A 461373-nucleotide genomic window follows, 5' to 3' on the forward strand; every position below is an offset into this window, starting at 1 on the left:
ATTCAGGCCTTTTTTCTATTACAAAAGAAATTATTTTTCTTCGAGGATCAGCTGCACATATCTTTCCAGCCTGGCAACTTCCTTTTCATCCACATATTTGCCAATCTCTCTGCGAAATTGCTCGATATTCTTATATGGACGATATTCTTCAAACTCATGGGCCATCTTGTTTCCAACTCCGGGAATTGCCTTAATCTCAGCCTCAGTAGCTGTATTTAGATCAATTGGGACGAAAACATACTGCTCATAACGCGCTATTTCCTCATCATCTACGTATTTACCCATCTCTCTTCTGAATTGCTCGACCTTTGTGTAAGGACGGTATTCTTCAAACTCATGGGCCATTTTATCACCAACTCCGGGAACCATTTTGAATTCCGCCTCAGTGGCAGTGTTCAGGTTCATAGGAATAAAGAGTTTAGCAGCCAGTTCTTTCAAGGCCTCTTCTCCCATTCCAGCGAGCAAAGTATTCAGATCGCCTTGTGACATGATGGGCCTGGCTTCCATTACCGCGGCTACCATTTCCTCAGTAAGTCCGAGAGCGCCTAAGTCTTCTTCACTTGCCTGATTGGGATTCAAAACGGCAGCGGCTTCCATAGTTTCTTCCGCTTGAGGTGATTCCATTTCCGTTTTCTCAGCTTCTGTTTCTTTAGTAGCAGATTTTTCTCCACAAGCACTAAAGATAAAGGCCAAAGCCAATAAGCTTATAATTGCTATATTTTTAAGCATAAGGTGATGTATATAAATTTGGTTAATTATCTGTTTTAGACACGCGAAGGTATAACAATCCTATCATCCCACTGGCCAACATCGTACCGGGCGCCAGAGCAGGAGTCGCTCCTTTCAGGCTTTCCCAAATAAGCGTTAAGCCTCCCATATTGGGATACATTTCCAGTTCAAATTCAATATTTCCCTTCAAATGAAAGAAAATACCGAGCCCTGCACTGAGCATAGATAATAGCATCAGTCCATAAAAGATTTGCTCCAGTTTTTTGCTTGGGGAGGAATGAAGCCAGATGATAAGGACAGAAGAAAGCAGGATAAGTACCAGAGGTACCCATTGCCAGAAATCTTCCATGTGTTCCAATAGAAATAGTTCGGCACCAGCCCCAAGGCTGCTTACCAGAAATATTGCCAAGATGAATTTGCGCATATGCCAGGCATTTGTACCGGCAAATATATACTTATATATAATGATTCTAAATAAGGAATGAAGAATTTTTCCTCTTTAGTCTCTTTTGCGCTCCTCTTTCAGCAAATGTTCGTCTATTTCATTGATAATATCGGCTATACCGGTATAGGCCATCGGCTTGGGTATAAATACCTCAGCCCCCAACTCAAGTACCTCTTTGTGTAACTCGACATCTTCAATATCTGAAATGATCGCAACCGGAATATGTTCAAAGACCTCATGAGCTTTCAACTCAATCAGGGTTTCTTTGCCATCTTTGCCGGGCATATTCAGGTCCAAAAGTATTAAATGAGGAAGTAGGGAAAAGCTCTGATGCAATTTCTGCATGCTTTCGATAAGGGCATCGCCACTTTTAAAGCACTTTATCTGATATGTAGGTCCGTGTTCACCATTACCCAGTTGAAATAAATGTAGAAAGGCCGCATCATCGTCTGCATAAAAAATTAAGGGTAAATTCGTTTTCATTTATCTATTTAACCATTCGACATCCAAAGTATAGTTTGCCCCTATACTTGACAAGCCAACTGACATGGATGGTCTGTTTATTTCCCTGTTCCGAACTAATTGCCTCCCAATCAGAGCCCAATGCTTTTTAAAAGCTAACTCCCTCATTTTCTGAACGATTGATCAATTTTTGACCTTATTTTTATAATCGTAGCATATAGAAATATGCTATAATCTATAAATCAGGCTTGAACTGCGTTTCGGCTTTGATGGACCCACCGCCTCAGGCCCACACTCCCTTGTTCATACGAACAAAGGAGTGCGCACAGGGCCAGTATAAATAACCGAAGAGGTCCAGCGACTCTACACCACCATCCGTGCGTTGGCCCGGCAGAGCCCATTAGGAGAAGGGGCGGCTTGTGAGGCTGGCTTTGGGCTCTGCGATTTTTGCCCACTTTTTCTAAAAAAGTGGGACATAAACCTAAACTACCCTTCTTCAAAATCTTTCCCTAACAAACTAAAACACATCAATATCAAGTAAGTATGTTGCATACAGGACTTAGTGATCCCAGCGCCTCAGGCCCACACTCCCTTGTTCATACGAACAAAGGAGTGCGCACAGGGCCAGTATAAATAACCGAAGAGGTCCAGCGACTCTACACCACCATCCGTGCGTTGGCCCTGCAGAGCCCATCGGGAGAAGGGGCGGCTTGTGAGGCTGGCTTTGGGCTCTGCGATTTTTGCCCACTTTTTCTAAAAAAGTGGGACATAAACCTAAACTACCCTTCTTCAAAATCTTTCCCTAACAATCTAAAACACATCAATATCAAGTAAGTATGTTGCATACAGGACTTAGTGATCCCAGCGCCTCAGGCCCACACTCCCTTGTTCATACGAACAAAGGAGTGCGCACAGGGCCAGTATAAATAACCGAAGAGGTCCAGCGACTCTACACCACCATCCGTGCGTTGGCCCTGCAGAGCCCATCGGGAGAAGGGGCGGCTTGTGAGGCTGGCTTTGGGCTCTGCGATTTTTGCCCACTTTTTCTAAAAAAGTGGGACATAAACATAAATCACTCTCTTTCAGTATATTCCAGAAAAAAGCCCCAAAAAGCTCAAATATCCATTTACGCAAAACGTAAGACCTTTGAGGGATTCTTCATTGTAAAGGGAACCCAAAATCCTTATATTCGTAAATACATGTAGAAATCTATTTCTATGGCGAATAAACCACAAAGCAAAAAAGCCCTGGATCTAAAATCATTTTCTATTCCCATTATATGGGAAGGCGAGGATGAAGTACCGGAAATGCCCTTTCCCCCTGCAATGGAATTAGCCTTTAGTGCTGCTACCAATGCGATTTTGGGAGGTATGCAGGCGATGATGCAAGAAGGAGTAGAATCCTATTCTGATTATAGTTCCGGTAAAATTGACCAGAATCAATATACCTACAGGGTTTTTGTAAAAGGTACCCAATCAGCCATCAGGAACGGAAGTAAAACCGTTGTTGCTTTGGGTGTTAAAGAAGGGGCCAAAGTGGTTGCAAAAAAAGTGGGGAAAGAAAGTCTCAAACGTTTCGCCAAATCCAATGCCATGACCGCCATTTGTTTTGGGCTCGTAGATCAGGGAACTGATGCCTACAAGTTCAGCCAGGGGCAAATGTCAGGTACAGAATTCAAGATCAGAACCTCAGAAAATATAGGGAGCACTTCAGGAGCCATAGGCGGTGCTGCCATAGGAGCAATGCTAGGTTCTATTGTCCCCGGTTTGGGCACAGGTGCGGGTGCCGCATTGGGATATATGGCCGGAGCACTGGGAGCCTCTGGAGGAGCCAATCTCGGTAAATCCGTAGGAGAATACTTTTTCCTTGAGGATCAATCAGATAAAAAGGAAGATAGCTCCGAAAAATCCTAAAAATTCCTTTGTTAATTCCTGCAATTTATTCTCTTTCTGCTGGCTAATTTCCTAACTTACCCGCTTATACTTTCTTTGTCAGATGAATCCTGGAGAAAGAGGCTGGCTCAGCAGATTTGTATCATTTCAAAAACGAGCTCTAAGGAAAGGCGACGATGCCCTTTGGACTGAACGACTCAAACAATATTCGGGTGTCCAGCAGTATCTCTATGCCCTCCTCCAGCCTACCGGATTCATGTATGGCTATCCTACCGACTTTATCAGCAAATCCCACCGCAGAGCTAAATATTGGTCAGAAAAAGACAAAATCAAGATTCTCTTCGTCGAGGGACTGCTATATGCAGGGCTTTTTTTTCACAAAGATAAATCCGAAAAGATGGCAGATGCCCTGGATGGGATCATCAAAGACATCCGCGATTTTTACCTGGAAAATTATCAGCTCTACTCAGAAAAACCCGTCAATCCTTTTGGACGCAGAAAAAAACCCGTAGATCAAATCGAATACCTCATCGATAAGCGGATCAATATCAAGTACGACTGGCGAAACTTCTGGAACAGCTTTTTCCACAATAGCCTCCTTTTTTTCGACCTCATCTTCTTTGTTCAGTGGTTGGAAAGCCGGGACGATATCCTGAGGCAGACCCTAAAACAAAGACGACTCGATCTCCGACTGGACATCCTCAAAGTTATCGCTGCCGCTGCAAATGCTGATGCCAAAGTAGAGAAAGAAGAACGAGAACTCTTCAACTACTTTCTGCAATCTGCACGTTTGCCTGCACACAAAAAGATTAAAGCCGAAGCCTATCTGAAAAATGGGATCAAAATAGAAGAGCTCAATTTTGAACAGCTGGATGACTGGATACTTAGAAAATATTTTCTGGAACTGGCGATGTTGACAACCTGGGCAAATCGGGACCTCAATCAAATGGAACAGGACTTTCTGCGAAAACTGGGCTTATACCTGGATCTTAGCGAAGAAGAAAGAAATGCCAGCATGAATTCTGTTCAGGATTTTGTTTTGAACTATTGGGAGAAGGTGCACTTTCTACAAATCAAGCAGAACTATCGCATCGTCTCACAACAATTACTGAGACAACTCCGTAGGGTGGTAAAGGATAATCAGCGCCTCTTGGCCAAGGAAGTACAGGGCAGCCGGGAACTGGCCAAACTTCTCGCCAAAAATAGCCGAACAGAACTGTCTAAAAGAGAAAAAGAAAAAATGCGAACCCATCTCCTGGATGCATTGAAAGTAATTCCTGCTTTCGCTTACCTCTTTTTGCCCGGCAGTTTCTTAACTTTGCCCCTCCTCCTGCGGGTGCTTCCGGAATCAGTTTTATATCCGGCAGCAGCAAGGGCAGAGTTGGAGGAAGATTCTGACGAATAATTATGGCCATTCATATACTCAGATTGCATGAGATCAGCTCCGAAAGTCCGGACGCTGCCAGCCTCCACTTTCAGCAGGCAAAAGTTGATCGCATCCATTTTTTACCCGGTCAATTCATCACCCTGAAGGTAGAAATTGAAGGGAAGATTTATTTTCGCTCCTATTCGATAAGCAGTGCCCCTCGACTGGATGATGTCCTGTCTATTACGATCAAAAGAGTAGCAGGAGGCCTGGTTTCCAATTATATCCTTGACCACTTCAAAAGTGGTCAATTGGTAGAATTCCTGGCTCCCAAAGGTCGCTTTATTGTTGAGAATTCGATCAAAAACGAAAGGAGACTCATCCTGATCGGAGGGGGAAGTGGTATTACTCCTCTCATGTCAATCCTTCGTTCCACCCTCTTCAATGAACCCAAAAGCAGGGTAAGCCTCATTTATGCCAGCAGGGATGCAGAACATATTATTTTCAAAGACAAACTGCAGGATCTGAAAGGGAAATTTGGCGAAAGATTGGAAGTCCATCACATCCTGAGTCGGGAAAACAAGGAACTGGCTTTTCCCTATCATAAAGGCCGCTTGAATACTAAGTTACTTGATGAAATACTCGAGGGAATCAATCCTGAACTTGCCCGAGATTATTTTCTTTGCGGCCCTACAGAATTGATGGAGCTGGTTCATACTCATTTATTGGAAAAAGGAATCCCAGAAGAAGACATTAGGCAGGAAAAATTTCTGGCTAGCGAACAGGATATCGAAAGTCAAATTGATTATAGTGCCCCATCTGTAGAAGTCCTAGTCTGGATGGGAGGCACCCAATACAACATCAAGGTACCTCCGGGTTCTACGGTGCTACGGGCAGCTATTGACCTGGATATTGATCTTCCTCACTCCTGCCTAAGAGGAATTTGTGCATCCTGTATGGGAAAATTGGAACAAGGGGAGGTGAATATGCTTAATAATGAAACGCTCCTGGATTTTGAAGTCGAGGCTGGAAAAGTTCTGGTCTGTCAATCCCAACCAAAAAGCGAAGATGTAGTTATAAGAATGGGCGCCGATTCAAGCACAGGTTCTTCCTGATGGAAAAGCTGTAATTTTTAATATTTAAGCGTATTTTTGCCCATCAAATAAATTAAGGCCCGAAAATCACATTATGATACAAACGGATATATGTATAATTGGAGCAGGACCTGTAGGTCTTTTTGCAGTTTTTGAAGCAGGTCTCCTCAACATGCGTTGCCACCTGGTTGACGTATTGCCTCAGACAGGAGGACAACTCTCAGAAATCTACCCCAAGAAACCCATATATGATATTCCCGGCTATCCTTCTATCCTTGCCGGGGAGCTGGTTACAGAATTGGAAAAACAGATTGAACCTTTCAAACCCACCTATACCCTGGGAGAGAAATTGATGAAGATGGATAAGCGAGGGGACCGGGACTTTTTATTGGAAACAGATGAAGGGACTCAAATTGAATGCAAGGTGGTAGTTATTGCAGGAGGATTGGGCAGCTTCGAACCCAGAAAACCTGCTTTGGAAAACCTTGAGAAATTCGAGAAAAGCAAAGGGGTTCATTATATGGTAAAGGATCCTGAGCATTTTCGAGGAAAAAAACTGGTACTTGCCGGAGGAGGCGATTCGGCCCTAGATTGGACGATGTTCCTTGCCGAGATAGCGGAGGAACTCACCCTGGTACACAGAAGGGAAGCTTTTAGAGGAGCTCCTGATTCCGCAGCCAAAGTTCAGGAACTTGCGAAGGAAGGCAAAATCAATCTCGTACTCAATAGCCAGCTAAAATCCTTGCAAGGAGGAGATCAGCTGGAGTCCGTCATAGTCAGCAGCAAAGGCAAAGAAGATGAGGCAATTTCTTGTGATTATTTGATTCCCCTATTTGGCCTGAGCCCCAAATTAGGTCCTATTGCTGATTGGGGATTGAATGTAGACAAAAGGGCGGTAGAGGTGGATACCCGAGACTACTCCACCAATGTGGAAGGAGTATATGCTATCGGTGATATCAATACCTATCCTGGCAAACTGAAATTGATCCTTTGTGGCTTTCATGAAGCAGCTTTGATGGCACATAGCGCCTATGCCTATATGAATCCTGATAAAAAGGCAGCTACCCTTAAATACACTACAGTTAGTGGAATTTCAGGCTTTGAATAAACAAAAATTTACTAAATCAGTATTTAGCATATATTTACCTGCAGACATCTAATTTCTGCATTTTGACTTTAAGGATTATGATAAAAATTCAAGTAGAAGATACAAACGGTGACAAAAGAGAGGTCAGCTTCGAAGCCAATCCATCCAGCAATCTGATGGAGGTTTTGACAGAAGAGAAATTTGATGTTCCTGCAATTTGTGGGGGCATGGCTGGTTGTGGAACTTGTCATATTGCCGTTCTCATAAATGCCGACAAACTTGATACTCCGGATGATGACGAAGAATTTATGCTCGATTCTCTTCCCAACTTTCAGGAAGGAAGTCGTTTGTCTTGTCAGCTTCCTTTAACGGATGCCCTGGACGGAATGGAGATCAAAGTTCTCGGAGACGGTTAGTATCTCAATATACTATCGACAAAGCCTTGCGGATGTAAACATCTGCAAGGCTTTTTTAATAGTTGAAGCTCCCTTAGGTCAAAATTCGCATCAAGCATCCTAATATTAGCCTCAATTATTCCCATTTCTCAAATAAAACATTTCGAGTTCTAGGTCCCTGACTCAAGCGGAAGCCTTTAATTTGTTTCTCTTCATCCCTCAAGAATCGGCATTCACTGAGAAAAGCAGAAGGAGAGTTAAAAATATCTTCTGAATCCAGGCTTAGCTCTATATTTCCAATATTGGGGGCCGAGAGATATAAGATATCTTCCTCTAAAATAAGCTGATAGAGTATCCGTAACTCAGGACTATAATAATAACCGCTGAACTCATCTAATGATATTTTTTCCGGATCAAATACATCAGCTCCTTCTACCGGCTCTATTCTTTCCATTTCCGACAATAGATCTTCTCCTCTGCTTACAATTGCTTTCTGAGCTTTGCCTTCTGCAAATTCAGAAAAGCTGATTCTGACATTTAATGCTTGTAAATGAAATTCATGTTCACTTAAAACCTTGAGGGTATGCGTACCCTGCCCGCTGGGTTCTGCCGTCAGCTTTCCCTCTTCAATCCTGAATACAACTGTTTCTTCCTGATTAAATTGAAAGCTTCCTGTATATCTCTCCAGAATTTCCTGACTCAAAATCAATTCCTCTTCTTCTCTGTCTTCCACTGGGCTTTCCTCTGGAGACTCTTCCTTCTCTATATATTCGTCCAGGAAAATGGGAGGAATGTGGCGCGAAATCACATCTACAGGATTTAAATCTCCCCAGTTTGATAAAACAATAAGGGAGAATTTTTGATCCGGGAATCGAGCAATATTTGTTTGAAAACCCGGATGGGTATAGCCAGAATGCTCAATCATCCGCAAGCCTTTATAGCTTATCAGATTTTGTCCAAAACCATAATTTATCTCTTCTCCATTATTCAACTCTGATTTCCGCTCCATTAATTGAAATACACGACTATTTCCTACTTTCTTCTTTTCGAAATTAAGCACCCATTTCACCAAATCATCTGTCGTACTATAAACGGCGCTGGAACCAATAAGGGCCATACCGTTTTCCTGCCTATAGGCAAGTTTTCCATCTTGAAAATAATAAGCAGTAGCCCGATTTTTAATTATCTCATCCGGATTATCATTCGCAAAACTGAACTCCATTTCTAATGGATCAAAAATATTTAGCTGCATCCAATCGCGATAACTTTCACCCGTAACTCTTTCCACAGCGATAGCCAAAAGGATATAGCCTGTATTCGAATAACTATGCTCCTCACCAACAGGGAAATTTAGTTCTTTTTGGAAATTCAATGCCTCTAATACCAAATCTGCAGTAGCTTGCTCTCCATATCCTTCTCCAGATTTAAATACGCCCATAGAAAATAATCCTCCTACCCCTCTCAAGCCACTTTTATGATGTAAAAGGTCTTCGATCGTTATGACTTGATCAAATATTGGGAGTTCAGGAATATGCTTTCGAATATCATCCTCCAGCTTCAATTTCCCCTCTTCGATCAGCATGGCAATAGCCATACCCGTAAATTGTTTGGCAAGTGAGGCGAGATCAAATACAGATTTTGATGAAAGGGGAATCTGGTATTCCAGATTGGCCAGGCCATAGGCCTTTTGGTAAACACATTTTCCATCCTGTACGATCGCTATGGCTAATCCGGGACTTTCTTCTCCTTTTGTTCCTTCCCAAAAACTGAAGAGCTCCTCTACTTTAGCTACTTTGGATTTGGCAGAGGCTTGAAGCTTTATAACCTCCAGTTCATAATAACCGGACTTTTTTTCTTTGGGGAAAGGAGAAATCAGAATCTTATACTCACCTGATGATTCTGCATGGATCGGAATAAATTCTCCGGCTATTCCATTATCGTCAAAAACATCTACTTCTGTACCTGAAGGGTCCTGAACTGACACAATGATATCAAACTCATAGCTCATGGATGACGCAAAGAAAAACATTCCTTCCTCCAGAGAAATCTTGTACTCATGGGTTTCACCTGGATGCAACTTTTTTTTCTCAATAAATCCCTTTCTAAGGACTTCTTGTCCCCATCCAGCCTTACAGAAAAACAGCAGGCAAAGGATCAGAAGATTTCTTAATTGAAATTTGTGCTTATTCATAGGATAGGATTATGGGTTAAAATTGGTCAATAAGAATCCTGTCACAGAATCCAGAAAAATTGAATCTGAGTATATATCTCCCTCTTCCTCATCTCCAGGAGAAAAGGGATTTTCTACATGCTTTATATGTCGAGTCTATTTCATTCCAGGCGTAATATATGGTCAGAAACATAATCAGCCCCTCCGGTGATAATTTGTCCCTGCGGAAGACTTCGGGCTGTTACATACACATCATAAATATGAGCAGATTTATAGCCGGGCTTCACCCGAATCTTTAAAACTCCATTTATTACTTTTGTCTCAATCAGCTTGATTTTATCTTCAAAAGCTTTCACTATAACGCGATCTTCCTCTCCCACTCCCATTACTACCCGGATTTTACCGTGAACATTTATTTGAGAAAAACCGCTCAAGTTTCGATTTTCTTCTACAATCCTCTTTGTCCTGCCCGAATGTTTGAGTTTACCCTTTGAAATAAGTTCCTGAATATTATGGCCTTTCTTTGTCAGATTTTTGATCTGAGAAATTGGGATGTTCCATTTTTTCAGGCTCAGTAAATCTCCCAGGCTGGGATTGAGGAATCCGGCATTTTCTATTTCTTTAAGGTACCTTTTGCTAATTCCATAATGGTGAGAAAGGATTAGTTCCTGAATCGAATAGTCTTCGAATCCCAGAGATTGAAATAATTTTATATATGAAAGCTGAACCCCATTCAGGTATAACTGGCTGACTTCTCTAAAAGAAAAACTTCCTCTTCTCAATTGACTTATGTTGTTTAAGTAGCTTTGAGATAGGCCATGATCGATGGCGAGCAGAAATTCTTCTTTCTCAAATTCCAGAAATCCCCCTTGCTGAAGTGTCAGCAGAAATTCGTTTGTTATTCCACTATCCAGAATCCTGTGATATGTCTGATCCTCAGGAGAAATCGATCTAAAAGCCTTAAATCGCCTGAGCAAATTCAAATCCAGTTCAGAGTTTACTGAAGATCTGTAATTCCCCTCAGGAATCTGTTTTGATAAAGGTTTAACTCCTGCCATTTCCCGAAGCTGAGGAGATAGAAAGGAAGGATTTTCCAAAGCAATAGCTGAAGGCTTGATTTCAAGTTTATCTTCCCCTAAATAAATCTCCTGAGGATCTATTCCTTCAATTTTTGAATTTTCAGAGCGCATCTCCAAACTCCCTCCTTCTAGCGATTCATCCATCTTCTTTCCATATCCTCTGGCAATTTTTTGAAGAGAGTCATTTGTATCTGAAAACAGTTTCCATCCCTCTTTCTCAGGAGAATTAAAGAGTAGAGAATTGGGAGAATTTTCAAACTGAAATTCCTCCGAGTTTTTAGAGGCATTCAGAAAAAAAATACTGCTAATAAGGGAAAAAAACACCAGAACATATTTCCAGGAAGAACGAACTTTTGATCGGGGCCTATTCATCATAGAAATCCGCTTCTTCAGCATAGAGCTTGAATAATTAGAAACCAATCCCATCTTTTTCTGCGGGAGAGACACACTTAAAAGGCTCAACTGATAGCTCTGTGTTTCCTGCCCCATATCAAGCACGCCCTGGTCTGTTAGGAACTCAAGATTATCTTCCAGAGAATTTCTGAGTAAATAGGCGAAGGGATTGAACCATTGAAATACAATCAATAATTCAGCAAGCATAAGGTCCAGGCTATGCTTTTGTTGTATGTGAATGGATTCATGAGAAAGAATTTGAGCATATGTCTTTTCATCATACAACTTTGGGTTTACAAAAATTATGTTCCAGAATGAGAAAGGAGCCATATCCTTAGGGAGGTAAATGATCTTATTACCTTTAACATGGTTTATTTCGCTCTTTCGAATAGTGAGCATAATTCCATATAGATGAAATAACCATCTCAAGCCGAAACCAATTAGTCCCAAATAATAGACCAGCCAAATAAGGCCTATAAACCCGGGAATCAGGCTTGAATCTTGCCCTCCTCCATCATACTCACTCTTTTGTATTTCTTTTTCTGCCAGGGTGCTTTCATTTAACTCTACTATAGACGCTTCTAGCTGAAAAATGCTCTCCTCTATTGAGGTAGAAAGATTGTGAGCTTCTGGTTCTGAATTCCAAAGCTTGATCTGCCAGTTGGGAGGGATATGAAAGATGGGAAGTAGCAGGCAAAGACAGATACCTATTAAGAGAAGGTAGCGATTCAGCCTAAAAAAGGTGAATTTTTCTAAGAGGAGTTTGAATAAAATGAAACAAACTCCTACTAGCAAAGAGACATGTAAAACATAAGGTATCATGATTCTTTGTTTTTAATCATTCTCAAGATCTCTTCCAGTTCCTCAGGAGAAATTTTTTCTTGCTTTGCGAAGTGTGCAATCATTTTAGGGTAAGAATTATCAAAATAAGTCTCCAGAACATCTCCTACGGCCGTATTCTGATAAGAATCTTTGGAAACAAGCGGGAAATAACGATGCGCCTGTCCAAATGACTCATGGTCTACAAAGCCTTTTTCCTCAAGAATTCGGATGGTTGTTGATACTGTATTGTAGTGAAGCTTGGGTTCTGGCAGGTCTTCTATAATCTCTTTTACGAATGCCTTCCCCATTTTCCACAATACCTGCATCAACTGTAATTCACGTGCCGTTAGCTTTTTCATATATCAGCTTTTCCTTAAACTACACAATAATTATGTTTACAGCAACTATTTTATTAGTTATATAAACTAAATAATTAGTTATAAGCCTTTTTACTTCAAACTTTATTATACATTTTCAGGTTTTAACTCAAATAGCAGGGCCTTTCTATATAGCTTTGGTTTTTATGAACTCTACCCAGAAAAATTCTTTATTTCTCAAGTCAGATAGCAAATCTGATGAACTCTGGCAAAACATGCAGCAGGAATTGGCCAGAGCTGTTCATGATAAAAAGCATCCTTTTCGGCTGGCCGTTTTGGGAAGTCAAAAGCAGGAAGGCATCGGATTGAGATACATAGTACTCAGGGAACTGAGCAAAGCCGGGAGTATGCTGTTTTATACAGACGCACGCAGCCCAAAAGTCGCCGAGCTCCAGCAAAAGCCTGCTTCCAGCTTACTATTTTACCATCCACAGAAAGCTCTGCAAATAAGAGTCACGGGTAAGATGTTGATTCATCAGAAGGATTCTCTCTGTAAAGAACATTGGAAGCGTATCCAGGGCATTGTACGCAGAGCCTATACCCCTCATATCCAACCGGGAACAGTCATAGAAAATCCAGAGGCAGCTCATGTATGGCCAGAAGATATGACAGATGAATATTTTGCTATTCTTGAGTTTATTCCGGATTCTTTTGATCTCCTTCAATTGAATCGACTTGAACACCTCAGGCTTGAGTTTAGGAAAAAGAAAGAGGATTGGGAAGTGAATTGGCTGGCTCCCTGAGTTAGGCAGTTTTAAATGCAAACTTCACCAACTCCCCTAATTCTACATAGTCCAGGGTTTTTTCATCTGTTGCTTCCAGAACAAGTTGTGGGGCACAACCAGCTTCATAAGCTTCTGCCCACCTTGGAGCACACAGGCACCATTTATCGCCTGCTTTCAATCCGGCAAATCGATACTCAGGTCGGGGAGTAGAGAGGTCATTCCCTTTGCTTTTGCTAAATGCCAGAAATTCATCCGTCATAACCGCACAAACGGTATGGACACCACGATCTTCCGGACCTGTCTCACAGCAACCCGTTCTATAAAATCCAGTCATAGGATTTGTACTACATGGGATCAATTCTTCGCCAAATACATTTTTTGCCATTGGAGCTACTTTCTGAGGGGGAAAATATATATGTGAATTAAGAAAAAGAGAGGATAAAGAAATAGGATGGCGAATTGGGAACCAATGCTTTAAGCAGAAGCCGGAGTTTCTGCCTGATCGGCTTTATTTTCCTGTCTTTGTTGATCTCTACGTCGCCATTCTGAGTGCAGGTAAACGCGAATAAAGGCGTCTTCGCCTTTTTTGGTCAGGGAAGCACTTACAATACGATAGATCATTTGGAGATAGTAATCTATCTTCTGATCCTCATCTCCTTTATAATAAATCTCGGCATCCATGATCCAGCTATTCAGGATTACCAGTACACTATGGGCGAGCATATCATAATGCCCTTCCCAGTCCTCTACTTTCAGGTAGCCTTCACGGATCAGGAAATCATAAATCTCTCTACATATCGCCAGACGAACCTGGTATTGCTTGCGGGCATGGCGACGGATGTGCTCTGATTTTCGTGCCAGGAGATTAAGATCAAGAAATACGAATTTGTATTTGTAAAGTACTTCAAGCATTCCCCGCAAACTCCGTATAAAAAAGTCAAAACTGAATATCTCCGCCCGCAATTTGGCGACCTCTGTATCCAGCTCCGTTTGCATACTCGCATAGAGTTGCATAATGATATCATCCTTTTTGGGAAAGTGGTAGCAGAGGTTCCCATAGCTAATGTTCATGGCATCGCTAATATTCCGACTGGATACTGTACTTACACCATCGTTGTTGAACAACTCTCTAGCGGTTTCCAGTATTTTGTCTCGGGTTTTCATACGCTACGCTTTTCACTTTTAACGAATATACAAATATAAAGAAAACCCTCCATAAAGGAGGGCTTACACTACAATCGTACTTACAAACCTAAAGAAGTGTCTTATATATCTTAGTTGGTAACTACAACCAGGTACTTGGAAGTCTTCCAGAATCTCTCAGGATTCGTAATTTCAAGACTTGCAATCTCTTTTCCTTCTTCGTTCAGTACATAAGAGTCAGAAGGATGACTGGTCAATAGTTTCGCTTTTTTCGTATTCAAAGGAATAGTCTGGACTTCTGTGATGTCGATTTTGGTGAAAGCACCATCATCAAAGTTGCTATTCAGTCTCTTGCTATTCATTACCGCTTTGTCTTTCAACTCTTTGCTACTTCCCATTACAAAGAAGGCAGTGTTAAGAGCGCTAGTCTGATCTTCAAGTTGCTCAAGTTGCTCACCGATCTGAGATTCCTGTTCTGCTATTCTGGCAGTCTGCAAATTGGTTTCCTCAGTAAGGGTGCGAGTTACCTGATTCAGGGTGTCAACTTTACCATTAAGGCTTTCTACTGTAAAGCTCATAGTGGCCAGTTCGTCTTTCAAGGTAGATACTTCCGTATCTCTTTCTTCCAATTGCTTCTTCAAACGAGAGATAGAAGCCAGGTATCTGCGGTTGTTACGCTCTGATTTTTCAACTTTAGCAGTCAAATCATCAATCAAAGTACGGTTTCTGTCTAGCAGGTCATTGATCATCTGAATGTCTGATACAATTTGATCTTTAGAAGACTTTCTCAATTCAGGATCTTCTGCACTCATTTCGATCATCTGCTCTTTCTCTTTGATCACTGCAAGGTTCTCTTCAAACTCATTAAAAGTTGAGATGAAATCATTCATCAATGAGTCTTGCATTTGATTTTGATCTGCAAGCTCTTTATTCTCTTTTTCAAGTTGGTCAAGTTTTGCCTGATTACAAGAGAACAATAGAGTCCCCGCTACTAACATTAAAATTACACGCTGTGTGATTTTCATAATTTTCATTTTTAGATAAATTTCTTTGTCTCTTTGTGTTGTTGTACCAATAGTTGGCAAGGGACATACCAGAAAATTAACTAATTGAAAACCAGACTTTTATCATTTTCACCCCCTCCTTATTTTTCTCATTTTGAGAAAGCCATTTTCATATTGAGAAAATGCTGGGACTTTTGAGAATAATATAGTTTCATATCCTGCTTTCTCTCCCTGCAGATAAGGTTCCGCTTTCTTTCTTAGCAGACTTTTTGGATAGCTGGGGTAAAAACTGGGTAAATTTTGCGCAAATGGTCCAAAGAGATAAATAAATAAGAGAAAAAGTAAAAAATTTATTGATAAATTTGAGTCCTCACCAAAGTCTCGTGAAGAATGCCTGCACAGAAGATCGTGCATTCCTTGCCTAAACATGATGGATATTGATACATCGGCGCAATTGACCGATGTCTATCCTGTTCTTTGACATCTGGACTTTTTACACCTCATACATCTCTTACTACCCAGAGTAGCTAAGAATTTTCCACAATACCTGCATACAGCCACAGCGCCTGCACTCGCAACCCAATCCCAAACTCCCCCATGGCAATTCTTCTTCTAACTCATTCCATTACTTAATCGCAGGAAGTATGAAAACATCAAACTTTATAGTCTTAATACTCCTTTTTGCTCTAATTATTCCGGAGTTAAAGGCACAAGTACCTCAAGGAATACCTTTTCAGGCAGTAGCCAGGAACAATCAAAGCCTCCTGAGCAATCAAAGCCTGGATATAAGATTTACAATCCTGGAAGGCGGAAATGACGTCTACCAGGAAACTCATGGAGTCCAAACCAACCAATACGGACTCTTTACTGCTATCGTAGGAAGAGGTCAAAAAATCACCTCTCTCGATTTCGCTGACATTAATTGGGGAAATCAAGCGCATTTTTTAAAAGTTGAAATATTTTTCAATGGTGTCTGGGAAATTATAGGAACCAATCCGCTGGAAAGTGTTCCGTATAGCCTTTTCTCCGGTGAAGCACATACGCTTTCCGGTGGTCTGGATAATATCTCCGATGTTGTTGCACCCGCTCCTTTTGATGGAGATATTTTAAAATGGGACGCAGATCAATCCAAATGGGTCTCCCAAAGTGGCAGTGCCGGTTCTGCAAATGCAGGTAGCGGAATCCGAATCTCAGCGGATACCATCTATAATACCGGTGATACCCTGGCTGATGATGATATTTTAATCGGAAGCCCTGCTCAAGGAGATTTGGATGGTACCTATCCCAATCCGCAGGTTACCGGGCTATGGGGCAGAGATATTTCCTCTGATGCTCCCACTATTGGCTATGTACTCAAGTGGAACGGTAGCGAATGGGATCCGGCACCCGATGATGGAGGAAGTGGAAGCGGGGTGAATATAACCCCTCGATTTAGTGGAGATGGAAGCGTAGGCAGCCCCTTAGAACTGGCAAAACAGGATGCAGCTATAGAACAAGTTCTGAAATGGGACGGCTTTGCATGGAGTCCTGCCAATGATTCCATCAATACCCAACAGTTATCTATTGCTGGAACTATCCTTAGCCTTTCCAATGGAGGGGGTTCGGTCAACTTACCTTTCGTCAGCTATATTCCCGGTGCAGGCATCCGCATTGTAGGTAGTATCATCGAAAACACGGGCGATACCAATCCCAATGATGACATTACTACCCTGGATCAGGCGCAGGGCGATCTCAGTGGCTTTTTCCCCAATCTTACCGTTGTAAGATTGAATGGTGATCCTATTGAACCCACTCGACCCAACAATTTTCAGATTCTAAAATACGATGGAGGGAGATGGAAACCGGCCGAAGATGAAATCAATGATGCGGATGCAGATCCGACCAATGAAATCCAAACCCTTAGCCGCAATGGCAATGACCTCATTCTCTCTAATGGAGGAGGAACCTTAACCTTACAGGGATATTTAGCAGGCCCTGGCATCACCCTGGCAGCGACTGGAAATCCCAATGTAACAAGAATTGTAAATTCGGGAGATGACAATGCCCAGGATGATATTACCAATATCAGTCTGGCTCAGGGAGATATTAGCGGAACCTTTTTCAATACACGCCTGAGCTTTTTGCAGGGGAATATCCTCTCTGCAGATTCACCCAATCCCGGAGATGTCTTGAAATTTACTGCAGGAGGATGGGTACCAGGAACCAATAATGACGCAGATGCCAATCCTTCCAATGAATTGCAGACCCTCAATATTGTCGGAAATCAATTGTTTCTCTCTCAAGGAGGAGGCACAGTTATTTTACCGGATCCTCCAATTTATACCGGTGGGCCGGGCATTAGCATACAAGGAAACATCATCACCAATACGGGAGATAGAAATGAATCAGATGATATAACCATTAATTCCGTTGCGAATGGGGATCTTTCGGGTTTTTATCCGGGACCCGTGGTAGAAAAAATACAGGGATATAAAGTCTCGGATTTACCACCATCCCCTAACCAAATCCTCAAATGGACCGGAAATATTTGGGCGCCTAGCAGCAATTACGATGATGATCCCGGCAATGAATATCAAAGCCTCAGTCTAAGTGGAAATGACCTCAGTATAGGCCCTAGTGGAAATACGGTAAGCCTACCCGAATATACGGCCGGAAATGGGATAGATGTCATCAATAATGTCATCATCAATACCGGAGATAGAAATGAAAACGATGATGTAAAAATAACTTCTTCTGCACAGGGAGATGTTAATGGCACCTTCAATAGCCTTATTGTTACAGGCATTCAAGGTTCACCCGTAACTAATTCGACCCCCAGTTTTGCAGGACAAATCCTGAAATGGGATCAGGCCCAAAGTCAATGGGTACTGGGCTTCGATGAAGGGGAAGTGTACTCCGCAGGTTCAGGCATCAACATTCTCAGTGGAAATATCATAGAAAATGACGGGGATACAAACCCCAATGATGATGTATTGAAATCTGATGTGGCTGGGGGAGACCTTTCTGGAAATTATAATAACCTCACAGTGGTTTCACTTAGAGGTTCTGAAGTTTCCAGCCAACCACCCACGACTCCGGGACAGGTATTGAAGTGGACAGGACTCGCATGGGAAGCCGGTCAGGATCAAGGCACAATCTATACTGCTGGAAATGGAATCAATATTACGGGTGCCAATGTGCTGGTAAATACCGGAGACACCAATCCCAATGATGACCTAAAGAAAACGGATATGGCCGTCGGGGATGTTTCAGGAACCTTCGACAATCTTTCAGTAACACATATACGAGGTTTTGAATTAGCCAATACAGCTCCGCTACCCGGAGAGGTATTGAAATGGAATGGTAGTCTTTGGGAAGCTTCTCCCGATTCTGCTCAGGATGCCGACGGAGATCCTAATAATGAATTGCAAAATCTGAGCATCTCGGGTACGGATCTAAGTTTATCCAATGGAAATACAGTAGCTCTCCCCTATTTCGCTGGGAATGGAATCCAACTTTCCGGTGCACAGATCATCAATACTGGGGACCTCAATCCCAATGATGATGTAAACAATAATGACAATGCAGGAGGAGATGTAAATGGCAATTTCAACAACCTTCAAGTAGTACAAATTCAGGGAAATGCGGTTTCAGCAGCCACTCCTGCACAAGATGGACTCGTATTGAAATGGGATGCAACTAATGCAGAATGGTCTCCGGCTCCGGATGACACCCTGGAACTCATTGCCAGTGCGGGTTTGGCCATTACCAATAATAACATCCGCCTTACCAATACAAGCGTTACTCCGGGTACCTACGGTTCCGCCAGTTCAGTTCCAGGATTGACCGTTGACAATAAAGGAAGAATCACAGGTGTAACAGAGATTCCTATCACGGATGAGAATACGACCTATGCTGCCGGCAATGGCTTGGACCTTTTGGGAAGCACTTTTCAATTGAATAATACAGGAGTAAGTGCAGGCAATTATGGAAGCAGCACCCTCATTCCCAGTTTCACCGTGGATGCACAGGGCAGAATTAGCAATGTAAGTGAAGTCGCTTTCACCGATAATAATACAACCTATACGGCTGGAACCGGATTGGAGCTAAATGGAACTACCTTTGATATGAGCAGTACAGGCGTAAGCGCAGGAAGTTATGGTTCAGCTACGCAAGTACCAATCATCGATGTAGATGCCCAGGGTAGAATCAGTAGTATCTCTACCGTAGCTGTCTCAGGAGGAGGCGGTGGCCCGACCTATACTGCAGGAACAGGCATCAATATCAGTGCGGGAAATGTTATCAGCAATACAGGACTCCTCAACAGCTCTAATGCAGGAGGAGATGTCAGCGGCACCTTCTCTACTTTAAGCGTAGATAAGTTGAAAGGAGTTGATATTTCTACAGATGCACCTATACAAGGGCAGAGTCTGCTTTTTGATGGAACGGAATGGAAGCCCGATACCCTGAGTTCTCTCAATATCAAAGTTGAAAGCGACATTCTCCCAAATACGGATGACACCTATAATCTCGGTAATGCAACTATGCGTTTCAATACCGTCTTTGCCACAGTAGGGACCATCAATACCTCTGACCTTCGAGAAAAGAAAGAGATTGAGGATTTATCCTACGGAATGGAAGAGATTATGCAATTAAGGCCCGTCTCTTTTGAGTGGAAAGATAAGCGCTATGGGGGAAGGAAATTGGGGTTGATTGCCCAGGAGGTGAATAAGGTAATCGATGAAGTCGTTGTTACCCACAAAACTTCCTTTGATCCGGAAACAGGAGAGATGATTCAGGAAGAACTGGATCGCTACGGAGTCTTTTATGCAGATCTACTTCCCGTCCTCATCAAGGGGATGCAGGAACAAGAAGTCAGAATAAAAGATCAGGAGGAATTGATCAGGGATCAGGAAAAGATGATAAAAGAGCAGGGGGATTTATTGGAATCCCTGGCTAAAAGACTGGAACAGCTCGAAAAAGCTGTAAAGAGATAATTTCAAATTACTTCCTGTGTAAAGTTTGAATACAGCCGGATAAAGCCAAAGTGCTTTGGTCCGGCTGTTTATTTTTAGCCTAAAATAGAAAAGCCTTTTCGTGGCGATTTCCGACGTCCAGGCGTTTTTTTAGGGGCTGCCTTTTTTCCTTTACCCGAGCCATAGCAGACATTACAGATCTTACTTTTGCGGCTCATAAAAATTCCGGCACCTTTGCAATTGGAGCAGGTCTTCCCTCCTCTTTTTCCAGAGCCACTACATTTTTTGCAGATCTTGTTTTCGTGATAATGGATTTTCCCTTTACCCGCGCAAGTATGACATTTGCTGCTCATCATTTCTTTTCTTTAGATATTAATAAAAGAGGTCAATCGTGGAGCGCTTCCCATTTTTCAAGGTACGAACCTTCCCGTCCAGAAATTCTATTGCATCATATTCATTGGGCAAAATCTCTTTTCCATTCAAATCAATCAGCCCCATCTTTCCATCAATGATTGTAACTCCTATGCCCGACTCAAATTCAATTGCATCATACTTATTTTCTATAATGACTTTCCCATTGATATCTACCATCCCAATCTTTCCTCTTTTCATGGTCCAGGCCCTTTCTGATTCAAATTCAATGGCTTCGTATTCATTATTCAGTAAAATATTCCCTCTGCCATCTATCATTCCCATTTTACCATTTTTCAGGGTAAAGCCACGTTCTCCGTCAAAACCAATAGATTCATAAACTGTAGGCAAAACTTCCTTCCCTGAGAGATCCACCAGACCGTATTTGCCATTTTCACTAAGCAGATAGAGGCCCTCATTAATTCGTACTTTTTGTGCCAAAAGAGATGGCATCAGGCTCATATTAACCACTATAAGCAGTAAGAGAAAAGCGAGTTTTTTCATTTTTGCATGTTTAGGTTTGTATGAATAGAAGGACTAAGTGCTCCTTTACTTTAAAGGAGACCAACATAAAGAGGCTGAAAATCAGCGAAGGTTGGAATGCGAGGAAATGGATGCAAAAAAATTAACCTCATTTCTTCGGATTTCCCTGACAATGCTTTTTAAGAAAATAATTGGCATTGAAAGCACTGCGCTCAGCGGCAAGTTGAAAATCCTGGCAGGCCTGGTTTACTTTTCCCAGAGCCACCAGACACTCTCCTCTACTTCGATAATAATCCCCCACTCTGTTTTCCCGTTCGATGGCCTTATCAAAATCTTCGATGGCCCAGACATGATCGCCCAAAGCAGCTTTGCTAATCCCTCTATAGTAAAAATACTCTCCTGTATCATCTTTCAAGCGAATGGCATCTGTAAAATCATCTATGGCATCTTCATGAAAATCCATAGAGGCATAACTCTTCCCTCTATTCCAATAATACAAATGATTGCCTGACTCAATCAGGATAGCATAGGAATAGGATTGCACAGACTCTCCATATTCACCCAATTCAAAAAGGCAAATTCCTCGGTAGTAATGAAAGCGCGCATTATTGCGATTGATGCGAATGGCTTTGTCATATTCCTCAACAGCTTCTGCATATTTTCCTTGCGTAGCCAGAGAGAAACCATTGGCCGCATGTTTGCCAGCGGTCTGGGCGCATAGGAAAAAGCCCAGTATCATAAGACTTAAAAAAAGTATGGCTCTATTCATGGGAATATTTTTTTTCATGAATTCTTAGGATTAATTTAAAAAATTACGCTCAAATTTGTGCGTGTGAGAATTAGATGAAACAGGAACTGCTATGAAAAAGCTATATATACTAGGCTTGCTTTGCTTTTTTGCCATGGGCTGCAAAATGGGCGATACCACTCAGGAGGGCACTAGCCAAACAGAAGACAATCAAAGTAAAAAAAGAAAATTCCCTATCGCTCTTGAGCATGGGAAGTTTATGGAAGAAGATGGCAGGAAGCTCTTATATGGAGGAGAAAACCCTGCCTGGCATTTCGATATTACCGGAAGTGAGTTGAAGGATGAGCAATATCATTTTGGAATCGGCAGGGAACGCTTTCATGCCCTCACTGATCCTGTATATTTTTCAGAGGCTGAAGCAGATGTTGTTTATGAAGACAGTGCGCGTTTCCTCTTGTTAAAAATGGGAGAGGAAGTAAAAGCTTATGGCATAGACCTGCTTACGCATCATGAGATAGTCAATGATGTGGTGAATGGGGAGCCCATACTGGCAGCCTACTGTATTTTGGCAGATTTAGGCGCTGTGTATTCGAGGGAATATGGAGATACCAGCCTCACTTTTGCCCTGAGTGGATATACTTATTTTGATCCGGAAGTATGGGAAGGATTGGATGGCTTTGTCTGGTGGGATAGAGAAACAGAAAGTACCTGGTGGCCCTTGATTGGAAAAGGAGTTTCTGGTGATATGCAGAATATGCCCCTGAAGGTTTTGGACGAAAGTATGTGGTCTCAGACTCAGTGGAAAGATATCAAAGGAAAATATGAAAATCTGGAGGTACTGAAACCAGATCAAAGCATGGAGCCCCCCCTTAGTTGGCCAGGATTTTCAAGTAAAAAATTAGCTGAGATAAGAGAAGCAGAAAAAGTGGATGCAAAAAGTCCACCCAGGTGGGGTGAGGTTAAGGAATAGCCAAATGTTCTTCAGGGCAAATGATTCCTTTTCTGCGGATCAGATCATCCATCTCCAGCAATGAGGCCAGGGTGATTTGTGAATAATTTTGGGAAGCATTGCCAAATCGACGGGCCTTGGTTTGCCAGATTTTCTGAATAAGTCCTATCCCTCCTTCTCTGGGCCTGATTTTACGAATAACCCTGCGGACATTTCTATTTCCGGCATGATAAACGTGCATAACCAGTAGACGAAACCAAAGATCAGTTTCTGAATACTCAAGTCCATAGTCTTTGCAGAGTTCTCGGGTTTTGGGAAGACAAACACGGCGAATCAACCTCGCCGCTCCCTGTGCAGATTTGTAGAAGTCTTCTCTTTCGTCTAAACTATCATTGACCACTAAACCCACTTCACGCGCTACTCCTTCCATCAACTGAAAAGCGCCATAGGCTCCATCTGTCGAGAACTGCAAACGATCCGGGCTTTCTATCAGCAAAATACTTTGTGCATACCAGGGATCGGTTTCCTCTTTCATAAAAGCTCCCACTGCTTTATCGATATGCGTCATGAGGGCTTCATATTTGTAGAAGTGGTTTCGACCTGTTGTGAAATATATTTCATCTTTTTTCCGCAGACCATGAACCTTACGGACGGAATCTTCATAGGCTTTTTGTTCCTTCTCACTTCTGCTGCGCCAATCGGAAGTTTTCAAATGAGTGAGTATTTCCCGGCTTTTGGCAATGTTTACAATCAGGGAGTCTGGACCCATTTTCATGGCCTTTCTCCAAAACTGAGGCTGCACCAATGTATCCCATCCCTCGGTATGCAAACTGGTATCACGGATAATCTTCAGGCAAAAATCATCATAGGTTTCCGGCTGAAATACATGATTTCCTGCCTCCTGCTCAAGGTCAGGGGTATTGTATCGGGCTGGCCAAACCAGGAGTAAGGCCAACAATATTCCAACCAGTACGATAAACAATTTGCGCATCTCGTCTTTCCAGCCAATTCCCTGCCAGCTTAGTCCGGGAAATGGGAATCATCAATATTGGGGATAACTTTTAAAGCATTCTTATAATAGATCTTTTTCAAGACTTCATCAGATAATCCCAGTCCATACATTTTCCAGAAAGCATGACGTTTTCTGTAGTAATCGAAGTATTCATCTTCGGTTTCCAATACCCGAAAGTATACATAGTATTCTTTGGGCCTCCAGCTATCTTTGCCGAACATGATGCGATCCTGGTATTTTTCCAAAAAGGCTTTGGCTGCCCGGGGTTGACGACCGAGCTCCGCCAGGACTGCTCCGATTTCTGAATACATATTGGGCATTTCATCCAGCAATTCTCCAAATTTTTTCAGGTCATTTCCATACCAGCCCAGGTGAGCATTGATGAATTTAGTATTGGGATGCTTTTTAAACATGCGATGCTGCTCAGCGATTACTTCTTCCCAGGAAGGATACTGTTGGGGATCTCTGTATCTGCCCGGTCTTTGCTTGAGTTCCAGCCAGCGTTCGTTGTACTTATCTCTGGGTTTCCAAAAAGCTGCAGGCTCTCCGCTATGGATCAAAACCGGAATCCCCAATTCTCCACATTTTGCCCAAACCGGATCAATACGAGGATCATCTACAGCAATGCGATTCCCATTTTTATCCTTGGCAGTAAGGCCCAGGTTTTTGTAGATCTTGAGTCCATTAGCCCCTCTTTTTACATCATTTTCAACTTGCTTGGCGGTCAATTCTCCCCAATTAGGATCATCTATGCCTTCAAAGCGAATATTGGTAAAAACGATAAACCGACCAGGCGCATTTTTATTGGCATTGTCCAGATTTCCTTCCAGGGTTTTAGGATCGCCAAAGCCTCTCCCACTCAGGTTTACCATAACGGCCATATTCAGCGCATCCATTTCAGCTGTCAGATCTGAAAGATCCATTTTAGCCATGCGGAATTGATGATTATGCACATCAATAAATGGGAATTTGGATCTTTGGGTAGGATGCTCTTCCACTACCAGGGTAGAATTGGGAGAATATTCCTCGAAACCCATCAGCGTATCTGCAGGATTGAGTGCCTGGGAGAAAGTGGATAGAAATAAAAGGCTTGTAAATAGAATAGATAGGAAAATAGACTTCATCATCGTTGCTTTTTTGTTGCAACAACGAATATAAGAGGAAAATGCTTGTGGATGTTAGTGGGATAAAATGCAAGGGAAGATTTATTCATCCAGCTCGCAGAATATCGGCCCTAATTAGTTGATGGTATTTTCTGTCACAAAGAATACCCGATCCGCAACAGCTACAGATTCAACCTGATCAAAGGCATAGACAAACAATCTATAAGCTCCCGGTTTTTCAGGTGGAGTAAAGCTGATGCTATTGCCTTCAACTTTTGATATCAGACCTTTCAACGGCTCAGGACGATACTCCATATCGCCTCCGGTAGAGAATTTGTAATCTCCTTCAGGCATGATTTCCCAAACGTATTTGAGCGTATCTCCTTCGTAATCATAGCCGCTAACACTAGCTTCATAGGTAGTTCCTATGTGGAGATAGGTATCATTTCGTTCTCCCAAATCCTGGTCAATCATCATAGAATCGAGTAGAGGCGCTCTGTTTTCTGGCCATTTACCTGTCCATTTATGTTGCATCAGGTCAACCATTGGTGTCTTTTCGCCACTTTCCGTAAACATGCTGAACCAGAAATGAGTTCTCTCCTGTTTGTTTCCCCAATAGAAAACACAGGAGCCCAGACAATATTCTTCATCCATGGCAATGGAAGAGTCATATAGATCGGACATTTTGGCCATCTTCATTTTGCTGTGCATATCGAGGGGGACATTCCACTGAGTATAGCGAACTTCCCACCATCCAAGGGGCCCCCATTCGGAAATGATATAAGGACCATTCCATCCCCACCAGAATTGGCGCATTTTTTCCGGAAAGCCTTTTAATCCTCCAAATACATTGAAAGAAAGGACATCTATCTCTGGCGCCTCTTCAGCAATGGCACGTGTACGTGCAGCATCCGGCATGATCATCGTTGTCGTAGGATGATTGGGATCAACCTCATGGATCATTTTACAGACACTATTTACGGCCCGCCATATATATACATTATCTTCTGTAGCATCCAGCTCCAGTTCATTCCCTACGCCCCACATCAACAAAGCCGGATGATCCTTGTATCTAATTACATCTCTGCGCAACCTCTGTAGCTGAGTCTCAACGATATGCTGATCTTTATAGTCAAAGCCAAATCGGGCAGGAATCATATTGAGTCCTGCGATCACATAGAGTCCATTCTTATGGGCTTCATCCAGAATTGAATCCAGCTTGATCGTTGACCAGGTTCTTATGGTATTTCCTCCACTTCCTGACAGTTTATCCATAAATTGATCGCCTCCCGCACCTTTTACATAAAAAGGCTTTCCTTCTCTAAATAGCTGAAATCCATTTTGGGTTTTCCGTAGCTCCACCGTTTTGGTAAAGGGTGCATTTTCATCTGGCAAGTGATCAAAGTTCTTCCAGGCCCAGGGGCGGAGGTACATAAAAACTGCCAGACAAGCGATAAGAGATGCAAGCATGCCCAGGAAAAGGAAGCGTTTCCAATTCCCCAACAAATATTTTATCAAAAAATTCTGCTTCTGATCAACCATTCTTTTCAAATCAGTTGTTTAATTCCACTCCCTGAGAAGAGGTAACAACATTTCCATCTTCATCACTGATGTATAAGTATACCCGATAATCATAATAGTCATTGGGTATTTGAATTCTTACTTGTTTTCCTCCATCGACTACTGATATATCTCCTGAATCATCCAGGTATTTTTCGCGGAGCAGATACCATTCATATTTGAGGTTCTTATCTGTATGGTTATTCTCCGTAATCGCTTTGAAGGTATATATGCCTCCCCGATACATGCGAGCATCCGGAGGAGCGATATAGGCTTCGTATAAAGGAGCTTTCTCATCTTCTTTCACCCAGGCATTTTTCAAGGCATAATAAGAAGGTTTCAATCGTCCCTTAAAGTCCGTAATCCCAAACCAGGTCGCGGTTCCTTCCATTCTGTCTTACCAGCAGAAAGCAATTCCTCCTACATTATTTCCCCGCTTACTTTCAATATGATTTTTCCAGTTCTGGCTATAAAGTTTGGCCTTTTCATAACTGGAGTTTTCATGTGGAATAGATTGAGGGTCAAAATCCTGATTACTAGGATCCCAGTATTTCTGAGGTCCAAATGCTGATAAGAAATAGGGTCTCTCCGGATCAAATTGCTGGAATACCGAATCCAGTTCTTCTATTCGTTCTCCGTAATAGCTATTCACCCCGATCATATCCAGAGAAGGGGCAAGGGTACGAAAATCCTGCAGCGTACCTGCCAGATTTTTTCCATGCTCCACAGCTGTCATTACAGGGCGATTGGGATCAATCTCATGGATTTTCTTGGCCAAACGCTCAATCATCCGCACATAGGCCCATCTCGTTTTGGTCAGATAAGGCTGTTGGAAGCGAAACTCCTGAGAACTCCAGGTTTCATCTCCAAGTACCCAACCCAGAATAGCCGGAGAATCCTTGTATTTATAAACCAGTTCAAGGGTTTCCTGCTCATATTTTCTAACAGCGGCTGTATCAAAGTAATAATCGATGGCCGGATCAAACCAGGCACCATACAATACCTTCAAGTCCTGCTCTTCAGCCAGTCTGAGGATATTCCAGTCATAAATGCCCGCCGCACCAAATCTCCGGATGGTATTTGCCCCCATTTCCTTTACCCGTGAAAAATCCATTTCTAACTGCCTACGCGTCAAAGGAAGGAAACCATCTCTCCAACCATGAGTAGGATTATATGCAATTCCTTTTATATAAAAAGGCTCTTCATCTACCAACAATTGAAAGTCTGCACCTTCTCTTATCACTTGAATTTTCGTAGGCTCATCTTTTTTCAGGCCTCCATTTCTCACCTTCTGTATCGAAGCTGCCAGGGTGTTTCTGTCCTGACTTGATACATAGGCTTCCTCCCTGATCTCTTGGTTGAGTAAGTAAGGGGGTTTATCGATGAAAGGTTCTGATGAGGTAAGGTGTTTATGAATAACCAGCTTGGTTTTCTCTGTATAATCGAAAGCTGTTTTCTTTTTTCCATCTCTAAAAAAGAGTACAGAACGGATTTCGGGATATTTACTGCCGATACTCAGGAAAGCATCGTTTAGCCAGATTTCCTGTTCGCCGGAATTGGTTTTAGCTTCCAGTCGAGAAATCATAATGGGCTTTTGAGAAAGGCCATATTCGCTTTGAAGTAAACTATGATAATCCTCATAAAGGTCATCAAAACTGTCCCAACTGTCCTTATCCTTTGGATTCCCTTCATTCCTTACACAAATTCCTAACCACTGAACATAGTTATTGCCAGGATAGAAATTGGAGAAGGTTTCAGCAGAACCAGGTTCCCATAACCAAACGACATTGGATGCACCTTTCTCTACAAACCTTTGGACCATGTATTTCCAGGTATCCTTGTATACCTCAGCAGCAGCAGGGTGCTCAGAATACCAGGGATGATCTTCCCGATCCGGCTGACCGGCAAAAGACAAAAATACCGGTTGATTCAACTCTCTAAGCTGGACAGCAAAATCATGGATGTATGCATCGAATTTACCTTCCAGAATATGGGTAAATACCGGATAGATATCTTCCTTGCTATTTTTAATGCCCATTTCTATAGGCTGAAAATTGATCATAGGAAGGTTTCCATTCCTCAATAAACTTTTCAGCTTATCTATTGGCAATTGTTTATTGCCATCCCAGGCAAATGGAAAGTTGACAATATCAAAGCTCACCTGTAGCTCATCCTCCATCCCATGAAGCATATTGAGATCCAGATCAGCTCTTTCATCACTTGCTCCTATTCCACTATAGAACCAACGCACTTGCTCAATCCCCTGTAAGGCACGATTGCGCATGAGTTCGGTTTGTTGCTTTTCATAAAAGGTATAACCCGTTAGTGCACCAATCAAAAGAATGGTAAGAATGAAAGACCCATTTCGGATCAATCTGTAAACAACATAATGTCTCAGGTTCCACCAAAAACTCCGAATCCCTGTGATGAAATCATCCATTCCAATCCAAGAATAGAGTTTAAGCATAGCCTTTTGCTGTGCAATCCAGACTCCCGCACTCAGAATGACTACATTTATCCCGGCAAAAAATGCCATGGCAAAACTGTAAGGATTCCAGTCAATAGATAGTCCATATACGATGGCTACTATGCTGAGCACAATCATCAGGAGGTTGGGAATGGATAATTTCCATGCATTCTGTGGCTCATCATCCTTGGGAGTCGGTATATAAGGTACTTTTATTTTAAAAATGGCATAAATGAAGCCTACCAGATGAATCCACCAGGTCGAGGCCAGCAATATTCCTCCCAGTACATGAAAGCCTCTTTCATGTTCTTCCAACATCCATCTTTGGGCGAATTGTCGGATCAGCATATTGAGTACCAGGAGAGGAATAACGATCTTCCCAAACAAGATCAAATCCATATGCCAGGGCACACGTGCAAAAAAGAGAGAAAAGATAGGAACGAGAATATCAATAAGGCCTATCAATCCATGGAGGAAGAAAAGCGGAATGGTTGCATAATGAAGTCTTTGCGGCCAACTCAGCTTTCTGAATAATTTGGGGTATACCCGGAAGAGGAGTTCAAAGGTTCCTCTGGACCATTTAAGTTGTTGTTTCCAGTAAGCACCAGCGGAAGCCGGTACCAGACCCCGTGTCAATTGCTCGGGCACGTAAATGGATTTCCATCCTTTTGCATGCAGTTGCATAGCGGTGTGCATATCCTCCGATAATCCCGCTGCATGTCCCCCAATGGAATCAAGGGCAGATCTCCGGAAGGTACAATTGGCTCCAATTGCCTGCACGGTCCCATATGAGTTCATAGACATCATCATAGGACCATAAAAATGGTAGGTCTGCTCGGCAGCTCCTTTGGCTACAAAACTCTCATTTTGATTGCCATATGCCTGTACACATTGTACATAGCCTATTTCTTCATCTTCGAAATATGGAATTACCCGATCTAGAAAATCTTCTGTAGGTTCATGGTCAGGGTCCAAAACCACGACAATATCGCCATCACAGTGGTTTCTGAGGCAATAATTCACATTCCCGGCTTTGGCGTGGGTTTTATCTTCTCCTCTATAAGAATGGATAACGCCCAGTTCTTCGCAGACCTGAATCATATATGGATCATTCCCCTCATCGCACAAATAAGTTTTGTGCGGGTATTTCACGGCCTTCATGGCCTTGAGGGTATTGACAATCATGTCATAAGGTTCCCCCGGACAAAAGGTTGTGACCATATCGACGGTCCACTCTTTGTCTGTTTCCGGCATTTCAGGAACACTGATACTGCTGTAGTGATACCACTCATGCAGCATTTTGATCAAACGGAATCCAAGGGCAAATGTGAGAAGTACGTATAGCGGAAAATATCCTATATGGTCAGGATCAATGAACCACACCAGAAAAACCGTCATAGCTATTAGGCCCAGAACGATCATGAACCGTATTCCTAAAAGCTCGAACTCGGTAGGCGCAGTAATTTTCCTTCGCTGCAGGGCATGCTTACGTAGGCGGCCGAAGTTTATCATTGATTAATTAAAACCTGTATTAGATTGTCGCTATTTTGTATCGATTTATACAAATGTTCAAAGAAAAAGTCTTCCAGCCCATCCGTTTGGGATAAACGGTTAGGAAATCTTCGCCAATGGGAAAATAAAGCTGCTATAAAATTTATTGGGCTCTTTAAGTATTAGGAATCCAAATATTTGTAAGTGGATTCATTAGAAAGAACTGAATGGTATGATAAAAGTATTTAGCGTAATCGTAAGTAGCTGTTGATATTTGATCGCTTACTTACAATGGAGAAAAGGGGTAGGAATTTGGAGATAAAAGAAGTTGGACAGCTCTTCCATTTGGACTCAGGAAAAAGACAGGGACAAATTGACTAAAATCGGGTACTTTCTGAAAAATCTAAATATCCGGACCTAAGTATTCCAAAGTCCAAATATTCGATCTCTGAAATCCGCTTCAGACTCAGTATAGCCACTTTAAAAAATTTCGGAAACTAGACTCCTAAAAGTTGGGAGAGTTTTTCGCCTGCTGCAGCGACTGTCTTTTTGGTGTTACCGATAAAAATTTCGTCTTCAAAAATCATAACCGGTCTCTTGAGAAAAGTATACTCCTCCAGGATATATTTTCTATAATCTTCTTCATTCAGCTCCATTTCATGCAATCCCATGCTCCGATATTTCATGGCCCTTCTGCTAAAGAGACTTTCATAGGAGCCCGACATCTTTTTCATTTCATCAATTTGTTCAGCACTGATGGCTTCAGTCTTGATATCCTGCATGATGACCTCCGGTCCGGGTTGGAGTTCTTTGATGATTCTTTGACAGGTCGTACAGTTGGCCAGGTGATAGATTTTTAGCATGCCCAAAAGTACATCTTGTATCCTGATCTCACAATCTTCTTTAGGGGGAATATTTTTCCAAAATTAGGAAGTACTCCTGCCAATTATGTATATTTTGCCTCTTCTAAAGATTCGATTTCTAAATAATGAACAAAGTATCTTTTCTACTGATCACAATTCTTACTTGCACTTTTTTCACTTCCTGCCTCACCATTGAAGAGTCCTATAAATTCAACAAAAATGGATCTGGATGGATGCAGTATAAAATTGAGACAGCTGATCTTGCTGAATTGATGGAGAAATTTGATACAGATGAAGATGCCTCCTCAGGCTTTGATGCTGAAAAATTGTCCATGCGTAATCTTGTTCCAGGACTGGAAAAAATTGAGGGTTTATCGGCAATTGACCTTGTAGATTCTCCGGATGACAATGAATATGGTGTCAGCTTTAAATTCAAAAACCTGGCTGCGCTTAACAAGGCTTTGAATCATATCATGATGGATGAAAACAGTCCTTCTTTCACCTATTTTCGTATGGATGGGAACATTATTACTCGTGAACATAAGATGAGTAAAAACAATGTAGGAGGAGAATTTCTGAACAAAGTGGATGATTCAGAAGCGGCTTCTGCATTCCTTCAGAAAATGGATTATAAAATTCGCTACAGCTTTAAGCAATCTGTAAGAGTTGCCTATAGCATGTCCGAAACTTCTATCATAGGGAAAAAGAGCAAAGATCTTCAGGTCGAGACAGATCTACGGAGTCTCCTGAACGATAAAGATGCCCTCAATACCTCTATCGTATTGAAATAAAAACCCGCATTCCCGGGAATTTATAGCTTCCGGAGGTGTAGCCTCCTTTGTAAATGGCATGAAAGACAAAGCCCTAAGCAAATACCTAAAACCTGAATCAGCCCTGGTTCTGGGTTTGCTATGTCTGGTTGTAGGGATGCCCCTATCAAAATTTCTCTTATCCATAAGTCCAGGAATTATCGGTGCCGCTGCTTTATGGCAGCTCATTCAACAAAAAGGAAAAAACAACCTCAGCGGACAGCCCTACGCCTGGCTTCTGGCTAGTCTGTTTTTCATTCTACTTTTATCAGGCCTTTATACAGAAAACCTGGATGTTTGGATCAAGGACCTAAAAGAAAAGGTCATATTAGGAGGTTTACCCTTAGCCATTGCTATTCTTCCCGCTTTGTCGAGAAAGCAATACTTGCTGGTTTATTATTGCTTTATCCTGGCGGTCAGTCTTACCGCTCTCCTGAGTCTCTATTTCTATATCCTTGATTACGAAACGATCACCCAATCAATCGAGAAAAACAAGACGGTGGACATCGTTGGGAGAATGCACCATTCCTATTTCGGTTTATTGCAAGCCTTTAGCATCATATTGGCCGTAGATTTGGGGAGGAGGAAAGAACAGATTTTCGCTAAGGTAGAAGTAAAGCTGCTATTCCTTTTCGCAGCTATAAATTTCCTCACAATTCATCTTTTTGCCAGTCGTACAGGACTCGCCTGTTTATACGCAGGGACATTCGCCTATCTCATTTTCAAGCTCTTTACCTCTTCCAATAAAAAGCTGGCGGTTTTGATATTGTTGGGGATGCTGACACTACCAGTACTTAGCTACTATACAGTACCCTCTTTCAAAAATCGAGTGGATGTAAGTCGTTGGGATCTTCAGCAATACTTCATTGAAGATCGGGATCTGAGTGAAAAGTCTTTTTCTCAAAGGCTCCTGGTTTGGAAATCAAGCTGGAACATTTTTCAATCTTCCCCTATCATCGGAATTGGGCTTGCGGATGTGGAAGATGAACTTAAAAGGCGAGCTGAGGAGGATCAAAACCGAATAAATCAGGAATTTCTACTGAAATCTCCTCATAATCAGTATTTAGAATACCTCGCAGCATACGGATTGGTTGGATTTTTGCTATTATTGTGTAACTGCATCTTTCCCCTCCTGTATATCAGGCCGGGGATTGCTGTTTTTTATGCATTCATCAGTATGTGGATGACAGCAATGATGTTCGAATCGATACTTGAGCGAGTAGTAGGAATAAGTTTCGTATGTACCTTCCTGATTACTCTTCCATTATTTTATCAGACAAACAAAAGCTAAACTCATTAAGCTCACGACCACAAAATTTGCCTAACCTTTAAGGTTGAAAAATTATGTTACACAAAACGGCAATCCTAATCTTTACTTTTATCCTTGCATGTGCCTATGCACAAACCCCTGAAACCTACACAGTCAAAAGAGGAGACAATCTCTTCCGCATTTCCCAAAAGTATGGAATGAGTGTGGAAGAATTGAAAAGACGTAACAATCTCCGTGGCAGCAATATTGTAGTTGGACAGAAATTGAACGTAAGTTCCACGATCGACAACCCAAGAATCAGTAGCAGAGGACTTGATGCTGGAGAAGATATTTCTGAAGGCCCACGTACGTATTACAGGGTCCGCAGAGGAGATGATATTTATTCCATTGCTTCTGAATTTGGCGTTTTGGTAGATGAAATTCGCGAATGGAACAGCATCTCGCAGGTGAGAACCGGACAAACCATTATCGTTGGCAAAAATGATGTGGCTCGAGTCCCCGCATTTGGTATGGCTCCCAAGGAAGATCGATATGAGGACTCAGATTCCTACCGAAGAAGAGGGCCATCTACTACCTTGGTTAGAAAAAATAGCCAGGACAGAAATGATAGCTACCGTACAAATCGCAATGATAGCTACAGGAGAAGCAATGAGAGCAATAGCAGTAGCAGTCGTAGCAGAATAAGCGATTATCGCGAAAGAGATGCCCGCGAGAATAATAGCCGTCGATCTAGTAGGGATACCTATGAGAAGAACTATGATGATAGAACAAACGACTATCGCAGGTATGATGACAATGATAGGAATTCAAGTAGTCGCCAAAGTTCATCTTCTTATGATGACCGCTACGAGGATGATCGTTATGAAAGCAGCAACGCAAGATTTAGTGAAGACAGAAACAAGAGATATAATGATGAGCGCTATGAGGATGATTATGACAACAGTCGGATGCCACGCGCAGCGGACATCAAATATGGAAGCAGAGTAGCAGCCATTTATGAACCTTATGAAGAGGTATCCAGCGGAAGAAGAGTAGCCAAAGACTTTGAAGAAGAAAAGACATCCTCTTATACTGAATCCTACAATAAAAGAAATCGGAATAAAGGAAGAATCACCGGTGATTTCACTGAACTTAAGTCAAATAAAGCTGGTAGAAACCGCTTTTATGCATTTCATGATTCTTTACCTCTTGGCACGAGAATTAAAATGGAAATCCCTAATAATTCTGGCTTCATCGAAGTAGAAGTGATCGACCGTCTTCCAACTTACGAACGCGTCATGATCGGACTTTCTCCTGCTTGTGTAGCTGTGCTGGAAGGTGCAGGATCAACTTTGGATGAAGTAACGATCATTGCAGAATAAATTATAAACCAGAGAAAATTCAGGAAGCGGGAAATTCGCCTAGCTTCCTGTTTTTTTACCCATTGATCTGCAGATGATTGGAATAGTTTCGCTGAATCTTTAGATTTAAACCTTTGCGAAAACTCTGACTCCTTAAGCGGGACTTCCCTAACAGAAAAAATGGTAGTATTTATAGAAACGGCTACTGGTAAGGCGATTGAAGCTTACAAATCCGCAGTCCGCGGCCGATTCTACCATAATTCCCATTTGGTACTCGTACTCCTTATTTACGAAATCCTTTTCTTTTTCTCTTCCGAAGGCCAGGTGGTCAAATACAATGGGATTGATGCCTGGTTTAAACTGGCTCAAAGTCATTTGCCAGGAGGGACCCTCCTGATTTCTCTGACTCTGATCGGATATTTAGGCTATTATGTATATCACGACTGGTTTGGACTCTGGACAAGCAAGGAGTACAAAAAAGCCCGTGATGATGCCAAGAATAAAAAGAAGAAACTTTCAGAATTCAGGAAAAAGCCCTTAAAGAATGGAATCATCAACTGGTACTATTGGTTTTTCATCATTCTGGAAGGATTTGTATATGGCTCCTTTATTCGGATGCTTCTTCCCTATTTCAACTATGCCCTCGTTTCTGTAGTTGATCCCCAGGTTCTGATTCCTGCTCAACTGGATGCTGTTAGATCTCTTAAATCTTTCCACACCAATGTATTTCAGGACCTTTCTCTGACTTTTGGAGGTGGTTTTTATGATGAATGGATTTTCAGAGGTCTTTTACTGGCCTTCCTCTTCCGGGTATTTAACAAGGAATTGGGTAGCTGGTCAATGGGAGATTTGAAGAAAGCGGAGGTTGGTAAATTCGTTAAAATTCCCAAAGGCAGTATTGGGAAATTCGATAACTATATCATGGATATGCAGGGCTTCAAAAGACGAAAGAAGTCTTTTGCAGAACGTTTCCCCGTCGTTCTTATCGCCGCGATTATCTACTCCTTGTCCCATTTTACTTATTATTATGGGGATGAATTCACCATTTACAATGCATTTTATCGAGTTTTCTTCGCGATAATTATGTATTTTGTATTTGCTAACCGAAGATTACCTGTGGCCGTGTGGACGCATGTTTTCTACAATTTTTGGTACTTCCTCTTCCTCTAGGATTTCCTATATTTGTAGCTGTTTTGTTTAAGGATGTGTATACACATCCCCATTTTGTGTTCGTAATAAAAAACCATTCTATATACGTATGATCTATAACAATATCATCGAAACAATCGGAAATACTCCTCTTGTCAGGCTCAATTCAGTTACAGAAAATATCAAAGCTACAGTTCTGGTAAAGGTGGAATATTTCAATCCCGGTCACAGTATCAAAGACCGGATTGCAATACAGATGATAGAAGATGCCGAAAGAGATGGCAAAATAAAACCCGGAGGAACGATTATCGAAAGTACTTCCGGTAATACCGGAATGGGCCTCGCTCTGGCAGCTATTGTGAAAGGATACAGATGTATTTTCACCATGGCTGATAAACAATCTCAGGAAAAAATCGATATTCTGAGAGCTGTGGGAGCCGAAGTAGTGGTATGCCCTACCAATGTTGAACCAGAAGATCCCAGATCTTATTATTCAGTTGCTGGACGTTTGGACAAAGAGATCCCAAACTCTATTTGGATGAATCAATACGACAATCCAAGCAACAGAAAAGCACATATCCTGAGTACTGGACCCGAGATTTGGGAGCAAACAGAAGGCAAAATCACACATTTTGCTGCGGGAATGGGGACTTGCGGAACGATCAGTGGGATTTCAGAATACCTTAAAGGCAAGAATCCGGATATCAAAACCATTGGCCTGGATACCTATGGTTCTATATTTAAAAAACTGCACGAAACGGGAGAAATAGATCCCAAAGAAATCTATCCCTATTTGACAGAGGGCATAGGAGAAGATATTCTCCCGGAGAACTGCAATATGGAGCTCGTTGATTCGATCATCAAGGTAAGTGATAAAGATGCTGCTCTCATGACACGAAAACTGGCAAAAATGGAAGGCCTATTTGTAGGTTGGTCCTGTGGTTCGGCTGTTTTTGGAGCCCTGGAGTATGCCAAAACGCTCAAAAAAGACGACATGATGGTCATCATCCTACCGGATCATGGAACTCGCTATTTGGGCAAAGTATACAGCGATACCTGGATGTCTACCCATGATTTCATTGATGAAGGAAATATGTTGACAGCTGGGCAAATCCTGCAGGACAAAAGTAATGGACATGGACTTGTTACCTTGGGCTCAGAGAAGACGCTTGCAGATGCCGTAAATATCATGCGTGAGCAAAACATTTCTCAGATTCCGGTGATGAAAGATACCGAGATCATCGGAAGCCTCAACGAGAATCGGGTTTTGAATACCATCCTGGATGATCCCAGTCTCAAAAATGCCCCGGTTACCAAAGCCATGAGTGATCCGCTTCCTTTTGTGCTTTCTTCCACCCGTGTGGATGTAATCTCCAAACTTATCCATAAGGATAATCCTGCAGTGATCGTAAAAAGTCCTGAGGGTGAGCTAGATATACTCACAAAGTTTGACCTGATCAATGTACTTGCAAAATAAACGTATTTGAGTTTTAGTGTGTTGGCGTGTTAGGGTTCAACTTAGATTTGACTCCAACACACCAGCACGCCAATACGTTTTTAAAAAATTCCCAAAAAGAATTTGAAATAAGCTTGGTAAATAGATAATCCTGACCTAATATTGCGGTGGGTAAGGCTGTACGACCAGATCCTTTTGAACTCCGCCAGGGCCGAAAGGCAGCAACGGTAGAAAGTTGATCGGTGCGATATAGTTCTTACCCTTTTTCTTTTTTTAACAGTTGGGTTCAAATCTGAACTCTGAATTGCCCCTCCTTCTTAATTCTCCTTACATTTTTCCAGATATCCATGAAATGCTTCTACTCTACTGAGGTAGCTTTTATGTTGATGGGCTAAAGCCTGATCTATCTCAGTAGACAAATTAGCCATATAAGTAAGCAAAGAAGATTTATCCTGATAGTGTAGCTTATCAAATTCAATGCTTGCTGCTAATGATTCCGCCTGACCGATTCGATGTATATTGGTTTGCAATTCAACATCTCGCGCCTTCATTCGGAGAACCAAATACTCTTTCAAAATTTCCAGAAGCAAGTGCAAGCCAATCAAGTTATCCTTCCGCATAAATTTCTTAACACATTCAAACATCAAGAACCATATGCGATGAATCTCATTAGAGTTTTCTTCAATTGGATGGAAGCCAAAGCTTGTTTTTTCTTTTTTTTTATGGGCTAATTCTTCTCCATACAGAAGCAGGAAGGAATCTAATTCACGAAACTCCCTTTTCATCCAGGAGTCATAGCTCAGGATACTTAGGTCTAGCCGCTCTATACCCTCATCAAGCTGCAAAATCAACCTATAGGTCAGACTTTCATCTGAAATATGTTCCTCTTTAGCCAGAATCTGCCCTAATTGTGGAAGCAGTTGATCCCAGGCTGTTTTCAGCAGAAATTCACCCCTTTCCAAAACAATCACCAGATCTGTATCCGACCAAAAATCCAGGCTCTTCCCATCGACTTTGGAGCCTGTAAGGAAAATAGCCTTAGTCTTAGCTTCTTTATTTTTACTGAGGATGGATATATACGTATCCAGAAGTTGATCCATGGGTAAATACAGTTAGTCCCTTAGGTTTTACCAACAACTCAACCCACATTCTGAACTCTCTTACCAGCGAATCAAGGTAGATCCCCAGGTAAATCCACTCCCAAAGGCTGCCAGACACAGAAGATCTCCTTCTTTCAGCTTGCCTTGTTCCCAGGCTTCGGTCAGCGCAATAGGAATGGAAGCAGCTGTGGTATTGCCATAACGCATGATATTGTTGTAGACCTTTTCTTCGGGTAGTCCAAGGCTTTTTCTTACGGCTTCAGCAATACGCAGGTTGGCCTGGTGTGGAATAAAGAGATCAATATCTTCCAATCCCAGATTTGTAGCATCTAAAGCTTCATTTACTACTTCCGGAAACTTGGTTACTGCCAGTTTAAAGACAAAGCGACCTTCCATAACCGTATAGATATCTCCATTCTCAATCATTTCATTGCTGATGAAAGGAGCTTTTCGAGTAGTAGGTGCCAATACTGCCAATTTCTCAGCATAGGTCCCATCAGCATGTAGCTTAGTGGTCAGGACCCCTTGTCCTTCTTTTTCTGTTGGTTGAATGACGGCAGCACCTGCTCCATCTCCAAAGAGAACTGTAACATGTCTACCTTCATCCGAATAATCAAAGAGAGGAGATTGAATCTCTGATCCTACCAGCAAAATATTTTTATAGGTTCCCGACTTGATGAATTGATCCGCAATAGAAATCCCATAGATAAAACCGGAACATTGATTTCGGATATCAAGGGCAGGGATTTCCAGATGGGAAATTCCCAATTCCCGCTGAAGCAAAACACCACTACCCGGAAAGTAATAATCCGGACTCAAGGTTGCGAAGATGATGAAATCTATATCCTCTGGAGTAATTCCGGCTCTTTCAATAGCCATACGGGCGGCATTTGCTCCCATATTGGCAACCGTATCTTTTCCTTCTGTAAAATACCTCCTCTCAACAATCCCTGAGCGCTCCTGCACCCACTCATCATTGGTATTTACAATTTTGGATAACTCATGATTATCAACAACATTTTCCGGAACATAAAATCCCAGACCGGCTATTTTGGCGTTTGGCATAGTATTGTACTTCTTTTATGATCTTTCAAATGTAAAGGGATGAAAGCTAAATCGGAAATGGATAGCTCAATTAAGAAATGAAAATCTTTGGGGGAAAACCGGCAATTTGTCGTAATTTCCCTTCTACCTAATTCCTATTTATGGAGAAAACTACTACTAGCCTGAAAGAGCCGCAGTTTAGTAAAGACTATCAAAACTACGTTCTCGCCCTACTTACCCTGGTTTATACCTTCAATTTTTTTGACCGACAAATCGTAACCATCCTCCAGGAACCCATCAAAGCGGACCTGGGACTTTTTGACTGGCAATTGGGATTACTTAGCGGACTCTCCTTCGCTTTGTTCTATACTTTTTTAGGAATTCCCATTGCACGCTATGCGGACAAAGCCAATAGAAGAAATATTGTCGCCATTTCCCTTACGCTTTGGAGTGGAATGACCGCACTTACCGGGTACACCCAGAATTTTATCCAGATACTCCTGGCAAGAATGGGTGTAGGGATAGGAGAAGCAGGTGGTAGTCCTCCGGCTCACTCCATGATCTCGGATTACTTCCCTCCCAAAAGAAGAGCTACTGCACTTTCCATCTATTCGATGGGCGTCTATTTTGGATTGATGATCGCCTTTGGTATGGGAGGTTGGTTGGCCAGTACATATGGCTGGAGACAGGCTTTTTTGATCGTAGGTATTCCCGGGATTATTCTGGCCATTCTGATGAGACTTACCGTAAAAGAACCTATCAGAGGATTTTATGATGATGCTGCCAGCAAAAAGGTGGAAACCCCTCCTTTCTTTGAAAGCATCAAATTCCTTTTTAGCAAAAAGACCTTTACTTATTTAGCATTTGCCACTGGACTTCATGCCTTCGTAGGATATGCCAATACTTCATGGATGCCTTCTTTGATGCTCAGAATACATGGAGGTCTGGAATGGATCCCTCCTTTTGCATCTGAAGCTGTCACCATCAACCTTACCGTAGTTGGGCTTATGTTTGCCTTCTCCGTTGGAGTGGGCGGAGGATTGGGAACTTTTCTAGGAGGTTTCCTTTCGGACAGACTTTCTAAAAGAGATAATCGATGGTATTGCTGGATTTCAGCCCTCAGTATCCTGATTTCTATTCCTTTTGGATATGCAGTGATTTTCACAGGAAACATGACCCTTCTGGTTCTCATGTTTTTCATTTCCAATGTATTATTTGGTATGTATCTGGGGCCCTCAATTGCGGTTTCTCATAGCCTGGTCCCCCCTCACTTCCGCGCCATGGCAAGTGCCGTTTTATTTTTCGTCCTGAACCTTATCGGAATCGGCATGGGCCCATTGGTTACAGGTATATTCAGTGATTTACTTGCCCCTACATTTGGAGATGAGTCAGTCCGATATGCCCTGGCAATCTCTGTAGTTGCAGACCTCGCCGCCATGTGGTTATTTTACAAGGCTGCAGGGAACTTAAATACGGACCTTGAAAGTATAGAAAGTCCAACACTAGAAAATAAAATTGATGACATCGGAAATAACTGATGCACTTTTTTTAAATCGTTGTAAAGAACTGGCAGAAATGTCCGACTCCCGGGTTTATCCCAATCCGAGAGTTGGATCTGTCATTGTCCATGAAGGAAAGATCATTGGAGAAGGTTTCCATCGGATGCCCGGAAGCGCTCATGCGGAAGTGGCAGCCGTGGCTTCGGTAAAAGATAAATCTCTGCTTCCATCCTCCACCATCTACGTCAACCTCGAACCCTGCAATCATTTTGGAAAAACCCCTCCCTGTACTCATCTCATTTTAGAACATAAGATACCGGAGGTGGTGATCGGTAGTCTGGATCCAAATCCTCAAGTCGCTGGTTCAGGGGTGCAGAGATTGAAAGAGCATGGACTAAAAGTGAGAGTAGCTGAAGATCCTGGCGAATTTCATGACCTCAATAAAGTCTTCTTCACCAATCAGCTAAAGAAGCGAGCCTTTATCCTACTTAAGTGGGCAGAATCATCTGATAATTTTATTGCGACTTTTAATGAGGAAGGGAAAGCGATTCCCACTCCCATTAGTGGTTCACAAAGTTTGCGCCTAGCACATAAACTCAGGGCCAAACATCATGCGATCATGATCGCCAAAAACACAGCTCTGATCGATAATCCTCGCCTGAATACCCGACTCTATCCCGGAAGAACTCCTATTCGGATCATCCTGGATCGAAACATGGAGCTTCCCAGAAGTCTTGGGATTTTTCAGGATGGATTGGAGACCCTTATTCTGAATGAAAAAGAAAACACCTCCGAAGGGGCCGTACGCTGGATAAAAACCGATAAGCTTGGAGACCTGAATAAACTTTCTGGTGAACTACTGGAAAGATTAGGCATTTGTAGTGTTTTAGTTGAAGGAGGAAGTAATCTTCTCCAGCAATATATCGACCAGGCGGCTTATGATGAGATTTGGCGAGTTGAAGCCGAAAAGACCTTACTGCAAGGCATATCCGGTCCCAAAATACCTGCACAGATAAATTTTGAACAAGGAAGACTTGATCGAAAGGATCAGTTATTCTATTATAGAGCCTATCAGGACATCTTTAGCCCAATAGCTCCAAACACATGAAAAAACTACTGCTATCCCTCAGTCTCTGCTTATTCCTCTTCCCAACACTTCAAGCCCAGGAAAGTGATCCGGCTTTATTGACCCTGGACCGCATTTTCCTTAATGGCGAATTCATCCAAAGCGGTATTGGACAAATCCAATGGTACAAAGGAGGAGAAGCCTACACACAAGTAGTGGCTTCAACCGAAATAAGAGGCGCGCAGGATATCATCAAATACAATACCCAAAGCGGTGATTCAGAAACCTGGATTTCAGCCAAAGACCTCATTCCCTCCGGGAGCGACCGTCCTTTGCAAATAGCCGCATATAAAGGACTGGCCAATGAGTCTCAGGTGATGATCTTCACCAACACCCGTAGAGTATGGCGAACCAATACCCGGGGAGATTACTGGGTATTTAATAGAGAAAGTAAAGAACTCCGGAAGCTGGGAGGAGACTTGCCCGGCTCTTCGCTCATGTTCAGCAAATTTGCCCCGGATGGGAAAAGTGTGGCTTATGTAAGTGGCAATAACCTTTACCTCGAATCCTGGGAAAATAAAGAAGTCCAAGCCCTTACGGAAGATGGTTCGCGTAACATTATCAATGGGACTTTCGATTGGGTATATGAGGAAGAGTTTTTCTGCCAGGATGGATTTAGATGGAGCCCTGATTCGCGTAAAATAGCTTATTGGCAATTGGATGCAGCTGGAACGGGCATTTTCTATATGATCAACAATACCGATTCTGTTTACTCCAGACCGATTCCTATAGAATATCCGAAAGTAGGAGATAAACCCTCTGGAGCACGTATAGGCATTCTGGATGTTCAAACGAAAAAGACACTTTGGCTAAATATACCCGGAGCAGAACGGGACAATTACTTACCCAGGCTTCAATGGATTGGGGATAAAGTTCTGGTTCAACAGCTAAACCGCAAACAAAATCACCTCAAACTATGGATTTGTGATGCCGAAAGTGGGGAGGCGAAACTGGTATATGAAGAAAAGGACAAAGCATGGGTAGATATTTTCCATATGGATGCCAGCAGCCCCAGAGGCATGAGGGATTATCAGGTAGTAGATGAGGGAAAAGCCGTTTTACGGCTTGCAGATAAAGATAGCTGGAGACATCTCTATAAAATAGCTTTAGATGGCTCTGGAGCAAAGGACATGAGCCCTGCCGCTTATGATTTGGCAAGAACCTATGATCTTTCGAGCGATGCATCTGCGATTTACACCATCGCATCTCCTGACAATCCCACCCAAAGGTATTTATACCAACTATCTCTGAAAGGAAAAGCTAAAAGCAAAAGACTGACCCCCGAGGAGTATTCCGGTATTAACCAATATAATATTTCCCCTAATGGAGCATACGCCATCCATACCCACTCCAATGCCAATACTCCCAATAGCTACCGCTTGATCAGCCTTCCTGACCATAAAAGTGTTCGCAGCTTACAGGACAATTCGGCATATAAAGAAAAATTGGCGGGCCTGGATCTTCCGACCTATGAATTCTTTACGGTAGAGACTGAAGATGGAGTGGTCATGGAAGGGAAAATGATGAAACCCAGCGTCTTTAATCCCCAAAAGAAATATCCCGTACTTTTCAATCTGTATGGAGAACCTGCCGGGCAAACGGCAGTGGACAGATGGGATGGCAATCTCTGGCATGCAATGCTGGCTCAACAAGGCTATATCGTCCTGACCCTAGACAATAGAGGCACTCCCAGTCTGAAAGGACGGGAATGGAGAAAAAGTATATACAGAAAGATCGGAATTCTAAATTCACATGATCAGGCAATGGCTGCCAAAAAGATAGCAGAATGGCCCTTCGTCGATAAAGATCGCATGGCCGTATGGGGCTGGAGCGGAGGAGGCACCATGACCCTCAATCTACTTTTTCGTTATCCCGGACTCTTTAGTACCGGCATGTCGGTAGCTCCGGTTGCCAATCAGCTCCTTTATGACAATATCTACCAGGAACGCTATATGGGACTGCCTCAGGAAAACATGGAAGATTTTGTTGAAGGCTCTCCTCTGACATATGCAAAAAATCTTGAAGATAATCTTTTGCTTGTTCATGGAACCGGTGATGACAATGTGCACTACCAGAATAGCGAGGTGCTAATCAATGAATTGATCAAGCACAATAAGCAATTTCAGGTTATGCCTTACCCCAATCGCTCACATGGCATTTACGAGGGCCCAAATACCCGTAGGCATTTATATACCTTATTGACCCAATACCTGCTTAGAAATTGTCCTCCAAATGCAGAAGAGGATCGATAATTTTTATAATAAGAGGCAAGTAAGTGGATAATTCCCTTCATTTGCCCTCCACTACATAAATTTCTACGTTATAGCTTTGAAGCAACATTTTCCCTTGTATCACTCGTTTCCCTAAAAGAAACAGGAAGCACAACAAAAAGAAATGCGCCGAAAACTACTATCAGTACTGCTAGTTATACTACTCAGTCCGCTACTCAGCCTGGCCCAACAATCAGGCTCACAACTACTGGATATGCCTATATCTGCCAGCTTTGCAAACCAAAGCCTGATGGATATTTTCACTGAATTGGAAAAGGAATACGAAGTCCGCTTTTTCTACAAAGAAGAATGGATTCCTCGTCAAGGCATTTCCATGATTATCAATAATCAAAGCCTTCGTCAGGTATTGAGACAATTGCTGGAAGCCAGAGGACTGGCTTTTTCTCAGTATGGAGAAAAAGCAGTGATCATTGGCAGGAGAACTGACCTTCAAATCCTGGAGGAATTTTCCTATGAGCAATACCTGGATGATATCGATGGCAAAAAGAAGAAAGCGATCACTTCTGGTTTTGTGGAAATTCTGGGAGATTCTACCATACGCCCTTTGCCACAAACGGCCAGCATAGAAGGGGTGATATATGATGAGGAAACCGAAACTGTTTTAGCCGGAGCCCAAATTGCTTTTCCCCAATTGGAGATAGGGGCTATTTCTGATGAAAAGGGAGAATTTTCTATGGACATGCCTACCGGTAAATACGTAGCAGAAATTGAGGCTCCTGGTCATGAAAAACTCATTATAGATGTATGGGTGTATTCGGATGGAGAATGGGAAATCCCGCTTTACTATACCGCATACCAATTGACAGAAGTACTCCTTGAAGCAGAATCTGTGGGGCAAAGCAAAGACAGCCCGGAAGCCGGAAAAGTAAATATATCGATCGTAGATATTCGTAAGCGACCCGCTTTATTAGGAGAAGTTGATATAGTAAATACGGTCTTGCTCTTGCCGGGCGTAAGTTCTGTTGGAGAAGCATCTACGGGTTTCAATGTAAGAGGAGGGAATGTAGACCAAAACCTCCTGATGCTTGGAGGAAATCCCATTTTTAACTCCTCTCACTTATTTGGACTCTTCTCTGTCTTCAATCCCGATATCGTACAGAGCGCCACTTTGTATAAGGGCCATATTCCCGCACAATTTGGCGGTCGGATTTCTTCGGTGCTGGATGTAAAGGTGATGGAAGGAAGCTACCGGAAATTGAGAGGTCGGGGAAATGTTGGATTACTTTCCAGTAAACTCATGGTCAATGGCCCGATCAAGAAGGGAGAAAGCTCTTTTGTGCTGGGAGTACGGGGAGCCTATCCGGATTTATTTACGGGATATGTAGAGCAAATTCCGGATGTATTTCAAAGTAGTACTTACTACTGGGATGTTTCGGGCAAGGCTACACAGAAATTCGGAGAAAATGGCAAACTTTCCCTTTTTGCTTATGGAAGTAAAGATGCTTTTTCATTTGCCGAAGGATTTGGATTTAGTTGGGACAATTTTGTATCCAGCCTGACCTGGAACCAGATATATAGTAGCCAGCTATCTTCAGAGGTTTCCGCTAAAACCAGCCACTACCTCAGTCGCTTTAGCAATGAAAATGGAAAAGATGGTTCGATCAATAGTACCGGGATTGACAACCATAGCTTCAAGGCCAATCTCCAATACGTACCCAACTACAGCCACAACTTCAATTTCGGGATGGAAATGAATTTCTATGACATCCTGGATAATAAACAGGAACCTTTAGGGCCAAACTCCATTTTGGAAGCCAATTCTTTCCCCAAAGATCAGGGCCTTGAATTCGCCCTCTATGCAAATGACAATTTTGACCTCAATGACTTTGTTCGTTTTTCCGCGGGTTTAAGATTTAGCCGATATACCGCTTATGGGCCTTATGATGTAAATGTATATGCGGAAGGAAAAGATCGCACCATAGGCAATCGAACCGGGACGATCAGTTATGGCAAGGGAGAAGGCATACGCAGTTTCAATAATCTGGAGCCTCGTATTTCTCTTAGGGTCAGATTTGATGAGACGGCTTCTATTAAAGCCAGCTATAATCGGGTCAATCAGTATTTACACCTGGTTTCCAATACAGCCTCTGCCACACCTATAGATATTTGGCAAACCAGCAATACCCATATACCTGCCCAAAGAGGGGATAATTATTCTCTGGGATTCTTCAAGGATTTCGGGGCAAAGGAGTGGGAAACCTCTCTGGAATTCTTTTATCGTGATATGAGCGGTTTGGTTGTAACCAAGAATTTCGGCCAACTCCTCGGCAATCCCAATATTGAAACAGAAGTACTCAATGCCACCGGCTATGCATACGGAGGAGAATTTAGCATAAATAGAAGTTTCGGAGACCTGGATCTGGAATTTTCCTTCACCTATGCACGTACCCTCAGACGCACCGAAGACAATCCAGAAGGAATCGGAATCAACGATAATACATATTTCCCTGCGGATTTTGATTCACCGATCAATATCAACCTGAATGCAAAGTGGCAACAAAGAAGTACACGTACCTTTGGGCTGAACTTCCTCTTCAGGACCGGACGTCCGGTGAGTGTTCCGGCTGGAGTAATCCCTGTTTTCCCGGGCATATTGCTTCCGGATTTCACAGAAAGAAACAGCTTCCGTATCCCGGATTATCATAGATTGGATCTCTCTTATACCTTTGACGATGGATTGATCAATAAAAGTAAAGTCAAAAGTGATCTGACTTTTTCAGTCTATAATATTTATTCGCGAAGAAATCCCTTCTCTGTTTTTTTCCGAGAGCAAAACAACCGACTCCGAACCTTCACCCTTTCTGTCCTGGGTACCGCGATTCCTTTTGTTAGTTATAATGTGAGATTCTAATTCAGCTTCTGATGCAAAAGATATATTCCACTTTCCTTCTAACTCTCCTCTTTCTGCTGAAAGGGATCTTCCTTTCTGCCCAACTTCCTCAGGCAGAATACATGAAGATTCACTTTGACAAGAGTTTCTATATCGCCGGAGAAGATGTTTGGTTCTCCCTTCATTTTCTTTCGCCCGAAAATCGCAAAAGTGAAGTCGTTTATGCGGAATTGTTCTCTCCGGAAGGTGAGCAATTGATCCGCCATACCCTGAAAGTAGAAAACGAGCAAGTTTCAGGAGACTTCATTTTACCGGCAAATCTGGCAGAAGGATACTATACCATGAGGGCTTATACCCGCTGGAACCTCAACTACGATCCCCCGATCATGTTGGAGGCTCAAATTCCTGTGTACAATGCGGTCAGAGAAATAAGTAGTTTACCGAAACTGGAAGAAGGAAATTATGCCCTGAATAGTTCAGATGAACTGAGCATCAATCTTGAGAAAAATATCTATAAGCCCCGGGAAGAGGTTAAACTGAATATCAGTGGGAAGCATGATAAACTGATTCATGTCTCTGTTTCTGTAACAGATTTGAGTTATGAAGAAGATTTGATCCATGAAGACCTGGCCAGCAACACCTCCGAAGGCAGATTTAAAACAGAGGAGGAAAAGCTGGAAGCAGAGTTCAAATTGAAAAAGGTATTTCGCCTACGCCATCCAGATACGCGAGAGCCGGTCAATTCCAATTTCATCATGGGATTTGTGAAACTCAATCACCAGAAATTGATACGTACGGCCGAAAATGGATATGTAGATTTTCCTCTGGACAATTTTTACGATAGCACGGTTATCCAAATTTTTGATGCCAGCCCCTTTCAGGATACTTATATCCCCTTAATTGAGACGGTAAAGGATTCTTTTGAGCTTCCCCCTCCGAGTCTAAACCAAGATACCCCTCCCTTGACAGAGGCAGTCAAACATTATATCCTCAAATATCAGCATCGCTTCCAGGTGAGTAAGCTCTTTGGCAACATGGATTTGATCCGGGCACGTGCTCAACAAGTGGTCCCCTCTCAATTCAAGCCCACCAATGTTTATCGCACCAATGATTTCATTGATCTTGAGAGTATGTCGGAATTTTTCAAGCAAGCCATTCCGCCCGTCACCTATAAAGCAGGGAAAGTAAAAGGAGACAAAATCATCAAAGCGCGTTTGAAGCTTTATGTTCCTCATAAAGAACCTATCTATAATAAACGGATCATCAAGAAGCCAGCTGTAATGCTGGTAAATGATTATTTCACCTATGATACAGAGGCCATTCTAAATATTCCTCTTAGCAATGTTGAGCAGGTAGAGATATACAATACGGTCGTTGAACTACCTACTCAATTTGGGCCAATTGGAGATTTTGGAGCCATCGCTGTGATTACCCGTGATGGAACTACGCCTCCTGAGATTGCAGAAACCGGCAACAACATCAAGATTTCAGGTTTCTATAGTCCTCGTCAATTAAAGACCATTGATTACGGAAGCATTGATCACAGGCTAAGCAAAATTCCGGATTTCCGACCTCTGATCTATTGGAATCCACAAGTCCCTCTTTCTCCCACTGAAAGCTCCAGCCTGAGTTTTCCTGCCGGAGATCAGCATGGTTCTTATCTGATTCGGGTGAAAGGAATTACCGCAAGTGGGGAGTTTGTGACAAGCGAGTCAGTGTTTAAGATTAGCTACCTTCCTTAGGGAGACAGAAAATTCTTATTGCTGCCCACCCTTGTGGATTTTATCCGTTATAGAGTTAGGGTAAACTAACGCTTACCTGTAAATGAATGAGAAACCCCTGGATTCTGCCTAATGGAAGCTGCTATCACTACCTTTTCCTCTCTTTTTGTCAGTCTATACGCGCTCACATTTTTACCTCTGATGTCAAGGCTGGGAATGAATAGGGTTAAAACGCTGTCCAATAGCGAGTTTGCCAGATATACCTATGTAAAAAATTAGATATTTTCTAATTGGGAGTTTTTTGTATTTTCGCCAATTGGAATTACATCTGGTTATCAAATACCCTATCGAATGCAACGAATACTTCTACTGTTATTCTTTTTTCTTACAGTTCTCTTTGCCACTCCTATTTCGGCCCAAGGTCAGGACGAGGCCTTGCTGAATACCAAGATTACTGCCAGTTTTTCCGGACAAAATTTATTGCAGGTCTTTTATGACCTCGAGCAACGCTATCCGGTTCAATTTTTCTATAAGGAAGAATGGATCCCCAGAACAGGGATAAATTCCAATTTCAGTGCCGAGCCTTTAGGTTCTGTTTTGGCGAAACTTATGGATGAGGCAGGTTTGGAATATGTTCAATTCGGACCCAATGCCCTTATAGTGGGTCGGATGTCTGATATTGCGACGCTTGAGTCCTTCTCTTATGCTGATTATCTCACAGATGTAGATGCTGTAAATAATCAGGAGAAAAGCATCATTAACAAGCTGAGCATAGTTGGAGACTCTACCCTTCGTCCTTTACCTACCAGTGCCAAAATCTCCGGAACTATTTATGATGTAGAGAGTGAAGATGTTCTTCCTGGTGCGCAGATTATTTTTCCGGATTTAAAGAAACAGGCTTTTGCTGATTCTGAAGGAAATTTTGAAATCGATATTCCTACAGGAAAGCATGAAGTAAGTATCGAAGCTCCGGGGCATGAGAAAGTAACCACTTTCCTACAGGCTTATTCGGATGCTGATTGGGACGTTCCCCTTTACTACACAGCTTATCAATTGAATGAAGTATTGCTTCAGGCCGAATCAGCTGGACAAAATAAAACCTCTGCAGAAGCAGGGCGGGTAAATATCTCTATTGTTGATATCAAAAAACGTCCCGCTCTCTTAGGTGAAGTCGACATTGTAAATACCGTACTCCTACTCCCTGGAGTTAGTACCGTAGGTGAGTCAGCCTCCGGTTTCAATGTGCGGGGAGGAAATGTAGACCAAAACCTGATCATGCAGGCGGGCAATATCATTTTCAACTCTTCTCACCTTTTTGGATTCTTCTCGGTATTCAATCCGGATGTAGTACAAAATGTGAGTTTATATAAAGGACATATTCCTGCTCAGTTTGGAGGTCGTGTTTCCTCTGTACTGGATGTAGAAGTAAAAGACGGTAGTTTCCGTACTGTAAAAGGAACAGGAAGTGTTGGCCTTTTCTCGAGTAAATTCTCCCTCAACGGTCCAATAGTAAAAGAACAAAGTTCATTTGTGATCGCCCTTCGTGGTGCATACCCAAATGTTCTTACCGGTTATATAGATAATGTTCCTGAAGTTTCTCAAAGTAGTTCTTACTATGGAGACGCAACCATAAAACTCACCCAGAAATTGGGAGACAATGGTAAAATTGCCCTCTTTGGATATGGGAGTAAAGACTTCTTCCGTTTCTCTGAAGACTTTGGTTTTAGCTGGGAAAATTATGCATCAAGTTTGACCTGGACCCAGATTTACAACAGCCAGCTTTCTTCCAAAATAGAAGCCAAGGCCGGTAGATATTTCAGTAATTTCTTTAATGCCACTGGTGTAGAAGGAACGACCAATGATGCTGGAGTGAATAATTATGGTTTCCGCGCCAATGTTCAGTATGTTCCCAATCGCAAGCACAATTTCAACTTTGGAGTGGAAGGGAACTACTATGACATCCTGGACAATGAAACTCGTCCTTTTGGGGACAATTCAGTAGTTATCCCTCGTACCGCTCCGAAAGACCAGGGACTGGAATTGGGACTTTATGTAAATGACGATTTTGATCTCAACGATTTTATCCGCTTCTCTGCAGGTCTTCGCTTCTCCAGTTTTGCGAATGTAGGGCCTTACGATGTCAGTATCTACGAAGAAAACAGAATCAGAACGGATGATACGCGCATCAATACAATCAGTTATGGCAGTGGAGAGCAAATCGAAACCTTTGCCAACATAGAGCCTCGTATTTCTCTACGAATTCGTTTCGACGAAACCAGCTCCATGAAAGCAAGTTACAACCGCGTAAATCAATATCTCCACCTGATATCCAATACTGCTTCTACCACGCCTATCGATATCTGGCAGGTAAGTAATAATTATTTCCCCGCCCAAAGAGCTGACAACTACTCTCTGGGATTCTTTAAAGATTTCGGAGTAAAGACCTGGAAGACCTCTCTTGAATTCTTCTACAGAGATATGTCAGGCCTGGTAGTAACCAAGGACTTCGCCAGCTTGTTGGGTAATTCTTCTATAGAAACAGAAGTACTCAATGCAGTAGGATATGCTTACGGTAGTGAATTTAGCATAAACAGAAGCTTTGGAAACCTGGACCTGGAACTTTCTTTCACCTATGCAAGAACCTTTAGAAAGGCAGACGGCAATCCTGAAGGGGTAACGGTAAATAATGGAGAGTTCTTCCCCGCTGACTTTGATAGTCCTATCAATATCAATTTCAGTGCAAAGTGGCAGCAGCGTTCTACTCGTACCTTCGGTATCAACTTCCTCTTCAGATCAGGAAGACCCGTAAGTGCACCTGAAGGAGTATTCCCACTCTATCCTTCATTGCTTGTGCCGACTTTCACCGAAAGAAATACCCTGAGAATTCCTGACTATCATCGTCTGGACTTCTCATATACCTTTGATGATGGGCTGGTAAACAAAAGGAAGTTCAAGACAGACCTGACATTCAGTGTTTATAATGCATATGGAAGAAAAAATCCTTTCTCTGTTTTCTTCAGGAGAGAAGGACTTGAGTATCGTGCATTTACACTATCAGTTCTGGGAACCATCCTTCCCTTTGTTAGTTACAATTTCCGATTTTAATCTAAGCGCTTTTTCCTATGAAAAGGATAAGAATAATCGGCAAACTTTTACTGAGTCTCCTATTGGCTTTCCAGCTTTCTTGTGTTTCTCAGTTGGAAAATCCGCTGGAACTCGAGCCACAACTGGTTATCAGTGGACAGTTCAGTAACAGTCCGGGCGCTCGGGTGATTCGCGTACTTTCTGTAGAAGGCCTGGATGGTAAAGGTACCCAGCTTGAAGCCACAGGTTCCATCTATAAAGATGGACAAGTATTTGCCGATTTGGTGGTAAATGCAGAGGGTGATTTAGCACTTCCCACAAATTTTGTCGTGGAAGAAGGCTCAGAATATTTTGCAGAAGTAGTTACCAATGGCAATAATGTATACCGCTCAGCACCTCAGATTGTACAACCTAAATATGAGACCCAAAGTATTTCTTTTGAAGTTGAGGAAGACATTGAAAGTTCTCGCTTTCTGGGCCTCACGGTAAACAGATCTCGCATCGAATTTTTTGCCCATGTAGATCTTCCCGATCCACAAGTAGAGAAAAGATATTACAGATGGGTGGTTGATGAAGCCTGGAATTATATAGAATCTAATCAGGATGATACTTGCTATTTGGCGAATACCATTTTTGATAATACTTCTTCTTTGGTAACCAATGCCAGCGGTCTGCTGCAGACCGGCGAAGCGCGTGTTTCCATTCTGGACAGAAGACTCGATAATACCTTCGCTCACACCCATTTCGTCAATGTTTACCTACATTCCCTCGATGCCCGGACCTTTGAGTTTTATGAGAAGTCAGCACGTCTGACCAGTGGGACAGGTACCATCTATGATGAAGTACCCGGGCCCTTCAGAGGAAATTTGGCAAATGTGGCTGATCCGGAAGAAGTCGTTCTGGGTTGGGTAGAATTTTTTCTGGCAGATACCCTTCGCTATCAATTGCGAAGAGATGGGATAAATAGTACAGTTCCTACACAATGTGATGATATACCTGGAGGTGGGCCTTGTCCCCCTCAGATACCACCACCTGGCGGAGGTCTTCCTCCTCCTTGTCAATGCAATGCATGTGCAGCGGTTTTGGGTCAGGATGCATTAAGTCCTCCTGAATATTGGATAGATTAACTCAGTTTTTAACGCTTTTATAGATGTTCAACTTCCAGTCGATACACAGAGGAATATTTGCAGGCATTTGTGCGTGCCTCCTCATTCTATCTGCCTGTGTCCAGGAGTTGACAAATACCCAGGCTCTACAAGAAACCCTTGTAATAAGTGGACAATTAAGTAATAGCCCCAAATTCAGGGACATCAAAGTTCTCAGGGTAAATAACCGACTGGGTACCGGAGATTCTCTGGATGCAGTTGTGAGTTTGTATAAGGACGGACAATTTCTGACTGATTTAAATAAGGTTGCCCCCGGAACTTATAGACTCCCATTAAATCTTGAGATAGAAGCCGGATTTAGCTATTACACAGAAATCCAACTTGAGGGAAATTTATATCGAAGTCTCGAGCAAAAAGTTACTACTACCGCAGATACAGATAGTATTAGCTTTCGTATCCTGACCGAAGATGAGTATACCCAGGAAAGAGGATTCGCAGAACCTGTTGTCCTGAAGGGCATAGAATTCTCCGCACATCTGGATCTTCCCGAACTTACAGATGGGGAGGTTTTTTATAGATGGGTAGTAAATGAAGTCTATAGCTTTGTAGAATCAAATAAAACAGATACTTGCTACATCCGGGAAGCGATTGAAGAAAATACCTTTAGTCTGGTATCCAATACAGACCCGGACATTAGCTTTGGGAAAGTTAAAGTTCCTATCCATTTACAGGGACTGGACAAATCTTTTGCATACAAGCACTATATCAATGCCTACTTACACAGCATTGACAGGAGCACTTATGAATATTATTCAAAGGTAAAGGACCTGACGAGCATTGATGGAACCATTTATGACCAAATTCCTGGTCCTATCGATGGCAATATCAGGAACCAGGACAATCCAGATCTACATCCTGCGGGTTTTGTGGAGTTTTTTCTGGCCGATACCTTTTACTATGGACTAAACAGATCGAATATACCCTCTAATGTACCTGAACAATGCTGGGATATCCCGGGAGGAGGACCTTGTCCCCCAGACCCCACGGTTCCCTGTAAATGTCTGGCCTGTGAGGCAATATGTGGAGAAGAGGCATTGACTCCCCCGGATTACTGGGTGGATTAAAGAGCACATACCTTGAATAACAATTGATATGAATAGGCTAACTCACATATCAAAGATTTTATTTTCCGCCCTGATCCTGCTTGGATTGGGACTGTTTTCCTGTATAGAAGAATTGGAAAACCAGGTCCCGGTTTCTGGCCAACTGGTGGTTAGTGGTCAGTTTAGCAATAGTGATTCTTTGCGGCAGATAAGCATACAAAGAATAAATAGCATTACAGGTAGTGGGGCAGCCCTTAGCGCAAGTGGTCGTATCTACCGGGACGGAACAGATCCTATCGAATTGGTCGAAGTTGAGACGGGAATATTGCGAGCTCCACAGACCTATGTTTTCGAAGAAGGCAGAGAGTATTTCGTAGAAATTAATTTAGAGAATCAGGTTTATCGGTCCAAAGCTCAGCTTGTCCAACCGCTTCTCCATACAGATTCCATCAGTTTTGAGGTAAGGGAAGAAAGAAATGATGATAGGAGGCCTGGAGAACCCATCCTCTTCCGTAAAATCGAATTTTCGGCTTATGTAGACTTGCCTGATGTAAATGAAAGACAGGCATATTACAGATGGGTAGTTGATGAGGCCTGGTTATTTATTGGTCTGGGAGTTGGCAGTATTTGCTATGTTCAGGAAAATATTGCTAACAATCCGTATCAGGTCATCAGCAATACCGTTCCAGGAGCTAAAGTTGGTTTGGTCGGAGTGCCTGTACTGGACCATGATCTCGATTTTAGTTTTGAACATCAGCATTATATCAATGTTTATTTACATAGTGTAGATGCAGCAACTTTTGATTATTACGAAAAGAATCAACGTCTGATTGGTATAGATGGGACCATCTATGATGAGATACCAGGAGAAATCGAGAGTAATATCCTGAATGTCGACAGACCAGATGAAAAAGTCAGGGGCTGGGTGGAGTTCTTCCTCGCAGATACCTTGAGATTGAAAGTTTTGGGGAGTCAAATTCCTGCCCCGGTACCCCAGCAATGCAATGTACCACCTGGAGCTACGCCTCCAAATCGGTGCTTGAGTTGTCCAGGTACATATGGAATAACTTCAATAGAAAAACCTTTTTATTGGGAAGATTGAATAAGAAAATATGATAGATCGATATATGAACAGAGTTTTACTGATACTGGGAGTATCCCTCTTAGGATTGAGTGCATGTGTAACTCAATTGGATAATCCCCTTGAGCTGCAACCTCAGCTCGTGATCAATGGAGTATTCAACAATAGTGCCGGCCAAAGGCAGGTAAGTGTCCGTCTGGTTGATGACCTGGATGGTAATGGACAGATTCTGGATGCTAGCGGTTCCATTTATAAAGATGGGCAGCTATCTGCAGACCTGATAAACAATCCGAATGGAGAGCTCGAACTTCCAGCAGGATATGTCATTGAAGCAGGGTCCGAATACTACATTGAATTGATTACAAATGGGAACAAAGTCTATCGTTCAATCCCTCAGGTAGTAGCTCCTAAATACGAAACGGAAACTATCAGTTGGGAAGTTGTCGAAGATGTAGACAGACCCTTTTTCAGAGGGGATCCGATTGTTAGATCTACCATCGAATTTTTTGCACATGTCGATTTGCCTGATGCAGATGCAGACAAACGCTATTACAGATGGGTTGTAGATGAAAGTTGGGATTTTCACGAATCCCCCATTTCGGATACCATCTGTTATCTTACCAAATCCGTATCGGATTATAGTGCCTCTCTCCTCACTAATGCCAGCAATTTGCTTCAGGTAGGTCAGGCCAGAAAATCAGTGGCCATACGCGATTTTGATAATTCTTTTGCAGAAACTCATTACTTTAATGTATACCTCCACTCGCTCGATGCCAGAACATATGAATTTTATGCAAAATCTGAGCGTCTGACAAGTGGAACAGGTACCATATATGATGAAGTACCCGGACCATTTAGGGGAAATATCTCCAATGTAGATGATCCGGAAGAAGTTGTACTGGGATGGGTTGAGTTCTTCTTGGCGGATACACTCAGGGCTCGTCTTTCTGGAGACGACTTCAGGGCACAAAACTTCTTTGTATCCACGCAGTGTAACCAAACCGGAGCACCCGGCCCTTGTCCTCCGCAGATTACCCCTCCCGGAGGAGGTCTTCCCCCTCCTTGTCAGTGTCTGGATTGCCAGAATGTATTGGGAGAGGATGCACTCAATCCTCCTTTTTATTGGGAAGATTAACAGTAAGTGATAATTGACTTTGGCTTTTTGCATATGAAAAAATAAGTCTGATGACATCCTTTCGACTACATATCCTCAATTATCTCCTCATGGGCCTTTTATTGGCAGCCTGTGTGGAACCGCTCGAATTCGAGCTAGATTCGGAGGTAGAATATGTTTTGATCGATGGAGTTGTCAGCAATAGTCCAGATGAGCGGACAATCACAGTTTCCAGAGGTAGAGGATTTGACCAAAAGGAATTTCAGCCTATCAATGCGAGGGGGAATATTTATCGAGATGGTCAGTTATGGGATATCCTGGCAGTACAGGGGGTTGGTAAACTCTATGTTCCCTTTACCTTGAAACTGGAGGAAGGCAGAAGCTATGAAATAGAAATAACTACTTCAAATGGAGATGTCTTTCGTTCCCAGCCACAACTCGTACAGCCTAAACGGGAGATGGATTCTCTTTCTTTCGGGGTAGAAAGAAGATTGGCGGGTACAACTTTCAGTGGTTTACCCAGATTTGAGCAGTTTGTCGATGTCTTTGCACATGTAAGAACACCTGGCCCTTCTGAAGATCGTTATTATCGTTGGCAGGTAGATGGTACATTTTCTTTCGTAGAATCTGCCCAGCCACAAAATCCTAACAATATTCCAAGTACCTGCTACCTGAGTCATTTCATCTCGGAAAACCCCACAACTGTCCTGAGTTCTCAGGGCTTGGCAGAAGGGGATATAAAAAAACTTGTCAATAGCCGGATTGCTGACGAAAGTTTCCTGTTCAGGCATGTAGTGAATGTATATATGCATTCTATTGACAAATCTACTTATGAGTACTATGATCGGGCCATCAGGCTTACGCAAAGTGCAGGTACACTTTTCGACGAAGTTCCTGCACCGGTCCAGGGCAATGTCAAGAAGACTGTCGGAGAACCAGAGATTGTGCTGGGACAGATCGACTTTTCCCTGGTAGATACCATGAGGATCAGCTTAAGCAAAGGCATCCTTAAAGTACCGGTCAGTAATGTATGTGATACACCTACCCCCTGCCCTACAAGGCCTCCTGCTCCGGGCGGGGTGATAGATCCTATATATTGTAAATGCTGGGATTGCGATCTCGCTTTACCCAATGCAAGTCTCTTCCCGCCTTTTTTCTGGGATGAGTAAGAAAAAGAAATAAAATCGAATGAATACGAACATCTTAAGGTATTACCTACTAACAATCGTTCTTCTGCTTGGCATTTCACTCCCGGCTCAGAACTACCTGAGTACACCGGAGTACCTCTATGCCCAGTTTGACAAAGAATTCTATGTTGCGGGAGAGGATATGTGGTTCTCAGTATACTTTGCCAATCCCGGTGCCCGTCAGAGCGAGATTGTCTATGCTGAACTTTATTCTCCTGATTCAAAAGAGATTTCCCGCCACATGCTAAAAGTAGAAGGGAATCGTGCCTATGGAGATTTTATTCTTCCGGCAAATGTTAAAACAGGTTATTATACTTTCCGGGCATATACCCGCTGGAACCTAAACTTTAGCCCTCAACAGGTATTTACCAAAGAAATTGCCATCTATAATGCAGAATCCAGTTCTGCCAAGATTGGGGATTTGTCTACACCAGACTACAGTCCGGCAATTTCGGAGAACCTGCGGATAACTTTGGCAAAAAGCAGCGTAAAACCCAGAGAGAAGATCAGCATTAAACTCTCAGCGCTTGCGCAGGGTTCGGGCAATGCCTCTATTTCCATTACCGATCTTCGTTACCTGACTGATGAGAAAAAATCTGCCTTGAAGCAATATCTCGGGGAGATTAATTCCCAAACTGCCCCCGCTCTCAGTAGTGGACAGCAGGTGATAGATCCTGAGAAGTCTCTGGAGAAAACCTTCATGCTGAGGCATCCTGATACAGAGGAATATGTGAATTCCAACTTCGTGATGGGATTTGTGAAGCAGACTCAGCAAAAATTGATTCGGGTTGCGGAAAATGGAATTGTTGATTTTCCCCTGGATGCATTTTATGACTCTACCGTAGTACAGATTTTTGATGCGAATCCCTTCCAGGCCAGTTATATCCCGCTCGTTGCACCGGTAAATAAGGAGCTTGCGATTACTCCTCCTCCTGCCAATAGCAAAACGCCTCCTATGACGGATGCAGTGAAATTCTATGTTCAGGAGTACCAAAAACGCTTTCAAATCGGCAAACTCTTTGGAAATCTGGATCTCATCAGAGCCAAACAAGTTGAACTGGCTGAGCGCCAATTTCGCCCAACTAATACTTATCTGGTAGATGATTTCATCAGCCTTCCCAATATGGAGGAATTTATCAGGCAGGCCGTACCTCCTGTAAATATCAAAGATTTTAAGATCAAGGGGACCAAAGTAAAGAAGCCTGGTTTTAGACTCTATATTCCTCACAAAGAAGTAAACACCAATAATAAGGTAGTTAAAAAGCGTCCTTTATTACTGGTAAATGATTACTTCACCTATGACTCAGATGCAGTCTTAGGTTTGGACTGGGCCAATGTCGAGACCATAGAAGTATTCAATTCTGTTGATAATCTTCCTTTGCAGTTTGGGCCAATTGGTGAATTTGGTGTCATCGCCTTTAACACCCGCGATGGAAAAACCCCGGATAACATCACTGCTACAGGTAATAACCTGATGATCCCCGGATTTTATCGTCCTCGCCTGGTAAACAGCATGGATTATAGCAGTAGAACCTATCTAAATAGTAAGATTCCTGATTTCCGTCCTATGATTTATTGGAATCCTTTGGTATCTCTTGCGGGAGGCACTGAAACGGAATTACAATTCTCAGTAGGTGATCAAACAGGACTATACCTGATTCGGGTAGAAGGTTTTCTCGATAGTGGAGCCTATGTTTCAGGAGAAGCTATTTTGAACATCAGCCTTAACCGTTAAGGAGAGAGATAAAAAAAGCCCCGACTTAGTAAGTCGGGGCTTTTTTTATGCTATTGATTTTCTGACTGTATATTAAATTTTGATCTTGTCCCAAACACTCGTTCCACTCTTCTTTCTTTTGGAACGCTTACGCTTCTTATCCCAACGACGGAACACATCGTCTTTTAAAAGCACATATCTGACAGAAACTCCCGGATTCAGGATCAATCCCTGTCCATAGGTCCATTGAGGTTTGAAATCAGCTGATATATTGAGGCGTAAGCCGGTGAACTCTAATCCCAGTACGCCATCCAGTCCTGCTACTCCACTTCCCTCATTTTGCACCCCCATATGTACGCCTGCTCCTGCATAGACATTCAGCCTGCGGGAAACAATGGGTTTGTGTTGTTTGGCCAGGAGGTGAAAATAAGTGGTCTGTGTTTGAAAATGGTTTTGAAGTATCCCTTCTACAGTTGTTCTTTTCAGGACTCTTTGGTTGATTGACAAACCAAAAGAATTACCGGTTCTTACTCCGAGAGCAGTCATGTAGGTCTGCCCGGAAAGGCTTTCGAGAAACAAGAGGGATACAACGCTAAGAATAATTAAGATACGCATACCCTTTAGACTCAAGAATCGTGCTGAGGTTGCTTTTTTATGAATAGTGTTAAGGTGTTATCGTGTTTTAGTGCGGTAGTTTACCTTGAAATTATTTCAAACTACAACACCTTAACACAATAACACATCTTCCAAACATTTCCTCCACCCTATAGGTTGCTCTTGTATGAAAAACTACCTCATCATTGGAGCCTCTTCTGGTATTGGGAAAGCCCTGGCGGAAACTTTAATTGCGGAGGGCGCTCAGGTCTTTGGGACTTATCATCAAACAAGTCCTGATAATAGCAGGGTTCACTTCATTTCCTTTAATGCACAGGAAGATGAATTGCCATTGGATGAATTGCCGGAGGTGCTGGATGGGATTGCTTATTGTCCCGGAAGTATCAACCTGAGGCCTTTTGCCCGAATAAAAGCAGAAGCATTTGTCTCTGATTACGAATTGCAGGTAGTGGGAGCAATCAAAGTATTGCAGACGGTTCTTCCTCTTCTAAAGAAAAGTGAGCAAGCCTCTGTGCTTCTATTCTCTACTGTAGCAGTACAAAGCGGTTTTCCTTTCCATAGTCAGGTTGCAGCTTCCAAAGGCGCCATAGAGGGTCTTACCCGCTCCCTGGCGGCTGAGTTGGCACCCAAGATACGTGTCAATGCTATAGCCCCTTCTTTAACCAATACCCCCTTAGCTGCCAAACTCCTTTCCTCAGATGAAAAAATCCAGGCCAATGCAGAACGCCATCCCTTGAAGAAGATCGGCGAGGCCCAGGATATTGCTCATATGGGAGCCTTCCTTCTTTCAGACAAATCTTCCTGGGTATCCGGACAGATTCTTTCCGTTGATGGAGGTATGTCAAGCATAAAAAACTAGTATATGGAGTTGAATGAAAGAGATCGAGACAGGATCATAGAAATGGCATGGGAAGATCGAACGCCTTTTGAAGCCATAAAGTTCCAATTTGGGTTGACGGAGAAAGAGGTCATCCGATTGATGCGAAGAGAATTGAAGAGGAGCAGCTTCAATCTTTGGAGAAAGCGAGTTTCACAAGGCATAAGTCAAAAACACCTGAAGAAACGAAATCCGGAAATTGATCGATTTCGCTGTTCCAGACAAAGGAGTATTAGCAGGAATAAGATTTCAAAACGCTAAGATCCGAGCGAAAGCTTTTTAGGATATTTCTGTATTTTGAAAGGAATCCTAAAAGAATCGCACATGAATTTTCGTCTGTCCTTTATCCTTCTCATTGCCTTAAGCATATCTTTCAATTCCTGCCAGGAAGTCAAAGAAGAAAAGAAGCTCAGCCTATGGGAAGTCTATGACCAATACCTTCAACAAGCCAAATACGTAGACCTCACCAACTCCTTTGCTCCAGACATACCCGTTTGGCCAGGTTTTGGGAATGCGGAATTCAAGCCTACAGCAGCAGGAAAGGATATCGAAGGATACGTGAGCAAGGGAGATATCTTCACCTTGGACAAACATGGTTTCATTGCGACCTCCTATGTTCTCCCAACTGATCAATATGGAACCCAGCTAGATCCTCCCGCGCATTGGAATCCCAAAGGAGCTACTATCTCAGACCTCCCCCCGACCTATGCCGTTCGGCCTCTGGTGGTTTTAGATATTCATGAAAAAGTAGCCAACAATCCCGGCTATCATGCGGGAGTAGCTGATATAGAGAGCTGGGAAAAAAAGTATGGGAAAATCCCCGTTGGAAGTGTCGTTATGGTACGCAGTGACTGGTATAAAAAATGGGAGCAGCCCGATCGCTATAATCAAAAGCCCTTTCCCGGAGTAAGCTTAGATGCTTTGAAATTTTTGCATCAGGAACGGAACATCCTTTTCCACGGACACGAAGCCCTGGATACCGATACAACTGCAAATCTGGAAGGAGAATATTGGCTCCTACACAACAATTTTTGCCAGGCAGAAGGGGTACGGGCCCTGGATAAAGTACCCGAATCTGGCGCTTTATTAATTATCGGTTTTGCAAAACCCGAAGGCGGAACGGGAGGTTTTGCCAGGTATATAGCGGTCTGTCCCCCAGATTGGGAGCATGGCAGTTCTGTCCTGGAAGATGTTGGGGCTCCACTTCCGACATATGCAAAAGATTTACAAAGAGATGATCGCGGAGTATTAGTCGAAACTCCCTGATTACTTCAGATTGATTGACTTCTCTTTACTAAACAGAATTTTCCGAAACTCTCCCGGCTTTTTATCATTCAAAAGTCTTAGGTCCCCTCGAGCTTCTATCAGTTCGGAGAAGTTGTCCTCCCTTTTTGCGAATTGCTCTTCATTGCCATAATTCGTGATGAGGATGATGTGGAAAGGGGCATCTTCCGTAGGATCAACTTCCAAAAACTGAAAGGAATGTATGTAGCCTTTCTTAATAGCTGTTTCCCTTAATACTCTCCAATTGTTTTGGTAATAGTATAGTGCCTCAGCTTTATTGTCATTTTGCACCTGTACAAAATCAATACTCGTGATTTTGTCCTGAGCTGAAAGGGGAAATATCCATAGGAAGGAAAGCGAAAGAAGAAATAATAATTTTCTCATGTAAGTGAAGTGTTTAGGTGTTCCCTTATTTTACGTCTTATCTAAAAAAGGCGTTTGGGGAATTTATCGGTTAAATTTTGTGGCTAGCAGATATTTATCTCTCAGTCAGAGATTCAGCCGGGGAAATGATCCTGCATTCGCCCACACACAAAAAAATCAAAACATGAAGACCTATTTACTTAGCTGCCTGCTTATTCTTAGCTATTCTATTTCTCTTGCTCAAATAGTTTCTGAAGAAGAATTTGCGGACGAAGCAGAAAGCATAGAATTTGAATCTGAGCTTGAAGAAAAAAAAAGCAGAGAACAGAAACTCACGAAAAAGCAGGTAAAAAAACTCAAGCTTTACCCCAAGGAAAGTGAACTCAATACCTACACTACAGAAGTGGATGAAATACTGCGAGCCCAGTTTGTTGAACAGTTCAACTTCAGCATTGAGGCAATGTATTTAGGCAACAACCTCTATTACATTCCTTTAATCGTTCTGACTACGAAAAAGAAAGAAAGCATGGAAAGGCTTTATGAGATTCAACTTGAGCTCCATGAATTTCTACGCAAGCATAATCGTAAAGAAACCAGCATCAAGAGCATCGTTTATTATAAAGAGCGTCCTTATGGAATGATGACTTCCAAGACGTCCAAAGACACTTGCTACGTCTATGATTTGGAACCTATGCTCACACATTTAGAAGCTCAATTAGATACCCTCGAGGACGTAGCAATAGGTGAATTCTCATATATTCGAGCACACAAAATCAAAGAAGTTTACTGGCATGCAGCTCCCTATTTATTTAAACACAAAGCCCCTTTCACCCTGGCAATCATCAGTGAAGATGCTGCAGGCAAGACCCATTACAGCCGGATGGACAAAGCCTTCGGTCGATGGAGAATTGACTATTTTGGACCTGCCCCCAAAAGAAATTACGGCTATGATTACATAACTTCCAGAGGTGCCTTAAAACGGCCACAGGCAGGAGTTCCTCTGACCACACAACATTATATTCACACCTATAGAGGCAATTTTATCTTTGCTGATGAGCAGTATTCCAAGCTAAACTTAAGAACCTATTCGGACGTCTTCTACCTGAGAATTAAGTAGGTAAACAATTACGAAAGGAAAGTGTAAATTAGCGGGAACACAGCAATACACAGACGATGAAAAGGCTCATTCTCGCTTTCCTTCTATTTCCCCTTTTTCTTCCCGCTCAAATTGAAGTCAGGATTGATGACTTTTCAGACTCCTATTATGCGATTGTTCGGATCGCGGCGGGTTTTGAAGACGAAATCTTTAAGAAAGCCCAGGTTCATCTAATAGAAACTGAGACGAATAGAGAACTCATCAAAATTGAGGCTGAAGAAGTAGTTCTGAGTCTGGAAGAGTATCCAGGATCAAGGGTAAGCATTCCTTACGCCAAACAATCGATCATTATTTACGAAGATTTCAATTTTGATGGAATAAAAGACCTGGCCCTACAGGATGGGCAGGAATCCTGCTATCATCAAAGTTCTTATGACATCTACCTGAATAAAGGGGATCGACTGCACTATAATGAAAGCCTGACAGAACTTGCCCATTATCATTGTGGGATGTTTCAAGTCGACAGGGAACGTTCCCGCCTGATCACCTATGCAAAAAGCGGATGCTGCTATCATGAAGTATCTGAGTATGTCTGGCTAAACGATCAGGCAGTACTCCGGCAGCAAAGCATAGAAGATGGTACGGCTTATCCTTTAAGCATTGAGAAAGAAAAGACCTGGGTAAATGGTGAGTGGAAAGAGACCACAAGTAGTCGACTCATCAAAGATTCTGAAGAGCTGAGCATCATGTTGAGCTTTAAACTGAAGAAGAATGGAAAGGAAGTGCTTGTCTATAGCTATAATGATGCGATCCTTGCTTATGCATTGGAAAAGCCCAATAAAGAATTGGAATTCAACTTTCCGAATGAAAAAGATAAATGGAACGGAGAAAAACACTTTAGCTTTAGCGACTTCAAAGATGAAGCTTCCCTTAGCTTTTCAAATGCTTCGGCCAAGTACGAAATTTACCATTCAGGGCCCGATAATAAGTTTGAAAAAATAGGGATCAAGGTTTGGGTAAGTGGAAAGGAATACCATTTGGAAGGGGATCCTGCTTCTGCTAAAGGAAGTTTGTTTCAATTGATTGACAAGCGTCAGGACAATGTAAACTACTAGATTTTTATGGCCTATAAACAACTCAAACTCTGGTTTGATGAAGAATTGGCAGCAATGCTCTCGGATAAGATTCTGGAGATTAATCCAGCTTTCAATAAAGCCTCATTCATCCAAAGCATCTCTCAGCATATTCCAGAACTTGAACTTAAAGACCGCATAGAAGTATTCGCAGACGAATTCGAAAGGCAATTGGGCAAAGGCTATGAAGCAAATATCCGACTGCTTATTCAAATTCTGGGTCCGGAGAATGAAAAGGAAGTAGATATGTTCAAGCGCTTCTACTGGATCATGCCCATAGCCAAATATGTGGAGAAATACGGCCTGAATCATTTTGATATTTCCATGCAGGCCATATCTGAAATTACCCGGCGGAATACAGGGGAGTATTGCATCCGGCCTTATCTGGAAAAGTATCCGGCAAAGACCCTGGCCATCATGGAGAAATGGGCAGAAGCAGACAACTTTCATTTGCGAAGACTGGCCAGTGAAGGAGGTAGACCTAAATTGCCCTGGGCATCCAAACTCCAGCAATTTATCGACGATCCAGAACCTCTTTTCCCCATTCTCAATAAACTCAAAGACGATCCTAAAAAATACGTTCAGAAATCCGTAGCCAATTGTCTCAATGATATTCTCAAAGACAATTATAGCCTCGGCAAAGAGCTGATATCAGGATGGATGCCTGCTGAGTCAAAAGAAAGAAAATGGATCATCAAGCATGCGCTCAGGAACCTGAAAAAATCAAAGGATCCCTGGGCATTGGAGGTGTTGACGACTTTGGGGAGCTAACAAATTTTCCTAGCTTTGTGATATCGCCTATTGGAATTTCCAAGCCCTGTTTTATGATCTATCGAACTACTGCCCTACTTAGCTTTCTGCTGATATTCCCCTTATTTCTATTATCGCAAAATCAGACTCTCGATAGTCTGAAAACGGAATTAGCGGCTACCAATTCTCATGAAGAAAAATTGGAACTCTATATCTCTCTGGCCCGAAATTTTGACAAGGTAAAGATTGATTCCTCGGAGAAATACATAGAGCTGGCTGAGGCAGAATTGCAAGAATCTGATCCTGATCGCAAAAGATATGAAACCTATGATGTCCTTTCGCAAGTCAAATATAAACTGACCAAAAATCAGGAAATGCTGGAGGCGGCCCAAAAAGCTCAGCAAATCGCTTATCAAATTGGAGACTCTCTGCTCATCGCTGAGACCTACCGCACCATGGCCCTCAGTATCCCGGCCGTATCTCGTCAGCAAGCCAAAGACTTTATCCTCAAGGCCATTGAGATGATTGAGGATAGTACGGAAGAGCTGAAACGCTTCCATGCGCGGAATTACGAATATTATGCTTACCTGCTACAATACGAAAACCCTCGCCTGGCCCATAGCTATCGCAGCAAAGTTCTGGAACAGGCGATGGAGCTGAATGATAGCAGCCTTATGGCTTCCTGTTATAATGGAATTGCCCTCTACTACAGGAATTTCAAGGTAGATTCTGCCCTTTATTTTTTCAGGCAAGCTGTAAAGATCAATGAAGCCAGAAATCGGCGCGCCGTTCTAGCCGATAATTATGTCAACATAGCCAATTGTTATCAGGTCAAGGATTTCAAAGACTCGGTTATTTATTATTCAGAGAATGCCTTGAAGCTGGGTCGAGAAACCAGTAATATCTCTCCCATCCGCCAAAGCCTTCGCCTCTTTCTTGCACATTATCGTGGGGCTGGGGAGTATGAGAAAGCGTTGGATCATGCGAAAGAAATGCTGGAATTAGATAAAGAACATCCCAGTGGATACCGTTCTATGATTTGGCTGGACTTCGCTTCGATTTATAAGGAAATGGGGAAAACAGATACGGCTATCCTCTATTTGGAACGTGCCCGAGATCAGGGATTAGAAGATAAGTATCCACCTAGTGTTGCGACAGCTTATGCTTATTTGGGCGAAGTGGAAATGGAACTCAATAACCTGGATAATGCCAAGAATTATTTTCAGGAGGCCGATAAGATGTATGCGCGCATGAATATTGAAGCAGCTCGGGTTCGAAGTTTTCAGCGTTTGGGGGAAATTGATTTGAGACAAGGGAACTTCCGTTCGGCAAGGGGCAATTTTGACCAGCTTCTGGAGATATCCCGTAAACTCGATGATATCTCTTCTCAGGCAGTTGCTTATGAGGGTTTGGCAAAATGTGATTCTGCTGCAGGAAATTCAGCTGCGGCTTACCGAAACCTACTTAACTACTCCCAGCTTCAGGATTCTTTTAGCCGAAAAAACTTCAATGAAGAGGTTGCGGAAATGCAGACACGCTTCGAAGCAGAGAAAAGAGAGGCGGAAATTGAGAACCTTGCCCAGGCTAATCAGATCCAAAGCCTGGAACTGGACCAGACGAGCATACAGCGCAACTTTGCCATGCTGCTGGCACTATTTCTGGCTATGATCGCTTTAGGTATTGTATACTTCATGTTCAGGCTGAGGAGCAATAAAATCAAAATAGAAGCTCAGGCGAATGAACTGGAAGTTTTAAATCAGACCAAGGATCGTTTATTTGGAATTATTGCGCATGACCTTCGAGGCCCGGTTAGTGGATTTCAAAGCCTGGGAAAGATTTTCACCTACCATATCAAAAACGACAATACAGATAAATTGCTGGCATTGACCGAGCAACTAGAAAAGCAGGGCATACAGCTTAAAAATCTTTTGGATAATCTATTACAATGGTCCATACAGCAATTGGGTAATTACCGGCCTCAATGGGAGAGGGTTTACCTGAGATCATTGGCTAAGGAAGTAATGGATTCCTATGAAGAGAGTAGTCGGGCAAAAGAAAATGAATTGGAAATTTCAATAGCCGATGACCTGGAAGCCAAAGTAGATAGGAATGGATTAGCTGTCGTGCTCAATAACCTTCTGGGAAATGCCATAAAGTTCACGGAGCAGGGCAAAATCAAAATGAGTGCTGAGAAAAGAGACAAGTATTTGTATTTGGAGGTAAGCGATACGGGAAAAGGAATGAGTCCCGAACAATTGGAAGAGTTTAGACAAAAAGGAAGCCTGAAAAGTGAAAAGGGTACTTCCGGGGAGAAAGGAACCGGTCTCGGCCTCAATCTAATCCATCAGATCATCGAGCAATGGGGAGGAAAGATGCAGATCGAAAGTCAGCTTCAAAAGGGTACTTCCGTAAAGATTGAATTTCCAATCGCCTGATTAGGGAATTTCTATTTTGAGTCTTTCTGAGGTAGCCAATGCCTGGCAGTTGAGGATATAGCCCTCTTCAATATCTTTGTCATCCAGGGCCATACAAGTTTTCATTTCAGCGCTTCCTTCCCGAAGCTTCGCTACACAGCTACCACAAACTCCACTCTCACAGGAATAAGGTACCTCAATTCCATTTTCCTTGAGTCCCTGTAGAATCGTTTGCCCTTTCTTCATTTCGAAATGGAAGGAATTCTTCTGATAACTTAGCTCTATGTTAGCATGGTCTACTGAATCAATTTTTCGGATACCCTCATCCTGATTGGCGGAAAAATGCTCAATATGGATCAAGTCTGCAGGAATGCCCAATTCCATCAGACTTTTTCTCACATCCAGATTCATAGAAGATGGACCACAGATAAAATATTCGGTTTGCTGAGCGATGGGGGGATGATGGTTAATAAAATCTTCTATTTCCCTGGAATTAATTCGTCCCTTTTTCCCCTTCCAACTTTCCCAACTTGACCAGAGACCGGGATTACTGAGGATATGAACGATTTCTAATCTTTGCTTGTATTCCGCTTGCAAACTTTTCAATTCTTCATTGAACAGGATGCTGTCCTGATTTTTATTCCCATAGAATAAATACACCTGACTATAAGGAGAAGCTACAAGTATAGATTTCAGGATCGAAAAAATGGGCGTGATCCCACTTCCGGCAGCGAAAAGATAATAGCTTTTATAGGCTTCAGCAGTTATTTGGGCAAAGAAGCGACCTTTGGGCTTCATAACCTTCAATGTATCTCCCTCCTTAAGCTGATCATTAGCAAAGTTGGAGACCTTTCCCGCTTTCACCCGCTTAATGCTTATTTGCAAGTCTTCTTCCAGGAAGGGGCAACTATTTAGCGAATAGGTCCTGCGATAGGATTCCCCTTCAATCTCAAACTCTATAAGTAGATGCTGACCCGGATGATAGGAGAATTCTTTGATTAAATGCTTTGGAAGGGTAAAGCTTATTCTCACCGCATCCTTAATGGGCTTTTCCAGCTTTGATACCGTGAGTTTATGAAATTGTTCAGACATGCCTGAGGGATTAATTTTGTTCTGTTTTCATCCAGCCTGCTATGATCTGCTGAAAATTTCGGATGGGACTCTCTCCTTGTTTCGCAGATGCAGCTATACTAAAAAGAGGATTAGTCAAAGACTTTTGTTGTTGCTCGCAGGCGAAAATGTCCTCTTCCATGAAATCCCCACTTGCCATAGGATCATTGGGATCCTCGCTCTTATATTTGGTATCAACTCCCATGATCTTTTTCCAGGCTTCACCGCTTTTCATTCCCAGCCTCATGTATTCCCAATCTGTCATGGGCTCAAGTTTGGACCTTAATACCACTTTGGTGAGATCAGGTGCAAGTGGAATAACATGGAAAGTGCTCCAGCTTGACTCTGTTTCCGAAAGGCCCAGACTTGGGAAAAGCCAGGGCACATAGGCACCTATATATTCATCTGTCATTTCAGCGATTCGCTTATAGGGAATCAACTGATCGAGATTGTCCTTATATTTTTTCACCAGAGGTTCCCAAAACATGTAGTGATCATTTACAAAGCCAAATTCGGCTTTGGCATGATCGTACATTTGAAGGGTATTGGAGTGTAAATGTGCGAGGTGGTAGACATCGATGTAGTTTTCGACCACAATTTTCCAATTGGCCTTGATGAGTTTTTCGATTTTCGTATCTGGATACTCTATTAAGCGCATGGGGTCATGCGGTCCCAGATGTTCAGCGATTCCGTCAAAATAATGAATGATAGAGGGCGCATCTGCTTTTGGATGAACCCAAATCATGCCTCTCCAGATATCCACGCTGGCTTTATGAAGACAGATTTTATCGATTTCCAAATCTGGAAATTCCTTTTCTTTTTCCGGTACACTGATCAATTGCCCGCTTAAATCATAAGTCCAGTCATGATAAGGACAAGTCAGGGCTTTTTGCTTTTTACCTACGGCCCTAAGGAGTTGGGTGCCTCGATGCCTGCAAAGGTTATGAAAAGCCCGAATTCTTTGATCTCGCCCTTTGACTAGCAGAATATTTTGAAACCCACACTGTACAGTCAGGTAGTCTCCCGGATCAGAGAGATCTTCCATAAATCCTGCGAATTGCCAGCTATTTCCAAAAATGATCCGCTTTTCCCGGTCCAGCCACTCTTGAGAAGTATAGGCTTCGATAGGTAGAATTGGCATATTTTGATAAGTATTCATTGTATTAAGCTAATGATGGGAAGAAAGGAATTAGAAGCATGTAGACAGCCATCCATACCCAGCTTAACATGATTAGCCAGTACAGAACAGGATGTTCGTTTTTAGAAATAGGCTCCAGGAAATAGGTAATTCCACTAAATAAATCCGGAATTACCCACAGAAGAAAGAGGATGCCCCATACCCAGCTCAGGTTCATCAGAACTGCGATATACAGCAGGATCAATCCTGCAATTGTTCTCCATTTACGTTCTTTCATAAGATTCAAATTCCTTTATGGTACAAAGCTAAAGGGGAAAAAGAAAAGCATTTTTGACATAGATCAAAAAAGTCTCCAAAGCTTCCCAATAGTTTTGGAGCATGAAAAATTTACTGATTATATACCTATTGCTTTTGGGCATGTTGAGTTATGCATGCAGCAAAGCAGTTAATCCATCTCCCAGCCCCGCTCCGGAAGCAGCTGAAGAAATCCACCCCATTGATATAAATCAAAAAGGATTTGAACTCCTCGAAAGTATGCAGGGTCATTGGCAAGGCAAGAACAAAGTCCTGGCCTGGGACTGGGATTGGTTTGCTTTTGATTATCGCCCTATTTCTTCCTCGCATGTATTTGGCATCCACGAAGGAGGATCTATGGGCAATTTGCTGACCTCTTTTTTTGTAAGTGATTATAAAGGCACCCGAACGATTATGGCGAGAAATGGAGGAGTATTGAGTGGAATTTATCGCATCAGCTATTTTGTCTTGGATAGTGTGCGAAATGATCCGGGAGGAGATTATTACAGATTGGTGGATGCGATAGGTGGAGCCAAAGTGATGTATATGGAATTGGAGTTTAGCGGGGATAGTTTGAACTGGAGTGCCTACACCAGTCGATTGGGGGAAAATATGGTCCCAACTCGCCACATGGCCTTTCAGGGAGTTAATACAGATCGAAGCCTCGCCCAAACAGCCGCAGATCAAGTAGGATTTCCAAAAAATGAGCCAGGGCTTGATTTGAGTAATGGCTTCAATATGGACTATTTGTATATAGCTGAAGGTGAGCAAGCGCCATTGTCCGCTTCTTTTCTGGCTCAGGGGAATGAAAATGATGTATTTACTTTGGGGCAGGAATCTGGCGACCCATTTCCTATCACTGATCATCCTCATTTAGCCTTATTGGAAATTGAGTTCGAAAAAAGTAGCCAGATCAACGATGATCGCTTGATGGTTTACTTATCAGAGAAACCTCTTACTGACGAAAATGGATTCATTTCCGCTGAAGCTTTCAACAGCATCCTTCATTTTCCAGAACTGGAGGCTGATGCTGAGCAATTCCAATTCACTTATCTGCATCCGGGTAGCTATTATCTGACAGTCATTGCGGATCACAATGGAGATCAATTGCCTGGCTCGGGAGATATCAGCTCTAAAAGTCAGAAGATAACTGTTCTTCCCGAAGGTGATCATACCCTCAATCTTTCCACCATAAACATCCAGCTCTAAGACATGTATCGAATCATTCTTGTGGTGAGTTTCTTGCTCATCCTGACTGCCTGTTCCCGGGAAGTGATCAATCCGGAAGTTGTGGCCTATGAACCTCAGATTTCCAGGCTCATGAACAATTATTGCATCACTTGCCATGGAGGGAGTGCCCCCAGTGCCGGACTTTTACTCAATGCTTATGAAGGAGTAAAAGAAGCCGGAGAATCAGGGAAACTTTGGGATCGAATCAATGATGCCCAAAATCCCATGCCCCCCAGTGGGCCTTTATCCGAAGACAAACGAACACAAATAAAAAACTGGATCGATGGAGGCTTTAAAAGATAGATTAGCGTTTAAGCCTAATGCGACTTAAAGTCTCTTGAGAGATCCCGAGATAAGATGCGATCTGCCCCAATTTCACCCGTAACTCTATATCGGGGAAGAAAGAAAGGAGCAGATCGTATTTTTCTTTGGCTGAAAGGAATAAATATCCCCTTGACATATAATCGATGAAGGAAAGCTGCTCTTCTGCGATCAGGCGTCCAAATTTTTCCATTTCCGGGAAGTCTCGGAACAAAGCCTGATACCTATGTAAAGTAATCGCATATAAGTGGCAATCTTCAATACACTGAAGGTTCTCAACACTTTTTTCTTCTCTTAGAAAGCTGTACCAGGAAGTACAAAGATAGCCCTCCGCATAAAACCAGTTCGAAACTTCTTTTCCATCTCCGTGATAGAATGCCCTGATTATCCCTTTTTCAATGAAATATAATTTCTGGGCATAGTGTCCTTCCTGGAGAATCAAATGCTCCGATTCATGTTTTTCTTCAACAAAAGCTTTCCTGATAGCAAGTTCAAGTTCTTGCGAAACCGAGATTCTCTGGCTTATATATCTGATCAAACTATCCATTGGGCTTAAGATAAAAGCTTCCCGGCAAAGGATAAAAAGAATTGTCCCCAATCTATCGATTCTTCCGAAAGCCGACAAAATACTTCCTTTCCCTTCTCTTATCCTGCCCATTCCTGACAAAGTACGTTTCCCTGACTTTATTTTAAGCTACTTGACTGCCATTAGCCCCTCATCTATTAGCCTTTTTTCATTCTAAATCTTGACACATGAAAAACGCTTTTTTACACCCAATTTGGGGCTTATTTCTGGTATTCTCATTCCAGGGACTTTCCGCCCAAACTACCTTGACTTCTGCCTCCAATCCGCAAATCGGTCAAAGTTGGGATGCAGTTCTTTCTGATCCTACGGGATTTGATCCTGGGCCGGGAGGAGCAAATCAAAGCTGGAATTTCGCAAACCTGGATACAGCTGAGGCTCCTGCTCTATTTAGCTTTGAAGTTCTGGCACCTACGGGAAATCCGCTGGCTTCCGACTTTCCATCTGCGACGCATATTATCTATTGGGAAATTTTTGGCTTTGAATTGTATCAATACGAATTTGCAGATCAGTCCGAGCGAGTAACTCTGGGCGGAGTTAGCTGGGATCCCTCTGATTCCAGTCTGCTAAACAAAACCCTATATACAGACAATGATGATGCCCTTAAGTATCCTCTGACTTATCAGGACAGCTATACTTTTTCTTCCCGGCAAGAGGTAAGTGGCTTTGGCTTTACCGCTGTGTATGGGATTGAAGGAGAAGTAACGGCAGATGGCTATGGGAGCCTTACTACTCCTGCCGGGACCTTTACGGATGTACTGCGATTTAGAGTACAACGGATTAGAATTGATTCCAGCTTTTTTGTCGGGCAAAAGGATACTGCCGTTCAGTATATCTGGATGCAGGAAGGAAATGCGACGGCATTACTTGTCTATGAAACGACCACCAATGAAGATGAAGAACCCTCCCTCAACTGGACAAGCCCCAATAATGCCAATGGAATCTTTGGTCCCTTAGCCAAAAAGGAAAAAGAAATCAATATTTTTCCAAATCCCGGCAGCTCTAATTTCCAATTGGAGTTGAGTGACTTCTCCCTACATGAAGACATACAAATCGAAGTTCTGGACCTGCAGGGGAAATTGCTTTATGAAAAAGAAATGCGAAATAATGGAAATATAATCCCACTATCTCTTGTGGACTTTAGCCCTGGAATCTACCTGATTAGTTTACGGGATACAGAGGGGAATTGGGCAAGAAAAAAGTTGATAAAAAATTAGGGAAATAATAAGAGTAAAGGATTATAATCATGTTTTTCGCAGGAAGGTCTTAGGGCCTTCCTTTCTTTTTATAGAGTATAAAGGGATTCGGATAAATTCCGAATCCCTCCCACTTCCTTATTGAAGGAATAATCTTTTCACAAATTGATGATCTGCCCCCTGGAGCTTGACGAAATACAATCCTTTCGGATATTTCTCCAAGTCCAGTTTCACACTCATCCTCCTTGCCAGAGATTCATGATGAAGCAGTTGTCCCTGCGCATTAAACACAAATACCTCAAGTTCCTGTTCTCTCATATCTGGCAAAAGTTGAAGTATCGTAATTCCATTCGTCGGATTGGGGAACAATTCAAAGGCATTACTTAGCTCTAAAGGTACTTCCCTCAAAGGGCGTGAGCCTAGGGAGAGATCAAAGAGAATGTGGGTTTTCCTGAAGGGAAAGCTTTGTCCATCTTCATATTCAAGGGCATACAAATTCAATGGCCCTTTTGCAGTCAACCACAAAAGTCTTAAGAAATCTCTGGGGGGATATAAATAATTCCCCTTTAGATCTCCAAACAGGGAAAAGGGAGCCTCATCATCAATGCTTTCAATTTTAAAGCCTTGCCGACTTATTCCCAATTTCACTCGATCTGCTTTTTGACTGGCATTGTATCTGAAATTGATCAAAGCTGTCCCAATCGCCATCAGGTCAATATAGGCAGCATTCGCAATAGGGTCATACTCCGCTATGGGCAAGTTAGACTGAGCATTTATCAGGCTAAAACTTCCTATCTCAGCTTCAGGCGCAGGTACATCCAGAGCTTCTACTTTTAGCTGATGAATTCTCAATTGTTCTGTGCCGGCATTGTTCTTAAAACAGATCTTAATGATCAGGGAATTGCCCTGAAGCTTTTCCACCACTTCTATTTCCCCAAAGTCTTCATCATCCGGCTTATCTCCTGTCAGGGTATGTAAAGCAGAACCCAGATTTTGATAATTTTGAATTAGCCTTTCCTCTCCATCTACCCATAAAATCAGATCGAAAAAATCCGAACTTTCCAAATCACCCAACTCAGATAAAGAAGCACTTAGCTTTACGGAATCATAGCTCGATATATCTATGGGATCAGATTCAAAACAAATGACTGCATCCGTATCCTGCGCCTCCAGAAAACTTTCACCCCCATCTGTCATCGTCATCACATAATCAGAACTTGCTGTTAAGCCCGAAAAATCACCAGTCAAAGACCAGGCTCCACTCGGAATTTGAATCGTGGGGGGTTGTGGACCCATAATTCCCTCTCCGGGAATGTTGAAATTTTCTTCATACAGCACCTGGGCATCAGAAAGCTGGAAAAGGCCCAGCAAAAATAGAAAGCTTAGCAATTGTATTGTGTTTTTGCTCATGGTAAAAAAATTTAAGTATTGCGTTTTAGATGTTAGACCCCAGGATGTCAACTCATATCAACATCAGGCATAAAAAAAACAGGAGCCACTCGTGGTTGGCTCCTGTTAGCGTGTATCAATAGAATAATTCTTAGTTCATCATGTCGCTTCCATTCGTATTGAAGTTGGTATTCTTACGTTTGAAGAGAGAAATATCTGGCTTACCAAAGCGGTAGGAGAAGTTCACTCTTACAACTTGTGGGTTTCTGATTCTCCAACTGTCCTGGATGAAGAATTCAGATTCGGTATAGGTTCCAGTTCTGCGACTTCTGAATATATCTCTTATACTAACGGTCAGACTAGCTTTACGCTTGAAAAGGTCTTTACGTAAAGCAGCATCTACAAACCAGAATTCTTTTCTGAAACCCTGAGCGGTATTACTTACGCCTCTCCACTGAAATCTCCGTCCACCACTACTTGGGATAAAGGCAGCAGGACTCTGGTATTCACCCGTAATTTGCAAGCGAAACTGAGCAGGTAATTTAATCACCAAATTCTCTTTGATAAACCAGGTAAACTGCTCGTTTATCAAACCCTCTTCCACATTACTCGCATCTACCTTTGATTGATATAGGTTGACATTCGAAGTCAATTCTATTTGCGGGCTAAAGGTATTTCGCATGGTGAATTCCGTACCATATGCCTCACTATTATTTGAGTTGGCATAGCTGGTCATGATCACCTCTCTGTCTCCGATGGTTTCCAAAAACTGATAATTGGTGATCAGGTTATTGGCCTGCTTGTAATAAATCGAAAGGAGGAAATCATGTCCTTTCGTGATGATATTTTGATAGGTAAGTTCCAAAGAGTTGGTAAACTCAGGTAACAAATCCGGATTTCCTCTTCTCAGGTTGAGAGAGTCGGAAAAATCTGTAAACGGAAGCAATCTAAAAAAGCTGGGACGGTTGATTCGACGGCTATAAGAAAGCTGGATATTGTCCTGCTTGTTGATCTCTTTGGTCAGGAATAAACTTGGGAAAAAACTGAAAGGGAAATCATTCTCAAAGACATCTCCGGTTTCAGGTAACTCTCCTGTATATTGGCTGCTTTCGGCTCTTAGGCCCAATTGGTAGCTCCATCCGGAAGTAAACTGCTGGCTAAAAGTCGCATAACCCGCATAAACTGCGTCCTGGAACTGATATTCATCTGCAAAGTTTGGCACTCTGAAACGCTCTCCACTATCTCTATCAAACAAATAAGAGGCATTCTCGCTGTCATAATCTCTCAGAGCTGCACGGACCCCTACCTCCATTTTTCCGGTTTTCCCAATAGGTTCCACATAGTCGGTTTGAATGGTAAAGAATCTTGAGCCCCCATCATTTTCCTGCTCTTCTACACTGGTAAATCCAGGGAAAATATTGGTAAAGTCTCCGATTCCTTCTGTGCGCACCTCATTGATATTGATATCTGCCGTCCATTCTCTTCCTTTTTTAGGGAAAAGGTGTTTAAAGAGAACCGATCCTCCCATATTTCTAAACATTCTCTCGGAGGTAGATAGACGTTGGGAAAGTCCACTTCCGACGATTTGATCTCCACTCAAGGTATCATTGGTGATTCCTATTTCATTGAAAGAATCAAAGCTTCCTCTCGTAAATGAACCGGAAAAAGTAAGGGTATTTCGGTTATCCAGGAAAATATCAACTCCTCCTCTGAAACTTGTGAAGGTTCCGGTAAATTCATTTTCAGTGTCCTGAAGTACATTGGTGAGGGGCGCTCCTAATAGATTGAAGCGATCCGTCTCTCCCTCTCCTTTGCTAATTCGTTGGTTGAGGTTGGCACTCAGGAATACATTTAACTTTCCTTCTCTTGCATTGATATTGGCTCCTCCATTGAATCCTCCTCTTGTATCTATACCCGCTCTTAAACTTCCATTGTATCCAATTTTTCTTTCTTTCTTCAGAACTATATTCACGATCCCGGCCTGTCCACCAGATGCATCGTATTTAGCGGAAGGATTGGTAATGACCTCAACAGACTCTATTTCATCAGAAGCAATTTGATCCAGGGTCAAGGTACTGGGTCTTCCATCTACAAAGAGTTGAGGAGCCGCATTTCTCAAGGTTAGGTTGCCATCTATATCTACTGATAGAGAGGGAACATTTCTTAAAGCATCTTCCGCAGTACCTCCAACAGCTACAGAGTTTTGATCTACTTTAAATATCTTTTTATCTAATTCAAGCTTAACCAAAGTAGCTTCACTTTCAATAACTACTTCATCTAATGTAGTGGTTTGGGTTGCCAGCTTGATGTTGCCGAGGTCTTTGTCAAAGTTTCCTCCAGCCATAGCCCCCCATCCACCGGAACCAGGTCTTCCACCCGGTCTTTGTCCGTCTGCTGTAGCTTTTCCCCCACCTTCCGGACGCTTTAATCCGAAATCAACTTTTTGTTCAATGGTTGCATATCCCAGGACACTGATCTTAAGGGTAAATTCACCCATGACCGGCAATTTTGTAAGATCAAAATCACCATTCTCTTTGGTGATTTGTCCTGCTAAAACAGCTTCTGTACGGCTTTTCGTCTTGGGATCAAATTTCATCCCGATCAATTGGACAGACGCATAGCCAATACCTTTGCCTGCATCATCAACTACCTTTCCATAAAGCCTTCCAATATTCATGGCTTCACGGTTCCATCCTCCCTGACCTTGTCTACCACCTTGAGATAATGACAGAGAAAATGTGCTAAAAAGGATAGTTGCAAAAAGTAAATATGATTTTAAATTCATTTCCCAGCTTTCGTTAGATTCTTTACTGAATGTGTGTTTAATTTGTATGTTAGGCTACAAACTGAACCGCTTTATTCCCGAAAGGTTCAGCATTTAGATCAGAATGCCTGCATTTACGGCAAACGATATAAAATCACCGACCAAATTGATTTTGGTTTTTTCCTTTTCCTCTACCTTATCGTAAACTCGAAGTATGTTCAAACATTAATTCTCATGTCAAAACATTTCTTTGTCCTACTATACTTATGCATTTGTCTCATTCCATCCCTAAAAAGTCAGGATGGATCCAGTTTATACAAGACGTATTGTAGCGGATGTCATGGGGCTAATATGGAAGGAGGAATCGCTACCGCTTTGATTAAGGATGATTGGCAGTATGGCAAAAGCAGGAGCTTGATTAGCCGAAACATTAGATTTGGAATTCCGGGTACAGAAATGATCGGCTGGAAGGAATCTTTGGGTAATGCAGCTGTGAGATCTATCGTGGATGTAATCATGCGAGCCCAAAAGACCTCAGCAAATGTGAGCAGAAATTTTCCAAAAAGTCTGCAAACGGAGGATTATGAATTAGCGGTAGAGGTTATCGGTAAAGGCAAGATCGAGACCCCCTGGGGAATCGAATTCATTCATAAAGATCTGGCCCTAATCAGTGAGCAGAAAGGGCAGTTGCGTTGGCTGAGAAAGGGGAAAGTGGATCCGAAACCAATTACAGGCTTGCCTGAAGTGCATATTTTCACCGGAACCCTGGGTGGACTAATGGATATTGCCCTCGATCCTGATTATCATGAGAATGGCTGGGTATACCTGGCTTTTAGTCAAACGGATGGGATAGTTGGAGACAGGACTTCAGCTGCTATGACGAAAATCGTACGGGGAAAAATCAAAGATTATCAATGGACAGAAAACCAGGATCTATTTAGTGCTCCCAAAAGTATTCGCGTAAGGATGGCGACTCGTTGGGGGGGCAGAATGCTCTTTGACAAAGAGGGTTATCTTTACTTTAGCATAGGAGATCTGGATTTTGGAGAAGATTGTCAGGATTTGAGCAGGGCAAATGGAAAGATCTTTCGCATACACCCGGATGGAAGTATACCAGAGGACAATCCCTTTGTAGATACAGAAGGAGCCTTGCCAGGAATTTATGCCCTGGGTAGCAGAAATACGCAGGGTTTGGCCCTACATCCTGAAACAGGTGATATTTGGGCGACAGAGCATGGACCTATGGGGGGAGATGAGTTGAATATCATCCGAAAGGCTGCCAATTATGGATGGCCCATTATCACCTACGGGAAAAATTACGATGGGAATATGGTTTCGAATTTGACGGAAAAAGAAGGCATGGAACAGCCCGTTTTACATTGGACACCTTCTATAGCCGTTTGTCCGATTGATTTTTCTTCGGGGGAATCCTTTCCTAAATGGAAAAATGATCTCTTTGTGGGCGCACTGGCATTCGAAGAAATCAGGAGGCTAAGAATTGTTGAAGGAAAAGTAATTTCCCAGGAAATAATCCTCAAAAACTACGGCAGGATTCGTGGTTTAAAATTTGGAGCCGATGGTGCGCTCTATGCATTGGTTAATAAGCCTGACGCGATTTTACGGATTACTCCCCGGGAATAAATTTTGTTTATTTCTTAATGCTGTATTGCTCCTCATGATTGATGACCACCGCAGCTACGCCTTCATCCCAACCCATTAGCGTAAAAGGGCCTTTAATGAGGGCATACTTTTGAGTCTTGCCTTTTTTCCGAAAGCTGATTATGTGATCATCTCCAGCCCTAAGTTGTCCTGTAAAAGGTTTCAGGTGCAGAATACCATCAGAATTCTTGAAGCTCAACACACGATCAGTCAAAGACCACTTTCCTTTTACCGAAACTTCGTTTGGATTGAGGTCATAGGCCATGGTAAAACTCCCATTCTTGTGCATCTTAAGGATAAAGCCCATAGGCTGTCCGTTTTTTACAGTTTTTCCTTTCCAAACACCAATCAAGGAGGTCTGGGCGGATACACTCAGGCCGATCAGGATGCTGAAGGCAATAGCTAATAGAGATTTCATAATGATGAGGTTAATGGATCGTATTATTTTTGGGGGCTTAAACTTAAAGAATCAGTCTTCCTCCCTTTTCCCTTAGTAAATTAAGTATATCAAAATGTAATCTCATTCATTTTCTTCTTCCGCTCTTTAAGAAGAAATTTCTGGAAATTTATTCCTAAAGAGGTATTAGGAATGGGCTGCCCTGAAATCAGTATTAATTCTCATTGTTACCTTACCTCAAATTGAACAAGAAAGATACAAAGAGGGAATGAAATAAAAGTCTAACAAAAGTAAAAAAAAGGCCGTTTTTGCTCTCCGAGGCAATATTCATTTTTATTGAAAATACATTTAATTTATAAATTTTAAGCACACAAAACCTATTTTGTGTTATTTCAACAATGGAATATTTCAGATATGCGTGCCTGTAAATTTGGCATAAACAGCCTATTTATTCATATTCGGCTTTCGAAATTCAAACATCAATACATTCAACATTATGGATGGCACGCTAGCCGAAATCCGCATATGGGCGGCAAACTTTGCTCCGAGAAACTGGGCCTTTTGCCTAGGTCAAACACTACCCATTACTTCCAATACTGCTCTCTTTTCTCTTTTAGGAAACACCTATGGGGGAGATGCCAGGACTACTTTCGCACTTCCCAATTTAAAAGCCAGAATTCCCATTGGAAACGGAAATAATGGAAATCTTAATCTTCAACTGGGAATGATAGGAGGAAATTCTCAATCCGTTCTCAATATCCTGAATATGCCCAGTCATAATCATGAGGCAGAATCTCACCTAAATATAGGAGGAGGAATAGCATTGATCGTAAATAGTGAGGAAGGTGAAGAAGGGAATCCCAATAACAATTACCTTGCCGGGACAAATGGAAGCGGATATAGTGATGAGCAGGGATCGGGAACCTTAAATGGTTTGCAGAATAATTTGAATGTGGAAGGAACTGTTACAACCGGCTTAACAGGAGGTGGTCAGCCATTTAGCATCATGAATCCTTTTATCACCCTAAATTTCATTATCTGCACAGAAGGTTTATACCCACAAAGAAGCTAATCCATTAAGGGGAGCATTTCGGGTCGAATCGTCGAGCTTACATCCATACAATCAAGAAGTAATTTATGGAGATTAGAAATAATCTTAAGTATCTCATTTTCTCATTTGCTCTTTTATTACCATCGCATTCATCTTTCGCTCAAACCAGTCTTGTGACCGAAAGTTTCGAAACAGAGGGTGATGGGAGCAGGTATGAAGCCAACTATTTTGCAGATTTCTGTGGGAATACGGATTGGTATAGGAGAATGGTTGCTTCAGAATGTACTGCGGGTTCTGAAAATGATTTTATCGCATTTTCAATTACGGGCATAGATGGCAGTTATTTTATGGCAGCAGATGATGCTGAAGAGTCTCCGGAAAATCCCTTGGGAAGTGGAGAAGCCGCTTATGTAACCCTGGCAACCCTGGATGTTTCCAGTTATGATGAAATCACGGTATCAGTAAAAGTTGCAGCCAATACGGTTACAAACTTTGAGAATGATCATGCGATTGAAGATGCATTTCTTGCCCAATATGCATTTGATGGAAATATTGCCACCGGCGCAAACAGCGCCGGTGCTTTGCCTTCTGAAGCTAATTTAAATACGGGTAGTTATACCAATGCTATAGCTTTCTATGCAAGCAGTGCCTCCAGTCTCCTTTCAGAAGATACTGACCTGAATGGGACTCCGGATGGTTCAGATCTGGGAGCAACATTGACTACTTACTCGTCAACCTTCAATACAGGAGGAGCATCGAACTTAAGCGTCCGCTTTGTCATTCGCACCGATCAGGGGGGAGAAGACATAGCATTTGATGATATTGAAGTTATAGGAGATGTAACGCTGCCTGTTGTCCTGGCAGATTTCTCAGCAAAAGCAGAAGCCGATAATATCAGCCTCTCGTGGGAAACCTTCTCGGAAATCAATTCAAAAGGCATGATGCTTGAATCTAGCTTTCAATCCGGCCAATGGGAAGACCTGATATGGATACCTGCTAAAGGAATCAATAATGAGGGGGCTGATTATCAAATTACCCTTGAACGCATGCCTCCAGGTGAATATCAGTTCAGACTTCGAATGGAAGATTGGGACGGTAGCAAAGAATGGAGTTCTACTTTGTCTCTTATTGTTTCGGAAGAAGATAGATGGAAGGTTTACAGCAGCACTGATTTTATTCATATTGATCAGGGAAGCTTTGAAGATTCATTCACCTTCCAGTTATATGACCAGACCGGGAAATTAATCAAGAACCTTAATCTACAAGGAGCAAAAAATGAATTTCCGCGGGATGAAAGCCTCCCTTCAAATCTTTACTATTTCATCATTCGAAATAATAGGGGCAGATATTTTAGCGCAAGAATCTTCATTCCCTAAATGCAGGTATTACAGTATGACAAATTCAAATAATCGACTGCCTATCAGTTTATTCGCAAAAAGCTATCATATTCCATACTTTTCAAAAAAGCCTGCAATTGCATTTGAAAAAAGTCGAGGCTTTTCTACAAAAGGAAAATGTCCGGCTCCCTCGATTTCTATCAATTCCGCATGAGGAATATTCTCCCGATATAACTGCAAACTACTCAAGGGAATAAGGTCCTCTTTTCCGTGCATCAGTAGGGTGGGTGCTTTGATATTTCTCAATGCCTCAGAATAGTCATGTTTCATGCCCATACTCAAGAAGCACGCATTCTGTATCCAACCCCCGATACCTTTCACTTCTCCTGTAGCAGAATTATTTGTTGCCAAATTATAAAAGCGGATAAACTCCTTATTCTGTACTACCAATTCTTCTTCGGACATCTCAAATAACTTGGAGTAATCAAATACCCTTTCCATATAACTTCTGTATTCCTCTACGTATTCCTCAGGCAACTTCTTTTCAACCACCCCATACAGCCCATCTCCATCAGAAGGCATTTTCAGAACTTCCGCAGGAGTAATTAGTACCAAAGCTTCTACCCTCTCCGGAAATTCAAGGGCATACAAACTCGCAATAAAACCTCCAAAGGAATGACCCATGAGGACTATTTTATCCTGCTTAAGGATACGTCTCAGCTGCTCGATATCGGCAATCTGTGCAGGTAAGCCCAGATGTTCATTGAGCGACTTCATGTTTTCGTAAAAATTAGAAGTGGGAAACTTGTCAAACGGTCGGCTAGAATTCCCACATCCTCTTTGGTGGTAATAATAATATCGATACTCCTGCCCCAGGCTATCCAATCCCGCCCAATGTTGGTCATATGGTATCCCTGGGCCACCATGCACAATCAGGACAGGCTTTCCACTTCCCTGAGTAGTATAGTAAAGGGAAATATCATCATTGAGTTGGAAGTAATTTTCTTTGCCCTGATCTGGAGCTTCTTTTAACAAATGAGCATAAGCAGCTTCACTTTTCAAGCTACCGGTCAGGTAAAGGGGGCCGGAGAAAATAGCAGACAAAAAGAAATAGGCTCCTATGGCCAATACCAGAAGTACGGCCCCAATTGTCACATACAGTTTTTTCATTTTATTTAATCAATAGGTAAGTAGATTTCTACTTTTATTTTATTCCGTTTTTGCTCGAGATCGAGTGGATAATAAATCTCGAAGCAATCCCTTTTGGGGTTGTTATAGCCATGTTCATATAGCCAGACAAACATGCTTTGCCAAGCTTTTTCAAATTCATTAAATCCAATTTTAAAGCTTCCGCAAACACATCTTGAGGCTTTGAGCACCTTTATTCCAATTTCTCCATCTGCCTCAATTGCTTCTTCCAAAATAATGGCAACACTTGACCGCAGCCTGGAAAGATCTGTGATATTGGGATCATCATGATAAACAGTTAAAGATCTGTTTTGGGCATCCGTAAACAAGCCTCTGGGATCTGCCCATCTTTTCAATTTATGGAAAGCTTTAGGTGCTTTTCCAAAATCCCCAATATGAGTAACAAAGGCGATGGGTATATCCGGCATTTGCTTGATTTCAACTTCTCCATGCATACTCAGCCATTCTTTATGAGATTCTATGTTACGAATGTAGGTATCAAAAGAAGTTTCTATTTGTCCATTCTTGCTTTTCGTTTTGCCAATCTTGCTAAAGTTCTTGCTTCTTTTTCGGAATTCTGTGGGGCTGAGTCCAAAGTATTTTTTAAAGGCTTTGCTAAAAGTGGCATTATTACTCCATGCAAAATCCAGGGCGATCTCGTATATGCTTTTTTCTTTTTCTTCAATTAGTTTGGCCGCAGATTTTTCAAGTTTTTTCCTACTGATGTATGCATTCAGAGGTTCATTGATTACCGTCGAAAAGATTCTGTGAAAATGAAAGGGAGAATAATTAGCCTCTTTTGCCACCATTTCCAGGCTTAAAGACTTGTCCAGGTTTTCATCGATAAATTGAAGGGCTTTATTTACCCTGGCGATATATTCTTTAGGTGGAGACTTTTCCATAAGGCTCTGAGCATCAATCCTGGCAGCAAAGAATGGACCTTCTATCTATAGGAATTAGATATTAAGGTACAAAATTGCAGCATGATTTTAGCCTCGCTGACTATTTTAATTTCTTCAATATCCGCTTAGCAGAACCTTATCTATTCGCCGGATACTTTCGCCCGAAATCTCCAATAAATAAATCCCTCTTGGAAATTTTTTCAAAGGCTCACAACTAAGAATCAGGGATTGATCCTTTTCATAGCTTCCTGTATAGAGACTCATCAATTCCTTACCATCAAGACTTAGCAATTTGATGGATAAATATCGGGCGTCTGGCAATTGGATTTCTATTTGGGAAAAGGGAGTCAAAGGATTTTCATAGTGTATTTTTTCTCCTGTTTGAGTGGCCAGAGGATCGAGTCCTGCTTCGGCTTCCAATACAGCTTCCACCCCAAAAGCAGAAGTATTGCCATTGGGGTCCGTAGCTGTTGCAGTAAGGATGGGTTCAGCAGCCGTGATTGTTACCGCAAAGGTCTCATTCAATCCATAATTTCCTGCAGCATCCGTAGTGATATTGCTAAAACCCAAAAAGGTCTTTCCTTGTGCAGAGGTAGGACTGCTAAAAAACTCTAATCGATAATTCGTATTAGGAGCGCTGCTAAAGGTCCCGTTTATGGTCGTATTTATTGTCCCGGAAAATCCTGTAATATCAGGAGCCGCCTGATTGTTGTTTCCCCCACTCAATAAGATACCGGGATTGGGATGATCATAAATGCTATTGCCGAGTATGCGATGGTTGAGGGCGGAAGCAGAATTTACATCAATTCCTCTTTGCAGATTGTTGGCAATATAGTTACCCTCACCTGCCACTGTGCCTCCCACCAGACTATTGGTATTATTTAAGCGAATGTATATACCCGTCAGGCTATTGGGTAGATATTGAAGGCCAGAAAAATCTGTCCCGATATAGTTATGCTGAATAAAGGTACTATCATTGCCGTTGGAAAGGATGATCCCATTTTCCTGATTGCCAGAAATAATATTGGCTCCCGCAGCTGTCCCATTGCCTATAAAGGTAAGTCCGCAATTGCTTATCGAAATGCCATTGGTTTGATTTCCAAGAGCAAGGGTCCCACTGATATCCGTACCTATGAAATTGCCATAAATGATGGTAGAATCTGAAAAATTGATATGAATTCCCTGTGTAGCATTGCCGGAAATCACATTTCGGTGAGCGGGAGTGCTTCCGCCAATTTCTGTTCGATGTACACCAACCCCTATCGATATTCCCATTCGATTTGGAATGGCAAGGGTCCCACTTATATCTGTTCCTATGAAATTGCCTAAAATTTGATTTCCAAAAGCCGAGTCTCCAAGAACTGCTCCTGAGAACAAGGTAATGCCTCCATTTCCATTCCCCGAGATCAAATTTCCCTGCCCCGCCAATATGCCTCCGATTTGATTGCTATCTCCTCTTACATACAATCCATTAGAAGTATTCGGGATCGCTGTCGTCCCATTAATATCGGTACCGATATAATTTCCATAAACATGGTTGTGACTGCTTTCATACATCTGAATACCAATTCCATTTCCTGAAATCAAATTCCTATGTGCAGCCGTGTTTCCTCCTATAGTGATCTCCCTACAAGAATTTGCTGAGGTTCCCTGGGCATTTCCTATGGCAATCGTCCCACTTATATCCACGCCTAATTTATTCCCCAATACAAAACTGGAATCAGAATTACTGAAGAAGATTCCTACGCCTCCATTTCCGGCAACCAGATTTCCTTCATTCGCTGCCGTTCCGCCTATATTTACATGACTAGAATTATATATACCGATTCCCATAAAATTGTTGGGCAGTGCTGTGCTTCCAGCTCCATCTACCCCAATATGACAAGCCGTAATGGTCAGCCGGTCTGCAAAAGACTGAATCCCTGCATAAGTCGATCTTGTCACTATGAGTGCATGAATTTTTGAAAAGGCAGCATTGGCATTTAGAAAGAAGCCATTGGTTTGTCCATTAGCATTGATCTCGATCAGGGGAAGGCCCACATAAGCCGGATCAGAACTCCCATCAATAAAAAGCGTGTCCTGAATCGTAGGAAAAGCAGAAAGCAGGTTTATGGTCTTCACGCCTGCTCCAAGAATATTGAACTGGATGGTGTCCCATCCTACAGTAGTATTCGCAAGGCTAATCGCCTCCCTCAGGCTACCGGCTCCAGCATCATTTGAATTAGAGACCGTAAATATTGTCGAATAAGCAGGGGATAGGATAAATAACAGTAGAGCAAAGCAAAAAGTAAACTTTTTACCGTTCATCTCGACGACAGATTAAAGAATGTACCCGATACTCTGGGAGGGATTGTGAGGGTTTGGAAGGAGTTCAAATATACGAAAGACGGAATATAATTCATCCTCGAACTTTCCCTTAATATTTAACCATTTACGAAAAAACTTCCAGCTCATCCCTATAGGATAAGACTGGAAGCTCCGAAAGTACATGATATTCAAAAATTCCAAATCACAATCTCAGACTTGTGATAGCTATATCTTCATTTTAGCTGAAAAGAACGATTGCTGAGATTTGTGAATCGGAACAGAATTAATCTACGTTGTCATGTAAAAACCCATTGTTCTCCCTCATTCTGTACTTGTTCACCTCATCTTCCTCTACACTAATTCTGGACAGTTTTGGGCTGGTAGGAACAGAGTCTGCATCAAAGAGTACCTGTTGCTTACGAACATAAGCGGGTACCTTCTCCAATCCGGAAAGGCTTTCAGGATCGTGGATGTCATAGACTTTAGAGTTGAGCTTTTTGATACGCTCTTCTCTTTCCTTATGATCCAATCTGCGAAGGTGTTCGCGACGGATAGGAGCCTGCTCCATTAGCTGAGGGGCTGCAGCTTGCTCTACGGGCTGTTCTAAAGTTTCTTCCGTGAAATTGCTGCTGGCATTGTCATCATAGCGAGTAGCAATTACGGTTACACGGATTCTCTCACCCATGGACTCATCATATACGATACCGTAGATGATATTAGCTTCATTACCGGCTTCTGCCTGAACGTGCTCTACAATGTCTGTTGTCTCATCCATACGAAGAGAGTCTTCAGAAGCTGTGATATTTACAACAATCCCTCTTGCGCCGTGAACTCCCAAATCATCCAATAATGGAGAATTGATCGCTTCTTCAACGGCCTTCATTGAACGGCCTTCACCCTCAGCTGTTGCGGTTCCCATCAGAGCTTTACCTCCATCACGCATGATGGTGCAAACATCTGCAAAGTCCACATTGATATAGCCTTCGGTGGTGATGATCTCTGCGATACCTTTAGCGGCATTGCACAGGACCTGATCCGCTTCTTCGAAAGCCTTGCGCATAGTCACGCTGGTTCCGAGGATTTTATGGAGATTGTTATTGTCAATTACAATCAGGGTATCTACCTGGCTTTGCAGGTCTTTGATTCCTGCAATTGCCTGCTGGGTACGTCTGGGTCCTTCAAATTTGAAAGGAGTGGTAACGATACCTACAGTCAGTATACCCATTTCTTTTGCCATAGCGGCAATTACCGGAGCAGCACCTGTACCGGTTCCTCCTCCCATACCGGCAGTTACAAAGAGCATCTTTGTACCGTCCATGAGAGAATTACGAACCTCTTCAAGGCTCTCAATGGCTGCTTTTTTACCAACTTCAGGATTGGCTCCTGCGCCAAGTCCTTCTGTCTGATTAGCTCCCAAACGAATCTGAGTGGGAACGTCGCTATTATTCAAGGCCTGAAGATCTGTGTTACAGACCATAAATTCTACGCCTTCTATGCCTTTTTCGTGCATGTTATTTACGGCATTTCCGCCGCCGCCACCTACACCAATAACCTTGATGATGGCATTTTCTTTAGATGGAAATTCAAATTGCATGATACTTTCGCTTATAGGTTGAGATAATTGGTAAAACAGGTGCTATTCTGATCCGGGTTTTACCTCATTCATAATTATGTCTATTCAATAAAATCGCCTGTGTTAGTTAGCGTACTTTCAAACCAGGTTTTCACTTTGTCGATGAAGCTGATGCGGGGACCTGAGGTTCCTGCACCTACTCGCTGGTACTGCATAGCTGATTCCCCTCTTCCACTTGCACGTACGGGAGCAAGCTCCTGTGCTTCCAGTCCCATGATGACCAAACCCGTTCCGGTTGCGTACATAGGGAAATTCACTTCGTCAACCAATCCACTTGCCAAATGCTCTCCGGGAAGTCCGACACGGGTATCGATTCCGGTTACGTATTCTACACACTCCTTCATGTTCTGGAGTTGAGAACCCCCACCAGTTACCACGATACCTGCTACGAGTTTGTCTTCGTATCCAGAGTTTTTAATCTCAGCTACCACAAATTCCATGATCTCTTCCATACGAGACTGTATCACCTGAGCCAGCATGCTCTTGTGAATCTCCTTCGCAGAACGATCTCTTGGTCCGGGGATGCTGATTACTACATCTTCATATACTGCTTCAGCTAAAGCGCTTCCATACTGGATTTTCAGTAATTCGGCATGCTTCTTCATCACTTTACAGCCATGTTTGATGTCATCGGTTACAATGTTTCCTCCGAAAGGAATCACTGCAGTATGGCGAATGATGTTATTTTCAAATACAGCAATGTCAGTAGTTCCTCCTCCGATATCTACCAGGCAAACACCTGCTTCTTTTTCTTCTTCAGTCAAAACAGCTGCACTTGAAGCCAGGGGCTCAAGAATAAGCTCTGCAACTTCCAGTCCTGCACGAACTACACATTTATAAATATTGTTGGCGGCAGTGGTCTGTCCGGTTACGCAATGGAAGTTTCCTTCCAGACGCACCCCTGACATGCCGATCGGATCGATAATGCCACTTTGATTGTCAACCGTGTACTCCTGAGGTAGCACATGAATGATCTCTGTTCCCGGCTGGGTAGCGATCTTGAACATGTCCTCATGGAGGCGATTTACATCTGACTGTGTGATTTCGAAATCGGGGTTATTGAGGGTAATGATGCCTTTGTGCTGCATGCTACGCACATGCTCACCGGCAATTCCCACATGGACCACTTCGATTTTGATTCCGGAATGCTTTTCTGCTTCTTCAATAGCCTCGCGAATAGCCTGTACCGTTTTTTCGATATTGACTACTACTCCACGGCTAACTCCGGCAGAATGAGATTTACCCACTCCGAGGATGTTGATTTTGCCGTATTCGTTGCGTTTCCCAACGATGGCGCAAATCTTTGTAGTCCCGATGTCTAATCCGACTACAATTTTTTCGTTTGCTGAAATTTTCTCTGAAGACATAGCTATTATGTTAATTTTTGAACTGTTTAGACTGAGCGTAAAGTCGGTGTGCGTTGGACTTCGGTGTTGCTGCTAGCCTTCACGTGTCTATTAGTTATTTGGTTTATTTCCTTTTCTTTTTGGCCACTACCTGACCATTTACTTTTACATTTAGTGATTTGTACTTATCCCATCCTACCTTGGGTACTACCTGCTTGTAGAAGACCAGGGCATTGTCAAACTTCTCTGCAATCCTATCCGGAAAGCCAAAATCTATAGTCATATCCCCTACCTGAGGATAAATGATCATTTCTCCACTGGTTTTAATTGCGATCTCTGATACTTGCGCATTCCAGAATTTGTTGTGCTGGATGTACTTCAATACCGGCAATGCATTCTCCAGGGTTTCACATACAAAAGTGTCAGCTACCGTCTCCTCAAAATCTCCTCTGATCAAAGGCACTCTTGCGGAATGCAATCTGGAATCCGGAAACTTATGCCCTTCTTCATCCAGATAGAGGTAATTCCCACTATTGTTGATCAATCTTGCAATCGGTTTCCTCAGAGCAACATCCACATTCAAAACTCCACTATTGCTTTTGTAAACCTCCGCTTCTTTGATTGTCGGATTTGCAATCAATTCCTGCTCCAACTCTCTCAAAGCAATTTCTCCCATTTTCTCTCCCAACAATTCTCTCTCCTGATCGAAAGAGATCAAATCTTTCACCGCATCGGCATCCAGAAAGGAGTTGTTATCCTGATCAACAAATGTTACCTGGATGTCTTGCAGTGGTAAATTCTCCTGATAAGTATTAACCATTGCGAGCAGGGCCATCATCGTAAGAGCAACAAGGGGGTAAAACCAGATACCTCTCATTTTAAAAGGTATATGCTTGCTTGCCTTTTTGGCTCCTTTCTTCTTTGCAGGTTCTGCTTCTACAAAAGGACGATTTTGCCGAGGCGCTTTTTGCTTGTATGTCTTTACCAAGAGGAACATTTTCTTTAAGTGTTTATGTGTTGTGGTGTTAGAGTGTTGTCGTTTCGCTGCTGCTTAGAACTACCGCACTTCAACACTAAAACACATTCATATTTTCTTTATCCTTTCTTTAATTTTCTTCACTTCCTTATCAATATCACCGGCACCTAAACTCATGACAAGCGTAGGGGCCTGAATGCATTGTTCTATTTTATCGGACAGATCTTTGCGAGCAATCATTTCGGCTTTATCAAGACTCATCTTTTCCAAAAGGGCAGATGAGGTGATGCCGGGAATGGCGCTTTCGCGAGCTGGATAAATCTCCATGAGTAAGACCTGATCTGCTTTGGAGAGGGCTGCTGCGAATTCATCCATGAAATCGCGGGTCCTCGTAAACAGATGCGGTTGAAAGATCACCAGCAGTTGTCTGTCCGGAAACAAAGCTCTTCCAGTACTGATTGCAGCCTCCAATTCGGTGGGATGATGCGCATAATCATCGATATAGGTCAGCATCTCTGAGTGATGATGTACCTGAAATCTTCTGTATATGCCGGAGAAAGTTGAGACTGCCTCTCTGAGTTTCTCCACATCCACGCCTAATTCAAGACTCATAGCCATCGCTGCTGTCATATTGAGCACATTGTGCTCACCCGGAAAATGGGTTTTGACATCTTTTAGATCTCCATAAGGAGAAGTAAAGTCGAAACGCATTCCCAATTCCTCTGCTCTTAGATTGGAAGCCTGAAAGTCACCACTGCTTATTCCGTAGCTTTTCACTGCTTTCCCCCAATCAAACTCCCGAATCGAATCATGTACCAGCAATTCCTTTGTCTGATCGGCAAAGGCCCTGAATCCTGCCCGCATATTTTCCACTTCTCCATATATATCCAGATGATCTGCATCCAGAGAAGTGATGATGGCTTTGTCCGGGTGGAGTGTCAAAAAGGAACGATCAAATTCGTCCGCTTCGACTACCATGAGATCTGATGATCCAAATCTGAAATTTCCGTTCAGATTATTGGCGATCCCTCCCAGAAAAGCAGTAGGCTCTTTTCCTGTTTCTAGCAGTAAATGGGTCAACATGGAAGAAGTTGTTGTCTTCCCATGAGTTCCTGCTACTGCCAGACATCTGTAGTCTTCGCTGATCATTCCCAATATCTGCGAACGCTTATAAATGGGAATTCCCTTCTCCTCTGCTGCCTGAAACTCTTCGCTGCTTTTGGCTATGGCAGGGGTATAAACCATCAGGTCTGTATCCTGCACATGAGCTTTGTCCATTACGTAAAAGATCTTCATCCCCTCTTTTTCCAACTCCTCAGTTACCACTGACTTTGTTCTATCATAACCCGAAACACCTACTCCTTTTAAGTGGAAATAGCGTGCGAGGGCGCTCATTCCTATGCCTCCGATTCCCAGAAAGTAGATGTCATTGATATGCTTGTTTGTAAATTTCATCTACGATTTCTGCAGCTGCATTATGTTTCTCCATCGCCTCAATTTTCCCAGTCAGGGTCTTTAGTTTATTTTCATCTCCCAAAATGCTCAAGGCTTCCGGGATCAGTTTTCCTTTAGCTTCCACATCCTTAACCAGTACTGCTGCTTCCTTTTCAGAAAGGGATAAAGCATTTTTGGTTTGGTGATCCTCTGCCACATTGGGAGAGGGTACCAGGATGGCCGGTTTTGATAAAGCAATCAGTTCTGAGATCGTGCTACCTCCTGCTCTACTCACAATCAGATCAGCTGCGGAATAAGCTGCGGCCATATCATTGATAAAAGCCATAAGCTTTACATTGGGATGCTTCTGAACCCTGGCATTTAGGGCTTCGAAATAGCGCTTTCCACACTGCCAGATGATCTGTACATCCGCTTCGATGATCTGCTGCAATCCCCCTTCAAGCGCCTCATTGATCTTCATCGCTCCCAAAGAACCTCCCAAACTCAAGAGAATGGGCTTATTAGGATCCAGATCAAATTTCTTGGCTGCTTCCGCTCTATCAATCAGTTTGAATTCGCGGATTGGATTGCCAGTAACGACGATCTTGCTTTTGTCAAAGTACTTGGCTGCATCTCCATTGCCGAGCAAAATTTTCTCTGCTTTGGGAGCTAGCCATTTGTTTACCAAACCGGGGTATGCATTCTGCTCACAGATAAAGAGCGGTACATTTTTTCCGGCGGCTACTCTTCCCAGAGGACCACTTGCATATCCTCCAACTCCTACAACAGCTTCCGGCTTGAATCTTCTTACAATCTTGCCGGATTGCATAAGGCTGCTGATGAGTTTGATGGGGAATGAAAGATTCCTCCAGATGTTTTTCAGGCTGAGCTGTCTGTGTATTCCGCTGATCCAAACCGTTTCGATCGGATAATTGTACTGCGGAACGACACGAGTTTCCATTCCTCCTTTGGCCCCTACGAACAAGATATCAGCATCAGGATCGCGACGTTTGATTTCGTTTGCGATGGAAACGGCCGGGAAAATATGCCCGCCTGTTCCGCCTCCTGATATGATGATTCTTTTATTCATTAATAATGTGTTCTTGTGTTCTCGTATTCTTTTGTTCTCGATTTAGATTCTGGCGCTCCTGAACACATGAACACCAGAACACTTCTTATTTGTTAGGTAAATCTTAATTGTGTTCTTAATCCTTCTCCTCTTTTCTTTCCTTTATTTTCTATCGCATCCCTGCTTACACTCAGGATGATCCCCAAAGAGATACAGGTGATCAGGATAGAGGTTCCTCCTTTACTTATCAGGGGCAGGGTAAATCCGGTAACGGGTAATATTCCCACGGTTACGCCCATATTTATCATCGCCTGTAAGACCAGTATAAATGCCAGTCCCGAAGCCATTAATGCTCCAAAGGTTCTACTCATAGTTGCAATACTTACACTGCGGAATAATAGGAGCAGATAGAGCAGGACAATAAATATTCCTCCCATAAGTCCGTATTCCTCAATGATAATGGCATAGATATAATCCGCATCTGCTTCAGGCAGATAGTTTCTTTGGGCGCTTTTCCCTACTCCTTTTCCAAGCAATCCACTAGTAGCTATTGCGATGTGGGCCTGTGTAATCTGAACATTAGGGGTATAATCCGAATCTACCATACGCATCACATAATCATCCCAACGAGCTTTCCAGGTGGCAGAACGTTTTGCGGTACTGTTCAAGATTCCTAATCCCATGACACCTACCAAAATCAGCAAACCGATATATTTTACATCTACCCCTGCGATGAACATGACCATTACACTGGCTATAAACATCAACATGGCAGTACTCAAGTCAGATGGCGCAATCAATCCGCAGATGACTGTTACCCAGAATAAGGCAGGTAAAAATCCCTCTGTAAAATCCTTGATTACATCCTGCCTCATGGTCAGAAGTTTAGCCAGGTAAATCATCAAGGTGATTTTGGCCAGATCAGAAGGCTGGAAGGAAGTTCCAAAGATCGAGATCCATCGTGCAGTTTCATTGGTTTCACTTCCCGAGGCTATGGTGTAGATCAGCAAGGGAATGGTAACCAGCAAAAGGCCATTAGATAGTTTTGCAAAGATTCTATAGTTCAAGAGGTGAACAACAAACATGATCAGAAGTCCCGCTCCCAGGAGAAAGGCATGACGTAAAACCATTCCTTCAGTATCTCCACCGTAGATACGGTAAGCCCTCGCGCTTCCCGCACTATATAGTGCAAGAACACTCACCAAAACGATCATGAATACCGTTATCCAGATCATTTTGTCTCCTTTCAGTCTTGTTAAAATCCAACTCATGTCTTTCTTCTGTTAATTTTTTCCTGTTGAATCTTAGTCTTCCTTATTCTTTACTCTTGATAAAACTTCTTCTTTAAACTGCCTGCCCCGATCCTCATAGTTCTTAAAGAGGTCGAAACTGGCACATGCTGGAGAAAGTAGAACCGTATCGCCTTCTTCTGCCATTTCAGCTGCAAGGGCTAGTCCTTCTTTCATGCTCATGGCTTGCTGCAGGGGTTTGTCAAAGTTTTCTTCAAACTTCCTCTTGTCCTCCCCTAATACCACAATGCCTTTCACTTTCTTCTCAACCTCCTCTTTCAAATCACTGTAGTCATTTCCTTTGTCTACTCCTCCTGCCATCCAAATCAAAGGCCTGTCCATAGCTTCCAGCGCAAAAGCAAGCGCGTCTACATTGGTGGCTTTGGAATCATTTATATATCTCACTCCTTCAATCTCGGCTACCCATTCCAATCTGTGTTCGACTGGTTTGAATTCACAAAGCGCATCTTTAATCTTCTCTACTTCCACTCCGAAAGCCTGTACAGCCAGCAAAGCAGCTAAGGCATTGAGTTGATTATGTCGGCCAATCAGCTTGAGGTGGGTAAAGTCCAGAAATTCTGTTCCTCCTAATTGCAAGTGATTATTGGCTACCCATGCTTTAGATCCTTTGAGTTCTTTCAGGCTGAAGGGAAGTCGCTCTGCTTTAGGCTTTGCATCAAACAGCTGCTTGGCAATCTCTGTATCTTCCATCCAGTAGATCAGCTTGTTATTCTCTTCCTGATTCTCTGCGATTCGCATTTTTGCAGCTCCATATTTTTTGAGGCTGTAATTGTAGCGATCGAGATGGTCCGGGGTGATGTTGAGCAAAAGCGCGATTTCCGGCTTAAAGGTCTCGACATCATCCAATTGGAAAGAGCTGATTTCCAGCACATAGGCATCAAAAGATGCTTCTGCCAGCTGCCAGGCAAAACTTTTTCCGATATTTCCTGCCAATCCTACTTTTATACCTGCTGCATTCAAGAGGTGCCAAATGAGGGAAGTTGTGGTAGTTTTTCCATTGCTTCCGGTAATGGCAATCAATCGTGCGTCGGTATGAAGACTGGCAAATTCAATCTCGGAAATGATCCTGCCTCCTTCTCCTCTAATTTCTTGTATGATCCCTGCATGCTCCGGAATACCGGGGCTTTTTACGATCATATCTGCTTCAAAGAACTTTTCTTTTGTATGTTTTCCCTCTTCAAAAGGGATCTCTTTCTCTTCTAATATTTTTTTGAACCTTTCGGCGATATTTCCTGCATCTGATACCCATACCTCATAGCCTTCCTTTTGGGCCAAAATGGCTGCCCCAATTCCGCTTTCTCCAGCTCCCAGTATGGATACTTTCTTACTCATCTATCTCAGTTTCAAAGTTGCGAAGGCTACCAAAACGAGTAGGACTGCTACGATAAGAAAGCGAGCCACAATTTTTGCTTCGTGTAAACCTTTCTTTTCGTAATGGTGGTGAAGTGGAGCCATCAAAAAGACTCTTTTCCCTTCGCCTGTGCGTTTTTTGGTGTATTTAAAGTAGCTAACCTGTATGATGACAGATACTGCTTCAGCAATGAAGATTCCACAAAGAATCGGAATGAGTAATTCCTTTTTCACCATCAGTGCAAGTATTCCCAATGCTCCTCCCAGCGCCAAACTTCCCGTATCTCCCATGAATACCTGTGCCGGATAGGCATTGTACCAGAGGAATCCCAGACATCCACCGATTAGGGCTGTGGAATAAACCAACAGCTCTGCCGAGAGAGGGATATAACTGATATTCAGGTAAGTGGAAAACACAAAGTTTCCAGACACATAGGCAAACAATCCAAGACCTGCTCCTACGATAGCTGTAACACTGGAGGCCAAGCCATCAATTCCATCGGTAAGATTCACCGCATTGGAAACGAAGGTGATGATGAAGATCACTACCAGCAGATAGACCACTCGTCCCAGGATCTTCGGCTCAATGAAGTTCTGAAGTATGGGTACTTTGGAATAATCAAATACAAAGGATTTGAAGAATGGGAAATCTGTGATGTAGATAAAGCTTTCATCCTTAGGGCCGAAAAGCTCACTGGCAACCAGTTTGCGGTTGATGGCCGGGATATCCACTTCAAATTCTGTATTCATCAGGTTTCCTGCCAGGTCGTGAAAATCTCTCATGACCGTATAGGTCCCGATATCAATGTAATTTTCACCATCAGGCGCTTCTTCGTAGGCTACTCCATTTATTTTAACCAGCACATCACCCGGTCTGAATCCTACGTCCGTCAACAGCTTATTCGTTTTGATGACGTTTAGTTGAGTCAGGTTGGCTCTACTCCCCATAAAATCAGGGTGGTTGAGCATAACCAAGCCAACTACAATTCCTAAACCGACTTGTCCGACAATTTTGAATTTACCTTTCAATCCCGCTTTATCCTTCTTGAATACTTTTATGTAGTCGTCTACAAATCCAATGGCACCCATCCAAACTGTGCCCAGGAGAATCAACCATACGTAGCTGTTTTTGATGTCTGCCCACAAAAGGGTAGGAATCACTATGGCTGCTATGATGATAACCCCTCCCATAGTCGGGGTACCTGCTTTCGCCGCATGATCGGGTCCAGTATCCGAATCCCGGACAACTTCTCCGATCAGGTTCTTTCTCAATAAGTCAATGATCTTCTTGCCGATAAGCAAGGATATTATCAATGAAAAAATGATTGATAGTATCGCTCTGAAGGTGATAAATCGAAAAACACCAAAGCCAGGAATATCATAGAGTTCGTTCAGCCAGTCTAGAAAATAGTAAAGCATGTTTCGTTGTACATTTGGTTGATTGATAAATAAGAACGTGCTTCTAATTAAGCTTCCTGCTGTCTGTATTTTGTTGTATATCGCCTAAGCGTCATCATCTTTTGATTATTCGTTCATGGCTTCCATCAACACTTCGCGATCATCGAAAGGATGTCGCACTCCTTTGATTTCCTGATAGGTCTCATGACCTTTTCCGGCAACCAGAACGATGTCTTCGGGCCTTGCCAATTGGCAAGCGAGTCTAATCGCTTCTTTGCGGTTGCTGATTCTCAGTACTTTTCTTTGCAAAGGGAGTGGCACTCCTACATACATATCCTCGATGATTTGATCCGGGTCCTCATTGCGGGGATTATCAGAGGTCAAAATGATCTGCTCCGAATAATCTGTAGCAATTTTGGCCATTTTCGGCCGTTTAGTTTTATCCCGATTTCCCCCGCAGCCTACTACAGTCAGGATTCTGCCTTGCCCTTTATGGATGTCCTTCATTGTCCTCAAGACATTTTCCAGTGCATCCGGGGTATGTGCATAATCCACGATGGCAGTAAGTTTGTTTTGCCTCAACACTTCAAATCTTCCAGCGGCTCCTTCCAGCATACTCATTTCTCTTAGCACTTCCTGTGGTTCAAAACCCAGCTCAACGGCACAGGCATAAACCATCAGAAGATTGTAAGCATTGAAACTTCCCCTCAATCGAAACCAAACTTCAGACCTTCCTATCTGCAGGTTTAATCCTTCCAGTGCGTTTTCCAGAATCCTGGCGTGATAATCAACTGCTCGCTTTAGTGCGAAATACTTCACAACAGCTGATGTATTCTGTACCATGACCTTGCCATTTTTATCATCTGCATTGATGATGGCCACACTTTTTTTTCCCATCGAATCAAAGAGCATTTTCTTGGCCTGGATATAGGCTTTAAAAGTGCTGTGATAATCCAGATGGTCGTGGGTAATATTGGTAAACATTCCCACGCGGAAGGGTATACCTGCTACTCGATCCTGATCAAGTGCATGACTGCTCACTTCCATGAAACAGTACTCACAACCTGCTTCCAGCATCTTTGCGAACAATTGATGCAAAGATTTGGGATCAGGGGTTGTATGGGTAGCATGAACTACTTCGTTTCCGATGCGGTTCTCTATGGTAGAAACAAGTCCGGTCTTTATCCCCAGGCCGGTAAACAACTGGTACAAGAGCGTAACCGAAGTTGATTTTCCGTTGGTACCTGTGATACCAATCAGAGAGAGCTTTTGGGCTGGGTTTCCGAAGAAATTTGCCGATATATAGGCTAAAGCCCGTGAACTTTTTTCTACCTGTACCCAAGTAATCCCCGGTGCAGGATGATCAGGAAGCTGCTCCAGCACTACGGCTGAGGCTCCCTTTGCTATCGCCTTGTCAATGAACGCATGCCCGTCTACTTGTGTGCCTTTAACGGCTATAAACAAGTGGCCCTCTTCTACTTTTCTGGAATCGAAATGAAAATCTCCGATTTCGATTCCCGCGTCTCCCTGTATCTGCTTTACCTGAACATTACTGAGTAAGTCTTGCAGTTTCATATTCAGCTAAGAAACAGGGTTATTCTTGCCTGATCTGTAAACTTGTAACCGGGCAGTAAAGACTGCCTCCGTACACGGCCTATTCCTCTTAGAGTTACTTCAACTCCCATATTTTCGAGGAGGTTGATTGCATCTCTACTAGTCATGCCTTTGAGATCAGGGATTATATTTTCTTCCATCTCAAGCTTTTGGGTACGATATCTTGCGCTATCCACAAATGCCTGGATCCATTCTTCATTTTCTATGTTTTTGACCGGGATTTGAAGACTGGCAAAAACTTCTTTCGCACTATTCGCTTCAATCTTCGGGGCATTGGGGAATGGATTTGAATTTTCCGTATCCAATGGCTCGGCTTCAATCCCATTATCCATCCGATATACTTCCTGTGCAATGCGGCGGAAAATCGGAGCTGCTACACTCGCACCAGAACTGGTACCAGCATCTGGCTCGTCAACCATGATAAAGAGCGTATATCTGGGGTCATTGGCGGGGAAAAATCCACCGAATGAAGCCCTGTATTTTCTGATATATCCGTATTTGCCCGTTTTCTTTGCAGTACCGGTTTTACCCGCCACCTCAAAAGGCATATTTCTAAATTGTCTCTTTGCTGTGCCATCCCGTACTACCAACTTCATCATTTCTCTCACTGCTACTGCTACCTCAGGGCTACACATTTGCTCCGTCACTACCTCAGGTGCATATGCCTGGATCACATTTCCGTTGTCGGAAACTTGCTTGATGATCCATGGACGCATCAGTTTTCCTTTATTAGCTATACCGTTATAGAAAGAAGCCATTTGCATAGCGGTAACTCCAATCGAGTAGCCGTAAGCGAGGTTAGGCAAGGTAAAACTGGTGTAATCTTCATGGCCGGGCTCAATGATCAAGGGATTAGGTTCCCCTTTGATCTGCTGATTAGGCTTTTGGTAGAATCCAAAGTTTTTCAAGTGCTCGTAGAAACGCTCGGGATTCCCTCCGAAGTATTTTTGGACGATCTTAGCGATTCCAATGTTGGAGGATTCTTTGATCACCTCTTCAAGGGTAATGATTCCAAATGCATGACCATTATCCGAAATCTCCTTATCGTCAAGCATCATTTTACCATTGCCGGTATCAACTGAATCACAAACATCGAAGAGTTCGTCCTGCAAGAGAGCCGTTGCAGAGGCAATTTTGAAAGTCGATCCTGGCTCATAGCGTGTTGCAAGGGCCTGGTTATAGGTTTCAGGATAATTGGCAAGCGCCTTTACCTTTCCAGTTTCTACTTCAATTAAAATAGCAGTCCCGGACTGGGCATAATGACGGGTAACGCCGTCTTTCAGTGCTGACTCGACTACATCCTGTAGATCGACGTCCAGAGTTGTGGTAATATCGTAGCCATCATGTGCTCTTATTTCACCAAATTGATCGAGGGGCAAATAAGAATCTCCGACTACTTTTTGAGCAAGGACATAGCCATCGCGTCCACGCAATTCTCTATTAAAAGAATGCTCGATACCGCGAATACCTAAGGTATCATCCGCTAATTGTCCTAATGTAACCCGCGCCATATCATTAAAAGGATAAAAGCGCTCGTTTCGGAATTTTTCAACGACTAAACCTGCTTCCCAGCGTCCCCGGCGAAGGATGGGCCAGTTTTTAACCGTCTGCAATTCCTGAAAATTGATCTTTTTGCGAAGAAGATAGACGTGGCGATCTCCTTCGGCCATAGCAGTGCGTACCTTTTGGTAAACGCGAGTATGAGCCAGCGAATCCTCTTCCAAGTCAAAGAATTGATCCGCCATCAGACTGGATAAATGTTTCAAAGAGTCATCAAAATTGTCCCACTTGGTGGAATCAATAATTGAGGGGTCCAGGGCGATTTTGTAGAAAGGGATGGAGGTTGCCATGATGGTTCCTTTCTCATCCAAAATATTTCCACGATCAGCTACCAGCTTTTTAATAGAAATCTGTCCTTCTTCCAATTCCTTCTCGGACCAATAGGTAGAATTGAACTGCAATCCGACCACGCGCAGAATGATCATCAGTCCCATCAATAGGAAGAGACCGAAGAGCATGTACACTCGTGATAATATGTTGTCGGATACTTTCTTCATGCCAGATATCTTTTTATAGGGTTATGGATATGAATCTTTTTCATATCCAGGTTAAAGCGTAAAGAATGAGAGGGAAAAGCTGTGTCTGTGTCTGTTTCTGTTGATGGTTATTCAGTATTCGATTTGGTCTTGATCAATTTGTACGGGGGCTGTGCCAGTGGCCGTAGCCCTAAAGTGTCTACTGCGGGTTTTAACTCGGAGAACCTGGTCCCGGCACTCAAGGTAGATTTCCGAAGCAAGTATTTGGATTTCAGGTCCTTCACATCTTTCTCCAGCATTTCTATTTCCTTTACTTGCCGTTCTGCGTAATGTGTGTTTCCGATATACAGCATACCAATCAGAGCAAGGAAGATGATGAATCTCAGATAATCATCTACGCGTTTAACCGAAAGGCCTTTTTTGCCTTTGGCAGCCACCCCGTTTATCAGGGGTCCATTCTGCTTTTTTCGGTTTTTACTGATCACTTGCATGATATATTCAGTTCACGTTTTTGTGTTTCTATTTTCTTTCTACTGCCCTCAGCCTCGCACTTCTCGCCCTGTTATTCTCGTCGATCTCTAGCTGCGAAGCCTGAATCGCCTTTCTTGTTATTTTCTTCCAGGGACTCAAATCATTTCCGTAGAAATCTTTTTCCACTTTTCCAGCAAGATTTCCACTCCTGAAAAAATTCTTGACCATCCGGTCTTCCAGGGAGTGATATGCCATGACTACAAATCTTCCTCCGGGCTTCAGGATATTGAGGGAAGCGAGCAAAAGCTTTTCTAAAGCCTCCATTTCCTGATTTACCTCTATTCGAAGGGCTTGGTACACTTGAGCCAGAAATTTTGCCCTTCTTTTGTGAGGAATGGCCGACTGAAGAATATTCTCCAATTGACCCGTAGTCCTGATCTCCTCTGATGCCCTCCGCTCTACGACCAGATGTTGAACCTTTTTTGCATTGGGCAATTCGCCGTATACTTTAAAGATTCTGTAGAGCTCCGACTCCTCATATGTATTCAAAATCTCTGCAGCTGTGATTCCTTCACTTGTATTCATCCTCATATCCAGGGGCGCATCAAAACGATAGCTAAATCCCCGCTCCGCTGTATCAATCTGATGAGAAGAAATCCCCAAATCCGCAATGATTCCATCTACTCCTTTTATTTGCTGCGCTTCAAGCGCAGATTCAATGAACGCAAAGTTGCTCGCCACAAATTCCAACCGCTCGTCTTCCAATAGATTCCGTTTCGCATCAGCATCCTGATCAAAAGCGATCAGCTTGCCTCCTTCCAGCCTTGAGAGAATTTCTCTCGAGTGGCCTCCTCCCCCGTACGTTACATCGACATAAATTCCATTGGGATCAATGGAAAGCAGCTCAATGGTCTCTTTCAGCATGACCGGCACATGATAAGGAGTCATTATTGTCCTCCTTCCCCTGAACCCAGGTCTTTCATGACTTCTTCAGCAAGCATTCCAAAATCGTATCCGGGATCTTCCATCCAGCCTTCAAAGGCGTTTTTGTCCCAGATCTCCACCCGGTCGCTTTGAGCTTCCAAGACCAATGCTTTTCCCAAGCCTGCATGCTCGATCAAAAAACTGGTTAGCAAAACTCTTCCACTTCCATCCAGCTGCACTTCTCTCGCTCCACTAAAGAACATCCGCTGAAAAGCCCTACGCTTGGGGTCATAGCTATTTAAAGCGCGAATCTTGGCAGATTCTTTTTCCCAAACCGCCAAGGGCCATAAAACCAGACACTTGTCCAAGCCGCGGTTAATTACGAAATCATTTTGTTGATCCTCGGGCAATTGCTTACGAAGACCTGAAGGCATCAAGAAGCGGCCTTTAGCGTCCAGTTTACAATGATATTCTCCGATTAATGATTTCATTCGTCAATGTACTTTCGGAATCAACGACATAAAGAAAAGCATTTTTCCCACTTTTTCCCACTTTTATACACATTTTTTACACAATATGTTCCACTTTATGTATTGATGCTAACAATAATGGAAATTATTTTTTATTATCCAACTTAATTAGCACAATACGCCAACATCTTTGGCTATTTAGCAAATATTATTACTAAACAGCTTAGGATATCGGGGCGAAAAGTGGAGAAGAGTGGAGAATCCGAACCTGATTTGGTCCAAATCCGAAGAAGATTTGAAAAAATTGCCCATTTCTATGCACGTTTTTACTCACATGCGGTTTCACAATTACATGATCATTTGATCAATTCCGCATGATTCAGTAGTAAGACAATGTGAAAGGGGAAATTGCATGGAGGACCCTTACGCGCGGCCCCCATTTCCCTTAAAAAGGAAATGAGCGCGCGGGGCCAAATCGAAGATTTACTATAATATACTATTGGAAATAGGACATGCAGGGTCGTTCCTCTCTTAAGGGGAACGGGCTTGTGGCGGAGGGATACAAAAAATACGGCAGCCCTTGCGGACTGCCGTTCCTGATTTCTTGTATGTATGTTTGTTTGCTAGTTCAGGCTGAGCTCCTCAGTCTGAGTAGTTTTGCCAGCATATACACGGAAGGTGTATGTTCCTTTGGCAAAGCCGTCGAAGCGGAAAGTTCTGGAACCGTCTTTGTTCAATTCGATAGTATCATCGAACATAACGCTTCCTCTCTTGTCCTCAACATAAACGTAGATCTCTTTGATCTCCGGATTGTCAATTTGCAAAAGCACTTTTCCACTTCCTTCAAAAGTGGTCAGCTGGGCCGTGAAGTCTTTTTGATCCTTGATACGAAGAATCTCCAACTTCTCTGTCTTTCTCCAGCCTTTACCTGAAAACTCGATGAAGTACTCACCTTCAGGCAAATTTGCAAAGTCGTAAAGTTTGGCGAATTCAAGGGTACTTTTGAATTCCTCTGAATAAAGCTTCTCCTTGTACTTGTCATAGATTCGCAGCCATACGTTTTCCATTTGTTCTCCCTGGAAAAAGATCCTGTAACGATCTCCCTTGACTGCCTGAACCTTGATCATAGGATCAGACTCCGAAATACTCACACGCGTAGTAAAGTCATTTGCTGTTGCGGTAGCCATTTTTACCATAAAAAGTACTACCATTGCATACTTGAAAAATTTCATAACAAATGATTTTTGCTTTATTGTTTAACTCGGGAGTAAAGCAACGTCACATTTATTAATAATGCAAATTATTTATGTATTTTTTATTGATTTAATAATTATTCATTAATTTTTTAACAAATTATTAATATTAGCAATTAATTCTTTAGCAGCTTCTTATATAAGATCTCGCCTTCACTTTCCAATTTCAGGAAATACACTCCCAGACTGAGTTTATCTGTTGCTATTGTGTACTGATAGCTACTTTGTGAATCCGAACTCTCTTCTATTTTCCTAATCAAACGTCCCTGCATATCTAGTAATTCCAAACTAAAAGAAGCATTATTCGGGATTTTCACTTCTATATTTATAAAGTTCCTAATCGGATTGGGATCAGCCTTTAATCCAAAAGATGCATTGATAAAAACAGTACGCACCTCTGAATAACTATAGTTCCCATCCACTTCGATCTCTTTCAATCTATAATAGAGTTTCCCTTCTGGGGGACTTTGATCCGTAAACGAATAGGTCTCATTACTTCCTTTCGCCAATACTCTCCCTACCCTTTCAAACATCTGTCCATCAATGCTCCTTTCTATTTGAAAGAAATCACTGCCTGTTTCTACAGTCGTTTTCCACCTCAGTTCAACTTTCGCATTTCTTTCATAGGCTACAAAGGATTCATATTCTACTGCCAGGGTAGAAGAACTTTGTTCAACATACTGAGACAGCAAATGGATATAAGCAGCCTGATAATAAATTGCCGGTTCCGTGATTTGCCAGGAATCCTGTGGCCAGGACGTATTCCAATCTAAATAAGATTTCTGCGCAGGTTGGTCCTGCGGAGGAGAGAAGTATCCCTGAGAAGGCGCATAACTGGGATTAGGGCCACCGGAAAGATATCCGGGAACAGGTCCCACCGAAGAAGTTTGCGCATTATCATACACGGTTCCATCCCCAAACCAGGCATGGTAGATTTCATTTATTGAATTCTCAGCACCAAAATCTTTCATATTGCTGAGAAAAACCAGATTCATCGGATTTACCCCATGCATAAAATGAATGTATCCAGCAGCTCCATTTTTAAAATCCTCCTTTTGGTCATCATTGGCTGCCAGGTCATAATAAACCATATTATTCATAATCACCCCAGTATGGGATTTGACCTGATTACTTCCCCAGACATAATCCTGATCAGCTAAATAGGCCCGATAAGGGTCAGATCCATTTTGATAAGCCGGCAATAAGCCCGCATTTCCACTACTGGCCGAATTGATGAAGTTATTTTTAATGGCATTGGCGACCGTGGGAGTAGCACTACCATTATTAGCATAATACAAAAGTGCATCCTGGTAAACATTCTCATAGGGATACCAGAAGTTCCATTGCAGGGCATGAATGTCTGCATAATTTGCATCTACAAAGGATTTATATTGAGCTTCTCCAGTTTTAATGAAAAGGTAAACGGCAGTAGCGAATTTTGTTGCATCCTGGTCGTATTCACTGACTTCAGGATTTGCGCTTTGAAAACCGCTATTGTCATAAAAGGAAGCTGCAGGATTATTTTGTATCCAGTTCCAGGCTTTCACAGCTCTTGCCAGGAGGGTATCTCCATAGGTCTGCATGCCTGCATCTGACAAAGAACCAAATATGATAGAAGCTTTGGCGAAATTGCTAGCGAGGGTTAAAGTTGCAGATGCCTGTGCAGGTCCATATCTGCGGAAAGCATTGTCTGAAGTCGGAGGACTGGAAGCGGCAAAATCGGTTACCGAGACTTTCATCAAACCACTTCCATCTGCTTCCTGCATTTTCAATAGCCAATCCAATTCCCATTTGATTTCGTCCAGCAAATCCGGGATGCCATTTCCAGATTCTGGTATATTAAAGTCGTCTGTCCAGATGTCGGGATTCTTTTCATAAGCCGAAAGGAGATTGTGAACTACGGTATGGGTAAAATTCACATACTTATTATAATCTCCTGCATCATACCAGCCTCCACTCAAATCTTTGGAAGTTGATGCCAGGGGATTGCTAACCAGTCGACAATCCAGATCTTGTTCTGTACCCAAATGACTGGCACCATCTGACCATTTTGCATCGGTATAGGGAGCTTGTTTGGCGAAACCACTTCTTTGGTAGAAGAAAGTTCGTACGGCTTGTTTTAGAACTTCTGTATAGACATCCTCTCCTATTTTAAAGGGAAAGGAGGCTACATCATTGCCAGGATCATAGATATAATATTCTCCCGGCACATTGAGGGAGCTAAAATCAAACCACCAGGCCTTATCTCCACTTTGATTATGGGTAGCCCCTCCGTTCCAGCTAGTGATGGTCCCTGAAAGAATAAGATTCTGATCCGGATAGGAGCGAACTTCATAGGTATTTCCCGGGCTAAAGGATTCATTGGAATTGAAACCCATTTGTGGATCGCTAATTACAGCGACTTTTTCTGCATCTGGCAGATAGCCGAATTGATCAATATGGATATGAGGGGAAGGAGTAGGAAGTTGAGCGTAAACTGCGATAATCTGGCAACAAAGGAGGAAAGAGAGTAAAGAATGTCGCAAATACATATAGCTTTTCAAAGGTTAATTGAAGCAAATCTTGAGCATAAACTGTTGAATAGGGGTAATCAGGATGTAGCAAATGAGCTTTTGCTATAGAGACTAAACTAAAAAGTTTTCCGGAATGTTGGGATGCTCGTACTAAGGTTTTCAGAATTGGTAAAGGGGGGAGATGTTTTCACGTATTCTGGAGTTCTTGTGTTCTGGTTTAGGGATAACTCTCTAGAACATGAGAACACATGAACACCGGAGCACCTCCTTAGCTCATGACTTGATATGCTACGAAAGCAGCCACATAGGCCATAAGAGTCAAATAGGTCAACATAATAAAGACCCAGAAATTACCTAGCTCCTTTTGGGTGACGGCCAGCGTACTCATGCATTGCATCGCAATGGCGAAGAAGATGATGAGTGAAAGGACTACAGCTGGTGTATATAAGGGTGAGCCATCGGGCTTTTTCTCTGCTCGCATACGATCTATGAGGGCGACTCGACCTTTTTCCTGTGCCTCATCCCCATCCATTGCATCCGGATCATCCTGTTGATAGATGATGCTCATGGTTCCGACAAAAACTTCTCGGGCTGCGAAGGAGGTAATGAGGGATATCCCAATCTTCCAGTCATATCCCAAAGGTTTAATGACGGGTTCCAGGCTTTTGCCCAGAATGGCGGCATAAGAAGCTTCCAGCATTTTGGAACCTTTCTGCATCTCCAATTCCTGAACTTCCGCTTCTGTCAGATCATCTGCACTCAATAATTCTGTGTATTCTTGCTCGACTTCCTGCATCTGATTTCCCGGTCCATAAGCAACCAGAAACCATAACACGATAGAAATACCCAACATGATCTTCCAAACCCCCAGGACAAAGTCCAGAGATTTTTGCCAGACAGTTATCCCAACATTTTTCCAGCGGGGCATACGATATGTAGGCAATTCCATCACGAAGACCCTGTCTGACTTATATTTCAAGGCTTTTTTAAAGGCAAAGGCTATCAATAAAGCTGCGAAAAAGCCTAAAAAGTACAGCGCTGTCATATAAAGTCCCCTTTGGTCAAAGCCCAGAAAGCTTTGAGAGGGAATGAACATGGCAATCAAAAGGGTATATACAGGAATACGAGCAGAACAACTCATCAAAGGAGTTACCATCACCGTGATCAGTCGCTCGGAACGATTGGGGATATTTCGCGTCATCATGATCGAAGGAATGGCACATGCCATGCCTCCCATCAAAGGAATCACTGACTTTCCACTAAATCCGAAAGGCCGCATGATCCTATCCATCAAATAGACCACCCGTGCCATATAGCCGGATTCTTCCATGACCGTGATGAAAAAGAATAGAAAGGCTATTTGAGGAATAAATACAATCACACCCCCAAAACCTGCAATAATTCCATCCGTTATCAAATCCCGGCTCCAATGTTCCGGGAGTATATTTTTAATGAGATCGCTAACGGATTCCGTTAATCCTTCAATCAATCCCATAGGGCCTTCTGCCCAGGAAAAAATTGCTTGAAAGACCAGCATTAAAATGGCTATGAAGATCACATACCCCCATATTTTATGGGCGAGGATCTCATCCAATTTATCACTTAGAGACAGTTCTTCTCGTCCCAGCCTGAACTTACTTTCGGTAAGGAGACCATCAACCTTATCCAGTCTTACCAGTAATTCATTGCTGATCAATCGTCGTGAAGTTTCTGATGAAAGCTTCGCTTCCTTACGGGCCTGCTCAATTACTTCTGTATACTCCTCCCCCAGACTTTCTCCATCCAACAAATTCTGATAGGCCATATAATCAGAATCTGTATTCAGTTTCTCTTTTATCGGCCCCAATAAAGGAAGAAAAGGAGCCGGTATCCGCATAAATGGTCGATCAGAGCCTTTTAATTCAGCTCCCATGGCTTGCTTGAGCTTTTTGAGGCCGGATTTCTTCAAAGCAGAGACTGAGAAGACAGGAATCCCCAACAATTGAGAAAGCTTCTCTTCATTGAGGGAAATCTTCTCTTCCGCCATGCGGTCAGCCATATTCAGAACCAAAATCAGCGGGATTTTCAAATCCATTACCTGACTACAGAGCAATAAGCCCCTGGATAATTGGGTAGCATCTGCAACTACAATTACCTTATCCGGATGGTCAGGATGCTGCGGATTCTTCAATACGCCACAAGTAATGCTTTCATCCTGGGAGGAAGCATAGAGGCTATCTGTTCCCGGCAAGTCCATCAGCCTTAGCTTCTGCTTATTAGCAAGATTGATTTCTGCCAGTTTCCGATCAACTGTTATCCCTGGAAAGTTCCCAACTTTCTGGTTTAATCCACTTAGTACATTAAAGAGGGAAGTTTTGCCGGAATTAGGAGTTCCGACCAGGGCAATAAGGGGGGTATTTTCCTTCACGACAATCGACTCATCCAGACTTCAGAGGCATCTTTTTTACGCAAAAATACTTTTACCTGATTGGCAGTAAAGGCGATAGGATCACGTAAGGGAGATCGGCCAGACAATCGACAGGTAGCTCCTACACTGATGCCCATTTTCAAAAGGGCTAATTCAACTTCCTCGGAGTTTATACGTGAGATTACTCCTTTCTCACCTGGATTTAGAGCTGCCAGGCTAAACTCTTCAAGCGTTTGCTTCATATCTGGAACCTATATTGCACAAATATATGGAATAAGGTGGGCTAAAGATTTAAATATTAGGGAATTACCTAATTTGGTTACCTAATTTTAGGTATGTCCTCGGCCACAATATCCGCGCAATATAAGAATTACTTAGAATGATTCTAAATAAAGAGAAGAATTGCAGAAATAGGCAGATTAGAAAATAAATTCGATCGCATCCAAATCCATTAGGGTCTTGTTTCCAGCCTCTTCATTTTGAAATACAAAGTACAAATCATGAAATCCCTTTATTGATTTAATCTTTCCACTTATCTCCGCCCAATTTGTTCCTCGGATTTGCACAAATCCGATCTCCTCCCCTTCAGGGCTTCCTATCCGCATACTTATTTTTCCTCCCCTTAATCCAAGAGCATAAATTGAAATCTCAGAGATGGAAGTAAGATCGATCTGTTTGAAGGATATCCAGGATCCATTTCTGATCTGCTTTACCCGATCAATATCCCGATTTTCTCCGTCAACCAAAATGCTGACTCCCTTAGCTTCATCAAACTCTTTGGCGGGAATTCGGCTATTTCTCATCAAATAGGTCTTTCTCGTGCTCAAGGGAGAGAATTCTTCCTTCCCTTTATCTGTATAGCTGGCGGAAAGGATGTACATGCCATTTTCCTGGCCCTCACTATGTTTATCAAAATCCAGTCTCCCGGAAGGAGTCAGGGATTGTCGGGAGCGCTCATCCAAAGACAAGATATAGCGAACCATTTCGGAGCAATCTTCCAGGCTATGCTGGGGATGCCCCGCCATGATTTTCTCTCCCCAGTTTCCATTTCCTCCTGCGATTATTTTAGAGGCCAGATAGCCCACCATATCGTATTGTTCCCGGTATCGATCTGCAATGGCAAAATAACTTGGCCCTACCGATTTGGTTTTCAGGGAATGGCAAGTGGCGCAATCACTATTTGCTATCAATTTCTGTCCGGCTAAATGACTCATTGTTCCCCGGTCTAATACCTCCTCCAAAGACATTCGCTCCAGCATTTCGGCATCTTCGAGGTAGAGAAATCTTATATCTGCATCAGCGGGGATTAATTTTCCAGCCGCGGCATCTTCCGGATCTTCGACTTGTATTTGGTAGGGGAAAGAAGTTCCCCTTTGGAAGAAAGTCTTATTTCCTGCAAAAGCAATGTCTAGCTCAGGAGCAGCATTTCCTACTTGTATCCTGATCGGAGCTAATTCGAATGCCCCCAGACTGTCGATCACTTTCGCCTGTACAATGTAAATACCAGGATTCTCAAAGGTATGCTCCACCTTCATCCCCTTGGCATCAGCTTCAGCCTGTTGGGTAAAAAACCACTCAACGCGTATGCTATCATCCTCATCAAAATCATAGGAGGAAGAAGCATCAAAAGAGACGGACAAAGGGGCTGCTCCTGCATAGGTATCAGCCTGAACCAAAGCCACAGGCTTTCTATTTGCACCAGCATATTCCAATTTGATCAGGCGTGCGTCCGGATTGTCGGCAAAGTAGTTTTGGCCATATTCCAGTATATACATGGATCCATCCGACCCAAATTCCATTTCGATGGGCTTGGATAAGGGCATTTCCGTGAGGAATGGTTCAATACGCTTTACATAGCCTTCTTCATCAAAGGTTACTGCTTTTATCCAGCTCCTTGCCCATTCATATATAAACCATTTTCCTTCATAGTATGGGGGAAAAGCATTTGAAGAGTTTGCTGCATACATATCCCGATGATAAATGGGTCCTGCCATAGCACTATTGGACCCTTTGCCTAACATCGGAAACTCTTTGGAAGCCTGTTTGGGATACCAGATATAAGCAGATTGAGCCGGAGGTAAATTCTGAGCTCCTGTATTGTGGGGAGAATTATTGATCGGTTTTGCCGGATCAAAAAGATCTCCTAATTGATCATTGTTAAAGTCCCGATCTGGAAAGGCTTTATTGTCCCCCATGAAATACGGCCAACCAAAGTATCCAGGTTCTCTTGCCTGATTGAATTCGTCATAGCTCTGCGGACCAAATTCTCCATCGAGACCTGCATCAGGTCCTACATCCCCCCAATACACATAGCCGGTTTTATGATCGACTGCTATTCGAAAGGGATTTCTGGCTCCCATCGCATAGATTTCCGGTCTTCCCTTCGAACCATCTTTGGGAAAAAGATTGCCTTCGGGAATGTCATAACTTCCATATCGGTTAGGTTTGATCCGGAGTACTTTTCCTCTGAGGTCATGGGTATTGGCAGAAGATTTTTGTGCATCAAAAGGGCCTCTTCCGGGCCTTTCATCCAGGGGAGAATAGCCATTTGATTCTTTGGAAGAAGTATTGTCTCCGGTAGAAAGCCAGAGATTACCCTCAGGCCCAAAAGTAACTGAGCCTCCAGAGTGGCAGCAGGTCTCCCTTTGTACCGCTACTTTGAGAATCACTTTCTCTGAAGCCAGGTTCAGGCTATCTCCATTTGGAAAAGTAAACCGAGAGAGATATTGTGCTTTCTCACATTCTTTCCCAGGAGAATAGTAGAGATAGATATAATTATTTCGAGCAAAATCGGGATCTATGGTCAATCCCAATAAGCCATCTTCATAATTTCCGGATGTACAAACGTCAAAGTTGTGAATCAATCGGCTTTCTTCCGTGACAGGATCGTAGAGCTTCATTTTCCCTCTACGTTCGATAAAAAGAATTTTATCATCAGGGAAAACACATAGCTCCATCGGTTCTATCAAATCATCATCCAGGACTTTGCGGGTAAATCGGTTTTCCTGGGGAGCTGCCGGGGATTTTATGGAGGAAAGGGAATAGCTGTTTTTCCCGATGGCAAAACGGATCAGTTCAATCAATTCATCCGTTGAGGAATTTTCTGTTTGGACAATTCTCCCTCCATCGTAGAATACTTTTTCCTTATCGGAAGCAGAGCTGATATCGTTTACTTTAACTGAAGCTTCTGAAGTGAGCTGACTATTTTTAAACTCCTCATACCAGGGCCAGGTTAATCTTTGCTCCAGGCCACTATTGAGCATGACCAAACCACCGCCTGATTGAACATACCTTTCCAGCATACTCAATTCATAAGGGCTCATAGATTTGAAATCTTTTCCTATCAATATCAGGGCACTATAAGACCAGCAATCCTTATCTCTGAGTTTATAAAATTTGCTTTGCGAATGAATTTCCCATGATTGAGCTTTCGCTTGCAAGTCCTTCAATAGCTCAGCGGGATAGGCTTTCGAAAAGTCATCCGCTATAAGCAGGACTTTTTGACTCTCTCGCTGGATGATATCGGAAGAATTGCAGGAAGGGAGAAAAACAAGGGCACAAATGGCCCAAAGGTAGTAGCTTAGGTTTAGATCGACTCTCATGATGCGTAATTCTTGTCCCAATTTAAATGAAAATTTAAAGCTGAACAGGGAAAAAAGAATTCAATTTTCTAAAAAAGGGATAGATCAAGTACGAAAAGCTGAATGAAATCCAAGTAAGAAAATGAAGTTTTGGGCTAAAATGATGATATGGCGTTCTTATTTACTTGACAATTGGTGCAAATTTTCGCACAAATCCAGAACTCATATCCTGCTTTTTCGCCTTCGATCAAATCTATAAGAAGTTAGATTTTTTGCACTTTCCCTATTTGCCGAAATATCAAAATGTTTAATATGCAGAAAAGGACGACAAAGTAGATTCTCCCAAATCTTTGATCTGTTGTCCCCATGAATAAGCTCATGATTCATAATATTAGCACCCAAACGACCTCCTCGCTCTCGACACTAGATTATCACCTGGGCAGTGCAAGCGATATTTATATTGCCATCCATGATCAGGAAGGGAATATGAAAAGAGTACTGCTAGACGATCATCACACCAAAGGAAAACACAGACTAAGTTGGGATCCCCGTACACTGAGAAAGGGACCTTACTTTATACACATCAGAATGCCTAACAGAAGATTAGTTAAAAAGATTGATGTAGCTTAGGCATAAGCTGGACAAAAAAACGAAAGCCCATTTTTTCAAATGGGCTTTTCTATTTTCTATAAATATCTTTTATCTGCTTTCTTTATCGCCAAGCAATCTTTCGAGTTCTTTCTCCAAAGCAGCTCCTCTCAATTTCTTGGCAATGATTTTTCCATTAGGATCAAGGAGAACGGTATAAGGGATGGAATGCACTCCATAGGTTTTGGCTGCGAGACTTCCCCACTGTTTTAGATCACTTACATGCTTCCAGGGAAGTTGATCCTTTTCGATGGCTTGTACCCATCGATCGCGATTTCTGTCAAGACTGACTCCCAGAATTTCAAATCCTTTATCCTTATAGGCCGCATACATGCGTCGCACATTGGGATTTTCTTGTCGACAAGGCCCGCACCAGGAAGCCCAAAAGTCCACCAATAAGTATTTTCCTCTGTAATCTTTCAGGCTTATTGTTTCTCCATCAGGAGAAGGCAGGGGAATATCTGGTGCAGTCACACCGATAAGCCTATGTTTCATACTCGCCAGACTCTTGCTCAGCTGCTGGGCTATTGCGGGATTGTCATTGGGATAGTATTCGAGGTATTCGGCTGTGAATCTGGCAAAGGCATCTTCATCCTTGGATTGAAAGCCAGCTACAAGTCCCAAAAGGGCCGCCTTATGTGCCGAACTAGGTTTAGGAATGCCCGACAACTGTTTTTCAGCATGAGCGATGACATCCGACGTATTGAGCCCTACCTGAGCGACATTACTCGAATAACTTTTGAAAGCATCATGAAATTGAGGAATGCGATTATATGCAGGGTCAGAAAAATCAACGAATTGAAAATATTTTGAGGCAAAGTATTCAGCTTCACTAGTAAAACCTTCTCCACCGGACTGAAAACTCACATAAATCTGGGGGGCAATGACCTTGGCCAGATAAGGATGCGTTTCTTTCAATTCATTCAAAAAACCGATTTTCAGCTGATCGACTTTTTGCATTTTGGCAATGGTGGCTGATTGGTCCCGTTTGGCCCTTTGGTTTACCCTAAACTCTCCAATCAATTTCCCCATTTGGGCTTGCCAGGCTTTCAGTTTCTGATTGGCTTCCTGAAGTTTTACATGTATAGGCGAATTACCTACCATAGCCCGGGAGAAACTTTCGCAGGCTCCCTCCACATAAATCTGGTCTTCAGATCCCAGGATCAGAGGCACGGTATTCTGAGGCTTTCCCAGACCCAGGAAATAAAATCCTAAGGGTATCTGATTGATTTTTATTGAAAACACTTTATCCTCTCCTTGTTGCATGACGGCTATAACCGCTACCTGCCGTAGGGAAACCCCATCCAGGATAAAAAGCCGTAAAGAATCAGCATTACAGGAAGTAAGTTTACCTGTAAGCCATACTTCTTTTTGGGCAAATAATTGATGGGAGGTACATGATAAAGCCAGGACAAGGAGAAATAAGAGGATCTTTTTCATAAGATCGAAATGCGAAATTAATTCATGCGTGGATCTACGGGATAATTGGAGATAATACGATATTTTTCTCCCATTCCCTGCAGGATTTCTCTCCAAAGGTCGGTATAATCTTCCTGAAATACGAAGGAGGAATTTTCCGGGGCAACAATCCAAGACTTCCTTTCCAGTTCTGTTTCCAATTGGCCAGGTCCCCAGCCAGAGTAGCCTACAAAAAAGAGGATATCCTGAGGCTCAGCCTGTCCCATAAGGATCATTTCTTTGAGCTTGGAGAAATCTCCTGCCCAATAGAGATCCTCTGCGATTTGATGACTCCCATCCAATTGTTCCCCAAGTCGGTGAACAAAGTGCAGGGTGCTTCTTTCCACAGGTCCTCCAACAAAGACCGGAGCATTAAATTCTGGTAATCCGTCAACGACCTCATTGATTTTCACTTTCAACTGTCGGTTCATAACGAAACCAAGACTTCCATTCTCATTATGCTCTACGAGGAGAACAACGGAACGTTGAAAGTTTTCATCATGCATGAAAGGCTCAGAGACAAGAAATCTACCGGCGCTGGGTCTATAAGAACTTGTAAGCATATCATATATACATTAAAAATGGCACGGAACCCCAGGAGCATATATGTTTATAAATACGTTGCCACACTGTAATTACGAAAGTGGCTAAAGAAAAGATGCTTTAATATACAGGATGTTTCCAAGGAATTAAAAATAAATGTATAAACGTGGGGAAGGGGTGGGATTTGCGTGTTTGGGTGTTAGGGTTTTAGGGTGTTAGAGGAGAACGTATTGCTATGTTGGTGTATTGGCGATTCTTCGAATTTCACCAATTGGGAAACACCAACACGCCTATACACTAACACACTAACACCCCTTTCTTTATTTGTGGACTACAAATAAAGAAAGGGGACTGATCCAAAGTCCCCTTGATGTGCTGTACACACAAAATCCGCTAATTAATGGAGCTTTCACTCCAGTCTAACGAAGCCATCAAAAGCCGCTCGGGGCTTGTTGATGACTGCGTAAGAATGGTATTGCAAATAGTGTATGAAAAGCAATTAGTTTACACTTTCCAGTTGACCGCTGCCTGTGATGCTGGCGTCAACGGAAGGAGTTCCTTTATAGCGTACATCTCCACTTCCGAGGATGCGTACGCTGAGTTCGTCAATAACGTGGATATCGGCATCACCACTACCTTCGATTCTTACATCGCATACCTCTGAGACAAAGTCAAAAGACTCCATATTTCCGGAACCATCCATATCAATGTTATGGATCTGCGTTTCTCCTGTAAGGAAAACATCCCCAGCACCTTTGATGCGAGTTTCAAATTCAATGGCTTCTGTATCCATGCTGATATCTCCTGATCCATCTACTTCGACATATACTTTCTGGTAATCTCCCAGCATATCAATACTCCCGGATCCTTTCACAAAGAGATCAAGATTACTTCCGGTAAAGCGATCCAGTACATAAATATCACCCGAACCATCAACTTCCAATGAACTTAGATCAGGAAGGGTGATGTCAATGCGAATGGTTTTATAGGAACGAATGCAACGATTGTTTTTAATCTCCAGAAGAGATCCCGTTACCTGGGTTTCAATTTCGTCGATAATGTTTTGCTGTGCAGTAATCTCCATGGCAAAATCCTGGCCCTGGCTGATATACACATCTCCCGGCAAATCCAGAAGAATCTTATCAAATCCTGTTTCTGTGCGTGCTTCAGATACTCTTGTTCCGTCTCCGTTCTCACAAGGCAAAATCCCTTCGGCATCACAAGCCGTCAGAAAAAAGCCTGCCACTAAAGCTAAATAGAGCGTGCGTGTTAGTTGTAAAGTTTTCATTACATATAAAGATTAAAGGGTTTAAAAGTTCACGTCACGAATAGACAGGAGGATTGGCGCGGGGTTGCGCGGGAGGAGGAAAAAAGTGTTCTGGTGTTGGGGAAGAGTGTTAGAGTGTTAGAGTGTTAGAGTGTTAGAGTGTTAGAGTGTTAGAGTGTTAGAGTGTTAGAGTGTTAGAGTGTTGTAGTTTATTATTTCGAGAACACCAGAAGACTTCCATTCTTCATTTCCTCAAAAACGTGTTGGTGTGTTGGGGTTGAAGGTTTTCTTTAATGCAAGAACACTAACACGCTAACACGCTAACACCCAAAAACACCAATAGGTTCTTCCCTCTTCCACTCCCCTCTTATTCCGATTCACTCCCCCTCTTCTCGGGTTCACTCCATCTCTTTTCGCCATGCTGCAATTATCCCCGTATTTGGAGGAAACAAATCGATAATATCATGTCAACAATTCTTTCTTTCTCACAAGCTCTCGTAGACCGTTGTAAAAATGGAGATCGCCGCGCAGAACCTGAATTATATCAGCGCTATGCTCAAGGGATGTACAAAGTTGCTGTACAAATGCTTCGTGACCCTATGGAGGCAGAAGACGTTGTGCAGGTTGCATTTACCAAGGCTTTCAGAAGACTTCACACCTATAAAGGAGATGCAAGTTTTGGTGCCTGGCTTAAAAGGATCGTAGTCAATACGGCTATCAACCACATGAAAAAGAGAAAACTCGAGTATTTCTCTTTGGAAGAGAATCATCACAATCATAGTGAAGATAACCCGACAGACGAAGCGGTTCGTATCGATATGACTCAAATCCAGTGGGCTATCCAACAGCTACCCGTAGGATATCAAAAAGTATTTACTCTTTACCAATTGGAAGGATACGATCATGGCGAGATCAGCAACATCCTCGATATCAGCGAAGCTACTTCCAAGTCTCAATTTTGCAGAGCCAAGAAGAAGCTGAGGGAAATGCTTACAGCATAAGAGGTGTTAGTGTGTTTGAGTATTAGTGTGTTAGTATAATATAATTCCAACTCTCATACCCTAACACCCATAAACCCTAACACACCAAATGTAACCATTTGCAATCACCTGCGAATAAAGGAGTAGACTCGACAAGCAAACTCCTTTATGACAAAAGAGACTTTTATTGCTCAAATAAATCACTATACATCCTCCGGCATTCCCTATCTCTTTTTGATAGATTTTGAGATGGAATCCTTTTTCCTCTGCAAGCTGGATGAATGTGCAAAAAAGGGAGTTTATTTTGAGGTAAAAAGCAAAGACAATCTGGGACAATGGAAGCAAGACCAACATAGCAGGGTTGATATCCTGAAAACCCAAGCAATAAGCCCAGAAAAATACCACAAAGCCTTCCATTATGTGAGAGATAACATCCGTCAGGGTAACTCCTTTCTCACCAATCTAACTTTCCCAACTTCACTTGAGCTGTCGGTAGACTTGCGAGAAACTTTTCTGGCCAGTCAGGCACCGTATAAATTGCTCTTCAAGGACCGATTTGTCCTCTTTTCTCCTGAATGTTTCATCAGGATTAAGCATGGACATATCTATTCCTATCCCATGAAAGGGACCATAGATGCCTCTCTGCCCGATGCAGCAGAATCTATCCTGAATAATGATAAGGAATCCTGGGAGCACAATACCATTGTCGATCTGATTAGAAATGATCTGTCTATGATCTCTTCTCAGGTTAAGGTGCTGCGGTTCCGATATCTTGACTATATCAAAACCAATCAAAAGGATCTTATTCAAGTAAGTTCCGAAATAAGAGGGACCCTGCCTTATATGTGGCAGTCCCGAATTGGAGATATGCTCATGCGCATTCTTCCTGCCGGTTCTATAAGTGGAGCACCCAAGAAGAAAACGCTTGAAATCATCCAATCTGCCGAGCAGGGAAAAAGAGGTTGGTACACTGGGGTCTTTGGCATATTTGACGGAAAGGAACTCGACAGTGCAGTCAACATCCGTTACATTGAGCAAGATGAAAATGGCCTTCAATTTAGAAGTGGAGGAGGAATCACTGCCTACAGTGATGCAGATGCTGAGTATCGTGAACTTTTGGACAAAGTCTATGTACCCGCTATTTGAAAGCATTAAAATAGAAGCAGGCAAAGCTCCCTATTTGAGCTGGCACCAGGAAAGGGTCAATTGCTCCTATCCTCAATTATTTGGAGCACAAAATCCTTTCGAGCTGGAAAAACTGATAAGAATCCCTGCGGCTGTCAAGGAAGGTTTATTTAAGGCCCGTTTTGTCTATGATGAAAAAGAGTATTACTGGGAGTTTCACCCCTATTCCCCTAAAAAAATCCATAGCCTAAAAACAGTAGAAGCCAATACCCTGGAATATTCCCTGAAATACCAGGAAAGAACAGCACTTAAGAACCTTCTCATTGATACAAAAGAAGGAGAAGAAATCATTATTCTAAAGGGAGGATTCGTAACCGACAGCTCTTACAGCAATCTCATTTTTCGTTCGGGGGAAAGCTGGTATACCTCTGATACTCCTCTGCTGGAAGGTACCTGTAGAGCGAGACTATTAGCTGAGAGAAAAATAGAAAGTGTTAGCATTCGAAAAGAAGACCTTGGTCAATTCGAAGCGGCCAAACTCATCAATGCCATGCTGGATATGAGCGAGACAAAAGAAATCGCCCTTTCTTTAATGGCCTAAGGAATATCTATACTCCCCCAGGCATCATCCGAAAGACTTCCCATATAAATTTTATCTCCAAACTGATGCACACTTGTAATAGGTGCGAGGATTCCTTGGGTGTCTTGCAGATTATGAAGGAGGTTAGCTTCCGTATCAAAGGCCATTACCATACTATATCGCTCCACTGCGGGCTGCATAAATTCCGGTAGGCGCCATACTACTTTTCTGAGAAAAGGATTGGGCATGATAGCATCCATTTCAGGTTTGCGCGGATTAGGAAAAGCTACCCAAAAGATATCCTCGCCATTAAAACTCAGATTATCAGGAAAGCCAGGAAGATTGTCAATAAAAACATCATGCTGCCCGGCCTTGGGACCTTTCAACCAATATCTCACGATCTGATAAGCTGCTGTTTCATTTACCAACAAATAAGACTCATCCTTATTCAATGCGATACCATTTGCAAAGTGAAGGCTATCCAGCAATAAAGTGGTTTCTTTGGTCTGGGTATCATAGCTAAATAGTCTTCCCCAGGGACCATGCTCCATCAAATCCTCCCGAAAACCATGCAGCGCAAATTTAGAACTGGCATCTGAGAAATAAATCTTGCCATCAGAGCCTATATCCAAATCATCCACAAGTTCCAGCTTTTCCCCCTTATAGCTATCCGTAAGTACTTCAATTTTTCCATCAGGAGAAATCGAAAGCAATCCCCGCGGAGCATCTGCTACGATAAGATTACCCAGGCTATCAAATTGCATCCCCAGCGGTCTTCCCCCTGTGTTCACAAATTCTTCCACCCGGGACTGATCCGGACTAAAACGAATGATTTTTCCATTGGTCAAACCGGTATAGACATTGCCCAGGCTATCGATGGCCAGATCTTCAGGGCCTTCGCCAAATTCACTTACCACATGTCGATCCATGGCATTGAGCTTATCATTCTTTTGAAAGGGGCCTTCCTCAAGGGAAGGAGCCTCCGGGGGATGCCATACAACCGGGTCTATATCCACCGGCCAAAAGCAGAGGTAAGCAATCAATAAAGCCAATCCAACGAAAAGGGAGCGTAGCAGTAGTTTCATAATCCTTATTTAAAAAGGCAAACTACTCAATCCTCTGCATCCCGCAAAAATTCTTCTATGGGTTTATCCTGAATATATAGTTGTTCAATCACTGCCATGCCTTCTTTGATGCGTACATCCACAAATACCTCCTCTTTCCCCCACTCAGAAAACTTCCGAACAGCCTCTTCAGCTTTGGGAGCCATTTCCTCATTCATATAATACTCATCAAAGGGATAGGAAAATCCCACTTCCTTATCGGTAATGTAGTTTATTTCAACCCGTAGATAGTTCCCATTTTCAGGAGCCCGCGGAAAAATCTCCTGAGGTACAGACAAGCCCGTTGAATCTTTGCCGAGGCTTATAAAAGCAGAGGTTCCGTACTCAAAGACTTCAAGTCCATTTTCATAAGGCAATTGGGGATTCTCATATTGGAGAAATACATAACGCCCTTTAAATGGATTGTAGGGATCTATGGGCCGGGGTTGAAAGCGATGGAGCTCTCCTTCGCTCAGGACTGATTCGTAGCCAGAGATCATTTGCAAGGGAAAGCCTGCATAGAGGATCATGGTCAGAATGAATGCGATATTTCTATACATTGTCTTATGTTTTAGAAGTGTTCTCGTATTCTGGTGTTCATGTGTTCTGGAAAATCAATTCAAACTAGAACACTTGAACACCAGAACCCCTGAACACTTATTTCTTTTTCTTCATCAAATAAATATTCACGCCAAAGAAGGCAGAGCCAATGAGCAGAAAGGCGATACCTTTCACCAGGAAGCTAAAGTCGGGATCGAAAAACCTCATGACAAAGAGGGAGGACATGATAAACATCCCTGCATTGACCAATCCCAATCTTTCTTTAATGATCCCTTCTCTTAAATAATAGGCACCAAAGGCCAGAAGGAATACATTAAAAAGAACCATAAAGATTTTGGGGGGAAGGGTATCCGTACTTCCTAAGAGCAGGTAAGAGATCACCAATACCGGAAAACCCACAATGAAGTAATTCAACCAGTTATTCTTTCTGAGGTGATAAACGAGTAGGCCTCCCATTCCTGCCAGGGCACTCATGAATACACCTATATTCGTCCATGAAGCCCAGGAAGCGTATTTCTTACCTCCCAGTATTTCCGCCCATTCCAGATCAAAATCAATGGATTCAAATGAGAAGAACATGGCCATCACATAAGTCCCGATAATTGCAATAGACTGAAAAGGTCTTTGCCAGGGGTATTCTTCTTTGCCATAGAATTTTCTTCCGATAAGATATAGCAGGCCAAATACCATGGCATAAGCAATGATGCCCCCACTTTCTACCCGCCATTCTGGTACTCGCATTATAGAGAATAAAAGAGAAATCCCAAGTGCCCATCCCAATTGATTGGCACGTATTCTACGATCCGGATGTGAAATATTCATCCAAAGGTGAGGAATTGCAGCTCCCAATAAGAGCCAGTACCTTACAATATGGCTGCTACTTTCCGGTACATGAAAGGTCCAGGAACTGATTCCTGCCAGGAACATCATCGTAACCAAAGTAGAATTTCTCAAATACATAAGTGGGATACTCAATAGCATCCATATCCAGAGAAATTCTTCCATACTGCCGGCTATATTATAGGTTTGGCTGATGAGGGCTATGGAAGAAGCCAGCATCAACATCAAAAAGCCAGAGGTACTTTCTATCCAGGCCACAGAATCCTTCTTCTTGAAATAGGCATAGGCATAAAAGCCCTGGGCGATCAATAAAGGTGCGACACTCAGGAAAGCCCGAAGCCCCCTTCCAAAGTTGTCCCAATTATAGGCGAAAATTGAGATGATCCCTGCTCCGATTAGCAAGGCTCCCAGTATTCCCGTAATAATGAAAATTGGATTGTTTCCCTTTTGCATAGCCAGAGGCTGATAATGTGCCTCCAGCTTTTGGGCCGACTCCTGATTCAGGACTTTTTCATGTAAAAGTCCCGGCAATTCAGCAAGCAGCCATCGTGCATGTTTCGAATTTGACATGGGGATAATATTAAGTCATAAGCCCCCTTAAAAAGAAAGGCCTTTTGGGCAAGTGAACGCAAACACAGCACCCAGGTTTAGGAATTTAAGATAAAAAAAGGACTTTTGAATATGACTATAATCAGTCTTTCATGACCCAGCGGATCAAAACAGGGAGCAAAAACAGATCTGCCAGCATAGCAAATAGGATGGTCAAAGCCGTAAATAATCCCGTACTAAAGGTCCCTCCAAAATCGGAAAAGAGTAAAAGGATGAATCCCCCACAAAGGACAAAAGAGGTCAATAACATAGCTTTCCCCGTACCTTGCAAGGTGTGCATAATGGCCGTTTCCAAATCATGGCCCAAGCTTCTTTCGAGGCGGTAACGAGACAGGAAATGAATGGTGTCATCAACGGCTATTCCGAAGGCAATCACGAAGACAAGAGCCGTGGAAGCTGTTAAGGTAATACCAACTAAGCCCATCAAGCCTCCCGTCAGAATGAGAGGTACAACATTGGGGATCATGCTGATGAAAAGCATCTTCCAGGAACGAAAGAGAAAGCCCATGATAAAGCCAATTGCAATGAAAGCCAGACCTAATCCCCAAAGCAGGCTGGAACGGATATAGTTGAGGTTATGCTCCGTGAGGAAGGCATGTCCGGTTATTTTGTAGGAATAAAGGCTTGTATCTGTTTCTGTAGCAATGAAATCATTCAGTTTTTGATTGAGTTCCTCAAATTTGTAAGTCCCCATATCTGCTGTTCGTGAACTCATCCTCGCAAAGCGACCATCGGGAGTCATCACTTTATTCAATAAAGCCTCGCCTCCATTCAGTTGAGCCATGCTCAGGTATTGGTCGATATCCGATTGCTTGCGAGGAATCCGTCTATATCTATCTCGATTGAAGTGATAGACATAGTTTGCTTCAGAGACTAAGGAAACCGGAGATAGAAAGGGACTAAATTTAGCTTCCTCCTTCAGAAAGTTCTGAATCTTCTCCATTTGCACCAGCACTTCCCGATCACTCACCCGCAGGCTACTATCTTTGACTTCGATACCTAACTCAAACGGACGTAGGCCATAGGCTTTTTCTTCAAAAAATTCCATAGACTTCCGTACCGGATCATTTTTTCCGATATCCTCAATCAAATAGGTATCCAGGGAAATGCGGAATATGAGTAGAATACTAGCAATGATGATAAAGAGGAAGCCACTAAAAACCAGCTTGTCTTTTTCTTTGGTAATGCGGTGAACCCAATTGAAGAACTTAATCCAGACCGGTTGATTTTCCAGAGAGGGTGCTTTAAGAAATTTATCAGCAGGAACGCCCAACATCAAATTGGGGAGAATAACTACTGATACTAAAAAAGTAAAGAGTACTCCCGCAGCAGCATACAAGCCAAATTCACGGATGGGAGGAATTCGAGATACATATAAAGAAGCAAATCCTATCGCCGTAGTAATACTAGTCAATAATATGGAGAGACCGATTTCCTTCAAGGAACTTTTCATCGCTTCCCACTTCCCTTTTCCCAAACGCAATTGAGCCAGGTATTGGGTATTCAGGTGAATAACATCTGACATCCCCACCACAAAAACTATAGGGATCAGAAGGTTATTGATGAGGTTGATCGTTTGTCCGGTCCAACCCATAAAGCCCAAAACCCACAATAGTCCGGTAAGAACGGCCAATTGAGGAATCAGTACCCCTATCCAATTTCTATAGGTCAGAAATAATACACTTACAATCAACAGAAAAGCCAAAGACAAAAACATCAATAATTCTGTCCCGATCTTTTCGACATATTTGGTACGGATAAAAGGAATGCCACTTATGATGTATTCTAGACCAGAAGCATTAAGGGCATCTTCCAGTTGATAACTCAATTCGTCTCTTGCCTCTGAATCAAAGATGGCAGCATCGATGAAATAGTATCCGCAAAGATAGTCCAGGTCGTGGGTGGCAAATATTCCCAGCATACTGGAATCTTTCAGAATTCTTTCCCGGGATTCATCCAGGGATTCCTGGCTATCCCATTCTAACCAGGGCTGCTGACTAAACTGCAAAGCTTTTCTTTCTACAAAAGAAAAGTTAGTTGCTGTAAGCATAGAATCGACCCCGGAATAGGTACCCATTTCCTCAAATAGTGCATGGGCTTTATCTACGAAGGCTTTCTCAAATACATGTCCAGAGGGACTTTTCAAAGAGATATAGACCATGTAATTCTGATCCTCTCCAAATCTTCCCTGATATTGGTTATAAAATATGTATTCCGGATCGTCTTTGGGATAGAAGCTTTCAAAACTAAAGCTGATCTGCAATTTACTCAGTCCCCAGGTCAGGAAGAGAGTGAGGAGTAATATGATCCCAAATATGAGTTTTCTACGCTTTAGTAAAGATTCTATCATGCAGCCAAATTCACGCTATCCTATTTGCCTCGGGCCTTGCCCTTTTCTATCTATATGCTAACTCTTTTGGAGCTTTTTTGGTTTTTTTGAACCGGCTAATTCTTTTTTAAGAAAACGTCCGGTATGGGAATCCGGATGATTGGCAACTTCTTCAGGACTGCCCTCAACCAAAATCATTCCTCCCTTTGCTCCCCCCTCAGGACCCAGATCTATGATATGATCCGCAACTTTTATCACATCCAGGTTATGTTCGATCACTAGTACCGTATTTCCCCTGTCCACCAATTGATTTAATACGATCAACAACATCTCGATATCCTGAAAATGCAAACCGGTAGTCGGTTCATCCAGGATGTAGAAGGTATTTCCTGTATCTTTTCTGGAAAGTTCAGCCGAAATTTTGATCCGTTGAGCCTCCCCTCCGGAGAGAGTGGTCGCAGGTTGTCCCAGCGTAAGGTAGCCCAATCCTACATCTGCCAGGGTTTTCAGTTTACGTTTGATCCTGGGCATGGCATCAAAGAATTCGAGGGCATCAGAGATGCTGAGATTTAGCACATCCGAAATGGACTTCCCTTTAAAACGAACCTCCAGAGTTTCCCGATTGTAACGCCGCCCCTGACATTTAGGACAGGTAACATAGACATCCGGAAGGAAATTCATTTCTATGGTTTGCATACCTCCGCCATGACACTCTTCACATCTACCGCCCTTTACATTGAAGGAAAAGCGGCCAATTTTATAGCCCCTGATCTTTGATTCAGGCAGGTTTGCATAGAGTTCACGGATATAAGTGAATAAACCGGTATAGGTTGCCGGATTAGATCGAGGAGTTCGCCCAATAGCAGATTGATCTATACGTACAATTTTATTTACATAGTCCAGGCCTTCGAAAGACTCATAAGGCATGGGCTTCTTTTTGGAACGATAGAGATATTGACTGATGATAGGAAAGAGCGTCTCATTGATGAGGGTAGATTTTCCTGAACCAGAAACCCCACTTACGCAGATAAACACTCCCAGGGGCAATGTTAAATCTACAGATTTGAGGTTATTTCCTGTAGCTCCTTTGAGGATCAATTGATTGGGCTGTGCCTCTCTTCTTTCTGTAGGCACTTCTATTTCTCGTCTCCCTGCCAGATAATCTGAGGTGGGACAATCGGATTTCAGGATTTGCTCCGGCGTACCCTGTGCTACTATTTCCCCTCCATACAATCCTGCTCCCGGACCAAAGTCTATAATATGATCTGAAGCCAGCATGGTATCTTTATCATGCTCTACTACCAACACCGAATTGCCCAAATCTCTCAATTCGAGCAAAGACTGTATCAATTTTTCATTATCTCTTTGATGCAAACCTATGCTAGGCTCGTCAAGGATGTATAATACATTGACCAATTGAGAACCAATCTGGGTTGCCAGACGAATTCGTTGAGCCTCCCCTCCTGAAAGGGATTTAGCCGGTCTGTCCAGGGCCAGATAATCCAGTCCCACTTGCATCAGGAAGCCAATTCTTTTGCGAAGTTCTTTGATCACTTCCTGACCGATTTGCACCTGTCTTTTACTCAGCCTGTCTTCCAGGCCTTCTATCCATCCTGCGAGGGAACCAATGTCCATGGAGGATAACTCATAGATATTGTGCTCTGCAATCTTGAAATAGAGACTCTCTTTCTTGAGTCGACTTCCACCACAGGTCGAACAGGTAGAAATTTTCATAAACTGTTCGGCCCAGGTCTTTATTTTTTCGGAATTGGAGCTATGGTACTGGTCATGAACAAAGCTTCTGATCCCATCAAATCGGGTTCTGATCTTTTTGGCTGTGGCAGTGATTCTATCTCCTTTCAGGATAAACTCCACAGCTTCTAAAGGAATCTCATTAAAGGGAGTTGCCAATGAGAAGCCGTATGCCTCCGCAATTTTTCTAAGCTGACGGAAAATCCAGATATCCCGGTATTCTCCCAGAGGTTCAACTGCACCTCGATTGATTGACTTGCTGGGATCGGGAACCAATAAGCCATTGTCAACCTCAAATACCTGCCCCAGTCCATTACAGTTTGGGCAAGCTCCATAGGGAGAATTGAAGGAGAAGCTATTCGGAGAGGGAATATCATAACTGATCCCTGATTCGGGATCCATGAGGTTTCGGCTGTACCAATAGGTTTCCTCAGTCTCGGCATGAAGCAGAAGCACGATCCCTTCTCCGGTTTTCATCGCCTGGCGAACACTTTCCCCCAGACGATTACTGTCTTTGCCCACTCGCACCCTATCTACAACCAGCTCTATATCATGGATCTTGTAGCGATCCAACTGCATGCCTTTAACAATCTCCTGCACCTCTCCATCAACCCGAACCTTGCTAAAGCCATTTTTGGCCAGGTTTTGAAAAAGCTCCCGATAATGTCCTTTTCGGGACCGAATCAAGGGTGCCAGGATCAGCATTTTTTCATTTTTGAACTGATTTTCGATTGCATCGATTACCTGCTCATCAGACATCTGCACCATTTTCTTCCCACTCTTATAGGAATAGGCATCTGCTGCTCTGGCAAAGAGCAGGCGAAAAAGGTCATAGATTTCTGTGACCGTACCTACAGTAGAACGGGGGTTTCGGGAGGTAGTCTTTTGTTCGATTGCGATGACCGGACTCAGGCCCTCAACCTTATCTACGTCCGGACTCTTCAGGTTCCCGAGAAATTGACGTGCATAGGCGGAAAAGCTCTCCAGGTATCGCCTTTGTCCTTCAGCATAAAGGGTATCAAAGGCAAGGGAACTTTTACCAGAACCACTCACACCCGTTATAACCACAAGCTTGTTGCGGGGGATGTTCAGGTCAATGTTTTTGAGATTATGCTCTCGGGCTCCGTAAACTTCAATTTGCGGCTCACTCATTCCAGGAAAAGACTTTGCAGGCCCCTCCTATCTGTCGGTTCTCAACTCGTATGCAATTGGGTTGGAAACGATGGGAAATCGAATTTCGTAACTCTCGCCTTCACTCACTGTCAACTGATCAGTCAGCAACCAGGGGTTCATAATTTTCAAATCCCGATAGGTGGAACCGTGTGACTGCGCAAAGGTAGCAAGATCATCTATATTTTCCTTGACCAGAGTAGTACGATATGGGATTGGATGATAATATTCTATGGCATCCAGATCAAAGCCATAACGTTCAGCTCCTTCGAGGACACTTTTGTATCCCAGGATTCTGTAGAGATATGCCCCTGTTTCAGGGTTGAGGTCCATTTGGAAGTAATCACGGGTCCCATTGTTCTTGACTGCGCGTTCAACACCGGTGGGGCCCATATTATATGCTGCTGCTACCAAAGTCCAGTCTTCCAATTGCTTGTAAGCAGACTTTAAGAAGCGAGCGGCTGCGTAGGTTGCTTTATCCGGGTGGAGTCTTTCGTCCACCTGATCCGAAACTTCCAATCCATATTGCTTTGCAGTAGCTGGCATAAACTGCCAGAAACCTTTAGCACCTACCACGGAGGTAGCATTGGAAAGTTTACTTTCGGCTATACTTAAGTAGAAAAAGTCGCTGGGAATTCCTTTGGCTTCCAGGATATCCATAAAGCGATCCTGATAGCGATAAGCCCTCTTCAACAATAGTTTTGTTGCAGCGGGATAATTGAGACTTTTCCGTATTTCTCTGTTGATTTTTTTCTCGATGCGAGGATTCTGGATATCTACAGTTTCTCCTGCAAAATCCAGGCTCAGAGGGGCTCCGTAGTTGAAAGCTGATACCTTGCCGGAAAGCGCTTTTAATTTAGCGTCAGATCTTGGACCGGGGGTTTCTGCCTCCACTTTCCAGACAGGGAATAAAAGGCCCGCTGAAATCAATCCTAACGTAAGGATAATAAGGAGTGTACGTTTCATAGTGTTTGCAAAAAGGTCTGTTTGTTGCTTTCTTTCTGTGTTTGTTAGGTACTTATACGTACCGAAGGCGCAAAAGTGCTACCGTTACCGGTAAATTTCGAGACACTTTCGCCCGATTTCTTTCAAGGCTCCGTTATTTTGGAGGACTTGAACACTTCAAAGGTATAAGGTAAACTTGCTTCTATAGGGTGGGAATAGCTTGAATAGGGTTTTTTCTCGCTTTACTTGTACGAAATCCAGTCTTAAAAGTTGGGTTTGAGTAAGTTATCGGTGTAAAAGTTAGTAAAATGCTCTACTACTTCATCCGCAGAATCTACTACTTTAAACAAATCCATATCTTTTTCAGAAATGTTGTTTTCCTGCTCCAGGAGCACTTTTTTGATCCAGTCAATCAGGCCTCCCCAGAAATCACTTCCTACTAAAACTACGGGGAAACGGTCAATTTTCAGGGTTTGAATGAGGGTAAGTGCTTCAAAAAGCTCATCCAGCGTACCAAATCCTCCGGGCAAGACCACAAAACCCTGTGCGTATTTGACGAACATCACCTTGCGCACAAAGAAATAATTGAAGTCTATGTCTTTATCCTTATCAATCCAGGGATTGGAATGGGTTTCAAAAGGGAGCTCAATATTTAAACCTACAGAAGTTCCTCCTGCTTCGAAAGCTCCTTTATTACCGGCTTCCATGATCCCAGGTCCTCCTCCGGTAATAATTCCAAAACCACTTTGGGTAAGTTTAGCGGCTATTTCTGTCGCCAGTTTGTAATACTTGGTATCAGGTTTTGTTCTGGCAGAACCAAAAATTGATATACAGGGCCCAATCGCGGACATCTTCTCAAATCCTTCCACAAATTCAGACATGATCTTAAAAACGATCCAGGAATCTTTCCCAGGCGCTTTTTTCCATTCTCTTTTATGCTCGGTGAAATAAGAATTGATTCGTTTGTCCATGTGATTGAATGTTTTAGCGGGGCAAAACTATCTAAAATTGCCTAATAAAGAAGGGTTTTTCCTACAAAATTGTTTCAAAGGACCCCTTATTTAGGAAAAGGCACCGATATCTCATTGTGGTCAAAGCATATTTACCCTAACATCAAGCCAAAGAATAAGGGCATAAATGATTCATTTATGCCCTTTTTAAGATCCTTATGCGAAGATTCTTTATTCAGTAATGATGATTTTCTCGAAATGGCTGAAATTCCAACCTTGTACCCTTAATACATACAATCCTCCCGGCAAATCTCCCCTTCCTAATTCCAATTCAAAGGCTTGACCATTCTCCAGAAGTCCTGATCCAACTTTTTGCACCAGCTTTCCGTCAGTACTCAGAAGGTCCACACGAACTTCCTGTTTTTCCTGCACTTCCACCAGCAATTTAGAATTTGCATTTATGGGATTTGGTGCAATGGAAACAAAGTATGCATTACTAAGGTCCACACTTAATTCCAGATTATCAGAATAGCTAAAGCTACCATCATAATCTATTTGTCTAAGGCGGAAGATATAACTTCCACTATTGAGGGCTCCGGTACGGAAGGTATATAGATTTACATTTGTGCTATTTCCGATTCCATCTACAAAGCCAATATTTTCAAAGTCCAGACCATCTTGACTAATCTGTACTTCAAAGCCACGGTTATTGATCTCTTGTGCGGTGGCCCAATTGAGTTCGACGCTTTGGTCGATCTGTTTCCCGTCGAAACTCAGCATTTCTACCGGGAATACTCCCTGACATTCAGGAGAAGTACTTGAAATGACATTTATAGGTTCACTAGAATGCCCACAAGTTGCTCCTGCAGGATCTTCATAAGCGATCATAAGATACTCTCCCTGGTATCCATTGGTCGGATCGAGCGTAGGTGCATAAGTACCATTGGCATCTCCCTGCATCAATACCCCATCTCTGAACCACTCATAATACAACCAGCCAGCGCTTTGGGTAGCAGGATCGGGGTCCAGGACGATTGCCGTAGGGCTTGCATCATCCTGACAGGTAGTCCCATTCACAGCAACTCCTACTTCTTTACCACATAGGCCAAAGAAGATTCCATCAAGTGCCAGGTCATTTCCTTGCGCACCAGGAACCAGGTTTCTCATTACGAGATTGGCAGATGTACTCGTTCCAGACTCCCAGGCTCCAGATATCTGAAACCAGACGGCAGAGTCTGCTTCTGGCATTTTGGGAAGTTCAAAACTTCCATCTGTTGAGAGCACTCCATCGATGTAGTAACCGGATACCGTATCTCCATTGATCCTGAGTTCAAAATCAGGGAGTGTATCGGAACCCGGATAATTGATGGCTTCCTGGGTATAAATGTTTTTTACAAATACTGAAAAGGTATAGGTATTGTTGGGACAGACATCCAGGGTCTGTTCCCAAATAATCCCGCTGAGATCTGTCGTACTACAACTGGTACCGACCGTATCGCAGGGATCGACAATCATGAAATTTCCTGGAGTGTAAGTTCCGCTACTAGCATTTATACGGTCCGTGACCTTCCAAATAGTTTGGAGGTTAAAACCAGGCGCATTATAACAGGTAACCGCAGGATCGTTTATCACTGTACTTGCAATGGTATAATCTCCAAAAGAACAGGTATATCCGCTATTAAAGCTGAAACTGTTTGTAAAGCCGGTATTTCCATCATCAAATTCAGGATTTACAACCATATTGGGTCCAACAGTACCACAGCCTCCCGGAATCGGATCTTGAGCGTATAGATTACAGGTAAAGAAAAACGAGGTAAGTAGGAAAACAAAGGTAGAATTTCTAATCATACTAGGGGAAGTAATTGTGTTTTTCCGAATTTTTAAGAACTCTTATCCAGAAATTGAATAATTATTTACGAGTACCTTTTAACTCGTCAATGTTAGACTCCGACTAAAGTACAAAAAAAAAATCATTTCCCTGAGGCCAATTTTTTACAATTTCCGATTTGTATTTCTATCTGTATGAAAATTTTAATTAATCCGAACAAATAGGCTCAGATTTCGTCCTCTAGGTAGAAACAGATTCTAAACGTAGAAAGCTTAAGGCTGCTTAAAGATTGAGAAATCGAATAATTCTATGCTAATTGGATCTGGCCATCTGAAATGCTTGAGAAACGGAACACCTAATTAAGTACCGTTATATTCCTATGGAAAACAGTAATCTCATCATCCTCATTTTATCTGCCGGAGCTATTATCTATATCCTGTTCAAGGTTGCTCAAAAGGTCTTGAAAGCAATTTTGGTTCTGGCTATTGCAGCCCTTGCTTTTTATTTATGGCAAGGAGGCAGCATCAATGAACTGAAAGGGAAGGGCATGGAGGCCCTGATCGATCAATCTTCAATAAGTAGACTGGAAGAAAATAATTGTGAAGGAGATAATGCGGATAAGACCAAATGCCTCTGCATAGTAGGTCCGATTAAAGAAGACCTCAGTTCACGCTTGAGTATTTCTGATATGGCAAGTATTGACCTGGATAAAGAACTGGTCAAAAAAGAGATTCGAATCAGCCTGAAGAACAAACAAAAAAATATCCGCAAGTGCATCATCAGCAAAAAGGGACCGGAATACTGGGATGGTATAAAAGGTGCCTGGGAAAAATTGAAAGATGTAGTTGAAAAGGAGCCGAGCTAATCTTTAGGCAGTATTCAATTGCCACAAAAAGAAAGACGCAAAACAATCTGTTGATTGTTTTGCGTCTTTCTTTTATGTTTTTGCTTTACTCTTCGGTTCCGGCAGCAGGTTCGGCAGGAGCTTCTGGAAGGCTAGCTGGATCTTGTAGAGGACCTGCATTAGGTACTACAAGCTCATCGATAGCAGTCTCTGTACGGATTGTATCAGGATCAACTTCAGGGCTACCAAAAGTAAGGTTGGCTATGATGGCAACAAGTGCCAATCCGCCAGCGAGATACCAGGTGATCTTTTCGATTACCTCATTACTTCTCCTCGCACCCATAATTTGCTGGGCACCACCCCCGAAAGTTGAAGATAGTCCTCCACCTTTGCTGTTTTGAACAATTACTACCAGCGTAAGGCCGACAGAAATGAGTATGCATAGAAAGCTAAAAAAAGCCATTATTTCTTGTTTATTTCTAAAATTTGAGCGTCAAAATAAGCACTTTTTTCAGGGAATAGCAAACTGAGTTTCTTATATATACGGATTGCCTCCCGGGTATTGTTTTGCTGGAGATGAAGTTTTGCCAAAGTCTCTGATGCAATTTCCTCATCCAGGCTTATACTCATGCTTGCAAAATCCTCTGTTTTCTGATAATTCTTTTCTGGATTGGGCCGCCTGATCTTAGGATTTTTGTTGAGGAAACGTTGAATCAGGTCCCTGGCCTCCGGACTGGAAGTGGCCTCTTCTGTATGCTTGAAATCTTTTCGAAGAATTTCCGTCCGTATCTTTTCAGCTAGCCAGAGATGTTTTTGCGTTTTTTCTTTAATCAAACTATCTAAAAAACCCTGAAAATCAGCTCCCAAATCATTGCCCACAACTGAAAAAGGGATATCCAGACTACTTAGCTGCTCTTCAACAGAAGTATCCACGATGCTAAAGAGCTCGTGCTTTTGGTGAATGGATACGGTTTTTTCCGGACTTTCCTCCATTGTCTCGGTTATTATTTTTTCTCTAATACTCTTCTTGCCCTCCATGAAGGCTTTTAACAATGGGCGATTCGAAGCATGTGCTGAGGCCAGACCAATATTAGCTGTACTAGGCACAGCTTTGGCCTTGAGATACCTTGCCATCGCAAAATAAGGATATTTCCGGATCATTGTATCCAGAAAATCCAATTCTTCGCTATTTAACTCTCGCTCGAAGGATTTGTGATATAATTCCCAAATATTCACGATTCAATGATACAGGGATTTTCGGATATTTTTTCAGGCGGAATGTTGGATTTCTTACAGAGGGGAAAAGGTGTTGGCATGTTAGAGTTTTAGTGTGTTGGTGTTATTATTATCTAGCAAAATGCATACGCTAATACCCCAACTCGTTAACACTCCAACACCTTTCGCTTACCACTTCCCCAAAGACTTGGTAAATATATCCTGCGTAATCTGCTCGAGAATTTCGTTGATTTTTTCTTCTTCTACAGAGGTAAAATCTTCACTGGCATCGAAGTCTACAAATCCACTAAAGGTTTGTTCCCAGCTAGCATTTTCGTCTTTGTTGTTTTTGAAACTGACCCGCACGCTTATGCTGAGCCGGTTTTGTTCAGCCGAAGTGGTTCCTGTAATGGCAATAGGAGCTACATCATAACGAGTAATACTCCCTCCTAGCTCGACATCAGCCGGTGGGTCGGTCAAACTCAATTTACTTTGGCTCAAAAATCTGTCCTGTAGCTGCAAAGTCATCTCGGGAGCGAGATAGGGAACTACGATTGGGGCTTCATTTATAAACTGATCCACATAAAGGGTTTCCAATACGACTCCGGAGGTTCCCCCTATTTTAGGTACACCGGTAGTATTGAAGGAAACTCTACATGCTGCCAGGATCAGGCAGGCAGCAAATAAAACCAAATAGCTTACATTTTTCACAGGTCTATGTTGTAGTTATTGATTTTTCGGTACAAAGTCCTTTCGGAGATGCCCAATTCCTGAGCGGCTTTTTTCCGGTTGTTGTTATGTTTGAGCAAAGCCTTGGTGATCAGGTCTTTTTCGTTTTTCTCCAAAGAAAGCGAAGCTTCTACTAAAAGTGGTGCTTCTTTGGCAATGGGTTGTACCTGGGGTTCTGGTGCCTGAATGATTTCCGTTTCACCATACCGACTCTCATCATAAGCGGGAGTCGAATTGAAACTCATGCCTCCGGAAGGATCGAAATCCCTGCCTTGCTGCATGGCCATAAATAGCATTTTCTTTAAATCAGTTACTTCTTTCCCCAGATCGTGAATCATTTTGAACAAAAGATCACGGTCCTCGGTAGTCACCGACTCTCCCCCATTCGATCCAGGCATGTGAACAATGCTGGGCAGATAAGATTCCTGAATCAATAGATTCTTTTGCAGGACAGTTGCTGCTACCATTTCCCCTTTTACCAGAACCGTCAATTTCTCAACCAGGTTTCGAAGCTCCCGAACATTCCCAGGCCAGCGATATTTATATAGCAGCTCTACAGCTTCCGTTTCGAGTACAATAGGATCTCTTTTATACTTTTCGGCAAACTCAAGGGCAAAATAGTTGAACAAGAGTTCTATATCCTGTCCCCGGTCTCTCAATGCGGGCACAACAATAGATACCGTATTGAGGCGAAAGTAGAGGTCCTCTCTAAATTTCCCCTGGCGGATCATTTCCACCAGATTCTTATTCGTCGCAGCAATCACCCGTACATCAGCTTGACGGACTTTGGAAGATCCCACCCGCAGGTATTCACCATTTTCAAGTAAACGCAAAAGTCTCGCCTGGGTCTTGAGGGGCATTTCTGCAATTTCATCCAAAAAGATGGTTCCGTCTTCTACTTCTTCGAAATACCCTTTGCGGGTATCATAAGCCGAAGTAAAAGCCCCTTTTTCATGTCCAAATAGTTCTGAATCAAGGGTCCCTTCCGGTATAGCACCGGTATTTACTGCCAGAAATCGTTTGTGTTTTCTTTTGCTAAATTGATGGATGATCCGTGAGAACACATCCTTTCCACTCCCATTCTCCCCATAAACGAGTACGGAAACCTCAGTAGGAGCTACTTGCATAGCTACCTCCACAGCCGAATTTATCTCTCGGCTGTTTCCGATGATTCCATATCTCTGTTTTACCTGCTGTATGGTCATTAGATCATTTCACCTTTTAGGGTCGCGCTGCTGGCTTCAGTACAACGTACCTGAACATAATCGCCTGGCTTATGGTCTCCTTTTTTTCCGAAAACCATCATTTTATTCTGGTCATTTCTTCCACACCAATCTTGATCGGAGCGGCGGGAATTCCCTTCAATCAAGACCGTAAAAGTCTTGCCTGCATCTGCCTGATTCAATTCGGCAGAGATTTCATTTTGCAATTTGATGATCTCAGCCAATCTGGACTTTTTTACCGATTCCTCTACATCATCTTCAAATTTCTTGGCTGCAGCTGTACCCGGTCTTTCACTATAGGCAAACATATAAGCATGGGTATAGCGCGAAGCTTTGATGATATCTACTGTCTTTTGGTGATCTTCATCTGTTTCAGTACAAAAACCAGTAATGATATCCGAAGAAATGGCACAGTCGGGAATGATCTCCCGTATGCGTTTCACCTTATCCATATACCAATCATAGGTATAGCCTCTATTCATCATTTCCAGGATACGATCTGATCCTGATTGTACAGGCAAATGGATATAGTTACAGATATTGTCATACTTAGCCATGGTATGCAGGACATCATCTGTAATATCTTTAGGATGGGAAGTAGAAAAACGCACCCGCATATCCGGAGCAAGCTGTGCAGTCATTTCCAGGAGTTGGGCGAAATTGACGGTCTCTACCTCAGTCCCTTTATTTATGGCTTTATTGATCTGAGCTTTCCCCTTCAGGCTGCTGTCGGGAGACCATTTATAGGAATCCACGTTTTGGCCCAAAAGCGTTACCTCTTTGTATCCATTTTCATATAACTCTTTAACTTCTGCTACAATGGATTGAGGATCTCTGCTTCTTTCTCTTCCTCGAGTAAAAGGCACAACACAGAAAGTACACATATTGTCGCAGCCCCGCATAATGGTTACAAAAGCTGAAACCCCATTGGTATTGAGGCGAACGGGAGAAATATTTGCATAAGTCTCTTCCCGGGACAAAAGCACATTGACTGCTTTTTGCCCACTTTCTACCTCTCCTACCAAACGCGGCAAATCTCTATATGCATCAGGTCCCACTACCAGATCCACCAGTTTTTCCTGATCCAGGAGTTTCTCTTTCATTCGCTCCGCCATACATCCCATCACTCCAACCATCAGATGTGGCTTTTCTTCTTTTTTCTTGCGAAAGTTTTTTAGGCGGTTCCAGACCTTAGTCTCTGCATTTTCACGAATACTACAAGTATTGATGAAAACCAGATCTGCATCGTCTACCTCTGTGGTAAAGCCATACTTCATATCGGTCAAGACAGAAGCGATAATCTCGGTATCAGAGAAATTCATCTGACAACCATAGGTTTCTATATATGCCAAGCGTCCGGAAGCCGGATGTATCGCATCACTTTGATAAGCAACTCCCTGCTTGCTCTCGTCTATATCTCGGCTTAAAGCGCCCGGGGCGAAGGTTTTTTGCGTGATTTTATCTCTCATGTTTCTATCGCTACTCTTTCAGCCTGCAAATATACAGAAAAAAAATCCGCATCCTGCCATTTTGTCAGCTAGTCTTAGGAAATTTTTACTGAGATTAAAGAGAAATGATCTCGCATTGTCTAGCCCATTACACTTTCAGCTTCAGATTTGACTTAACTAGCCTTATATACATACACATTTATCGCCCACCTAAATATGAGTAAATCAAAAAAACAAGCATGGTTCAAAGTACTGGATGACAGTGCTGAACTAGCTGAAGGCCGTGTTCGTACCGTAACTGCGCAACATAAAGATCTATGCCTGGTGCATTTTGAAGGTAAATTTTGTGCCATGGATAATAAATGCCCTCATCAGGGCGGGCCTCTGGGAGAAGGAAGCATCGAAAATGGCCTCTTACGCTGTCCCTGGCATGGCTGGGATTATCATCCTTGCACGGGTAAAGCTCCTGGCTATGATGATGGAGTCGAGACCTTTCCTACTGAAATAAGAGAGGGAGCGGTATATGTGCAAATGGAAGTCGAAGAGAAGCATGAAAGCACGATCACAGACCTCATGGCGGAAACCATGACCAATTGGGGAGTGGAAGTTGTATTTGGAATGGTAGGCCATTCAAACCTTGGGCTGGCGGATGCTTTACGGAGACAGGAAGAAAAAGGAAATTTAAGGTATTTTGGTATTCGCCATGAAGGAGCGGCTTCCTTTGCTGCTTCAGCTTATGGAAAGCTTTTGGGAAAACCCGCTGCCTGCTTTAGTATCGCAGGTCCTGGCGCAACCAATCTATACACCGGTCTCTGGGATGCAAAAGTAGACCGGGCACCTCTTTTGGCCCTTACCGGTCAGGTTGCAACTCAGGTGCTGGGAACGGGTAATTTTCAGGAACTGGATTTGGTACAGGCTTTTGATTCGGTCGCAGCCTTCAATCATAGGGTTGATCATGGAAGTAAGCATACAGAACTGATGAGTCTGGCCATTAAACATGCTCTAATCAAAAGGGAGGTTGCTCATCTTACCTTCCCCGATGAAATACAGGAAATGCCTGCTCCTCAAGGGCTCGAAGCTCAGACACCTGAAGGAAGAATGGCCGATTTTCGCATCAGCCCCTCACAAGATAGCCTGGATTCCGCACTGAACATCCTGAAAAATAGTAAAAGACCCTTAATCATTAGCGGGCATGGAGCTCGTTTTGATATGCCCGCCATTATTGAACTGGCAGAAAAACTCAAGTGCCCCGTCGTAACTACCTTCAAAGGCAAAGGGCAAATTTCGGATGCGCATCCGAATGCAGGAGGAGTATTGGGAAGAAGTGGTACGCCTATCGCTTCCTGGTTCATGAATGAATGTGATGCGATTCTGGTCTTTGGGGCTTCATTCTCCAAACATACCGGGATAACTGATAAAAAACCGACTATACAGATTGATTTTGATCCTATGGCCCTGGCAAAGTTCCATAAAGTGGATGTGCCTCTTTGGGGAGAAATTTCGCAGACTGTAGGACTTTTACAAAATAGCCTGAATGATGTTTCTCATACAACTGACCAGGTTCCGGAAATCGCCGGACGCTGGAAAATCTGGAGAGAAGAGAAACAGAGACGAATGAAGGAATACCGTGAACAAGGACTGGGAGCCATTCATGTTTTTGATGCCATGAATCAATATGCCCCGGAAACCGCTGTGATGTGTGTGGATGTAGGAAACAATGCCTATTCTTTTGGAAGATATTATGAAAGCAAGCAAAACAACTTCCTGATGTCCGGTTATCTGGGTTCTATAGGTTTTGCCCTACCTGCTTCTATGGGAGCCTGGGCAGCTGTGGGTGATAAAAGACCCATCATAGCTGTAGCGGGAGATGGAGGACTGGGTCAGTACCTGGCAGACTTTACTACCCTGGTCAAGTATAATATGTCGGTAAAACTCATTGTCATCAACAATTCTGAGCTGGGTAAAATCTCCAAAGAGCAAAGAGCCGGAGACTTTGATGTATGGAAAACAAAACTGACCAATCCGGTATTTGCGGACTATGCAGTTTCTTGTGGAGCCTGGGGAAAAAGAATCAGCAAGCCTGAAGAGATCGGCGAGGCCATGCAGGAATTGTTTGCCCAGGAAGGACCTGGACTTTTGGAAGTTATGTCTGATGTAAGTTTGATCTAGAAGATTGATTTTTGCGTGGGAAATTACTAGGTTGTGGAGTATCTGTCTATACTCCACAAAACCCCTATACAATGAAAACTACGCTTGCTCTAGGCACTATCTTCCTCACACTTTTTTTCCTTTCTGCTAATGCACAGAATCTCGTAGTTAATCCGAGTTTTGAGGAAGTACAGACAAGTAGAGGTGCTGTTTCTTTGATCAATCCCATTTCGGCAGCCAATAACTGGAACTCCCCTAATAAGGGCATCCCAAAAGTATATGCAAGTTCCGCGGAAGGTTATGTACACGATGAATATGGCTCGAGCTGGAACTTTAAGGCAAGAAGTGGAAAGCATGTAGCCGGGATTTTTGTCTATGGTGGAAGCAATATGGACTATTCTACCCAAAGAGGATACATACAGGGCGCCTTATCAAAGCCTCTGGAAGTTGGGAAAAAGTACTATTTTTCTTTTTGGGTTCATTATCACTGTGAAGGCAGTAATAAAATCGGCATAACTTTCCTCCCGGAGAAAACCCAATTGGCCTCTCCCGGTCTGATCCGTATGGAACCTGCGACTTATCAGAAAAAGGTTTCTCCTTACAATCAAACGGAATGGACCGTAGTCCAGGATTCTTTCATCGCCTATAAGGCATTCAACACTTTTATCATTGGCAATTTTTTCCGCAATGACGAAACTGAACTGGAATCCAATAACTATGGACACCATTTCGCCTATATCGATGATGTGAGTGTAGTCGAAGCCCCCAATCAAGATACAGAAGCTCCAGAACTGGATCGCATAGAAATGATGAAATGGGAAATGAATGCCATCCGGGCGAAAAGTACTTCCTTGACCCGCCTGGATACTTCTCCGGAACTAGAAGATCTTTCCTCCCCTCAACTGGATGCTTTTTTCGCCCGAGAAATATTTTTTGACCTGGGTTCATCATTTATTCGCCCAGAAGAAAAAGAATACCTTGGGGTCTTGGTAGAGCAAATGAAAGAAAAGGAGGACTTTGAAGTCATCATCAAAGGCTTTGCCAGCGATGAAGGAACAGATCCTTCCAATTTGACGCTATCTATGGCACGGGCAGAAGCTGTAAAGAAATTTTTCCGCACTCAGGGCATCAATTCTATGCGGCTCTACATTCGGGCCCTTGGAGAAGTAGAGGGGCCGGGAGATGAGGAGCGTGGAAAAGAATTTAACCGCAGGGTCGAATTCGAGATAGTATATAAATAAATCATCTTTGCTTAATATTTTTTCCTGTAATTTGGCTGTTGGAAAGCATCTCTCTTTCTTCTAATGGCTAGATCGACCTATGAAAAAACTATTTATCCTACTAAGTCTCCTATTTCTCGCACAAACAAACAGAGCCCAAGTCAACAGTCTCCAGCTAGACTCTACAGAATTGGACGTTAGCATTTTACTAGACAATCTGGTCGTTCCCTGGGATATGCACTGGGATCCGGGAGGCTGGGTGTGGTTTTCGGAGAGAGAAGGAAAAATCAGCAGATTCCAAATCGAAACAGGTACTCTTCAGATGGTCCATTTCATCGGAGACACCTATCAATCTTCTGACAATTCAGGATTACATGCCCTCGCTTTACATCCTGATTTTCCAGCTGTACCCTATGTATATGCACATTATACCTATTCACGATGGAGGTCTCGATTTGTGCGCTTTACCTTCGATGAAACAAATCTCCTCCTGAAAGAGCCCTATATTATTCTGGATGAATTAGAAGCAAATACTTCCCACAATGGGTCCAGGATTGTTTTCACCCCGGATAAGACAAAACTATACCTCTGCCTGGGAGATGCATTTATGAGTGGTCGGGCATTAGAGCTGGAAGAATATGCGGGTAAAATCCTCAGAATGAATCTGGATGGAAGCGTGCCTGAGGATAATCCTTACCCCAATAGTCTGGTTTGGACTTATGGTCACAGAAATCCGCAAGGACTGGTTCTGGCTCCCAATGGGATTCTCTATAGTTCTGAACATGGTGGAGGGGAAGATGATGAATTAAATATTATAGAGAAGGGAAAAAACTATGGCTGGCCGGAAGTTGCTGGATATTGTCAATGGACAGAGGAAGCTGAGTATTGTGCTGCGAATGAAGTCATTTTGCCCTTAATGACCTGGTCGCCAACTTATGCCGTCTCTGGTATGGAGTATTATGATCATGAAGCAATACCCGAATGGAGAAATTCAATTCTGCAAACTTCCCTGAAAGCCAGTGATGGAAGTCGAATGGGACAAAGATTGCAACAATTGAAACTTAGCCCGGATGGGCGGGAAGTCGTATCAGTTAATGATTATTTTAAGCAAACTTTCGGAAGACTCAGAGATGTAATGGCCTTGCCAGATGGAAGAGTCCTGGTCTTAACTTCTAACAAAGAGCTTAATGGAAATGGGGATGCGGTAGTAAAAGCGGATGATGATAAAATGATTATGCTCCGAAATCCAGATTATCATGGACCGTCAACGCCCGTTCCACAGGCAGAAGAATTGATCCTTTATCCCAATCCCAGCAATTCAGGATTTAGCTTGAAGTTTAAAGAAGGCTTTACGGATATAGAGCTTTATCTCAGAGATTTAAAAGGACGCCTGGTTTGGAGCAAGGCACTTTTCCTAAATGGTAGTCCTGTAGCACCTGTGAATGACAAACTCAGCAGTGGAGTGTATATGCTGGAAGTCATATTTGCTGATGGTAAAAAATTGAGGAAAAAGTTGATCATCAAATAGCAGGGGATCAAGTATCAATTGACTTGATCGCTTTCTATTCTCATCAATTCATTCAGTACCTATCGACTAATTGCATCCCAGACAGGCACTTTTAAAAATCCTGAAAGGGTATTCGCATCTTCTCTGACCTGGAATAGGTTGCCGTGGTCAATGACATTTATTCGGCTTGCATCCTTGAGGATGAGGTTGATCTCATAGCTGTAATAGGAGCTATCAGAACCCGAATTGTATTCTTCAATGAGTTGAAGGGCGTGGATTTCTTCCAATTTTACCAAATGTTTTACTCTGGGTTTTTCAGAATTCCGATCTGTATTTTTCCGGCCTTTGTAAAAATAACCATGAGCCTTATCAAAAATGATGGGTTGGGTACTATTCAGATAAAGAAAGGCTCCTACCCCGGCGAACAATAAGCCCATGAGTCCCAGAAATAAATCCATCCATTCAAAGGGAGTAGTTGAATAAAATTTGTAAAGGCCAAAGCCAATCAATAAGCCTGCACCTACGCAAAAGAAAACCGCCGAGAATAAGATCATTCCGGTAGTTGCCCGAAAGGCCATCCTCAGAGGCCCTTCATCCTTCAATTTATGGGTTTTGAAATTGGACCCGCCCCCTTGCAAAGGCCCCCATTCAGTCTGGCTTGCAATTGAATCATCAAAGATGCTGGCGTCAAACTGGGGCTGCATGGCATTTATGGTTTCGGCCCACTTTTTAAGTTTCTTGAACATAGTTTTGGCGTTTCTACTTTGGGTCAATATTCTCTAGGATCATCTTCAAGGATTGCATAGCTGAAATTGTCTGACCAGCCTGAACTCAAGGGAAGAATTTTGCGCTTTCGTCCCTCCTTTTGCATCCCTACTTTTTCCAACACACGGATAGATTGTTCATTTCCTACAGCTACTCCTGCTTCAATTCGGTGCAAGTTTAATGCCTCAAATCCAAAACTGATAATACCTTTGGCCAATTCTGTTGCATAGCCTTTCCCCCAAAATTCCGGTAATAAGCTATAATGAATCTCTCCCTTTCGATAGCGATTGGGTGCGAGACTCATCCCTGCTTCTCCCATAAATTCCTGGCTATCCGGATGCAAAATACACCAGGAATAGATCCTTCTTTCCGCTTTTTCCTGATCCTCAATAGCAAAACTGATGTGATCCCGGGTTTCTCGAATTTCAGTGGGAATACCCAGGGTATTATAGCGGGCGACTTCGGGCACAGAATGAAGTTTATGAATATTGCTTACGTCTTTCCATTTAAATTCTCGGAGCCATAAGCGTTCGGTTTCCAGGTTGATCTGCTTTGTCATGAATTAGGCTTATTTGTACACTAAAAATAGGAGCTTTCTCCCGCTTTGTAAAATGGATTATTCCTGGGAGCCTTTTAGCAGGGTTTGAGATAGAATCATGCCTGAGTCCGTTTCAATTTTCAATACATACATTCCTGCTGCCAGATCTCCCAGCTTTTCCAAACTAAAAGAACCTTCATATGTAGAAATAGATTGCTGATAAACCAATACGCCTCCACTTGCATAGAGCTTTACTCCCGTTGCCCGATCTGCTCTATTTCCCCACTTGATTTCCAGGCGATGCTGGAAAGGATTGGGCCCAAGCTCTAAAAGTTGCGGGCCTCTGGCTGGCTTTTTTTCTTTATGAGTTATGGCAAGTTGCCAATCTTTCTGTACGGGTGGGAGCAGGATATCCATTTTATTCTGAAAGGGTCGGTCAGTGAAATAGGCCAGTTTTCCATATTGATTCTGTTTTTCCTCCAGGGGAATGAGGCTCTCTCCCTGAGCAAAAGGATTTTCAGGCTCAAAGTAATCCAGACTAATCGCAATGGGCACATCCGCAGGCAAAGAGGGAATGAGTTCATATTTTCGCTCCAGAATGGCAAGAGAATTATCAGCAGAAAGTTTGTGAATACGTCTTAGGGTGCTCAAACCTAAATCTGCCTCTACACTTATTTCCATCCCCATATTTCCTGGTTTTACTAAATGAGGAAAGGATAAAAAGCTTTGTTTCTCTATCATACCTGTCCCTGTAATTCGATTCTGCTCGTTCTCCCCCTCTATGCGAGAGTTTTCTCCCTCCAGATACAGGGTATGGGTATTGAGATTTAGCAGGCCCGATTCCATAAATAAATTCTCTTCCAGTTTCAGATCACTTTCGAGTTTCAGGCTCGTGCCCGCCAAAGCCAATTCGAGTTTGTAGAAAGATGCATCACTATATAAAAATTGATTTTCTTCCTGATCGCCAGAATAAAAACGAAAGGTGGAGGAATCCTGCCTTAAATTTCCTTGATCATTCAGGCTAAGGCCCTCTAAACTCAACAAGAGTTTTTGAGCCGAAACTTCTATTCCCTGAGAGATATAAAGAGGAGGTGCATCCTGGGCCATCATGGAGTGAAAGCCGAGAAAAAATAGTATACAGTTTAAGGATGTACGTATAGCAGAATTCATTTATCCGATTTTTCGTAGTATTAAAATTAGGAGAATCCTCCCCCAAATACTAAGCTGTGTTGGACATTGAGGTATTTTGCCCTCTTTTCAAATTTTGCCTCAAAAAAGCTCTGATTTATTACCAGGGCATATATACATATATAGATTGAATAGACATTTACTTTATCGGACAGTAGCATTTTTCTCCTAACTCACAACACACTGAATAACAAACATATACACTAGCTGATGCAGTAAAAACAAGAAGATTTAAAAATTGAATACAAATTCAATAAAATAACGACTAAGTCGCATTGTAAGAGCAAATTCCTCCTGGCAAGAATTTAGTACGAAAGTTCGGATTATAATACAAAAGGCATGCTATCTTTATAGACCTCAAACGGATGCTATGAAAAAACCTTGTCTCTTTACGTACCATTTGATCGTCTTTTCACTTGCTGCTTTTATCCCTATTGGTGGATTCGCGCAAGGCCTGGGAGTAGGTACTGATGCTCCCACAGAAATGTTGGATGTAAATGGTAAAATAAGAATGCGCGATGGAGCTCAGGCGGGCTATACCTTGCAGGCGGATAGCCTGGGAGTAATGAGATGGGTCCCTCCCTCTTCCTTACACAGAGACCAAATTTTGTGGGTAACAGACTATGGAGTTATTCCCAATGACAATACCCATGATTCTGATAGCATACAGATTGCCCTTAATTACGCTTCGGAAAAAGGGATGAATCTTTATTTTCCTCCCGGCATATATAATCTTGATACGACCCTTAATGTCCCACCTGGTGTCCTATTGATAGGGAGCGGGATAGGCAAAAATCCCCTGATTGCTCCATTCGAAGGTACGGTCCTCCAATACCTGGGAGAAGGTTGGGCAGTAAATTTCAGTGGGCATGCAGCTGGTATGCGGGATCTATCGATCCGGGATGCCTTTGGAAATGGAAGTGGGGGCATCTCTATTACCGCAAGTACAGATTTGGTGGAAAGCCTGACTTTCAATCGAGTGGTTATATATGGTTTTACCTCCGGTACTGGTTTATATTTTTATGCAGAAAATGATAAAGGCATAGCTTATGGCTCCTTCTATGATGTGAGAATCAGGCATTGTCGGATTGGGATTCATATACAAACCCAGGATAGAGGTTTTGTAAACTCTAATTCATTTATGCGGGGAATCATTTCCGGGGGAGGTTATGACAAAGCTATCTTTTTAGAAGGGGGAAATAATAATGAGTTTCTGGGGCAGGTGATTGAACCCTATCAGACCTCCACGGCCCACATATATGTTGCCAAAGGTCAGTTCGTGGCCAGAGGAATCCGGGTAGAAGGAGCCGAACAACCTATTGACAGGCCCTTATTTTATTTTGCTCCAGGCACCCATGAGTCGATTGTTGATGGCACCTTTGCGGGCGGTTTGATCCTGGATAAAGGAGACAATCATCTCGATCTTTCGTCCAGCAATTCTATCAATACCCGTAATCCGGGAACCAATGTCATAAAGAATTCTGCTTTATTGGGGATCCACGGGCAAGAGGTCCCCAATTGGCAGTTTTCTCATAGCAATTTTCGACTGGAGATTCTGGATCCGGCAGTAGTTGATGCGCATCGCGTACTAAAACTTTCTATACCCGCAGGAGAGGTGCTAAGTCTGAGTCCCAAAGACGCCGACGCACCCAGAAGGAAGGTTCTGTCTCGGGAATCATTCGCAAATTTCGGGGCCTATATGAAAACAGATCAGGCGAATCTGGCTTACACCACTTTTTTGGCCAAAAGCGGAGTCATCACCTCTTTGCCTCATCCGGCCCATGATGAATGGCACTTTATTGGATTGAGGGGAGAAAGTCCGGAAAACCATATACGGCCGAAATTCATGTTTGATAATAGAAGCGGCAGCGATACAGCCATTGTTTATCTGACTTGTCCGACTTTTAGTTGGGGCCTCACCTTGCCCGCAGCAGAAGCCGCTCCTTTTCCGGTAACCGGAGGACAGGTATATGGCACACTCAGTACCAGCCTGGCAGAAGTTTATGTGCCAGATAACAATATCCTCGTATTGCCCAAGGAGGCGAATACCTTCATCATCAAAGGAAATAATGGGATCACCCGTATCAATCCAAGTGGAGATGATAAATTCCCCAAAGGCACGGTTATCACCCTACTATTTGAAAATGCCTATATCGGTTTGCCAGTCAATGCCTATCTAAAACTCAAGGCCCCTTTCAGTTCAAAAGAAAGAAGCTCTCTAAGTTTACTTTCTCTCGGTGATGGTACCTGGTGGGAGGTCAATAGAAATCTCTAGTCAAGACAAAAAGACGATAAATTTTTCCCGGTAAGCTATCCAGGAGATTGAAGTAGGTATTTGTATTTGGTTTTTTGTTTTTACAGACATAAAGTACAAACAAAAAAATATATCCAGATGGGTATTTCCCGGATGCACAATCCCCTATTATACCTTTTGCTGTTCTTTTTCGGACTCACTTCCAGCTATGCTCAAGTGACTATTTCGACCGGCCAACCTGGCCTGGGAGATATGGAAGTTTGCGTGGATTCGTCAACTTTCAGCTTCTCTGTTGGACCTTTTGCCGCAAACCTTACAGGGGTAGAAGTACGACTCACTTTTCCTAACGGAATTTATTATGTACAGAACTCACTCAATAATCTTCCGGCAGCATCGGTAAACCTCATCGAAAATTCATATGTCGGGCAGGTCCTTATTCTGGATGGTAGTTCGATCAATAGTGGGGAAAGTTATGAATTTGAAATTCAGCTATTTGCAGGCTGTGATGCCCTCCCTGATTTTCTGAGTGGACAATCTTTCAGCAATACCATAGAGGTATATGAAAATGGGAGCCTTTATGAAAACTTTGGAAGTCCCATATACAATCCTGCCATCGATTATGGACAACTGAGCATGTCCACAGGAGCAACTCCTTCCGGAGTAGCCGGACAGATCGTCACAAGAGAAATCAGCATTTTCAGTACCGGTTCCGGCTGCATCAAATTGCTAAACTGGTATGATGCACATGGAGCAGATATCCGTATAGATAGCGTTTATTTTCAGGGGCAAAAACTCAATACCTGGACAAATGGAGATACGATCTTTTATGATTTTACAGGAATAGATTTCAGCCTAATTGGGGATGGGGATTCGGAATTTTGCAATGCTGATGGAGCTATAGTTCTAACTGAATACATTCAAATATTAGGCTGTACCAATAAGAGTTCAAATGTAAGTGCCGGATGGGGCTGTAATGGCATATTCTGTAGTGATTTTAGTCTGAGTGCAGATGTGGTTGTCAGTAACCTTCAACCTAGCCTGGAATTCGAACCCAGGCCAGATACTTTATCTGGCTGTTTTTACAATCAGCCCAATCGCAAGGAACTGGTGATCCGCAACACAGGAGCAGGTTCGCTCAGCAATCTGGAAGTAGAATTGAAAAAGAACTACTATGCAGGTCAGTTTCCGGAAACTAAATATGATGGTCTGGATAGTTCCTCGGTCGAAATCCGCTTTAATGACGGAAGTTTCCAGCCCATCAGTCCCCGAAATGTGGAGATGAATATCTACGGGAACGCCTGTAGCCTTCCATTGGCCTATCGCTTTTATGTCGATGTAGATTTCCTCTTGCCAGGAGATAGTATTACCCTGGCTTTCGATATGATCAATTGTGTGCCGGATATATGCGGAGAATCGGAGATCAGACAAGGCTCCTGGGGCTATAATGCTCGTTATGATCTGCCTTGTGTTGGAAGCAGTACGGTAATCGCCAATCAAACGGGTGGATTCCCCGGAATTTTACGACACCAGGTCAGTAATTTTGATCCTCCTACCCTGGTAGATGGAAAGGAGGTAAGCTTTACCACCACCATGGAACAATCAGAAATCATCTTTCCGGAGGGAGGAGCATATCTGGTTCGCTATACCCTTCCCAGCTGTGGAGCCAGTTTTTCCGGAAATAGTGCAGATTTTGCCTGGACCAATATCGGCGGAGACCTAAGTTGGCCCCTGGAAAATTTCAGCAGTTCCCCTACACAAGTAGAGGCCAGATTCCAACTGGATAGCATCCCTACAAACTTTTCCATTAATGGCTCTGAGATAAAGCTCGACCTCATGGGAGATTGTAGTTGTCCTTCCACAGACAGCATACAATTCTTACAGAAAGAGATATTCTATTTACCAACGCCTGCTTGTAATCCTCTGGTAGAAATCCCTGTTTTTTGCGATACCATCAGCGTAATTGTTGATCCCTGTATAGTCACTACCTGCAACGGCATGCAAATCCTGGATTTCGATTTCCAACGATCAAATTTCGACCTGCCAGACAGCGATCTAAACAGAATTCCGGATGGTGGGACCGTCCTAAGTCCTGATGTAAGAAGCAATAGAGCGAGACTGGGAGATACCATTCAGGCGCAAATGAAGGGCTTTGTAAATGGCGCCGGAAGCTTTAGCTATGGATATACCGATATGACGGTAGCATTCTCCCAATACCTCACCCCTATATCCGGCACAGTCAGGATGTATGATCAAAGTACTGGCAATACCCTCAGCTGCACCAATGTACTACCAACCCTTGTGGGGGGAACAGATATATATCGGATGGATTATTCTCCTTCTACACTTACTGCAAGCTGTGCTGCCTTCGGAGGATTAAGTCTGGAGACCGGCGACTCTATTAGCCTGGATATAAGTTTTATAGTTTCTTCTACAGATCCTCAGAATATTGAAGTGGGAGCAATCTTTCCGGTAGAAATGTATTTGAGCAATGTTCTCAATCCTACAGATACGGATAAATTTACCTGCCAGGGAACCAAATTTTCGGAATTGATGCAATTGGTGCCGATGGTAGACACCTCATTTGTAACCCAGATTTCTGCCCAATCCTGTCAACAAACCCAGGCAAGAACTTATATCAATATGTTTACCGGGGGAAGTTATACCGATATGTTTCCCTTCGAATATAGGGTATGGTCCTTCCCGGATAGTCTGATCGTTACACCTCCTGCCGATTATAGCTACGTAGGGGCTAATATCCTGCTACGTTTCACTCCATATATACAGGTGATGAATGTAGATCCCATTGATCCTACTGCAAATCCCCTGATCTTTGACCTCAAGGCTTTGGTGGATAATGGAAGTCTGATCTATCCGGATGATGGATATGAGCTTCAATTTTTCACCACCTGGTTGCCCGAATGTGATGCTGTCTCAAATCAGCAAGTAGATGTACCGGTAGAGGGCAGATTTCATTGGGCGAATGGACTCTCTGCCTATGATACGCCCAAAAATTATTTGCCCACGATTCGCCATAATACCCCTGATATCACCCTCAATAACCAAAGTGCGGCTACCCAGGATGGTCTGCGAAGAGAAGTAAGCTGGGATATGCAAGTGAGCAATAATTCTATCAGCTCGAATAGCCCGTATACCTGGATGGCCTTTTATTCGCCTTCTGGGGAAATACAGGTAGTCGAACTGGAGGATACAAATGGAAATCCCGTAACTCAAAACAATGGCATATACGAACTCGGTCTGATCAATACTTCCGCCAGTAAAGCCTATACCATTAATGCGGAGTATGATCTCTGTAGCCTTGATAGCCTGATCGTATATACCGGTTGGGAATGTGCGGGTTATCCGGCAAATCTTGCCACGGCATGTCAGACAGATAGTTTTTACCTGGCCATTGATCCTAAACCAGCAGATGGACAGATCAGTTTAAATACGACCGTTAGTGATACGGTTTCTCTATTTGAGCCCATCACTTACAATCTCGCGATCCTGAGTACCCAGATCGCCAACCTGGATGAATTACTGCTTGAAATTTTTCATGCGAATAGCGGCCTGGATTTTATCACAGGTAGCACAGAGTTGGAATATCCTTTAGGTTCAGGTTTTCGGTCGATTGCTGATCCTGTAGCCATAGCCGGGGGGTATCGATTTACCATGGCAAATTATGATTCCACCCTAGCCGCAGAAGGTCTGGCTGGTTTATCCAGTTCCACAGCCCCTTATCGACAATTCAATATCCGTTTTGATCTGGCACCTAATTGCAATTTCACATCAGGAGATAGCTGGCTGTTGAATTTGCAGGCGGCTTTGCCTTGTGGGGATCCTTTATTGATCCAGCGCATCATGGAACCCATCTACATAGATGGAGGCCTGGCTCCCTATCAGACCAGCCTTTCCAGTCAACTCAATCAGGTGTATTCCTGCGATCTCTATGAAATGAGATTCAGTTTCAGTGCAAATGATACCATAGGTGGAACAGATTCTCTGGAAATCTTTATTCCAGATACTTTAAGTTATGTGCCCGCACTCTTTAGAAATATTCACAATTCTCTTCCAGATAGCCTGCCAAGAATAGAAACAGCTATAGGCGGAAGCTGGTATAAATGGGCCCTTGATTCCACCCTAACGAGCGGAGATTCTCTTGTGTTTTTATTTGGCCTGCAGAAAAGTAGTGTTTCCACTTGCCCTTCAGGTACAGATATTTCTCTGATCCTGAGAAGTAGCTATCAATATCCGGGCAATTGCCAAACAGGTGGAGGGAATTTCAATGGAAGTACAGGTCTGGATAGTGTATCCATTCCTATTTCCAATAGTTTTGTTCCTCAACTTTCTCTGACTTATTCCGGATTGAATCCCAGGAGTGTAAGTCAGGATAGCCAAAGTTGGAGCCTGAACCTGAATCATCAAAGTGGAAACTATCCGATTGCCTATCCCTGGATTCGATTTGTATCGATATCCGGTAATTCACAGGCCATTTCTTTACAGACTACCAGCAATGGAAATCTTTTAAGTTCCCTCAATGGATTCTGGCAGTTAGATAGCCTTCAGGTTGGAGAAAATTTATCCCTTGATTTGAATGCACTCGTTTCTTTCTGTGGACCTGATACCCTTCTATTGTTATATGGTTACAATTGCGATGCCTTTCCCACGGACCCCACTTCCCTCAGTTGCGAACATGACACTTTGCAGTTGATCGTCGATCCCGCTTTCCCTTATATACAATTGGATACCCTGAGTGTATCTGATCCCCTCTGCTTTGGAGCAGACAATGGGGAAGTACAATTAATAGCCAGTGGGGGTCCGACTCCTTATAGTTATTCTTTAAATAACGGAGCCTTTAGTTCACAGCCTGGCTTTGATCAACTGATCGCTGGAAACTATCTCTTCTATGCCAGAGATAGTATAGGTTGTATAGACAGCATCCGTGTAAGTCTGAATCAACCTACTCAGGTTCTTCTTTCTGTAGATAGTTTGAGGGATGTCGATTGCTCCGGAGATTCTACAGGAGAAGCGCATATATCTGCCAGCGGAGGAAATGCTCCCTATCAATTTGCGATAGATGGTGGGGCATATGGAAATACAGGCTCCTTCTTACATTTAAGCGCCGGACTTCATATGCTAAAGGTGAGAGATAATCAGGGCTGTGAAGATTCTACTCAATTTTCCCTCAATGAAAACAATCCCCTCCTTAGCCTCCTGCAAATTGATCAGGAAATTTCCTGTTTTGGAGAAAGTGATGGTGCCCTATCAGTAGCTACAGCCGGAGGAACAGCTCCCTTTATATATAACTGGCAGGGAATCGGAAGTGCGGGAAATAGTATCAGTGGACTTTTGGCAGGAGAATATATTGTGGAAATTCAGGATTCGCTGGGATGTAGCGTAGTTGATAGCATCAGCCTCAATGATGCTCCGGAAATATTTAGCAGCCTCAACCTTGTCCAGGCCCTTAGCTGCCAGGGTGATGCCGATGCAGAAGTGGAAGCTTTGATTAGTGGAGGGGTACCCGGATATCTCTATACCTGGTCTGCCGGAGCTTCCAGCAGCAATATCGCAACTAATGTTCCGGCAGGGATGCTTTACCTAGAAGTCAGTGATAATAATGGTTGTATCAGGGAAGATAGCTTGCTAATCACAGAACCGAGCAGTCTGGCCGTTACAGCCAGTGGACAGGAGGTAAGTTGTTTTGGGCTGAATGATGGACAAGTAAGCGCGCTCGCAAGCGGAGGAACAGCCCCTTATAGTTATGAGTGGAATAAAAATCCGGGGCTGAATACCCCCACACTCCTCAATAGATTGGCGGGGAACTATGAGGTTGAAGTTACAGATGCTAATGGCTGTCAGGATACTGCCACTGTTCAAATCAATCAACCCCAAGCCATACAGGCCCGGATACAAGGCTTCGATGAGACTTGCTCCAATGGCAATGGACTCATATGGGTGGAATTAAGTGGCGGATCAGCTCCCTATACATTCAGCTGGAACAATGATCCCAGTCTAAACACGGATACCTTATATAATCAAGCTGCCGGGAATTTTAGCCTACAAATAGTAGATGGCAGTAACTGCGAAGAGAACCTGAGCTTTACCCTAAACAATCAAGCCTCTCCTCAACTCGAGATAATAAGTTTGACTGAACCTAGCTGTAATGGTGCTTCCAATGGTCAGGCTGAGGTTCGGGTAAATGGGAGTGGGAACTATAGTTTTCTTTGGCAGCATTCGGGAGAAACTACGCCTGCAGTTGGTAATCTAGCTGCGGGGACTTATACAGTCAGCGTGGATGATGGAACTTGTCAGGGAAGTTTGGATGTAGTTGTGAATGAACCAGAGGCCTTGTTTACGCAAATAGATTCTCTGGTCCGTCCGGGCTGTCCGGGAGAAGATGATGGTAGTTTGTTTATCGGGGTAAGTGGAGGAAGCGCACCCTATTTCTACGAATGGGCGATAAATCCGACTTTTACAACTTCTGGACTCACAGGATTAGCTACTGGATTTTATGAGGTATATGTCAGGGATCAGCAGGATTGTCGGGATACGCTCAATGCTTTCCTTCCTGATCCGGTTCCTTTGCAGATGCAGCTGGATATTCAGGCAGTATTGTGTTTTGGGGAAAGCAATGGAGCTGCATATGCTATTGGGAGTGGCGGTACAGCTCCTTATTCCTACAATTGGAGTACGGGAGCGAGTGGAGATAGTCTGAAGGGGCAAACCGCTGGCAGCTATCAATTGGTGATTTCTGATGCGAATGGATGTAGCATAGATTCGAGTTTTATCATCCCGGAAGCTAGTCCATTGACACTGAGTATGACAAAAGAGGACATCGATTGCTATGGAGGGGAAAATGGCAGGGCAAGTGTTGAAGCAAATGGAGGAAACAGCCCTTATCAATATGTATGGTCTCATGAGGAAAATCTAGCGAGCGTACACAATCTTTCAGCGGGGACATATTCTGTCCGGGTGGAAGATTCAAACGGATGCGTAGCAGAAGATTCCATAATTCTCACTGAGGGCGATTCCATTCATGTAGAATTGCTCTCTCAAGTTGCAGCTTCCTGTGGATTGCCCAATGGAAGGGCCAGCGTCCTCGGGCGTGGAGGCAGTGGAACGCTAAGCTATGTTTGGGACAGCGACCCTATTCAGTCAGGACCTACTGCTAATATGCTCTACGGTGCAAGTACGGGACGCACCTATATCGTGGAGGCAATTGATGAGTTGGGCTGTAAAGATTCGCTGGAGGTACGGATCGGGAGTCAGGACCGACCTGAGGCTTATTTCCTAACCATACCAGATCTCAGCCAACCCATTTTCCGTAGCGAAGCACAGATTCAGTTTATCAATCAATCCGAAAACAGCAATGCCTATTTCTGGGACTTTGGAGAAGATGGAGCTTTTTCCAATGAAATACATCCCACCCATATATATACAGAGGCAGGAGAATATGTTGTGAGTCTGATTGCGATGGATGCTGCGACCCAATGTCCGGACACCATGAATATCACAGTCATGGTCATTGAAGACGGTATGATCTTTACGGCTTCCGCCTTTAGTCCCAATGATGATGGTAACAATGATGTCTTTTATGCTTATGGTGAAGGCATCCAGGAATTTGAGATGTTGATCTTTGATCGCTTTGGAAAATTGGTAATTCGACTGGAAAATATCACCGATGGATGGGATGGAAGAGGGCCAGATGGGAGACTAGCTGCTGAAGGTGTTTATACTTTTGCGCTAAAAGCTAAACTAAATGACGGCACCAAGCTCGAGCATGGAGGTAGCATAACACTCTTTAGATAGCCTTTTTGACTATAAATCAGGTAATTACGTAGATTTATTTAAGCGTTTTTAACAATAAGACTTGGGTGGATGAGATATTTTGTTTAATATTATCACAAATAAGTTAAACAAAAGCTTGACATATCGAAAAAGTTTCTTATATTTGTATCAGAACTTTCAGAAAATATAGAAACTTATGAGCCATATTGAGTTCGATACCAAACTAGTTAATATTCACAGCTCGCTGAAACCAGCAGCTTACAATCTCACAAGAGATGTAAATGAAGCCGAAGACCTGATTCAGGAAACCATGGTAAAAGCCATTTCCAATCGGGAGAAATTTCGGGAAGGCACCAACCTGAATGCCTGGATGTACACCATTATGAGGAATACCTTCATCACCAAGTACAACCGGACGGTAAGAAGAAAAACTTTTATAGATACAACAGACAATCTCCATTATATCAACTCTACCAATTATTCTATAGAGAATAAAGGAGAGACTTCGATAAACATGGATCAGATCCTAAGAGCAGTCGAAAGCATCTCTATCGATCTCCGAACTCCTTTCATGATGCATTACAATGGATGGAAGTACTATGAGATTGCTGAGGAACTCAATATTCCTATGGGTACAGTTAAAAACCGTATCCATGTAGCCAGAAAAGAATTGCAGAGAAAACTCTGGCGCCACGATCCGAAGAATAATTAAGGTTTTAGTATAAAATCAGAAGCCCTTTTCAGTTTGACTGAGAAGGGCTATTTTGATTTTAAGAATATTTCCCATAATAAGTATTTAGTCTCTCATTATTTCCCTTCGCTTCGCTTCATATTCTTGTTTATTTATTAAACCTGTATCTAACATCCTTTGAAGTTCTCTTAGCCTTTCCTCCATTGAACGCCCTTGGTTATTAGAACTAGTTACTACATTATTTATCACGATGTTGGGATTCAAATTCGCCCCACCATTGTATTTTGCATTGAATGCTCCATCAGACATAGTAAAGTATGTAATACCTTCTATAAGCGCGACTATGGCTGGTATAAATGTCCAGCAGAATAATAAATATAAAATACCCCATAGGGTTCTTCCTAAATAGAATTTATGGGCTCCAAGCCCACCTAAGAGAATTGCAAGTACTCCAGCAGTAGTTTTGCTTTTCATAATTAAATCGTTTTAGTGGACATGGCTTAGAACTCATATGTCTCCCTACAGTATTATCTTTCTATAATTTACCCTGGATCATTTCTTATTTGAATCAGAGTTACCTAATACTGTATATAAGCAAAGTAGGTTATGCCCACTAAAGTAGCTTATCTTCAAAATTCAGCATCTTTATCTTTTAGATAACCAACAAAGATTCGAATTAATGAGAAGTTGAGGAGTTCTTTTTACTTTAATCTCGTCCGAAAATTTTAAATTAAATTGAAAAGAACCTTGACGGAAAAATTTTAATAATGGTTGCCAGGACAGCCATTTTATATTTATAATTGAGAGGATTATTTGTGTCCTTAGAATGATTGCTTTATCCCAATCGCTAAAGAATCCCTACTTATTTGAACCAATTAAAACCAAACTCGAAATTCAATAGTGCCAAAAATAGTGCGCAATGCTTTTCCTCATTAGCAAAAGATCGTAATCAAAAAGGAGATAAAAGAAAACTGACCCCCGGAGAGGGGGCCAGTTCGGCTATACACACTAACGAAAACTACTACTGTCTTTTTTGATATTCTAATCTAATCTAATCTTTCTGTGTTTGCTTGTCTGCTGTGCTGCTTGTTTGTTTTTGTTGTCTGTGTTTGTTTCGCTGCACACTTAGTATAGCGTAAAACAGGCCCTCAGGTTGTGCTTTCAGGGCCCCTTTTGATTATTCGTGTAGGATTTTTGGATAAGTGTGTAGGGAAAAGGAAAAACGTGTTCTGGGGTTCTCGTGTTCTTGTGTCCTTGCTTAGGATCTCCTGGTAATTACCAGCCAGAATACGAGAACAGCAGAACAGAAGCGCACCTCTTACATCACCTCCCCAAACTGCATTTGGTGCAATTCGAAGTAGGAGCCTTTTTCTTTCATGAGGGAATTGTGGGTGCCGGATTCGATGATGCGGCCTGCGCTGAGGACAATGATCTGATCAGCTTTCTGAATGGTGGAAAGGCGGTGAGCGATGATGATGGAAGTACGACCTGCCATAACGGTGTCTACGGCATGCTGGATGACTTCTTCGGACTCTGTGTCAATATTTGCGGTCGCTTCGTCCATAACAAGGATACGGGGATCGTAGACCATAACGCGAGCAAAGGCAATGAGCTGTCTTTGGCCCAAAGAAAGGGTTGCTCCTCTTTCCTGTACTTCATAGTCATAGCCTCCCGGCAATTGACTGATGAACTCATGAGCCCCTACCCTTTTTGCAGCTTCTATCACGCGCTCCAGAGGTATTTCATCGCTATTGAGGGTAATGTTATGGTAAATGCTGCCAGAGAACAGGAATACATCTTGTAATACAACTCCTGTGAGGCTTCTTAGGTAAGACAGCCGGTATTCCTTGATATCTGTTCCATTGATCTTGATGCTCCCTTTCTGAATCTCATAGAAGCGACTCAGGAGGTTGATGATGGTAGATTTACCGGAACCCGTCGAACCAACAAGTGCGACCTTTTTGCCAGGTTCAACTTCAAAATTAATATCCTGCAATACCCAATCTTCGTCTATATAGGCAAAAGTTACCTCTTCAAACTGAATGCTGATTTCTTTCTCATTACCAGGCAGGCTTTCCAGCTTGCCTTCATCAGGAATAAATTCCCGGGTATCCAGGACTTTGAAGATCCTTTCTCCACTTACCATTCCCAATTGCAGCATATTGAACTGATCTGCCAATTGACGAAGGGGGCGGAAGAACATCTGGGTGTACATGATAAATGCGACCAGTTCCCCAATTCTAACTTCTCCCGCTACCACATTTCCGGCCCCAAACCAAACCAAAACCCCTAAACTCAGGGCAATGACGATTTCCATGACGGGAAAGTAGATGGCATAATAGAGGACAGAATTCACATTGGCTTTACGAAGCTTGGCATTGACGGCTTTGTATTTATCCATTTCCACTCCTTCGCGATTGAAGATGTGGACGATCTGCATACCGGTCAGGTGTTCCTGCAGAAAGGCATTCATATCACTCACTGCCTGCCGGACTCGGGTAAAGGCTCCTTTTACTTTATTTTTAAATACATAAGTAGCAAGGACCATCAGGGGCAAAGTAGTCAGGACTGCCAGGGTCAATTTCCAATTGAGCCAAAGCATAAAGCCAAGAATGGCAATCAATTGCAGGAGTTCACCTAAAATCCTGACCAGACCAGAAGTGAAAACATCATTGAGAACTTCGACATCATTGATGGTTCGGGTTTGAAGCATCCCGATAGGGGTTCTATCGAAATACTTGAGTTGCAGGTGCATGATGTGCTCAAAAACCTGTTTCCGGATATCGCGGATTATGCTCTGTCCCAGCCAATTGGTCAAATAGGTATTGCCATACATAATGATGCCCTGTATGACTAAAAGGCCCAGAATCAGGAGTACGATCATCCGCAATCCTTCTACATCTCTAATGGCGATGTAGACATCCAGAGCCAACTGCACCAATAAGGGTCGCAGAGGCACCAGTAATGCAACCAGAATCGTCAATCCCAGGGCCTGTGCAAATCGCAAGCGATAAGGTTTCACATAACTGAATAGCCTCCGAAGTAATTTGGAGTCATATACCTTGCCGCTGACCTTTGGGTTTGACATATAGATCTTTTAGGTGAATGCCTTGCCTAAGCAAGGGCTTGAAAACAGGGGCGATGCTTTTCGCCCCTGTTTTTTTTACAAATGTATCATCCGATTGCCAGTTGCTCCCATGGCAGCTTCTTTCACAGATTCTGAGAAAGTTGGATGCGGATGAGAGAATATGGCGATATCTTCTGCAGAAGCTCTGTATTCCAGTCCCATGACTCCTTCCATGATCATATCAGCAGCTCTGGGCCCAATGATATGCATACCCAGGAGTTCGTCTGTTTCTTTATGGGACAGGATTTTTACGAAGCCAAATTTTTCGTCCATACTGGCTCTGGCTCTACCCGAAGCTCTAAAGGGGAAGTTTCCTGTTTTGTAGGGAACTCCATCCGCCTTAAGCTCTTCTTCGGTATACCCCACTCCGGCAACTTCCGGCCAGGTATACACCACACCGGGGATTGCGCGATAATTGATATGAGGATGTTGCCCGGAAATAGCTTCTGCGACAAAGACTCCTTCTTCAGAAGCTTTATGAGCGAGCATTGCTCCTCGAACCACATCTCCAATGGCATAGATACCAGCAACCGAAGTTTCCAGCTGATCATTTACCGGAATGCGGCCACGATCTGTTTCGATCCCAATATTTTCCAGTCCGAGATTATCAGTATAAGGACGACGACCCACAGCCATCAGACAGAGATCTCCTTTGAAACTGATTTCCTCACCTGCTTTATTTTCTGCTGTAACCGTGACTTTTCCTCTACTCACTTTTGCCCCCGTCACTTTAGTGCTCAGTTGCAAATCACATCCCAACTCCCGCTTCATGACCTTGGCCAACTCTTTCCCCAAAGCTCCATCCATTCCGGCGATCAATCTATCAGCATATTCCAGAATGGTAATCTTGGTACCCATTCTTCCGAACACAGAAGCCATTTCGACCCCAATAACTCCTCCTCCGATCACAATCATTTCTTTAGGAAGCTTGGTGAGCTCCAAAGCTTCGGTAGAACTGATGATCTTCTTTTTATCGATTTCTATTCCGGGCAAAGAAGCTGGCTTGGAACCTGTTGCAATGATGGTTTTTGAAGTTTTCAAGATTTCTTCTGAACCATCCGCTTTTGCGACTTTGACAGTACTTTTATCTACAAAACTCCCATGTCCTTCATAGACATCAATTTTATTTTTCTTCATGAGGAATGCTACTCCACCGGTAGTTTGCTCCACGACTCCTTGCTTTCTCTTGATCATTTGGGGAAGATCCAGGTCGATCTTACCAACTTTGATCCCATGCTCTGCAAACTGGTGAGTAGCCTGGAAATAGTGCTCCGTAGAATCGAGCAATGCTTTTGAGGGAATACATCCCACATTTAAACAAGTACCACCAAGGGTAGGATATTTCTCAATGATCGCAACTTTCATCCCCAACTGGGCGCAGCGGATAGCCGCTACATAGCCTCCGGGGCCAGAACCGATCACAACGACATCATAGGTCTTTTCTGCCATTTTATCTGATTAGGATTATCTCTTGGAGCAAAGGTATCTTTTCAAAAGAGATTAGGCAAAGGAAATACACTTTTTGTCCTTTCCAGAAAAGAAATGAACCTACCAAATAAAAAGTGAGCCTGCAGAGATCTTCTCTGCAGGCTCGATATTCTATTCTAAAGCAAGACTTAGTTTCCTTCGTTCACCCGTCTTGAGACCTGGTCGAATAAAGAACCTCCATCTCTCAAATCAACATTGGAAGCATCCAGCCTTCCGGTTCTGCGGAGGTCCACCCAACGGTGTCCAGCCTCAGCCCAGAGTGAATACCTTCTTTGGAACAAGATCTCATCGATCAACTCATCCGTAGTTGTTCCACCTGCATAATCACCAATCCCTGCTGCATTGCGAATCACATTAATCGCATTTACAGCTTCTGTAGGATTGTTGGTCATTGCATGAGCTTCTGCATAAATGAGAATCAATTCCTCATTTCTGATGTATTTGATGGGAGCCGTATTACTTTCCCAACGAGCATCCTGGTATTCTCCCGGGATGTTTTGACCATTTGCATCTGTCAAACCTGGGTTAGAAGCAGGATTATTTACACGCTGAGCAAACTTGGCCAAACGAGTATCTCCAGGAATCGCATCTTCTATCAAAGCAGGATGCGCAATCAGGATAGTATTGGTAGCCTGGTCAAATACGTAGAACAAAGGATTGTTCACATCAGGAGCTTCTCCATATACGTGAGCGGGTCCCATATTCAAATCTCCATTGAGGTCAAAGAATGACTCATTCAAAGCATTAAGAGCTGCCTGATAATCGCTGGCATAAAGCGCCGCTCTGGCTGCGATAGCACGATTTACTTTTATCAGATCAGCAGGTGTATTAAAACCGTCATATCCAGCGGTCAAACCGAAAGGCAGGCTAGTACCTGCTCCATTCAAAGCTCCAAAACCTACGTCCAGGAAATCTCTGATTGAAGATAGAGCCTCTCCATAACTCTGGATCGCACCTGGCTTCAAAGGATCTGCAACATCTGTTCTGATACCATTGTTGAATTGCTGAAGCAAGGGATAGAGTAACTGATGTCCTTTTACTGTATTAGCAAATCCTACATAAGCAGAAGCTTCCTGAGCAGTAACTGAACTACTGCCATTAGCTGCTTCAATCAAGACATTGGCTTGCTTAACAGCCAGATAGGGAGTGGTAAATGTTCCGGCAGAAGCAAAGAAATCAGGATAAGTGGCTGTAATACCAATTCCCAACCAGTCAGAAAGAAAGCGTGGGTCAGAACCAAAGTAAGCCCATACTTCACGACCAAAACTTCCGAACATTTGCGTAGCACTTCCATAGTATCCACGATGGCGAGCTTCCAGTCCTGTTACCAGGGTTTGGAGCTCCGCTTTGGAAGCATCATTGGTAACACTCCCCAATGAGGGGTTGTTGGGATCAACTACTTCTTCGATCTCACAAGAGCTGAGTGTCAGCAGCCCAAAGATCATCGCGAGAATAGCGAATTTATATGATAAATTTCTCATTGTAATTTTCTTAAAGATCTAATGGCCTAAAGGTCTGCTTTGATGGTGAAGAACAATCTGCGAGAGCTTGGGTAAGGAGTTACCTCGATATTTCCGGAGATTGGCTGAGTACCAAAGTTGGATACTTCAGGATCATAACTACCATAAGTAGTCCAAAGCAGCATGTTGTTGATAGACAAACCAACTCTCAATCTGTCAAATGCTCCTCCGAAGATGTTGTCAGGCAGGGTATAATAAAGAGCTGCTTCTCTCAATTTCAGGTAAGAAGTCTCTTCAATATAAGCACCGGTATTTCCATTAGCTGCCCAGTCGAGCAGTCTGTCAAGACCATCAAACTGGTCATTACCATCTACATCTGCATTCCAGTTAGGAGTAGTTCCTCCATCATCCCATAGTAGAGCGGAAAGGTTGATCGCCTCTCCTCCTTTTTGCCAGTGAAGCAAGAAAGAGAAGTCAAAGTTTTGGAAGAAATTGATCTCAGTTCCCAAAGTCATATGGAAGTCAGGCTGACGGTCTCCATATACTGTAAAACCTAAAGGATCATCTGTTCCAGAAGGGTTACCTACAATTGTCGTTGGAGAGAATCCAGTTGCGAAAAGATAAGTTCCCAAAGAAGGACCAAATCCACCAATTGTCTGAGGATCAATCGCAAGGCGAGTAATCTCAGATCTGTTTTGCCAGTACTGAATTCTAGAGTAAATATTCAGGTTACGAGAGCGAACAGAAGTTACACCCAAAGCCAATTCAAATCCTTTGTTCTCAAGGTCACCTGCATTGGTTGCAATAGCCAATACACCGGTAGACTCAGGAGGCTGCTGGTCAAGAATCAGGTTTTTTACTTCCTTGTTATAGTAAGTAGCGGTGAAGGTAAGTCTGTTGTTGAACATACCCAGGTCTAATCCGAACTCTAATTCCTGAGCAGTCTCAGGTACCAGATTTGGATCAACACCACGAGTTCCAACCTGACCACCAAGGTTTCCACCAATCAACTGAGGAGACAGAGATTCGAAGGTTACACCAAAGTTTGGCAGACCACCCGTTTCTCCATAAGCAGCTCTCAGTTTGAACTGATTTACACTAGAAGCACTCCAGAAATCAAAATTGTGCAGGTTAGCCGCCAAAGAAGCTTTCGGGAAAGCATAAAATTCTTTCTGATCTGCATTCAAAGTCGACTTATCCAGACGGATACCTACAGATGCAATCAGTTTGTCGTCGAAGTTCAAGTCTTCCTGAGCTACGATACCGAGGTCCGTAACATCCTGATTGGTTTGAGCCTGTACAGACTGTACAGTCGCCCATTGTAGATTGGTCTGTCCACCAGAAAGGCCACGACCACGAGTCAGGAGGAATTCAGATTGTTGATCCAGTCTCACTACCCCAACAGAAGTATTAGAGTTGAGAGAAGAACTGAGGTTGGTATTCAGTACCAGGAAGGCCTGAACATTGGCGTTGAGGTTATCCTGACGTCCCCACATTACATCTCCAGGGTTGGCAGAAGCAATCTGGTGCTGCAGAACTTCCGGGAAATAAACCAGAGAGTTTCCACTTAGGTAGTCAACCCCACCATTTACTTTCAATTTCAGGAAAGTATTGGTATTACTCAGAATGTCTAGATCAATACTTGCAGCTGTAATAAAACGATCAACTGCCTGGTTGTTTACCCCTAAATCACGAATGGCAACAGGGTTGTCATTGAAATATGGGTTGATCGGATAGTTTCCATTTGCGTCTGGAAACAGATTGGCATAGGAAGGAGTATAAGCTAGTGCATACCCCAAACTACCACCGGTATTGTTTTGGTTACCGGTAAATCCCCGATCATTATCCGTCTTATTATAAGAAGTATTCAAAGATACTTTCAAACGGTTAGAAAGGCGATGGTCCACATTTGCGCGAACAGAGTAACGCTCAAATCCGGTGTTTTCAATAATACCGTCTTCAGAACGAAGAGAACCTGAAATTCTAAATTGAGTTTTCTGGGTTCCTCCACTTACACTGATCGTCGTGTTTGACAGTAAGGCGTTTCTTCCATAGAAAAAATCTTCCCAATCAGTATTTCTTCCTTCAGAATCTGCTGCTCTCAGTGCAGCCAGTTCATCTGCATTACCACCCGTAAAGTCAGTGGTACGTTGTTCGTCCCAGATTCCAAATCCCTGGAGATTCTGAGCCTGTGCCATACCAATGTCCTGGCTGAAGTTTACCTGGGTTTTACCTGCCTGTCCTCTTTTGGTTTGGATAATTACAACCCCTGCATTTGCACGAGTTCCATAAATCGCTGCCGCTGAAGGTCCTTTCAGGATTTCAATTTTTTCAATCTCATCCGGGTTGATGTCAGCAATACGGTTGGCGGCATCATCCTGCGTCGCTGCATTCTGACCACCACTTGCACCATTTACCTGAGTACGTCCCGTACGGATTACTGAATTGTCAACATATACCCCGTCAATGATAAACAGCGGTTGAGAAGAACCTGCACCCAGAGTTGAAATACCTCTAAGTTGCATATTCACCCCACCACCAGGAGCTCCACTGTTGGAAGTCATGTGTACACCGGTAACCTTACCGAAAAGGGCATTATCAAGGGTTTGCTGAGAAGTTTTCCCTCTCAATTCTTCTGCCGTAACACTGGAAACAGCATTACCCGAGTTCGACCTCTTTACCCCACCTGCTAGACCGGTAATTACGACCTCATCCAAGCGGGCAATGTCCTCGAGCATTTGAATTTTCAGGTCTGCATTGCTGGCACTTACTTCTACAGATTGAGAAGAATAGCCAATGTAAGAGAAAACAAGTGTTGCAGAACTTCCGGGAAGGGTAATGCTAAAATTACCTTCTCCATCCGTAGTAGTTCCTCTCACTGTTCCTTCCTCCACGATCCTCACCCCAATCAGCGGGGTTCCGTTGTCGTCTGATACATTACCGCTTACTGTAACTTGCGCCATAGCCAACTGGCTGAAGCATAATAGTAAGCAGCTAAACCAGACGTGATAGATTAGCTTGCTCATAGATAGATTATGTTAGTATATAAATAATAACTGTAGCCAAAATGTATATATAGATGTTAGGTGTCTTGAAATAGTTTTAAGGCAGGGACAAACTCTGATTACCCGACAAGGCGGGACAAAAAGGATTACAATAAAGCTGGTTGATTATTTATTGAATGGGGATGTAGATGAGTTATGTCCAGGTTAAAGGTTAATTAGGTTAGTTTTGCCAAAAATATATAGTTCATTTAGATAAACCATAATTTCCTTGAGGCTTTTTAATTGATTAGTCGAAAATTTACATATATAAAATTCCCAATATCTAAGCATAGAAAAGCATCTCGCGTAGAGATTATTATTCTATAAATCTCAAAAATCATATAGTATTATTCCATAAAAATGGCATAATTAGAATATTGTTCCCTCTCTCTGTAAAAAAGCTTTTATTCATTTTTTTGAGTTTAATTTTTTACTTAAACAAAAGAATAATTTTCCTCTTCCAAATATGCTTTTCAGACAGGTGAACTTATACTCAGAACTTTTAGCTCAATAATAATTTCCTCTGCCTTCATCAAGGACAAGAAGAATTTCTGTCTGTTGCTTTAACGCTTGCTCAGGATGATTGGTGGCTTTTGTTCCTGTTTGTTAGGAAATAAATGCTAAAAATTGACAGGAATTTATAGCAGAAATGAAAAATCCCCTACCAGAAGGTAGAGGATTTCCCATAAACTACTATTTTTTTAATCCTTAGGCATCGCTAGTACCTGCACTCAAGGCAAGCTTTAAATTGATATCGTCATAGATGGTTTTGTCTCCGAGGTCTTCAAAGAATTTTCCAGAACCATAACGAATGTCCCACTCTGTTCTGTCAATATTGAAATCAGCTTCAGCATTGAAGCTTCCTCCATTCATAGAAACAGTTGCAGGGAAGGTAATTTCTTTAGAGATCCCTTTGATGGTCAGGTTACCACTGATGTTGTGGGTAGCTCCAGCCTCTCCCTCTAGCGCTGCTACAGAGGTAATTTCAAAAGTAGCCGTAGGATGCTCAGCTACATTAAAGAAATCAGGAGAACTCAAGTGTCCCAATAATTTTGCCTGAGTTTCTGCATCTTCAGCCAGGTCATTGTTGGCGATGGTAGTCATATCGATTGCAAAGTTACCTGCTGTGATATTTCCGCTTTCAACACTAAATACCCCATTAGAGATTTGGATTGTACCATTATGTTGGCCGGTTACTTTTTTTCCGGTCCATGCCAGCGTACTGGCATCTACATCTACCGTAAAATCCTGAGCTGCTGCTGTAGCCTCAGCTTTGGTAGCTTGTTCTCCCGTCGCTACTGTTGCTTCTTTCTTTCCGCCACAAGCTGCAAGGAAAAAGGAAAGGCCCATTACGAGGATGAAAAGATTACTTCTCATGTTTCTTCTTTGTTTTTTGATGTTTTGATTTGAAAAAATTGTTCTTCACAAAAGTCAATGTTTAAACATTGATATAGAGCTTAACGGCTTTCACCGCAAATAGTTTTGCCGCGAAGAAAAAAAAATTTAAAAACTTAACAAAAGAAGAATGCAGTGGGTTATTATATACAGAATTTCATATATAAAATTCTTAGATCGATTTAAGAAGTAATTACTTAAGACAAGTGTCCATAATTAAGCAGAAAGCTAGAAAATACCGCCTATATTGGGTGTAAAGTTAGGTTAAATGAAAACTGGGCGACTTTCACTTGCCAAGAATTTCTAAACTTGCAGAAATAGAATGATTCTAAAAAAGACGAAAGATTATGCCCGCCTTGACATTCGATCCCTATGGGGCTAATTTTGAACGCTTTTGCTTAAAAAATCTAAACTATGACATCAATTTCTTCCATGTTTTCTCTCTCTGTAGGTAGAAAGATGGTAATGGGATTAACCGGACTTTTTCTGGTATCCTTTTTATTCGTTCACCTCAGTGGCAATTTGCTACTGTTCAAATCAGATGGAGGAGTATCTTTCAACGAATACACCCGATTTATGACCACCAATCCGGTTATTCGTGTTATGGAGTGGGTTCTCTTCGCAGGATTCATATTCCACATCATTTACGCAGCCATCCTCACGCGACAAAACCGCAAAGCTCGTCCGGTAGCTTATGCCTATAAGTCCGGTTCAGGGAGCAGTTCCTGGTTTTCTCGCAATATGGGTTTGAGTGGCAGTGTTATCCTTGCTTTCCTCATCATTCACCTGGTCATGTTCTGGGGTAAATACAAATTCGGAGAAGCAACTACCGAAGTTAGCATAGAGGAAGCTTACACTATGGCCTGGAAGGTAAAAGAAGACATCTCCTATGGCGCCAATCAAGCCATGGTTGAATCCGGGACCTATGTGGACCTGGAAGAATACCTTTTATTAAAAGAAGCAGGTCGTGCAGATGAAAAAGTTCAGGGAATTTCTATGACGGAAGTAGTTAAGGCTTCTTTCGGTGAATGGTACATCGTGCTATTTTATGTCCTTTCTATGGTCCTCATAGCCTTTCACCTCAATCACGGTTTCCAGAGTTCTTTCCGTACCCTGGGCCTCATGCACAAAAAGTACACGCCTTTGATCACCAAAGCGGGAACAGCCATTTCTATTGTGCTCCCCTTGATCTTTGCGGCTATGCCCGTTGTGTATTTCCTAAGAACTTTATAAAACACCCTCTAAAACCGTAACATGAATTTAGATTCTAAAGTACCTCAGGGTTCCTCTCTCGCAGACATGTGGGACGAACACAAGTTTAATATCAAACTTGTAAACCCTGCCAACAAGCGTAAATTCAATATCATCGTGGTCGGTACCGGTCTGGCGGGTGCATCAGCTGCTGCTACCCTCGCAGAACTCGGTTACAACGTAACCACTTTCTGTTTTCAGGATAGTCCTCGTCGTGCACACAGTATTGCTGCACAGGGAGGAATCAATGCTGCTAAAAATTACCAAAACGATGGGGATAGTGTATATCGCCTCTTCTATGATACTATCAAAGGAGGAGATTATCGTTCTCGCGAAGAAAATGTATATCGCCTTGCACAGGTCAGTGTAAACATCATTGACCAGGCAGTGGCACAGGGAGTTCCTTTTGCCCGTGAGTACGGCGGCTACCTGGCCAACCGCTCTTTCGGAGGTGCACAGGTTTCCCGTACCTTCTATGCCCGAGGCCAGACAGGACAACAATTGCTATTGGGCGCTTATAGTGCCCTTAGCCGTCAGGTAGGTTTGGGGAAAGTAAATTCCCTGCCCCGTCGTGAAGTTCTGGACGTCGTATTGATTGATGGAGAAGCAAAAGGTGTAGTTTGTAAAAACCTCCTTACCGGGGAACTGGAAAAATATGCAGCAGATGCGGTAGTGATTGCCAGCGGAGGATATGGAAATGTATACTTCCTTTCCACCAATGCTATGAACTCCAATGTTTCTGCAGCCTGGAGAGCGCACAAAAAAGGAGCAGCATTTGCTAACCCTTGCTATGTACAGATCCACCCGACTTGTATTCCGGTACACGGAGATTATCAATCCAAGCTTACCCTGATGAGTGAGTCTTTGAGAAATGACGGTCGTGTCTGGGTACCTCAGCAAACCGGAGATTTCCGTCATCCCAATCAGATTCCGGAAAGCGAAAGAGATTATTACCTCGAGCGCAAATATCCTTCATTCGGTAACCTCGTTCCCCGTGATGTGGCATCCAGAAATGCCAAATACATGATCGACGAAGGAAAAACCGTAAACAAAGACAGTGCTGCTGTTTATCTGGACTTTGCCGACGCCATCAATCGTCTGGGCAAATCTGCGGTTGAATCTCGATATGGAAACCTCTTCGAGATGTACCAAAGGATCACCGATGATAATCCCTATGAACAGCCTATGCGCATCTTCCCTGCGGTTCACTATACCATGGGAGGACTTTGGGTAGATTACAACCTCAGCACCAATGTTCCGGGCTTGTACGCACTGGGAGAAGCCAACTTCTCTGATCATGGAGCCAACCGACTCGGAGCAAGTGCTTTGATGCAAGGACTGGCAGATGGATATTTTGTGATTCCATTTACCATTGGAGACTACCTGGCCAGACAGCCGTTAAATGATCACCCAACTACAGATCATCCAGCCTTTGAGGAGTCAGTAGCTGCGGTTAAAGAAGAAACCAATTTCTACATCAGTAATAAAGGATCTCGTTCGGTAGATTCTTTCCATAGAGAACTCGGAAAAATCATCTGGGAATACTGTGGAATGGCCAGAACCAAAGAAGGACTGGAAAAAGCTAAAGGTTTGGTACAAAACCTTAAGGCTGAATTCTGGCAGGACGTAAACGTGCCGGGCAAGGACAATAACTTCAATCCGGAGCTGCAAAAAGCCTGGAGAGTAGCCGACTTCCTCGAATTGGGAGAGTTGATGATCGACGATGCCTTACAGAGAAAGGAATCTTGTGGGGGGCACTTCCGTGAAGAATACCAGACAGAAGGCGGAGAAGCCTTGCGGGATGACAAAGACTTCGCATTTGTTGGAGCCTGGGAATACAAAGGCAAAAACAAACAATCAGTCATGCATAAAGAAGAACTTGAATTCAAAAATGTAGAACTGAAGACCAGAAGTTACGTCTAAGTCTTTCGATTTAATCCTTTATCAAAATTTAACTCAATCAAGATGAAAATAAATCTCAAAATATGGAGACAAGACGGCCCAAAGGACAGCGGCAAAATGGTCGACTATGCTTTGGACAATGTTTCTCCGGATATGTCTTTCCTCGAAATGCTGGATGTACTCAATGAGCAATTGGTAGGGAAGAATGAAGAGCCGGTAGCTTTCGATCATGATTGTCGCGAAGGAATCTGCGGTTCCTGCGGACTGATGATCAATGGGCAGGCTCATGGTCCTCACAGATTGACGACCACTTGTCAGCTGCATATGAGAAGCTTTAAGGATGGAGATACGATCTTCGTAGAACCCTGGAGGGCTCAGGCTTTCCCCATCATCAAAGACCTCATGGTTGACAGAGATTCTTTTGATGCCATTATCCAATCCGGAGGTTTCATTTCTGTGAATACCGGTAGTGCACCAGATGCCAATGAGATTCCTGTCAGTACAGATGTTTCTGATGAAGCCATGAACGCTGCTGAGTGTATTGGTTGTGGGGCTTGTGTGGCCAGCTGTAAAAATGCTTCAGCCATGCTATTCGTTTCTGCAAAGGTATCTCACATGGGTACGCTGCCCCAGGGACAACCTGAGCGCATGAAGCGTGTTCAGAAAATGGTGCAAACCATGGATGAAGCTGGATTTGGAAACTGTACCAATACCAGTGCCTGTGAGGTAGAATGTCCTAAAGGTATTTCAGTTACCAATATCGCGAAACTCAATGCCGATTATCTCCGTTCTACGGTTGCTTCTGAAGTAGATGCATAAATAGGACACAATATAAAATTGATAAAAGCCAGCTCTTCGGAGTTGGCTTTTTTGTTTTGGGGAAAGAATACTTTGGGTGTCGTGAATTCTTCCTTCTCAACCTACTTCTTTAATGTCTACATCAACCAGATAGCTGCCCCATTTTGCCAGGTCCTCAAATACGGGAACAAGTTCTCTCCCTTTTTCAGTAAGTCGATATTCGACTCTTGGGGGACTTTCCGGATAAGAATGACGGGTTATTAATTCGTCCTTTACCATTTCACTCAGTTGAGAAGACAAAACCTTCCGGGAAACTTGTGGGATTGAATAATCAAGTTGCCCAAATCGCTTCGATGATTTACGTAAGCTCAAAATAATTATGGGTTTCCATTTACCTCCTACTACTGAAAGTGCTGCCGTCAAAGGACAATTATTTATATTCTTAACCTTCATCTTTTTTATATGTTACTACAAGTTAAGCACTTTTAGCCTAGAATTTTAAAACAAAAGTAAGCAAATGTAACCAACAAGAGTTACCTTAGGTAACCAGGCTGCTTTGATCTAAGAGTATGACAAAAATACTCTCTATTCTATTATAAGAGATACCACAAGCCAATCGGCTTGTTTCAGGATTCAGTAAAGAAGATTTTCGTTCAAAATTTAGATAGACATTTAGGACCTATAGCTAGAGGTGAAAAAAATTCATACTTAGCGTCAAAAATATTCATCTATACGATTATGTATTTTCATGTATTCTTTCATGCTTTGAAGGCAGAAGATGAGTGATTCATCAACCTAAAGACAAAACGCAAATCATGAAAGAATCGAATATTATTACCTTCCTATTAGGAGCCTTGGTTCTCCAACTTTTTTCTTGCCAGCCTGAATCATCTTCCGCACTCAAAACAGCCCTTACTTTCTACCTTTCTTTTGATGAGGGAACAACCGCAGATTTTGCACTGGGGGATCCTAATATTTATACCGCAAAAGCTTCCTATGTTGATATGAAGAGAAAGCTGGAGGAAATACAAGTAGGGATGAACAATCCTAATCATGGAATCACTGAAGGCAAGGGTAAATTTGCTAATGCCTTTGAATTTGGAAAGAAAAGAAATGGTCAGGTCCTTTTTTATAAAAGCAAGGACAACATCTCCTACAATCCTCAAAACTGGTTTGGTTCCCTTTCATTTTGGCTAAGTGTTGATCCTTCAACTGATCTTGATGGGTATACAGATCCCATACAAATCACCGATGCAAATTTCAACGATGCTTCAATTTGGGTTGATTTCACGGATGATAATCCTCCACATTTCAGACTGGGGGTAATAGGAGATAAAAGCGCCTGGAGCCTCGATACCCTGAATTCCCCCTTCCAGCTTGAATTTGAAAAGAGAATTCTTACGGTCGAAAAAGCCTCATTTTCCAGAAAAAAGTGGACCCATATTCTTATAACTTATGAGAATCTGGGCACCGCAAATAGCTTGGCCAAGCTGTACCTAAATGGTAAAAGCAAAGGTAGCATAAGTGGAATAGATGATCCTTTTAGTTGGGAATTGGAAGAATCAAATATTTTCCTGGGATTGGGTTTTACAGGTTTGATGGATGAATTGGCCATCTTTAATAAGCCATTGACGGACAGGCAGGCGATGGAACTTTACCAATTAACAGGAGGGATCAAATCAATTCTCTGATGCTTTGATGATCCACAAGATTGTTCCGCTCTTTTTAACAAAACATGAATTTCTGAATAATGCTGCTAATATTGTGTGATTTTGCATTTTACATGGGACCTAAGTCATTAAAATCGAACTCATGCAATACAAAAATATCGTCAGGGAAATATGGAGTAAAGAATCATTCTTGTGCATAGGCCTGGATACAGATATTGATAAAATACCCAAGCATTTATTGCGGTATGAAAATCCAATTCTGGAATTCAACAAACAAATTATTGATGCTACGAAAGACATTTGTATTGCTTTCAAACCTAATCTTGCATTTTATGAAGTCCTGGGAGAAAACTATTGGACTACGATAAAGCAAACAATAGATTACATCCCTGAAAATATCCTGACCATCGCAGATGCCAAAAGAGGAGATATGGGAAATTCTGCGAAAATGTATGCCCGGGCATTTTTTGAAGAATTGGATGTAGATGCTCTTACCTTACAAGCGTATCAAGGCAAAGATGCCTTACAAGCTTTTTTAGATTATCAAGATAAGTGGTCCATCGTGCTGGGATTAACCTCAAATTCAGGTTCTGAAGATTTTCAATTTATTGAACCTGAGTCCAAGCCTTTATACAGAATAGTCATGGAAAAATCCATGGAATGGGGAACAAAGGAAAATCTCATGTTTGTTATAGGGGGAACACATGAAAATGAACTGGGAAAGATTAGAAAATTCTGCCCGGAACATTTCTTTTTGATACCAGGGATAGGTCATCAAGGAGGAAATTTTGATAGGGTTGTAAAAGCTGGATTAAACTCTGATTGCGGTCTGATCATAAGTTCTTCTAGAAAAATAATCTATGCCTCAGACGGAGAAGATTTTGCAGAAAAGGCAAGAGAAGAAGCCTTGAAATTGCAATCAAAAATGAAGTCCGTCCTAAAACAGATCAAAAAGTGAGATCCGCATGGAGTGAATGTGGGAATGTCAGAAAAGGGAAACAAGCATTTTCTTCTATCCAATCTAATCTTCAAAAGTAAATTATTGTTTCAGGACAAATAAAACCTATAAAGAATAGGAAGGATTTAGAAAACACAATACTTTGCACAAATTTTGAAATTGACTCAAGGAGCTACTAACTAAATAAAAACAGGGCATAAATGATAAAGGGACTCACTAACCAAATTGGGAAAACAATTGTATTAATCTTCACGCTTAGCTGCTGCCTTTCCTGTTCCGATCAAGCCAAGAAAACTCAGGCTGAGGATTCTGAATGGTCGTATTTAATCGATGAAAATCTCTCCGAATGGGATACCTATTTAAGCTTCAAACATCAATTGGGCTATGATGGCAGCCCTCCACTTGATGAGTCAGGCAATGAAATAGAACCTATTGGATTAAATAAGCCCAATTATAATGTTTTCACCACTATGTCAGAGAATGACGAACTGATTATTAAAGTTAGTGGGGAATATTATGGTTGTCTTGCCAGTAAAAAAGAATATGAGAATTACCATTTTCAGCTACAGTTTAAATGGGGAGATAAAAAATGGGTCCCAAGACTCGATCGTCTCAAAGATTCTGGCATTTTGTATCATTCAATCGGACCATTTGGAGTAGAGCATTGGCGTTCATGGATGATGTCACAAGAATTTCAAATCATGGAAGCCCATACTGGAGATTTTTGGAGTCAGGCAACTTCAGCAATTGATATTCGGGCGTATGCATCTGAATCTGGTTTAAATCCAATGGCACATGAAAGCCAGGACTATTTGAGTTTTGGAGAAACTGGAGAAGCAGGAAAGTATTGCTTAAGGAGTAATAACTATGAGAAAAAGCCGGATGAATGGAACACCCTGGAATTAATTTGTTTCAATGGACAAAGTTTACACATAGTCAATGGAGAAGTCGTGATGGTCTTGAAAAATTCCAGGTATATAGATGAAAATGGAGAGGTGGTTCCTATGACTAAAGGAAAAATACAATTACAAAGTGAAGCGGCAGAATTATATTTTAAAGGCATCAAAATTAAGCCCCTTGATAAACTCTCAGCCGAACATTTGGCATTTTTTAACTAATACACATCATATTTCAGAAGAAGCTGATCCAATCTTCTTCTTTCTTTCTGACCTAAAGACTAGCCTGTCAGCCAGTCGGTAATTAAAAAAGCGCATGAAATCCAGAACTATTATTGGATTCTTAATTATCATGATGCTTGGCTCATGCGCCCAACATCAATCGAAAACTGAACATCAGAACGAAAAAACGACGAACTCAAAAGCTGACTTCAACAGTGGGCTGAAGATTGAAAACAGGATCAATCGCGGAACAAACTATACGGACCCTCAGGGAATTGATTACAGTATTAGAAATATACCCATTACGATCACTAACGATAGTACCATTCCCATTCATCTTCAAATAGCCTTTTCAACAGAATACAGCTACCCACTTCCTGAAAATAAAGAGCACTTTAAGCTAATTCCATTGCCAAAAGAATGGGCGCTAGATGGATGGGGCGTGACCGAAAGTATGCTTGATGAATTGCCTAAACTCATCGAAAAGCCCTCATTAACTGTAAAGCTTGAAGCTGGAGAAGAACTTCTTTTATCGATTGGATCCCTATACTCCAGACCAACGAAAACAAGTGGCGTCCTTCCGAGAACCCTCTTTGTTCAAAATGATGGGAAGAGTTTCCCTGAGTGTGAAAGCCTCATGCAAGAGGAGCTATCATCAAATCAACAAATACCGATGGGCCTTAAAATTATAATTGGAGAAAGGTGTATGCTTATTCCCTGTGGTTCAATTGCTTACCTTAAAAACTAAATTGTTCAAAGCTAGCCTACGATGGGGAGCAATTCATTCCTGAAGATTTCAGGAAACCTGTATTTTTAGATAAGTCTTTGACAGGGGCTATTTTTCCATTGCTTACAACTTCAAAAACCAACTTTCCCGATCTGAGCCAGTCTTTGAATTGAATATATAGCTTGCACACAAAATATGAAACCGTATATCAAGGCAATTCTCTTCCTACTACTGCTTACACTCCTGGACTTTTTACTGCGACAGGGTTTTGTCTTTCTGATTATCCCCCTCCCTCTCCCGGAAAATCTGTCATCCATTTTAGTATATAGCCTCTTTGCAGTAGCAGCCTGGTTCATCACCCAATGGTTCTGCAAAAGAGATAAAATTGAATTAGGCGATTTGGGGATTTCTTTCGATTCAAAAAATCGATCTGACTTCTATATAGGATTTCTGATAGGTGTAGGGCTATGGGCAATTGTCTCTCTCATTCAGGCATACACCGCAGGTTTTTCATGGGAACTAAGGCCCGAAATAAGCTTATTCAATGTTCTGTATGGCCTTGTCTTCATCTTCATCGCTGATCTGGGGACAGAGCTCTTTACACGAGGCTATCCCTTAACGCGATTTAAGGACAGTTTCGGGGCGATACCTGCTATTATCATCATGACGGTTTTTGTGGGGCTGAAAAGCTATTCCCCAAATATGGAAAGAGAACTCCTCCTTTACGCAATCCTTATCCCGGCTTTGCATACGATCTTCTTTAGCATCATTTATTTCAAAACGAAAAGACTGGGAGCGGCCGTTGGGGTTCATACTGGAGCCAATTTTATTACGATAAGCATATTCGACCTCCGAGTCGAACAGGCAAATCAGGCAATCCCTGCAGGTATTTTCCAAGCTAATACTGAATTGGAAAGTCTTTCACTTGTAGCAATACAATTACCCTGGGTATTCATGGCAGCCTTATTCAGTATAGTTGTATACTTTTGGTGGGCGAAAGAAAAAGTGCCACACAAGCAAGTATAAGTAAAAGGAAAATCACATCTTGTTAGCTACAGAACAACACAACATAAAACATGAAAAAAACAGAATATATCCTCCCTCTTTTTGGCCTGATAATCGTCGTTTTATTAAGCTTGAAAGTAAAAGATATGGGCCTATTTGATTTTATACTAAAGGGCAACAAATCGAGAATGGAAGAAGCACAACAAGAGAAATACGATCGTGCTGAAATCCAGTTGATAGACTTGATTCATTTAGTAGAAAGTGAGAATAAAGAAGTTTTTCCAGAATTGATTGCCTATACGGGCTTGGAAAAAAACAGGCATATGAAAACTCACCTGGATGTATCTTCAGAATCGGAATCCGAATTAAACAATCTGTATTACACTTCCCTGCAAGCCCTTATAGCTGAGTATCGGGAATCAAGGCCTCTTACAGGAGATTTTGATACAGATTTCACTTTCATAATACCGAAGAGTGAAATGATAAAAATTGAGGCGAAGGAAGTTGTACGCGTATATCTAAGCTACTGTACGCCGGAGGAAGAAGAATGCCTGGATAAAGTCAGCTTCTTCGATTTTGTGATGGGCGAAAAGGAGTATTTACTCCTGGATATTGAAGGGGCCGAATTGTATAAAAAGTAAAGAATCCTGGATGTTTATCATTAATCTGACTTACAAAGTCGAGCTTGCTCAAGTTGACGAGCACTTGGAAGCTCATATCGATTACCTGAAGCAGCAATACGCAAATTCAAACTTCATTGCCTCAGGAAGAAAAGTTCCCCGTACGGGAGGCATTATCCTCAGCAAATTGAAGGATAGAGAAGAATTATTGAACATCCTGGAAAAGGATCCATTCAAGGTACATGGCTTAGCGGATTACGAGCTCATTGAATTTGTACCCGGCATGACTACGGAGGAATTCCGGATATTGAGGGAATGAAAGAACATCAAAGCTTCCTTCCCGTATCATTATTCAAAAAAGCACAAAGCATGGAACGTATCATGTACATAGAGTACAAAGAAGATGGATTGGTGGGTGATGCACGGATAGGCCGTGTTAAATTCTCCAGGACTATGAAATCCATCCACTACAAAGGGAAGACCTTCCAAACCCTTTCAGGAAGGGGATTTAAAGCTAATTATTTCGATGTCGAGAGTGGTGAGTATTACTGGATTTCCGGTTGCAGGAAAGATGGTAAAGACAGATTGTATGGAGAACGTCTTCCGATATATATTGATGAGGATGTCCAAAAAGAATATTGGCTAAACATCCGCAAACTTCCTCATCTGCTTGGAAAATTAAGGATACACTAGTTCAGTGAAAAACTAATGCGAATCAGCCAGAAGAAAGGCAAGTGAAATCAAAATAAATCCCTATAAAATTCATGGAATATCCCGGCCTATATCAAGCATTCAGCGAATACATGCGCGTACCGCTTGAAGCTTACCTGGATATAGAAAAAAGATTAATCCGCAAAAGCCTTGATAAAAAGGAATTCTTAATCAGGGAAGGGCAGATCATCCGGTATATGCCTTTTATACATAAAGGCTTAATGGTTAATTATCGTCTGGATGAAGCGGGTGAAAAACATGTCATTCAAATTCGTTGGGCAGGATTGTGGTTGGGAGACTTATACAGCTTTTTTTCAGGCAAAGCCACCAAATTTAATATTCAAACTTTTCAGCCCACCGAATTGCTGATGATCAATCATGAAACCTTTGAATATATCATAAAGGAATACCCCATCTTCGAAAGATATTTTCGCCTCAATTTGCAAAACGCCTATGTGGAAACCCTGGATCAATTGTTCAACCTCCATAGTTTGAGTGCCGAAGAACGCTACCTCGAATTAATTACGAATGTTCCTTCCCTGCTGGATGATATCCCTCATTACTTAATTGCTTCCTACCTGAATATTCAGCCTCAATCCTTAAGTCGAATCCGCAAGAACCTACAAAATTAGGTCCCATTAACATAGGTGAATGGAATGCTTTTCCTGGACCCTTAGCTTAGCATTTGACAAGCAAAATCAGCTTGTCTTAGCTAATGTTTAATACCAGGTTCAAATTTTAACAAATGAAAAGCATTTCAAATTTTAAACTTTCGGCAATACTTATCAGCCTATGTTTGTGGGTTCCAATTTCTTTGCTAGCCCAGACTTTGCCCGAGAATGTTGCCAAGATAGGAGAGAATATCTATAGTTATGGAGGTTATGGAGAGTATTTCTCTATGTTCATTGTCACCTCTGAAGGGGTCATTGCCATTGAATCGGTGGATAGCAAACACGCAAGTGGAATGCTGGAAGCGATAAAGGAAGTAACAGATCAACCCATAAAGTACTTATTACACAGTCACAATCACTGGGACCACGCAAGCGGAGCTCAGGTATTTAAAGATGCAGGAGCCAAAACCCTCGCTCATGTAGAAGCTTATGAATGGATGAAAGCAAATACCGGCAGAGATATGGCTATACCGGATGAGAGTTGGGCAGGAAGCCGAAAAGATATCAGCTTAGGGGATATGACGATAGAGTTACATTACCTGGGAATGAATCATGGATTGGGAATGACCGTCTTCCTTATCCCCGATCAGAAGATCGCCTACATTGCTGATTTAGTCACCCCAAAAAGAGTCTTAATGAGCGTAGTTCCCGACTTCAATATCAGGGAATGGGAAAGATCACTGGCAGAAATTATTGAAATGGACTTTGAAAAGGCCGTATATTCACATAACGAAAGTGAAAATGCCTTGCAAGGAGGAGATAAACAGGATGCAAGAGATAATCTTCAGTTTATCAAAGACATACGTGCAGGCATTTATGCCGAATTTCAAAAAGGGACCTATGCCTACTCTATCCCTTCCATATTGAAATTACCACAGTATAAAGGCTGGGCCATGTATGAGGAGTGGCTATCGATGAATATATGGAGGGTTTTGTTGGATGAATATATGGGCCCATTTCCCTGGCGACCTGATCATGAATACCAGGATGAATAGCGATGAATAGCGATGAATAAAAAAGAAACGAAATAGCAAATATCAGTAGCTCCATATTGGGGCTACTTTTTCCGTATAGAAGCTTCTGTTAATGATTTAAAAGATGCCTATGACTCTTTCTCCACAAGCAGAAAAAATCTTTGCTCAAATCAGTCCAGCAACTACCAAACTCGGAGACCTGCGAAAGATTGCCAAAGAAATCAAAAAGGATCATGACTTGGCCCTGGAGCTATGGTCTAGCGGTCATTTTATGGCGCGTCAATTAGCAATTCTCATTATGGATAAAAAGCTGATTTCACAGGAATTCATTGATGAACTTGACAAAGACTTACAGGCTCATGATTTGAAGGAAAGGAATCAATTGATCGATTGGTTCATGGCAAATCAGTTGGCCAAAGACAAAGGCCTGAAAGCCCTGATGGAAAGCTGGGAGAACAGTCCTTCTGCTATGCAGAGACGAATCTTCTGGTATCACCAGGCAAGGCTGCGGTGGATGGGAAATACCAGCCACACCAATACCGGAGATCTTTTGCGTTCTATCGAGGCAAAGATGCTCAAGGAGCAGGAAGAAGTTCAGTGGGCGATGAATTTCACCGCAGGCTGGATCGGAGTATTTGATGAAGCCAATCGGAAACGCTGTATCGAGATCGGAAAGCAAACAGGGCTTTATAAAGATGAAGTCGTCCCCAAAAACTGTACGCCCAGCTATTTACCCGAATTCATTAGGGTCGAGGCAGGGAAGCGAGATACATAAGACTTATTCTAAAGGGAAAAACAGCCTTTCTGTCAATCTTGGACCTTCCATGAAACATCTATTCACAATACCCAGGCTTCTTGCAATCATTTTAATAAGTATCGGCACCTTCCTATTGTACAGCAATCTCTACATACAAATGAGCTGGCATAAAACTATGGGCATTGTTCAGGAGGTTAAGACAAAAGAAATTAGCTACTAATCAGTTAAGCCAGACCTGGAGAAAACACAGCAAAAGTATCGAACACAATATCCATGAAAAACAAAGCTACCACCCTTTTCCTCCTAATTTGTTCCTTATCAATAATCAAGCTGTCAGCTACTGTCGATTACCTGGTCGTCAATCACCTTACCCAACAATTATACTGGGCTGAAACTGATCATCCGCCCGGATGGATTGCCTGGGAAAATATCGCGAAAAACAAGTATCAAAGCGAAGAAGAGAAATACCTGAATATGGGCTATACCTTCACCCAAAATCCTTTTCTCCTAGAAGAAATCTTCCTTCTTGTATTGATAAGTGCAGTTTTCATAGGGTTTCTGCTTAAAAGGAAAAGGACTTTTAGCTAGAAAATCCATTGAGAAAGGAGGCATTTCCAGATTACATTATGATCTCATAAATAATCGGAAACCTATATGGACGTATTTGTCATCCTTTTCAGCAAGCCTTCTCTTTTTTCTGTCCTGGGATTAACTAGCATAGTTCTGGGAATTCCCTTAGGCATAATGGTATCTCGAAAGGATGGCCCACAGGCTATTGCTGCACTCCTTATTTTTGGATTTGTATTACTCTCAGTAATAGCTTTTGTACTTGATAGGATATTGATCTCATATATCTCTCCTGCAAGCCTTAGTACATACGAATTCCTATTTCTTATCCTTCTTATCTTATTCAAAGCAATTTTAGACAGATACCATTACAAATAGCCTTCTGTCATTACGAGTCCTAATTCAAGACAAAGCAATACCAGGATAGTTCCGGCATTTACCGTATTTTTAGTCCAGCAAAGCAGTCTTTCCCCTTACCCCAACATACCCTATATGAAAACGCTCTGGCTATCCCTACTTTTCCTCCTTCCCTTTCAGGAAGCTTTCCCACAAAACAGATTCATAACAATCGACTCGGTCAAGGTTTGGCTAAATACTCAAGGCCTTGAAAACCGAAAAGCAGGTCAACCCGTCATTGTCTTCGAAAGCGGAAAAGGATCTTCCATGGGTAATTGGGACAGAGTTCTGGAAGGAGCCGTAAAACTTGCCCCTATCCTTACTTACGATAGAGCAGGTGTAGGAGAATCAGAGGCTGTTGAAGCAAAACCAACAATCAAAATGGTTTCAGATAGATTAGTAAAAATTCTGAAGCATTTGGAAATAGAGCCGCCTTATCTATTGGTCGGTCATTCCCTGGGAGGATTATATGTTCGCGGTTTTGCCATCCATCATCCGGAACTTTTAGCGGGCCTAGTTATCATTGATCCTGCTGATTTCACAGAAAATCATATAAACAAGAGAGAATACTATGAAGTGCTTAATTGGGAAGAGGAAAGAGTGGACAGTTTGATCAATAGTTACATTAGCAAACGAAATAACAGAAACCCTGATACTCCACCCGGCATACTGCGAGAAGGGGTGTTTTTGGAAGAAATTCGGGAAAGGGAATTTCAGGAAATTACAGAAAGCCCCCTCCCCAATATTCCGGTACATATCATAACGGGTGGCCGTTTTGATCTGCCTGAGAAATACCGTTCCAAAGTCTTTGATGAAGAGGCCGTCTTCAGAGCCAAAATACAGGCCCGTTGCACCCGATGGATTTCCGTCATCCAATCCGTGGACAAAGGCATGTTCTTCTACAGCGCAGATTCCGGCCATAGCGTACAATGGGAGGATCCCGAACTTGTTATTTCGAGTATAAAATTGGCGATTGAAGATTATTGGAGCATGAAGTCAAAGAAGAAAGATTAAGTCCTACCAAAAAGACTTTATAAACGATTCACATCCTACCTAAGTGCGTTGGGCCCAAAGCCCATCGGGAGTTGGGGTTGTTCTTTGGGAGCCTGAAAGAGGATATACCTAAGTGCGTTGGCCCTGCAGAGCCCATCGGGAGACGGGGCGGCATGTGCGGCTGGCTTTGGGCTCTGCGATTTTTGACTCCATCTTTTTCTAAAAAAGATGGAAACATCCCTCAAAAAACAAACCCAAATACCTTAAAAAAACCCCTCATTTAAGCTCAAAAATTCGTAAATTAATATCACCAAAAACCTTTAGGACTCAGCACAAAAAATGAACACAAAACTCCTCAACAAAGAAGAACTCGCCTGGTCTCCTATAGTAGCCAATAACTCCATGAACCGCGAACGACAAGCGATCGGAATTAACAGCTACGAAAAAGACATTGGCCTAAATCCTCTTGACTTTCTTTTGAAGAATAGCAGCCAGGAGAAGGTTCGCTGGTTGGATTTATGCTGTGGAAAGGGAAATGCTTTGATACAAACGGCTAACATCCTTGAGGAAAAAGGAGGTTCCGATCAGTTCGAACTCAGCGGTATCGACCTGGTCGATTTTTTCTCTGATCCCGCTAATCTAAGGATTGACTTTCAGGTACAAAACCTGGAAAGCTGGATGCCTCAAAAGGAGTATGACTTAATTAGCATCGTTCATGGATTACACTATGTGGGAGATAAAATTTCCTTAGTAGAAAGAGCCATTTCAGCTTTAAGCCCACAAGGCCTGTTTATCGCAAACCTCGACCTGGAAAACATCAAAATCCAAGCTGTCAATCAGCCGAAAAAACTGCTTTCCAGCTTCTTCAAAAAAAATAAACTTGAATACAATGCCCGCAAAAAAATTATCTCTTCCGACAAGAGAAAAATAGATACATCAGGCTTCCACTACCTCGGTGCAGATGACAAAGCCGGCCCTAACTATACCGGCCAGGAAGTTGTAAATTCATATTATGCTCTGAAGTGAGCAGGCCAATTCTTGCAGTAGAAAACTTACTTTCATGCGTATACTTTTACTTATATCAAGTCTTCTCCTGACAACAGGAAGTATATGGATTGTTGCCAAACAAGGAATCAGCCTGAGTTCATTGGGGCCTCTGCTCTTCTTCGGAGGATGCAGCTTAGTATTCATCTTTGAAAAAAGGTGGGATACCTGGATTGAAAAGTTTAAACAGAAAAAAATAGAATCTGCCAACTGCAAAATCCACGAAGAGGGCTTTTACTTTCCCAAAGGATACTACTTCAGGCAGGGGTTTATGAAAAATCAGAATAATCTTCCCTTTCATAAAATCAAAGAAATCAGAATCAATACCTTGCCCATCAGTGCCGTAACACATGAAAAGGAAGTGATTTTTCTACAAGGAATGAAGCGCGAGGAAGTAGAAAAAACGGCCTTTGCCAAACAGCTCAAAATTGTAGAGCCCGTAGATATCTGGTCCCTGATCTGCGATGACTTTTTGGATACAGAACCTGATGAGGAAGAGCGTAAAAAAATCATCTCTCTCCTTGAAGAGCAGGGAATCAGCAAAACAGAACTTGGTCAGATAAGGAAAAGAATAAAATTCAGGATGCTTCTCCGAACCTATTTCTCCTGGGAATGGATATATTATGGTCAATTTGATGTCCTTCATGAACTTTGGCCCATGAATAAGAAAAAATATGCCTGGACCATGGATATAGCTTTAAGAAATGGATAAAACACTTACTCTTGTTTGCTTATTGGCCCTCATGCTAAGTGCTTGCAGCAAAGAAAATAAACTACCCTCCCCCAATATTATTCTCATCATGGCAGATGATCTGGGTTATGGAGATATTCCCTCTTATGGCAATAAGCACATCCAAACACCCAATCTCGATTATCTGGCTTCAGAAGGCGTTCGCTTTACCGATTTTCACTCCAATGGTTCGGTTTGCAGCCCCACCCGCGCGGCTTTGATGACAGGAAAATACCAGCAACGCACGGGAGTCGAAGGAGTGATCACAGCCAAGAGTCATCGAGAAGTAGGCATGAGCCTGGATGAAATCAGCATGGCCGATGAATTCAAAAAGCATGGCTACCAAACTGGTATGTTTGGGAAATGGCATTTGGGCTATGCCCCAGAATACAATCCTGTTTTTCAGGGCTTCAATGAATTTGTAGGCTTTGTCAGCGGCAACGTTGATTTCCAGGCACACATTGACCAGGAGGGATATCTCGATTGGTGGAAAGGGGATAGGATTGCGAATGAAAGCGGATACACAACCGACCTCATCACAGACTATGGAGTGGATTTCATTCAAAACAATAATCCCCAGAAAACGGCTAAGCCATTCTTTCTCTACCTTCCTCATGAAGCCCCCCACTATCCCTATCAAAATCGGAAGAGCAAAGCCTTAAGAGAAGTCGGCACAGCAGCTAGTTTGCCTGTCGATAAAGACAGTATACCGGGGCTTTATAAAGAAATGATAGAGATCATGGATGAAGGCATTGGGCGCATCATTCAAAGCCTCAAAGAGACCGGCCAATATGAAAATACCTTGATCGTTTTTTGCTCAGATAATGGGGCTAGTAGGAATGGGAGCAATGGAGTACTAAGAGGATTTAAAGCGGGTGTTTATGAAGGAGGAAGTCGGGTTCCGGCGATCATAAGCTTTCCCGGAAAAATCCCGAAAGGCTGGCTGAGTGAAGAAGTGGTTCTTAGTATGGATTACTTGCCCACCTTCCTTGATTTTATAGGAAAAGAAGCTTCCGGAGATAAAATAGATGGAATTAGCATCAAAGATCATCTGATGCATAAATCAGCACTTCCTGAAAGAGATCTTTTTTATGCCTTTAAGCATCAAAGCTTTATCAGAAGCGGAAACTATAAATTGATTCGCAAAAAGAATGAAGCGGGAGATATCTATGAACTGTATGATTTAGGCAAAGACCTTCAAGAGAAAAACAATCTGGTAGCAGTTCATCCGGATATAGTAAAAGTTCAGGAGGAAAAGCTGAAAAAATGGGAAGAAGAGGTTCATCATGGTGTCACCCGGATATCCCAATAAAGAACCGTAGATGAGGTAAAAAATTATAGAGAGAGAAGATGAGTAATGAGCAAACGCATTTTGAAGAAATCGTATTAGGTTTTCAGGACGCAGAACTCGGTTCTATGTTCGGCAAAGCTTGCGGAAAACTTCATAAGAAAGCCTTTGTGGCTTTTTTTCAAAATGAGATGGTCTTTAAATTGGGAAGGGAAGAGATCGAGCCCTACTTGCATAAATATGAAGGTTCCCAAAATTGGGATCCTTCCGGCAAAAACAGGCCCATGAAAGATTGGCTTCAGGTCCCTGCCGAATACAATGAGGATTGGCCCAGGCTCGCTCAAAAGGCCAAAGAATATTTAGAACAAATTGTATAAAAGGAAAAGCAACTTACAATCTATCTTCAGCAAAATACATGACTACTCCCGAAGATCAACTCAATCTCCGCGCCCGTCATCCGGACTTTCAGCTTGCCCTGGATGTAAATGAATCAGCCTCCGAAAAAGCCAGAAATCAATACAGCTGTCAGTTGGATGTGCCTTACGGTAAAGAAGCCTTACAAAGCCTCGACATCTTCCCTTCTGCTGTTCCCAATTCTCCTGTCCTGATCTTCATTCATGGAGGCTACTGGAAGGCTTTGGATAAAAGCAGCTATCGCTTCATTGCAGCTCCCTTTGTTGATCAGAATATCACAGTTTGCCTTATCAATTACCGCCTGATTCCTTCGGTAAACATGGAAGCCCTTTTGCAAGATATTAGTAGCTCTCTTGCATGGATTCAGCCTAATATTTCCCGATACAATGGCAATCCTCAAACAATGGTACTTTCAGGACATTCAGCAGGCGGGCATTTGGCTTTGATGGCATACCTGATGAATGAAGCCTTAAGGCCCGCAATAAAAGGTATTTGCAGCCTGAGCGGCATCTTTGATTTAGCCCCCATCAAAAACAGTTACCTGAATGAAGATTTACAGTTAAGCGAGGAAGATGTGGAAGCCTTTAGCGTTGCAAACAAAGACCTCAGTCAATTGAAGTGCCCTAGCCTTTTGAGCGTAGGTTCAGAAGAGACCGCTTTATTCATCGATGAATCCAAAAACTTATATGAACAACATAAATCCAAGGCTCCTATAAGTTATTACGAATATCCCGGTCTCAATCATTACGAGATTGTGCATAAATTAGGGGAAGCTGATAGTCCTTTGGTGCGGTTTTTATTACAACTCATTCCCTGAGGCTGAAATTGACTTATCCAGAGTAACCAGGCTTATTTTATACACTTCATTTGAAATCAACCTATATGCTTTTTAGATTTTTCCTTTGCACCCTTTTGATTGCCTTGTTTTCCTGCTCTGAGACTGAAAAGAAAACTAAGCCTGAAAAGCCAGCTGAAAAAGCAACACTTACCATATCTGATTTAAGTCAGGATAATATCCCCACATCCATCGAACTAAAAGGGAAGTTTCTGGAAGCCAAATCCTGGACGGATAAAAATGGGGAGAACCTGCTTATCGTAACGAGGAAAGGGCCTTTCAAACAAGCCCATAAAGAGGACGAATATTCAGAGGAACTCTATTCCGTAGAGCTCTTTGGCGAGCAATACATAAAAAAGGGAAGCAACTATATCCTCCTTTGGGACATCTATGATTTTGTAAGGGACTGTATGTCGGATATGTGGCTCGGTTTATTGCCCAATTCAACACAGATTACGGATTGGGATGAAGATGGGATAACCGAGACTAGTTTGATCTATAAACTCACTTGCAGAAGTGATGTTTCACCCTCTGATATGAAAATTCTGATTCACGAAAATGAAGTTAAAATGGGCTTGCGGGGATCGATGATCCTGGAAATGGATAAAGCTAAGATGGGTCCGGATTTTGACCCCGATGCTGCAAAGATTGACATGAGTAAACTTCCGGAGATGGAGCAGTATATGAGCCTGATGGGTCGATATAAGAATGAAGATGATTTCAAGGAACAGCCGAAAGTATTTCTCGAAAACGCACGGAAATTATGGATGAAATTTATGGATAAGGATGAATTCCAGCAATTGTAAATGCTTCAGGCTGAATTTATATTTTTATTGCCATGCTAGTTAAGCAAAACATTTTTTGCATTTCTATTTTCTTGTGGGTGTTCTGCCATCCATTTGCATCATCAGCCCAGGAAAACGAGCTGGATTATGCCGCCATAGATGAAAGAATTGACCAGGTCTTAGACAGCACAGGGATTCCCGGCTTTAGCATATCCATCATAAATGCCGGGCAGTCAGACTTTCTCAAAAGCTACGGATACAGAAGCATGGAAAGCAAAGAGGCCGTAGATCAGCAAACCCGTTTTGAGGCAGCTTCCCTGACCAAACCTATTTTGGCCTATTGGGTGCTAAAATTGATGGAGCAGGAGAAAATTGAGCTGGATAAACCTTTGTACCAATACCTCGAGTATGCCGATCTCGCGCATGATAAACGGTACAAACTCATTACGGCTCGCATGGTTTTGAGCCATACAACAGGTCTACCCAATTGGAGAAAGGACAGAAATAGTCCTAAGCTAAAGCTCCGAAGAAAACCCGGGAGCAAATTTGGCTATTCAGGAGAAGGCTTTGTTTACCTACAGAAGGTGGTTGAACATATACTTGAATCAGATTTAAACAGCATCGCCCATGAGTTCATCTTCTCTCCCCTCAACATGGAAAACAGCTCAATGGTTTTCGAGGAAAATGGGAATTATGCGCTTGGGCATAACAAAGCACATACTTCCAGAAAGAAGTCAAAACCCAATAAAGCCAATGCTGCATACAGCTTGCAAAGCACAGCTGAGGATTATGGCAAATTTCTCCAGGAATTGCTCAATCCAGAATTCATCGATAAAGCCCTTGTAGAACAGGCCTTCAGTATTCAAAGCCTGATGAAAAAAGAGGATCCTAGCTTAGGCTGGGGATTGGGTATGGGAATAAACCAGACAGCTGAGGATCAATACATTTGGCATTGGGGTGACAATGGGGTTTTCAAAGCCTTTTTCATCTTTTCCCCCATACAACAAAGAGGCTTTGTATATTTTTCCAATAGCCAGATCGGCCTAAGCATAGTAAAAAGACTAATCAAGTGGGTATTTCTTGACAAATCGATCATGGAGAACTGGCAATATTACTCGCAATTTTAGGCTTAACCTCAAGCGCTTCTAAATCAGCAAAAAAGCTCATGAAATTTACTGTTTCCGTCAACACCCTCTACGAATGCTCCCTGGAAAGAGCTTTCAAAACCCCTATGCTATGCGATGTCTCCAAAGTTCATACTGGATATGGGATCATGCCGAAAGTTACCCATAGTACGGAAGATGAAAATTGGGGAAAAGTGGGACAAAGCAAGAAGGTTCACGTAGCCAAATCTCTCAGCCAAAAAGGAGGATGGGCCTCTAATGATACCGTTCTCGAAAGAGTGGAAAACAAGTATTGGAAGATTCAGGTAGATGAATTCCAATCCTGGATGTTGGGCTTTTATAAATTTGTCGGACTTTGGGAAACGGAAGAATTGGAACCCAATAAAATCGCCATCACCTATACCTATGATTTGTATTCAGAAAGTCCCTTCTTTTATCCTTTCAACTGGATATTTGCCCGGACTTTCTGGAAAACCTATATGAAAAGGGTATTGGAGAATATCAGAGAGATGGCCTATCAGGAAGAGCCCTATTTATATGAGTGAACAATAAATAGCAAAACTAATCAGAATCAAAAGTCATCTAGGCTGCCACTGTCTATCGAATGAAACGCTCTCGAACTGCCACAGTCATGGGTTTTTACTAGTTTATCTTCTCAGCACTTATTCGGTGATTTGTATTCAACTATCCTGAAAATGTATGCATAAGTTGGGCTAAGCTTTTGCATCTTGAAGGTAAATCATAAAAAACAAAGAATACCCTCTTATGAGTTCACAACAAACAGCCCTCGATTCGCCTTTCGGATATCGCTCAAGTGCCAAAGAAGTCGTAGCAGATGTTGATCTGAGTGGAAAAACCGCAGTGGTTACTGGCGGATATTCCGGAATCGGTACAGAAACAGTCCGTGCCCTTGCCGGAGCCGGAGCAAAAGTAATTGTGCCTGCCCGTCGTCCGGAGGTAGCCAAAGAAAATCTGGCAGATATAGAAGGTACTGTCTCAGTCCTGGCTTTGGATTTGGGAAAACCTGATTCTATAGATGCATTTGTTAAGGAGGTCTCAGAGCAAAATGATGAGATTCATCTCCTCATCAACAATGCTGCCATCATGGCCAATCCCTTGACCCGAGATGATAGAGGATATGAAAGTCAGTTTGCTACCAATCATCTGGGCCATTTTCAATTGACTGCAGGTCTTTGGCCCTTATTGGAGAAGGCTGAAAATGCCCGCGTTGTAGCTCTTTCTTCCTCTGCACACAGGATCAATGGTATCGACCTGGATGATCCTAATTTTGACAAAAGAGAGTATGATAAATGGACCGCTTATGGACAGGCAAAGTCTGCAAATGCCCTCTTTGCCCTTAAACTGGACAAACTTGGCGAACCCAAAGGCGTAAGAGCTTTCGCAGTAGATCCTGGCGGCATCAAAACGCCATTGCAAAGACATCTGACCATGGAAGAACAAATTGCGATGGGATGGTATGACAAGGATGGAAATCCTCATGAAATGTTCAAGACCATCGAACAAGGCGCTTCGACCACCGTTTGGGCAGCGACCTCACCCCAGCTAGAAGACAAAGGAGGAGTCTTCTGTGCCAATTGTAATATCTCAGAGCCCTGGAAAGAGGGAGATATGCCCTTTATGGGCGTGCATGCACATGTGCGGGATGAAAAACTGGCCGATGATCTCTGGGCAAAATCTGAAGAATTGATTGGGCGAAAATTCCCGGCTTAGAAAAGGAGAAGAATCAAGTATTTGGATTGAAATATTATCCCGATACTTGATACTCTTTTTGATCAAGCATGAGCTGGTATTATCTTCTTTATATTTCAGAAAGGGAAATCAGATTGAGCTTCAAGGCTTTTACAATCATACCTGCAGTGTTTTTTACGCCCAGAATTTGAAGTAAACTTGATCGATGTCCTTCTACCGTCCTAAGACTGATAAAAAGACTATCAGCTATTTCCTGGCTGCTCTTTCCTTTAATAATCTCTTCCAGAACCTCTCGTTCCCTTCTGGATAATTTGGGAGCTGTCGAAAGACTAGGATCCGGCTTTGAATTTCCTGTCAGATTACTGAGCATAGCCAGACCGACAAGGTCTGAGAAGTAAAAATCTTTCTCTGCAACCTCAAGCAAAGCTTTTTGCAGTTCTTCCCATTTAGCTGATTTCAGCACGTATCCGTTTGCTCCCTGTTTCATCATATGCTGAATCAAAGGTGCATCCTCGTGCATAGTCAGGATCAGGATTTTAATCTCCGGATACAAAGCTTTGACCTTGCCACAGGTCTCCATTCCATCCATTTCTGGCATTTCAAGGTCTAATAAGATCACATCAGCCTCCCCTCCTCTTTCTAATAATTCCAACAACTCCGCCCCATTTGAAGCCTGTAAAACAACCTTCATATCTGTATTGGAACTAATCATCATCTCTATTCCTTGCCGAAATAAAGGATGATCATCAACCAGGCCTATTTTCAAAGATGTTTCCATAATTTATTTCGTAAGCTGAGGGATTCCAATTTTGAAAACCACCCCGCCCTCTTCAGGATGTTGAATTTTCAGAGATCCTTTCAAAAGGGAAAGCCTACTTTCAATATTCTTAATCCCTAATCCAGATTCCTTTGAATTATCCGTAAGCTTCATTCCTACACCATTATCTATATATATCAAGTGCAGGCCTACTTCACTGCTACCTAAGCTAATTTGAATAAGGTCCGCATCTGCATGTTTTAGAGTGTTGGTAATCAATTCCTGCGTAATCCGATATATATGCAAGGCCTGCTCAGGAGGCATTTCTGAAAGATTGCCATAGCCAAATGTTACCTTGTGGCCTGCGTTCTTTCTTACAACATCACAAAGGCCTTCTATTGCCTCGGGCAAACCCAATTGATTCAAAACGGTAGGTACCAAATCCCTAGCGATGATGCCCAGGCTTTTAATCGACTCGCTCAATACTTCATCAGCTTTATCCATCCATTCCGTCTCCTTTTCAGAAGCTTTTTGTTGGGTTTGCTGGATGTACAATCTGGCTGTGGCAAGCATGGAACCTATATCATCATGTAAGTCTCGTCCTATCCGCTCTCTTTCGGCTTCCTGAGCGTCAAGCACGGACTGTAAGAGTTCTTCCTGATATTGACTTCGCTCTTCTTCTATCTTCTTCTGCTGGCTGAGAAGTTTTCTTTGATAGAGGACAACAAAGCCTATGATGGCTACTGCCAGTCCAAACATACCTAGTATGCCTCCAATCAAAAATTGTAGTTCTATTCCTTCACTTTCAGCCATAAACCTATTCCAAATAAAAGGTAATGGATGATATTGATTACAGAATGAAGCATATAAATGATCTCAATAAGTCTATCAGATTTCTCTGCGATCAAGTGGTTCATTCCTAACACAATTATGCTCCCTGAGTAATACAATAAAATACTGCTATTGATCCAAAACTCAGGACTCTTTTCCAGGCTCTTAAGCTTCATTTCATCTAAAATCCGGTAAAAAAAAGCTAAAGAAAAGATCATAAGCAGAACTCCTCCAACTAATAATGCATTTGAATTTACCGTATCAAACTTTTGGAAAAAAAAAGTATTGACAGCGGAAAAAAGTACGTAAGCCCAGATAATAACATCCAGCAATTGTGATTTCCACCAATTTATAAGCCATATTTTATAAATATGCCCCAGGATGATAAACTCCAGGGGCATATAAATATGATATATAAACAGATTGTTTTCTCTATTCAGAAAATACAAGAAAGCAATGAATTGGACGATAAAAGCCAGCCCCATAAGAATAAGGAGTAATCTTCTATCCTTTCCCAGGCCTTTCACAGCATATAATCCGATTCCCAGAGGCACAATAGGAATAAAAGCAGAAATTACAAATAAGGGATGGACAGCTATCATGGCTATTCTTATACTTATTGATTTTCAGTCTAATTACAGAGCGGAGGACAAGGCGTTGCGAATTCGAAATAGAGATTATCAGCTGAATTTAATGCTCTGCTTCGTGATTTCGATTCCTCCTGATTCGAAAAGAAATGTAAAACGGGAGCAAAAGAAGGCAAGCCAAAACTGTCATCATTGTGATTTACTCCCAGATGGAAAATGATATAGTTAAAATTTTCCCCAATAGCTCTCATCTTTTCTATATCTGTGCTGTCGTATTGGTAGAATTTCACCCTTTGTCTTTCAATGGGTTTTAACTGTTTACCCATTTTCGCTGCTCCCTGCTCATTTGGATCCTTAATAGACTCAAACTGATCTACCATAAAACCCGGGTGGAGATACATCCAATTCGTTACAAGTTGAGATTTCAATTCCTCAGATATTTGTCCCTCAATTACAAGCGGAGGATCTTCCTTAAACGGATAGTATCTCTTCTCTTTCCCTTCATTATTGAGAGGTTCAAATGTCAAAACAGGCTCTAAAATGGGTACAAATCGAGAGGTCCCATTTTCTTTGTGCTCCACTGACATATGGATGTGTATAGAAGTTAAGCGATCTTGAATTAGCTCCAACCATTCATCTTTAGAAAGATAAAATTTACTTCGTCTAAGTAGGTACTCCTCTTTATTGGATTCATCGATACTTTCGGTATGGAAACAATCAGGCAATTCAGCGCATTTGCACATCCTCCATGCCTTCGTCCATTTATCGAAAGTTTTCTGATCGATTGTTCGTTTATCGTTTTCTATCATGGCATAATATATTAGGTTATAATATGAGGGTTATCTCTTCTTGGCTTTTGATAAAAGTACTTCTTATCCAATCTGGTTTCCAAAAAGGGCAAACAATGGCAAAATCAATAACCCTCTGACTATCAAATCGTTTAGCCAATTTCCCTTTATAAAACCAGGTGTTTCCACTTATTAAATCAGGTGGTACCCCTTCATCCTATATTTCCCTGCTACCACGCTTACCTAGCGACTCAATAAATCCCAAATTTGAACTATTCGGTAAAGAAAATTAACCGATACAATAAAATAACAAATTATCGGCTTTTTCCAGCCCTGTCAAATCAAGCTATTATAAAAATAACTAGCTCGGATTCTGATAAGGCCAAAAAGCTTACCCTAAATCAGAAAATATGAAAACGACTAAAGCAACAGAAAAAACATTAACTCAATCCAGGTTTTTCCTGGATTGGACAAAGGCTGAACTTGGAACAGGTTATAGACTCTTGGATTATGAGTTTACCTCAAACATGGCCATTACAGAGGAAAGTTTGCAAACAGCAATGGAAGAAAAGTCAAATCCTAAGAGCAATGAATTCGAATTTGAAATTAAGGTTTTTAAGTCTGAGGAAGAGATGATCCAGCAATTAGACCTAGAGGCATCTGCGAAAGCTGCGGCTTGGGGTGCCCAAATGCAGGGAAAGGCTTCCTGGTTCAAAAAGAACAGGTTTTCAAAAACTTCTTTAGTAGTAATGATTAGTGTTAAACAGGTTTTAGGTACGAAAAATCTAGCAATAGACCATTTAAATCTAAAAAAGGAGGCTTTGGAAAAGATGAAGGATAGCTTTGAAAAGTTTTATGAGAAATATGGTAGTCATTTCGTAGGAATGATAGAATATGGAGGAGAACTGAATTTATTTGCAAAGACTGAATTCACAACTGAAAAGTCCCAGCAAGAAGCCTCTGCCAGCATAAAAGCCAGTGCTAAAAAAGTAGAAGGAGAGGGAAAATTCTCTTCGGCTTTTTCAAAGGAATTACAATCCTACGGTTTACATCTTACAGGATATGGGAAAGGAGGCTCGCTGGAAGGAATGAATCCTTCTGCTAGTGCTGATGAATGGAATAAGTGGATGTTCAATACATGGATTAAAACTATTGAAGAAAAACCAGCCATACTTCGATCAGAACTCCGAGAACTAGCAAGTATAGATAATGCACTTGATAATTATAAACAGGAGCTTCGTCGGCCTATTTACCATACAAATTTACTTGTTAATTCGCTTTCTGCATACGAGAAAGTGAATAGAGATCTAATCTACCTAATAGAAGATGGGGAGAAATTTATTCCAGCTCCTTCAGTCCTGGATCAAATCAAGGGGGAACAACAGAAAGCGAAGCTAGCTATAGATGCGCTTAAGGAATATCGAGTATGTGAAACCTCTGCTTTAAATCGGGAAAAGCCTGAAGTGGTTTTGAAAGGACATGCGAAGCCTGAAGAGCTTGAAGACACTTTTAAGAAATTCTACAAAAACGTTAAAAACAATCGCCCCATTCGCGAAAGAGACCCCTTTTATTTACAATCAACCGGAAGAGAGGGTTCCTATTTCTTTGGGGCGCCTGTTGGAAACTTAGGGGGGGATGAAATTATGCTCGCAAATAGCAATCATAAATCGAGTGCCATTGCAATAGAATTTCGTGGGGAAGTAAAGCATGGTGGAAGAGTAAATATCTGTCTCGCTCATCCCATCAAAGGAAAACAGTATCTCACTATAGGCAGTATAGGGAATTGGATAAGAGTAAAGAAGAAAGCAGGCCAAAAAGGTAGTTGGATTATCAGCAAGAAGAATCAGGATGATGAACACATTAGATACGGAGATAGGATAAGAATTGTAAATCCTGAACAACAGAATCTCACCATAAAGCGGGCGAAAGATTGGGGCAAATTTTATTTAACAGCTAAAACACATCAGAACCACTTTATCCTCATCCATAAAATTTAAGATAAGGAAGAGGTTTTTCGATGGAAGTCTCAAACTTATCTGATAATCTATGATTTGCTTCTTGAGTTGATAGCCTCTTTCAGCTATTAGGTTCGACTCATTTCCGAGTCCAGGCCTTTGGTCGTTAAGATCGCATTCTTTTTTTAACCATATAACAAATTGTCATGGAACATGTATTTGGAAACATTAATGCAAATGGGACAGCTGAGTCCAAAAGTTCAACTTTGCTTACAGTAGTTCACGATGATATTGGGGAGTATACCCTTGTATTTCAAGAAGGTATCTTTTCGGATTTGCCGGCATGTGCAGCTAGCCAAAATTACCCCGGATGGCATGATTTTACTTCAAGCGGAGGATATACCCTGGACAATGTAACAATTGTAGCCATTTCTAAAGAGAAGGTAAAATTAAAAACAGGTGCCTCTGATGGAGCTCCTGCTGACAGAAATTTCTCTTTCATCGCCATTGGAAATTAAGCAAGCTCTCTCTTTAGAAATAAAAAGCTTAAGTAGGGAAAAGCAAGATCCCTTTTTTATCGGGGAGATTCGTCTCCCCGATTTCTATTTCCCAACAATTCCTCTAATACGTCCAGTCTCTTTTTCAACAAGTCCTTCCCCAAAGAAACCTCATCCCCAAATTCCAGATAGTTTTCATCATCTATCCGAAAAGGCTTCCATTCCTCTTCATTTTTTTCAAAATCAGCTTTCGCAAAATCCAACCACAATCGAGACATCCTGCCCGAAAGTTCATAATCCCATTTCTCATACATATCAGAATTGGGAACCTGATCCAGTATACCAAAGGCATAAGGAATTTCAACTGCATGAAAGGCACCCAGAAAGGCTTTTTGTCTGGTATTAGGTTCCCGGCTAAAGTAGTATTGATAAACGGGCTGATCAGTCTTTGCTGCGGCTCTGGCCCAACGTCTGATTTGCACCCCAAATACCCAATCGCCCCAATGATCCAGATGAGAGTGAAGGATGTCTGCATCTGTTTTTGCAGGATAGATTTGCGAGAAGTGTTCCCATTGGTCCGGATATCGCTTTTCAATCATTTCTTTATAGGAAGATAGCTTTCGGGGCAAAGTTTTGAGATTCACAAAACCCGACCACTCCCGAGAAGTGAGGCCCAGCAGCAAAGGGACTTGATTATGAGTAGCTGCTTCAAATATCTCTTTTACTGTCATAGGCAAAGCATATCCATCGACAACAAAATCCGATCTAAATACTGTATCCGTGGCAAAGGCAGCTGCCACCAATTCCTCTGCGGAAGTATCTCTAAGTTCCTCCAAATTCTTTGCGCCCATTTCCTTCATAAACTTCTCCCCCATTTCCTCAGCTGGAATTTTAGGATGAACTTTTTCTCGCAAATGCCTTTCCCCATAAAAGCTGGCCCCGCTCTGCCCAATGGCCCGATGAAAAAGGCCTTTCGCCAGAGGACTGGCCATGAGGGTATTTACACTCCAGCTTCCTGCTGATTGTCCAAAAATGCAGACCTGCTCTCTATCGCCTCCAAAGTGATGGATGTTTTCCTGTACCCATTCTAAGGCAGCTATCTGATCGAGCAAGGCATAATTACCGGAAATGCCCTGATCGGATTCTGCACTCAGTTCGGGATGAGCCAGAAAGCCCAATATCCCGACCCGATAATTGATGCTTAGCATCACAACCCCTTCTTTTGCCAGTTGACTTCCATTATAAAAAGGCAAACAAGCCGAACCCCGTTCCAGATTTCCTCCATGTATCCAAAGCATGACCGGAAGCTTGGCAGAAGGGTCCAGAGAAGAAGTCCAGACATTGAGATACAAACAGTCCTCAGATTGTTGTCGAGGGGATATACGGTAGATAGAAGTTTTGGGATATTCTGCCTGTGGGCATACCGGTCCAAAATCCTGGCAAATCTTCGGCTTTGCCCAGGGCAGCAATTTTTGCGGAGGCTTCCAGCGAAGACTACCGATAGGTGGTTTGGCATACGGAATGCCTTTGAAAACGACAAGGTTTTCTTTTCGATATCCAATGATAGGACCTCCTTCCAGCAGTAGGGAAATAGCTTCTTTTTCTTCGCCAGGTAAATTCATGGATAGAAGATAGTTAAGCGAAGGATATCAGGCAAAAGAAGATAATTGGGACTGGAAAAATTCCGGATACGTAATACCTGCTTGCATCACAGTAGAGCTAAGGAATAAGCTTGACTCGGAGTAAGTCTTTTTCATTTTGTTCTAAGCTAATACCCCAATTCCTTAAGAACCTGAAAGACCTCTTTACAAATTATTTCCGCATTCTCTTTTCGGGTAAAAATGCTCACATGATTTCCACTTATTTCAATGCTTTTCCCATGTGTGGAAAGATCTGCATAGTCCTTATGCTTGCCATATAGCTGTATTCTTTCCCTGACTTTAGCATCATAGGCCTTTCTCCATTCAGTATCTGCAGGAACGGCATGAAAAGCTCTGATGGGCAATGAACCAAAGTCTTCAACTTTACCCGAACGCTCCAGGGTGACATAGTAGTATTCGGTTTCCTTCTTGAAAGCTCTGAATGTTTTTCCAGTCTGAAACTGATCCTTGATTCTTTGGTTCATTTCGTCCGGGAGACCTTCACCATAATAGGGCGTAGTAAAAAGTTTATCATAGAGCGAGAAGACACCCAAATCACATAATATAGCTTGAGCTTCTATAGAGGCTAAATATCCTTTGTACTTGAAGGAGCTTTGCTTGGGAGCATTATAACGGACAACATGATCCGGATGGGTAGCATCCAGAAAAAACATAGCTTCGACCTCATCCGGATATAATTCGGTAAATACGCGGATCTGAGGTCCGCCTGTCGAATGTCCCATCATGAGATAAGGCGGAGATTCCCCTGCTTTCTCCAAAAGGCTATGTAAGCGGCGAGCAACCGTTTCAGGATCGCGTGGAGAAATAATTTCATCACTATGATTTATGCCTATTCTGTCATACCGAATAACTCTCAAGCTATCTTTAAGACCTTCGCTTAACCAGTGATAAAACTCAGTCGTTAAGCCTCCTCCGCCTTCAATCACCAAAGTAGGCTTTTCACTTTCCTCTCCCGTACGAAGGATATGTAGTTGATAGCCATCCATATCAATCATTTCTCCCAGTGGTTCAAGGGTATCTGGCATAATCAATCGATAGCCTAAACCTGCTACTATGATCAACAATAAAAAGGAAATCAAGGATACACTCATCCATTTGATGAGTTTTTTCATCCAGCTCAAAACTTTTCTAAAAAAATTCATTCTTCAGTATTTCTAAAAGGGACATCTTAAAGGCTGACATACTCCATCAAGTATCATTTCTTCAGCTTTTATTCTAGGTTTTCATTCAAACATAATTCTCACAGCCTCACGGGCCTATTTATATTGACCAAGGGAGCCAAAATGCCTATACACGACCTATATAAGGACTTGAAGGAAGTTGGAGGACAAAAGGATGCTGTTCGGCATCAAATAAGATGAATTGGTCAATAAGTAAGCGTATAAAAAGCCTCCATACGAATGGGAGTAATAGCAATGAAAAGCTGGGAAAGTCCCATATTTTTTCCCTTAATTTTCTCCCATTTAGTTGGCTAAATTGGGAAATGAAAAATCAGATCCTATTAATCACAGGAATTCTCTGTTGCCTTTTTAGCTGTTCGCCGAAAATCAGCTCCGACATAATAGATCCTTCTGATTCCCTTTCAGAAGCAGAGGTCATCCATGTGTATGAAGTAGAAGAGGATATTCCACAGAATTCCGAGTTTAAAGGAAAGCTAGAAATAGGAGAAATAGGACTGACGAAGAATTGTAACTATGATCTCCTAATTGCAGAGGCCAAAAAGCTTGCAAGAAGGTCGGGTGCCAATCTAGTCAAAATGATAGAGGTGAAATCTCCGGGTCTTGTCAGTACCTGTCCTAGAATAAAAGCAGAATTATACAGAAATGATGAGATCGAAACTTATGGGAGTCTGGAGGGTGATACAGCCTATGCCCTCATTCATTTCTATCGACCCAAAAATTTCTTTGGAAGCGCCATAAAGTTTAAGATTTACAGTAAACAGGGAGAGTTGATCGGAGCTTTGCAAAACAACTCGAAATTCAGTCTTAAAATGATAGATTTTGGAGATCAGATATTTTGGTCTCCCAAAGTTGGTAGAGACTCCCTTCATATAGATATTGAAAAAGGAAAAGAGTATTTCATCAAGTGTAAAATGGCACATACCTTCACAAGCAACTTCAAACAGATGGAACTGATCCGGGCTAAAAAAGGCAAGCAGGAAGTTAATAGCATTAAATCAGAAGCTCAACTCAGGGCTTCATATTAGACTTCCCATTCTTCCATTTACAGATTTTTCAAAAAAATTCTCCTGTCAAAAGAGAAAACCACATCTCATCCCCACTATAGACCAAAGGCCTTTACATATATCTTTTTCAGATAATTCAGGAAAAGATTTTACTACGCAAAAAGACTGCGCACATCAGCCCTAATCTTGTAGGGTAAGGCAAATTCAGGCATAGGAAGTTCCTATATTTTTCTTGGACAAAATTACTTCCCGCCAGAATCTTATTTAAAATAATAGGTACAGGGAGTTCCTATATTTTCCAAAACTTACTCCTCACTTATTTAATTGTAATAAGACATGAAAACACTAAAATTATTCAATGCTGTCATCAACAAAGAATCAAAAGGAGAACTTCATGTTTCCGAAAAGGGATACATCATTGAGCCAGGTGCTTTGTGGGCAAAAAAGAAGATCGCCAGCTTTTACAAAAGAGAAAAACTGGATGGATATGGTTTAAACAAAAGCTTTCATAAATCCTGGAAAAAAATACGGAATAGCAGCAGAAAAGAATTACTCCTCGAGCAAATCGAGCACTATATATCCACCTATGGAAGCGATTTTGAGGATGAAGTCTACATTCCAAGTGAAGTACTCAAGCTTCCAGATGTCAAACTTGTCTTCAAAATTGTCATGGCTTATTCCGAAGAAGAAATGACTGAAAAATGTCTGAACTTATTGCAATCCGGAATAGCCCTGAAAGAGGAAACCATCAATGATGTTTTGTCTATTCTGGAGGACGAGCTTTCCTATACATTTACCGGAGAAGAAAACATCAAAAACAAGGAAGCGGTTGTTAAGATTGCAGATCTGTACGGCATCCTTCCAACAGATACCCTGGAGTTTTTCCGCTACATCATTTACAAAGCTACGGATGATTCTTTGCTCATTAAAAGTGAGGAAGTGATTGAGGCGATCAAGCAATCTCCATTCAACCCAGCCGCTCAGTTCGAGCAGTTTGGTTTGGAGAAATTAGCTCAAATTTTCAATCGCTTTAAGCCCTTGTTTTTGGCCTTTAAACCCAAATGTGCCAGAACCATCAATAGGCTTTCAAAGCTTTCCAAGATTCATCACAAGCCTTTAGTTTCTAATCCTTTAAACCTGGCTACCAGCATTACTTTGACAGAAAAGGATAGACATTGGTTAGATAATGCGCCCCCCTTTGCACTGTTTAGAGCTATATCCGCATGTCATGCCCGGATGCAAGGTCAAGATGCCTTTGCGTATCGGATCAGAAATGGAAAATCTTTTGTAAAGAGGAATAAGACTTCCGGAGTCGTATGGGGAAATTATTTTTTCTTGATGGAGTATTGCAAAAGCAGATTTGACCTACAGGGGAAGAAATACTTTTTGCCCCATGAGGTAGAATTTGCCCTCCCAACTTCAGAGAAAATGTTTGTGGGAAATATTCCTACCGGAAGCAAGTTTTTCGGTAAGTCCCTGGCTGTAGGTATTTATTGGGAAAATAAGTGGGGAGCCCATGATCTGGATTTGTCTGGATTGAATATTGGTGGAAAAGTTGGATGGAATTCCAGCTATCAGCAAGGCAAGGGAAATTTGATGTATTCCGGAGATATGACGGATGCCTCAAATGGGGCAGTTGAGTATTTGTATGCACAATATAGCCTTAGCGAACCGACCCTGGTAAAAAACAATGTTTATTCCGGTGCAGGAAATTGTGAGTATAAGATCATAGTCGGAAAAGGAGATGCTGTGGATTATGATTTCATGATGAATCCGGAAAAACTATTTATGGAAGCCAAGTGTCAATCTGTTCAGAGACAAAGTATTTTGGGATTACTTATACCTGAAAAAGCCAGGCAATGCTTTGTCCTCCTCAACTTCGGAGCAGGTACGAGTAGAGTTTCTGGTAGTTCAGAAATTTCAATAACCGCAACCCAGGCCTTGTACCAACAATGGAGCAATCCATTTACATTTAGAGACATGATCCTGGAATTAGGAGGGGAAATTGTAGGCAAAGTAGAAGAAGCAGACCATAATTTTTCCCTGAACGCTTTGCAAAAGGATAGTTTCATCCGGGCATTTGCCTAATATTCAGGATAAATCACAATGCAGAAAGCCCTATGTTCTATTAGCGCATAGGGCATTTCCTTTACTCAAGCATAAGGGAAATGAGGCTTGAGCCGAGAGGACTCCAAAGCCTTAAAAAAAATGACCTACCCCTGACAGCATATGTCATATCAGCTTCATAGATTTGTATAAATAAAAAATCATGAACCACCTCTCAAGGCTACTATCCATTTTGACCATCTTGAAATCAAAACGGATCATAACAGGTACTGAGCTGGCCAAGAAATTTGAGGTTAGCCTTCGCACCATTTACCGGGACATCAAAAAGCTGGAAGAATCCGGGGTTCCCATTATCACGATTGAAGGTAGGGGCTATTCGATTATGGATGGCTATGTGGTGGCTCCTATTATGTTTGATGAAATGGAAGTAAATGCCTTGATCACGGCAGAGCAACTCATTGCCAAAACCAATGATGATTCCCTCATCAAACATTTTGAACGAACCCTGGAAAAAATAAAATCTGTCTTCAGGAGCACTTTGCAAATGCAGGGAGAGTTTTTAAGTAGTAAAATGCTGGTGCTAAACCACAAGAAAGACCAGGTCAAATCTTCCTCTCTCTCCTATATGCAGATGGCTATAATAAATTTCAGAGTTGTAGATATCGTTTACCAGGCCAAGGAGAAAGAAAAGACCCAAAGAAAAATAGAACCTCTGGCAATTTATAGTTACAATGACAAATGGATTCTGATTGCCTGGTGCCGTTTGCGTATGGATTACCGTGCCTTTAGGCTGGACAGGATCCATCATTTCAAAATCCTTGAAGAGGTCTTTGAAGATCGGAATTTTGAGCTCGGAGATTATTTCATGACTTGCTCAGAAATTAATTTCAACCCCTGACATGATCTGTCATAGGGGGCTTGTATATTTGCTTTATATCCACACATTAATTCTAATTTTTTACTCAACAAATATTCACTTATGACTACACAAGAAGTAGCAAACAAATGGGCAGAATACTGCCGCACAGGACAATGGGACAAAGCCCAGGGAGAACTATATGGACAAAACTGCGTGAGCCTCGAAATGGAAGGCGCAGAAGGATTTCCAGCAAGAGTTGAAGGCATGGAAGCCATCAGCCAGAAAGGACAAGCATGGAATGAAATGATGGAAGAATTCCACGGCATAGAAATCGAAGGTCCTATCGTAGCGGGCGATCATTTCACAGCCACTATGAAAATGGACATCACCCCCAAAGGCCAGGAAAGAAGAGTGGACGAAGAAGTAGCCGTATTTCGAGTAAAAGATGGCAAAATCGTATCCGAACAATTCTTTTATCCCTTAGGCTAATCGATCAAAGCGCAAATGCCGGACGAGTGGCATTTGCGCTTTTTTTATCCCACACAAAACCATTTACTGAAAAAAGGGTACACAACATTGTCTAAACCTGCGATTGCAAATCGACAATGAAGATCTTAAGTAAAGGAAGATATTACGGCAACCAAAATTCTGAGCGCTCCTTCAATGGGGTGCTCTTATCGCATTATACCTATACAGGAGTAAAAACGGATTGGCATTACCATGAAAATCCCTATTTCATGTACGTATTGCAAGGAAATATGAAGGACTGTAACAGAAAGCAGAAAACCCTCTGTCCTTCTGGAAGCCTGATGTACAACAATTGGCAAGAGCCTCACTATGGATCCAAACATTCTGAGCAGGCCAGTGGATTTCATTTGGAATTTGAAACAAGCTGGCTAAGGAAAAACGGTTTTACTGAAAACTTGTTGGAAGGAAGTCAATTAATCGAGCATCCCCGGATTCACGTATTGTTTGTCCGACTCTTTCACGAATTCGCTTTCAAGGACACCTATAATGAAGTTTCGGTTGAGCTATTACTTCTGCAGCTATGTGAGGCCTTGAATTCGGCAAAACAACTGGCTGGGGCGGAAGAGCCTGAATGGATTGCGGGCCTTAAAGAATTGCTCCACTACGACACAAACAAGCTTAGCCTCCAATACCTTTCCGATCAATTGGGCGTACATCCTGTGCACATTTCCAGAGCTGCTCCCAAATATCTTTCGATGAGTGTGGGAGAATATATTCGAAAAGAAAAACTCAAAAAAGCGATTCCCCTCCTCTATAGTCCTTCTTTATCTCTTACTGAAATTGCTTACCAGTCCGGCTTTTCAGACCAAAGCCATTTCAATCGGGTTTTTAAATCCTATTTCGGAATGAATCCGGGAGATTATCGAAAAAAAGGACAGCTGTCTTTCTGCTCCTGAACCCACCGCCTCAGGCCCACACTCCCTTGTTTTCCAAACAAAGGAGTGCGCAGCAGGCTACAGAGAAATAAATCATGCATGCTGGGAGCAGAGTATAAAATGTCCATTGCGGTTACTTTCCTGCTTGAAGGGAAACTGGCAGGCAGCGGACGGGTCTCCATGTTAATCTCATACAATTTTAAGGCTTTCCCACTTCCTATCTTTACTGCTTAACCCTACATAAGCATGTATAAATACCTGATCATTTTCGCATTTCTATCATTTTCCATTCTCCTAAGTTGCGCCCAAACAGAGGCAAACGATTATGAAGGAGAATGGATCGGCCATTTACCGGATAGGAATAGTTTCAATTTTGAAATTCGCCTGGAAAAGCTGGCAGAGAATGAGTACCAGCTCCTCATTTCCAATGATAAGCCTCTCCTGAATAAAAAAGTAAATTCTTCGAGTAAAGATCATCTCCAATTCAATATCGAAGATCAGCTAGACCTTAATTTTTACAAACATGGAAAGACCAGGCAATTGTCTGGCTTTATCAAATCTGGAAGATTTTACTACCATCTGGATTTACAGGAACAAGAACCTCATGTTTATATGGGCAAATGGAATCCATTTATGGTTCATAAAGGCCTTATATCCGATGATGTCATGCTTTATATGGAGTATGACGCAGAGTCGGAACTTGTAGCCTATCCATTTTTTGGAGATCAAAGATTCAGAGGAACCTGGACAAGCGGCTTTAAACAAAAAGGAAATACCCTATACTACCAAGATAGCAATACAGGGTTTAATTTTCGATCAAGGCTTTCAGGGGAAAGCGTAAGCCTGGAAATTTATTTAGTTGATGCCCTGATTACCAAGACCCAGCTTAGGCACGCAAATGATTGGGAATATAAAAGAGATCCAGACCCTGAAGGACAAGGTCCCCAAACACCAGAATCCCTGGAGGATGGCTGGGAGACTGCAAATATTCGGGATTTTGGGTTTAAAGAAGATAAATTGCTTAGGATGATTGATCGGGTAAAGGACAATAGCCTGGTAAATACCCATAGTATCCTTATCGCTAAAGAAGGGAATTTGGTATTTGAAAACTATTTTGAAGGATTCAATGCCCATATTCCTCATGATTTGCGTTCGGCTTCCAAGAGCATTTCCTCAGCTACTATTGGCATCGCTATAGATGAGGAAATCATTAAAGGGGTTGATGAAAAACTATATGATTTCATTCCCCAGAAATACCAATACACCAAAGACAAACAAAAAGCTGAGATTAGCCTCAAGGATTTATTGACGATGAGCTCAGGACTGGATGTAAACAAACAGGCATCTGAAAACTATTATCAGGATCCTCGCAATACGGACAATTGGCTAAAAACAGTACTAGAGGCACCTATGGTTAATGAACCGGGAAGCTATGCCGATTATGGTTCAGCCAATCCCTTTCTACTTGGCGTTTGTCTAAGTGAACGTTTGGATAAACCTGTGGAAGTATATATGCATGAAAAACTCTTTGCACCTCTGGGCATAACCAACTACATAAATCAGTCAGACGAAACAAAAGAGAGGCCTTATTTTGGAGGAGGCATGCTACTTACTCCCAGAGATCTCCTCAAATTCGGACAACTTTTTCTCAATAAAGGGAGCTGGAAAGGAAAGCGGATCATCTCAGAAAGCTGGGTCGAGGAGTCGACTCAAAAACATGTTCGATTGCAGGACTACGAGGATAAAAATGAATACGGATACCAGTGGTGGCACGATAGCTATGAGGTAAATGGACAGAAAATAAATGCCATAGAAGCCAGAGGTGCAGGCGGCCAATTCATCTTTATTCTCCCTCAGTTGGAATCTGTGGTGGTGATTACTTCCGGCAATTTCAGAAATGGAAAAGGGAATCAGGCTCGAACCATTTTAAAAGACTATATTCTTCCAGCAATGGTATTTTAGCCATCTGGAAGCATATAAGATGAAATTCACCTTCGAAGCATTTAAAGTCGAATTTAAGAACTATTGTCTCCGCTACCTCTCTTCTTTGCATGTGGAAAGGGAAGCTATATCTTCTTTTGGAGTATTTACAGACCAGGATATGTCCTCCTTTGTTTTGGCCTACAATACCCAAGAGCATATCAAAAATTTGGTGCCGAAAGATTCTTCTTCTTCAGAAGCAGAGTTGGCAAATTTGACAAATATATGGTGGATACCCGAGTGGAAAGGAAGTGATGAAACATTTGATCCGAAAGAGAGTCAAAGATTTTACCTGAAACTTGAAAAATTGGCAGCACTTCTTCCCTCTCCCCTCTACAAAGAATCTTTGTTCAATATGTATTGCGAAGTTCTGGCAGAGATCAAACATTCCAATTCTCTACCAAAACATTCCTCTAATTTCTTTGTACTGGTTCAGGAAGCGGACAATTTTGGATTACGTGACTCTGATAAATTGAAAAAGATCCTAAATGAGCTAGAATGGCTAGAATATGTGAGATTCAACAAAGTCTTTATGGGCTTAGATTAAATCGATATATTCCATTTTAAGCTCTAGTAGGAAGAAATGCCTAATATCTTTTTCATCACCCTTATCGGCCTTTTTCTATTCTCTGCATTCGGATGTAAAGAAAAGAGCGCGCATAAAACTCCCTGGATAAAATCAGAATTACTGTTCGAGGATAAGGGAATCCATAACTGGCAGGCAAAGTGGATGCTGGATGGAGAAAGGGCGCAAATCCTTCATACAGAAGCAGGCATGGAACTGATTGCGGGTCCTGAGCATGGGAATGATACTTGTCATACTGTTTTATGGACGAAAGAAAGCTTTAGCGGAAATATTAGGATTGAATACGATTATACACGCACCGACACAACTACCCGATGTGTAAACATCCTGTATTTCCATGCAACAGGCTCAGATAATGAAGGATATCCCCAGGATATTTCCTTATGGAATGCAAAACGCAAAGTTCCCCATATGAGGACTTATTTCAATAATATGCATGCCTATCATATCAGTTATGCAGCCTTTTCCGCCAAAGAATATTCCGGTGATAATGATTACATCCGCTTGCGAAGGTATAATCCTCAAATAGGAGGACTAAAAGGGACAGATATAGCCGGAGACAAATTCCGAACAGGCCTATTCAAACCGAATATTTCTTATCACATAAGCTTAAGCAAATATGAGGGTCAGATCGAAATGCATATCCAAAATCTCGAGGACAAATCTGATAATTTGCTTTGTAGCTGGGACGTTTCGGGATTTCCTTTATATGAATCGGGCAGAATAGGATTCCGCCATATGTATACGCGAAAAGCAAGATATAAGAATATTGAAGTATGGCGGCTGAAAGCAAAGCCCTAAAATTAGTCTCAGGGCGTCCATTTAATAAATCTCTTCGTTATCTTAATGATTTGGCTGCAAAGCATAGCCTCACACGCTGGTCAGAAGCTAGCGATAGCATTTGATCGACTGGATGGGCAGCCTTCTCCAGAAAAATACGGAACTATAAACCCTAAAAGATGAAAGGAAAGATTATCCTCCTATTGATTGTAGCCCTGGCTAGCTTTAGCGCTTGCCAACAAACTCAGAAGTCCCAGGAAGCTCCTCAAGCTGCTGCTACAGAAAGTCCAAAAAGTGATAAAGGTATGATCAAAGTTAGCATCCTTTACCCCAATGAAGAAGGCAAAACCTTCGACATGGACTATTATTCCCAAAAACACATGCCTATGGTCGCGGACTTATTGGGAGAATCTCTGAAGAAGCTGAAAATTGATAAAGGAATCGGAGGAAGAACTCCTGATGAACCTATTCCCTATTTTGCGATCGGCTATTTGTATTTCGACAAACTTTCCGAATATCAGGAAGCATTTGGCCCAGTAGCGGGACAAATTACCGGCGACATTCCCAATTATACCAATGTTCAGCCGATAGTACAGATTAGCGAGGTTCTGGAATAAAGAGCGGGCACCTCCCAAAGGATAAATCGTCCGGATAGCCAAGCCTATCTATAAATATTTAAACCATGAGAACACTAAGCACAATCATTGTCCTTTTTCTATGTTTAAATGTCCTAAAGGCCGGAGATCAGTTTATTTCTGGCACCGTAAAAAGTGACCTGGACATAGAACTCTTCCATGTCAATATTCATGTGAAGGGAGCTGAGAAACTCGGAGAAACGGATTGCCAGGGAAAATTCAGAATAAAAGCTGAGCTAGGAGATACCCTGATTTTATCAAAGCCAAATTTCGAATCGAGAAGCTGGATTGTAGATTCCCTCTCAGATAATTCCCTGATTTTAACATTTAACTACCCCCAATTAAGGAAGAAGCTCGAAGGAAATCCGGCTTTCAGCCTCTTATGTCAAGGAAGTAGCAGTGAGCCTTTATACATTATCGATGGTATGACCAAAGACACCCCCTATTACCATGCTATCCGAAATGAGATTATAGAGGAAAATATATCTTCCTTATTCATTCTGAAAGACCCTGAGGTCCTGGATTTATTAGGTCCATGCGCAGCCAGTGGGGTCGTGTGGATAAATACGACTTGTGCATTTCGGACGAAAGAGTAGTTTGCAAGGGAACTCAAATCTCTGAACAAAATGCATCGCTTCCATGCCAAACTGGAAATCATAGTAGGTAACCCTTTCGTCTACCTTCCTCCAGCGATCCTCCAAGTAATATTTGAGGAAGCCCAGAAAGACAAGGGACACATTCCGGTCAGAGGTACCATCAATGCCCTGGCCTATCAACAAACGCTGGTAAAATACAGCGGTGCATGGCGGCTCTACATCAACATGAAAATGCTCAAAGATTCTCCCCGGAGAATAGGAGAAGAGATTTCTGTTGAGATTGAATTTGATCCCAGTGATAGAAGCATACAGCCACATCCAAAATTGATTGAGGCTTTGAATAAAAATGAAGCAGCAAAAGCTGTATTCGATAGCTTATCCCCTTCCCGACAAAAGGAAATCATCCGCTACATTGCCCAGCTAAAATCAGCGGAAAGTGTAGATAGAAATGTAAAGCGAGCCATTAATTTTCTATTGGGGAAAGAAAGATTTGTCGGCAGGGCTAAACCTTGATGTTGATCGGAAATTTCTGCAAATCAAAGAGCATAACTTTATCATAAAAAAAATGCAGGATATCCGAATGGATCGAATCAGGGTCCATCCTCTTTTCCTGCTGGGAAATACTCAAACCATGTCCAGCCCCAGAAAAACTTTCCGCCACAAGCGAGAGGCCCCTACCCTCCTGACTGGAGAAGAAAATCTTCCTTTTTTTGAAATTGCAAATGAAACCGCACAAGAATGGATGGTTGGCTATTTGCAAAAGAAAAGAGAGATGAGAAGAATCAGGTAATTGATGTACTTCAAAGAAAGACAGAATATTTATTGAATGACCAAAAGTAGAAGAAATTAACTCCCCAAATTTTACACTCGTCTTACACTATTTTACACTCAGCATCTCAGGGTTGAGTAGCATAAACTTATATTTGTAGTAAGCAAAATAGATCAACAAAAATGCTTAAGCCTGCATTTGTATACTTCTCTCTACTACTTATTTGCTTAAGCTGCAATAAGCAAAACAAGGGAAACCTGGCTGAAGAATCCCTCACAGACTTCAGGCAGATTGCTGTGGATTCTACTCAGCAATCTGCTGAAGAAGCCTATGTTGATCCCTTTGAAGGTCTGAATATCGATGCCCAACTTATGTTGGTTCTCCGGCATGTCTTTCAGGATAAGCAAGAGAATTTCTGGTTCGTAGGAGATAATGTCTTTTTATACAATAGAGACAGCTTATTCAAGCTCGATGACATTGGGCTATTTGACAAGCTCGCCACCCGAGTGGTAGAAGAGGATCAGGAAGGCAATATCTGGATTGGTAGCTCTGAGGGAGTTTTCAAATTTGATCCCACAACGAGTCCGAATATCGGGCCTGAATCCTTCCATAACTTCTCAGAAGAGGAGGGGATGTTGGGCCATGATGTATGGTGTTTAAAGGCTGACAGCAAAGGAAGGCTCTGGGTAGGAACTATGGAAGGTTTAAGCTATTTCGATGGAAAGAATTTTACGCACTTTCCCCTACCCGAAGCAGAAGTGGATAGCAATAGAGGTATGAGCAGTGCAAATATTGTACATAGCATTACAGAAGATCGCAAAGGCCGGATGTGGTTTGGGACCAATGGAGGTGCTTATGTATATGATGGAAAAGACCTTCTAAATATTTCGGTGAAAGACGGACTTTGCCACAATGCAGTCAATGATATAGAAGAAGATGAAGAAGGTAATATCTGGTTTGCTACCCATTATCAAGGCGTATGTCGTTGGGATGGCAAGACCTTTACTTCAATCACAGATGGATTGGGCCTGGATGAAATAGAATGCTGGTTTCTCTTTAAAGATAATGCCGGCAATATTTGGTTTCCAATAGAACATAAGGGCGTCTATCGTTACGATGGTCAATCTCTTCAAAACTTCCACAAAGCAGAAGGCTTTCCTATGAATGGCGTATTTAGCATGATAGAAGACCAGGAAGGCAATTATTGGCTTTCCGGTTTTGGTGGCCTTTATCGCTATGATGGAACTGCCTTTCTCAACTTCAATAAGAATAGCTCCTGGGATTTTTAGTCTATTTATATGAAAAGCCTTCTAGTATATACAAGCCTCTTATTCCTTTGTTTCCTTGCTTGCAATAAGCAACAACAGAGCAATTTGCCTGAGGACAATGTTGAAAACACCAAAGCGGCACCTATTCCCGCTAAACCAGAAGTGGATAGACTCTTTTTCGTAGAAGGCCAGCTCTGCCAGCATCTTCGCAACATCTTTCAGGATAGCAAAGGCAATCTATGGTTCGGAACCAATGTATATGGCATCATGCGCTATGATGGGGATAGTCTGGTCTATTTTGACAAAGACAATGAGCAGAGCAAAATAGGTCGTATCACGGGAATTGTAGAAGATAACGATGGAAATATTTGGTTTGGAGCCTATGGAGGTTTGCTGAAATATGATGGGAGCAGTTTTCAGAATTTCACAACTAAAAATGGCCTTATCGATCATGAGATCTGGAGTTTGATTCAGGATAGTGAGGGCATATTTTGGATAGGAACAACCGAAGGTATTAGTCGGTTTGATGGTCAAAAATTCACCTCCTTTCCCTTTCCTAAAGCAGAAGTCACCAATCCCGATCCGGTCTATGCTCCCAATCGGATTTCAAGTCTCATGGAGGACAGTCAGGGAAAAATTTGGATAGGAACCGATGGATATGGCATCACCCTATATGATCCTTCTCTCTCCAATGAATCTGATGCTTTTAGCCATATTACCAAAGCAGAAGGCCTCGCAGATAATAACATCAGTGGCTTTCTGGAAGGCAAAAATGGAGACATCTGGATCGGGACCATGTTTGGGGGCCTTAGTCGATTTGATGGAAAAACCTTTAAAAATTTCACCGAAGAAGGAATCATCGAAGGGGTGGAAGTAGGCGGCTTTCATCTGGACAGAAAAGGAAATTTTTGGTTCACAGCCGAGAACAATGGTGTATATCGCTATGATGGAAGCTCATTTAGCAATTTTTACAAAGACGCGAATCTTCCGACAAATGCTATTCTTGCCATTTATGAAGATAAAGAATCTCGCTTTTGGTTTGGAGGCTGGGGAGGGCTTTTTCGTTTTGATGGAGAAAGCTTTCAAGCAGTAAGCAAAGAAGGTCCCTGGGACTGATTCCAAACGCTTTTACTGAACAAAAACATCCTCAATCATTTTTAAGCAGCTCCTATAATGTCAAAGAGTCCGCCTTTGATAGGGGATAATGATTTTTCTTGTGTCTTAACAAGGAGCAGGATTTGCTCATAAACAACAGGAGCAGGCAAATTGCAATTCTTAGCTTCAATGCTAACTTCTCCTCATAAAAAGACACACAATTTTACGTCATAATTTCCATATTCTCATGCCCTTTATTTCAACTTCCATTCCGGATAAACTGGGCGGATTCCGTCCCCTTTTGCTAAGCCTGTTTATCATTTTCCAAACAGCAAATACCTATAGTCAAATCTCTAAATCTGCATACACGATATCCTTTTACTCTCCTTATTTTACACAAGTCGGAACAAAAATAGGAGCCAGTTTTTTCCTGGCTGATGTATCTAAAAAGGGAATAAGCAAAGAAATAAGGATAGGTCCTCAGGTGGGCTTTTTCAGCCAAATAGGGATCAGCCAAAACTATCTACTAAACGCTGAACTAAGTCTCCTGAGAAAGAGAGATTCGAAAAAAAGATTTCAAAGTTTTGGATTGGGCCTTGCTTACCTGGTCTCTTCCAAAGGCCTGGGACCAATAGTCGATCTGGGTTCCGCAGGAGTTTCGTCAGCAAGCAGAGAAACAGATTCCTTTATCACACCTAGTTTGAATTATAGTCTCGGCCTTAGTCCTTCTAAGGGACCCGCTTATCAATTCAGTTTATTTCTTGGCAAAAAATTCTCTTTGCAGGACAAAGGAGAACTCTTCTTCGGTTTTGAAACCGGTATTATTCTCAACAACTAATACAGATGAAAAGAACAGAATTTATTAAAAAAGGACTGGCCATGGGACTGGGTATGCCTTTCCTATCCATGTTTCTGGAATCCTGCTCGCAGGCAGAAAATGAAGCGAGGGAATTAGTACCTCAAATTTCTACAGATTTTACCGGCAAGGTGCTGATTGTAGGAGCAGGAGCCGCAGGAATGAGTGCTGCCTATTTTCTGGAAAGGAACAATATCGAATATGAGGTTCTGGAAGCTTCCTCAACATATGGAGGCAGGGTAAAGAGAGCAGCAGATTTTGCAGATTTCCCCATCGACCTGGGGGCAGAATGGCTGCATGCAGATCCGATTGTATTAGCCGAAATTCTTGATGATTCCTCCATTGACGACAACATAGAACTCATTACCTATAATCCTCAATCTTATTCGGTATGGAATGGTAAAAAGTTGACTCGCCACAATTGGATAAGGAATTTCTACAGTGAGCATAAATTCAAAAGCACTACCTGGTTTGGCTTCTTTGAGAAATACATGATCCCTAAGATCGGAGGTAAGATTCTCTACAATCATGTGGTCGAAGAAATAAACTACCAAAACGAAATGGTCCAGCTCAAAACCGCCAATGGTCAGAGTTTTGAAGCAGATAAAGTACTCATCACGGTTCCGATATCCGTCCTTCAACAAGAGCTAATTGAGTTTAGCCCTGCCTTGCCCTCTCAAAAAGTAGAAGCAATCAATGGAGTTGATATGGGGGAAGGAATTAAAGTCTTCATCGAATTTCAGGAGAAATTTTATCCGGATATAATATTCATGGGGGGCCTCGCGGGAGCCTTAAGTGCATCCGAACTCATCTACTATGATGCTGCTTTTCGAAAGGATGCTGAGAAACACGTATTGGCCCTCTTTACGGTAGGGGAAAAAGCGGCTCCTTATGCCCTACTGGAAAATGATGAAGCTATTATTAATAAAATCCTGGGGGAACTGGATGAGATGTTTGAAGGGAAAGCCAGTGAAACTTATAAAAAACATATTATCCAAAACTGGTCGAAAGAGCCTTACATAAGAGGCTCCTATGCACAGGATTATGAAAACAGGAGCCAAAACATCTCGGATATTCTGGAACCTGTGAATGCGAAAGTCTATTTCGCAGGCGAGGCCATACATGATGACTGGCAATCTACCGTAAATGGAGCTTGTGAATCGGGCTATGAAGTAGTAAAAAATCTATTGGGGCTAAGTGAGTAGGTGAAATTTTTTAGGAAAATTCAGCCTAGCTAAACTTAGGTGAAACTATTTGCTATGCAAATGATACTCAACACAAAACTTGGGAACTGAACTTTCCTGCCCAGGATGCTTTCGAAATATCAGACAGTTCAAGGAAATTGACGCCACCTAAACAGCTTGGCGTCTTTTCTTTTCCAGGATGCTCTAAGCTTCTCTTTTGTATGAAAAAAAGTTTTTGAAGATATTAGCTTAAAATTCGAAGCACCATGAAAATACAATTCACTCTCATCCTCCTTTTTCTTTTAGGTATATCCCTTCAAGCTCAAGAAGACAGCAGCCTTGACATATTGAATCAGGCGGGAATGCCCAATCTTGAGGAAAGCTGGAGCATGGAAGAATACAATCTGGCAGCCCTTATTCTTGTGAATACAGTTAAAGAAGGCAAAATAGAATTACCCCATCACAAGCAGCCTAGCTTCAAACTCCTCGAAAGACTGACCAATACCCAAAATTATTTCCAATACAAGGATACCAGCCTCAACGGAAGATTTAAAACAAATTCCCAATTTCAGCTAAAAATTGGAGAATTGCAGCAACTTTATGTCCAGAAATTCAGGGTAATAAATGGCAAACTGAATTATGGGAAAGAGGGGCTTCTCATCATGAGATCCGCACTTTATATGACCCAGGATCTAAGCGAACTGGGAGAAATATTTCTTAAAAAAAATCCAAATTTATCTGACAGACAAAAGGCAGGACTTGCACGTTACAGGGGTGGAGTCAAAAATATCATGCTGGGATGTTTGATGACCATATTTGATGAATTCGAACTTTATGAAGAAGAGGATATTTGTAGCTTCTCACAAGACTTTCTGGGCTTATATCTATCCCTTGAGAAAAGATTGGAACCCGCAGATAAAGTCGAACTAAGAAAGAGAATATTGGCTTCCAAGGGAAAGGTAAAACTCAATTGCATTAAAGAGTCGCTGGAAAAATTATAAATGAGTGGAAGGCTTCCTAATGCAAACAGAAGGTAATGGTTATGGAAGGGAGACAAGAGTTTGAATTATTGATCCCGAATTATGTGCTGGATGAAATTGTAGCCTACCGGGTTTTCAAGGAAGAAAGCTTTTCATTCAAAGGATCTTCCTCAAAGCCCTTTAAAAGGGTTTATTCCTTCGAACTGCGAGAACTTGAGGGAAAGGTATACGAAATCTATTATCCCCAAAGCCTGCTCAGTGTATCCAAATATTTCCTCGAACTGGAGGAAGAAATCCTCCCTTTGGCACATCCTCAAAATAGCAGCCTGTACCTCTCAATAAATGAAGACGATGAACTGGAGATGCTAAATTTTGAGGCCATAAAGAAGAACCTCTTTCAACTAAAAGAAGCCCTAAAAGAGCAGCTTTCAACTGGTGAACAGGACGAACAAATAGAAGAGCTCTTCGACTACCTTTCTACCAAAGAGAAAGCCGCCAAATACCTCATGGAAGACCTGAGATATTTATTCGACTTTCATGGATTAGCTAAAGAAGATGGGGTTTACCTCGATTTTACAAAGGAAGAAAGCAAACTGGAATCAGTGGCAAAATCCGTTTTTAGCATGATAGGCATAAATCCCCTCCTCTCCAGCATGGACGTCATGAAGTTTGACTACCTGGAAGATGGCAGCTACAAAATCGAGAGTTTGTCTGGCATTGATACCCTCTCAACAGATGAAAGGCATGATTTTGAGAAAATTCAGGAATGCTTCCTGAAAGCTGAATTCGATTTTGATGCCTATCAGGACATTACGCTACATCACAAGCAATACCTCTACGACATAGACAATATCCTTAGTTCCTATTTCTACACATGGAAAACAGATACTCCGGATATGAGAAAGCACAAAGAGATCAGGATAGAGCGACTTGATAATTAAAGATTAGCCTGCTATCCCCCTGATTTTCCCTACCACCTCACTGGGCTTTTCATAGCTCTTTAGTAACTTATCCTGCCTAAAATCTACTAAAATTGCTATGAACAGAAGGAAATTTATCGAGAGAACCGGAATTTTAAGTGCCGCAAGTCTTTTCCCCTTAGCTGCATGTACAGAAAAAGACAATAAGGATATGGACAAACAGGAGATGGATAAACCAAAATACAAATTGGGATACCAGCTTTTTTCCATTCGAGACGAAATGGGAAAAGATCCCATCGCCACCCTAAAGGCCTTAAAAGAACTAGGCTACCAGGATTTTGAACATTACGGCTATGATGAAGAAGCAGGAACTTTCTATGGGTTTAAAGCTGCTGAATTGAAAAAAATGCTGGAGGATATGGAACTAAATATCAGCAGTGGGCATTACGCTTTTTCTCCTTTCCTGGAAAAATCGGACGATGAGCTAAAACGCTATTTGGATGGCTGTATTGAAGGATCCAAAGCATTGGGGGCAGATTATATCACCTGGCCCTGGATGGCTCCCGAACAGCGAAATCTGGAATTCTATAAAATCCTGATTGACAAGCTCAATTTGATGGGAAAACAGATCGCGGAAGCGGGTTTGGGTTTTGCCTACCATAACCACGGCTACGAATTTGAAGATCTGGGAGGAAAAACAGCTTATGATATGATCATGAATGAGACCGATCCGAATGAAGTTAAACTTCAGTTGGATATGTACTGGCTCAAACGATCCTCCAATTTTACTCCCCAACAATTGATTGATAAACAACCCGGTCGCTTTAGCATGTGGCACATCAAAGACATGGATCCGGAAACTGAGGATTATACTGAACTGGGCAATGGATCAATAGACTATCTGACATTTTTGCCTGATCCTAAAAGTTCAGGTCTGGAGTACTACTATATCGAACAAGGAGGAAACTTCACCCACAATTCGATGCAAAGTGCCATCGATAGTGCCAGTTATTTCAAAAAACACCTACAGAAATTTCTCTAATCCGCGAGATACATGGATGGGCAAAACTCCTTTATCACTCTTCATATGGTATGTAGCCTGGATGGCTTTATCGCTAAAGCGGATGGAGATATATCCTGGATGCATCGAACGCATGAATATGATAAAGGAGTAAGCCTGACCGAAGCGGATATAGAAGCCTTTCTCAAGGGAGTTGATTGCTACCTTATGGGTTCAAAAACATATGAACATGCCCTGGAACTAGGATGGCCCTATGGAGAGACCCCAGTTTTCGTTCTGACAAAACGAACACTTCCTTCAACTAAAGAAAGCGTTACTTTTCTTTCTGGTGATCTCAAAGAACTTCTTCAATCAGAGCTCAACTCTTCTTATAAAAATATCTGGATGGTGGGAGGAGCAGAATTGACGAAAGACTTTCTCCAAAAAGGCCTGGCCGATGAAATCGTCATTACGATCATGCCGGTCATTCTGGGTGGGGGCACCCCTTTTTTCGATTTGATTGGAACAGAAATTCAGTTGGAATTGAAGGATCACAAAGCGTATACAGAAGCGATGGTTGAACTAAGGTATCGGATTGTAAAGAACTAATTCCTGCTGATAGCTTTTTGCAAGCTCTCCTACTTCATATCCATTTTCTTCTCCAGACCGGGCAAAGGATAAAGCTCGCTTTCTTCAAATCCGCCAAAAGAAAAGTCTTCAATGCTAAATTGGTGGAAATAGTTTTCCAGATCATCCGCCCTGATCACTCCATCATCAAGCAGAACCGGCATCTTCGTCGCTACTTTAAAACCATCGACTTCCCAGTAATCTAAATAAGCGATTGAACCATATTTATGTCGGGTAAGAGGATTGCCATTATCGCGTAAGGTGTAGATGCAATAATCCAGCAAGTGACTTTCCTGATTGATCCAGAGTATGTATTGATCATACTCTTCACTCGCTTCCTCACTGCCCCAACTCACAAATACCAAATCGTATTTCTGACCTTTGAGTTCTCTCTCCCCATAGTACCGCTTCAATGGAGCATTCCGGAGACGATAAGGCAATTCGATGAAATAATGAAGAACCACGATCCCAAATTCCATCGTCCGTGCCTCCGCTTTAGCTACTTCCCCACTCCCCGCAGGCTTTTCATAATATTGCCATCCTTGTACACCGATCAAATCTCCTTTCTTTTCGCCAGAAAGAAGCTCTGCATTTCCATCGAAAGTGTTGAAGTTGTATCGAAACTGAAATTGGGTATTGGGGTCCGGCCAAAGTTTAGCCATCTTTCCCAGAAAACCCTTCCAATCATCTGTAACCCGGGCCTGATATAGATTCTTTTCTTTTAGAACGTCAAAGCCCTGGGCTTCCAGAACCTGGTCCAGTATCTCATTGGCGATTTGCTCTGATTTTTGCGGATGTAATTCCGTAGGCTGACTAATGTCTGCAATTTTACAGGCATTTAATACTAATAGCGCACTTAGCAGAATCAAGGGATTATTTTTCATCGTTTTTATTTCTTTACAACAAAGCTAAAGAGGATTTAACCCTGAATAGATGAGAGGAAGCGACAGAGAATTGAGAAAAAGCGACAATTATATAGATTTTTGCCAGCCTATAAGTAGCTTCAGATATGAAGCAGAAACTCATTTCAAAATCTCTCTTCAATAGTTGGCTCCAATTTGCTGCCCAGCAGGGCCACGATACCTCATCTATCCTGCAGCATCTGCAAATTCCTGAAACGGAACAGATGATTCCCTTTTCGAAGTTTGCCAATTTTGCACAGTGGCTGATGCAAAAGTCGGGAAACTCTCAAATTGGATATAGCTTAGGCAGACAATCCAGTTTGGCAGCTATGGGCATGGTCGGTCAATTGATTCAATCGAGTCGGAATATTCGGGAGGGACTGGAACATGCCTGTAAATTTTTCAATCTGTTGAGTGAGGTACTAAGTCTGAAACTAGAAGAAGGAGAAAAATATGCTTCCCTGATATTTGAGTTGGATAAAGAATCAGTGCAAGACTTTCCGGAAGTTTGTCAACAACTCTTGCTCACTTCTATGATCTTCAGTTTCAAGGAAGTTTACTTTCTCACTTTACAGAAAGCTTATCCTCAGCAAGTCGATATCACCTTCGCCCCCATCCATCAAAAAGAAATGGAAGCCCTGTTTCAGTGCCAGATTCGGGCAAAGAGTAATCGGAACCTTATGGGATTCGAAAAGGAAGTATTGGACCAGAAGATATTCTTCGCCGATTATGAATTGATGCTTCATCTGGAAAAACTGGCTTGCCACCGCTTGGGAAAGCAGATGGAAAATCAGCAGGAATTCTCCGATAAGATAAAGGCACTGGTATACACTTTATTAGATCCCAGCTTTCCTTCACTGAAAAGCGTTTCTCTCCAATTGGGCATGTCAGAAAGAAACATCCAGAGAAAACTGAAAGAAGAAAACACCTCCTATTCTTCTTTAATCACAGAAATGAAGAAATCTATGGCCACCGCATTTCTGGACAAAAAGCTTAGCATTAAAGAAACCACTTACTTACTAGGATACTCAGAACCCAGCGCTTTTATCCACGCTTTTATTAGCTGGTTTGGTATTTCTCCGAAAAATTACCAAAATCAACAGATTGCATAGATTTGAATACGTGGAATCTGAGCAAGACATTTCCATAGATTTAACACAATGAAAGAAGGACTTATAAAGAATACCTGGGAATTATTCCTGAAAGAAATACAGACCATCCTGAGTCTCCTATATTTATTGATGATCGGGATTGGAATGATTTTCAATTATAAAAAGTACATCAACTTTGGGATCAACATATTTGAATACGCAGACATCTTTCATTTTCTGATAGCACCTTTTCAGGACATACGCATCATTATGGTTTCTGTGATATCTCTCTTGATTCCGTTAAGTGTATATGGTCTCAGGAAAGCATTTTATAGCCAATTTCCAAAGCTCGGAAAAAAACTCAGTCTGGGACTTCGGGATAAAAGCTGGTATCAAAAAGCAAGAATTATCTTTTGGGGTCTCATCATAATATTTTTTATTTCTGAGGCAGCTTTAGGTTATGCAAATTTCATCAAAAACAACCTCGACTTTCAACCCAGTGTCAGTATTACCTATGCAGATAATGAGAAAATTCAGGGACAGCTCCTCGGCAAAACCAAAGAAGTTCTCTTTTTGCATCAAGCGGGAAAAGTAAAGGTAATTATGATTACTGCGGCAGTTAAAGAAATCGAAATTCTTTAGCCGAGAAAAGAGCAAGAATTTTCGAAAAGAAATCCAAGATTCAGGAAATTGAAAGGATTTATAAAATTATCGCTAAGTTGCTGCCCCAAAAATGCCTACAGAATACTAGCACAATTTTGACTAAGCCTCAGTAGGGGCTTTATATTTTAGGATAAAATGATCTTAGAAAGATTGATTGGATAAAAGCCCTAATCTTTTTCTTGAGAGATCGAATTAGCCACAAATTCTTAATATCTTCGGCTCAAATTAAAATTCACTACTAGCATGTATTTCTCACTACTAAGCAAGAATTACCTCAAACTAGCTATACTCTTTACTTTCCTCATCTCCTTTTCCTGTACTGCAGAAAAAGAAGTTGCAAAAACCAACAAAGTTGAAATCCGAAAAACCGGTTTAGAATATGATTTCTATATCAATGACCAACTCTTTCAGATAAAAGGAGCAGGTCTGGATGTCAATAATGGAAAAAACTTCAAAGCCCTTTCTGAAGCAGGTGCAAATACCTTTAGAACCTGGCGAACGGACCATGCTGAAATGGAATTGGACTCCGCCCTTAAATACAATTTCAAGATTGCTATGGGCATTGATATGGGAAAAGAGCTCGAGCATTTCGACTATAATGATACCGAAGCTGTAAAAAAGCAGTTTGAACGCATAAAAGGAGAAATCCAGGAATACAAGGATCATCCGGCTCTCCTGTGTTGGGTGGTAGGAAATGAATTGAATCTCTTGATACAGGAAGATGGTTCTTTAGGGAAAATAAACCCCAAGGCTTATGATGCACTTTCTGATATTGTAGATTATATCCATGAAGTAGATCCAAATCATCCTGTAACCACTACTTTTGCAGCCGGTGCGCATGGCGAGCATGTAAAGGTCATGCTAGAAAGATGTCCACAAATAGATTTCCTTTCTTATCAGGTGTACAACGATCTCATCAACCTGCCTCGTCAGGAAATGGCTAATAATCTGGATATTCCCTACCTGGTGACAGAATTTGGTCCAAAAGGGCATTGGGAAATGCCATCAACAAGTTGGGGGCGTGAAATCGAGGAGAACTCAAGCCAAAAAGCTGAAGGACTGAGAGAGCGGATGCGCATCGGGCTAAGCTCCGATACAACTGGAAGAAATATGGGAGGCTATGCTTTCGTTTGGGGACAAAAGCAGGAAAGAACTCCTACCTGGTACGGGATGTTTAATAAAGATGGTAAAGCCACTGCCGTGGTGGATGAATTGACTTTGTTCTGGTCAGGCGCTTATCCGTCCAACAGAGCCCCTGCAGTTGAGGGAATGAAACTGGATGATAAAGTAAGTACGGATAATATCAGCCTGAAAGCAGGAACTGAGTACCAAAGTGAAGTTATGGCATTTGACCATGAAGAAGATGCCCTAAGCTACAAATGGGTGCTCATGGAAGAAGTAGGTGCAAGGAGCCAGGGAGGAGCCTTTGAGGCCGAACCTGAAGTTCTTGAACTTGACATTATTTCAGAAGAAAACGGAAAAATCACCTTCAAGGCACCTGCGAATAAAGGCGAATATCGAATTTTCTGCTATATCTACGACGATCAGAAAGTTGCTAACGCAAATATTCCTTTTTTGGTAGAGTAAAGCCTATCTGGCCATTCGAAGGAGACTATTTCCCATTCCTCTGTTTTTTTCCTAAGTTGGTTTAAGCAAGATGGAATTTTTCAGGAATATAGTTAAGCACCTTAATAAGCCTTTCCCCGAGCAGAGTAGCAATTTTGGAGAGCCCAAAATTCTGGCTGCCCTCAGCTTATTTGTAGCCTTATTCCTTTTTGTATTCCAGCCTTTTGGTATTTCGACCATAGAATCCAACAAATTCCTCATCTGCCTGGGATTTGGAGCCATGACCTTCCTGGGAAGCAGTCTGTATGAATTTATAGTTGGGAAGGTGCTGAAACTAAAGGGAGAGCTGGAAAAATGGACCCTGGGAAAATGGATGCTCAATAATCTGGGGATCATGCTCGTCATAAGCCTTGCAAACTTCCTTTTTGCCAGACTAGTCTTTTTTGGCTATATCCAGTGGGAGCTGTTTCCGGCCATGATGTACGGCACATTTATGATAGGGATCATCCCGATTTCCGTCCTGGGCGCATTTATCGTATGGCAGCAGGAAAAAAAGTATATAGGGATAGCTGAAAGTATGAATCAACAGCCCCTCTCATCTTCTTCACAGAAAGCTATCAATGAAAAGCATCTTTTCCAGATCCCACTCAGCAATATTCGCTATATACAAGGTTTACAAAACTATGTTAGCCTGGCTTATATAAATGAGGAAGGTCTATTAAAAAAGAAAACAGAACGAGCGACCCTAAAACATATTCTGGATAATCTTTCAGACAGTTCAATCATTCGCTCTCATCGATCTTTTCTGGTCAATAGTTCCTACATCCTTTCTGCTTCCGGCAATGCCCAGGGACTGCTACTTAGCCTTGCTGACTGTGATCGGGAGATTCCTGTTTCTCGGACCTATGTACCTACCTTTAGAGCAGAAATCGTATAAAACAGCTTTGTAATTCGTCCCACTGCCTTGCAAACAGTCACTTTGCCTTGTAATTCGTACCACTTCCCTCTCAGTCGTCACATCTTCCTTGTCCACAGCAGTTTGAGCGCATAGTTTTGTTTTGTCCATCACTCAAACCTTTTATTATGAAGCTCAAAAAAGTTCTAAAATACGTCCTGATCTTCCTTCTCCTGGGTAGCCTGATACTCCTCTATCTCGCACAGCAAAATACAATCAGGATTTATGGGGGGAAAACAGAAATTGTGAATCATAGTGATTTTCAGATAGAGCAGAAATCCTTTTGCATAGAGCATGTAAATCTCCTGGCTGAAGACGGAGAAAGTTTTATCTCCAATCAACGAATATGCATCGATAACGGAAAAATCGTTTCCGTGGATAGCAGTTTCCAGGCTCCTTCAGACTGGCCCACAATAGATGGTTCCGGAAAATACCTCATACCGGGTCTGATTGATTCACATGTGCACCTTTTCAAAAGTCAAAACGACCTTTTACTCTACCTGGCTACAGGAGTTACAGAAATCCGTGAAATGATCGGGGAAGAAGATCATTTGCAATGGCGTGAAGAAATTAAAGCAGGAAGACCCGGACCTGATATGTTCATTGCCTCTCCCCGCCTGGGAAGTTTTGGTTTCATGGAAGGATGGTTTATGAAAGTTAGCCAGGGCTTCAACAATATCAGAGATGCCAAAGAAGCCGAAAGTTATGTCAATAGATACGCCGAACTAGGCTATGATGCAGTGAAGATTTATTGTTATCTCAATGAAGAAGCCTATGAAGCGGTCAATAAGTATGCGGTGGAAAAAGGAATGAAAGTGGTCGGACATATACCCTTTGACCTTGAGCTGGATGCTATATGGAATTCAAATCAAACTGAAATTGCCCATATCGAAGAATTGATGAATGCTTTCCGCAGAGAATATGGACGATTTGAAACGCAGGAGGAGGCAGATGATTTTTTAGCCTATGTAGATCGGCGTAGCAGAGAGATCGCTCCTAATCTCAAAGAAAACAGGATTTCAGTTACGACTACCATTTGGCTTACCCAAAGTTTCGTCAGACAGAAATTTGAATTGGAGAAAGTGCTCAAAGAAGTAGAACTCGCATATGAAAATCCGGGCATCAGTGAGTGGGATGAAAAAATTCCCGGAGGTCTGGGATGGTTGCCTCATATTAACCGCTATAAAATGCCTGAAGGATTAACTGAAGGAGAAAAGGCAGGACAAAAGATTTGGTGGTATACCTATGGATATGCCTGTCAGCTCATCCTGGGAAGTCTGCATGAAGAAGGAGTGAGTATCATAGCCGGAACAGATGCAAACCTTCCTCCTACCGTTCCAGGCTTTTCCCTGCATAACGAACTACAAGCTATGCAAGAAGCAGGAATGTCACAGGCAGAAGTCCTGAGATCAGCTACAGCCATTCCCGCTCAATGGATGGGCAGTAATACGGGAGTCATAGCGGAGGGCTTCAAAGCCAATCTCTTATTATTGGATCAAAATCCGCTGGCTGATATTTCTCATACCCAAAGTATAAACACGGTCATCCTCGATGGACGGATATACCCAAGAGCTCAGTTAGATGAAATACTGAAAGCCGTAAAAGCAGCAACTGATGCAAGCAGGACAGAAGATATAAGTCGATTTTCTTCGGACTAAAAAGTACCTACGGAAAGAAATAGATGCAGGAGAATTAAAGGAAACAGTATTTCCTCTTGCTTCTATTTTTTTCTATTAGAGAAACCTTCAAGTGCGTCAATATTAGGCATTATCCATAATACAACACATTGACTTCCCGATTATTTAGCTGCCTATTATTCTGCATTTCAATTCTTTTTTATCCAGTCAATATATACACAGGTGATGGAAGATTTGGAGGAATAAGCACTCCTTTTAGCCAAACAAAATTGAGCAAAAAAACTGAGCCGCTATCGTATCAGATAGGGAAATGATTTGCCTCCTTCCTATATTGGGAATTGTAAACAATCAGATATGAAATCCAAGTTGCTGCTACTCCACGGTGCATTGGGCAGTTCAAAACAATTTGAGCCACTCAAAATCCAGCTGAAAGACACCTATGAGCTCTATGATTTGAACTTTGAAGGTCATGGGGGAAGAAGCTCAGAAAATGAATTTTCCATCCAGCTTTTTACAGAAAATGTTATATCCTTCCTTTCAGCCAAAACCCTTTCAAAGGTCAATATCTTTGGCTATAGCATGGGAGGCTATGTCGCACTGAATCTGGCTCATCAACGTCCGGAATTAGTCGATAAAATCATCACGCTGGGGACTAAGTTTGACTGGACAGAGGAATCAGCAGCTAAAGAAACGCGCATGTTGAATCCTGAAAAGATCGAAGAAAAAGTGCCAAAATTCGCAGAGATGCTAAAACAACAGCATGCTCCATTGGATTGGAAAGAATTGATGCGAAAAACAGCCCAAATGATGTTGAGCATCGGTGCGGGAGCAAAGCTTCATCCGGAACAACTCAAGCGAATCCAACAAAATGTAATCATCGGCCTGGGCAGTGAAGACAAAATGGTTAGCCAGGAAGAATCGGAAAAAGCTGCCGATTTATTGCCCAATTCGAATTTTGTCAGGCTAGAGGGAATTCCTCATCCGATAGATCGCATAGATCCTTCCATCCTGGCCGCTTATATCCAGCAAGCCTTTAGCCAGTAAAACAAGCTATCAACAGATGCAATCCTCCCAGGCCTTATCTCCTCAGATTGTAGAGCTTTTGCACCTATACGGCACAAAGCGAGAAATGAGTGCGCATGAGATTTTAATTGGGGTTGGGGAAAGTTGCAACAGCATTTATTATGTATTGAAAGGTGGTTTTCTGAGAAAGTTTTACAATGAAACCTCCGATGTACTGCGTAGCATTTCCTTTCATCTAGCGGAACATCGCCCTTTCATGACCCTCAATGAAAGTTATTTTACAGGAACAGCATCTTTATACGAAATCCGGAGTTTTACCAGTTCTGAAGTTCTGGTATTTGAAAGGGAGCTCGTTGAGAAAATGAATAAAGAACATCCTTTTGTCAGGGAGTTTTACGACAAATGGATACTCGGCACCTTGCTCTTCGAAAATGAATTCAAAGCCCGTCTGATCAGCTACAGCAGCCAGGAATTTTATGACTACCTCCTCAAAGAATATCCTGAAATCATAAAACAGGTCCCCGCTAAATACATTGCGGAAATCATGCGCATTTCCCCCGAATGGCTTAGCAAACTTAAACAAAAGCGCTAGCCTCCCTCACTTTCTTGAATTAGTTCAAGGATCATTTTCCAATTCTTCCCTAATATTGAATTGCAACATTCACATGAATCTATGGTTTGAATCTTTAGCTGAATATAGAGATACAAAATCCTAATCTAAGGTGTGTTAGAACTAGAACGACTGTAAATAGATGGACTTAGGTCCTGACCCTTGTTTAGGCATTCCGATTTTGCGCAATTTTTCCAAAAAAATGCAAAAAGCCTTCCCAGACAAACAGAAGAATTATCTAAAAAAAAACTTCTCATGACTACTACCCTCATCAAAAATGGCACTTTCTTCGACGGCAGTGGAGCCAAAGGGAAAAAAGCGGATGTCCTGCTTAAAGACGGAAAAGTGGAAGCGGTTTTTGATACAGCTCCTGAAATAGAAGCTGCTCAAGAAATTGATGCCCACGGTAAATGGGTAACTCCCGGTTTCATCGACATCCATACCCATTATGATGCTGAGATCGAAGTCATGCCGGGTTTGGAAGAATCTCTGAGACATGGAACCACTACCGTAGTTATGGGAAATTGTTCCATTTCGGCAGCTTTGGGGAAAGATGAGGACATCGTGGACCTCTTTTGCCGGGTGGAAAATATGCCCGCCCAGGTCCTGACTGAATGGATCAAGGACCGCATCAGCTGGAAAAATCTGGGCGAATACTATGAGCATTTGGAAACCCTGCCCATGGGACCCAATGTCGCCAGCTTTGTAGGCCATTCAAATATCCGTATTGCAGCCATGGGAGTAGAAAGGAGTTTCAAACAAGCCCATGCTAAGGAAGCCGAAAAAGTGAAGATGGATAATTACCTGCAGGAAGCTATGGAAGCAGGTTATCTGGGTATGTCCATTGACATGCTACCTTTCCATCGTTGGGGAGGCGTATTCACTAAGGAATACAAAGGCACTTCCGTTCCCTCTCAACAGGCCTCGGTCAAAGAATACCGTAGACTCGCCAATATCCTGCGCAGATATAATCGGGTCTTACAGGCAACTCCCAATGCCCTGGATAAAATGTCAGGGGTACACCTATTGGGCATGAGTTCCGGTTTATTCCGAAAACCCCTGAAAACAACCATCGTAGCTGCTATGGATCTAAAGTCCAATGAAAGCATCCATAAACTGGTAACCACCCTTGCCATGATGGGGAAAAGATTCTTTAATGCCGACATGAAATTCCAGGCATTGGCCATGCCTTTCCTCAACTATGGTGAAGGGCCCATCACCCCGCTTTTCGAAGAATTCCCTTCTATGGTAGAAGTCATAGGAGCAACACCCGAAGAAAGAAAAGCAGCCTTCGAAGATCCTGCTTTCAGAAAATGGTTTCGAAAAGACTGGAACCATAAAGCTACTTCCGTTTTTCCCCGCTTATTGAAAGAAATGACCGTAGTCAAAGCTCCGGATAGCAGCCTGATTGGCAAAAGCTTTCAAGAGCTGGCAGATAAACAAGGAGGTGATGCTTTGGATTACTTCATGGACCTCATCATCCAATTCGATACCGATCTAATCTGGAAATGTACGGCTGCCAATCACAGAGATGATGTCCGTGTCAAACTTCTGGCTCACGAAGCCACCATTCCCGGCTTCAATGATTCCGGTGCTCATAATGTCAATATGGCATTCCATGATGGTTCATTACAGGCCTTGCGCCAATCTTTAGAATACCCTGAGATATTCCCGATTGAAAAAGCCATCCATCGACTCACCCAAATGCCCGCAGAATGGCTGGGACTGGATGCCGGTTCATTAGAGATTGGAAAGAGAGCAGATGTATGTGTAATCGACCCTTCAAAACTGAGTAGCGGTCTTACAGAGGAACCCATCGAAGACTATCACTCCAGCCTCAAGGGTTCTTTCCGTTATGTCAAGCGATCAGACGGAGTAGTAAATCATGTATTCGTCAATGGAGAAGAAGTATTCAATGACCAAAACGGCTTTTCTGCAGGAGTAGGAAAACAGAAGTACGGACAATTGCTTAGGAGTATCAATTAAGCCCTCCCCTTGCTCTTTAAGCTAAAGAAGGTGCGTAAGTCCAGAGGCTCGGTCTGCGCGCACTCCTTTGTTTTTCAAAACAAGGGATTTGCCTGAGGGCAAGCTTTATTTCTCTCCTACTGGAATCTCCAAGATATTCTGACTAATATGAGTGTAGGAATATGCTTCTGCTCTTAGCAAGCATCCACTAACGGAGATCCATGCTGAAAAAACTACTACTATTGACCGCTGTCGTCATTCTAATCCTCGTTTTGAGTTTGAATTGGCGAACGGAAAACGTTTCGGGCGAAAGGATAACCGAAGAATTGGAAATCCAGGAACTCTTCGAAACTCGTTGCGGCATTTGCCACAATGGAGCTAGTCCCGAAGCTCCCAGAGTCAGTTCCCTAAAACTCCTCCCGGAAGCCCAAATCCTGGCCGCTCTGAAAACAGGGGTTATGAAGAATCAGGCGGCTATGCTCTCTGATAAGCAACATAAAGAGCTTGCAGCTTATATTTCAGAGGTAGATGCTCATTCAGAATCAAATACAATTGTAAAGGGATTATGCAGCGAGGAAATGGATCTTACTGCCTCTTCTTCCTCTGCTCAAATCAATAATTGGGGGATGGGCCTGGAAAGTCATCGTTATCAGGATGCAGAAAACTTGGCGATCAAGGCATCCAATGTCGCTAAGCTGGAACTGGACTGGGCCTTTGCCTTTCCCAATGCTTCCAGGGCCAGAGTCCAACCAACTATTTCAGGCAATACCCTTTTCACAGCAAGTCAACAAGGAACGATCTATGCACTCAATCGAAAAACGGGATGCATCCAGTGGACTTTTCAGGCGGATGCTGAAGTCCGGAGTGCACTCGTCATTGGCCGAGATTCAATAGGTCAGGCCAATCGTCTGTATTTCGGTGATTTCAATGCCCAGCTATATGCCCTTGATCTCCAAAAGCGAAAACTCCTTTGGAAGAAAAAGGCCGATGATCATCCGGTAGCAACCATCACAGGAAGTTTAAACCTGTATAATGACAAACTTTATGTACCCATTAGTTCAACAGAAGTAGTCAGTGCAGCAATTGAATCCTATGTCTGCTGTAGCTTTAGAGGAGCAGTAGCCTCCTTTGACACTAAAGATGGAAGCCTGCTTTGGAAAACCCAAACCATAGCAGAAAGTCCAAAGGAAGTAGGAAAAACAGCCAAGGGGATAGCCATCATGGCCCCTTCAGGTGCACCGGTTTGGACCAGTGTAACTATAGATACTCAAAGAAACTGTCTCTATGTTGGGACAGGAGAAAATTATACCCGGCCAGCCAGCCAGACAAGTGATGCTATCCTGGCCTTTTCTCTGACAGATGGGGAACTTCTTTGGAGTCAGCAAACCATTTCCAAAGATGCCTGGAATGGAGCCTGTGTTACCCTCGATCGCCGAGCCAATTGTCCGGAAGACAATGGCCCGGATGCTGACTTTGGAGCAACACCTATACTTGTGAAGAGAGAAGCTGGAGATTTGATTTTGGCAGGACAAAAATCCGGATGGGTCTATGCCCTTGATCCCGATAATAAAGGAGCCATTGTTTGGAAACAATTGGTAGGAAGAGGTGGCATGATGGGCGGGATACATTGGGGAATGGCAACGAATGGGGAAGAACTCTATGTACCTATCAATGATGGAGGGGTTTATGGCTTAAACACGGATAAAGAAAAATCTCCCGGTATGCATGCCCTCAATATTGCTGATGGAAAAATCCTTTGGTCTACCCTGGAAGAAGATCGATGTAAAACGACATTGAGAGGATGTGGTCCGGGTATCTCTGCTGCGATTACTCTTACACCCGAAGTCGTATTTGGAGGGGCATTGGATGGAGTATTAAAAGCTTATGCAACTGATAACGGACGAGAACTTTGGAGCTTTGATACGAAGCAGGATTATGAAGCTGTAAATGGAGTAAAAGCCTTTGGAGGAGCCATAGATTCTGATGGACCTGTAATTGTAGAGGACCAGGTATTCATTACTTCCGGCTATGCAAAATTCAGCGAAATAGAAGGCAATGTCTTGCTTTGTTTCTCTCTCAAAGAATAGCTTTCCTTTTAGGCCGAAAAAAACCACATAAAAAATGCCTATTCCTTCTCAACATACGCCCATCAAATGGTACCAGAGGAAAGCCACAAAATGGGGCCTCGGAACGCTGACTCTCATTGCGATCGCTTTCTTTGGGCTGAAGTCTTACCTGAGTTCCCCAACTCAGGCACAAGCGAATATCACAGACTCTCCTAGCAGCATCATCGGCTTCAACCATGTCGGGATTTCGGTCCTTGATCTGGATAAAATGCTCGACTTTTACCAAAGGACCACTTCTTTTGAATTGATAATAAGAGAAACAGTCAAAGAGAATCCAGCGGCTGATAAATTGTTTGGCCAGGAAGGAATAAGCTTTGAACGAGCGGTTCTAAAAGCCCCCAATATGCTACTGGAACTAACTGAATTTGAAAATCAGAGCGATAGCATCATAGAAAATATGCCCCCACAGGGACCGGGCATGACACATACCTGCTATCAATCAGCTATGGCCAGATCGGGTTATGCTCAATTCAAAAAAGGAGGAATAGACATGCTGACAAGAGGAGAAAAAGCTGTCAAACTGGGAAATTATGGCGTAAGTTATGCCTATGGCTATGATCCTGAAGGCAATATGTTGGAGATGGAACAAATGTCAGAAGATATCATTTCGCTCAACATAGACAGTGATTGGGCAGAGGCAAATCCGATCTGGATGACACAGGTGGCTATTCTAAGTCCGGATATCGAAGCTCTCAAAGCTTTTTATCAAACTGTCCTCGAAATCGAACCTGCCAGGGAAGGACTTTTCAAGGATAATCCTGCTTTTGATGAAGTCGCAAACCTCAATGATCTCTCCTTCAAAGCTGCCTGGTTTATGTTGGATGGCAGAGGAAAGAAACTGGAACTGATGGAATATCAGCCTCCAAATGCAACTCCCAAACCTACAGGAAAACGGAGAATTACAGATCTGGGATATAGCTATTCCTATGAGGTATTGGATATAGATAAGGAATACCAGAGATTGCAAGCTGCTGATGTTGAGTTTGTCAGTGAACCGCAGAAATTAGGAAACTTTGTGATGGTCTATGCACATGATTTGGATGGAAATGTCTTTTCGCTCAGGCAAGCCCTGGAAGAAGAGTTTTCCTTGAAAAACTTTTAATCAAACATCTGGCAGTAGAAATGAAAAGTCAAACAAAAACAGCCATTCTTTTGGGCTGGGCCTTTGGAGGCCTGCTTGTGATCATCGGAATTCTGAACATATTTCTCGTTCATCCCGTACCCGGACTCATTTATCTTCTATTATCTATCCTCTTTCTTCCTTCTGCAACTGCCTATCTACAAGACAAATTTTCCTTTACCATGCCTTCGGCGGCTAAAATCATATTGGGCATCCTTATCATGTGGTTTACCCTGGGGGTAAGTGATCTCTTCGAGCTACTTGAAGCAGCTACGCTTAGATAGCTATATCACAACTTTTCAAGGGAAGAATAGTATGATAAATGAACATAACTATATCCACTACTTTTATGAAACCTGCTATTCTTTTTCCTATCCTGATTTCCTTTCTATTGCTCACTTCTTGTGGGAATCAAAAAACCCAGGAAGTAGCTTCAACACCAGACATCCCAGAAAAAGTAGAACTTAGGAATGAAGGGGTATTTATCCATCATCAAATGTTTGGGAAAGGAGATACGACCCTCCTCTTTGTACATGGATGGTGCATAGATCAAACTTATTGGAATCAACAGATCGAGGCCCTAAAAGATCAATATCAAATTCTTGCCATAGATTTAGTTGGATTTGGAAAATCTGGAAAGAATAGAGAAAAATGGTCCATGGAAGCTTATGGAAGAGATATTCGAGCTGCCATAGATCAATTGAAACTAGAAAATGTCATCCTTATCGGGCATTCTATGGGTGGGGACGTTATACTCGAAGCGGCCATAGAGAATGATAAGGTAATAGCCTTAATCGGTATTGATAATTTTAAAGATGTAGGACAGGGATTGGATGAAAAAGCACAGGAAGAGATCGGCAATTTCATGACAATGCTTAAGGGCAATTTCTCTGTTGTTGCTCCTGCCTATGCCGAGCAATTTCTCTTTCACCCAAATATGGATACTACGCTGAGAGAGCAACTGAAATCTGATTTTGCATCCAGTGATTCTGTGAGTGCAATTGGAAGTTTGGAAGCTTTATTTTCCTATGCAGAAAAAGAAGCGAAACAACTGACCCGCCTAAAACAAAAACTTTACCTCATCAATAGCACGGCCATTCCAGCAAATTGGGAAGGCTTGATTAAGAGTGGAGCATCCTATGAGGTTTTTGATATTGATGGGACAGGGCATTATCCCATGCTTGAAAAACCCCAGGTATTCAATAAACTCTTGGAACAAGCCCTGCAGAAAATCTCCACACAGCATTCAGAGGAATAAAATATGTTGAAGATCAGAAGCGCTACCAAAGAAGATGTATCCATCCTCTATGAACTCATCATAGGCATTGCCCGATACCACGATCAGGAATATGCGGTTAAAACCACTGAGGAAGAATTGCGAAAATCCGGCTTTGGCGAATCGCCTCGTTTTGGCGTCCTTATCGCTGACTATAATGGAAAAGCCGCAGGCTACCTTTCCTATACCTGGAGCTACTCGATTTGGAATGCCGGGACCTATATGAATCTGGATGACCTTTTTGTAAAAGCTGAATTCAGAGGAAAAAAAATTGGGGAAGCCTTGATGCAAGAAGCAAAGCTTTTATGCCAAAGCAGAAATACAAAGCTGATCCGCTGGGAAGTACAAAAAGACAATCCGGGAGCCATTAAATTTTACGAACGCCTGGGAGCCAAAATGAAGATTAAAGGGATATTTCGCTGGGAGTTGGAAGAGAAATCCTCATGATAAATATCTAGTAGGTAGATATAGCATAAATAAATCATGAAAAACACACTCATTATTGCTAAGACTAGCTCTTCTAATTTTGCCTGGGGAATCTACGGATTTTGTAAAAAGGTGCTCTGGGAAGACATCAAGTTCTACAATCAAGACGATGTGCATTTGGCCAGTACCTGCCTCAACAGTAAAACCTATTTAAGAGAAGCATTGCCAGAATTAAGGGGAAAGCCGGAAGAGCTTTTATTTGCAAAAGCAGTGGAGCAATTTCTGGCAGACGACAGCTGCCATTATTGGTATTATTATGATCGAGAGGGAAGAGATGCTGAAGACTTTTACGAAGTCCCCTATTGGGGTCCGAAAAATGAAGATGGGATTAAGCCAAGATCCATCGAGACCTGGCATCCTGATGAAAGATTGGGGATAGAGAGCCTTCAGTCAGGGGCTAAAGCATTTTTATCCAAGCATTTAGGGATAGAAAATTGCGAAATCATCGTAGATTATGAATCTGACGAATCTTTTGAAGAAAGCCTTCAGTCTTTTAAAGAATACGCCGAGGTCTTTTGGGGAGAAAAATCTCCGAAGATTGAGTTTAGTGATGATTTAGTCCAACAGCTTTCTCATCTATGGCAACGATCAAAAGACGAAGTATTGCAAAGACTAATGAATGCGAGCAAATAATTTCCCGAAACCATGAAAAAACTATTCTACCTCCTGACTTTCCTACTCTTCAGCTCCGGTCTATTTAGCCAGAACATAGAAGCCTATTATGGAGCTACCTCTAGCATGCTTAACAGTAATATTCGCGAGTCTTCCCATGAATTTGTTGAGTTTAATAGAAGCACAAAGTCCAGCTTTTCTATCGGGATAAGCCAAATAAAAATACCGATAGGGAAAAAGAAATTCTTGTTGAATGCATTCATAAACTACGACGATTATGAAGGAAAGCTCAGCAGCAGCACAGAGTTACCGGGAGTTATTAATTCTACCCAAACCCGGGTCAGGAAACAAAGCCTGAGCCTTGCACTTTACCCCCTAAACCTACATTTTTTTGCAAAAAGGCTATGGATTTCAGTCGGTCCCGAATACGCCAGGCCCATTCAACAATCCCTCAGTGGCTACCATGCCTATGCCTATATTGATGAAGGTTTGATAAAATCAATCAAGGACAATGATCCCGCATATTTAGTCGATGATCGTTTTAGTTTAAACTTCCGAATGGACTTCAAGCTCCTTCAAATGGAAAAGCTTTCCCTCCATTTTATGTCCAATTACAATAAGGGATTAAGCAAAGAGTTTGCAGGATTTGATCACGATCCTTTTGCTGATTTCCTGAGATTAGGATTCGGTTTTGTGCGGAAGATTTAACGGCTAAGCAAACAAAACTGTATCTTGAAATCCTACATGAAGCAGGATCCCATACAAATCAAATTCAAAAACCGTCAAAATCCTCAGGCGGAATTTGACATGATTGATTTAGGGGAAATTTTCTACCGCAAAGACCTGAATCATTCTCCCTTTGATCTTCATCTCGTAAATTTCTACCTGATTGTACTTTTTGAAGAAGGAGAAAGTGGGCACACCATTGACTTTAGCAATTATAATTGTGAAAGGGGAAGCCTTATCACCATTCGAAAAGACCAGATTCACAGGTTCCATAATCATCCCGCAGCCAAAGGAAAATTACTCCTTTTCACCGATGACTTTCTCCTCAGTTATCTGGAGAAACTGGAAGCGCTGAAATCTTTGCAATTATTCAATGAACTCCTGGGGGAACCCAAAATTCAGTTGAATGAGAGTGAATTAAATGAAGTCCAGAACCTCATTCAACGAATAAGTCAGGAGTATTTCAAAACCAATGATGAGTACTCACTCGGAATCATCCGCAGTGAATTACACATCCTCCTGGCCAAACTCTACCGTATCAAATCCCAAAGAAACCAGATCATAGAGAACCGCAAATACCTCGAAGAATTCATCAAATTTCAAAACCTGGTCGAAAAGTACGCAAATCAGCATAGCAAGGTAAAAACCTATGCAGACATGATGAGCGTAAGTTCCAAAACCCTCAATGCATATACCCAGGCGATTGTCCATAAATCAGCCAAGGAATTTATCGATGAGATCTGCACCAAACAGATCAAACGCCTCCTCATCAATACCGAACTTTCCGTAAAGGAAATTGCCTATGCTTCGGGTTTTGAGGAAACCACCAATTTCTATAAATACTTCAAACGCCAGACAAGTTTCACCCCAGAAGGTTTTCGGGAAAGCGCCCGCTAGTTTCCCATTTTTACAGTCATTAGGCTTTTTCTTATATCCATTTACGGGAGAATCATTCCCAGCTTTGCTTCATCATCACAAAGCAAATAAATCAAGATGAAAGCAATAACATTTTTTAGCCTCATTGCCCTCGCGATTGTATCAATCAATTGCAGCGGCAACAAACAATCAATGTCTCAAACTAAGCAAAAAACTCCTATGGAATTGACAAACAAGGAAAAAGCAGTCGTACTTATTGAAAGCCTTCAAACTGGTGCTCAGGAGCCCGCAGGATACATCAATCCGAGCAAGTACATCCAGCATAATCTGGCAGTAGGTGATGGCCTCGCTGGATTTGGTGAAGTAATAAAAAATGCACCTCCAACAGGCTTTAAAGCCAAAGTTATACGTGCATTTGAAGATGGAGATTTCGTTTTCCTACATTCTGAGTACGACTTCTTCGGCCCGAAAGCCGGTTTCGACATCTTTCGATTCGAAGATGGAAAAATTGTTGAGCACTGGGATAATCTCGCAGAAATCACCCCTCCCAACCCTAGCGGAAGAACCCAATTGGACGGAGCTACCGAAATCACAGAGATGGATAAAACGGAAGTAAACAAAAGCATCGTTCAGAATTTTGTCACCGATATCCTCCTAAATGGAGAAGCCGATAAAATGACGGATTATGTGAGTACAGAAACCTATTTGCAACACAATTCAGGAATTGCGGATGGACTCGAAGGATTGGGTGGAGCCCTACAGTACTTTGCAGAAAATGGCCTGCTTTTACAGTATGATAAATTGCACAGAGTTCTGGGCGAAGGGAACTTTGTCCTGACGGTAAGTGAAGGGAAATTTGGGAAAGGAGATCATGTAGCATACTACGATCTCTTCAGATTGGAAGAGGGTAAAATCGTTGAGCACTGGGATATCATTGAAACCATTTTACCAGAAGATCAGTGGAAAAATAGCAATGGGAAATTCTAGTTGACATTGATAGTCATGAGAAAGGACCACTCTATGATGAGTGGTCTTTTTTTTGTGCATTCTCCAACTTTCAACTTCACTTATCACTCCTTTCTAAAAATAAAACACTCACTTAATCTAAATTCCCCATTACAGGGAAAAGCTACATCGATATGAAGGGCATCTTTACAAACGCAAATGAAGGCCGATTGCGAGCCGGATGGAGAATTCTCTTTTTCCTCTTTTTATTCTGGATAGGAGCAGCTACAATTTTCGTAGTTAAACCTCTTTTGGGAGATATTAGCAAAAAGGCTTTTCTCGGGGATTACAGTTTGCTGATAGTAGCGATTCTTGCAATCACTGCTTCCATTGCTGTACCCATAGCAAGAAAATACCTGGACAAAAAATCTTTTGTCTCATTGGGCCTAAAAATAGACGCACATACCTTCAAGGATTTGTTTTTCGGCTTTTTTCTCAGCGCTGCAATGGCTGGCCTGTTTTATCTCCTGGCAATTTCTTTGGGACTGATAGAATATCAGGGAATAAACTTCCAACTTTCATCTTCAGTACAAGGCTTCAATTTTGTAACCTTCATGAAAGTTCTTTCCTGGGGCTCCCTCCTGCTATTACTCCTGGAACATATACTGGTTGGCTATTGGGAAGAACTATTTTTTCGCGGCTACTTACTTCAAAATATGGCTGAGGGCATGGGTTGGATAAAAGCCATTGTTATTTCCTGTCTGATTTATGGTATCGTTCACGCAAGCAATCCAAACGCAAGCTTGATTTCCTCAAGTATCATCGTTCTTTTCGGATTTCTACGCATCTATGGTTACCTCAGCAGTCAAATGCTTTGGCTATCCATAGGCATGCACATAGGCTGGAATTTCTTTCAGGGCCCGATCTTTGGATTTGCTGCCAGCGGGCATCAAAATGCAACTTTGATACAACACAGCTTAGTATCTGAGAAAGCCTGGTTAAGTGGGGGCGAATTTGGGCCAGAAGGAAGCATATTGATCATTCCCATCATACTGCTGGCAATGTATGCGATGAAATTATACACCCGAAAACGTCCGGGAATTCAAATTCGCCCTCAGAACAAAAACATAGAAAACACGCCAGAGATACAACCATTTTCCCGGTAGGATAGTAAGATGAAACTAGACCATTCGCCACTCATCTACTCTCCTTCATAAAATGGACATCTTTGACAGCTTTCTCCAACAATTTCCCAACTACTCCCCCGAGGCATTTGAGGCAGTGAGGCCTTACCTGAAAGTTCGGGACCTGATAGCAGGGGAATATTTCCTTCAGCAAGGAGAGGTTTCCAAACAGATTGCATTTATTGAAGAAGGTTTACTGAGGCTTTACTACCTCAAAGACGGCAAAGAAATCACCCATTGTTTCTGCAAAGAAAAAACACTCTCCACTTCCTATAGTAGCCTTATCACCCAAACAGAAAGCAAAATTTCGATTCAGGCCATCGAAGCCAGCCGATTGATTGTGCTTTCGTATGAAGCTTTGCAGAAATTATATAGAAGCCATTTATTTTGGCAGGAAGTCGGAAGATTAGCGGGCGAAAATGAATACGTGATCAATGAACATCACAAGCATTTTCTCATGGACCTATCTGCAACCGAAAGGTATTTGCAGATCCTCGAAAAAGACAAAGCGCTTCTCCAACGCATTCCTTTACGTTATCTAGCTTCCTATTTACAGATTGCCCCAGAAACCCTGAGCAGGATTCGAAAAAAGATCTCCCGAATTTGACCCAGGTCAATTTTCGAGAAGCTTACAGGCGACAACTTGATCCATCGTTTAATTTTAACCCCTTTAACATGGATACAAAAAGTCTGAAAACTTCCGTTGTAGATAGCTATTCTAAATTGGCTACTCTTAGCCAAAAAACAGCCTTCTCCAAATTATTCGCTTGCTGTGATACAGGCGCAAACCCTAGCTTGATAGGAGAAAAAATTGGCTATTCCTCTGAGGAATTAGAAGCTGTTCCGGAAGGATCAAATTTGGGAGTTGGGTGTGGGAACCCTTCGGCCCTTGCCAAAATTCAAAAAGGAGAAACCGTAATTGACCTGGGATCCGGTGCCGGTTTTGATGCCTTTCTTGTCTCCCCCATCGTAGGAGATAGCGGGAAAGTCATAGGCATTGATCTCTCGGAGGAAATGCTAGAGCTAGCTAGAAAAAACTCCAAACAGGGTCAATTTGCTAATGTAGAGTTTCTGAAAGGAGATATAGAAGCCCTTCCCCTTCAGGAAGAAATCGCCGACCATATCATTTCCAATTGTGTGATCAATCTTTCTATCAACAAAGCGGAGGTTTACAAGGAAGCCTATCGGGTATTAAAAAATGGGGGTAAAATCTCAATCAGTGATATCGTACTGGAAAAAGACTTGCCTGATTTCATCAAAAATTCTCAGGCAGCGCATATTGCCTGTATTGCAGGTGCTGAGAAACTGGAAGATTATTTAGGATATGTGAGAGCAGCTGGATTTCAGGACATCCGGATTGAAGGCAAACAATCCTTTCCATTGGAAGTCATGCTGTTGGATCCACAGCTACAGCAGTTAGCCCGGGAACTCAATTTTGATATGAATAGCCAGGAAGTGAAAGAACTTGCCAGCAGGGTGAGTAGTATTTCCTTAAGTGCGAGAAAGTAGCGGAGATATGAAATGCATTTCCTCATTCAGGGGAAATGCATTTCGGTTTTCCAACTCCTGATTTTTCCCTACCTTATGAGAAAAACTACTACTCTATGGACTTATCTGGAATAAATCTGGCAGAAATTTTAGTCGCTGCCCTTTCTACTTTTGTCGTCGGTTTTCTTTGGTACGGAGATTTCCTGTTTGGGAAAACCTGGAGAGAATTATCAGGAATCAGTGAAGAAAAAGCCCAAAGCGGACACATGCCCCTCATCTTTGGAGGATCTTTCCTCCTAAATCTCATCATAGCTGCAGCTCTATCCATTTTTACAGAAGTTGCTATGATGTTAGGCACTTCAGCGATCTATGCAGGCATCATGGCTTTCCTCCTTTGCTTTGTATTTGTTGCTACCAGTTTCGGAGTCAATTATCTTTTCGCTCAAAAACCTCTGAAGCTATATCTTATCGATGTAGGCTATATGTTTGTAAGCTTTTTTGTAATGGGCCTAATCGTAGGAGCCTGGTATTGATTTTTTAAAGCATAAAAGAATGGAAAGAAGAAAATTCATACAGAAATCAGGACTGGGTTTATTGGGAATAACAGCACTCGGGCTTAATGCTTGTTCTGATCTACTCCCGGAAGCCTCAGCCCTTCAATTAGGTACCGCTCCTCTTCCTGCAGGCATGCCTTTCAAGATCTCCCTGGCTCAATGGTCCCTCAATAATAGTCTGTGGACGGGCAAATTGGACAATCTGGATTTCGCCCAATACACCAAAGAGACCTTCAACATTGAGGCAGTCGAATATGTCAATCAGTTTTTTATAGATAAAGCCAATGACACTGCATATTTATCTCAAATGAATCAACGGGCTGCTGATCATGGAGTCAAAAATCTACTCATCATGATTGATATGGAAGGGAATCTCGCGAGTTTGGATGAGAAGAGCCGATTAGAAGCCATTGACAATCACTACAAATGGATAGACGCAGCTAAATTTCTCAACTGTCATTCTATACGTGTAAATGCAATCGGCAAAGGAGAACGCAATGCAGTTGCTTCGGCTATGGTAGATAGCCTGGGCAAACTCAGTGAATATGGAGCCAAAGAAGAAATCAATGTAGTGGTTGAAAATCATGGCGGTTATTCAAGCGATGCTGCATGGCTGGCAGGGGTTATCCAGCAAGTCAACAATCCCTATTGTGGGACCCTACCTGATTTCGGCAATTTCATGATCAATCTTTTCCCCCGAAAAGAATACGATCCAATAAAAGGCCTGAAAGAACTCATGCCCTATGCAAAAGGAGTCAGCGCAAAATCCCATGACTTCAATGCGGCTGGAGAAAATAGCCATGCCGACTTCCCTGCCATGATTAAGATTCTTCAGGACTTTGATTACAGGGGCTATGTGGGCATCGAATATGAAGGCTACAAACTGAGTGAAGAAGCTGGCATCAAAGCAACAAAAGATCTACTCATTAAATCAGCCATGGCAAGCTAAGTATCTTTAACCCATGAAAACCTATTCCCTATTTATTTGCCTAGCTCTGCTTATGGCATGTAATATGAGCTCTCCTCCTCAATCCTCTTCTTCTGCGGAGGAAGGTCTCTTTCGTCATGAGCAAGATGAACTGATCATACATGCTATTACCCTTATGCCAGAGAATACCCAATTCGCGATGGCATTGATCAAAGCTGGGGAAGTTGAATTTTTGGGAGTTAACAGAATCGATACTAGTAGCTTTTATACTAAGAATTCCTCCAGTGTCTTTGAAATTGGTTCCATCTCTAAAGTATTTACTTCCACCCTGTTGGCAGGCCTCTCTATTGAAGGTAAAATAAAACTGGAAGATAAAGTAGAAACCCAATTACCCTTTTCCTTCAAACAAGGAAGCGAAATCACCTTTGAGCAACTGGCTACTCATACCGCAGGCTTGCCACGCATTCCTCCCAGCCTGGAAACCGTAAGTCTGGATAATCCTTATTTAGGCTTTGATGAAACAAGACTCAAGCGCTACCTCAGTCAGGAGTTATTGCTGGAAAATGAGCCCGGCAAAGTCTGTGAATATTCCAATCTGAGTGCAGCTGTACTCGGCTATAGCCTGGAGAAAGTAAGTGGGAGCAGCTACGAAGAACTGCTTCAGCAGAGAATCTTCACCAAATATGAGATGCCCCATTCTACTACCCTCAGAGAGAATATTAAAGACAGGCTGGTAATAGGGATCAATGACGAGGGCGAAGAAGTTCCCAATTGGGATATGGAAACTTTTATGGGAGCAGGTGGAATTCTTTCTACCGTCGAGGACCTTTCCAAATTCGCCCTGGCTCAATTTGACTCAAGCAATCAGGAACTCAATCTCACTCGACAGGAATTCTTTCCTGTTACAGAAAATTTCTCCATGGGCCTCGGATGGAGCCTTATTAGCGCCGAGTCCGGAGCCATTTGGAATTGGCACAATGGCGGGACCGGAGGATATACCTCTTCCATGATTCTTGAAACAGAATCCCAAAATGGAGTCATTGTCCTTTCCAACATTTCGGCTCTAGGAGAATTGACCAGCGAAGTTTCCGGACTCGCACATGCCTTGATGCTGAGTTTGGAATAGAAAACCCATTCCCCGACAATCATTCTATTTATAATTAGCAAAACCTTTCGCTTCGTATCCGTAAATAGTAGCATCATGCGAAACACAATCATTTTACTCCTCCTCTCTAGCCATCTATTCATTTCTTGCGAAAATTATTTTGAGGATAAATATGTCTCCCAAAAAGAGATCTACGCTTATCTGGAACAAGCGTCCAAAACAAAGCCTTCTCAAAATCATCCTTCTCCCTTTAGAGAAATTGATTTCGATAAAGTAATTGCATATGATTTTGAGGGGAATTATGAGCCTTACCCAGCTGTTTATAATAATAGTAGCCAAAACTTTGTCCCCGTGGTTTTACGGCAAAAGGTACTCACACAAAAGCAGCTCGATCAAATGCTTAATTTCCTGACGAAGCCCGAAACCTATGGCAAAGGTACAGCAGCTTGTTTTGACCCAAGAATGGCCATTGTATTCTTTAAGGGAGACAAAGTTATATGCCAGATAAACATTTGCCTGGATTGCAATTACCTCACTTCTACCATAGAGATTCCGGCAAGCAGTGAAAAGATGATCCAAATTGATGAAGATTTTGAATATCCCGCTAAGGGGTTTAGTACATCTGGTATTGCAAGCATTATTGAGCTGGCAAAGGAATTGAACATGGAATATGCATCCTACTTCAAAGGAGAACCAATAGAATAGATCAACTTAATCCTGAAATAAAGTGTGGAATCAATAGGAGTTGAAGCTCTTACTAAGTAGAGCGCTTCAACTAAAAAACACATCCTTTGATTCCGCATGAAAAGCCTGAGAATATTTGCCTTATCCATTCTATTCTATCCAGACAATGCTTTAGTCCAGCTCATTTACAAAGAGATTGTTCATACCAATGCGAATGTCCGCTTAAAAGAAGGGCCGGGAAGTCTGGATAGAGGGATGGTGGCGATTGAAAAAGGGGCAATTGCATAAAAAAGATTTCAATCTGATTAAGAAATATGAGTTAATCGAAGAAGAATAACCTGCAATATTATCAGAAACAGCATGACTGAATCATCAAGCACAAAAGGAACGAAAAGCTGGTTTTGGCTAGGTCTCCTTAGCTCATGGACTTGCTTTTTACTTTTCTTCACCCAATTTATTGGATTTTTGATTTGGGGAGGAGCCCTATTCGTTTTAATTCATCGAAAATCTTCCCTTAGGTGGAATCTACTTGCCTTTTCCCCCTGGCTCTTGGTCCCCTTATTATCCATGACTTTTGCGACGGCAAACTACTTCCAGGGCGAAGCTTCTCTAAAATATACCGGAATGCCCTCTCAAGAATTTTACAATCTTGATCCTGAATCCAGAAGCTGGAAGCAAACTTCCGGATGTCTGATCATAGGTTATGAATTTTTTACCCATAGTCCCAATAATGTAATGGTCAAGCTATGGACCCACCTATTGGGTCCGCAAAGAGGGATATATCAGGGGATATATCCTGACAAGCGCGAAACAGAGGAATTGCTGGCTACTCAAGCTTCCAGCTTGATCTTTAAGAAAGGAATAAAGGGTTCTACTTTCCAGCTGAATGGAAAAACTTTCCTGATAGAAGAATATCAGTATCACCCACAGGAAGACCTTTCCCTGGATAAGATTGCTCATGTTTTATTTCTGAATAAGGAATTGATCATTTTCAAAGCCCTCGACCAGAAAAGCTTTCCAATTACTTACCTGATAGATTATAAAAGCGGCAAAATATTCGCACGTTATAGAGATGATCCGGCAGGCCCGAATTTTTAGACAGAATTCCTCTCCAAATTTCCAACTCAGTAAGAAGTCAAAGCCTCCTTATCCAAAGATTCATTTATCTTAGCGGGGATGCTTTGCATCCTTATTAGCTTTATTCTTCAAACATAATGAAAAAAGTTTTTCTCGGATTGGCCCTACTTGGAATTCTTGCCGTTGGGTATTTGGTATTGGACAGTTTTCTTTTTGAAGGAGTTCGCCCTCAAGCAATCAATGAGCAGGGATTTCAGGCAAATTATTTTGCGCATGACACACTTTCCAATCAGTTGGCAGTAGTATTAATTGGGGGTGGGCAATGGGGAGATTACTGGGCTTCAGAATTTGCCAAGAAAGGCTATGCAGCTCTTTCTCTTCCTTATACACAGGCAGAAGGATTGCCCGCTCTTCCGGAAAATATCGAACTGGAGTATTTTGAAAAAGCCATAAACTGGCTAAGAGATCAGGAAGCAGTAGATCAAGATAAAATTATCGTCATGGGGGCTTCCAGAAATGCAGAATTAAGTTTGGTATTAGCGAGCACCCTGCCCGAACTCATAGGAGGTGTCATTGCCTTTGCGCCCAGTGCAGTTTCCTGGTCGAATACCGTTTTGCCCTACAATTCTGATGAATTAACAGCCAGTTGGACCTATAAGGGAAAGGCTATTCCCTATATTTCCATGAAAAAACTCAGAGGTGGAGAGTCAGAAAAGCTCAATACCCTGGCTTATTGGTCTGCAGGTCTGGAAGACTCTCTAGCTGTGGCTAAGGCTATCATTCCTATCGAAAAAATCAAGGGTCCAGTGCTCTTATTGTCTGGCAAGGATGATAAAGTCTGGCCCTCCGCCAGCATGGCTGACAGGCTGGAAGAGAGAAGCAAAGCTTACGCATTCACTTATCCTTTCGAAAATATCCAATACGATGATTCAGGTCATTTGATTTCAACTGATCCCAATCAAAAAGAAGGCCCCCGAAAAGGCCAAATGACTATCGAAGGAAAATCCTACAGTTTTGAATTTGGCGGCAGTGCGTCCGGAGATTTTAAAGCAAAACAGGATGCCTATCGGAGGATCATGCAGTATCTTGAGAAACGCTAGCCAGATGTTTCCTTGATTCTTTAAGGCAACTCTCAGGATTGTGAAAAGTCTTTAGCCTAATACATCGAAAACCACATGCAAAAACACACGCTTTCCCTACTCCTTTTTTTGCTTTTCATTTCCTGCAAAGACAACAAACAAGTCATTTCCCTTCAGACGGGCCTACTAATATCTCATGTCAACATTCTGAGCAGCGAAGATGGGAATTATGAAGCCTATGAAGGCTATGTTCTACTGGAGCAGGATAAAATCATGTATGTGGGAAAGGAGAAACCTGAAATTAAGGGTGAGTTTGAAGAACTTGATGGGACAGGCAAATACCTGATTCCCGGCCTGATCGATAGCCATGTGCATGTAACAGAAGTGCAGGGGATGAATTTTGATCAGCAGGCTAAACACACAGCACCGGCAGAGCAATTTAGAAAGCAGGTCCCACGCTCCTATCTGTATCATGGATTCACCAGCCTGATAAATCTGGGTGGGATCAGTGAAGACCAGCTAGAGTTTTTTGCAGCTCAGCCTTTAAGTCCGGAAATATACCATACAGGTAGATCAGGGGTTTCAGTCCCAAATGGTTATCCCATGAATTTCGTCCCGGAACAATTTCGCTTTGAAGCTGCTCCTAACTTTGTTTTTCTGGAAAGTGAGGCCGATAAGATTCCGGAGAAATTCAATCCCGAGGATCATAGCCCCAAAGCAGTTGTCAAACGCATCAAAGAATCAGGCGCTATAGCTGTCAAAACTTATTATGAATCCGGTTTTCGCAATTTGGGAACCTTACCCCTCCCTACAGAGGAAATCATAACTCAACTTCAGCAGGAGGCAGATGCAAATGATTTGGTCCTGAGTGTTCATGGCAATTCCTACGAAGCCCACAAATTTCTCACGGACATAGGCGTGGACATCATCACGCATGGGATGTGGAACTGGGGCGATTATAAAGATGTTCCTTCGGATTCTTTGCCACCGGAAATAAAGGAAGTATTGGACAAACAAATCGAGCAGCAAATTGGATACACGGCTACCTTGACCGTTCTGGAAGGAGAAAAAGTACTGACTGATCCAAACTTCCTGCATAAAGCAGAATTGGCAAAGGTAGTCCCTGCACAAATGATCGATTGGTACAAAAGTGAGGAAGGCCAATGGTTTGGCAAAGACATATTCGGAGATATGCCTCCGGAAATGGTAGACCGCATTTACGGAAATATCCAGGCGCATGCCCTTCTGGTACTTAAATACCTGGCAGAGCATGGAGGCCTGATTTTGTACGGAACTGATACGCCCTCTGCCCCAACCTATGGGAATCCCCCTGGCTTAAACGGATATTGGGAATTGGAACTGATGGCAAAAGCTGGCATGTCCCTGGAACAAATTCTTGCCTCAGCTACCATTCATAATGCAAAGGCCTTTCATCTGGAAAATGAAATTGGTTCCATCGCAAAAGGGAAAAGAGCAAACCTTGTACTCCTCAGTTCCAATCCCCTGGAATCTATCGAAGCCTATGCCGCAATCGATCACATCATTTTGAATGGAGAGCTGATTGAAAGAGAAAGTCTTTCTGCGAAATAAGCCTTATGTAGGTTCAAAATAGCGCTGCCGATTTTTGTTTCAAAAATTGAAAAGACTGAAAATTAGAACTAGCTTAGGATTACATATTTCAGTTAAGGTCTATCCTACATTGTTACACACATACTTCCTTCGAATACTTACTTCACGCATAGGGATTCATGAGCAAGCAATTTTGACGATAGCTTTGCCAACACCGCTTGGCAGTAGATACTAGTTCTATTAGTATACCGCTGAGATTCAGAATTTCAATCTCACAACGAAAAGCTATGAAGTCAATCCTTAAGTTTTCATCCATTTTTTTCCTGGCCCATATGCTACTTTGGTCACCTTTGCAATCTCAGGTCTTATTAGGATCAGCGATCTCAGGAGAAGGCAGCACGGACGCTTCGGGTACAGCAATAGCACTCTCTTCCGATGGCAATATACTGGCAATAGCTTCCGAAAGAGCCCTTTCCGCAGGTTTTACAACGGGACATGTTCGTGTGTTTAGCTTTCAGGACAGTATGTGGATCCAGAAGGGAATGAACATTGACGGCCAGGCCGGAGGGGATAGAGCAGGCAGTTCACTCGATATTTCAGCTGATGGAACAAGAGTAGCCATAGGTTCTAATGGGCATAATGTTAACAGAGGACATGTACGGGTATTCGAATGGCAAGACAGTAGTTGGGTACAGATTGGGCAAGATATTGATGGAGCAAGTGGTGGTTCTCGGGCAGGATCCTCTCTTTCTTTATCATCAGATGGCAATCGTTTGGCAATGGGTGCTCCCTGGAATGATGATGTTGCCTCTAATTCCGGCCAGGTAAGAGTTTTTGACTGGGATGGAACTAATTGGATACAAATAGGGACAGATATTGAAGGCCAGAATGCCGGAGATCAAGCCGGTGCTTCGGTTGTCCTTTCTTCTGATGGTAATCGGCTGGCAATCGGCGCTATAGACAGTGATAGTGCAAATATTCAGGATGTAGGGGAAGTAATAGTTTTTGAGTGGACAGGAACTGATTGGACACAATTGGGTCCTTCCATATACGGGAGAAATGCAAACGACGTATTTGGTTCCTCAATTCGTCTATCTAATAATGGAAATAGATTAGCAGCTAGCGCCAAGCCAACTAGCAGAAGAATCGGTGGATATATCAGAATATTTGAGTGGGATGGGACTAACTGGAACCAAGTGGGGGCTGATATTTTGGCAGAAACAAATGGAGATGGTTTTGGTGAAGCAATTGATTTATCTGAGGATGGAAATCGAATTGCTGGAGGTGCTCCAGAAAATAGTCAGAATATATCAGGTGCCGGGCATGTGCGAATTTTTGACTGGGACGGTGGACAATGGATGCAAGTTGGGGTAGATATAGAAGGCTCCAGTACTCGAGCTGATTTAGGAAGTGCACTGGCTTTTTCAGCAGATGGAAATATATTGGCCGTAGGGGCTCCTTTTCAAAATGGTGCATCCGGAGAGACTCTGGTCTATGAACTTGATTTTACCAGCACTCCCATAGATCCATACATTTCTTCCTTTCATGCTTTTGAAAAGCTATTTCCTAATCCATCCACAGGAATCGTACATCTTCAAATAAATCTAAATACCTCCGCAGAAGTACAATTGAGTCTGTACAATCTATTTGGTCAAGTCATGTATTCAGAAAAGAAACAGGGTTTATACGGAAAGAATCAGCTGGAAATGAATATCAAGAATTTACCTGCAGGGATTTATGAGGTATTTGTGACGGTTAAAAACATCTCCATTAGCCGAAAACTGGAAATAAGAAAGTAAGCTCAGGCAAAAATTTTTCGACGACTGAAGGAATTCCCAGTGAAGAGCGTCTAAGCCTTTACAACAAACAAAATTCCTTTATTCATGAACTATTCGAAAATTATTTTTGCCCTCTTTTTGAGTCTTTCCCTTTTTTTCTATGCATGCGAAGAAGAGAGTCTTTGTCCTGACACGATTTGGTACCAGGATGCGGACGGAGATGGGCTGGGGAATCCGGATCAAAGCCTTAGTGCATGTGAACAGCCCTCAGGCTACGTAAGCAATGCAAATGACACCGATGATTCTGCTTCTAATGGGATTGTCGCTTTAGGCGATGCACTCTCAGATCAGATCGATGCAGGAGATGGAGCGGGTATAGACAATGCCTTTCGCAATAGCGGGATCGTTATTGATGAAGCTGCCAACACCTATTTCGCAGTAAATGGTGTCCATCCCATCAATTCTGGAGATTACTCCTCTTACTATCCCAAATCCATCGTTGAAGCCTCCCTGGATACGGATGAAATTGTCAATGTCTGGTCCTTCGATGCTAACACTTTGGGAAGGCAAGTAGATATGGAAGGTCTGACTTTCGCCGAAAATACAGACTTCCTTTACATTGGAGATGAATACAACTTCATTTACGAATTGGATCTGAGTAGCGGGCAGGTTACACGTGAATGGGACCTTGCAGAAATAGGAATTAGCACAAGTACTGATCGAGGGGTAGAGGCTTTGACCTATCTGGATGGATATTTTTATGCGGGTGTTCAAGCAGACCAAAGTATCTACCAATTGGATTTGCACCTGAGTGCAAACGATCCCAATGATGCCGATTATCAGAAAGTAGAATCCATTTCTTCTTTTTCTGTAGGAGTATCTCCGAGTGGCTTATTCGGAGCTAGCGATGGGAGTATTTACATGATTGCTGTGACAGGAGATCAGGTCATTTACAATTATAGCACTTCTGGCTCTTTAAACTGTACCTACACCCTGGCTTCCAGCCTGAATCTTCAGAGAGCTGATGGAATATATATTGATAGCAATGAAGAATATGCATACATCGCAGATTCACAGGGTATGCTAAACGGGCTTTCATCCGTTTACAAAATCCCCTGGGACTCAGGCGCATGTCAATAACGAAGTTTAAGGCATTAGTATTAGAAAGCTGCTTTAACAAGGAGGCGACACCTGGGTGTCGCCTTTGCTTTATTCACTAGCTATCGAATTATTAGCAAATAAAAAGTTCGCATACTAATTTGCAGAAACACACATAAACTTTTTATTCTTCTTTCCCCATGAAAATACGCTCAGCCAAAGACGTTGAAAAACTGGATGCCCGACTAAAGGAAGAACTCGGCATAGATGTAAGCACCTACCGAAACGAAGAGGCAGTCTCCAATTTCACCGAACTTCTCATTTTCCCTAAATATGTAATCAACTGGACACTCAGACCAGTCCTCATCGCCTTTTTGTTATACATCATTGGCTTTTTCTTTCTGGATTTGGTTCATGTCGAATACCTGTTATATGCTTTGATTGGCCTGGTACTATTCCTGCTTAGCGGCGTCTTTTTCGGCCTGCTTTTTCTGACCTGGCGAATGAAAAAAGACCTTTGGGGCATCATCGAATATTCGCTGGGGATTATGAAAACAGCTGTCAGTGATATCAATCAGGTCAGTAAGCAGATAAAGCCAGAGAACCGTAAAGAAGTTTTGTCTCTGGTATTCAAGGGAGTTATTCATATCGTTACCATTCCCATGCTCAGTAAAGTAATTTCGGATAAAATCCCTCTACTAGGTGGAGTAGTTAATTCTTTTGTTAAAAAAGTTCTCACACTCGTATCCGATAAAATCAAATTCGATGAGGTGCAACTGGAAGAAGAATTGCAAAAGAAAAAGGATGAGCCTGGAGCCTTAAAGGTCTATGCAAATACCCTTTCCTCAGCCAGTACAGGACTTGAAAAAATCTTGAATGTCACTTTTGGGGTAGCACAGTTTCCCATCAAAACTTTCTTTTTCATCTCCGCTACCTTTTTGTTTCTTTTCCTTTACCTGATTAATTAACTTAGGAAAAGGACTCCTACTACATGGAAAAATTCAAGCACCTACACCTTTGGATGATTCTCCCTTTACTTATCATCCAATTAGGTATTTTCAATTACTATTGGCCAGGATTTAGCAGCAAAAGCTGGGAGATACATATTCACTACTGGCTGGTAAGTGCTTGGTACTTATTTCTTATCCTACAAGCACATTTCCTAACAAAAAATAAGCTAAGCAAGCACCGAACATGGGGAATATTCGGCTTTCTGCTCGCGGGCGGAGTGATTTTCTCAGCTATAAGCTTGCTGGATTTTCCACTCAAACTAGCAGCGCAGGCGAATCCTGAAGCTGGAGGACCTCCCGTATTTTTCTATTATGCAACCCTCATAGCTGAATTCTTTTCGATTATTGCCTTTGCCTATGCCATTTCACAAGCCATTATTCACAGAAAAAATCTACAGGAACATGCCTGGTGGCTAATCGCCAGTGTATTTTACATGATGGTTCCGGCTCTGGGAAGGGGAATGATTCTTTTCTGGCGGACGATTTTGAATCCAGAAGATTTTAGTCCCCTCTATGTTTTTACGAGCACAGAACTTATCTATCTGTTTCTATTTCTATTCTTTGCCTATAAGTTCGGTAAACTAAAACACCCGGCAAGCTGGATAGGCTTAGGCCTGATTGCCATCCGCTTCATAAGCAAGCCATTGGCTGCAAATGAATCTGTACAGGATTTTCTTCAAAGCCTTATTAAGTATTAGATTTTCCCCTGTCAGATGAAAGGCCTTCTTTATTCCTTCAAGTTTTTTTCAGCAAACTGTCAGGATTTAGCTTTTCCCGCGTAGTCCTTGTAAATGCTAATAGAAAACTTATGAAACGGATTCCAATTTTTATCCTTCTGCTCAGTTTACTTTCCTCAACTTTCGCCCAGCACCGTTACGAAATTCCGATGGCAGAAAAAGGGGAGTTGAGTATTGACGTTTATGATGCTTCGATTCGCGTGATAGGAGTAGCGGGCAAGAATGCCAGTGTCGAAATCCTTAAGGAAGGAAGCGAAAAGCCTGCAAGCAATAAAGAGATTCCGCATTATGATGTGAAGAAGGAAGGGAATAAGCTACAGATTGTAAAAAAGGAAAGTTACCGAATCAAAAACATCCTGATTCTCGTTAAAATTCCCTGGAATTTCAGCTGTAAATTGGATACCTATTATGGGAAAGATCTGGAAGTCAGTAATATGAAAGCAGATTTACTCGCAGATGCTTATTACGGAAATGTAAGTGTAAAAAATTGCGATGCACGCATAGAAGTGAATAGCTTTGAAGGCCTGCTGAAACTTGATGATTTAAAGGAATCGGTCATCGCACATAATACCGAAGGAGATATACAGGCAAGCTTTCAGCATATCCCCGCTTCCTTCTCCTCCATTTTTTCCAGCAATAAAGGCAATATCAAGATCAAGCTGAATACAAATGAAAAACTCCTTGTAGCCATGGACACCTATTTTGGCAAGATCAATAGCCAATTCAAACTGGGTATTCCAGATGCCAGCGAACTTCCCAATCCCGATAGGAAGAATAAACTCTCCTTTCGCACGATCAATCAGGGATCAAAAGCAAAAGTCCTGACGATCAAAAACTACTTTGGGAATATTGACCTCCTGAAAAACTAAACAGACATGCTGAGCGAACACACCTACAGGATGTTTGTCCGAGAACATAGCGATAGCCTATTCAGGTATGCCTACTTCTTCCTCAAGAATCAAATGGATGCAGAGGATGTCTTGCAGGAGTGCCTACTCAAACTCTGGGACATCAGAAAAACAACTACCCTAAGGGGAAATCCCCGAGCTTTTGTTTTCCGCATGATCAAAAACAAATGCATCGACCGATTGAGAAAAGAAAAACGAAACCCCATCGGTACTGCTGAAGAATTACCAGAAACAGCCAGTGCTGCCCAGGCCTTAAGCACTTTAGAAGTCAAAGAAAGCAAGGGCCAACTCATGCACATCATCCAACAACTCCCGGAATTGCAAAGAGAAATTCTGATTCTGAGAAATATGGAAGGATGTAGCATAGAAGAAATCGCAGAAAGCCTGGATATGAAAATCAATACCGTAGAAGTCTATCTCTCAAGAGCACGAAAAAAAGTAAGAGCTGCCTATACCAAAATTGAAAAGTCATGAAGCATAGCATAGATAATATAAAAGCCCTTTTGGAAAAATATTATGAGGCCAGGACCAGCCTTGAAGAAGAGCAAATACTTTTCGACTACTTTTCTTCTGAAGAAGTTGCTGAAGAACTCCTCCCCTATAAAGAAGAATTTCAGGCATTTTCTCAGGAATACCCAAAATTGAAAGTTCCCGAGAATCTGGTCGAAGATATTATCTCCAACTCCTATCAAAAGAGTTTTCAGGAGAAAGTCAGCTCAAATAAAATTTCTGTAAATCGCTACCTCATGATTGCCGCCTCTGTTTTCCTGATTGCTTGTTCATTTGCAGTAGGATATTATAGTGGGGACAAAAGCACGCTAATTGCAGAAGAGGAAAAGGGAGACATACACAGCCTGAAAGAAGAAATTCGGGACATGAAATCCCTCATGGTTCAAAACTTCCTTGACCAGAAGCAGAACCACCAAAAATTGTATGCCTTGAGCCTTGCCTCTCAATTTGATTCTATAGAGGGCGAAGTGCTGGATCGGGTTCTGACTACACTCAAACATGATGAGAATGTAAATATTCGTCTGGCTGCTGCAGACTTACTTTATCAATTTGCCGCCAATCAGGAAGTTCAACAAGGTTTGGTAGAAGTATTTCCCAATCAGGAATCTCCCCTTGTTGTCCTCGAATTGGTCAGAATCATCAAAAGTCTTCAGCCCGCAACTTCTCAGGCATTACTAGATGAAATCATAAAACAAGAAAGCTTACAGGATTCTCTCAAAGAGCAGATCCTGACTACCTATAAAGCGATTTAACCTAAAGCATTAATTAAAATGAGAACATTCCTATCCAGCCTATTTATAGGCCTGAATCTCCTATGCCTTTCATTCAGTGCTTTTACTCAAAAGCCATTGACAGCTGAAGACCTTTTGCCCTATACCACTCACTTCGACCTCAAGGAAAATCTAAGCCTTGAGGGGGAAGTAGTTGACATCCTGGAAAAAGAAATTCAGGCACACCAATTTGTGGGTTTGGCAGAGCTGCATCGTTCCAAAAATCTAAGCCTGTTTACAGTCGCTTTCCTTAAACTCCTCCATAAACATGAGTTCGATTATTTTGCGATGGAACTGGGCCCCATTTCTGCGCAATTCCTTCAAAAATATGCTGAAAATCCGGATCAGGTAGGCGAGCGAATAAAACAGATCAATCGAAGCTATGGAAGCAAAACCTTTGATATTGCGCCCTTTGTATTTGCCGATAGAAAGGAGGACGCCCTTTTTATGGAAGAAGCCGCTCGATTGGATTTCGAATTCTGGGGCCTAGATCAGGAGTTTTTTGATTCCTTCGAGCTTCATTTGGACTCCATTTATGCCACAGCTGATAAAAAAGGGGGAGAGATCGAAAGCTTATACAAGGAGTGTAAATCGAACATTCGAAAATGGAGGAGAAAAGAATTGTGGAAGGGGAATTTCGCCTACACCTGTAAGCTTCTTGAAGATGAATCTCTCAATGATTTTTTTTCCTCTTTTAAAGGAAACCTCATTGCGGAGCCTCATATAGATGCCGTAAAAAGCAGTCTGAGAATCTATTGTAAAAATGAGCAGGGCAAAGGTAGCAACCAGGAACGAGCCTATTATATGCAATCCAATTTTGAGCAGAGGTATAAGCAAGCACAAAAAGAGAAGGAACAGCCTCGGGTATTTATCAAAATGGGTTCGGTACATTTGAGTAAAGGGACTTCCATTTTTGGGGTAGACGATATGGGAAAGTTTTTGGAAGAAAAGGCAGCTTTAGAAAAGACCGCCTACCTGAATATCAGACACCTCAGGCGATTTCGAAATGGGAAGGATCTCATTGGGAAGAAAGGCTGGGAAGAAGTAGGCCTACTCATGAAACTAGGAAAGAAGGATCGTTGGACCCTGACAGATCTTAGACCGATGAGAAAGGCTTTGCAAAGAGGCGAAATACAAGTGGACAAACATATCAGTTATGAACTGATGAATTTTGATTTTCTCCTCATTCCCCCGAATGACAAAAAATCGAAACCCAATTTTTAACCCAAAATCAGATCTATCCTAATCTCAGCCAGGCTTTTCTCATGCATGAGCAAGGCCTGGCCTTTATAGTTAGTACAGTTTATGGAAATAGGATATAAATTGCTTCTTCCTATAAAAGATAGCTGTAGGAGTTCGGCCTAAAGAACTGCCCGATTTCGACCCACAATTTTTGTCAAGATGAAAAGACTTACCTGCATCATTTCCCTGAACTTTATAATCCTTTCTTCCTGGGCTTGTTCATGTATTGGCATTCATCCAATCAACCTTGCCAGCCTATATGCCGATCAGGTCGTTGTCGCCAAAATCAGTCCCCAAAGACCCTATTCCAATGCCATCGAAGTCAAGATAACACAAGTCCTCAAAGGAACTGCCGAGCTTAAGGGCCAAGCGGTTCTCTTATGGCAAGATTTCTTTGAGTGTTCTTCTCTTCCACGCATAGATAGCAGTCAAGAATTTGTGTTTGCCTTTGATCGAATCGAGGAAGAATATTTAGTAGAATATTGGGCCAATAGCAAGGAATTGCAAACCGTATCGGATTCTAGCAGCTATAAAAATGTCCTGACAAAGCTGAAAGCACATCAACACTTTGGGCTTCCTGGCTGTAGCGTTTCCTATATTAAAATGGAAGCTCAAATGGAAGTTGTACTTGCCCGCAAATACAAGCCGAAAAAAAACAGAATCATCCTTCGTACGAGAAAAAGAAAATTAAGCCGGGAGGATTTCATCCAATACCTCAAAAATTTGGAGAAGATCTAATCTGATGAGAATTCTCATTTTGTCAGCTAATGAAAAGATAGCTGCCGTTAATATTTTGTATATTACACCCGCTATAATAACTTACTAAAAAATGCCCGGGAGACAGAACGAATAATGCCTGAACAGCCTTAGCTGATCGGTTTTTCGAATCTGCGACACTTCCCTAAAAAGTGTCAATCCCCCAAATCACACCTACTATTATGAAAAAACAAGCCATTGTAACTGGAGGAACCAGAGGAATTGGCAAGGAAATTTGCAGGCAACTCCTGGAGAAAAACTACCATGTGCTCTTCATTGGAAGAGATAAACAAGCAGGAGCCGAAATAGAACAAGAGTTCCAACAAGCCTTCCCTGATCTAAATGCAAATTATCTCTATGGCGATCTAGGCAGCATTGCCTCTTGCAAAAAACTGGCCGCCGACCTTCAATCTCAGTTCGAAAAAATTGACCTCCTGATCAACAATGCCGGAATATGGCCTACCCAGCTTAGCACCAATCCTGATGGACTTGAAATAGCCTTTATGGTCAACCATCTTGCCCCACTCATCCTCACAGAAGCTTTGCTTCCCAATATTCAGAAAGCAGAAAACGCTAGAATTGTCAATGTAAATGCCGGCCTCTACCCCAAAGGAAAAGTTTCTGTAGAGGAAACCCCTTATGGCAAGGATTTTCACAAGATCAAGACCTATTGCAATACCAAACTTTGCAACATACTGGCAACCTTGGAGATAGCGGAGAAACTGGAAGGAAGTGGAACCACCATCAATGCTTTGCATCCCGGTGTCATAAAAACAGGACTCGGAGATTTTGGAGGATTTATGGGACTCTTATTGAACTTCGTAAAGCGTTTCTGGAAAAGTCCTTCTCAGGGGGCAGAAGCTCCCGTATGGCTAGCAACAGCAGCGGAAATAAATGGAGTAAATGGAAAATATTATGATGAAAAAAAGCTGGAGGAAATTACCGGCCAGGCGACCGATGCTGAAATAAGAAAAAGTATGTGGAACAAAAGTCTCGAATTGGCAGGAATAGATTGGAAGTAAGGATGGAGCATTATGGAATGGGAAGTGCAAGGGTATTATAAAAACCCGGACGAATTAGCTCCTTCCTGGCATGTGGACTGTTCGTGTGATTTTATTGAGGAAGTGGAAGCATACGGGCAAAAAAATCTTCTGGATGTGGGAGATACTGCTGAGGTAGAAATCTTCTTTGGAAATACCGGGCTGGAATTATTCCGGGGAATTTTCTACATGCCTGAAGCTGGAAAAGGAAAAGTAGCAGAAGAACAATTAAAGTCATTTATCGAAAAGTATGTTGAAGACGAAAAAGGATAGGTATTTTTTCATCCTTCACAGCCTTTTATTACTCCTTGTCTTGCTAGGGTTTGCGCCAAGCTTTTACCTGCGTCCATTGAGCAATCAAGCTGCATTGCCTTTCCATCTCCTGATCCATGGAATCAGCTGTACCAGCTGGTTTATCCTCTGTTTACTCCAGGTATATTTAATTCAAAGCCATCGAACACTATCTCACAAAAAACTTGGAACTTCTGCAAGTATCCTCGCGCCTGCAATCTTCCTTAGTGGTCTTTGGGTGATGTACCATCGGATACAAAATTTTTATGTAAAAAACGGAAATGATCTGTCAGGAAGGCTGGACTATCGCGAATTTGAGAGCATGCTGATCTGGGGAGATATTTTTGTACTTATCTCCTTTCTACTCCTGGTTTATCTGGGATATCGATTTCGGCAAAAGATTCATCATCACAAGCGATATATGCTTTTCGCTTCGATCATGATTGTTCCTCAGGCATTTGTACGGATCGGAAAGCTTCCTTTTTTACAGTTGGGAGATGATCCCGGGGCCAGTGGGAGTATCTATGCAGTCCTGGGTCCGGTTTTGATCTTGCTCTCTTTGATTTTCTATGATAGAAAAACATTGGGGAAAGTGCATCCCGTAACCAAATTGTCCTGGGGCTGGTATATAGGCTTATTAGCAATTGCGACCCTCCTGATGCGAACTGGTTGGGGAGCAGATATACTGGAAGTATTTCAATAAATGATTCCTCTTGATATGAAAGCCTTTCTTTCTCAGATATACAAAGTAGAAGATGACATATTCGAGGCATACATTTCTCACTGGAAAGCTTTCGAATTACCCAAAAAGACCATCATGACTGCTCCGGGAGAGACCGAGCGCTTCATGTATTATGTAAAAGAAGGAATCCAGAAATCCTATTACCTCAGTGGAAATAAACAGCATGTGATCGCTTTCGCCTATGCTCCTTCTTTTAGCGGAATCCCCGAATCTTTCTTTACCCAAACTCCTTCTCGCTATTACCTGGAAACGATCACGGATAGTACATTTCTTCGCATTCCCTATGACAAACATCAGGAACTCATGCAGAAGTACCGCCCCATAGAAACCCTTTTTAGAAAAGCTACAGAAATCTTCCTCACAGGTGTCATCCAACGCCAACATGAACTCATGGCTTTTGACCTCGAAACCCGCTTCAAAACTTTCGTCAAAAGAAGTCCCCATCTGCTCAATATGGTTTCCCAAAAAGACCTTGCCTCCTACCTACGTATGGACGCTACCAATTTCAGCAAATTGATGAACAGCATTCACATTTAATCTTCAGATATCATGAATCAGCTTAAGTGGTTTGACAGGAAATTTAATTTTGAGCATACGCAAAATATCCTTCCTTCGGTCATGGAAAGATTGAGATTGACCCCATTAGGCCTGGCCGCTACCATAGAAAGAGTGCCACAGGAAGTACTGGTTCAAAAAGCGGAAGGCAAATGGTCCATCCTGGAAAACATCGGACACTTGTTGGATTTGGAAAGCATTTGGCAAGGAAGATTGGAAGATATCTTAGCGGGCAAAAAGTACCTGCGTGAAGCAGATCTTTCCAATACCAAAACCCATGAAGCCCAACACAATCTCAAGGATGCTGAGGTACTGTTAGAAGCATTTAGAGAAAGTCGAACAAAGACCGTGATGGAGCTAGAGAAATTGGATGAAACAGATGTTTTCAAATCCGCCCTTCATCCCCGTCTGCAACAGCCCATGCGAACCCAGGATTTATTCCTCTTTGTCGCAGAGCATGATGTTCACCATCTGGCAGAAATCACCTATCTAAAACGGAGCTTGCGTTCCTAAGCCTGTTAACAAATCAAGGCCTGCTTCGTCTTCCGGGAAATAACCTAATTCCACGGATATGCGAAACCTATTATTGCTAACTTTTATTCTCCTCTTCCCTCTATCCATTCATGCCCAAAGCCTCTCTTCTCAGGATAGCATTCAGCTAGTATTTGAGAAAATTTTTGAGAATCTCGAAGCAGATTACCTGTTCAGGAAACAGGTAGATTGGCGAAAATGGAAAACAGATATTTATCCAAAGGCCCTTCAGGCAAACAGTCTTGAGGATGCGCTTAGCTACAGTACGCAATTATTTGACAGCATCGGATGCAATCATTGCATGATATTTTCCAGCAATGGTTTTTTCCAAAGCAGCTTGAATAAAAACTTGCAACAGGAAGATTTTAGCCGAAATTTTCTATTAAAATATGAGAAAGAACCCGGCTTCGAAACAAAGATCATCCAGGATTCCTATGGCTATGTCCTCATCCCGGGTATGCTACTTCTGGATGCGGATAGAGATTCTCTGGATCGGGTCGCCCAACATATGTATAATGAGATTCTAGCATTGAGTGAAGGTAGAGAAATCAAGGGCTGGATCATCGATCTTCGTTTCAACATTGGGGGAAATGTCTATCCCATGCTCGCAGCCCTCTATCACCTCCTGGGGGATGCAGTAGCCTATACGGAACTGGATGAGAACAGTAAATTGATTCAAAAGAATCATTTAGAGGCCGGTGCATTTTATACCGCCGAAAAAGAATTGGTCAAAGTGAATCCTGCCGAGCTCCCGGATCTCAAAACTCCGATTGCAATTATTACAGGTAAACTCACCGGAAGTGCGGGAGAGGATGTCGCCATTGCGTTTAAAGGCAGAGAAAACACCCTTTTTCTAGGCGAAGAAAGCTATGGCTTTTTAACGGGAAATGAGATGGTAGAAATCTCTTATGATGCAAAAATGGCCTTTACCACCTGCTTTATAGCGGATAAATACCATGTGTACAGAGAGACCGTCAAACCAGACAATCTTATCGAAAAAGGAGATAATTTCGATCAACTTGAAGAAGACGCAAATGTGATTCGCGCCCTGCAATATTTTAATTCATGGGAAAAAGACTGATCTTGGGAAAAGCAGCTGTTGGCTGTTTAACGTTCCCGGATCAATGAACATCTTTACTTCTGATAAAGAGAAAAAACTATGGAGGAGGGTATTCCTTGTCCTGGCAGCCATTTATCTCAGCCTGGGATTTGCAGGCAGTCTTGTCAATTGGTTGGAGGACAAAGGTTTGCTGACTACCGGATTCATACTTGCTTTTGGACTGGTCTCTGCTGCAGTTCTTGGAAGTGTTATCAAACGTAAGTTGGGAGGGGTAGAAATCTGGCTCTTATTGGGAATCATAGGTGTCTATACTTTCCTGATCGTTCGTTTGGGAATCAGTCCCATTGAGCGCACGCATTTATTTGAGTACGGATTATTGGCCATACTGATAAAAGAAGCACTGACAGAAAGAAACGTCCAGCTTCCCAATAGTCCCTCTCCCTGGCTGGGAGCCTTTATACTCACCACACTCTTCGGGGCCCTGGATGAAGGAATACAATACTTCTTTCCCGATCGGGTATTTGACCTGAGAGATATCCTCTTCAATACCCTGGCAGCTTTTATGGCCTTAGTCGCACATTTTATCCTACTTTGGGGGAAAGAAAAGTTTTCAGCAAGGAATTCAGCTTAGGGAAATTGGCAAAAATGCAGGGATCATGTATTTTCATTCTTTAGCCCCATAAGTCTCACACAATGAAAAACATCCTCTCGATTCTCCTCCTGTATTTACCCTTTTCCTTATTGGCACAAAATTCTCAAACCCACGGATGGGTCTTTGAGGATAAAAACAGAAATGGAATTCGGGATACAGGTGAGGCAGGTATTGCCGGAGTAAGCATTTCCGACCAGCATAAGGTAGTACAAACAAATGCACAGGGATTTTTTCGCATAGAAAGCAGCCTCGATTTCCCCTACCTCTTTATCAGCATGCCTGAGGGATACAGCGGGAAATTCTATTATCCAAAAGCCTCAGAGCAAAACTTCCCCCTGACAAAAACGGAAAAGCAAGACCATTTTTTCTTTATCCATGCTTCAGACACCCATATAGATTCTGCCAATTTGCCTCGTATGCTCCACTTCCGAAAGATGGCAGAGGAATTGAATCCTGCTTTCATCATAATTACCGGTGATTTGGTTAGGGACGCCTTGCGGGTGGATGAAAAAATAGCCAGCGCCTATTATGAGATGTATGTAGAGGAAATTGAAAAATTTTCCATGCCTGTGTTCAGTGGAGTGGGAAATCATGAAATTTTCGGGATAGAGCGAGACAAATCCCTGGTAAGTCAAAAACATCCTTTATATGGAAAAGGCATGTATCGACATTACCTTGGCCCCAATTACTACTCCTTCAATTATGGTGGGTTGCATTTCATTTCTATAGATGGTGTAGACTACCAGAATCTTTATTATTTCGGAGGTGTAGATTCGGTTCAGCTGGATTGGTTGGAAAATGATTTGAGTTTTGTAGAGGAAAGCAAAGGTGTCATTACTTTCAACCATATTCCTTTTGTCTCTCCGGGATTTTCCTTTCAGAATTTTGATTCCCATCTTTTTTACGGCCCGGTCCTTCTCAAACAGAAGGGGAAACTGGAACACCGGCATATTGTCTACAATTATGAAGAGGTAAAAAAACGAATCGGTGATCGCCCATTTCCCTTTGCATTGTCTGGGCATTATCATGCCGTTCAGGAAGGAAATATTTTCACCTATCCCACAACTTTTGCCCAAACTTCAGCCATTTCCGGGCCAGACAGCTTCCCTTTTCAGGGACATGTGGTTAAGTCAGGCTTTACATTATATGAGGTAAAAGAAGGAAAGATTATCAGGAGCGAATTTATTCCCCTGAATTTGCCCTAGATTATTCAACACAAACAAAAAGAGATGCAATTTGACAAGGACCTCGCTTCCGAACATCGCGAGCTTTTTTTAGCAGCCCGCGAACTTTTACTTTCTTTTGAGGGAGTAGTAGAAACCAAAAAGCCACGCATCACTACCTACTCCAATCAAAAAGGAGGCATTTGCCATATGAGGACCATGTCCTATGGAAAAGATTTCGGATTTCTGAAAGGCGCTCGTATGGAAGATAAGTATGGCAGTCTGACAGGCAAAGGAAAATCCATCCGTGTACTCCCTCAAAAAGGAAGCCTTGAGGAAGAGAAAATTCGATATTATTTGGAGCAGGCTATCAGGATAAACTCTCAGAAAAAGGCCAAATAATCCAAATGGTATTTACTAGAATCTTTTTTGAATCTGGATTTTCTCATTGATTAGATTGCCTATATCATCCTCAATCTGCAGCACATAAACCCCTGGTATAAATGCACTCACATTTAATTGAAATATAGGTGATGTGATTTTCTCTTCCAATAAGATTTTTCCGTCTATCTGATAAAAGCGAAAAGCCTCCAAAGGTCGATTCTCTTTGTGAGAAACAGTAAGTAAACCATTAGCAGGATTGGGATAAACTTCAAGAGGAGAAGCTACTAGCTCCTCAACTCCGACAATCTGTCTGTCTGAGTATTTGGCGATAAAAATGTTTGAATGGTTACTTGCAGAAAGGTTAACGCTTCCAGGAGAAGGATCAAAATCTACTGTATCAGTGATTTCTCCAGTTATATAGACATATCCATTTTGGTCTGCATTAATACCGTAGCCATTATTGTTAGTTTTTCCGGAAAGCTCAAATTCCCACAATAGATTCCCATTTGGATTTCTTTTCTGCACCAGAATGTCCTGGTGATAAATAAATGGATAGGTAGAATCCGGGGATATCTTGTAAAAATTCCCGGAAATATAAGAATTCCCCAATGCATCGACAGAAAGGCCATATACTCTGTCATCAAGTCCACCTCCCATTCGCTCTGCCCAAATCAAATCTCCCTTAGGGCTTAATTTCTGCAGAAACATATCTTCATATCCTACTGCACTTAAAAAAGTAGTATCGGGCCCTGGATGAAAATCTGTTTTGCCTGAGAAAAAACCCCCTACAAATAGGTTCCCTCTTAAATCCGATTCCAGACTTAATGGAAGATATTTGATTGCTTTTGCCCAAAGAAATTGCCCGTGCTTATTTAATTTCTGGATATAGGCATTTCCTGAATTACCATTCCCCAAAAAATAGCTTCCAGAGCCAGGATCCATATCTACCCTTCCTTGGATATATCCTGAACTATACACGTTCCCAAATGGATCTACTGTCATCGCATAACTATTATCATCTTCATAACCGCCGAAAGACCTGATCCAAAGATGATCGCCACTTTTATCAAGTTTCCATATAAAATTATCCATACGTCCATTTGAACAAGGATTCTCAATCCAGTTTTGAGTGTCAAGGATTATACAATCAGAATATGATCCGCTAAGGTAAATGTTGCCTTCTTTGTCCATATCCATATCTCCAAATATTGAATATGTCGCGGGAAGAATTTTAGTCCAAACAATCTCCCCTTCAGGGTTCAGTTTTTGCAATGTCGTAGATAAAATCCAGCGAGACCCACAGGTAAAAACATTCAAAGAATCATCAACAAAAACTCTATAAGTTGGATATCTATACAAAGTGCTGTACAATATACGTACCCAACACAAATTCCCTTCAGCATCTAGTTTTTGAACAAATGCACTTCCTATAGTAGGGTCAGCACTTACCATATGAGTATCAGGTCCCGGATCAAAATCAACGGTTCCCTTAAACCTACCGGTGATATACACATTTCCTAGCTTATCAGTTGTTACAAAACTGGACAGGTCATTATCTTCATCACCAAAAGAGTGAGCCCAAACAAGGTTTTGCCCTGAGGTTTCAAGGATGATAGTGGTGAACAGAATCAAGAAAATGCAGATAGGTCTCATGACAGAAGCTTAACGAAGTGTACGCAATATTCTAACGCTAATTCCATACAAGAGGTAATTCCTCAAAATAAAAATTCTGAAAACTGTTCGCCTGATTAAATCGTACAAAGACTGTAAGAAAGACACCTCTCTCCCAACTAATACTATACACCACAAGAACTAATTTTCTATTCAATGGAAAAGGAACTTTTAGCCTTTATGAGCCAGTACGTCGAACTGGATGCTCGTGAAGAGGAAATCTTTCTCTCAAGTCTCAATTTCCAGCACTTCAAAAAAGGGAGCTTTTTGCTTAAAAAAGGAGAAATAGCCCAGCACTGCTTTTTTGTTGTCAAGGGCTGTGTCAGGAAGTATTACGTCATGGGAGGTGAAGAAAAGACCACCGCCTTTTATACAGAGTACCAACCCATCAATCCCATCAGCCTCATGACCCAGGAACCTTCCTCCTACTATTTGGCTTGTACGGAAGATTGCATTTTGTCTGTGGGAGATCAGGAGAAAACCGACGAACTTTTCCGCGAAGTTCCCAAGTTTGATTTGCTCGCCCGGGAGTTCAGTAGCCAGATGATGGTCGAACAGGAAATCATGTTTGATGATTACCACAACCTCGATCCGGAAATGCGCTATGTAAAACTCATGGACAAACGGCCGGACCTCCTTCAAAGAGTCCCCCAATACCAGCTTGCCAGCTATTTGGGCATCAAGCCGGAATCCCTAAGTCGTATCAGAAAAAGGATACGTGAAAGAGAGCAAGTGGCATAAGCATACCAATGGTGTTCAACTAAACGTGCGAGGGCCATCAAAATTCGGTGTTCGGGGCCGGACAGAGCCAGGCTTTAGAATTTTGACGGTTTTTGCGCCCCTTTTTTCCGTAAAAAAGGGGCAAACCCCTTATGATGTAGACCCTTAAAAAGAACAAAAACTTAAATCATTTCTTAACTCAAATCAATGAAATTCATATTTGAGAAAAGTATTTTTGAATTCGTGAGCATTACACATTTGTAATCCTTTCGTCTACTTTACGTCAAACACAGATTCATGAAGATTCTCATTCTCAAAACAGACCTCCAGGATGACGAGGCCGTGGATCAGGTTCAAGATCTCCTGAATAGTCACCCTGACATTGCAAAATGGACCGTGGATACCGAAGACATCGACAAGGTGTTACGTATCGAAGCCAAAGATGAATTATCCTATGATGAGGTAATCGCTATGGTAAATTATCAGAACTTTCATTGTGAAGAATTGGAGGATTGATTTCCGTCTTCCATTCACGAGAACTTAACTTCCTAAAAATTAACTATGCCCCACATTTGTGGGGTTTTCTTTTTACAGCAGGGAAATGTAATTGACAAATTGTATTTATCAGCAATTCCTGAATATCTTTAGTCCAACATATGAAAGTCCTGCATTTATTCTCCTGCCTCGCTCTCCTTTCCCTCATAGCATGTGCCAATTCGTCTGATAAAAAGCCAAAACTGGATCGGGAAGCATCTGTTTCAGAGATAAGCAGCAATTCTCCTGATTCTGATCTCGCCCTAGAAACAGCATTTTTCGACCCCAAACTTCCCTTTACCATATCAGAAATCAGCACTCCTCATGACTATCCCTCTTCCATGGACGATCCTTCCGTTTGCGAGGGATGGGAGTTGGATGAAAAAGTAATCAGCCAAATCTTGAAAAGCTCAAGGGTTATAGAGGGTTCTGAATGGCATCACATCTTTGATCACCTGCCTTGCAATCATCAGGCGGTGATTGGGCAAGGGAATCAGGAATACAAACTCTCGCTAAATGGAGGTTCCTGGATGAGTATCAGTAATTCGGATAGCAGTATGCTTATGGGTGTTTTTGATAAGAAATTCGATCAGTATTTTCTTTCTGAGCCTATGCGTGAGGAAGATCAATAAAGAAAACGCTTCACACTTCTTGGGTCCTTTTCTTAAACGGGTTTATACGCCCAGGCTGTTGAATTGAGTAAATTGATTTCATCCACCCTTTAGCCCCACTACATGAAAAAAGAAGAAATCATAAAGGTCCTGAATGAAAATTACCAGGCATTTATCGACTATGTATCCAGTCTCTCAGAAGAAGACTATGGTTACAGACATGAAGGCAAATGGGATGCAGCTCGTCAATTGAATCATATCAATTTAAGTGTAGCCCCTTTGGTCCAGGTTTATGCTTTGCCTCCGGCCATAATTGAGAAGAAGTTTGGACGAGAGGAAAGGACCGCTAGATCTTACGAAGATCTACTATCCGCTTATCAGAAGTTACTTGCTGCTGGAGGAAAAGCCCCTGGCCGATTTGTCCCGGGAGAGGAAGAAATACCTCCCAGAAAGGAGATGCTGGATCAACTTTCTTCATTAGTTCCTCAGCTTTCTAAACTCATCGAAAAGATGAGCGATGAAGATCTGGATAGTTTGCTTATCCCTCACCCTCTTTTGAAATTGATTAGCTTACGGGAAATGCTATATAATGCCATCTATCACGTTAGGCATCATCAAAAACAAATAGAAACATATTTAGCTCTAAAAGCTTAAGTAGCTATGTGGCAGTGTCCAAGATGTAAAAGACAATTCCAGAAAAACAATCAGAGTCATATGTGTACCCTGAAGGATATCGGAGAATTATTCGAGGGTAAGTCTGATGAGATGGTATTGGCCTATGATGATATTATTCAGGTTATCAGCAGATGGGAACCCTGTAGCATTGGAGCTTCTGTCAATACCATAATCGCAACCAGTAAAAAAGCCTGGCTCATCATCCGTCCTATGAAAAAAGAGTTGGATGTAAAGTTTTACCATGATGAGGAAATCTCGTCTAAAAAGATCAAAAAGCAGACACTATGGGGGAAAAAATATGCCTACCATATCCGAATCAGTCGGCCGGAAGAATTGGATGAGGAAGTGTTCAGATTACTGAAATTGGGACATGAATATTCCTTAAGCTAAATAAAAGATGATTCAAAAAAGGCTTCCTCTTAAGGTCTCTTCGATCAGATTCAGACTAGTGAAAGAGGCAAACATTTATTTTTGAGGAGGAAGAGGGAAATTGAACTTGTGAGGGGAATCTTCGTTTAAGCTGTAATAAGCAGCAAATCATGCAAATTCTACAAAAAGGAGAATATACGGGCGAAATTGTGCTGAGTAAGCAAATTGAAGGGAGTACGCTGAGCCATACGCAGTATGCCCAAAATAAAGGTAATCCTGACTGGCATTGTCATGAAAATCTGCATATCTGTTTCGTCTTTCAGGGAGGGAAATCTGAAACAAAAAAAGCCCAGCAATATACGGAGAAGGATGGAAGCATCTTCTTTTACCATGCAGAAGAAACACATCGATGGATCTCTCCTAATGCCATCTCTAAAAGCGCCAATATCGAAATCGCTCCTGCCTTTCTTAAAACATATCAATTGTCAGAATCAGGAATCAAAAGAGCCCTCTATAATAACATAAATGCGAAAGCCCTGATTTTGAAAATGCAGCAGGAATTGCTGGCAGGAGAAAATGAACCCCAAAGCTATTTACTCAGCCTCCTCCTCGAACTCCTCAGCAGTCAAAAGGAGGAAAGGAATAACAAACCAGAATGGGTCCCAAAATTGAAAGATTTGCTCCATGATAGCTGGAATGAAAAGCTAAGCCTTTCCGAGATGGCCAGGCTGCTACACCTCCACCCAATCACCATTTCCAAAAACTTTCGGAAGTATTTTCATTGCACCCTGGGAGAGTACCAACGAAAACTCAAGATTAACCATAGCATCCCTTTGATCAAAAATTCAGAAATGTCCCTTACCGAAATCGCTATGCATTGTGGATTCTCTGACCAAAGCCATTTCATTCGCAACTTCAAACATGCGACTGGTTTCCTGCCACGTCACTTCCAGAAATTCTGATACTAGAAAGCTAATTTCATTCTATTTTAAGCGAAGAGGAAGCCCAAACTTTGTTGTAAATCCGGAACCAACCGGATGCTCAACACCTCTGTTATGCCAATACCTAGAATCCTTTTCGGAAGTCTGTTTCTTTCCTTCCTACTCTGCTTACCCTGTCAAGTGTTTGCACAGTCTGAGGATATTTCCCCTGTCAGAAAAGCTGAACTCGATAGCCTTGTTCACAGAATCTCAGCCCTGGCAGAAGAATTCTATATCAGCCAGGATACGGGCCAACTCATGGGCGAACTGCTTCAGGAAAAATTAGTTGCGGGAGCTTATGCTGATCTGTCTCATCCTGATAGCCTGGCCCGTCGATTGACCAGAGACCTTCGATCTGTAAATGGAGACCTCCATATGTATGTCGAAGCCATTCCGCCTGGGGATCGTCAATCCAATGATAGTAGCCATATTCTGGTAGATCGACGTGGGGCATGGAGCAATTACGGTTTTCAGAAAACAGAGATTCTGGATGGGAATATTGGATATATTAAAGTTAGTCATTTCACTTCCTGGCGCCATTTTGAGGCCGCTCAGGTAATTATTCAACAAGCCATAAAAAATATCGAGCAAACGGATGCCCTTATAGTAGATCTGCGCGCTAATGGAGGAGGTTTCGAAGAAATTGTAGCCTATATGATCAGTTACTTTTTTGACGGAGAGGTCATTCACCTATCCGATTACTATTGCCGCCATGACGATAATAGAAGCAGTATTTATACTCAAGCTGATGTACCCGGCAAGAAGCTTCCTGATTTGCCATTGTACATTCTGATCGATAAAAAAACAGGTTCAGCTGCAGAGTCTTTTGCCTATATGTTGAAGCATTTGGATCGAGCTATGGTGATAGGGGAACGCAGCGCTGGCGCTGGCAATGGAGCCTCTCAGCATCGGGCGGCTGATCGATTCCTATTGACTGTTGCCTGTCAGCAAAGCATAAATGCCGTTACACAAACAAGCTTTGAAAAGCAGGGAGTAATTCCACATATCGAGACAAGCAGCTCAGAAGCCCGGAATACCGCCTATAAACTGGCTTTAGAACAACTTAGGGATAAAGAAGGGAATGAGATTCATCCTGTCAACTATGACCGGATTATTGACGGTCTGGAACCAAAATAGGCTGGATATAAATCGAGAAATAGTTTCACAAAGTCTTTGTCATTGCGGGGGAAGCGAAGTACTCCCCTCAACTCAGAAAACTTATTAGGTTCAAGGAGATTTTTTTGCTGGACTTTCCGCCTCGCAATGACAGCAAGGCTGATGTTTAGATATCCATAATCTTAGACACATCCGGATCAAGTTCCTGGGGTTTATCCATCAGAGAAATTGTAAAAAAGAGGAACATGGAAACGAAAAGTGCGAAGGCTCCTACGTCTATTGAGTAGGGCAAAGGAATCTTGAAAATTTTTATGATAAAATTGACGCTCAGGCTGGAAATGATGGCAATGTTTGCAGCCTTGGGAGTTGCGCGTTTCCAGTTAAAGCCTATGGCAACTACCGGGACTATCGCTGCTGCGAAAGTTCCCCAACCAAAAGCTCCCAAAATAGCAACCAAATCTCCCGTATAAAGGGCGAATGCACCCGCCAGAATGGTCAACAGAAAGGTAACCATCCGCGCCCAGAATAATTCATTGGGAATTCTCTTTCCGATAGCTTTGGGTATATCATGTATGATGGCTGCTGTACCAATATTCAGAAAAGCATCTGCGGTGGACATGATAGCTGCGAATAATCCGGCAAATACAACTCCTGCTAAAATGGGGGAAGCATAATGTTGTAGAAATTGAGAAGCCGCTTCATCTGCATTGCCCAATTCGGGATGACTTCCATCTAAAACCACTGCACGCATGGCCAGGCCAATACTGATCCAGAGTAAAGCTGAGAACATATAGCCAAAAGCTGAAACAGGCAAAATAAAACGGGCATCGGAGATCTTTTTATTCATCATCATCTTGGTGATGACATGAGGCTGCCCCGCTCCTCCCAGTGCAAAGACAAATAACCAGGACAAACATCCAATCATCCCCAGGGTTCCCCAGGGACTCATCGCCGCCGGATCATCTTGCTGGATGATCTGGCTGATTTCCCCAAAACCTCCTTCAAAAGCAAAAATAGCAGCTATGAAAATCAAGATGGATGCCACCACCATGATTCCTCCCTGAATGATATCTGTGTAAACAGAGGCAATGATACCTCCCGTTACGCTGTAAAACACAAGTATCGAACAGGAAATCAGCATACAAGCTTCCAGAGAAATTGCATCAACCCAGGGAGTCTCGATCAGAATGTCTCTAAGAACCACAGTCATAGCTTTGATCTGCGTTGCCAGATAGCCAAGCACTCCGAGTAAGATCGCTATCGAGATCAGGAAGGAAGTGGTATTGCTATTGTAACGAAGCTTGACTACATCCGGAAGAGAAACAGAGTTTCCCAATTCGGCAAAGAGACGAAGTCTTTTGGCCAATAAGAAAGTCGATAAAGAAAAGCCAATCATGGCACAGACTGCCATCCAGGCCGAACTCATCCCCATGCGATAGACCAGGCCGGGTCCACCGACAAAGCCAAAACCACTCATGGTGCTGGAAAAAATGGCGAAAGCTGCCACCATAATTCCCAGGTCCCGCCCCGCCATAAAAAAATCTTTTACACTTGTAGTCTTTCGCAATGCCCATATCCCGATGACGATACAGAGGACCATATATATGCCCAGGGCCGAAAGAATGATGTGATGCCTGTATTCCTCCATGCTTAACCTTCAATCTTAAATACTCTGGCGAAGTAGCTTCCCAGTTCTTCGCCTATGCTATCCTTGTCTCCTTCTAGTTCAATTCCTGCCAGAACTTTTGCCAGGCGTTTCTTATACGCTAATTGCATGGATCGGGCAATCATGATTCTTTGGGCTTGGGGCGATCCTGCTCCATGCATACTTTCGGTCAAATAGCCTACGGCATTTCGTCCTAGCGTCATATTCTCAATCAAGCGCAGAATCCGCATTCGATCTTCCGTATCTACGTCTTCTCTTGCCTTCAGGTACTTCCTCAACAACTTGCCGATCTCCGGATGATTGAGGTCTTTTTCACTTGGCATGGTTGCCACCAGGCCACCGGCCAAATCCTGGGCTAGTCGCCCGATTTCATAGGGCATTTTGGTTACGTGATGTTTGCACACATTGGCGATCATGTCATCGCAGATATAGGCTCCGGATTTGGTTTCGAAGCCTTGATGAGAAGCCGCTATTCCCGTAGCATAGATGGTTTCATTGAGATGGGTCATCTCTATGAGTTTGTCTTTGATATGGGAGGCTTTGGCAGTTCCATTATACTCAGCTATGCTGGCAGCCGCGCCAATCAATACATCTCCTACTCCGGATTTACAGACATAGCTCCTGCGATGATAGGAAGTAAATCGCTCGACCAGCATACTGGCAAATTCATATTCTCCATCCATAAAAATATACTCATTCGGAATGAAGACATCTTCCAGGATAATCATGGCCTCTTGTCCTCCGTATTTGGCATTCCCTACATCGAGACTCCCTCCTTCCATTGCTCTCGTATCACAGGACTGACGCCCATAGATATAGGTGATGCCCGGAGCATCTACAGGAATGGCTCCTATTATCGCAAAATCCTTGTCTTTTTCTCCCAATCGAGTAGTAGGCATGATGAGTAGCCAATGCGAATTGATACAACCCGTTTGGTGTGCCTTTGCTCCGGTGATATATACCCCCTCTGCGCTTCGTTTTGTAACATGCACATAGAGGTCCTGATCAGCTTGTAAATGCGGTGGCAAGCTTCTATCCCCTTTCACATCCGTCATCGCACCTCCTATCACATAGTTGTTTTTATGCACATGGGTCAGGAATTTTTTCAAGCGATCATGATAAGGGCTCTGATGTTTTTCATCCATCTCATAGGTAACCGAATAGAGAGAATTGAAAGCATCCATGCCTACACAGCGCTGGAAACAGGTCCCCGTGAGTTGGCCCAGTTTTCGCTGCATTTTGTTTTGCATGACCAGGTCTTTTTTACTGGTACATACATGGAGAAAGCGACTGATCCTTTCTCCGGTAAAAGGAGAAATTACGGTAGCCAGCTCTGGATTACTGACTCCTAAATCATAGGTCTTGGCTACGGCATTAATAGAAGGTCGGATCATGGGATGATCTACCGGTTCTTTTACTTTTTCGCCAAAGAGGTAAATCTCCAATCCTCTTCCCCTTAAACTTTCAATATATTCTGCTCCCGTTCGAATCGGGCTTGCTGCGGTTTGTATCGTATCGCTCATAATTTCTTATTCAGTCTGATTTCTTTGGGTTCTATCTCTAATGATTTTCTGAAAAGCTTCTTCTTCTTCCGGAGAAATCACATGCTTTTCAAATCCCCGTACATAGAGGTAGATAAAAACTACCGGAACGAACCAGATCCCATACAACATCCAGGCCGTTGGTATGGGTAGCCCTCCCCAAATGGGTGCTTCTACATGATCGTATTGCCAGGAACTGAAGACGAGCCCACAATACGTTATAAAGTAAATCCCCATACCGATCAGAAGATCACTTCTTTTGAAGCCTCCATCCTTGGCTCTTTTGCTGCCCCAAAAAAGACTTGCTCCAAAGATGCCAATGATCCCCAGGCCAAAGGCAAATCCCAAATATCGGATAGCTGCTGAACTAGCCTGGCTATTGGAACTGTGAAGCATGGTTTTGAATTCAGGATGTACCTTTCCTGTGGCTTCTGGAACTCCGGGAGTCAGAGCCAATGCCAGTATTACAAGCAATACCAATGATAGGCTGATGAGATAGGGGTAGTAGTCTTTCATATAGAAATAGATCCAGTCTTCAAATTCGGAAAATTTGGGCAGATTAAGAAGTGGGAGCTACTCAAGCCTGACTTCATCCCAAAAAACCCAGTGATGGCTTTCTGCATCTGATCGTCTAAGTCGGATTTTAAGAAACCTGATTTTCCTGCTTTCCAAATTGATGCTGTGATTAAAGAGTTTGTATTCATTCCGATCATCCACCTCTTCTGTCAGCCCTTTTCTTTCCTCCAGCAATTTGTATTTCTTTCCATTAGAGGAGTACAAAACTTCGATTTTTTCAGGAATATCGATGAGCGCATTTAGCTGCTGGATAAATCTCAGGTGAACTGCCTGGAACTGTTTTTTCTCCCCAAAATCCATCACAACTTCAACTTCTTTATCCCGATATCCCAGCCATTCCGGATCGAGAAATCCATTCTGTGCTTCGACTCCATTGATGAGGGTATTGCTTCCCTTGCCTGCATAGGTGGGATTTGCTTTGGTTTGTCTAATGATTTTTCCTTCCCAGGCCCTATTGAGAAAAATACTTTGGCTACTGACAAAACTGGCGAGGCTATTTTCCCCTGCAGCAACCGCTTTTATATCCAAAGGAGCTTTCACAAGGAAGGCTTTCTCATAAAGAGGACTCTTGAGAGAAGGCTCCACCCCATTTATGGTATATCTAATTCTATGTGGCTCACTACCGGCATAACTCAAATTCACTTCAAACTCCCCCAGAGAAGCATTATAGCTGGGATTGATTTGAACCTTGCTAAAAAAGACGGGCCATTTGTCTGATCGAAAGGAAGAAGCAGGTAGGCCATCCTGATTAAAGAGGCTCGCTTCAGCCTCATCCTTCCAGGCATAGCGGCAAGCCAGGGGACTGCTTACCTTCGGACTGCTTAGCACGATCTTATCTTCGATTATTTCCGCTTTTGCAGGATAGAATATTCGATCTTCTCCCGCGATAGTGAAATTCGTTTCATCATCCTGTAGCCTCAAGCCACTTTCAGCAAAAGAAAAGGACACTTCCAGTTTATCCCCTATCTGTTTAGCTTCTTTAAAAACCGGCCCGCTAATGGGAATTCCTGTCTTTTCATAGTCCTTGACGAGGGCCATATTTGCCAGTCGCTCTCCAACGGCTTGTTTCTTTCGGGGATGTATATCCTCGGGATTGCCCAGATCCATTGTACTCACCATACCCGAACGTGCAATTCTTTGGCTATAATCCTGGGCTTCCCGGATACCTGTACCGGAAAGAGGAGTCGCATATTTGAAAGGTGCGATCTGTACATAATAAAAAGAAAAGCGATAGCCCCAATTTCTCCTCCAGCTCTGAACCATAAATGGAAAGAGTTTGCGATATAGCCAGGGATCATAGGTATTTGATTCTCCCTGGTACCAAATAACCCCTCGAATGGTAAATGGGATCAAAGGTGAAAGCATGGAATTGTATAAAATACCGGGATTTTTAGCCTGTATAGGGTCAGGGTATTGGTTTGGAAATTCGCGATGTCGGCTAAGAGCTTCATCAAATGCCCGCATCATTGGCTGGAAATCTGCCTGACTTTCCAAGGCATCCCGTGGGGTCCAGGCCTCAGCGGGTGTACCTCCCCATGCTGTTTGGATGATCCCAATAGGGATGTCAAGCTCTTCCTCCAACTTACGGGCAAAGTACCAGGCTACCGCACTTTTATCAGCAATTTGCGAACTATTTACTTCCTGCCAACTGCCTTCACAATCAATGCGAGGAGTAGAGGAAACCGTTTTCTTGACTTTGAAAATTCGGATCCTTGGAGAATTTGCACGCCCAACCTCCGCTTTTCCTCCCTCCGTCATTTCCAGGGGCCATTCCATATTTGATTGACCTGAAGCGATCCAAACCTCTCCGATCAGGACATCTTTTATTTCTACCTGATCCTCTCCCTTTATCAAAATCCGATAAGGTCCACCGGCTTCAGGCGTAGGAATTTGAACCAGCCATTTTCCTTTGGTATCAGCAAAAGTAGTGGTACCGATACTGTCCCAACTCGCAAAGACTTCTATCGCTTCTCCCGCCGCAGCATTTCCCCATATATTGGCATATGAGTTTTGCTGCAATACCATCCCATCCTGAAAAAGAGAGGGCAAAGCAATTTTTGCCAATATATCTTGAGAGAAGAAAAGTAAGAAGAGAAATAGCAGCGTCTTGCGAACAATCATAGTTAGATCCTTTTGCCGGAACCTAAAACTACTGATTATTTACAAATTATCGCATGAGTCGAAATTGAAAGCCCAAATATCCTAGTGCTTGAGGCTCATTTGCATATTGGCTTCTGGATTGACGAGTTTACGGCTAGGTAGGGTAAAGCAGAAAACACTTCCTTTGCCGGGCTCAGACTCTACCCAGATATCTCCTCCATGCCTATGTACAATTTTTCTACACATAGCCAGGCCGATACCTGTTCCTTCAAACTCATTGGGACGATGGAGGCGTTTGAAGATCTCAAAGATCTTTTTCTGATTGTCTTCCGAAATTCCAATGCCATTGTCCCTGACACAAATTTTAACAAATGCACCGACATGGCGGTATTTGATCCATACTTGTGGATGCTCACTTTTGTTGAATTTCAGGGCATTGGAAATCAGGTTGTGGAACAGAATGCCCAACATCACGGGCTCACAACTCAATTGGGTGCTTTTTTCCGGTAGGTGAACTGTCCCGCTCTTTTCTTCTAGAAAGACCGAAAGATTGAGAACATTCTTTTTCAAGACTGTATTTAAGTCCGTGTCTTTGAGGTTCATTTCTGAACGCCCCATCAGAGAAAACTCCAGTAGGCCTTTCATTTGCTCGGTCATCCGCTTTACCCCTTCTGTCGCAAAACGAATGTATCGATGTGCCTTCGGATCCAGATTTTCTTCATAATCTCTCGCCAGTAAGCCTACAAAATTACCTACCATTCGCAGGGGTTCTTTCAGGTCGTGGGATGCTGCATAAGCAAATTGTTCCAGGTCATCATTCGAACGCTTAAGTTCAGCATTGATCATTTCCAGATGAAGGGTTCTTTCTTTGACCTTTTCTTCCAGCGTACTGTTCTTTTGTTCGAGTTCTTTCATCAAAGCCTTCCGTTCTGAGATATCCCGAATAATATGGATCGCATGGGCCCTTCCCTGAAATTCAAAAGGCGAAACAATTACCTCAGCGTCAAAGCTATTGCCAAACTTGCTGACATACTGCCATTCAAAACGCCTGATCTCTGATTGGGCTTTATCTATCTGAAAGACTTCTTCCCTCTTTTCTATGCTGGTCTTACCATCAGGCTGAAATTTGGGACTAAAAGTGAGGGTATTTGCATGCAGGATTTCATCGCGGCTGGCTTCAAAGAGCTGAAGCATTTGCTCATTACAATCAATCGCTTTCCGCCCCTCCAAATCCAGTAAGAGAATCCCATCGGCAGAAGATTCAAATAGCGTCCGATATTTCTCTTCATTATTTTTGAGTAAAGTCTCATCTCGTTTTTGAGAAGTTATATCCCTGAAGGATAGCACTCTTCCCACCACTTTCCCTTTATGTAAATGGGGCTTAGAATGAACTTCAAATATTTTACCGTCCTCCAGGCGGATTTCTGTAAAAGTCTCTGCCCGATTATCTTTCAATACCTCTTCGACATCCCGGTAAAAAACCTCTGGATTTTCCAATCTCACAGGCATCTCCGATACCAATTCCATCAATTTTTTCCCTTCAATATTTTCAACAGAGGTATCCCACATTTCAAGGTACTTGCGATTATATTCCTGTACTTTTCCTCTTCTGTCTATGACGAGAATTCCGTTTACAGAGGAATCCAGAGTTGCCGCCAATAAAGATTGAGAATAAGCTACCTCTTCGGCTTTGCGCATACGAGCACTGACATCTTCAATGGACCCAAAAAATTCATCCGCTCTTCCATCTTCATCGAAATTGCTCTCCCCTCTCAAATGGAAATATTTCTTTTCCCCTTTGTTTTCTATGCTATAGATAAAATCAAGGGTTCTACATTCCTCAGGATTCTCTAATGCCTGAATCAGGCTTTTTCGGTATTCAGCTGGAATTCGATTGATCAAAGCTTCTTCAATCTCAAGGACATCCTGCGCTTCGTATCCAAAAGTGCTCCGGAAAAGGGAAGATGCCTTAAACTTTTGGTTGCTAAACGAATATCTCCAGGGCGCGATTTTCAAGTGTTTTAGGTTGAATCGCAAATCCTGTTGATCCAGTTTCAATTTATGTTGGTTTCGCTCGAAATAATTTTGGTAGATATAGATGAAAATGATTTGGAGCAAAAAGGCTTTCAGAATAAAATAAGCATTGACAATGATGATATGCTCAAACTTCAGGAGAGGATCTATAAACAAGAAAGAACTTGCACTTAAAAAGATACAACTCAAAAGAAGAAGTTTGCCCCACAAAGGCACCTTCTTGAGCATTCCGGAAAGATATGCGATCAGGAAATAGGCAAACTGCGTAATAGCGAGTGCAGGAATGGGTTGGGCAATGACAGCCAATATAGTGGCGAGCGGAAACAAAACAATCATGCTGACAAGCATGGCAGGTCTCCGAATTTCCCGGTAATAAAGCAGACTGATAATCAGAAAGAATATACCAATAATGCAGAAAGCTATTCCAAGAGGATAAGTCTCAAAAAGAATCAGGAATAGGATCAGAGGAAGGCTGGTAAGCAGGGACACCATTACCAGCCTATCAAACAAGTATTTTTTAAGGTCGGATACCGTAGCCAGCTCCCCTTTGGGAGCTTTATCTATCCGAAACAATAACGTAAACAACCTGTTTCTCATAGGGTTTGTTTGTCAAAATCCAGGCAGGTTGCAATAGTAAAAGAATGTAGGCACAGGGGCCAGGGCAAGGCGACAAACAGGATCAGTAAGAATAGGATGGTTCCCAAATAGGACTACAAGAATGGAGACTTGAAACAGCTATTAACTTAAGAAAAATTGGTCCGATTAGCTCTTAGTCTCAAGGAATATAAAGATACTATATTTTTCACAAAAAAACTATTCATTTTGTGAAATAGTTATTGTTCACTTCCCAATGGCTTTTTTTTGCATAAAATATCAAGTCTGACAGGCTTTTTTACACCAATTTGATATCTTCGATGCATGAAAATCCCCACTACTGACTACATATCTATTTGGGTATCTGAGCACTATGGAATTAAGTGCACAGCAAAAAAACTCGCAGGCGAGGTAGACTATAATTACTACCTAAAATCAGATGAAGGCGCAGAATACATCCTCAAAATAGCCTCCGCCGATTCCGACAGAAAGAACCTCCACATGCAAAATGCCATGTTCCGCTTTCTGGCCAGTAAGTCTCCGGACATGGTTTTACCCAAAGTTCAAGACAATCTGGCTGGAGAAGAAATAGGAAGCTTTATTTCTCAGGAGGGAGAAAAGCGTATGCAAAGGCTGCTGAGCTGGGTTCCGGGAAAACTCTGGGCTGAGGTAAATCCCCATAGCGAAGATTTGCTTCAGAGTCTCGGAACAATTTGCGGGCTTTATAGCAAACATCTGCAAGGCTTTGACCATGAGGTCGGCCACAGATGGTTTAAGTGGGATGTGAAGGAAGCCGTTTGGGTGGAAAAGGATTTTCATTTTTTTACAAATCCCCCCCAAAGAGAAAAAGCTGATTTCTTCCTGTATCTATTTAAAGAAAGAGTGCTTCCTCTCAAAGATTTACTCAGAAAAAGCCTCATCCACAATGATGCAAATGATTATAATATCCTCGTCGATCCAAAAAAAGGAATTGTAAGTTCTCTGATAGATTTTGGCGATGCGATCTTTTCATATACTGTCAATGAACTGGCTGTTGCAATGGCCTATGCATGTATGGGAAAAGAAGATCCACTGGAAGCTGCCCTTCCGATTCTAAAAGGCTTCCATCAGGAGTTTCCACTGAGAGAAGAGGAACTGCAAGCGCTCTTTCCTCTGGTATGTGCGAGGCTCTTGATCAGTGTTACCTGTTCAGCGAGGAATAAGCACGAGCATCCCGACAATGAATATTTATTGATCAGTGAGAAACCAGCATGGGAACTCCTGGATAAATTTTATCGACTTTCTCCAAATTTCGTTGAATATCGTTTCCGTGAAGTTTGTGGTTTCACTCCTCATCCCAAAACATCAAGCTTCAGAGATTGGGCATTAATGGCAAGCTTTTCTCCTTTATTTAAGCGGAACATAAACAAAGAAGCAAAGCACATATTCGATTTGGGTGTTGGTAGTCTGGAGTTAGGGAACAATGGTGATTTTGACAGCATTGAAAGTTTTGATAAAAAAGTAATAGACATTCTTGGAGTAGCTGAAACTGATCTGGGGATAGGAAAATATGATGAAATCAGACCTGTTTACACCACAGATGCTTATGAGATCCAGGGAAACAATGGCTCCATTTGGCGGACTTTACATATAGGACTGGATGTCTTCCTGCCTGCAGAAACGGAGATACATGCACCTCTGGCGGGAAAGGTTCACAGTTTCCACAACAATGATTTCGAACGCGACTATGGACCTACCATAATCCTGGAGCATGAGATAAATAAGGAATTAACTTTTTATACCCTGTATGGTCATCTCAGCCTTGATTCTATTGAAGGACTGGAAGTTGGGCAAAGGATAGAAGGAGGAGAAAGCTTTGCAAAAATCGGAAATAGAAGGATAAATGGAATGTGGCCTCCGCATTTGCACTTTCAAATCATGCTGGATATGTTGGGGAAAGTTGGTGATTTTCCTGGAGTTGCCTTTCCCCATCAAAGAAAGACCTGGCTGAGTATTTGTCCCGATCCTCAATTAATCACAGGAAGCCTTTATCAGCCAATTCAAAAAAGAGAAAAAGATGAGTTGCTGGCAAAACGAAAAGCACATTTAGGGAAAAATCTGAGCCTTTCTTACGAAAAGCCTTTACATATGGAAAGGGCCTATCTCCAATACCTTTATGCCAGAGATGGCAGAAGATATCTCGATACGGTCAATAATGTTCCTCATGTCGGACACCAGCATCCCCGAATAGTTCGTGCTGCACAAAAGCAGATGGCCATTCTCAATACCAATACCCGCTATCTACATGAGCAGATTATTGCCTTTGCGGAAGAATTAACTGCCAGCCTGCCTGATCCTCTCTCGGTAGCTTTCTTTGTAAATTCTGGCAGTGAAGCCAATGAACTCGCTCTGAGGATGGCAAGAACCTACAACCGGCAGAAAGATATGCTGGTAGTTGACGTTGGCTATCACGGGAATACCCAGGCATGTATTGAGATCAGTCCCTATAAATTCAATGCGAAGGGAGGAAATGGCCCGGAGGATTTTATTCATATTACTCCTATGCCTGATGGATATCGGGGATTATATGCCTATGATGATCCTGATGCAGGCGAAAAATATGCGTCCCATATTCAACAAAAAATAAGCAAACTACAGGAAAAGGGAAGAGGCTTTGCTGCTTTCATCCACGAAAGCATCCTCAGTTGCGGCGGCCAAATTGTATTGCCACCTACTTATCTAAAGCATGCCTATAAAGCTGTTCGCGATGCAGGGGGAATATGTATAGCCGACGAAGTTCAAGTAGGATTCGGAAGAGTGGGAGATCAATTCTGGGGTTTTGAATTGCAGGGAGTGGTGCCGGATATTGTCAGTATGGGAAAACCCATAGGAAATGGACATCCACTGGGAGCAGTGGTTTGTCGACCAGAAATTGCAGAGGCTTTTGCAAATGGGATGGAGTACTTCAATACTTTCGGTGGGAATCCGGTTTCCTGTACCATTGGAAGAGAAGTTTTGAAAATCGTGCAGGAGGAAAATTTGCAGGCACACGCCAAAAATGTAGGCGATATCCTCTTGAAGGGCTTGAGAGATCTACAAGGTCTACATCCCATCATTGGAGATATCCGGGGACATGGCTTATTTCTGGGATTTGAGATGGTAAAGGATCAGGAAAGCAAAGAGCCCGCAGCAGAAGCCTGTGCTTATTTGGCAAATAGAATGAGGGAAAGAGGAATCCTCATGAGCGTAGATGGTCCTCTCCATAATGTGATCAAAATAAAGCCTCCATTAGCCTTCGGAGAGAAGCATGCAACTATCTTATTGGAAAATCTCGCCCGAGTCTTTCAGGAAGATCAATTAAGGCTTTAAAGTAGTTTTCGAGCTCATTCTCTTTAATTTGAGGCATTATCTCAAAATATTTTAGAATTCCCTTTATTTATAGATATCTTTGATAGATATAGTTAGCAGGACCAAATCCTGTTTCTAAGATTCTACCTTACTACTCGTGACTATGAATGCGTTATTATTAAACGTATCCACAGGGCCATTTAATGAAGCGCTAAGTCTGCTGGGAATTGGGATGATCAGTATCTTCCTGGTTTTAGGGCTGGTTGTTCTCTCAGGAAATGCCCTCATAATATTCTCCAATAAATTTTTAGTAACTGTCGAAGAGCATCTTCCCCAAACGGAAGATAGCCCCCTTGCACAGGTCTCTCCCTCAACTATGGCAGCCATAGTTACGGCTGTTGAACTCAGTACCCTTGGCAAAGCCAAGATCCGAGAGATCTCAAAAAAACCATCCACTTAGAGTATAATTCACTTTTTCAGCACTCAATTATTATACAACATAGACGTCTGGCATTATGGCTAAGAGTATTGATTTTTGTTTAGTATATCGAGATATGTGGCAATCCTCCGGGAAGTACCTGCCACGTGTCGACCAGTTAATCCGTGTAGCACCGGCTATTATTGAAATGGGTTGTTTCAGAAGGGTCGAAACCAATGGAGGAGGCTTTGAACAGATCAACCTCCTTTTTGGTGAAAACCCCAATAAATGTGTCCGCGAATGGACCCAGCCTTTCAATGATGTTGGGATTCAAACCCAAATGTTGGAGCGTGGGCTCAATGGCATACGCATGAGTCCGGTACCTGAAGATGTGCGCAAGCTGATGTTTAAGGTAAAAAAGCTACAAGGTACAGACATATCTCGCTCCTTTGATGGACTCAATGATACCCGAAACATCAAAGATTCTATCCGCTTCGCAAAAGAAGGAGGCATGGTAGCCCAAGCGGCATTAAGTATTACCTGGTCTCCGATTCATACCGTTGACTATTACGTCAATATGGCCTATGAATTGATCGAAGCAGGTGCCGATGAGATTTGCATCAAGGACATGGCAGGTATCGGTCGTCCCACTTCTATAGGAAAAATGGTAGCGGGTATTAAAAAGAAATATCCGGATACCCTCGTTCAGTATCATGGCCATTCTGCTCCCGGATTCTCCGTAGTTTCATCTTTGGAAGCAGCGCGTGCAGGAGCAGATATCATTGATGTAGGCATGGAACCGCTTTCATGGGGTACAGGTCATGCAGATTTACTCACGGTACATGAGATGCTCAAGGATGATGGATTCACGGTTCCGGATATCAATATGGATGCTTATATGCATGTCCGTAGTCTGACTCAGGAATTCATCGACGACTTTCTGGGATACTACATCAATCCCCGTAACCGATATATGAACTCTCTCCTGATAGGCCCGGGATTACCTGGAGGCATGATGGGAAGTTTGATGGCCGATCTGGAAAAGAATCTCAGTGGTCTGAATAAATGGTTGACGAAAAGAGAAAAATCTACCTTAACACAAGATGAGCTGCTCATTCGATTGTTTAAAGAAGTAGAATACATCTGGCCGCAAATGGGATATCCTCCACTGGTTACTCCTTACAGCCAATATGTAAAAAATGTAGCCATGATGAATGTCCTTCAGATGGCTAAAGGCAGAGAACGCTGGTCTATGATTGCCGATAATGTCTGGGATATGCTCATGGGCAAATCGGGTAAACTTCCCGGCAAGCTGGGTGCGGAATTACAGGAACTGGCAGCAGATCAGGGCAGAGAATTCTTTACAGGAGAACCCAAAGATCTATATCCAGACACTTTGGATAGTTTCCGCGAAGAAATGAAGAAAGAAGGCTGGGATTTCGGAGAAGACAATGAAGAGCTGATGGAACTTGCAATGCATCCTCAGCAGTACAGAGCCTATAAATCGGGTAAAGCCAAAGCTGATTTTGAAGTAGATTTAGCAGAAAGGAAAGCAAAAAAACAAACATCTTCGGCTCCTGCAGTACCTGAGAACTTTCAACCTAAAACTCTTCACCTTGATGTGAATGGGGAGAAATTTACTGTTTCTGTTGCTTATGACCACAAAGAGTTAGCAAGCTCCAATGGGAATGGTCATGTGAAAGTTGACAAGCCTTCCTCCAATGGAAATGGGAACTATAAAGAAATCCTGGCTCCTCTGGAAGGGACTTTTTATTTAACCAAAGAAAGTTCTGATACTCCGATCAAAGTAGGAGATTCCATTAATAAAGGAGACGTCATTGGTTATATCGAATCCATGAAAGTCTTTAATGCAATTTCAGCAGATCAGGCAGGAAAGGTAGTTGAAATAAGTGCCAATAATGGGGCAGGAATTGAGGAAGATGATGTCCTCATCAAGGTACAATAAGGCGAATGGATCTATTAGGAAAACTCTACGAAATGACCGCGATCCAGCCTCTGTTGGATTCACCGGGCAGCCTGCTTATGTTGTTCATAGGATTTGGGCTCCTCTATTTAGGGATAAAGAAAGAATTTGAACCCCTATTACTGGTTCCCATTGCTTTTGGTCTTCTTCTCGCAAACTTTCCCGGCGGCGGCATGGACATAGTCGATGCCGAAACTGCTGAAAGTATGGGTCTGCTGGAACTGACCAAGAAATATGGGATCATGAATCTCCTCTATTATTCCCTGCTAAAAACGGGACTATTACCTCCCCTGATCTTCATGGGAGTAGGTGCGCTTACTGATTTTGGTCCCATGTTGAGGAACCTGAGACTGGCCTTTTTCGGAGCAGCTGCGCAGATCGGAATTTTCAGCGTTCTCTTTGGGGCATTGGCCGTAGGTTTTGATATAAAGGAAGCTGCTTCATTGGGTATCATAGGCGGAGCAGATGGTCCTACCGCCATTTTCACCACCCTGAAACTGGCCCCTCATTTATTAGGTCCGATTGCCATTGCAGCTTACTCCTATATGGCTTTGGTTCCTGTGATTATTCCCTTTGTAGTTCGATTTACAACAGGCGAAAAGGAACTAAAAATCAATATGAAGGAGCAGGACAAGCTTTTCCCTAATAAACGGGAGATCAAAAATATGAAGTCGGTCAAGATCCTCTTCCCTATTGTTTTGGGAACGCTGGTTGCGATTTTGGTTCCTTCCTCTGTTCCCCTGGTGGGCATGCTTCTGTTTGGAAACTTATTGAAGGAAGCTGGCAATCTGACAGAGCGCTTACATAAAGCAGCCTCCGGTTCCATCATGAATATATCGACCATATTTCTTGGCCTTTGTGTAGGTGCGACGATGACAGCAAATACCTTTCTAAACTCCCAAACGCTCCTGATTATCCTGGGCGGCTTTTTGGCCTTCTGTATTTCTGTGGCTGGGGGGATTTTCGCAGTAAAAACCTATAACCTTTTCGCTGCAAAGAAAATCAATCCCCTGATCGGCGCTACGGGTCTGAGTGCTGTTCCTATGGCTTCACGGGTAGCAAATGAAATCGCGCTTAAGCACGATCCCCAAAACCATCTGCTACAGTATGCTATGGCCAGCAATATTTCTGGAGTCATTGGTTCGGCTGTAGCTGCAGGAGTCTTGATCAGTTTGCTCGCATAAGTTTGGATAAGGCAGCAGAGCTTTTTTAATTCAGATATGAAAATTGCCATTCTGGGAAGCGGAGGTGCCGGAGGATATTTTGGTGCCCGACTAGCAAAAGCTGGACATGAAGTTCATTTTCTGGCCAGAGGAGCCCATTTAGCAGCATTGCAAAATCATGGGATTCATATCAAAAGTATAAATGGAGATTTTTCTCTGGAGAAAGTTAATGCCACAGATAAGATAGAGGAAATCGGCAAGGTGGATCTCATGTTTATGGGGGTAAAGTCCTGGCAGTTGAAAGCTCTGGCTGAACAAGCAATCCCACTTCTGAAGCCTGATACTTCAGTGATCCCTTTGCAAAATGGCGTGATGGCCTATGAAGAACTGAAAGAAGTTTTTGGTGAAAAACATGTTCTTGGGGGAACGTGCAGGATCATCAGTAAAATCACAAAAGCAGGACATATTCATCATTTCTCTGTTGATCCGCTGATTCATTTTGGGGAATGGGATAACTCAGATTCAAAGCGCATCCATGAAATTGCCGACTTATTGCGGGCAGCAGGCATTCGCGCCAATCCCTGTCAGGATATACAGGCTGAGATTTGGAAGAAATTCATCATCATTTGTACGAGTGCTTTATTGGCGGTAGGAAAAGTCAGTTATGGACAGATCATGGAGCAAGCAGAAAGTCGGCAATTGCTGCGAGAAATGATTGAGGAAATCCATGCTTTGGCACGTAAGATGGGAATTGTGATCGAAGAGGAATACCTGGACCAGAGCATGAGCTTTATGGATTCATTTTCCTATGATGCTACCGCCTCTTTGGCAAGAGATATTTGGGAAGGCAAACCCTCCGAACTGGAATATCAAAATGGGAGTGTACTGAGACTGGCAGAAAAATATGGCGTTCAGGTTCCGATAAATCGCTTTATTTATTACGCCCTTTTACCTGCTGAAAGAAAGGCAAGAGGCATTTAGGCAAACTTTCTCCGAGCATCATACAATAAGCCTTCACAAACACTGCCTAGCAAATTGTCTGTACTCAATTCTGCTGCTGGAAAAAGTTCGATAAAGGCTTGTCGTACCACGGGAACCGCACTAGCACCTCCCGTCAGGATGATAAGTTCAATATCTTTTGCTTCCAGAGCTGCAAGCCTCAAAGCCTCTTCTGCTGTACTTTTGAGGGAAGATATCTTCTCTTGCAGATCTGATTCAAACTGCATCCTTTCGACCGAAACCTTTAATCCCTCCTCAATAAAATCTATCCGAATTTCTGATTGAGCATCTGCAGAAAGCTCAATTTTGGCACTTTCTACTTCTTTTAAGAGATGGTGGGCCCGTTTCTCTTCTATCAGTTTAAGAAAGCGATGTAATTTTTCCGGAGCCTCCGCTTCGGTGATCACATTTTTCATAGCCAAAAAGGTCTTTCGCAGATAGAGTTCAAGGGCGATACGATTCCAATCTGAAGCAGCATTATAGGGCCAATTGGGAACCGCCAATCTTTTCGCTCCATATTTACTTTTATAGCCAAATTCCCCCATCACCTGCCCCACCGAAAGCACACTATCAAAATCTGTCCCTCCTAAAGCGATCCCATTATTGGCGAGTATATCCTCTTCCCGGGAAGTCTTATCCTTCCTCTCAGGTCCTAATCTAATGATCGAAAAATCAGAAGTACCCCCTCCCAGGTCTACGACCATCGCCAATTGTTCTTTGGACAAGCGGCTCTCATGGGCAAAAGCAGCAGCTATAGGTTCATATTGAAACTCTACTTCTTTAAATCCTATGGCCTGGGCCACTTTCGTCAAATCTGATTCTCCACTTTTATGGGCAGTCTCCAAATTTGAAAAGCGCACAGGCCTTCCAACTACCACATGGCTCAGTTCTTCGTCCAGACCTTCTTCTGCCTGAGATTTGACATGTTGAATAAAATCTCGAAAGAGATCGTGAAACTTTAATTTAAAACGGGAAGTCAACATGGTCCCGGAGCCAAAATATTTGGTTCCCAGCAGTCGCTTAAAGCTGCGAAGGAGGCGTCCTTCTTCTCCATTTATGTAGAGTTCCAGAGCCTGACGCCCATAAACGGGATGATGGAGATCATGAATAGGATAAAAAGCTACGGAGGGGATGTCCGATTTTCCTCCATCCAGAGAAATATACTTCATCCCATGTTCTCCATGGTCAATTGCACACAAGGTATTGGAGGTCCCAAAGTCGAGGCCGCAGTACATAGAGGAAGCTTGTTTGTGTAAAAAGGGCTACAAAAATAGAAGCTTTTTTTGGCAGAGCAAATTGAAAGTGAGATTTGGGGAAACAAACCTTAAAGATTGTACCATCCTGAGGCTGGCAGGCGAGATGGCTCTTATGCGCCAAGAGATTCTGCAGGTAGAGTTTTGCATAATACATGATCTCTCAGCACGCAAGCCTTCCTATTGCCAAGCTTCGAGATGAGGAAGAGTTCTATTACACTCACATAATCTGTCATCCCGGCCTTAATCCAAGAGCCGGGATCTCTCGCCAACAAAATGAAAGCTAGAGATCCCGGATATCTGCTAGATTCCGGAATGACAGGCTGTTTACATAAAAAAGAAAAGCCCGGCTAAAGCGGACTTTCCTTTTACTTCGTAAAAATATCTCTCAATTGATCCAGGACCTGAGAACCCCCAGACACAGTGATGCTATTGATCTTATCGGCGATCTTCTCCATGTACTCCATCTCCTTCAGTTTGAAGAGCATCTCGTTTTCCTCCATCAACTTGGCGGTATTCATCAAGCTTCGGGTAGAAGCGGTCTCCTCTCTTCGCGTGATGGTATTGGCCTGGGCGTTTTTCTGAGCGACCAGAACTTTGTTCATGATCTCCTTGATATCGCCCGGCAGGATGATGTCCTTGATACCACAGTCCTTGATCTCAAGACCTAAAGACTGGCTTTTCTCCTTCAGAATTTCGCGGACAAACTCAGAAACTGATTCTTTTTTATCCAACAACTCATCCAAAGTCAGGGTACCGACATACTCCCTCAAAGCCAACTGCACATGGCTGTACAACTGAGTATCATAGACCTTGTTCTCGATCAAAGCCTGGTGGATATCCACGATGCGATAAGCGGTGTGGAAGTTCACCCGAATATTGGCTTTGTCTTTGGTCAGAATTTCCTGCCCCAATACTTCTTGCTGCAAGAGTCGAAGGTCAGCTTTCTTTACTTCGATATTGATGGCATTTCTCCAGAAACGATAGGTACCTGGCTCCAGGTCTTTGACGTATTTGCCCTCTTTGAAAAGCAGACCTTTCTCATAAGACATTACCTCAAAAGTTCGGATGTATGGCAAAACCGATACTTTCATCAGCGTATTCAAGCCGATATCTTCGGTGATTTCCGGCTTGCTTAGGTCAACTTTCTGAAAGGTGTATTCACATACCCCTTTGAAGAAAGCATACCTGCCCGGACGAAGTACTTCCTGAGAAATTCCGTCTCTGTAAACCAGAGCAACCTCATGATCTTTTACTTCTATTACAGTCAGCAAGGAAGCTAGTTTCGCATCTTGCAATAAAATATTCAATTCAATCTGTGTCAAAAAAGGCATGGCCATATCATAGATCACGATTTCTTCGAAAAAACCGATCCAGTACACGCCATCTACCAGGCATCGCTGATATTCACCTCTTTTCATCACAAGGGCTACTTTACCTTTAGCAATTCGTACTCTTTTCATGATTATAAAATTATGTTTACATGTATACTGAGCCCTAAGGCACATTTTAAAAAAAAAGGGAAATCATTCCGCAGGATCATTCCTATAAAGCGGGAAAAAACTTGAGTCAGGATTCATTCAGCTAGTTCTGGTAATCGGCTGTTTCCGGAGAATTCCTCGAAAGGAAATCTGCAGATTGGCCTTATACAAAAAGTAAACAAAGGCTCATGACGGTATCCGTCTTTACGCATAGCTTTTAAGAAACTGTTTCCAACATCCGAAGATGCTTTCCACCGATCCCTTAGCCTGACTTCCCGGGTGGTGATCTTTTTTACAAGAGACCTACTTGTGAATAAAATGGAGTTTCAATCCATTCTAGTGTTCTAACCAACTGAACTAATACAGCGAACTGTATGTGGGATTCGAACCCACGACTCCTAGATTAAGGTACAAGACAAATTCCGGCAGAGACAGCATATGTTGACTCAAAGAGCTACACACTATGGGGCTATACAGAAACCCTCATCTGGTTCTCAAACTTTCCTTCTCCTGCGCGCTTCTACTCCGAGAAGATCTTTCGCTCTCCCCCCGAAGGGGAAAAGCTTAGCTTTCATATATTTAAAGAGCTTTGTTTCATTGTTACAATACAAAGGTGAGAAGCTACTGCGCAATCTTTTTGCGTAGTAAAGAAATTTTTATAAATTTTCTTAAAAATTAGCATCTGGCAGGATTTACTCCCTTTTAGCATACAGGTAGTGATGGCCTTAAAATTAGCTGAGAGGGCTGGCCAAAAGCGCTGGATTTAGAAACGAATAGTTCGCGAATACCTTAAAAAGCGGTATTCCATTCCTGATTTTGACGGTTTTTATGCCACTTTCTTCCTAAAAAAGTGGCCAAAGTCCCTAAGAAATAGTTTATGCCCGTTAACCGAAATGCACTTATTCGCTACAAAACCATCGATCAATGCCTGCAAAATCGATACAGAAGCTGGACGCTGCAGGACCTGATTGATGCTTGTTCTGATGCGCTCTACGAATACGAGGGGATAGATAAAGGGGTAAGTCGGCGAACTGTGCAAGCGGACATCCAGGTCATGCGTAGCGATAAACTGGGCTATAATGCACCCATTATCGTCAAGGATAAGAAATTCTATACCTATGAAGATGCCGAATACAGTATTACCAATATCCCTTTAAGCGAACAAGACCTCGAAATGCTGACTGAGGCAGTAGAATTCATGAAACAATTTCAGGGCTTCTCGCATTTTCGGGAACTGGGAGGTATGGTACAAAAACTGGAGGACCACATTTATTCCCATAAAACGGATACAAAACCGGTCATCGATTTCGAAAAGAATGAAAATCTCAAAGGCATCGAATACCTTGATCCTTTGTACCAGGCCATTATCAAAAAGAAAAGCATCAAAGTTGAGTATAAATCGTTTCGGGCAAGAAATCCCCAGGGCTTTATTTTCTACCCTTACCTTCTCAAAGAGTTTCGCAATCGATGGTTTTTGGTAGGAAGAAGAAAGAATCAGGGAGGCATCCTGAATTTAGCCCTGGATAGAATCATAGCAGTCGAAGAAAGCGAAGAGCTCTATCGAGAAGATAAAGAATTTGATGCGAGTACGTATTTCAAACATGCGATAGGAGTTTCCGTCAGTCCCAATTTGGAGACAGAAGAAATCCAGCTTTTCGTCAATCATACCCATGCGCCTTATGTCCTGACCAAGCCCCTGCATCCTTCTCAGGAGTTGGTAGATAAAGACAATTACGGGATCATCATTTCTCTTGAGGTCCAGCACAATTTTGAGTTGGAGAAAGAAATACTCGCCTTTGGAGATGGGATTAAAGTGATCAAGCCTGAACGATTGAAACGAAAAATTAAAGATCGCCTCAAAGGAGCGATTGATCTTTATGATACCGAGATTAATGAAAGTGGACTCGTGGCAGCAAGTCGCAAACTTTCACATAGGGGCTTTTGTGATCTCAACTTTGTCTTCACCCAAAGAATCATCAGAAAAATCAAAGGTATACTCGATAGTGAATGGAAAGATCTCCCAAAGAGGCCTTACTCTCAACGTTGCTTTCTCCAGAAACATCCTCGCTTGAAAGAATTTATTTTTAATCCCAATCTGCGGCGGATCATTGAGAAAATAGATCCCAATGCCTTTATCGTAAAAGCTATCTATTTCGATAAAACTCCTCAAAGCAATTGGTTTGTATCCTGGCATCAGGATCTACCGATCAATGTAAAAGAGAAGATTGAAACTCCCGGCTTTGAAAACTGGACCTTCAAAGAAGAGATACATAGTGTTCAGCCTCCCCTTGACCTCTCAAAAAACATCTTCTCTATCCGCATTCACCTGGATGATACAGATGCTAATAATGGTGCCTTACAAGTGATTCCCGGCTCGCATAATAAACGCCTGAGTGATGAGGAGATAAAAGTAATTAGTTCCAATAGTATCCCCTCGCTGGGAGAATTGGCTGCGGGAGGGATTCAGATTATCAAACCTCTCATTCTACATGCCTCCTCCAAAAGCAAAAGCCAGAAAAGACGCAGGGTAATTCATATCGACTTTGCCTCTATGGAACTTCCGGGAGAATTGGAATGGTTAGAGAAAGATGTATTTTAAGAAAAATGGCAGATAATGGAACTGGAAGCCTTTAAAGACAAACTTACCCAACTCCTGATGGCCCATAAACTGGATGCCTTCTTTAAGGAAGTGGATGAAAATCTTGCCAAGAGATCGGATCTACAAACCTTTTATGGACTTTTGAGAGCGAGGCATAGCAGGTTACAAATGGGAATAGGTCAGGGAACTGAGGAAAAATCAGAGGTAGATCTGGAATTGAACCGAATCATTAAGGGCTTGTCTGAGTTCGTTGAGATGCTAGAAACTGCTCATGTAAAAAAAGAAGAAAGCAAAGACAGCCTCGAAGCTATCCTGGCGGAGATAGAAGAGCAGAAAAAATTGCTGGAAGATTCTGTTCAGGGAAATAGTAGTCGATTGGTGAGGATTGGGCAAAGTCTGATCAAATTGGGCAAAACCATTGCAGAGCCTCCTCCACCGGAAAGTGGTATTCCCTATACAGTGTATATGGAATTGGGGCTAAAGAAAGCTGCCAGAAGAATGAAAATCGGCTATGCGGAACTGGAGCAATGTTATGGTCTATTGCTGGACTCATTCCGCAAAATAAATACCGCTCACAAAGACCTCGTAACGTATCTGGATGTACCGGAAGAAGATCTTGATGCAGAGGATATAGAACAAATCAAAGCTGTTTCTTTAAATCTAAGAGGTACTGTAACCAATCTTGCCAATACCCCTTTTGAAAGACAGGAGTTTGATGCTGTAATTACGATGGCTGATGAATTATTAAGGAAGAAAGCAGAAATTCCCGATGAGCTGGCTTTTGTCCTGATGTATATGGAGGAAATGAAGGATAAATCTCTTCTGATCAAAAGTTTTATGGCAGAATTTGTGGTGGAGATAAAAGCCCTCATTGACTCTTTCAAAGAAATTTTCGTGGAACTTGAGCTCAATTTGCAGGAGCAGGAGGAAGAAATATAACTAAGCCGGTGGATGCTCTCCCTGCAAATACAGAATTCTCCTCAGATTTACTACGCTTGTCCGATTGAGTTTCATACAAATAATACTCGCCCTTCCGGTCGGAGTCAGTCCGAGGATTGTTTCATAATCTTTGCTCCAGATAAAATGCTCTCCCCACTCATGTTCTCGTGGATTGTAGAGGGCTACTTCTTTCTGGCTAATGGGATCAAGCGCAAGGGTCTTGGTATACTTAAAATTATTACAGCCCTGACAGGCAAGGGCCCAATTATGAGGCTTATGTGCCCCTCCTTTGCTTTGAGGCAGAATATGTTCTATGGAAAAACGATGCGTGGCAAATGCTTCCTGACTTAAACAGTATTCGCAGCAAGCATTTGCACGCCGATAAACTATTTCACGATCTGTAGGAGAAAGGTATTTCTTGCCCATCTTAGGCAGCGCGTATATCGAGTTCTTTGATAAGATCCCGAATACTTACGTTTCGGATAGAAGAGAGCTCAGCGATCAATTGCATTCTTTCCACATTTAGCTGCTCCATCTTTTCCGTCAAATGTATAAGACGCTGCAGTTCAGGATCAGAAATTTCTTCCGCCTCACGTCTGGCAATCAATTGTGACAACTCCTCCAGTTCTTCCTGGGTAAGTCCATCATTGATTTGCTGTAATAAAGCGGTCTCTTTTTTTCCTAAAGCAGGTGCTCTTTGACTGGCACGTATGCTTAAAAGCTTCTCCAGGGCAATTTCCACCTCATTGGGGCTAAGTTCTTCGAACTTCTCGAATAATTTGCCCAGAGACTTTTTATGTGGCGGTTTTTGTGACATAGAACAAAATTGGTCTAAGCTATACGCTTAATATACGAATAAGTTGACAATTTAGGTACCTTCTGACCGAGCTTTGATCGAATACATCACCGGAATCTTTGCCCCCAAATGCTTGAATTGATACTTATAGCGGCCGATTTCCTTGAGATTCTCAAAACAATTCCAGGTAGAAAAATTGAATTCATTGAAAACCTCCAGCTTCAAGCCGGCACCAATCAAGGCATTCAGAATTTCACTAATCGGGTGGTTCCAGCCATACTCTGCCTGTTTGATATCTGCACTTCGATCTGCATAAGTCCCTTCAGTGGTTTCGGCGATTACTTCCTCATTGAAATAGGAATAATCGATGCTATCCATTTCATAATTGTGCATCCAGATAAAAGGATGAAAGTCCACCATGTAGAATTGTCCGCCCGCTTTTAGGAAGTGGGCAATAACCTTTGCCCATGCATCCAAATCCGGCAACCAACCAATAGTCCCATAAGAAGTAAAAACAATGTCAAATTTTCCTTCCAGATGTTTTGGCAGGTCATAGACATTGCAACAGACAAACTTAGCGGGGATATCCAGTTCCGCAGAGAGTTCTTTTGCCTTGGAAATGGCTGCATCCGAAAAATCCATGCCTGTGACTTCTGCACCTTCCCTCGCCCAGGACAAGGTATCCATTCCAAAATGGCATTGGAGATGAAGCAAAGACTTTCCTTTTACTTCGCCTATTTCTTCCAACTCAACAGAACGCAGGCTACTTGCTCCGGCTTTAAATTTCTCCAACTCATAAAAGTCAGAATGCTCGTGGACAGCCGTTTTCTTGTTCCACAGAGCCTTATTGGCATTAAAATATTGATTAAATCCTTCCATAATAGGTGAGTCCATTCCGAGAGGAATGGGATTAAAAATAAAACGTAATGGAGAGGTGTAAGGGCGTAAAGGTAGGATTTCCTAATCAATCACCCAATTCTTGCTAAACTTTTTCAAATCCTGTGCAATCAGCTTTTCCTCCGTACCTACATATTTCTTTCCAACCAGAGGAAAGGAATAGGCCAGGATGGCACCGTCGGTAGGATCATAAATCATTTTGCTGGGATGATAGGTAAAGTCATCACTTTGTTTGCGGATGTAGAGCACCAAATGCCGCGTATCTCTTTGTAATATAGCTTGTCGCAACTGCTTCTCACTTACGATCTTAAACTCAAAAGGATAAAGGGATTTTAATTCATTGGGAGTGATTTGCCCCATGGCTTCCTGACTTATCATCAAAACTTTTGAATCCAGGCGGGCGCCGGCTGCCTGAGGAGATTGTATCCATGCAGACTCTCTGATGATCCGTTCTTTTTGCACGCCCCTTACTACAAATTGGGCAGTCAACAAGGCATAGACATAATCTGGTTCAGTAGGATTGGCCGAACTAAAAAGACGGACCACTTTGGTGTCCAACAATTTTTTCTCCAGAAAAGCCTGCTTACTAAAAGTCAGAATCCGCAACTCCCCAGGGAGAATCGGATCCTCATATTGCTTAGATTCTTCCTGATAAGGACCCATACCATAAATCCCCAGCAGGTAACGATCGGGGTTACCTGCTATTAGGGAAAGGGCCTGTTTATAAGGCAATATCCTCTTGGGTGTCAAAACCCAATAATTATTTACTAATTCGATGATTTGAGCTCTGTGGGCTTCGACCTGGCTTTCTACCAGCTCATAATTACAGCTCAATTCTTCTGATTCGGCAATTTCTTCTCCATCCAAATCCCAATAAGCAAAAATCAGCTCCTTGCTGTCAAAAACTCCATTATGGATATGGTAGAAATTTATGCTTTGTGCCTGTGAGGAGAGTATCCCCAGGCAGAAGAGCAGTTTAAGGAAGAGAGTTCGCGGGTTCATGGAATTACCAAGTGATGTTCATGTAACGTCTACGGAGTAGTATTAGTACGCATACATTCTATCAATCAGGGTTTCGCATAAGGAAGTCGGTTCAATCTTTCTGTCTTGTGATAGGAATCTAATCCACTGATACACACACTTTCAGCTTTTTCCAGATCGATAAAACCATCACCTCCTAAAATTTCCTCACTCAAAAATAATTCTTTTAGCTGTCCGACAAGCAGAATGGCGTCATTGGCAGCTATTTTATGTTCCTCAACCAGCGATAAACCCATCTTAATGGATGATTCGGCTACATAAGGCGCCGGAATATTTCCTCTAAATTCAGGATTGAGCCCTACCGCTTCGAATTCTGATATGTCTCTGGGATAGCGAGCAGCTGTCTGATGGGCTTTGGTATAAAAATCTTTGTGGATATGGTTGATCGTATAAAAGCCAGTAGCTTTTATGTTCTCATACGTATGCCTATCCACGGAATTTGGTCGACTCAGCATGCCTAACAAAGGAGGATTTGCCCCAAAATGTATCACTGAGCTAAAAACTGCCAGATTGGTATTGCCAGCTTTATCTATGGTTCCGACGAGATTGGCACTTTTGAAACCTGAAAGGGAATTGATCAGATTGGTCCTGAAGCGTTTTTCGAGCTGGTCTATGTCTTCTTCGCTGATTCTTTTTAGCATAAATAGATTTGGTGGAATGCTTTTATAGGAAAAGAACTATGGGGAAGCAATCTTGTTTAGGGGGCAGCGCTCAAGTAGGAAAAGTTATAGCTAGAGATCCCGGCCCTTAGGTTAAGGCCGGGATGACAAAAACTATTTAATGCCATCATAACAAATCTGTCATCCTATACTTGCCTAAGAGCTAGGGAAGAAAAGAATTCTTAGTTTGTGGTATTTGAATAAGCAGCAAAAGGAGAGGGGATAAATCCGTTAAGTGTCATTGGTTTAAAAAACCGTCCGGGATGTTGGTTTCCCTCTCCCTCTGATCCAAAACTAGAACAGTACAGTAGGCTAAGAGCCAGAATGTAGGATTGATAAGTTCGAATCAGAGCTGCTCAACTATAGGATTATGGATAATAACGTATATGGAATCGACATTGCCAAAAAAAGCTTTGAAGTAGTCTGTCTTAATGATAGTGGGAAAAGCTGGGTAAAAAGCTATTCCAATACTGCTTCGGGCCATTGTAAATTTATCGAAGTCCTCTCTCAAGGAGATCTCTGTGTCATGGAAGCAAGTGGTCCCTATTATTTATCCCTGGCCTTTAGTTTACATCAGCATGGGATTAAACTAAGTGTAGTTAATCCCCTGGTCATTCGCCGCTACAGTCAGATGCAATTAAGGCGAACCAAGACCGATCAGCAAGACGCGCGCTTAATTGCTCAATATGGACGGGATCACCGAAGCTTTATTAAGCTCTGGCAGCCTCCAGCGGCTATTTTTCTCCGCTTACAGCAGTTTTTGACTAGCATTAACCTATTTCAAAAACAGCTCCAGATGCTTCGTAATCAGCTCGAGGCTATGGATCAAGTTCCTATTGTGGATCCTTTGGTGAGAAGTCAGCAGCTTTATCTGATCGAACAGCTACAAGCTTCGATCAAGCGGCTGGAGCAACAGATGCTCAGCCTTAGTAAAGAGCATTGTTCACAAAGCTATCAGTCGCTTATGAGCATCCCAGGTATAGGACCTAAGACCGCTTGTTTGTTGATCTGTATTACCCATGACTTTAGCCGATTTGAGTCTGCCAAACAATTGGTCGCTTATTTGGGATTATGTCCTCGTATTTTCACATCGGGTAGCTCAGTAAAGGGAAAGGAGAGGATCGTAAAAATGGGGCAGGCCTTGGCAAGAAAGTATCTCTATATGGGAGCCTTTTCCGCGATGAAAGTAAATCCTCTTTGTCAATCTATGGTAGAAAACATGAAGCAAAAGGGTAAACATCATAAAGTCATTAGAGTTGCGGTTGCTCATAAACTCTTAAGACAGGCTTTTGCTGTAGCTAAAAATAGAACTCAATTTAATCCCAATTTTATTTGACTTTTACTACAGTACATCCCGGAATCTATCAGATGTCCGGGACCTCTAGCAGCAACATCTACTTAGCCTTTCATTTGACCCTTTCGCCTATTGTCAAAAGATTTCCTATCTTTCTTCCAATAATCTCTTTTCCTGAATTAGTTGCATATGAAAGCCACACGCCTACTTCCTCTAATACTATTTAGTATTGCATTTCTTCTGTTTTCCGCCTGCGAGCCTCCCAAAGAATACGACTTCATCATCCGCAATGCCATGATCTATGATGGATCAGGCGAGCCTGGATACAAAGGTGATTTGGCCGTAAACGGAGATTCCATTGTCGCAGTGGGAAAATTTCATGCAATTGGTAAAACAGAATGGGATGCCGAAGGAAAAGCCTTAGCTCCCGGCTTTATCAATATGCTCAGTTGGTCTCCAGAGACGCTTATAAGGGACGGACGCTCCTTGAGCGATATCAGACAAGGAGTAACCCTGGAAGTCATGGGAGAAGGCAGCAGCTTCGGTCCTTACAATGAGGAAATGAAATCCTATATGCAGGAGAACTTAAAGGATCTGGATATAGAAGTGAGTTGGACGACTTTAGGGGAATATCTCCAATTTCTGGAGGATAAAGGAGTTTCTACCAATGTTGCTTCATTCGTAGGGGCTACTACCCTGAGAGCCTATTATATCGGCTTTGAGGATCGAGCTCCTACTGCGGAAGAAATGCAGGGCATGAAAGATTTGGCCAGACAGGCGATGGAAGAAGGAGCCATGGGGATAGGTTCAGCCCTGATCTATGCTCCGGCTTTTTATGCTAAAACGGACGAATTGGTCGAGCTTTGTAAAGTAGCAGCGGAATATGACGGTATGTATATCACACATATGCGTAGCGAGGGGAATAAGTTTCTGGAAGCCATTGATGAAGTAATTGAAATTTCTGAGCAGTCAGGCATCCGTTCTGAGATCTACCATCTTAAAGCCGCCGGTAAACAAAACTGGAATAAACTGGATCAGGCAATTGCCAAGATTGATTCTGCGCGTGAAGCAGGAATCATTCTCACCACCAATATGTATACCTATACAGCCGGAGCGACAGGTCTGGATGCAGCTATGCCTCCCTGGGTGCAGGAAGGTGGATATAATGCCTGGGCAAATCGACTTAAAAATCCCGGCATCCGTAAAAAGGTAATCGCAGAAATGAAGACCGATGCACAGGATTGGGAAAATCTCTATTATTCCGCAGGATCGCCGGATAATCTGGTTTTGGTAGGCTTTGAAAATGAAGAATTGAGAAAGTATACCGGAAAGACCCTTGCCGAAGTAGCTGAAATGCGTGGTACAAGTCCGGAAGAAACGGCTATCGATCTGGTGATCGAAGACGGTAGTCGCGTGGGAACCGTTTATTTCCTGATGTCTGAGGAAAATGTTAAAAAGCAAACCAATTTGCCCTGGATGAGCTTTGGGTCGGATGCCGGTTCGATCGCTCCCGAAGGTGAATTTCTCAAATATAATCCTCATCCGCGAGCCTATGGGAACTTTGCTCGCTTGTTAGGAAAATACGTGCGGGAAGAAAAGGCCCTGACTTTGGAGTCAGCCATCCATAAATTGAGTGCACTGCCGGCCAGCAATCTCAAAATCAAACGAAGAGGAGCCTTAAAAGTCGGGAACTTTGCTGATCTGGTAGTCTTCGATCCAGATAAGGTACAGGATCATGCGACTTTTGAAGATCCTCATCAGCTTTCCACGGGCGTAAGCGATGTCTGGGTAAATGGCGTACAAGTTCTCAAAGACGAAGCGCATACCGGTGCTACTCCTGGAAAATTTGTTAAAGGCCCCGGAGCCATAAACCCATAATATTTTGAGCCTCATTTATTTGATCTATGCTTTCCTTTTTGCCCTTACGTTGGGAATCAGGACCTATTATAGCAGAAAATATAAACCGGATCAGGATTCTCTTAGCAAAGGGCCGATTTATGATCGCGTCTTGCTGGCTTTGATTGGGCTAGCAACTCTTTTTCCCTTTGTCTATATATTTATCGGATTTCCTGCCTTTGGGGATTATGAATTGTCTGAGAACGTTCAGTTTATGGGCCTGGTATTTTTCTCAGGAGTTCCATATTATCTCTATCGATCCCATCAGGACCTAGCAGAAAATTGGAATCCCGAAGTCGGAAGGAATGCAGAAAACAGCCTCATCACATCCGGGATATATGCTAAGGTCAGACATCCTATGTATAGCACTTTTTTGCTTTGGGGGGTAAGCCATCTCTTTATTTTCCCCAACCTAATAATTGCTCCCATGCTCCTTGTTTTGATGATACTTTTTCTTCCTCAGCGGATTAAAAGAGAAGAGACTTTTCTATTGGAGCTTTATGCTGAATATGCGAAGTATAAAAAGAAAAGCTATGCTTTGATTTGGAGGCTTATTTGATTGGGTTTATTAGGTGTTTTCAGGGTTTGCCCTTCCACCTTTTTTAGAAAAAGCTGGAGTCAAAAATCGCAGAGCCCAAAGCCAGCCACATTTGCCGCCCCGACTCCCGATACGTTCTGCAGGGCCAGCACTCTTGAAGTGAGGTCATTTCGAAGTTTGAATGAGGGAGAGTTTGGTATGAGATGAAATATTGACCGAACCCTAGGTGTCCCCCCGACCGAAGTGGAAGGGCCTTAGCTTTCCTTCTTCTCCTTCCATCTCTTTGGGAGAGGGAGAGGAAATAGCCCGGAAGAATGAGGTCCCTCGACGGGGCACGGGATGACACGATTTTTGGAGCTAGTGATGAAAAGGATTGTATAACTTTGCGTTTATTCCTGAGATAATGCCAAAACAGCATCATGATTTCGAGCGACGAGCAGGATGTTCTTCCCACCCACATTCACTTGAAGAAAATCCCGTACCTCTCCCCGTATCTTAATGCCTGATTCTTTTGAAGAAAGGGGATAAAATTCCCCCTTAGCATCCCCCAGCAATAATAGGCCATAGCTGGCATCATAAATCCCAATCTCTGGTTTAGATCTATAAAAATTTCCGCCCAAAAGGATATCCAGATTTCCATCTCCATCTCTATCTGCTATATCAATGGCAAAGACAGGGGCCATTTGCGCTGCTTGTGGAAGAGCCTCCAATCGGAATTCCCCTCCCTCATTCCATGCGATCATAGAACGGGTTTCGTATACGTAACTTTTTGCAGCTGTGCGAATTGCCTTTTCCTCAAAAATATCCTCTACTCGCTGCTCTTTGTAGTTTTCATAATAGAGGTATTTCTTTTTCAGTCCAGGCATCTGCATGGTTAGATCATGTCGAAGTGCCAAAGGATAGTCTTCCTCCCCATTGTACATGCTGATGATTTGCTCGGGGGTTTTGTTGCCGTCAAAGTCATTTACCAGAATACTCATAGGCTTTTCCTCCGAGGCTTTAAAGCGAGAGTTTAAACCCAAATTCCCAAGCACCAAATCCAAATCTCCATCATTATCCAGATCAGCCGCTTTCACTACATTGTAAAAGCCATTGCTATTTTCCAGGCCTACCTCCTCTGTGATATTTTTAAGCCTTCCGTCTTCATTTTCGAAGATGCTGACAGGCATCCATTCCCCTAAGACTATCAAATCTTCATCATTATCTCCATCCAGGTCCATCCAAAGAGCATCAGTAATCATCCCCAGAGACCTGAGCTCAGGGGCTTTAGTCTCCGTTACATCTGTGAATTGCCCTTTCCCATCATTTTCCAATAAATATCCACTCACTGCTACTCCGTAAATACCGGGTTTCAAACGAGTGCCTACAAAAAGATCCTGATCTCCATCAGCATCTATATCGCTTGCTTTCACTGAGGAGCCAGCTTCGATTTTCTTGCCGGGAAGTCTCTGCGGCGAACGACTAAAATTGCCCGATCCATCATTGAGGTAGAGTCGATCCAACAATTGAGGCATCAAACCCTTGAACTCATTTCCCCCGCTTACCACATACAAATCCATATCCCGATCTCCATCGGCATCAAAAAATAGCATATCTATATCCTCCGCATTGCGATCTCGTTCGAATATGGATGTATTACTCTTGGTAAAAATACCCTCCGCTTCCTGAATAAAAAGGCTGCCAGCCTGGCCAGAAGCTCCACCGATAAAGAAATCCTCTAATCCGTCCCCATTCACATCTGCTTTAGCCATTTTGGGCCCTTCAGAAGATAGCATATGATAGATCAGAGGATCGCGATCAAAGTCGATAAAGTCATTTTCTATATGTCTGTGGTCAATTAGGTCCAAAGAAGAAAAGAGTCCCGCAGCAGGCATTTCTGGAGCTTCCTCTTTCTTCGCTTCCGCCTCAGACTGTCTAATGATCAGCAATTGATCAGCCTCAAGATTTTCCAGTACACTCATCCTTCCGTCTGGCCATAGCACTTCAATTTTTTCGACCCTTGTGCTATCTCCTAATCCAAAATGAAGCTTCTGATCTATACAGGATTGAAAGCCTCGCATGGGCGCCAATTCCTGGTACAAAGTTTCATCGCCCACTTTCAGGCTTACTTGTGCGCCTAAAGCAAAACGATTGGGCCCCTCACCTTCCAGTGCCAATTCCAGGAAATGAGTTCCTGCTTTCGATTGAGATTCATTGCGAAAGAGGAAGGCAGGCATATTGGAATTATTGACGACGATGTCTAGGTCTCCATCATTATCCAAATCGCCATAAATAGAACCATTGGAATGACTGGGGACAGATAAGCCCCAATTTTCTGTTACGTTTTCAAACTTCAGATCTCCCTCATTTTTGAAGGCATAATTAGGAATGCGTTCGGAGGGAATGATGTCAATGAGTTTGAGAATGGCGTCTTTTTCTTTGTTCTTGATGGCCTGAATGATCTTGGGATCATTGGAGTGGAAATTGATGTAGTCCTGATCGAGCAGGTCTTTATAGATGCCATTTGAAACGTAGATATCCTTCTTCCCATCATTGTCAAAGTCAGCCATCAAAGCGCTCCAACTCCAATCGGTCGCATGTACGCCAGCCAGTCTTCCAATTTCACTAAAACTGCCATCGCCATTGTTGAGTTGGAGGACGTTTCGGGTAAATTGATGGTGGTAGCCATTTTTGACATTGAGTTGGTATTTATCCCAGTCCTCAAAGGTCATCTTGGTTTTATAGCGTGCATCCTTCTCAGGTAGCATTTCTGTCACAAAGATTTCCGGATAGCCATCATTGTTGATGTCCGCCATATCGGCTCCCATAGAACCCATACTGGTTTCCCGGATTTGATTGACCAGATCTTCTTTGAAGCTTCCATCTTTTTGGTTGATGTAGAGATAATCCCTTTCGAAGAAATCATTGGAGACAAAGATATCCTGCCAACCATCCCGGTCCACATCTCCGATTGTTACCCCTAATCCAAATCCAATATCGCTTCCATAAATACCCGCTTCTTCACTTACATCTGTAAACTTTCCCTGAATCATCTTCCCTTCCTCATCAAACTCACTGTCATTTCGGTAAAGCTTATTTCCTCCCAGGCTATCTCTTTTTTCTCGTAATCCCGGTCGAATATCATAGCCACCAACCGGACGGAAGGAATTATTGAGCAGGTACATATCGAGGTCGCCATCCTTGTCATAGTCAAAGAAGGCTGAGTGCGAAGACAAGCCTTCATCGGCGATGCCATATTCATGGGCCTGTTCTGTAAAGGTCAGGTCGCCATTATTGATGAAGAGTTCATTGTGCCGTTTATCTCCTCCCGGTCTGCCGGACTTATTGACATAAATGTCCAGCCAACCATCGCCATTTACATCAGCAAATGCTACTCCTGTAGACCATACGTTTTTAGCTGCTACGCCCGCCTGCTCGCTAATATCTTCAAACTCAAAATTGCCTTTATTCAGATAGAGTTTATTGTCCTTGAGGTTGCCGCAGAAAAAGAGATCTGCCAGGCCATCATTGTTGATGTCACCCATTCCTACTCCGCCTCCATTGTAGAAGTTGCGATAGGTGTACATATTGAATTCAGGCGTGTATTCGACATCATTGCTGAAGTCGACGCCAGTACTATCGGCGGGCATGAGGGTGAAGAGGCTTTTTCCTTCTTCCTTTCCGCTCTCACAGGAACTTACTCCAAGGCCTAGCAGGCATATGGACAGCAGGTATGCCTTAAGAATTCCTAACCTATATTGCTTTCCTTTCCTCATGTTAATATGCTAATTCAATGAGTTGCAGCTTATCATTATTGGGGGCAATGAGCAAATGGGATTTACCCTTTATCCGCAAAAGTTTCACATCTCTTATTTGCCCATTTATGTCCAGTTTTTGATGCCTCCAGGGAGTGTATGTATACGTGTCGCCCTCTGGAGCAGGCTTTCTGGATAAGACTAATCCATTCAGACCATCCATTCGCCCAATAGCTGGTTGAATCTCATATAGATTCCCTGCAATCAGGATTTCTGGTCCTTTAAAATTATCCAATTCCTCAATCAAAATCGTGTAAATGGGGGCAAGCTGAGCTTCCTGGGGAAGTTTTTCCATCCGAAATTTCCCAGCTCCTTCATTCCAAACAATCACAGAATGAAAAAAATCCGCTTTTCTCTTTACAGATGCTTCAAGTTCTTCCGGGCTAAAAATTTGGTCTATGCTACTATTGGCAAATTTACTGTACTGACGAAAGCGTTTTTTGAGCATGACCAATTGAGTGCTCAATTCATCAAAACCAGCAAGCGGGTATTCTTTCCCCTGACGATAATAAGTGATAATGGGATCCTTACTTAAATTCTTGTCAAAGTCGTTGATATAAAGTCGAATCGGTTCCTCGGGACTGGGTTGGAGATTGGAGTTCATACCGAAATTCCCAACTACCCAATCCTTATCTCCGTCGCCATCCAGATCTGCGGTTTCAATACTTGTCCACCACCCATAAGGCATAAATTGATTATCCTTTTCGTATTGGAAAACAGGGCTTTGCTTCTTTAGCTTCCCATCCTGATTTTCAAAAATTTGTATGGGCATCCATTCTCCTACTACGATCAAATCGAGATCGCCATCTTCATCAGTATCCGTCCATTCCGCAGCTGTAATCATTCCCAGTTCTTTCGTATCCATAATTTCATCTGAGGCAATCTCAAATGTTCCTTTGCCCTGGTTAATCAATAAGTAGGAATCCGGAAACATCCCATAAGCAACCGGCCGGGATCGATTCCCCACAAAGAGGTCTACATCGCCATCCTGGTCAAAATCAGCTGCTTTCACGCAAGATGTTTGGGCAAAAAAATCAGGGAGGGAATGTGTAGCTTTTGAGAAATGAGCCTGTCCATCATTCAAATACAAGCGATCCTTCAGCGCAGGGTTTTGTTGATAAAATTGATTACCAGCACTACCAACATACAAATCCTGATCGCCATCATTATCTGCATCAAAAAAGAGGACAGCAACATCTTCTTGTACTGAATCTTCCTGAAAAAGCTCCTGATTCACTGAACCAAAAAATCCTTCCTTGTTCGAAAGATACATAGTCCCGGCTTGTTGGGTCGCTCCTCCAATGTAGAAATCATCGTTCCCATCATTATTTAGATCAGCAAGCGCGATCTTTGGTCCCTGAGTAGAATAGAAATATGGGATCAGGCTTTCTCTTTTGTGATCCTGAAAGATATTTTCCTGGTGATTGAAGCTGATTCCTCTTTCAGTTGGAGATAGCTTTTTGAAATAGTTAATGCTTTTGGAAAGTTTAGTTGAATCCGGGAAATAAGCATCTTCTTCCCTGAGTATCAGGGTCCGATTTGCCTCGCTTATTGTACGGGAAAAAACTTTACCATTTGGCCACTCTATGTTAAGCGTAAAAGGTGGAGTCTTTCCCAAAACGATCTCATAAGGCATGGAAGATTGCCATCCTCTTACTGGATATAACTCTTGATGCATGACATCTCCTCCGCGCTGGAGGGAGACCTTTACTCCCAGAGCTTTCGGATTCTCCTTAGGTCCTTCAAATTTGAGTTTCAGATAATGATAATCCAGCTTTTTATTTCGCTGATTTTCGTAGATGAAAGCAAGATCATTGATATTATTAACCACTATATCCAGATCGCCATCGTCATCCAAATCAGCATAGGCTGTTCCATTTGAGTAAGAGGCTCTTTGAAGCCCCCAACTTGAAGTTTTGTTCTCAAAATTCCCATGCTTATCCTGCCGAAATATATAATTAGAGACTTTCCCATCCGGCATTTGAGCTGCCAGTTCCAGGTCAGAGGCATGTTCCTGAATCTGCTTATTCGCAATGAACTTCAAATAATCGAGATCATTGGGGCGGCGAATAATCCCATTGCTTATGTGGACATCCTTATATCCGTCCAGATCGAAATCCGCCATGAGTACAGACCAACTCCAATCTGTGCTAGATAAGCCTTTGAGTTGTCCCACTTCTGAAAAGCCTCCATCCTTGCCATTGTTGACATGGAGCATATTTCTGGGTAATTGATGACTATAGCCAAAGCTTCGTTTAAACTGATAGATATCATAAGGATCGATGCCCGCCGAGCTTTTAAAAACCACCTCATTTTCCGGCTTCATATCCATAGTAAGCAGATCGAGGTATCCATCATTATTCAGGTCAGCCAGGTCATTGCCCATGGAGAAATTGCTGGTATGGGTGAAAGCTGAACTTGAACTTTCTGTAAAGCTTCCGTCGCAATTGTTGAGGTAGAGGAAATCGTTTTCATGGAAATCATTGCCAACATAAATGTCAATACATCCATTATTATCGACATCGCCTACAGCTATACCCAATCCGTATCCGGCGATTCCTCCTAATATGCCCGCTTCTTGGCTTACATCTACAAAGTGAGGGCCTTCTCCTTTATGCTGATTTAAATCATTTCGAAAGAGTTTATCTCCGGCTTTAGGATCTCGTTTACGGGTAAAGCTGGTATCACGATAGGATTCCGTACTATGGACCGAATGACTAAGCAGGTACATGTCGAGGTCTCCATCCTTATCATAATCCAACCAGGCAGCTTGTGTAGAAAAACCTTCATGATTTAAGCCATATTCAGCTGCTTGCTCGACAAACTGAGGCCCTTCTTTTAGGCCTTGATTGATAAAGAGCTGATTTTTGCCCCTTAAGCTCTTATAATCTCCTACTTGACAGAGATAGATATCCAGCCATCCATCCGCATTGATGTCTACCATCGATACACCCGTGGACCAGTTGCCTGATCCGCCAACAACAGCCGCTTCGGTAATGTCTTCAAATTGAAGATTGCCTTTATTCAGGTAGAGTTTGTTGCTATGTTGATTGGAGGAAAAGTAAATATCTGGCAAGCCATCATTATTGATATCTCCGATGGCCACACCTCCCCCATTGTAGAAGTAGAGATACTGGATGATATTCATGCTATCGCTTTCCAATACCTGATTGACGAAGTTGATCCCCGTTTCTTCCGAACTTTTCAATTGGAAAAGCGGAGCTTCTTTTTTCCCCTCGCATCCAGGCAGAAAAAATGACAGCAGCATAATAGCTGCAAAAGAAATTGGTATGAATGGAGACCTAGGAATCATGATCAATAGCTGAACAGCTGCATCGGCTCATTATTTTTTGCTACCAGTAGCAGGGAGGTATTTCCTCTTTTCAGGCTGATCAGATCCCGGACTTCCCCCTTTAGAAAGAAGCCACTTTCAACCGAAGAAACAGGCTCAAAACTCCCATCTCCATTGCCTTTCAGCAGTAATCCGTAATTCGCATCATAACGCCCCACTTCAGGCTTCACGGCATATAGATTCCCTCCCAGGAGGACATCGAGATTGCCATCTTTATCAAAATCTTCTACCAATAAGCCATAGACGGGAGAATACTGAGCTTCGAGGGGGAGATCCCTGATTTCAAATTCTCCATTGCCCTGATTAATCAGGATGGAGCTTCTGAGGTTATGTACTTCCTTTACCAGGCTTCCTTCCAATTGCTCGGGGCTGAAGATATCTTCTATTCTTTGTTCCTTATAATTGATGTATTTCAGGTATTTGCGCTTGAGTACCGGCAATTGCATGGTCAGGTCATGACGCAATACCAATGGATAGGATTCTTCTCCATTAAATTGGCTAATGACAGGATCGGGAGTCCCATTATTATCAAAATCTTTTACGTGGACAGTAATGGGTTTTTCGGCAGATGCTGAGAAGCGAGAATTCAGCCCATGATTTCCGACAATCAAATCCAGGTCCCCATCCTTATCAAAGTCTCCGGCCTGCATACAATTCCACCAGCCTGAACTTTTCTCCACATTACTGATTGCATCGATTTGTCTGAATTTCCCTCCATTATTTTCAAAGAAACTAATGGGCATCCATTCCCCCGAAATAATCATATCCTCATCATCATCCCCATCAAAGTCCATCCAGATGATGTCCTTGATCATCCCCAGATTTTCCAGTTCGGGAGCAGCTACTTTGGTGATATTCTTGAACACCCCTTTGCCATTGTTGTTGAGCAAATAGCCATTAGCAGAAACCCCATAATAACCGGGGATGGCCCGAATCCCCACAAAGAGGTCCATATCTCCATCTTTATCATAATCAGCTGCCTGAACGCAAGCTGAACTTTCGGGCTTGAAGGTAGGAAGGTATTGAGGGGAGCGACTAAACTGCCCGCTGCCATTGTTCAGATAGAGTTGATCCACCAGCACATTGGTTTTCATCAAAAACTCATTTCCTCCACGAGCTACATAAAGGTCCTGATCTCCATCATTGTCTGCATCAAAAAAGATACAGTCCATATCTTCAGAAGCTCTATCCTGATTGAAGAGAGCTTGATTAGTGGAAAGGAAAGATCCATCGGCTTGTTGCTCATAAATAGCCCCAGCAGAATTGGCTGCTCCTCCAATGAAGAAGTCTTCGAGTCCATCACTGTTGACATCTGCTTTGGCGATATGCGGGCCTTCGGTGGACATCATATGATAAAGCAAAAGGTCTCTTTTGAAGTCCACAAAGAGATTTTCTTTATGTTCGTATCTCCAATCGAGGCTGTCTTTTATTTCGGTGAATAAGGGAGCATTAGCTCCTTTAAGGCCTTGAGGATTGGCAGGTCCTTTCTCAGCATCTGTATATTTAATCGTGAGTAATTGGTCCACTGCAACATCCTTCAAAATCGTTTGCTCTCCTGTGGGCCATTCTACCTTCAACTCTTCAACTTTAGTGATGTCTCCCAAACCGAAATTGGGTCGATAGTCGATGGAAGACTGAAATCCGCGAATGGGGATATTTTCAATATAAAAGTCTTTCCCTGCTGCTTTCAGGCTCACATTGGCACCTATGGCATAGGGATTTTCATCTGTGCCTTCTAGTTCAACTTTCAGATAATGCCTTTCGGGGTAAATCTTGTCTGCCTCATTTCGATAGAGGAAAGATTCCATGTTGACATTATTTACTACCAAATCCAGATCGCCATCATTGTCAAAGTCGGCATAGGCTGATCCATTGGAATGGCTGGGCGTAGCTAGTCCCCAGGCATCGGCTACATTTTCAAATTGTAGTTCTCCCTGGTTTTTGAATAGATAATTGCTGATGCGGGTAGAAGGAATGGTATCGATGAGTTTTTTGAAGTTGACGCCTTCCGGTGTACGCATCTGTCGAACTACTTCTTCATTGGAAACGAAGTTGATGTAGTCCTGATCGATGATGTCTTTATTCAAGCCATTTACGACATAGAGGTCTTTCAATCCATCATTGTCATAATCGGCCATCAAAGCTCCCCAACTCCAGTCTGTTGCTTCTATCCCTGCCAATCTCCCAATTTCACTAAAACTTCCATCTCCATTATTGAGTTGGAGGACATTGCGCGTAAATTGATGGTAGTAGCCATTTTTCACTCCATATTGATAGCGGTCCCAGTTTTCAAAGGTCATTTTGGTTTTGAAACGCGCATCTCCTTCCGGCAACATTTCTGTAACGAATATCTCCGGATAGCCATCATTGTTGATGTCTGCCATATCAGCCCCCATAGAAGCTACGCTCAGGGACAAAATTTGATTTTCAAGGTCTTCCAGGAAAGTGCCGTCTTTCTGGTTAATGTAGAGGTAGTCTTTTTCGAAAAAGTCATTAGACACGAAGATGTCCAACCAACCATCTCTATTTATATCTCCTACCGTTACTCCCAGTCCAAAACCGATTTCGCTCCCATAGATTCCAGCAGCTTCAGAAATATCTGTAAAGTTTCCTCCATCGTTTCGGAAAAATTTATCTCCTCCTTTTTCATCTCTGATGGGTCTTTGGTCCACCTTTAGGTTGAAGTCAAAAATAGATCTATAGGAATTGTTGAGCAGGTAGAGATCGAGGTCCCCATCTTTATCATAATCAAAAAAGGATGCATGGGTTCCATAGCCGTTATCCGCTATCCCATATTTTTCGGCTTCTTCTTTAAAGCTTAGCCCGTCTCCTCCCTGATTAATAAATAGTTCGTTTTGTTTATTGTCTCCAGCTACATCTCCTGAATTACACACGTAGATATCTAAATAGCCATCTCCATTCACATCTGCCATGGTAACACCCGTGGACCAGGCCCGGGTTCCCGCAACACCAGCTTTATCCGTAACATCTTCAAACTGAAAATTCCCTTTATTCAGATACAGGCGATTTGATTTCATATTGGCTGTAAAATAGACATCCATCAAGCCATCCTTATTCACATCTCCTATTGCGACTCCTCCTCCATTGTAGAAGTTTCGATAGGTATAGATGTTGAAGGATTTGTCGTACTCCAATTGGTTGACAAAATCTATCCCGGATGCTGAAGATGATATCTGGGTAAAGAGTTGGGGTTCTTCCTCTTTCACATCTGTCTTAGGGCCTGATTCACAGGCGAAAAGAAATAGGAGAGAACATATGATTAGTAACCTCATGTTTGTTGGACTGGGAATAAAAGCTAGCGAAAGGTGTATTTGACAAAAGTAATCAAAAGCCTTCAGACGAAGGCTATGGCTATTTTTTCTTTTCGGAATTTTTCAAGGCATTCAGGTCAACAATGTCAACTTTTACTTTGGAATCATCTACATAATAGACGGTGATCCGGCGATTTCCATCGACCTTTAAAAAAGCATTGCTCCCTACCGGAGTAGGGTTATTTATTTCTGTAAATCCTGTTCCAAACCAGTCTTCCATTAGAGCGATAACTTCCAGGATCAGTTTATCGGCCTGCAGATCTTTATTCCAGGGAGCCCAACCATCATAATAGAAGCTGATGGGCATGGCAGTTACATATCCATTTTCTGAACTTGGATAAAATTCCATACTCGCCGGATGTTTAAACTCCTGAATGGGATAATGAACGGTAGTATTATTGGCTCCCTCCATGATTATCCCTTTTTTATTCATTTCCCAGCAATGTGCATAAAAATCATCCATAGTCATCCCCAGATAGATCCCGAGGAACAAACTATCATTTCTCACTCCACTTGCCAGTTCTTTAGCTTCCCGTTTTCTATACTCCTCTTCAGGGGTAGATTCACAGGAGGTAGAGAGGAAAAGTATAGAAAGAAATATCAGGACAATTGAAAATCTCTTCATGAATAATGATTGATTAGAGCTAAAAAAGCTGGAAACCCCATTGGGTTTCCAGCTTTATATAAGATATACTATGGATTAATATCCAGAGTTTTGAGTCAGGTTAGGGTTCGCATCAATCTGAGCACGTGGAATTGGGAACAATTCTACGTATTCGCCAGGAGATGATTTTTCCCACCAGTCTGAAGTGAACACACCGAAGCGGATCAAGTCAGATCTACGATGACATTCTACAAAGAACTCACGTCCTCTTTCTGCAAGCAGATTTTCGGCAGTCAGTTCAGTGAAGTCAGATACACCTGCTCTTGCACGAATTTCGTTAACCAAAGAAAGTGCATCAGCGTCGCCGGGATTCATTCTCCACATAGCTTCAGCTTTCATCATCAGAACGTCTGTGTAACGGTAAATTGGGAAGTCATTGCTCATGTTTGGCTGACCACCAATTTCGTACTCAAACTTAGCTACACGTGCACCAGCTTCACGCCATGCATTAGGAGCAAGTTCGTTCAATTGAGCTCTGAACGTATAAGGAGCACCGTCCTGGTCAGAAGCTTCGAAACCAGCATCTTCCAGTCTTACTTTTCCAGATACATCCCACTGTGGTCCAATCAGGAAGTTACTTCTAACAGTAGAAGGTCCTTGCTCTGTATTAGGCTGACCTTTTCTCAAGTCAGTGTCTTCGTAAGAGTTATAGAAATCTTCCAAAGTACACCATCCGTTCCAAGGCTGAGCAGCGAGGTTATACGTTTGCTGGTTGATGTAGCTCAAAGACTGCATCACGATGTTGAATCCACCTGCAAATACTGCATCATAAGGAATTGCAAAGATCATCTCAGATGATCCCTGGTTGTCCAGGTTGAAGTTGGCGAAGTAATTTGGCTCAAGGCTGTAATTATTCGAGTTAATGATTGCATCACAAGCAGTAACCGCTTTTTGCCACTGAGGAGTTCCCGTATAAACTTCTGCGTTCAGGTACAATTTAGCAAGTGCCATTTGTACCACCATTTGGTTGATACGTCCGTAGGTAGAACCGTCAACACTTGTATTTACCAATGGAAGCGATGCAGTCAGTTCACCTTCTACGAAAGAGTAAACTTCCGAACGAGAGTTGTTTTGAGGAGTAGGATTGGCATCTGCGAAAGATGTAACAATCGGTACATTACCATAAAGGTCCATCAACCAGAGGTAATAAACAGCTCTAAGAGCTCTCAATTCACCAATGAATGGATCAGTAAGTGGGTTTTGTAGTTCCTCAAATTGGAAGATCAGACGGTTACAAGCGTTTACTCCCGCAAAAAGGAAGTTCCAGGTATTAGTAACCGTTGGGTCTTCAGTGGTCCAAAGATGTTGGTGAAGTCTCACCCAGTGTCCACCATCTCCCCAGTCTGGCCCACGCGTTGGGACAACCATCTCATCAGAAGAAACTTCCTGTGCAGCGTAAAGGGAAGTAGTCCCCATATAACCGTAAAGAGAAGTATAAGCTGCACCCAGTGCAGAGATCAGCTCCTCTTCAGTCTGGAAGAAGTTATCAGCAGTTACCTCGCTGAAGAGCTCCTCATCCAGATTTGTACAAGCAGGCATAACAGCAAAGCAAAGCGCTACTATAACCAGTACTTTCAAAGGAAAAAGATACTTATTCATTTTATAGATTTGATTAGAATTAGTCCTATTTAACAATTAAAATCCAAGATTTACACCCACAGTGAATCCTCTTGCAGAGAAATAAGTATTTCTTCTGTCAAGACCTGGAGCCAATGGGTTTCCACTATTGGAGTCAACCAAACGTGGTTCTGGAGATACCCCTTTGTAATTAGTAACAGTAAACAGGTTTTGTGCGTTAGCAAAAATTCTGATTTTGCTGAATCCTCCTGGCAAGTTAGGAACAGTATACCCAACGGTCATGTTGTCCAATCTCAGGAAGTCTCCATCTTCAACGTGGAAGCTGTTCAACTGAGGTTGGTCAGTCAAAGTAGCAACATCGCTGGAAGTAGTCAGAATATTGTATGCAGAAATAGTACTAGGTGCTTCGTAGAATGCACGGAAAGTATTCAGGATGTCGTGTCCCAATACTGCGCGGAAGAAAATAGAAGCGTCCCAGTTCCCAGCATTCAAGCTTGAGTTAAGACCTATTTGGTACTTAGGAAGACCATTACCTACGATATCACGGTCTTTGATGTCATCTTGTACACCATCGCCGTCAGTATCGAGGAAGTTCCATGTACCATCTTCGTTTACGAGATTGTTAGGATCTGTAACAAGCGTCCAGATTTGTCCGATAGGCGCACCCTCTTCAAGAAGGATAGTACTTGTACCGTTCTGTCCAGGAGATCCGAGGTTAGCAAGTGCTTGCTGTCCACCGAAGTCAAGTCCTCTGGCTTCATCAGAAAGAGATACGAGTTCTGTATCGAAGAATCTGTTAGCGTTGAATCCAAAGTTGATGGTGTTTCCACCTCCAATGTTCAATGCATAGTTCAAGGCAAGTTCAAGACCTGAGTTATCCAGCTGACCAATATTCAACCAAGTAGTTGAAAAGAGATTTGGAGGAACAGGTACGTTGAAGTTAAGGATCAAGTCCTCAGTCGTAGTTGTATAGTACTCGATAGAACCAGTCAGCGCATAGTTTCCAATTGCGAAGTCAACACCTACGTTGAAGTCGGTTTTGGTCTGCCATCTCAAGTCTGGGTTCGCGTTAGATACAGGACCGAAAGAAGGAATGAATTCTCCATTGAAGAAGAAGTTTCCAGTAGGACCAAATCTCTGAAGAGAAAGGTAAGATTGTCCAACGTTAGAACCGGTTACACCGTATCCAGCTCTCAGTTTCAAGTTGTCAAATCCGCTTACTCCAGCAGCTCTTACGAGGTCGATACCCGCACTAATCGCTGGGAAAACTCCCCACTTTTCTTCCTGACCAAAACGAGAAGAACCTTCACGTCTTACAGATGCAGTTGCGAAGAATTTGTCATCTACGTTCAAGTTAACACGACCGAAGAATGCAATCAGTCTGTTGGTAGTTTTGTAAGAGTTTACTCTTCCCAATCCATTGGCGAAGTCAGCAGAACCGCTAAGGTTATTGAAAGTAAATGCATCCGTAAGGAAGTCTCCACCTTCAACATTAAATCCCTGGAAAGTAAAATCCTGGAACTCATATGCTCCCAGTACTTTCAGGAAAGTATTGTTTCCGAGGTCTGCGTCATAGTTCAACTCTGCGCGGAACAACTGGTCAGCAGCTTCGTCATTTCTCTGACGAGCAAGACCATTTCTGTTCTCACCTACCCAGAAGCTATTCTTGTCATAGTATTGTCCAAGAATGTTGTTAGAACGCTGCTGAGAATAGAAGAGAGAGAATTTAAGATCATCAGTCAGATCGTAATCTCCTCTGATGTTGGCAACCAAAGTTTTTGTTTCTCTCAGGTTTTGGTTTTGCTCAATGATCGCTACAGGATTGTAGAAATCAAACAATACCTGCTGGAAATACCCATCCCATCTTGCAAAAGCAGGGTCGTTAGAACCGCTAATGAAAGGTGCAGTTGGGTTAAAGATAGTTGCATAGCGGAAGGCTTCAGTGAATCCCAGGCTAGCTTCTTCAGTGGTTGTTGCGAGGTTCAAGGTTACGTTCAACTTGTCATTCAAAGCTCTTTGAGACAGGTTAACACGTCCATTGATTCTTTGGAATCCAGTAGTTCTGGCGATACCATTCACATCTCTGAAGTTTGCAGAGATACGGTAGGTAGTTCCTTGATTTCCACCACTCATAGAGAGGGTGTGGATTTGAGAGTTTCCTGTTTCCAGGAGCTGGTCGAACCAGTCTACACTACCTCCCAGGTCGTTAGAACCAGGGAAAGCGGCATAAGCGTCGGAATCCAGTACGTCAACTACATTGTCAACAGTTTCAAAAGTAACCTGTCCACTGTAGTTTACAACAGAGCTTCCGGGAACACCTTTTTTGGTAGTAATCAGGATTACACCAGATGCACCACGAGTTCCATAGATTGCAGCTGCAGATCCGTCTTTCAAAACGTCAATAGCAGCGATGTCTTCAGGAGCAACACTATTAAGGTCGCCACCCAGAACACCATCAATTACAATCAAAGGTTCTGTACTTGCTCCAATAGTAGAGAGACCTCTCAAACGAATGCTGAAGTTACCATTAGGGTCAGAGCCAGGTCTTGAAATAGTAAGACCTGCTACTTTACCTTGCAGCAACTGTGCAGGATCACTGATGTTACCTACGTTGAAGTCTTTGGCCTTCACTGATGCGATAGAGCCAGTTACTTCTTTTCCTTTCAGGGTTCCATATCCAGTTACAACAACCTCATCCAGGAAAGAAACTTCTTCTTCCATGGTGATGTTAACTGTAGAACGGCCATCAATGGCAATATCTGCAGTTTTGAATCCGATATAAGAAACCAAAAGGTTAGTAACACCACTGGGTACATCCAGAGAGTATTCTCCTTGGTCATTTGTAAAAGTACCTACGGTGGTACCTTTAGCTACTACGGTTGCCCCAATAAGAGGCGAGCCGTCCGATCCGGTAATCTTACCTGATACAGACTGAGCTACAGCACTTCCATATGCAATGCAGAGCAACATTGGCACCAGAAATACCTTGAATAAAAGAGTTCTGATTTTACTCATAGTTAGTCGGTAGTTAAAAAAATATAATCAGGTGGTGAATTGAAAACGAGTTTAGTAGATTTAAGAACAGTAGTATGCATTCAGCTTTTGAGAGGAAATTGAGTAGATGCTCGAAAACTTAGCTCTGATGCGTCTTTTATACACCACAACATATATAACATATTATATATGTCGAATGTTTAGCAGAGAATCAAATCAAGTTCATATAAGCCCTATATTTTAGTATTACACGTGGTTAAAGCTGTTAATTATTTGTTAAAAATAAAAATAATAGAGCATAGTAAACATCTCTATTCCAACGAAATCGATTACGTAATCAATTGCAGGCCAAGCAGGATCAGGAACTAAAAATTGTTTGAATTTTCCAGAACTGATGTCTAAACAGCAATCAATAAGCAGCCCGTTCATATAAAATGAACCCTATATGTGTTAGAATGACATTTCAGGGCAAAAAATCCTGTGCACCTAAAACTGTCAGTAAAAGTGCCGATTATCTAATAGGAAAAATATGAGGAATTCAAGAGCTAGGTAGTTGCATGTTTTTGCCGGCGAAAATGGATCATTACAGCAGGCAGCCCATTATAGTAAAATCGGAGATTTATATGTAAATTAGGGAAATGGGAAAAGGCCTTTTAATTAGTCCCTTCTACCATATCTAATATATCAACCTGAAGCTAGCTAAATTTATGAAATACCTCTCCTATCTCCTCCTGCTTTCGGGGCTCTTCCTATTCTCTTGCAAATCAAGCAATATGGCGACGGGAAAAGAGTCCAACACAGAAAAGTATAATTCCGCTTCAAACCTAACCGAATACCTCACCCAGATACCTGGCCTCATGGTAAGTGGAGAAGGTCCCAATGCCCGCTTTAAAATCAGGGGTATAAATTCGATCAATGCGAATTCCGACCCTCTATTTATTGTGGATGGAACTCCGATGGCAGGGGGCTATACTTCTGTATATAGTATGATTGATGTAAAGGATGTCAAATCTGCAAGGATCGTAAGAGGACCGGATGCAACTTTTTATGGAACCAGAGGCGCTGGAGGAGTGGTCATCATAAAGACTAATTAGCATATTCATCATTTAGGAGAAAAAGCCTTAGCTGGGATATACGTTTATTCTATATAAACTAAACAATTCCACCACCCTTCTGCTTTAGCAAAAAAGGACTATATGCTCAAAAGACAGGTAACACTTGCTGATATTGGAAAAGAACTCGGGGTAAGTACGGCAACCGTATCCCGTGCCCTGAAGGATTATCCGGATATCAGCAAGGAAACCAAGCAGAAAGTACTTGACCTTGTCAAGAAATGGAATTACCGGCCCAATTCTATGGCTGCCGGACTGAGGAAGCGTGAATCCAAAGTTATAGGGGTCATCATTCCCGAAATTATCAATCACTTCTTTTCTTCTGTGATCAAAGGCATCATGAAGGTCGCCTATGAAGCAGATTACCGGGTTATGCTTTGCCAATCTGATGAGTCTTATGAAAAAGAAGTGGCAGATGCCAATGCCCTTTTCTCCAGCAGAGTAGATGGGATCATGGCTTCACTTGCACATGGCACCAAAAATATAGACCATTTTCTGGCATTTAAAGATGTAGGAATACCCGTGGTCTTTTTCGATAAAGTTCCCTCCAATACTCCAGATGTATCCAAAGTGGTCGTAGACGATTATAAGGGAGCGTTTCGGGTGGTAGAGCATTTGATTCAGCAAGGATATAGAAGAATCGCCCATTTCAGAGGACCCATGCTGGCAAGTACTTCCATCAACAGATACAATGGCTATAAAGATGCCTTGAGCAAATACAATTTAGCCTATGATCCCAATCTGGTTTTCACCTGTGAAAACATAACCCTGGAAGAAGGAAGAGCCTTTGCCAAACGATGCCTCGAAAACGGGAATTTTGATGCCATTTTCTGTATTACGGATCAGGTAGCTATCGGAGCTATGCTGGAAATAAAAGAAGCTGGCAAATCAGTACCCGAAGATATAGCCATAGCCGGATTTAGCAATTGGACCATGTCCTCCATCGTCGAGCCTAAACTTACAACTGTGGCCCAGCCCGGTTTAGAAATGGGAAAGAGAGCTATGCAGCTTTTATTAGATGAGATTCGTTCCAATAAAGAAGAAGTGGAAACCGAAGCACAGACAGTTACCCTGGAAACAGAACTGCTTATTCGATCTTCCAGCTCAAAATCAGAAGTGCTGGTATAATACTGTGATATTGGATTTTTCCTTTGCTTTTTCAGATGTAAATTTGCCATCTGTGTATTAGCTATTTACTATGAAGTCCCTACTTTTTAGCTTAGTATTTTTATTTACCTCATTCTTCCCTCAATCAAGCCCTGAGCTTTCCTGGCATACTGAACTGGAAAAAGCCCAGGCTGAAGCTTTATCAAATCAACAATCGATACTCATGGTTTTCTCAGGATCAGATTGGTGTAAGCCCTGTATCAGATTAAAACAGGAAGTATTTGAAAGCAAGGAATTCAAGGATTTTGCAAAAGATCGATGGAGCCTCCTTAATGTTGATTTTCCTCGTTCCAGAAAAAACAAAATTCCCCAGGAGATAAAAGACTATAGAAATAGTCTGGCAGAAAAGTATAATCCCAAAGGCTACTTTCCCCTACTCCTTATCCTGGACGAAAAGGGAAACATTCAACAAGAACTTAGTTATAAAGGAGGAGGACCAGCATCCTTTCTCTCAAATCTGGATTAATTCAGCTTCCTATGTACCGAAAATTGGCAACTATCCTCATCCTCTGCTGTTGCAGCCTGGAGATTTTCGCTCAAAATTCTGAATCGAGCGCTATTCGCATTGGATTTAATAGTGGGATCAGCATGGGAAGATGGATTTATGATAAAGGACAAAGTGAAGATGTAGGAGGATTTCATCAGGGCTATGATCGGAGCCATTTGGCTATATATGTCCCGATTGGTGCCCAGATCAATTATGATTGGAAGAAATGGAGCATAGGGATTATGGGAAATATCAGCTGGCTAGCTGATGATGAACTGGTTTCCTCCACGACCCGTGTGATTGTTCCAAGAGAATATTTCATTACGGATGGCTCCAATATCAAATTTGAGAATTACGGCTTCCTTCTGGAAAGGAGCATCATTGATCGAGCACGATATAGACTACGGGCTTCCGCTTTTCTCGGGAGTTTCCGCTCAGAGCAGGATCATCCCAGAGAAGAATTTTTTGATTTGCACTATTTCATCGATCTGGGCTTAACAAATGAGCTTTACCTCAGTGATAGTTGGTTCATCATGATCCGCCCGGTTTTCAAACGAAAAGTCATTACTACCAAAGACTCCCCTTTTGAAGGTGAATCACATGAGATCATTTCTTTCGGCATCGACTATGGGTTCGGATTCAGGATTTATTAAGCGTAACTGGGTTCTGATCCTATGCATGCTCTCCCTTGGTTTTGAGGTGAAAGGGCAATCTCATACCCATATCCATGAGAGCTTTCATATGGGTTCTCCTTTTGCCATAACCGTCATCCATGAGGACAAAGACAAAGCCTGGGAAGGAATAAAGGCTGCTGAAAGGGAAATTGAGCGAATAGAAGCCCTCATTTCTTCCTGGAAAGAAAGCTCGCAAACTTCAGCCATAAATCGGGCAGCAGGTAAAGAAGCTGTTGAAGTAGATGCCGAACTTTTCCAACTCATTTCCCGAGCACAAAAAGTTTCTCAATTGAGTAGTGGGGCCTTTGACATTTCCTATGCCTCTATGGATCGTATCTGGAAATTTGATGGCTCTATGACAGAACTTCCCTCTGATGAGGCCATCTCAAATTCTGTAGCAAGGATCAACTATAAAAACATCCTACTCAATAAAGAAAAGCAGACCGTCTTTCTCAAGGTGAAAGGAATGAAAATCGGATTTGGGGCTATTGGCAAAGGCTATGCAGCTAATCGAGCGAAAAAAATCCTACAGGAAATGGGAATAGAATCAGGTATGGTAAATGCCGGTGGAGATTTAATTGCCTGGGGAAAGGAAGAAAACGGCCAAGCCTGGAAGATTGCAGTTGCTGATCCCAGCAAAGAGAAGCAGGTGCTTGCCTGGCTGGAAGTAGATAATAAAGCGGTCGTTACAAGCGGGGATTACGAACGCTATGTGATTCTGGACGGGAAAAGATATGCACATATTATAGATCCGAGAAGTGGTTGGCCTGTGCAAGGCTTGAAAAGTGTGAGCATCATTTGCCCCGATGCAGAAATAGCAGATGCGCTGGCAACGACTGTTTTTGTATTAGGAAAAGAAAAAGGTCTGGAGCTGGTCGAAAAATTGCGGGGCATTGAATGCATCATTATTACAGATGAAAATGAAATTGTAACTTCGAGTCACCTAAATCTTTCTCATGAATAAAAGCCAATTCATACGATTATTTGCAGCACTCTTTCTCCTGGGCATCATGGGTACTTCCTGTGTATCTGTCAAAGCCTATGAGAAAATGTATCTCAATGACTCGGATATGGTGCTCAGCTCTCGCAAAGTCGAAAACTATCAAAACACTTTCCATTCCTATCGGGAAGGAGCCTCGGGTGCCAATGGAGGAAAAGTTGGCGGAGGCTGCGGTTGTAACTAATCTAAGCTAAAACACTTGAAACGCTATCTCTACTTCTTCTTCCCTCTCCTCTTTTTGAGCACATATTCACTCCATGCTCAAGTCAAAAAGGATTCAACACTCCAACTTAAAGAGGGAGATGTGGATGTTAATTTTCTTTTCAATTACTATAAACAAGAAGGGATACATGCAGCCGTAACTGGTGGGGAAGGAACAGAAGAGCTGGAGGACCAGGATATTAGCATGATCGTAAAAGTTCCACTTGACAGCATTACAAATCTGGATGTAAAAGCCGGTTTCAATCATTACTCTTCCGCCTCTACAGATCGGATCGACAGTCGCCTTTCTACCGCTTCTGCCAAAGACAATCGGGTTCAGATACAAATGGGCTACGAAAGATTGATGCCCGCCAAAAGACAAAGCTGGGGAATCAGCCTGGGAGGTTCTTTGGAATCCGACTATTTCTCCTCCTCAATAACAGCTGCTTATTCCTGGGATTCCAAAGACGGAAATCGACAAATCAACTTACAATTACAGGCATTCCTTGATACCTGGGTAGTCATATTTCCAGAGGAGTTAAGAGTACCGGGATTAGCAGAAGTTCCCACAGACAAAAGAAGATCTTTTAATCTTTCTATAAGCTGGGCACAGGTCATCAATCAACGCTTACAAATTGCCCTTGCCAGTGATATCGTTTATCAACGAGGCTTACTTTCAACACCTTTTCATCGTGTGTATTTTCGGGGAGTTACTTTACCGCGGATTGAAAGCCTGCCAACTAGCAGATTGAAAGTACCACTGAGCATACGGGCCAATTACTTCCTCTCGGATTTCTTCATCCTGCGTTCCTACTATCGCTTTTACTATGATGATTTCGAGATCATGGCGCATACCGCGAGCATCGAACTGCCCATCAAACTGGGGAACACCTTTTCTATATATCCCCACTACCGATATCACACCCAAACTGCAGCCAACTGGTTTGCTCCTTTTGCGGAACATATTGAAACCGAAAGCTTTTATACCTCCGATTATGATCTCTCTGCATTCAATAGTCATAACTATGGAGTAGGCCTTAGTTTTGCCCCCATATATGGCATCAGCAGATTCAGGGTAAATTCCCGTGGCAGGCTGGGATTTTTCAAAAGTGTGGACCTCCGATTTAGCCGCTATCAAAGAAGCGATGGCCTCTCTGCCTTTAGCTTAGGCCTGGACTTTGCATTTCGCTTATAAGCGGATGTTTCCCTATATTTGTGCTCCCATACATGCTTATGCGTAATTCAGTGCTCAGTTTTGAGGAGATAAGACCTTATCGGGATGAAGAAGTAAAAGCCGTAATGGCGAGATTATCCCAAAAACATTCATTTAAAATCCTACTTCAATACTTTTTCCCTGGACAAAGTATAGAGGATATTGAAAAGGGACTTCAGGAAGTGGAAAGCTCTGCCGATTTTCAGGATAAATACATCAGCAAAGCGATCCTTCGGATGAAGGAAGAAAGCACCAGAGAATTGAGCCATGAAGGCTTCGAGCATATCGACAAAAACCAGAGCTATTTTTACATTTCCAATCACAGAGATATTATCCTGGATCCGGGATTTCTCAACTTTCTCTTCCACAGAGAAGGATTTGAAACTACCCAAAATGCCATAGGGGACAATCTCCTGGTATCGGGTCTGGTTACTGATTTGATGAAAATGAACAAAAGTTTCATCGTTCATCGATCTGTGGAAAGAAAAGATATGCTTTCATTTTCCAAGCGGCTTTCTGCTTATGTCTATGAGGTGCTCGAAAGTGGACAAAGTATCTGGATGGCTCAAAGAAGCGGCCGGGCAAAAGATGGAAACGACCATACAAATCCAGCATTATTGAAAATGCTCAACCTTAGCGGAGCAGGAGAAATAGACGAGAATTTTCGTCAACTCAATTTGGTCCCTATGGCGATTTCCTATGAGTTTGAGCCTTGTGATATGCTAAAGGCAGAAGAACTAGTTCATCAGCGTATGGGGCTTCCCTATCAGAAGGATGATAAAGTAGCCATGATTCGAGGCATCCGTGATCCCAAAGGCAGGGTTCACCTCAAACTTGGCAAATCTATCGGAGAGAAAATTCGCCATATTCCCAAAGGAGGAAGGATCAATGACTATTTCAAAGCCCTCGCCAATCTCCTGGACAGAGAAATCTGGACCTTGTATAAACTTTGGCCCAATAACTTTATCGCCTATGATCTCCTCGAAGGCAAAGATCAGTTTTGGAACTTCTATACAAAGGAAGAAAAACAGATTTTCCTCGACTACATGGAGAATAAGTTGAAGGGAATTAAAGGAGATTCTAAAATGCTCAAAGAGCAATTTTTACTTATCTACGCCAATCCCCTTCGGAATAAACTGGATGCTGACTTAGGACTTTATTAAGTCCATTTCCATTTCTAAGAGCTATTTCAACTTCTTCAGGTAGTCTATCACGACTGCGCGGATATCTGTGCGAATATCCTTTTTATCATCTTTGCCAGGTTTGGAAATGTTGCGGATGCCTTTGTTATCCTCTTTCAGGAAAGGAATATCATATCCCATTAACAGGAAATCGTTCATCACTACCCGATAGTATTTATCATGATCCAGCGGGCTTCCATTTACCTGCCAATCTTCGCCACTTTTAGCCAAACCACTATACTGAAGATAGGCTCCCGTCCCTTTATGGTTTTCACTATATCTGAGCACCCCAAAAAGTAAGCTCCCTTTCATATCCACCTCAATGATAGAACCTCCAAAGGGCAGGGTTCTGAAAATATCTATGCCGAGGATATCTCCTTCCAATTCGTCATCAATCCGAATCGAACCGCTATTGAGCATACCTATATCGGGATACTGTTTTACTGCAGCCATCATGGATTTGGTAAGAAGTTCTCCCATTCGTCCCTGTTTATGACGAATACTACTCTCTCTTCCATCCAGCACCTGGCGACTTTTGTAGACAACTGCATAGGGATCGGCAATCACCTGCGTTATCTCCTGATTCAGAATTTTGTCCCATTTATCTATAATCGCAGCTACTTCTGGAGATTTATTCATCCGACCATCTACCGGAATAAGGTCTGATTGTATCTCCAACTGCTTAGTTTTCTTGTCATAGGAAAGAATGTGCAAATAAAGCGTCTTGGCATTAGCATCTGCTTTTGCTATGCGTACTTCTCCAACTTCCTCAAAGCGATAATCATGTTCATGTCCTCCAATGATGAGGTCAACATCCTGTTCTGCTTTCGCCAAGGCAATATCCTCAGGCAAACTTAGGTGGGTCAGCCCCAGAATGATTTCGTGATCCTCTTTAAGTTTATTGATGGCCAAATGTGCACAAGAATCGGCATCCAGATAGTTCACATAATCTCTGGGATTAGAATCGATGGTTGCTGAGAAAACACCCAGGTCGATTTTCGTTCCATCAGCATCGCTTAACATATAGGTTTGAGTAGTTGGAATAGTTGATTTGCCCTGTTCATTTTCTCGATAAAAATCCTGAATACTCTTCCCTTGTTTTAACTGAATATTCGTAGCGACCCAATCAAAGTTCGATTCATTGATTCTCGCCTGCAGGTCTTCATAGTCAAAATCAAATTCATGATTTCCAAAGGCCACTACATCCATATCCATGGCATTGAGTACTTCGATCATTTGCTTTCCCCGTATCCGCTCTCCCTCGTATTTCATTGTATTTATCAAAGAAGGATTTAGAAAATCCCCTGCCAGCATCATCAGATTTGCCGGATATTTGTTTCGGATACTGTCTGCGAAAGCTGCCACGCGGGCCAGGTTTCCAGCCTTACCGCCATCAACTCCTGATATTTCGTAGACATCATTTAGTTGGATAATAGCTATTTCGATTTTGTCGTCATCGCCTTTGAGGGCTTTAGCTATTTTTCGATTACAGGCCGAAATAAGTAATAAGGAGGTGAGCAATAGTAGAATAAAGAGTTGTCGATTAGTCCTCATGTGTAGGTTTCTTATATGGTAGCATGAAAATAGGGAATGCAGACTGCATTCCCTATAATGGTATCATTAAGATTGTCTTTTGTAACAATATAAGCCTCTCTTGAAGCCTTCCATGCCTGGTCCCTTTTGCAAAAACTACTGTGGCAAAAGAGATCTTAGCTCAATATTTTCCAACTCAATCAGAGAAAGAGTATCCAGTTCTTGATTAAAGTAGGCTTTGTCGATATCTCTCACATCTTTTTTGGGATCACCTTTAAAGTTTACATAGTCTGCAAAGCGCATCCCGTTTACTTCTCTGAAATTATATCCTTTCCGAAATCTCAGCCCTCCCCCATCTGTTTCATAACTGTAGGCAAGATGATCCATGGTCCCTGATTGGGTATCGATGAAATAAACGAAAATATCCTGGTGATCTTCTCCTCCACCTTCTTCCTGAAAAGTAACTTCTACCTTATGATAGGATTTACCCTCAATCTCAGATAGACCCAGGTATTTTTTATGTACGGCTGCATCATTGAGTTTGTAAGGTAATAGGGCGAAATACCAGACACTGTTGATGGAATTTCGGTATTTTCTGACCATCGTATCAGGCACTGCTACAACTTCGCCATTGATCTTCCTTTCGAAACTATCCGAATTCATCAGATCTACATACTGCGCCCCCTCTTCTTCAAAACTTCTTTCGTAATGAAACTTCCCTCCTTCTCTTTGGGAACGGTAATTTTTATTCCGAAAGCTCAGGCTGATGTCTGAATAGTCATAGAGCTCTCCTCCATGCAAGCTGATCGCTTTGTCTATTAATTCCTGCGCAGATGGCATTTGTTGGGTATTTGATGTAGGACCTTCTCCGCAGGAAAAAAGGGCAAGAGAAATGATTGACAGGCAGATGAAAAGATGATAGTTCATAAGAGAATGTGTATCAAATTCGTGGGCAAAATTAGTACTTTTGTCGGGTTAAAAAGTCTGCAAGCAAACAAAATCCACCTAAAAACCCATGTCTGATTACTTTGTTCACGAATCTGCTGTAGTTGATGAAGGCGCTATAATAGGAAAAGGTAGCAAGATTTGGCATTTCTGCCACATTATGAAAGGGGCATCCTTAGGAGAAGGATGTAAACTTGGACAGAATGTATTTGTAGGAGATGGAGTCCATCTCGGCAATAATGTCAAAATCCAGAACAATGTTTCTGTCTATGCAGGAGTAACTTGCGAAGATGATGTCTTTTTGGGGCCTTCAATGGTTTTCACCAATGTCAGAAATCCTCGAAGTGCAGTAGTCAGGCAGGGGCAGTACGCTGAAACCTATTTAGAAAGAGGAGTGAGTATTGGAGCAAATGCCACCATCGTTTGTGGAGTAAGGCTAGGAGCTTTTTGTTTTATCGGAGCAGGAGCCGTTGTTACCCAGAATGTGCCGGCTTATGCTTTATTGGTTGGGAATCCCGCTCGACAATTAGGTTGGATGAGCGAATATGGACATCGCCTGGAGTTTGATGAAGAAGCAAAAGCCAGTTGCCCGGAAAGCGGAGAAATTTATCTACTCGAAGCCAATAGCGTTCGCAAAATTTCCTGATATTTACAGGATGAAAAGCACGCCTGTATCCGACAATATTTTTAGCCGATTTTCTATCAGCCCTGAGCGAGGTTTTTTACCGGATTATACTCCTTTAGAAAGCCTGGGAAGTCCCTTTGAGGCCTGGGACCAACTGGCATATGAGCTCCCCCAATTGATCCATGAGCAAAAAGTGAAGGAAAGCCTGACTTCTCTCTCAGACTTCCCATTGCAATCCCTACAATCTCCCAATGAAAAGGAACGCGCCATGCTCATTCTCGCACATGTGGCTTCTGCCTATGTATGGGAGACAGGCGAAATGCGGGAGCATATCCCGCCAATTGTTGCCATTCCTTTTGCACGACTTGCTGATGAACTGGGTCGACCCGCTATCGTCCACCATATGACCAATGTCATGTACAACTGGAGAAAAAAAGATCCAGCTGGAGATTTGCGTGGAGAAAATATGGAGGCCCTTATCAGCTTTAATGATTCTCCGCAAGAAGCCTGGTTTTATAATGTTACTGCAGAGATAGAATCTGTTGGAGCAGCCGCCTTGCCAGAGATGATCATGATTCATGAAAAGGGAAGAAAACTTGGGGAAGAAGAGCTTCATCTTTCTTTGACCAAACTTCATCAGATTCTTCTGGAAATGAATCGTTCTCTGAACAGAATGATCGACCAGCTGGATCCAGACTTCTTTTATCATAAAATTCGCCCCTTCCTATCTTCTTTTGTCAATATTGAGTTTCAGGGAGTCGAAAATAATCCCATAAGATCCTATGCAGGAGGAAGTGCTGCTCAGAGTTCCTTAATTCAGGCCTTTGATGTATTGATAGGTATCACACATCCTCACGGAAGCGGAAAATACCTACTGGCTATGCGGGATCATATGCCTCCCCCTCATAAAGCCTTTTTAGAATGGATGGAGGAAGGAGAAAGCCTGGGAGATATGATTTCCAGCTATCCTAAAGAAAAAGAGATTTACCAGGCTCTGCTTGATGCCTTGCTTGCTTTCCGCAATACACATCTGAAAATCGTTGCAAATTTCATAGCAGGCCCGGCCAAAAGATCCGGTAAAAGTTCTGAAGGAACAGGAGGAACGGATGCCCTGAGCTTTCTCAAAGAGGTGAGAAATGACATGAAAAAGCATCAGGATTGAGCTTTGTCTTCTGCTGAACATAAGAAGCTAAACAGATCAGGGATATTTGGGTTAGATAATAGAGTCAGCCGGTAAAACGAATTGAGCTTGAATTTTCTATCTTTGCTATATGCTTTTCAATAAGAAAAATAAAGGGATCACCCGCGAGGCTGTTTTAGCTGCTCTGAGTCATGTCGACGATCCGGATCTAAAGAAAGATCTGGTGACCTTAAACATGATACAGGACATAAAAATTGAAGACAAGAAAGTAGAGTTTAAAGTCGTACTCACTACTCCAGCTTGTCCCATGAAAGACGCTATCCAAAGGGCCTGTATAAATGCCATCCATCTGATGGTTGATAAAGAAGCAGAAGTGCATGCCATCATGACTTCTCAGGTAAGTAGCGATGATAGCAATCAAAGCTTACCCAATGTCAAAAACATAATTGCGATTTCTTCCGGCAAAGGAGGCGTAGGAAAATCTACCGTCGCGGCCAATCTGGCCGTTGCACTTGCACAGAGTGGAGCGAAAGTAGGGCTGATAGATGCCGATATCTATGGTCCGAGTATGCCGATCATGTTTGGATTTGAGGGAGAAAGGCCCCAACTGGAAAAGATCGGAGAAAAAGACATGCTTATTCCTTTTGAAAAACATGGGGTAAAGCTTATGTCTATTGGTGTGCTGGTTCGTGAGGGACAAGCCATTGTTTGGAGAGGGCCTATGGCTTCTAAGGCCTTGCGTCAATTGATCTTTGATACCAATTGGGGAGAAATCGACTACCTCCTGGTAGACCTTCCTCCGGGCACGGGAGACATTCACCTGACACTTGTGCAGGCATTATCTGTGACGGGAGCAGTCGTGGTTACGACTCCTCAGAAAGTAGCGGTTTCAGATGCACGCAAAGGAGCTGAGATGTTTCGCAGTCCACAAATCCAGGTTCCTATACTTGGCGTGGTAGAGAATATGTCCTTTTTTATTCCGGATGATGCCCCTGAGAAGAGGTATCCTATTTTTGGAGAAGGAGGCGGGCAAACACTCGCTCAGTCGATGGGTACGGAAATGATTGGCCAAATCCCCATGCGACAAGCCATTGCAGAAAACGCAGACGCAGGAAAACCCGTTACCGTTTATAAAGACGGAGTTCTGGCAAAAGCCTATCAGGACGTAGCAGGAAGTCTGGCTCAACGTATAGCTATCAGGAACGCTCAACAATCTCCAACCAAGAGAGTTGAGATTCAAAGACCTTAAGCCAAATCGCCTACTGGCAGTTGGCTAATACAGCCAAGATTGATTTACTAAGTCTAATTTCCTTATTTTGGGATATGATCGTACAAGAAGAATTGAAAAACCGGATCGAAACTGCTTTAGATAGCATCAGGCCTTATCTGGTTTCTGATGGAGGGGATGTAAAAATTCACCAGATCAGAGAGGATGGAGTACTGGAATTGATTCTGCTCGGAAATTGTGAATCCTGCAGCATGAGCCAAATGACCATGACCGCAGGTATCGAACAAGTGGTATTTCGGGTTGCTCCGGAGATCCATAAAGTAGAAGCTGTTACCCCCGAATAAGCGGGATATCATATAAAGAACATCGCCTCCGGAAATCTTCCGTGAGGCGATTTTTATTTGAATCCCAATATTTTTGCTAATTTGGAACAAAAGTCCCTCCCCGCATGTCAGAGAAGTTGGATGTACAGAAAGCGCTATTTCAAAAAGTAAAAGAAAAGCTGCCTACCCATACCTCCCTGGTAGATGAAATCGCTGAACGCTTAAGTATAAGCAGTGATGGAGTCTATCGTCGCTTGAGGAATGAAACCCCATTACGATTGGATGAAGCCGCAAAGCTTTGCCAGGAGTTCAATATCTCCCTGGATGAAATCGTACAGGAAAATCAAAACCACTCCATTGTATTTCAACCTACCGGAATCCGAAATGGAGCCCTACAATTTGAGGAATACCTTCATGGTCTTCTGGGCTTATTTACAGAAATCCAGAACAAAGGAGTGAAATCCAGCCTCTATGCTGCCAAAGATATTCCAGTCTTTCATCTCTATCAGTTCCCTGAGCTCGCCTTATTCAAGATGTTTTTCTGGAGAAAAACCATTTACAATGATCCGGAACTGAATGGTAAACAGTTTGAATTGAATATCAATGATGAAAGCCAGGATCGATGCATTTCTCTTTGCAAACAAATCGCGGAAAAATATGCCCTGATCCCAAGTACGGAGATTTGGAATGAAGAAACCTCTTATAGCTTTGTCAAACAGATCGGCTATTATTATGAAGCCGGCTTATTTAAAAGAAAGCAGGATGCTATCTTACTCTGCGAACAGGTAGAGGCTCTTTTTGTACATCTTAAAAAGGAAGCGGAGCTTGGCTATAAATTTATGGCTGATAATCCTCCCGAGTCTCGTGTAAAGAATTTCTGGCTATACTATAATGACCTCATTTTAATTGACAATGTGATCGTAGTTGATTTTGAGGATTTCCGCCAGGCCTTCCTGATTTACAATTCCATCGATTACCTCAGCACCCGAAACCCTGTGTTTGCAGAAGAAGTGAAAATCTGGTTGGAAAATATTACCCGAAAATCTGAATTGATCAGTGAGGTCGCGGAACGCATGCGCAACAAATTCTTCATGAAAACCCAAAGAAAAATAGAAGGTCTCAAAGAAATTCTTGCTCAGTAAATCTCAATAGCTGGATAAAATGCTCCCCAGGAAAACCAATATCCTATAAAGGATAAGGGTCTTTCCAGTTTCTGTCCGACATCTGGTCCTTCTATAATCCTTCCTGCCAGATCGTAGTAGTTGCCGGCATCATCTTTCACTATGCGAGGGAAATCATCTTCTAAAGCGGAATAACTACGTCCTGCAATGGGATAAAAGGCAGCATTGATATTGTCTAGTTGAGAACGCACAATTAGCAAAGCTTTATCATCCAGCGTATCCTGAATCACTTCCATCCCCTGCCCTACATCATTGAAGCGGTAAGCCCGCTGCGCATTTTCTTCCATCACGCCCAAAACTCTCTCTTTCAGGGGCAGTCTTCTGTCCAAAGGTTCAACCGGAAAGAAAAAGAGCTCTTCTTCCTCTAAATAGTTCCCATAGGGATATTCTATATATCGAATGTCGAAATCGGTATCTGCATTGAGGATTTTGGAATTAGGAAAGGACTTTTTCCAGGTTTTAAATGTTGTCTCAATTAAGGTATAGGTTTGGGGAATGCGTCCACGTAAAGGGCCATTCACACATTCCAACCTTTGTTGGGACCAGGTACTTCCCGTACGTCGGTCGTAGGGCATAAGGTTGGTATTGAAAAGTAGTCCGGATACTCCATAGGAGGTAAGGAATCCGTCGATCCGACGATCCCAGCCAATACCCGTTCCGGTAAGAGGACAATAGGTAATGGCTATTTCCTTTCCATTGATCTCATCATTGATGATCTCATGCCAGTTCAACATAGAAAAAGGATAGGCTTTTAGTTCTCCTTCATGCTCAATTCCTAATACGAGTACATCATCAAAAGCAGGATTGATTTCTTCCGGCATGCTAAATTTTGGATCATCCAAAGAGGGAATTCCATCTTTCCCTACTCCTGCATCAAAGACATCCTCCACAGGAATGATCCACTGATCAAAGGGGGAAACATAGTCAGGATTGCTGATAGGGCCTTCACCTTCGCAAGCACTGAAAAGCAGGAAGATACAGCCTAAAATAATTTGTATGTTGCCTCTATTCATCCTATTTTAAATCAGGAATACCGAATTCTACCTCTAAAAATTGCCTTCCTGCTGATTGCTGTTTGTCATCGAGATGACAACTTACCGGATATACCAACGGTTGAACCCTCCCTCTTGAACTGACACAATTAAAACTACTCGATAAAAACCATGTTTAACAAAATCCTCCAAAGTCTGCTATCAATTCTATTAATTTCAGGCTTTCTACGCGCACAAAATCTATCTACAGATAGTACAGAGCAGTCTGGTCTATCTTTTCACATGCATCAAAAGATCCAAGCCAAAGACTTCAATTCCGGCTTGATCCACAATCCACTCCAGCTTATTCAATCTCGTTTTGCCTCTCTCATGGTATCTCGAATTGGAAATGATCCCAATGGAGTGATCGAAGTGAGAAACAGGGGCCTGACTTCCTTTAATAAAACAGAACCTATTTATCTGCTGGATGGGATGCCTATAGAAAATTTTCAAGGCCTTCATCCCGGAGATATTGAATCTATAGAAATTTTACAGGATGGAGCGAGCCTGGCTTTATGGGGTATGCGTGGAAGCAATGGAATCATTTCTATCACAACAAAAAAAGGACAATCAGGAAAACCTCAACTCAGGTATCAGACTTCCTTCGCCCTGGAAGCTATTGGGAAAACACCCCAAATGCTGGATGCAGAAGGATTCGTAAGGTTTGGCGGATCTGACTATGGAGCAAGGACAGATTGGTGGGAGGAAATTAGTCGGAATTCATTTTCACAGACCCATCACCTATCCATGAGTGGTTCTACAGAAAACAGTTCCTATTATGCTTCAATTGGGTATGACAATATCAATGGAGTTATCAAAAGATCAGGATTCGAGCGGATCAATGGTCGTTTTTCATTTGAGCAAAGAGCCTTAAATGATCGACTAAAAATAGGACTTCAAATAGGAGCCACTCAAAATAATCGCCAACACATCCCCAGAGATCTTTTCAGATATGCGTCTTCTGTAAATCCTACCTGGCCCATTAGGAGCGAGAGTCCGCAATTTGAAGAATATGGGGGTTATTTCCAGTTATTACTTTTCAACACCTATAATCCAGTTTCCATGCTGGAAACCATAGATATAGAGGAAAGATATAGTCAGTTGATGGCGCATGCGAAGGCAGAATTTTCCATCACTCCCGAACTTACAATTTCTACCCAATATGGAAATCAGGCCGAAGAAGTTTCAAGCGCTTTTTATGTCCCTTCTACCAGTTTGTATATGAGTGGGCCCTTTACGGGGGGAAATACTGAAAGGGCTTATTCAAAAAAGGAGAATCAATATTTCAAAACTGCTTTATCCTTTGACAAAAACTGGAAGAAGTTGCGGCTGCATGCAAATTTTCTATATGACTACCAGGGCATCCATAGTCAAGGGGTAAGTGTGTACAATCGAGACTTTCTTTCAGACGAATTTATGTTCAACAATCTGGCTGCAGGACAGGGGAATGAAAATGGGGATGCGAGAATTCAGAGTTCACAAGGCCTGGTAGAATTTAGTCGCTATGGGGGAAATTTAAGCCTTGAAGTCGGCGAAAAACTGTATCTGGCAGGAACTTTTATGAGAGAAGGAGCTTCCAATCTCGGGAAAAATAATAAGTGGGGCAGTTTTTATGGAATTTCAACTGCCTATAAATTAAATGAAGACATAAGAATCCGGGCTTCCTTGAGCAAGACGGGAAATGCTCCACAAGAACCCTACATTAGCAGTTCTATTTTCAGCCCGACTAATATTTTCTACTTCAATGGAGGCTTTAGGGAAGGGTATGGATTGACCCAAAGTGGCAATCCCGACCTCAAATGGGAAGAAAATCAGGAAATAAGTTTTGGATTGGATTTCCCCCGCCTTCTGGGAGGCAAATTGCAGGCGAATCTGGATTATTACCATACCCAATCCAAGGACATCATCCAGTTTATTCCTGTTTCCAGCTTCAATACTGCCGGTGCCAGTTACTTTTCCAATGAAGGAGGACTTAGCAGTTCGGGGCTTGAATTTACCCTAAACTATTCCCTGATCAATCGAAAAAAATTCTCCTATCGCATGAGTTTGACAGGGTCTCGATACTTTAATACAAAACTTACCGATTATGAGTCCGGAGGAAGCAGCTTCACTTACAACGGATGGATTGGAGGTAGTTGCAATTTTCCGGTTATGCGATTAGAAGTGGGAGAAGCTATTGGAGAAATTTGGGGCAGACAAATTATAGAGGAAAATCCCATTGTCAATGGAGAATTTAACTTTGTAGATGGGAATGGAAATGGTTTCCAGGAGGACAGAGAGGACTATATCGCGATTGGAAATGCTTTCGCAAAATCCTATGTAGGAATCAATCACCAGCTAGATTGGGGGAGATTCAAACTATCAGCCCTGTTTCGCGCCGTCTTGGGTCATCATCTGATCAACCACTTTCATTCTTTTTATTCTTTCCCACGATCGATCGTCGCTCACAATATTCTGGAAACGGGTATAGAGGAACAGAGAGGTCTGGATTGGGGGATACCCGAATATACCAGTCGAGATGTAGAAAATGCTTCTTTCCTTAGATTAGAAATTCTCCAGCTAGCTTATAACTTACCTCTGCGTTTAACTGGTGATAAACAAGCACTTGAGATTTCCTTTACAGCTCAAAACCTCTTGACCATCAGTGGCTATTCAGGACTTAATCCAGATTACCGCATTGAGGATATTCTGGATAGAAATCAGCGTATACCCTTTATAGGCGTGAACTACTCACGGGGAGATCCCATGGTTCCCGGTATGGACAGAAGAAATTCCTATCCCCTAAGTCGAGTTTTTGTTTTGGGATTGAAAATGAATCTGTAAAAGAAATTAGCATTTGAGAAATGCCCTTTTGTTTTATCTACACAAAAGGGCATTTTTTTAATCCGGTCTAGGTATTGTTCCGCTTCTCTTCGCCCAGGCCATCCACATTCCAGCCATTTTCTGGACCTGATCCGGATGCTCAGCAGCGATATTCTGCGTCTCAGTACGATCTTTCTCCATATCAAAAAGCTCCCAATCTGCTATTTCCATTTCCTCCACCTTATCCCAGATAAAGGATCGCTTTTTATTGGCTTTGGAAACCAGTTTCCATTTCCCCATCCGGACTGCTCGATTTCCTTCATGTTCCCAGTAAATCGCTTCTCTATCCAGGGGTATATTATCGAAAGCTGGGACCAAACTTTTCCCCTCATACGGGATAATTGTATTTCCCTTATAATTTTGCGGATAGCTGGCATTTGCTACATCCACACAGGTCGCCATGATATCAATGAGGTGAGAAGGTTCCTGACGGAAAGAGCCATCTCCTTTGATGCTTGCGGGCCAGTGTACAATAAGCGGACTGGCGATTCCCCCTTCATGGACCCAGTGCTTGTATTCTCGAAAAGGGGTATTGCTGGCATTGGCCCAGGGAAGACCATAAGCCGTATAACTTTCAGGAGGTCCGGGCTGAGCTTCTTTCATGAGTTTTACCACTTTACCATCGCGCGTTATGGGAGGAATCATTTGCGTTTGAAAAGCTCCGGCCTCCATCGGTTTTCTCATCTCTTCTGCTACTTCCGGTAAAGGATACATCCAGCTCAAATCTTCTGCACAGGCTCCATTATCCTGCAAAAAGAAAATCAGGGTATTTTCATACTCCCCTTTTTCCTTGAGACTTGCTACGATCTTTCCTATGCCTCTATCCATACAATCTACCATGGCTGCATAAACTTCCATATTGGCAATTTCCCATTCTTTATCCGGGATATCCTCGGACCATGCAGGAACATGTTCATCTCTGGGTGTCATCTTTGTCTCCGGGGAAATCAGTCCCATGGCCTGCATGCGTTTCATTCGCTCTTCTCTCACTACATCCCAGCCTTTGTCATATTTTCCTTTATACTTTGCAATATCTTCCGGCCAGGCATGCATGGGCCAATGAGCAGCCGTATAGGCTACATACATAAAAAAAGGATCCTCTCCCTCATGTTCCTCAATGCGATCCAGGGCATAATCGGTGACAGCATCTGTAAAATAAAAATCCTCATTGGGAGCGATCCATTCATTATCTTCGGCCAGGGAGCGAGGATCATATAAGCTCCCGGCACCCGAAATCATCCCAAAAAATTTATCGAATCCCCTTTGCCTTGGCCAATTGTGCTTGCGGGGATTGGAGATACCTTCCGGACTGTCATCGTAAGGAGTGATGTGCCATTTGCCCGACATATAAGTCGAATATCCTGCACCTTTCAAAACTTCAGCAATGGTAACTGCCTGCTTACTTAAATCTCCCCGATAAGCATCCGTTCCCCGATCACTCATCATATGCCCAATTCCTGCCTGCTGAGGATAGAGTCCCGTCATAAGGGAAGCACGTGTGGGACAACAGCGAGCCGTATTGTAAAATTGGGTAAAACGAAGGCCTTTCATCGCAAGCCCATCGAGATTGGGGGTATTGATTTCCCCTCCATAACAAGCCAGATCAGAATAGCCCATATCGTCTCCCATGATAAGGATGATGTTGGGAGGACCTGGGTCTTTTTCTGTTGGTATAGGGGAACAGCTGGCCAATGCCAGCAGGCTGAGTAGTAGGAGTGGTAGGTTAGGCATGATTTGAAGTGTTGTGGTGTTTTAGTGTTGTAGTTAAGAAGTATTTGCTGGATTCTGTGAAGAGAAGCTATCACACTAAAACACTTTTATTCCGCTCTTTGCCAGGGCACTTGCCCTGCCTTCTGAAGATGCTTCATCAGAAGGGCATTGAGTTCCTGATACTTATCTGTTTCCTCCTCGATGAGGTTATTTTCTTCTAAGGGATCCTCTGGTAAATAATAGAGTTCCTGGGGAGCAAAAGGACTGTTTTGCAAAAGCTTCCAGCCATTGAGTTGAACAGCCTGTATGGTCAAGCCTCCATACCTTCTTCCCCCTTCTCTCCTGGAAAAGAAGAGAGGACGATCAGCATCAGACATATCCTCTCCCAGCAATAGCTTCGCAAAACTTTTTCCTTCTATTGCATGTTCCATCTTCCCACCTATCAAATCGAGCAAGGTAGGATATAGATCCATGCTCAAAGCTCGATAGTCTGTAGTAGTTCCTGCTTTTATTTTTCCTTCCCAGGAAATGAAGGTCGGGACCTTAAGTCCACCTTCGTAGACACTCTGCTTCCCATCTCTTAAAGGACCATTATTCGCAGCATCTCCCAACAGACCTCCATTATCACTACTGAAGACGATGATGGTATTTTCATATTGACCACTTTTTTTCAAGGCCTCCACTACCTGACCGATTCCATCATCCAGGTGCTCAATAAATGCAACCAGTTCTGCTCGTTTATCTGAAAGCTGAGGTTCTCTTTCTTTTACTTTCGCCAACCAATCTTCCTTGGGTTGAACCGGAAAATGGGGAGCATTATAAGCCAAATACAAGAAAAACGCTTGATCATTCTCAGCCTGCTCCTCCACATACTTTACCGCCCAATCCGTAAACACATCTGTTGCATGCCCAGCCGGATCAATAGAATCCTGGTCCCTGCGCATATAATTGATACCATGTCTCCGCTTATGGGTATAATCCTCCATCATATCTCCTAACCATCCGTGAAAATAGTCAAAGCCCCTCTCCGGAGGCGTATTGGGAGATTCCAGGCCTAGATGCCATTTCCCAACCAAAGCTGTATGATATCCCTCCTCCTTCAATTCATCCGAAATAAGTTTGGCCTCTGGATCAAGATGGCCCCAATTATCTCTATCATAAGTGCGAATCACTCCGGGAACTCCCACGAATTCCTGATAGCGCCCACTTAAAAGAGCTGCGCGTGTAGGAGAGCAAACCGGGCAATTCGCATAAAAATTATCGAAGCGCATACCGGCCGCTGCCATTTCATCCAGATAAGGAGTACGGATATCCTCTGTCCCATAATAGGAGACATCGTGGTAGCCCTGGTCATCAGTCAGGATGAGAAGAATATTGGGTTTTGAAGAAAGATCTGCCTCCGTAGAGGCTTTGGCAGATCTTTCAGGAGAATTGCAGGCTAGTAAAAGGCTTATCATAGCCAGCAGTGTAGTAGTTCGCATAGCAAGGAAGTAGAGGTGTGAATTCTAATATAGCATGAAAGCAGGTAGAGAATCAACGCAAGTCTCAATTATTGTCAAAATAACCATAAGCAGCTCATTTGATTGGACTTAGTCGGAAATAATTTCAATCTTGAAGAAGAAGCCCCACATACTATCCATTATTTACTACTACCGAAATGAAAAGAAGAAAATTTATTTACCAAAGTTCGGCCCTTGGCCTGGGAAGTTTGGCCATAGGCAATCCACTCCTCCAAGCTGCCAGCAAAAGGATTTCACCTAATGACAAATTGCAGATAGGAGTCATTGGGTGTAATGGTATGGGATGGTCCAATACCAATTCTCTTTTGAAAATGAAGGATGTGGATCTGATTGGAATCTGCGACATTGATCAGAGGGTCATTAAGCAAAAACTCCAAGCCTATGGGAAACTTAGAGATAATGCACCAAAAACTTATGGAGATTATCGGGAATTATTGGCTGATCCTTCGATAGATGCAGTAGTCATTGGTACTCCAGATCATTGGCATTGTATGCCTATGGTAGAGGCTGTGCAGGCTGGAAAGCATGTCTATGTAGAAAAGCCTATTGCCAATACAATCGAAGAATGTCGCCTCATGGTAGCTGCACAGGAAAAGACAGGCAAAGTCGTACAGGTGGGTCAGTGGCAAAGAAGCGGACCGCATTACCGTCAAGCAATAGATATAGTTCGTTCCGGCGTTTTAGGACAGATAAGATTGGTGAAAGTCTGGGCCTATCAGGCATGGATGAAACCCGTGCCTGTTTTAGCCGATGGAAATGCTCCGGAAGGGGTCGATTATGATTTCTGGTTGGGCCCTGCAGAAAAAAGAGCTTTCAATCAAAACAGATTTCATTTCAATTTCCGATGGTTTTGGGATTATGCAGGAGGTTTGATGACAGATTGGGGCGTTCATGAAATCGATATTGCCCTTTTCGCTATGGAGGCCCTGGCTCCCGAATCAGTTATGGCGATGGGTGGAAAATTGGCCTATCCTGATGATGCTTCCGAAACCCCTGATACCTTGCAAACTGTTTTTAAATACAAGGACTTCTCCATGTTATGGGAACATGCTACTGGTATAGATGGGGGGCCTTATGGTCGTTCGGAAGGGATTGCATTTATTGGCAACAATGGAACCCTGGTTGTCAACCGTCAGGGTTTTGAAGTCATTGCAGAAAAAGAGCCCTGGAACTCCAAAAATCGTGGCAAATTGAAAATGGAGAAAATTGATAAAGTAAAAAAACCCGCAAATGTCAATTATCTCGATCTTCACACTCAAAATTTCGCTGCAGCTATCAAAGCAAATGATCCAGGCATGCTCAATACCCCAATCTCATCAGGAAGTGTAGCGGCCATAAACGCCCAGATGGGCAATATTGCCTATAAAACAGGAGATCGGGTCTTTTGGGATGCAGAACAAGGTAATTTTGGAGATAATGATGCAGCAAATGCCTTGATCAAAGCGACTTATCACAATGGCTGGAAATTGCCGAATATTTGATTTGGAAAGTGTTAAGTTATGAGAGCATTAGGGTATGAGTGTTTGCGTACCTTTGAACTCTTTTACCTTAATTTTCTTCTTTTAATCCAATAATTCTCACTACATGAAATACTACCTACTGCCCTTATTATTCCTCTTCTTCATATCCTGTGGGGAGAAAGCTAAATCAGACAAAAGCCGAAGCGAAAAACCCAATGTAGTACTCATCTTTATAGATGACCTGGGTTATGCCGATTTGAGTTGTTATGGGCACCCTACGATACAAACACCTCGATTAGATGAGATGGCAAGAGAAGGGATGAAATTCAGTTCCTTTTATGCAGCAGCTTGTGTGTGCACTCCCTCGAGAGCTGGTTTACTCACAGGCAGGTATCCGGTTCGGGTAGGTATGCCGGGCAATTTAGGTCCCGACAGTAAAGGGGGATTGTCTTTGGAGGAAAGAACTCTGGCAGAAGCCCTCAAAGCAAATGGTTACCGAACCGCTGCTTTCGGGAAATGGCATTTGGGAGCGGTTCCCGATTATTTTCCTACTGACAGAGGCTTTGACGAATACCTGGGCATCCTGTATAGCAATGATATGATGCCTCCCTGGGTCAATACCAAACGTCCTTTGCATTTATACCGAAATGACCAGCCGACAGAAGAGCAACCTGTAGATCAGACGACCCTCACACAGCGATATACTGATGAGACCATTCGCTTTATCAAAGAAGCCGGAGATCAACCCTTCTTTGTCTATCTGCCTCATGCCATGCCACATTTGCCGATATATGCTTCGGCAGCTTTCGAAGGAAAATCAAAAGGAGGGAAATATGGAGATGTGATAGAGGAAATTGATCATAATGTAGGACGAATTTTAGATGCATTGGAAGAAGAAGGTTTGACGGAAAACACCCTGGTTGTTTTTACCAGTGATAATGGCCCCTGGCGCAATTTGCCTCCCCGCATGTACACCACTGAGCCTGTTGAAAAATGGCATGGAGGAAGTACGGGAGCATTATGGGGAGCAAAAGCAACTTCCTATGAAGGTGGATATAGAGTTCCCGCCATTATTCGCATGCCCGGCAGTATCCCCCCTAATCAATTGAATGCAGAGATAGCCACTACTATGGATGTTCATGCGACCATTTTAAAACTGACAGGAAGCAATCCTCCTGAAAAAAGCCTGGATGGAAAAGACCTATGGCCATTACTTACCCAAAAGGCTGCTTCTCCCCACAGCTATTACCACTATTTCAAGGGAAAACGATTAGAAGGAGTAAGAAATGCAAAATGGAAATTACGGATCGCTCCTGCCTGGGACAGTTGGACCTCGCCGGAGACTATGACAAGAAAGGAGCCTGTAGAAGTTCTTTTGTACAATATGGAGGACGATCCCTATGAGCACTTCAATCAAGCTGAATCATATCCGGAAGTAGTTGCAGAACTTGAGGCAGAAATGAAGCGAATGGCGGAGGAATTGGGAGCTACTTTATGGGAAAAAGAATAAAAATCAGAGAATAATAAAGGGGCAGCATAACAGCTGTCCCTAAGATTTTATGGAAAATCATCTGGCTGCTTATCTCTTAGGTATAAACCTAAAGATTAGCTATGATTACACAAGTACGAAAGCTGCTGATCCTGGGATGTTTATTCCTATATGGTCAGCTATTGATTGCACAAGAAAGTTCGAACCCTTTTTCTCTTGACAAAAGTATTGAAAATGGCAAAATCATTGAAGGTTCTGTCAGAGCAGAAGATGGGAGCCTTTTAATAGGAGCTTCAATCAAAATACCCGGCACCTCATTGAGTACAGTAGTAGATGAAAAGGGAAATTTTCTATTAGAAGTACCCCAGGAATACTTTGACAAGGATAGTCTCGAGATCAGCCATATAATCATGGCTTCTCAAAAAATAGCCATATCTGGTGTAGAGGCCCCTTTGCAGATTGAGCTTAAGTATCCTACGATTAAGGCACTAGATATCATTAGTTATGGAAGTGTTTGTAGGAAGAAACTTGTATGTGGTGGCCATACCAGAGGTTTTGGCTGCGGAATGATTATTAACAAAATCAATCAAGATCTTCCCAATAAAATAGTAACCCAACCCGAGCAATTTGCTCAGGGAAAGATAGTCATCCGATGTGGAAGTTCTATTTCCTCGAATGGCCCATTGTATGTGATTGATGGAGTCCCCTTTACAGAGCTATCTGGCAGTCCCTTCAATACATTGGCTCCTGAAGACATTCAGGAAATTACCATATTAAAAGGGAATGTGGCATCTGCTATATATGGTAGCAGAGGCAATTACGGAGTGATAATAATTGTAACAGACAAGAAAAGAGGCTATGGGAATCTGAAATACTTCTCATATGCAGGACTGCTCGGCCTTGCTCAAATGAATGAAACAGTTCTGGCTTCGCCTCAAATGAGCTTCAGTCAAGCCTTGAAATTCACAAAAAAGACCTCTTCCGATAAGTTTAATATCTCTGGAAATATGAGACAATTGCCAGGTTTCGAGGAGAATCAACATCGCAAACATTTTGGAGGAAGTGCTTTTTATTCCCGCTTAGCTTTGGATAAGAAATTGGAAGTTGGGGCAAGACTTTCCTTCAACCATATTCGGGAAAAGACACCTGTACTTGCAGATGTTGTGAAAAAGAATGCGGAAGAAGTTCAGTATGCTACAAGAAGCTTCAATAATTATTTTTCCCAGGCATTTGCCAAATATGAGTTCTCTGATTACCTCAATGCTCACGTCGATCTGAGTAGGTACCAAAATGAGAACCTCCTATTCGATCGTCTGGGAGGAAATTTCTTCAAACCCAGACTAACATTTGACCGAGAATTTGAGTATAGGCACCATATCCAGGCTGAGGCCTATTTCTCTACACAAGCTATTTCGAGTGGAGAACAGACCCATTTGCAACAGCTGGCAGCTGGCTTAAAGGCAACTTATAAATACGACCGTTTATTGGAAGGCGAACTCATTATAAGAAAAGAAGACAATTCGCTACTTAGCCAGGCGCAACAACTACCCGCTCAATATCTCAGTGCAAGAGCCCGGGTAAATTATGACGATTTGGATTTGGATCCCGGAGGGATATGTGCCGTAAGTCGTGGCTATCTCCAGGCCCAGGCGAATTTGAATCAGACGCCCTTTTTTAACCAAAACACCTTCGCACTAGGAAGTCTTATCAAGATCGGTCGTCAATTTAGTTTGAATACTACTTACACCTTTGCCAGTGAGCAAAGGGCCAATAGCCCCATCCCCCAGGATATCAACATACTTGGATTCTTCCCCGCAGCCTATCAGGTTCTTGAAAATCAGGGATTAGAGATGGCGGTAACCTTCTTCAAAAGGAGTGGAGATTTTTTTCTGGACAGTCGTTTGGACTATCACAGAGGAAATGGACTGGCCAGGGAAATGATGAGTCTCAATAATCGTATTGAATGGCGTAAACTGGAATTTGAAACAGGGCTTGAGGGCTTTAAAGGCTGGAAACTATCCGGAGGAGAACGGGATTTCTTTCGATTGAGTTTTATGGACCTAACCTACAACTTAAAAGATATCCCAAAGCTTAATCTACAGAATCTCAAACTCAGCCTGAGTGGTCAGAACCTCCTGAGTCTGGGCGATCAGCAAGTCTGGAAGGATCAGCTAGAATTATCACGGCTTCGTGATCCCAGTCAATTTCCTGTGCCTTTAGCCCGCAATATATTGTTTGGGGTAAAAATGGATATTATGTAATTGAAGGCTGGCGATAGGAATCGCCGATTTCCCTTAACAGATCAAAGATTCCCAGGCGATGATTGATATCCTTGTCTGGGAATCTTCGATCTATGACACATTCTGCCTAAAACAGATTTGAAAATCCATAAGCAATAGCTATATTTGCTATAGCAATAGTTGCCTTAGCAACTATTTAATAAATTCATAAATACTGACCAATGTCTCAAACTATAGCTAATTCAAATATTCCCAAGATTTTCAATGCTGCTGATGATTTTCTTCCTTTGAAAGGGACAGATTATCTCGAATTGTATGTAGGCAATTCCAAACAGGCTGCACATTTCTATAAAACAGCTTTTGGTTTTCAGGACCTTGCTTATGCAGGTTTGGAAACAGGACTCAAGGATAGAGAATCCTATGTGCTTGTTCAGGATAAGATTCGTCTGGTTTTGACCTCTCCGTTGAAAGAAGGTACAGATATCGGACGTCATATAGATAAGCATGGAGATGGGGTAAAGGTTGTCGCACTTTGGACCGATGATGCGACCAAAGCTTATGAAGAAACCCTCAAAAGAGGAGCAAAATCTGCTTTTGAACCCATAGTCGAGGAAGACGAATTTGGAAAAGTGGTTCGATCAGGAATCTATACTTATGGAGAAACGCTTCATGTTTTTGTAGAAAGAGAAGAATACAATGGCATTTTCCTTCCGGGCTACAAAAAGTTGGAAACCAAATACCATCCTACTCCAACGGGTCTAAAGTATGTAGATCATATGGTAGGAAATGTAGAATTGGGGAAAATGAATGAATGGGTAAGCTTTTATGAAAATGTCATGGGCTTCGCCAATATCCTTAGCTTCGACGACAATGATATTTCTACAGAGTATACCGCTTTGATGAGTAAGGTGATGAGCAATGGAAATGGAAGAATCAAATTTCCAATCAATGAGCCTGCTGAAGGCTTGAAAAAGTCCCAGGTGGATGAGTATCTTGAGTTTTACAATGGAGCGGGCGTACAGCATATTGCTGTGGCCACAGATGATATCGTAAAAACTGTAAGGGAACTGGAAAGTCGTGGAGTTGAATTCCTGAGAGTGCCTACCACTTACTACGATCAGCTCCAGGAAAGAGTAGGAGAAATTGATGAGGATATAGATTCTCTCAAAGAATTAGGTATATTGGTAGATAGAGATGACGAAGGCTACCTCCTTCAGATCTTCACCAGACCCGTTGAGCCTCGCCCGACTATGTTCTTCGAGATCATTCAACGCAAAGGTGCTCAATCATTCGGAAAAGGAAATTTCAAAGCTCTCTTTGAGGCGATTGAACGTGAGCAAGCAGTAAGAGGGACTTTATAAAATTTAGTGTTATTTTTTTAATCTAACGCTTTGGGGCCTCCTCTGGGGGCCCTTTCTTATTGGTTTTAGGGGAATGCAAGAAGTTTATTTTCCAGTTTCCTATGTTATTGGGTAATAAAAAAAGCCCGTTGCCGGGCTTTTTTATAATTAGGTGTTGATCTTAATTCTTTTCTACTTTGGCTTTGCCTTCTTTAAGCTTCATCTCATACTCCTTCAACTTTTCTTCAGCCTTTTCGATCTTTTCTTTTTTGACTTTATAGTCTTCCTCAGAGATCTTCTTATCCTTCATCTCTTTTTCCAACTTCTCTTTTGCAGCATTTACTTTCTCTCTTGCAGCGCTTGCTGTCTCTTCACCTTTTGCTACTCTTTCTCTGGCTTCAGCTTTTCTGGAAGCATTTCTCTCTCTGGCTTCGGCAGCTCTCTGCTGACCAAACTCTTTGCCTGAAAGCTCTCCCTTATTCTTTCCATAGGCATTGCCATTATTGGACTTTTCCTTGTTTTTGCCTTTGGCCTTGCCTTCCCCTTCCTCATCTTCCATTTCGTCCTCATCTTCGTCCATATCTTCATCCTCGTATTCATCGTCCTTGTCTTTCTTCCCTTTGTCCTTCATCTTTTCTTTGGCTTCCTTCGCTTTTTCCTTGCCTTTGGCTTTGCCTTGCTCCTCCATCTCTTCCATCTCCTCTTCTGCATCCTTTTTCCCTTTCTGGGCTTTATCCTTCATTTTCTCCATCTTTTCCTGCTTCTTCTCTTGCCCTTTTGCTTTTTCCGATTGACCAAATGCTGGTCCTAGTCCGATGATCCCCAACATACTAATGAGGATCAATATGTATTTAAAATGTTTCATTTTTGTTTTGTTGATTTTGAATGATAGATCTATTCCTGAATGTCTTCTAAAGCTTCCATTAATTCTGCCTCTGTTGCTTCAAGCTCCTCTATGGAGTTTTCGATGTCTGAGGAAATGGAATCCAATTGTTGAACCTCTTTGACCTCTTCTTCCGTCAAAGTGTTTTGGGTGTTTTGTTTGCCTCCGCTGCAACTAATCAGTAAAAAACTGAAAGAAGCGATTGCAAAGAGGGCGATAGCTAGTTTCTTCATAAGAAATTTGTGTGTAGTACTTAAATGAGTATATAAAATATACATTTCTTTGCTTTTGGATGAACTTCGTAGCAAAAAGTCTCCAACATGACGAAAAAAATTGCCTGATCCTCAAGGCTTTGAAGATCAGGCATACGTTTCCATTAAGAAATTTTATCGAAGCACCTTGATAACGGGTTTCAGGGAGTAGGTCCCGTTTCCTTTTTCAACCACAGATTCAGCAGCATCAAAATCCAGCAAAACTGAATTGAGACTATCTTGCCCCATCATGCGATTCAAATTGATTTTCAAACCGGATTGTTGAGCGCTGGGAGTATCCATCGGATACAATATGCTGTCCACCATGATGCTGTTATCCGCACCTAAAATCAACCGTACTTGTTGGATTTCATTTAGTGGGATGCTATCACGAACAATCAGGGTATCCACTCCATCCTGGAGTTGCAAGAGGTCATAAATACCAGCATACGTATTTACTTCCTGAAAACCGCTGCTATCACGCATTTTTACTTCGACCTGTTGTAAGTCGATGTTTACCTGGTCAAAATCGCCCGGATTATCTGTCAGATTTATCTGCAGGAGACCTTTGCCATTGGGATCATTGGGATTCAAGCTGCCTTCTTCACAGGCAGCAAAAAGGGATAGAACAAGAATAAATAGGGGAATAAATCTCGAATAATATGAGTTAATCATCATAGATCTTTATTGACATTTATCTCCGGCAATAAAGCTATTATTTCCTCTATTTCAAATTTATCTTATCTGATCATTCAACTTTTTCGAAAAGCTTTCGCAAAGAGTCAAAGGATCATTGCTTCCTCATTTTCAAACACTTAGTCTTTTGGGTCCAGATTTAGAAAATGTGTTTATCTAGATAAAGTTGCTTTCCCAGAGACGAAATCTCCAGAATTGATATGGAATTCTTTCTCAAACTTTCAAGGAGAATTTCAGATTGGTTTATGACTTCTCTTTCCCACTCAACTTGTCCTAAGAGATTATACAGCCTAATTGTAATTTGTCCTTGAGGAAGATTGCTTATCAAGTAGTTTGATTGATCTCTTTGATAGACAATCCGTGGAGTGATCGGTATCCCTTGAATTTGCCTGACGAGCGAATAAGAAAAGCTTCCATCTATATCTACTTGTTTAATTCGATAAAAAAGTGGCCCAACATCGGGATTATCGTCGAGGTATTCATATTGGCGGATTCCGCTACTATTGCCCCTACTCAATACACTTCCTATCTCTGCAAAATTTCCAGAGGGACTTCGCCTTTCTATGATAAAACTTTCATTGTTGTATTCTTCTGCTACCTGCCATTTCAATTTCACTTTTCCCCTAAATTCTTCCAGTTTGAGGTCCAGCCACCTCAGGGGTAAAGGAGGGTTTACGGAATTCACTTCAGCTGCACAGGAAAAGGCACAATCTTGCTCACATTTGGAACAACTACTCCCGCTGCATGTCACCGTGCAACCACAACTTCCGGCTCCGATATCATTTATATCATCCAGACCCCCATAATCGGATACATTTGCACTTTTATAGATGATCTGATTTCCGGAGGTATTAGAGGCAGGCGTTAGACTAAATGAAGAAGTAGAATTGGCCGATGGGATCTGACTAAAATTAATGTAAAATACCCAGAATACGCCTCCGTTTCCGCAAGCCGTGCTATCTGCACAAACCTGAATCCCTTCGGAATTACAAGGAGCACAAATGGTTGCATCTCCCCCAGCTGCCGTATTGCAATCGCTAGTACCATAACAGCCGTCAACATTGTAGAGTTCTACATCGCCTCCTGCATTACTTGTACTTAGCTGGACTTCGTATTCAAAACAAGGATTCCCACAAACAGCATTACCATCTGATCCTCCACAATTATTGTCTGAATCCATCAAAAAGCTAAAACCAAAAGCTCCGTTTATTTTGTTTGAAATTCGTAAGGCAAACGCGAGGTATTCATCTCCATTATCTGCGGTACCATCTGGATCGACAACACTGTAATAGGCATAGTCTGAGCCTCCATCAGTATCTGTCACGATATCTGTGTTTCCACAACCTCCTCCAGACGATAAATCATTATTAGGATCATTTCCAGGTAAAGGAGTCCAGCTTAAATCTGCACCCCCAGCTCCTGTTAGAACCTCAAATTCGGTAAACTCATTTCGACTCAGGGTATAACCCGAAGAAGAATAACTGGAAAAATATCCATCACTATTCGGATCAAGGGTGATGCTTGAACCTGTAAGAATCGCTCCAGGATCAGAACATGCTCCCTGACCAAAAGCAATCTGAACAAAAAATACACTACAAAGAACAAGTAAAATTATAGGAAGCCGGCGAAAGGGGGGCATGGAAATATTTTTGTGTAAAATAATTTTTACCTTAAAACTTTTTTCCGCCCAAAACGAATATTTCTAACCTCATTTTCTGGAAACCTGACTCCTTCTAAATTTTTACCGGAGAAAGGATTAATTCATTAATTTTGCGGCATGCTAGAGGAAAAAGGAAGTAAGATCTTTGGCGCCTATCTGGATAGAACCATTAGAGTTGTGCGGCTCGACCTGATCCGAAGGTTCAAAGAGGTAGGAGCTGACATAACCCCGGAACAGTGGATCATACTCAGTAGACTGGCCGAACAAGACGGACAATCCCAGTCTGAATTGGCAAATGGCAGTTTCAAAAACGCTCCTACCGTATCCAGGATCATTGACCTGCTTTGCGACAAAGGCCTAACGGTTCGCAAACGCTTTGGCAATGAGAAAAGGAGAAAAAAAATTCAACTCACAGATAAAGGCCGAGAAACCATTCAGCAAGTCCTTCCCGTTGTCATAGCAGCTCGCCAACAAGGCTGGGAAGGCTTATCTGATCAGGATTACCATGATTTCATTCGGATCATCAATACCATCTTCATGAATATTGGGGGGGAGTGAAAAGAGGTATTCTGGTGTTCTCCTTTGTTTTTTTAATAGCCACAAGAACCCATGAACAGCATAACACGTGAACACGTATTAAAAAGCGTGCATATTTCCTCATGAAGCTGTAAATTTGTCCTTTGACCTAAAAACAACTGAATACAAATACCTATGAAGCTCTCCGTGATCAGCCAAATTACAGCTTTGATCCTTCTACTGGGACTTAGTTTTTCCTGCAAGGAAAATCCCCAGACCTGGCAGACCAAAGAGAACTTTCAAGAATTAGCAGCCAATCCTGCTATTTTCCATAAAGCTGTCCAGAACCTTACCGATATCATTGTTCACGATATCTTCTCTCCGCCTGTAGCCAGTCGAGTTTATGCCTATCCCAGTATAGCTGCTTATGAAGTGATGCAACAAAGCCATGAGGATTATGTCAGTCTGGCCGGACAGGCACATGGTTTATCTGATGTTCCTCAAGCTCCGGAAGGCGAAGTTTGCTATCCCTTGGCTTCTATTCAGGCCTTTATGAAAGTAGGGGGACAATTGATCTTCTCCGCGGATAAAATGGCCGTCTTTGAAGAAGAAATGTATAAGAATTTTCAGGATGCAGGTGTGCCCTGGGAAGTTTACCAACGATCCATAAGCTTCGGCAATGCTGTGGGAGATCATATCCTGGAATGGTCCAATCATGACTTATATAAAGAAACTCGTACCTATCCTCAGTACACTGTAAATGATTTGAAGGGACGCTGGACCCCTACTCCTCCGGACTATATGTCCGGAATTGAACCTCATTGGAACAAGATCAGAACGTTCATCATTGACTCTGCTACTCAATTCGTTCCATTGCCTCCTACCAATTACGATATGGACAAAAGCTCCACTTTCTTCAAAGAGGTGATGGAGGTATATAATATTGGAAGGAACCTTACGGATGAACAGGAAGAAATTGCCCAGTTCTGGGATTGTAATCCTTTTGCTACCACCCATGTAGGGCATGTGATGTTTGCGACAAAAAAGATCTCTCCCGGAGGGCACTGGATCGGAATTGCAGGAATTGCTGCGAGAAAAGCGAAATGTGATTTCATGCAGACCAGCGAAACCTATGCACGGGTATCCATCTCTTTGGCAGATGCGTTTATCAGTTGCTGGGATGAGAAATATCGTTCAAATCTCGTGCGACCTGAAACTGTGATCAATGAATTTGTAGATGAAACCTGGGTGCCTTTGCTGCAAACCCCTCCTTTCCCGGAATATACCAGTGGACATAGCGTAATCTCTGCTTCTGCTTCTATCACCCTGACAGATCTCTTTGGAGAACCTTTTCCTTTTGCAGATTCTACCGAAGTGAAATATGGTCTTCCTGTGAGGTCTTATAATTCCTTTATTGAAGCTTCATTGGAAGCAGCTGTAAGTAGGCTATATGGTGGTATTCATTATCGTCCGGCTTGCGATATTGGAGTAGTACAGGGAAGAAAGGTAGGAAACTACGTTGTCGATCATCTTCATACAAGAAAAGCAGATAATCAAATTTCTTCTATGGGTCAGTAGAATATGTGCGAAAGAATATATTTAAAAACTCAACTGAATTTGTGAAATCCATTAATCGTAGTAATTTACTTCTGAATTCCGAAGGCCTATAGGGTTTCTGGAATTTAGAAAGACTACTACTCAATGCTCTATAAAAACTAATTACACCGGTTCAAATAATACTGAACGGGTGTTTTTTATTTTATAACCTAGAAATTAATCACATGAACTTCACGCTGGACACCATAGATATTGTCATCATGATTCTCTATGCGGTCGCCATGATCTGGTATGGATTGCGACACGCTAAACGAGAAAGCTCCGAGGATTACTTCCTGGCAGGTAGGAATATGATATGGCCTATAGTAGGAATCTCCCTCTTTGCAGCCAATATTTCCAGTACTACCCTGGTCGGACTGGCGGGAGATGCCTATAGTACCGGTATTTCTGTTTTCAATTATGAATGGTCGGCAGTGATCATCCTGATCTTCTTCTCGATGTTCTTCCTGCCTTTTTATTTGAAATCCGGCGTCTATACCATGCCTGAATTTCTTGAAAAGCGTTTTGATGCCCGTTCGCGTTATTATTTTTCCTTCACTACCTTGATCGGGAATGTATTGATTGAAACGGCAGCTCCGCTTTATATTGGTTCCCTGATCTTTGAACAGGTCTTCCCGGAAGTTCCTTCCTGGGTCATCATTCTCCTTCTCGCCGTAGCTGCAGCTGCCTATACCATTCCCGGTGGTCTTTCCTCAGTGGTACATACCGAAGTGATACAGGCCATTCTGCTGATCATAGGTTCTATCATCCTTACTTTCTTTACCCTGGATGCTGTAGGCGGCTGGGATAATGTTCTGGCAGCGATGGAAAGTAAATTCCAGGGAGGGGAATTGAAAAACAGTCCGGATGATATGTTGAGTTTAATACGACCGATACAGGATTCGGCTGTACCCTGGACAGGACTTATCACAGGTATCCCCATTTTCGGATTTTATTTCTGGGCCAATAATCAGTTCATGGTACAGAGAACCCTGAGCGCCAAAGACCTGAACCATGGTCGTTGGGGTGCACTCTTTGCAGGTTTCCTTAAACTGCCTGTGATCTTTATCATGGTACTACCCGGAACCATGGCCATCGCCATGCCGGAAGAAATATTCCCCACCCTTCCTTCTCCGGACCTTGTTTATCCTGCTTTGGTGTTTAACCTCTTACCAACGGTATTGAAAGGACTGGTTTTGGCAGGATTGCTGGCAGCTATGTCATCTTCCATTTCTGCTACCCTCAACTCTGCCTCCACCTTGATTACGATGGACTTTGTGAAAAAGATGAGGCCAGATATGAGTGGCAAGGAACTCGTAAGAGTAGGACAGATTGCTACTGTCGTATTGGTAATTCTGGCAGCTTTCTGGGCGCCCTTCATCAAAGAATTTGATACCCTTTTCAAATACCTCCAGCAAGTATTAACCTACCTCGCTCCACCTGTTGTTGCAGCTTTTATGTTGGGACTATTCTGGAAAAGGGCTAATGGGAATGGAGCCTTCGCAGGCTTTATGTTCGCAGCTGGTTTCTCGGTCTACCAAATTTTGAATGCCGATAAGATATCAGAGTTTATGCATGGGATTCTCCCGGCTTTTGTGATGGGCGATGCCAGTACCGGTTATTCTATCCACTTTCTGCATGTTGCCTTTATTCTTTTTGTCTTATGCCTGATGGTAATTGTTGGAGTGAGTCTTGCTTCGGCTCCTCCACCCGCCGAAAAGACAGAAGCTATGACGTGGAGAAAAGAACTCTTCCAGCAAGAAACAGAAGACCTCAAAGCACTTCCCTGGTACCAGAATTACCGGATTCTATCTGTAATTCTATTGGCTATCACGGCTGTGATTGTGGGTATGTTTTGGTAAAACAACTTAACAGAATCAAAAAGCCCGAATCCTGCGATTCGGGCTTTTTATATTTTCAATACATGCTCCTAAGAAAAGCAGAGATCAATGCTCTCTCTTAATGTCTCCGATCAGGACTTCCCAGAGTTCTATGCTTTCCTCGCCAAATTTTTTAAGCTGCTTTTGAAGCAATAATTGAGCATTCAACTTTTCTATTTCCCCCGAGGATTTTGGCAGGCTAAAGGAAGCCTTTGCTCTATATCCATTTTCCCCTGACTCAAAAGGAGAACTAATTTCAATTTCTATAGATTCTTTTTTCTGGTAGGGGAATGATTGAGTGTTCAAAAATTCATCCAGGCTATTGAATTCCAACATAGCGCTTTCCCCTGAAACAAAAAGATCTCTCAATTGATCCTCTACATGCTTCCTCAAACTTTCTTCCAAGTCTTTCGATTGTAGAAAAAAGGCCAGATCCAGAAAATCCTTTATTTTTTGCTTTCCCCTCTCCTCAAAAGTTTCCAATTGCATTCTTGAAAAGGAATTTCCCTGAAAACTGGCTTCCAATCTATCATAACTATCTGCAGCTCCCATGGAAGCATTTTGAGCATAGAAAAAACAGGGCATCACCAATCCCCATACACTCACGAGAAGATATTTCACTATTCTACTCATCCCTATTCTCTTTTTGAATAAATCGCATACTGACAATCTTTCCTTTATCATATTGGGTCTCCAGTACCTCGATCTGTCCCAGACTTTGGATAGGAGTCGTGAGCTTATTGATAAATTCTTCCTTATTGAAGAGTTCCATTCCCAAGGCATTATTCGGAGATACCTGAAAAACCCTTGCGTGCTCAGCAAAAATTTCAGCCAGTATATCTCTACGCTTCTTCCAGTCTTCTTCTTTATTGCTAGAAAAATAATGGATCATCATGGCATAATCATCCGAACGCAAATCAATGTCCTCGCTTCCGTTTGAACCCTCCAGCTCCCGAAGGATTGTATCACTATGATAATAGGGAGCAGAAACGACGAATCGCAGTTCTCTTGCCGCTGCCTTTACCTTCAAACAACCTTTCTTATCACAATTCAGCTTCCTCGGGCTCTGTCCTTCCTCTAGCAAAACCACTTCCAGGAGAGGATCTATAATACTTTCTCCTGTTGTCCCGTCCTTAAAACAAAAACTGTAGGTCTTCTCAGGACCAGAAAAGGCCCAAATGCTCAATCCACAAATCGCCAGGAATATTCCTATAAGGGGCAAAAGCCATTTTTTATTTCCGAGAGTCAATGATGAGTCTGACAGTGCAAGCCCTTTATGCTGATAGTTAAACTCCTGCCAGCTCTTGTAGCCGGCATATTCACTCAGCAAATTGAGCATATCGATGCGAGGCAGTCGCTTGTTTTCCCGCTCACGCATATGGGTATAAAACCACTTTTCACTGATCCTCCCCTTCACCTGCGTCTGCAAATCTTCCTGAAAATTGAGAATATCCTGCCCCTTCCATTCATGGATGGAACGATCACAAGCAGGCTGTCTTTCTTTAAAGACTTTTTCCACCTCCTTTTTCAGCTGCTGAAAGTACAAGACGTCTTGCTCTTGCATGATAGCGAATATACAAATCTCCTTTCCTATATCGTGCTTCCAAAACAATTGTAAAAGGATTTACAAGGCATTTACAGGGAATTTTCCGGGCCTTCTTTTCTGAGGCTTGCAAATTGGAGGCAAAACACAAAAAAATTTATGTACACATTAAATCGAAGAATCATGAAAAATTTCCTCATTGCTTTTGGTATTCTCTTTTCCTTCATATTGCTCCCTGCTCAGAATTCCGGCAATATCAATTACCAGAGCAGTAATAATATCAATCAGAGCATCCGGCTTCCAGACAACAACATAGGAAGCAATTTTGGCAATCGATATGAATTGATTGCTCAAAGCAAGGGTCTCTATAATCTAAAGGCTGATCATTACGTAGCCATTTTCAATATCGTTCAGATTGCAAAAGGAGCCGAAGAAGTCAATCAGTTGATGGATAGCCGAATTGAAAAAGTAGCTGAGCAAGTAAAGGCACTTTCAGATACCCGTATGCATGTCGATATGCTTTCTTTTGTACCCGTATATGAATATGAAGTAGAAAAGAAAGTATTTAGCAAAAAGACCTACAATGAAATCCCAACGGGTTTCGAACTCAAGAAAAACCTTCATATCGAATACCAGGATCCAGAGGTACTAAATAAACTGATCAGTATTTGTGCAGGGGCCGAGATTTATGATATGGTGCGGGTGGATTATCTATCTCTGGAAATGGAAAAGGCCCGCAAAGAGCTTCGAGCCAAAGCAAAGAAGGAGATTTTGGAGAAAATGAGTTTTCAAGCTGATTTGCTAGGGATAAAGATCGACACCCTGGAAAAAGAGTTCGCAGAGAACTTCCGTGTCATTTATCCAGTAGAAGCCTATCGTTCCTACCAGGCTTTTTCAAGCCCCACCCTTTACCTCACCAAAAATGCCCAGGTAAACCATCAGGCAAAATCCCGAACGCTCTACTACCAACCGATTATGGACAAGGAATTTGACTTTGTTTTCAACCCCATAATGGTCGAACCCAATATCCAAATCCTCTACGAATTGAAGGTGAAAGTTCATCGCCTCCCTAAAGCAGCTCCACAGGTTCGGGAGATCGTCAAAAAGGAGAGAGAGTATTATCTACTCAATCCCAATGGAGAAATCAAGTCAGTACAGTTACAACCTTAGTTGACAGAAAGGGGGCAAAATTTGTCCCCTTATTTTTTCCCCTATATACTAGAACCAACTTCCCCAGAATCCGTTATTTTGAGCATACACATCTTATAAAAGCTCAACATCATGGAAACACAAATGGCGGCATACGCCCAGGTATTATTATTTGCCATCCCTGTCCTTTACTTCTTCATCATTCTGGAAAGCATTTACTCCTGGAAAAAAGGAACCCAGGCATTCAGAAGTTTTGATACCATCGCCAGCATTAGCGCCGGTATCACCAATAGCCTGAAGAGCGTTTTGGGCCTCACCTTTTTTGTCATTGGATACGATGTACTGCTGGAACATCTGGCGGTAGTACAATTGGAAATCAATTGGCTGCTTTATGTCCTGGCCTTTCTCGCCCTCGACTTTGCAACTTACTGGAGTCACAGACTGATGCATGAAGTCAATTTCTTCTGGAACAAACATGTCGTTCATCATGCCAGCGAAGAGTACAACCTATCCGTAGCCCTCCGTCAGCCGATCTCTGAAATTGTGAGCATATTTTTCTTCTTTATGTTCCCTGCAGCTTTACTAGGAGTTCCCAGTGAAGTGATCGCTGTACTGACACCATTGCATTTTCTCTTGCAGTTCTGGATTCACACGGCTCATATTGGAAAACTCGGGATTCTGGAATATATCCTTGTTACTCCCTCCCAACATAGGGTTCATCATGCCCTTAATGATATCTATCTGGACAAAAACCTTTCCGGCGTCTTTTGCATCTGGGATCGTCTGTTTGGAACCTTTCAGGAAGAACTGGAGGAAGAGCCACCCGTTTATGGCAGCAAGAGGCAGGTCAATAGCTGGAATCCAGTTAGACTCAATTTCTCTCACCTCAGTCTCATGATAAAGGATGCATGGCATTGCAAAAGTTACCGGGACAAGCTCAGGATTTGGTTTATGCCAACGGGATGGAGACCGAGAGATGTGGCAGAAAAATTTCCGGTAAGGTCTGCAAATCAGCATAGCCTGGAGAAATATGATACCGATCTTTTTACGGGCTTAAAAGCCTGGGCCTGGTTGCAATGCATCATGGCCAATCTTATGCTCGTCCATCTGCTGTTCTTCTACGCAGAAATCGGTTTCCCCAATCTTTTGCTTTATGGAGGTTTTATCTTTTTAGGGATCTACAGCTATTCAAGTTTGATGGATCTGGAAAAAACTTCGATCTGGGCAGAGGTAGTTCGATTTATCTTTGGCATGGGACTTCTTTTTTATTTCGGGGAATGGTTCCAGATTCCGGAACTCAATCTCTTTATGCTCATGTATTTATTGATTTCTCTTTTGCTCCACATTCATTTTGTCATAAAGGAAATTCCAATTTTGAAGGTAGTAAAGCATTGGGGAAAAGGGATGCCGGGGGTTCATACTTAAAAGACGTGTTGGAGTGTTAGTGTACTAGTGTGTTGGCGTTTGGGGATTGAAGCAAGCGGATAGTCTCATCCCTCTCCAAGAACACTTGAATACAAGAACACCTGAACATCTCCCCGTCCTTGTTCTCCCTTCAATATGTCCTTATCTTAAAGGAATAGAAATACACAAACAGGAATAATGGGACAACTCGATTTTTCAAAGGTTTCAGAACAAACTGCAGATGCCATTCTGAAATTCCTTAACCAGGCTTTCAGGCCACAGGACATTCTCAACAAAGCCCTCATCAAAGAAGAAGGAGAGACCAAAGATTATGGGATCGGTCCGGTAGTCGCAGGGAGAATTATAAAGCGTAGAAAAGAACTTCCTCGCTGGCGCTTCACCGAACTTTCCCAACTCAATGGCATCAAAGGATTTGGGCAAGATAAATTTGAAGACCTGGTGGATACCTTTTCTATTTCATCAGCAGAACATTTACGCTATGTGATAGAATCGAAACCCATCCTCTATGAAAACTTCCCTTTCACCTACCATGCCATCACTTTTTCGGATGATCAGGAGTTTCAGGAGCAAACTGCAGATGAAGCGAGTCTTCGGAAACTTGTAGCTTCTCATATTGAGCACCTGGCGAGCAGAAAGAATGTTGCAGAGAAAGATCTGGCAAAGGCACGAGCGCAGATTGATTCAGCCTATATCGAGAAATTCTTTACCGCTTTTCAGGGAGCTTATGCCTGGGCGGTATGGTTTTACGGTTTCGATGCGGATAATTGGTTTGGCTTCGATCAAATGAGAATTCCCCTGGAATCCTATCTATATGAAAATGGAGATGATCCAGCTTTATATCTTTTTAAAGGATTTGAGAACAAGCTGATTCTCAGAGGAATTAGCGTTCTGGATCTGCCGGTTGTGGTGCATCCTGTAGAAAAAACTGTATATCTTTGGGCTGCGGAGCTTTTTGATTAAAGCTTTTTTCCGATATTTAAGTATGGAGAAGCTAATGATCCCCCTGCTTCTCATCCTCTTGATGAGCTGTGGGCGGGAAAATAGTATGAGGTCTCCAAAACCCAAACAAGACCTCCGGATCAATGAGATCCAGGTGATCGGCAGCCATAACAGTTACAAAACTGCTATAGAGCCGGCACTGATGAAAATTTTGATGAAAGAGGATTCAGCCACTTTCTTCGCCCTCGATTATTCCCATGTGAAGATCGAGAAACAATTGGATTTAGGGCTACGCAAACTAGAACTCGATATCGTTCATGATCCTGCAGGGGGCCGTTTTGCGAATCCTTTAGGACTTTCCCTTCTACGAGAACAAGGCATCGAACCTCAAAGCTATGATCCCGATAGTGTGATGTATCAACCGGGTTTTAAGGTTTTACATGTTCAGGATCTGGACTTCCGTTCCAATTGCCTTCGTTTGAAAGATTGTTTGCAGGAGATTAAAACCTGGTCGGATGCGCATCCGGATCATTTACCCATAGCCATATCTTTCAACGCAAAAACCGATGTCATCAATCGAGCGGGATTTGTCAGACCTTTGGGCTTTAGTCCCAGCGCATTTGACTCTCTGGATGCAGAAATAAAAAGCATTATCCATGAAGACCGCATTATCAAACCGGACGATATTCGGGGAGGCTATGCGACCCTGGAGGAAGCTGCACTGGCTGGGAATTGGCCAAAACTGGAAGAAAGTCGAGGAAAGTTTCTATTCGTGTTGGATGAAGGTCCCGAAAAGCGAGCTGCCTATTTAAAAGGTCATCCCAATCTACTGGGAAGGGTGATGTTTATAGATGCCGATCCCGGAGATCCAGCAGCTGCTTTCATCATTTTCAATGATCCGATCCAGCAGCTCGATTCAATTCAGTCTTTGGTCAAAATGGGGTATATGGTTCGTACACGAGCAGATGCAAACACCCTGGAAGCCCGGGTAGGTGATTTGGCGAGATTACAGGCTGCCCTGAAGTCTGGTGCTCAATTTATTTCTACGGACTACTATTTAGACAAAAATCCTTTTGGCACCCGCTACAAGGCCGAACTCCCCAATAAGCAGAACTGGATATTGAATCCGGTTTTGTATGCAAACTAAGTCTCTCTGCCCCCCTCCAAGACCCTTCCGCTGCAAGCCCGTTTCCCTCAAGAAGGAAACGACCCGCATCTGGCATTCCGAAATCTCTACTGGCCTGCGCGCACTCCTTAATCCTATCAGGAGAAGGGAGTGTGGGCTTGAGGCGGTGGGTTATTTTTCGTACCAAAAAAATGGAGAGAAAAGCATCAGCACTGTAAAGAGTTCCAATCTACCCAATAACATGAGGAAGGATAAAAACCATTTGCCGAAATCGGGGATGGCGGCGAAGTTTTGAGAATTGCTGGGACCTACCGCCCCCAGCCCCGGACCGATATTGCCCAGGGTAGCAGCTACAGAACCCAGGATGGTATCAAAATCATCAACCATAGTCGCCATAACAAAGCAACCAAAAATGTAGATCCCTAAAAAAATCATGAAGAAAACCACCATTTTTGAAACGATGTCTTGCTGAACGCCTTTGCCATTGAAACGAACCGGTAAAATGGCTTTGGGATGGATCTGACGTTTGAGTTCGAGATAAGCATTTTTAATAACGACTACTGAACGTACCATCTTCACGCCTCCACTGGTCGAACCTGCACATGCCCCGGTAAACATGAGTACAAAGAAAGTGATAAGCAAAAATGGCCCCCAGGAAGTATAATCAGCCGTACCAAAACCCGTAGTTGTCATTATTGCAACTACTTGAAACGCAGCATCCCGAAAACTCTTTTCCCCTGGCTCTCCATTTCGGAAATAAATAATCAAACTAGCCACAATTGTGATTATCAAAACCGCAAATAAGTACACCCGAAATTCCTCATTCTTCCAGAGCTTTAGCGGCTTTCCCCTAAGGGCGAAATAGGTAAGGGAAAAGTTGATTCCCGCCAGAAACATAAAGATGATTACAATGTATTGGCTATAGGCTCCAAAAGCTCCCAGACTGGCTTGTCTGGTTGAGAATCCTCCGGTCGAAAGGGTAGCCATGGCATGACAGATCGCATCGAAGAAATTCATTTCCCCCAGCATCAGAAGAACGGTCTCCAAAATGGTTAAACCAAAATATACTAGCCACAAACGCTTGGCAGTCTCCTTTACACGCGGCGTCAATTTATCCGGTGTAGGTCCGGGAACCTCTGCCGCATACAGCTGCATTCCCCCAATCCCCAATAAGGGAAGTATGGCAATCGTCAATACAATAATTCCCATACCCCCGATCCAGTGCGTCATAGCCCTCCAGAAATGAAGCCCTTTGGGCAAGGCTTCAATATTATCCGCGAGAATACTTGCCCCCGTCGTGGTAAATCCCGACATGGTTTCAAAAAATGCATCTGTAAAACTCGGAATAGCCCCACTGGCAACATAAGGGATTGCACCAATAAAAGACATCACCAACCAACCCAGGGTAACGATGACATAACCATCTCTCTTCTTTACTTCTCGCCCACCGATGTAGCGATTACTGATCAACCATATGCCTGCTCCAAAAAGCAAGCTCAGCAAACCAGAATACAAAATGGCTGTAGGAGTATTGTGGTGGATAGGATGGCTCACCGCATCCATCGGTGCATCATAATAATAGGAAAATGGCAGAGACAACAGGATCGCAAAGCCGCTGATTGCAATCAACATTCCCAGCACATTTACAATCGACTTCCAGTGAAACATAGGGGGAAGAATCTGTTAAAATGTTCTCAGGTTTTGGAGGCTTGAGTATATGGATGTGCAAGTTTGTGAGGAATATTTTGAAATCAAAATCACATATATGCTCCGAAAATTGGGAGTAAAAAAAGAAGGAATCTCCTGATTATTAAGGAAATATCTCCTAAATTTCATCAGAAAATATTATTTACCTACCCTAAAATGTTTCCTTGAGCCATAATTTGGTGTCTAACATATAAAGCACATGAGCCCGAAATAAGATCTAACCAATTCAAGCAAAACAACATTATGAAAAGCCTTTGGGTCCTGCTACCAAGCTTTCTCATTCCCCTCTTGTGTTCCGCTCAACTATCCATGACGGGTAGTAATTTAAACATCGATTTTACCGGCTATGATGGTTCCGGTTTTGGAAATCCACCAACTGTCGGCCAACTCAGTTCCACTGCCTGGCTTTTGTCTGAGACCACCAATCTCTCACAGGGACTATCAACGGGTGGGGAAACTGCTGCGGGATTTTATTCCCTGGATAATGCCGGAGATGCCAGACTTTGGTTTCAAACTACAGGAGGCTATATGACTCCCGGAACCATTAGCCTTGTCATTCAGAACAATACAGCCGGCCCTATTACCGAATTAAATATCAGCTATGATATTCTGGTCCTAAATGATCAGAACCGCGCCAATAGTTTCAATTTTCTCTTTTCTGAGGATAATGTGGTTTTTACCCCTCAAGCGGTATTGGACTTCACCTCGATAGAAGCCGCTGATGCCAATCCGCAAATAGAAATTCATCCGAAGGGTATTTCTCTTACAGGCCTGAACATTCCCCTGGGAACCAATTTTGCCTTACAATGGCAAACGGATGATGTATCAGGTATAGGTTCCAGAGATGAATTGGGTCTGGACAATGTAAGTCTTGATCTTGGTCCCATCATTACTGCGACAGAACTCCGCTTTATGAATCTCCCGGCCTTTTTTGTGGCGGGACAGACCTACGAACTACAAGTATGTGCCACAGATGCTGCCGGGAATGTAGCCATTGGAAATACAGATCCTATTAGTCTATCTGAAGTTACGGTATCGGGTTCTGCCATACAGGACGGTATTCAGGGAGCGGGCTGTAAGACATTTTTCATTAGTCCGGGAATAAGTGGACCTGTAGAAGTCCGGGCAGCCAATGCAATTCTTCCTGATCAATTGAGTGGGAATATACCCATCGCTCCGGGTTCTGTATTCATTTCCGAATATGTAGAAGGAAGTGGCAGCAATCGATGCATCGAAATTTACAATGCAACCGGAGCAGACATCAACCTCGGGACTGCGGCTTATGAATTACTGATTTATGATAATGGAGCTACAAGCCCTAATCCTACCGATGTTTATCCGCTTACGGGCATACTAGCTGCGGGAGATGTTTTTGTAGTCTGTAATGAGAATGCGGGGCCAGATTTTCTGGCTCAAGCGGATCAAACAGAACCCGAAGGAGATTTCCTCTTTGACGGAGATGATGCCATTGAATTGAGAAATAATAACGGTACACTGGATTTTATCGGAAAGCTGGGAGAAGACCCTGGGACAGCATGGAGCGGAGGAGGCTGTGGTACCAATGATGAAACGCTCATCCGAAATGCAGGAATAAATTTTGGAGATACAGATACAGGCGATGCTTTCGATCCTTCTTCCGAATGGTCCTGTGAAATCAAAAATACCTGGGCCTATCTCGGTTACCATAATTTATCAATTGCAGCGACTGAATTACGAATTCGACGTTTGGAGCCCGACTCGACTTCCTGTATTTCGGAAGCAGATTATTTTGCAGTGGAATTTTGTGCATTTGATGCGGTAAATGGCTTTAATGATCCCGCCTTTGCCCCAGCCATCAGTCTCAATTCCTCTGGAGTGGGTCCCTGGGAGATTGCTGGCTTGAATGGAGGTATAAGTAAAAGTGTAGATGAAAATGGATGTGCTGTCTTCTATTTTCGAAATTTTAGCTCGGAGAGCTTTACGATTACGGCATCAGCTTCAGGAGTAGCCAGTGTAAATACCAGTACAATTACTATTGCTGCAACTTGTACGGATGCCCGCATTCTGCAAAGCGTTATCAATCCTTGTGGTAATGAAACACAAAACGAATTCCTCAGTGTTTTGAATGGAGATACCCCTTTGGACCTGGCCGATATGAGCCTGGCATCTGTGGATCATCTTTCCGGTGCTCCTCAACCCAATTACAATTACACCTTCAATAGTACGGCAACAGCAACAGCAGATAATCCTGCCCCCTGTAATTTGACCGATAATGTTTGTCTGCAATGGCTCAATGTCAATGATGCCAATCAGCGGCAAATGCTCATCAACCTCCGGGATGAACTCAACACCATAGCTGGCTGTACTATTTTTGAAATCCCCAATCAGAGCGGAGGTACTTTTGGAGAAATTCCTGCGGGGGCCCGTATGATGGTCTTTTTAGGGGCTGGAGGAAATGGGACGCTGGGCAGCGAAGGATTTGATGATGCACCAAATAATCTGGACTTTGCTTCCTTCTGCGCATCCGGTATCCAGCCGGTTTATATAGTGGTCAGTACTGCGAAAGCTGGTTTTGGCGGATATTTTAGCAATACGGACGCAAGAACTGTCAGGATGATCATCAATGGATCGACCTATGATGTACAGGGAACGGACCCATCTGGCACAACTGAAGCCGAAGTCATCAATACCTTTGGGGAATATCAATCAGGTCAGAGCTGCGTTCCTCCTATTGCCTTTAATGCTACTCCTTTGCCATTGAGCTGGCTGGATTTTCAGGTGGAGAAAAATGCAAATAATCAGGTGTTACTCTTCTGGGAAACAATCCATGAATCCAATACGCATTTTTTTACGGTGGAAAGAAAACATGAGGCTTTGGATCGTTTTGAAGATTTAGGGATGGTAGCAGCAAGTGGAAATACGGAGGGAGTTGAGAGCTATAAATTTATGGATGTAAAAGTCTTAAGTGGCAGGAACACCTACCGCATTCGTTTGACTGATTTGGATGGAAGTATTGATTATTCGGATAGTCGAGAGTTGTGGGTTGAAAGAGATCCAGGCGAAAGGACTTTTACTATCTACCCTCAACCTGCTAGGGATGTATTGAGCCTACATTGGGAATCTGGAGAGCGATCAATGTTTTATGTGAAGGTTTTGAATTTGCAGGGGAAAATACTGATCAAAGATCAGCGTATGGCAGATCCAGGGGCAAATAACTGGAAGTTGGATATACGTAAGCTGGCTGGAGGATATTATTTGCTTGAGCTCATGGAAAATGGAAGGAGTCTGGGGATGAGGAGTTTGGTAAAGGAATGATGGGATGACAGATTATGTACCTTAGCTCAATTCAGGCTGTCATCCCGGCCTTAATACAAGAGCGGGGATCTCTAGCTGTAAATCTATCTTAAAACAAGCGCGTCAGCCCGAGCCTAGTTGAGGGAAGGAGCTGGATGAAATAAATAGGTCTTTCGCTCTCGCTCAGGATGAGGGGGCGGTTAAATATCTACTACGGATTAATCGCATCGCGAATAAATTGTTTCAGGACCTCAGTCTGATCTTTCCCCAAAGACTCCCCATACTTGCCCGCCAGATAAGCCGTCAGCATAATGAGAATTGCCAGAGGGAAAGCCCAAAGGTATAGGGTAATTTCCCCTAGCATCCATTTGGAAATGCCGTATGAAGATATCGCAAATCCAATGAGCCCTATCGTAAAATAAATAAACATAAACATCGTCCAGACTGCAGGTCGGGGTCCAATCAATCCTCTGAGAAAAACCTGATCAGGATGCCATTCATCTTCTTCGACCCGAAAATCGAGATGAGGCGACCAATAATGTAACTCATCCTCAACGATGTCCAGGATGATATGATTATCAACGATCTTCCCACTGAGATGTGGATGATCCCCTTCGAGCATGCCCGTGATTTTTGTCAGAATCTCCTCTTTTGAATAAGAGACGGGTATTTCAAAGCGAGGCCTGATATGAAGAATAGAGTTTTCGATAAGAATGGGATTAGTGGTAGATATAGCTCGTTCAGGCAAATTGGATTCGCAATATTCTCAAGCTATAAAAGACTCATATCAAATGGGAAAACAAAAGTCAGTATGGCAAGCATAAAAACTCATTCATAGACCTATATTCAAGGACTACCTTAGGCTCAAACAAAGGATTATGAAATTAAAAATAGCTGACCTTATGGTCAAAAATGTCGTTACCACACAAGCTCACAAATCCATCGGCCACTTACGCGATATCATGCAAAAAAACCGAATCAGTTCGGTGCCAGTAGTCAATTCGGACAATGAACCTATAGGAATTGTCACCTCTAATGACCTAAGTCGACCCGATCTCAATGATGCCTCTCCGGTCAGTACACTTTTATCTGGTCATATATACAAAGTCCCAGCCTACAACGATATCTCCGTTGCAGCCAAAGTCATGCGCAAACATAAATTTCATCATTTGCTGGTTACACATGAACAGGAATTGGTAGGTATCATCAGTGCCTTTGACCTGCTTCAGTTGCTGGATGAGCATAAATTTGTCATGAAAAATCCCCCCACAAAGAATAAAAAGGTGAAGAAAGTCTATTAAGTTCTTCGAATCTAATTTGGTCAAATAGGGGCGGGTGATCCATCTGTCCCTATGTTTTTTAGGAGGTTTGGGTTAATGATTGCTAAGCTTAGTCCAGGGTGCCACTTTATACCTGTAAGTCTGTCAACTCAGCCTTAAGACAAGAGTCAGAATCTCTCACTCCCCCAGGAATAAAATAAATTGTAAGTTTGTACTACTTTGACGAAATTATGAAAAGAGGTATTTCTTTGTAAACACACAATACATTTCGCAGCACAACGTTTATTCATGTACAAGCACAAACCCAAACAAAGCATATCAGCGTTACCGTCCTGTTATGCTGCGATAGCCTTCCTTCGGAAGGCTATTTGCTTTTTTGAGAAGACGTGTTCTGGTGTTCTCGTGTTCATATATTCTGGTGGCATATAGCCTTATCTTAACTAGAACACCAGAACACAAGAATACATGAACCCTTCTCTTTTTCTTCCTTAATTCTGGAAAAACGTGTTGGCGTACGGCTGTGTTGGTGTTGAGGAACCCTCTAATCCTGTAAACACTAAAGCGAGTCGGCAACAAAAATTCGGTGTTCGGGGCCGGATTGTGGGGCGGCTTTAGAATTTTTGCGGTTTTTGCTGACTTTTTGCCGCCAAAAAGTCAGAAGAAGAAAAAAATCCCATAAATCCATTTAGAAAATATAACTCTCTCCCACTACTATATGAAAGCACCTCAGTCGTCAGGAATAGAAGCAATGCCGAATACCCATACCCTAAAAATTCCAAGAATACTGTAGGCATCGCTTCTCTCCGGAGGCGAGGCCCTTTCTACTATTAACATTTAGCTACCCATCAATTTCATGCCTTCGGCTACAGGCTTTTCTGTGTCCGGTTGGCGCCATCGCTAAACGTAATTAACCCAAGAGAGATGTTAACACAAACCTTTTCTTACAAAGGGCTGGGAGAGCTATGCCCTATTTTTTCCAAAATGGCTTTCATGTTTTTGCTGTTGATTGTTGCTTTTGCTTCGCAGGAGGTGAATGGGCAGATCGTAGTTGAATTGGAAGAGTTAGATGCAGCCGCAAACTCCTCGTCAGAAAAAAGTTTTCATTTAGTAAAAATCGAGAAGATAGCTACTGATGAAGCAACAACTGCAAATGTTTTCCCAAATCCATTTTCTTACCATTTGACCATTCAAGTATCAAACAATGAAGGTTTGGAATATATGGAGCTAATGGATGAAAATGGTGTACAGGTTTGGGAAAGAAATGTTTATTCTGTACCAGATAAGTTCATCATTGAGCCTTTGGATCCTGGTACCTATTACCTAAATCTTTCTATGTCAGGGGGAACTGTAACTGAAACCTTGATTTATTCTCCATAAGCAGTCGATAAACTCAATAATAAATCCCCAGCGTCTTTAGAGATTCTGGGGATTTTCGCAATATGTGTCATCCTGAGCATAGTGAAGGACCTAAATCTTCGCAGCCACCTCTTTTCCACGGTCTTCATATGAGCTTGGTAAAGGAGGAAGGTAAAGCCGTAGGCCCTTCGACGGGGCTCAGGGTGACACTAGGTTTGAGTCTAACTCTTATTCAAAGTCATCCATTCTATATTTTCATCACATTTTTCAATTAGCCATTCAGGTGATGCTATTTTCCTTTTCTCCAAAATATTTTCTTTTAATGATTCATATTCTTCTGCCAATTTAGCCTTGCACAATTTTTCAAAAAAGTAAATTCTCAGAAGGTTCCTTTCCAATCTCGCAGGCCCCAGCTTTTTTGCTCTGTTTTTAATAGCAGTCTTTAAAAGGCTCAATTGATATTGTAAATCCTCAAGTTTACCTAATTCATAATGAGTCTGTAACAAATAGAATCGAGCAACTATGTATTCACTAAAATTCCCATAGGACAACAAGAAGAAAGGCAATGCTTCTTGAAATCTTTTTTGATAGAAAAAATATCGTCCTTTAGCCAAATTTAAAGACTCTTCTTTAATCCCGGTTGGGAGAAGCCTTCCATAAACATTTATCATATGCTCTACCTCATCCCAATACTCCAACTTTAGGCCTAACGTTATTACGTTTTTAAAATGAATATAAGGCAACCTACCCTCTACGCTTAAGAGTTCATTAGAAATTAGCCAATTGTAAAATTGAAACTGCTTCTTTTTATAATCCCTATCTAATCGTTCATTATTGATCCTAGTGAACTTATTTAGAACGATAAACGCAAAATTTAAATATTCCGCTTTATCTCCAACCTCGCATATTGAATAACTCAAATCTTGTCTATGCTCCCAAATATTTTCAAAACGATTAAGAAATGAATCAGATATTTCAATGTCATCATATCGAAATCTGTATAGGTCTTTATACAATGCTTCTAAAGTATTAGAGCTGTATCTAAAATTCCTGGCTTCAAATTCATAGTTAAATAGATTGGCGAATTGTTCTTTATTATTTTTTCTTTGAGATAGGAGAGCATTCCTCAACAACTCCAAGTTCAAGGCCCGCTCCAAATTGCCCTCCACATCCCGGAAGTAATCCAACTTCTCCTTTCTCGGAAATTTACTCGCATGGTGAAAATTCTCCCCCTCCAATTCATAAAGCGCCCAATAATAGCGACTATTTCGGATCGGCTGCCTCTCCCAACGCTGCTTGACTTTGCGGAAGAAGTAGCGAAAGCTTTCTGCCAGGCCTCGACGATTGATTCCTTTGATGAGATAGAGGTCGCGTAAGAAAGGGGCTTTGCGAAATTGCTGGAAGGCAATGTAGTCCTCCAGGTATTTGCCCAATTCGTGGAAGAGGTTGCGTAAGCGGTTGTCATTATAGACTTCTGTGCCGTACAGCTTTTTCCAGATTAGCTCATCTTCCCGATTTCTTTGCATGGCACGGAAGAGTTTAGAGACCATGGCATCCTTTCCTCCAACACTTGCTGTGATCCAGGCATGACAAACGTTCACTTCTTTTTCTGACAAAAGATCGTAGAGATCCCAAATTTTTCTTCGACTATTCGGCATTTTTTTGTTTCCTGAAGCAAAAATATCCTGCGAAATGTGGCAATCAGCAAAAAGGTACAAAAAAATTCATCTAACAAAAATAAAATAATTTATTCATAAATTATTAATTATTAGAATGTTAACAAATCAATATTAGGAAACACAATTAACAAACTGAAAAATTTTCATCTAAATTAGGCTTGTTTTCAATTGGATAAGTATCTGCCAAGCCGTACTTTTATTATACATCCCTAACAGAGTTATTATCACTTGTTGTAATTTCGGATAGCCCTTGTGGCTAGCCCCTTAAACTTAGCGTCGTATGTTTAATAGTCCTGTTTCCAACAACGGGCAAGAGGATTCGGTACGCCTGAATTTTATCAAAAAAATTCAGCAGAGCGTAGAAGAAAACTACCTCAAACCGGATTTCAATGCCCACCGGCTGGCAGACGAACTCTGTGTAAGCCGTGTACAATTGTACAGAAAGACCAAAGAAGCTCAGTTAGCTTCACCGGCCAATCTCATCAGGGATAGAAGGCTAGAAGAAGCTTTCAAGCTACTCATTTCGGGAGAATACTGTGTAACAGCTGCCTGTTTCGACTGCGGCTTCAACCATCTCTCCTATTTTGCGCGCTGCTTCAGAAAAAAATACGGGGTAAATCCCTCTGTAGCAGCTAAGGGAAATTTATCAAATTAATGTCAACATGAGAAGTCCTTATTCCGTATATGTAAATGAGCATAACCCATATAAGGACTTCTCTCCTTCTTTATCCGAAATCACAATAAGCACAATACCCATACTATGAAACATAGAAAGATCATTAACCATCTGGAGGGATTTATTTTTGAAAACCAGGGCTTCCGTGCCCAGCTTTGTCAAGACAAAGAAAGTCTCCGACACGTTTTCGAACTCCGCTACAAAGCCTATGGCAATCTGGAAGATACTGTAGTCATGGATGAGCAATACGAACTCTTTTATGATGGACTGGATTTCCAACCCAATACCCGTGTACACCTGATCTGGTACGAAGACAAGCCGGTCGCCAGCGTAAGAAGTTGTATCTGGTCTGACCGATACAATTGGCGTACGATTGAGAGCACCAAATACTGCAGCGCGGACATTGATGCCCATATGGGCATTGACAGTCGACTCCTGGAGTCCAATCGCTATGTAGTGGATCCGGACTTCAAAGGCCGGAAATCCATCTACGCCCAGATCCTGTTGTTCAAGGCGCATGCGATCGCCTCTTTAATAGAAGGCTGTTCGCATATCATTACCATGGTTCGCCCAAAACACATCCCTTTTTACGAACGGATGCTGGGTTTTGAGCAAATCTCAGGGATGGTACCCCTCTCCGATTTTGATACGGAGGTTACTTTGCTGTCCGCTACTCGTGGGAAGAGTATGGAAGTGGCATTGAGTAAAGGGATGCCGCCTTACACAGAAGAGGAAGTGGCGCGTTATCGTGCCCTCCTGACAACCGAGGCCTACTAAAGCCTCTTTTTGAAAAACACATTTTATTATCCAAATGATCAAGCAAGAACAAGGCCTGGACTGGTCCGTCTATGCGAAAAGCTATGACCTGCTCCTGAGCTATAATCCTTTTTATCAAAAACTGCAGGAAGACATCCTCAAGACCTGCCGGGGCTGGGACATCGCCGGGGACGACCTCATCGTCGACCTCGGCGCCGGCACCGGCAACTATTCTCTTCCCCTTTCAAAATTCTATCCGGAAGCACAGGTCCTTCATATCGAACCCAATGAAGGTATGAATATGCGAACCCGAGAAAAAATGAAAGAAAAGGGAATTGAGAATGTGAGCATTCTTCCCTGCTATGCAGAAGATGTAAAGCTTTCTGAGAATTCTGTGCAGGGCTGTACCTGTATACATGCTCTGTATACTTTCAAAGATCCTGAACATATGATACGCCAAATCTATCGATGGCTCAAACCTGGAGGTCAGGCTGTATTAGTAGATGCCGGACGGAAAGTAAAGGTTCTGGAATGGCAAATCGCTATCGGTTGGCATCTATTGACAACTTATGGATGGAAAAAATCCGTAGAGATCATGCGTTCCGGCAAAGAGGTCAGCAAGCAAAATGCATATATCCGCAAAAAACAACAGTCTGGAGAATACTGGCTCCATAGTCATGAAGAGTTTTTATCAATCATCCGTAATACCGGATTCGAAATAATGGAGGCAAAAACCAGCTTCCGCGGGATCAGTGATTTTGTAGTGGTGAGGAAATAGAACGTATTGGAGTTTTAGCGTGTTAGCGTGTTAGAGTTATCATTTGATTTAAGGTCAACGCACCAATACTCCAACACATGAATACTTCACAAAATCCTTTTGCGAAAATAAAACAAACTCCTATATTTGCAATCCGGTTCTTTACGGTGGCTATAGCTCAGGTGGTTAGAGCACCAGATTGTGGTTCTGGGGGTCGTGGGTTCGAGTCCCATTAGCCACCCACTGAAAGAAAAAAAAGCTACCCTTCGGGGTGGCTTTTTTGCTTTTCATCCGTCAAAACGACAATTATTGGCCGTTTTTGACTATCTTATATATAGAATAAGATCTATCCGGCGGATACTTGAAGCTAATTATGAGGGTTTTCCTATTTACATTATCTGTATCCATTTTTCTGGGACTCAGTCTCTATGCTGCCATTTGGTATACACAAACCTATCTGGGGCCCGTAGACCCTTTGGCTTCTTCTATAGAAGTAGGACATCTGGAAAATCTTTTTGCAGAGAAAGTTAGTGATAGTCAGGAAGCTTCTTTTGAAGAAGATTGGGGCTGGGAAGGAGATAGTTCTTCTACAGATAAGCCGGAAGAAGTAGAAGCAGAAAATGAGGAAGAAAAGTTCAGTGGTCCTATTGTAGAAAAGAAAAAGGAAGCGCCTAAAGGTATCCCTCGTGGAAAACTTAACCAAAGCATTCATGACTTTGGTTCCATAGATGAAGGAGTTAGAATCGATCATACGTTCAAACTTATCAACCGCGGAACCGGAGATTTACGAATTGTAGATTTTGAAGTCGGTTGTGGCTGTACCATGGTAGAATTTCCCCGAACCCCTATTCCTCCCGGCAAAAGCATAGACATCAAAGCCGTATTCGATAGCAAAGACAAACTGGGGCCCCAGAATAAAATGATCCGTCTACGCACCAATGGTAGCCCCAGAAATCTGGAATTGTTTTTTAAAGGCTGGGTTTATCCTAAGAATTTTGGAAAGGAAGAAAAAAAGGAAAATAAAGAAGATATGCCTAAAGATACGGTCAAAAAAGGCTAAGCTATTTTAGTCTTCCCCCAATTCCTCCAATTGCATCGAGACTTCCTCCCATTTCTCTGTAAGTTCCATCAATTCCTCTCCCAACTTATCGAATTGAGTTTGCAGCTCAGATAATTTTTGAAAATCACGGGCATTTTCCGGATCAGCCATTGCCTTTTCCAGATCAGCCTGCTCCCCTTCTTTGCTCTCAATCTCATTTTCAAACTTTTCCTGATCGCGAGTTAACTTACGGATCTGGTTCTGACGTTTTCTTTGTTCTTTATAGGAAAGATTGGAATCCTGCTTTTTTTCTTCTTTTTCTAATTGGGCCTGACTTTCCTGGTCTGAAAGTTCGATCTCCTGGCGAGTTTTCCATTCTGCATACTCTTGATAGGTTCCGGGATATTCTTTGATCTGTTTATCTTCAATATACCAGACCTTATTGCTTACCCTTTGCAGAAAGAAACGGTCGTGGGAAACAACCACATAGGTTCCCGGATATGCATCCAATGCCTCCACTAGCATCTCGATACTTTGGATATCCAGGTGATTGGTAGGCTCATCCAGCAATAGAAAGTTGGCTTCAGAAAGTAGCGTCTTGGCTAAAGCGACCCGAGATTTTTCGCCCCCGGAAAGGACCGATATCTTTTTATCTACCTCTTCTCCCGAAAACATAAAGCTTCCCAATACATTGCGGACCTCTGTTTCCGTTTTACCCGTCGCAGCAGCCTGAACTTCATCCAGAATGGTATTTTTCAGGTTTAAAGCTTCTAATTGGTGCTGAGCGAAAAAATCAAAGTTGACATTATAGCCCAACTTATGCTCTCCCTCAAAGGATTCCCTTTCGGCAATGATCCTCAACAAGGTAGATTTTCCCAATCCATTTGCCCCGATCAGCCCAATTTTATCACCACGAAGAATTTCTCCCCCGGTATTTTTTAAAATCTCTTTGGGACCATAAGCTTTCCCAATATCTTTCAGCTTCAATACTTCTTTGCCGGAAGCCTGATTCATCACAAAGCGGATTTTCAAATTGAAACCTTCTTCCTCAGGCGCCTCAATCCGCTCCAGTTTCTCCAGTTGCTTGAGTTTGCTCTGTGCCTGCCGGGCTTTGGTCGCTTTCGCCTTGAAGCGGTTGATAAATCGTTCCTGCTCTGCTATATGCTTTTGCTGATTCTCATAGGCACGTTGATGCTGATCTTTCCGCAAATCCTTCTCCTTTAAATAATAGGCATAATTCCCATTATAAATATGGAGTCGCCTGAGACTTATTTCCAACACCTTTTTTGCCATCCGATCCATAAACATTCGGTCATGCGAAACGATGATACAGGCACCGGCAAAATTTTTCAAATAAGATTCCAGCCACTGAATTGAGGGCAGGTCGAGGTGGTTGGTAGGTTCATCCAGCAAAAGATAGTCGGGTTCTGTCAGCAACATTTTCGCCAACAAAATTCTCATCCGCCATCCTCCGGAAAAGGTATGGAAAGGCATTTCATGCTCTTCGGCCTTGAAACCCAGCCCGGACAATACTCCATGAACAACCGCATCTATACCCGGACCACCCATGGTTTCAAATTCGGCCTGCTTTTTCGCCAATTGATCCCAAAGCTCGGGATCTTCTTCTCCTGATTCTATCTTCTCCAGCAAGACATCAATCTCGGCTTTCAACTTCAATTGCTCTGCAAAAGCCTCTCGTGCTACCGAAACCGCAGATTTTTCGGTTTGAAAGGATAGCAAATCCTGGCTAAAAAAAGCAATTTTTGTTTTTCCTGAGAAATGAATGTTTCCTTCTGAAGGAGTGATATCTCCGGCAATCATCCTAAGCAAGGTAGATTTACCAGCACCATTGCGGCCAATCAAGCCTACGCGATCACCTGCTACGAATTGGTAACTCGCTTCCCGTAGAAGCCAGTTGCCTCCGAAATCTATGCCGACCTTATCCAAACTGAGCATGGGGCAAAAATACTAGGATGAGGCTAAAAGAAAAAGCCGCTTTGCGTATCCTCAAAAATTAATCTCAGCCGAATAGCTGGCAGAGAAAATTTGGGATTTGGTCAAAAAGACCATAAAGCATTGCTACAAAGCCTGATTTTTTGCGTAAAATAGCAGAATATATTCACCTAAAATCCCTAACAATCAAATCGGCTACTGAGTTTTATTAAGGATCTACTTAACAGGACTAAGCTATAATTTTCCAAATTCATGAAAAAGACCATTCTACTCCTGCTGGGAATTCTCCTCTTCAGCCTTAGTGGCTGCAACAATCAGAGATCAGGAAATCCCAAGCTGCTAGTCTTCAGCAAAACAGCAGGTTTCGTTCATTCTTCCATTCCCGCAGGTATAGCTGCGATTCAAAAACTTGGACAAGAACACAACTTCAGCGTAGACACGACTTCTCAGGCTGAATATTTCGAGGAAGATAATCTCAAACAATATTCAGCTGTCGTTTTCCTCAATACTACCGGCAATATTCTGGACCCTAAACAGGAAGCCGCATTCGAACGCTTTATCCAGGCAGGTGGTGGCTTTGTAGGAGTTCATGCTGCAACGGATACTGAATACAGCTGGGGCTGGTATGGAAAACTGGTCGGTGCCTATTTCAAAAGTCACCCAAGAACTCAAAAAGCAAACTTTCTGATTGAGGATAAAAATTTTGGAGCAACCAACTTCTTCCAGGAAACTTCCTGGACCAGAACCGATGAGCTCTACAATTTCAAAAAGATGAATCCAGATGTTAAGGTGCTGGTAGCAATAGATGAAAGTTCCTATGAGGGAGGAGAGAATGGAGATAACCATCCCATGAGTTGGTACCACGAATACGATGGTGGCAGAGCTTTTTATACAGCTCTTGGACATACAGAAGAAAGTTATACAGAAGAAAATTATCTCAAACACCTTTTAGGTGGGATTCAATATGCGATAGGAGATAATCGTGAACTCGATTATAGCAAAGCCCACTCTCAATTTCCTCCGGATGCAGATCGCTTTAGTAAAGTCAAGCTGTCCAGTGGGGAATTTAACGAGCCAACAGAAATGACCATCCTTCCTAATTTCGATGTATTGATTGCGGAAAGAAAAGGTCGCCTTTGGTGGTTCAATAATGAGACAAAGGAGTTGAAGCAGGTAGCGGATATGAATGTCTATTATAAAGCCAATGTTCCCGGGGTAAATGCAGAAGAAGGATTCATGGGGCTTCAAAAGGACCCAAATTATGCGGAGAATAATTGGGTTTATGCTTATTATTCTCCTCTGGGAGATGAGTCTGTAAACCGTCTTTCCCGCTTTACCTTCAAAGAAGGTGTCTGGGACATGGATTCAGAACAAAAAATTCTGGATGTTTGGAGCCAAAGAGATATTTGTTGCCATACGGGTGGTTCCATCACTTTTGGGCCAGGCGGTTTGCTCTACCTTTCTACCGGAGATAATTCGACTCCTTTTGATGAAGCGGGAGCTCCATATGTCAACAATGGATATGCACCTCTCAATGACTTGCCGGGCAAAGAACAGTATGATGCACGTAGATCTTCCGGTAATACCAACGACCTGCGAGGCAAGATCATCAGAATCAAAGTAAATGAGGATGGTTCTTATGACATTCCCGAAGGCAACCTTTTCCCCAAAGGAATGGAAAAGACCCGAGCTGAAATTTATACCATGGGCCACAGAAACCCTTACCGTATTTCGGTCGATCCCAAAAATGGCTATCTGTATTGGGGAGAAGTAGGTCCCGATTCGCGAGAAGATAATTTTGAGACCAGAGGTCCCAGAGGTTATGATGAAATGAACCAGGCCAAAGAAGCCGGAAACTATGGCTGGCCCTATTTCGTCGCCAACAACAAAGCCTATGTAGATTATGATTATAGCAATGGCAACTCGGGCATTACTTTCGACCCTAAAGCTCCCATCAATGAATCCGCTAATAATACCGGACTCAAAGATTTGCCTGCTGCAAAAGCAGCCTATATCTATTATGATTATGGACAATCTCAGGATTTTCCGGAAACAGCAGCCGGAGGAAGAAATGCAATGGCTGGGCCGATCTATTATTCAGATCTCTATCCCGGACATAATAAATTGCCTGACTACTACGATGGCAAGGTAATTATATACGACTGGATCAGGGGTTGGATGAAAGCCGTTCACCTATTCCCTAATGGCGACTTCAATAAAATGGAAGCCTTCGCTGAGGAAATCCAACTCAATAATCTTATTGACATGGAACTGGGACCAGACGGAAGAATCTATTTGCTTGAATATGGAACCACCTGGTTTAAAGCCAATGATGATTCCGGCTTGAGCTTTATAGAGTACAATGGAGGAAATCGTCCACCTGTCATTGATGAGATTAGTTTGGATAAAAGCACAGGACAACTTCCCCTAACAGTAAAAGTAGAAGTTGATGCGAGGGATAGAGAAAAAGATCCGGTGACATACATCTTTGATTTTGGAGATGGTAATACAGAAGAAAGTAATGAGGCAGGCATTTCTCACACTTATGAAAAAGCGGGAGACTATAAGATCAGCGTTTCTGTAAAAGACGATCAGGGAGCTACTGTCGAAAGTGAAAAGCTTTCAATTTCAGCTGGAAATACACGGCCGGAACTGGCGATCAATATAGAAGGCGGAAATTCCTCATTCTTTTTGCCGGGTGTCCCGATCAATTATAGCGTTTCAGTCAATGATCCCGAAGATGGAAGTACGGGTATAGATGAGTCCCGGATTTATGTTTCCGTTGATTATATGGAAGGTTTTGATGAAGCTTCCCTTTCACTGGGTCATCAGCAACTTTCGGAAGCCGCGCAAGGAGAGGCCGTTGCCTTATCTCTGGATTGTAAGGCTTGTCATAAAGCCCAGGAAAAATCAGTCGGCCCTAGCTATGAAGCGATTGCCCTGAAATATGAGAAGGACCCTCAGGCAGCTAAATATCTACGAGAACAAATTATCAATGGAAGCAGTGGAGTCTGGGGAGATAAGGTAATGCCCGCTCACCCAGATTTAGAATCCTTATCTGTTAATCAAATCGTTGCCTATATCCAATCTCTGGCTGGGGAGAAAAACAAAAAACCGAGTTTGCCAGCCAAAGGAAGCTATACGCCTGAAGCCTCACAGGCCAACAAGGTATTAGTAATGACTGCCAGTTATACGGATCAGGGAGGAACAGAAGCAAAGCCACTTACGGGCATCAAAAAGATTGCCCTGAAAAGTAGCAGCATAGGATTTACAGAAGATACGCCTAATCAGGGATTCCGTCATGTGAAGTTTGGAGAGATGAATCTCCTGATTGCTCCTCGTGATGGAGGCTGGTTTGCTGTAGAAGATATTGATCTTACAGGTGTACGCTCTTCCAATCTCTTGCTAGGCTGGCAGAATGCTCCAGATAAAGGTATGAAGTTTGAATTGAGGCTAGGTGCTGCAGATGGAGAAGTAATAGGAAAGGGAGGCTTTGCAAAGCCTGCTTCCGGAGCACAAGGAGCAATGGTCAATATAAAATTGACGAAAGAACTCACAGGAAGCCAAAGTCTTTACTTTGTGTATGCTCCTTCAGAAGGGGAAAAGATAAAGGAAGGGATGTTTACAGCAGTAAGTTCTCTTAGCTTCTCTGGAAAATAAAATTAGCTCATCTAAAAAGCGAGGCAGCAAATCATGGATTTGCTGCCTCATTTTTTTGCCTGACTCTTAGGTACTTAAATAGAATGGGGATTCTTTGTGCAAAAATATACACTAATTTTATTTGCACATATAGCTAATTTTATTATCATTGCTAATATAAGTCAAACATCACTCGCAAACTGCTCATACTGCCATGAAGGTTTATTTCAAGTATGATTCTCATTCCAGCTATCCCCCGGAGCCTAAAAAGCCATCTTCTAACAGAAGTAGTCAGGGACGGATACTTCCTATTGCCCTTGACAAAGATGGCAGGGAGCGTATAGGTTTTGTAGCAAGCAATCAGTACGAGCCATATGCACTCTTTCATCAGGACCCATCTTTCATCAGCCAGCTTCCCAACTTTCATTTACCTATGCTGGGAGTTGGTTCTTTCCGTGCATTTGAAATTGCGGACGACTCTATGTTTCCGCTGGAGCCTGGCGCTATTGTCGTAGGAGAATATGTGAAAGACTGGGCAAAAATTCAGAGCGGAAAGACCTGTATAGTCCTACATAAAGAGCAGGGACTGCTATATAGAAGGCTTTACCCTCAGAAACAAAAAGCGGAAATACGGCTGCTTGCAGAGAAAAGAAGCTATCCGGCCCAAACCGTTAATCTTAGCAAAATCTATGAAATATGGCAGGCGCGAATGTTCATGAGCCTCTAAAAAGTAAATACTTTTTGCATTTTGCGGAAAAAATGGAAAAATCTCTATGTTTTTTTAGTTTATATACTAATTTTTTTATAGTTTGCTAAAAAATAGTTCACGCTGCTAATCGAATTAGCCTAAAATCAAACGTTATGGGAGACAAAGACTCGATGGTTATCGACAAAAACCTAAAATTTCTGCGCAAGAGAAAGGGGCTTACCCAACAGGAGCTAGCCAATCACCTTGGAGTAAGGAGAGCTTCTATAGGTGCTTATGAAGAAGGAAGGGCGACTCCCCGCTATGATACCCTTGAGCGGGTATCTGATTTCTTCCAGGTTTCTATAGACTTGCTTATCAAAGAAAACCTTACGGAACTCAGTGAGGAGGATTTTGAAAATTTCCAAAATGCGAAAGCAATGATGGATGCGGAAGGAAAAAGACTTCGTATCCTTCCTATTACTATAGACCATGAAGGCCGGGAAAACATCGAATATGTTCACCAAAAGGCATCTGCCGGTTACCTCAATGGATATGCCGATCCTGAGTATATCGAAGAGCTCCCCAAGTTCCAGCTTCCTATGTTGGGCAATGGAACATACAGAGCTTTTGAGATTAAGGGAGATTCTATGCTTCCTTTGAAACCAGGCACCATTGTTATTGGTGAGTATGTACAGGATTGGACAGAGATCAAAGAAGGTCAAACCTATATTCTAGCATCCACTACTGAAGGTGTTGTTTATAAGCGAATCTTTAACCGAACTGCCAATGACGGTAGCAAATTGTTGACCTTGAAGTCAGACAATCCAGCTTATCCGCCCTATGAGGTTCGTATAGAAGATGTGCGGGAGATTTGGAAAGCAAAGATGTTCATGAGCCAGGAATTCCCTGATCCGGATATCTCTCTTGAGAAACTCTCCTCGATCGTTCTTGACTTACAACAGGAAGTCATTCGCATGAAACGTCCTGGCAGTAATTAAGAATTGCTGTATTTAGGCAAAAGCTATCTTGAAGATATCTTTGGAAGCATGTCCTAAATACCTTGAACAAGTACCCCATAACAACTTCCGCAGCAACATTTTCTAAAAACAACATGTCGACAGGCGTCTGTTCCTTTTGCTAAAGCAAATCCGGGCAGACGCCTTTTCAATTGCATATTTTTCCTAAAAATCCTTGCTATGCCCTTAGCTTTTATTTAAATAGGCTTTTTAAACGGATAAGTATGAAAACATTGTCTGGCTTTTCCGGGCTATTATTACTCCTTCTCTCTCTCCTTATTGCTTGCGCTCCCTCAAAAAGCGGTTCGACTGATTCCGAATCTCAGGATTCTATTTCCGTCGAAATTGATAGTATCGAAATACCGGTACCTACTGATTCTGCCCTGCTTTATGAGGAACCCGATACTTCGGACCTGGAACGCACCCTCATTTCTCAAGGACTGGTCAATGTGCTGACTGTTGTAGATGATATCGTAGTAGAGATGAAATACAGCACTACAGATAATTTTCTGGCTGAAGATGTCTATGAAGATTATACCCATTGCTATCTACAGAAAGAGGTAGCCGATAAGTTGGCCAAGGTTCAGGCTAGTATAAAATCTAAAGATGAAAGACTTAGCATCATCGTCTTTGATTGTGTGAGGCCGCGATCTGTTCAATACAAGATGTGGGAGATCGTAAAAGGAACCGATCAACAGAAATATGTTGCAGCTCCCGGTGGAAGCGGCTCTATGCATAATTATGGCGCAGCCGTTGACTTATCGCTGGTGCACCTTGATACAGGATATGTAGATATGGGAACTCCTTTTGATTTCTTTGGGGATCTGGCACAGCCGAGATATGAAGAACAATATTTAAAGGAAGGAAAGCTCAGCCAGGATCAATTCAACAACCGCAGGTTGTTTAGAGGAGCTATGCTACAAGCCGGATTCCATGGAATACTTTCTGAATGGTGGCACTTCAACGCTTTTCCCCGCGAGGTGGTGAAGAAGAAGTATCAGATTGTGGAATAGATAAAGGGAGCTGTATAGGAACTCCAGGAAGCTTTACAAAAATTTCAGGCTTTTCGGGTCGTTCTTCTCCCCGCCATATCAAGCCATCGAGCTTATTTTCTTTGAAGACAACTTCGAAAAAAGGATAGAAGGTTCCTTCAGGTTTAGAAACAAAGACGATTCGCTGAATTTCATTGTCCACGAAATACATGAACATTTCCTGAGCCAATGCCTGGTTCATGCCCTCATAAAAGATATTGGTGCTGTCATCTTCATTTTTGGCGAAATAGATACTCTCTGAGTTGCCAATGACATGAAGACGGTAGAGTTTATTGTCCACAAACTTTGCCCGCATCTCTTTCCCCTTGATCTGATTGTACCCAACCGTATCTTCTTTAGAAGCCAGAAAAGCATTGGCTCCAACCCACATAGAATCAATCTTACTATCTTTCATCCAGATAATGATACTATCTCCTGTTATCTGACTTTCATCTGCCCACAGTACCGGTTTCTGGTACATATAGATCATTGAGTCATCAAACATATAAATCAAGGAATCAGCCCTCCCCTGCATATCATTCATAAAGAGTCGGACATTCTTATAAGCTCGAAAGACCCTGCTTTCCACAGAATCCCTCCTCCCCAGCGTATCAACAGCCAGGCTATCATCCGGAGGTTTAATGGAAAAGGGATTTACGCCTGTTAAAGAGCTGGAATCAGTAGGTACCTGACCCAAGGCAGGAGCTTTTTGCAATTGCTCGTAAGCAGAATCAGGAATAACAGCCGAAGGCTTTTCTATCTGCAAATCAGGCAGTGTAGCAATCGTTGAATCAATAGCTGGTTTATCCTTTAGTAAGCTGTCTCTTTGTGCCAGATTCTGAATCAAACTATCCGCCCCTACACTTATGCTATCCTGCTTGAGAGAATCAGCTTCCTCAACAGGCCGCTTTATATTAAGTGACAATAAAGTATCTGCAAACATATAGAGGGTATCATCCTCCATAAACTGGATAGCAACCGGATCCTGGGTCACCATACTTTCATCCGTCTTCCTATTAAACTGTCCATACTGTCCCCTTATCTCCAAACTGGAGTCCTCTTCCTGTATATATACATTTCCAAGCGCATACCCCATATTATCCTGATCTTCATAGCGCAAAGAATCAGCCGTCAACACATAACTGGAATCTTCTACCGTACTTCTTTCAAAGAGGTTGATCTTTTTATCTTCTGTCGAATAGTTACCATTAGTTGTAGTAATCTCTCCATCTTCACTGATGATCTTTGTAAAGGTGAGGAATTTAGCCACCTTGGTATCAGTATTATATCCCAGAGTATCCGTTTCCAGATTATAGTCCGGACTCATCAAGACCACATCTCCCCTGAAAAAGGCATCCTTGGTCTGGGGATAGTAATACCCCAATTTACTGGTAAGCGTATCTGTACCATTTAACAACTCCCCTCCATCCTCATAAAATCCAAAATCTTCTACACGTTGATAAGTCATCCGATCCGTCGTCAATATAGCTTCCTGATCGGTCAGGGTTATATTATCATAGACCTCGGCAATTTTGGTATCAGAGAAATAAATCAGTCTATCTCCCGTCAAGGTGACACTATCAGACATTTCGATCCTGACATTATCATATGCTTCCAGACGGTTTTGAGTTTCATAATGATAGGCACTATCGCAATAGAAGAAGGTTGAGTCTTGTTGAATACGAACATTGCCAATCAATTTCTGAATGGGGATTCCATCAACCTTCTCAAACATCAACAAATCAGAATTCAGGATCTTGATTCTGTCATCTTCCAGGGAATCAGTAGCCGTACTATCAGGCGGAGGATCTGAAAATGTAGGAACTACCTGTGTCCACCCTTTACCAGGGAAAAAAAGGAGACACAAAAAGGCACTATATATAATAAGTTTCTTTCCCATACAGGCAATCCACTAAGAGGCTTGCAAGTTAAGTCCTAAAAATCGGACTTGCCAATACCAAGCTTCCTAGGAATGTACCCTATCAAATGGAAAAGGTTGTAAAGTGTAGAGATAGTTCCATGATTAGGATATTTTTATATTGCAGGTGGAATAGACCCATATTGACTGAATCTCCTCTATGTCAGATCTGAACACTACTATCCCAGTCATTGTACTCGCATATGCCAATGAACGTAGCGAAAAAGGCTTCCTAAGACAATTGACTACGGAGTTGAAAACTGTCATGCAGGCCCTTGAGCCTTCGGTACAAAAAGGCCGGGTACACCTCAAAGTAATCCCGGCAGCCACACAAGAGGAAATCGTTGAGGTTTTTCAGGACGAATGGTACAGTAATCGCATTCAGATTTTTCATTACGGAGGGCATGCTGCTAAAGATCAATTGTGGCTGGAAACAGAAGATGGAGGAAACGAATCTTTTTTCTCTCTGGGATTGGCGAAATTCCTGGGAGCTCAGAAAGGTCTTCGACTGGTTTTCTTAAATGGATGTGCTACAGAGGACCATGCCAGACTTATGTTGGCAGAGGATATCCCAGCGATCATTGCTACCTCTGAAAAGATCAATGATCTTATGGCCAGACGCTTTGCAGAAGTATTTTATTCAGGCATGGCAGGAGGCGCATCTATAGAAGAATCTTTTGCTGAGGCCGAAGGAATCTTACTAGGTTCATATGGACCAAGTAGTTTTGTCATCGAAACAGGCAAACGATCTCTATACTGGGAAGAAGAGGAAAGCGAACAAGGGCTTGACCTTCCCTGGAAGCTGGCCCTTAAAGAAGGGAGCTCCTGGTTTCCGGCACAGTGGCGTTTATTTTACAAGTTGGATGAGGATGCAAATGAGGATGAAGAATCCATAGATGCCAAAGAGTTTGTTGGGGAGACCATCAACAATTACCGCATACTTGAGCTTTTGGGTTCGGGGAGCCTGGGTTCAGTCTATAAGGCACTACATATCGGATTAAATGAAGAACGTGCTATAAAAATTACACACCGGGTAATCGAAGGTTACGATTATCTGAAAGACATAGTTCTTGCAGGAAATAAAGGATTGGCTTCCATCAAACATGCCAACGTGGTCAAGTTCTATGATGTTGGAGAAGTGCAACTTTTTGGCCAAAAACGCATGTATATGGTCATGGAATTGGTGAACGGAGACCGCCTCGATAAAGTTGGTATTGAGAGCCTTTGTACTGAGCCTGCAAGCCTGGTTGACCTGGTCGTTCAGATCGCGTCGGGTCTTGAAGCCGCACATAAAACCAGCTTCACTGATGCCGCCGGTATGCCACGCGAAGGAATCATTCACGGTAACTTGAAAACTCGAAAAATCCTTCTCAGTGAAGGAAAAAGCCCTAAATTGATTGATTTCCTTTTCGCAGACATCAGCCGTAATTATCAAATAAAACTAGATATTCCTGAAGACGTACAGAAGAAAAAGAAAGCCGAAAGACTTTCTCGGTATTTTCCTGAAGAGGTTCTTTCCGGCAAATCTCCTGTCAGCAAAAAAACAGATATCTATTCTTTAGGAGCTGTATTATTTGAAGTATTCTCAAGAGGTAAGGCAATCGCAGATTTTGACTTCAAATCGGTAAATTCCCTTCATAGATTTGTAAAAAGCGAAACTCAGATTATTCCGTTAAATGTGAGTAAAGCTATATTCAAAGCGACCCGAAAAGATCCAGACGAGAGATACGATGCAATGAATGAGATGATTCAGGACTTGCTGCTAAACGTATCCTGGTTCAAAAAAATCCTTTACTGGTTGCGCAGAAAATAGATCGCTTTCCCCTGTTGCGCTTGTTTCCAGTTTTACTTTTTCAGCCTGTCATTTGCGTGTTAGGATTTCTGTCTGAAATCACTTTTAGATATCGCTCCATGCCTTGTGCAATATTGAACGATTAAACAAAATTATAAATACAAAAAAAATTCAAAATTTAGGATTAGTCAGACAGTAAATAAGATAGAGCGTGTATTTTTGTACTTTATTCTAAATTACCTAACATGCATATCTTTAATATTTTGAAATATTCACGGCACTGTGTTAATTGCATTTGACTATTAGACAGGTTAATGGATAGAATCAAAAACCGAAACACAAGAAATTTCGTATAATTTCGAAATGAGATAAACAAACCTTAACAGATTAACCTACCAAATATCCAGAAAAACTATGCAGAAGGTATCTAATGGCGAATTAAACAACTTGCAAGGAACGTCCAACCTGGAGAGACAATTACTTATGATGAGAGATGCTTTTCGTCAGCATCAGAATGAAATCAGAAAAAAGTATAAAATCTCTGCCAATGAGATGGAGATCATATTATATGTAAATGATTTTGGTCCTCAGAGAATGAAGGGAGTCGGTGAGCAGTTCAAAATAAAATTCAGCACACTAACCAGCCTGGTTGACAAAATTGAGAGATTGAATCTCGTAAAAAGAGTCAACTCTAAAGAAGACCGCCGTTCAATCCTGGTAACTATTACCAAGAAAGGCAAAAAAATGCTAGAAGAGTACAACAGTCAAATCAAATCTCTGGCTGATCGTATTACTGAGATTACTCAGTCTGAAGACTTACCTCAGATTGTAGCAACTTTAGAGCAGGCAACTGCTTAAATATCAGAATCGACCTTCATCTAGGATAGTTCTGAATATTTATACTGATCTCACATTTGTCAGTACGACGTAAACAAAAGGAAAGAAAAAAGGCTGCATGTTTTTCATGCAGCCTTTGATTATTTTACAGCACTCATTTTTTCTTACCTTTGCTGCCATGAGTCTCAAGACTTTTGTCAGTAAAATATGGGCCCGTTCACTCGCTCGCAAGTATCAAAAGATGAGCGAAAATGCCCTCAGCCTCCAGGAAAAAACTTTCCATCAACTTATTCAGACGGCAAAGCATACCGCCTTTGGGCAGGCCCATGATTTTGCCTCGATAAAAAAGCCTGATGATTTCAGGAAGAATGTTCCCATCAGGGACTATGAAAAGGCCAAAGAATGGTTTGATCGAATCTACCAGGGAGAAGCAAATGTAAGTTGGCCCGGCAAACCATTATACCTCGCAAAAACATCAGGAACCACCTCCGGAGCCAAATACATTCCCATTTCAAAAGCCTCTATCCGGAAACAAGTCAATGCAGCTCGTGATGCCTTGCTGCTCTATATAGCTGAAAGCGGTAAAGCATCCTTTCTCGATGGAAAAATGATGTTTCTATCTGGTAGTCCTGAAATAGAGAATAATAAACATGGCCTACGAACGGGTAGGCTCTCCGGGATCGTCAATCATTTTGTACCCAATTACCTCCAAAGCAATAAGGTTCCCAGTTATGAAGCTAATATTATCGATGATTGGGAGGTGAAAGTAAAACGTATTGTAGAAGAGGTAAAAGATAAAGACCTCCGCCTCATCTCCGGGATTCCTCCCTGGGTACAGATGTTCTTTGAAGAACTTGAAGCCCAAACAGGAAAAACGCCCCTGGAAGTATGGCCAAATCTTAGCCTGTTTGTTCAGGGAGGAGTTGATTATAATCCCTACAAACCCATATTCGAAGGATACTTTGGGAGCAATGTGGACATCTCAGAAGTTTATCCCGCTTCAGAGGGATTTTTCGCCTTTCAAAACTCTCAAAAAGATGATGGCCTTCTTCTATTGCCAGATCAGGGAATTTACTACGAATTCATCCCTATGGATGAGTATGGGAAAGAAAATCCAAAGCGACTAGGTCTTTCCGAAGTCAAACTCAACGAACAATATGCCCTCATCATTTCTACCAATGCAGGACTTTGGGCCTATGACATCGGAGATACCATAAAATTCACTTCCTTAAATCCCTGGAAGATCCGGGTGTCTGGCAGGGTCAAGCATTTCATCAGTGCCTTTGGAGAACATGTAATCCAGGAAGAAGTCAATAAGGCTATGATTGCTGCCACAGCAACTACAGGTGCAAGTTTTCAGGAATTTACCGTAGCCCCTCTCATCAAGGAAGAAAAAGGAACTTCTGCACATGAGTGGTTTGTAGAGTTTAATAAAGAACCAGAAAACATGGAAGCATTTGCTGAGATCCTGGATGCTGAAATGCGAAAGCTCAATCCTTATTATGAAGACCTGCGTGCGGGTAACATCCTCAAGATTGCACAGATCAGAAAATTGAAAAACAATGCTTGCCGTGATTACATGAAATCCATTGGAAAGTTGGGCGGGCAGAATAAATTTCCGAGATTAAGTAATGAACGGAAGATTGCAGAGGCGCTAAACGGATTTATTTTAGATTAGAATTCGCTTAGGATCGAAACCTATCCACCTGAAAGACAGTTATTAAATTACACACAAGACTATTGGACGACATTTTTGTCGACCACTTTTTGTAATTTGTACCTAAAGGCCCCAAGAACCATGAACAGATTTACTCTTTTCATTTTTGCATTCCTTTATGTATTCCTGGCTCTACCACAAGCTATACTGGCTCAGGATGATTTAGAGAAAAGAATCCTAGAGTTTGGAAAGCTGGATCCGGAATTCCTTGATGAGGATTTATTTAGGTTTTATAAAGACGAAGATGCTGTCATTATCAATGATCTCGGCAGAGTATCACTTTTGATGATGGGCAATTCACCCAAAGTGCTTTATACCTATGTCCGCAGGATAAAAATCCTCAATAAAGCCGGGGAAAGATATGGCAAAGTAAAGATAGAAGTGGATGAATCCATTGGGGATGCTTTGCTGGAAATAAAAGCGGTTACTCATAAGCTCAATAGCGAAAGGGAAACTGTAACTTTCCCCGTTAGTAAGAGAAAAGTAAAACAAGAGCGAATCAAAGGAGAAAAGCGAATCTTTAGCTTTGAGTTTCCTTTTGTAGAACCCGGGGTCGTGCTGGAATACAGTTACCAGATCAGGTCCAGAAATATTGACCAACTAAAGCCCTGGACTTTCAATCAGGATATTCCCGTAGTCCAAAGCGAATACCAGACCTTTATTCCTCGTTCCTTTGAATACTTGCCGGTTATCACGGGCAACATTACGCGTATCAGACAATTCCGGGACAATTATCAAACCCGTGACGATAGAGATAGATTCAGAAATCGAAGTCGCATCAGAAACAACTCTCCATTTTACAACAATTCTCTCTACGGCCAGCAGAGCCTTTTCGGCAATTTCAATGCGTATATCATGACAGATGTACCTGCATTGAGAAAAGAAGCATTTTCTTTAGAATCCAATGCAGGAGGAACACAAATCTCCCTACAGTTGAGAAAGGATAGCTTTAGAGGAAGGTCCAGCGCGGTAGCTTTTGACAATTGGAATGATCTCAATAAGCACATGCTCAAAAAAGTGAAGCCTGCTAAAGTGAGAGCCCGTAAAAAACTGGTCAGAGCAAAAACCAATCAATTGCAAAAACTATCCCGGGGGAAACGAGTCTTACTGGAAAACACCCTGGCTGCAGTACAAAAACAAATCAAATGGAATGGCAAATATGGATTGGATGGAGTGAATGTCGAAAGGGCTAAAAATAAACGGCAGGGAAGTGCAACAGAGATCAATATGTACCTCTATCATCTATTGAAAGAGGGTGATATAGAAGTTTATCCGGTTATCCTGAGTACCAGAGATCATGGCGTAGTTAGTTCTCAATATGCCAGCCTTGCTCAGTTTAATCATGCGATCGTTCTAGCGGTCATTGATGGCGAAGAGATACTGCTGGATGCCAGTAGTGATTTGGACCGATTAGGTATGCTTCCTCAAAATGACCTCAATCAGTTTGGTTATGTGGTCAATGGAGATGGTGGCAGGTGGGTTACCCTTAAATCCAGAAATAAAGTCAATCGGGTTACCTATAGTAGATTCAATCTCGATCAGCAGGGCGTTTTGAATGGGGAAATTTCGGTTGAGAACCGGGAGTATAGCGTTGTATTGGAACAGAAAAAGCTGGAAGGATATAAAGGCAAAAATGAGGAGTATTTACTAGAGGAAATTTTGATTGGTCTCAAAGACCCTAAAATTTTCCAAAATGCACTCAATCAACCCGAAGATGAGAAAGATCCTTTGATCGTAACCTGTGAATTGCGTACGGGAGATTATGTTGAAGTCGCAGACGAAGGAGAATTCATCATCATCAAACCCATGATGATTAAGGCGGTATTGCAGAATCCTTTCGACAATGAGATTCGAAATACACCCGTAGATTTCCCCTATCCACTTACTGATTCTCATATGATTGGGATTCGTTTGCCAGAGGGTTATGAAATTGCTCAGGCCCCTACTCCTATTCGAGTTTTACTTCCAAACGGAGGGGGATCTTTCACCTACAATGTGCTGGAAATGGGAAATATTATCCATTTTACCAGTGCAATCAATATCAACCAAACCACCTATCCTCCAGAACAATACGCAGGAATCAGGGACTTCTTCCAGTATGTGGTTAACAAGCATCAGGAAGACATCGTGATAAGGAAGATCCAATAAAAATTTGCTATATATTCAACATACTTTATATTTGTAGTCGAAAATCGAAAAGAAATAATGAAAGTTTTGCAGAATACTAATTTTTGGTGGTGGCACGGATCTGATACAGAGTCGTAGCTTCAGCCGTATTTGCAAAATTTAGAGAATATTTGGGCTTGCTGTCTACGACATTGCAAGCCCATTTTTTATTTGACAAACATTATGAACACCTATCCTCTCATCAGTAGCTACAAAAAGCTGCTAGCAGATACAGTTACTCCCGTTAGTCTCTACCTGAGATTGAGGGACCAGTTTGCAAACTCCATCATGTTGGAGAGTTCAGATTATCATAGCCAGGATAATTCCTATTCTTTTATCTGCTTTGATCCTATCTCATCTATTGAGGTAAAAGAATCTATGGTTTACATGAATTTCCCCGATGGAAAGAAAAAAGAGGTGGAATTGAGAGATCCGCAAAGTCTATGGCCAATTTTACAAAGCTATGTGGATAGTTTCGAAGTAGAGGAATTGGACCTGAAATTCAGTTACAATGGCCTTTTTGGCTACCATAGTTATGATGTGGTTCGACATTATGAAAGTGTCGATATCCAGCAGTATCAGGATGAAGCCAGAGAGATTCCGGATCTCCTGTATCAGGCCTATCGCTTTATGATCGTCATCGACCATTTCAAAAATGAAATGTACCTGCTGGAACATAGAAATGAGGAAGAAGATTCTCAGTTGGAGAAAATTGAGACCCTGCTGAAACACCATGTTTTGCCTCATTTTAGCTTTACGCCTGTAGGAGAGGAGTCCAGTAATATCACGGATCAGGAATACCTTAACATCGTACAAAAAGGCAAAGACCATTGCCAGAGAGGAGATGTCTTTCAGATCGTACTTTCCCGTCAGTATGCCCAAAGTTTTGAAGGGGATGAGTTTAATGTCTATCGTGCACTTCGATCCATCAATCCTTCACCTTACCTCTTCTACTGTGATTATGGATCATTCAAACTCATGGGTTCCTCTCCGGAAGCGCAATTGATCATTCAGGACGATACCGCGACTATCCATCCCATTGCAGGAACTTTTAAAAGAACCGGCAATGATGCAGAGGATTTGGAGCAGGCGAAAAAACTCTTCGATGATCCTAAGGAAAATGCAGAGCACGTTATGCTGGTTGATTTGGCCAGAAATGATCTAAGCAGAAGTGGCACTGATGTAGAAGTAAACACTTATAAAGAAATTCAATACTATTCCCACGTCATCCATTTGGTTTCAAAAGTAACGGCCAAGATAGATGAAAATGCTTCTTCAATGAAGCTGGTAGCTGATACCTTTCCGGCAGGAACCCTTTCCGGTGCGCCTAAACACAGAGCCATGCAATTGATCAATCAGTATGAAAACCAGAATAGAGGTTTTTATGGAGGCTGCGTGGGATATCTCGGATTCGACGGAACTTTCAACCAGGCCATCATGATTCGTTCTTGCCTCAGTAAAAAGAATGTACTCTACTACCAGGCAGGTGCGGGTATCGTATCCAAATCCAGTCCGGAAAGTGAACTCCAGGAAGTTCACAACAAATTGGGAGCAATGCGAAATGCGCTTCAGGTAGCAGCAACTCTGGGAGATCGCAAACCTTCAGCTGTCATACAATAACACTTATTCTAAAAACCCGCCAAGCCTTATATACATGAAGATTCTAGTTCTAGATAATTACGATTCTTTCACCTATAACCTGGTACACATCATTCGTGAACTGGGATATGGAGAAAATCTGGATGTATATCGAAATGATAAGATTAGTCTGGATGATGTGGCTCGCTATGATAAGATTGTCCTTTCACCAGGACCAGGCATACCCTCAGAAGCCGGGATCATGCCTGAACTGATCAAAAGATACGCGAGTAGGAAACACATTATCGGTATTTGCCTGGGACATCAGGCCATCGCCGAAAACTTTGGTGCGACTCTCTATAATATGCCCGAGGTACTCCACGGGATTCGAACTCCAGCTACCGTATTGAAACCCAAAGATCCCATTTTCAAAGGCTTACCCAAAAATCTTGATGTGGCACATTACCATTCCTGGGCCGTTGAAAGAGACTCGATCAATGGCGAAATGGAGATACTTGCAGAAGATGAGGACAAATGTGTCATGGCCCTTCGTCATAAAAATCTACCCCTCTATGGTCTTCAATTTCATCCTGAGTCCGTCATCACAGATCACGGCATCAAGATGATGAAAAACTGGTTGGAAATGCCCCTGAAAGAAGTGGTAAAACCCAGCGCACCCAGTTCTGCCAATATGAAAGGTATATTGAATCACCTTTTCTCTCATCAGACCCTCGATAAGCAACAGGCCAAAGAAATCCTGACCAATATTGCCAAAGGAGGCATGTACAATAATTCGCAGGTGGCTGCTTTCCTGACAGTCTTCATTATGCGGGGAATTACCGTCGAAGAATTGGGAGGATTTAGAGAAGCCATGCTCGAACTTTGCATTCCCGTTCCCCTGGAAGAGTTTGATCCCATTGATCTTTGTGGAACCGGGGGAGACGGTAAAAACACCTTCAATGTATCTACCCTAGCCTCTTTTGTGACAGCAGGAGCAGGGGTAGCTGTTGCAAAACATGGCAATTATGGAGTCTCATCCGTATCTGGTTCCTCCAACGTAATCGAATACCTCGGAGGTACATTCAGCAAAGACATCGATGAATTGAAGCGACAAATGGAGCGTTCCAATCTCTGCTTCCTTCACGCCCAGCTCTTTCACCCGGCCATGAAAAACGTAGGCCCCATCCGCAGGGAACTTGGCGTAAAAACCTTCTTCAATATGCTGGGACCCATGGTAAATCCTGCTTTCCCTAAAAAACAATTGGTAGGCGTATTTGATTTGCAGTTGGCGAGGCTATATGGATATCTCTATCAGAAAACGGATAAGAATTTCGTCATTCTCCATTCTCTGGACGGTTATGATGAAATTTCCCTGACAGCTGATACGAAATACCTTTCCAATGAAGGCGACAACCTGATCAGTCCGGAAATGATGGGCCTCAATCGTTGGCAGGCAGAAGATTTGCATGGAGGAGATACCGTAGAAGAAGCAGCCAAAATCTTCATGAACGTTCTCCAAAATCAAGCTACAGAACCGCAGAAACAAGTCGTTATCGCCAACGCTGCGATGGCAATTCATTGTTCCAAAGGTATCAGCATTTCAGATGCAGTAGCCAGTGCGAGAGAATCCCTCGATAGCGGCAAGGCATTGGATAGTTTTAAGAAGTTCATCAAAAAATAGTAAGAAGTATTCTTGTGTTCAGCTGTTCTCGTGTTATGGTTGAATGAATCCTGACAAGAACACCTGAACATGAGGACAGCCCAATACGTTAACAAGGTTTTACCCATGACCATTCTAGACGAAATAATTGCACATAAAAAGATTGAAGTAGAAGAGCGAAAAGCCCTTTATCCGATAAAATTATTGGAGAAAAGCATCTACTTCGACACTCCGGCTGTTTCGATGAAACACTATGTGAGTCGGCCCGACCTAAGCGGCATCATTGCCGAGATAAAGCGAAAATCTCCTTCTAAAGGAGATATCAATCCTTTTGTATCGGTAGAAAAGGTTTCCATTGGCTATATGCAGGCTGGAGCCTCGGCCCTTTCCATCCTCACGGATACCAAATATTTTGGTGGGAAGAATGAAGACCTGACTCTTGCTCGCCAAATGAACTATTGCCCTATTTTGAGAAAGGAGTTTATCGTCGATGAGTACCAAATCCTGGAGGCGAGATCCATAGGCGCTGATGCAATTCTCCTAATAGCTTCGGCACTTTATCCCGCAGAACTCAAGAAATTGGCGGCCTTTGCAAAATCAGTTGGGCTGGAAGTACTCATGGAAGTTCACGACCAAATGGAACTGGATCGTTCTCTCAATGAGCACCTCGATCTGGTGGGAGTAAACAATCGCAACCTTAAAGATTTTAGCGTTGACATCAAGACTTCCTTGCAATTAGCAGATCAGATTCCGGCGGAGTTTACCAAAGTTGCAGAAAGTGGAATCAGCGATCCCAAAGAGGTAGTCAAACTCAAGCAGGCAGGCTTTCAGGGATTTTTGATGGGACAAAAATTTATGGAAACCAGTGCTCCGCATAAAGCTTGTGCAAAGTTTGTTGACGAACTGGAAAAACTCCTGAAGGAAAATAAAGTATTGCAAGGAAAATGAAGGCTGGCTCGGACATAAAATTAAAAGTGTGCGGCATGAAGTTCCCGGATAATGTGGAACAATTGCGGGAGCTAAGCCCCGATTTCATGGGCATGATCTTTTATGAAAAATCCAGCAGGAACGTGGGAGACAGTCTGGAAGCAAATAGGATAAAGGCACTTTCTCATCCTCAAAAGATTGGCGTCTTTGTAAATGCGGAAAAGGAATTTATGCTAAAGAAGGCAGAAGATTTTGGCCTTGACTACTTACAACTGCATGGTCAGGAAACGCCCCGACTTTGCAAAGAACTACAGGAAAGAGGGATCGGGATTATCAAAGTCTTCTCTGTAGGCAATGGATTTGATTTTAGCATACTCAAAGACTACGAGTCCTATGTCGATTTTTTCCTTTTCGATACCAAAGGAAAACATCCGGGAGGAAATGGAGTGGTCTTCAATTGGGATATTCTGAATCAATACCCCAGTCATGTACCTTTCTTTTTGAGTGGGGGAATCAGTTTGGAGAATGCCGGTGCTATCCCGAATCATCCCAGGCTCTATGCCATAGATGTAAACAGCAAATTTGAGCTAAGTCCAGGCTTAAAAAATATAGAACAGTTAAAAGAACTCAAGAAACAAATGGCTACTGCCCAGGCATAGTCAAAAGTATACGATCATCATGAACAAGATTATAGAATCGCCCTTTCAGGTAAACGAGCATGGATATTATGGCCAATTCGGAGGGGCCTTTATCCCGGAAATGCTTTACCCCAATATAGAAGAACTGAGAGAAAACTACCTACAGATCATAGGTGAAGCTGATTTTCAGGAAGAATTTCGTTCCTTACTGAAAGATTATGTGGGCAGACCGACACCTCTATACTTCGCCAAAAGATTATCAGAAAGCATAGGCGCCCAAATCTACCTCAAGCGGGAAGACCTTTGCCATACGGGAGCTCATAAAGTAAATAATACGATCGGACAAATCCTCCTGGCCAAACGCCTGAATAAACCCAGAATCATTGCTGAGACGGGAGCTGGCCAACATGGAGTAGCTACAGCTACGGCTTGTGCCTTGATGGGCATGGAGTGTATCGTTTATATGGGTTCGGTAGATATCGAAAGACAGAAACCTAATGTAGAGCGAATGAAAATGTTGGGGGCAAAAGTAGTCCCTGCAGAATCTGGAAGTAAAACCCTCAAAGATGCCACGAATGAAGCCATGCGCCATTGGATCAACAATCCTAAAGACACGCATTATATCATTGGTTCCGTGGTAGGTCCACACCCTTATCCGGATATGGTCGCCCGTTTCCAATCGGTCATCAGTGAGGAAATCAGGCTTCAGTTGAAAGAAAAAACAGGCAAAGAAACCCCTGATTATGTTGTTGCCTGTGTAGGTGGGGGAAGTAATGCTGCAGGTGCCTTTTATCATTTCCTGGATGATAAAGAAGTAAAACTGGTAGCAGCAGAAGCAGCAGGACTTGGAATTGATTCCGGCAAATCCGCTGCAACTACCTATCTGGGAAAAGCCGGTGTCCTTCATGGTAGCAAAACGATCCTCATGCAAACAGAAGATGGACAAGTCGTAGAACCTCATTCTATTTCAGCGGGACTCGATTATCCGGGTATTGGTCCTATCCACGCACATTTATTTGATTCTGGTAGAGGCAAATTTTACTACGTGACAGACCAGGAAGCCATGCAAGCCGGCTACAAACTCAGCGAGATTGAAGGCATCATTCCAGCCATTGAATCCGCTCATGCCCTGGCAGCTCTCGAAAAGATGGAATTGAAAAAAGAAGATGTCGTCGTTCTCAATCTCTCAGGCAGAGGCGATAAGGATTTGGCGACTTACATCAAACATCGAAAGTAAAAGGTATTGGCGTAGGGGCGTTAAATCCAAGATCAACTCCAATACGCTAACCCCCAAACACATCAATATGCATATTCCTATGAACCGCATAAAAAAACTCTTCGAACATAAATCCGGCAATATCCTATCGGTCTTTTTTACTGCCGGACATCCGGAGCTGAATGATACAGTAGAGATCATTACCGAGCTAGCTGCTTCAGGGGTAGATCTCATTGAAATCGGGATGCCTTATTCCGATCCTATAGCTGATGGAACCACCATACAGGCCAGCAGCTTCAAAGCCCTTCAAAATGGCATGAGCATTCAGACGCTTTTTGATCAATTGAAAGGAATCCGCGAAAAAGTTGACATTCCCCTCATCCTCATGGGCTATCTCAATCCTGTCATGCAGTATGGCATAGAGAAGTTCTGCGAGCAAGCGGAGAAAGTAGGGATAGATGGTTTTATTCTGCCGGATTTACCCATGGCCGAATACCAGGCCTTTTATCGAAAAACCTTTGAGCAACATGCTTTGAGTAATATTTTCCTCATTACTCCACAAACCTCAGAAAAACGTATCCAGCTGATAGATGAGGTGAGTGATAGCTTTATATATGTAGTATCCACAGATAGCACTACAGGTCGCACAGAAGGCTTCAATGAGCAACAAGTGGCTTATTTTCGCAGGATACAGGAAATGGGACTTAAGAATCCCCATTTAATTGGCTTCGGCATTTCAGATCATAAAAGTTTCAGCGATGCCAGTGCCCATGCAAAAGGAGCAATTATCGGTAGTGCCTTCATAAAAGCCCTGGAAAAGGAAGGCAGCATCAGCGAAAGAGTTAGAAATTTCGTCCATAAAATAAAAGGACTGGAATTGCAGGCCTAGAACCATCACCCTTGAGAAAACCATCAGATGATCATACAACTCAGCAATCCCATCAAAGAATCCGACAAGCAAAATATTCTGGATAAAATTGCAGATATCGGATACAAGGCGCGTGAGATCAATACCCAGAAAGGCCACTATATGGTTGCCATCGGTAAAACTGCCTTTGATATCAGGACCATCGGAAGCCTTCCCGGTGTAAAAGATGTACATCGGGTAACGGATGCCTATAAATTTGTTTCCCGAAAATGGAAAGTCAAACCGACTGCTATTGACCTGGGAGATGGAGTGATAATTGAAGAAGGGAAATTCAGCATCATGGCGGGTCCTTGTTCGATTGAAGGAGAAAAGCAGATCGAGCAAACCCTCAAACATTTGAAGGAGCAAGGGGTCAGAATCATGCGGGGTGGAGTTTATAAACCTCGTTCTTCTCCCTATTCTTTCAGAGGAATGGGAATAGATGGGCTAAAGATGTGGGCAACTATGGCCCGCGAATATGGCATTAAGATCATAACAGAGGTTATGCAATCTTCTCAAATAGAAGATATGTATGAGTACATAGATATCTTCCAGGTGGGAGCAAGAAATACCCAGAACTTCAATTTGCTGGATGCTCTCGGAGAAGTAGATAAACCCATATTACTCAAAAGAGGCATCTCAGGTACTATCGAAGAACTCCTCCAATCAGCCGAATACATTTTCTCCGGTGGCAATGAAAAGATCATGCTTTGTGAGAGAGGAATCAGAAGTTATGAAAAGGCCTATCGAAACACCATGGATATCAATGCCATAGCCATGCTTAAGGATAAGTCGCATTTACCGGTGATCGCTGATCCCTCTCATGGAGTAGGATTGCGTAATTTTGTAGAACCAATAGCACTGGCTTCTGTCATGGCTGGAGCTGATGGAGTGATCTATGAAACCCATCCCATTCCAGAAAAAGCTTTCTCGGATGCTCAACAAACCTTGAGTTTCTATGAATCCTCAGAATTAATCCGTAAATTGAGCTTAGCTTTTTCCCTTATACAAGACAAATTTTAAAGCTGAAAGGCTTTCTCTGGCTACACACTCTATCGAAAGAATGTCGGGTGACTTTTGTCCGAACTTTCGTCCTAAGTACAACCTTTAAAATAGCTAGATTATGAAGCTGTTCACACTTATATGGATACTAATGATGGGAGGAATTAGCCTCTACATGGGTATTCTTAGTATCGTCAAGGGAAAGATTTCTACCATCTCCCCGCTCGAATGGAAGTCCAAAAGTGAGCACTCATTGCCCTATTCCATTTATGTCCTTACTCCGGTATTTCTCATATTCGGAGCCTTAATGCTAAGTCTCTATTTCTTCGCATAGGTAAATGTTATAAATTTGCCTTCCCCATGTTGACAAAAGCAGAAATAGAAAACGTCCACATCAGCCTTGTTGTGAATGAGGAGCAAGTCTTAGCCCTCAGAGTTTCAAAAAGTGGTGCCCTCAACCGTATGGGCGATGGCAGCGATGATCCCAAAATGCGACTGATGTTCATGAAACGCATCGAAGAGCCTCTTTTCGATCGTTTGATGGAAATACTTTCCCTTGATTTATTATCAATGGTGGGAAGATATACCTTCCCTGATCCCAAAGGTGACATCACCCAATTACTTATTACCCTCGAAGGAGAAAAGGATACGGAGACTGGCTATGAATTTGTCTACGGATCTGACTCAGAAGGCCCTCCTGAAGAGATCATAGATTTCGTCGAATATGCAGTCGAACTTAGTGATCCCTACTGGGAAGATTTTCTCTCTCGCAAGCTGCAAGGTTCCAAAAAACCCTAATAGGGTTTAGCTTTCTCCAATTGTATCAATTTTAAATAGAGAATCTAGCTGGTAGAAAGTCTGCCAGCCCCTAAAATGATTCGGCTTATTTAGGTGTTTATACCTCTATTTTTATGTAATTTTGCCGAAATTGCTTTCTAGAATAAAGCTCAAGCAAAACTTATGCAACTCAAGATAAATCTCTATTCTTCCTTTCTTTGTATTTCTCTCTCGGCTTTACTCTTTTTCTCCTGTAAGCAGTCAAGTACCAGTGATACCAGCTCTGCAGTAGCCGGAACCACTACTCCTGCAGTAGAAAAAGTTGACAATCGTCCGATTGACAAAAACTATGAAATTGGCGTCAAGCTCAATAATTATAGCGAACCTAAGATTTATTTGGGCCACTATTACGGCAATACCAATCGCCTGAGAGATTCAGCCGAGCTGGTCAACGGTAGCTATTTATTTAAAGGAGAAGTAACCCTGGAGCCGGGCATGTACCTGGTTATCCTCCCCCCTACGAATCGGTTTTTTGAAGTCGTCGTGGATAGAGACCAGCATTTCAATATTGATACGGATACCACTGATTTGATAGGCAATCTAAAAATAGAAGGTTCTGTTGACAATCAGATTTTCTACGATGATATCAATTTCCTCTCCGTGCAAAGAGAGAAGATTACTCCTCTTCAGCAAAAATTCCAGCAGACACAGGAAGGAAGTTCGGAGTATGAAGAACTAAAAACCCAAATGGCTGAAATTGATTCTACTGTCATGAGACATAGGAGAAAATTGAATGCTGAACATGGAGAGAAGTTTTATCCAAAATTCCTCAAGGCCATGGCAAGGATAAAAGTTCCTGATGCACCTGAAGGAGCTGAAGAAAGTTGGCAATTTTATTACTACAGAGGTCACTTCTGGGATGATATTGATTTTTCGGATGGTCGTATGTTGCGCTCTGTAGTTTTGGGGAATAAAGTCAAGGAGTACATGGACAATTTGACACCCAAGCATCCGGATTCTGTAAATAAGTCTATCGACCTCATATTGGGAATGGCTAAGGAAAATGATGATGCATTCCAGTATTTCGTAGCTCATTTACTCAATACCTATGGAATTGAGAATAAGCAAATGGGCATGGATGCGGTCTTTGTACATGTAGTGGAAAGATATTACCTCTCTGGCGCTGCCTGGTGGGCGGACTCTGCTCAATTGGCCAATATGGAAGAAAGAGCCCTGGCCCTTAGCCCCAATCTCATTGGAAGAAAAGCGCCAGACTTTACTGCTTTAGATGAAAACAATCAGCCCCGGAGCCTGTACAGTGTAAACTCACCTTATACCATCCTCTATTTCTGGGATTATGATTGTGGGCATTGTAAAACAGTAACTCCCAAACTCACCGAAATTTGGCCAAAATTTAAAGATAAAGGAGTCGCTCTTTATGCCTTGAGTATCAATGGAGATATTGGCATCTGGAAAGAAAAAATCAAAGAATATAATCTCACGGGAGCTGTAAATGTACAGGATCACAGAAGACAATCTGGCTTCGATGGCATGTACGATATTCGCTCCACTCCAAGAATCTTCCTCCTCGATCAGGATAAGAAAATACTTTACAAGCAATTTGCAGTAGAAGATCTGGAAGGAATCCTGGAGCATGAATTTGAAAAGGAAGAAGAGGCAGATTAACATAGCGATCTGCTCAAACCGATATACAGGCGGCGATACTCATCGTCGCCTATTTCTTTTAATTAAATTCCTATGATACTTGAAGTTGCCATCCTGAATATAAAGGACGGAAAAACGAAAGCATTCGAACAAGATTTTCAAAAAGCCAGCCCGTTCATCCAAAATAATCCTGGCTATATTTCCCATGACTTGAAGCGCTGCATGGAAAATGATCATCAATATATCCTGTTGGTGAAATGGGAAAATCTGGAAGATCACGAAGAAGGCTTCCGGAAATCGGAGAATTATGGGCCCTGGAAAAAACTCTTACATCATTATTATGATCCCTTTCCAGTGGTAGAACACTATGAAGCGGTCTGAGAAGTAGGCAATAACTTTCTGAGCATGTAGAGCAACAAAACAGCTCGCAAACTCCAGGCTATCGTCCTTATCCAATTGCTATTTACCAAAGCTTTAATTGCTTCGACATCATAGTTGAGTGTGATCTTATTGTGCAAAGGGACCTGAATAAAAAAGGTACTCAACCAAATAAGGACAAGCAGCCCCAAACTAATCCAACACAAATGGGGGGAAAGCCCCTCACTTCTTTGTAGTACTAATAATACTGCTGTACCCAATTCAACTAACATAAGTGGTCCGACAATCGGGCTGATCCAGTTTCTATGAAGGATCTCATACTGCTGAAACGAAACTTCACCTACATATTCAAACAAAGGATAATGGAGCCATTGAATGATCCAGATAATCCCACACATCATCAAGGTCGAAAGCAGGTGAATCAGGAAGAGATCTCGCATGTTGATCGGGTAATTTTATTCAAGTATATTCGTATTTAACTCATAATTAACATTTTTCCCCGCAACTTTGTCTTCGTTTCTGGTGTATTTATGAGTATAACACATCTTTCCGCGACTATGAGATCCTTATCGATACTTATCCTTGTGATAGCCATCCTGGGCAGCCTCGAATTGCATGCGCAAAAGGGGACCAATATCCTGGATCACAAAGACCGAATCCGGGTCAAAGAAGTTTCTACTTTAAATTCCCGTTACCGCGAGACAAACCTGTCCATTACTCCGGATGGAAAATACCTCTATTTTATGTCTCTGAGAGGAGAGCAAAGATGGTCAAGCAGTTTCATGACCTTTAAAGGTGATTCCGTTTATGATGGAGATATCTGGTTCAGTACCAAAGTCAATGGTCAGTGGCAAAGGCCGCAGGTTCTCCCCTATGGAATCAACACCTTTAGTGGAGAGGATGAACCCCATATTAGTACAGACGGGAATCGTGTGTATTATCAAAGTTGGTATGAGAGCAGGAGTCAGAATACGGGAGGCCCTTATTATGTGGCACAAAGAAATGGTAAATCCTGGTCAACTCCCAAAGGGCTGGGAGGGGGTATCGCCGAGTTTTTCAGCTTTGTCCCGGCCACTGATGGTATGACGATTTCTCCGGATGAAAGACGTTTTATTGTCGCGGCAGGTATGGAGTATGATAAACCCATGGATATTTACATGAGTAAGCGGACGAGCCAGGGTTGGGGATATATGAAACGACTTCCAATAAGTACAGATCGAGACGAACGTTCAGTTTTTCTGGCTTCGGATGGAAAAACCCTCTATTTCGCATCGAATGGATATGGAGGATTCGGAGGTCTGGATATTTTCAAGACCACCCTCAATAGTGATGGAACCATGGGAGAAGTAATTAATATTGGAGAGCCTTTCAATTCTTCCCGGGATGATTATGGATTTATATTGACTGGAGATGGGAAGGAAGCCTACTTTATTCGAGATGGGAATATTCAATTTGCCGATCTTAGAGAGGCAGACGAAAGGATAAAACCTGAGGTACTTATTGTAAATCATACCTTGAAAGGAAGTGTAAAGGACAGCTCCAGCTGGGTAGGATTGAGAGCTACCGTCCAATTGTACAATGCCCGAACCAAACAGTTTGTTCAGCAAATCAAGACCTCCAGCTCAGGAAAGTATTCAATTACCCTGGCGAATAAGGATCGTGTATATGATCAGGTGATTTTGGTAGATGGTTATCCTCCGAAAAAGAGAAGAATCACGATCAAAGCCCTGAGCTATTCTAAAACCATCCCCAGCAATTTCCTCATGGGCAAACCTCAATCCGAGAAACCCCCAATTGCGGAGGCCACAAAACCAAAACCTCAACCAGTCAGACCCAAGCCTCAGCCGAAGCCCAGAGAGCCCAGAGAGCCCATAGCTGAGAAACCCGTAGAGAAAAAACCAAAACCGACTCCCAAACCCATTGAGCAAATGGGAGACTTGAAAGCTTCCGAGCAGAAAATTGCCGAAAAGAAAATAGAAGCTCCTAAGGCGGAAGAAGTTAAGGTTCCCGTTGATCCCTATTCTTTTGAAGGAGTTGCCGAAAATAATCTCATCCTGCTTCTTGACGTATCAGCCTCAATGAAGCGTCCCGACAAACTGCCTTTACTGAAAAAATCTTTTGCTAAAATGCTGGATCATATGCGGGCTGAGGACAGAATTTCGATAATCGTGTACTCGGGGGAGGCTCGGGTAGTTTTGGAAGGAGTTTCTGCTGCCCGTAAACAGACCATAGAGGAAACCATCGACCGTTTGCGGTCATCAGGCAGCACCAAGGGTAAAAATGCCTTAAAGCGAGCCTATAAACTCGCAGAGCAATACTTCATCCCGGGTGGTAACAATCGTATTATCATGGCGACAGACGGTTACTTTGATGTACCGTCCCTATATAGTATTCCTGAGCGTAGTTCCAATCAGGGAGTAGCTCTGACCGTATTCTCTTTTGGGAAGCTCAAGCAAAGCAAAATTGATGAATTGGCAGAACTGGCAGATAAGGGTAAAGGAAACTTTGCCAATATCACCCGCAGTAATGTTGATGAGGCCTTGCTGAAAGAAGCGAAGGCGGTAATGAAGTAACTATTTTTCCAGAAAAGATATCAAAAAAGGGCTGGTGTTGATCAGCCCTTTTTTGATTACAGAGAAAAAACACAGCCTTTGACCAGGCAGAAATTTGAATGCCAGACTAACGCCAGGAGGAGATTTAATGCTAAATGTATTCGAAGCAGCTGATTTGAAATTGAGAATGCCTACACTTTTCCATTCCGGGTAAAACATAGATTCCTCTATAAGTTCGGCGAGACAATAACTTTGTCTTTACTCTCATCTAGCGCTATCTCATTTCAATTCTTTTTGCCAGAGATTTTATATAATCTAGCTAATAAGCAAATGTGAGCAATCCCATATATTTTCATGAGCTGCTCTTAATACAGTTCATACGCTACCTAAAAATAAAAAGGCCTCCCAATGGGAGGCCTTTTTTATTTGCTAAGGATAGAGACTAGCTCTACTCTTCTGCTTTTGCATCATCAGCTGCCTCTTCAGCGGCTTCAGCAACCTCTTCTACTTTCTCCTCAACTACTTCAGCAGCAGCTTCTGCAGTTTCTTCTACGGCAGCTTCTACTACTTCTTCAGCAGCTGGAGCTTCCTCTTCTTTAGGAGCTTCCTCCTCTTTAGGTGCTTCTTCCTTTTTGACAGCTTTCTTCTTCGCTTTCGCCTTTGGCTTTGGAGTATCTTTGTTCTCCTCAGCTTCCATTTGCGCCTTCAATTGAGCCAGAGCGTCGATATCTCCAAGGGTAGTGGTACTCGCTTTGGCTGCAGGAGCTTTTTGCTGAGACTTACCTTTGGCATTAGGACTTTTGGCTTTTTGACGAGACACTTTTGGTTCAGGAACTTCTTCTTCCTTCCAGGTATGCAAGTGAGACATCACCAAACGCTTCGCATCTTTGTTGAATTCAACAACAACAAATTCTGAGCGGTCGTCTGCTTTCAGTTCTTCCTTGCCATCCTCAACTTTGAGGAATTTGGTAGGAACAGTTCCTTCTACACCGTACTCAAGCTCTACAATACCGCCCTTCTTGTCAATACGCTTGATAGTACCTTCGTGCTTGGAACCGAGGGTGAAGATAGAAGCGAAAGTTTCCCAAACGTCTTCGGTGAGCTGCTTGTGTCCAAGGCTCAAACGTCTGTTATCTTTATCAATATCCAGAACCACTACATCGAGATTCTCGTCAACCTTCACATATTCTGAAGGATGCTGGAATTTCTTGGTCCAAGAGAGGTCGGAAATGTGAACAAGTCCGTCAACTCCTTCTTCCAACTCAACAAAGAGTCCGTAGTTGGTCATGTTTCTTACCAAACCAGTGTGCTGGCTGGCAACAGGATATTTAATTTCAATATCTGACCATGGATCTTCTTTAAGCTGCTTGAGTCCGAGAGACATCTTGCGATCTTCGCGGTCGATGTTCAGAACTACAGCTTCAAGCTCCTGACCTTCTTTGAAGGTTTCTCCAGGGTTTTTGATGTGCTGAGACCAGGACATTTCGCTGGTATGAATAAGTCCTTCCACACCGGGAACAACTTCCAGGAATACTCCGTAATCAGCTACAGTAACAACTTTACCCTTGATCTGAGATCCTTCTACCACTGTTTCAGGCAATGAATCCCATGGATGTGGAGTAAGCTGCTTCATACCCAGGCTGATGCGTTTTTTCTCATCATCAAACTCGAGTACAACCACATTGACCTTCTGGTCAAGCTCAAGCACTTCGTCTGGGTGGTTGATACGTCCCCAGGAAATGTCTGTAATGTGCAGAAGTCCATCTACGCCACCCAGGTCGATGAATACACCGAAATTGGTCATGTTTTTCACAGTACCTTCCAGTACCTGACCTTTTTCCAGGTTGGCAAGGATCTCCTTGCGTTGTTCTTCGAGTTTAGCCTCGATAAGGATTTTGTGAGATACAACTACGTTTTCGTAGGCGTGATTGATCTTCACAACTTTGAATTCCATGTTACGCCCAACAAATGCGTCGAAATCACGCACAGGCTTAACATCGATTTGGGATCCAGGCAAGAATGCCTCGATTCCATTAATGTCAACGACGAAACCACCCTTTGTACGTCTCATTACGAGACCATTCAGGATAACATCGCTCTCCATAGACTTGTTGATAAGTTCCCATGAGCGCATGTTTTTGGCACGCTTGCGGGATAGCAACAATTGTCCATTCTGATCTTCCACCTTTTCGATGAAGACTTCTACTTCATCTCCGGCTTTCATTTCAGGGAGGTCGCGAAATTCCGAAATGGGTACAATTCCTTCAGATTTGAATCCGATGTTCAGAACTACTTCTTTGTCACCGATACTTACTACGCTTCCGTTAACGATTTCATTTTCGTTAAACTCGCGGAGAGTACCTGCGTAGAGTTTTTCCAACTCTGCACGTTCTGTAGGTGAATAGTCGTCTTCGTCTTTCCACCAATCATCATCATCATCGTCATCTGAGGATGCTACTTCTACCAATTCTGCCTTTGAGACAGGCTTTTCTTCGGGAGTAGCCTCTTCGGCGGGAGTTTCTGCAGCCGTTTCTGGCTCCGGGGTCGTTGTCTCAGGGGTAGGTTCTACTACCTCTGGAGTTTCCTCGTTATTCACGAGATTCTTGTCGTTTTCTTCTACCATGTCATATAGGTCTCCTTTCTGCCCAGTTTTACTGAGGCGGCTGCAAAGTTAATAATTATTTAGGGTTAATCAATATCTATTGACAAGAAGACGGGCAATTAAGCCTATTTTCGCAAAATGTCCTCAATATTTCTGCTGAAGAAAAGGGAAATTGCTGGTTTTGAAGCAGATGAGAAAAAATAATTGAAAGGATTTCCACACTTTTGACCATTTATCTTACAATTACTCCTCTTCATAAGGAATCTTGGACAATCGGAGATTTTTATGTTTGTATTTATACGACAAGGGATGCAAATTTGGGGGTTAATTAATTTTTCAGGTAAATAACAAACAAAAAAGCATGCCTTATTTATTTACTTCAGAGTCCGTGTCTGAAGGACATCCCGATAAAGTAGCAGATCAAATATCAGATGCGGTTCTCGATGCAATGCTCGCTCAGGACCCTGACTCCCGCGTAGCTTGTGAGACATTAGTTACAACAGGGCAAGTTGTATTAGCTGGAGAGGTTACTACTAAAGCTTTTGTAGATCTTCAGGACGTAGTAAGAAAAACCATCGAAAGGATCGGTTATACATCAGATGAATACCAATTTAGTGCAGCATCTTGCTCCATCATGTCTGCCCTTCATGAGCAGTCCGCTGATATAGCAAGAGGAGTAGATAGTGATGAGGATGCTAATAAGGACCAGGGTGCAGGGGACCAGGGAATGATGTTTGGATATGCAAGCAAAGAGACGAAAGAATATATGCCCATGGCATTGGCTTATTCTCATCGCCTGGTTGAAGAACTCGCACATATCAGAAAGCATGAGGCTCACCTCATGCCTTATCTAAGACCCGACTCTAAATCTCAGGTTACTATAGAGTATGGAGACGATAATCAACCGATTCGGGTACATACGGTAGTTCTCTCAACTCAACACGATGATTTTGTACAGCCTGAAAATGATTCGGCAGCCGCTCAGGTAGCAGCCGATAATGCTATGCTTGCAAAAATTAAAGAAGATGTAGTCAATATCCTCGTTCCTCGTGTGATCGATGCAGATCTGCTCGATGAAAACACCATCTACCACGTAAACCCTACCGGTAAGTTTGTGATTGGTGGGCCACATGGTGATAGTGGACTGACAGGAAGAAAGATCATTGTTGACACCTATGGAGGTAAAGGAGCACATGGAGGAGGAGCTTTCTCTGGAAAAGATTCTTCCAAAGTAGATAGAAGTGCTGCTTATGCTTCTCGCCATATTGCCAAGAATCTTGTTGCAGCAGGTGTTGCAGATGAGATTCTCGTACAATTGGCCTACGCGATTGGAGTTGCAGAACCGGTATCTATCAATATCAATACCTATGGAACCAATAATGTAGACCTGAGTGATGCAGAAATCGCTGAAAGAGTAAAAGCCAATTTCTCATTCACACCGGCTTCTATCGTGAAGCACCTCGGTCTTAAGAATCCTATCTTCTCTGCAACTGCTGCTTACGGACACATGGGTCGTGCCAGCTTTGACAAAGAAGTAGAGACTCGTTATACAGAAATAAAGAAAGAAGGTAATACAGAATCAACCGTTCGTAAAATAGAAATGAAAACGGTAAGTTTCTTCCCCTGGGAGAAACTGGATCTGGTTGAAAAGATCAAAACTGTATTTGCTGCAAATTTTAAGAAAGAACCTGTTTAAGGTTCACGCATGTAAAAAAATCCGATGTGAGATCAATCTTGCATCGGATTTTGCGTATATAAAGAAATCATTGCCAACAATTATGCGATACCCTAAAGTCTTATGCCTGATTTTCCTTTGCAGTATTCTTTTCTATGCCTGCGGAGAGAAGGATAAATCCCAGCAAAATCCACAGGATGAACTGATTTCAGATGCCTTAGAAGATTCTCGATTAGATATAGATGAAGATTGTCCCGGAGGCCTTATGGTTATCTGTAATTCCGGTTTGAGTTTCGCTCCTTTGGGACTAAAGATTGCGGACTTGCATGCCATCGGGATTGAAGAGGTGGAAGAAGCAGATTCGCTGGATTATGAAATGGGTTATGTGAGATTGAATCGAAGTTTTTCTTTCAGCAATGGCTTTATCCTCCTCGAAGGAGATGCCCTGACAGAAGAAGGCGCATCAGCAGAGGAAATTTCGGATAGCAATCTCTCCAGGATAAGAATTGAAGCAAAAGGATTTAAGACACCGGATGGGGTTCATACCGGTATGAGTGTATCAGAACTCAGTGAGCTGTATTCAGATGAAGACTTAAGCGTTCTTTCTTTTGCCAGCTTTGAACAATTCAGAGACAATCCTCGCTATCAGTTTCTCATTCTGAATCCGGAAAAATATCCCAATATCACCTATCTCCTCCCCGATCCGGGAAATCAACTTTTCGAACAATTAGAAAATAAAGAGGATATAAAACTGAGTCAGCTCCCAAAGGAAACCATGATCAGTAGTATCGTAATCAGTGTTTAGCGGAATTAGTTTTCCTGGATATAAATGATATCCCCATCCAGGTTCATGAAGGCATATAAGCCCGCATAATCATTATGGGTAGGACCTAAACGAACCTGAGCCATTCCATTCTTAAAATTGCCGGCCCATAAAAATTCGTATTCTGTAAGCATACTTCCGTCAGGTTCCATATAGCCCCAATATTCTCCCCTCTTAACCGCCGCTACTCCCTCTACGAAGCCTTTGGCATCTTGAAAAACAGGATTGTGCACAAAGTGCCCAAACATATCGATGAATCCCCATTTGGGTCCGCGATTACCAATGATCTGTTTATCAGGATTATATTTTAAGGTATCTGGATTGCTTCCAACTAAAACAGGGGCAAGTCCACTCCCAAAATCTCCGATCTTGTCAAACTGTGCGGTAAACATAAATTTCCCACTGGTATCGATCAGGGCATATTTGATTTCGTCATCATCCTGAATCGATTGCCCCAACATTTTGGGTTTGACTACGGCCAATCCATCTTTAAATTCAGAGACAATCCGGTACATAGGCAGTTCTCGCTCTCCTTTGGTATTATAGATCACTTGCCGGAGATCTTTCCCCATAGCGAGTATCCTCCCTTGTGAGAATTCAACTGGATACACAAACTGAGGTTCAATGATGATTTCTCCCCAATAATTTATATATCCCCAGGAACCATCAATGTAAACTGCAGCAAGTCCTTCTTTAAATCGCCTTGCTGAACGAATGGGATAAGTCTTAATGCTATTATCTTCTTCTTTCTTCCAGGCAGATGCTATATATAAGGTATCTTTTAATTTATCAGCCAGAAATCCGATATAGAACCATCTCCCTTCTTTGTAAACAGGAGCGAGACCTTCTGAAAAAATATAGCCTTCATGCATAGACATCGAAAGATCTCTGAGGTCATAGGGCTTTGCATAGGTAGGGGGAGAGTCGTATACGGGATTTATCAGGAACCTTCCATAAGAATCTACAAAGCCCCACTTCCCATCTGTAGGAAAATGATTGCGATAGCGGGTACCTCCGATATTTACTCCGCCAAATCCTTCTGAAAACTCTGTTGCGTAATCAAATTGCTGTGGAATGGCGATGTTTCCTGATTCATCGATATATCCCCACTGTCCTCCTACGCCTCCCTGCACTGGCCAACGTTGTTCGAAAGGACTTTCCTCTCCTCCCTCGCAAGAAGCCAGTAAAAAAAGCAGCGATATTCCCAAGCAAATCCTGAAATATGTAGAAAGCTGTTCCATATTGTGTGTGAAGCTACTATTATTTTTTAAGGATTTGAGCAGATTTAGTTTCAAAAAATGTACTAAAGCTTTATTTATCAGGAAAATACCGATCGAAAAACCTCCTCCAGCTTGCTTACTCCGATGACTTTTATGTCTTTAAATTGCTTGGCCAAACCGGATGCGGAACTTTTTGCTACGTAAATCTCTTTGAATCCCAACTTTTCAGCTTCTGCTATACGAGGTTCCAATCTGCTCACAGCCCGTATTTCTCCAGATAGCCCAACCTCAGCAGAAAATACCGTTTTGGGACTGATGGATAAGTCGTGTAAAGAGGAAATGACTGAGCATATCAAAGCCAGATCTATGGCAGGATCCTCTACCCTGAGGCCTCCGGTTATATTGATAAAACAATCTTTCTCTGCCATCTTAAAACCAGCCCTTTTTTCCAAAACGGCCAGGAGCATATTGAGCCTGCGCAGGTCAAAACCTGTAGCTGATCTCTGAGCATTTCCATAAGCCATCGGCCCAACGAGTGCCTGGGTTTCAATCAGCAATGGACGCATCCCTTCCATGGTCGCGGCGATGGATACTCCACTAAAATTTTCGTCAAAATCAGAAAGAAAGATTTCTGAAGGATTACTCACCTCTCTTAAGCCATCTGCCAGCATTTCATATATCCCGAGTTCATGTGTGCCTCCAAAGCGATTTTTCACAGAACGGATGATCCGATAACTATTGTGTCGATCTCCTTCAAAGCTCACGACCACATCTACCATATGTTCCAGGACCTTGGGACCAGCCAGGCTACCTTCTTTGGTTATATGGCCAATCAGGAACATGGGGATGTGTAGCTCTTTGGCAACTCGGATCAGTCGAGAAGTACATTCCCGCACCTGTGAAACACTGCCCGGAGCGGAATCCAAATTATCGGTAAAAACCGTCTGAATAGAATCAATGACAATGAGGTCCGGTTGCATATCCTCATAAAATTTGAGAATCTTTTCCAGATGGGTTTCCGAGACTATGTATAATTGATCATTCTCAGCGGGGATACGCTCAGCACGGAGTTTAATCTGCTGCTCGCTTTCCTCCCCACTCACATAGAGAATTTTCCTCCCTTTCAACTGCATAGCGATCTGCAGCATAAGGGTACTTTTGCCAATCCCCGGTTCGCCCCCTAAAAGCGTAACAGAACCCTCCACGATTCCTCCCCCCAGCACTCGATTCATTTCAGCATCAGGGCTGATCATTCTCTTTTCCCCAACAGACTCTATCTCTGCCAGTTTCCGGGGCTTAGAACTTCTACCTGCATGGATTGCTCCTATGCCTTTTTGAGCTTTGGGTTGAGTCAATTCTTCAACCAGGGTACTCCATTGTCCACAGCCACTACATTGGCCGGACCATTTTAAATGAGAGGTGCCACATTCCTGACACACATATACTGTTTTCACCTTTGCCATTGCTGATAAAATTAGCAAATATTGACCTTAAGGGGAAATTTTCGCATAAAAATTTAGCGTTTAGGATGCTTTTGCTAATATCTCTCTGTTTTTTATGAAAAAGTGAGTTCAATCCGGGTAAAAGAAAGTGGATATGTTATGCAGGAAATGACAAAATACTTCGACAGTCCTTATCTATTAACAAAAAAGGTTTAATAGGCCTCACAGAAAAATTACCAATTTCGAAATATTAATACAGTCGAATCAAAAAACCCATTCCCAACAAATAATAGTGATTTCACCCAAACAAAGTAACCACTCAGACCAATATATTTGACTAAGTAGATAAAAACCAATACCCTTAGCATTAGGAATGCGGGTATATTATATACGCAAAAATCCCTCTTTCCTAAACCCACCCATTCGTCGTGAAGAACTAGGTACTGAAACTTCCTTTTCAGTACTGCAGCCTATTTTGAAGTCGCCAAAACGCCAAAGATGCAGACAATTCATATTCTTCATGGATCGAAAGCCCTTGGACTCATAGAGGATAAAAAATTCCTGGAGGAATGGTTGAATTTAGCGGATCATACTCCGGGATTCAGCACATTGCAGGAACCCGATTTTGTACAATGCTGGTACAAACATTATGCTGACTTATTTCAGCCAGTTCTTGGCTTTTCCAGAGATGAGAAAGCTAATCTCCGCGCCTTTGTCCCACTTGCCCTTCACAGGTCTGAAGGATATCTCACGCATGCAGGATCGGTTTATGCAGAATACCATGGATGGTTAGCCCGACCGGAAGACACGACAGAATTCTTCTCAAAGCTTTTGCCCCAACTTAAGGCAGAATTCCCCTTGAAAAAATGGGAATGGCAGTGGATACCGCCTCATGTCTCCTTCGAGCCATTGCTAGGTATTAATTTAAAAGAGCTGGGAATTTATCTGGATTTTGATTGCCAGGAGACTCCGGAATGGAATCTGTTGGATGAGGCCAAGCTCACAAAAACCTGGAAGAGTTCCTCTTTGAAATCAAAAATTCGCCGATTGAAGAAAAGAGGGGTATACAAATTTGAAGTTATTGAAGATCCTCAGAGATTATATGAGGTACTCCAGCTTGCTAAACATCAATGCGACTTCCGCAAAGAAGCCGTAAACAATGTCCGTCCATTTGCGGATGATCCCAGAAATATAGGCTTTTCAAAAGCTATATTGGAAGGCTCGTCTGGCCTTCACAATAGTGCCCTTTGGCTGGATGATCAATTGCTGGCTTTTCATAGTGGCACGACTGATGGAGAAAGGCTATGCCTTGGCATGATCAGTTTTGATCCCACAGAATTCAAATCATCACCAGGTACTATACTACTAGCTGAACTTGCCCGGCATCTCTCAGAAAATGCTTATAAAACCTTTGATATAACTCCCGGGAAAGATGGCTATAAAAATCGCTATGCCAATCATCATACGCCGCTTCGAAAACCGATGGTTTATTTTAGTCGATCTAGCTATCTCAAAGCTCAGCTAACAAAACACATCAAAGGCATGGTCGAGACTGTTCTTGAGCGTTACTTCCCAAAGATCATTGGAGTGCCGCATTTAAAAAGAATAGCTCAGGATCATCTTTCGAGGATTAAGGAATTAAGACTTTCAAGCTTTATTTCATTTATCGGATCTCGTTTTTTTCGCAAGATGGTTTTCCGGATATATCGCATTAAAAACCTTTCTGATGAGCTTGGCCGAAATTTCTCCGAAATAGTAAACAAACAGTCTTACCAGGACCTAATGCTTTATGATGATAAATTCCCTCATCTGAGTCGAAGGAGTCTGCTCATTGAAGCAATGGATAAATTTAAATCCCAGGATAAATTATATAGCATTTCTGAAAATGGACAGCTGCTATCTTATGCATGGATGAAGCAAACCAAAGAAGACAGCACTATTTTTGAAACTCATATCCCGGCAGGAGCCTTTATCTTCCAGGATTTTTACATAAAGGAAGGAAAGACTGGGCAAGATAGTTTTGCAAAACTTATCGCAAGCATGTTAGATGACGCACATAAGGAAAAAGACAAGCAGATTTATCTCCTTATGCGCAAAAACTCCAAACTTAAACCCGGCCTCCTGAATACCGCGCGATTGCACTCCGTGATCGAGGTTAGTAAGATATTTATTCTTACAGCTCTTACTTCCAAAAAAAGAAGACTGCAATCATTCAATACATAATAGAAAAAAGCCTCTGAATTTATCAGAGGCTTTCATTTATTCTATTTGAATTTTTCTAATTCCAGACTCCCGATCTCCTTCATAATAAAAGAAGTACATACCCGGGCTGAGTTGGCTGACATCCACCTGCTCACTGCCACTTTTATCGGCCAGGTCCCATTCTTTTTTGTAAGTCACTTCTCCCAAAAGATTAAGGATACTGATACTGGAAAGCCGCACATCACCAGACCAGCTTAGATTCAATTGATCCTGTACTGGGTTAGGAAATAGCTTTATTTGAATGCCAGGAAGGGCTTCAATTTCGATTTCGACGCTTTTGCTGTATTCGAAAGCACCATCCAAATCTACCTGCTTAAGTCTATAGACTAATTTTCCCCTAACAGAAAAAGGGAGATCAGTATCCTGAAATTGGTAGAAATTCACCTCACTACTTGTTCCTGCAGCTTCTAGCTGGCCGATTTTCGTAAAGATATCTCCCCCATTCATTGACCTTTCTACCTCAAAATGGCTGGCATTCAATTCTGAAGCAGTCGCCCAATCCAATTCTACTCCCTTATCTCCCTCTCGGGCTGTAAAGTCTAACCATTCTACGGGGAAACTACTTCCATTACCATGTACTGTGATAATCACACTGGCTTTGGCCGAACCATCCACATCACTCATATTATAAACGAAGAAGTCAGGACCTACATAATCGGTATTGGGGATGTAGTCATAATCTCCATTGGAATAGAATACTACATTGCCATGCGTTGGAGGCGTATCCAGGCTATAATTGATAACATCTCCATCCGGTTCAAAATCATTAACAATCACGGTTTGCCCGAAGCGACCGGTATTTCTGGGCATGGTGATGGCATCGTCCATAGGAATAGGAGGATTGCCTGTATTGGGGCTGGATTTCACCCTGATGGTAACCAATCCAATATCGCAAAGAGAAGGGCTGGCATCATCACATACTTGATAAGAAAAAAGATCATAGCCAGTAAATCCGGCATTAGGCGTATAGGTGATATTTCCATTTGCCTCATACACTACGCTTCCATAAGAAGGAGCACTATGAGCAGTTGGAGACAGTAAGGCATCTCCATCCTGATCTATATCATTGAAACGAACATCGAGTTCTATGCTGCTTCCTTCCGGAATACAGACAGCATCCAGATTGGCCACTGGAGGATTATTGGTCGGTTGGGTATCGATCACCTCTATATAAACCGTTGCCTGCACACATCTGGCCGGACAATAGGTATCATCACATATTTGATAGGTAAATTCATCTTCCCCGCTGAAGCCCGGATTGGGTACATAAACCATACTTCCATCCGGATTCAAGGCCAGGCTGCCATTGAAGGGACCACCCAGAACATTCAGATCGTAGTTTTGACCCGTTTGCAGGTGATCATTGTTGAAAATGTTCCCCATGACCGGCTGATCTGTCAGGGTATTGAGGAAATCATCTCTTGCCTGGATGAGAAAAAAGATGAAACACTTCCGGACTCGCATATAAACACCTGCCTGATCCAAATCCGCACATACACCAGTACTGTTTATAAGACTGATCAGATCATTGAGATCGTCTTGTCCCGGACTAAAAGAGGATAGGTCTAAATAGTCCGGGCTGGAAGGATCATCCTCATACACTAAATGATGCATGCGATAGACCCCTGCCTGGCTGACACTGAAAATCGGTGAGGAAGAAGAATCGATATAGGCGAGTCCACTTCCTTTGGTCAGAATATACAAGCTCTTATAGCCCGCTGGAATGACAGCATTTCCATTGGAGCTGGCACTTATTTCGACCTGCCCGGCAATCAGGCAGAATTCTCCATTGGCGCAATCAGGGCTCATAGACCCCGCATCTGCTGTACAACTCCTCAAATTTTCCAAAGGTTCAGCAGGAAGACTTAGGGAGAAAGTCAAGAAGAAAAGTAGAAAGTAAAATGGCTTTACAGAACTTTGTGCAATAGTAGGTATTCGTGCAATTTCACAGATCCTGTAAGCGGGAAAAGTAGGTAGTTTTTCCTTGGTGGTTGTAGTTCCCATTGCTTGATACTTAGGTTAAACAGTAAAGCGACATAATTTCTAACATCACCTAAAACGATGGAATAAGGAATTTATTTCCTTTTAGTTCGTCTTAGGAAATGAGTAAATGGGTCGCTAAGTGTCTGTGTATCAATATCCAACAGGGGAACACACAAGTTAAAACAAAAAACTCGTTGTCACCGATTAGAAATTCTCCTTTAAAATCAGTCTATTTTTTCAAAAATACAACATCTGGAAGTTCTTAAAGCTGTATTTGCTACAATCCTCCCTAAAAAAAATGTCCTCTATGCCTGAAAGACAAAGAGGACAAATATCGTTAAGAACTTATTTTGCTACTTGGAAATGGCTTCTTCTTTCTTCGAATGGCCATTTATAGGTGCAGGTTTACTACTTGGAGTCTCTTCTTCAACGCTGCTATTGTTTCTTGCCTGCAACTGCATACTTGCATTGAGGTCGTAATTCATATCAGAGATATGACGGAGAGCTTCTACTTTCTTATGATGCTCAATGCGACTCAATAAGTAGTCATACGGCCCTCTCCTTGTAATCAATTTCACGAATACAGGAGAAGTTTCCAGCAGGATAAACAAGAGTACAATTAGGTTACTCATCCACCAGATCGAAGAATCATCGTCTTTCATTTTCTCCAACACCTGAATTCTGGCAGGAAATCCTTTGCCGTATTTCTGTGCTTTATCCAATGCTCCAGGCAATTCTTTTTCTCTCTGCTCCTCTTTCGAAGCTATCTGATTAGCGATGACCGTACGTTGTCTCTGTAGCATACCGATTTCTTCAGACACACTTTCGGCAAATGCCTCACGTACATCTTTTCTTTTGGCCTCCAGTTCGGTGGCATTTTTCTTGGCATCACTCAGCCGCTTTTTCAAATCTTTATTGATATTATAAAGGCGATTGCTTTGCTCCAGCCATTTACGAGGGAAATCCCATCTTACAAATTTCTTTTCGCCATTGGCATCCGTCTCATATACTTTAGTAGCATATTTATTCCACAGCCAGGTACGTCGCTTTTCATTGGCTTCCATACGAGGGCCATGGATGCGGTACAGACTATCATAGGTAGTCTGGGCTTTGTAGTATTCATTGCTGACTTCTCCAAAATCAAAGGAGGTAGGTTTCCCTTCTTTGAGTTTTTTGTAGCCTTGCCTGATACTATCGACTGCATGCAATTCTTTATACAGAGAATCCAGCCCCAGTTTCTGATCCAGTTTACCTTCTGCTTCGCGTTCGAGGTCCGCAGTATAGGCAAAGAGTTCTGAATTGATCTGGTTGTTGAACAGCTCCACCTCAATAGGTTTTGTGATCACAACGGAAATCAATACTGCCAGGATCATACGAGGCAAGGCCAATCCAATCTCAAACCAGGGTCTTCCTTCTTTTCTGATACTGGAAACAATGTATCTGTCCAGATTAAAGATCAATGCCCCCCACAAGAGGCCAAAGAAGAAGGATACCACTGCATTTTCAACCAGGGTATAAATCGCAAAGGATCCGGAGATAACTGCCATACAAGCAGTCAGGAAGATCGTAGCACCGATCCCCACATATTTTGTGTGTTCGGAGGGAGTAACTTCAAGGATTCGAACATAAGCTCCAGCACATGCAAAGAAAAATCGCTTAACTTTTCCGGGCACCTGCCTCTCATTTATAATCCTGTCGTCATCCGCATAATAAGTAGAAAAATCGCTCATTTTCTCAGGTATTTGACTTTTTGTTACGTTTTCCAAAGAGTTTTTTAAACAAGCCAGAAAGCTCTTCTCTTAGCGTGGCTTTTTCCAGGGACAGCAAGTCTTCAGTAAGGTCCATTTTCTGGGCCCGTTGAATATGGACATCGCGTTTGCGCTGCTTGATATCCTTGCGCAATTGCTTCTCCATTTCCTCGAAGTCTTCTAAATGCATAGGTAAATCGTTGTTTCTTAAATCCGGCGTTTCATCGATTTCCTGCCCATTTTTGACGAGACCATCGTCCAGGGGAATAGGAAAGCGAGTGATGTTGAAGGTTTTTTGCGATTCACCTGAATGCCCTTTAGCATACAAAGTGTAAGTAGTAAAGGCAGCTTCAGGCTTCACTTTGACTTCTCCGGTAATATCTACCTCCCCAATATCCTGGTCGATATAGACCTCAAATGCATTTTCTACATCCCAACTAAGGGTTACAGGTGCTCCTTCTGTTGAAAGCTCAGAATCACCCGCAAAATGCTGGATCTTCGGGGGAGGAAGTTCCAGTTTAATTCGTTTCTCAATCAGTCCGACATGATTGATGGCACGTAAAGTATAGGTAGTGGTCCGATCCGGGAACACCTCTACTTTATTGTCCTCAACTTTACCGGGTGATGGATAAACTTCGACAAGTTCGGTATTGTGTACTTCCCACATGAGGAGGTTCGCTTTACCGAGCCTAATTGTTTGTGTGTCGGCAGTCAGGCTCATGATCTCCGGACGCCGCATGGTCAACTCAATGGAAGCTTTAACCTGGCCACTCCTGTTCTTGGCAATCAGGGTACAAGTCCCAGGTTTTGTCAGATAAGCTTCTGTAAATTCTTTGCCCGAAACATCTCCGATATCCATATTGATTTCGAGATGCTCGGCATTTAATGCTTTCCAACTCAGGATGGTGGGAAAGCCTACGGTCACCTCTTTCTCGGCGGCCTTAAACTGATTGATTTTAGGAGGGGCGAGGGTAACTTTTGTGCTAAGTTGCTTGCTACCCGTCTCATTATAAGCTGTGAGAACATATTCGGTAGTCTCCATGGGCTCCACATCCAGGACCCCGATATTTTCCACCAATTCATTACCCGGATTGATGATGACCTTCTGGGCATTTTCAACCTCCCAGGTCAGGCGTATGGGATTGCCAAACTTTATTGCTCTGCGAGATGCCTTGAAGAGGGCTATGGTAGGCAAAACTCCTCCACAGGATCTGCATTGATTATCTTTCTTATGATTTCTTGTACCGCATTCCAGACACTCCCACTTTACACTTTTCCTGCGACTGGTATTTTTTGTCCGTTTTGTTTTTTTGGCCCTTCTACGAACAGGTTCATCTTCATTGCGTAGTTTATCTTCCAGAATGGTACTTTTTGTGGAATTGCCAACATCTTTACCCCGGACGAAAGTCTTTTCTTCCGGTAGTTCAAACGGGATCTTAGTTTCCGTTGCGGGGTTGGTTTTAGCATTCACAGGTCCAGCCATTGCGCCAGGGTACAAATAATTTTTTTTTGGTAAGACTGGGATATGGGAATATTCATTCATCCGTATTCCCTTAATACCCCAAATATTCAAATCAATATAATTCTTTCGACTTAGCTCGAAGGCCATAGTTTCCCCAACTGGCAGATTTACCGTTTGAAGTGTATAGCTTTTATCAAGGAGAACTTTTAGTCAAAGAATCCTAGACTATAGCTAGAACAAAAACCATGCAAAAGATGAATTTGCGCGACTGATCAATTTTCAAAAAGCAGCTCCAAAATACTGGTATCTTCCAGGTCAGGATACTTGCTTTGGAGAATCTCGCTGATACGCTGAATATAGATCTGATCCAGCTCTTCCGCATTCAAAACCGTGGTTCTGAGTTCAAATTGACGAGATAGTAAAGGGCCGCTTGCCTTTTTTTCGTGTTGCTTAAATGCTCCTCCAGTGAAGAGGGTATTGATGTATTTTTTGATCTCCGTCCGGGCAATTTTTTCTGACACAGTATCCTGAATAAAATCAAACATTTCATTCATTGACATAACCGGCTGTTTTTGGTAAGAAATCCAAAGGGCTTTGGAGATTTTAAACCGATGTTTGGGAGAAGGATTGTACTTGAGTTTTTTGGTAAGAAATTGAGAAGCCTGGTCCTGAGAACAAACTTCTTTTCGGGGAGGAATGTCTATTTTTCCTTCCAGAAAATATACCTTCGGTAGCGTATCTTCTGTCGTATCTACCTTCTCCACCAGATCATTCAAGAGCGAATTCACAAAGGCTTTGAAAGAAGAAAATCCTAAATCTTTTTCAGAGAAAGAAGAGTCTAGTCTCAACAATTGTTGCTTCAGGCGGGCCATCAGAACCGGGCCTTCATCCGTTCGACTTTTGAGAAAGCGAATGACCAGATCCCTTCCGGCACTCTTGTCAATTTCCTCTACCATATCAGAAGAAGGTGATTCCTCTTCGGGTTTGCCTATGAGTTCTTCCAGAGATTTGAATTCCCCGCTATTCCTTTTCACCAACTTTCCTACACTATGCTCAAATCCCATTACAATGACCTTCTTCCCTCTTGCTCTTAAACGCTGAATAAGCGGGATAAAATCAGTATCACCTGATCCGATAATAAAGGTTGAAACCTCTGCATATAATCCCAGATAGTCCATGACATCAATAGCCAAACGAACATCTGAACCATTTTTCCCCTGAGAATTAGTCTCTGGTAAATGAACCAGATCAAAGCCTTGCTCCATCAAACGAGTCTGGTATTGGGAAAACATATCCTTCGACCAGTCCGCATAGGCTTTTTTCAGACATATCACTCCCTTACTGGCAGCAAAGTCCAGTATAGGTTCTATCAACAAGGGCTTGCGTTTTGACGGATAGACTGTATCTGCCGAAATCGCAAGATTTTCAAAGTCTAAATAGACAGCTATGGATGATCCTTCCATTCAATTAAGGTCCTGGGCTAAAGGGTTCTACTAATTAATAAACAGGACAAGTAGCAAGGAAGGTGTGTATAGCACCCTGGGGGTAATCCTCTAGAATGAGCGTATTCTGATGCTATAACGTATGAGTATGCAAATTTAGTTAAAAGCAGCTAAAATTTTCTTTTAAGAGAAGGAATTGCAGCTCCTATCTTACATGCAGAAAGAATTTTTGCGTAATGAATCTATTTATTTCGCCGAACGTACATAATGCATTCTGCGAATTTCGTCCGTATCCTGAAGCTGGAAACCACAGCCAGCAAGGAGATTTAGTATCCTTTCTTTGCTTAAGCGGAGTTTAGGATAGCTACTTACTTTTTGCTTCCAGTTTCCGCCTTCATTTTCGTGTAAAAGATCTGTTACGATTACCTTGTCTTCCTGGTATTCTAAAAAGCAGGTATGTATGCGATTCTCATCAGCCCGTACCGGAATAAATCTTTGTTCTTCTTTCAACTCAAACTGATAATCTCTAAAAGAGCAGATGAATTGACCACCGGAACGAAGGCTTTGGTAAACCATTCGGAACATTTGTTCTAATTCTTCAAAGCTCAAAAGGTGGGCCAAAGTATCTCCCATGCAGACAATCAAGTCAGCTGATGGGGTTTCTTTAAGGTAGGAAAGGATATCACTTTGAAAAAGTTCGATCTGAAGTTCGCCTTTTCTCTTCCCCAGGCTGTCCAGCAATTGTTGATTGAAATCTACTGCTTTCACCTCATAGCCCAAATTTGCCAGAGCTATGCTTTGAAAGCCATGTCCTGAGCCCAGATCAATCGCAATTCCTTTACCAGAGGAAATGCCTTTATCCCGAAAATATTGTTCCTGAGATTCCCGACCAAGCTCAAAATCCCCGGCCATCCATTCGTAAAAATTTCCCAGATGAGAATCGTAATGCTCCTTTACAGACATAATCGTGAATTATGTCTTGAAGATACTAATTCAAATCTTCCGCTTTGAGTTCAACATGCGAATTATCGCAGAAGGGTCCTTTTTTCGTAGCCTTACAATTACAAAGTTTTATGGCACCATCTCTTTTAGCCGTAAACAAGAGAGGCTTATACTTGCTTCCGTGATGAGTTCCATCGCAGAAAGGTTGATTCTTGCTCTTCCCGCACTGACACCAGAGATAGTTTTTCCCTTTCTCCAACTTGACCATAGCGGGTTCCAGGCTTTTGGTACTCTCTTTTGTATAGCCTTTGGACAGTTCACTTTTTGGATCGCTGGATTTTACCAGCGGATAGAAATAAGCCGCAGCCCAGGATTCCTTAGGATCATTCATCAAACCTAGTTCAGAGGGGAATTGCTGGGTAAAAGTCGCTGTTCCAAACATTTGGTCCCAGAGGGAAAACATATTGCCATAGTTGCCATTAGGATCACTTACTCCATCCACCATAGATTTTCCATGATGGGCATGGTGAAAGGCAGGTGTAATGATGATGCGTTGGAGAAAATTGACGACTGGACGAAAGACTTTGCTTTTATACAAAGGCTCATCCCAATGGACAGTACTGTGTGAACCAATGATCACCAATTGTTTTAGGATCAATCCCAGGGCAACAGCTTTAGCTCCCCCCATAAAAACAACAAAAGATAGCCACCAGATATTGGGCATGAGGATGTAATAGAGAGCAGCATTTCGGTAGGAAATGAAAAAACCCATTTCTTCTGCCTGATGATGGGGTCGGTGTAATTTCCATAACCACTCATATTCATGAGCCGAACGATGATACCAGTATTGGAGCACATCATCTATCAGAAGATAGAAGGGTAATATTAACCACATACTGTATTCTGCCAAAATTCCGGCTGCCCCAGGAACGATCAGGTTAGCAAGGAAAGGAATTCCTATGACAACCAGCAAGGGTTTGATAACCAGGGCAAGCATCAGCCAGCCTCCAGCCTCCTGTATCCAGTCAGAGGCCGTTCTTTGGGTTCTGTGAAGATAACCAGAGATGATTTCCAGCATACCAAAAAAAACGAGTATGCCGACGACCATGTAAACATCAAAATTTTCGATTCCGAATAGCGCTTTGTCCATGAGAGTAAATTGCGAGTAATAGTTTACTCAAGGTACACAAGATTTTGGCAAAGCCACTTTACACATGTTAATCGGTGGAAAATTAATTTTCCGAGCGCCGCTTTATGATACGGGAAAGAGATACAGGCGTAATTCCCAAATAATTGGCGACATGCTTATTGTAAGCGGTTTCGAAAAACTGAGGGCTTCTTTTCAACAATGCCTCATATCTCTCTTCAGGAGCTTTATCGATCAGGGTTTCGACCCGGTAGATCAGGGTTTGTATGTTTTCCTGATAAGAATGCAGAAACACCTGCATTATGCGCGGATTTTCATAGCCCAGGTCCAATACTTTCTCATAATCGAAAATCAGCAAATGGGTTTCTGTTACCGACTCAAAAGTATATTTGGTTGGACTTTGGCTAAACAGGGATTCGGGAGCGCCGGTGATTGTATGTTCCGGTCGCAAAAAAATGTTTTTTTCTTCGCCTTTCTCATTGATAAAGTAGCCCCTTATCATGCCTTTCAAAATAAAAAAAGCTTTTCGGCTAATTTGTCCGGCCTCAATCAGGCGATCCTTATTCCCTAACAGCTGATAATCAGCATAGGAAATAAATAAGGCTATATCTTCTTTGCCCAAAAAGGGAAAGCTTGCTCTGAGGATACCAGCTTGTTCTTCCGGGGTCATGGCCAAGGCTTAAACGGGCATAGGAACGTATTCCTTGAGTTTTTCGATGGTGATATCGATTTCTTCCCGGCTATTCTGAACCCCAAATGAAAAACGAATTGCATTTAAGAGTTGTGCTCCTTCTACTCCAATTTCACGGAGGACAAAAGATCCCATCACGGCTCCACTGCTACACGCTGAGCCACCAGAAACACAGATGCCCGACAAGTCGAGGTTAAAAAGAAGCATACAATCTTTCTCGTTGCAGGGAAGAGAAACATTTAGAACGGTAGGAAGTGATCGTCCAGGCTCTGTTTCTCCATTGAAACTAACTCCCGGAAAAACTTCCATCAGTCGTTGTTTCATATAGTTTTTCAAATCCCAAAGTTTTTCGGATTTGCTATCAAAGCTGTTGTAGCACTTATCAAAAGCATATGCAAGGCCTACGATGAAAGCGGCATTCTCAGTTCCGGCTCTGCGATTTCTTTCTTGTCCTCCACCGGAAATAAAGCCCGGTACATTCAGGCCTTTTCTGATGTAGAGGAAACCAACCCCTTTAGGTCCATAAAACTTATGTGCTGAAGCCGTAATGAAATCCACCGGTGTATTGGCAAGATCGTATTTGAGATTGCACATCGATTGGACGGTATCAGAATGAAAAATCGCATCATACTCGCGGCATATTTCTCCAATCGCATGGATATCATGCAGAGTGCCCAATTCATTATTGGCATGCATAAGCGAAACCAAAGACCTGGAATTTGTCGCCAATGCCTCCCGCAGTTCTTCATGATCAATATGCCCTTTTCCATCCACACTCAACCATGTCACCTTGATCTTCCCTTTTTCCTCGAGATCCTCCAGGGTATGACTCACCGCATGATGTTCAATCCGGGTAGTAATCACATGCTCAAGGTCAAAAGCTTCCAGGCTACTTTTTATTGCCATATTATCGGCTTCTGTTCCCCCACTGGTAAAACAAATTTCTCCAGGAGTAACTCCCAGATGTTTGGCAACAGTTCTGCGGGAATCTTCTATAGCATTTCGTAAGGTTCTCCCATGAGCATGGGTAGAGGATGGGTTTCCAAAATGATCCAGGAAGTAAGGCTTCATCGCCTCAAAAACTTCGGGATCCATAGGAGTGGAAGCAGCATTGTCCAGGTAGATGATCATAGCATTCTTGTTCAAATCTGAATATCCTTCAAATATCGGGAAGAAGTAGGAAGGAAACAAAGGAGAGGGAATTGAAAATGATGAGGAAGTGTTAGTGTGTTTGGATGTTAGCGTTTTAGGGTAATGAGAGGGAGGTATCTTAGCGGAATCCATTACCCTAAACAAAAGGCAAACTTCTAAGCATAATCAACTATATTAGAACCCTAACACACTAATACCCTAACACCCTCGAACTGTTTATGAAAGCCATCCTAATCGACAAGCCCGGAGGCCCAGAAGGTTTATACATCGGCGAATTCCCACGTCCAGAACCAGCTTCGCATGAAATCTTGGTAAAAGTTGCTGCTACTGCCTTAAATCGGGCAGATACCATGCAAAGGGAAGGTCGATATCCTCCTCCTCCGGGAGCAAGTCCGATCATGGGGCTCGAAATGTCGGGTACGGTAGTTGGAATGGGAGCTCAAGCGAGTAGGTGGAAAGAAGGAGATCAGGTCTGCGGCTTATTGCCGGGAGGTGGATATGCAGAGTATGTCGTCATCCATGAAGATTTGGCTATTCCTGTCCCTGAAAATATGGATATGCAAACAGCAGCAGGGCTGCCAGAGGTTTTTATGACCGCTTATCAGGCGATGTTTTGGTTAGGAGAATTGGAAACTGGGCAGACGGTTTTATTGCATGCAGGAGCAAGTGGTGTGGGTACAGCAGCCATTCAAATGGCTAAAGCTAAGGGCGCAAAGGTTTGGGTAACAGCCTCTGCCGGAAAACATGATGCTTGTCGCTCTCTGGGAGCAGATCAATGCATTGATTACAAAGCCCAGGATTTCGCTGCTTTCATCCAAAAAGAACATCCACAGAAAGGTGTAAACCTTATCGTTGATCCCATAGGAGGAGCATATTTTCCCAAGAACCTAGATGTGATGCTTCCAGATGGGAAATTGGTGGTGCTGGCTTTTATGGGAGGAATGCATAGTGAGATCAATCTGGCAAAAGTGCTTATCAAGCGTTTACGGGTACAGGGATCAACCTTGAGGGCAAGAGATATAAACTACAAAATTGCACTCGCGAAGGACCTGCAAAAGGATTTTGCTTCTGCTTTTTCTTCAGGGGAAATAAAGCCTGTAATCGATAGCACTTACGACTGGACAGATGTCCAGGAAGCACATCGATACATAGAAGCCAATAAAAATATTGGCAAAATTATCCTGAAATTAGGTGCTTAAAGACTGGCTTTTAGCTCATCAATGATTTGATTGGCGAGCGTATCGGCAGCATCCTGACTCTGGGCCTCGGTATAGATTCGGATAATAGGTTCCGTATTGGATTTACGAAGGTGAACCCAGGAATCCTCAAAATCAACTTTTACGCCATCGATATCATTGGGCTTTTGGTCTTTGTATTTTTCTTTGAAAGTGGCCAGAATACTATCCACATCCATACCTGCTTCCAGTTGAAGCTTTTGTTTGGACATATAGTAATCCGGATAAGTAGCTCTCAATTCGCTACACTTCATCCCGCTTTTCACCAAATGAGAAAGAAATAAAGCAATCCCGATCAGAGCGTCTCTCCCATAATGTAATTCGGGGAAAATGATTCCTCCATTTCCCTCGCCTCCTATCAGGGCATCAGTTCGCTTCATGATTTCAACCACATTCACCTCACCTACTGCAGAAGCATAATATCTGCATCCATGTCTTTCTGCCAAATCTCTTAAAGCCCGACTCGAAGACAGATTGGATACGACAGCACTTTTGTTATGCTTCAATACATAATCAGCCACTGCCACAAGGGTATACTCTTCTCCAAACAGCTCCCCATTTTCATCTACCAATACCAGACGATCCACATCCGGGTCAACTGCTATCCCGATATCTGCGCCTTCTTTTTTGATGAATTCGCAAATCTCGGTCAGGTTCTTTTTGACAGGTTCGGGATTATGACTAAACCAACCCGTAGGTTCGCAATTTAGTTTCACGATGTCTTTCACCCCCAAAGCTTCCAGCAATTCCGGCACATAAATACCTCCTGTACTATTTACTCCATCTATTACTACCTTCAAATTGGCTTTCTCAATGGCAAAGGAATCTACCAGATTGACCTCTTTGATCATCTTGATGTGAGTAGCAGAAAAGTCTTTGACCTCTTTAATTACGCCCAGTTCGCGAACTTCTTTGAAGGGATAGAGTTTATTTTCAAGGATCTCCAAAATCTCCAAACCGTCCTTATGCGTAATAAACTCTCCTTTGTAATTCAGGAGTTTTAGCGCATTCCATTCCACCGGATTATGAGAAGCTGTAAGGATAATCCCACCAGCGGCTTTATATTCTGGTACGGCAACTTCCACTGTAGGCGTAGTAGAAAGTCCCAGATCAATTACATCAAATCCCAGGCTAATGAGGGTATTTGATACAAGGCCCTGAACCATAGCCCCGGAAGGCCTGGCATCTCTTCCAATCACAACGGTTTGACTCTGAGCTCTTTTCAAGGAAAGCCAGGTACCGAAAGCAGAAGCAAAGTTCACGATATCAATGGGAGTAAGGTTCTGTCCTACCTGCCCCCCAATCGTACCACGGATTCCAGAAATAGAGGAAATTAATGTCATAAAAGGATGTCTTAGTCGAGTGCCAAATATAGAGAAATTTAAGGGGCAAGGTCAAGGCTTTATTTGAATTGCGTAAATTGATCCGCCAACAATAATTTAAGGGCTTTGGGATCAATAGCTACATACCAAAAATTGAAAGAGAAAATCCTCGATTTAAGCGATCCTGAGCTTTTGGGTCAAAGTAGGGTCCATGCCTTACATTCTTTTTCTTCTGCTGATCAAAAGGTATATGTAAAAAGGGAAGATGAGACAGGTTTTTCCATTTCGGGGACTAAAAGAAGAAAATATGCTTCTCTGCTTCCTTATCTGGAGCAAAGGGGAATCAAGGAAGTGATTCTTATGGGAGGAGAGCATTCCAATCATTTACCAGCCATTATCCAGTTGTTACGGGAGAGAGGCATTCGTTTCAAAGTATGCGTAAAGAAATCTCATCCCACTGCAAAGAAGGGAAATAGATTTTTGTTGCACCTATTAATACAGGAGGAGGAAATTGAATACCTTGATTCGGCAAGCTGGAAACATGCAGAGGCCTATTTGCTGGATAAATATGGTTCAGCAGCATTTATTTTACCTGAAGGTGCTTCCTGTAAGGCTTCGCTCGCAGGTGCAGGAAGTCTTGGGCTGGATCTTCGAAGAAATGAGGAGGAATTGAAGCTGTCCTTTTCTCATCTATTTCTGGACGCTGGTACGGGTATGAGTGCAGCGGGAATGATCCTCGCTCAAAGTCAGCTTAAACATCCGGCCCATATCCATGTCACCCTTATGGCTGGTGAAAAGGAAGAATTTCTTCAGCAACTACATACATATGCCCGAGATTGGGAGGAAATATTCGGAGAGAAGATTTCGGAATTTCCACCCCTGCATCTCTACTATCCCCCATCCGCCAAATCATTTGGTTCCATCAATCGGGAAGTCCTGAAAATCATCCGTGAGATGGCCCTTAAAGAAGGTCTTTTATTAGACCCAATCTATAATGCCAAGCTTTTCCAAAACGCTTTCCAGCAGATAAATGAACAGCAGCTCATGGGAAATATTTGTATCATCCATTCTGGAGGAGGGAGTGGGCTGATGGGCTTTGCAGAAAAGTTTGCATAAAAAAAACCCGACCTAAGGCCGGGTTTCTCTTATTTTTCAGGATACCTAAACACTTCTTATCATCATCGCCTGTTCTTTTCCGAGTCTGTTCATCACATTCTCTCTGATCAGTCGGTAGAAATGTTTACGACCTGTTGCTTTATCCTGACGGATAATTCCTTTCTCTATCATGATCTTGATATACTTCTTTGCCGTGGTACCTTTAATGTTGAGCTTTTGCTCCAGGTCCTGTGCAAAGAATCCATCCTGGGCATTTTCCACCAGGAATTTTGGCATATCAAATACAACTTCAAAGATGGTTCCGGCTCTGTATAAGTCGAAGAACATATAACGGATTCCTTGTTCCAGCTGCTTATTATTGGTCAATTGCATGCTGAGGAAAAAGCCCAGACGATTTACTTCTTTGAAAGTGATATAGGATCTGAGGTTTCTGTAGGAGAAATTCAGATGCTCAGCAGCTAAAGGAAGGTCCCCTTTGCTGATATTTATACATTTATTGATAGTTTTATTTCGAACGGAATTGGGTACGTCTTTGAACTCTCCTTCTTTCCAATCGCCTTGAATAAAGCTCAAAGGATTGTCTTTATTCTCGAAGGATTTGATCAGTTGTTCGCTCAACCTAAGGGCAATCGCATCTTTGCTAACCAAAGCAGATACTCTCAAGGATTTCAACTCATACAACTGATACTTGAAATATGTCCGTATGCTAAAGTGAGAAATGGGTTCCATATCCATATAGATGGACAAGAGCTCATCTATCTGAGATTTGCTGAAAAACTCAAGATTTTCCTCTATGCTGTCAATGATCTCGGCAACCTTATCAAAAAATTCGTCCAGGATATCGACCATCCAGGAAACACCGGGTTCTTTGGCCTCTATCAAAAATACCTGATTGGCCAGGCTCAATCCGGAAATGATCAGGTTTGCGCCTCCTTCCTCAATCCGCTTACTTCCTTGTTTGAGGATATTTGAAATCAACTCATAGGACTTCTGCGGATTTCCGTTTAGCCGTACATGATCAACATAGCTTTTGGCTGCTTCAATGTACAGGGGATAATCCTGATTTCTCCGATAAAACTGGACAGTCTCTTTAAGATCTTTTTCTGTGAGATTACGACCCGTCTCGTACATCGCTACAGATCTTTGCAGCTTGTACTTCATAGCAGAATTCTCATCATTCCTTTCTTCTGAAATCTCTATGGCTTTCTCAATTTTCTCTACCGCATGCTTAGAGAAACTCGCCTGCTCTAAATTATCATTGGTCATGCCGTACAACTGGCGATAGAGGCTCCCTACGAAACTAAGGATTCTTGCCTGCGTAAAGGCTGGAAGATTCTCGCGGACCTGGTGAAATTGAGATTCAACTTCTCTCAATCTTTGCTGGCGGTCCTCCAACATCAGTTGCTTGCTATCATAATTTTTGGAGAAAGTCCCATTTACGACACTGGTTTCCAACTCATAAATAGCATAATCATAAATCTTCTGGCCAATCGGAGTATCCATACTATCCCTTATTTCTGGAAGTTCATGGATAAGATCCTGTAGTTTCTGAGGAATGTCTGTTCCTTCTTGTTGGATATAAAATGCGATCAGGAAAAAGTACACAGAGAGTTTGTGTTCTGGATTACTTTCTCTAAGCGCTTTGTCCAGCCAGATTTTACTCTTATTTACCTGATCTTTGTTATTTTCATTAAGATATACATAACCAATCAGGGAAGATACATCAGAAATCAGAGATTCATCTATTTTTTGCCATTCGATGGCACTGATGTGGGTTTCGAAATTATCTATAGAGGTTTTACGGATTTGGCGGTCGAAAGAGATCATCAACAAATCCAGATAGGCTTCCCAGCCCTCATGGTTCATAGTGGCATGCTGTACATTCTTGAGAGAATTGCTGCGATGACGCACAATGTCCATAACAAATTTATAACCCTCCGTATCTCGGCGATAAAAACTGTATAAAAGGGCCTGCTTTGCAATAAACATATAATAATCCTGGTCCTTCTGATTGCCTAAAGGGGCATTTTGAAGTTCCAGTGCCAAAGCTTCTTCCAGCTTACGGCAGTCTTTTATGTCAAGTTGCTTTAAAAGCTCTTTTAACGCATTGGGAATGGATTGTCCCCGCGATAAACTGTTCAAATCGAGGAGAAACTGGTAGGGAAAAGCATTTTCGTACATGATTCCTTATTTCTTTTCTTTTCTTGCTAAATACTCAATAGTTAACGATTCAATAATTCTGAATTACTGGTCCATGTCGCGATATCCTGTGATGCATGGAACCATGTTCACATTGTGTGTTCAAAGTGCTTATTTAGAATTTCCCTGAGTTTTGCGGCTTACCTTGTGTTTTCTGTTGTTCTTGCTTTCGAATTCGTATTAGTCAATTTGTTTCTATTTGCCAAACAATGGCCGCTATCCGAAGATTTTTGTTTCAGCAAAAATTACTCCAATAATCTATTGATTGTAAATCTCTCAATAATGAAATACATATTAATTTTTGGCTCGGCAATTACGCAGATTTAGCACACATATCCAAACTAATAATTGTGATTTTTGTACTGGATTCACCAGTATTTTAACAATTCAAACTTAGCTCGGATGAATACATGACATATTTCAGGTGTTATACCCTACTAACTGCACAAAAGATCAGATTGTTTATAATTCAAAATATAAGGAATATTTACCAGGGATAAAAAGCATTCCTACTGTTGTTTATGGACACTCATAAGCTCAGTTTCCCTACCAAACCATTTTTCCAGGGTTTCGGCCAAAAGCTCCCAACGAACAGGCTTTGCCAAAAAATCGTCCATTCCTGCTTTAAAACAGTCCCTTTTCTCAGATTCCATAGCATTTGCTGTAAGTGCAATGATGATAGGCTGTTGGGGCAATGAGGTACTATCCAGTTTCCTTACTTCTCTTGTAGCTTCCAAACCATCCATTTCAGGCATTTGCATATCCATGAGGATGAGGTCATATCTTTTTTCTCCTACTGCTTTCAGTACTTCCAGTCCATTCCCGGCAATATCTGCATGAAGACCGAGTTTCCCCATAATCTTCTTTATCACTTTTTGGTTGATTGGATTATCCTCTGCAATCAGAATCTCTATAGGCTTTGCCAGATTCACCAGCATATCTGACTTTTCCTGGACTTTTTTCTTCTTTTCGGGGGCTTTATTGCTCAGACATTCTGTAATCACCTTTTTCAACTGAGACTTTCTGCATGGTTTTGTCAGGAGGGCCCTGAAAAGCCCACTTCTTGACTCTGGAGGTAATTGCGCTACCGAGCTTAATAAGATAAAGGGTGGGCCCTGATCTTTTAATTCATCCCGACTTTTCCTGGCCAGATCTATCCCGTTCATGCCCGGCATGTGAAGGTCGGTTATAACCAGTTTTATCTCATTTTTTGTCCCCAAATGCTCCCAGGCTTCTTCGGCACTAATGGTGGAAATCGGATGCACCCCCAGGGCTTTACAATGGGTCTCAAGAATCTTCAAATTGGTTGTATTATCATCAACCAAAAGTACCTGGATCAGCTCTTCCTTTTTATTTTCAGGGGAAAGTAATTTTTTCTTCTCCTCTTTTTTCTCGCTGCTATAGGTTTTGATCTCAAAAAAGAATTCTGTGCCCTCACCTTCTACACTTTGGACCCATATTTCTCCTTGCATCAATTCTACCAATCTTTTGCAAATAGCCAGTCCTAAACCCGAGCCTCCATACTTTCGATTGGTCGAGGCATCTACTTGCGAAAAGGAACGGAATAAACGGTGAATCTTGTTTTTTGGAATTCCAACTCCTGTATCTTTTACTGAAAACTGGAGGACATGTCCTTCTTCCCACCTTCCCTTGCATCTAACCTGTACTAGTATTTCTCCTTTTTCTGTGAATTTGATCGCATTATTAATAAGATTTACAAGTATTTGCTGAATTCGGACTATATCCCCTTTGATGAAATCTGGCATATTGTCTCCAAACATTGCCAATAACTCCAATCCTTTTTCACGGGCTTTAGGTCCTAATAAATCCAGGGCATTATCAATCGGATCACTAAATCTAAAATCAATAAATTCCAGCTCCATATTGCCAGATTCGATTTTGGAATAGTCCAAAATATCATTGATCACAGAAAGGAGGTTGTTTCCCCCTATTTTTATGGTATCCAGGTAATCTTCCTGGGTATCATTCAGGCGAGTTTCGGCAAGTAAGCCTGCCATCCCTATCACTGCATTGAGTGGAGTTCTGATCTCATGACTCATGGTAGACAGGAATTCCGACTTCGCACGAGTAGCAGCCTCGGCAGCATCTTTAGCCTTTATCAGGTTCTCCTCAATTTCTTTTTGCATACTGATATCCTGCAAAATCCCTCTGACGCAAATGAGTTTGCCTCTATCATTTTTTATGGGCTTAAATATCATGAGCAAATCTCTCTCCTCTTGTTGGGCAGTAAATACTTTGAATTCCAGCCGTACCTGTTCGCTCTCCTCTACAACATTTCTCAGGGTATTCTGTACTTTCAGGCGATCAGCCGGATGGATAAGGCCATATACATCCCCGATCGTTAGGGAGCTTCCATGTTCCATACCCAAAATATCCAGAACCGCATCTGACCATTCCCAATAATTGCTTGAAGGGTCCCAACTCCAGTTCCCCAAATTGGCTATTCCCTGTGCTTCTTTTAAAATATACTGGTCAGCCTTTATTCTGTTTGTATTCATTTGTTTGGCCTCATAATAATGCTGAATGATTGCTACAAGGCTGACAAAAACCAAAACATTTAATAGGGTATTGAAGAGGAAAACATCCTGAGGAGTCCCCATACTTTGAGGAAAGAAGGGAAAGATCTCAAAAAGAACAAGTCCATAAAGCGCTACTGCAAAAGTTATGGATATCGCTCGTTTTATAACCTCAGCATGCGAAAAAATCAAGAAGGGAAGCAAAGCAAAAATATAAAAGCCATTTTGCAAGCCATTTCTCGATTCAAAATATGCACAAACTATGTATAGGGAAATACTCAGACCCGCCAGGGCACCAAAACGTACCAAATCAAGCAGACCAAATTTCCGGAGGTAAATCAGTAAAAAGGAAAGTGCAAATATTCCAACCGTAACCAACTTGATACTCAGCAAGAACATCTGAGTCTTCCAGGAAATACAAAAAGCCGCAAGCCCACCTACCAGAATATACAGTAATACCGTATTGGTAATCTTACTTACACTCCGCATGTGATCGGGACCAAGGTCAATTCCTCGTCGAATAATACTTTGATACCCTGATTGCAAACGACCCATTATTTGATTCAATGATTGGATTACTATCAAACATAATATTATCAACAATCAAAACAATTGAGAAAACGGGAGTTATATTACCTCTGTTAGGAAAGGCAGGGAATGTTGTTATAGCAAACTATTAAGCTTACGTACTATCCACTCTATTGAAAGCAGTGAAAGTAGAATCCCCAATATCCAGGGGAAATTGTGGAAAGGGGTTCGGCTTCTTCGGGTATCCAATTGAGGTTTCATACCCGGCAGTGATTTGAGTTTAGCAGAAAGCTGAGCTAAATCTCTGGCAAACAGGAAGTCTCCTTCCGTACGCAGGGATATCTGCTCCATCAAGTCCTTATCAGCCTGTAATTGAAAGTGCTCAACATTTGACCTCCCCACAGAGAACTGCCCCCGATCTGTACCAATCATGGCATTATCTTTTCGACCTTCTGCTGTATAGGAATAGGTGCCTTCCTCCAATTTGGGAATCTCGATAAAGTATTGAGCGTCCTGGGTTTCATTGAGGAAATAATCCGTAGAGCTCCCATCCGGAGATTTGATGCTTAATTTGATAGCTACTTTGGGTAAAGGATTATAGCTATCGTCATATGCCTGTCCACTAAACAGAATGGGATCAGAACCGGTGAATATTCTTTTGGAAGGATTGACCTTGAATTTCCGTTTGTCATCTGATACAATCAGCCATTTGATGTTGTTGAACAACCAGGCATCAAATTGCTCAAAGTCTCCGGATTCGGTATAGCTGTGAGCACGCATACGCCAGAAATTCTCACCAAGAAATACCATATTTTTTCTACCCAGATGATTTTGCAAGGCATATACCGGATAATCCAATTGAACATTCTTGATCTTGGCGGTAGCGTATACCTCAGCTGTTTTCTTGGCTTCCCAGGCAGAATTATTTCGGTATACCGGAGGCACACTATTGGCCCATTGTAACCAATTGTCTGCAAAGGTAAAGGTAGAGTGGTTGCTATATTTCTTTTTAAAATCCGGGATAACCTCCTCTGCGCGTGGGCTATAGCTTTTGGGGCTTATTGCCATATATTCAAAGAGAGGCTGCATACTTCTGAGGTCAGTAAAAATCCCTGAGAAATACATAACGGGCTTGTTTTGCTCTTTGATCTGTTCGCTTACTTTGGCCACCATAGCTTTATCTGCAGAGCTTCCCGGCCAATTGTGTAAAATAAAGAGGTCGTAGTCCTCGAGGTTTACGGTATTGGGATTCAGGTAGTAGGAGCCGGATTGTTTTAGAATAAATTCATCCAGCTCATAGCTTTTCTCCCGCTTCAAAGCAATTCGCAAAGCGCCCAAATCCGGATGAGGAGAACCTGCGAAGAGGGCAATCTTTACTCGTGTCTCCAGAACATTGACAAAGAAATTGCGGCTATTGTTTCTATAGCTAATTTCATTTTCCAGCCGGCTCACCTCAATTCGAAATTGTTGTAATCCCACCTCTTCCGGTTTCACCAGGAAAGTGAGTTCCCCCTGATTTTTCGCACTCCCAAGATTTAACGTCTGGGTTTCCAGTACTTTGTCCCGGTTTCTCAATCGGACCTGTAAGGGAGCACGGTCAAATCCATTACTCTGGATTTTTACCCGTATAGGCATATCATTGTTGAGGTAGGCTATTTCATTGAAAAGCACCTCTTTTATGATGATATCCTTTTGGTCGGAGGTATCTCCGAGCAAGACCGTATAAATAGGGACTTTATTTCCTTCCAGGCCATACAGCGGGTTGATTCCTGAAGTCAGAATCCCATCAGAAGCCAGAACCACTGCTTGTAGATTCTGGTTTTGATATAATTTCTTCAGGTCTTTTAAGGCCTGCGAAATATTGGTTCCGGTTTTTGAGAAGTTCAGGGAATCGAGCTCCACTTTACTTTCCAGAGAGGTTCCAAAACCAAACATTTGGAAATCAAAGTTATCTCCACTGAACTGTCCCTGCAAATCTTTTACAAGCGCAGGATATTCATTTTTGACAAATGCAGAATCTTTCTGAACCAGTAAGCTTTCTGAATTGTCCTGGAGAAAAGCGATGACAGGCGGATATTCCACCGAACTTCTCATAACCATCATGGGCTTTAGCAGGAGAATAGCTATCAGGCATAAGGCCACAAATCGAAATACTCCTAAAAATATTCTCCATCTCCGGGAAAGGATTTCCGACGTTCCCCTATACATAAAATAGGACAGACCAGCTGCCAATGCTATGATCAGGAGAATAAAGAGAGGAGAGTTACTAAAGCTTATATCCATGAATAAAATCTTATCAGGCTTCCTACATCATCACCATACCCCCGTCGACATTAAATACCTGTCCGGTGATATAAGAGGACATATCTGAAGCCAGAAACACACATAAATCAGCTACGTCTTTGGGCTCCCCGGCTCTTTTGAGGGGTATGCCTTCCAACCAATTGGCCAATTCTTTTTCTGGTAGTTCAGCGGTCATTTCTGTAGCTATAAATCCGGGAGCAACAACATTGGCACGAATCCCGCGAGAACCAATTTCTTTGGCCACAGATTTCGTAAAGCCGATCATACCTGATTTAGAGGCAGCATAATTTGCTTGGCCGGCATTTCCAGTAAGTCCCACTACAGAACTAATATTAATAAAAGAACCACTACGCTGCTTAAGCATAGGTCTTAGCAAGGCCTTGGTCGTGTAGAAAACGGAATTCAAATTCGTTGTAATCACTTGATTCCATTGTTCTTCATTCATTCTCAAAAGCAGGTTGTCTTTGGTAATACCTGCATTGTTCACCACTACATCTATGCGACCAAATGTTGCCAAAACATCGTCCAGTGTTTTCTGAATTCCTTCAAAATCACTGGCATCGGTTTGATAGCCTTTTGCCTCGACTCCTTTTGCCTTCAACTCTGCTTCGAGCGCCTGGGCTTTTTCGACTGATGAGCGATAGGTAAATGCTACCTGAGCGCCCTGTGCAGCGAATTCTTCCGCTATGGCTCTTCCTATTCCTCTGGTGGCACCAGTTACGAGTGCAATTTTTCCTTCGAGTAACTTCATATTGACTTGATTCTAATTGACCTGCGAATATACGCCTTTCATCGAAATATTAAGGCTTCATTCGATAAGCTCAATCATCTGCTATACAAAAGCCCTGACTTTTGCAAAACAGTCAATATAAATAATAGCATTATGTGTGGGGTATTTTTGCGATCAGGTTCAGAGATTCTCAATTTTCTCCATGACCTTATTGTAAATGGGATCTACAAAGAAAAGGAATCCAAAACCCATACCTGCCATAATAAAGAAGGGGGTTTCTAAGGTAGCCGTTAAAGCTATTCCGAAGAACATAGAACAGAGAAAAAATGCCCAGCCAAACTTATTCTTCCTTATTTTTTTAACTTTTGGCTTTCTATTTTTCCTTCTGCCGCGGGTTTCTGTTACTTCAACAGGCACATAGATTTCAGCCTCCGGATTAAGGTGTCTTTCTGTAGCAAGGTTCTGGTCTCCTTCCAGAATTTCGTGTTCTACGATATCAAACTTGTTTTCTTCTTTGGAGAAACTCATAGGGCATGTAAATTTGATCGCGAAGGAATTACTCCTTCCGACTAAAGATACAACAAATCGACTGAAGGTTGAAGATTTCAGATAATATTCTCACAAAACTCGACCATCCGGCAAAAATCGTCGATTTAGCACTGGATTGGGAGCTTATTTCTTCGCTACAGGAAAAAAAGTGGGAAGAAATTCCTGAGCTTTCTGCCTTCATTCATCTAAAAAAGCTGAGCCTGGCGGGCCATGAAATTCAAAAGCTGGAGGGCTTAATTGCTTCACTCACTCAAGTTGATCTCTCCTACAACCTGCTTAGAGAAACTCGAGGACTAGCTCCCATGGATAATCTCAAAGAGCTGGACCTTTCCTTTAATGAATTGGAGAACATATCAGAAATTGCCGGATGTCAGCAATTGACCCGATTGAATCTTGCCCACAATTTTCTCAAAGACCTTTCGCCCCTCTCTACTCTGAATAAACTCCAGCTACTAGCTATCTCAGGAAACAAAAGGGTGAAAGATCTATCTTTTGCTTTGAACATGGAAGATTTACAGACCTTTTATGCCAAGCAATTGAGTCTCATGGATTGGGGACAGCTAAATAATTTATCATCACTGGAAGCCCTATATATCAGCCCCATCTCATTTGAAAGCCTAAACAGCCTCCGCTCCCTTCCCAAACTGGAAACTTTGCATCTGAGTGCAAATAAAGTCCCTGAGCATGGGGTTTTGCCATATTTCCCTCACCTAAAGCACTTGAGCATCTTAAAAGGGAAACATCTACGCAAACTGGATGGAATCGACAAACTGACAGGGCTGACTCATTTAAATTTGGCCCAAAATCAATTAGAGCAGCTTCCTGACTTGAAGGGAATGCAGAATTTGGAAGAAGTAATCCTCAAACAAAATCCCTTGTTATCAATTGATGCACTCTTCGAATTGAATAATCTGAAAAAACTGGACATCAGGGATACCGGCTTAAAAGGATCAATGGTAAAAAAGTTGATCCAACATTTTGCAGAGGCAGAGGTCCTGTTTTAATCCCCTTTTCAAAAGCTAAAATTAAAGGAAGCAGAAATTGCATCTTTGAAAGAAGATAGGGCTTACAATTACCTGATGCTCATTTCAAGTCCTGGAAATGCTTAGAACGGCAGACCGGACGCCATTCATTTTTAAAGATGGGGATATGATAAGATAATCAGGGACTTAGGTATTCAGCAAGGCGGGAACCTTCTTTTTTGATCCGTTTGGCAAAGGCCCACTTAAGACCTCCATCGGCATGCAGCCGACGATCACTGGTCCAGGCTCTCGAGTCTTTACCGGACAAATACTTAAGACGTCCAATTTTCATCAACATCAAGGCCATATGTCCATCCTCGCTGCCTGTGGGTGTATGCTCATAGCTCCCATGCTCTAAACCATCCTTTCTCCGAAAGGCAGAATTGAATCCATGCACATTGATGTAGGCCCTTTTCCTCCGGCGAATGGCGTAAAGAATGTTACCCAGACTTTCGTGCAGGCAAAAACTCAATCTCGAACGCCCATATTCAGACACAAAAGAATGCGAACCATAGGCTACTGCATTTGAGGGATCTTCAAGCTGTTGGACATAGGAAAGTCCCCAGTCTAAGGGATAAAGGGTATCAGCATCTGCCTGAAGGATAACATCCCCTCTGGCTGCCTCCAAACCTTTTTGGCGGGCTCCTTTGGGACGCATATTGAAAGGCAAAAGCAATTCATTTACCCCCATATCCTCAAGAATTTGAGACGTATTGTCTTTGCTGGCATCATTGACCACCAATAATTCTGTAGGAAGCTGATCCGGGAGTTTTAGTTCGGAAAGAGAAGAAAGCGTTTTTAGGAGAAAGCGCTCTTCATTATAGGCAGGAATCACAATAGATGCCCGAGGATTTTTGACCTGATAGCGCTCCAGGCCTTTCCTGATATGGGAGAGGCGATCTTTGCTCAAATCTTCCGGCATCTTCGCCTCGAGATTATGCTTAGTGATCCAATGTGGAGTATTAAAAGGTACCATTTATTCCGTCCAAACTTCTTGCAAAGTAGCTTTTCAGTTTTGAGGAAAGCCTCTCAAAAGTATGAGTGGTAATTTTTTCCTCTTAAAAAGTCTATTTTGCCTGACAAAGAAATTTATCCCTTTAGGAAATACAGCCCCGATTTCTTTATAGAACTTGCACAGATAGGAATCAGCTTTTCTTTGTCGATTTTTGGACGAAAAAAAACGGGACAAGATACTCTCCTGTCCCGTTTTGCTCATATGAGCTTTTTTTAGTTTCCTCCCAAGATCAAGGGAAGGCCATTATCACCACTTCCAACGATAATGGTTTTGGCTCCTTGAGACTTGGCCAGTTCCAGGGTAGCCTGGATTCCTTTTTCTCTCAGGATTTTATCTGTCAAACTCGCACTTAGAATACGGTTTGCATCAGACTTGGCTTGTGCCTCAATCAAAATCCTTTCTGATTCTTTCTTTTGACGTTCGATCTCAAAGTCGATCTTATCAGCCATCTCTTTTGCCTTCAGTTTATCCTGAATGGCATTTTTGATTTGGTCAGGGAGATCAATATTTCGCAAAAGAGCTGATTCCAAAATGATGTTTTTCTCCGCCAGTGAAGCTGAAAGATTTGTTTTGATCAGGTCTTCAATTTCTTCACGCTTATTTCTATAAAGCTCTTCTGGCGTATAGCGTCCTACAACCCTACGAACTGTAGAGCGGGTAAGGTCAGCAATAATGGTTTGTCCATAATTTCTACCTATTTCTTCATGGAGAAATCCAATTTTATCCTGTACCGGACGGAAACGAACAGAAACATCGATATCAATGGCAAGGCCGTCTGCAGAAAGAACATTCATTTCTTCTTCCTTGATCATCTCCCTTACGTCATACACGTACATCGTATTCCAGGGAGCGATGACATGGAAACCCTGATCATAAACAGTTTCCTTATCCAATCCTCCTCCAAATTTCTTAAACAGGACACCTCTTTCTCCTGCTTCGATAGTTACAAATGCTCCTGAGGTAAGGAACAATAGCAGCATGAATCCAAAGAATACCATTACTGCCGTTGACACGACTCTAGATTTATTCATGATCGATAAATTTAATTTCTATTTCTATAATTAGGTTTGTATTTAATTCAATCTTTCAGCTTCAATCTGCTGGAATTACAAATTACCCAAATTCTTGACACTATTCCAGCAGCTTTCGTTACAGCCTAAAGGAAAAGACGAGAAAAAATCGGAAGGGTCTAAAAATTCTTTCATAAAATTGAGAGATTCCTAATCCCTGTCTTTTCATTCCAGCCACAATTTCGCCATACGGGAGAGAATTCGCAAATACGGCTTTTCATCCCCTATTTCCTCGCCCATATAATATGACCGTTCGCAGATCATTTTGTTTCCGAACACGGGATATTTGTACATTTGGTCTTTATTGGAAATTCTATATTCAAGTAATTCTAATTCATGCTACGTAATATAATGCTCCTGGCATGTATTGCACTTCTTTCAGGAATGCAATTGCAGGCCCAGGAAAGCGGACTACCTATCGCGGATGTTTATCAGAAAGCCATAGAAAAGGGAAGCCGAACTACAGATGGAAAACCCGGCCCCAAGTACTTTCAAAACCGCTCTGATTATCAGATCAAAGCTCGATTAGAGCCTTCAAGCCGTACCCTCTCCGGAACTGTAAATATCAAATATCAAAACAATAGCCCGGATGCCCTGGATCAAGTTGTCCTACGACTCTACCAGGATATGTATAAAAGGGGCTTTGAAAGTGATGATAATATTGCTGAAGAAGACCAGACGGATGGAGTGGAGATTTCACAGATATTGCTAAACGGCAAAACCCTGGAGCTGAATTCGGAGCAATCTCCTGTCAGCAGAAAGGGAACCAATATGTTTATCCAATTGGAAAATGCCCTTCAAAGCAGAGCCACACTTCAGTTGGAAATTGGCTGGAGTTTTCATATTCCCTCCAAAACGCATGTTCGCATGGGTGAATATGGAGAAGGATCCTACTTTATCGCTTACTGGTTTCCGCAGGTAGCAGTATATGATGATATGTTTGGCTGGGATGTCCTTGATTATACTGGTACCCAGGAGTTTTACAATGACTTTGGAGATTTTGAGGTTGAAATCAGTGTACCGGATGACTATGTGGTTTGGGCTACGGGTGTATTGCAAAATGCAGAAGACCTGCTTACCAAAGATTACTACCAGAAATACCGGGATGCACATAGTTCTGATGAAGTGATTCAGATCGTGGGGAAAGAAGACTATGAAGCAGGAAGGCAAATCACTCAAAAAGGGATGGATGGATATAATAGCTGGAGATTTCAGGCAGACTTTGTCCCTGATTTCGCTTTTGCAGCGGCCAACTTTTACCATTGGGATGCTGCCAGTTCAGTAATAGATGAAAGTGGAAAGAGGGTTTATGTTGATGCCTGTTATAAACCTAAAGCCAAAGACTTCCCGGAGGTAGCGGGCTATGCAAGAGATATCATCAATGATCTTTCTATGAGAAGTCCCGGAATTGCCTATCCGTATCCAAAAATGACTATTTATCAGGGTGATTTTGGTGGCGGAGGGATGGAATATCCTATGATGGTAAATGATGCTTCTACTTTTAGTCCCGGCTTTGCCTTTAGCCTTACCTATCATGAAATTGCACATACCTATTTTCCCTTTTATATGGGGATCAATGAACGTCGCTATGCCTGGATGGATGAAGGATGGGCTTCTTTCTTTCCGGAAGACATGATGGTCAGTAGAGGGTTTAGCAGAAAACCGATGGGAATGAACGTACAGGGATTCACTTCTTTTGCGGGAAGTCCGACTGCAGAGCCGCTCATGGCAGAATCTGTAGACCTGCAAGGCATGACCTATGGGGTAAATTCCTATTTTCATCCGGCGACTGCCTATTATTTATTACGCGATCTCCTGGGCGAGGAACTTTTCCTCAAAACCCTTCGCGGCTATATGAATCGTTGGAATGGAAAACATCCTAATCCTTATGATTTTTTCTACAGCTTCAATGATCTTTCAGGCCAAAACCTGGATTGGTTTTGGAAAGCCTGGTTTTTTGAAACAGGTATGCCAGACCTCAAGCTGAAGGTAAAAAGCGTCAAGAAAAAGAAGATGAATGTAGTGATAGAGAATGTAGGTGATTTGCCGCTTCCTATTTACCTGACAATCAGATTTGCTGATAATACGACTGAGGTAATTCGTGAAACAGCCGCAGTCTGGAAAGATGGTGCAAAAAGCTTTCCCATCAATCGAAAGTTTGATCAGAAGATCAAATCGATCAAGTTGGGAGAAAACTGGATTCCGGATAAGGCTACTAAAAACAACAGCTATAAGGTAGCTAAGAAGAAGAAATAATCAGCTAAGGGAACTTAGCTTTCATTACCGAAGCCCTTCCTTTTCCTGGGAATTACGCATAGCATGTGTACGCCCGGCTTTGCGAAGGGCTTCAGTATGTCTGGCTTCGTCCTTCTCTCATATAACCAAAGGAGAATGGTAAATCATGAGCCTTAGGTCCCTCCACTGAGCCCAAATGAAGAGCTTGCCTACATCTCTCCCGAGTTAGCGAAAGAGTAATACCCCCTCGAAGAGATGATCACATGATCCAAAACCGGTATATCAAAGAGTTTTCCGGCTTCCTTACACTTTAGGGTAATGTTTCTATCGGCCTGACTCGGTTTTAAATTACCGGAAGGATGATTGTGAACGAGAATAAGGGAGCTGGCAAGCTGATTTACGGCTTCCCGAAAAATAATGCGGGTATCGATCACCGTTGCATTTACCCCTCCTTCAAATAATTGCTTTTCTGACTTAAGTTCATGATTGCGATTGAGGAAGAGTACATAGAAAACCTCATGATCCAAATCTGCCAACTGAGGGCCCAGGTATTGGTGAACAGCTTCTGCAGAATTGAGTTTGAGTAGCTTTCCGGATTCGAGGGCCTTCCTTCGGCCCAGTTCAAATGCAGATGCAATGCTTACTCCCTTTGCACGACCCACTCCCTTTACTTTCATCAAATCTTCAAGAGAAGCTCTTGCAAGTCCCTGTAGACCTCCAAATTCTGAAAGTATGCTTCTCCCCAATTGAATGGCTGATTGCTTCTGACTACCAGTACGCAGGATGAGGGCGAGCAATTCGGCATCGGTGAGGGCAGAGATCCCCCTTTGGATAAGCTTCTCTCTCGGGCGATCCTCGAGCGCCCAGGCACTGATAGGTTGATGTTGATAGGTCTGCATAAATTGTGTTTTATAATTAAACACAAGCTATGCTAAGCGCTATCCAATGCCATGGAAAAAGTACAGAAAAGGTAACGCAAAATGCCCGACCAAAAGGCCAGGCATTCGCAATATCTTCTTGGTAATCAATAGAAAACCAAAACCGAGAGGTAAAACTGGACTAAGCGAGTCCGTTTACAAACTTGGTTAATTTGCTCTTATAGTTAGAGGCGGTTTTCTTATGAATGATGTTGGCTTTCGCTACTCTGTCGATGTTACTCAAAACAGAAGGCAGCATTTTTTCAGCTTCAGCTTTCTGTTCAGTAGCACGCAACTTCTTGATCATGGAGCGCATAGTCGTCTTCTTATAGCGGTTTCTCAACCTTCTTTTCGCACTTTGACGGATACGCTTAATTGCTGACTTATGATGTGCCATATTTCTATTTGAAACCTGTTTTCTTAATCGGTTGGCAAATATAATGCTTCCTTTCGAGAAGTTCAAAGGTCTTGAGAGAATTTTTTCAATATCAATTGCCCAAATGATAAAGAACAAAGCTTGCTCCGCACTGAGGATTGAGAAATCTAGCCCCGGATTCGCTTTCCTCCAATAAAAAATCAAGCCGGCAATCCGCATCCAACTCTTCTTCTTTTCCCTGATTCATTTCAAAATAAGCATTGGGCATTGTTTCCATATAGTCTGCTTCCCTAAAAATGCTTCCATCCTCATTCCAGCTTTTCCATCTCAGGGTAAGGATACTTGAATTACCTCTGATCTGCAATTTCCCATATCTACCTGCTGTGGTTTGATAGAGCAGGATGGAATTAGGGAGCAGCAAATTTTCCTGATTGGGGGTAGCAGGGATTTTCTCGCGGGAAAGTTTCGCACGCAAGGCTTCCTTGCGTTCAATCCGGTCGAATAGTTTGATTCTATTGTTTCGGCTAAAGAGAAAGCTTTTTACTGTATCCAGACGATCATCTTCATGGTCTTCTTCGAATATTATTTCCATTTTTCCGCTACTCAATAAGGTCAGGGTTTGTTTTATTTTTAGTCCTTCTCCCAGCCAAAGCATCTCCAAGGGGCCAGCTTCCAGTTCATAAGCCTTGAATAATCGGCTTCCCCATTCGCATTTATCAGGAAGGCAATTTCCCCACAATTGAATAGAAACATCCCCTCCTTCTTTTTCCAGTATGATTAGCTGGTCTATTTCTCCGTCAAATACATTTAATCTCTCCCAATGCCCCACAAACTCAGCCAGGATGTCTACCTCTTTAAAAGGCTCCTCTGGAGCCTCACAGCTCATCAGCAATAGTAGGACAGGTAAAACAATAAACAAGCGCATAACTTAACATAAAAAAAATCGCTCCCTGTTCATACAGAGAGCGATCTTTTTTCGGCAGAATCTCTACCTATTTGATGTATTTCACGACAAAGTCCTGACGGAAACGGCTCACTTCATCCTCTGGAGCAACTTCCAATCTGAAGCCATCATTGCTCTTGGACTTGTCAATCATTTCCTGAAGGGGACGATTGTATTTTTCATAATCACTTCCAACCGTATATAATACCTGGTCTTCGAAGTGGAAGTACACCCAGCTGAATTCGTCAACTTCCAGATAAATAGTCAAGCGATCTGGCTCCTTATCACCCACTCCATCGATGCGACCAAATTTGTAAACGATCTTGGCACCCACCTTTTTATTTACGACCTCCCCATTGATTCCTACCAAACCAACTTCCGCATCGCTAAACAAGGCTTTGTATTCCCTGCTGTAGTTAAAGTCTATACCAGACATCAAGAGCGTAAATGGAAGTTGTTGGGCAAGTTTGATATCGGTATATACCAAAGAGTTTTGGGTATTGGCGATGAACTTGGTGGTCTCCCTTTCGCCTGCTTTCCCTTCATCCAGTAATTCAGATATATTTTGGATGAAAGCCCGCTGACGGAAATCGATATTCTTACTTGAAGTGGTAAGGAATTGGAAGTTGGTCGCCAAATGCTCCAATTGTTCCTTAGGGATCAGGTCATTGAAATCAACTCCCATGATGATATCAGTAGACAGCTGACGTTTCTTCATATCCTCTTTCCACAAACCTGCCATTTTCACTGAGATCGTTTTATCTGCAAAATCAAATGGGAAGTTCAGGAAGCCCTGAGAAGTGATCGTATTCTGGGCATCATTGAAACTCACAGTAGAACCTTTGTAAGTCTGGTTCTTAAGTTTCTGCTCCTGCCCGATCCTGAATTCTTTCTTTCTTCTGTCGAAAGTCAGACCTCCAGAAGCTGTCAATACTTCTATGTCATCTTCTGCTTCTTTCGCTTGCAGGAAATTGGAGTAAAAGATTCTGTTTTCAGGAACAAAATTCAATCCTACGGTCAGCACCTCATCCAGGTCATTGGTAAGGTCATCTGCAATCGGGATAAATACTGAATCCGGATTCACCAGGGTCTTTTCGAAAGTGAACCATGCACCTTTAAACACAGGGTTTTCAGATTCGATCTTCACTTCTCCCTCGAAGGTGAGGAATTTCTGTGAAGCATCCAGAGAGGCCTTTCCTTTAAAGAAGATTCTTTCTGTGAGGTAGAATCCATCGGTCTCGGTGATATCTCCGGAAGCAGTAGTGGTGGTATCTGAGTTTACATCAATATTACTAAAGTCTATGTATTGTTTCTTTCCATTGACTTCGATGTAATCGTATTTACCTCCACCTGTATATTTGTTGCGGCTCATGATCCGCACATTGGCTTCGTAGATTTTGTGGTATTTGGATTCCTGATCTGCCTCTACCAATGCATTGGTCAGGATTTTCATATCCCCACCTTCTTCCAAAATCACTTTTTTATCTTCCGGGGTGATCATCGCATCAGCAACGAAGATGTATGGAACCCCATTGATGTCGATTCTTCCGTCTTCAATATCGTACTGAGCATCTTCAGCCTTAAATCTCAGGCTATCCTTTTCCGCGGCAGTAGCTACAAAATAATTATCCTTTAGATAAGAACTCAATCCTACAAGTTTCAGATCGCGTGTTGAACGTTGGTATTCTCCTTTTGCCAGGGAGGTTGCATACTCATGTCCTGGGAATTTGGCCAGTTGTTTACCCACTTTCTTGGCCTCGAAACCAGATTTATGACGGTAGACATCATATTTCACAAATACATCTTCTGCTATGAAGTGAGTATACTCAGGATCATCAACATCCAGCACTATGAAATCCCCTTCTACGTTGAAGTCCATATCATTGAAAATGATGCTATCACCACGAACTTTTATTTCCCCCAGAACAATCTCACCATTTCCGATCATTCCCTGCTCGGTGATTTTAAGGGTTCCCGTAAACTCTGCCTGCCCATCAAATACAGATATAGCTTCTTCCTGAGAAGTGATGCCCAGGGCATTTTCTTTCGTATACCAGGTATATAGGGCTTTGGGCGCACCTACTTTCGGGAAATAGACACCTCCACGGAATCCTCGCCGCATGTCAAAGTTATTGACCACGGCCATCACAGAGTCAAAATGGAAAACAAAAGAATCACTTTGGGCAACTGTTCCTAAAAACTCTATGGTACCATTGCCCTGCAATCCATTTCCATCCAGGGTTATTTCATTGGTGAACTTTCCTTTATCCTCATAAATCCGATAGCCCCTCGGAGGCGTTTCTGCCTTGAAGCCCAGGGTAAAGTCAGGCATAACCTGTAGGGTCTGCCTGAATTTGGGGAATATCTCTGAAGAGAAGAATTCTCCCTCAAATATCAGGTCCTCCGCTTGAAGATTTTCTATGCCCGGCAAGACAAAAGGGTCCAGTGAAAAGTTCATTTTATCCTTTTCATAAACTCCCCCCTCAATATGAGGTTTTTCCCAGTACAGATAAGATCGGGAATAGGAGTCAAATACTGGAAACTGTTTGTAGTCTTTCTCCCCGGATTTGTTGTTGGGGTCATCTACGTGTATGGCTCCCGTGATTCCTTCAAAGACAGTATTGTCCAGGGCTTTTTCAAAAGGCGTAGGTTCATAGCCCGGGGGCGGGTTTCGCACCAGAACGAATCGAAGGGAATCGATCGAATCACAGGCTATCTTATAACTTTCATAATCAAAGGTAAAGCTGGGACGGTCTACATCACTTGAATAAAAGTTGATGTTTCCACTTGCCACCAGTCCTCCGAATTGAAGATTCCGATCTTTCTGAACAGCCACTTCTCCTTCTAATGGGAGCACACGCAGGAAGACCGAATCACTCAAGGAGAAAATATTAACCCCTCTCATCCGGATGTCCATATCTTCCAGATTCATCGAGGCATGAGCCCCGCTATCCACTTTGGATATGATCTGGATGGCATCAAAGTCTTTCTTCTTTCTTGCAGCCAGGGCCCAGTTGGTCAACTTGGGCAGAGGCGTAATCTCCTGGGTCTTTTTATTGTATTTGATAAATCCGGAACCTTCCAGACCAGGAAGCGATCGTTTGAAAGCTGTCAGGTCTGCTTTGGCCGAACGATAGGCAGGATCAGATAAGATGGCCTGCGGGAAGATCGGCATATCCGGGTTTTTACTTTTATATCTGTGTATGGCTCCAATCGGGTTGAACTTCAGAATGTTTTTAAACTGATTGAAGCGGGAGCGGGTAAAGTAGTCAAAGGACTCGATTGCTGAGACTTTGTTTTCCCGGTCGATAAAGGCGGTAAATTGAAGTTCGTCTGTATTCAGGTCCCAAACAATGGTCTCAAAGTAGAGAAAGTATTCGTGGTAGGAGCTGGCGAAAGGTACACTCCGATAGGTTCCTACATTGGATTTTTTGAGGGTAACCAGGGTATCTTTGGCAGAGTAAAGGGCATCCATACCTGGATGGTAGATACTGTCCTGGTCAGAAGTTTTGATGATGGTCTCGAGATTTTTCCCAACCATTCTTACCTCATCCAGCACAAAAGTCTCTCCTTGCAGCATAATTACAGGATCTCCCTGACGGAGGATATCCATTTTGGCTTTGATATGGTTTAGGACCATTTCAGTGGTTGCCTGTAGTTCCTCTTCCTCTGTACCCCACTCATCTGTATCCCAATTGGTATCATCCGATTCAAAGGAGGAAGTCTGGGCTTCTTCATAATCCCATTGATCCTCTCCCCATTCGTCATCTTTCTTTTCATCTTCACTCAGTTCAGAAGACGAAATGCCATTATACCAACTGTCAATTTCAGGATTGCCTGTATTGCTTTTCTTGATCGGAACCTCTTCCAACAAATCATAGGAAGTCCCCAGCCTTCTCACTCCCTGAAGAGAAAATCCTCCTTCGTATCGAAGGTTTGGAATGAGTTTATCAATCACAACTCCTCCTCCATGGCTTTTGAAGTAGGGATAATTGGCCTTCTTTAAACTTTTGAATCCTACGTTTCTATCTTCAAATTTTCCGACCAGATACCCGTCAATCATACTTTTGTAATAAAACTGAACGGTATCTACTTTAACCAGACCAAAGTTTGCATTGATCTTGTACTTGCCGAATTCACAATAAACATCTTCCTTATCCAGTCCCAATTTAGACCAGTCAACACGTCCCTTTTCTCCAATAAAAGTCTTTCCCAATAGATTATAGTCTCCCTTAGTAGCATATATATGGGTGCTGTCTTTGGGTCTGAAAGATTGATAAACAAGGTCTGTCTCTGAAAAACGAACCACCGGGAAGGTATAATTCCCGTTTTCATCTGCTACATTAATGATGGTTAGCAAAGGATCTTCCTGACTTACTTGCCAGTGGAAAATTCCTTTTTTCAGCAAATAGCCTTCAGGAATAAACTCTAGAAGTCCTCTGAAAAATTTACTCAGCTGATCTTTCTTAATCGTCTTGACTGATTCCCCTGTAACCTCAAGGAAATTGGCCAGCGGAATTTTTATCCGCGTATCCTGTCGTTTAAAATGCCCATAAAGCAAGGTAAAATTGGCCAAATCGGGCGAAGTTCTCATTCGCTTATCCACCAGTTTATTGATAACCTCAATAAATTCAGGTTTCTCCAAATCTGACATCTGACCTCCGGTCCAGAGATTATTAAGCTCTGTACTGGCTTTGAGGGAAATCTCGGTATTTTCCTGATTAAGGGTTTTGGTAAACTCTTTCAGAAACTCATCCGGATCTGTAGAGAAGAAATCAACCCCCTGGGCAAATAGCCCCTGCCCCAGGAGAACAAGGCTGACAAAAGTGCTGATCTTAGCAAATACTTTCATATCAATCTTTCTAAAGAAGCAACTATTTTGTAAAAGCTGCAGCGACCCAATTATTCTCCTCCACCCGAGAAGAAAAAGTCAGCCCCTGCTCTTTTGATAATTCTTTTATTTCTATTTCATCCTGGGTGTAAAAACCACTCAGGAAAAGTTTTCCATTTTCTTTCAGATGACCTGCATAAACAGGAATATCTTGCAGCAAGACATTTTTATTGATGTTGGCGAAAATGAGGTCATATTCCTCAGTGGGAATATCTTTCGCAATCCCTTCTATAACCTCGATGCCCTCTGCTTCATTCAATTGAGTGTTTTGCTGGGTATTTTCCACACTCCAGGGGTCTATATCTATGGCAAAAACCGAGCTAGCTCCCATCTTTAAGGCAAGAATACCCAGTATACCCGTTCCACAGCCCATATCCAGGATATGTTTTCCTTTCATGTCTTCCGCTTTCATCAATCTGATCACTGATCGGGTAGTTTCGTGGTGTCCGGTTCCAAAGGCCATTTTAGGATCGACTACTACTGTATGAGTAAAGGAATCATCTGCTTTTCTGAAGGAAGGGATGATTTGGCAGAAATCATCTATCTCTACATTTTCCCAGGATGCTTCCCATTCTTCGTTCCAGTTTCGAGGAGCAATTTCCTTTATAGAAATAGAAAAAGACTCCCGATCCAATGAGGATAATGCCTCCATCATAGCCTCCTGATCAAAATCGGGACTATCGATATAGGCCTTCACCCCTTTTTGAGTTTCCTCAAATGCCTGAAACCCCACCATAGAGAGCCAGGCAATCGCCACTTCAACTTGAGTGGGATCGATCTCGATGGCGACTTCTGTTAAGTTCGTCTTCAAATTCGAGCTTTAAACTTTATCAATAAAAATGGGGTAAAGCTCTGGCTATAGGCAATGACATTGATGAAATGAAAGGAAAATAAAGAAATGTTACTGGCAACCTACCGTTGTACGAAATTCCGTGTAGGCAATACTAAAGTCTGCAAAGCCCTTTACATCTTCTACATAAATCGTAAAATCTGCAAAGCCTCTGACATCTGTGAAATACCAGTGGCCGGCCTCATTTGCAAAACCTTCGGAATCTTCCTTGAATACCACCATATCCGCAAAAGATTCAATGTCCTCAACAAAAACGCGATAATTGGCAAAAGCAGCCACATTTTCGACATAGACAGCTCCCATCAATTTGCAATAGTCAGGAGGTGTTTCAGCAGGCATACGCAACTCACTGGAAGCGAAGCCCATGAATAAAGGAGACAGAAAAAGAACCCCAATTAAAAGTTTGCGGAGATGATTCATAAAGATTGGCTTGTATTTATGTGTGGTAAAATAGGAATAATGTCTTTATTAACGCAAGAAAAGCGCATTCTTGTCTAACAGGGTAATTATTTTGGTATAAAAATCACTTTATGGTCCGATTCTTTGCCATGGCTTCTTCTACTTCTTCCGCCTCCAGGAGGATATCCTTCATTAGATTTATCGGTCCTTCTTCACTGATCAGAATATCATTTTCCAATCTGATGCCGATATTTTCCTCCGGGATATAGAGTCCTGGCTCACAAGTGAGCAGCATGCCTGCCTTGAAAGACTGATACTTGCTCCCTACATCATGTGTATCCAAGCCCAGAAAGTGCGAGATACCATGCATACAATACTTGCGATATGCCTGTGGATCGTTTGCATCTTCTTTCGCCAAATCTTCCTTTTTCAACAAACCCAGCTCAATACACTGCTCCGTAATAAACTTCCCTACTTCTTTATTGTAGTTCTCAAAGGTATTTCCTACCACCAATTGAGAAGTTGCAAATTTCAGGATGGCCAGGGTTCCCTTATAAATATCTCTTTGGCGAGTGGAAAAGCGTCCATTTACCGGGATAGTCCTTGTCATGTCTGCACAATAATTTCCATATCGGGCGCCCATATCTATCAGAATAAGATCTCCATCTTTCACTTCTTTATCATTATGGATATAATGCAGGACACAAGAATCCTTACCGGAAGCTACGATAGTATCAAAGGCGGTTCCTGAAGCCCCCTGTCGTATAAACTCATGGAGAATTTCAGCTTCTATTTCATATTCGTATTGGCCAGCCTCCACAAATCCCAGAACCCGATGAAAAGCATCCCCCGTAATAGAGACTGCTTTTTCCAGCATTTCAATTTCTGCTTCCTTCTTTATCACCCGCAAATCTTCCATGATAGGAGCTGCCCGATGAAGTTGATGCGTTGGATAAGTCTGTCGAAATTTTTCGGCGAGTCGATGGGCAGCACTAGGTACAAAGGTATTCAATCGACTATGCTCATTGATATCCAGGTAAATCCCGGAGAAATGGTACAAAAGCCGGGAGATGACATTTTCAAAATCCTTAAAGAAATAAACCGTTTCAATTCCGGAGACAGCTCGTGCTTCTTTCTTTGAATATTTCCAGCCTTCCCATACCTGTATATGCTTATTGGTAGCCTTGATAAATAGCATCTCTCTAAAGCGTTCTTCTGGTGCATCGGGAAAGAGCACAAGAATCACCTCTTCCTGATCCAAACCTGTGAGGTAATAGAGGTTATTATTTTGAACAAATTTGTAGTTTGCATCCCCATTGCTGGGATAAAGATCATTGGCATGAAAGATGGCAATGCAGTGAGACTCCATTTTACCTGCAAAGGCTTTTCGGTTCTTAATAAAGAGCTCAGAAGGCGGACTTTTATATCGCATGTTCCTTTTTATCAGAGGATTTGAAAAAAATTAGGACAAAATGTAAAAAAAAGTTGACAGACATTTGATAGAAAAAAAAGAATAGTATACCTTTGCAAGCCAATTGAGAGATATTTGACAATGACCCGTGGTGTAATTGGTAACACACCTGGTTTTGGTCCAGATATTGGGGGTTCGAGTCCTCCCGGGTCAACAAGACACTATGTCATCACCGATTAAAATATTTTCGGGCTCTGCATCGGAAGATTTAGCAGAGAAAATATCAGACTTTTTTGGATCTCCTCTCGGTGAAATTGAACTCTTAACCTTCAGTGATGGAGAGATGCAAGTTTACTACGAGGAGTCTATCAGAGGGTCTGATATTTTTATTGTGCAGTCTACCTTCGCACCCGCTGATAATCTCATGGAGTTGTTCCTCCTGATAGATGCAGCTAAACGCGCCTCTGCAAATCAAATCATAGTAGTTATTCCCTACTATGGATATGCAAGGCAGGATAGAAAGTTCAAATCCCGTGTATCGGTAGGTGCAAAATTAGTGGCCAATGTATTAACGGCAGTAGGAGCAGACAGAGTTGTGACGATGGACCTACATGCTGGACAGATACAAGGTTTCTTTGATATACCGGTTGATCATTTGGATGGTACAGCAGTTTTCATCCCTTATATAGAGAGTCTCAATTTAGAGAATCTTTGTATCGCCTCTCCAGATATAGGAGGTTCGGCAAGGGCCAGAAGATATGCTAAACATCTTTCTGCAGAACTGATCATTTGCGATAAGCACAGGCTCAAGCCAAATGAAGTTGCTTCTATGCAAGTAATCGGGGATGCTAAAGGAAAGAATATCATCCTGATCGACGATTTGGTAGATACGGCTGGCACCCTCTGTAAAGCAGCAGAAGTATTGCTCGATGAAGGAGCACTTTCTGTTAGAGCGATTGCCACCCATGCGGTACTTTCGGGTCCCGCCTACGAAAGAATACAAAATTCAAAATTGAAGGAATTGGCAGTTACAGATACCATTCCTTTAGATAAAGATAAAAACATAAGCAAACTGAGGGTTTTGAGCGTTGCTCCAATCTTCGGGAAAGCTTTCAGAAAAATACATAACAATGAATCTATCAGTTCATTGTTCCTAAAGTAAAAGTGATGAAAAGCACGGAGCTAAAAGCATTTAAAAGACCTGATACAGGTAAAGCTAGTTCAAAGCATATGCGCAGAGAGGGCAAAGTACCTGGTGTTGTATATAACAACAGTGAGGCTACGCATGTCTTCTTTGACTATAAAGAACTCAAAACCGTTCTCTATACTCCTGAAACCTATATCGTAAATCTTGATGTAGAAGGAGAGAAAGTAAGCACCATCGTAAGGGATGCAGATTACCACCCGGTAACTGAAAAAATCCTGCACGTTGAAATGCTCAGCGTATCTGAAGACAAGCCGGTAATCGTTTCTCTTCCTGTTTCTTTGGTTGGAAAACCATTAGGAGTTGGTAAAGGGGGTAAATTGCTTACCAAGCTTAGAAAGATTCAGGTAAAAGGCATTCCTTCTCAGCTTCCAGATAAAGTAGAGATTGATGTAAGCTCACTTGAATTGGGACATACTATCAAGATTGCTGATGCAAATATTACAGGTCTTAACATTGTAACCCCACAAACAGCAGGAGTTGCAAGCGTAGAGATTCCACGTGCACTGAGAAGCGCAGGTGCTGTAGGAGAAGATGGAGAAGAAGTCGCCGCAGAAGGTGGAGAGGAAGCTGCAGCAGAAGAATAGGATATTCAATATCAAAACATATACATTTTGCCAATTCCTCAAAAAGGAATTGGCAATTTCCATATAATAGGATATGAAATACCTCATTGCAGGTTTAGGAAATATTGGAAGTGAATATGTGGATACTCGCCACAATATCGGTTTCATGGTTTTGGACCATTTGGCTGAAAAACTCAAAGTGACTCCTGAGCTAAGTCGTCACGCCTATACCGTTACAGCTAAGTACAGAGGGAGAAGGTTAGTCCTGGTCATGCCTACTACTTTTATGAATTTGAGTGGAAAGGCTGTGAAATACTATATGGACCAGGAGAAGATTCCCCTGGAGCGAATCATGATTGTTACGGATGACCTCAATCTTCCATTTGGCACAATAAGGATGCGGGCGAAAGGTTCTCATGGCGGGCACAATGGATTCAAGCATATCGATCAGGTCTTAGGGACCAATAATTATGCACGGATCAGAATGGGAATAGGAAATGAATACCTCAAAGGTCAACAGGTAGATTATGTACTTTCTCCATTTACAGATGAAGAATTTGATCAGTTACCTGAGCTTCTGGAAAAGGCCTGTAAAGGCATTCTATCCTATGTAAGCATAGGAATAGGCCGGACGATGAACGACTTTAATAAGAAAAAGAAAAAGCCCAAAGAAACCCAGGAACCTAAACAGCCCGATAACTGATTCTATAAATCACATCAGCAAAATCATCCGAGACCAGAAGCGAACCATCTGGCAACTGGATTATATCTACAGGCCTTCCCCAGGCCTTGCTTTCCCCTAACCATCCCTCCGCAAAAGCTTCATAACTGACTGCTCGATCTCCCTCCAGCTTCACCCGGGAAATTCGATAACCCTGCGGTTGAGTCCGATTCCAGGAACCATGCTCCGCAATAAGGATGTCATGTTTAAAATCTTCGGGGAACTGAGAGCCCGTATAGAATTTCATTCCCAGAGCTGCAGTATGAGGCAGCAATCTTTGAGCCGGTGCTGTAAATTCATTACACTCTCGTTTTTTGCCAAAACGAGGATCAGGCAAAGTCCCTTCATGGCAATAAGGAAAACCAAAATGCATACCTTTTCGCGGCGCATGATTGAGTTCATCATGCGGAACATCATCGCCCAACATATCGCGGCCATTATTCGTGAACCATAGTTCTTTGTTTTCCGGATGCCAGTCAAAGCCCACTGAATTCCTCACCCCCTGAGCAAATACTTCTTTCTCCGACCCATCTATATTCATACGCATGATGGTCGCATATCTCTCATCCTCTTTTTCGCATACATTACAGGGAGCGCCTACCGGAACATAGAGCTTATCATCCGGACCGAAAGCAATGTATTTCCAGCCATGCCAGGCATCATCGGGGAATTGATCATCCAGGAGGGTTTTATTGGGGGCCGAAAGATTATTTTCAATATCATCATAGCGCCAGATCTTATCGATTTCGGCAACATATAGATTCCCATCTTTATACGCCACTCCATTTGGCGTATTCAATCCCTCCGCCAATACGATCACTTCTTCGGCCTTAAAATCTCCATCTGTATCTTTGATCGCATAAACTTTCCCGGCTCCCCTACTTCCCACAAAGAGGGTTCCTTCATCTCCGCGAACCATAGAACGGGCATTTTCTACCCCTTCGGCAAAAATGGATATTTCAAATCCATCGGGTAGCTTGATTTGGTCCAGAGGGAGGGTATCCAGCTTTTCTTCCGGACGATTTACACTAAAACATGCGGATAAGGCAGTGGAAAGAAATATTCCGTAGAGGAGTGTTTTGAAATTCATAAAGCTGAAATAAGGGAAAGCAGTAATCAATCCCAAATTTCAGCTTTATCTGATAAAATTATTTAATCAGGGTCAGGGTACCCGATTTCTGGGTTCTGACTGGCTCATTATTTCTATCGGGAAAGACGTATTCATATACCCAGACATAAACACCTTCCATACAAAGGCCATTATTACAGCTTCCGTCCCAGGCCTGATCGGGATTGTCGGTTTCAAAAACCAGTACTCCCCATCGATCGAATATCTTTAATCGTGCCTCTTGCAGATTACAGAATGTTTCAGCTTTGAAAAGGTCATTTACCCCATCAAAATTTGGGCTAAAGGCAGAAGGAACGTTCACGATGCAGTTACAAATTTCGGTGAATACAACCACAGAGTCCGCACTCACCCCACAATTGTTGCTAACTTCCAGCGTAATCAAACCGCCTTGTTGAACCAGATAAAAGGGATCGGAACTTCCATCCTGCCATAGATAGGTTTGACCCGGAGAAGGTTTCACCTCCAACCTCAATTGCCCTAAATCTTCTTCGCAAAGCAATTGATCTGCGCCGAGGTCTACCACTGGTAGATCCTGATAGGCTACAAAAATTTCATCTGTTTCTATGGCACAATCATTAAAGACCTGAAGGGAATAAGCTCCGGGAGAACGAACCACAAAACTCATTTCATCTGAGCCATCCTGCCAGAAGTATTCAAAGCCGGCCTGAGTGCTTTCCAATAAAAGCGTATCTCCCGCACATAAGGTAACATCCTGCCCAAAGTCGAAAGGCTGAGGTACCGCCTGGAAATCGACGACAATCCCTGCATCTACAGCTCCACAAGCATTGCTTACTGATACTACATAACCAGCAGGCTGAGTGATCGTCCTGACAGGTCCTATAAAACCATCATCCCAGATATAAGTAGCACCTGGCCAGGTGGCATCCAGGGTAATCGTTTCTCCCTCACATAATAAGGTATCATTTCCCAGGAAAATTTGTGGTAATGGATTGAAGGTAGCTTCTATTGTATCAGCATTTACTCCGCAACTATTGCTGACTGCTACCCAGTAAGTCCCAGATGAAAGTACCCTATAGCTTGTTAAGGTAGAACCATCCTGCCAAAGGTGATCTATTCCAGTAGCATTTGTTGCCAAATCCAGGGTATCTCCCTGACAGAGGGTTGTATCATTCCCGAGGTTTATCACGGGTGGCGGATCTACAAAATTGATTTCAACTGTATCTATATCTGTTCCACAGAAATTACTGACTCTGACCCAATACTCTCCACTATTATTGACCTGAAAGGTCGAATTAGTGGAACCGTCCTGCCACTGATAGGTAGAAGCAGGGGTCCAACTCGCATCTAGTACACGCGTAGTTCCGGTACAAAGAGTAGTATCATTCCCCAAAAATATATCTGGCCTCAAATCATAATTCACATTGATTGAATCCCTGACAGTCCCACAGGCATTACTTACTTCTACCCAGTATAAACCGGAAGAACTTATTGAAAATGTGGGAAGGGTCGAATTGTCTTGCCAGAGATAAGTTGCCCCTTGAAGACTTACGTCAAGATCGAGGGTGGCTGTACCACAAAGGGTTGTATCGGTGGCATTAAAGAGATCAGTTGGAGGAATGGGTTGGTAATCTACGCTAATACTGTCTGTATCTGTTCCACAAAAATTTGTTGCCGTAGCCCAGTAGACTCCGGGCATCGTAACTTGAAACTGAGGGAAAGTGGAAGCATCCTGCCATTGATAACTGGCATTACTATTAGTTGCATCCAGGTTCAAGGTCGCTGTACCACATAAAGTAGTATCATTTCCAAAGTCCACCAATGGATTTACTTCGCTTGTAACCACAATAGAATCTCTATTGCTTCCGCAACCATTGGTCAACTCAACCCAATAAAGGCCTCCCACACTTAGGACTCGGGCACTATCAGTCAGGCCATCCTGCCAAAGATAAGTAGGTCCAGGTCTGTAAGCATCCAAAAGAATACTTTGCCCGGGACAAAGGGTAGTATCTGCTCCCAAATCTAGCTGAAGTTCTGCAGCAGGAGTAACTTCTACTCGGATGGTATCGGTGAAAGTAAGCCCACAATTATCCGTTACCGTTGCGACATATGTAGTAGTCGTGCTTGGATTTGCTATGGGGTTCTGAATGTTAGGATCAGAAAGACCCGTTGTCGGAGTCCAGCTAAAGGATACCCCTGGACTAGCTGCTAAAGGAACGGGATTGCCTTCACATAGGAAAAGCGTATCTCGAACAGGAATGATCAGATCCTCAAAGCACATATTGTGTGCATTTCGACCTGCAGATCCTGTAGCTGCTGTAAACCCCCAGGTTACAAGATTGGTCCCACCGAAAATTGTATTTACTATATCTCCGGTATAACTCAAGCTCACAGGTCCACAATCAATGAAGACTTGCAATAATTGCGTTCCAGGATCCCAACTCACTTTGACATCATGAAAGTTGCCATCTTCTATATTGGCAGAACCAGGCATGATGGGTACAGGCCCTGCGAGATTGTTGGCGGTATTATGATCATTGATTCCATCTCTCATAATCGCTAAGTGATCCGGTCCGGGATCATTGGAACCTCCATTAGACCAGGTATCCATTTCTATAGCGAGGGAAGGAATCATGCCGGCATAACTCAATGAGCCTCCTCCTAAGGGGGAAGGATTGGTTAATGGGCCTGAAATTTGGAATACCAGCGCGATACCATCTGCCCCATTTCCATTTCGTGTTCCAAAGGAGACTCTATTATAGAGTTCGAAAGGCTGGTTAAAATCCAGAGGCGTCTGACTCCAAACGGCTCCTTCCCGATTAGTCTGATTGGGGGTAATAGCCGCGCATACCGCTGTGGTGGCTACCGCATCACCTCTCACATTAAATTGGGCTAAAATTTCAGGAAGGAAAAAAGTTGTAAGCAATAAGAAGATAAAAAACTGCTTCATTATCCGGGATGTAAAGATTCAATAAGGGTAGTCTAATTACGAAAACCCGCGCAAATTATTTTCTAATAACAATAGTCTGTACCGTTTTCGGAAATTTTTCAGCAAATAAAAAAGCTAAAGAGGTGAAGTTGCTGGCTTATAATTTTCAATATGCCGCCTGGCCATTAAAAGACCCTTATTTTTAAAAAGGCTTGATCAAGGTATAGGGATCTCAGATGAAGCCTGCTTAAAATGCTTTGTTTTATATGGCCATAATTTTCGCAGTGCCAGATCATTCTTGCATATATTCCTAATATTCAAGAGCCCTTTCCTCCGTTTTAGCTTTTTGTCCCAATTTTAAAGATTCTGCAAGTAGAATTCCTTTAGTATTTCTCAAGTCCACATAAGATTTTGCTTCAGCCATCGACTCAAGTTAGGATAATCTTATTCTTATTGAGGCTAATTCACCCTCCTCCTGTAATTCATGTATGCAAAATTTTCTAAGTGATTAAATCTCAGGGAAGAAAAAAGGAAAAGATATTCAAACAAGTACTTAATTTTTCCCTCAAACAATTTAGAAAATGATGCATGCATAACAATCTTATTTGTATATTTGTTCGCCGCGTCTTTCGCGCTAGACCTAATGACATTATACCATGTACTTCTACTACACCCGTTTGACAGGATATAGTACCAAATTCCCTATTAATATTGTGAAAGTTTTTATGACCCTCCTCCTTTTGGGATTGGGCTCATCTGTGATGTTGGCACAGGGAGTCATAAGAGGGAAAGTAGTTGATGGAAAAACCAATACTCCTCTAAATGGAGCCAGTGTATTACTGATAGGCACTCAGACAGGGGCGCTGACCAAGGATGATGGTTCTTTTAGCCTAACTTCTTCGAAAGCAGCACCCGTGCAATTGCTGGTTCGATATGTCGGTTATGATTCTTCTGTAGTGGATATCACCTCCTTTGACAAGAGCTATAATGTGCGCATGGAGGAAAGAACTGTAGAAGTTGCTGAAGTGGAAATTGTAGCCAGCGCCTATGTAGAAAGGCAAAAGCAATCTGCCCTTTCAGTTGAATCCATGTCCATTACCGCAATTAAAGAAACTCCTGCAGCCAATTTCTATGAAGGGCTTGGCCACTTGAAGGGAGTGGATATGAATTCTGCCAGTTTTGGATTTAAAGTCGTGAACACCCGGGGATTCAATAGTACCCAGCCAGTACGTTCCCTTCAATTGATAGACGGAGTAGATAATCAGTCTCCCGGTCTGAACTTCTCTCTGGGAAATTTCCTGGGAGCTTCCGAGCTTGATCTGGAGTCGGTCGATTTGATTGTGGGAGCTTCCTCTGCCTACTATGGGCCAAATGCCTTTAATGGTGTTATCGCCATGAAGACCAAGAATCCCTTTATTCATAGAGGACTTTCTGCTTCAGTAAAAGTAGGAGAAAGAAACTGGGTAGAATCAGCGGTTCGTTACGCCAAGGTTTTTAAAAACAAGAATGGTGTTGAGAAATTCGCTGTAAAGTTTAATCTTTTTTATCTCCGAGCAGATGACTGGGAAGCAGATAATTTTGATGAGGCTTATAGAGATGTTACCGTAAGAGGCGCTACTCCATTTGTGGGCATAGATAATCCTGGAGGATATGATGCAGTAAATGTATATGGGGACGAAGTTTTGGGAAGAGCGACCAGTAACAATACCAGATTGCAGACTCCGGGGCTGGGCCTTTATTACAGAACCGGTTTTAAAGAATCTGATCTCCTGGATTATGATACGAGAAACTTTAAAGGAGGCCTTGCTTTTCACTATAAACTAAAGCCGGATGTTGAACTCATAGCTTCCTCCAACTATAGTAATGGAACCACCGTTTTTCAGGGAGTAAACAGAATCAGTCTGAAAGACATTCAATTTTTTCAGCATAAAGTTGAAGTAAAAAAAGAGGGGAAGTTTTTCGTAAGATCATATGTAACTCACGAAGATGCCGGGAATTCATATGATCCGGTATTTACTGCGAATAGAATCCAAAACCTTGCGTCCAGCAATGTAAACTGGGCCCAGAGTTATCGCGAGATTTGGCGGAGAGATTATGCTCCTTTGGTAAGACAATTGGAAGGATATCCTGCTCCTCCCGTGTTCCCGGATTTCTTCTTCGATTTTGAGCAACAAGCTCGGGTAATTGAGGCAAATAAAGAGCAGATAACTGTTTGGCATAATGATTTGAGAGAAAGAATTGATGGAACCAATGGATTTCTGAATCCAGGTTCTCCTCTGTTTCAGGCAGCCTTTGATTCCATTACTTCCCGAATTATAACCAAAGAAGGAGGTACGAAATTCTTTGACCGTTCTGCCCTCTATCATTTACATGGCGAGTATAAATTCACACCGAGTTGGGCAGAGATTACAGTAGGTGCCAATGGAAGGTATTATACCCCTTATACACAGGGAAGTATTTTCGCCGATACAGGAGATGTTCGCCTCACCAATATCGAATATGGTGCTTATGCGGGGCTTAAGAAAAAACTGGCTTCGGATAGAGTGACCCTCACCGGTACACTTCGGATGGATAAGAATCAGAATTTTAATCTCCTTCTTTCCCCAGCAGTCACAGGATTGGTTCAGTTAAATGAAAATAACTCGCTCCGTGTTTCCCTTTCTTCAGCAATTCGAAATCCGACCCTGGCAGATCAGTTCCTTCGATTTGATGTAGGAGGAGCAGTACTATCGGGTAATATAAATGGATTCACAGACCTTTGGGAACTGGACTCTTTATTAGTGTATGCAGAAACCCTGGATGAAACTGTACTGGTTCCTTTTGATCTGGACCCGATTCAACCAGAGAAGGTAACAACCTATGAATTTGGATACAGAGGTTTATTGGGAAAACGGGTATACATAGATGCCGGCTATTATTACAGTAGATATACAGACTTCATTGGTTTCCGACTTGGATTTGCGGGAGGTGGTTCATTGGTAAATGGATTTCCTATTGGAGATGTACTTCGAATCAGTGCTAATGCTGAAGACATCGTTACTACCCAGGGTGCAGCTTTTGGCTTCAACTATTTCATCAATCAACATTTCACCTTTGGGGGTAATTACTCATGGAATGTCTTAAATACACAGTCAGACGATCCTATCGTCCCTGCCTACAATACACCCGAACATAAATTCAATATTAACTTCGGAGGAAGAAATGTTAGTATCGCTGGCGTGAGCGATTTTGGCTTCAATGTCAATTATAAATGGGTCGAAGGCTTCCTTTTTGAAGGATCGCCCCAGTTTACGGGACTGGTTCCTACTTATGAGTTACTTGATGCTCAGATCAGCAGATATTTCCCCAAACTACATACAACTATGAAACTAGGGGCTTCTAATATTCTCAACAATAAGGTGTTTACCGTGTATGGAGGACCCCGGATAGGAAGACTTGCCTATCTATCTTTAACATATGATTTTTCTAAACTCTAGATTTTATACCTAAAACCTTAACCTATTCAATTGAAGATTATGAGACAAGCTTTGACGATTTTATTATCATCCCTCCTGATGATAGGTCTATCACTCCAGGGATTTTCCCAGGAACGTTATCTGGATGAAATATTTACAGATAATGAGATCATGGTGACGGACTCTGTTATATATGGAGTTAATTTCAGTATTCTTCCTGCATTTCTCGGCATCGTTCAGGATACCATTCCGGTACCTTTGTATATGGATGTATATGCACCCATGAATGATACCACTACTGATCGTCCTGTGATCATCTTTGGTATTGGAGGAACTTTCTTTCCGGCAATCGTAAATGGAGGATTTACTGGAGAAAGAGTAGATCCTGCCAATGTTGATTTTGCAATGCGCATGGCCAAAAGAGGCTACGTTGTAGCAGTTGTTCAATATCGTAGAGGTTGGAATCCACTAGGTTCTGCTTTGGTTCAGCAAAGAACCATTCTGCATGCTGCTTATAGAGGTATTCAGGATATGCGTAATGCAGTTCGTTTCTTCAAATTTACAGAAGCCGAACAAGCTGATCTATTTGGTATAGATCCTAGTAGAATCGCTGTTGGAGGAAATGGTACAGGTGGATATATGTCATATGGAGCTACTTACCTAAAACGCTTCGAACAAACACTACAGGAAAAATTTATCGATTTCAGTACGACACCTGCAACTCCTTTCCTGGATACTACCCTTTTTGGTGATCCTTATGGAATAGACAGTGCTGGTATTAACCGTCCTAACTATCCTACTTATAGCTCTGACTTCCAAATGGGATTCGCTTTAGGCGGTGCTTTGGGAGATCGTTCCTGGGTAGAAATAGGAGATGCTCCTTTTGTAGCTCTACATTGTGAAAGAGACCCGGGTGCACCCTATGAAGTAGGAGATGTACTTGCAGTTGATGGTACAACCAATCCTCCAAGTCCATTCGCAGTAATCCCTGGGGGTGCTGGTGGTATGGAAGTAACTAAAAGAGCCGACTCTTTAGGGAACCAGGATATTTTCAAGGGCATTAATTGGGGAGATACCCTTTTCACGATTGCTGCTGCAAAAAGCGGTGATATCCCAGGGCTGTATCCATTTGACACCCCTTATACTCCCGGCCCAGCTAACTGTCTACCTGGTAATCCTCCAAGTGATACCCTGGCAGAATGGGGGGGTCCCTGGAATTATTTCAATGAAGCTGTTGCAGAAGCAACCTGGAATTTTGTTTTCATGGACAGAATTAATTCGAACCCTCCAACTCAGGTTGATGGAGCTACGGCAGTATGTGTAAACAAAAGAGGTAATCCAAACGATATGACCATTGCTACAGCCTATATGGATACTATCGTTCGTTACCTTGCTCCTCACTTGGCAATTGCACTTCAATTGCCTACTTCTACCAGCGTAAATGACATAGTTATCGACGAAAATGTAGAGGTATTCCCCAACCCAGCCAACAACTTCCTGACTGTTCAGTACAGAGACGGTATCAAGAATATCGAAGCTGTGAAACTACTTGACCTAAACGGAAGAACGGTTAGAAATTATACAGGTCTTAATACTACTGAATTCGAAATTCAGCGCAATGAGCTTAGCCCTGGATTGTATATCCTGCAAGTAAGTCTGCCTGATGGAATAGTAAACAAGAAGATTCTTTTTGAATAAGATCTTGAATAAAAATATCAGATAAAAAAAGAGCCGTTCCTGTGGGACGGCTCTTTTTTTATCTTGCTTTTTCTCTATCATTTACACTTTCCCTGCCTTGTTGAAGCCCCTACATGCATATGGGATTTTTCATTTGGTTTCAGAGCAATCCCAAACTCTAATTATAAATATCTGAATATCAATACAGAATCTCCCTTTCCTAATCCTTAGCTCTTCCAGGATCCCCATTTTCTATAGGCTCCGAAATTGTTAGGCTCTTAACATTTATACCGATTATGTGAATGAAAAATATTTACAATCTCATTCATGCACGGGCCATTCCTTAATTCTCGCCTCTCGAGGATTTAAGGGCCAGGACTCCCATGCCTCAACTGAAAATTAATTATGGTAAACAACAAACGCTTCTTCCTTTGGTGTTGTTTGTTATGGCTCAGCCTCAGCGGACTGCTAGCTCAGCAATCGGTACTAATGGTAAGTGGTCAGGATCCCTCCTCCATCAATCCGGGGGATCAGGCTATTCTTACTGCTCTTCAAAACTCAGGCTACACAGTAACTGTTAAAGGCGGTCCTAATACGCCAACTTCAGCAGCAGATGCTAATGGAGTTGATTTGGTATTTATTTCGGCTACCGCCGACCCCACCGGCATAGGAAATACCTTTGCTAATGTAGCTACTCCTGTAATCGTAAGTCAGTCCTATATCTATGATGATATGGGCATGACGGATCATACGGCCCAACATGATTATGGGATTGCTCAAAATGCAAGATGGGCACAAATTACGGCCCCTAATCATCCCATCGCACAATCATTGACAGGAATAGAAGCCTTAACAACTGCTCGCGCAGATCTTAGATGGGGAGATCCTTCTAATGATGCGGATAAAATAGCTCGTTTGGGAGTATATGGCAGTCGATATGCTGTATTTTCCTATGATACAGGAGATAATATGGTAGGTATGCAAGCCCCAGCCCCTCGAATTGGTTTGCACATGGATACCTGGACCAGTACACATAGCACGAATGCAGGTTGGACGCTTTTCAATCAGGCCGTCAGCTATGCTACTGCAAATAGTACCACTAGCTGTACTGCAGATGCAGGGAGTCTTACGATCGATCAAAGTCCACTAAGCCTTGTTAATGGCTCTGCTACCGTTTCAGCTACGCCGGATGGAAATATTCATATCCCTCATGGATATTCAGTCATATATGTGCTGAGTAGAGGTCAAAACCTGGTATTGGAACAGGCCAATAGTACTCCTGATTTTACGGTTACAGGTACAGGGCTTTACACCATTCACACACTTGTTTATGATGCGGACCCACACTCTCCCGATTTTGCAGATTTGAGCTTAATTCAATTTGGAACGACTACAGGTGCAGATGCTTTAAATTACATCAATACTGCGGGAATTTGTGCTTCTCTGGATGTTGCAGGTGCTCCTGTGCATGTAAATGGATGTACGGCTGACGCTGGTACCCTCACCATAGATAATGACCCGGTTGATTTGGTCAACGGTTCGGCACACATTAGTGCTACCCCTGATGGAAACATTCACGTCCCTCATGGATATTCGGTTATTTACGTCCTTACCAGTGGAACTAATCTGGTAATTGAGCAAGTAAATACTCATCCTTCTTTTACCGTTGCCAATCCTGGACTTTACACCATCCATACACTGGTATATGATGCGGATGCTCATTCTCCAGACTTCCTCGATCTATCTGTGGTAGTCCCTGGAACAACAACAGGAGGTGATGTTTTGGGGATTATAAATTCAAATGGGATTTGTGCCTCTCTCGTTGTTGCGGGCGCCCCGGTTAATGTAAATGCGTCATGTACGGCGGATGCAGGAACACTGACCATAGATCAGGACCCAGTTGTTCTGGCGAATGGTAGTGCAACGGTTTCAGCTACGCCGGATGGAAACATCAATATTCCTGCGGGATACTCTTCCCTCTTTGTATTGACCTCTGGAAGCAATCTTATAATAGAACAAGTTGGAGCCAATCCTTCTTTCACCGTAAACGCAGCTGGACTTTACACCATCCATACCCTCGTATATGATGGCGATCCAAACTCTCCCAATTTCCTTGACCTTTCTGTAGTAGTGCCCGGAACTACGACCGGTGGTGATGTGCTGGGAATTGTTACAACAAATGGACTTTGCGCTTCACTCGACGTAGCAGGTGCTCCGGTTCATGTAAATGATTGCGAAGCGGATGCTGGAACTTTGACTATCGATCAGGATCCAGTTGTTCTGGCGAATGGTAGTGCAATGGTTTCAGCTACGCCGGATGGAAACATCAATATCCCTAGTGGATACTCTTCCCTCTTCGTATTGACCTCTGGAAGTAATCTGGTAATCGAGCAGGTTTCTGCTAATCCTTCTTTCACCGTAAACGCAGCCGGACTTTACACCATCCATACCCTCGTATATGATGGCGATCCAAACTCTCCAAACTTCCTCGATCTTTCTGTGGTAGTACCCGGAACAACTACGGGTGGAGATGTACTCGGAATCGTAAGTGCAAATGGACTGTGCGCTTCACTCGACGTAGCAGGTGCTCCGGTTCATGTGAATGACTGCGAAGCGGATGCTGGAACTTTGACTATCGATCAGGACCCAGTGGTTCTGGCGAATGGTAGTGCGACTGTTTCAGCTACGCCGGATGGAAACATCAATATTCCTGCGGGATACTCTTCCTTATTTGTACTCACAAGCGGTTCAAATCTGATAATAGAACAAGTTGGAGCCAATCCTTCTTTCACCGTAAACGTAGCCGGACTTTACACCATCCATACACTCGTATATGATGGCGATCCAAACTCTCCAAATTTCCTCGATCTTTCTGTAGTAGTTCCCGGAACAACTACGGGTGGGGATGTGCTGGGAATTGTTACTACAAATGGACTTTGTGCAAGTCTGGATGTGGCGGGTGCTCCGGTTCATGTGAATGACTGCGAAGCGGATGCGGGAACCCTGACTATCGATCAGGACCCAGTTGTTCTGGCGAATGGTAGTGCGACTGTTTCGGCTACACCGGATGGAAATATCAATATCCCAAGTGGATATTCTTCAATCTTTGTATTGACCTCTGGAAGTAATCTGGTAATCGAGCAGGTTTCTGCTAATCCTTCTTTCACCGTAAACGCAGCCGGACTTTACACCATCCATACCCTCGTATATGATGGCGATCCAAACTCTCCAAACTTCCTCGATCTTTCTGTGGTAGTACCCGGAACAACTACGGGTGGGGATGTACTCGGAATCGTAAGTGCAAATGGACTGTGCGCTTCACTCGACGTAGCAGGTGCTCCGGTTCATGTAAATGATTGCGAAGCGGATGCTGGAACTTTGACTATCGATCAGGATCCAGTTGTTCTGGCGAATGGTAGTGCGACTGTTTCGGCTACACCGGATGGAAATATCAATATTCCTAGTGGATACTCTTCCTTATTTGTACTCACAAGCGGTTCAAATCTGATAATAGAACAAGTAGGAGCCAATCCTTCTTTTACCGTAAACACAGCTGGACTTTACACCATCCATACCCTCGTATATGATGGCGATCCTAACTCTCCTAACTTCCTCGATCTTTCAGTAGTAGTGCCCGGAACTACGACCGGTGGGGATGTACTCGGAATCGTAACTGCAAATGGACTGTGTGCTTCACTCGACGTAGCGGGTGCTCCCGTTCATGTGAATGACTGCGAAGCGGATGCAGGAACACTGACTATAGATCAGGACCCAGTTGTCCTGGCGAATGGTAGTGCGACTGTTTCAGCTACGCCGAATGGAAACATCAATATCCCTAGTGGATACTCTTCCATCTTCGTATTGACCTCTGGAAGCAATCTTATAATAGAACAAGTTGGAGCCAATCCTTCTTTCACCGTAAACGCAGCTGGACTTTACACCATCCATACCCTCGTATATGATGGCGATCCGAATTCTTCCAACTTCCTTGATCTTTCAGTAGTAGTTCCTGGAACAACTACGGGTGGGGATGTACTCGGAATCGTAACTGCAAATGGACTGTGTGCTTCGCTTGATGTAGCGGGTGCTCCCGTTCATGTGAATGACTGCGAAGCGGATGCAGGAACACTGACTATAGATCAGGACCCAGTTGTTCTGGCGAATGGTAGTGCGACTGTTTCAGCTACGCCGAATGGAAACATCAATATCCCTAGTGGATACTCTTCCATCTTCGTATTGACCTCTGGAAGTAATCTTGTAATCGAGCAAGTTTCTGCTAATCCCTCTTTCACAGTTACCTCTTCCGGACTATATACCATCCATACCCTCGTATATGATGGCGATCCAAACTCTCCAAACTTCCTCGATCTTTCTGTGGTAGTACCCGGAACAACTACGGGTGGAGATGTACTCGGAATCGTAAGTGCAAATGGACTGTGCGCTTCACTCGACGTAGCAGGTGCTCCGGTTCATGTGAATGATTGCGAAGCGGATGCTGGAACTTTGACTATCGATCAGGATCCAGTTGTTCTGGCGAATGGTAGTGCAACGGTTTCAGCTACGCCGAATGGAAACATCAATATCCCTAGTGGATACTCTTCCATCTTCGTATTGACCTCTGGAAGTAATCTTGTAATCGAGCAGGTTTCTGCTAATCCTTCTTTCACAGTTACCTCTTCCGGACTATATACCATCCATACCCTCGTATATGATGGCGATCCAAACTCTCCAAACTTCCTCGATCTTTCTGTGGTAGTACCCGGAACAACTACGGGTGGAGATGTACTCGGAATCGTAAGTGCAAATGGACTGTGCGCTTCACTCGACGTAGCAGGTGCTCCGGTTCATGTGAATGACTGCGAAGCGGATGCTGGAACCCTGACTATCGATCAGGACCCAGTTGTTCTGGCGAATGGTAGTGCGACTGTTTCAGCTACGCCGAATGGAAACATCAATATTCCAAGCGGATACTCATCCTTATTTGTACTCACAAGCGGTTCAAATCTGATAATAGAACAAGTAGGAGCCAATCCTTCTTTTACCGTAAACACAGCTGGACTTTACACCATCCATACCCTCGTATATGATGGCGATTCTAACTCTCCTAACTTCCTCGATCTTTCAGTAGTAGTGCCCGGAACAACTACCGGTGGGGATGTGCTGGGAATTGTTACAGCAAATGGACTGTGTGCTTCACTCGATGTCGCAGGTGCGCCGGTTCATGTGAATGACTGTAGTGCGGATGCGGGGACACTGACTATTGATCATGATCCCGTAAGCCTGGATAATGGTTCTACAACTGTTTCGGCAACTCCAGACGGCAACATCAATGTGCCAGCTGGATACTCAGTGCTTTATGTACTCACTTCCGGACAGAACCTTGTAATCGAGCAAGTAAATACTAGTCCTGACTTCGTGGTAAATGCTGCAGGTTTGTATACCATCCATACCCTGGTATATGATGGCGACCCCAGCTCTCCAAACTTCCTTGACCTTTCGGTTGTTGTGCCTGGTACTACTACCGGGGGAGATGTGCGGGGAATTGTGGCAGCGAATGGCCTATGTGCAAGTTTAGATGTAGCAGGTGCTCCTGTCCATGTCAATGAAGCCTGTACAGCTGATGCAGGCGCTATTCGCCCTGATCAATTGCTGGTATTCATTCCAAGAAATGACACCGTAAATATCAGTGCTACGCCTCTAGGAAATGCAAATGTTCCTGCCGGATATTCAACGCTATATGTATTGACGCGTGGATTAGGACTGACGACTGAAGCAGTGAGCGCGACCCCAGATTTTGATATCAGCAGGCCCGGTTTATACAGAATCCATACTTTGATCTATGATGCGGATCCAAATTCTGCGAATTTCCTTGATCTGAGCGTAGTTCAATTTGGAACAACGACAGGAGTTGATGTAGTAAATCTCATTACTGCCAACGGAATTTGTGCCAGCCTGGATGTCAGAGGTGCCATCACCTTTGCCCTTCGAAGTTTCTCCTTTGGACATTTCAATGCCCTCAACAGCTTTGAAGAAGTTGAACTTTCCTGGTCAGCAGAAAATGCCGTAGCCGGAGCGACCTATATCCTCGAAAGAAGCCAGGATGGAGTAGTATTTCAGCAAGTGGCCAAGATTGTTGAAGAAAAAGAAGAAGGAGAATCCAGCCACAAGGTTATGGATAGCAATCCTATGGAAGGATTCACTACCTACCGATTGAGAGTGATCGATAGTAGAGGTCAGACGATTGAAACTGAAGAAGAAGTTCTCTTTGTAGAATTGACTTCCTCAATAAGTATAAGTGCTTATCCGAATCCAGTCCTATCAAGACTGAATGTGCGCCGTAATGACAATCAGGAGCTGGATTTATATGCCAAGCTCATTGATTTGACAGGTAGAGAAGTACAGAAAACTGAGCAGGTACTAAGGCCTGGCGGAAGTCTTGAAATCAATATGGATCGTGTTCCTGAAGGATTCTATCAGCTGATTCTGACAGATTTCACAGGCAAGGTGATCAATATTCAAAAGATTCATAAAAGATAGTAAGCAGATTGGATGAGGTTCTCTTTGGGGAGTCTCATCCTTTTTTGAAAAATATAATTTTTCTAAGTCTCTGGGATCGATACTGATTTTTCAGTATCGGTCTTTTAGTTTAAAAAAGGCTCCATTCCTATCACAAGAGCTTCTATTGTAGGTAAATCCTTCTGTTCATCCTCAAATTTTTCCCATTAATCCTTTTCTTCAAGAATTACAACATTTCGTATTTACTTTTAAGATGATCACATATACCAATTAGGTTTTAGCGTTATACTATTCTATAGATGGGGTTTA

The 461373-nt window shown here is 42.5% G+C and carries 370 protein-coding genes, 2 tRNA genes, 1 other RNA gene and 1 pseudogene; 228 read left to right on the top strand and 146 right to left on the bottom strand.

All coding sequences use genetic code 11. From position 1 onward, the window contains the following. Positions 1 to 30: 30 nt before the first annotated feature. The 3 genes from R8P61_16940 to R8P61_16950 form a co-directional block, all read right to left on the bottom strand. Positions 31 to 729, bottom strand: a complete 699-nt coding sequence (locus tag R8P61_16940) for a helix-hairpin-helix domain-containing protein (GenBank protein MDW3648757.1) — start codon at positions 727 to 729, stop codon at positions 31 to 33. Positions 730 to 751: 22 nt separating this feature from the next. After that, the gene (locus R8P61_16945; protein MDW3648758.1) at positions 752 to 1153 is read right to left on the bottom strand and encodes a hypothetical protein; all 402 of its coding nucleotides are present in this window, start codon (positions 1151 to 1153) and stop codon (positions 752 to 754) included. 75 nt (positions 1154 to 1228) lie between these two features. Next, a complete protein-coding gene (locus R8P61_16950; GenBank protein MDW3648759.1) occupies positions 1229 to 1657 on the bottom strand; it encodes a response regulator in 429 nt (142 codons plus the stop codon). 1196 nt (positions 1658 to 2853) lie between these two features. Between R8P61_16950 and R8P61_16955 the strand changes: the two genes are divergently transcribed. The 5 genes from R8P61_16955 (at position 2854) to R8P61_16975 (ending at position 7491) form a co-directional block, all read left to right on the top strand. Further along, positions 2854 to 3549 carry a hypothetical protein gene (locus R8P61_16955; GenBank protein MDW3648760.1) on the top strand — a complete coding sequence of 232 codons (696 nt, stop codon included), beginning with the start codon at positions 2854 to 2856 and terminating at the stop codon, positions 3547 to 3549. 82 nt (positions 3550 to 3631) lie between these two features. Further along, on the top strand, positions 3632 to 4933 hold the full coding sequence (locus R8P61_16960) for a hypothetical protein (GenBank protein MDW3648761.1): 1302 nt from the start codon (positions 3632 to 3634) through the stop codon (positions 4931 to 4933). A 2-nt stretch (positions 4934 to 4935) separates the two neighbouring features. After that, positions 4936 to 6009, top strand: coding sequence for a ferredoxin--NADP reductase (locus R8P61_16965; protein ID MDW3648762.1), 1074 nt, complete (start codon positions 4936 to 4938; stop codon positions 6007 to 6009). Between the two features lie 73 nt (positions 6010 to 6082). After that, positions 6083 to 7096, top strand: coding sequence for an NAD(P)/FAD-dependent oxidoreductase (locus tag R8P61_16970; protein ID MDW3648763.1), 1014 nt, complete (start codon positions 6083 to 6085; stop codon positions 7094 to 7096). 77 nt (positions 7097 to 7173) lie between these two features. Next, positions 7174 to 7491 (top strand): 2Fe-2S iron-sulfur cluster-binding protein, encoded by a 318-nt coding sequence (locus R8P61_16975; GenBank protein MDW3648764.1) that lies wholly within the window; start codon positions 7174 to 7176, stop codon positions 7489 to 7491. A 115-nt stretch (positions 7492 to 7606) separates the two neighbouring features. Here the strand turns inward: R8P61_16975 and R8P61_16980 are convergent, their stop codons facing one another. The 3 genes from R8P61_16980 to R8P61_16990 all read right to left on the bottom strand — a co-directional run bounded on the left by R8P61_16980 (position 7607) and on the right by R8P61_16990 (position 12293). Further along, positions 7607 to 9661: a serine hydrolase domain-containing protein gene (locus R8P61_16980; GenBank protein MDW3648765.1), complete on the bottom strand. Its 2055-nt coding sequence runs from the start codon at positions 9659 to 9661 to the stop codon at positions 7607 to 7609. A 140-nt stretch (positions 9662 to 9801) separates the two neighbouring features. Beyond that, on the bottom strand, positions 9802 to 11934 hold the full coding sequence (locus R8P61_16985) for a M56 family metallopeptidase (protein ID MDW3648766.1): 2133 nt from the start codon (positions 11932 to 11934) through the stop codon (positions 9802 to 9804). Next, positions 11931 to 12293, bottom strand: a complete 363-nt coding sequence (locus R8P61_16990; GenBank protein MDW3648767.1) for a BlaI/MecI/CopY family transcriptional regulator — start codon at positions 12291 to 12293, stop codon at positions 11931 to 11933. Before R8P61_16990 ends, R8P61_16985 begins: the two co-directional genes overlap by 4 nt. Before the next feature lie 164 nt (positions 12294 to 12457). On the opposite strand from R8P61_16990, the gene R8P61_16995 reads away from it, so the two are divergent. After that, a complete protein-coding gene (locus tag R8P61_16995; GenBank protein MDW3648768.1) occupies positions 12458 to 13054 on the top strand; it encodes a pyridoxamine 5'-phosphate oxidase family protein in 597 nt (198 codons plus the stop codon). Position 13055: 1 nt separating this feature from the next. On the opposite strand, the gene R8P61_17000 is transcribed toward R8P61_16995, so the two are convergent. The 3 genes from R8P61_17000 to R8P61_17010 form a co-directional block, all read right to left on the bottom strand. Continuing rightward, complete coding sequence (locus R8P61_17000; protein ID MDW3648769.1) at positions 13056 to 13421, bottom strand: DUF2237 domain-containing protein; 366 nt, start codon at positions 13419 to 13421, stop codon at positions 13056 to 13058. An 89-nt stretch (positions 13422 to 13510) separates the two neighbouring features. Then, the gene (locus R8P61_17005; protein MDW3648770.1) at positions 13511 to 14200 is read right to left on the bottom strand and encodes a TetR/AcrR family transcriptional regulator; all 690 of its coding nucleotides are present in this window, start codon (positions 14198 to 14200) and stop codon (positions 13511 to 13513) included. Between the two features lie 110 nt (positions 14201 to 14310). Beyond that, on the bottom strand, positions 14311 to 15204 hold the full coding sequence (locus R8P61_17010; GenBank protein MDW3648771.1) for a hypothetical protein: 894 nt from the start codon (positions 15202 to 15204) through the stop codon (positions 14311 to 14313). 623 nt (positions 15205 to 15827) lie between these two features. On the opposite strand from R8P61_17010, the gene R8P61_17015 reads away from it, so the two are divergent. Further along, complete coding sequence (locus R8P61_17015) at positions 15828 to 20159, top strand: tail fiber domain-containing protein (protein ID MDW3648772.1); 4332 nt, start codon at positions 15828 to 15830, stop codon at positions 20157 to 20159. 351 nt (positions 20160 to 20510) lie between these two features. Here R8P61_17015 and R8P61_17020 read toward each other — a convergent pair whose 3' ends face one another. After that, entirely contained in the window at positions 20511 to 21053 is a 543-nt protein-coding gene (locus R8P61_17020) for a WG repeat-containing protein (GenBank protein ID MDW3648773.1), read from the bottom strand. 127 nt (positions 21054 to 21180) lie between these two features. Further along, on the bottom strand, positions 21181 to 21819 hold the full coding sequence (locus tag R8P61_17025; GenBank protein ID MDW3648774.1) for a tetratricopeptide repeat protein: 639 nt from the start codon (positions 21817 to 21819) through the stop codon (positions 21181 to 21183). Between the two features lie 73 nt (positions 21820 to 21892). On the opposite strand from R8P61_17025, the gene R8P61_17030 reads away from it, so the two are divergent. After that, entirely contained in the window at positions 21893 to 22750 is an 858-nt protein-coding gene (locus tag R8P61_17030) for a DUF3179 domain-containing (seleno)protein (GenBank protein MDW3648775.1), read from the top strand. On the opposite strand, the gene R8P61_17035 is transcribed toward R8P61_17030, so the two are convergent. The 6 genes from R8P61_17035 to R8P61_17060 all read right to left on the bottom strand — a co-directional run bounded on the left by R8P61_17035 (position 22740) and on the right by R8P61_17060 (position 31225). Next, entirely contained in the window at positions 22740 to 23720 is a 981-nt protein-coding gene (locus R8P61_17035; GenBank protein MDW3648776.1) for a hypothetical protein, read from the bottom strand. The two genes, R8P61_17030 and R8P61_17035, sit on opposite strands and share 11 nt — an antisense overlap. Positions 23721 to 23749: 29 nt before the next feature. Next, positions 23750 to 24865, bottom strand: a complete 1116-nt coding sequence (locus tag R8P61_17040) for an amidohydrolase family protein (GenBank protein MDW3648777.1) — start codon at positions 24863 to 24865, stop codon at positions 23750 to 23752. A 114-nt stretch (positions 24866 to 24979) separates the two neighbouring features. Then, a complete protein-coding gene (locus R8P61_17045) occupies positions 24980 to 26386 on the bottom strand; it encodes a glycoside hydrolase family 2 TIM barrel-domain containing protein (protein MDW3648778.1) in 1407 nt (468 codons plus the stop codon). A gap of 10 nt (positions 26387 to 26396) precedes the next feature. Further along, positions 26397 to 26795: a hypothetical protein gene (locus tag R8P61_17050; protein MDW3648779.1), complete on the bottom strand. Its 399-nt coding sequence runs from the start codon at positions 26793 to 26795 to the stop codon at positions 26397 to 26399. Positions 26796 to 26801: 6 nt separating this feature from the next. Further along, on the bottom strand, positions 26802 to 30383 hold the full coding sequence (locus tag R8P61_17055; protein ID MDW3648780.1) for a glycosyltransferase family 2 protein: 3582 nt from the start codon (positions 30381 to 30383) through the stop codon (positions 26802 to 26804). Positions 30384 to 30859: 476 nt separating this feature from the next. Further along, the gene (locus R8P61_17060) at positions 30860 to 31225 is read right to left on the bottom strand and encodes an ArsC/Spx/MgsR family protein (GenBank protein MDW3648781.1); all 366 of its coding nucleotides are present in this window, start codon (positions 31223 to 31225) and stop codon (positions 30860 to 30862) included. Positions 31226 to 31350: 125 nt separating this feature from the next. Here R8P61_17060 and R8P61_17065 point away from each other — a divergent pair, with 125 nt between their 5' ends. The 6 genes from R8P61_17065 (at position 31351) to ffs (ending at position 37515) form a co-directional block, all read left to right on the top strand. Beyond that, positions 31351 to 32016 carry a hypothetical protein gene (locus R8P61_17065; GenBank protein MDW3648782.1) on the top strand — a complete coding sequence of 222 codons (666 nt, stop codon included), beginning with the start codon at positions 31351 to 31353 and terminating at the stop codon, positions 32014 to 32016. Positions 32017 to 32074: 58 nt separating this feature from the next. Further along, a complete protein-coding gene (locus R8P61_17070) occupies positions 32075 to 33325 on the top strand; it encodes an O-antigen ligase family protein (GenBank protein MDW3648783.1) in 1251 nt (416 codons plus the stop codon). A gap of 53 nt (positions 33326 to 33378) precedes the next feature. Further along, positions 33379 to 34665 (top strand): LysM peptidoglycan-binding domain-containing protein, encoded by a 1287-nt coding sequence (locus R8P61_17075; protein MDW3648784.1) that lies wholly within the window; start codon positions 33379 to 33381, stop codon positions 34663 to 34665. 159 nt (positions 34666 to 34824) lie between these two features. Beyond that, the gene (locus R8P61_17080) at positions 34825 to 35814 is read left to right on the top strand and encodes a CPBP family glutamic-type intramembrane protease (protein MDW3648785.1); all 990 of its coding nucleotides are present in this window, start codon (positions 34825 to 34827) and stop codon (positions 35812 to 35814) included. A gap of 88 nt (positions 35815 to 35902) precedes the next feature. Continuing rightward, positions 35903 to 37270 (top strand): pyridoxal-phosphate dependent enzyme, encoded by a 1368-nt coding sequence (locus tag R8P61_17085; GenBank protein MDW3648786.1) that lies wholly within the window; start codon positions 35903 to 35905, stop codon positions 37268 to 37270. Between the two features lie 147 nt (positions 37271 to 37417). After that, positions 37418 to 37515, top strand: an RNA gene (gene ffs / locus R8P61_17090) — signal recognition particle sRNA small type. 51 nt (positions 37516 to 37566) lie between these two features. Here the strand turns inward: ffs and R8P61_17095 are convergent. Together R8P61_17095 and R8P61_17100 are read right to left on the bottom strand one after the other, a co-directional pair. Continuing rightward, the gene (locus R8P61_17095; protein MDW3648787.1) at positions 37567 to 38349 is read right to left on the bottom strand and encodes a hypothetical protein; all 783 of its coding nucleotides are present in this window, start codon (positions 38347 to 38349) and stop codon (positions 37567 to 37569) included. Positions 38350 to 38409: 60 nt separating this feature from the next. Next, complete coding sequence (locus tag R8P61_17100) at positions 38410 to 39414, bottom strand: beta-ketoacyl-ACP synthase III (protein ID MDW3648788.1); 1005 nt, start codon at positions 39412 to 39414, stop codon at positions 38410 to 38412. 140 nt (positions 39415 to 39554) lie between these two features. On the opposite strand from R8P61_17100, the gene R8P61_17105 reads away from it, so the two are divergent. The 12 genes from R8P61_17105 (at position 39555) to R8P61_17160 (ending at position 59270) form a co-directional block, all read left to right on the top strand. Continuing rightward, the gene (locus tag R8P61_17105) at positions 39555 to 40931 is read left to right on the top strand and encodes an MFS transporter (GenBank protein ID MDW3648789.1); all 1377 of its coding nucleotides are present in this window, start codon (positions 39555 to 39557) and stop codon (positions 40929 to 40931) included. Continuing rightward, entirely contained in the window at positions 40912 to 42000 is a 1089-nt protein-coding gene (gene ribD / locus R8P61_17110; protein ID MDW3648790.1) for a bifunctional diaminohydroxyphosphoribosylaminopyrimidine deaminase/5-amino-6-(5-phosphoribosylamino)uracil reductase RibD, read from the top strand. Before R8P61_17105 ends, ribD begins: the two co-directional genes overlap by 20 nt. Then, a complete protein-coding gene (locus tag R8P61_17115; GenBank protein ID MDW3648791.1) occupies positions 41997 to 44270 on the top strand; it encodes a DPP IV N-terminal domain-containing protein in 2274 nt (757 codons plus the stop codon). The genes ribD and R8P61_17115 overlap by 4 nt, the downstream gene beginning before the upstream one ends. Positions 44271 to 44412: 142 nt before the next feature. Next, positions 44413 to 47160: a TonB-dependent receptor gene (locus R8P61_17120; GenBank protein MDW3648792.1), complete on the top strand. Its 2748-nt coding sequence runs from the start codon at positions 44413 to 44415 to the stop codon at positions 47158 to 47160. A gap of 11 nt (positions 47161 to 47171) precedes the next feature. Beyond that, positions 47172 to 48881: a hypothetical protein gene (locus tag R8P61_17125; protein MDW3648793.1), complete on the top strand. Its 1710-nt coding sequence runs from the start codon at positions 47172 to 47174 to the stop codon at positions 48879 to 48881. Between the two features lie 330 nt (positions 48882 to 49211). Next, the gene (locus R8P61_17130) at positions 49212 to 51965 is read left to right on the top strand and encodes a carboxypeptidase-like regulatory domain-containing protein (protein MDW3648794.1); all 2754 of its coding nucleotides are present in this window, start codon (positions 49212 to 49214) and stop codon (positions 51963 to 51965) included. Positions 51966 to 51982: 17 nt separating this feature from the next. Next, a complete protein-coding gene (locus tag R8P61_17135) occupies positions 51983 to 53071 on the top strand; it encodes a DUF4249 family protein (protein ID MDW3648795.1) in 1089 nt (362 codons plus the stop codon). Positions 53072 to 53094: 23 nt separating this feature from the next. Next, complete coding sequence (locus tag R8P61_17140; protein MDW3648796.1) at positions 53095 to 54174, top strand: DUF4249 family protein; 1080 nt, start codon at positions 53095 to 53097, stop codon at positions 54172 to 54174. A gap of 28 nt (positions 54175 to 54202) precedes the next feature. After that, positions 54203 to 55255 carry a DUF4249 family protein gene (locus tag R8P61_17145; GenBank protein MDW3648797.1) on the top strand — a complete coding sequence of 351 codons (1053 nt, stop codon included), beginning with the start codon at positions 54203 to 54205 and terminating at the stop codon, positions 55253 to 55255. A gap of 25 nt (positions 55256 to 55280) precedes the next feature. After that, positions 55281 to 56369 (top strand): DUF4249 family protein, encoded by a 1089-nt coding sequence (locus R8P61_17150; protein MDW3648798.1) that lies wholly within the window; start codon positions 55281 to 55283, stop codon positions 56367 to 56369. Between the two features lie 50 nt (positions 56370 to 56419). Next, positions 56420 to 57517 carry a DUF4249 family protein gene (locus R8P61_17155; protein MDW3648799.1) on the top strand — a complete coding sequence of 366 codons (1098 nt, stop codon included), beginning with the start codon at positions 56420 to 56422 and terminating at the stop codon, positions 57515 to 57517. Between the two features lie 19 nt (positions 57518 to 57536). Next, a complete protein-coding gene (locus R8P61_17160; protein MDW3648800.1) occupies positions 57537 to 59270 on the top strand; it encodes a hypothetical protein in 1734 nt (577 codons plus the stop codon). 72 nt (positions 59271 to 59342) lie between these two features. Here R8P61_17160 and R8P61_17165 read toward each other — a convergent pair whose 3' ends face one another. Further along, positions 59343 to 59864, bottom strand: a complete 522-nt coding sequence (locus R8P61_17165) for a hypothetical protein (GenBank protein ID MDW3648801.1) — start codon at positions 59862 to 59864, stop codon at positions 59343 to 59345. 166 nt (positions 59865 to 60030) lie between these two features. Between R8P61_17165 and R8P61_17170 the strand changes: the two genes are divergently transcribed. The 3 genes from R8P61_17170 (at position 60031) to R8P61_17180 (ending at position 62007) form a co-directional block, all read left to right on the top strand. Next, positions 60031 to 60723 carry an SDR family oxidoreductase gene (locus R8P61_17170; protein ID MDW3648802.1) on the top strand — a complete coding sequence of 231 codons (693 nt, stop codon included), beginning with the start codon at positions 60031 to 60033 and terminating at the stop codon, positions 60721 to 60723. Between the two features lie 3 nt (positions 60724 to 60726). Beyond that, positions 60727 to 61002, top strand: a complete 276-nt coding sequence (locus R8P61_17175) for a TIGR03643 family protein (protein ID MDW3648803.1) — start codon at positions 60727 to 60729, stop codon at positions 61000 to 61002. A gap of 63 nt (positions 61003 to 61065) precedes the next feature. Continuing rightward, positions 61066 to 62007, top strand: a complete 942-nt coding sequence (locus R8P61_17180) for a cyclase family protein (GenBank protein ID MDW3648804.1) — start codon at positions 61066 to 61068, stop codon at positions 62005 to 62007. Here R8P61_17180 and R8P61_17185 read toward each other — a convergent pair whose 3' ends face one another. Further along, positions 62008 to 62409: a hypothetical protein gene (locus R8P61_17185; GenBank protein ID MDW3648805.1), complete on the bottom strand. Its 402-nt coding sequence runs from the start codon at positions 62407 to 62409 to the stop codon at positions 62008 to 62010. It abuts the gene before it with no gap. 163 nt (positions 62410 to 62572) lie between these two features. Here R8P61_17185 and R8P61_17190 point away from each other — a divergent pair, with 163 nt between their 5' ends. Genes R8P61_17190 through R8P61_17205 form a run of 4 tightly spaced genes read left to right on the top strand, consistent with a single transcriptional unit; the run spans position 62573 to position 67802 of the window. Next, positions 62573 to 63505: a hypothetical protein gene (locus R8P61_17190; protein MDW3648806.1), complete on the top strand. Its 933-nt coding sequence runs from the start codon at positions 62573 to 62575 to the stop codon at positions 63503 to 63505. Positions 63506 to 63561: 56 nt separating this feature from the next. Continuing rightward, positions 63562 to 64599 carry a hypothetical protein gene (locus R8P61_17195; GenBank protein MDW3648807.1) on the top strand — a complete coding sequence of 346 codons (1038 nt, stop codon included), beginning with the start codon at positions 63562 to 63564 and terminating at the stop codon, positions 64597 to 64599. Between the two features lie 6 nt (positions 64600 to 64605). Further along, positions 64606 to 65388 carry a DNA alkylation repair protein gene (locus R8P61_17200; GenBank protein ID MDW3648808.1) on the top strand — a complete coding sequence of 261 codons (783 nt, stop codon included), beginning with the start codon at positions 64606 to 64608 and terminating at the stop codon, positions 65386 to 65388. A 53-nt stretch (positions 65389 to 65441) separates the two neighbouring features. Next, entirely contained in the window at positions 65442 to 67802 is a 2361-nt protein-coding gene (locus tag R8P61_17205) for an ATP-binding protein (GenBank protein ID MDW3648809.1), read from the top strand. Here R8P61_17205 and R8P61_17210 read toward each other — a convergent pair whose 3' ends face one another. The 3 genes from R8P61_17210 to R8P61_17220 are packed head-to-tail and all read right to left on the bottom strand — an operon-like array spanning position 67803 to position 70306. Continuing rightward, complete coding sequence (locus R8P61_17210; protein MDW3648810.1) at positions 67803 to 68873, bottom strand: 2Fe-2S iron-sulfur cluster-binding protein; 1071 nt, start codon at positions 68871 to 68873, stop codon at positions 67803 to 67805. Positions 68874 to 68883: 10 nt separating this feature from the next. Continuing rightward, positions 68884 to 70032, bottom strand: coding sequence for an aromatic ring-hydroxylating dioxygenase subunit alpha (locus R8P61_17215; protein ID MDW3648811.1), 1149 nt, complete (start codon positions 70030 to 70032; stop codon positions 68884 to 68886). A gap of 22 nt (positions 70033 to 70054) precedes the next feature. After that, positions 70055 to 70306, bottom strand: a complete 252-nt coding sequence (locus R8P61_17220) for a hypothetical protein (protein ID MDW3648812.1) — start codon at positions 70304 to 70306, stop codon at positions 70055 to 70057. A 101-nt stretch (positions 70307 to 70407) separates the two neighbouring features. Here R8P61_17220 and R8P61_17225 point away from each other — a divergent pair, with 101 nt between their 5' ends. Continuing rightward, complete coding sequence (locus R8P61_17225; GenBank protein ID MDW3648813.1) at positions 70408 to 71532, top strand: hypothetical protein; 1125 nt, start codon at positions 70408 to 70410, stop codon at positions 71530 to 71532. 3 nt (positions 71533 to 71535) lie between these two features. Next, positions 71536 to 71856, top strand: a complete 321-nt coding sequence (locus R8P61_17230; GenBank protein MDW3648814.1) for a c-type cytochrome domain-containing protein — start codon at positions 71536 to 71538, stop codon at positions 71854 to 71856. A 1-nt stretch (position 71857) separates the two neighbouring features. On the opposite strand, the gene R8P61_17235 is transcribed toward R8P61_17230, so the two are convergent. Beyond that, positions 71858 to 72532, bottom strand: coding sequence for a cyclic nucleotide-binding domain-containing protein (locus R8P61_17235; GenBank protein MDW3648815.1), 675 nt, complete (start codon positions 72530 to 72532; stop codon positions 71858 to 71860). Positions 72533 to 72627: 95 nt separating this feature from the next. Here R8P61_17235 and R8P61_17240 point away from each other — a divergent pair, with 95 nt between their 5' ends. After that, positions 72628 to 73674 (top strand): T9SS type A sorting domain-containing protein, encoded by a 1047-nt coding sequence (locus R8P61_17240; GenBank protein MDW3648816.1) that lies wholly within the window; start codon positions 72628 to 72630, stop codon positions 73672 to 73674. Positions 73675 to 73791: 117 nt separating this feature from the next. On the opposite strand, the gene R8P61_17245 is transcribed toward R8P61_17240, so the two are convergent. Further along, positions 73792 to 75063: a T9SS type A sorting domain-containing protein gene (locus tag R8P61_17245; GenBank protein MDW3648817.1), complete on the bottom strand. Its 1272-nt coding sequence runs from the start codon at positions 75061 to 75063 to the stop codon at positions 73792 to 73794. Positions 75064 to 75193: 130 nt separating this feature from the next. Next, complete coding sequence (locus R8P61_17250; GenBank protein MDW3648818.1) at positions 75194 to 77827, bottom strand: outer membrane beta-barrel family protein; 2634 nt, start codon at positions 77825 to 77827, stop codon at positions 75194 to 75196. Positions 77828 to 78040: 213 nt separating this feature from the next. Between R8P61_17250 and R8P61_17255 the strand changes: the two genes are divergently transcribed. After that, on the top strand, positions 78041 to 79447 hold the full coding sequence (locus tag R8P61_17255) for a PQQ-dependent sugar dehydrogenase (protein ID MDW3648819.1): 1407 nt from the start codon (positions 78041 to 78043) through the stop codon (positions 79445 to 79447). Between the two features lie 7 nt (positions 79448 to 79454). Here the strand turns inward: R8P61_17255 and R8P61_17260 are convergent, their stop codons facing one another. After that, positions 79455 to 79883, bottom strand: a complete 429-nt coding sequence (locus R8P61_17260; protein MDW3648820.1) for a hypothetical protein — start codon at positions 79881 to 79883, stop codon at positions 79455 to 79457. A 475-nt stretch (positions 79884 to 80358) separates the two neighbouring features. On the opposite strand from R8P61_17260, the gene R8P61_17265 reads away from it, so the two are divergent. Both R8P61_17265 and R8P61_17270 read left to right on the top strand, forming a co-directional pair. Continuing rightward, positions 80359 to 80934: a tail fiber protein gene (locus R8P61_17265; GenBank protein MDW3648821.1), complete on the top strand. Its 576-nt coding sequence runs from the start codon at positions 80359 to 80361 to the stop codon at positions 80932 to 80934. Positions 80935 to 81086: 152 nt separating this feature from the next. Continuing rightward, a complete protein-coding gene (locus tag R8P61_17270) occupies positions 81087 to 82289 on the top strand; it encodes a hypothetical protein (protein ID MDW3648822.1) in 1203 nt (400 codons plus the stop codon). 66 nt (positions 82290 to 82355) lie between these two features. Here R8P61_17270 and R8P61_17275 read toward each other — a convergent pair whose 3' ends face one another. The 21 genes from R8P61_17275 to R8P61_17375 all read right to left on the bottom strand — a co-directional run bounded on the left by R8P61_17275 (position 82356) and on the right by R8P61_17375 (position 112453). After that, on the bottom strand, positions 82356 to 83420 hold the full coding sequence (locus tag R8P61_17275) for an alpha/beta hydrolase (GenBank protein ID MDW3648823.1): 1065 nt from the start codon (positions 83418 to 83420) through the stop codon (positions 82356 to 82358). A gap of 5 nt (positions 83421 to 83425) precedes the next feature. Next, on the bottom strand, positions 83426 to 84340 hold the full coding sequence (locus tag R8P61_17280) for a GyrI-like domain-containing protein (GenBank protein MDW3648824.1): 915 nt from the start codon (positions 84338 to 84340) through the stop codon (positions 83426 to 83428). Positions 84341 to 84454: 114 nt separating this feature from the next. Continuing rightward, positions 84455 to 86647, bottom strand: a complete 2193-nt coding sequence (locus R8P61_17285) for a right-handed parallel beta-helix repeat-containing protein (protein MDW3648825.1) — start codon at positions 86645 to 86647, stop codon at positions 84455 to 84457. A gap of 283 nt (positions 86648 to 86930) precedes the next feature. Then, on the bottom strand, positions 86931 to 88241 hold the full coding sequence (ftsZ, locus tag R8P61_17290) for a cell division protein FtsZ (protein MDW3648826.1): 1311 nt from the start codon (positions 88239 to 88241) through the stop codon (positions 86931 to 86933). Positions 88242 to 88321: 80 nt separating this feature from the next. Then, complete coding sequence (gene ftsA, locus R8P61_17295; protein MDW3648827.1) at positions 88322 to 89647, bottom strand: cell division protein FtsA; 1326 nt, start codon at positions 89645 to 89647, stop codon at positions 88322 to 88324. 103 nt (positions 89648 to 89750) lie between these two features. Continuing rightward, the gene (locus R8P61_17300) at positions 89751 to 90614 is read right to left on the bottom strand and encodes a hypothetical protein (GenBank protein ID MDW3648828.1); all 864 of its coding nucleotides are present in this window, start codon (positions 90612 to 90614) and stop codon (positions 89751 to 89753) included. A gap of 96 nt (positions 90615 to 90710) precedes the next feature. After that, a complete protein-coding gene (murC, locus tag R8P61_17305; protein MDW3648829.1) occupies positions 90711 to 92057 on the bottom strand; it encodes a UDP-N-acetylmuramate--L-alanine ligase in 1347 nt (448 codons plus the stop codon). Beyond that, complete coding sequence (murG, locus tag R8P61_17310; protein MDW3648830.1) at positions 92029 to 93126, bottom strand: undecaprenyldiphospho-muramoylpentapeptide beta-N-acetylglucosaminyltransferase; 1098 nt, start codon at positions 93124 to 93126, stop codon at positions 92029 to 92031. Before murG ends, murC begins: the two co-directional genes overlap by 29 nt. Positions 93127 to 93218: 92 nt before the next feature. Further along, the gene (locus tag R8P61_17315; protein ID MDW3648831.1) at positions 93219 to 94376 is read right to left on the bottom strand and encodes an FtsW/RodA/SpoVE family cell cycle protein; all 1158 of its coding nucleotides are present in this window, start codon (positions 94374 to 94376) and stop codon (positions 93219 to 93221) included. Positions 94377 to 94409: 33 nt separating this feature from the next. Beyond that, complete coding sequence (gene murD, locus R8P61_17320; GenBank protein ID MDW3648832.1) at positions 94410 to 95747, bottom strand: UDP-N-acetylmuramoyl-L-alanine--D-glutamate ligase; 1338 nt, start codon at positions 95745 to 95747, stop codon at positions 94410 to 94412. Then, positions 95748 to 97184 (bottom strand): phospho-N-acetylmuramoyl-pentapeptide-transferase, encoded by a 1437-nt coding sequence (mraY, locus tag R8P61_17325; GenBank protein ID MDW3648833.1) that lies wholly within the window; start codon positions 97182 to 97184, stop codon positions 95748 to 95750. It abuts the gene before it with no gap. 105 nt (positions 97185 to 97289) lie between these two features. Next, positions 97290 to 98738, bottom strand: a complete 1449-nt coding sequence (locus R8P61_17330; GenBank protein MDW3648834.1) for a UDP-N-acetylmuramoyl-L-alanyl-D-glutamate--2,6-diaminopimelate ligase — start codon at positions 98736 to 98738, stop codon at positions 97290 to 97292. 2 nt (positions 98739 to 98740) lie between these two features. Then, positions 98741 to 100834 (bottom strand): penicillin-binding protein, encoded by a 2094-nt coding sequence (locus tag R8P61_17335; protein MDW3648835.1) that lies wholly within the window; start codon positions 100832 to 100834, stop codon positions 98741 to 98743. Between the two features lie 107 nt (positions 100835 to 100941). Next, entirely contained in the window at positions 100942 to 101304 is a 363-nt protein-coding gene (locus R8P61_17340; GenBank protein ID MDW3648836.1) for an FtsL-like putative cell division protein, read from the bottom strand. A gap of 28 nt (positions 101305 to 101332) precedes the next feature. Beyond that, positions 101333 to 102232 carry a 16S rRNA (cytosine(1402)-N(4))-methyltransferase RsmH gene (gene rsmH / locus R8P61_17345; GenBank protein ID MDW3648837.1) on the bottom strand — a complete coding sequence of 300 codons (900 nt, stop codon included), beginning with the start codon at positions 102230 to 102232 and terminating at the stop codon, positions 101333 to 101335. Further along, positions 102232 to 102699, bottom strand: a complete 468-nt coding sequence (gene mraZ, locus R8P61_17350; GenBank protein ID MDW3648838.1) for a division/cell wall cluster transcriptional repressor MraZ — start codon at positions 102697 to 102699, stop codon at positions 102232 to 102234. Before mraZ ends, rsmH begins: the two co-directional genes overlap by 1 nt. A 602-nt stretch (positions 102700 to 103301) precedes the next feature. Beyond that, a complete protein-coding gene (locus tag R8P61_17355) occupies positions 103302 to 103910 on the bottom strand; it encodes a hypothetical protein (protein ID MDW3648839.1) in 609 nt (202 codons plus the stop codon). 137 nt (positions 103911 to 104047) lie between these two features. Continuing rightward, positions 104048 to 106456, bottom strand: coding sequence for a glycoside hydrolase family 9 protein (locus R8P61_17360; GenBank protein MDW3648840.1), 2409 nt, complete (start codon positions 106454 to 106456; stop codon positions 104048 to 104050). 256 nt (positions 106457 to 106712) lie between these two features. Next, on the bottom strand, positions 106713 to 108851 hold the full coding sequence (feoB, locus tag R8P61_17365) for a ferrous iron transport protein B (protein ID MDW3648841.1): 2139 nt from the start codon (positions 108849 to 108851) through the stop codon (positions 106713 to 106715). Continuing rightward, positions 108848 to 109093 carry a FeoA family protein gene (locus R8P61_17370; GenBank protein ID MDW3648842.1) on the bottom strand — a complete coding sequence of 82 codons (246 nt, stop codon included), beginning with the start codon at positions 109091 to 109093 and terminating at the stop codon, positions 108848 to 108850. The genes feoB and R8P61_17370 overlap by 4 nt, the downstream gene beginning before the upstream one ends. A 177-nt stretch (positions 109094 to 109270) precedes the next feature. Beyond that, positions 109271 to 112453, bottom strand: a complete 3183-nt coding sequence (locus R8P61_17375) for a PQQ-dependent sugar dehydrogenase (protein ID MDW3648843.1) — start codon at positions 112451 to 112453, stop codon at positions 109271 to 109273. A 357-nt stretch (positions 112454 to 112810) separates the two neighbouring features. Here R8P61_17375 and R8P61_17380 point away from each other — a divergent pair, with 357 nt between their 5' ends. Further along, positions 112811 to 113062, top strand: a complete 252-nt coding sequence (locus R8P61_17380; GenBank protein ID MDW3648844.1) for a hypothetical protein — start codon at positions 112811 to 112813, stop codon at positions 113060 to 113062. Between the two features lie 69 nt (positions 113063 to 113131). Here R8P61_17380 and R8P61_17385 read toward each other — a convergent pair whose 3' ends face one another. The 3 genes from R8P61_17385 to R8P61_17395 form a co-directional block, all read right to left on the bottom strand. After that, complete coding sequence (locus R8P61_17385; protein MDW3648845.1) at positions 113132 to 114520, bottom strand: TlpA disulfide reductase family protein; 1389 nt, start codon at positions 114518 to 114520, stop codon at positions 113132 to 113134. 17 nt (positions 114521 to 114537) lie between these two features. Next, positions 114538 to 115101 (bottom strand): YqgE/AlgH family protein, encoded by a 564-nt coding sequence (locus R8P61_17390; protein ID MDW3648846.1) that lies wholly within the window; start codon positions 115099 to 115101, stop codon positions 114538 to 114540. A 479-nt stretch (positions 115102 to 115580) separates the two neighbouring features. Further along, the gene (locus R8P61_17395) at positions 115581 to 116369 is read right to left on the bottom strand and encodes a head GIN domain-containing protein (protein ID MDW3648847.1); all 789 of its coding nucleotides are present in this window, start codon (positions 116367 to 116369) and stop codon (positions 115581 to 115583) included. Between the two features lie 443 nt (positions 116370 to 116812). Between R8P61_17395 and R8P61_17400 the strand changes: the two genes are divergently transcribed. From R8P61_17400 to R8P61_17410, 3 genes are all read left to right on the top strand, one after another. After that, on the top strand, positions 116813 to 117349 hold the full coding sequence (locus R8P61_17400; GenBank protein ID MDW3648848.1) for an RNA polymerase sigma factor: 537 nt from the start codon (positions 116813 to 116815) through the stop codon (positions 117347 to 117349). Positions 117350 to 117496: 147 nt separating this feature from the next. Next, on the top strand, positions 117497 to 118474 hold the full coding sequence (locus tag R8P61_17405) for an aminodeoxychorismate synthase component I (protein MDW3648849.1): 978 nt from the start codon (positions 117497 to 117499) through the stop codon (positions 118472 to 118474). Next, positions 118458 to 119054, top strand: a complete 597-nt coding sequence (locus R8P61_17410; protein ID MDW3648850.1) for an aminotransferase class IV — start codon at positions 118458 to 118460, stop codon at positions 119052 to 119054. The genes R8P61_17405 and R8P61_17410 overlap by 17 nt, the downstream gene beginning before the upstream one ends. Here the strand turns inward: R8P61_17410 and R8P61_17415 are convergent. The 8 genes from R8P61_17415 to R8P61_17450 form a co-directional block, all read right to left on the bottom strand. Further along, a complete protein-coding gene (locus R8P61_17415) occupies positions 119051 to 120118 on the bottom strand; it encodes an SMP-30/gluconolactonase/LRE family protein (GenBank protein ID MDW3648851.1) in 1068 nt (355 codons plus the stop codon). The genes R8P61_17410 and R8P61_17415 overlap by 4 nt on opposite strands. A gap of 26 nt (positions 120119 to 120144) precedes the next feature. Then, positions 120145 to 120696 carry a GDYXXLXY domain-containing protein gene (locus R8P61_17420; protein ID MDW3648852.1) on the bottom strand — a complete coding sequence of 184 codons (552 nt, stop codon included), beginning with the start codon at positions 120694 to 120696 and terminating at the stop codon, positions 120145 to 120147. A 97-nt stretch (positions 120697 to 120793) separates the two neighbouring features. After that, positions 120794 to 122107 carry a DUF2157 domain-containing protein gene (locus R8P61_17425; protein ID MDW3648853.1) on the bottom strand — a complete coding sequence of 438 codons (1314 nt, stop codon included), beginning with the start codon at positions 122105 to 122107 and terminating at the stop codon, positions 120794 to 120796. A 121-nt stretch (positions 122108 to 122228) separates the two neighbouring features. Continuing rightward, complete coding sequence (locus R8P61_17430; protein MDW3648854.1) at positions 122229 to 124496, bottom strand: MMPL family transporter; 2268 nt, start codon at positions 124494 to 124496, stop codon at positions 122229 to 122231. Between the two features lie 57 nt (positions 124497 to 124553). Beyond that, entirely contained in the window at positions 124554 to 127379 is a 2826-nt protein-coding gene (gene uvrA, locus R8P61_17435) for an excinuclease ABC subunit UvrA (protein ID MDW3648855.1), read from the bottom strand. 27 nt (positions 127380 to 127406) lie between these two features. Next, positions 127407 to 128363, bottom strand: a complete 957-nt coding sequence (locus tag R8P61_17440) for a lytic transglycosylase domain-containing protein (protein MDW3648856.1) — start codon at positions 128361 to 128363, stop codon at positions 127407 to 127409. A 242-nt stretch (positions 128364 to 128605) separates the two neighbouring features. Next, the gene (locus tag R8P61_17445; GenBank protein MDW3648857.1) at positions 128606 to 129313 is read right to left on the bottom strand and encodes a TIGR00730 family Rossman fold protein; all 708 of its coding nucleotides are present in this window, start codon (positions 129311 to 129313) and stop codon (positions 128606 to 128608) included. Positions 129314 to 129523: 210 nt separating this feature from the next. Further along, on the bottom strand, positions 129524 to 131140 hold the full coding sequence (locus R8P61_17450) for a T9SS type A sorting domain-containing protein (GenBank protein ID MDW3648858.1): 1617 nt from the start codon (positions 131138 to 131140) through the stop codon (positions 129524 to 129526). Positions 131141 to 131499: 359 nt separating this feature from the next. Between R8P61_17450 and R8P61_17455 the strand changes: the two genes are divergently transcribed. Beyond that, positions 131500 to 131985, top strand: coding sequence for a hypothetical protein (locus R8P61_17455; protein ID MDW3648859.1), 486 nt, complete (start codon positions 131500 to 131502; stop codon positions 131983 to 131985). Between the two features lie 85 nt (positions 131986 to 132070). On the opposite strand, the gene secG is transcribed toward R8P61_17455, so the two are convergent. From secG to miaB, 5 genes are all read right to left on the bottom strand, one after another. Next, positions 132071 to 132427 carry a preprotein translocase subunit SecG gene (gene secG, locus R8P61_17460; protein MDW3648860.1) on the bottom strand — a complete coding sequence of 119 codons (357 nt, stop codon included), beginning with the start codon at positions 132425 to 132427 and terminating at the stop codon, positions 132071 to 132073. Next, on the bottom strand, positions 132427 to 133200 hold the full coding sequence (locus R8P61_17465; GenBank protein ID MDW3648861.1) for a hypothetical protein: 774 nt from the start codon (positions 133198 to 133200) through the stop codon (positions 132427 to 132429). Before R8P61_17465 ends, secG begins: the two co-directional genes overlap by 1 nt. A 168-nt stretch (positions 133201 to 133368) precedes the next feature. After that, on the bottom strand, positions 133369 to 133890 hold the full coding sequence (locus tag R8P61_17470) for an LptE family protein (GenBank protein MDW3648862.1): 522 nt from the start codon (positions 133888 to 133890) through the stop codon (positions 133369 to 133371). After that, entirely contained in the window at positions 133887 to 135113 is a 1227-nt protein-coding gene (locus tag R8P61_17475) for a sigma 54-interacting transcriptional regulator (protein ID MDW3648863.1), read from the bottom strand. Before R8P61_17475 ends, R8P61_17470 begins: the two co-directional genes overlap by 4 nt. Then, positions 135113 to 136600, bottom strand: a complete 1488-nt coding sequence (gene miaB, locus R8P61_17480) for a tRNA (N6-isopentenyl adenosine(37)-C2)-methylthiotransferase MiaB (protein MDW3648864.1) — start codon at positions 136598 to 136600, stop codon at positions 135113 to 135115. Before miaB ends, R8P61_17475 begins: the two co-directional genes overlap by 1 nt. A 195-nt stretch (positions 136601 to 136795) precedes the next feature. Here miaB and R8P61_17485 point away from each other — a divergent pair, with 195 nt between their 5' ends. The 3 genes from R8P61_17485 to R8P61_17495 all read left to right on the top strand — a co-directional run bounded on the left by R8P61_17485 (position 136796) and on the right by R8P61_17495 (position 141475). Beyond that, positions 136796 to 138748, top strand: coding sequence for a thiamine pyrophosphate-binding protein (locus tag R8P61_17485; protein ID MDW3648865.1), 1953 nt, complete (start codon positions 136796 to 136798; stop codon positions 138746 to 138748). Between the two features lie 71 nt (positions 138749 to 138819). Then, the gene (locus R8P61_17490) at positions 138820 to 139968 is read left to right on the top strand and encodes an OmpA family protein (protein ID MDW3648866.1); all 1149 of its coding nucleotides are present in this window, start codon (positions 138820 to 138822) and stop codon (positions 139966 to 139968) included. Positions 139969 to 140047: 79 nt separating this feature from the next. Further along, on the top strand, positions 140048 to 141475 hold the full coding sequence (locus tag R8P61_17495) for a PQQ-dependent sugar dehydrogenase (protein MDW3648867.1): 1428 nt from the start codon (positions 140048 to 140050) through the stop codon (positions 141473 to 141475). Positions 141476 to 141534: 59 nt separating this feature from the next. Here the strand turns inward: R8P61_17495 and R8P61_17500 are convergent, their stop codons facing one another. The 3 genes from R8P61_17500 to R8P61_17510 are packed head-to-tail and all read right to left on the bottom strand — an operon-like array spanning position 141535 to position 143927. After that, positions 141535 to 142200, bottom strand: coding sequence for a hypothetical protein (locus R8P61_17500; protein MDW3648868.1), 666 nt, complete (start codon positions 142198 to 142200; stop codon positions 141535 to 141537). Between the two features lie 23 nt (positions 142201 to 142223). After that, a complete protein-coding gene (locus R8P61_17505) occupies positions 142224 to 142778 on the bottom strand; it encodes a GNAT family N-acetyltransferase (GenBank protein ID MDW3648869.1) in 555 nt (184 codons plus the stop codon). A 57-nt stretch (positions 142779 to 142835) separates the two neighbouring features. Beyond that, the gene (locus tag R8P61_17510) at positions 142836 to 143927 is read right to left on the bottom strand and encodes a T9SS type A sorting domain-containing protein (protein ID MDW3648870.1); all 1092 of its coding nucleotides are present in this window, start codon (positions 143925 to 143927) and stop codon (positions 142836 to 142838) included. A gap of 388 nt (positions 143928 to 144315) precedes the next feature. Here R8P61_17510 and R8P61_17515 point away from each other — a divergent pair, with 388 nt between their 5' ends. The 3 genes from R8P61_17515 to R8P61_17525 all read left to right on the top strand — a co-directional run bounded on the left by R8P61_17515 (position 144316) and on the right by R8P61_17525 (position 154696). Further along, entirely contained in the window at positions 144316 to 146220 is a 1905-nt protein-coding gene (locus R8P61_17515) for a hypothetical protein (GenBank protein ID MDW3648871.1), read from the top strand. A gap of 117 nt (positions 146221 to 146337) precedes the next feature. Then, complete coding sequence (locus R8P61_17520; protein ID MDW3648872.1) at positions 146338 to 154005, top strand: gliding motility-associated C-terminal domain-containing protein; 7668 nt, start codon at positions 146338 to 146340, stop codon at positions 154003 to 154005. A 175-nt stretch (positions 154006 to 154180) separates the two neighbouring features. Beyond that, a complete protein-coding gene (locus tag R8P61_17525; GenBank protein MDW3648873.1) occupies positions 154181 to 154696 on the top strand; it encodes an RNA polymerase sigma factor in 516 nt (171 codons plus the stop codon). A gap of 84 nt (positions 154697 to 154780) precedes the next feature. Here the strand turns inward: R8P61_17525 and R8P61_17530 are convergent, their stop codons facing one another. The 6 genes from R8P61_17530 to R8P61_17555 form a co-directional block, all read right to left on the bottom strand. Continuing rightward, positions 154781 to 155149: an NINE protein gene (locus R8P61_17530; protein MDW3648874.1), complete on the bottom strand. Its 369-nt coding sequence runs from the start codon at positions 155147 to 155149 to the stop codon at positions 154781 to 154783. 844 nt (positions 155150 to 155993) lie between these two features. Beyond that, positions 155994 to 157763 carry an ABC transporter ATP-binding protein gene (locus R8P61_17535; GenBank protein ID MDW3648875.1) on the bottom strand — a complete coding sequence of 590 codons (1770 nt, stop codon included), beginning with the start codon at positions 157761 to 157763 and terminating at the stop codon, positions 155994 to 155996. A gap of 75 nt (positions 157764 to 157838) precedes the next feature. After that, positions 157839 to 159251, bottom strand: a complete 1413-nt coding sequence (gene lpdA / locus R8P61_17540) for a dihydrolipoyl dehydrogenase (GenBank protein ID MDW3648876.1) — start codon at positions 159249 to 159251, stop codon at positions 157839 to 157841. A 167-nt stretch (positions 159252 to 159418) separates the two neighbouring features. Further along, complete coding sequence (locus R8P61_17545; GenBank protein ID MDW3648877.1) at positions 159419 to 160771, bottom strand: RagB/SusD family nutrient uptake outer membrane protein; 1353 nt, start codon at positions 160769 to 160771, stop codon at positions 159419 to 159421. 26 nt (positions 160772 to 160797) lie between these two features. After that, positions 160798 to 163776: a SusC/RagA family TonB-linked outer membrane protein gene (locus tag R8P61_17550; protein ID MDW3648878.1), complete on the bottom strand. Its 2979-nt coding sequence runs from the start codon at positions 163774 to 163776 to the stop codon at positions 160798 to 160800. Between the two features lie 726 nt (positions 163777 to 164502). Continuing rightward, positions 164503 to 165171, bottom strand: a complete 669-nt coding sequence (locus tag R8P61_17555) for a YceI family protein (protein MDW3648879.1) — start codon at positions 165169 to 165171, stop codon at positions 164503 to 164505. A gap of 432 nt (positions 165172 to 165603) precedes the next feature. Between R8P61_17555 and R8P61_17560 the strand changes: the two genes are divergently transcribed. From R8P61_17560 to R8P61_17570, 3 genes are read left to right on the top strand one after another with little or no spacing between them, the layout of a single operon-like run. After that, positions 165604 to 166422: a succinate dehydrogenase cytochrome b subunit gene (locus R8P61_17560; protein MDW3648880.1), complete on the top strand. Its 819-nt coding sequence runs from the start codon at positions 165604 to 165606 to the stop codon at positions 166420 to 166422. A 21-nt stretch (positions 166423 to 166443) separates the two neighbouring features. Next, entirely contained in the window at positions 166444 to 168363 is a 1920-nt protein-coding gene (locus R8P61_17565; GenBank protein MDW3648881.1) for a fumarate reductase/succinate dehydrogenase flavoprotein subunit, read from the top strand. A gap of 42 nt (positions 168364 to 168405) precedes the next feature. Further along, positions 168406 to 169161, top strand: coding sequence for a succinate dehydrogenase/fumarate reductase iron-sulfur subunit (locus R8P61_17570; protein ID MDW3648882.1), 756 nt, complete (start codon positions 168406 to 168408; stop codon positions 169159 to 169161). A 96-nt stretch (positions 169162 to 169257) separates the two neighbouring features. On the opposite strand, the gene R8P61_17575 is transcribed toward R8P61_17570, so the two are convergent. Further along, a complete protein-coding gene (locus R8P61_17575) occupies positions 169258 to 169593 on the bottom strand; it encodes a helix-turn-helix domain-containing protein (GenBank protein ID MDW3648883.1) in 336 nt (111 codons plus the stop codon). Between the two features lie 362 nt (positions 169594 to 169955). On the opposite strand from R8P61_17575, the gene R8P61_17580 reads away from it, so the two are divergent. The 22 genes from R8P61_17580 to R8P61_17685 all read left to right on the top strand — a co-directional run bounded on the left by R8P61_17580 (position 169956) and on the right by R8P61_17685 (position 188258). After that, on the top strand, positions 169956 to 170831 hold the full coding sequence (locus R8P61_17580) for a LamG-like jellyroll fold domain-containing protein (GenBank protein ID MDW3648884.1): 876 nt from the start codon (positions 169956 to 169958) through the stop codon (positions 170829 to 170831). 121 nt (positions 170832 to 170952) lie between these two features. After that, complete coding sequence (pyrF, locus tag R8P61_17585) at positions 170953 to 171768, top strand: orotidine-5'-phosphate decarboxylase (GenBank protein MDW3648885.1); 816 nt, start codon at positions 170953 to 170955, stop codon at positions 171766 to 171768. Positions 171769 to 171968: 200 nt separating this feature from the next. Continuing rightward, entirely contained in the window at positions 171969 to 172886 is a 918-nt protein-coding gene (locus R8P61_17590; protein MDW3648886.1) for a DUF1080 domain-containing protein, read from the top strand. Between the two features lie 94 nt (positions 172887 to 172980). Then, positions 172981 to 173634, top strand: a complete 654-nt coding sequence (locus R8P61_17595) for a hypothetical protein (GenBank protein MDW3648887.1) — start codon at positions 172981 to 172983, stop codon at positions 173632 to 173634. A 174-nt stretch (positions 173635 to 173808) separates the two neighbouring features. Next, positions 173809 to 174639 carry a CPBP family intramembrane glutamic endopeptidase gene (locus R8P61_17600; GenBank protein ID MDW3648888.1) on the top strand — a complete coding sequence of 277 codons (831 nt, stop codon included), beginning with the start codon at positions 173809 to 173811 and terminating at the stop codon, positions 174637 to 174639. A gap of 50 nt (positions 174640 to 174689) precedes the next feature. Further along, positions 174690 to 175259: a hypothetical protein gene (locus tag R8P61_17605; GenBank protein ID MDW3648889.1), complete on the top strand. Its 570-nt coding sequence runs from the start codon at positions 174690 to 174692 to the stop codon at positions 175257 to 175259. A gap of 10 nt (positions 175260 to 175269) precedes the next feature. Then, positions 175270 to 175557 carry a YciI family protein gene (locus R8P61_17610; protein ID MDW3648890.1) on the top strand — a complete coding sequence of 96 codons (288 nt, stop codon included), beginning with the start codon at positions 175270 to 175272 and terminating at the stop codon, positions 175555 to 175557. Positions 175558 to 175607: 50 nt separating this feature from the next. Next, entirely contained in the window at positions 175608 to 175931 is a 324-nt protein-coding gene (locus R8P61_17615) for a 1-deoxy-D-xylulose-5-phosphate synthase (protein MDW3648891.1), read from the top strand. Between the two features lie 110 nt (positions 175932 to 176041). Beyond that, positions 176042 to 176581, top strand: coding sequence for a Crp/Fnr family transcriptional regulator (locus R8P61_17620; GenBank protein ID MDW3648892.1), 540 nt, complete (start codon positions 176042 to 176044; stop codon positions 176579 to 176581). Positions 176582 to 176694: 113 nt separating this feature from the next. Next, positions 176695 to 177615, top strand: a complete 921-nt coding sequence (locus R8P61_17625; protein ID MDW3648893.1) for an MBL fold metallo-hydrolase — start codon at positions 176695 to 176697, stop codon at positions 177613 to 177615. A 109-nt stretch (positions 177616 to 177724) separates the two neighbouring features. Next, positions 177725 to 178369, top strand: coding sequence for a DNA alkylation repair protein (locus tag R8P61_17630; GenBank protein ID MDW3648894.1), 645 nt, complete (start codon positions 177725 to 177727; stop codon positions 178367 to 178369). Positions 178370 to 178624: 255 nt separating this feature from the next. Next, positions 178625 to 178939, top strand: coding sequence for a hypothetical protein (locus R8P61_17635; protein ID MDW3648895.1), 315 nt, complete (start codon positions 178625 to 178627; stop codon positions 178937 to 178939). A 471-nt stretch (positions 178940 to 179410) separates the two neighbouring features. After that, positions 179411 to 180328, top strand: a complete 918-nt coding sequence (locus R8P61_17640; GenBank protein ID MDW3648896.1) for an alpha/beta hydrolase — start codon at positions 179411 to 179413, stop codon at positions 180326 to 180328. 318 nt (positions 180329 to 180646) lie between these two features. Further along, on the top strand, positions 180647 to 181333 hold the full coding sequence (locus R8P61_17645) for a methyltransferase domain-containing protein (GenBank protein MDW3648897.1): 687 nt from the start codon (positions 180647 to 180649) through the stop codon (positions 181331 to 181333). A gap of 34 nt (positions 181334 to 181367) precedes the next feature. Next, positions 181368 to 182063: a hypothetical protein gene (locus tag R8P61_17650; GenBank protein ID MDW3648898.1), complete on the top strand. Its 696-nt coding sequence runs from the start codon at positions 181368 to 181370 to the stop codon at positions 182061 to 182063. Then, positions 182056 to 183393, top strand: a complete 1338-nt coding sequence (locus tag R8P61_17655; GenBank protein ID MDW3648899.1) for a sulfatase-like hydrolase/transferase — start codon at positions 182056 to 182058, stop codon at positions 183391 to 183393. Before R8P61_17650 ends, R8P61_17655 begins: the two co-directional genes overlap by 8 nt. 38 nt (positions 183394 to 183431) lie before the next feature. Beyond that, positions 183432 to 183746, top strand: a complete 315-nt coding sequence (locus tag R8P61_17660) for a hypothetical protein (GenBank protein MDW3648900.1) — start codon at positions 183432 to 183434, stop codon at positions 183744 to 183746. 38 nt (positions 183747 to 183784) lie between these two features. Continuing rightward, positions 183785 to 184600, top strand: coding sequence for an alpha/beta hydrolase (locus R8P61_17665; protein ID MDW3648901.1), 816 nt, complete (start codon positions 183785 to 183787; stop codon positions 184598 to 184600). A gap of 65 nt (positions 184601 to 184665) precedes the next feature. Beyond that, on the top strand, positions 184666 to 185424 hold the full coding sequence (locus R8P61_17670; GenBank protein MDW3648902.1) for a hypothetical protein: 759 nt from the start codon (positions 184666 to 184668) through the stop codon (positions 185422 to 185424). 32 nt (positions 185425 to 185456) lie between these two features. Further along, positions 185457 to 186530, top strand: a complete 1074-nt coding sequence (locus R8P61_17675; protein MDW3648903.1) for a serine hydrolase domain-containing protein — start codon at positions 185457 to 185459, stop codon at positions 186528 to 186530. A gap of 38 nt (positions 186531 to 186568) precedes the next feature. Beyond that, the gene (locus R8P61_17680) at positions 186569 to 187072 is read left to right on the top strand and encodes a hypothetical protein (protein MDW3648904.1); all 504 of its coding nucleotides are present in this window, start codon (positions 186569 to 186571) and stop codon (positions 187070 to 187072) included. Between the two features lie 220 nt (positions 187073 to 187292). Further along, positions 187293 to 188258 carry an oxidoreductase gene (locus R8P61_17685; protein MDW3648905.1) on the top strand — a complete coding sequence of 322 codons (966 nt, stop codon included), beginning with the start codon at positions 187293 to 187295 and terminating at the stop codon, positions 188256 to 188258. A gap of 88 nt (positions 188259 to 188346) precedes the next feature. Here the strand turns inward: R8P61_17685 and R8P61_17690 are convergent, their stop codons facing one another. From R8P61_17690 to R8P61_17705, 4 genes are read right to left on the bottom strand one after another with little or no spacing between them, the layout of a single operon-like run. After that, positions 188347 to 189015, bottom strand: coding sequence for a response regulator transcription factor (locus R8P61_17690; GenBank protein MDW3648906.1), 669 nt, complete (start codon positions 189013 to 189015; stop codon positions 188347 to 188349). Positions 189016 to 189018: 3 nt separating this feature from the next. Then, positions 189019 to 189807, bottom strand: a complete 789-nt coding sequence (locus R8P61_17695; protein MDW3648907.1) for a histidine kinase — start codon at positions 189805 to 189807, stop codon at positions 189019 to 189021. Further along, positions 189786 to 190427 (bottom strand): hypothetical protein, encoded by a 642-nt coding sequence (locus R8P61_17700; GenBank protein MDW3648908.1) that lies wholly within the window; start codon positions 190425 to 190427, stop codon positions 189786 to 189788. Before R8P61_17700 ends, R8P61_17695 begins: the two co-directional genes overlap by 22 nt. A gap of 29 nt (positions 190428 to 190456) precedes the next feature. Then, on the bottom strand, positions 190457 to 191221 hold the full coding sequence (locus tag R8P61_17705) for a hypothetical protein (GenBank protein MDW3648909.1): 765 nt from the start codon (positions 191219 to 191221) through the stop codon (positions 190457 to 190459). Between the two features lie 389 nt (positions 191222 to 191610). Here R8P61_17705 and R8P61_17710 point away from each other — a divergent pair, with 389 nt between their 5' ends. After that, complete coding sequence (locus R8P61_17710) at positions 191611 to 193197, top strand: MAC/perforin domain-containing protein (protein MDW3648910.1); 1587 nt, start codon at positions 191611 to 191613, stop codon at positions 193195 to 193197. Positions 193198 to 193361: 164 nt separating this feature from the next. Next, positions 193362 to 193673, top strand: a complete 312-nt coding sequence (locus R8P61_17715; GenBank protein ID MDW3648911.1) for a hypothetical protein — start codon at positions 193362 to 193364, stop codon at positions 193671 to 193673. 56 nt (positions 193674 to 193729) lie between these two features. Here R8P61_17715 and R8P61_17720 read toward each other — a convergent pair whose 3' ends face one another. Together R8P61_17720 and R8P61_17725 are read right to left on the bottom strand one after the other, a co-directional pair. Further along, entirely contained in the window at positions 193730 to 195274 is a 1545-nt protein-coding gene (locus R8P61_17720) for a carboxylesterase family protein (GenBank protein MDW3648912.1), read from the bottom strand. 146 nt (positions 195275 to 195420) lie between these two features. Further along, entirely contained in the window at positions 195421 to 196455 is a 1035-nt protein-coding gene (locus R8P61_17725) for an alpha/beta hydrolase (GenBank protein ID MDW3648913.1), read from the bottom strand. A 341-nt stretch (positions 196456 to 196796) separates the two neighbouring features. On the opposite strand from R8P61_17725, the gene R8P61_17730 reads away from it, so the two are divergent. From R8P61_17730 to R8P61_17825, 20 genes are all read left to right on the top strand, one after another. Then, positions 196797 to 197519 carry a hypothetical protein gene (locus R8P61_17730; protein ID MDW3648914.1) on the top strand — a complete coding sequence of 241 codons (723 nt, stop codon included), beginning with the start codon at positions 196797 to 196799 and terminating at the stop codon, positions 197517 to 197519. 315 nt (positions 197520 to 197834) lie between these two features. Continuing rightward, the gene (locus R8P61_17735; GenBank protein MDW3648915.1) at positions 197835 to 199586 is read left to right on the top strand and encodes a hypothetical protein; all 1752 of its coding nucleotides are present in this window, start codon (positions 197835 to 197837) and stop codon (positions 199584 to 199586) included. A gap of 181 nt (positions 199587 to 199767) precedes the next feature. Further along, complete coding sequence (locus R8P61_17740; protein MDW3648916.1) at positions 199768 to 200463, top strand: YafY family protein; 696 nt, start codon at positions 199768 to 199770, stop codon at positions 200461 to 200463. A gap of 81 nt (positions 200464 to 200544) precedes the next feature. Then, the gene (locus R8P61_17745; protein ID MDW3648917.1) at positions 200545 to 200913 is read left to right on the top strand and encodes a nuclear transport factor 2 family protein; all 369 of its coding nucleotides are present in this window, start codon (positions 200545 to 200547) and stop codon (positions 200911 to 200913) included. Between the two features lie 116 nt (positions 200914 to 201029). Beyond that, a complete protein-coding gene (locus R8P61_17750) occupies positions 201030 to 201848 on the top strand; it encodes a helix-turn-helix transcriptional regulator (protein ID MDW3648918.1) in 819 nt (272 codons plus the stop codon). A gap of 225 nt (positions 201849 to 202073) precedes the next feature. Further along, positions 202074 to 203789, top strand: coding sequence for a serine hydrolase (locus R8P61_17755; GenBank protein MDW3648919.1), 1716 nt, complete (start codon positions 202074 to 202076; stop codon positions 203787 to 203789). A gap of 19 nt (positions 203790 to 203808) precedes the next feature. Beyond that, entirely contained in the window at positions 203809 to 204354 is a 546-nt protein-coding gene (locus R8P61_17760) for a hypothetical protein (protein ID MDW3648920.1), read from the top strand. Between the two features lie 36 nt (positions 204355 to 204390). Continuing rightward, entirely contained in the window at positions 204391 to 205194 is an 804-nt protein-coding gene (locus R8P61_17765; GenBank protein MDW3648921.1) for a DUF1961 family protein, read from the top strand. A gap of 158 nt (positions 205195 to 205352) precedes the next feature. After that, complete coding sequence (locus R8P61_17770; protein MDW3648922.1) at positions 205353 to 205790, top strand: EthD family reductase; 438 nt, start codon at positions 205353 to 205355, stop codon at positions 205788 to 205790. 65 nt (positions 205791 to 205855) lie between these two features. Next, the gene (locus R8P61_17775) at positions 205856 to 206404 is read left to right on the top strand and encodes a hypothetical protein (protein MDW3648923.1); all 549 of its coding nucleotides are present in this window, start codon (positions 205856 to 205858) and stop codon (positions 206402 to 206404) included. 30 nt (positions 206405 to 206434) lie between these two features. After that, positions 206435 to 206917, top strand: coding sequence for a YdeI/OmpD-associated family protein (locus R8P61_17780; GenBank protein ID MDW3648924.1), 483 nt, complete (start codon positions 206435 to 206437; stop codon positions 206915 to 206917). Positions 206918 to 206969: 52 nt separating this feature from the next. Further along, positions 206970 to 207194 (top strand): hypothetical protein, encoded by a 225-nt coding sequence (locus R8P61_17785; protein ID MDW3648925.1) that lies wholly within the window; start codon positions 206970 to 206972, stop codon positions 207192 to 207194. A gap of 161 nt (positions 207195 to 207355) precedes the next feature. Next, positions 207356 to 208462 (top strand): two-component regulator propeller domain-containing protein, encoded by a 1107-nt coding sequence (locus tag R8P61_17790; protein ID MDW3648926.1) that lies wholly within the window; start codon positions 207356 to 207358, stop codon positions 208460 to 208462. A gap of 9 nt (positions 208463 to 208471) precedes the next feature. Further along, complete coding sequence (locus tag R8P61_17795; protein MDW3648927.1) at positions 208472 to 209557, top strand: two-component regulator propeller domain-containing protein; 1086 nt, start codon at positions 208472 to 208474, stop codon at positions 209555 to 209557. Between the two features lie 226 nt (positions 209558 to 209783). Further along, positions 209784 to 210374 carry a hypothetical protein gene (locus tag R8P61_17800; protein MDW3648928.1) on the top strand — a complete coding sequence of 197 codons (591 nt, stop codon included), beginning with the start codon at positions 209784 to 209786 and terminating at the stop codon, positions 210372 to 210374. Positions 210375 to 210379: 5 nt separating this feature from the next. Beyond that, complete coding sequence (locus tag R8P61_17805) at positions 210380 to 211597, top strand: NAD(P)/FAD-dependent oxidoreductase (protein ID MDW3648929.1); 1218 nt, start codon at positions 210380 to 210382, stop codon at positions 211595 to 211597. Between the two features lie 245 nt (positions 211598 to 211842). After that, the gene (locus R8P61_17810; protein MDW3648930.1) at positions 211843 to 212577 is read left to right on the top strand and encodes a hypothetical protein; all 735 of its coding nucleotides are present in this window, start codon (positions 211843 to 211845) and stop codon (positions 212575 to 212577) included. 41 nt (positions 212578 to 212618) lie between these two features. After that, positions 212619 to 213497 carry a hypothetical protein gene (locus R8P61_17815; protein ID MDW3648931.1) on the top strand — a complete coding sequence of 293 codons (879 nt, stop codon included), beginning with the start codon at positions 212619 to 212621 and terminating at the stop codon, positions 213495 to 213497. A gap of 97 nt (positions 213498 to 213594) precedes the next feature. Beyond that, positions 213595 to 214518, top strand: coding sequence for a sugar phosphate isomerase/epimerase (locus tag R8P61_17820; GenBank protein MDW3648932.1), 924 nt, complete (start codon positions 213595 to 213597; stop codon positions 214516 to 214518). Positions 214519 to 214530: 12 nt separating this feature from the next. Beyond that, on the top strand, positions 214531 to 215085 hold the full coding sequence (locus tag R8P61_17825; GenBank protein ID MDW3648933.1) for a dihydrofolate reductase family protein: 555 nt from the start codon (positions 214531 to 214533) through the stop codon (positions 215083 to 215085). Between the two features lie 29 nt (positions 215086 to 215114). Here the strand turns inward: R8P61_17825 and R8P61_17830 are convergent, their stop codons facing one another. After that, on the bottom strand, positions 215115 to 215987 hold the full coding sequence (locus R8P61_17830; GenBank protein MDW3648934.1) for a DUF6503 family protein: 873 nt from the start codon (positions 215985 to 215987) through the stop codon (positions 215115 to 215117). 125 nt (positions 215988 to 216112) lie between these two features. Here R8P61_17830 and R8P61_17835 point away from each other — a divergent pair, with 125 nt between their 5' ends. The 46 genes from R8P61_17835 to R8P61_18060 all read left to right on the top strand — a co-directional run bounded on the left by R8P61_17835 (position 216113) and on the right by R8P61_18060 (position 258595). After that, on the top strand, positions 216113 to 217117 hold the full coding sequence (locus R8P61_17835; protein MDW3648935.1) for an AraC family transcriptional regulator ligand-binding domain-containing protein: 1005 nt from the start codon (positions 216113 to 216115) through the stop codon (positions 217115 to 217117). A gap of 48 nt (positions 217118 to 217165) precedes the next feature. Continuing rightward, positions 217166 to 217738 carry a hypothetical protein gene (locus tag R8P61_17840; GenBank protein ID MDW3648936.1) on the top strand — a complete coding sequence of 191 codons (573 nt, stop codon included), beginning with the start codon at positions 217166 to 217168 and terminating at the stop codon, positions 217736 to 217738. Positions 217739 to 218002: 264 nt separating this feature from the next. After that, positions 218003 to 219346 (top strand): glycoside hydrolase family 2 TIM barrel-domain containing protein, encoded by a 1344-nt coding sequence (locus tag R8P61_17845; GenBank protein ID MDW3648937.1) that lies wholly within the window; start codon positions 218003 to 218005, stop codon positions 219344 to 219346. Between the two features lie 70 nt (positions 219347 to 219416). Next, positions 219417 to 220262 carry a LytTR family DNA-binding domain-containing protein gene (locus tag R8P61_17850; protein MDW3648938.1) on the top strand — a complete coding sequence of 282 codons (846 nt, stop codon included), beginning with the start codon at positions 219417 to 219419 and terminating at the stop codon, positions 220260 to 220262. Between the two features lie 146 nt (positions 220263 to 220408). After that, positions 220409 to 221938, top strand: a complete 1530-nt coding sequence (locus R8P61_17855; protein MDW3648939.1) for an amidohydrolase family protein — start codon at positions 220409 to 220411, stop codon at positions 221936 to 221938. A gap of 333 nt (positions 221939 to 222271) precedes the next feature. Next, a complete protein-coding gene (locus tag R8P61_17860) occupies positions 222272 to 222961 on the top strand; it encodes an alpha/beta hydrolase (GenBank protein ID MDW3648940.1) in 690 nt (229 codons plus the stop codon). 16 nt (positions 222962 to 222977) lie between these two features. Beyond that, positions 222978 to 223532, top strand: coding sequence for a hypothetical protein (locus tag R8P61_17865; protein ID MDW3648941.1), 555 nt, complete (start codon positions 222978 to 222980; stop codon positions 223530 to 223532). Positions 223533 to 223805: 273 nt separating this feature from the next. Then, positions 223806 to 225536 carry an amidohydrolase family protein gene (locus R8P61_17870; GenBank protein MDW3648942.1) on the top strand — a complete coding sequence of 577 codons (1731 nt, stop codon included), beginning with the start codon at positions 223806 to 223808 and terminating at the stop codon, positions 225534 to 225536. A 200-nt stretch (positions 225537 to 225736) separates the two neighbouring features. Continuing rightward, complete coding sequence (locus tag R8P61_17875) at positions 225737 to 227602, top strand: PQQ-binding-like beta-propeller repeat protein (protein MDW3648943.1); 1866 nt, start codon at positions 225737 to 225739, stop codon at positions 227600 to 227602. Positions 227603 to 227636: 34 nt separating this feature from the next. Continuing rightward, positions 227637 to 228743 carry a VOC family protein gene (locus R8P61_17880; GenBank protein MDW3648944.1) on the top strand — a complete coding sequence of 369 codons (1107 nt, stop codon included), beginning with the start codon at positions 227637 to 227639 and terminating at the stop codon, positions 228741 to 228743. A gap of 20 nt (positions 228744 to 228763) precedes the next feature. Next, positions 228764 to 229045 (top strand): hypothetical protein, encoded by a 282-nt coding sequence (locus R8P61_17885; GenBank protein MDW3648945.1) that lies wholly within the window; start codon positions 228764 to 228766, stop codon positions 229043 to 229045. A 38-nt stretch (positions 229046 to 229083) separates the two neighbouring features. Continuing rightward, the gene (locus R8P61_17890) at positions 229084 to 230019 is read left to right on the top strand and encodes an alpha/beta hydrolase (protein ID MDW3648946.1); all 936 of its coding nucleotides are present in this window, start codon (positions 229084 to 229086) and stop codon (positions 230017 to 230019) included. Positions 230020 to 230022: 3 nt separating this feature from the next. Then, on the top strand, positions 230023 to 230484 hold the full coding sequence (locus R8P61_17895) for a GNAT family N-acetyltransferase (GenBank protein ID MDW3648947.1): 462 nt from the start codon (positions 230023 to 230025) through the stop codon (positions 230482 to 230484). A gap of 36 nt (positions 230485 to 230520) precedes the next feature. After that, positions 230521 to 231156, top strand: a complete 636-nt coding sequence (locus tag R8P61_17900) for a hypothetical protein (protein MDW3648948.1) — start codon at positions 230521 to 230523, stop codon at positions 231154 to 231156. A gap of 12 nt (positions 231157 to 231168) precedes the next feature. Then, positions 231169 to 231843 carry a hypothetical protein gene (locus R8P61_17905; GenBank protein ID MDW3648949.1) on the top strand — a complete coding sequence of 225 codons (675 nt, stop codon included), beginning with the start codon at positions 231169 to 231171 and terminating at the stop codon, positions 231841 to 231843. A 24-nt stretch (positions 231844 to 231867) separates the two neighbouring features. Next, entirely contained in the window at positions 231868 to 232758 is an 891-nt protein-coding gene (locus R8P61_17910) for a helix-turn-helix transcriptional regulator (protein ID MDW3648950.1), read from the top strand. Between the two features lie 96 nt (positions 232759 to 232854). Continuing rightward, a complete protein-coding gene (locus tag R8P61_17915) occupies positions 232855 to 233724 on the top strand; it encodes a nuclear transport factor 2 family protein (GenBank protein ID MDW3648951.1) in 870 nt (289 codons plus the stop codon). Between the two features lie 152 nt (positions 233725 to 233876). Then, positions 233877 to 234848: a type II CAAX endopeptidase family protein gene (locus R8P61_17920; GenBank protein ID MDW3648952.1), complete on the top strand. Its 972-nt coding sequence runs from the start codon at positions 233877 to 233879 to the stop codon at positions 234846 to 234848. 52 nt (positions 234849 to 234900) lie between these two features. After that, complete coding sequence (locus tag R8P61_17925; GenBank protein ID MDW3648953.1) at positions 234901 to 235473, top strand: Crp/Fnr family transcriptional regulator; 573 nt, start codon at positions 234901 to 234903, stop codon at positions 235471 to 235473. Between the two features lie 68 nt (positions 235474 to 235541). Next, on the top strand, positions 235542 to 236375 hold the full coding sequence (arsM, locus tag R8P61_17930) for an arsenite methyltransferase (protein ID MDW3648954.1): 834 nt from the start codon (positions 235542 to 235544) through the stop codon (positions 236373 to 236375). Positions 236376 to 236470: 95 nt separating this feature from the next. Then, positions 236471 to 236887: a DUF1761 domain-containing protein gene (locus tag R8P61_17935; GenBank protein MDW3648955.1), complete on the top strand. Its 417-nt coding sequence runs from the start codon at positions 236471 to 236473 to the stop codon at positions 236885 to 236887. Positions 236888 to 236906: 19 nt separating this feature from the next. Then, the gene (locus R8P61_17940; protein MDW3648956.1) at positions 236907 to 237857 is read left to right on the top strand and encodes a sugar phosphate isomerase/epimerase family protein; all 951 of its coding nucleotides are present in this window, start codon (positions 236907 to 236909) and stop codon (positions 237855 to 237857) included. Positions 237858 to 237870: 13 nt separating this feature from the next. Then, the gene (locus tag R8P61_17945) at positions 237871 to 238962 is read left to right on the top strand and encodes a serine hydrolase domain-containing protein (GenBank protein ID MDW3648957.1); all 1092 of its coding nucleotides are present in this window, start codon (positions 237871 to 237873) and stop codon (positions 238960 to 238962) included. Between the two features lie 75 nt (positions 238963 to 239037). After that, positions 239038 to 239646: a hypothetical protein gene (locus R8P61_17950; protein ID MDW3648958.1), complete on the top strand. Its 609-nt coding sequence runs from the start codon at positions 239038 to 239040 to the stop codon at positions 239644 to 239646. Positions 239647 to 239742: 96 nt separating this feature from the next. Further along, entirely contained in the window at positions 239743 to 239913 is a 171-nt protein-coding gene (locus R8P61_17955) for a hypothetical protein (protein ID MDW3648959.1), read from the top strand. Positions 239914 to 239985: 72 nt separating this feature from the next. Beyond that, positions 239986 to 240723, top strand: a complete 738-nt coding sequence (locus R8P61_17960) for a hypothetical protein (GenBank protein MDW3648960.1) — start codon at positions 239986 to 239988, stop codon at positions 240721 to 240723. A 116-nt stretch (positions 240724 to 240839) separates the two neighbouring features. Further along, complete coding sequence (locus R8P61_17965) at positions 240840 to 241802, top strand: acyl-CoA thioester hydrolase/BAAT C-terminal domain-containing protein (protein MDW3648961.1); 963 nt, start codon at positions 240840 to 240842, stop codon at positions 241800 to 241802. A gap of 75 nt (positions 241803 to 241877) precedes the next feature. Next, entirely contained in the window at positions 241878 to 243371 is a 1494-nt protein-coding gene (locus R8P61_17970; GenBank protein MDW3648962.1) for an amidohydrolase family protein, read from the top strand. A 266-nt stretch (positions 243372 to 243637) separates the two neighbouring features. After that, positions 243638 to 245149 carry a T9SS type A sorting domain-containing protein gene (locus R8P61_17975; GenBank protein ID MDW3648963.1) on the top strand — a complete coding sequence of 504 codons (1512 nt, stop codon included), beginning with the start codon at positions 243638 to 243640 and terminating at the stop codon, positions 245147 to 245149. 84 nt (positions 245150 to 245233) lie between these two features. Beyond that, positions 245234 to 246268, top strand: a complete 1035-nt coding sequence (locus R8P61_17980; GenBank protein MDW3648964.1) for an esterase-like activity of phytase family protein — start codon at positions 245234 to 245236, stop codon at positions 246266 to 246268. A gap of 158 nt (positions 246269 to 246426) precedes the next feature. Next, positions 246427 to 247194, top strand: coding sequence for a hypothetical protein (locus R8P61_17985; GenBank protein MDW3648965.1), 768 nt, complete (start codon positions 246427 to 246429; stop codon positions 247192 to 247194). A 23-nt stretch (positions 247195 to 247217) separates the two neighbouring features. Continuing rightward, the gene (locus tag R8P61_17990) at positions 247218 to 247934 is read left to right on the top strand and encodes a hypothetical protein (GenBank protein ID MDW3648966.1); all 717 of its coding nucleotides are present in this window, start codon (positions 247218 to 247220) and stop codon (positions 247932 to 247934) included. A gap of 110 nt (positions 247935 to 248044) precedes the next feature. Then, a complete protein-coding gene (locus R8P61_17995) occupies positions 248045 to 248842 on the top strand; it encodes a DUF4097 family beta strand repeat-containing protein (GenBank protein ID MDW3648967.1) in 798 nt (265 codons plus the stop codon). Between the two features lie 6 nt (positions 248843 to 248848). Beyond that, positions 248849 to 249355: an RNA polymerase sigma factor gene (locus R8P61_18000; GenBank protein ID MDW3648968.1), complete on the top strand. Its 507-nt coding sequence runs from the start codon at positions 248849 to 248851 to the stop codon at positions 249353 to 249355. After that, entirely contained in the window at positions 249352 to 250143 is a 792-nt protein-coding gene (locus tag R8P61_18005; protein MDW3648969.1) for a hypothetical protein, read from the top strand. Before R8P61_18000 ends, R8P61_18005 begins: the two co-directional genes overlap by 4 nt. An 18-nt stretch (positions 250144 to 250161) precedes the next feature. Next, on the top strand, positions 250162 to 251385 hold the full coding sequence (locus R8P61_18010; GenBank protein ID MDW3648970.1) for a hypothetical protein: 1224 nt from the start codon (positions 250162 to 250164) through the stop codon (positions 251383 to 251385). A gap of 177 nt (positions 251386 to 251562) precedes the next feature. Then, complete coding sequence (locus R8P61_18015) at positions 251563 to 252141, top strand: hypothetical protein (protein MDW3648971.1); 579 nt, start codon at positions 251563 to 251565, stop codon at positions 252139 to 252141. A 200-nt stretch (positions 252142 to 252341) separates the two neighbouring features. Next, entirely contained in the window at positions 252342 to 253181 is an 840-nt protein-coding gene (locus tag R8P61_18020; GenBank protein ID MDW3648972.1) for an SDR family NAD(P)-dependent oxidoreductase, read from the top strand. Between the two features lie 12 nt (positions 253182 to 253193). Further along, complete coding sequence (locus R8P61_18025) at positions 253194 to 253472, top strand: hypothetical protein (protein MDW3648973.1); 279 nt, start codon at positions 253194 to 253196, stop codon at positions 253470 to 253472. Further along, positions 253450 to 254193, top strand: coding sequence for a hypothetical protein (locus R8P61_18030; protein MDW3648974.1), 744 nt, complete (start codon positions 253450 to 253452; stop codon positions 254191 to 254193). The genes R8P61_18025 and R8P61_18030 overlap by 23 nt, the downstream gene beginning before the upstream one ends. Positions 254194 to 254208: 15 nt before the next feature. Further along, positions 254209 to 254769, top strand: a complete 561-nt coding sequence (locus tag R8P61_18035) for a cyclic nucleotide-binding domain-containing protein (GenBank protein ID MDW3648975.1) — start codon at positions 254209 to 254211, stop codon at positions 254767 to 254769. A 12-nt stretch (positions 254770 to 254781) separates the two neighbouring features. Continuing rightward, positions 254782 to 255300 (top strand): DinB family protein, encoded by a 519-nt coding sequence (locus tag R8P61_18040; GenBank protein ID MDW3648976.1) that lies wholly within the window; start codon positions 254782 to 254784, stop codon positions 255298 to 255300. 58 nt (positions 255301 to 255358) lie between these two features. After that, positions 255359 to 256399 carry a S41 family peptidase gene (locus tag R8P61_18045; GenBank protein MDW3648977.1) on the top strand — a complete coding sequence of 347 codons (1041 nt, stop codon included), beginning with the start codon at positions 255359 to 255361 and terminating at the stop codon, positions 256397 to 256399. A 43-nt stretch (positions 256400 to 256442) separates the two neighbouring features. Further along, positions 256443 to 257009, top strand: coding sequence for a VanZ family protein (locus R8P61_18050; protein ID MDW3648978.1), 567 nt, complete (start codon positions 256443 to 256445; stop codon positions 257007 to 257009). 62 nt (positions 257010 to 257071) lie between these two features. Next, positions 257072 to 258235 carry a metallophosphoesterase gene (locus R8P61_18055; GenBank protein MDW3648979.1) on the top strand — a complete coding sequence of 388 codons (1164 nt, stop codon included), beginning with the start codon at positions 257072 to 257074 and terminating at the stop codon, positions 258233 to 258235. Between the two features lie 24 nt (positions 258236 to 258259). Further along, a complete protein-coding gene (locus R8P61_18060; protein ID MDW3648980.1) occupies positions 258260 to 258595 on the top strand; it encodes a DUF1801 domain-containing protein in 336 nt (111 codons plus the stop codon). Positions 258596 to 258610: 15 nt separating this feature from the next. Here R8P61_18060 and R8P61_18065 read toward each other — a convergent pair whose 3' ends face one another. Next, on the bottom strand, positions 258611 to 260230 hold the full coding sequence (locus R8P61_18065; GenBank protein MDW3648981.1) for an SBBP repeat-containing protein: 1620 nt from the start codon (positions 260228 to 260230) through the stop codon (positions 258611 to 258613). 174 nt (positions 260231 to 260404) lie between these two features. On the opposite strand from R8P61_18065, the gene R8P61_18070 reads away from it, so the two are divergent. From R8P61_18070 to R8P61_18100, 7 genes are all read left to right on the top strand, one after another. Continuing rightward, positions 260405 to 260989, top strand: a complete 585-nt coding sequence (locus tag R8P61_18070) for a Crp/Fnr family transcriptional regulator (GenBank protein ID MDW3648982.1) — start codon at positions 260405 to 260407, stop codon at positions 260987 to 260989. A gap of 276 nt (positions 260990 to 261265) precedes the next feature. Then, positions 261266 to 261484 carry a hypothetical protein gene (locus R8P61_18075; protein ID MDW3648983.1) on the top strand — a complete coding sequence of 73 codons (219 nt, stop codon included), beginning with the start codon at positions 261266 to 261268 and terminating at the stop codon, positions 261482 to 261484. Between the two features lie 140 nt (positions 261485 to 261624). Further along, complete coding sequence (locus R8P61_18080; protein MDW3648984.1) at positions 261625 to 262134, top strand: hypothetical protein; 510 nt, start codon at positions 261625 to 261627, stop codon at positions 262132 to 262134. Positions 262135 to 262236: 102 nt separating this feature from the next. Then, the gene (locus R8P61_18085) at positions 262237 to 262767 is read left to right on the top strand and encodes a DinB family protein (protein MDW3648985.1); all 531 of its coding nucleotides are present in this window, start codon (positions 262237 to 262239) and stop codon (positions 262765 to 262767) included. A 60-nt stretch (positions 262768 to 262827) separates the two neighbouring features. Continuing rightward, positions 262828 to 263178, top strand: a complete 351-nt coding sequence (locus R8P61_18090; GenBank protein ID MDW3648986.1) for a DUF5655 domain-containing protein — start codon at positions 262828 to 262830, stop codon at positions 263176 to 263178. A 149-nt stretch (positions 263179 to 263327) separates the two neighbouring features. Beyond that, positions 263328 to 264119 (top strand): AraC family transcriptional regulator, encoded by a 792-nt coding sequence (locus R8P61_18095; protein MDW3648987.1) that lies wholly within the window; start codon positions 263328 to 263330, stop codon positions 264117 to 264119. Between the two features lie 93 nt (positions 264120 to 264212). After that, on the top strand, positions 264213 to 265274 hold the full coding sequence (locus R8P61_18100) for a S41 family peptidase (protein MDW3648988.1): 1062 nt from the start codon (positions 264213 to 264215) through the stop codon (positions 265272 to 265274). Between the two features lie 145 nt (positions 265275 to 265419). Here the strand turns inward: R8P61_18100 and R8P61_18105 are convergent, their stop codons facing one another. The 5 genes from R8P61_18105 to R8P61_18125 all read right to left on the bottom strand — a co-directional run bounded on the left by R8P61_18105 (position 265420) and on the right by R8P61_18125 (position 273767). Further along, positions 265420 to 266901 carry a hypothetical protein gene (locus R8P61_18105; protein MDW3648989.1) on the bottom strand — a complete coding sequence of 494 codons (1482 nt, stop codon included), beginning with the start codon at positions 266899 to 266901 and terminating at the stop codon, positions 265420 to 265422. A 2-nt stretch (positions 266902 to 266903) separates the two neighbouring features. Continuing rightward, a complete protein-coding gene (locus tag R8P61_18110) occupies positions 266904 to 268442 on the bottom strand; it encodes a 4-hydroxyphenylacetate 3-hydroxylase N-terminal domain-containing protein (GenBank protein MDW3648990.1) in 1539 nt (512 codons plus the stop codon). Between the two features lie 6 nt (positions 268443 to 268448). Further along, positions 268449 to 268976, bottom strand: a complete 528-nt coding sequence (locus R8P61_18115; protein ID MDW3648991.1) for a hypothetical protein — start codon at positions 268974 to 268976, stop codon at positions 268449 to 268451. Between the two features lie 57 nt (positions 268977 to 269033). Then, on the bottom strand, positions 269034 to 271157 hold the full coding sequence (locus R8P61_18120) for a sialate O-acetylesterase (protein ID MDW3648992.1): 2124 nt from the start codon (positions 271155 to 271157) through the stop codon (positions 269034 to 269036). Positions 271158 to 271238: 81 nt separating this feature from the next. Further along, entirely contained in the window at positions 271239 to 273767 is a 2529-nt protein-coding gene (locus R8P61_18125; GenBank protein ID MDW3648993.1) for a PAS domain S-box protein, read from the bottom strand. Positions 273768 to 274088: 321 nt separating this feature from the next. On the opposite strand from R8P61_18125, the gene R8P61_18130 reads away from it, so the two are divergent. The 5 genes from R8P61_18130 (at position 274089) to R8P61_18150 (ending at position 281637) form a co-directional block, all read left to right on the top strand. Then, the gene (locus R8P61_18130; GenBank protein MDW3648994.1) at positions 274089 to 277112 is read left to right on the top strand and encodes an aminotransferase class III-fold pyridoxal phosphate-dependent enzyme; all 3024 of its coding nucleotides are present in this window, start codon (positions 274089 to 274091) and stop codon (positions 277110 to 277112) included. Positions 277113 to 277254: 142 nt separating this feature from the next. After that, positions 277255 to 277551, top strand: a complete 297-nt coding sequence (locus R8P61_18135; GenBank protein MDW3648995.1) for a hypothetical protein — start codon at positions 277255 to 277257, stop codon at positions 277549 to 277551. Positions 277552 to 277606: 55 nt separating this feature from the next. Continuing rightward, positions 277607 to 279475 (top strand): biotin/lipoyl-containing protein, encoded by a 1869-nt coding sequence (locus tag R8P61_18140; protein MDW3648996.1) that lies wholly within the window; start codon positions 277607 to 277609, stop codon positions 279473 to 279475. Positions 279476 to 279480: 5 nt separating this feature from the next. After that, the gene (locus R8P61_18145; protein ID MDW3648997.1) at positions 279481 to 280677 is read left to right on the top strand and encodes a sodium ion-translocating decarboxylase subunit beta; all 1197 of its coding nucleotides are present in this window, start codon (positions 279481 to 279483) and stop codon (positions 280675 to 280677) included. A 36-nt stretch (positions 280678 to 280713) separates the two neighbouring features. Then, positions 280714 to 281637 carry a 2-dehydropantoate 2-reductase gene (locus R8P61_18150; GenBank protein ID MDW3648998.1) on the top strand — a complete coding sequence of 308 codons (924 nt, stop codon included), beginning with the start codon at positions 280714 to 280716 and terminating at the stop codon, positions 281635 to 281637. On the opposite strand, the gene R8P61_18155 is transcribed toward R8P61_18150, so the two are convergent. Continuing rightward, a complete protein-coding gene (locus R8P61_18155; GenBank protein ID MDW3648999.1) occupies positions 281634 to 282890 on the bottom strand; it encodes an Hsp70 family protein in 1257 nt (418 codons plus the stop codon). The two genes, R8P61_18150 and R8P61_18155, sit on opposite strands and share 4 nt — an antisense overlap. 386 nt (positions 282891 to 283276) lie before the next feature. Then, positions 283277 to 284371: a slipin family protein gene (locus R8P61_18160; protein ID MDW3649000.1), complete on the bottom strand. Its 1095-nt coding sequence runs from the start codon at positions 284369 to 284371 to the stop codon at positions 283277 to 283279. A gap of 895 nt (positions 284372 to 285266) precedes the next feature. On the opposite strand from R8P61_18160, the gene R8P61_18165 reads away from it, so the two are divergent. Together R8P61_18165 and R8P61_18170 are read left to right on the top strand one after the other, a co-directional pair. Continuing rightward, positions 285267 to 286988 (top strand): WYL domain-containing protein, encoded by a 1722-nt coding sequence (locus R8P61_18165; protein ID MDW3649001.1) that lies wholly within the window; start codon positions 285267 to 285269, stop codon positions 286986 to 286988. 15 nt (positions 286989 to 287003) lie between these two features. Beyond that, the gene (locus R8P61_18170; protein ID MDW3649002.1) at positions 287004 to 287927 is read left to right on the top strand and encodes a hypothetical protein; all 924 of its coding nucleotides are present in this window, start codon (positions 287004 to 287006) and stop codon (positions 287925 to 287927) included. Here the strand turns inward: R8P61_18170 and R8P61_18175 are convergent, their stop codons facing one another. From R8P61_18175 to R8P61_18195, 5 genes are all read right to left on the bottom strand, one after another. Then, positions 287928 to 288353 (bottom strand): HNH endonuclease, encoded by a 426-nt coding sequence (locus R8P61_18175; protein MDW3649003.1) that lies wholly within the window; start codon positions 288351 to 288353, stop codon positions 287928 to 287930. A 1-nt stretch (position 288354) separates the two neighbouring features. Further along, complete coding sequence (locus R8P61_18180; protein ID MDW3649004.1) at positions 288355 to 288744, bottom strand: hypothetical protein; 390 nt, start codon at positions 288742 to 288744, stop codon at positions 288355 to 288357. A gap of 51 nt (positions 288745 to 288795) precedes the next feature. Further along, positions 288796 to 289617, bottom strand: a complete 822-nt coding sequence (locus tag R8P61_18185) for a class I SAM-dependent methyltransferase (GenBank protein ID MDW3649005.1) — start codon at positions 289615 to 289617, stop codon at positions 288796 to 288798. Positions 289618 to 289683: 66 nt separating this feature from the next. Beyond that, positions 289684 to 290622 carry a hypothetical protein gene (locus R8P61_18190; protein ID MDW3649006.1) on the bottom strand — a complete coding sequence of 313 codons (939 nt, stop codon included), beginning with the start codon at positions 290620 to 290622 and terminating at the stop codon, positions 289684 to 289686. Positions 290623 to 290687: 65 nt separating this feature from the next. Beyond that, on the bottom strand, positions 290688 to 291302 hold the full coding sequence (locus tag R8P61_18195; GenBank protein ID MDW3649007.1) for a flavin reductase: 615 nt from the start codon (positions 291300 to 291302) through the stop codon (positions 290688 to 290690). Positions 291303 to 291690: 388 nt separating this feature from the next. On the opposite strand from R8P61_18195, the gene R8P61_18200 reads away from it, so the two are divergent. The 3 genes from R8P61_18200 to R8P61_18210 all read left to right on the top strand — a co-directional run bounded on the left by R8P61_18200 (position 291691) and on the right by R8P61_18210 (position 295069). Next, a complete protein-coding gene (locus R8P61_18200) occupies positions 291691 to 292656 on the top strand; it encodes a transposase (protein MDW3649008.1) in 966 nt (321 codons plus the stop codon). 147 nt (positions 292657 to 292803) lie between these two features. Then, a complete protein-coding gene (locus R8P61_18205; protein MDW3649009.1) occupies positions 292804 to 294492 on the top strand; it encodes a D-aminoacylase in 1689 nt (562 codons plus the stop codon). Between the two features lie 4 nt (positions 294493 to 294496). Continuing rightward, positions 294497 to 295069, top strand: coding sequence for an isoprenylcysteine carboxylmethyltransferase family protein (locus R8P61_18210; protein MDW3649010.1), 573 nt, complete (start codon positions 294497 to 294499; stop codon positions 295067 to 295069). Positions 295070 to 295437: 368 nt separating this feature from the next. Here the strand turns inward: R8P61_18210 and R8P61_18215 are convergent, their stop codons facing one another. From R8P61_18215 to R8P61_18240, 6 genes are all read right to left on the bottom strand, one after another. Beyond that, entirely contained in the window at positions 295438 to 298803 is a 3366-nt protein-coding gene (locus R8P61_18215; GenBank protein MDW3649011.1) for a VCBS repeat-containing protein, read from the bottom strand. 1 nt (position 298804) lies between these two features. Then, a complete protein-coding gene (locus R8P61_18220) occupies positions 298805 to 302110 on the bottom strand; it encodes a VCBS repeat-containing protein (GenBank protein MDW3649012.1) in 3306 nt (1101 codons plus the stop codon). A gap of 47 nt (positions 302111 to 302157) precedes the next feature. After that, positions 302158 to 305487: a VCBS repeat-containing protein gene (locus R8P61_18225; protein ID MDW3649013.1), complete on the bottom strand. Its 3330-nt coding sequence runs from the start codon at positions 305485 to 305487 to the stop codon at positions 302158 to 302160. A gap of 79 nt (positions 305488 to 305566) precedes the next feature. Next, positions 305567 to 306151 carry a hypothetical protein gene (locus R8P61_18230; GenBank protein ID MDW3649014.1) on the bottom strand — a complete coding sequence of 195 codons (585 nt, stop codon included), beginning with the start codon at positions 306149 to 306151 and terminating at the stop codon, positions 305567 to 305569. A gap of 75 nt (positions 306152 to 306226) precedes the next feature. Next, the gene (locus R8P61_18235; GenBank protein ID MDW3649015.1) at positions 306227 to 307789 is read right to left on the bottom strand and encodes a RagB/SusD family nutrient uptake outer membrane protein; all 1563 of its coding nucleotides are present in this window, start codon (positions 307787 to 307789) and stop codon (positions 306227 to 306229) included. A gap of 36 nt (positions 307790 to 307825) precedes the next feature. After that, positions 307826 to 310783, bottom strand: a complete 2958-nt coding sequence (locus R8P61_18240) for a SusC/RagA family TonB-linked outer membrane protein (GenBank protein MDW3649016.1) — start codon at positions 310781 to 310783, stop codon at positions 307826 to 307828. A 686-nt stretch (positions 310784 to 311469) separates the two neighbouring features. Here R8P61_18240 and R8P61_18245 point away from each other — a divergent pair. From R8P61_18245 to R8P61_18280, 8 genes are all read left to right on the top strand, one after another. After that, a complete protein-coding gene (locus R8P61_18245; GenBank protein ID MDW3649017.1) occupies positions 311470 to 311856 on the top strand; it encodes a TonB-dependent receptor plug domain-containing protein in 387 nt (128 codons plus the stop codon). Positions 311857 to 311958: 102 nt separating this feature from the next. Further along, complete coding sequence (locus R8P61_18250; protein ID MDW3649018.1) at positions 311959 to 313002, top strand: LacI family DNA-binding transcriptional regulator; 1044 nt, start codon at positions 311959 to 311961, stop codon at positions 313000 to 313002. 70 nt (positions 313003 to 313072) lie between these two features. Next, a complete protein-coding gene (locus R8P61_18255; GenBank protein ID MDW3649019.1) occupies positions 313073 to 313507 on the top strand; it encodes a thioredoxin family protein in 435 nt (144 codons plus the stop codon). 11 nt (positions 313508 to 313518) lie between these two features. Continuing rightward, entirely contained in the window at positions 313519 to 314181 is a 663-nt protein-coding gene (locus R8P61_18260; protein ID MDW3649020.1) for a hypothetical protein, read from the top strand. Then, the gene (locus R8P61_18265) at positions 314129 to 315166 is read left to right on the top strand and encodes an FAD:protein FMN transferase (GenBank protein ID MDW3649021.1); all 1038 of its coding nucleotides are present in this window, start codon (positions 314129 to 314131) and stop codon (positions 315164 to 315166) included. The genes R8P61_18260 and R8P61_18265 overlap by 53 nt, the downstream gene beginning before the upstream one ends. 46 nt (positions 315167 to 315212) lie before the next feature. Beyond that, complete coding sequence (locus R8P61_18270) at positions 315213 to 315386, top strand: DUF4266 domain-containing protein (protein MDW3649022.1); 174 nt, start codon at positions 315213 to 315215, stop codon at positions 315384 to 315386. Positions 315387 to 315401: 15 nt separating this feature from the next. Next, entirely contained in the window at positions 315402 to 316598 is a 1197-nt protein-coding gene (locus tag R8P61_18275) for a DUF3570 domain-containing protein (GenBank protein ID MDW3649023.1), read from the top strand. 38 nt (positions 316599 to 316636) lie between these two features. Then, positions 316637 to 317779: a glycerol acyltransferase gene (locus R8P61_18280; GenBank protein MDW3649024.1), complete on the top strand. Its 1143-nt coding sequence runs from the start codon at positions 316637 to 316639 to the stop codon at positions 317777 to 317779. Between the two features lie 21 nt (positions 317780 to 317800). Here R8P61_18280 and R8P61_18285 read toward each other — a convergent pair whose 3' ends face one another. Then, positions 317801 to 319351 carry a bifunctional metallophosphatase/5'-nucleotidase gene (locus tag R8P61_18285; protein ID MDW3649025.1) on the bottom strand — a complete coding sequence of 517 codons (1551 nt, stop codon included), beginning with the start codon at positions 319349 to 319351 and terminating at the stop codon, positions 317801 to 317803. 135 nt (positions 319352 to 319486) lie between these two features. Next, positions 319487 to 320257, bottom strand: a complete 771-nt coding sequence (locus tag R8P61_18290) for a DUF6503 family protein (GenBank protein ID MDW3649026.1) — start codon at positions 320255 to 320257, stop codon at positions 319487 to 319489. Positions 320258 to 320345: 88 nt separating this feature from the next. On the opposite strand from R8P61_18290, the gene R8P61_18295 reads away from it, so the two are divergent. The 5 genes from R8P61_18295 to R8P61_18315 all read left to right on the top strand — a co-directional run bounded on the left by R8P61_18295 (position 320346) and on the right by R8P61_18315 (position 324734). Then, entirely contained in the window at positions 320346 to 320921 is a 576-nt protein-coding gene (locus R8P61_18295) for an acyltransferase (protein MDW3649027.1), read from the top strand. Positions 320922 to 320931: 10 nt separating this feature from the next. Beyond that, a complete protein-coding gene (locus R8P61_18300) occupies positions 320932 to 322062 on the top strand; it encodes a hypothetical protein (protein ID MDW3649028.1) in 1131 nt (376 codons plus the stop codon). A 109-nt stretch (positions 322063 to 322171) separates the two neighbouring features. Continuing rightward, complete coding sequence (locus R8P61_18305; protein MDW3649029.1) at positions 322172 to 323290, top strand: Mrp/NBP35 family ATP-binding protein; 1119 nt, start codon at positions 322172 to 322174, stop codon at positions 323288 to 323290. Between the two features lie 74 nt (positions 323291 to 323364). Continuing rightward, positions 323365 to 323613, top strand: a complete 249-nt coding sequence (locus R8P61_18310; GenBank protein MDW3649030.1) for a NifU family protein — start codon at positions 323365 to 323367, stop codon at positions 323611 to 323613. Positions 323614 to 323717: 104 nt separating this feature from the next. Continuing rightward, the gene (locus tag R8P61_18315; protein MDW3649031.1) at positions 323718 to 324734 is read left to right on the top strand and encodes a helix-turn-helix transcriptional regulator; all 1017 of its coding nucleotides are present in this window, start codon (positions 323718 to 323720) and stop codon (positions 324732 to 324734) included. Here R8P61_18315 and R8P61_18320 read toward each other — a convergent pair. Continuing rightward, positions 324728 to 325786, bottom strand: a complete 1059-nt coding sequence (locus tag R8P61_18320) for a DUF3179 domain-containing protein (GenBank protein ID MDW3649032.1) — start codon at positions 325784 to 325786, stop codon at positions 324728 to 324730. The two genes, R8P61_18315 and R8P61_18320, sit on opposite strands and share 7 nt — an antisense overlap. 261 nt (positions 325787 to 326047) lie before the next feature. Here R8P61_18320 and R8P61_18325 point away from each other — a divergent pair, with 261 nt between their 5' ends. Continuing rightward, positions 326048 to 328627: a SusC/RagA family TonB-linked outer membrane protein gene (locus R8P61_18325; GenBank protein ID MDW3649033.1), complete on the top strand. Its 2580-nt coding sequence runs from the start codon at positions 326048 to 326050 to the stop codon at positions 328625 to 328627. A 57-nt stretch (positions 328628 to 328684) separates the two neighbouring features. Here R8P61_18325 and R8P61_18330 read toward each other — a convergent pair whose 3' ends face one another. Together R8P61_18330 and R8P61_18335 are read right to left on the bottom strand one after the other, a co-directional pair. Next, complete coding sequence (locus R8P61_18330; protein MDW3649034.1) at positions 328685 to 330397, bottom strand: arylsulfatase; 1713 nt, start codon at positions 330395 to 330397, stop codon at positions 328685 to 328687. Between the two features lie 86 nt (positions 330398 to 330483). Further along, positions 330484 to 331857, bottom strand: a complete 1374-nt coding sequence (locus tag R8P61_18335; protein ID MDW3649035.1) for a sulfatase-like hydrolase/transferase — start codon at positions 331855 to 331857, stop codon at positions 330484 to 330486. Between the two features lie 176 nt (positions 331858 to 332033). Here R8P61_18335 and R8P61_18340 point away from each other — a divergent pair, with 176 nt between their 5' ends. The 4 genes from R8P61_18340 to hppD all read left to right on the top strand — a co-directional run bounded on the left by R8P61_18340 (position 332034) and on the right by hppD (position 338446). Next, complete coding sequence (locus R8P61_18340) at positions 332034 to 333377, top strand: Gfo/Idh/MocA family oxidoreductase (GenBank protein MDW3649036.1); 1344 nt, start codon at positions 332034 to 332036, stop codon at positions 333375 to 333377. A 103-nt stretch (positions 333378 to 333480) separates the two neighbouring features. Then, entirely contained in the window at positions 333481 to 334866 is a 1386-nt protein-coding gene (locus R8P61_18345; GenBank protein MDW3649037.1) for a sulfatase, read from the top strand. A gap of 101 nt (positions 334867 to 334967) precedes the next feature. After that, complete coding sequence (locus tag R8P61_18350; GenBank protein ID MDW3649038.1) at positions 334968 to 337106, top strand: TonB-dependent receptor plug domain-containing protein; 2139 nt, start codon at positions 334968 to 334970, stop codon at positions 337104 to 337106. Positions 337107 to 337306: 200 nt separating this feature from the next. After that, complete coding sequence (gene hppD, locus R8P61_18355) at positions 337307 to 338446, top strand: 4-hydroxyphenylpyruvate dioxygenase (GenBank protein ID MDW3649039.1); 1140 nt, start codon at positions 337307 to 337309, stop codon at positions 338444 to 338446. A gap of 160 nt (positions 338447 to 338606) precedes the next feature. On the opposite strand, the gene R8P61_18360 is transcribed toward hppD, so the two are convergent. From R8P61_18360 to R8P61_18375, 4 genes are all read right to left on the bottom strand, one after another. Further along, complete coding sequence (locus R8P61_18360) at positions 338607 to 339290, bottom strand: hypothetical protein (protein ID MDW3649040.1); 684 nt, start codon at positions 339288 to 339290, stop codon at positions 338607 to 338609. A gap of 29 nt (positions 339291 to 339319) precedes the next feature. Beyond that, the gene (locus tag R8P61_18365) at positions 339320 to 339541 is read right to left on the bottom strand and encodes a hypothetical protein (protein ID MDW3649041.1); all 222 of its coding nucleotides are present in this window, start codon (positions 339539 to 339541) and stop codon (positions 339320 to 339322) included. 153 nt (positions 339542 to 339694) lie between these two features. Continuing rightward, positions 339695 to 340237, bottom strand: coding sequence for a DUF4382 domain-containing protein (locus tag R8P61_18370; GenBank protein MDW3649042.1), 543 nt, complete (start codon positions 340235 to 340237; stop codon positions 339695 to 339697). 157 nt (positions 340238 to 340394) lie between these two features. After that, positions 340395 to 341894, bottom strand: coding sequence for a hypothetical protein (locus R8P61_18375; protein MDW3649043.1), 1500 nt, complete (start codon positions 341892 to 341894; stop codon positions 340395 to 340397). 138 nt (positions 341895 to 342032) lie between these two features. Between R8P61_18375 and R8P61_18380 the strand changes: the two genes are divergently transcribed. The 3 genes from R8P61_18380 (at position 342033) to R8P61_18390 (ending at position 345889) form a co-directional block, all read left to right on the top strand. Beyond that, entirely contained in the window at positions 342033 to 342473 is a 441-nt protein-coding gene (locus tag R8P61_18380) for a MarR family transcriptional regulator (protein ID MDW3649044.1), read from the top strand. A gap of 153 nt (positions 342474 to 342626) precedes the next feature. Next, positions 342627 to 344009, top strand: coding sequence for a vanadium-dependent haloperoxidase (locus R8P61_18385; GenBank protein MDW3649045.1), 1383 nt, complete (start codon positions 342627 to 342629; stop codon positions 344007 to 344009). A 203-nt stretch (positions 344010 to 344212) separates the two neighbouring features. Continuing rightward, entirely contained in the window at positions 344213 to 345889 is a 1677-nt protein-coding gene (locus R8P61_18390) for a sodium:solute symporter (GenBank protein ID MDW3649046.1), read from the top strand. 84 nt (positions 345890 to 345973) lie between these two features. Here the strand turns inward: R8P61_18390 and R8P61_18395 are convergent, their stop codons facing one another. Next, complete coding sequence (locus R8P61_18395) at positions 345974 to 346540, bottom strand: hypothetical protein (protein MDW3649047.1); 567 nt, start codon at positions 346538 to 346540, stop codon at positions 345974 to 345976. Then, positions 346533 to 347471: a hypothetical protein gene (locus R8P61_18400; protein ID MDW3649048.1), complete on the bottom strand. Its 939-nt coding sequence runs from the start codon at positions 347469 to 347471 to the stop codon at positions 346533 to 346535. Before R8P61_18400 ends, R8P61_18395 begins: the two co-directional genes overlap by 8 nt. A gap of 162 nt (positions 347472 to 347633) precedes the next feature. Here R8P61_18400 and R8P61_18405 point away from each other — a divergent pair, with 162 nt between their 5' ends. The 4 genes from R8P61_18405 (at position 347634) to R8P61_18420 (ending at position 352110) form a co-directional block, all read left to right on the top strand. Further along, positions 347634 to 348620, top strand: a complete 987-nt coding sequence (locus R8P61_18405) for an SIMPL domain-containing protein (GenBank protein MDW3649049.1) — start codon at positions 347634 to 347636, stop codon at positions 348618 to 348620. Positions 348621 to 348731: 111 nt separating this feature from the next. After that, positions 348732 to 350024 (top strand): sterol desaturase family protein, encoded by a 1293-nt coding sequence (locus tag R8P61_18410; GenBank protein MDW3649050.1) that lies wholly within the window; start codon positions 348732 to 348734, stop codon positions 350022 to 350024. A 177-nt stretch (positions 350025 to 350201) separates the two neighbouring features. Further along, positions 350202 to 350984, top strand: a complete 783-nt coding sequence (locus R8P61_18415; protein ID MDW3649051.1) for a hypothetical protein — start codon at positions 350202 to 350204, stop codon at positions 350982 to 350984. An 85-nt stretch (positions 350985 to 351069) separates the two neighbouring features. Then, on the top strand, positions 351070 to 352110 hold the full coding sequence (locus R8P61_18420; GenBank protein ID MDW3649052.1) for a phosphatidylinositol-specific phospholipase C1-like protein: 1041 nt from the start codon (positions 351070 to 351072) through the stop codon (positions 352108 to 352110). A 150-nt stretch (positions 352111 to 352260) separates the two neighbouring features. Here the strand turns inward: R8P61_18420 and R8P61_18425 are convergent, their stop codons facing one another. Further along, a complete protein-coding gene (locus tag R8P61_18425; GenBank protein MDW3649053.1) occupies positions 352261 to 353757 on the bottom strand; it encodes a TrkH family potassium uptake protein in 1497 nt (498 codons plus the stop codon). 282 nt (positions 353758 to 354039) lie between these two features. Between R8P61_18425 and R8P61_18430 the strand changes: the two genes are divergently transcribed. Further along, a complete protein-coding gene (locus R8P61_18430; GenBank protein ID MDW3649054.1) occupies positions 354040 to 357090 on the top strand; it encodes a lamin tail domain-containing protein in 3051 nt (1016 codons plus the stop codon). Positions 357091 to 357280: 190 nt separating this feature from the next. Here R8P61_18430 and R8P61_18435 read toward each other — a convergent pair whose 3' ends face one another. Next, a complete protein-coding gene (locus tag R8P61_18435) occupies positions 357281 to 357817 on the bottom strand; it encodes a hypothetical protein (GenBank protein ID MDW3649055.1) in 537 nt (178 codons plus the stop codon). A 130-nt stretch (positions 357818 to 357947) separates the two neighbouring features. Between R8P61_18435 and R8P61_18440 the strand changes: the two genes are divergently transcribed. Continuing rightward, complete coding sequence (locus tag R8P61_18440) at positions 357948 to 358370, top strand: CBS domain-containing protein (GenBank protein MDW3649056.1); 423 nt, start codon at positions 357948 to 357950, stop codon at positions 358368 to 358370. 900 nt (positions 358371 to 359270) lie between these two features. After that, on the top strand, positions 359271 to 359726 hold the full coding sequence (locus R8P61_18445) for a T9SS type A sorting domain-containing protein (protein ID MDW3649057.1): 456 nt from the start codon (positions 359271 to 359273) through the stop codon (positions 359724 to 359726). A gap of 200 nt (positions 359727 to 359926) precedes the next feature. On the opposite strand, the gene R8P61_18450 is transcribed toward R8P61_18445, so the two are convergent. Beyond that, positions 359927 to 361363 (bottom strand): hypothetical protein, encoded by a 1437-nt coding sequence (locus tag R8P61_18450; GenBank protein MDW3649058.1) that lies wholly within the window; start codon positions 361361 to 361363, stop codon positions 359927 to 359929. A gap of 301 nt (positions 361364 to 361664) precedes the next feature. Between R8P61_18450 and R8P61_18455 the strand changes: the two genes are divergently transcribed. From R8P61_18455 to R8P61_18475, 5 genes are all read left to right on the top strand, one after another. Beyond that, a complete protein-coding gene (locus R8P61_18455) occupies positions 361665 to 362039 on the top strand; it encodes a helix-turn-helix transcriptional regulator (GenBank protein MDW3649059.1) in 375 nt (124 codons plus the stop codon). A 105-nt stretch (positions 362040 to 362144) separates the two neighbouring features. Beyond that, positions 362145 to 362837 (top strand): hypothetical protein, encoded by a 693-nt coding sequence (locus tag R8P61_18460; GenBank protein MDW3649060.1) that lies wholly within the window; start codon positions 362145 to 362147, stop codon positions 362835 to 362837. A gap of 34 nt (positions 362838 to 362871) precedes the next feature. Next, positions 362872 to 363594, top strand: coding sequence for a methyltransferase domain-containing protein (locus tag R8P61_18465; protein ID MDW3649061.1), 723 nt, complete (start codon positions 362872 to 362874; stop codon positions 363592 to 363594). A 146-nt stretch (positions 363595 to 363740) separates the two neighbouring features. Then, positions 363741 to 363814: transfer RNA gene (locus R8P61_18470), tRNA-His, on the top strand. 132 nt (positions 363815 to 363946) lie between these two features. After that, positions 363947 to 364633: a DUF1573 domain-containing protein gene (locus tag R8P61_18475; protein MDW3649062.1), complete on the top strand. Its 687-nt coding sequence runs from the start codon at positions 363947 to 363949 to the stop codon at positions 364631 to 364633. 6 nt (positions 364634 to 364639) lie between these two features. On the opposite strand, the gene R8P61_18480 is transcribed toward R8P61_18475, so the two are convergent. After that, positions 364640 to 366568: an ABC-F family ATP-binding cassette domain-containing protein gene (locus R8P61_18480; protein ID MDW3649063.1), complete on the bottom strand. Its 1929-nt coding sequence runs from the start codon at positions 366566 to 366568 to the stop codon at positions 364640 to 364642. 249 nt (positions 366569 to 366817) lie between these two features. Here R8P61_18480 and R8P61_18485 point away from each other — a divergent pair, with 249 nt between their 5' ends. From R8P61_18485 to R8P61_18500, 4 genes are all read left to right on the top strand, one after another. Continuing rightward, the gene (locus R8P61_18485) at positions 366818 to 370225 is read left to right on the top strand and encodes a ThuA domain-containing protein (GenBank protein MDW3649064.1); all 3408 of its coding nucleotides are present in this window, start codon (positions 366818 to 366820) and stop codon (positions 370223 to 370225) included. Positions 370226 to 370418: 193 nt separating this feature from the next. Continuing rightward, positions 370419 to 370931, top strand: coding sequence for a hypothetical protein (locus tag R8P61_18490; GenBank protein MDW3649065.1), 513 nt, complete (start codon positions 370419 to 370421; stop codon positions 370929 to 370931). 134 nt (positions 370932 to 371065) lie between these two features. Then, positions 371066 to 371890 (top strand): LexA family transcriptional regulator, encoded by an 825-nt coding sequence (locus tag R8P61_18495; protein MDW3649066.1) that lies wholly within the window; start codon positions 371066 to 371068, stop codon positions 371888 to 371890. Positions 371891 to 372132: 242 nt separating this feature from the next. Next, the gene (locus tag R8P61_18500) at positions 372133 to 372921 is read left to right on the top strand and encodes a M15 family metallopeptidase (GenBank protein MDW3649067.1); all 789 of its coding nucleotides are present in this window, start codon (positions 372133 to 372135) and stop codon (positions 372919 to 372921) included. On the opposite strand, the gene R8P61_18505 is transcribed toward R8P61_18500, so the two are convergent. Next, positions 372869 to 374839, bottom strand: a complete 1971-nt coding sequence (locus R8P61_18505) for an OstA-like protein (protein ID MDW3649068.1) — start codon at positions 374837 to 374839, stop codon at positions 372869 to 372871. The two genes, R8P61_18500 and R8P61_18505, sit on opposite strands and share 53 nt — an antisense overlap. 178 nt (positions 374840 to 375017) lie before the next feature. Between R8P61_18505 and R8P61_18510 the strand changes: the two genes are divergently transcribed. The 16 genes and pseudogenes from R8P61_18510 (at position 375018) to R8P61_18585 (ending at position 392120) form a co-directional block, all read left to right on the top strand. Beyond that, positions 375018 to 376670 (top strand): protein kinase, encoded by a 1653-nt coding sequence (locus R8P61_18510; GenBank protein MDW3649069.1) that lies wholly within the window; start codon positions 375018 to 375020, stop codon positions 376668 to 376670. A 393-nt stretch (positions 376671 to 377063) separates the two neighbouring features. Further along, positions 377064 to 377507, top strand: coding sequence for a MarR family transcriptional regulator (locus tag R8P61_18515; protein MDW3649070.1), 444 nt, complete (start codon positions 377064 to 377066; stop codon positions 377505 to 377507). A gap of 157 nt (positions 377508 to 377664) precedes the next feature. Continuing rightward, complete coding sequence (locus R8P61_18520; protein ID MDW3649071.1) at positions 377665 to 379164, top strand: GH3 auxin-responsive promoter family protein; 1500 nt, start codon at positions 377665 to 377667, stop codon at positions 379162 to 379164. Between the two features lie 120 nt (positions 379165 to 379284). Continuing rightward, positions 379285 to 381351: a hypothetical protein gene (locus tag R8P61_18525; GenBank protein MDW3649072.1), complete on the top strand. Its 2067-nt coding sequence runs from the start codon at positions 379285 to 379287 to the stop codon at positions 381349 to 381351. A gap of 201 nt (positions 381352 to 381552) precedes the next feature. Beyond that, positions 381553 to 382989 carry an anthranilate synthase component I family protein gene (locus tag R8P61_18530; protein ID MDW3649073.1) on the top strand — a complete coding sequence of 479 codons (1437 nt, stop codon included), beginning with the start codon at positions 381553 to 381555 and terminating at the stop codon, positions 382987 to 382989. 34 nt (positions 382990 to 383023) lie between these two features. Beyond that, a pseudogene (locus R8P61_18535) lies at positions 383024 to 383578 on the top strand (aminodeoxychorismate/anthranilate synthase component II). Between the two features lie 60 nt (positions 383579 to 383638). Continuing rightward, positions 383639 to 384628, top strand: a complete 990-nt coding sequence (gene trpD, locus R8P61_18540; GenBank protein MDW3649074.1) for an anthranilate phosphoribosyltransferase — start codon at positions 383639 to 383641, stop codon at positions 384626 to 384628. A 105-nt stretch (positions 384629 to 384733) separates the two neighbouring features. Continuing rightward, positions 384734 to 385555, top strand: coding sequence for an indole-3-glycerol phosphate synthase TrpC (gene trpC, locus R8P61_18545; GenBank protein ID MDW3649075.1), 822 nt, complete (start codon positions 384734 to 384736; stop codon positions 385553 to 385555). Between the two features lie 35 nt (positions 385556 to 385590). Beyond that, positions 385591 to 386193 carry a phosphoribosylanthranilate isomerase gene (locus R8P61_18550; GenBank protein MDW3649076.1) on the top strand — a complete coding sequence of 201 codons (603 nt, stop codon included), beginning with the start codon at positions 385591 to 385593 and terminating at the stop codon, positions 386191 to 386193. Between the two features lie 19 nt (positions 386194 to 386212). Then, positions 386213 to 387409 (top strand): tryptophan synthase subunit beta, encoded by a 1197-nt coding sequence (gene trpB, locus R8P61_18555; protein MDW3649077.1) that lies wholly within the window; start codon positions 386213 to 386215, stop codon positions 387407 to 387409. A gap of 79 nt (positions 387410 to 387488) precedes the next feature. Continuing rightward, positions 387489 to 388277, top strand: coding sequence for a tryptophan synthase subunit alpha (gene trpA / locus R8P61_18560; GenBank protein ID MDW3649078.1), 789 nt, complete (start codon positions 387489 to 387491; stop codon positions 388275 to 388277). A gap of 27 nt (positions 388278 to 388304) precedes the next feature. Continuing rightward, positions 388305 to 389318: a bifunctional 3-deoxy-7-phosphoheptulonate synthase/chorismate mutase gene (locus R8P61_18565; protein ID MDW3649079.1), complete on the top strand. Its 1014-nt coding sequence runs from the start codon at positions 388305 to 388307 to the stop codon at positions 389316 to 389318. A 100-nt stretch (positions 389319 to 389418) separates the two neighbouring features. Further along, positions 389419 to 389631, top strand: a complete 213-nt coding sequence (locus R8P61_18570) for a hypothetical protein (GenBank protein ID MDW3649080.1) — start codon at positions 389419 to 389421, stop codon at positions 389629 to 389631. Positions 389632 to 389657: 26 nt separating this feature from the next. Beyond that, positions 389658 to 390095, top strand: coding sequence for a hypothetical protein (locus tag R8P61_18575; protein MDW3649081.1), 438 nt, complete (start codon positions 389658 to 389660; stop codon positions 390093 to 390095). Positions 390096 to 390257: 162 nt separating this feature from the next. Next, positions 390258 to 391760 carry a DUF5106 domain-containing protein gene (locus R8P61_18580; protein ID MDW3649082.1) on the top strand — a complete coding sequence of 501 codons (1503 nt, stop codon included), beginning with the start codon at positions 390258 to 390260 and terminating at the stop codon, positions 391758 to 391760. A 72-nt stretch (positions 391761 to 391832) separates the two neighbouring features. Continuing rightward, positions 391833 to 392120, top strand: a complete 288-nt coding sequence (locus R8P61_18585; GenBank protein ID MDW3649083.1) for an antibiotic biosynthesis monooxygenase — start codon at positions 391833 to 391835, stop codon at positions 392118 to 392120. Here the strand turns inward: R8P61_18585 and R8P61_18590 are convergent. Further along, positions 392105 to 392557 carry a hypothetical protein gene (locus R8P61_18590; protein MDW3649084.1) on the bottom strand — a complete coding sequence of 151 codons (453 nt, stop codon included), beginning with the start codon at positions 392555 to 392557 and terminating at the stop codon, positions 392105 to 392107. The genes R8P61_18585 and R8P61_18590 overlap by 16 nt on opposite strands. Before the next feature lie 117 nt (positions 392558 to 392674). On the opposite strand from R8P61_18590, the gene R8P61_18595 reads away from it, so the two are divergent. Then, positions 392675 to 394690 (top strand): VWA domain-containing protein, encoded by a 2016-nt coding sequence (locus tag R8P61_18595; GenBank protein ID MDW3649085.1) that lies wholly within the window; start codon positions 392675 to 392677, stop codon positions 394688 to 394690. 427 nt (positions 394691 to 395117) lie between these two features. Here the strand turns inward: R8P61_18595 and rpsA are convergent, their stop codons facing one another. After that, the gene (gene rpsA, locus R8P61_18600; GenBank protein ID MDW3649086.1) at positions 395118 to 397292 is read right to left on the bottom strand and encodes a 30S ribosomal protein S1; all 2175 of its coding nucleotides are present in this window, start codon (positions 397290 to 397292) and stop codon (positions 395118 to 395120) included. A gap of 340 nt (positions 397293 to 397632) precedes the next feature. Here rpsA and metK point away from each other — a divergent pair, with 340 nt between their 5' ends. Together metK and R8P61_18610 are read left to right on the top strand one after the other, a co-directional pair. Next, on the top strand, positions 397633 to 398967 hold the full coding sequence (gene metK, locus R8P61_18605) for a methionine adenosyltransferase (GenBank protein ID MDW3649087.1): 1335 nt from the start codon (positions 397633 to 397635) through the stop codon (positions 398965 to 398967). A gap of 82 nt (positions 398968 to 399049) precedes the next feature. Next, the gene (locus tag R8P61_18610) at positions 399050 to 399751 is read left to right on the top strand and encodes a hypothetical protein (protein ID MDW3649088.1); all 702 of its coding nucleotides are present in this window, start codon (positions 399050 to 399052) and stop codon (positions 399749 to 399751) included. A 5-nt stretch (positions 399752 to 399756) separates the two neighbouring features. Here R8P61_18610 and R8P61_18615 read toward each other — a convergent pair whose 3' ends face one another. Further along, complete coding sequence (locus R8P61_18615; protein ID MDW3649089.1) at positions 399757 to 400977, bottom strand: WG repeat-containing protein; 1221 nt, start codon at positions 400975 to 400977, stop codon at positions 399757 to 399759. Between the two features lie 110 nt (positions 400978 to 401087). Further along, on the bottom strand, positions 401088 to 402452 hold the full coding sequence (radA, locus tag R8P61_18620) for a DNA repair protein RadA (GenBank protein ID MDW3649090.1): 1365 nt from the start codon (positions 402450 to 402452) through the stop codon (positions 401088 to 401090). Between the two features lie 477 nt (positions 402453 to 402929). On the opposite strand from radA, the gene R8P61_18625 reads away from it, so the two are divergent. Next, a complete protein-coding gene (locus tag R8P61_18625) occupies positions 402930 to 404654 on the top strand; it encodes a GNAT family N-acetyltransferase (protein MDW3649091.1) in 1725 nt (574 codons plus the stop codon). A gap of 36 nt (positions 404655 to 404690) precedes the next feature. Here R8P61_18625 and R8P61_18630 read toward each other — a convergent pair whose 3' ends face one another. From R8P61_18630 to R8P61_18665, 8 genes are all read right to left on the bottom strand, one after another. After that, entirely contained in the window at positions 404691 to 406697 is a 2007-nt protein-coding gene (locus R8P61_18630) for an Ig-like domain-containing protein (GenBank protein MDW3649092.1), read from the bottom strand. Positions 406698 to 407029: 332 nt separating this feature from the next. Continuing rightward, entirely contained in the window at positions 407030 to 408406 is a 1377-nt protein-coding gene (locus R8P61_18635; GenBank protein MDW3649093.1) for a DUF4407 domain-containing protein, read from the bottom strand. A 4-nt stretch (positions 408407 to 408410) separates the two neighbouring features. Next, entirely contained in the window at positions 408411 to 409895 is a 1485-nt protein-coding gene (locus tag R8P61_18640; GenBank protein ID MDW3649094.1) for a hypothetical protein, read from the bottom strand. 263 nt (positions 409896 to 410158) lie between these two features. After that, positions 410159 to 411349 carry an NYN domain-containing protein gene (locus tag R8P61_18645; GenBank protein MDW3649095.1) on the bottom strand — a complete coding sequence of 397 codons (1191 nt, stop codon included), beginning with the start codon at positions 411347 to 411349 and terminating at the stop codon, positions 410159 to 410161. 225 nt (positions 411350 to 411574) lie between these two features. Beyond that, positions 411575 to 412291, bottom strand: coding sequence for a class I SAM-dependent methyltransferase (locus R8P61_18650; GenBank protein ID MDW3649096.1), 717 nt, complete (start codon positions 412289 to 412291; stop codon positions 411575 to 411577). A 25-nt stretch (positions 412292 to 412316) separates the two neighbouring features. Continuing rightward, positions 412317 to 413420 (bottom strand): sterol desaturase family protein, encoded by a 1104-nt coding sequence (locus R8P61_18655; protein MDW3649097.1) that lies wholly within the window; start codon positions 413418 to 413420, stop codon positions 412317 to 412319. A gap of 82 nt (positions 413421 to 413502) precedes the next feature. Continuing rightward, positions 413503 to 414087: a Crp/Fnr family transcriptional regulator gene (locus R8P61_18660; protein ID MDW3649098.1), complete on the bottom strand. Its 585-nt coding sequence runs from the start codon at positions 414085 to 414087 to the stop codon at positions 413503 to 413505. A 9-nt stretch (positions 414088 to 414096) separates the two neighbouring features. Then, positions 414097 to 415239, bottom strand: coding sequence for a cysteine desulfurase family protein (locus R8P61_18665; GenBank protein ID MDW3649099.1), 1143 nt, complete (start codon positions 415237 to 415239; stop codon positions 414097 to 414099). 239 nt (positions 415240 to 415478) lie between these two features. Between R8P61_18665 and R8P61_18670 the strand changes: the two genes are divergently transcribed. Then, complete coding sequence (locus R8P61_18670; protein ID MDW3649100.1) at positions 415479 to 416459, top strand: NAD(P)H-quinone oxidoreductase; 981 nt, start codon at positions 415479 to 415481, stop codon at positions 416457 to 416459. Here the strand turns inward: R8P61_18670 and glmM are convergent. Beyond that, positions 416456 to 417838: a phosphoglucosamine mutase gene (gene glmM, locus R8P61_18675; protein MDW3649101.1), complete on the bottom strand. Its 1383-nt coding sequence runs from the start codon at positions 417836 to 417838 to the stop codon at positions 416456 to 416458. The genes R8P61_18670 and glmM overlap by 4 nt on opposite strands. A gap of 132 nt (positions 417839 to 417970) precedes the next feature. Between glmM and R8P61_18680 the strand changes: the two genes are divergently transcribed. Next, complete coding sequence (locus R8P61_18680; GenBank protein ID MDW3649102.1) at positions 417971 to 418933, top strand: pyridoxal-phosphate dependent enzyme; 963 nt, start codon at positions 417971 to 417973, stop codon at positions 418931 to 418933. A gap of 45 nt (positions 418934 to 418978) precedes the next feature. Here R8P61_18680 and R8P61_18685 read toward each other — a convergent pair whose 3' ends face one another. The 5 genes from R8P61_18685 to R8P61_18705 form a co-directional block, all read right to left on the bottom strand. Further along, on the bottom strand, positions 418979 to 421114 hold the full coding sequence (locus R8P61_18685) for a hypothetical protein (GenBank protein ID MDW3649103.1): 2136 nt from the start codon (positions 421112 to 421114) through the stop codon (positions 418979 to 418981). 527 nt (positions 421115 to 421641) lie between these two features. Beyond that, positions 421642 to 424224 carry a response regulator gene (locus R8P61_18690; protein MDW3649104.1) on the bottom strand — a complete coding sequence of 861 codons (2583 nt, stop codon included), beginning with the start codon at positions 424222 to 424224 and terminating at the stop codon, positions 421642 to 421644. A 108-nt stretch (positions 424225 to 424332) separates the two neighbouring features. Then, positions 424333 to 426480 carry a hypothetical protein gene (locus R8P61_18695; protein ID MDW3649105.1) on the bottom strand — a complete coding sequence of 716 codons (2148 nt, stop codon included), beginning with the start codon at positions 426478 to 426480 and terminating at the stop codon, positions 424333 to 424335. A gap of 22 nt (positions 426481 to 426502) precedes the next feature. After that, positions 426503 to 427252, bottom strand: a complete 750-nt coding sequence (fabG, locus tag R8P61_18700; protein MDW3649106.1) for a 3-oxoacyl-[acyl-carrier-protein] reductase — start codon at positions 427250 to 427252, stop codon at positions 426503 to 426505. Positions 427253 to 427411: 159 nt separating this feature from the next. Further along, on the bottom strand, positions 427412 to 427759 hold the full coding sequence (locus R8P61_18705; protein ID MDW3649107.1) for a hypothetical protein: 348 nt from the start codon (positions 427757 to 427759) through the stop codon (positions 427412 to 427414). Positions 427760 to 427827: 68 nt separating this feature from the next. Between R8P61_18705 and R8P61_18710 the strand changes: the two genes are divergently transcribed. After that, on the top strand, positions 427828 to 428784 hold the full coding sequence (locus R8P61_18710; protein MDW3649108.1) for a hypothetical protein: 957 nt from the start codon (positions 427828 to 427830) through the stop codon (positions 428782 to 428784). A 157-nt stretch (positions 428785 to 428941) separates the two neighbouring features. Here the strand turns inward: R8P61_18710 and R8P61_18715 are convergent, their stop codons facing one another. Together R8P61_18715 and R8P61_18720 are read right to left on the bottom strand one after the other, a co-directional pair. Then, positions 428942 to 429778, bottom strand: coding sequence for a glycosyltransferase family 2 protein (locus tag R8P61_18715; protein MDW3649109.1), 837 nt, complete (start codon positions 429776 to 429778; stop codon positions 428942 to 428944). Between the two features lie 251 nt (positions 429779 to 430029). Continuing rightward, positions 430030 to 430848 (bottom strand): prohibitin family protein, encoded by an 819-nt coding sequence (locus R8P61_18720; protein MDW3649110.1) that lies wholly within the window; start codon positions 430846 to 430848, stop codon positions 430030 to 430032. Positions 430849 to 431223: 375 nt separating this feature from the next. Between R8P61_18720 and R8P61_18725 the strand changes: the two genes are divergently transcribed. Next, a complete protein-coding gene (locus R8P61_18725; protein MDW3649111.1) occupies positions 431224 to 433143 on the top strand; it encodes a M1 family metallopeptidase in 1920 nt (639 codons plus the stop codon). Positions 433144 to 433331: 188 nt separating this feature from the next. On the opposite strand, the gene radC is transcribed toward R8P61_18725, so the two are convergent. The 7 genes from radC to R8P61_18760 all read right to left on the bottom strand — a co-directional run bounded on the left by radC (position 433332) and on the right by R8P61_18760 (position 442930). After that, the gene (gene radC, locus R8P61_18730; GenBank protein ID MDW3649112.1) at positions 433332 to 434021 is read right to left on the bottom strand and encodes a DNA repair protein RadC; all 690 of its coding nucleotides are present in this window, start codon (positions 434019 to 434021) and stop codon (positions 433332 to 433334) included. A gap of 160 nt (positions 434022 to 434181) precedes the next feature. Next, a complete protein-coding gene (rpsT, locus tag R8P61_18735; GenBank protein MDW3649113.1) occupies positions 434182 to 434436 on the bottom strand; it encodes a 30S ribosomal protein S20 in 255 nt (84 codons plus the stop codon). Between the two features lie 91 nt (positions 434437 to 434527). Beyond that, positions 434528 to 435340: a hypothetical protein gene (locus tag R8P61_18740; protein ID MDW3649114.1), complete on the bottom strand. Its 813-nt coding sequence runs from the start codon at positions 435338 to 435340 to the stop codon at positions 434528 to 434530. A gap of 67 nt (positions 435341 to 435407) precedes the next feature. Beyond that, the gene (locus R8P61_18745; protein ID MDW3649115.1) at positions 435408 to 440210 is read right to left on the bottom strand and encodes a hypothetical protein; all 4803 of its coding nucleotides are present in this window, start codon (positions 440208 to 440210) and stop codon (positions 435408 to 435410) included. 22 nt (positions 440211 to 440232) lie between these two features. Continuing rightward, a complete protein-coding gene (prmA, locus tag R8P61_18750) occupies positions 440233 to 441060 on the bottom strand; it encodes a 50S ribosomal protein L11 methyltransferase (GenBank protein ID MDW3649116.1) in 828 nt (275 codons plus the stop codon). Positions 441061 to 441150: 90 nt separating this feature from the next. Next, entirely contained in the window at positions 441151 to 441519 is a 369-nt protein-coding gene (locus R8P61_18755) for a hypothetical protein (protein MDW3649117.1), read from the bottom strand. A 103-nt stretch (positions 441520 to 441622) separates the two neighbouring features. Beyond that, positions 441623 to 442930 carry an aminopeptidase P family protein gene (locus R8P61_18760; protein ID MDW3649118.1) on the bottom strand — a complete coding sequence of 436 codons (1308 nt, stop codon included), beginning with the start codon at positions 442928 to 442930 and terminating at the stop codon, positions 441623 to 441625. 121 nt (positions 442931 to 443051) lie between these two features. Between R8P61_18760 and R8P61_18765 the strand changes: the two genes are divergently transcribed. From R8P61_18765 to pth, 4 genes are all read left to right on the top strand, one after another. Continuing rightward, positions 443052 to 443123: transfer RNA gene (locus tag R8P61_18765), tRNA-Gln, on the top strand. Between the two features lie 9 nt (positions 443124 to 443132). Then, on the top strand, positions 443133 to 444071 hold the full coding sequence (locus R8P61_18770; protein ID MDW3649119.1) for a ribose-phosphate pyrophosphokinase: 939 nt from the start codon (positions 443133 to 443135) through the stop codon (positions 444069 to 444071). 5 nt (positions 444072 to 444076) lie between these two features. After that, positions 444077 to 444700: a 50S ribosomal protein L25 gene (locus tag R8P61_18775; GenBank protein ID MDW3649120.1), complete on the top strand. Its 624-nt coding sequence runs from the start codon at positions 444077 to 444079 to the stop codon at positions 444698 to 444700. Between the two features lie 73 nt (positions 444701 to 444773). Beyond that, a complete protein-coding gene (pth, locus tag R8P61_18780; GenBank protein MDW3649121.1) occupies positions 444774 to 445382 on the top strand; it encodes an aminoacyl-tRNA hydrolase in 609 nt (202 codons plus the stop codon). Here the strand turns inward: pth and R8P61_18785 are convergent. After that, entirely contained in the window at positions 445363 to 446490 is a 1128-nt protein-coding gene (locus R8P61_18785; GenBank protein MDW3649122.1) for a sorbosone dehydrogenase family protein, read from the bottom strand. The genes pth and R8P61_18785 overlap by 20 nt on opposite strands. Before the next feature lie 58 nt (positions 446491 to 446548). Beyond that, positions 446549 to 449437: a gliding motility-associated C-terminal domain-containing protein gene (locus R8P61_18790; protein ID MDW3649123.1), complete on the bottom strand. Its 2889-nt coding sequence runs from the start codon at positions 449435 to 449437 to the stop codon at positions 446549 to 446551. 635 nt (positions 449438 to 450072) lie between these two features. Here R8P61_18790 and R8P61_18795 point away from each other — a divergent pair. The 3 genes from R8P61_18795 (at position 450073) to R8P61_18805 (ending at position 461085) form a co-directional block, all read left to right on the top strand. Beyond that, positions 450073 to 452892: a TonB-dependent receptor gene (locus tag R8P61_18795; protein ID MDW3649124.1), complete on the top strand. Its 2820-nt coding sequence runs from the start codon at positions 450073 to 450075 to the stop codon at positions 452890 to 452892. 78 nt (positions 452893 to 452970) lie between these two features. Beyond that, the gene (locus tag R8P61_18800) at positions 452971 to 454569 is read left to right on the top strand and encodes a T9SS type A sorting domain-containing protein (GenBank protein ID MDW3649125.1); all 1599 of its coding nucleotides are present in this window, start codon (positions 452971 to 452973) and stop codon (positions 454567 to 454569) included. A 384-nt stretch (positions 454570 to 454953) separates the two neighbouring features. Next, positions 454954 to 461085 carry a T9SS type A sorting domain-containing protein gene (locus R8P61_18805; GenBank protein MDW3649126.1) on the top strand — a complete coding sequence of 2044 codons (6132 nt, stop codon included), beginning with the start codon at positions 454954 to 454956 and terminating at the stop codon, positions 461083 to 461085. Positions 461086 to 461373: the final 288 nt, after the last annotated feature.

The organism is Bacteroidia bacterium (genome assembly GCA_033391075.1).
Classification (GTDB): domain Bacteria; phylum Bacteroidota; class Bacteroidia; order J057; family J057; genus JAWPMV01.

Excerpts from the sequence above, each read along its gene's own strand:
- R8P61_17425 (MDW3648853.1), bottom strand. The coding sequence starts at position 122,107 with ATGTCAAATTCGAAACATGCACGATGGCTGCTTGCTGAATTGCCGGGA.
- R8P61_18510 (MDW3649069.1), top strand. The coding sequence starts at position 375,018 with ATGTCAGATCTGAACACTACTATCCCAGTCATTGTACTCGCATATGCC.
- R8P61_18350 (MDW3649038.1), top strand. The coding sequence starts at position 334,968 with ATGATTACACAAGTACGAAAGCTGCTGATCCTGGGATGTTTATTCCTA.
- R8P61_17005 (MDW3648770.1), bottom strand. The coding sequence starts at position 14,200 with ATGAAAACCCGAGACAAAATACTGGAAACCGCTAGAGAGTTGTTCAAC.
- R8P61_18505 (MDW3649068.1), bottom strand. The coding sequence starts at position 374,839 with ATGGGAAAGAAACTTATTATATATAGTGCCTTTTTGTGTCTCCTTTTT.
- R8P61_17825 (MDW3648933.1), top strand. The coding sequence starts at position 214,531 with ATGGATGGGCAAAACTCCTTTATCACTCTTCATATGGTATGTAGCCTG.
- R8P61_17125 (MDW3648793.1), top strand. The coding sequence starts at position 47,172 with ATGCAAAAGATATATTCCACTTTCCTTCTAACTCTCCTCTTTCTGCTG.
- R8P61_17760 (MDW3648920.1), top strand. The coding sequence starts at position 203,809 with ATGAAATTCACCTTCGAAGCATTTAAAGTCGAATTTAAGAACTATTGT.
- R8P61_18090 (MDW3648986.1), top strand. The coding sequence starts at position 262,828 with ATGTGTACCCTGAAGGATATCGGAGAATTATTCGAGGGTAAGTCTGAT.
- R8P61_18135 (MDW3648995.1), top strand. The coding sequence starts at position 277,255 with ATGAATGCGTTATTATTAAACGTATCCACAGGGCCATTTAATGAAGCG.
- R8P61_17985 (MDW3648965.1), top strand. The coding sequence starts at position 246,427 with ATGAAAATACGCTCAGCCAAAGACGTTGAAAAACTGGATGCCCGACTA.
- R8P61_17750 (MDW3648918.1), top strand. The coding sequence starts at position 201,030 with ATGAAGATCTTAAGTAAAGGAAGATATTACGGCAACCAAAATTCTGAG.
- murC (MDW3648829.1), bottom strand. The coding sequence starts at position 92,057 with ATGAAATTTACAAACAAGCATATCAATGACATCTACTTTCTGGGAATC.
- R8P61_17645 (MDW3648897.1), top strand. The coding sequence starts at position 180,647 with ATGAACACAAAACTCCTCAACAAAGAAGAACTCGCCTGGTCTCCTATA.
- R8P61_18660 (MDW3649098.1), bottom strand. The coding sequence starts at position 414,087 with ATGACCCCGGAAGAACAAGCTGGTATCCTCAGAGCAAGCTTTCCCTTT.
- R8P61_18290 (MDW3649026.1), bottom strand. The coding sequence starts at position 320,257 with ATGAACTATCATCTTTTCATCTGCCTGTCAATCATTTCTCTTGCCCTT.
- R8P61_17010 (MDW3648771.1), bottom strand. The coding sequence starts at position 15,204 with ATGAAAATCACACAGCGTGTAATTTTAATGTTAGTAGCGGGGACTCTA.
- R8P61_18020 (MDW3648972.1), top strand. The coding sequence starts at position 252,342 with ATGAAAAAACAAGCCATTGTAACTGGAGGAACCAGAGGAATTGGCAAG.
- R8P61_17430 (MDW3648854.1), bottom strand. The coding sequence starts at position 124,496 with ATGATAGAATCTTTACTAAAGCGTAGAAAACTCATATTTGGGATCATA.
- ftsZ (MDW3648826.1), bottom strand. The coding sequence starts at position 88,241 with ATGCAATTTGAATTTCCATCTAAAGAAAATGCCATCATCAAGGTTATT.
- R8P61_18630 (MDW3649092.1), bottom strand. The coding sequence starts at position 406,697 with ATGGGAACTACAACCACCAAGGAAAAACTACCTACTTTTCCCGCTTAC.
- R8P61_17175 (MDW3648803.1), top strand. The coding sequence starts at position 60,727 with ATGGAGTTGAATGAAAGAGATCGAGACAGGATCATAGAAATGGCATGG.
- R8P61_17900 (MDW3648948.1), top strand. The coding sequence starts at position 230,521 with ATGAAAAACACACTCATTATTGCTAAGACTAGCTCTTCTAATTTTGCC.
- R8P61_18755 (MDW3649117.1), bottom strand. The coding sequence starts at position 441,519 with ATGAATCATCTCCGCAAACTTTTAATTGGGGTTCTTTTTCTGTCTCCT.
- R8P61_18115 (MDW3648991.1), bottom strand. The coding sequence starts at position 268,976 with ATGAAAGACTACTACCCCTATCTCATCAGCCTATCATTGGTATTGCTT.
- mraY (MDW3648833.1), bottom strand. The coding sequence starts at position 97,184 with ATGCTTTACTATTTTCTAGACTGGCTGAACGAACTCTATGATATTCCT.
- R8P61_17515 (MDW3648871.1), top strand. The coding sequence starts at position 144,316 with ATGAAAAAACCTTGTCTCTTTACGTACCATTTGATCGTCTTTTCACTT.
- R8P61_17710 (MDW3648910.1), top strand. The coding sequence starts at position 191,611 with ATGAAAACGACTAAAGCAACAGAAAAAACATTAACTCAATCCAGGTTT.
- R8P61_18500 (MDW3649067.1), top strand. The coding sequence starts at position 372,133 with ATGAAAACATTGTCTGGCTTTTCCGGGCTATTATTACTCCTTCTCTCT.
- R8P61_17025 (MDW3648774.1), bottom strand. The coding sequence starts at position 21,819 with ATGAAAAAAAATATTCCCATGAATAGAGCCATACTTTTTTTAAGTCTT.
- R8P61_17865 (MDW3648941.1), top strand. The coding sequence starts at position 222,978 with ATGCAATCCTCCCAGGCCTTATCTCCTCAGATTGTAGAGCTTTTGCAC.
- R8P61_17190 (MDW3648806.1), top strand. The coding sequence starts at position 62,573 with ATGAAGACCTATTTACTTAGCTGCCTGCTTATTCTTAGCTATTCTATT.
- R8P61_17735 (MDW3648915.1), top strand. The coding sequence starts at position 197,835 with ATGAAAACACTAAAATTATTCAATGCTGTCATCAACAAAGAATCAAAA.
- R8P61_17500 (MDW3648868.1), bottom strand. The coding sequence starts at position 142,200 with ATGTTCAAGAAACTTAAAAAGTGGGCCGAAACCATAAATGCCATGCAG.
- R8P61_17995 (MDW3648967.1), top strand. The coding sequence starts at position 248,045 with ATGAAACGGATTCCAATTTTTATCCTTCTGCTCAGTTTACTTTCCTCA.
- R8P61_17030 (MDW3648775.1), top strand. The coding sequence starts at position 21,893 with ATGAAAAAGCTATATATACTAGGCTTGCTTTGCTTTTTTGCCATGGGC.
- R8P61_17780 (MDW3648924.1), top strand. The coding sequence starts at position 206,435 with ATGCATCGCTTCCATGCCAAACTGGAAATCATAGTAGGTAACCCTTTC.
- R8P61_18805 (MDW3649126.1), top strand. The coding sequence starts at position 454,954 with ATGGTAAACAACAAACGCTTCTTCCTTTGGTGTTGTTTGTTATGGCTC.
- R8P61_18050 (MDW3648978.1), top strand. The coding sequence starts at position 256,443 with ATGAACATCTTTACTTCTGATAAAGAGAAAAAACTATGGAGGAGGGTA.
- trpB (MDW3649077.1), top strand. The coding sequence starts at position 386,213 with ATGAACAAGATTATAGAATCGCCCTTTCAGGTAAACGAGCATGGATAT.
- R8P61_18515 (MDW3649070.1), top strand. The coding sequence starts at position 377,064 with ATGCAGAAGGTATCTAATGGCGAATTAAACAACTTGCAAGGAACGTCC.
- R8P61_18030 (MDW3648974.1), top strand. The coding sequence starts at position 253,450 with ATGTTGAAGACGAAAAAGGATAGGTATTTTTTCATCCTTCACAGCCTT.
- R8P61_17200 (MDW3648808.1), top strand. The coding sequence starts at position 64,606 with ATGGCCTATAAACAACTCAAACTCTGGTTTGATGAAGAATTGGCAGCA.
- R8P61_17805 (MDW3648929.1), top strand. The coding sequence starts at position 210,380 with ATGAAAAGAACAGAATTTATTAAAAAAGGACTGGCCATGGGACTGGGT.
- R8P61_17085 (MDW3648786.1), top strand. The coding sequence starts at position 35,903 with ATGATCTATAACAATATCATCGAAACAATCGGAAATACTCCTCTTGTC.
- R8P61_17755 (MDW3648919.1), top strand. The coding sequence starts at position 202,074 with ATGTATAAATACCTGATCATTTTCGCATTTCTATCATTTTCCATTCTC.
- R8P61_18550 (MDW3649076.1), top strand. The coding sequence starts at position 385,591 with ATGAAGTTCCCGGATAATGTGGAACAATTGCGGGAGCTAAGCCCCGAT.
- R8P61_16940 (MDW3648757.1), bottom strand. The coding sequence starts at position 729 with ATGCTTAAAAATATAGCAATTATAAGCTTATTGGCTTTGGCCTTTATC.
- R8P61_16950 (MDW3648759.1), bottom strand. The coding sequence starts at position 1,657 with ATGAAAACGAATTTACCCTTAATTTTTTATGCAGACGATGATGCGGCC.
- R8P61_18580 (MDW3649082.1), top strand. The coding sequence starts at position 390,258 with ATGCAACTCAAGATAAATCTCTATTCTTCCTTTCTTTGTATTTCTCTC.
- R8P61_17675 (MDW3648903.1), top strand. The coding sequence starts at position 185,457 with ATGCTAGTTAAGCAAAACATTTTTTGCATTTCTATTTTCTTGTGGGTG.
- R8P61_18110 (MDW3648990.1), bottom strand. The coding sequence starts at position 268,442 with ATGAGCGATACGATACAAACCGCAGCAAGCCCGATTCGAACGGGAGCA.
- R8P61_17220 (MDW3648812.1), bottom strand. The coding sequence starts at position 70,306 with ATGAAAGAACGTAAATGGAGAACAATTGCAGGATTGATCCTGCTGTAT.
- R8P61_17115 (MDW3648791.1), top strand. The coding sequence starts at position 41,997 with ATGAAAAAACTACTGCTATCCCTCAGTCTCTGCTTATTCCTCTTCCCA.
- R8P61_18585 (MDW3649083.1), top strand. The coding sequence starts at position 391,833 with ATGATACTTGAAGTTGCCATCCTGAATATAAAGGACGGAAAAACGAAA.
- R8P61_18190 (MDW3649006.1), bottom strand. The coding sequence starts at position 290,622 with ATGAACCCGCGAACTCTCTTCCTTAAACTGCTCTTCTGCCTGGGGATA.
- R8P61_17370 (MDW3648842.1), bottom strand. The coding sequence starts at position 109,093 with ATGAAGCAAACGCTTGAAGAGTTTAGCCTGGCAGCTCTAAATCCAGGT.
- R8P61_17885 (MDW3648945.1), top strand. The coding sequence starts at position 228,764 with ATGAAAAGTCAAACAAAAACAGCCATTCTTTTGGGCTGGGCCTTTGGA.
- R8P61_17395 (MDW3648847.1), bottom strand. The coding sequence starts at position 116,369 with ATGAAAACTTTACAACTAACACGCACGCTCTATTTAGCTTTAGTGGCA.
- R8P61_18120 (MDW3648992.1), bottom strand. The coding sequence starts at position 271,157 with ATGATTGTTCGCAAGACGCTGCTATTTCTCTTCTTACTTTTCTTCTCT.
- R8P61_18155 (MDW3648999.1), bottom strand. The coding sequence starts at position 282,890 with ATGTACTGCGGCCTCGACTTTGGGACCTCCAATACCTTGTGTGCAATT.
- R8P61_17695 (MDW3648907.1), bottom strand. The coding sequence starts at position 189,807 with ATGGCTGAAAGTGAAGGAATAGAACTACAATTTTTGATTGGAGGCATA.
- R8P61_17785 (MDW3648925.1), top strand. The coding sequence starts at position 206,970 with ATGCAGGATATCCGAATGGATCGAATCAGGGTCCATCCTCTTTTCCTG.
- R8P61_17215 (MDW3648811.1), bottom strand. The coding sequence starts at position 70,032 with ATGCCAATTCTACCTATCGAAGCCTATACTTCTCAAGAGTGGCTGGAC.
- R8P61_18440 (MDW3649056.1), top strand. The coding sequence starts at position 357,948 with ATGAAATTAAAAATAGCTGACCTTATGGTCAAAAATGTCGTTACCACA.
- rpsT (MDW3649113.1), bottom strand. The coding sequence starts at position 434,436 with ATGGCACATCATAAGTCAGCAATTAAGCGTATCCGTCAAAGTGCGAAA.
- R8P61_18650 (MDW3649096.1), bottom strand. The coding sequence starts at position 412,291 with ATGTCTGTAAAGGAGCATTACGATTCTCATCTGGGAAATTTTTACGAA.
- R8P61_16995 (MDW3648768.1), top strand. The coding sequence starts at position 12,458 with ATGAACTCTACCCAGAAAAATTCTTTATTTCTCAAGTCAGATAGCAAA.
- R8P61_17000 (MDW3648769.1), bottom strand. The coding sequence starts at position 13,421 with ATGGCAAAAAATGTATTTGGCGAAGAATTGATCCCATGTAGTACAAAT.
- R8P61_17950 (MDW3648958.1), top strand. The coding sequence starts at position 239,038 with ATGCGAAACACAATCATTTTACTCCTCCTCTCTAGCCATCTATTCATT.
- R8P61_18280 (MDW3649024.1), top strand. The coding sequence starts at position 316,637 with ATGCGTAATTCAGTGCTCAGTTTTGAGGAGATAAGACCTTATCGGGAT.
- rsmH (MDW3648837.1), bottom strand. The coding sequence starts at position 102,232 with ATGACTCCTTATCATGTGCCGGTCATGCTGAAAGAGACCATTGAGCTG.
- R8P61_17535 (MDW3648875.1), bottom strand. The coding sequence starts at position 157,763 with ATGTCAAACCCAAAGGTCAGCGGCAAGGTATATGACTCCAAATTACTT.
- R8P61_17925 (MDW3648953.1), top strand. The coding sequence starts at position 234,901 with ATGGACATCTTTGACAGCTTTCTCCAACAATTTCCCAACTACTCCCCC.
- R8P61_18365 (MDW3649041.1), bottom strand. The coding sequence starts at position 339,541 with ATGAAGAAACTAGCTATCGCCCTCTTTGCAATCGCTTCTTTCAGTTTT.
- R8P61_18745 (MDW3649115.1), bottom strand. The coding sequence starts at position 440,210 with ATGAAAGTATTTGCTAAGATCAGCACTTTTGTCAGCCTTGTTCTCCTG.
- R8P61_18230 (MDW3649014.1), bottom strand. The coding sequence starts at position 306,151 with ATGAAGAGATTTTCAATTGTCCTGATATTTCTTTCTATACTTTTCCTC.
- R8P61_17045 (MDW3648778.1), bottom strand. The coding sequence starts at position 26,386 with ATGGTTGATCAGAAGCAGAATTTTTTGATAAAATATTTGTTGGGGAAT.
- pyrF (MDW3648885.1), top strand. The coding sequence starts at position 170,953 with ATGCAATACAAAAATATCGTCAGGGAAATATGGAGTAAAGAATCATTC.
- R8P61_18150 (MDW3648998.1), top strand. The coding sequence starts at position 280,714 with ATGAAAATTGCCATTCTGGGAAGCGGAGGTGCCGGAGGATATTTTGGT.
- R8P61_18445 (MDW3649057.1), top strand. The coding sequence starts at position 359,271 with ATGTTAACACAAACCTTTTCTTACAAAGGGCTGGGAGAGCTATGCCCT.
- R8P61_17770 (MDW3648922.1), top strand. The coding sequence starts at position 205,353 with ATGAAAGGAAAGATTATCCTCCTATTGATTGTAGCCCTGGCTAGCTTT.
- R8P61_17355 (MDW3648839.1), bottom strand. The coding sequence starts at position 103,910 with ATGAAATTTTTCAAGTATGCAATGGTAGTACTTTTTATGGTAAAAATG.
- R8P61_17820 (MDW3648932.1), top strand. The coding sequence starts at position 213,595 with ATGAACAGAAGGAAATTTATCGAGAGAACCGGAATTTTAAGTGCCGCA.
- R8P61_17845 (MDW3648937.1), top strand. The coding sequence starts at position 218,003 with ATGTATTTCTCACTACTAAGCAAGAATTACCTCAAACTAGCTATACTC.
- radA (MDW3649090.1), bottom strand. The coding sequence starts at position 402,452 with ATGGCAAAGGTGAAAACAGTATATGTGTGTCAGGAATGTGGCACCTCT.
- R8P61_17210 (MDW3648810.1), bottom strand. The coding sequence starts at position 68,873 with ATGTCTGAACAATTTCATAAACTCACGGTATCAAAGCTGGAAAAGCCC.
- R8P61_18325 (MDW3649033.1), top strand. The coding sequence starts at position 326,048 with ATGCATCAAAAGATCCAAGCCAAAGACTTCAATTCCGGCTTGATCCAC.
- miaB (MDW3648864.1), bottom strand. The coding sequence starts at position 136,600 with ATGAGAGATAAAATCACGCAAAAAACCTTCGCCCCGGGCGCTTTAAGC.
- R8P61_18635 (MDW3649093.1), bottom strand. The coding sequence starts at position 408,406 with ATGAGCGATTTTTCTACTTATTATGCGGATGACGACAGGATTATAAAT.
- R8P61_18795 (MDW3649124.1), top strand. The coding sequence starts at position 450,073 with ATGTACTTCTACTACACCCGTTTGACAGGATATAGTACCAAATTCCCT.
- R8P61_17560 (MDW3648880.1), top strand. The coding sequence starts at position 165,604 with ATGACATCAATTTCTTCCATGTTTTCTCTCTCTGTAGGTAGAAAGATG.
- R8P61_17525 (MDW3648873.1), top strand. The coding sequence starts at position 154,181 with ATGAGCCATATTGAGTTCGATACCAAACTAGTTAATATTCACAGCTCG.
- R8P61_17625 (MDW3648893.1), top strand. The coding sequence starts at position 176,695 with ATGAAAAGCATTTCAAATTTTAAACTTTCGGCAATACTTATCAGCCTA.
- R8P61_17455 (MDW3648859.1), top strand. The coding sequence starts at position 131,500 with ATGGAAAACAGTAATCTCATCATCCTCATTTTATCTGCCGGAGCTATT.
- R8P61_18530 (MDW3649073.1), top strand. The coding sequence starts at position 381,553 with ATGAACACCTATCCTCTCATCAGTAGCTACAAAAAGCTGCTAGCAGAT.
- R8P61_17940 (MDW3648956.1), top strand. The coding sequence starts at position 236,907 with ATGGAAAGAAGAAAATTCATACAGAAATCAGGACTGGGTTTATTGGGA.
- R8P61_17410 (MDW3648850.1), top strand. The coding sequence starts at position 118,458 with ATGTACCCGCTATTTGAAAGCATTAAAATAGAAGCAGGCAAAGCTCCC.
- R8P61_18200 (MDW3649008.1), top strand. The coding sequence starts at position 291,691 with ATGGATAATAACGTATATGGAATCGACATTGCCAAAAAAAGCTTTGAA.
- R8P61_16965 (MDW3648762.1), top strand. The coding sequence starts at position 4,936 with ATGGCCATTCATATACTCAGATTGCATGAGATCAGCTCCGAAAGTCCG.
- R8P61_16990 (MDW3648767.1), bottom strand. The coding sequence starts at position 12,293 with ATGAAAAAGCTAACGGCACGTGAATTACAGTTGATGCAGGTATTGTGG.
- R8P61_17580 (MDW3648884.1), top strand. The coding sequence starts at position 169,956 with ATGAAAGAATCGAATATTATTACCTTCCTATTAGGAGCCTTGGTTCTC.
- trpC (MDW3649075.1), top strand. The coding sequence starts at position 384,734 with ATGACCATTCTAGACGAAATAATTGCACATAAAAAGATTGAAGTAGAA.
- R8P61_17980 (MDW3648964.1), top strand. The coding sequence starts at position 245,234 with ATGAACTATTCGAAAATTATTTTTGCCCTCTTTTTGAGTCTTTCCCTT.
- R8P61_17145 (MDW3648797.1), top strand. The coding sequence starts at position 54,203 with ATGAATAGGCTAACTCACATATCAAAGATTTTATTTTCCGCCCTGATC.
- R8P61_18085 (MDW3648985.1), top strand. The coding sequence starts at position 262,237 with ATGAAAAAAGAAGAAATCATAAAGGTCCTGAATGAAAATTACCAGGCA.
- R8P61_18360 (MDW3649040.1), bottom strand. The coding sequence starts at position 339,290 with ATGAAACATTTTAAATACATATTGATCCTCATTAGTATGTTGGGGATC.
- ribD (MDW3648790.1), top strand. The coding sequence starts at position 40,912 with ATGACATCGGAAATAACTGATGCACTTTTTTTAAATCGTTGTAAAGAA.
- R8P61_17375 (MDW3648843.1), bottom strand. The coding sequence starts at position 112,453 with ATGAGAGTCGATCTAAACCTAAGCTACTACCTTTGGGCCATTTGTGCC.
- R8P61_18060 (MDW3648980.1), top strand. The coding sequence starts at position 258,260 with ATGCAATTTGACAAGGACCTCGCTTCCGAACATCGCGAGCTTTTTTTA.
- R8P61_18690 (MDW3649104.1), bottom strand. The coding sequence starts at position 424,224 with ATGGGTCGTTTGCAATCAGGGTATCAAAGTATTATTCGACGAGGAATT.
- R8P61_17660 (MDW3648900.1), top strand. The coding sequence starts at position 183,432 with ATGAGTAATGAGCAAACGCATTTTGAAGAAATCGTATTAGGTTTTCAG.
- R8P61_17450 (MDW3648858.1), bottom strand. The coding sequence starts at position 131,140 with ATGATTAGAAATTCTACCTTTGTTTTCCTACTTACCTCGTTTTTCTTT.
- R8P61_17505 (MDW3648869.1), bottom strand. The coding sequence starts at position 142,778 with ATGACAAAGCAGATCAACCTGGAAACCGAACGCTTATGGCTCCGAGAA.
- R8P61_18695 (MDW3649105.1), bottom strand. The coding sequence starts at position 426,480 with ATGGATATAAGCTTTAGTAACTCTCCTCTCTTTATTCTCCTGATCATA.
- R8P61_17700 (MDW3648908.1), bottom strand. The coding sequence starts at position 190,427 with ATGATAGCTGTCCATCCCTTATTTGTAATTTCTGCTTTTATTCCTATT.
- R8P61_17850 (MDW3648938.1), top strand. The coding sequence starts at position 219,417 with ATGGAATTTTTCAGGAATATAGTTAAGCACCTTAATAAGCCTTTCCCC.
- R8P61_17075 (MDW3648784.1), top strand. The coding sequence starts at position 33,379 with ATGTTACACAAAACGGCAATCCTAATCTTTACTTTTATCCTTGCATGT.
- R8P61_17055 (MDW3648780.1), bottom strand. The coding sequence starts at position 30,383 with ATGATAAACTTCGGCCGCCTACGTAAGCATGCCCTGCAGCGAAGGAAA.
- R8P61_17685 (MDW3648905.1), top strand. The coding sequence starts at position 187,293 with ATGAGTTCACAACAAACAGCCCTCGATTCGCCTTTCGGATATCGCTCA.
- trpA (MDW3649078.1), top strand. The coding sequence starts at position 387,489 with ATGAACCGCATAAAAAAACTCTTCGAACATAAATCCGGCAATATCCTA.
- R8P61_18005 (MDW3648969.1), top strand. The coding sequence starts at position 249,352 with ATGAAGCATAGCATAGATAATATAAAAGCCCTTTTGGAAAAATATTAT.
- R8P61_18570 (MDW3649080.1), top strand. The coding sequence starts at position 389,419 with ATGAAGCTGTTCACACTTATATGGATACTAATGATGGGAGGAATTAGC.
- R8P61_17975 (MDW3648963.1), top strand. The coding sequence starts at position 243,638 with ATGAAGTCAATCCTTAAGTTTTCATCCATTTTTTTCCTGGCCCATATG.
- ftsA (MDW3648827.1), bottom strand. The coding sequence starts at position 89,647 with ATGTCTTCAGAGAAAATTTCAGCAAACGAAAAAATTGTAGTCGGATTA.
- R8P61_17635 (MDW3648895.1), top strand. The coding sequence starts at position 178,625 with ATGAAAAACAAAGCTACCACCCTTTTCCTCCTAATTTGTTCCTTATCA.
- R8P61_18460 (MDW3649060.1), top strand. The coding sequence starts at position 362,145 with ATGAAACATAGAAAGATCATTAACCATCTGGAGGGATTTATTTTTGAA.
- R8P61_17015 (MDW3648772.1), top strand. The coding sequence starts at position 15,828 with ATGAAAACATCAAACTTTATAGTCTTAATACTCCTTTTTGCTCTAATT.
- R8P61_18725 (MDW3649111.1), top strand. The coding sequence starts at position 431,224 with ATGCTACGTAATATAATGCTCCTGGCATGTATTGCACTTCTTTCAGGA.
- R8P61_17775 (MDW3648923.1), top strand. The coding sequence starts at position 205,856 with ATGAGAACACTAAGCACAATCATTGTCCTTTTTCTATGTTTAAATGTC.
- R8P61_18270 (MDW3649022.1), top strand. The coding sequence starts at position 315,213 with ATGGGTACTTCCTGTGTATCTGTCAAAGCCTATGAGAAAATGTATCTC.
- R8P61_16985 (MDW3648766.1), bottom strand. The coding sequence starts at position 11,934 with ATGATACCTTATGTTTTACATGTCTCTTTGCTAGTAGGAGTTTGTTTC.
- R8P61_17880 (MDW3648944.1), top strand. The coding sequence starts at position 227,637 with ATGCCTATTCCTTCTCAACATACGCCCATCAAATGGTACCAGAGGAAA.
- R8P61_17280 (MDW3648824.1), bottom strand. The coding sequence starts at position 84,340 with ATGGAAAAGTCTCCACCTAAAGAATATATCGCCAGGGTAAATAAAGCC.
- R8P61_17890 (MDW3648946.1), top strand. The coding sequence starts at position 229,084 with ATGAACATAACTATATCCACTACTTTTATGAAACCTGCTATTCTTTTT.
- R8P61_17475 (MDW3648863.1), bottom strand. The coding sequence starts at position 135,113 with ATGACCATACAGCAGGTAAAACAGAGATATGGAATCATCGGAAACAGC.
- R8P61_17895 (MDW3648947.1), top strand. The coding sequence starts at position 230,023 with ATGTTGAAGATCAGAAGCGCTACCAAAGAAGATGTATCCATCCTCTAT.
- R8P61_18485 (MDW3649064.1), top strand. The coding sequence starts at position 366,818 with ATGAAAAAGACCATTCTACTCCTGCTGGGAATTCTCCTCTTCAGCCTT.
- R8P61_18785 (MDW3649122.1), bottom strand. The coding sequence starts at position 446,490 with ATGAATTTCAAAACACTCCTCTACGGAATATTTCTTTCCACTGCCTTA.
- R8P61_18455 (MDW3649059.1), top strand. The coding sequence starts at position 361,665 with ATGTTTAATAGTCCTGTTTCCAACAACGGGCAAGAGGATTCGGTACGC.
- R8P61_18245 (MDW3649017.1), top strand. The coding sequence starts at position 311,470 with ATGAAATACCTCTCCTATCTCCTCCTGCTTTCGGGGCTCTTCCTATTC.
- R8P61_17860 (MDW3648940.1), top strand. The coding sequence starts at position 222,272 with ATGAAATCCAAGTTGCTGCTACTCCACGGTGCATTGGGCAGTTCAAAA.
- R8P61_17385 (MDW3648845.1), bottom strand. The coding sequence starts at position 114,520 with ATGAAAAAGATCCTCTTATTTCTCCTTGTCCTGGCTTTATCATGTACC.
- R8P61_18520 (MDW3649071.1), top strand. The coding sequence starts at position 377,665 with ATGAGTCTCAAGACTTTTGTCAGTAAAATATGGGCCCGTTCACTCGCT.
- R8P61_17510 (MDW3648870.1), bottom strand. The coding sequence starts at position 143,927 with ATGAATTCTGCTATACGTACATCCTTAAACTGTATACTATTTTTTCTC.
- R8P61_18430 (MDW3649054.1), top strand. The coding sequence starts at position 354,040 with ATGAAAAGCCTTTGGGTCCTGCTACCAAGCTTTCTCATTCCCCTCTTG.
- R8P61_17520 (MDW3648872.1), top strand. The coding sequence starts at position 146,338 with ATGGGTATTTCCCGGATGCACAATCCCCTATTATACCTTTTGCTGTTC.
- R8P61_17935 (MDW3648955.1), top strand. The coding sequence starts at position 236,471 with ATGGACTTATCTGGAATAAATCTGGCAGAAATTTTAGTCGCTGCCCTT.
- R8P61_18185 (MDW3649005.1), bottom strand. The coding sequence starts at position 289,617 with ATGGACTCACCTATTATGGAAGGATTTAATCAATATTTTAATGCCAAT.
- R8P61_17600 (MDW3648888.1), top strand. The coding sequence starts at position 173,809 with ATGAAACCGTATATCAAGGCAATTCTCTTCCTACTACTGCTTACACTC.
- R8P61_17490 (MDW3648866.1), top strand. The coding sequence starts at position 138,820 with ATGAAAACTACGCTTGCTCTAGGCACTATCTTCCTCACACTTTTTTTC.
- secG (MDW3648860.1), bottom strand. The coding sequence starts at position 132,427 with ATGGCTTTTTTTAGCTTTCTATGCATACTCATTTCTGTCGGCCTTACG.
- arsM (MDW3648954.1), top strand. The coding sequence starts at position 235,542 with ATGGATACAAAAAGTCTGAAAACTTCCGTTGTAGATAGCTATTCTAAA.
- R8P61_18475 (MDW3649062.1), top strand. The coding sequence starts at position 363,947 with ATGAGGGTTTTCCTATTTACATTATCTGTATCCATTTTTCTGGGACTC.
- R8P61_17840 (MDW3648936.1), top strand. The coding sequence starts at position 217,166 with ATGAAAGAAGGACTTATAAAGAATACCTGGGAATTATTCCTGAAAGAA.
- R8P61_17035 (MDW3648776.1), bottom strand. The coding sequence starts at position 23,720 with ATGCGCAAATTGTTTATCGTACTGGTTGGAATATTGTTGGCCTTACTC.
- R8P61_18265 (MDW3649021.1), top strand. The coding sequence starts at position 314,129 with ATGAGATCATTTCTTTCGGCATCGACTATGGGTTCGGATTCAGGATTT.
- R8P61_17250 (MDW3648818.1), bottom strand. The coding sequence starts at position 77,827 with ATGAATTTAAAATCATATTTACTTTTTGCAACTATCCTTTTTAGCACA.
- R8P61_17690 (MDW3648906.1), bottom strand. The coding sequence starts at position 189,015 with ATGGAAACATCTTTGAAAATAGGCCTGGTTGATGATCATCCTTTATTT.
- R8P61_18790 (MDW3649123.1), bottom strand. The coding sequence starts at position 449,437 with ATGAAGCAGTTTTTTATCTTCTTATTGCTTACAACTTTTTTCCTTCCT.
- R8P61_18040 (MDW3648976.1), top strand. The coding sequence starts at position 254,782 with ATGAATCAGCTTAAGTGGTTTGACAGGAAATTTAATTTTGAGCATACG.
- R8P61_17870 (MDW3648942.1), top strand. The coding sequence starts at position 223,806 with ATGACTACTACCCTCATCAAAAATGGCACTTTCTTCGACGGCAGTGGA.
- R8P61_18215 (MDW3649011.1), bottom strand. The coding sequence starts at position 298,803 with ATGAGGAAAGGAAAGCAATATAGGTTAGGAATTCTTAAGGCATACCTG.
- metK (MDW3649087.1), top strand. The coding sequence starts at position 397,633 with ATGCCTTATTTATTTACTTCAGAGTCCGTGTCTGAAGGACATCCCGAT.
- R8P61_18205 (MDW3649009.1), top strand. The coding sequence starts at position 292,804 with ATGAAAGCCACACGCCTACTTCCTCTAATACTATTTAGTATTGCATTT.
- R8P61_17275 (MDW3648823.1), bottom strand. The coding sequence starts at position 83,420 with ATGAAAAAACTGTATGTGACAATTGGGGCCGTACTTCTGGTATTGGCC.
- R8P61_18170 (MDW3649002.1), top strand. The coding sequence starts at position 287,004 with ATGGAACTGGAAGCCTTTAAAGACAAACTTACCCAACTCCTGATGGCC.
- R8P61_18380 (MDW3649044.1), top strand. The coding sequence starts at position 342,033 with ATGCTAGAGGAAAAAGGAAGTAAGATCTTTGGCGCCTATCTGGATAGA.
- R8P61_17065 (MDW3648782.1), top strand. The coding sequence starts at position 31,351 with ATGAACAAAGTATCTTTTCTACTGATCACAATTCTTACTTGCACTTTT.
- R8P61_18310 (MDW3649030.1), top strand. The coding sequence starts at position 323,365 with ATGATCGTACAAGAAGAATTGAAAAACCGGATCGAAACTGCTTTAGAT.
- R8P61_18045 (MDW3648977.1), top strand. The coding sequence starts at position 255,359 with ATGCGAAACCTATTATTGCTAACTTTTATTCTCCTCTTCCCTCTATCC.
- R8P61_17655 (MDW3648899.1), top strand. The coding sequence starts at position 182,056 with ATGGATAAAACACTTACTCTTGTTTGCTTATTGGCCCTCATGCTAAGT.
- R8P61_17130 (MDW3648794.1), top strand. The coding sequence starts at position 49,212 with ATGCAACGAATACTTCTACTGTTATTCTTTTTTCTTACAGTTCTCTTT.
- R8P61_18420 (MDW3649052.1), top strand. The coding sequence starts at position 351,070 with ATGAGGTCTCCAAAACCCAAACAAGACCTCCGGATCAATGAGATCCAG.
- glmM (MDW3649101.1), bottom strand. The coding sequence starts at position 417,838 with ATGACATTAATTTCCTCTATTTCTGGAATCCGTGGTACGATTGGGGGG.
- R8P61_18495 (MDW3649066.1), top strand. The coding sequence starts at position 371,066 with ATGGGAGACAAAGACTCGATGGTTATCGACAAAAACCTAAAATTTCTG.
- R8P61_18760 (MDW3649118.1), bottom strand. The coding sequence starts at position 442,930 with ATGCGATATAAAAGTCCGCCTTCTGAGCTCTTTATTAAGAACCGAAAA.
- R8P61_17120 (MDW3648792.1), top strand. The coding sequence starts at position 44,413 with ATGCGCCGAAAACTACTATCAGTACTGCTAGTTATACTACTCAGTCCG.
- R8P61_17630 (MDW3648894.1), top strand. The coding sequence starts at position 177,725 with ATGACTCTTTCTCCACAAGCAGAAAAAATCTTTGCTCAAATCAGTCCA.
- R8P61_18525 (MDW3649072.1), top strand. The coding sequence starts at position 379,285 with ATGAACAGATTTACTCTTTTCATTTTTGCATTCCTTTATGTATTCCTG.
- R8P61_17615 (MDW3648891.1), top strand. The coding sequence starts at position 175,608 with ATGGAACGTATCATGTACATAGAGTACAAAGAAGATGGATTGGTGGGT.
- R8P61_18235 (MDW3649015.1), bottom strand. The coding sequence starts at position 307,789 with ATGAATAAGTATCTTTTTCCTTTGAAAGTACTGGTTATAGTAGCGCTT.
- R8P61_17495 (MDW3648867.1), top strand. The coding sequence starts at position 140,048 with ATGAAAAAACTATTTATCCTACTAAGTCTCCTATTTCTCGCACAAACA.
- R8P61_16980 (MDW3648765.1), bottom strand. The coding sequence starts at position 9,661 with ATGAATAAGCACAAATTTCAATTAAGAAATCTTCTGATCCTTTGCCTG.
- R8P61_18130 (MDW3648994.1), top strand. The coding sequence starts at position 274,089 with ATGAAAATCCCCACTACTGACTACATATCTATTTGGGTATCTGAGCAC.
- R8P61_17960 (MDW3648960.1), top strand. The coding sequence starts at position 239,986 with ATGACTGAATCATCAAGCACAAAAGGAACGAAAAGCTGGTTTTGGCTA.
- R8P61_18345 (MDW3649037.1), top strand. The coding sequence starts at position 333,481 with ATGAAATACTACCTACTGCCCTTATTATTCCTCTTCTTCATATCCTGT.
- R8P61_18410 (MDW3649050.1), top strand. The coding sequence starts at position 348,732 with ATGGAAACACAAATGGCGGCATACGCCCAGGTATTATTATTTGCCATC.
- R8P61_17245 (MDW3648817.1), bottom strand. The coding sequence starts at position 75,063 with ATGAGCAAAAACACAATACAATTGCTAAGCTTTCTATTTTTGCTGGGC.
- R8P61_18720 (MDW3649110.1), bottom strand. The coding sequence starts at position 430,848 with ATGAATAAATCTAGAGTCGTGTCAACGGCAGTAATGGTATTCTTTGGA.
- R8P61_17070 (MDW3648783.1), top strand. The coding sequence starts at position 32,075 with ATGAAAGACAAAGCCCTAAGCAAATACCTAAAACCTGAATCAGCCCTG.
- R8P61_18010 (MDW3648970.1), top strand. The coding sequence starts at position 250,162 with ATGAGAACATTCCTATCCAGCCTATTTATAGGCCTGAATCTCCTATGC.
- R8P61_17285 (MDW3648825.1), bottom strand. The coding sequence starts at position 86,647 with ATGAACGGTAAAAAGTTTACTTTTTGCTTTGCTCTACTGTTATTTATC.
- R8P61_17670 (MDW3648902.1), top strand. The coding sequence starts at position 184,666 with ATGCTTTTTAGATTTTTCCTTTGCACCCTTTTGATTGCCTTGTTTTCC.
- R8P61_18405 (MDW3649049.1), top strand. The coding sequence starts at position 347,634 with ATGAAAAATTTCCTCATTGCTTTTGGTATTCTCTTTTCCTTCATATTG.
- R8P61_17915 (MDW3648951.1), top strand. The coding sequence starts at position 232,855 with ATGAAAGCAATAACATTTTTTAGCCTCATTGCCCTCGCGATTGTATCA.
- R8P61_17745 (MDW3648917.1), top strand. The coding sequence starts at position 200,545 with ATGACTACACAAGAAGTAGCAAACAAATGGGCAGAATACTGCCGCACA.
- R8P61_17720 (MDW3648912.1), bottom strand. The coding sequence starts at position 195,274 with ATGAATTTACCTGGCGAAGAAAAAGAAGCTATTTCCCTACTGCTGGAA.
- R8P61_17725 (MDW3648913.1), bottom strand. The coding sequence starts at position 196,455 with ATGAATTTTTTTAGAAAAGTTTTGAGCTGGATGAAAAAACTCATCAAA.
- R8P61_17705 (MDW3648909.1), bottom strand. The coding sequence starts at position 191,221 with ATGATAGAAAACGATAAACGAACAATCGATCAGAAAACTTTCGATAAA.
- R8P61_18465 (MDW3649061.1), top strand. The coding sequence starts at position 362,872 with ATGATCAAGCAAGAACAAGGCCTGGACTGGTCCGTCTATGCGAAAAGC.
- R8P61_18140 (MDW3648996.1), top strand. The coding sequence starts at position 277,607 with ATGGCTAAGAGTATTGATTTTTGTTTAGTATATCGAGATATGTGGCAA.
- radC (MDW3649112.1), bottom strand. The coding sequence starts at position 434,021 with ATGCAGACCTATCAACATCAACCTATCAGTGCCTGGGCGCTCGAGGAT.
- R8P61_18025 (MDW3648973.1), top strand. The coding sequence starts at position 253,194 with ATGGAATGGGAAGTGCAAGGGTATTATAAAAACCCGGACGAATTAGCT.
- R8P61_17150 (MDW3648798.1), top strand. The coding sequence starts at position 55,281 with ATGAACAGAGTTTTACTGATACTGGGAGTATCCCTCTTAGGATTGAGT.
- R8P61_18575 (MDW3649081.1), top strand. The coding sequence starts at position 389,658 with ATGTTGACAAAAGCAGAAATAGAAAACGTCCACATCAGCCTTGTTGTG.
- R8P61_17610 (MDW3648890.1), top strand. The coding sequence starts at position 175,270 with ATGTTTATCATTAATCTGACTTACAAAGTCGAGCTTGCTCAAGTTGAC.
- R8P61_18260 (MDW3649020.1), top strand. The coding sequence starts at position 313,519 with ATGTACCGAAAATTGGCAACTATCCTCATCCTCTGCTGTTGCAGCCTG.
- R8P61_18125 (MDW3648993.1), bottom strand. The coding sequence starts at position 273,767 with ATGAGAAACAGGTTGTTTACGTTATTGTTTCGGATAGATAAAGCTCCC.
- R8P61_18740 (MDW3649114.1), bottom strand. The coding sequence starts at position 435,340 with ATGCGCTTGTTTATTGTTTTACCTGTCCTACTATTGCTGATGAGCTGT.
- R8P61_18285 (MDW3649025.1), bottom strand. The coding sequence starts at position 319,351 with ATGAGGACTAATCGACAACTCTTTATTCTACTATTGCTCACCTCCTTA.
- R8P61_18645 (MDW3649095.1), bottom strand. The coding sequence starts at position 411,349 with ATGGAAGGATCATCCATAGCTGTCTATTTAGACTTTGAAAATCTTGCG.
- R8P61_18490 (MDW3649065.1), top strand. The coding sequence starts at position 370,419 with ATGAAGGTTTATTTCAAGTATGATTCTCATTCCAGCTATCCCCCGGAG.
- R8P61_17160 (MDW3648800.1), top strand. The coding sequence starts at position 57,537 with ATGAATACGAACATCTTAAGGTATTACCTACTAACAATCGTTCTTCTG.
- R8P61_18800 (MDW3649125.1), top strand. The coding sequence starts at position 452,971 with ATGATAGGTCTATCACTCCAGGGATTTTCCCAGGAACGTTATCTGGAT.
- R8P61_18075 (MDW3648983.1), top strand. The coding sequence starts at position 261,266 with ATGAAGATTCTCATTCTCAAAACAGACCTCCAGGATGACGAGGCCGTG.
- mraZ (MDW3648838.1), bottom strand. The coding sequence starts at position 102,699 with ATGAAATCATTAATCGGAGAATATCATTGTAAACTGGACGCTAAAGGC.
- R8P61_18225 (MDW3649013.1), bottom strand. The coding sequence starts at position 305,487 with ATGAGGTTACTAATCATATGTTCTCTCCTATTTCTTTTCGCCTGTGAA.
- R8P61_18340 (MDW3649036.1), top strand. The coding sequence starts at position 332,034 with ATGAAAAGAAGAAAATTTATTTACCAAAGTTCGGCCCTTGGCCTGGGA.
- R8P61_17155 (MDW3648799.1), top strand. The coding sequence starts at position 56,420 with ATGACATCCTTTCGACTACATATCCTCAATTATCTCCTCATGGGCCTT.
- R8P61_17730 (MDW3648914.1), top strand. The coding sequence starts at position 196,797 with ATGAAAAATCAGATCCTATTAATCACAGGAATTCTCTGTTGCCTTTTT.
- R8P61_17955 (MDW3648959.1), top strand. The coding sequence starts at position 239,743 with ATGAAAAGCCTGAGAATATTTGCCTTATCCATTCTATTCTATCCAGAC.
- R8P61_17970 (MDW3648962.1), top strand. The coding sequence starts at position 241,878 with ATGCAAAAACACACGCTTTCCCTACTCCTTTTTTTGCTTTTCATTTCC.
- R8P61_17815 (MDW3648931.1), top strand. The coding sequence starts at position 212,619 with ATGGAAGGGAGACAAGAGTTTGAATTATTGATCCCGAATTATGTGCTG.
- R8P61_18775 (MDW3649120.1), top strand. The coding sequence starts at position 444,077 with ATGAAAAGCACGGAGCTAAAAGCATTTAAAAGACCTGATACAGGTAAA.
- R8P61_18385 (MDW3649045.1), top strand. The coding sequence starts at position 342,627 with ATGAAGCTCTCCGTGATCAGCCAAATTACAGCTTTGATCCTTCTACTG.
- R8P61_18335 (MDW3649035.1), bottom strand. The coding sequence starts at position 331,857 with ATGCGAACTACTACACTGCTGGCTATGATAAGCCTTTTACTAGCCTGC.
- R8P61_17335 (MDW3648835.1), bottom strand. The coding sequence starts at position 100,834 with ATGAAGAAAGTATCCGACAACATATTATCACGAGTGTACATGCTCTTC.
- R8P61_18305 (MDW3649029.1), top strand. The coding sequence starts at position 322,172 with ATGCTTTTCAATAAGAAAAATAAAGGGATCACCCGCGAGGCTGTTTTA.
- R8P61_18590 (MDW3649084.1), bottom strand. The coding sequence starts at position 392,557 with ATGCGAGATCTCTTCCTGATTCACCTGCTTTCGACCTTGATGATGTGT.
- R8P61_18240 (MDW3649016.1), bottom strand. The coding sequence starts at position 310,783 with ATGAGTAAAATCAGAACTCTTTTATTCAAGGTATTTCTGGTGCCAATG.
- R8P61_17650 (MDW3648898.1), top strand. The coding sequence starts at position 181,368 with ATGCGTATACTTTTACTTATATCAAGTCTTCTCCTGACAACAGGAAGT.
- R8P61_18415 (MDW3649051.1), top strand. The coding sequence starts at position 350,202 with ATGGGACAACTCGATTTTTCAAAGGTTTCAGAACAAACTGCAGATGCC.
- R8P61_17080 (MDW3648785.1), top strand. The coding sequence starts at position 34,825 with ATGGTAGTATTTATAGAAACGGCTACTGGTAAGGCGATTGAAGCTTAC.
- R8P61_17595 (MDW3648887.1), top strand. The coding sequence starts at position 172,981 with ATGAAATCCAGAACTATTATTGGATTCTTAATTATCATGATGCTTGGC.
- R8P61_18100 (MDW3648988.1), top strand. The coding sequence starts at position 264,213 with ATGCCAATACCTAGAATCCTTTTCGGAAGTCTGTTTCTTTCCTTCCTA.
- R8P61_17205 (MDW3648809.1), top strand. The coding sequence starts at position 65,442 with ATGATCTATCGAACTACTGCCCTACTTAGCTTTCTGCTGATATTCCCC.
- R8P61_17230 (MDW3648814.1), top strand. The coding sequence starts at position 71,536 with ATGTATCGAATCATTCTTGTGGTGAGTTTCTTGCTCATCCTGACTGCC.
- R8P61_17170 (MDW3648802.1), top strand. The coding sequence starts at position 60,031 with ATGAAAAACTACCTCATCATTGGAGCCTCTTCTGGTATTGGGAAAGCC.
- R8P61_18065 (MDW3648981.1), bottom strand. The coding sequence starts at position 260,230 with ATGAGACCTATCTGCATTTTCTTGATTCTGTTCACCACTATCATCCTT.
- R8P61_17875 (MDW3648943.1), top strand. The coding sequence starts at position 225,737 with ATGCTGAAAAAACTACTACTATTGACCGCTGTCGTCATTCTAATCCTC.
- R8P61_17255 (MDW3648819.1), top strand. The coding sequence starts at position 78,041 with ATGTCAAAACATTTCTTTGTCCTACTATACTTATGCATTTGTCTCATT.
- R8P61_18070 (MDW3648982.1), top strand. The coding sequence starts at position 260,405 with ATGGAAAAGGAACTTTTAGCCTTTATGAGCCAGTACGTCGAACTGGAT.
- R8P61_17340 (MDW3648836.1), bottom strand. The coding sequence starts at position 101,304 with ATGCAAGTGATCAGTAAAAACCGAAAAAAGCAGAATGGACCCCTGATA.
- R8P61_18705 (MDW3649107.1), bottom strand. The coding sequence starts at position 427,759 with ATGAGTTTCTCCAAAGAAGAAAACAAGTTTGATATCGTAGAACACGAA.
- R8P61_17765 (MDW3648921.1), top strand. The coding sequence starts at position 204,391 with ATGCCTAATATCTTTTTCATCACCCTTATCGGCCTTTTTCTATTCTCT.
- R8P61_18770 (MDW3649119.1), top strand. The coding sequence starts at position 443,133 with ATGTCATCACCGATTAAAATATTTTCGGGCTCTGCATCGGAAGATTTA.
- uvrA (MDW3648855.1), bottom strand. The coding sequence starts at position 127,379 with ATGAGTGAGCCGCAAATTGAAGTTTACGGAGCCCGAGAGCATAATCTC.
- R8P61_18180 (MDW3649004.1), bottom strand. The coding sequence starts at position 288,744 with ATGTCACAAAAACCGCCACATAAAAAGTCTCTGGGCAAATTATTCGAG.
- R8P61_17905 (MDW3648949.1), top strand. The coding sequence starts at position 231,169 with ATGAAAAAACTATTCTACCTCCTGACTTTCCTACTCTTCAGCTCCGGT.
- R8P61_17605 (MDW3648889.1), top strand. The coding sequence starts at position 174,690 with ATGAAAAAAACAGAATATATCCTCCCTCTTTTTGGCCTGATAATCGTC.
- R8P61_16955 (MDW3648760.1), top strand. The coding sequence starts at position 2,854 with ATGGCGAATAAACCACAAAGCAAAAAAGCCCTGGATCTAAAATCATTT.
- R8P61_18625 (MDW3649091.1), top strand. The coding sequence starts at position 402,930 with ATGCAGACAATTCATATTCTTCATGGATCGAAAGCCCTTGGACTCATA.
- R8P61_18160 (MDW3649000.1), bottom strand. The coding sequence starts at position 284,371 with ATGAAAAGAGTACGAATTGCTAAAGGTAAAGTAGCCCTTGTGATGAAA.
- R8P61_17550 (MDW3648878.1), bottom strand. The coding sequence starts at position 163,776 with ATGAGCAAGCTAATCTATCACGTCTGGTTTAGCTGCTTACTATTATGC.
- R8P61_17225 (MDW3648813.1), top strand. The coding sequence starts at position 70,408 with ATGAAAAATTTACTGATTATATACCTATTGCTTTTGGGCATGTTGAGT.
- pth (MDW3649121.1), top strand. The coding sequence starts at position 444,774 with ATGAAATACCTCATTGCAGGTTTAGGAAATATTGGAAGTGAATATGTG.
- R8P61_17575 (MDW3648883.1), bottom strand. The coding sequence starts at position 169,593 with ATGAAGGTTAAGAATATAAATAATTGTCCTTTGACGGCAGCACTTTCA.
- R8P61_18035 (MDW3648975.1), top strand. The coding sequence starts at position 254,209 with ATGAAAGCCTTTCTTTCTCAGATATACAAAGTAGAAGATGACATATTC.
- R8P61_18320 (MDW3649032.1), bottom strand. The coding sequence starts at position 325,786 with ATGAATAGAGGCAACATACAAATTATTTTAGGCTGTATCTTCCTGCTT.
- R8P61_18375 (MDW3649043.1), bottom strand. The coding sequence starts at position 341,894 with ATGCCCCCCTTTCGCCGGCTTCCTATAATTTTACTTGTTCTTTGTAGT.
- R8P61_17050 (MDW3648779.1), bottom strand. The coding sequence starts at position 26,795 with ATGGAAGGAACCGCGACCTGGTTTGGGATTACGGACTTTAAGGGACGA.
- R8P61_17185 (MDW3648805.1), bottom strand. The coding sequence starts at position 62,409 with ATGAGAAAATTATTATTTCTTCTTTCGCTTTCCTTCCTATGGATATTT.
- R8P61_17260 (MDW3648820.1), bottom strand. The coding sequence starts at position 79,883 with ATGAAATCTCTATTAGCTATTGCCTTCAGCATCCTGATCGGCCTGAGT.
- R8P61_17420 (MDW3648852.1), bottom strand. The coding sequence starts at position 120,696 with ATGTATAGAAATATCGCATTCATTCTGACCATGATCCTCTATGCAGGC.
- R8P61_17795 (MDW3648927.1), top strand. The coding sequence starts at position 208,472 with ATGAAAAGCCTTCTAGTATATACAAGCCTCTTATTCCTTTGTTTCCTT.
- R8P61_17570 (MDW3648882.1), top strand. The coding sequence starts at position 168,406 with ATGAAAATAAATCTCAAAATATGGAGACAAGACGGCCCAAAGGACAGC.
- R8P61_17830 (MDW3648934.1), bottom strand. The coding sequence starts at position 215,987 with ATGAAAAATAATCCCTTGATTCTGCTAAGTGCGCTATTAGTATTAAAT.
- R8P61_17140 (MDW3648796.1), top strand. The coding sequence starts at position 53,095 with ATGTTCAACTTCCAGTCGATACACAGAGGAATATTTGCAGGCATTTGT.
- R8P61_17440 (MDW3648856.1), bottom strand. The coding sequence starts at position 128,363 with ATGAAACGTACACTCCTTATTATCCTTACGTTAGGATTGATTTCAGCG.
- R8P61_17240 (MDW3648816.1), top strand. The coding sequence starts at position 72,628 with ATGAAAAACGCTTTTTTACACCCAATTTGGGGCTTATTTCTGGTATTC.
- R8P61_18255 (MDW3649019.1), top strand. The coding sequence starts at position 313,073 with ATGAAGTCCCTACTTTTTAGCTTAGTATTTTTATTTACCTCATTCTTC.
- R8P61_18595 (MDW3649085.1), top strand. The coding sequence starts at position 392,675 with ATGAGATCCTTATCGATACTTATCCTTGTGATAGCCATCCTGGGCAGC.
- R8P61_18300 (MDW3649028.1), top strand. The coding sequence starts at position 320,932 with ATGAAAAGCACGCCTGTATCCGACAATATTTTTAGCCGATTTTCTATC.
- R8P61_18195 (MDW3649007.1), bottom strand. The coding sequence starts at position 291,302 with ATGCTAAAAAGAATCAGCGAAGAAGACATAGACCAGCTCGAAAAACGC.
- R8P61_17855 (MDW3648939.1), top strand. The coding sequence starts at position 220,409 with ATGAAGCTCAAAAAAGTTCTAAAATACGTCCTGATCTTCCTTCTCCTG.
- R8P61_18220 (MDW3649012.1), bottom strand. The coding sequence starts at position 302,110 with ATGCTGCTGTCATTTTTTCTGCCTGGATGCGAGGGGAAAAAAGAAGCT.
- R8P61_16970 (MDW3648763.1), top strand. The coding sequence starts at position 6,083 with ATGATACAAACGGATATATGTATAATTGGAGCAGGACCTGTAGGTCTT.
- R8P61_16975 (MDW3648764.1), top strand. The coding sequence starts at position 7,174 with ATGATAAAAATTCAAGTAGAAGATACAAACGGTGACAAAAGAGAGGTC.
- R8P61_17135 (MDW3648795.1), top strand. The coding sequence starts at position 51,983 with ATGAAAAGGATAAGAATAATCGGCAAACTTTTACTGAGTCTCCTATTG.
- rpsA (MDW3649086.1), bottom strand. The coding sequence starts at position 397,292 with ATGGTAGAAGAAAACGACAAGAATCTCGTGAATAACGAGGAAACTCCA.
- R8P61_17445 (MDW3648857.1), bottom strand. The coding sequence starts at position 129,313 with ATGGACAAACGAATCAATTCTTATTTCACCGAGCATAAAAGAGAATGG.
- murD (MDW3648832.1), bottom strand. The coding sequence starts at position 95,747 with ATGAGTAAGAAAGTATCCATACTGGGAGCTGGAGAAAGCGGAATTGGG.
- lpdA (MDW3648876.1), bottom strand. The coding sequence starts at position 159,251 with ATGGCAGAAAAGACCTATGATGTCGTTGTGATCGGTTCTGGCCCCGGA.
- R8P61_18295 (MDW3649027.1), top strand. The coding sequence starts at position 320,346 with ATGTCTGATTACTTTGTTCACGAATCTGCTGTAGTTGATGAAGGCGCT.
- R8P61_17800 (MDW3648928.1), top strand. The coding sequence starts at position 209,784 with ATGCCCTTTATTTCAACTTCCATTCCGGATAAACTGGGCGGATTCCGT.
- R8P61_17195 (MDW3648807.1), top strand. The coding sequence starts at position 63,562 with ATGAAAAGGCTCATTCTCGCTTTCCTTCTATTTCCCCTTTTTCTTCCC.
- R8P61_18000 (MDW3648968.1), top strand. The coding sequence starts at position 248,849 with ATGCTGAGCGAACACACCTACAGGATGTTTGTCCGAGAACATAGCGAT.
- R8P61_17990 (MDW3648966.1), top strand. The coding sequence starts at position 247,218 with ATGGAAAAATTCAAGCACCTACACCTTTGGATGATTCTCCCTTTACTT.
- hppD (MDW3649039.1), top strand. The coding sequence starts at position 337,307 with ATGTCTCAAACTATAGCTAATTCAAATATTCCCAAGATTTTCAATGCT.
- R8P61_18250 (MDW3649018.1), top strand. The coding sequence starts at position 311,959 with ATGCTCAAAAGACAGGTAACACTTGCTGATATTGGAAAAGAACTCGGG.
- R8P61_18395 (MDW3649047.1), bottom strand. The coding sequence starts at position 346,540 with ATGAGTAGAATAGTGAAATATCTTCTCGTGAGTGTATGGGGATTGGTG.
- R8P61_17680 (MDW3648904.1), top strand. The coding sequence starts at position 186,569 with ATGAAATTTACTGTTTCCGTCAACACCCTCTACGAATGCTCCCTGGAA.
- R8P61_18670 (MDW3649100.1), top strand. The coding sequence starts at position 415,479 with ATGAAAGCCATCCTAATCGACAAGCCCGGAGGCCCAGAAGGTTTATAC.
- R8P61_18715 (MDW3649109.1), bottom strand. The coding sequence starts at position 429,778 with ATGGTACCTTTTAATACTCCACATTGGATCACTAAGCATAATCTCGAG.
- R8P61_17235 (MDW3648815.1), bottom strand. The coding sequence starts at position 72,532 with ATGGGCAGGATAAGAGAAGGGAAAGGAAGTATTTTGTCGGCTTTCGGA.
- R8P61_17945 (MDW3648957.1), top strand. The coding sequence starts at position 237,871 with ATGAAAACCTATTCCCTATTTATTTGCCTAGCTCTGCTTATGGCATGT.
- R8P61_17555 (MDW3648879.1), bottom strand. The coding sequence starts at position 165,171 with ATGAGAAGTAATCTTTTCATCCTCGTAATGGGCCTTTCCTTTTTCCTT.
- R8P61_17265 (MDW3648821.1), top strand. The coding sequence starts at position 80,359 with ATGGATGGCACGCTAGCCGAAATCCGCATATGGGCGGCAAACTTTGCT.
- R8P61_17390 (MDW3648846.1), bottom strand. The coding sequence starts at position 115,101 with ATGCTTACAAGTTCTTATAGACCCAGCGCCGGTAGATTTCTTGTCTCT.
- R8P61_17640 (MDW3648896.1), top strand. The coding sequence starts at position 179,411 with ATGAAAACGCTCTGGCTATCCCTACTTTTCCTCCTTCCCTTTCAGGAA.
- R8P61_18610 (MDW3649088.1), top strand. The coding sequence starts at position 399,050 with ATGCGATACCCTAAAGTCTTATGCCTGATTTTCCTTTGCAGTATTCTT.
- R8P61_17105 (MDW3648789.1), top strand. The coding sequence starts at position 39,555 with ATGGAGAAAACTACTACTAGCCTGAAAGAGCCGCAGTTTAGTAAAGAC.
- R8P61_18105 (MDW3648989.1), bottom strand. The coding sequence starts at position 266,901 with ATGGAGGAATACAGGCATCACATCATTCTTTCGGCCCTGGGCATATAT.
- R8P61_18665 (MDW3649099.1), bottom strand. The coding sequence starts at position 415,239 with ATGATCATCTACCTGGACAATGCTGCTTCCACTCCTATGGATCCCGAA.
- R8P61_18390 (MDW3649046.1), top strand. The coding sequence starts at position 344,213 with ATGAACTTCACGCTGGACACCATAGATATTGTCATCATGATTCTCTAT.
- R8P61_18055 (MDW3648979.1), top strand. The coding sequence starts at position 257,072 with ATGAAAAACATCCTCTCGATTCTCCTCCTGTATTTACCCTTTTCCTTA.
- R8P61_17400 (MDW3648848.1), top strand. The coding sequence starts at position 116,813 with ATGTCAACAATTCTTTCTTTCTCACAAGCTCTCGTAGACCGTTGTAAA.
- R8P61_17530 (MDW3648874.1), bottom strand. The coding sequence starts at position 155,149 with ATGAAAAGCAAAACTACTGCTGGAGTACTTGCAATTCTCTTAGGTGGG.
- R8P61_17920 (MDW3648952.1), top strand. The coding sequence starts at position 233,877 with ATGAAGGGCATCTTTACAAACGCAAATGAAGGCCGATTGCGAGCCGGA.
- R8P61_18330 (MDW3649034.1), bottom strand. The coding sequence starts at position 330,397 with ATGCCTAACCTACCACTCCTACTACTCAGCCTGCTGGCATTGGCCAGC.
- R8P61_17180 (MDW3648804.1), top strand. The coding sequence starts at position 61,066 with ATGAATTTTCGTCTGTCCTTTATCCTTCTCATTGCCTTAAGCATATCT.
- R8P61_18165 (MDW3649001.1), top strand. The coding sequence starts at position 285,267 with ATGCCCGTTAACCGAAATGCACTTATTCGCTACAAAACCATCGATCAA.
- R8P61_17330 (MDW3648834.1), bottom strand. The coding sequence starts at position 98,738 with ATGAAACTGCAAGACTTACTCAGTAATGTTCAGGTAAAGCAGATACAG.
- R8P61_16945 (MDW3648758.1), bottom strand. The coding sequence starts at position 1,153 with ATGCGCAAATTCATCTTGGCAATATTTCTGGTAAGCAGCCTTGGGGCT.
- R8P61_17665 (MDW3648901.1), top strand. The coding sequence starts at position 183,785 with ATGACTACTCCCGAAGATCAACTCAATCTCCGCGCCCGTCATCCGGAC.
- R8P61_18565 (MDW3649079.1), top strand. The coding sequence starts at position 388,305 with ATGATCATACAACTCAGCAATCCCATCAAAGAATCCGACAAGCAAAAT.
- R8P61_17965 (MDW3648961.1), top strand. The coding sequence starts at position 240,840 with ATGAAAAAAGTTTTTCTCGGATTGGCCCTACTTGGAATTCTTGCCGTT.
- R8P61_17380 (MDW3648844.1), top strand. The coding sequence starts at position 112,811 with ATGATTCATAATATTAGCACCCAAACGACCTCCTCGCTCTCGACACTA.
- R8P61_17485 (MDW3648865.1), top strand. The coding sequence starts at position 136,796 with ATGAGTAAATCAAAAAAACAAGCATGGTTCAAAGTACTGGATGACAGT.
- R8P61_18315 (MDW3649031.1), top strand. The coding sequence starts at position 323,718 with ATGTCAGAGAAGTTGGATGTACAGAAAGCGCTATTTCAAAAAGTAAAA.
- R8P61_17740 (MDW3648916.1), top strand. The coding sequence starts at position 199,768 with ATGAACCACCTCTCAAGGCTACTATCCATTTTGACCATCTTGAAATCA.
- R8P61_17040 (MDW3648777.1), bottom strand. The coding sequence starts at position 24,865 with ATGAAGTCTATTTTCCTATCTATTCTATTTACAAGCCTTTTATTTCTA.
- R8P61_17620 (MDW3648892.1), top strand. The coding sequence starts at position 176,042 with ATGCGCGTACCGCTTGAAGCTTACCTGGATATAGAAAAAAGATTAATC.
- R8P61_18370 (MDW3649042.1), bottom strand. The coding sequence starts at position 340,237 with ATGATGATTAACTCATATTATTCGAGATTTATTCCCCTATTTATTCTT.
- R8P61_18175 (MDW3649003.1), bottom strand. The coding sequence starts at position 288,353 with ATGGGCAAGAAATACCTTTCTCCTACAGATCGTGAAATAGTTTATCGG.
- R8P61_18685 (MDW3649103.1), bottom strand. The coding sequence starts at position 421,114 with ATGTACGAAAATGCTTTTCCCTACCAGTTTCTCCTCGATTTGAACAGT.
- R8P61_17020 (MDW3648773.1), bottom strand. The coding sequence starts at position 21,053 with ATGAAAAAACTCGCTTTTCTCTTACTGCTTATAGTGGTTAATATGAGC.
- R8P61_18655 (MDW3649097.1), bottom strand. The coding sequence starts at position 413,420 with ATGGACAAAGCGCTATTCGGAATCGAAAATTTTGATGTTTACATGGTC.
- fabG (MDW3649106.1), bottom strand. The coding sequence starts at position 427,252 with ATGAAGTTACTCGAAGGAAAAATTGCACTCGTAACTGGTGCCACCAGA.
- R8P61_17165 (MDW3648801.1), bottom strand. The coding sequence starts at position 59,864 with ATGCGTATCTTAATTATTCTTAGCGTTGTATCCCTCTTGTTTCTCGAA.
- R8P61_17100 (MDW3648788.1), bottom strand. The coding sequence starts at position 39,414 with ATGCCAAACGCCAAAATAGCCGGTCTGGGATTTTATGTTCCGGAAAAT.
- R8P61_17790 (MDW3648926.1), top strand. The coding sequence starts at position 207,356 with ATGCTTAAGCCTGCATTTGTATACTTCTCTCTACTACTTATTTGCTTA.
- R8P61_18080 (MDW3648984.1), top strand. The coding sequence starts at position 261,625 with ATGAAAGTCCTGCATTTATTCTCCTGCCTCGCTCTCCTTTCCCTCATA.
- R8P61_17810 (MDW3648930.1), top strand. The coding sequence starts at position 211,843 with ATGAAAATACAATTCACTCTCATCCTCCTTTTTCTTTTAGGTATATCC.
- R8P61_17590 (MDW3648886.1), top strand. The coding sequence starts at position 171,969 with ATGATAAAGGGACTCACTAACCAAATTGGGAAAACAATTGTATTAATC.
- R8P61_18095 (MDW3648987.1), top strand. The coding sequence starts at position 263,328 with ATGCAAATTCTACAAAAAGGAGAATATACGGGCGAAATTGTGCTGAGT.
- R8P61_17405 (MDW3648849.1), top strand. The coding sequence starts at position 117,497 with ATGACAAAAGAGACTTTTATTGCTCAAATAAATCACTATACATCCTCC.
- R8P61_17415 (MDW3648851.1), bottom strand. The coding sequence starts at position 120,118 with ATGAAACTACTGCTACGCTCCCTTTTCGTTGGATTGGCTTTATTGATT.
- R8P61_17095 (MDW3648787.1), bottom strand. The coding sequence starts at position 38,349 with ATGGATCAACTTCTGGATACGTATATATCCATCCTCAGTAAAAATAAA.
- R8P61_18425 (MDW3649053.1), bottom strand. The coding sequence starts at position 353,757 with ATGTTTCACTGGAAGTCGATTGTAAATGTGCTGGGAATGTTGATTGCA.
- R8P61_17565 (MDW3648881.1), top strand. The coding sequence starts at position 166,444 with ATGAATTTAGATTCTAAAGTACCTCAGGGTTCCTCTCTCGCAGACATG.
- R8P61_16960 (MDW3648761.1), top strand. The coding sequence starts at position 3,632 with ATGAATCCTGGAGAAAGAGGCTGGCTCAGCAGATTTGTATCATTTCAA.
- R8P61_18015 (MDW3648971.1), top strand. The coding sequence starts at position 251,563 with ATGAAAAGACTTACCTGCATCATTTCCCTGAACTTTATAATCCTTTCT.
- R8P61_18145 (MDW3648997.1), top strand. The coding sequence starts at position 279,481 with ATGGATCTATTAGGAAAACTCTACGAAATGACCGCGATCCAGCCTCTG.
- R8P61_18400 (MDW3649048.1), bottom strand. The coding sequence starts at position 347,471 with ATGCAAGAGCAAGACGTCTTGTACTTTCAGCAGCTGAAAAAGGAGGTG.
- trpD (MDW3649074.1), top strand. The coding sequence starts at position 383,639 with ATGAAAGGTATATTGAATCACCTTTTCTCTCATCAGACCCTCGATAAG.
- R8P61_17315 (MDW3648831.1), bottom strand. The coding sequence starts at position 94,376 with ATGAGTTGGATTTTAACAAGACTGAAAGGAGACAAAATGATCTGGATA.
- R8P61_17060 (MDW3648781.1), bottom strand. The coding sequence starts at position 31,225 with ATGCTAAAAATCTATCACCTGGCCAACTGTACGACCTGTCAAAGAATC.
- murG (MDW3648830.1), bottom strand. The coding sequence starts at position 93,126 with ATGAATAAAAGAATCATCATATCAGGAGGCGGAACAGGCGGGCATATT.
- R8P61_18450 (MDW3649058.1), bottom strand. The coding sequence starts at position 361,363 with ATGCCGAATAGTCGAAGAAAAATTTGGGATCTCTACGATCTTTTGTCA.
- R8P61_17835 (MDW3648935.1), top strand. The coding sequence starts at position 216,113 with ATGAAGCAGAAACTCATTTCAAAATCTCTCTTCAATAGTTGGCTCCAA.
- R8P61_17545 (MDW3648877.1), bottom strand. The coding sequence starts at position 160,771 with ATGAGAAATTTATCATATAAATTCGCTATTCTCGCGATGATCTTTGGG.
- R8P61_18480 (MDW3649063.1), bottom strand. The coding sequence starts at position 366,568 with ATGCTCAGTTTGGATAAGGTCGGCATAGATTTCGGAGGCAACTGGCTT.
- R8P61_17715 (MDW3648911.1), top strand. The coding sequence starts at position 193,362 with ATGGAACATGTATTTGGAAACATTAATGCAAATGGGACAGCTGAGTCC.